At 54.3% G+C, this 461373-nt stretch carries 425 protein-coding genes, 5 tRNA genes, 3 pseudogenes and 1 riboswitch (2 of these 434 cut by a window edge); of the genes and pseudogenes, 252 read left to right on the top strand and 181 right to left on the bottom strand.

Annotated elements, in window-relative coordinates:
* The 3 genes in view from AC0VXT_RS20340 to AC0VXT_RS20330 are tightly spaced (at most 23 nt apart) and all read left to right on the top strand, a layout consistent with a single transcriptional unit that may run on beyond the window.
* Positions 1 to 319, top strand: the end of a protein-coding gene (locus AC0VXT_RS20340) for an ABC transporter permease (RefSeq protein ID WP_101301384.1). Its footprint begins 683 nt before the window's first position; 319 of the gene's 1002 nt are visible here — the last part of the coding sequence; its start codon lies off the left edge, out of view; it ends in the stop codon at positions 317 to 319.
* A gap of 23 nt (positions 320 to 342) precedes the next feature.
* Positions 343 to 1542 carry an alanine racemase gene (locus AC0VXT_RS20335; RefSeq protein WP_475546859.1) on the top strand — a complete coding sequence of 400 codons (1200 nt, stop codon included), beginning with the start codon at positions 343 to 345 and terminating at the stop codon, positions 1540 to 1542.
* Positions 1543 to 1552: 10 nt separating this feature from the next.
* Positions 1553 to 2305: an ATP-binding cassette domain-containing protein gene (locus AC0VXT_RS20330; protein ID WP_475546858.1), complete on the top strand. Its 753-nt coding sequence runs from the start codon at positions 1553 to 1555 to the stop codon at positions 2303 to 2305.
* A gap of 72 nt (positions 2306 to 2377) precedes the next feature.
* On the opposite strand, the gene AC0VXT_RS20325 is transcribed toward AC0VXT_RS20330, so the two are convergent.
* The 3 genes from AC0VXT_RS20325 to AC0VXT_RS20315 form a co-directional block, all read right to left on the bottom strand.
* Entirely contained in the window at positions 2378 to 2950 is a 573-nt protein-coding gene (locus AC0VXT_RS20325) for a putative glycolipid-binding domain-containing protein (RefSeq protein WP_475546857.1), read from the bottom strand.
* Between the two features lie 85 nt (positions 2951 to 3035).
* Entirely contained in the window at positions 3036 to 4547 is a 1512-nt protein-coding gene (locus AC0VXT_RS20320; RefSeq protein WP_475546856.1) for a YifB family Mg chelatase-like AAA ATPase, read from the bottom strand.
* A gap of 258 nt (positions 4548 to 4805) precedes the next feature.
* The gene (locus tag AC0VXT_RS20315; protein ID WP_475546855.1) at positions 4806 to 5921 is read right to left on the bottom strand and encodes a cyclic nucleotide-binding domain-containing protein; all 1116 of its coding nucleotides are present in this window, start codon (positions 5919 to 5921) and stop codon (positions 4806 to 4808) included.
* A gap of 117 nt (positions 5922 to 6038) precedes the next feature.
* On the opposite strand from AC0VXT_RS20315, the gene AC0VXT_RS20310 reads away from it, so the two are divergent.
* Complete coding sequence (locus tag AC0VXT_RS20310) at positions 6039 to 7553, top strand: B12-binding domain-containing radical SAM protein (RefSeq protein WP_475546854.1); 1515 nt, start codon at positions 6039 to 6041, stop codon at positions 7551 to 7553.
* Between the two features lie 3 nt (positions 7554 to 7556).
* On the opposite strand, the gene AC0VXT_RS20305 is transcribed toward AC0VXT_RS20310, so the two are convergent.
* The 6 genes from AC0VXT_RS20305 to AC0VXT_RS20280 form a co-directional block, all read right to left on the bottom strand.
* Positions 7557 to 8651 carry a glycosyltransferase family 4 protein gene (locus tag AC0VXT_RS20305; RefSeq protein ID WP_475546853.1) on the bottom strand — a complete coding sequence of 365 codons (1095 nt, stop codon included), beginning with the start codon at positions 8649 to 8651 and terminating at the stop codon, positions 7557 to 7559.
* Entirely contained in the window at positions 8648 to 9424 is a 777-nt protein-coding gene (locus tag AC0VXT_RS20300) for a UDP-2,3-diacylglucosamine diphosphatase (RefSeq protein WP_475546852.1), read from the bottom strand. Before AC0VXT_RS20300 ends, AC0VXT_RS20305 begins: the two co-directional genes overlap by 4 nt.
* Positions 9319 to 9654: a hypothetical protein gene (locus AC0VXT_RS20295; protein WP_475548606.1), complete on the bottom strand. Its 336-nt coding sequence runs from the start codon at positions 9652 to 9654 to the stop codon at positions 9319 to 9321. The genes AC0VXT_RS20300 and AC0VXT_RS20295 overlap by 106 nt, the downstream gene beginning before the upstream one ends.
* Positions 9655 to 9825: 171 nt before the next feature.
* Complete coding sequence (locus AC0VXT_RS20290; protein ID WP_475546851.1) at positions 9826 to 10233, bottom strand: VOC family protein; 408 nt, start codon at positions 10231 to 10233, stop codon at positions 9826 to 9828.
* Positions 10234 to 10271: 38 nt separating this feature from the next.
* Positions 10272 to 10709: a YybH family protein gene (locus AC0VXT_RS20285; protein ID WP_475546850.1), complete on the bottom strand. Its 438-nt coding sequence runs from the start codon at positions 10707 to 10709 to the stop codon at positions 10272 to 10274.
* 47 nt (positions 10710 to 10756) lie between these two features.
* The gene (locus AC0VXT_RS20280; protein WP_475546849.1) at positions 10757 to 11233 is read right to left on the bottom strand and encodes a VOC family protein; all 477 of its coding nucleotides are present in this window, start codon (positions 11231 to 11233) and stop codon (positions 10757 to 10759) included.
* A gap of 120 nt (positions 11234 to 11353) precedes the next feature.
* Here AC0VXT_RS20280 and AC0VXT_RS20275 point away from each other — a divergent pair, with 120 nt between their 5' ends.
* Positions 11354 to 11845: a MarR family winged helix-turn-helix transcriptional regulator gene (locus AC0VXT_RS20275; RefSeq protein WP_475546848.1), complete on the top strand. Its 492-nt coding sequence runs from the start codon at positions 11354 to 11356 to the stop codon at positions 11843 to 11845.
* Between the two features lie 12 nt (positions 11846 to 11857).
* Here the strand turns inward: AC0VXT_RS20275 and AC0VXT_RS20270 are convergent, their stop codons facing one another.
* The 4 genes from AC0VXT_RS20270 to AC0VXT_RS20255 all read right to left on the bottom strand — a co-directional run bounded on the left by AC0VXT_RS20270 (position 11858) and on the right by AC0VXT_RS20255 (position 14982).
* Complete coding sequence (locus AC0VXT_RS20270; RefSeq protein ID WP_475546847.1) at positions 11858 to 12352, bottom strand: GNAT family N-acetyltransferase; 495 nt, start codon at positions 12350 to 12352, stop codon at positions 11858 to 11860.
* Positions 12353 to 12469: 117 nt separating this feature from the next.
* Complete coding sequence (locus AC0VXT_RS20265; RefSeq protein ID WP_022733669.1) at positions 12470 to 12703, bottom strand: hypothetical protein; 234 nt, start codon at positions 12701 to 12703, stop codon at positions 12470 to 12472.
* 87 nt (positions 12704 to 12790) lie between these two features.
* On the bottom strand, positions 12791 to 13432 hold the full coding sequence (locus AC0VXT_RS20260; protein ID WP_475546846.1) for a glutathione S-transferase: 642 nt from the start codon (positions 13430 to 13432) through the stop codon (positions 12791 to 12793).
* Between the two features lie 44 nt (positions 13433 to 13476).
* Entirely contained in the window at positions 13477 to 14982 is a 1506-nt protein-coding gene (locus AC0VXT_RS20255) for an alkaline phosphatase D family protein (protein ID WP_475546845.1), read from the bottom strand.
* Between the two features lie 254 nt (positions 14983 to 15236).
* Between AC0VXT_RS20255 and AC0VXT_RS20250 the strand changes: the two genes are divergently transcribed.
* Positions 15237 to 15530, top strand: a complete 294-nt coding sequence (locus tag AC0VXT_RS20250; protein ID WP_475546844.1) for a cupin domain-containing protein — start codon at positions 15237 to 15239, stop codon at positions 15528 to 15530.
* An 81-nt stretch (positions 15531 to 15611) separates the two neighbouring features.
* Here the strand turns inward: AC0VXT_RS20250 and gshB are convergent, their stop codons facing one another.
* The gene (gene gshB, locus AC0VXT_RS20245) at positions 15612 to 16556 is read right to left on the bottom strand and encodes a glutathione synthase (protein WP_475546843.1); all 945 of its coding nucleotides are present in this window, start codon (positions 16554 to 16556) and stop codon (positions 15612 to 15614) included.
* Between the two features lie 238 nt (positions 16557 to 16794).
* On the opposite strand from gshB, the gene AC0VXT_RS20240 reads away from it, so the two are divergent.
* From AC0VXT_RS20240 to AC0VXT_RS20210, 7 genes and pseudogenes are all read left to right on the top strand, one after another.
* On the top strand, positions 16795 to 17490 hold the full coding sequence (locus tag AC0VXT_RS20240; protein ID WP_475546842.1) for a LolA family protein: 696 nt from the start codon (positions 16795 to 16797) through the stop codon (positions 17488 to 17490).
* 504 nt (positions 17491 to 17994) lie between these two features.
* The gene (locus AC0VXT_RS20235) at positions 17995 to 18675 is read left to right on the top strand and encodes an EI24 domain-containing protein (protein ID WP_022733663.1); all 681 of its coding nucleotides are present in this window, start codon (positions 17995 to 17997) and stop codon (positions 18673 to 18675) included.
* 310 nt (positions 18676 to 18985) lie between these two features.
* Positions 18986 to 19483: a bactofilin family protein gene (locus tag AC0VXT_RS20230; RefSeq protein ID WP_240626376.1), complete on the top strand. Its 498-nt coding sequence runs from the start codon at positions 18986 to 18988 to the stop codon at positions 19481 to 19483.
* Between the two features lie 64 nt (positions 19484 to 19547).
* Entirely contained in the window at positions 19548 to 20066 is a 519-nt protein-coding gene (locus tag AC0VXT_RS20225) for a hypothetical protein (protein WP_475546841.1), read from the top strand.
* Between the two features lie 312 nt (positions 20067 to 20378).
* Positions 20379 to 20867, top strand: a complete 489-nt coding sequence (locus AC0VXT_RS20220) for an invasion associated locus B family protein (protein ID WP_475546840.1) — start codon at positions 20379 to 20381, stop codon at positions 20865 to 20867.
* Positions 20868 to 21161: 294 nt separating this feature from the next.
* Positions 21162 to 22443: pseudogene (rlmN, locus tag AC0VXT_RS20215) on the top strand (dual-specificity RNA methyltransferase RlmN).
* A 186-nt stretch (positions 22444 to 22629) separates the two neighbouring features.
* Complete coding sequence (locus tag AC0VXT_RS20210; protein ID WP_412777699.1) at positions 22630 to 23520, top strand: EamA family transporter; 891 nt, start codon at positions 22630 to 22632, stop codon at positions 23518 to 23520.
* Positions 23521 to 23556: 36 nt separating this feature from the next.
* On the opposite strand, the gene AC0VXT_RS20205 is transcribed toward AC0VXT_RS20210, so the two are convergent.
* From AC0VXT_RS20205 to AC0VXT_RS20190, 4 genes are all read right to left on the bottom strand, one after another.
* Positions 23557 to 23721, bottom strand: coding sequence for a hypothetical protein (locus AC0VXT_RS20205; RefSeq protein ID WP_475546839.1), 165 nt, complete (start codon positions 23719 to 23721; stop codon positions 23557 to 23559).
* A gap of 57 nt (positions 23722 to 23778) precedes the next feature.
* Positions 23779 to 23934, bottom strand: coding sequence for a hypothetical protein (locus AC0VXT_RS20200; RefSeq protein ID WP_475546838.1), 156 nt, complete (start codon positions 23932 to 23934; stop codon positions 23779 to 23781).
* Between the two features lie 24 nt (positions 23935 to 23958).
* The gene (gene mltA, locus AC0VXT_RS20195) at positions 23959 to 25227 is read right to left on the bottom strand and encodes a murein transglycosylase A (RefSeq protein ID WP_475546837.1); all 1269 of its coding nucleotides are present in this window, start codon (positions 25225 to 25227) and stop codon (positions 23959 to 23961) included.
* A 262-nt stretch (positions 25228 to 25489) separates the two neighbouring features.
* Positions 25490 to 26194 (bottom strand): Tim44/TimA family putative adaptor protein, encoded by a 705-nt coding sequence (locus AC0VXT_RS20190; protein WP_022733654.1) that lies wholly within the window; start codon positions 26192 to 26194, stop codon positions 25490 to 25492.
* Between the two features lie 352 nt (positions 26195 to 26546).
* On the opposite strand from AC0VXT_RS20190, the gene AC0VXT_RS20185 reads away from it, so the two are divergent.
* Positions 26547 to 27143 carry an FxsA family protein gene (locus AC0VXT_RS20185; protein WP_475546836.1) on the top strand — a complete coding sequence of 199 codons (597 nt, stop codon included), beginning with the start codon at positions 26547 to 26549 and terminating at the stop codon, positions 27141 to 27143.
* Positions 27144 to 27464: 321 nt separating this feature from the next.
* Positions 27465 to 27956: a protein-export chaperone SecB gene (secB, locus tag AC0VXT_RS20180; protein ID WP_022733652.1), complete on the top strand. Its 492-nt coding sequence runs from the start codon at positions 27465 to 27467 to the stop codon at positions 27954 to 27956.
* Positions 27957 to 28068: 112 nt separating this feature from the next.
* Here the strand turns inward: secB and hemJ are convergent, their stop codons facing one another.
* From hemJ to hemE, 3 genes are all read right to left on the bottom strand, one after another.
* Positions 28069 to 28497: a protoporphyrinogen oxidase HemJ gene (hemJ, locus tag AC0VXT_RS20175; RefSeq protein WP_102783598.1), complete on the bottom strand. Its 429-nt coding sequence runs from the start codon at positions 28495 to 28497 to the stop codon at positions 28069 to 28071.
* A 126-nt stretch (positions 28498 to 28623) separates the two neighbouring features.
* On the bottom strand, positions 28624 to 29733 hold the full coding sequence (hemH, locus tag AC0VXT_RS20170) for a ferrochelatase (protein ID WP_475546835.1): 1110 nt from the start codon (positions 29731 to 29733) through the stop codon (positions 28624 to 28626).
* A 237-nt stretch (positions 29734 to 29970) separates the two neighbouring features.
* Positions 29971 to 31005, bottom strand: coding sequence for a uroporphyrinogen decarboxylase (hemE, locus tag AC0VXT_RS20165; protein ID WP_276653310.1), 1035 nt, complete (start codon positions 31003 to 31005; stop codon positions 29971 to 29973).
* Between the two features lie 686 nt (positions 31006 to 31691).
* On the opposite strand from hemE, the gene AC0VXT_RS20160 reads away from it, so the two are divergent.
* The 10 genes from AC0VXT_RS20160 (at position 31692) to AC0VXT_RS20115 (ending at position 40175) form a co-directional block, all read left to right on the top strand.
* Positions 31692 to 32516 carry a pyruvate, water dikinase regulatory protein gene (locus AC0VXT_RS20160; RefSeq protein ID WP_022733648.1) on the top strand — a complete coding sequence of 275 codons (825 nt, stop codon included), beginning with the start codon at positions 31692 to 31694 and terminating at the stop codon, positions 32514 to 32516.
* Between the two features lie 81 nt (positions 32517 to 32597).
* Positions 32598 to 33197 (top strand): Maf family protein, encoded by a 600-nt coding sequence (locus AC0VXT_RS20155; protein WP_022733647.1) that lies wholly within the window; start codon positions 32598 to 32600, stop codon positions 33195 to 33197.
* 50 nt (positions 33198 to 33247) lie between these two features.
* Entirely contained in the window at positions 33248 to 34114 is an 867-nt protein-coding gene (locus AC0VXT_RS20150) for a shikimate dehydrogenase (protein ID WP_475546834.1), read from the top strand.
* Positions 34115 to 34168: 54 nt separating this feature from the next.
* Positions 34169 to 34717, top strand: coding sequence for a dephospho-CoA kinase (coaE, locus tag AC0VXT_RS20145; protein WP_475546833.1), 549 nt, complete (start codon positions 34169 to 34171; stop codon positions 34715 to 34717).
* Positions 34718 to 34747: 30 nt separating this feature from the next.
* Positions 34748 to 35452, top strand: coding sequence for a DNA polymerase III subunit epsilon (gene dnaQ, locus AC0VXT_RS20140; RefSeq protein WP_475546832.1), 705 nt, complete (start codon positions 34748 to 34750; stop codon positions 35450 to 35452).
* Position 35453: 1 nt separating this feature from the next.
* A complete protein-coding gene (locus tag AC0VXT_RS20135; protein ID WP_475546831.1) occupies positions 35454 to 36389 on the top strand; it encodes a substrate-binding periplasmic protein in 936 nt (311 codons plus the stop codon).
* A gap of 282 nt (positions 36390 to 36671) precedes the next feature.
* Positions 36672 to 37319 carry a Smr/MutS family protein gene (locus tag AC0VXT_RS20130; RefSeq protein ID WP_276653313.1) on the top strand — a complete coding sequence of 216 codons (648 nt, stop codon included), beginning with the start codon at positions 36672 to 36674 and terminating at the stop codon, positions 37317 to 37319.
* Positions 37316 to 37675 (top strand): helix-turn-helix domain-containing protein, encoded by a 360-nt coding sequence (locus tag AC0VXT_RS20125; RefSeq protein WP_101301437.1) that lies wholly within the window; start codon positions 37316 to 37318, stop codon positions 37673 to 37675. The genes AC0VXT_RS20130 and AC0VXT_RS20125 overlap by 4 nt, the downstream gene beginning before the upstream one ends.
* Before the next feature lie 387 nt (positions 37676 to 38062).
* Positions 38063 to 39325, top strand: coding sequence for a transcription termination factor Rho (gene rho / locus AC0VXT_RS20120; protein WP_101301439.1), 1263 nt, complete (start codon positions 38063 to 38065; stop codon positions 39323 to 39325).
* Between the two features lie 199 nt (positions 39326 to 39524).
* Positions 39525 to 40175, top strand: coding sequence for a LysE family translocator (locus AC0VXT_RS20115; protein WP_475546830.1), 651 nt, complete (start codon positions 39525 to 39527; stop codon positions 40173 to 40175).
* A gap of 20 nt (positions 40176 to 40195) precedes the next feature.
* Here AC0VXT_RS20115 and AC0VXT_RS20110 read toward each other — a convergent pair whose 3' ends face one another.
* Positions 40196 to 40501 carry a hypothetical protein gene (locus AC0VXT_RS20110; protein ID WP_475546829.1) on the bottom strand — a complete coding sequence of 102 codons (306 nt, stop codon included), beginning with the start codon at positions 40499 to 40501 and terminating at the stop codon, positions 40196 to 40198.
* Positions 40502 to 40649: 148 nt separating this feature from the next.
* Between AC0VXT_RS20110 and AC0VXT_RS20105 the strand changes: the two genes are divergently transcribed.
* Positions 40650 to 41213, top strand: coding sequence for an HD domain-containing protein (locus AC0VXT_RS20105; protein ID WP_028791745.1), 564 nt, complete (start codon positions 40650 to 40652; stop codon positions 41211 to 41213).
* A gap of 57 nt (positions 41214 to 41270) precedes the next feature.
* Here AC0VXT_RS20105 and AC0VXT_RS20100 read toward each other — a convergent pair whose 3' ends face one another.
* On the bottom strand, positions 41271 to 42245 hold the full coding sequence (locus tag AC0VXT_RS20100; protein ID WP_475546828.1) for a quinone oxidoreductase family protein: 975 nt from the start codon (positions 42243 to 42245) through the stop codon (positions 41271 to 41273).
* A 290-nt stretch (positions 42246 to 42535) separates the two neighbouring features.
* On the opposite strand from AC0VXT_RS20100, the gene AC0VXT_RS20095 reads away from it, so the two are divergent.
* Entirely contained in the window at positions 42536 to 42940 is a 405-nt protein-coding gene (locus tag AC0VXT_RS20095) for a VOC family protein (protein WP_475546827.1), read from the top strand.
* A gap of 42 nt (positions 42941 to 42982) precedes the next feature.
* Here the strand turns inward: AC0VXT_RS20095 and AC0VXT_RS20090 are convergent, their stop codons facing one another.
* A complete protein-coding gene (locus AC0VXT_RS20090; protein ID WP_475546826.1) occupies positions 42983 to 43471 on the bottom strand; it encodes a methylated-DNA--[protein]-cysteine S-methyltransferase in 489 nt (162 codons plus the stop codon).
* Positions 43472 to 43558: 87 nt separating this feature from the next.
* Positions 43559 to 45598 carry a thioredoxin domain-containing protein gene (locus AC0VXT_RS20085; RefSeq protein ID WP_475546825.1) on the bottom strand — a complete coding sequence of 680 codons (2040 nt, stop codon included), beginning with the start codon at positions 45596 to 45598 and terminating at the stop codon, positions 43559 to 43561.
* A gap of 286 nt (positions 45599 to 45884) precedes the next feature.
* Between AC0VXT_RS20085 and AC0VXT_RS20080 the strand changes: the two genes are divergently transcribed.
* The 7 genes from AC0VXT_RS20080 (at position 45885) to AC0VXT_RS20050 (ending at position 53762) form a co-directional block, all read left to right on the top strand.
* Positions 45885 to 46163, top strand: a complete 279-nt coding sequence (locus tag AC0VXT_RS20080; RefSeq protein ID WP_101301449.1) for a DUF6489 family protein — start codon at positions 45885 to 45887, stop codon at positions 46161 to 46163.
* Between the two features lie 5 nt (positions 46164 to 46168).
* On the top strand, positions 46169 to 46498 hold the full coding sequence (locus tag AC0VXT_RS20075) for a (2Fe-2S) ferredoxin domain-containing protein (RefSeq protein WP_475546824.1): 330 nt from the start codon (positions 46169 to 46171) through the stop codon (positions 46496 to 46498).
* Between the two features lie 403 nt (positions 46499 to 46901).
* Positions 46902 to 48275 (top strand): tRNA uridine-5-carboxymethylaminomethyl(34) synthesis GTPase MnmE, encoded by a 1374-nt coding sequence (mnmE, locus tag AC0VXT_RS20070; protein WP_475548605.1) that lies wholly within the window; start codon positions 46902 to 46904, stop codon positions 48273 to 48275.
* A gap of 120 nt (positions 48276 to 48395) precedes the next feature.
* On the top strand, positions 48396 to 50294 hold the full coding sequence (gene mnmG / locus AC0VXT_RS20065; protein WP_475546823.1) for a tRNA uridine-5-carboxymethylaminomethyl(34) synthesis enzyme MnmG: 1899 nt from the start codon (positions 48396 to 48398) through the stop codon (positions 50292 to 50294).
* A 578-nt stretch (positions 50295 to 50872) separates the two neighbouring features.
* Positions 50873 to 51589, top strand: a complete 717-nt coding sequence (rsmG, locus tag AC0VXT_RS20060) for a 16S rRNA (guanine(527)-N(7))-methyltransferase RsmG (RefSeq protein WP_475546822.1) — start codon at positions 50873 to 50875, stop codon at positions 51587 to 51589.
* Positions 51586 to 52413 carry a ParA family protein gene (locus AC0VXT_RS20055; protein WP_475546821.1) on the top strand — a complete coding sequence of 276 codons (828 nt, stop codon included), beginning with the start codon at positions 51586 to 51588 and terminating at the stop codon, positions 52411 to 52413. The genes rsmG and AC0VXT_RS20055 overlap by 4 nt, the downstream gene beginning before the upstream one ends.
* On the top strand, positions 52410 to 53762 hold the full coding sequence (locus AC0VXT_RS20050; RefSeq protein ID WP_475546820.1) for a ParB/RepB/Spo0J family partition protein: 1353 nt from the start codon (positions 52410 to 52412) through the stop codon (positions 53760 to 53762). Before AC0VXT_RS20055 ends, AC0VXT_RS20050 begins: the two co-directional genes overlap by 4 nt.
* A gap of 195 nt (positions 53763 to 53957) precedes the next feature.
* Here the strand turns inward: AC0VXT_RS20050 and holA are convergent, their stop codons facing one another.
* From holA to AC0VXT_RS20030, 4 genes are read right to left on the bottom strand one after another with little or no spacing between them, the layout of a single operon-like run.
* Positions 53958 to 54989 carry a DNA polymerase III subunit delta gene (gene holA, locus AC0VXT_RS20045; protein ID WP_475546819.1) on the bottom strand — a complete coding sequence of 344 codons (1032 nt, stop codon included), beginning with the start codon at positions 54987 to 54989 and terminating at the stop codon, positions 53958 to 53960.
* A 28-nt stretch (positions 54990 to 55017) separates the two neighbouring features.
* Complete coding sequence (gene lptE, locus AC0VXT_RS20040) at positions 55018 to 55527, bottom strand: LPS assembly lipoprotein LptE (RefSeq protein ID WP_475546818.1); 510 nt, start codon at positions 55525 to 55527, stop codon at positions 55018 to 55020.
* Positions 55524 to 56207 (bottom strand): hypothetical protein, encoded by a 684-nt coding sequence (locus tag AC0VXT_RS20035; protein ID WP_475546817.1) that lies wholly within the window; start codon positions 56205 to 56207, stop codon positions 55524 to 55526. Before AC0VXT_RS20035 ends, lptE begins: the two co-directional genes overlap by 4 nt.
* A gap of 4 nt (positions 56208 to 56211) precedes the next feature.
* The gene (locus tag AC0VXT_RS20030) at positions 56212 to 56772 is read right to left on the bottom strand and encodes a DUF3576 domain-containing protein (RefSeq protein WP_475546816.1); all 561 of its coding nucleotides are present in this window, start codon (positions 56770 to 56772) and stop codon (positions 56212 to 56214) included.
* Between the two features lie 243 nt (positions 56773 to 57015).
* On the opposite strand from AC0VXT_RS20030, the gene AC0VXT_RS20025 reads away from it, so the two are divergent.
* The 3 genes and pseudogenes from AC0VXT_RS20025 (at position 57016) to AC0VXT_RS20015 (ending at position 60594) form a co-directional block, all read left to right on the top strand.
* Positions 57016 to 58074, top strand: a complete 1059-nt coding sequence (locus tag AC0VXT_RS20025) for a porin (protein ID WP_475546815.1) — start codon at positions 57016 to 57018, stop codon at positions 58072 to 58074.
* A gap of 356 nt (positions 58075 to 58430) precedes the next feature.
* Positions 58431 to 59169: pseudogene (locus AC0VXT_RS20020) on the top strand (IS5 family transposase).
* 393 nt (positions 59170 to 59562) lie between these two features.
* Positions 59563 to 60594, top strand: a complete 1032-nt coding sequence (locus AC0VXT_RS20015; protein ID WP_475546814.1) for a porin — start codon at positions 59563 to 59565, stop codon at positions 60592 to 60594.
* Between the two features lie 111 nt (positions 60595 to 60705).
* Here the strand turns inward: AC0VXT_RS20015 and AC0VXT_RS20010 are convergent, their stop codons facing one another.
* Positions 60706 to 61947 (bottom strand): glycosyltransferase family 9 protein, encoded by a 1242-nt coding sequence (locus tag AC0VXT_RS20010; protein WP_475546813.1) that lies wholly within the window; start codon positions 61945 to 61947, stop codon positions 60706 to 60708.
* 34 nt (positions 61948 to 61981) lie between these two features.
* On the bottom strand, positions 61982 to 62530 hold the full coding sequence (locus AC0VXT_RS20005; RefSeq protein ID WP_475546812.1) for a thiamine phosphate synthase: 549 nt from the start codon (positions 62528 to 62530) through the stop codon (positions 61982 to 61984).
* A gap of 138 nt (positions 62531 to 62668) precedes the next feature.
* Between AC0VXT_RS20005 and AC0VXT_RS20000 the strand changes: the two genes are divergently transcribed.
* The gene (locus AC0VXT_RS20000) at positions 62669 to 63364 is read left to right on the top strand and encodes a YggS family pyridoxal phosphate-dependent enzyme (RefSeq protein ID WP_475546811.1); all 696 of its coding nucleotides are present in this window, start codon (positions 62669 to 62671) and stop codon (positions 63362 to 63364) included.
* A gap of 232 nt (positions 63365 to 63596) precedes the next feature.
* Here the strand turns inward: AC0VXT_RS20000 and AC0VXT_RS19995 are convergent, their stop codons facing one another.
* Positions 63597 to 64286, bottom strand: a complete 690-nt coding sequence (locus tag AC0VXT_RS19995; RefSeq protein WP_022733614.1) for a response regulator transcription factor — start codon at positions 64284 to 64286, stop codon at positions 63597 to 63599.
* 412 nt (positions 64287 to 64698) lie between these two features.
* Here AC0VXT_RS19995 and ribA point away from each other — a divergent pair, with 412 nt between their 5' ends.
* Positions 64699 to 65856 (top strand): GTP cyclohydrolase II, encoded by a 1158-nt coding sequence (gene ribA, locus AC0VXT_RS19990; protein ID WP_475546810.1) that lies wholly within the window; start codon positions 64699 to 64701, stop codon positions 65854 to 65856.
* Between the two features lie 237 nt (positions 65857 to 66093).
* On the top strand, positions 66094 to 67674 hold the full coding sequence (locus AC0VXT_RS19985; RefSeq protein WP_475546809.1) for a hypothetical protein: 1581 nt from the start codon (positions 66094 to 66096) through the stop codon (positions 67672 to 67674).
* A gap of 103 nt (positions 67675 to 67777) precedes the next feature.
* Here AC0VXT_RS19985 and trpS read toward each other — a convergent pair whose 3' ends face one another.
* The 4 genes from trpS to mutS form a co-directional block, all read right to left on the bottom strand.
* On the bottom strand, positions 67778 to 68779 hold the full coding sequence (trpS, locus tag AC0VXT_RS19980; protein ID WP_475546808.1) for a tryptophan--tRNA ligase: 1002 nt from the start codon (positions 68777 to 68779) through the stop codon (positions 67778 to 67780).
* A gap of 160 nt (positions 68780 to 68939) precedes the next feature.
* A complete protein-coding gene (gene murJ, locus AC0VXT_RS19975; RefSeq protein ID WP_475546807.1) occupies positions 68940 to 70499 on the bottom strand; it encodes a murein biosynthesis integral membrane protein MurJ in 1560 nt (519 codons plus the stop codon).
* A 597-nt stretch (positions 70500 to 71096) separates the two neighbouring features.
* Complete coding sequence (locus tag AC0VXT_RS19970; protein ID WP_475546806.1) at positions 71097 to 73835, bottom strand: [protein-PII] uridylyltransferase; 2739 nt, start codon at positions 73833 to 73835, stop codon at positions 71097 to 71099.
* Between the two features lie 245 nt (positions 73836 to 74080).
* The gene (gene mutS / locus AC0VXT_RS19965) at positions 74081 to 76804 is read right to left on the bottom strand and encodes a DNA mismatch repair protein MutS (protein WP_475546805.1); all 2724 of its coding nucleotides are present in this window, start codon (positions 76802 to 76804) and stop codon (positions 74081 to 74083) included.
* A gap of 183 nt (positions 76805 to 76987) precedes the next feature.
* Between mutS and AC0VXT_RS19960 the strand changes: the two genes are divergently transcribed.
* Together AC0VXT_RS19960 and AC0VXT_RS19955 are read left to right on the top strand one after the other, a co-directional pair.
* Positions 76988 to 77488, top strand: a complete 501-nt coding sequence (locus AC0VXT_RS19960) for a hypothetical protein (RefSeq protein ID WP_102783628.1) — start codon at positions 76988 to 76990, stop codon at positions 77486 to 77488.
* Positions 77489 to 77937: 449 nt separating this feature from the next.
* On the top strand, positions 77938 to 80205 hold the full coding sequence (locus AC0VXT_RS19955) for an NADP-dependent malic enzyme (protein WP_022733605.1): 2268 nt from the start codon (positions 77938 to 77940) through the stop codon (positions 80203 to 80205).
* 114 nt (positions 80206 to 80319) lie between these two features.
* Here the strand turns inward: AC0VXT_RS19955 and AC0VXT_RS19950 are convergent, their stop codons facing one another.
* Positions 80320 to 81525, bottom strand: a complete 1206-nt coding sequence (locus AC0VXT_RS19950; protein ID WP_475546804.1) for an APC family permease — start codon at positions 81523 to 81525, stop codon at positions 80320 to 80322.
* 309 nt (positions 81526 to 81834) lie between these two features.
* Here AC0VXT_RS19950 and AC0VXT_RS19945 point away from each other — a divergent pair, with 309 nt between their 5' ends.
* Positions 81835 to 82293, top strand: a complete 459-nt coding sequence (locus tag AC0VXT_RS19945) for a hypothetical protein (RefSeq protein ID WP_022733603.1) — start codon at positions 81835 to 81837, stop codon at positions 82291 to 82293.
* A 70-nt stretch (positions 82294 to 82363) separates the two neighbouring features.
* Here the strand turns inward: AC0VXT_RS19945 and AC0VXT_RS19940 are convergent.
* The 8 genes and pseudogenes from AC0VXT_RS19940 to AC0VXT_RS19905 all read right to left on the bottom strand — a co-directional run bounded on the left by AC0VXT_RS19940 (position 82364) and on the right by AC0VXT_RS19905 (position 90186).
* Positions 82364 to 83574 (bottom strand): IS3 family transposase gene (locus tag AC0VXT_RS19940; protein WP_475546803.1). Its coding sequence is split into 2 segments (ribosomal slippage): positions 82364 to 83220 and positions 83220 to 83574, totalling 1212 coding nucleotides; the frame shifts between segments, so codons are not numbered across the junction.
* Between the two features lie 109 nt (positions 83575 to 83683).
* Complete coding sequence (locus AC0VXT_RS19935) at positions 83684 to 84676, bottom strand: glucosaminidase domain-containing protein (protein ID WP_475546802.1); 993 nt, start codon at positions 84674 to 84676, stop codon at positions 83684 to 83686.
* Between the two features lie 230 nt (positions 84677 to 84906).
* Entirely contained in the window at positions 84907 to 85476 is a 570-nt protein-coding gene (locus AC0VXT_RS19930) for a NifU family protein (protein ID WP_022732890.1), read from the bottom strand.
* Between the two features lie 162 nt (positions 85477 to 85638).
* On the bottom strand, positions 85639 to 86613 hold the full coding sequence (locus tag AC0VXT_RS19925; protein WP_022732889.1) for a DUF2333 family protein: 975 nt from the start codon (positions 86611 to 86613) through the stop codon (positions 85639 to 85641).
* A 69-nt stretch (positions 86614 to 86682) separates the two neighbouring features.
* Positions 86683 to 87225, bottom strand: coding sequence for a L,D-transpeptidase family protein (locus AC0VXT_RS19920; RefSeq protein WP_475546801.1), 543 nt, complete (start codon positions 87223 to 87225; stop codon positions 86683 to 86685).
* Positions 87226 to 87559: 334 nt separating this feature from the next.
* Positions 87560 to 88084, bottom strand: a pseudogene (gene ppa / locus AC0VXT_RS19915) (inorganic diphosphatase).
* A 164-nt stretch (positions 88085 to 88248) separates the two neighbouring features.
* On the bottom strand, positions 88249 to 89127 hold the full coding sequence (locus AC0VXT_RS19910; RefSeq protein ID WP_475546800.1) for a glycosyltransferase: 879 nt from the start codon (positions 89125 to 89127) through the stop codon (positions 88249 to 88251).
* Between the two features lie 120 nt (positions 89128 to 89247).
* Positions 89248 to 90186, bottom strand: coding sequence for a LysR family transcriptional regulator (locus AC0VXT_RS19905; protein ID WP_475546799.1), 939 nt, complete (start codon positions 90184 to 90186; stop codon positions 89248 to 89250).
* A 246-nt stretch (positions 90187 to 90432) separates the two neighbouring features.
* Here AC0VXT_RS19905 and AC0VXT_RS19900 point away from each other — a divergent pair, with 246 nt between their 5' ends.
* Entirely contained in the window at positions 90433 to 91380 is a 948-nt protein-coding gene (locus AC0VXT_RS19900; protein ID WP_475546798.1) for a DMT family transporter, read from the top strand.
* Here the strand turns inward: AC0VXT_RS19900 and AC0VXT_RS19895 are convergent.
* Genes AC0VXT_RS19895 through AC0VXT_RS19885 form a run of 3 tightly spaced genes read right to left on the bottom strand, consistent with a single transcriptional unit; the run spans position 91377 to position 93008 of the window.
* Positions 91377 to 91739, bottom strand: a complete 363-nt coding sequence (locus AC0VXT_RS19895) for an antibiotic biosynthesis monooxygenase family protein (protein WP_475546797.1) — start codon at positions 91737 to 91739, stop codon at positions 91377 to 91379. The genes AC0VXT_RS19900 and AC0VXT_RS19895 overlap by 4 nt on opposite strands.
* The gene (locus tag AC0VXT_RS19890) at positions 91736 to 92077 is read right to left on the bottom strand and encodes an NIPSNAP family protein (RefSeq protein ID WP_475546796.1); all 342 of its coding nucleotides are present in this window, start codon (positions 92075 to 92077) and stop codon (positions 91736 to 91738) included. The genes AC0VXT_RS19895 and AC0VXT_RS19890 overlap by 4 nt, the downstream gene beginning before the upstream one ends.
* A gap of 13 nt (positions 92078 to 92090) precedes the next feature.
* Positions 92091 to 93008: a DMT family transporter gene (locus AC0VXT_RS19885; protein WP_475546795.1), complete on the bottom strand. Its 918-nt coding sequence runs from the start codon at positions 93006 to 93008 to the stop codon at positions 92091 to 92093.
* 76 nt (positions 93009 to 93084) lie between these two features.
* Here AC0VXT_RS19885 and AC0VXT_RS19880 point away from each other — a divergent pair, with 76 nt between their 5' ends.
* Positions 93085 to 93765: an ArsR/SmtB family transcription factor gene (locus AC0VXT_RS19880; RefSeq protein ID WP_102783640.1), complete on the top strand. Its 681-nt coding sequence runs from the start codon at positions 93085 to 93087 to the stop codon at positions 93763 to 93765.
* 3 nt (positions 93766 to 93768) lie between these two features.
* Here the strand turns inward: AC0VXT_RS19880 and AC0VXT_RS19875 are convergent, their stop codons facing one another.
* The 3 genes from AC0VXT_RS19875 to hrcA all read right to left on the bottom strand — a co-directional run bounded on the left by AC0VXT_RS19875 (position 93769) and on the right by hrcA (position 96481).
* Positions 93769 to 94515, bottom strand: a complete 747-nt coding sequence (locus AC0VXT_RS19875; RefSeq protein ID WP_475546794.1) for an NAD-dependent deacylase — start codon at positions 94513 to 94515, stop codon at positions 93769 to 93771.
* Positions 94516 to 94728: 213 nt separating this feature from the next.
* The gene (gene grpE / locus AC0VXT_RS19870; protein WP_412777750.1) at positions 94729 to 95370 is read right to left on the bottom strand and encodes a nucleotide exchange factor GrpE; all 642 of its coding nucleotides are present in this window, start codon (positions 95368 to 95370) and stop codon (positions 94729 to 94731) included.
* 52 nt (positions 95371 to 95422) lie between these two features.
* On the bottom strand, positions 95423 to 96481 hold the full coding sequence (hrcA, locus tag AC0VXT_RS19865) for a heat-inducible transcriptional repressor HrcA (protein ID WP_475546793.1): 1059 nt from the start codon (positions 96479 to 96481) through the stop codon (positions 95423 to 95425).
* A 289-nt stretch (positions 96482 to 96770) separates the two neighbouring features.
* On the opposite strand from hrcA, the gene rph reads away from it, so the two are divergent.
* The 13 genes from rph to ptsN all read left to right on the top strand — a co-directional run bounded on the left by rph (position 96771) and on the right by ptsN (position 108082).
* Positions 96771 to 97487: a ribonuclease PH gene (gene rph / locus AC0VXT_RS19860; RefSeq protein ID WP_101301498.1), complete on the top strand. Its 717-nt coding sequence runs from the start codon at positions 96771 to 96773 to the stop codon at positions 97485 to 97487.
* Positions 97488 to 97677: 190 nt separating this feature from the next.
* A complete protein-coding gene (gene rdgB / locus AC0VXT_RS19855) occupies positions 97678 to 98274 on the top strand; it encodes an RdgB/HAM1 family non-canonical purine NTP pyrophosphatase (protein ID WP_101301500.1) in 597 nt (198 codons plus the stop codon).
* Between the two features lie 113 nt (positions 98275 to 98387).
* Entirely contained in the window at positions 98388 to 99581 is a 1194-nt protein-coding gene (gene hemW / locus AC0VXT_RS19850; protein ID WP_475546792.1) for a radical SAM family heme chaperone HemW, read from the top strand.
* A gap of 204 nt (positions 99582 to 99785) precedes the next feature.
* Positions 99786 to 99872 (top strand) — tRNA-Leu (locus AC0VXT_RS19845).
* 175 nt (positions 99873 to 100047) lie between these two features.
* Entirely contained in the window at positions 100048 to 100854 is an 807-nt protein-coding gene (locus AC0VXT_RS19840; protein ID WP_475546791.1) for a hypothetical protein, read from the top strand.
* A 94-nt stretch (positions 100855 to 100948) separates the two neighbouring features.
* Positions 100949 to 101560, top strand: coding sequence for a ribonuclease D (locus AC0VXT_RS19835; protein WP_475546790.1), 612 nt, complete (start codon positions 100949 to 100951; stop codon positions 101558 to 101560).
* Between the two features lie 167 nt (positions 101561 to 101727).
* The gene (locus AC0VXT_RS19830) at positions 101728 to 102750 is read left to right on the top strand and encodes a KpsF/GutQ family sugar-phosphate isomerase (protein ID WP_475546789.1); all 1023 of its coding nucleotides are present in this window, start codon (positions 101728 to 101730) and stop codon (positions 102748 to 102750) included.
* Between the two features lie 2 nt (positions 102751 to 102752).
* Entirely contained in the window at positions 102753 to 103460 is a 708-nt protein-coding gene (gene lptC, locus AC0VXT_RS19825; protein WP_101301506.1) for an LPS export ABC transporter periplasmic protein LptC, read from the top strand.
* Positions 103457 to 104368 (top strand): LptA/OstA family protein, encoded by a 912-nt coding sequence (locus tag AC0VXT_RS19820; RefSeq protein WP_475546788.1) that lies wholly within the window; start codon positions 103457 to 103459, stop codon positions 104366 to 104368. Before lptC ends, AC0VXT_RS19820 begins: the two co-directional genes overlap by 4 nt.
* Before the next feature lie 75 nt (positions 104369 to 104443).
* A complete protein-coding gene (lptB, locus tag AC0VXT_RS19815; protein WP_475548604.1) occupies positions 104444 to 105196 on the top strand; it encodes an LPS export ABC transporter ATP-binding protein in 753 nt (250 codons plus the stop codon).
* Positions 105197 to 105239: 43 nt separating this feature from the next.
* Complete coding sequence (gene rpoN / locus AC0VXT_RS19810) at positions 105240 to 106820, top strand: RNA polymerase factor sigma-54 (protein WP_475546787.1); 1581 nt, start codon at positions 105240 to 105242, stop codon at positions 106818 to 106820.
* A gap of 162 nt (positions 106821 to 106982) precedes the next feature.
* The gene (gene hpf / locus AC0VXT_RS19805) at positions 106983 to 107579 is read left to right on the top strand and encodes a ribosome hibernation-promoting factor, HPF/YfiA family (protein WP_022732863.1); all 597 of its coding nucleotides are present in this window, start codon (positions 106983 to 106985) and stop codon (positions 107577 to 107579) included.
* 38 nt (positions 107580 to 107617) lie between these two features.
* Positions 107618 to 108082 carry a PTS IIA-like nitrogen regulatory protein PtsN gene (ptsN, locus tag AC0VXT_RS19800; RefSeq protein ID WP_114096459.1) on the top strand — a complete coding sequence of 155 codons (465 nt, stop codon included), beginning with the start codon at positions 107618 to 107620 and terminating at the stop codon, positions 108080 to 108082.
* 130 nt (positions 108083 to 108212) lie between these two features.
* On the opposite strand, the gene AC0VXT_RS19795 is transcribed toward ptsN, so the two are convergent.
* From AC0VXT_RS19795 to AC0VXT_RS19770, 6 genes are all read right to left on the bottom strand, one after another.
* A complete protein-coding gene (locus tag AC0VXT_RS19795; RefSeq protein WP_475546786.1) occupies positions 108213 to 109787 on the bottom strand; it encodes an AmpG family muropeptide MFS transporter in 1575 nt (524 codons plus the stop codon).
* A 160-nt stretch (positions 109788 to 109947) separates the two neighbouring features.
* Positions 109948 to 111768 (bottom strand): translational GTPase TypA, encoded by a 1821-nt coding sequence (typA, locus tag AC0VXT_RS19790; protein ID WP_101301781.1) that lies wholly within the window; start codon positions 111766 to 111768, stop codon positions 109948 to 109950.
* Between the two features lie 447 nt (positions 111769 to 112215).
* Complete coding sequence (locus tag AC0VXT_RS19785) at positions 112216 to 113205, bottom strand: adenosine kinase (protein WP_101301513.1); 990 nt, start codon at positions 113203 to 113205, stop codon at positions 112216 to 112218.
* A gap of 655 nt (positions 113206 to 113860) precedes the next feature.
* Positions 113861 to 115003 (bottom strand): SirB1 family protein, encoded by a 1143-nt coding sequence (locus tag AC0VXT_RS19780; protein WP_475546785.1) that lies wholly within the window; start codon positions 115001 to 115003, stop codon positions 113861 to 113863.
* Positions 114978 to 115640: a BON domain-containing protein gene (locus AC0VXT_RS19775; protein WP_475546784.1), complete on the bottom strand. Its 663-nt coding sequence runs from the start codon at positions 115638 to 115640 to the stop codon at positions 114978 to 114980. The genes AC0VXT_RS19780 and AC0VXT_RS19775 overlap by 26 nt, the downstream gene beginning before the upstream one ends.
* A 135-nt stretch (positions 115641 to 115775) precedes the next feature.
* Positions 115776 to 116639: an AraC family transcriptional regulator gene (locus AC0VXT_RS19770; RefSeq protein WP_475546783.1), complete on the bottom strand. Its 864-nt coding sequence runs from the start codon at positions 116637 to 116639 to the stop codon at positions 115776 to 115778.
* A gap of 32 nt (positions 116640 to 116671) precedes the next feature.
* On the opposite strand from AC0VXT_RS19770, the gene AC0VXT_RS19765 reads away from it, so the two are divergent.
* Entirely contained in the window at positions 116672 to 117079 is a 408-nt protein-coding gene (locus tag AC0VXT_RS19765) for a DUF2000 family protein (RefSeq protein WP_022732855.1), read from the top strand.
* Between the two features lie 27 nt (positions 117080 to 117106).
* Here AC0VXT_RS19765 and AC0VXT_RS19760 read toward each other — a convergent pair whose 3' ends face one another.
* The gene (locus AC0VXT_RS19760; protein ID WP_475546782.1) at positions 117107 to 117505 is read right to left on the bottom strand and encodes a YraN family protein; all 399 of its coding nucleotides are present in this window, start codon (positions 117503 to 117505) and stop codon (positions 117107 to 117109) included.
* Between the two features lie 3 nt (positions 117506 to 117508).
* Positions 117509 to 118543, bottom strand: a complete 1035-nt coding sequence (gene rsmI, locus AC0VXT_RS19755; protein ID WP_022732853.1) for a 16S rRNA (cytidine(1402)-2'-O)-methyltransferase — start codon at positions 118541 to 118543, stop codon at positions 117509 to 117511.
* Positions 118544 to 118545: 2 nt separating this feature from the next.
* Between rsmI and AC0VXT_RS19750 the strand changes: the two genes are divergently transcribed.
* Complete coding sequence (locus tag AC0VXT_RS19750) at positions 118546 to 119910, top strand: penicillin-binding protein activator (RefSeq protein WP_475546781.1); 1365 nt, start codon at positions 118546 to 118548, stop codon at positions 119908 to 119910.
* Positions 119911 to 119960: 50 nt separating this feature from the next.
* Here AC0VXT_RS19750 and nth read toward each other — a convergent pair whose 3' ends face one another.
* A complete protein-coding gene (nth, locus tag AC0VXT_RS19745) occupies positions 119961 to 120602 on the bottom strand; it encodes an endonuclease III (RefSeq protein WP_033368946.1) in 642 nt (213 codons plus the stop codon).
* Between the two features lie 216 nt (positions 120603 to 120818).
* On the opposite strand from nth, the gene AC0VXT_RS19740 reads away from it, so the two are divergent.
* The 3 genes from AC0VXT_RS19740 to dnaJ all read left to right on the top strand — a co-directional run bounded on the left by AC0VXT_RS19740 (position 120819) and on the right by dnaJ (position 124836).
* Positions 120819 to 121319 (top strand): DUF2244 domain-containing protein, encoded by a 501-nt coding sequence (locus AC0VXT_RS19740; RefSeq protein ID WP_022732850.1) that lies wholly within the window; start codon positions 120819 to 120821, stop codon positions 121317 to 121319.
* A 336-nt stretch (positions 121320 to 121655) separates the two neighbouring features.
* Positions 121656 to 123578, top strand: a complete 1923-nt coding sequence (gene dnaK / locus AC0VXT_RS19735) for a molecular chaperone DnaK (RefSeq protein WP_475546780.1) — start codon at positions 121656 to 121658, stop codon at positions 123576 to 123578.
* Between the two features lie 103 nt (positions 123579 to 123681).
* Positions 123682 to 124836, top strand: coding sequence for a molecular chaperone DnaJ (gene dnaJ / locus AC0VXT_RS19730; protein ID WP_475546779.1), 1155 nt, complete (start codon positions 123682 to 123684; stop codon positions 124834 to 124836).
* 64 nt (positions 124837 to 124900) lie between these two features.
* Here dnaJ and AC0VXT_RS19725 read toward each other — a convergent pair whose 3' ends face one another.
* A complete protein-coding gene (locus AC0VXT_RS19725; protein WP_475546778.1) occupies positions 124901 to 125815 on the bottom strand; it encodes a LysR family transcriptional regulator in 915 nt (304 codons plus the stop codon).
* A 106-nt stretch (positions 125816 to 125921) separates the two neighbouring features.
* Between AC0VXT_RS19725 and AC0VXT_RS19720 the strand changes: the two genes are divergently transcribed.
* Together AC0VXT_RS19720 and dapB are read left to right on the top strand one after the other, a co-directional pair.
* A complete protein-coding gene (locus AC0VXT_RS19720) occupies positions 125922 to 126806 on the top strand; it encodes an aldo/keto reductase family oxidoreductase (protein ID WP_475546777.1) in 885 nt (294 codons plus the stop codon).
* Between the two features lie 104 nt (positions 126807 to 126910).
* On the top strand, positions 126911 to 127711 hold the full coding sequence (gene dapB / locus AC0VXT_RS19715; protein ID WP_475546776.1) for a 4-hydroxy-tetrahydrodipicolinate reductase: 801 nt from the start codon (positions 126911 to 126913) through the stop codon (positions 127709 to 127711).
* A 78-nt stretch (positions 127712 to 127789) separates the two neighbouring features.
* On the opposite strand, the gene AC0VXT_RS19710 is transcribed toward dapB, so the two are convergent.
* Together AC0VXT_RS19710 and polA are read right to left on the bottom strand one after the other, a co-directional pair.
* Positions 127790 to 128641 (bottom strand): substrate-binding periplasmic protein, encoded by an 852-nt coding sequence (locus AC0VXT_RS19710; RefSeq protein ID WP_475546775.1) that lies wholly within the window; start codon positions 128639 to 128641, stop codon positions 127790 to 127792.
* A gap of 246 nt (positions 128642 to 128887) precedes the next feature.
* A complete protein-coding gene (gene polA, locus AC0VXT_RS19705; protein WP_475546774.1) occupies positions 128888 to 131734 on the bottom strand; it encodes a DNA polymerase I in 2847 nt (948 codons plus the stop codon).
* 301 nt (positions 131735 to 132035) lie between these two features.
* Here polA and AC0VXT_RS19700 point away from each other — a divergent pair, with 301 nt between their 5' ends.
* Positions 132036 to 132818, top strand: a complete 783-nt coding sequence (locus AC0VXT_RS19700) for a hypothetical protein (RefSeq protein ID WP_181951560.1) — start codon at positions 132036 to 132038, stop codon at positions 132816 to 132818.
* A gap of 34 nt (positions 132819 to 132852) precedes the next feature.
* The gene (locus tag AC0VXT_RS19695) at positions 132853 to 133341 is read left to right on the top strand and encodes an alpha/beta fold hydrolase (protein ID WP_475546773.1); all 489 of its coding nucleotides are present in this window, start codon (positions 132853 to 132855) and stop codon (positions 133339 to 133341) included.
* 26 nt (positions 133342 to 133367) lie between these two features.
* Here the strand turns inward: AC0VXT_RS19695 and AC0VXT_RS19690 are convergent, their stop codons facing one another.
* The 5 genes from AC0VXT_RS19690 to AC0VXT_RS19670 all read right to left on the bottom strand — a co-directional run bounded on the left by AC0VXT_RS19690 (position 133368) and on the right by AC0VXT_RS19670 (position 138018).
* Entirely contained in the window at positions 133368 to 134678 is a 1311-nt protein-coding gene (locus tag AC0VXT_RS19690) for a bifunctional folylpolyglutamate synthase/dihydrofolate synthase (protein WP_475546772.1), read from the bottom strand.
* Positions 134659 to 135582, bottom strand: a complete 924-nt coding sequence (gene accD, locus AC0VXT_RS19685) for an acetyl-CoA carboxylase, carboxyltransferase subunit beta (protein ID WP_475546771.1) — start codon at positions 135580 to 135582, stop codon at positions 134659 to 134661. Before accD ends, AC0VXT_RS19690 begins: the two co-directional genes overlap by 20 nt.
* 62 nt (positions 135583 to 135644) lie before the next feature.
* Positions 135645 to 136493, bottom strand: a complete 849-nt coding sequence (trpA, locus tag AC0VXT_RS19680; RefSeq protein ID WP_022732838.1) for a tryptophan synthase subunit alpha — start codon at positions 136491 to 136493, stop codon at positions 135645 to 135647.
* A complete protein-coding gene (trpB, locus tag AC0VXT_RS19675) occupies positions 136490 to 137713 on the bottom strand; it encodes a tryptophan synthase subunit beta (protein ID WP_022732837.1) in 1224 nt (407 codons plus the stop codon). The genes trpA and trpB overlap by 4 nt, the downstream gene beginning before the upstream one ends.
* Before the next feature lie 125 nt (positions 137714 to 137838).
* Positions 137839 to 138018: a zinc-finger domain-containing protein gene (locus AC0VXT_RS19670; RefSeq protein WP_022732836.1), complete on the bottom strand. Its 180-nt coding sequence runs from the start codon at positions 138016 to 138018 to the stop codon at positions 137839 to 137841.
* Between the two features lie 181 nt (positions 138019 to 138199).
* On the opposite strand from AC0VXT_RS19670, the gene AC0VXT_RS19665 reads away from it, so the two are divergent.
* From AC0VXT_RS19665 to AC0VXT_RS19640, 6 genes are all read left to right on the top strand, one after another.
* Complete coding sequence (locus AC0VXT_RS19665; RefSeq protein WP_475546770.1) at positions 138200 to 139162, top strand: ABC transporter ATP-binding protein; 963 nt, start codon at positions 138200 to 138202, stop codon at positions 139160 to 139162.
* 223 nt (positions 139163 to 139385) lie between these two features.
* Complete coding sequence (locus tag AC0VXT_RS19660) at positions 139386 to 140309, top strand: lysophospholipase (protein ID WP_475546769.1); 924 nt, start codon at positions 139386 to 139388, stop codon at positions 140307 to 140309.
* 145 nt (positions 140310 to 140454) lie between these two features.
* Positions 140455 to 142191, top strand: a complete 1737-nt coding sequence (locus AC0VXT_RS19655; RefSeq protein WP_475546768.1) for an adenylate/guanylate cyclase domain-containing protein — start codon at positions 140455 to 140457, stop codon at positions 142189 to 142191.
* 162 nt (positions 142192 to 142353) lie between these two features.
* Positions 142354 to 142430: transfer RNA gene (locus tag AC0VXT_RS19650), tRNA-Arg, on the top strand.
* Positions 142431 to 142560: 130 nt separating this feature from the next.
* A complete protein-coding gene (locus AC0VXT_RS19645) occupies positions 142561 to 143385 on the top strand; it encodes a hypothetical protein (protein ID WP_475546767.1) in 825 nt (274 codons plus the stop codon).
* A gap of 88 nt (positions 143386 to 143473) precedes the next feature.
* On the top strand, positions 143474 to 144121 hold the full coding sequence (locus tag AC0VXT_RS19640; RefSeq protein ID WP_475546766.1) for a 5'-methylthioadenosine/S-adenosylhomocysteine nucleosidase: 648 nt from the start codon (positions 143474 to 143476) through the stop codon (positions 144119 to 144121).
* Between the two features lie 26 nt (positions 144122 to 144147).
* On the opposite strand, the gene AC0VXT_RS19635 is transcribed toward AC0VXT_RS19640, so the two are convergent.
* The 5 genes from AC0VXT_RS19635 to AC0VXT_RS19615 form a co-directional block, all read right to left on the bottom strand.
* Positions 144148 to 145815: a thiamine pyrophosphate-binding protein gene (locus tag AC0VXT_RS19635; protein WP_475546765.1), complete on the bottom strand. Its 1668-nt coding sequence runs from the start codon at positions 145813 to 145815 to the stop codon at positions 144148 to 144150.
* A 238-nt stretch (positions 145816 to 146053) separates the two neighbouring features.
* Positions 146054 to 146602 (bottom strand): polysaccharide biosynthesis/export family protein, encoded by a 549-nt coding sequence (locus AC0VXT_RS19630; protein ID WP_475546764.1) that lies wholly within the window; start codon positions 146600 to 146602, stop codon positions 146054 to 146056.
* A 1-nt stretch (position 146603) separates the two neighbouring features.
* Positions 146604 to 147827 carry an outer membrane beta-barrel protein gene (locus tag AC0VXT_RS19625; RefSeq protein WP_475546763.1) on the bottom strand — a complete coding sequence of 408 codons (1224 nt, stop codon included), beginning with the start codon at positions 147825 to 147827 and terminating at the stop codon, positions 146604 to 146606.
* A complete protein-coding gene (locus AC0VXT_RS19620) occupies positions 147827 to 148405 on the bottom strand; it encodes a sugar transferase (protein ID WP_475546762.1) in 579 nt (192 codons plus the stop codon). Before AC0VXT_RS19620 ends, AC0VXT_RS19625 begins: the two co-directional genes overlap by 1 nt.
* A 255-nt stretch (positions 148406 to 148660) precedes the next feature.
* Complete coding sequence (locus tag AC0VXT_RS19615) at positions 148661 to 149632, bottom strand: DNA-binding response regulator (protein WP_475546761.1); 972 nt, start codon at positions 149630 to 149632, stop codon at positions 148661 to 148663.
* Between the two features lie 159 nt (positions 149633 to 149791).
* Here AC0VXT_RS19615 and AC0VXT_RS19610 point away from each other — a divergent pair, with 159 nt between their 5' ends.
* The 3 genes from AC0VXT_RS19610 (at position 149792) to AC0VXT_RS19600 (ending at position 153039) form a co-directional block, all read left to right on the top strand.
* Positions 149792 to 150967, top strand: coding sequence for an EAL domain-containing response regulator (locus tag AC0VXT_RS19610; protein WP_475548603.1), 1176 nt, complete (start codon positions 149792 to 149794; stop codon positions 150965 to 150967).
* A gap of 85 nt (positions 150968 to 151052) precedes the next feature.
* Complete coding sequence (locus tag AC0VXT_RS19605) at positions 151053 to 151535, top strand: putative pterin-binding protein (RefSeq protein ID WP_475546760.1); 483 nt, start codon at positions 151053 to 151055, stop codon at positions 151533 to 151535.
* The gene (locus AC0VXT_RS19600) at positions 151522 to 153039 is read left to right on the top strand and encodes a sensor histidine kinase (RefSeq protein WP_475546759.1); all 1518 of its coding nucleotides are present in this window, start codon (positions 151522 to 151524) and stop codon (positions 153037 to 153039) included. The genes AC0VXT_RS19605 and AC0VXT_RS19600 overlap by 14 nt, the downstream gene beginning before the upstream one ends.
* Before the next feature lie 115 nt (positions 153040 to 153154).
* Here AC0VXT_RS19600 and AC0VXT_RS19595 read toward each other — a convergent pair whose 3' ends face one another.
* On the bottom strand, positions 153155 to 153625 hold the full coding sequence (locus tag AC0VXT_RS19595) for a DoxX family protein (protein ID WP_475546758.1): 471 nt from the start codon (positions 153623 to 153625) through the stop codon (positions 153155 to 153157).
* Positions 153626 to 153662: 37 nt separating this feature from the next.
* Complete coding sequence (locus tag AC0VXT_RS19590; RefSeq protein ID WP_475546757.1) at positions 153663 to 154364, bottom strand: pirin family protein; 702 nt, start codon at positions 154362 to 154364, stop codon at positions 153663 to 153665.
* 139 nt (positions 154365 to 154503) lie between these two features.
* Here AC0VXT_RS19590 and AC0VXT_RS19585 point away from each other — a divergent pair, with 139 nt between their 5' ends.
* Positions 154504 to 155415, top strand: a complete 912-nt coding sequence (locus AC0VXT_RS19585) for a LysR family transcriptional regulator (protein WP_475546756.1) — start codon at positions 154504 to 154506, stop codon at positions 155413 to 155415.
* 365 nt (positions 155416 to 155780) lie between these two features.
* Positions 155781 to 156581 (top strand): sirohydrochlorin chelatase, encoded by an 801-nt coding sequence (locus AC0VXT_RS19580; protein WP_475546755.1) that lies wholly within the window; start codon positions 155781 to 155783, stop codon positions 156579 to 156581.
* Between the two features lie 30 nt (positions 156582 to 156611).
* Here AC0VXT_RS19580 and AC0VXT_RS19575 read toward each other — a convergent pair whose 3' ends face one another.
* Positions 156612 to 157544, bottom strand: coding sequence for a LysR family transcriptional regulator (locus AC0VXT_RS19575; RefSeq protein ID WP_475546754.1), 933 nt, complete (start codon positions 157542 to 157544; stop codon positions 156612 to 156614).
* Between the two features lie 92 nt (positions 157545 to 157636).
* On the bottom strand, positions 157637 to 157813 hold the full coding sequence (locus AC0VXT_RS19570; RefSeq protein ID WP_165792310.1) for a hypothetical protein: 177 nt from the start codon (positions 157811 to 157813) through the stop codon (positions 157637 to 157639).
* Between the two features lie 301 nt (positions 157814 to 158114).
* Between AC0VXT_RS19570 and AC0VXT_RS19565 the strand changes: the two genes are divergently transcribed.
* Positions 158115 to 158564 (top strand): PaaI family thioesterase, encoded by a 450-nt coding sequence (locus AC0VXT_RS19565; RefSeq protein WP_475546753.1) that lies wholly within the window; start codon positions 158115 to 158117, stop codon positions 158562 to 158564.
* 77 nt (positions 158565 to 158641) lie between these two features.
* Here AC0VXT_RS19565 and AC0VXT_RS19560 read toward each other — a convergent pair whose 3' ends face one another.
* Positions 158642 to 160219, bottom strand: coding sequence for an aldehyde dehydrogenase (NADP(+)) (locus tag AC0VXT_RS19560; protein ID WP_475546752.1), 1578 nt, complete (start codon positions 160217 to 160219; stop codon positions 158642 to 158644).
* Positions 160220 to 160800: 581 nt separating this feature from the next.
* Positions 160801 to 161532, bottom strand: coding sequence for a GntR family transcriptional regulator (locus AC0VXT_RS19555; RefSeq protein ID WP_101301583.1), 732 nt, complete (start codon positions 161530 to 161532; stop codon positions 160801 to 160803).
* A gap of 318 nt (positions 161533 to 161850) precedes the next feature.
* Here AC0VXT_RS19555 and AC0VXT_RS19550 point away from each other — a divergent pair, with 318 nt between their 5' ends.
* The 5 genes from AC0VXT_RS19550 (at position 161851) to AC0VXT_RS19530 (ending at position 166881) form a co-directional block, all read left to right on the top strand.
* A complete protein-coding gene (locus tag AC0VXT_RS19550) occupies positions 161851 to 162936 on the top strand; it encodes an ABC transporter ATP-binding protein (protein ID WP_022732812.1) in 1086 nt (361 codons plus the stop codon).
* A 38-nt stretch (positions 162937 to 162974) separates the two neighbouring features.
* The gene (locus AC0VXT_RS19545) at positions 162975 to 164291 is read left to right on the top strand and encodes an ABC transporter substrate-binding protein (RefSeq protein WP_277279142.1); all 1317 of its coding nucleotides are present in this window, start codon (positions 162975 to 162977) and stop codon (positions 164289 to 164291) included.
* A 138-nt stretch (positions 164292 to 164429) separates the two neighbouring features.
* Positions 164430 to 165287 (top strand): ABC transporter permease, encoded by an 858-nt coding sequence (locus AC0VXT_RS19540; RefSeq protein WP_475546751.1) that lies wholly within the window; start codon positions 164430 to 164432, stop codon positions 165285 to 165287.
* A gap of 2 nt (positions 165288 to 165289) precedes the next feature.
* Positions 165290 to 166126, top strand: a complete 837-nt coding sequence (locus AC0VXT_RS19535; RefSeq protein WP_475546750.1) for an ABC transporter permease — start codon at positions 165290 to 165292, stop codon at positions 166124 to 166126.
* Positions 166123 to 166881, top strand: coding sequence for an aspartate/glutamate racemase family protein (locus AC0VXT_RS19530; RefSeq protein ID WP_475546749.1), 759 nt, complete (start codon positions 166123 to 166125; stop codon positions 166879 to 166881). Before AC0VXT_RS19535 ends, AC0VXT_RS19530 begins: the two co-directional genes overlap by 4 nt.
* 11 nt (positions 166882 to 166892) lie before the next feature.
* Here AC0VXT_RS19530 and AC0VXT_RS19525 read toward each other — a convergent pair whose 3' ends face one another.
* Together AC0VXT_RS19525 and AC0VXT_RS19520 are read right to left on the bottom strand one after the other, a co-directional pair.
* Entirely contained in the window at positions 166893 to 167564 is a 672-nt protein-coding gene (locus tag AC0VXT_RS19525) for a FadR/GntR family transcriptional regulator (RefSeq protein WP_475546748.1), read from the bottom strand.
* A 110-nt stretch (positions 167565 to 167674) separates the two neighbouring features.
* Positions 167675 to 168508 (bottom strand): sulfite exporter TauE/SafE family protein, encoded by an 834-nt coding sequence (locus tag AC0VXT_RS19520; protein ID WP_028791615.1) that lies wholly within the window; start codon positions 168506 to 168508, stop codon positions 167675 to 167677.
* A 236-nt stretch (positions 168509 to 168744) separates the two neighbouring features.
* Here AC0VXT_RS19520 and AC0VXT_RS19515 point away from each other — a divergent pair, with 236 nt between their 5' ends.
* The 7 genes from AC0VXT_RS19515 to AC0VXT_RS19485 all read left to right on the top strand — a co-directional run bounded on the left by AC0VXT_RS19515 (position 168745) and on the right by AC0VXT_RS19485 (position 178366).
* Complete coding sequence (locus AC0VXT_RS19515; RefSeq protein WP_102783693.1) at positions 168745 to 169689, top strand: tripartite tricarboxylate transporter substrate binding protein; 945 nt, start codon at positions 168745 to 168747, stop codon at positions 169687 to 169689.
* Positions 169686 to 170237: a tripartite tricarboxylate transporter TctB family protein gene (locus tag AC0VXT_RS19510; protein ID WP_475546747.1), complete on the top strand. Its 552-nt coding sequence runs from the start codon at positions 169686 to 169688 to the stop codon at positions 170235 to 170237. Before AC0VXT_RS19515 ends, AC0VXT_RS19510 begins: the two co-directional genes overlap by 4 nt.
* A gap of 15 nt (positions 170238 to 170252) precedes the next feature.
* Positions 170253 to 171776 (top strand): tripartite tricarboxylate transporter permease, encoded by a 1524-nt coding sequence (locus AC0VXT_RS19505; RefSeq protein ID WP_022732803.1) that lies wholly within the window; start codon positions 170253 to 170255, stop codon positions 171774 to 171776.
* A 9-nt stretch (positions 171777 to 171785) separates the two neighbouring features.
* Positions 171786 to 173384 carry a gamma-glutamyltransferase family protein gene (locus tag AC0VXT_RS19500; RefSeq protein ID WP_475546746.1) on the top strand — a complete coding sequence of 533 codons (1599 nt, stop codon included), beginning with the start codon at positions 171786 to 171788 and terminating at the stop codon, positions 173382 to 173384.
* A gap of 337 nt (positions 173385 to 173721) precedes the next feature.
* Positions 173722 to 175563 carry an OpgD/OpgG family glucan biosynthesis protein gene (locus AC0VXT_RS19495; protein ID WP_475546745.1) on the top strand — a complete coding sequence of 614 codons (1842 nt, stop codon included), beginning with the start codon at positions 173722 to 173724 and terminating at the stop codon, positions 175561 to 175563.
* A 59-nt stretch (positions 175564 to 175622) separates the two neighbouring features.
* A complete protein-coding gene (gene mdoH, locus AC0VXT_RS19490) occupies positions 175623 to 177749 on the top strand; it encodes a glucans biosynthesis glucosyltransferase MdoH (RefSeq protein WP_475546744.1) in 2127 nt (708 codons plus the stop codon).
* 137 nt (positions 177750 to 177886) lie between these two features.
* Positions 177887 to 178366: a hypothetical protein gene (locus tag AC0VXT_RS19485; protein WP_475546743.1), complete on the top strand. Its 480-nt coding sequence runs from the start codon at positions 177887 to 177889 to the stop codon at positions 178364 to 178366.
* 262 nt (positions 178367 to 178628) lie between these two features.
* On the opposite strand, the gene AC0VXT_RS19480 is transcribed toward AC0VXT_RS19485, so the two are convergent.
* From AC0VXT_RS19480 to AC0VXT_RS19425, 12 genes are all read right to left on the bottom strand, one after another.
* Complete coding sequence (locus AC0VXT_RS19480) at positions 178629 to 179522, bottom strand: SDR family oxidoreductase (RefSeq protein WP_475546742.1); 894 nt, start codon at positions 179520 to 179522, stop codon at positions 178629 to 178631.
* 23 nt (positions 179523 to 179545) lie between these two features.
* Positions 179546 to 180352 carry an enoyl-CoA hydratase gene (locus tag AC0VXT_RS19475; RefSeq protein ID WP_475546741.1) on the bottom strand — a complete coding sequence of 269 codons (807 nt, stop codon included), beginning with the start codon at positions 180350 to 180352 and terminating at the stop codon, positions 179546 to 179548.
* 54 nt (positions 180353 to 180406) lie between these two features.
* Positions 180407 to 180937, bottom strand: coding sequence for an acyl-CoA thioesterase (locus AC0VXT_RS19470; protein WP_412777800.1), 531 nt, complete (start codon positions 180935 to 180937; stop codon positions 180407 to 180409).
* A 55-nt stretch (positions 180938 to 180992) separates the two neighbouring features.
* Complete coding sequence (locus AC0VXT_RS19465; protein ID WP_475546740.1) at positions 180993 to 182777, bottom strand: acyl-CoA dehydrogenase C-terminal domain-containing protein; 1785 nt, start codon at positions 182775 to 182777, stop codon at positions 180993 to 180995.
* A gap of 17 nt (positions 182778 to 182794) precedes the next feature.
* Complete coding sequence (locus AC0VXT_RS19460) at positions 182795 to 185137, bottom strand: 3-hydroxyacyl-CoA dehydrogenase/enoyl-CoA hydratase family protein (RefSeq protein WP_475546739.1); 2343 nt, start codon at positions 185135 to 185137, stop codon at positions 182795 to 182797.
* A complete protein-coding gene (locus tag AC0VXT_RS19455) occupies positions 185137 to 186273 on the bottom strand; it encodes a thiolase family protein (protein WP_475546738.1) in 1137 nt (378 codons plus the stop codon). Before AC0VXT_RS19455 ends, AC0VXT_RS19460 begins: the two co-directional genes overlap by 1 nt.
* A 43-nt stretch (positions 186274 to 186316) precedes the next feature.
* Positions 186317 to 186721: a MerR family transcriptional regulator gene (locus AC0VXT_RS19450; RefSeq protein ID WP_475546737.1), complete on the bottom strand. Its 405-nt coding sequence runs from the start codon at positions 186719 to 186721 to the stop codon at positions 186317 to 186319.
* A gap of 104 nt (positions 186722 to 186825) precedes the next feature.
* On the bottom strand, positions 186826 to 188517 hold the full coding sequence (locus AC0VXT_RS19445) for a long-chain-fatty-acid--CoA ligase (RefSeq protein ID WP_475546736.1): 1692 nt from the start codon (positions 188515 to 188517) through the stop codon (positions 186826 to 186828).
* Positions 188518 to 188614: 97 nt separating this feature from the next.
* Positions 188615 to 189823: an OmpP1/FadL family transporter gene (locus AC0VXT_RS19440; protein ID WP_475546735.1), complete on the bottom strand. Its 1209-nt coding sequence runs from the start codon at positions 189821 to 189823 to the stop codon at positions 188615 to 188617.
* Positions 189824 to 189981: 158 nt separating this feature from the next.
* On the bottom strand, positions 189982 to 190647 hold the full coding sequence (locus AC0VXT_RS19435; protein WP_475546734.1) for a DUF6134 family protein: 666 nt from the start codon (positions 190645 to 190647) through the stop codon (positions 189982 to 189984).
* Positions 190648 to 190668: 21 nt separating this feature from the next.
* Complete coding sequence (locus AC0VXT_RS19430) at positions 190669 to 190965, bottom strand: SCP2 sterol-binding domain-containing protein (protein WP_022732788.1); 297 nt, start codon at positions 190963 to 190965, stop codon at positions 190669 to 190671.
* 372 nt (positions 190966 to 191337) lie between these two features.
* Positions 191338 to 191571: a hypothetical protein gene (locus tag AC0VXT_RS19425; RefSeq protein ID WP_475546733.1), complete on the bottom strand. Its 234-nt coding sequence runs from the start codon at positions 191569 to 191571 to the stop codon at positions 191338 to 191340.
* A 298-nt stretch (positions 191572 to 191869) separates the two neighbouring features.
* Here AC0VXT_RS19425 and AC0VXT_RS19420 point away from each other — a divergent pair, with 298 nt between their 5' ends.
* The 3 genes from AC0VXT_RS19420 to hemP all read left to right on the top strand — a co-directional run bounded on the left by AC0VXT_RS19420 (position 191870) and on the right by hemP (position 194520).
* Positions 191870 to 192499 carry a LysE family translocator gene (locus tag AC0VXT_RS19420; RefSeq protein WP_475546732.1) on the top strand — a complete coding sequence of 210 codons (630 nt, stop codon included), beginning with the start codon at positions 191870 to 191872 and terminating at the stop codon, positions 192497 to 192499.
* Between the two features lie 455 nt (positions 192500 to 192954).
* The gene (locus tag AC0VXT_RS19415; RefSeq protein ID WP_475546731.1) at positions 192955 to 194181 is read left to right on the top strand and encodes a CynX/NimT family MFS transporter; all 1227 of its coding nucleotides are present in this window, start codon (positions 192955 to 192957) and stop codon (positions 194179 to 194181) included.
* 171 nt (positions 194182 to 194352) lie between these two features.
* Positions 194353 to 194520 (top strand): hemin uptake protein HemP, encoded by a 168-nt coding sequence (hemP, locus tag AC0VXT_RS19410; RefSeq protein ID WP_475546730.1) that lies wholly within the window; start codon positions 194353 to 194355, stop codon positions 194518 to 194520.
* On the opposite strand, the gene AC0VXT_RS19405 is transcribed toward hemP, so the two are convergent.
* The gene (locus AC0VXT_RS19405; protein WP_475546729.1) at positions 194509 to 194646 is read right to left on the bottom strand and encodes a hypothetical protein; all 138 of its coding nucleotides are present in this window, start codon (positions 194644 to 194646) and stop codon (positions 194509 to 194511) included. The two genes, hemP and AC0VXT_RS19405, sit on opposite strands and share 12 nt — an antisense overlap.
* Here AC0VXT_RS19405 and AC0VXT_RS19400 point away from each other — a divergent pair.
* From AC0VXT_RS19400 to AC0VXT_RS19380, 5 genes are all read left to right on the top strand, one after another.
* Positions 194645 to 196711, top strand: a complete 2067-nt coding sequence (locus AC0VXT_RS19400; protein WP_475546728.1) for a TonB-dependent hemoglobin/transferrin/lactoferrin family receptor — start codon at positions 194645 to 194647, stop codon at positions 196709 to 196711. The two genes, AC0VXT_RS19405 and AC0VXT_RS19400, sit on opposite strands and share 2 nt — an antisense overlap.
* 63 nt (positions 196712 to 196774) lie before the next feature.
* Positions 196775 to 197848 (top strand): hemin-degrading factor, encoded by a 1074-nt coding sequence (locus AC0VXT_RS19395; RefSeq protein ID WP_475546727.1) that lies wholly within the window; start codon positions 196775 to 196777, stop codon positions 197846 to 197848.
* Positions 197849 to 197851: 3 nt separating this feature from the next.
* Positions 197852 to 198709, top strand: coding sequence for a heme/hemin ABC transporter substrate-binding protein (locus AC0VXT_RS19390; protein WP_475546726.1), 858 nt, complete (start codon positions 197852 to 197854; stop codon positions 198707 to 198709).
* Positions 198710 to 198747: 38 nt separating this feature from the next.
* Positions 198748 to 199791 carry a FecCD family ABC transporter permease gene (locus tag AC0VXT_RS19385; RefSeq protein ID WP_475546725.1) on the top strand — a complete coding sequence of 348 codons (1044 nt, stop codon included), beginning with the start codon at positions 198748 to 198750 and terminating at the stop codon, positions 199789 to 199791.
* Entirely contained in the window at positions 199788 to 200606 is an 819-nt protein-coding gene (locus AC0VXT_RS19380) for a heme ABC transporter ATP-binding protein (RefSeq protein WP_475546724.1), read from the top strand. Before AC0VXT_RS19385 ends, AC0VXT_RS19380 begins: the two co-directional genes overlap by 4 nt.
* Here AC0VXT_RS19380 and AC0VXT_RS19375 read toward each other — a convergent pair.
* Together AC0VXT_RS19375 and gcvA are read right to left on the bottom strand one after the other, a co-directional pair.
* Positions 200585 to 202294, bottom strand: coding sequence for a methyl-accepting chemotaxis protein (locus AC0VXT_RS19375; RefSeq protein WP_475546723.1), 1710 nt, complete (start codon positions 202292 to 202294; stop codon positions 200585 to 200587). The genes AC0VXT_RS19380 and AC0VXT_RS19375 overlap by 22 nt on opposite strands.
* Before the next feature lie 127 nt (positions 202295 to 202421).
* Positions 202422 to 203384, bottom strand: a complete 963-nt coding sequence (gcvA, locus tag AC0VXT_RS19370) for a transcriptional regulator GcvA (protein WP_475546722.1) — start codon at positions 203382 to 203384, stop codon at positions 202422 to 202424.
* A gap of 275 nt (positions 203385 to 203659) precedes the next feature.
* On the opposite strand from gcvA, the gene AC0VXT_RS19365 reads away from it, so the two are divergent.
* The 3 genes from AC0VXT_RS19365 (at position 203660) to amaB (ending at position 207780) form a co-directional block, all read left to right on the top strand.
* Positions 203660 to 204847 carry an NAD(P)/FAD-dependent oxidoreductase gene (locus tag AC0VXT_RS19365; RefSeq protein ID WP_475546721.1) on the top strand — a complete coding sequence of 396 codons (1188 nt, stop codon included), beginning with the start codon at positions 203660 to 203662 and terminating at the stop codon, positions 204845 to 204847.
* Positions 204848 to 204915: 68 nt separating this feature from the next.
* On the top strand, positions 204916 to 206232 hold the full coding sequence (locus AC0VXT_RS19360; protein WP_475546720.1) for an aspartate aminotransferase family protein: 1317 nt from the start codon (positions 204916 to 204918) through the stop codon (positions 206230 to 206232).
* 48 nt (positions 206233 to 206280) lie between these two features.
* Positions 206281 to 207780, top strand: coding sequence for an L-piperidine-6-carboxylate dehydrogenase (gene amaB, locus AC0VXT_RS19355; protein WP_475546719.1), 1500 nt, complete (start codon positions 206281 to 206283; stop codon positions 207778 to 207780).
* 63 nt (positions 207781 to 207843) lie between these two features.
* Here amaB and AC0VXT_RS19350 read toward each other — a convergent pair whose 3' ends face one another.
* The 6 genes from AC0VXT_RS19350 to AC0VXT_RS19325 form a co-directional block, all read right to left on the bottom strand.
* Positions 207844 to 209028: a PIN domain-containing protein gene (locus AC0VXT_RS19350; protein ID WP_475548602.1), complete on the bottom strand. Its 1185-nt coding sequence runs from the start codon at positions 209026 to 209028 to the stop codon at positions 207844 to 207846.
* A gap of 144 nt (positions 209029 to 209172) precedes the next feature.
* Positions 209173 to 209778 (bottom strand): superoxide dismutase, encoded by a 606-nt coding sequence (locus tag AC0VXT_RS19345; RefSeq protein ID WP_475546718.1) that lies wholly within the window; start codon positions 209776 to 209778, stop codon positions 209173 to 209175.
* A 328-nt stretch (positions 209779 to 210106) separates the two neighbouring features.
* Positions 210107 to 210412, bottom strand: coding sequence for a hypothetical protein (locus tag AC0VXT_RS19340; RefSeq protein ID WP_475546717.1), 306 nt, complete (start codon positions 210410 to 210412; stop codon positions 210107 to 210109).
* 220 nt (positions 210413 to 210632) lie between these two features.
* The gene (gene thiE, locus AC0VXT_RS19335) at positions 210633 to 211280 is read right to left on the bottom strand and encodes a thiamine phosphate synthase (protein ID WP_475546716.1); all 648 of its coding nucleotides are present in this window, start codon (positions 211278 to 211280) and stop codon (positions 210633 to 210635) included.
* On the bottom strand, positions 211277 to 212086 hold the full coding sequence (gene thiM / locus AC0VXT_RS19330; RefSeq protein ID WP_475546715.1) for a hydroxyethylthiazole kinase: 810 nt from the start codon (positions 212084 to 212086) through the stop codon (positions 211277 to 211279). Before thiM ends, thiE begins: the two co-directional genes overlap by 4 nt.
* An 82-nt stretch (positions 212087 to 212168) precedes the next feature.
* A riboswitch (TPP riboswitch) is annotated at positions 212169 to 212293 on the bottom strand.
* 151 nt (positions 212294 to 212444) lie between these two features.
* The gene (locus AC0VXT_RS19325; protein WP_475546714.1) at positions 212445 to 214892 is read right to left on the bottom strand and encodes a Tex family protein; all 2448 of its coding nucleotides are present in this window, start codon (positions 214890 to 214892) and stop codon (positions 212445 to 212447) included.
* Positions 214893 to 215139: 247 nt separating this feature from the next.
* On the opposite strand from AC0VXT_RS19325, the gene AC0VXT_RS19320 reads away from it, so the two are divergent.
* Positions 215140 to 215403, top strand: coding sequence for a DUF1674 domain-containing protein (locus AC0VXT_RS19320; RefSeq protein WP_022732764.1), 264 nt, complete (start codon positions 215140 to 215142; stop codon positions 215401 to 215403).
* A gap of 29 nt (positions 215404 to 215432) precedes the next feature.
* Here AC0VXT_RS19320 and AC0VXT_RS19315 read toward each other — a convergent pair whose 3' ends face one another.
* The 6 genes from AC0VXT_RS19315 to AC0VXT_RS19290 all read right to left on the bottom strand — a co-directional run bounded on the left by AC0VXT_RS19315 (position 215433) and on the right by AC0VXT_RS19290 (position 222063).
* Entirely contained in the window at positions 215433 to 216755 is a 1323-nt protein-coding gene (locus AC0VXT_RS19315) for a type II toxin-antitoxin system HipA family toxin (protein ID WP_475546713.1), read from the bottom strand.
* Positions 216752 to 217072: a helix-turn-helix domain-containing protein gene (locus tag AC0VXT_RS19310; protein ID WP_475546712.1), complete on the bottom strand. Its 321-nt coding sequence runs from the start codon at positions 217070 to 217072 to the stop codon at positions 216752 to 216754. The genes AC0VXT_RS19315 and AC0VXT_RS19310 overlap by 4 nt, the downstream gene beginning before the upstream one ends.
* Before the next feature lie 87 nt (positions 217073 to 217159).
* Positions 217160 to 217450: a hypothetical protein gene (locus tag AC0VXT_RS19305; RefSeq protein WP_475546711.1), complete on the bottom strand. Its 291-nt coding sequence runs from the start codon at positions 217448 to 217450 to the stop codon at positions 217160 to 217162.
* Positions 217447 to 219741, bottom strand: coding sequence for an FdhF/YdeP family oxidoreductase (locus AC0VXT_RS19300; protein ID WP_475546710.1), 2295 nt, complete (start codon positions 219739 to 219741; stop codon positions 217447 to 217449). Before AC0VXT_RS19300 ends, AC0VXT_RS19305 begins: the two co-directional genes overlap by 4 nt.
* A gap of 176 nt (positions 219742 to 219917) precedes the next feature.
* Positions 219918 to 220583 carry a ribulose-phosphate 3-epimerase gene (gene rpe, locus AC0VXT_RS19295; RefSeq protein WP_101301633.1) on the bottom strand — a complete coding sequence of 222 codons (666 nt, stop codon included), beginning with the start codon at positions 220581 to 220583 and terminating at the stop codon, positions 219918 to 219920.
* Between the two features lie 133 nt (positions 220584 to 220716).
* Positions 220717 to 222063 carry an RsmB/NOP family class I SAM-dependent RNA methyltransferase gene (locus tag AC0VXT_RS19290; protein ID WP_417822765.1) on the bottom strand — a complete coding sequence of 449 codons (1347 nt, stop codon included), beginning with the start codon at positions 222061 to 222063 and terminating at the stop codon, positions 220717 to 220719.
* Between the two features lie 204 nt (positions 222064 to 222267).
* On the opposite strand from AC0VXT_RS19290, the gene AC0VXT_RS19285 reads away from it, so the two are divergent.
* From AC0VXT_RS19285 to purH, 7 genes are all read left to right on the top strand, one after another.
* Positions 222268 to 223320, top strand: a complete 1053-nt coding sequence (locus AC0VXT_RS19285) for an MraY family glycosyltransferase (RefSeq protein ID WP_475546709.1) — start codon at positions 222268 to 222270, stop codon at positions 223318 to 223320.
* A gap of 132 nt (positions 223321 to 223452) precedes the next feature.
* Positions 223453 to 225444, top strand: coding sequence for a polysaccharide biosynthesis protein (locus AC0VXT_RS19280; protein ID WP_475546708.1), 1992 nt, complete (start codon positions 223453 to 223455; stop codon positions 225442 to 225444).
* 200 nt (positions 225445 to 225644) lie between these two features.
* A complete protein-coding gene (gene hglS / locus AC0VXT_RS19275) occupies positions 225645 to 227051 on the top strand; it encodes a 2-oxoadipate dioxygenase/decarboxylase HglS (RefSeq protein WP_475546707.1) in 1407 nt (468 codons plus the stop codon).
* 186 nt (positions 227052 to 227237) lie between these two features.
* On the top strand, positions 227238 to 227561 hold the full coding sequence (locus AC0VXT_RS19270) for an ArsR/SmtB family transcription factor (protein WP_276652705.1): 324 nt from the start codon (positions 227238 to 227240) through the stop codon (positions 227559 to 227561).
* Positions 227558 to 227971, top strand: coding sequence for an SRPBCC family protein (locus AC0VXT_RS19265; protein WP_475546706.1), 414 nt, complete (start codon positions 227558 to 227560; stop codon positions 227969 to 227971). Before AC0VXT_RS19270 ends, AC0VXT_RS19265 begins: the two co-directional genes overlap by 4 nt.
* 27 nt (positions 227972 to 227998) lie before the next feature.
* Complete coding sequence (locus AC0VXT_RS19260; protein WP_475546705.1) at positions 227999 to 228364, top strand: DoxX family protein; 366 nt, start codon at positions 227999 to 228001, stop codon at positions 228362 to 228364.
* 273 nt (positions 228365 to 228637) lie between these two features.
* Positions 228638 to 230215, top strand: coding sequence for a bifunctional phosphoribosylaminoimidazolecarboxamide formyltransferase/IMP cyclohydrolase (gene purH / locus AC0VXT_RS19255; RefSeq protein WP_475546704.1), 1578 nt, complete (start codon positions 228638 to 228640; stop codon positions 230213 to 230215).
* Between the two features lie 97 nt (positions 230216 to 230312).
* Here the strand turns inward: purH and AC0VXT_RS19250 are convergent, their stop codons facing one another.
* The gene (locus AC0VXT_RS19250) at positions 230313 to 231773 is read right to left on the bottom strand and encodes a heme biosynthesis HemY N-terminal domain-containing protein (RefSeq protein ID WP_475546703.1); all 1461 of its coding nucleotides are present in this window, start codon (positions 231771 to 231773) and stop codon (positions 230313 to 230315) included.
* The gene (locus AC0VXT_RS19245; protein ID WP_475546702.1) at positions 231770 to 232921 is read right to left on the bottom strand and encodes a COG4223 family protein; all 1152 of its coding nucleotides are present in this window, start codon (positions 232919 to 232921) and stop codon (positions 231770 to 231772) included. The genes AC0VXT_RS19250 and AC0VXT_RS19245 overlap by 4 nt, the downstream gene beginning before the upstream one ends.
* On the opposite strand from AC0VXT_RS19245, the gene AC0VXT_RS19240 reads away from it, so the two are divergent.
* Positions 232914 to 233381, top strand: a complete 468-nt coding sequence (locus AC0VXT_RS19240) for a hypothetical protein (RefSeq protein WP_475546701.1) — start codon at positions 232914 to 232916, stop codon at positions 233379 to 233381. The two genes, AC0VXT_RS19245 and AC0VXT_RS19240, sit on opposite strands and share 8 nt — an antisense overlap.
* Here the strand turns inward: AC0VXT_RS19240 and AC0VXT_RS19235 are convergent.
* Complete coding sequence (locus AC0VXT_RS19235) at positions 233360 to 234088, bottom strand: uroporphyrinogen-III synthase (protein WP_475546700.1); 729 nt, start codon at positions 234086 to 234088, stop codon at positions 233360 to 233362. The two genes, AC0VXT_RS19240 and AC0VXT_RS19235, sit on opposite strands and share 22 nt — an antisense overlap.
* A 24-nt stretch (positions 234089 to 234112) precedes the next feature.
* Positions 234113 to 235057, bottom strand: coding sequence for a hydroxymethylbilane synthase (gene hemC, locus AC0VXT_RS19230; RefSeq protein WP_475546699.1), 945 nt, complete (start codon positions 235055 to 235057; stop codon positions 234113 to 234115).
* 345 nt (positions 235058 to 235402) lie between these two features.
* Between hemC and tsaD the strand changes: the two genes are divergently transcribed.
* From tsaD to AC0VXT_RS19205, 5 genes are all read left to right on the top strand, one after another.
* On the top strand, positions 235403 to 236461 hold the full coding sequence (tsaD, locus tag AC0VXT_RS19225; protein ID WP_475546698.1) for a tRNA (adenosine(37)-N6)-threonylcarbamoyltransferase complex transferase subunit TsaD: 1059 nt from the start codon (positions 235403 to 235405) through the stop codon (positions 236459 to 236461).
* Positions 236462 to 236507: 46 nt separating this feature from the next.
* Positions 236508 to 237512 (top strand): NAD(P)H-dependent glycerol-3-phosphate dehydrogenase, encoded by a 1005-nt coding sequence (locus AC0VXT_RS19220; RefSeq protein ID WP_475546697.1) that lies wholly within the window; start codon positions 236508 to 236510, stop codon positions 237510 to 237512.
* Between the two features lie 115 nt (positions 237513 to 237627).
* A complete protein-coding gene (locus AC0VXT_RS19215; protein WP_022732746.1) occupies positions 237628 to 237906 on the top strand; it encodes a YciI family protein in 279 nt (92 codons plus the stop codon).
* Positions 237907 to 237909: 3 nt separating this feature from the next.
* Positions 237910 to 238323, top strand: a complete 414-nt coding sequence (locus AC0VXT_RS19210; protein ID WP_475546696.1) for an EVE domain-containing protein — start codon at positions 237910 to 237912, stop codon at positions 238321 to 238323.
* Positions 238320 to 238655 (top strand): Rieske (2Fe-2S) protein, encoded by a 336-nt coding sequence (locus tag AC0VXT_RS19205; protein ID WP_475546695.1) that lies wholly within the window; start codon positions 238320 to 238322, stop codon positions 238653 to 238655. Before AC0VXT_RS19210 ends, AC0VXT_RS19205 begins: the two co-directional genes overlap by 4 nt.
* Positions 238656 to 238682: 27 nt before the next feature.
* On the opposite strand, the gene AC0VXT_RS19200 is transcribed toward AC0VXT_RS19205, so the two are convergent.
* On the bottom strand, positions 238683 to 239495 hold the full coding sequence (locus AC0VXT_RS19200; RefSeq protein WP_475546694.1) for an alpha/beta hydrolase: 813 nt from the start codon (positions 239493 to 239495) through the stop codon (positions 238683 to 238685).
* A gap of 68 nt (positions 239496 to 239563) precedes the next feature.
* Here AC0VXT_RS19200 and AC0VXT_RS19195 point away from each other — a divergent pair, with 68 nt between their 5' ends.
* From AC0VXT_RS19195 to AC0VXT_RS19180, 4 genes are all read left to right on the top strand, one after another.
* Positions 239564 to 240778 (top strand): glycosyltransferase family 4 protein, encoded by a 1215-nt coding sequence (locus AC0VXT_RS19195; RefSeq protein WP_475546693.1) that lies wholly within the window; start codon positions 239564 to 239566, stop codon positions 240776 to 240778.
* Positions 240775 to 241803: a glycosyltransferase family 9 protein gene (locus AC0VXT_RS19190; protein WP_475546692.1), complete on the top strand. Its 1029-nt coding sequence runs from the start codon at positions 240775 to 240777 to the stop codon at positions 241801 to 241803. The genes AC0VXT_RS19195 and AC0VXT_RS19190 overlap by 4 nt, the downstream gene beginning before the upstream one ends.
* A 230-nt stretch (positions 241804 to 242033) precedes the next feature.
* The gene (gene infC, locus AC0VXT_RS19185) at positions 242034 to 242549 is read left to right on the top strand and encodes a translation initiation factor IF-3 (RefSeq protein ID WP_022732740.1); all 516 of its coding nucleotides are present in this window, start codon (positions 242034 to 242036) and stop codon (positions 242547 to 242549) included.
* A gap of 54 nt (positions 242550 to 242603) precedes the next feature.
* Positions 242604 to 243008, top strand: coding sequence for a response regulator (locus tag AC0VXT_RS19180; protein ID WP_022732739.1), 405 nt, complete (start codon positions 242604 to 242606; stop codon positions 243006 to 243008).
* A 79-nt stretch (positions 243009 to 243087) separates the two neighbouring features.
* Here the strand turns inward: AC0VXT_RS19180 and AC0VXT_RS19175 are convergent, their stop codons facing one another.
* Positions 243088 to 244047: an AEC family transporter gene (locus AC0VXT_RS19175; protein ID WP_475546691.1), complete on the bottom strand. Its 960-nt coding sequence runs from the start codon at positions 244045 to 244047 to the stop codon at positions 243088 to 243090.
* Positions 244048 to 244300: 253 nt separating this feature from the next.
* Here AC0VXT_RS19175 and rpmI point away from each other — a divergent pair, with 253 nt between their 5' ends.
* The 4 genes from rpmI (at position 244301) to pheT (ending at position 248481) form a co-directional block, all read left to right on the top strand.
* Positions 244301 to 244498, top strand: coding sequence for a 50S ribosomal protein L35 (rpmI, locus tag AC0VXT_RS19170; protein WP_022732737.1), 198 nt, complete (start codon positions 244301 to 244303; stop codon positions 244496 to 244498).
* Positions 244499 to 244514: 16 nt separating this feature from the next.
* Positions 244515 to 244871: a 50S ribosomal protein L20 gene (gene rplT / locus AC0VXT_RS19165; RefSeq protein ID WP_022732736.1), complete on the top strand. Its 357-nt coding sequence runs from the start codon at positions 244515 to 244517 to the stop codon at positions 244869 to 244871.
* Between the two features lie 126 nt (positions 244872 to 244997).
* The gene (gene pheS / locus AC0VXT_RS19160; protein WP_022732735.1) at positions 244998 to 246068 is read left to right on the top strand and encodes a phenylalanine--tRNA ligase subunit alpha; all 1071 of its coding nucleotides are present in this window, start codon (positions 244998 to 245000) and stop codon (positions 246066 to 246068) included.
* Between the two features lie 4 nt (positions 246069 to 246072).
* Positions 246073 to 248481, top strand: a complete 2409-nt coding sequence (gene pheT, locus AC0VXT_RS19155; RefSeq protein WP_475546690.1) for a phenylalanine--tRNA ligase subunit beta — start codon at positions 246073 to 246075, stop codon at positions 248479 to 248481.
* Positions 248482 to 248598: 117 nt separating this feature from the next.
* On the opposite strand, the gene AC0VXT_RS19150 is transcribed toward pheT, so the two are convergent.
* Positions 248599 to 249072 (bottom strand): hypothetical protein, encoded by a 474-nt coding sequence (locus AC0VXT_RS19150; RefSeq protein ID WP_430471758.1) that lies wholly within the window; start codon positions 249070 to 249072, stop codon positions 248599 to 248601.
* 111 nt (positions 249073 to 249183) lie between these two features.
* A complete protein-coding gene (locus tag AC0VXT_RS19145) occupies positions 249184 to 251232 on the bottom strand; it encodes a sensor histidine kinase (RefSeq protein WP_475546689.1) in 2049 nt (682 codons plus the stop codon).
* Positions 251233 to 251795: 563 nt separating this feature from the next.
* Here AC0VXT_RS19145 and lepA point away from each other — a divergent pair.
* Both lepA and AC0VXT_RS19135 read left to right on the top strand, forming a co-directional pair.
* Positions 251796 to 253601: a translation elongation factor 4 gene (lepA, locus tag AC0VXT_RS19140; RefSeq protein ID WP_475546688.1), complete on the top strand. Its 1806-nt coding sequence runs from the start codon at positions 251796 to 251798 to the stop codon at positions 253599 to 253601.
* Positions 253602 to 253738: 137 nt separating this feature from the next.
* Positions 253739 to 254200, top strand: coding sequence for a heme-degrading domain-containing protein (locus tag AC0VXT_RS19135; RefSeq protein WP_475546687.1), 462 nt, complete (start codon positions 253739 to 253741; stop codon positions 254198 to 254200).
* Between the two features lie 51 nt (positions 254201 to 254251).
* Here AC0VXT_RS19135 and AC0VXT_RS19130 read toward each other — a convergent pair whose 3' ends face one another.
* Positions 254252 to 254524, bottom strand: a complete 273-nt coding sequence (locus AC0VXT_RS19130) for a hypothetical protein (protein WP_475546686.1) — start codon at positions 254522 to 254524, stop codon at positions 254252 to 254254.
* Between the two features lie 282 nt (positions 254525 to 254806).
* Entirely contained in the window at positions 254807 to 255709 is a 903-nt protein-coding gene (locus AC0VXT_RS19125; RefSeq protein WP_475546685.1) for an Abi family protein, read from the bottom strand.
* Between the two features lie 378 nt (positions 255710 to 256087).
* On the opposite strand from AC0VXT_RS19125, the gene AC0VXT_RS19120 reads away from it, so the two are divergent.
* Complete coding sequence (locus AC0VXT_RS19120; protein ID WP_475546684.1) at positions 256088 to 256429, top strand: winged-helix domain-containing protein; 342 nt, start codon at positions 256088 to 256090, stop codon at positions 256427 to 256429.
* A gap of 4 nt (positions 256430 to 256433) precedes the next feature.
* On the opposite strand, the gene AC0VXT_RS19115 is transcribed toward AC0VXT_RS19120, so the two are convergent.
* Together AC0VXT_RS19115 and AC0VXT_RS19110 are read right to left on the bottom strand one after the other, a co-directional pair.
* Positions 256434 to 256832, bottom strand: coding sequence for a GFA family protein (locus AC0VXT_RS19115; protein WP_475546683.1), 399 nt, complete (start codon positions 256830 to 256832; stop codon positions 256434 to 256436).
* A gap of 27 nt (positions 256833 to 256859) precedes the next feature.
* Positions 256860 to 257882 carry an NAD(P)/FAD-dependent oxidoreductase gene (locus tag AC0VXT_RS19110; RefSeq protein WP_412777852.1) on the bottom strand — a complete coding sequence of 341 codons (1023 nt, stop codon included), beginning with the start codon at positions 257880 to 257882 and terminating at the stop codon, positions 256860 to 256862.
* Positions 257883 to 258136: 254 nt separating this feature from the next.
* Here AC0VXT_RS19110 and tsaE point away from each other — a divergent pair, with 254 nt between their 5' ends.
* The 6 genes from tsaE to trxA (AC0VXT_RS19080) all read left to right on the top strand — a co-directional run bounded on the left by tsaE (position 258137) and on the right by trxA (AC0VXT_RS19080) (position 267605).
* Positions 258137 to 258613, top strand: coding sequence for a tRNA (adenosine(37)-N6)-threonylcarbamoyltransferase complex ATPase subunit type 1 TsaE (tsaE, locus tag AC0VXT_RS19105; RefSeq protein ID WP_475546682.1), 477 nt, complete (start codon positions 258137 to 258139; stop codon positions 258611 to 258613).
* A complete protein-coding gene (locus tag AC0VXT_RS19100; protein ID WP_475546681.1) occupies positions 258610 to 259734 on the top strand; it encodes an aminoglycoside phosphotransferase family protein in 1125 nt (374 codons plus the stop codon). Before tsaE ends, AC0VXT_RS19100 begins: the two co-directional genes overlap by 4 nt.
* Complete coding sequence (locus tag AC0VXT_RS19095; RefSeq protein ID WP_475546680.1) at positions 259731 to 260492, top strand: nucleotidyltransferase family protein; 762 nt, start codon at positions 259731 to 259733, stop codon at positions 260490 to 260492. The genes AC0VXT_RS19100 and AC0VXT_RS19095 overlap by 4 nt, the downstream gene beginning before the upstream one ends.
* Positions 260492 to 263659: a double-strand break repair protein AddB gene (addB, locus tag AC0VXT_RS19090; protein ID WP_475546679.1), complete on the top strand. Its 3168-nt coding sequence runs from the start codon at positions 260492 to 260494 to the stop codon at positions 263657 to 263659. Before AC0VXT_RS19095 ends, addB begins: the two co-directional genes overlap by 1 nt.
* Positions 263656 to 267120 (top strand): double-strand break repair helicase AddA, encoded by a 3465-nt coding sequence (addA, locus tag AC0VXT_RS19085; RefSeq protein WP_475546678.1) that lies wholly within the window; start codon positions 263656 to 263658, stop codon positions 267118 to 267120. The genes addB and addA overlap by 4 nt, the downstream gene beginning before the upstream one ends.
* A gap of 164 nt (positions 267121 to 267284) precedes the next feature.
* Complete coding sequence (gene trxA / locus AC0VXT_RS19080) at positions 267285 to 267605, top strand: thioredoxin TrxA (RefSeq protein WP_022732720.1); 321 nt, start codon at positions 267285 to 267287, stop codon at positions 267603 to 267605.
* 59 nt (positions 267606 to 267664) lie between these two features.
* Here the strand turns inward: trxA (AC0VXT_RS19080) and AC0VXT_RS19075 are convergent, their stop codons facing one another.
* Positions 267665 to 268606, bottom strand: coding sequence for a GNAT family N-acetyltransferase (locus tag AC0VXT_RS19075; protein WP_475546677.1), 942 nt, complete (start codon positions 268604 to 268606; stop codon positions 267665 to 267667).
* Positions 268607 to 268899: 293 nt separating this feature from the next.
* On the opposite strand from AC0VXT_RS19075, the gene AC0VXT_RS19070 reads away from it, so the two are divergent.
* A complete protein-coding gene (locus AC0VXT_RS19070) occupies positions 268900 to 269082 on the top strand; it encodes a hypothetical protein (RefSeq protein WP_475546676.1) in 183 nt (60 codons plus the stop codon).
* Positions 269083 to 269145: 63 nt separating this feature from the next.
* Here the strand turns inward: AC0VXT_RS19070 and AC0VXT_RS19065 are convergent, their stop codons facing one another.
* Positions 269146 to 270087 carry a GNAT family protein gene (locus AC0VXT_RS19065; protein WP_475546675.1) on the bottom strand — a complete coding sequence of 314 codons (942 nt, stop codon included), beginning with the start codon at positions 270085 to 270087 and terminating at the stop codon, positions 269146 to 269148.
* 85 nt (positions 270088 to 270172) lie between these two features.
* On the opposite strand from AC0VXT_RS19065, the gene lanM reads away from it, so the two are divergent.
* Together lanM and AC0VXT_RS19055 are read left to right on the top strand one after the other, a co-directional pair.
* Positions 270173 to 273373, top strand: coding sequence for a type 2 lanthipeptide synthetase LanM (lanM, locus tag AC0VXT_RS19060; protein WP_475546674.1), 3201 nt, complete (start codon positions 270173 to 270175; stop codon positions 273371 to 273373).
* 75 nt (positions 273374 to 273448) lie between these two features.
* Positions 273449 to 273763: a hypothetical protein gene (locus tag AC0VXT_RS19055; RefSeq protein WP_475546673.1), complete on the top strand. Its 315-nt coding sequence runs from the start codon at positions 273449 to 273451 to the stop codon at positions 273761 to 273763.
* Between the two features lie 85 nt (positions 273764 to 273848).
* Here the strand turns inward: AC0VXT_RS19055 and AC0VXT_RS19050 are convergent, their stop codons facing one another.
* Positions 273849 to 274301: a GNAT family N-acetyltransferase gene (locus AC0VXT_RS19050; RefSeq protein ID WP_475548601.1), complete on the bottom strand. Its 453-nt coding sequence runs from the start codon at positions 274299 to 274301 to the stop codon at positions 273849 to 273851.
* The gene (locus AC0VXT_RS19045) at positions 274291 to 274791 is read right to left on the bottom strand and encodes a hypothetical protein (protein ID WP_475546672.1); all 501 of its coding nucleotides are present in this window, start codon (positions 274789 to 274791) and stop codon (positions 274291 to 274293) included. The genes AC0VXT_RS19050 and AC0VXT_RS19045 overlap by 11 nt, the downstream gene beginning before the upstream one ends.
* A 227-nt stretch (positions 274792 to 275018) precedes the next feature.
* Between AC0VXT_RS19045 and AC0VXT_RS19040 the strand changes: the two genes are divergently transcribed.
* Entirely contained in the window at positions 275019 to 275210 is a 192-nt protein-coding gene (locus AC0VXT_RS19040; RefSeq protein WP_475546671.1) for a hypothetical protein, read from the top strand.
* Between the two features lie 394 nt (positions 275211 to 275604).
* Positions 275605 to 275835 (top strand): hypothetical protein, encoded by a 231-nt coding sequence (locus AC0VXT_RS19035; RefSeq protein ID WP_475546670.1) that lies wholly within the window; start codon positions 275605 to 275607, stop codon positions 275833 to 275835.
* Between the two features lie 132 nt (positions 275836 to 275967).
* On the opposite strand, the gene AC0VXT_RS19030 is transcribed toward AC0VXT_RS19035, so the two are convergent.
* The 5 genes from AC0VXT_RS19030 to AC0VXT_RS19010 all read right to left on the bottom strand — a co-directional run bounded on the left by AC0VXT_RS19030 (position 275968) and on the right by AC0VXT_RS19010 (position 283188).
* Positions 275968 to 278427 (bottom strand): DNA translocase FtsK, encoded by a 2460-nt coding sequence (locus AC0VXT_RS19030; protein WP_475546669.1) that lies wholly within the window; start codon positions 278425 to 278427, stop codon positions 275968 to 275970.
* An 86-nt stretch (positions 278428 to 278513) separates the two neighbouring features.
* Entirely contained in the window at positions 278514 to 279704 is a 1191-nt protein-coding gene (locus AC0VXT_RS19025; RefSeq protein WP_475546668.1) for an aminotransferase class I/II-fold pyridoxal phosphate-dependent enzyme, read from the bottom strand.
* A 214-nt stretch (positions 279705 to 279918) separates the two neighbouring features.
* Positions 279919 to 281157: an ammonium transporter gene (locus AC0VXT_RS19020; RefSeq protein ID WP_475546667.1), complete on the bottom strand. Its 1239-nt coding sequence runs from the start codon at positions 281155 to 281157 to the stop codon at positions 279919 to 279921.
* A 340-nt stretch (positions 281158 to 281497) separates the two neighbouring features.
* Positions 281498 to 282826, bottom strand: a complete 1329-nt coding sequence (locus AC0VXT_RS19015; protein WP_022732712.1) for an ammonium transporter family protein — start codon at positions 282824 to 282826, stop codon at positions 281498 to 281500.
* A gap of 23 nt (positions 282827 to 282849) precedes the next feature.
* Positions 282850 to 283188, bottom strand: a complete 339-nt coding sequence (locus AC0VXT_RS19010) for a P-II family nitrogen regulator (protein ID WP_007088725.1) — start codon at positions 283186 to 283188, stop codon at positions 282850 to 282852.
* A 577-nt stretch (positions 283189 to 283765) separates the two neighbouring features.
* Between AC0VXT_RS19010 and AC0VXT_RS19005 the strand changes: the two genes are divergently transcribed.
* Together AC0VXT_RS19005 and AC0VXT_RS19000 are read left to right on the top strand one after the other, a co-directional pair.
* On the top strand, positions 283766 to 284989 hold the full coding sequence (locus AC0VXT_RS19005) for a UbiH/UbiF/VisC/COQ6 family ubiquinone biosynthesis hydroxylase (RefSeq protein ID WP_475546666.1): 1224 nt from the start codon (positions 283766 to 283768) through the stop codon (positions 284987 to 284989).
* A gap of 224 nt (positions 284990 to 285213) precedes the next feature.
* Positions 285214 to 285870 (top strand): OmpW/AlkL family protein, encoded by a 657-nt coding sequence (locus AC0VXT_RS19000; RefSeq protein WP_475546665.1) that lies wholly within the window; start codon positions 285214 to 285216, stop codon positions 285868 to 285870.
* 150 nt (positions 285871 to 286020) lie between these two features.
* Here the strand turns inward: AC0VXT_RS19000 and AC0VXT_RS18995 are convergent, their stop codons facing one another.
* The 5 genes from AC0VXT_RS18995 to AC0VXT_RS18975 all read right to left on the bottom strand — a co-directional run bounded on the left by AC0VXT_RS18995 (position 286021) and on the right by AC0VXT_RS18975 (position 288909).
* A complete protein-coding gene (locus AC0VXT_RS18995; protein ID WP_475546664.1) occupies positions 286021 to 286410 on the bottom strand; it encodes a gamma-butyrobetaine hydroxylase family protein in 390 nt (129 codons plus the stop codon).
* 14 nt (positions 286411 to 286424) lie between these two features.
* Positions 286425 to 286613 carry a Trm112 family protein gene (locus AC0VXT_RS18990; RefSeq protein ID WP_475546663.1) on the bottom strand — a complete coding sequence of 63 codons (189 nt, stop codon included), beginning with the start codon at positions 286611 to 286613 and terminating at the stop codon, positions 286425 to 286427.
* A gap of 46 nt (positions 286614 to 286659) precedes the next feature.
* A complete protein-coding gene (locus AC0VXT_RS18985) occupies positions 286660 to 287349 on the bottom strand; it encodes an LON peptidase substrate-binding domain-containing protein (RefSeq protein ID WP_475546662.1) in 690 nt (229 codons plus the stop codon).
* Complete coding sequence (gene trxA / locus AC0VXT_RS18980) at positions 287346 to 288266, bottom strand: thioredoxin (protein ID WP_475546661.1); 921 nt, start codon at positions 288264 to 288266, stop codon at positions 287346 to 287348. Before trxA (AC0VXT_RS18980) ends, AC0VXT_RS18985 begins: the two co-directional genes overlap by 4 nt.
* 124 nt (positions 288267 to 288390) lie before the next feature.
* Positions 288391 to 288909, bottom strand: coding sequence for a prolyl-tRNA synthetase associated domain-containing protein (locus AC0VXT_RS18975; protein ID WP_475546660.1), 519 nt, complete (start codon positions 288907 to 288909; stop codon positions 288391 to 288393).
* 218 nt (positions 288910 to 289127) lie between these two features.
* On the opposite strand from AC0VXT_RS18975, the gene AC0VXT_RS18970 reads away from it, so the two are divergent.
* The 3 genes from AC0VXT_RS18970 to AC0VXT_RS18960 all read left to right on the top strand — a co-directional run bounded on the left by AC0VXT_RS18970 (position 289128) and on the right by AC0VXT_RS18960 (position 290044).
* Positions 289128 to 289202, top strand: a tRNA-Gly gene (locus AC0VXT_RS18970).
* A gap of 38 nt (positions 289203 to 289240) precedes the next feature.
* A tRNA-Gly gene (locus AC0VXT_RS18965) sits at positions 289241 to 289315 on the top strand.
* An 87-nt stretch (positions 289316 to 289402) separates the two neighbouring features.
* Entirely contained in the window at positions 289403 to 290044 is a 642-nt protein-coding gene (locus tag AC0VXT_RS18960) for a DUF488 domain-containing protein (protein ID WP_475546659.1), read from the top strand.
* A 22-nt stretch (positions 290045 to 290066) separates the two neighbouring features.
* Here AC0VXT_RS18960 and fabI read toward each other — a convergent pair whose 3' ends face one another.
* Positions 290067 to 290825 (bottom strand): enoyl-ACP reductase FabI, encoded by a 759-nt coding sequence (fabI, locus tag AC0VXT_RS18955; RefSeq protein WP_475548600.1) that lies wholly within the window; start codon positions 290823 to 290825, stop codon positions 290067 to 290069.
* Between the two features lie 370 nt (positions 290826 to 291195).
* Here fabI and AC0VXT_RS18950 point away from each other — a divergent pair, with 370 nt between their 5' ends.
* The 4 genes from AC0VXT_RS18950 to AC0VXT_RS18935 all read left to right on the top strand — a co-directional run bounded on the left by AC0VXT_RS18950 (position 291196) and on the right by AC0VXT_RS18935 (position 301491).
* Positions 291196 to 296031: an NAD-glutamate dehydrogenase gene (locus AC0VXT_RS18950; RefSeq protein ID WP_475546658.1), complete on the top strand. Its 4836-nt coding sequence runs from the start codon at positions 291196 to 291198 to the stop codon at positions 296029 to 296031.
* Positions 296032 to 296331: 300 nt separating this feature from the next.
* Positions 296332 to 296970, top strand: coding sequence for a TetR/AcrR family transcriptional regulator (locus AC0VXT_RS18945; RefSeq protein WP_475546657.1), 639 nt, complete (start codon positions 296332 to 296334; stop codon positions 296968 to 296970).
* Between the two features lie 139 nt (positions 296971 to 297109).
* On the top strand, positions 297110 to 298273 hold the full coding sequence (locus tag AC0VXT_RS18940; protein ID WP_022732700.1) for an efflux RND transporter periplasmic adaptor subunit: 1164 nt from the start codon (positions 297110 to 297112) through the stop codon (positions 298271 to 298273).
* A gap of 38 nt (positions 298274 to 298311) precedes the next feature.
* Positions 298312 to 301491, top strand: coding sequence for an efflux RND transporter permease subunit (locus tag AC0VXT_RS18935; protein ID WP_277276536.1), 3180 nt, complete (start codon positions 298312 to 298314; stop codon positions 301489 to 301491).
* Positions 301492 to 301567: 76 nt separating this feature from the next.
* Here AC0VXT_RS18935 and AC0VXT_RS18930 read toward each other — a convergent pair whose 3' ends face one another.
* Positions 301568 to 302206, bottom strand: coding sequence for a hypothetical protein (locus AC0VXT_RS18930; RefSeq protein WP_475546656.1), 639 nt, complete (start codon positions 302204 to 302206; stop codon positions 301568 to 301570).
* A 298-nt stretch (positions 302207 to 302504) separates the two neighbouring features.
* Between AC0VXT_RS18930 and htpX the strand changes: the two genes are divergently transcribed.
* Complete coding sequence (gene htpX / locus AC0VXT_RS18925; protein WP_412777874.1) at positions 302505 to 303458, top strand: zinc metalloprotease HtpX; 954 nt, start codon at positions 302505 to 302507, stop codon at positions 303456 to 303458.
* A 200-nt stretch (positions 303459 to 303658) separates the two neighbouring features.
* Positions 303659 to 305311, top strand: coding sequence for a hypothetical protein (locus AC0VXT_RS18920; RefSeq protein ID WP_475546655.1), 1653 nt, complete (start codon positions 303659 to 303661; stop codon positions 305309 to 305311).
* 136 nt (positions 305312 to 305447) lie between these two features.
* On the opposite strand, the gene AC0VXT_RS18915 is transcribed toward AC0VXT_RS18920, so the two are convergent.
* Positions 305448 to 306170, bottom strand: coding sequence for a Bax inhibitor-1/YccA family protein (locus AC0VXT_RS18915; protein ID WP_102783778.1), 723 nt, complete (start codon positions 306168 to 306170; stop codon positions 305448 to 305450).
* Positions 306171 to 306496: 326 nt separating this feature from the next.
* Between AC0VXT_RS18915 and AC0VXT_RS18910 the strand changes: the two genes are divergently transcribed.
* The gene (locus tag AC0VXT_RS18910; RefSeq protein ID WP_475546654.1) at positions 306497 to 307987 is read left to right on the top strand and encodes a hypothetical protein; all 1491 of its coding nucleotides are present in this window, start codon (positions 306497 to 306499) and stop codon (positions 307985 to 307987) included.
* A 134-nt stretch (positions 307988 to 308121) separates the two neighbouring features.
* Positions 308122 to 309753 (top strand): acyl-CoA synthetase, encoded by a 1632-nt coding sequence (locus AC0VXT_RS18905; protein WP_475546653.1) that lies wholly within the window; start codon positions 308122 to 308124, stop codon positions 309751 to 309753.
* A gap of 72 nt (positions 309754 to 309825) precedes the next feature.
* Here the strand turns inward: AC0VXT_RS18905 and AC0VXT_RS18900 are convergent, their stop codons facing one another.
* Positions 309826 to 312393 carry an ABC transporter permease gene (locus AC0VXT_RS18900; protein ID WP_475546652.1) on the bottom strand — a complete coding sequence of 856 codons (2568 nt, stop codon included), beginning with the start codon at positions 312391 to 312393 and terminating at the stop codon, positions 309826 to 309828.
* Positions 312390 to 313136, bottom strand: a complete 747-nt coding sequence (locus tag AC0VXT_RS18895) for an ABC transporter ATP-binding protein (protein ID WP_475546651.1) — start codon at positions 313134 to 313136, stop codon at positions 312390 to 312392. Before AC0VXT_RS18895 ends, AC0VXT_RS18900 begins: the two co-directional genes overlap by 4 nt.
* Positions 313137 to 313306: 170 nt before the next feature.
* Between AC0VXT_RS18895 and AC0VXT_RS18890 the strand changes: the two genes are divergently transcribed.
* The 7 genes from AC0VXT_RS18890 (at position 313307) to AC0VXT_RS18860 (ending at position 320478) form a co-directional block, all read left to right on the top strand.
* Positions 313307 to 314020 (top strand): arylesterase, encoded by a 714-nt coding sequence (locus AC0VXT_RS18890; protein WP_475546650.1) that lies wholly within the window; start codon positions 313307 to 313309, stop codon positions 314018 to 314020.
* Between the two features lie 924 nt (positions 314021 to 314944).
* A complete protein-coding gene (locus AC0VXT_RS18885; RefSeq protein ID WP_475546649.1) occupies positions 314945 to 315646 on the top strand; it encodes a J domain-containing protein in 702 nt (233 codons plus the stop codon).
* Positions 315647 to 315765: 119 nt separating this feature from the next.
* Positions 315766 to 316884, top strand: coding sequence for an FIST signal transduction protein (locus AC0VXT_RS18880; protein ID WP_475546648.1), 1119 nt, complete (start codon positions 315766 to 315768; stop codon positions 316882 to 316884).
* Positions 316885 to 317040: 156 nt separating this feature from the next.
* Complete coding sequence (locus AC0VXT_RS18875; protein WP_475546647.1) at positions 317041 to 318081, top strand: NADP(H)-dependent aldo-keto reductase; 1041 nt, start codon at positions 317041 to 317043, stop codon at positions 318079 to 318081.
* A gap of 83 nt (positions 318082 to 318164) precedes the next feature.
* Positions 318165 to 319031, top strand: a complete 867-nt coding sequence (locus AC0VXT_RS18870) for a pirin family protein (RefSeq protein ID WP_475546646.1) — start codon at positions 318165 to 318167, stop codon at positions 319029 to 319031.
* 44 nt (positions 319032 to 319075) lie between these two features.
* The gene (gene thpR, locus AC0VXT_RS18865; RefSeq protein WP_475546645.1) at positions 319076 to 319699 is read left to right on the top strand and encodes an RNA 2',3'-cyclic phosphodiesterase; all 624 of its coding nucleotides are present in this window, start codon (positions 319076 to 319078) and stop codon (positions 319697 to 319699) included.
* Positions 319696 to 320478 carry a pyrroline-5-carboxylate reductase gene (locus AC0VXT_RS18860; RefSeq protein ID WP_475546644.1) on the top strand — a complete coding sequence of 261 codons (783 nt, stop codon included), beginning with the start codon at positions 319696 to 319698 and terminating at the stop codon, positions 320476 to 320478. Before thpR ends, AC0VXT_RS18860 begins: the two co-directional genes overlap by 4 nt.
* Positions 320479 to 320565: 87 nt before the next feature.
* On the opposite strand, the gene AC0VXT_RS18855 is transcribed toward AC0VXT_RS18860, so the two are convergent.
* Together AC0VXT_RS18855 and AC0VXT_RS18850 are read right to left on the bottom strand one after the other, a co-directional pair.
* Positions 320566 to 321279 (bottom strand): NAD(P)-dependent oxidoreductase, encoded by a 714-nt coding sequence (locus tag AC0VXT_RS18855; protein ID WP_475546643.1) that lies wholly within the window; start codon positions 321277 to 321279, stop codon positions 320566 to 320568.
* Between the two features lie 33 nt (positions 321280 to 321312).
* Positions 321313 to 322212: an EamA family transporter gene (locus AC0VXT_RS18850; RefSeq protein WP_475546642.1), complete on the bottom strand. Its 900-nt coding sequence runs from the start codon at positions 322210 to 322212 to the stop codon at positions 321313 to 321315.
* 80 nt (positions 322213 to 322292) lie between these two features.
* Between AC0VXT_RS18850 and AC0VXT_RS18845 the strand changes: the two genes are divergently transcribed.
* From AC0VXT_RS18845 to AC0VXT_RS18835, 3 genes are all read left to right on the top strand, one after another.
* Positions 322293 to 322787, top strand: a complete 495-nt coding sequence (locus AC0VXT_RS18845; RefSeq protein ID WP_475546641.1) for a MarR family winged helix-turn-helix transcriptional regulator — start codon at positions 322293 to 322295, stop codon at positions 322785 to 322787.
* A 359-nt stretch (positions 322788 to 323146) separates the two neighbouring features.
* Positions 323147 to 323404 (top strand): BrnT family toxin, encoded by a 258-nt coding sequence (locus AC0VXT_RS18840; protein WP_350040883.1) that lies wholly within the window; start codon positions 323147 to 323149, stop codon positions 323402 to 323404.
* Positions 323397 to 323669 (top strand): BrnA antitoxin family protein, encoded by a 273-nt coding sequence (locus AC0VXT_RS18835; RefSeq protein ID WP_475546640.1) that lies wholly within the window; start codon positions 323397 to 323399, stop codon positions 323667 to 323669. Before AC0VXT_RS18840 ends, AC0VXT_RS18835 begins: the two co-directional genes overlap by 8 nt.
* A 44-nt stretch (positions 323670 to 323713) precedes the next feature.
* Here AC0VXT_RS18835 and AC0VXT_RS18830 read toward each other — a convergent pair whose 3' ends face one another.
* Entirely contained in the window at positions 323714 to 323959 is a 246-nt protein-coding gene (locus AC0VXT_RS18830; RefSeq protein WP_475546639.1) for a GIY-YIG nuclease family protein, read from the bottom strand.
* Positions 323960 to 324054: 95 nt separating this feature from the next.
* Positions 324055 to 324144 (bottom strand) — tRNA-Ser (locus tag AC0VXT_RS18825).
* Positions 324145 to 324482: 338 nt separating this feature from the next.
* Between AC0VXT_RS18825 and AC0VXT_RS18820 the strand changes: the two genes are divergently transcribed.
* From AC0VXT_RS18820 to AC0VXT_RS18810, 3 genes are all read left to right on the top strand, one after another.
* Positions 324483 to 324788, top strand: a complete 306-nt coding sequence (locus AC0VXT_RS18820; RefSeq protein ID WP_022732676.1) for a hypothetical protein — start codon at positions 324483 to 324485, stop codon at positions 324786 to 324788.
* 140 nt (positions 324789 to 324928) lie between these two features.
* On the top strand, positions 324929 to 325930 hold the full coding sequence (locus AC0VXT_RS18815; protein WP_475546638.1) for an NADPH:quinone oxidoreductase family protein: 1002 nt from the start codon (positions 324929 to 324931) through the stop codon (positions 325928 to 325930).
* 114 nt (positions 325931 to 326044) lie between these two features.
* A complete protein-coding gene (locus tag AC0VXT_RS18810; RefSeq protein WP_475546637.1) occupies positions 326045 to 327313 on the top strand; it encodes a class I SAM-dependent methyltransferase in 1269 nt (422 codons plus the stop codon).
* 262 nt (positions 327314 to 327575) lie between these two features.
* On the opposite strand, the gene AC0VXT_RS18805 is transcribed toward AC0VXT_RS18810, so the two are convergent.
* Entirely contained in the window at positions 327576 to 327785 is a 210-nt protein-coding gene (locus AC0VXT_RS18805) for a DUF1127 domain-containing protein (protein ID WP_022732673.1), read from the bottom strand.
* Positions 327786 to 327951: 166 nt separating this feature from the next.
* Between AC0VXT_RS18805 and AC0VXT_RS18800 the strand changes: the two genes are divergently transcribed.
* From AC0VXT_RS18800 to AC0VXT_RS18770, 7 genes are all read left to right on the top strand, one after another.
* Positions 327952 to 328875, top strand: a complete 924-nt coding sequence (locus tag AC0VXT_RS18800) for a LysR substrate-binding domain-containing protein (protein WP_475546636.1) — start codon at positions 327952 to 327954, stop codon at positions 328873 to 328875.
* A 313-nt stretch (positions 328876 to 329188) separates the two neighbouring features.
* Positions 329189 to 331033: an extracellular solute-binding protein gene (locus AC0VXT_RS18795; protein WP_475546635.1), complete on the top strand. Its 1845-nt coding sequence runs from the start codon at positions 329189 to 329191 to the stop codon at positions 331031 to 331033.
* 3 nt (positions 331034 to 331036) lie between these two features.
* Positions 331037 to 332152 (top strand): microcin C ABC transporter permease YejB, encoded by a 1116-nt coding sequence (locus tag AC0VXT_RS18790; RefSeq protein WP_101304833.1) that lies wholly within the window; start codon positions 331037 to 331039, stop codon positions 332150 to 332152.
* 2 nt (positions 332153 to 332154) lie between these two features.
* Positions 332155 to 333186, top strand: a complete 1032-nt coding sequence (locus tag AC0VXT_RS18785) for an ABC transporter permease (protein WP_475546634.1) — start codon at positions 332155 to 332157, stop codon at positions 333184 to 333186.
* Between the two features lie 9 nt (positions 333187 to 333195).
* On the top strand, positions 333196 to 334830 hold the full coding sequence (locus AC0VXT_RS18780) for an ABC transporter ATP-binding protein (protein ID WP_475546633.1): 1635 nt from the start codon (positions 333196 to 333198) through the stop codon (positions 334828 to 334830).
* A gap of 82 nt (positions 334831 to 334912) precedes the next feature.
* Positions 334913 to 335608, top strand: a complete 696-nt coding sequence (locus AC0VXT_RS18775) for a hypothetical protein (protein ID WP_475546632.1) — start codon at positions 334913 to 334915, stop codon at positions 335606 to 335608.
* Between the two features lie 237 nt (positions 335609 to 335845).
* Entirely contained in the window at positions 335846 to 336517 is a 672-nt protein-coding gene (locus tag AC0VXT_RS18770) for a LysE family translocator (RefSeq protein ID WP_475546631.1), read from the top strand.
* A gap of 308 nt (positions 336518 to 336825) precedes the next feature.
* Here the strand turns inward: AC0VXT_RS18770 and AC0VXT_RS18765 are convergent, their stop codons facing one another.
* Together AC0VXT_RS18765 and AC0VXT_RS18760 are read right to left on the bottom strand one after the other, a co-directional pair.
* Positions 336826 to 337173 carry a MarR family winged helix-turn-helix transcriptional regulator gene (locus tag AC0VXT_RS18765; protein ID WP_101304828.1) on the bottom strand — a complete coding sequence of 116 codons (348 nt, stop codon included), beginning with the start codon at positions 337171 to 337173 and terminating at the stop codon, positions 336826 to 336828.
* A gap of 103 nt (positions 337174 to 337276) precedes the next feature.
* On the bottom strand, positions 337277 to 338713 hold the full coding sequence (locus tag AC0VXT_RS18760) for a leucyl aminopeptidase family protein (RefSeq protein ID WP_475546630.1): 1437 nt from the start codon (positions 338711 to 338713) through the stop codon (positions 337277 to 337279).
* Between the two features lie 80 nt (positions 338714 to 338793).
* On the opposite strand from AC0VXT_RS18760, the gene AC0VXT_RS18755 reads away from it, so the two are divergent.
* The 3 genes from AC0VXT_RS18755 to AC0VXT_RS18745 are packed head-to-tail and all read left to right on the top strand — an operon-like array spanning position 338794 to position 340580.
* The gene (locus tag AC0VXT_RS18755) at positions 338794 to 339597 is read left to right on the top strand and encodes a glutathione S-transferase family protein (RefSeq protein ID WP_475546629.1); all 804 of its coding nucleotides are present in this window, start codon (positions 338794 to 338796) and stop codon (positions 339595 to 339597) included.
* A 3-nt stretch (positions 339598 to 339600) separates the two neighbouring features.
* Complete coding sequence (locus AC0VXT_RS18750) at positions 339601 to 340239, top strand: uracil-DNA glycosylase family protein (RefSeq protein ID WP_475546628.1); 639 nt, start codon at positions 339601 to 339603, stop codon at positions 340237 to 340239.
* Between the two features lie 50 nt (positions 340240 to 340289).
* A complete protein-coding gene (locus tag AC0VXT_RS18745) occupies positions 340290 to 340580 on the top strand; it encodes a 4a-hydroxytetrahydrobiopterin dehydratase (RefSeq protein WP_022732661.1) in 291 nt (96 codons plus the stop codon).
* Between the two features lie 146 nt (positions 340581 to 340726).
* On the opposite strand, the gene AC0VXT_RS18740 is transcribed toward AC0VXT_RS18745, so the two are convergent.
* From AC0VXT_RS18740 to AC0VXT_RS18725, 4 genes are all read right to left on the bottom strand, one after another.
* A complete protein-coding gene (locus AC0VXT_RS18740) occupies positions 340727 to 341488 on the bottom strand; it encodes an SDR family NAD(P)-dependent oxidoreductase (RefSeq protein WP_475546627.1) in 762 nt (253 codons plus the stop codon).
* 115 nt (positions 341489 to 341603) lie between these two features.
* The gene (locus AC0VXT_RS18735; RefSeq protein WP_475546626.1) at positions 341604 to 342557 is read right to left on the bottom strand and encodes a DMT family transporter; all 954 of its coding nucleotides are present in this window, start codon (positions 342555 to 342557) and stop codon (positions 341604 to 341606) included.
* Positions 342558 to 342586: 29 nt separating this feature from the next.
* Positions 342587 to 343531 carry a DMT family transporter gene (locus tag AC0VXT_RS18730; protein ID WP_475546625.1) on the bottom strand — a complete coding sequence of 315 codons (945 nt, stop codon included), beginning with the start codon at positions 343529 to 343531 and terminating at the stop codon, positions 342587 to 342589.
* Positions 343524 to 344507: a DMT family transporter gene (locus tag AC0VXT_RS18725; RefSeq protein ID WP_475546624.1), complete on the bottom strand. Its 984-nt coding sequence runs from the start codon at positions 344505 to 344507 to the stop codon at positions 343524 to 343526. Before AC0VXT_RS18725 ends, AC0VXT_RS18730 begins: the two co-directional genes overlap by 8 nt.
* Positions 344508 to 344862: 355 nt before the next feature.
* Between AC0VXT_RS18725 and AC0VXT_RS18720 the strand changes: the two genes are divergently transcribed.
* The 5 genes from AC0VXT_RS18720 (at position 344863) to AC0VXT_RS18700 (ending at position 349872) form a co-directional block, all read left to right on the top strand.
* Positions 344863 to 345324, top strand: a complete 462-nt coding sequence (locus AC0VXT_RS18720) for an Lrp/AsnC family transcriptional regulator (RefSeq protein ID WP_475546623.1) — start codon at positions 344863 to 344865, stop codon at positions 345322 to 345324.
* Between the two features lie 199 nt (positions 345325 to 345523).
* Positions 345524 to 347491: a potassium/proton antiporter gene (locus AC0VXT_RS18715; RefSeq protein WP_475546622.1), complete on the top strand. Its 1968-nt coding sequence runs from the start codon at positions 345524 to 345526 to the stop codon at positions 347489 to 347491.
* A 157-nt stretch (positions 347492 to 347648) separates the two neighbouring features.
* Entirely contained in the window at positions 347649 to 348596 is a 948-nt protein-coding gene (locus AC0VXT_RS18710) for a DMT family transporter (RefSeq protein ID WP_475546621.1), read from the top strand.
* A 104-nt stretch (positions 348597 to 348700) separates the two neighbouring features.
* Positions 348701 to 349198 (top strand): DinB family protein, encoded by a 498-nt coding sequence (locus tag AC0VXT_RS18705; RefSeq protein WP_475546620.1) that lies wholly within the window; start codon positions 348701 to 348703, stop codon positions 349196 to 349198.
* Positions 349198 to 349872 carry a LysE family translocator gene (locus AC0VXT_RS18700; RefSeq protein ID WP_475546619.1) on the top strand — a complete coding sequence of 225 codons (675 nt, stop codon included), beginning with the start codon at positions 349198 to 349200 and terminating at the stop codon, positions 349870 to 349872. The genes AC0VXT_RS18705 and AC0VXT_RS18700 overlap by 1 nt, the downstream gene beginning before the upstream one ends.
* A 19-nt stretch (positions 349873 to 349891) precedes the next feature.
* On the opposite strand, the gene AC0VXT_RS18695 is transcribed toward AC0VXT_RS18700, so the two are convergent.
* The 4 genes from AC0VXT_RS18695 to AC0VXT_RS18680 form a co-directional block, all read right to left on the bottom strand.
* Complete coding sequence (locus AC0VXT_RS18695) at positions 349892 to 351118, bottom strand: cation:proton antiporter (RefSeq protein ID WP_475546618.1); 1227 nt, start codon at positions 351116 to 351118, stop codon at positions 349892 to 349894.
* A gap of 97 nt (positions 351119 to 351215) precedes the next feature.
* Positions 351216 to 352001, bottom strand: a complete 786-nt coding sequence (locus AC0VXT_RS18690; RefSeq protein WP_475546617.1) for an inositol monophosphatase family protein — start codon at positions 351999 to 352001, stop codon at positions 351216 to 351218.
* Positions 352002 to 352114: 113 nt separating this feature from the next.
* Entirely contained in the window at positions 352115 to 352897 is a 783-nt protein-coding gene (gene hisN, locus AC0VXT_RS18685; RefSeq protein WP_475546616.1) for a histidinol-phosphatase, read from the bottom strand.
* 164 nt (positions 352898 to 353061) lie between these two features.
* Positions 353062 to 353715, bottom strand: coding sequence for a c-type cytochrome (locus AC0VXT_RS18680; RefSeq protein ID WP_475546615.1), 654 nt, complete (start codon positions 353713 to 353715; stop codon positions 353062 to 353064).
* Positions 353716 to 354126: 411 nt separating this feature from the next.
* On the opposite strand from AC0VXT_RS18680, the gene AC0VXT_RS18675 reads away from it, so the two are divergent.
* The 5 genes from AC0VXT_RS18675 (at position 354127) to AC0VXT_RS18655 (ending at position 357362) form a co-directional block, all read left to right on the top strand.
* Entirely contained in the window at positions 354127 to 354867 is a 741-nt protein-coding gene (locus AC0VXT_RS18675) for a 3-deoxy-manno-octulosonate cytidylyltransferase (protein ID WP_475546614.1), read from the top strand.
* Between the two features lie 70 nt (positions 354868 to 354937).
* Entirely contained in the window at positions 354938 to 355798 is an 861-nt protein-coding gene (locus AC0VXT_RS18670) for a prephenate dehydratase (RefSeq protein ID WP_101304812.1), read from the top strand.
* A 291-nt stretch (positions 355799 to 356089) separates the two neighbouring features.
* Positions 356090 to 356404 (top strand): ArsR/SmtB family transcription factor, encoded by a 315-nt coding sequence (locus AC0VXT_RS18665; RefSeq protein WP_475546613.1) that lies wholly within the window; start codon positions 356090 to 356092, stop codon positions 356402 to 356404.
* A gap of 2 nt (positions 356405 to 356406) precedes the next feature.
* Positions 356407 to 356871 carry an SRPBCC family protein gene (locus AC0VXT_RS18660; RefSeq protein WP_475546612.1) on the top strand — a complete coding sequence of 155 codons (465 nt, stop codon included), beginning with the start codon at positions 356407 to 356409 and terminating at the stop codon, positions 356869 to 356871.
* 71 nt (positions 356872 to 356942) lie between these two features.
* Positions 356943 to 357362 (top strand): GFA family protein, encoded by a 420-nt coding sequence (locus AC0VXT_RS18655; protein ID WP_475546611.1) that lies wholly within the window; start codon positions 356943 to 356945, stop codon positions 357360 to 357362.
* A gap of 113 nt (positions 357363 to 357475) precedes the next feature.
* Here AC0VXT_RS18655 and AC0VXT_RS18650 read toward each other — a convergent pair whose 3' ends face one another.
* Complete coding sequence (locus AC0VXT_RS18650) at positions 357476 to 359146, bottom strand: methyl-accepting chemotaxis protein (protein WP_475546610.1); 1671 nt, start codon at positions 359144 to 359146, stop codon at positions 357476 to 357478.
* Between the two features lie 382 nt (positions 359147 to 359528).
* On the opposite strand from AC0VXT_RS18650, the gene AC0VXT_RS18645 reads away from it, so the two are divergent.
* A complete protein-coding gene (locus AC0VXT_RS18645; RefSeq protein ID WP_475546609.1) occupies positions 359529 to 361373 on the top strand; it encodes a DEAD/DEAH box helicase in 1845 nt (614 codons plus the stop codon).
* 118 nt (positions 361374 to 361491) lie between these two features.
* On the opposite strand, the gene AC0VXT_RS18640 is transcribed toward AC0VXT_RS18645, so the two are convergent.
* The 5 genes from AC0VXT_RS18640 to AC0VXT_RS18620 all read right to left on the bottom strand — a co-directional run bounded on the left by AC0VXT_RS18640 (position 361492) and on the right by AC0VXT_RS18620 (position 366793).
* Complete coding sequence (locus AC0VXT_RS18640) at positions 361492 to 362274, bottom strand: amino acid ABC transporter ATP-binding protein (protein WP_475546608.1); 783 nt, start codon at positions 362272 to 362274, stop codon at positions 361492 to 361494.
* A complete protein-coding gene (locus AC0VXT_RS18635) occupies positions 362271 to 363371 on the bottom strand; it encodes an amino acid ABC transporter permease (protein WP_475546607.1) in 1101 nt (366 codons plus the stop codon). The genes AC0VXT_RS18640 and AC0VXT_RS18635 overlap by 4 nt, the downstream gene beginning before the upstream one ends.
* Positions 363368 to 364501, bottom strand: a complete 1134-nt coding sequence (locus AC0VXT_RS18630) for an amino acid ABC transporter permease (protein ID WP_475546606.1) — start codon at positions 364499 to 364501, stop codon at positions 363368 to 363370. Before AC0VXT_RS18630 ends, AC0VXT_RS18635 begins: the two co-directional genes overlap by 4 nt.
* A 26-nt stretch (positions 364502 to 364527) precedes the next feature.
* On the bottom strand, positions 364528 to 365562 hold the full coding sequence (locus tag AC0VXT_RS18625) for an amino acid ABC transporter substrate-binding protein (RefSeq protein ID WP_475546605.1): 1035 nt from the start codon (positions 365560 to 365562) through the stop codon (positions 364528 to 364530).
* 64 nt (positions 365563 to 365626) lie between these two features.
* Positions 365627 to 366793, bottom strand: coding sequence for a trans-sulfuration enzyme family protein (locus tag AC0VXT_RS18620; RefSeq protein WP_475546604.1), 1167 nt, complete (start codon positions 366791 to 366793; stop codon positions 365627 to 365629).
* Positions 366794 to 366911: 118 nt separating this feature from the next.
* Here AC0VXT_RS18620 and AC0VXT_RS18615 point away from each other — a divergent pair, with 118 nt between their 5' ends.
* From AC0VXT_RS18615 to AC0VXT_RS18570, 10 genes are all read left to right on the top strand, one after another.
* Positions 366912 to 367814, top strand: a complete 903-nt coding sequence (locus AC0VXT_RS18615) for a LysR substrate-binding domain-containing protein (protein WP_475546603.1) — start codon at positions 366912 to 366914, stop codon at positions 367812 to 367814.
* Between the two features lie 141 nt (positions 367815 to 367955).
* Positions 367956 to 368798: a substrate-binding periplasmic protein gene (locus AC0VXT_RS18610; RefSeq protein WP_475546602.1), complete on the top strand. Its 843-nt coding sequence runs from the start codon at positions 367956 to 367958 to the stop codon at positions 368796 to 368798.
* 218 nt (positions 368799 to 369016) lie between these two features.
* A complete protein-coding gene (locus AC0VXT_RS18605; protein WP_475546601.1) occupies positions 369017 to 370045 on the top strand; it encodes a DctP family TRAP transporter solute-binding subunit in 1029 nt (342 codons plus the stop codon).
* 100 nt (positions 370046 to 370145) lie between these two features.
* Entirely contained in the window at positions 370146 to 370721 is a 576-nt protein-coding gene (locus AC0VXT_RS18600) for a TRAP transporter small permease (RefSeq protein WP_475546600.1), read from the top strand.
* The gene (locus tag AC0VXT_RS18595) at positions 370718 to 372016 is read left to right on the top strand and encodes a TRAP transporter large permease (RefSeq protein ID WP_475546599.1); all 1299 of its coding nucleotides are present in this window, start codon (positions 370718 to 370720) and stop codon (positions 372014 to 372016) included. Before AC0VXT_RS18600 ends, AC0VXT_RS18595 begins: the two co-directional genes overlap by 4 nt.
* A gap of 284 nt (positions 372017 to 372300) precedes the next feature.
* Positions 372301 to 372765 (top strand): PaaI family thioesterase, encoded by a 465-nt coding sequence (locus AC0VXT_RS18590; RefSeq protein ID WP_475546598.1) that lies wholly within the window; start codon positions 372301 to 372303, stop codon positions 372763 to 372765.
* Positions 372766 to 372825: 60 nt separating this feature from the next.
* The gene (locus AC0VXT_RS18585) at positions 372826 to 373998 is read left to right on the top strand and encodes an isovaleryl-CoA dehydrogenase (RefSeq protein WP_475546597.1); all 1173 of its coding nucleotides are present in this window, start codon (positions 372826 to 372828) and stop codon (positions 373996 to 373998) included.
* A 53-nt stretch (positions 373999 to 374051) separates the two neighbouring features.
* A complete protein-coding gene (locus tag AC0VXT_RS18580; protein WP_475546596.1) occupies positions 374052 to 375239 on the top strand; it encodes an acetyl-CoA C-acyltransferase in 1188 nt (395 codons plus the stop codon).
* A gap of 106 nt (positions 375240 to 375345) precedes the next feature.
* Positions 375346 to 375963, top strand: a complete 618-nt coding sequence (locus AC0VXT_RS18575) for a carbonic anhydrase (RefSeq protein ID WP_101304721.1) — start codon at positions 375346 to 375348, stop codon at positions 375961 to 375963.
* A 77-nt stretch (positions 375964 to 376040) separates the two neighbouring features.
* Entirely contained in the window at positions 376041 to 377174 is a 1134-nt protein-coding gene (locus tag AC0VXT_RS18570; RefSeq protein WP_475546595.1) for an acyl-CoA dehydrogenase, read from the top strand.
* Between the two features lie 23 nt (positions 377175 to 377197).
* Here AC0VXT_RS18570 and AC0VXT_RS18565 read toward each other — a convergent pair whose 3' ends face one another.
* The 3 genes from AC0VXT_RS18565 to pspF form a co-directional block, all read right to left on the bottom strand.
* A complete protein-coding gene (locus AC0VXT_RS18565; protein WP_475546594.1) occupies positions 377198 to 377608 on the bottom strand; it encodes a hypothetical protein in 411 nt (136 codons plus the stop codon).
* A 233-nt stretch (positions 377609 to 377841) separates the two neighbouring features.
* Positions 377842 to 378612 carry an outer membrane protein gene (locus AC0VXT_RS18560; protein WP_475546593.1) on the bottom strand — a complete coding sequence of 257 codons (771 nt, stop codon included), beginning with the start codon at positions 378610 to 378612 and terminating at the stop codon, positions 377842 to 377844.
* 146 nt (positions 378613 to 378758) lie between these two features.
* Positions 378759 to 379814 (bottom strand): phage shock protein operon transcriptional activator, encoded by a 1056-nt coding sequence (gene pspF, locus AC0VXT_RS18555; RefSeq protein WP_475546592.1) that lies wholly within the window; start codon positions 379812 to 379814, stop codon positions 378759 to 378761.
* A gap of 139 nt (positions 379815 to 379953) precedes the next feature.
* Here pspF and pspA point away from each other — a divergent pair, with 139 nt between their 5' ends.
* The 16 genes from pspA (at position 379954) to AC0VXT_RS18475 (ending at position 395358) form a co-directional block, all read left to right on the top strand.
* Positions 379954 to 380628 (top strand): phage shock protein PspA, encoded by a 675-nt coding sequence (gene pspA, locus AC0VXT_RS18550; RefSeq protein WP_022732633.1) that lies wholly within the window; start codon positions 379954 to 379956, stop codon positions 380626 to 380628.
* Positions 380629 to 380678: 50 nt separating this feature from the next.
* On the top strand, positions 380679 to 380927 hold the full coding sequence (pspB, locus tag AC0VXT_RS18545; protein ID WP_102783480.1) for an envelope stress response membrane protein PspB: 249 nt from the start codon (positions 380679 to 380681) through the stop codon (positions 380925 to 380927).
* Positions 380924 to 381535, top strand: coding sequence for a PspC domain-containing protein (locus AC0VXT_RS18540; RefSeq protein WP_475546591.1), 612 nt, complete (start codon positions 380924 to 380926; stop codon positions 381533 to 381535). Before pspB ends, AC0VXT_RS18540 begins: the two co-directional genes overlap by 4 nt.
* A gap of 256 nt (positions 381536 to 381791) precedes the next feature.
* Positions 381792 to 383168: an ATP-binding protein gene (locus AC0VXT_RS18535; RefSeq protein ID WP_475546590.1), complete on the top strand. Its 1377-nt coding sequence runs from the start codon at positions 381792 to 381794 to the stop codon at positions 383166 to 383168.
* A gap of 15 nt (positions 383169 to 383183) precedes the next feature.
* Positions 383184 to 383783, top strand: coding sequence for an EndoU domain-containing protein (locus AC0VXT_RS18530; RefSeq protein WP_475546589.1), 600 nt, complete (start codon positions 383184 to 383186; stop codon positions 383781 to 383783).
* A 33-nt stretch (positions 383784 to 383816) separates the two neighbouring features.
* Positions 383817 to 384149, top strand: a complete 333-nt coding sequence (locus AC0VXT_RS18525) for a hypothetical protein (RefSeq protein ID WP_475546588.1) — start codon at positions 383817 to 383819, stop codon at positions 384147 to 384149.
* 10 nt (positions 384150 to 384159) lie between these two features.
* A complete protein-coding gene (locus tag AC0VXT_RS18520; RefSeq protein WP_475546587.1) occupies positions 384160 to 385380 on the top strand; it encodes a serine hydrolase domain-containing protein in 1221 nt (406 codons plus the stop codon).
* A gap of 220 nt (positions 385381 to 385600) precedes the next feature.
* Entirely contained in the window at positions 385601 to 386479 is an 879-nt protein-coding gene (locus tag AC0VXT_RS18515; protein WP_475546586.1) for an HpcH/HpaI aldolase/citrate lyase family protein, read from the top strand.
* Between the two features lie 93 nt (positions 386480 to 386572).
* Positions 386573 to 387622, top strand: a complete 1050-nt coding sequence (locus AC0VXT_RS18510; protein WP_475546585.1) for a MaoC family dehydratase — start codon at positions 386573 to 386575, stop codon at positions 387620 to 387622.
* A 109-nt stretch (positions 387623 to 387731) separates the two neighbouring features.
* On the top strand, positions 387732 to 388877 hold the full coding sequence (locus tag AC0VXT_RS18505) for an endonuclease/exonuclease/phosphatase family protein (RefSeq protein WP_475546584.1): 1146 nt from the start codon (positions 387732 to 387734) through the stop codon (positions 388875 to 388877).
* A gap of 330 nt (positions 388878 to 389207) precedes the next feature.
* A complete protein-coding gene (sdhC, locus tag AC0VXT_RS18500) occupies positions 389208 to 389588 on the top strand; it encodes a succinate dehydrogenase, cytochrome b556 subunit (RefSeq protein WP_475546583.1) in 381 nt (126 codons plus the stop codon).
* A 27-nt stretch (positions 389589 to 389615) separates the two neighbouring features.
* Positions 389616 to 389999: a succinate dehydrogenase, hydrophobic membrane anchor protein gene (sdhD, locus tag AC0VXT_RS18495; protein ID WP_475546582.1), complete on the top strand. Its 384-nt coding sequence runs from the start codon at positions 389616 to 389618 to the stop codon at positions 389997 to 389999.
* 4 nt (positions 390000 to 390003) lie between these two features.
* Positions 390004 to 391800, top strand: coding sequence for a succinate dehydrogenase flavoprotein subunit (gene sdhA / locus AC0VXT_RS18490; RefSeq protein WP_102783468.1), 1797 nt, complete (start codon positions 390004 to 390006; stop codon positions 391798 to 391800).
* Between the two features lie 25 nt (positions 391801 to 391825).
* Positions 391826 to 392608, top strand: coding sequence for a succinate dehydrogenase iron-sulfur subunit (locus tag AC0VXT_RS18485; protein ID WP_022732620.1), 783 nt, complete (start codon positions 391826 to 391828; stop codon positions 392606 to 392608).
* Between the two features lie 132 nt (positions 392609 to 392740).
* Positions 392741 to 394474: a hypothetical protein gene (locus AC0VXT_RS18480; protein WP_475546581.1), complete on the top strand. Its 1734-nt coding sequence runs from the start codon at positions 392741 to 392743 to the stop codon at positions 394472 to 394474.
* 71 nt (positions 394475 to 394545) lie between these two features.
* Positions 394546 to 395358 (top strand): tetratricopeptide repeat protein, encoded by an 813-nt coding sequence (locus AC0VXT_RS18475; RefSeq protein WP_475548599.1) that lies wholly within the window; start codon positions 394546 to 394548, stop codon positions 395356 to 395358.
* Between the two features lie 190 nt (positions 395359 to 395548).
* Here AC0VXT_RS18475 and AC0VXT_RS18470 read toward each other — a convergent pair whose 3' ends face one another.
* From AC0VXT_RS18470 to puuE, 4 genes are all read right to left on the bottom strand, one after another.
* A complete protein-coding gene (locus tag AC0VXT_RS18470) occupies positions 395549 to 396061 on the bottom strand; it encodes an ureidoglycolate lyase (protein ID WP_475546580.1) in 513 nt (170 codons plus the stop codon).
* Between the two features lie 9 nt (positions 396062 to 396070).
* Positions 396071 to 397090, bottom strand: coding sequence for an allantoicase (alc, locus tag AC0VXT_RS18465; RefSeq protein ID WP_475546579.1), 1020 nt, complete (start codon positions 397088 to 397090; stop codon positions 396071 to 396073).
* 67 nt (positions 397091 to 397157) lie between these two features.
* Positions 397158 to 397685 carry a 2-oxo-4-hydroxy-4-carboxy-5-ureidoimidazoline decarboxylase gene (gene uraD / locus AC0VXT_RS18460; protein ID WP_475546578.1) on the bottom strand — a complete coding sequence of 176 codons (528 nt, stop codon included), beginning with the start codon at positions 397683 to 397685 and terminating at the stop codon, positions 397158 to 397160.
* 24 nt (positions 397686 to 397709) lie between these two features.
* Positions 397710 to 398624 (bottom strand): allantoinase PuuE, encoded by a 915-nt coding sequence (gene puuE / locus AC0VXT_RS18455; RefSeq protein ID WP_475546577.1) that lies wholly within the window; start codon positions 398622 to 398624, stop codon positions 397710 to 397712.
* A gap of 467 nt (positions 398625 to 399091) precedes the next feature.
* Here puuE and uraH point away from each other — a divergent pair, with 467 nt between their 5' ends.
* From uraH to AC0VXT_RS18410, 9 genes are all read left to right on the top strand, one after another.
* Positions 399092 to 399445 (top strand): hydroxyisourate hydrolase, encoded by a 354-nt coding sequence (gene uraH / locus AC0VXT_RS18450; protein ID WP_022732611.1) that lies wholly within the window; start codon positions 399092 to 399094, stop codon positions 399443 to 399445.
* A gap of 8 nt (positions 399446 to 399453) precedes the next feature.
* Positions 399454 to 400950 (top strand): xanthine dehydrogenase small subunit, encoded by a 1497-nt coding sequence (xdhA, locus tag AC0VXT_RS18445; protein WP_475546576.1) that lies wholly within the window; start codon positions 399454 to 399456, stop codon positions 400948 to 400950.
* Positions 400943 to 403339, top strand: coding sequence for a xanthine dehydrogenase molybdopterin binding subunit (gene xdhB / locus AC0VXT_RS18440; RefSeq protein ID WP_475546575.1), 2397 nt, complete (start codon positions 400943 to 400945; stop codon positions 403337 to 403339). The genes xdhA and xdhB overlap by 8 nt, the downstream gene beginning before the upstream one ends.
* Before the next feature lie 3 nt (positions 403340 to 403342).
* Positions 403343 to 404395 (top strand): xanthine dehydrogenase accessory protein XdhC, encoded by a 1053-nt coding sequence (gene xdhC / locus AC0VXT_RS18435; protein WP_475546574.1) that lies wholly within the window; start codon positions 403343 to 403345, stop codon positions 404393 to 404395.
* A gap of 376 nt (positions 404396 to 404771) precedes the next feature.
* Complete coding sequence (locus tag AC0VXT_RS18430; RefSeq protein ID WP_475546573.1) at positions 404772 to 405248, top strand: nucleoside deaminase; 477 nt, start codon at positions 404772 to 404774, stop codon at positions 405246 to 405248.
* 88 nt (positions 405249 to 405336) lie between these two features.
* Complete coding sequence (locus AC0VXT_RS18425) at positions 405337 to 406944, top strand: ABC transporter ATP-binding protein (RefSeq protein WP_475548598.1); 1608 nt, start codon at positions 405337 to 405339, stop codon at positions 406942 to 406944.
* The gene (locus AC0VXT_RS18420) at positions 406931 to 408010 is read left to right on the top strand and encodes an ABC transporter permease (RefSeq protein WP_475546572.1); all 1080 of its coding nucleotides are present in this window, start codon (positions 406931 to 406933) and stop codon (positions 408008 to 408010) included. Before AC0VXT_RS18425 ends, AC0VXT_RS18420 begins: the two co-directional genes overlap by 14 nt.
* Complete coding sequence (locus AC0VXT_RS18415) at positions 408010 to 408930, top strand: ABC transporter permease (RefSeq protein WP_475546571.1); 921 nt, start codon at positions 408010 to 408012, stop codon at positions 408928 to 408930. The genes AC0VXT_RS18420 and AC0VXT_RS18415 overlap by 1 nt, the downstream gene beginning before the upstream one ends.
* 218 nt (positions 408931 to 409148) lie before the next feature.
* Positions 409149 to 410216, top strand: a complete 1068-nt coding sequence (locus tag AC0VXT_RS18410) for a BMP family ABC transporter substrate-binding protein (RefSeq protein WP_475548597.1) — start codon at positions 409149 to 409151, stop codon at positions 410214 to 410216.
* An 85-nt stretch (positions 410217 to 410301) separates the two neighbouring features.
* Here AC0VXT_RS18410 and AC0VXT_RS18405 read toward each other — a convergent pair whose 3' ends face one another.
* A complete protein-coding gene (locus AC0VXT_RS18405) occupies positions 410302 to 410667 on the bottom strand; it encodes a hypothetical protein (protein ID WP_475546570.1) in 366 nt (121 codons plus the stop codon).
* A 136-nt stretch (positions 410668 to 410803) separates the two neighbouring features.
* On the opposite strand from AC0VXT_RS18405, the gene AC0VXT_RS18400 reads away from it, so the two are divergent.
* Entirely contained in the window at positions 410804 to 412000 is a 1197-nt protein-coding gene (locus tag AC0VXT_RS18400; RefSeq protein ID WP_475546569.1) for a helix-turn-helix transcriptional regulator, read from the top strand.
* Positions 412001 to 412120: 120 nt separating this feature from the next.
* Here the strand turns inward: AC0VXT_RS18400 and AC0VXT_RS18395 are convergent, their stop codons facing one another.
* Positions 412121 to 412735: a hypothetical protein gene (locus AC0VXT_RS18395; RefSeq protein WP_475546568.1), complete on the bottom strand. Its 615-nt coding sequence runs from the start codon at positions 412733 to 412735 to the stop codon at positions 412121 to 412123.
* Positions 412736 to 413084: 349 nt separating this feature from the next.
* Here AC0VXT_RS18395 and AC0VXT_RS18390 point away from each other — a divergent pair, with 349 nt between their 5' ends.
* The 3 genes from AC0VXT_RS18390 to AC0VXT_RS18380 all read left to right on the top strand — a co-directional run bounded on the left by AC0VXT_RS18390 (position 413085) and on the right by AC0VXT_RS18380 (position 415939).
* Positions 413085 to 413618, top strand: coding sequence for a PAS domain-containing protein (locus AC0VXT_RS18390; protein ID WP_101304692.1), 534 nt, complete (start codon positions 413085 to 413087; stop codon positions 413616 to 413618).
* A 23-nt stretch (positions 413619 to 413641) separates the two neighbouring features.
* Complete coding sequence (locus AC0VXT_RS18385) at positions 413642 to 414811, top strand: methyl-accepting chemotaxis protein (protein ID WP_022732600.1); 1170 nt, start codon at positions 413642 to 413644, stop codon at positions 414809 to 414811.
* Between the two features lie 90 nt (positions 414812 to 414901).
* Complete coding sequence (locus AC0VXT_RS18380) at positions 414902 to 415939, top strand: histone deacetylase family protein (protein ID WP_475546567.1); 1038 nt, start codon at positions 414902 to 414904, stop codon at positions 415937 to 415939.
* A 91-nt stretch (positions 415940 to 416030) separates the two neighbouring features.
* Here the strand turns inward: AC0VXT_RS18380 and AC0VXT_RS18375 are convergent, their stop codons facing one another.
* The gene (locus tag AC0VXT_RS18375) at positions 416031 to 416942 is read right to left on the bottom strand and encodes a LysR family transcriptional regulator (RefSeq protein WP_475546566.1); all 912 of its coding nucleotides are present in this window, start codon (positions 416940 to 416942) and stop codon (positions 416031 to 416033) included.
* Between the two features lie 296 nt (positions 416943 to 417238).
* On the opposite strand from AC0VXT_RS18375, the gene AC0VXT_RS18370 reads away from it, so the two are divergent.
* Positions 417239 to 418435: a urate hydroxylase PuuD gene (locus tag AC0VXT_RS18370; RefSeq protein ID WP_475546565.1), complete on the top strand. Its 1197-nt coding sequence runs from the start codon at positions 417239 to 417241 to the stop codon at positions 418433 to 418435.
* A gap of 96 nt (positions 418436 to 418531) precedes the next feature.
* On the opposite strand, the gene AC0VXT_RS18365 is transcribed toward AC0VXT_RS18370, so the two are convergent.
* A complete protein-coding gene (locus AC0VXT_RS18365) occupies positions 418532 to 419515 on the bottom strand; it encodes an MBL fold metallo-hydrolase (protein ID WP_475546564.1) in 984 nt (327 codons plus the stop codon).
* Positions 419516 to 419614: 99 nt separating this feature from the next.
* Between AC0VXT_RS18365 and AC0VXT_RS18360 the strand changes: the two genes are divergently transcribed.
* From AC0VXT_RS18360 to AC0VXT_RS18275, 18 genes are all read left to right on the top strand, one after another.
* Entirely contained in the window at positions 419615 to 420568 is a 954-nt protein-coding gene (locus AC0VXT_RS18360) for a LysR family transcriptional regulator (RefSeq protein WP_475546563.1), read from the top strand.
* A gap of 355 nt (positions 420569 to 420923) precedes the next feature.
* On the top strand, positions 420924 to 422198 hold the full coding sequence (gene urtA / locus AC0VXT_RS18355; protein WP_022732594.1) for an urea ABC transporter substrate-binding protein: 1275 nt from the start codon (positions 420924 to 420926) through the stop codon (positions 422196 to 422198).
* 127 nt (positions 422199 to 422325) lie between these two features.
* Positions 422326 to 424029: an urea ABC transporter permease subunit UrtB gene (gene urtB / locus AC0VXT_RS18350; RefSeq protein ID WP_475546562.1), complete on the top strand. Its 1704-nt coding sequence runs from the start codon at positions 422326 to 422328 to the stop codon at positions 424027 to 424029.
* A 3-nt stretch (positions 424030 to 424032) separates the two neighbouring features.
* Positions 424033 to 425205, top strand: a complete 1173-nt coding sequence (urtC, locus tag AC0VXT_RS18345) for an urea ABC transporter permease subunit UrtC (protein WP_475546561.1) — start codon at positions 424033 to 424035, stop codon at positions 425203 to 425205.
* Complete coding sequence (gene urtD / locus AC0VXT_RS18340; protein ID WP_022732591.1) at positions 425202 to 425990, top strand: urea ABC transporter ATP-binding protein UrtD; 789 nt, start codon at positions 425202 to 425204, stop codon at positions 425988 to 425990. Before urtC ends, urtD begins: the two co-directional genes overlap by 4 nt.
* Before the next feature lie 15 nt (positions 425991 to 426005).
* On the top strand, positions 426006 to 426701 hold the full coding sequence (gene urtE, locus AC0VXT_RS18335) for an urea ABC transporter ATP-binding subunit UrtE (protein ID WP_022732590.1): 696 nt from the start codon (positions 426006 to 426008) through the stop codon (positions 426699 to 426701).
* A gap of 176 nt (positions 426702 to 426877) precedes the next feature.
* Positions 426878 to 427810: an urease accessory protein UreD gene (locus AC0VXT_RS18330; protein WP_475546560.1), complete on the top strand. Its 933-nt coding sequence runs from the start codon at positions 426878 to 426880 to the stop codon at positions 427808 to 427810.
* 27 nt (positions 427811 to 427837) lie between these two features.
* Positions 427838 to 428140, top strand: a complete 303-nt coding sequence (locus AC0VXT_RS18325) for an urease subunit gamma (RefSeq protein WP_022732588.1) — start codon at positions 427838 to 427840, stop codon at positions 428138 to 428140.
* Between the two features lie 14 nt (positions 428141 to 428154).
* Entirely contained in the window at positions 428155 to 428460 is a 306-nt protein-coding gene (locus tag AC0VXT_RS18320; protein WP_475548596.1) for an urease subunit beta, read from the top strand.
* A gap of 15 nt (positions 428461 to 428475) precedes the next feature.
* Complete coding sequence (gene ureC / locus AC0VXT_RS18315) at positions 428476 to 430188, top strand: urease subunit alpha (RefSeq protein ID WP_475546559.1); 1713 nt, start codon at positions 428476 to 428478, stop codon at positions 430186 to 430188.
* Positions 430189 to 430205: 17 nt separating this feature from the next.
* Entirely contained in the window at positions 430206 to 430748 is a 543-nt protein-coding gene (locus tag AC0VXT_RS18310) for an urease accessory protein UreE (RefSeq protein ID WP_475546558.1), read from the top strand.
* The gene (locus AC0VXT_RS18305) at positions 430735 to 431445 is read left to right on the top strand and encodes an urease accessory protein UreF (protein WP_475546557.1); all 711 of its coding nucleotides are present in this window, start codon (positions 430735 to 430737) and stop codon (positions 431443 to 431445) included. Before AC0VXT_RS18310 ends, AC0VXT_RS18305 begins: the two co-directional genes overlap by 14 nt.
* Positions 431442 to 432062 carry an urease accessory protein UreG gene (gene ureG / locus AC0VXT_RS18300; RefSeq protein WP_022732583.1) on the top strand — a complete coding sequence of 207 codons (621 nt, stop codon included), beginning with the start codon at positions 431442 to 431444 and terminating at the stop codon, positions 432060 to 432062. Before AC0VXT_RS18305 ends, ureG begins: the two co-directional genes overlap by 4 nt.
* A gap of 164 nt (positions 432063 to 432226) precedes the next feature.
* Positions 432227 to 432673, top strand: a complete 447-nt coding sequence (locus AC0VXT_RS18295) for an SRPBCC family protein (RefSeq protein WP_475546556.1) — start codon at positions 432227 to 432229, stop codon at positions 432671 to 432673.
* The gene (locus AC0VXT_RS18290; RefSeq protein ID WP_475546555.1) at positions 432660 to 433019 is read left to right on the top strand and encodes an ArsR/SmtB family transcription factor; all 360 of its coding nucleotides are present in this window, start codon (positions 432660 to 432662) and stop codon (positions 433017 to 433019) included. Before AC0VXT_RS18295 ends, AC0VXT_RS18290 begins: the two co-directional genes overlap by 14 nt.
* A 461-nt stretch (positions 433020 to 433480) precedes the next feature.
* Entirely contained in the window at positions 433481 to 434029 is a 549-nt protein-coding gene (locus AC0VXT_RS18285) for a biotin transporter BioY (protein ID WP_022732580.1), read from the top strand.
* Between the two features lie 98 nt (positions 434030 to 434127).
* The gene (locus tag AC0VXT_RS18280) at positions 434128 to 434802 is read left to right on the top strand and encodes an energy-coupling factor ABC transporter ATP-binding protein (RefSeq protein WP_475546554.1); all 675 of its coding nucleotides are present in this window, start codon (positions 434128 to 434130) and stop codon (positions 434800 to 434802) included.
* Positions 434799 to 435413, top strand: a complete 615-nt coding sequence (locus AC0VXT_RS18275) for an energy-coupling factor transporter transmembrane component T family protein (RefSeq protein ID WP_475546553.1) — start codon at positions 434799 to 434801, stop codon at positions 435411 to 435413. The genes AC0VXT_RS18280 and AC0VXT_RS18275 overlap by 4 nt, the downstream gene beginning before the upstream one ends.
* 99 nt (positions 435414 to 435512) lie before the next feature.
* Here the strand turns inward: AC0VXT_RS18275 and fghA are convergent, their stop codons facing one another.
* Entirely contained in the window at positions 435513 to 436370 is an 858-nt protein-coding gene (gene fghA, locus AC0VXT_RS18270; protein ID WP_022732577.1) for an S-formylglutathione hydrolase, read from the bottom strand.
* Between the two features lie 87 nt (positions 436371 to 436457).
* On the bottom strand, positions 436458 to 437582 hold the full coding sequence (locus AC0VXT_RS18265) for an S-(hydroxymethyl)glutathione dehydrogenase/class III alcohol dehydrogenase (RefSeq protein WP_475546552.1): 1125 nt from the start codon (positions 437580 to 437582) through the stop codon (positions 436458 to 436460).
* 101 nt (positions 437583 to 437683) lie between these two features.
* Here AC0VXT_RS18265 and AC0VXT_RS18260 point away from each other — a divergent pair, with 101 nt between their 5' ends.
* Complete coding sequence (locus AC0VXT_RS18260) at positions 437684 to 438577, top strand: LysR substrate-binding domain-containing protein (RefSeq protein ID WP_475546551.1); 894 nt, start codon at positions 437684 to 437686, stop codon at positions 438575 to 438577.
* Here AC0VXT_RS18260 and AC0VXT_RS18255 read toward each other — a convergent pair.
* On the bottom strand, positions 438574 to 439674 hold the full coding sequence (locus tag AC0VXT_RS18255; RefSeq protein ID WP_475546550.1) for a GmrSD restriction endonuclease domain-containing protein: 1101 nt from the start codon (positions 439672 to 439674) through the stop codon (positions 438574 to 438576). The two genes, AC0VXT_RS18260 and AC0VXT_RS18255, sit on opposite strands and share 4 nt — an antisense overlap.
* Positions 439671 to 440414, bottom strand: a complete 744-nt coding sequence (locus AC0VXT_RS18250) for an FRG domain-containing protein (protein ID WP_475546549.1) — start codon at positions 440412 to 440414, stop codon at positions 439671 to 439673. The genes AC0VXT_RS18255 and AC0VXT_RS18250 overlap by 4 nt, the downstream gene beginning before the upstream one ends.
* A gap of 231 nt (positions 440415 to 440645) precedes the next feature.
* Here AC0VXT_RS18250 and AC0VXT_RS18245 point away from each other — a divergent pair, with 231 nt between their 5' ends.
* A complete protein-coding gene (locus tag AC0VXT_RS18245; protein WP_475546548.1) occupies positions 440646 to 440834 on the top strand; it encodes a YegP family protein in 189 nt (62 codons plus the stop codon).
* 75 nt (positions 440835 to 440909) lie between these two features.
* Here the strand turns inward: AC0VXT_RS18245 and AC0VXT_RS18240 are convergent, their stop codons facing one another.
* The gene (locus tag AC0VXT_RS18240) at positions 440910 to 441695 is read right to left on the bottom strand and encodes a 3-hydroxybutyrate dehydrogenase (protein WP_475546547.1); all 786 of its coding nucleotides are present in this window, start codon (positions 441693 to 441695) and stop codon (positions 440910 to 440912) included.
* Positions 441696 to 441837: 142 nt separating this feature from the next.
* Positions 441838 to 443469: a sigma 54-interacting transcriptional regulator gene (locus AC0VXT_RS18235; RefSeq protein ID WP_475546546.1), complete on the bottom strand. Its 1632-nt coding sequence runs from the start codon at positions 443467 to 443469 to the stop codon at positions 441838 to 441840.
* A 227-nt stretch (positions 443470 to 443696) separates the two neighbouring features.
* On the opposite strand from AC0VXT_RS18235, the gene AC0VXT_RS18230 reads away from it, so the two are divergent.
* Positions 443697 to 444920 (top strand): methionine gamma-lyase, encoded by a 1224-nt coding sequence (locus tag AC0VXT_RS18230; protein WP_475546545.1) that lies wholly within the window; start codon positions 443697 to 443699, stop codon positions 444918 to 444920.
* A gap of 127 nt (positions 444921 to 445047) precedes the next feature.
* Here AC0VXT_RS18230 and AC0VXT_RS18225 read toward each other — a convergent pair whose 3' ends face one another.
* The gene (locus AC0VXT_RS18225; RefSeq protein WP_475546544.1) at positions 445048 to 445923 is read right to left on the bottom strand and encodes a substrate-binding periplasmic protein; all 876 of its coding nucleotides are present in this window, start codon (positions 445921 to 445923) and stop codon (positions 445048 to 445050) included.
* Between the two features lie 580 nt (positions 445924 to 446503).
* On the opposite strand from AC0VXT_RS18225, the gene AC0VXT_RS18220 reads away from it, so the two are divergent.
* The 3 genes from AC0VXT_RS18220 (at position 446504) to AC0VXT_RS18210 (ending at position 451383) form a co-directional block, all read left to right on the top strand.
* Positions 446504 to 448888, top strand: coding sequence for a transketolase (locus tag AC0VXT_RS18220; protein WP_475546543.1), 2385 nt, complete (start codon positions 446504 to 446506; stop codon positions 448886 to 448888).
* Positions 448889 to 449106: 218 nt separating this feature from the next.
* The gene (locus AC0VXT_RS18215; RefSeq protein WP_475546542.1) at positions 449107 to 450222 is read left to right on the top strand and encodes an HPP family protein; all 1116 of its coding nucleotides are present in this window, start codon (positions 449107 to 449109) and stop codon (positions 450220 to 450222) included.
* A 144-nt stretch (positions 450223 to 450366) separates the two neighbouring features.
* Positions 450367 to 451383 (top strand): Ldh family oxidoreductase, encoded by a 1017-nt coding sequence (locus tag AC0VXT_RS18210; RefSeq protein ID WP_475546541.1) that lies wholly within the window; start codon positions 450367 to 450369, stop codon positions 451381 to 451383.
* Between the two features lie 84 nt (positions 451384 to 451467).
* Here AC0VXT_RS18210 and AC0VXT_RS18205 read toward each other — a convergent pair whose 3' ends face one another.
* From AC0VXT_RS18205 to AC0VXT_RS18195, 3 genes are all read right to left on the bottom strand, one after another.
* Entirely contained in the window at positions 451468 to 452184 is a 717-nt protein-coding gene (locus tag AC0VXT_RS18205) for a MarC family protein (RefSeq protein ID WP_022730870.1), read from the bottom strand.
* 109 nt (positions 452185 to 452293) lie between these two features.
* Positions 452294 to 452632, bottom strand: coding sequence for an HNH endonuclease (locus AC0VXT_RS18200; protein ID WP_475546540.1), 339 nt, complete (start codon positions 452630 to 452632; stop codon positions 452294 to 452296).
* A 6-nt stretch (positions 452633 to 452638) separates the two neighbouring features.
* Positions 452639 to 453532: a M48 family metalloprotease gene (locus AC0VXT_RS18195; RefSeq protein ID WP_475546539.1), complete on the bottom strand. Its 894-nt coding sequence runs from the start codon at positions 453530 to 453532 to the stop codon at positions 452639 to 452641.
* 480 nt (positions 453533 to 454012) lie between these two features.
* Here AC0VXT_RS18195 and AC0VXT_RS18190 point away from each other — a divergent pair, with 480 nt between their 5' ends.
* The 3 genes from AC0VXT_RS18190 to AC0VXT_RS18180 all read left to right on the top strand — a co-directional run.
* Positions 454013 to 456496, top strand: coding sequence for a type I secretion system permease/ATPase (locus tag AC0VXT_RS18190; protein WP_475546538.1), 2484 nt, complete (start codon positions 454013 to 454015; stop codon positions 456494 to 456496).
* Positions 456496 to 457800, top strand: a complete 1305-nt coding sequence (locus AC0VXT_RS18185) for an HlyD family type I secretion periplasmic adaptor subunit (protein WP_475546537.1) — start codon at positions 456496 to 456498, stop codon at positions 457798 to 457800. The genes AC0VXT_RS18190 and AC0VXT_RS18185 overlap by 1 nt, the downstream gene beginning before the upstream one ends.
* Before the next feature lie 240 nt (positions 457801 to 458040).
* Positions 458041 to 461373 carry the 5' end (the start) of a hypothetical protein gene (locus tag AC0VXT_RS18180; RefSeq protein WP_475546536.1) on the top strand. 19494 nt of this gene lie beyond the right edge of the window, so only the first 3333 of its 22827 coding nucleotides appear in the window; it begins with the start codon at positions 458041 to 458043; its stop codon lies off the right edge, out of view.

The following is a 461373-nucleotide window of genomic DNA, read 5'->3' as shown; positions in this document are numbered from 1 at the left end:
CATTCGGCTTTATGTCCTGATGCTGTCGGGCGGATTGGCCGGGCTTGCCGGGTTGCTCTATGCCGGGCGTTTGCAGGCGGCCAAATACACGCTTGGCGAATCTGATCTGATGACCGTGATTGCCGCTGTCATCGTCGGTGGAACCCTTTTGCATGGGGGGCGGGGGACGATCATCGGGGCGCTGATTGGATCGCTGATGATGGGGATGCTCAATAACGGGCTGATCCTGATGGGGCTTTCGGTGTCCGATCAAATGATCGTCCGGGGCCTGATCATTCTGGCCGCCGTTGCCGTCTCGTTGCGTGAAAAAGCGCGATAAGCCCAAAAAGCAGGAGAAAAACCATGTTTCTTGATGTCTTATGCCGTCGCAATCCGAAATTCGTCGAGGCCGCCATGGCCCTTCACCGTGACGGCAAAGTGCCCGCCAATGCCTATATCCTTGATCTTGATGCGGTTGAGGCCAATGCGCGCACCTTGAAAACCGAGGCCGACAAACACGGTCTGAAAATATTTGCCATGACCAAGCAGGTCGGACGCGCCAGCTCGTTCTCGCACGCGGTGATGCGTGGCGGCATTGACCGGTCGGTCGCGGTCGATATGGCCTGCGCGCGCGCCACTCATAACGCCGGGCTGCGCGTTGGGCATCTGGGCCATCTTCAACAGATCGCCAAATTCGAAGCAAACGCAGCCGCCGCACGCTTCCGCCCCGATTATTGGACCGTCTTTAACGATACCAAGGCGACCGAAGCCGCCACCGCCGCCCACAAGGCCGGGTATGTTCAGGATATTCTGGCCCGCATCCACGCCGAAGGCGACACCTTCTATCGCGGCCATGAAGGCGGGTTTCGCGCCGGTGACATCACAGATATTGCTGATTTCATTGATGATTTGGCGGGCGGACGCTTTGCCGGAATTACAACATTCCCGGCCTTACTGTTTGATCACGACAGCCGCAAGGTCCTGCCAACCCAGAATCTAACCACGCTGACCAAGGCCGCCGAACGTCTGGCAAAACATGGCTGTTCTGATATCGAAATTAATGCGCCGGGCACCACATCCTCGGTTCTTTTGGCTGGTCTGGCCGAAGCGGGCGCAACTCAATGCGAACCAGGTAACGGCATCCACGGCACCACCGCCCTTCATGTGGTTGAAGACCTACCGGAACTGCCTGCTGTGCTGTATCTGTCCGAGGTGTCCCACCTGTCGGGTGGTAAGGCTTATTGCTTTGGCGGCGGGTTCTATATTGATCCGATTTTCCCCGATTATGACGTCCAAGCCATCGTTGGCGATGAGCCGACCACCGCAGAAACAGCCCTTCGTTCAGTCGAAGTACCACCGCCCTCGATGATTGACTATTACGCCATGATCGATGCCACCGGGCCAAAGGCCCCGAAACCGGGCGATACCGCCATCTTTGGTTTCCGCGGGCAGGCCTTTGTCACCCGTGCCTATGTGGTTGGGGTATCGGGTATTTCGACCGGCAATCCGGTTGTTGAAACCATTGAAAACAGCTTTGGCGAAACCGCCGCATGGCCGGTTTAGGAGACATCTTATGAGCAATACAAAACCGGTCCTGAGCCTCAAAGACATTCAGAAGCATTTTGGCGCGGTCACCGCGATTGAAAACTTCTCCCTTGATATCCATCCCGGGGAAATTGTTGCCCTTGTCGGCGACAATGGCGCGGGCAAATCGACCCTGATCAAGATCATCTCGGGCGTTTACGCGCCAAGTTCCGGTGCAATCACGATCGAGGATGAAACGGTTTCAATGGCCAGTTCCGATATCGCCCGCGCACACGGGATCGAAGTCGTCTATCAGGATCTTGCCCTTGCCGATCAGCAAAGCGTTTATATGAACATGTTTCTGGGCCGTGAAATCACAAACAAAATTGGCATGCTTGATCGCAAAACCATGATTTCCGAAACGCAGAAACTGGTTGATGAACTGGATGTCCGTATTCCAAGCCCGCATGCCACCATCCGTGATCTTTCGGGCGGTCAACGCCAGGGGGTTGCGATTGCGCGGGCCACGCGCTGGGCGAAAAAGGTCATCTTGCTTGATGAACCAACGGCGGCATTGGGTGTTGCTGAAACCGCCAAGGTCGAAGAAATCGTTGAATCACTGAAACAGCGCAACATCGGCGTTTTGATCATCAGCCACAGCCTTGATCAGGTTTTCCGTCTGGCTGATCGCGTCTGTGTGCTCCGCCGCGGTCAGCAAATCGGCATTCGTGAAACAGCCAAAACCGACAAAAACGAAATCATCGGCATGATCACCGGCTTACAGCAAAGTGATGCGGCGTAACCCCGACATCCATTGGAACGCCCACCTCCAGCCGAGACTGCTTGGCTGGGGGATACCCCATCAGATATCATCCTAACTGGTTTCCTCAACCCGCCGGAAGGTATCAGGATAATCCATCACCAAGCCAAACCGATCCAGTTCCAGCTCGGCCTTGAATGACCGGAATAATCCTTCGTAGCGATACCGCCGACCCACAATCAAACAGGTATAGCGCTGTTCTGCCGGGACGGGCAGAAACGCCCCTTCAACCTGGCTTGGCAGTGGGACATAGGCCGCGACAATATCCTGACGGGCCTTTGGTGCCAGCCCAAGCCGCTTGATCGCCAAGGTGTTGGTGGCCGGGGTCACACCAATATCAACATCAAAGCACCCATCAAGCGACGGCACCGGCCGGTCGCCAAGGATGTCATGCCAATGACCGTCCCCATCGGCCACAACATGCAACGTCTGACCGCCGATATATTTGACCAGCACTTCACGTGTCCGACATTGCGCGTCCGCGCGCACCGAATAATAGGCACCATATTTGCCCCCGCGCGTGCCTGAAACCACTCCTTCAAGGATCAAATGCGCGTCATCCTGAACAAGCGTGCAGCGTTCAAACCCCTGTCCCTGCCAGTTGGTCCAACACACCGATGTCCGCATTCAATCCTCTCCTCTGTGCAAAATGTTGTCAAAGTCCGTCGCCACCGCATGTTGGCGATTTGGACAGGCAATAACGGAAAATTTCTTACCGCCGATACATCATTTGCCGGTAATTAAGCGCCTCGGCAATATGCGGGCGTTTAACAACACCACTGCCCGCCAGATCGGCAATCGTGCGCGCGACCCGCAAAATCCGGTGATATCCACGCGCCGAAAGCTTCATGCGCCGGGTGGCATCCTGCAACAGTTCCCGCCCGGCATCATCGGGGGCGGCCGCAGTTTGCAGAACCTCGCCATCGGCCAAGGCGTTGGTTGAGATATATTCGTTTTTATATCGTAACATTTGAAGTTCACGTGCCAGAAACACCCGTTCGCGCACAGTCGCACTGGTTTCGCCGTTTGCGGGCAAATCAAGTTCTTCAGGCTTCACGGCGGGCACATCAATCTGAATGTCAAACCGGTCCAGAAGCGGGCCTGAAAGCCGCGCCTGATAATCCTCGCCACAGCGTGGTGCCCGGCTGCATGCAAGGTCATTATCACCCAGATACCCACAACGACACGGGTTCATCGCCGCCACCAGTTGAACCCGGGCCGGATAGGTCACATGCGCATTGGCGCGCGCCACCGATACCTGCCCGGTTTCAAGTGGCTGACGCAGCGCATCGAGTACATTTCGCTGAAATTCCGGCAGTTCGTCTAAAAACAAAACCCCGTTATGGGCTAGCGACATTTCACCGGGTTTGACCCGATGGCCACCACCAACCAGTGCAGGCATCGATGCAGAATGGTGTGGTTGCCTGAACGGCCGTGTGCGGATTAGGCCGCCTTCGGGCAGCAATCCCGATACCGAATGAATGACCGTGGTTTCAAGTGCTTGCCTTGCATCCAGATCAGGCAAAATACCCGGAAGACGCGCGGCCAGCATCGATTTTCCCGATCCGGGCGGGCCGCTCATCAATAAATTATGGCCCCCGGCAGCGGCAATTTCGAGTGCGCGTTTGGCACTTTCCTGCCCCTTGATATCACGCAGGTCCGAACCCGGACCGGCAGGGACGACATTGGCAACGGCACGTGGCCGGGCCAGAATTTGTGTGCCTTTGAAATGATTGATCAGGCTGACAAGGTTCTTGGGCGCCAGGATCTCAAGGTCACCCGCCCAAAGCGCCTCGGCCCCGTTGTCACACGGGCAAATCACGCCAAATTCCTGCATGCTGGCTTCCATGGCGGCGGGCAAAACCCCGCCAACACTGGTGATGCTGCCATCAAGGCCAAGCTCGCCAAGAGCTAAAAACCGGGCGATATCCTCATGGCCGATGACATCCATCTCGGCCAGAAGGCCCAAGGCAATCGGAAGATCGAAATGCGATCCTTCTTTGAGCAAATCGGCCGGGGCAAGGTTAATCGTGATGCGCTTGGGCGGTAAGGCAAGCCCCATGCTTGATAAGGCGGATCGCACCCGTTCGCGGGCCTCGGACACGGCTTTATCAGGCAATCCAACAACCGAAAACGACGGCAGGCCACTTGCCATTTGCACCTGAACATCCACGGCAATCGTTTCAATCCCGGCAAAGGCAACCGTCGTAACCCGCGCTGTCATCCGTCCGCCCCCAGAACCCAAAGTTGCATTACTTTGCAGCCTCATGCAGGAAATGGCAACGCATCGTTTAAAGTCAGGGGATTAGAAGTGCGCCGGACTCGGCAAATGACAGCATATCACGGCGAAAATTTCATAATCTTTCGATCTCGAAATAACTATCGATGACGTTGATCGCAACCAATCTTTTTTATTGATTTGGAACGAGGTTTTGAAATGGAGAAAGCAGTTTCGGCTTGTCGTTCTCCACTTCCTATCCCCTCAAAACGCCACGACAAATGCGGCCAGAACACCCAGCCAGTAATGCAGAATTGTCACGCCGATCAAGTTCTTCTGGGCCTGATAGACATAGCCAAAGACAATGCTGGCAACAAACGTGATCATGACGGCATCAATGCCAAACGCCAGATGCAGCGATGCAAAGACCGTGCTGGTCAAAAGGATCGCACGATGCCCTTTGGTATCACCCAAAAATTTCTGGAACAGCCCCTGCAAAAGCCCTCGCGAACCAAGCTCCTGAAACAGGGTGTGCGCAAAATACTGCAGCAAAAAGATCAAATCGACAGTCGCACCCGGTGGTGCCGCGGTATCGGATGACGGACCTTTAAAGTTGAGCAAATAGATCGCAACCGGAATTGTTATCACCACACAGGCCGCGACGGACTGTAGGGCGGCACGCTTAAACCCTTCACGCCGAATGCCAAGATCAGCAAGCGGGATCTTCATCACCTTGATCACAAGAAGGCACGGCACAGCCAGGAAAAGGATCGCCTGCCAGGAAAAGCCGGGATCATAGACATCCCTGACGTATTTTTCTGCGACCAGATAAAACAGTGCTGTGGAAATCAGGAAGATCGCAATCGTGAAAACCAGAAAGGAGCCAAACTGATTTTGAAGCGTTTTGATTTCCAGCTCCCGCCGGAGCGATGCGAGCATGTTATCGCTCATTTGGCGCGCGCGATTGACGGCGACGCTGGCAAGTGCCGCCTTTAGCGCACCAATGACTGCTGCGGCATCATCGCGCGCTTCCAGTTCTGTGGTTGGTATCTTGATCAAGCGACACGCACTCTCTGCACGAACCGAAGATGTCCGCATACCGCCGTCCAGAAATGCGAGCTCCCCGACACACTCACCTTCTGGTACCGCATTGAGCAAGATGTCTTTGCCATCGTCGGCTTTGCGCAATGCAACCGCATCGCCAGAAAGCAGAAAATACAGGTCGTTGCTTGGTTCACCCTCTCGCATAATAAAGTCGCCAGCACTTACATTTGTCTGCTCTGCGACCGAGATGATCGACGCCATAACCTCTGCCGATACCTTTTTAAGGGCAGGGTGTGTGCGTAATGCATGCGCACTTGATTGGATATCGTCGTTCATAACTCTCTACAATAAAAGCGATTTGGGATATCAATACAGGTCGGTAATATACTGCGCGACGATCCAAATGTCTCCAATATCGATATTGCTATCAGTTACTCAATACACACTGTGAAAATGAGCAAGATGCAAGCCCGGAAAAAAGCCGTTCTGATCATAAACGCCTATTTTGATCCCTGGCGATCAGCAACGCCCACCCGCTGGTTCGTGCCCAGAGCAATGGCACCCTATTATCTTGCCGGCTATTTCGATCAGAAACAGGTTGAGGTCCGGGTCTGGGACGAGGTTTTTCATGGACCCTTGCTTGATACACGCATTCTGGAATGGCCGGATGTCGTGATCTTCACCGGCTTAACCGCGGCGTTTGACCGGACCCATCAGCTTTCAGCCTATTACAAATCCGCAAACCCGTCGGGCATCACCATAATCGGGGGGCCGATTGCGCGCGCCCTGCCCAAACTGTGTACTGAAGTCTTCGATTACGCCACTCAGGGTGACGTCGAAGATATCGCCGAGATTATCACAGATCTGTTCGGCCCTGATCATGCCGACGCACACGGCGCACCGCGCTTCGACCTTGCCCGCCCGACCATGGGGCTTAGCTATCTGGAAACCACAAAGAATTGCAATTTCGCCTGCTCGTTCTGTTCACTCACGGCAGAGGGCCGCGCCTATAAACCCCATAGCGACGCCTCAATTAATCGTCAGCTCGACGCAATGGGGCGCGTGCTGGGTGTCATGGTTCTGGACAATAATTTCTATGGCAACAACCGGGATAATTTCCGCTATCGCGTTGAGATGATTGGGGAACGATGGCGCAATGGCCAGTTTCGCGGCTGGGGTGCGCTGGTGACGGGTGACTTTTTCAAACGCAGGGAAAACCTCGAACTTCTGGCGCAAAATGGCTGCAAAGCCATTTTTTCCGGCGTGGAATCGCTGGACCCCGCAGTCCTGAAGAACTTCAACAAGAAACAAAGTATCACATCAGATCCACTGGCCCTGACGGCACTCTGTGCCGAGTATGGCATTAACTTTGACTACGGCATGATTACGGATTTCACCGAACAAACGGTTGCCGAGGTCGCGGGCCAAGTCAACGGCATTCTGGCAAACCATCGTATTCCGTTGCCCAGCCTGCTGTCCGTACCGATCCCGATTTTAGGCACCCCGCATTTCGAAGCATCCGCGCTTAACGGTCGTTTGATGCCAAATCTGGCCCTGAGCGATATGGATGGAATGAAGCTGGTTGAATGGCCAAAGGAACCGCTTGAGGTCGTACGCACGTTCCTTGCTGACCTCCTTCAATTTAAGGGGCGCAAAATGGCGCTGACACGGCACGCGTTCCGCCACGCCTGGCATTGGCGTCGCCACGTCAGTCTCGACCAAACGGCATTGGCGCTTGTTCGACCCTTACATCGATTTGGCGGCCGCATCGATGTCGGTAGCCCCCGGCGGATGATGGAAACTTATCGCGAACCAGAACGCACATTCAGCGCCATGAGCGATCCTCTGCGCAACGCCTATCGTCCGCGCATCAATCTACCGTCCCGCTTCGAGAAGTGTTTCGAGCCGTTGCGGATTACCAATCCGGATGGCAGTCTTAGCGAAGCATACCTAAAAGCCCGCCCTTAACAGTTAAGGCTGATCTGTGGTCGCTTCTGTGGTCGCTGACAACCGAACAGATAGCATATTGTCCCTGAATTGCTGTGCAGACGTCGTCCAACTATAACGCAGTGCGTATGCACGGCACCGATCAGACGAAATACTGCGTGCATCAAGTGCCGCTTGGCGCAAATCCTCGGACAACACACCAACTCTGTCAGGACCGGATGCATGATCTCCCAACACGTCGCGTGGGCCCATCACCGGATATGCGGCAACAGGCAGGCCGCAGGCCAACGCTTCAAGCAGCACCAAACCGAAGGTATCTGTCCTTGACGGGAAAACAAAGACATCGGCACTTGCGTAATGGCGCGCCAGATCCGTTCCCGTCTTGGCACCCGTGAAATGAACATCTGGGTATTTACGACGCAGCCGTTCGAGTTCCGGCCCATCTCCGACCACCATCTTCGAACCGGGCAGATCAAGATCAAGGAAGTCGGGTATGCTTTTTTCGACCGAAACACGCCCGACATAAAGAAAGATCGGTCGCGGCAAATCCGCCGCCACATCGTTTTCACGGATCGGCTGGAACAGGCTGGTGTCAACGCCGCGCGACCAGCGCATCAGGCGTTTGAACCCATGGTTGGCAAGATCCTTTCTCAGGGTTTCTGTCGCCACCATGCAGCCGTCCCCCTTGTTGTGGAACCGGCGAAACCAACCATAAAAGAACGCGGCCGGCACAGGGACACGCGCAGCTGCGTATTCCGGAAAGCGGGAATGATAAGCGGTCGTAAATGGCCATTTCAAACGACGTGCGACGCTGCCCGCCATAAGACCCAAGGGACCCTCGGTCGCGATATGCAAATGGGTGCACCCGGCGGCAATCATATGTTTGCGAACCGTACCCGGACGGGTCAAGGCAAGACGAATTTCGGAATATCCGGGGCATGGCATGGTTCGAAAACTATCGGGTGACAGGATCTCAACCCGAAACCCCATGCGTCGCAATTCTTCTTCCATATACTCTATGGATCGGACAACACCGTTGACCTGCGGACGGTAGGCGTCCGTTACGATCAGGATGGCCTTTTCGTCCCCGGCAAAATCCGATGTCGGTTTGCCACTCATTGGATCGGACCAACCGGCTTTGAGCCACGTGAATCCACAGGCGTCTCCTTAAAAATGACCTGCGATTGCGTATCTAGGCCGCTCTCAGTCCATCGGATCACCTCAAGGCGACCGTCGGCCGCCTCGACGATCCCGGTGCAACTTTCGACCCAATCGCCAGCATTCACATAATGGATGCCGCCCATCTGACGACTGACAGCATGATGGATATGACCACAAATGACACCGTGCAGACCGCGCTTGCGCACATCCGCTGCCACGATCGTCTCGAACTGGCTGATGATGCCGATGAAACTTTTCACATGTCGTTTCGCAAAGGCACCCAGCGACCAGTAATCAAGACCAAACCTGCGACGCACCCAGTTGACGACCGTATTGCTGGTAAGGGCCAGTTCGTAAAACCGGTCGCCAATATGGGCCAGCCACGTCGCCTTTCGCACAACCGGATCATATTGATCGCCATGGGTCACAAGATAGCGTCGACCATCTGCCGTAGTATGGATCACCTGATCGCGCACAGCGACCTTCGCAACCAGCCTGTCGGCATATCTGCGCACGAATTCGTCATGATTTCCCGGAATGAAAAAGACTTTGGTCCCATCGCGCGCGCTGGTCAGCAGGCTCTGGATGACCGCCTCGTGGGTTTCTGGCCAATACCAGGACCGCTTCAGACGCCAGCCATCAATGATATCGCCGACCAGATAGATGGTTTCAGCCTCAAAGGCTGCCAAAAATTTCGTAACCAATTCAGCTTGGCAGTGCCGGGTCCCCAAATGGATATCAGAGATAAAGATCGACCTGACCTTTTGTGGCGATGACGACGCCATTTTTTCAGTTCTCCTAATAAGCCACTCGCGCATTGCAGATTGCCAGAACAACACCGGTGTTGTCTGAACAGGCGAAGACCCGACGTCCCGGGCAGATCGAAATGCGATCCTTCCTTGGGCAGGTTTTCCGAGGCAAAATTTATGGAGATACATTTGGTCGGTACGGCCAATCCCATGGCCAAAAAGGCAGATCGTACCCTTTTGCGGCTTTCCAATCCCGCGCTGTCATGTCGGCTGATCCCCATAACCCCTAGTTATATCACTTTGAAGGGAAATGGGGATCAAGGCAACATATCGTTCGGTGACAGGGGCTTAATGGTCAACTTACCCCCGAAACTTAATACCGACTATTCTGGCGCGTAGTCGGTATTAACCATCCACGGTGTGCCGAACTTGTCATTCACCAGTCCAAACCCCTTGGACCAGAAGGTTTCCTCGAACGGCATCACCACCGTGCCGCCCTCGGCCAGCTTGTCAAAAAGCTGTTTGCCTTCCGCCGCTTCGGGGAAATGCACGGAAATATTCATGCCCTGCATCGCGGTAAAATGCTCCGACGGACAATCGGATGCCATGATGTGCCAGCCATCCCCCATCAAACAGGCATGGGCAATTTTATCGGCAAAATCGGGCATGTCCTTGCTCATCGGCGTATCGCCAAACGGCATGGCGATCAGTTCGCCACCCAGAACGGATTTGTAAAACTCCATCGCCGGGCGGCAATTTCCATCAAAGTTGAGGTAGCTGATAACTTTCATTGGGGCATTCCTTTGTTACATCAATTGGCGGCGTTAAATTATGGTTCCAACCCGAACTGGGCAGCACCGTTGTCAAAATCAAAAGGCACGGAAAAATGTTCATGGGCGATGCGCCATTGGTTAGCCTGCTTTTCAAGGTGATAACTGGCCCGCATCCAGCTTGCCTGCTCGGTCCCATCCTCTTGGCGCATGCCACAGCGGATCAATAACCGGGCAACGCCCAGATGGCCTGACACCCGGGTGACCGGTGTTTGCATTTCAACGACCATTTCTGCGTCCTTGGGCAAGCATTTCTCCCAATGGGCGCGGTATTCTGTAATGCCGTTAAATTGCAACGGCCCGACCGCGTCATAAGAACAAATATCCTCGCTATAAAGGGCGATGATCGCATCAATGTCCTTGGTACGGTTGGCCTCTGCCCAGCGGGCAAAGATATCGGCGATGGCGGCTTGGTCCTGTGATTGTTTGTCAGTCATCGGACATATCCTTCAATTGGTGGCACGAGGGATCAGCAAAGCGGCAATCAGCCGGCCTGAACAGCCCGTTCCAACGCCGCGATATCAATCTTTTGCATGGTCATCATTGCTGTCGCCGCCCGTGCAGCAACATCCGGGTCAGAATCGGTCATCAACTCGATCAGGCGGGTTGGGGTAATCTGCCAGAAAACGCCAAAACGGTCCCTGATCCAGCCGCAATCACGCGGCTCCCCGCCTTCGGACAAACAGTCCCAGTAATAATCGACCTCTGCCTGATCCTTGCACTCGACCACAAAGGAAACTGCTTCGGTGAATTTGAAATCGGTTGGGAAATTAAACGCGGTAAATTTTCGACCAAAAAGTTCAAAACCAATGGTCAGAACACTGCCTTCCGGGCCGGGACCCGCTTTGCTTGCGCGCATGGTCTTGCCGATCTTTGCCTCGGCAAACACAGACGTATAAAAATTGACGGCATCTTCGGCACAGCCATTAAACCATAAAAACGGACTAATTTTTTGCTGCATGGGGCATCCTCCTTGCCACAGAACAAATGGCACGTGATCAAAACGGTCAAACCGGCTGGTTGATGAGTATTTTATTGTATTCCCGTTTGACAAATACGTTGATATCAACATAATTAATTCATGTCAAAAAAAGATTTCAACCACAGCGATAGACCCGTACCGTTCGCTCATACCCTGATGGTGCGGGACTCGTGCCTGTGCCTGCATGTGCGCAGGGCAGCGCGCACCATTGCGCGTCGATTTGACGATGCGTTTCGCCCGTTTGACCTGACCAGCGGGCAATATTCGCTGTTGATGTCTCTCAACCGGCCATATCCACCGCATATGAAGGATGTCGCCGACCTTCTGGCGATGGATCGCACCACATTGACCGCCAACCTCAAACCGCTTGAACGGCGCGGTCTGGTGGCAATTAATCCCGACCCAAAAGATAAAAGGGGCCGTTTGCTCACACTGACCGAGGATGGCTTGGCCCTTCTCGCACGCGCCTTTCCCGTCTGGGAAAAAACCCAGCGGGACCTTGAAGGACTGGTGGCCCATTCCGATCCAAAACAACTGTTGGCGGATCTGATCAGTCTGTCTCAGGAACCAAAGCAGGAAGCGGAAAAATAGGTTTCCACCGTCTTACGCGGTTTCAAGCCGATATTTAAGGAACGCTTTCCCGTCGTGGTTTACCGGACCAACAAAACGGGCACCAATGCGCCGCAAGGCCCCCAGTTTCGTGCGCGATGGCGGCAACAGAAAGGTGACAAAGGGAATGCACGGGTCGGACCGGGCAAAGGCAAGCGCCTTGCGCGTGACGGCCATGCCCAGCCCAAAGCAATCAGGCCGCAGCACCAACCCGAAATCCCATTCATCGCCTTCTTTTTGAAACCCACCCCACCCGGCGTAATTCCCGTCATGCAGGATCGCCCAATGACCGAGCCCGTCGCGCTGCCAACTGGCATCCTTGGTCGCCCTGAACCGCACGTAATCATCATCACCCCATACACCGGCCAAAAGCGGCATGTGAACGCCCATCCGGGGATCAGACATATGGGAAATCACCACATCAGGGGGGATATCGCCAAGCGGCACAAAGGCAATTGCATCACCTGACGTCACAGATCGGCTACGCATCGGGCTGGTCCAGTACAATCATCAAAAAAGGCGCAAAAGACACCCGTCCATTGCGCCGTTCCCTGATTGATCTGTCAATTGTCCGAACGATCACGCCCGATCACAATCGGTCAGACCCTATTCGTCCGATGTGCTGCCATCACGCGGCGGCAGGAATTCCTTGCGGCACGGAACAGCTTCTTCGTTGACCACAGTCCAGCCAAAATTGCGAAACTTGCCAAAGCTTTCTTTTTTCATCGTGATGCCGCTTTCCTTGTGCTTACGCACTTCGCGGGGATCTTCGCCGTCAATCTTGTCAGCACGGATCCAGGCCCGTTCACGCATTCCTTTGGTGATCGTCGGTTCGGTCATACAGGCTCTTTTCATCAATTAAGTTGGCAAACCGCATCATAACGCAATCTGTCTTGTGGTGCGATGGCTTTCACCGATGCGCGGGCGTCAATCAATTGACTTATGATCGGTGTCATGGGGCAGGTGAAAAACAGTCTCGGTAAACGCTTCACGTTCGGACATGATCGCCATCCAGTCGCGCACCCGCACCGGAATGTCAAACCGCCGGTCCGGCCAGCGAAAATCAATATAATACAGCCCCACCAGAACCGAATAAGTGCCCAGATGCGCATCCTCGGTCCGCAAAGACGCCAACCCGTCCAAAATCGCATCAATACTGCTTTGAACAGCCTGTGCCTGTCGCTCCATTACGAATTCGGAACGATCATCTTCGGGGCGCTGGGCATCGGCAAATAGTCGCCCGGTCGCCGCCATCATGCCATCGGCAAGTCCTTGCCATTTCAACGCATTCAGCCGGGCGATACCGTCCTGCGGGATGATGCCATTCGACGCCCCGGAAGCACGCGCAACCTGATCAAGGTAATCACAGATCACCGCAAACTCATACACCGCCATGCCATCGGGCAGGATCAACGTCGGGACCTTGGCCAAAGGATTGTGTGCGCGAAGCGCATCATCGGTCCATGGATCAATCAGGATTTCACGCACCTGTTTTTCCAGACCCAATTCACGCAAAGCCACGCGCACCTTGCGCGAAAACGGTGATGTTGGCGCATAATAAAGCTGCATCGTCAAAGCCCCTTGCCGTGATCTGCCCTGATCCGGGCGTCCTCCTAGACCTTAAGGTCCGGTGTCCAGCCAATCCCTTCGAGATGCCATTTCGCACCCCAGTTTTTATCTTTGCGGGTCAGTGTAAGGTAATTTCGCGCCGCACAATAGACACCTTTGCGATCAGGCAGCGGTTTTAACTTTGTCGGGCGTTCGGGCAACGGATGATCACCAATCCACGCCAGCAATCCCAACGCGCGCGCAAAGGCCTTGGGCGGGGCGGTATGGGAAATGCCCGATGCCACCAGTTGATGGATGGTTTTGCCCATGGTTTCAAAAGTGCCCCGCGTGGCGACATGAATTTCACCTGACACGATCGTGATCTCGTGATCATGATCGTTGGCAATACGTTCAAGCAATTCAAGAAACCGGCACCATTCGCGGCGATGCCAACGGCTTTGCCATTGATCGCGCAGGTCATCCTCGTATTTCTGGGCACTGGGCATCATATGCAGGAAAAATTCCACCAGCGACAAACGCGGACCAATCACCGGCACACTCGACATTAGCAAAATGCGGTTGCCTTCGGGAATGCTTTCAAGGGCCGGCGCAATATCGCGCCAGCCATGATCGCCCATGATGACTTCCGGTGTCCGTTCAGATCGCAAATCTGGCGCGATCACGGTCATCCCGGGAAAATCAACCTTCCACGCAAGACTTTTGCCCGACCGGTCAAGCACCATGTCGGGCAGGCGATCGGGCTCAGTGGCAGGCAGGGCGTCAAACAGGCCGTCTGGCCGTCCATCAGCACTGGTACCAAGCTGCATCAAACAAAATGCCTCACGTGCGCAGGCAAACATACCGCGCGCCACCATTGATCCCTGAAACCATTTCTTGTGACTGCCCCAGCCATCAAAAATATCATGGTCATCCCACATCATAAGCGACGGAACCCGCGCCAGCATGTAGCTGATCTGCGGCTGGTCATAGATCGCCAGATAATGATCAAGATAGAATTTCAAAACCGCATCGCGCATGGCATCGGAAAACCCAGCCGCCAGCTTTTGCCGACGCCGCGCCTTGTTCCAGGCGATAATCTCCGGGTGGCACTGCCAAACCCCGTCGGCATAAATCTGATCCCCACCATGCAGCAAAAGCGAAAAGGGCCGCTTTTCATGCTGATCGGCAAGGTCACTCCAAAGCGCATTGCGATCTTCAAGCGGCCGGTCAAGATCACCGTCTTCCTGCCCGTTACACGACACAAATCCGATGTGTAAATCCGATGCCATTTCGGCACAAACACGGTATGTTTCGTTTCCGAAACTATACTGCGCATCAGGAATTGCTGGCAGGCCAAAATCAAACCGCCAATAAGACCGGCCAAACAGGGTTGCCAGTTTTTCCGGCATGACCAAGTCACGCCCCATTGCACGCAATTCCGGTACCTTGGCCCCCTCGGGTGCCACGATCAGGGCTGCCAACCGGGTGGTTGTGCCATCACTGCCACGCGCAAACAAAAACGGGCCAAACAGACCGTCACGGGAAGGTGTGGAAACCTGATTTTCTGTCATGCGGTCCTGTTACCTTGGCCAAAGATGCTCTTAAATCATACGCTTGATACGGGTTTTGGTTCCAGCGTTGCCTTTTGGATGGCGCAATCACACCAGAACAACATGCACAAAAAAGGGCAAGCGACCTTGATCACGTCGCCCAAAACTCGCTTCACGGATGGGCACCCTCAAATTCAGTGATTGAGCTGCAAGGGCAAACGTTTACGCTACGAACATCAAGATACCAACCGGCCGTGACATTGAGGAGAACGCCCTTGGCTTCACAACGCCCCAAAGCAATCCCAACCGTTCAGGTCGATGACGATACCGTTCGCGTGACCGAATGGTATTTTCCACCCGGTGCGGAAACCGGCGGTCACACCCATGAAATGGACTATGTCGTTGTCCCGATGACCACCGGTGATCTGACCATTGAAATGCACGACGGCACCATCGTCACATCGCCGCTGACTGCCGGGAAATCCTATGCCCGTAAAACCGGCGTTGCCCATAATGTCATTAACGACAACACCTTTGTCGAAGTCGAAATCAAACCTGCCGCCAAATAGCGTTGCGGGCCACAGAAACAAAAAGGGCAGGTACCAATCGCACCTGCCCTGAATTCAAATGTTGTCGTCTGAGTGCTTAGATTATGCCAGCCGGCTGTCAATCGCATCCCAGATCAGGCTTTCAAGCTTTGATCCGTCAAAACGGTTCACTTCCTGCAACCCGGTTGGCGAGGTGACGTTGATTTCCGTCATGTAATCGCCAATCACGTCAATCCCGACAAAGATCAGATCGCGCTTTTTAAGTTCCGGGCCGATCCGCTCGCAGATTTCGCGTTCACGGTCGGTCAGCATCGATTTTACCGCCACACCGCCAACATGCATGTTCGATCGTGCTTCGCCCTCGGCCGGGACGCGGTTGATCGCGCCGACCGCCTTGCCATCGACCAGAATGATGCGTTTGTCGCCTTTACGCACATCGGGCAAATAGGCCTGCACCATCAACGGTTCACGCGACTGGGCGGCAAAAATCTCCAGCAGGGAATTTAAGTTCTCATCACCGGGTTTAAGGTGGAACACACCCGCGCCGCCATTGCCAAACAGCGGCTTGACGATGATGTCCTTGTACTCTTCGCGGAAGTCCCTGATCCGGGCGGCGGATCGCGTGATCATGGTCGGCGGCATCAGGTCGGGAAACTCGGTGACAAAAATCTTTTCCGGTGCATTGCGCACATGCCCCGGATGATTGACCACGAAGGTTTCCGGGTGGATGGATTCCAGCAAATGGGTTGCTGTGATGTAGTTCATGTCAAACGGCGGATCCTGACGCATCAGGATAACGTCGGTTTCACGGGCCAGATTAATGATCCTCACATCGCCCAGCTCATAATGATTGCCCGCTTCATAACGCAAGGTCATCGGGCGGACTTCGGCCAGAACCCGGCCCCGGTCATAAAACATGTCGTCGGGATGATAATGCAAAAGATCATATCCGCGTGACTGGGCCTCAAGGCCCATCACAAAGGTCGAATCGCCTTTGATATCAATGGATTCAATCGGATCCATCTGGATGGCAACAATACGGCTCATGAAATGCGTTCTCCTCTTCACCGGTTTTGTATCAGCCATGTCGCAAATACGGCACAAAGCCGCCAATTGTGATCATTTGCGGGCACAGCTTGACCCGGCTGGCCTTCCCGGCCAAATGATGCGATATGTTATTCGCTCTTGTGGGTATTCATTTGGCAGGATTTTTATCATCTGCCATTCATGTTCCGCAATCGCGTTAAGATATTTGTTCCGAAGATCAGGCAGGCAAGACAGGCATATGACGTTTTTCTCCAAATTCTCGCAGACCGCTTTTCATACGTTCGGTAAGAAATCCCGTTCGTTGATGGCTGCCTCTGTGCTTAGTGCCGCTATCGGACTTGGCGCGATCACAAGTCTGACCTTGCTGCCAAATGCCGCCCATGCACAGTCTGCTGATATCAGCCCGGAAATGATCAAAAAGATCGAAACCTATATGGGCGATATCACCACTCTTCGGGCTGATTTTGTTCAGATTTCATCGGATGGCGGGGCTGCCGAGGGCAAGCTTTACATGCAACGTCCGGGCAAAATGCGGTTTGAATATAACCCGCCAGCCCAGATATTGCTGGTCTCGACCGGGAATGATTTCATTTACTATGACAAGGAAATCAACGCCCCGACCTATTTCGATATCGATGAAACCCCCGCTGGGATCATTCTGGCTGAAAACATTTCCCTGACCGACAAGGTTAAAATCGTTGATTACCGCCGCACGGCCGAAACCATTCGTGTCGAACTGGTGCGTAAATCCGATCCGGGGGCGGGCAGTGTGACCCTGGTGTTTGCCGAGAGCCCCATGCAGTTGCGCCAGTGGATCGTCACCGACCCAACGGGGATCGAAACCACCGTGACCCTTTTCAACACCGAAGAGCACGTTTCACTTGATCCCGAGCTGTTCAAGTTTGATCGCATCTGGCCAAATCAGCGCAACTGACCCGAAAATTTCCATCACCTGACGATCACGATCTGATGAGCACAAGACCGCGGGTCAAACCGTAAAATGATGTGATTCAAACCCTTGCAGACATTGGGGTTTCGTAACGATCTGCCTATGCCGATCAAATCGCCGCAAACAGCAAAAAATCTTGTGTTTGGGCGCTGTGATATCTGGCAGAAACCGGCTCTGATCCCTATATGAAAGACTGTCACAAGGTTCCTGATAAATGAATGGAACCCGGTGTGAGGATAAGGTCTCCCCTACCTGTCCTCACGCTCCAGATTAACGGAGCGCTGGCGTTCGGTCTTCCCCCCTGGCCGGACGCCTTTTTTTTGCCCAACCCGAACGATATGACGGTTTGCGCATAAAAATGGCCAAAGAAATTTCCCACACAGGCAATAGATTTCACGCGCTGTTAATTTTCATTGCCTACTACTTTAAGGCATGATTCCCTCGTGGCGAGATTTTCCGCCAACTGAAGACACAGGACCGACACGTTCGATGATCAATGACTTTATGAAATCCGTCGCGCAATTCTCCGACCCGCGTTTCCGCAAGGTCGTGCTGATCGGTGTTGCTGGCGCGCTGGCAACCATTGTCGGTCTTTGGCTTCTGATCTGGTTCGGACTGAGTTCGATCACCTTCTTTGCCGATGGTGGCTGGCTTGAAAGTGCCGCCGACTGGATTCTTGGCATCGGCCTTGCCGTGCTTGTTGTCCTGTTGTTTCCCGCAGCCACGGTCCTGATCTCGAGCCTTCTGCTCGATCAGATTGCCGATGCGGTCGAAGACAAACATTATCCGACCCTGCCCGAAACCCGCCCGCAACCCATCAGCGAGGCCCTGATCAGCGGTCTGAAATTTGCCGCAACCGCACTGGCCCTTAACATTTTGATATTGCCGCTGCTTTTGGCAGGACCGGTCTATATCATCGCCTTTTACGGCATGAACGGCTATCTTCTGTCGCGTGAATATTTTGAACTGGTCGCCATACGCCGTTATGATGCGCGCACGGTTGAGGCCATCCGCAAAAGCCGCCAGAAAAAGCTATGGCTTGCCGGTGTCGGCCTAACCTTTTTAATGACCATTCCGCTGGTCAATCTGGTCGCACCGATTATCGCCACGGCCTTTATGGTTCATTACTCTGTTCGCCTGGGAACATATGTCCCGGAAACTGCGGTCTGACGTTCTGCAAATTGCTGTCGGACTGCGCGCCCGAATACCGACCCAAATACCGAAACAAAGACTCAAAGGATCTGGTCATCCAATGTTTGGAAAGAAAAAAGCCAACAAAACAGTCGACAGCCGTCCGGCTTCGTCAGATACATCTCCCTCAGGAGAGTCAGGTGCTCTTTCCGCGGCAAACAATGAGACCAAGATCGAGTCTTCTGGCGTCGCCAACAAAAATAGCGTCAATACCGGCCCTGCCGTAAAAACAGAAAAACGTACTGAGCCGCAGCTTTTCAGCAAGCCGCGTACAAAGGATGAACCACAAATGTCCAGTAAACCGCACTCCACCAGCTTCCGCCCGGAAATCCCAAAACGCCCGCTTGAGATTCCAACCCGCGGCAGCTCAGGACGCCCCGCCAGCGCCAGTCACAATTCCGACGGCAAAAAGCTGACAGTTGGTCGTGATATCCGTCTGGCTGGCGAAATCGGTTCTTGCGACGTTTTGGTCGTCGAAGGACACGTTGAAGCCCAGATCAAGGATTGCGCACGTTTGGAAATTTCCAACGGTGGCACCTTTGTCGGTTCAGCCCAAGTTGACGAAGCCGAAATCAGTGGAAAATTTGACGGTGATTTGAACGCACGCCGCGTTGTGATCATTGGTTCGGCTGAAATCAGCGGCAAAATCACCTATGGCGCGCTTCAGATCGAAAATGGCGCACGCATCAAGGGCAGCCTTGATTACGTCGAAAGCAGCGATGATGGCACGTCGCGCAGCGGCAACAGTGCGGCAATCACCATTCCGCGCAAATCGGACGATTCCTGATCCCGTGTTCGCCGTGCGATCAAATATAACCCAGCCCCGAACGCATGCCTGGCGTGCCTTCGGGGTGGTGTTTCTTCTGGCTGTGATCGGCGCAACGCTCACCGCGTGTGGCGGAAATGCTGTGCCACCGGGCACCACCAATACCAGTTACGGCAAGACAGCAACCAGCACTGTATCTGGTCCCAAAACGGGGACCGTGGCCGGCAGATCGACAAAATCGATCACACAAGACGTCCCGCGCCGTAGCCAAACGCAAAAACCCAAAACCGCTCCGAAAAAAACAGCCGCCATTCCGTTTAAACCCATCGCGGCCGAAACGCTTACCGGGTTGTCGGAAAAGGCTGTTTTGGAAAAAGTCGGCGAACCGGAACTGATGCGCGGCGAAGGTGACATCCGCGTCTGGCAATATCGGTCTGATGAATGTTCGTTTGATATGTTCTTTTCGCCCGCTGCACAGTCAGACGCCAAAACCGATGACCGCGAATTGCATCATATGCTGGCCCGAATGCGCCGTGGGAACGAAAAAATCTCCATCCAGGACTGTCTTGATCAGGTGCGGAAACAACGTCTTTCGCGCGGATAACGTCTTGTGTGATCGATTTTGCCGATACGATCTGATTTCCTTGGTTGAATATTTACCTTTTGTTGGCAGGGTCGATAAGCAACCTCATAAATTCGCCACATCAGGCGACTTTATTCGTCCAGTCATGGTCCTTTAGGGTCTGTACGCAATTGAATGGCTAAACACGTTTTAGAACAGTCCATTGCGTACAGACCCTAAGGGCCCGTCCCGAAACTTCTAGACACGATACGCGACCTCATGAAAAAACACGCCCATCGTCTCGTCAGAACTTCGCTGGCTGCTGCCTTTATCGCGCTGATAAGCACTTTTTGCGTGGCAGTCCCTGTCACCAGCGCACAGGCCCAAAACACTCCCAAGCTGATTGATGTCTTCGGCAAGTGGGAAGCTTATACCTATTCCGAGAAAGGCCAAAAAGTCTGCTATATGGGCAGTCAGCCAACCTCGGCTAAAGGTGATTATACCCAACGTGGACGGATTTACGCGATGGTCACCCATCGTCCGTCGCTTAAGCTTCTCAACGAAGTCAGCTTCATCACCGGCTATACCTATAAGTCTGATAGCAAGGTGGATCTCCGAATCAATTCCACATCCTTCAAGCTGTTCACCCATGATGATTCCGCATGGGCCTCGACCAGCGAAGGCGATCAGAAATTGATTAAGGCCATGAAAGCCGGATCAACGATGGTTGTTGTCGGCTACTCATCGCGTGACACCAAAACCACAGACACCTATTCATTGTCCGGGTTTACTGCCGCCTATAACGCGATTTCAAAGGCTTGCAGCGTCAAGCCGGTGAACTAGGCACAGCTTAGGGGTCAGGCTAGATAAACGCAGGGGTTCACCTTCTGCGATACATATTGCAACCGTGATTGCGCATGCGCGATGGCTGCAATGTGAAATTTATCATTTCTAAATTGGCTCAGCCCCGCTATATGCGGGGCTGAGTTCATTGCATTTGGATTTTGCGTGCCCGCGCACGCGCTCTGATCGATTTTCTGCTATGATCACGAAAACACAAGGCACGTTGTGCGTGATCGGCAAAATCACCAGATAGCAACATGACACACGACCACCAGAACCAAGAGAGAGACCGGGATGACCGACGTCCTGACTGAAAACGCATCCGCACTTCCAGCCGACGCCAGCACTGGCACGTCTGGCACTGGCACGTCCGGCACAAGCGGTCCTTCGCTGTCCGACTTCGTCACGCGCGCCGCCAATGGGCAGGCAGCCGACGGGCGTCGTGATCTGGTGGGCATCCCCCGCGAAGAACTGACCGAACTGATGGCCGCCATGGGCGAAAGCAAGTTCCGCGTCAAACAGCTGTGGAACTGGGTCTATTACCGTGGTGTCACCGACATCGAGGATATGACCAACATTTCCAAGAAACTGCGTGATCGCTTGGCACAGGATTTCTATGTCGGGCGTCCGGTGCTTACTGCCGATCAGAAAAGTACCGATGACACCCATAAATGGCTGATGAAGTTCCATGACGGGAATGAAGCCGAAACTGTCTATATCCCGGATCGCAACGAAGACCGCGGTGCGGTGTGCATTTCATCGCAAGTCGGCTGCACGCTGACCTGTAAATTCTGCCACACCGGCACCCAGCTTCTGGTCCGCAACCTGACACCGGGTGAAATCGTCAGTCAGTTCATGATTGCACGTGACAGTTACGGCGAATGGCCAACCCCGTCGAATGGCATCCGCCGCCTGTCAAACATCGTCATGATGGGCATGGGTGAGCCGCTATTTAACTATGAAAATGTCCGTGATGCGCTGCGCATTGCCATGGACGGCGAAGGCATTTCGATCTCGCGCCGCCGTGTGACGCTGTTGAACATCCGGTGTGGTGCCTGAAATCGTGCGCTGTGGCGAAGAACTTGGCGTCGGTCTGGCGATTTCACTGCATGCGCCCGAAGACGACCTGCGCAACGAAATCATGCCGATCAACAAAAAATACCCGCTTAAGGAATTGATGGATGCCTGCCGGCATTATCCGGGCATGTCCAATTCGCGGCCGATCACCATGGAATATGTCATGCTCAAGGGCATCAATGACAAGCCCGAACATGCCCGTGCGCTGGCCAAACTGGTCAAAGGCGTTCACTGCAAGTTCAACCTGATCCCGTTCAACAAATGGCCGGGGTCGGATTACGAATGCACGCCGACCAATGACATCAAGAAGTTCGCCCAGATTCTGCTTGATAACGGCTATGAAGCCCCAATCCGCTGGCCGCGCGGGCGCGATATTCTCGCCGCCTGTGGTCAGCTTAAATCCGAAAGCCAGCGTCAGCGCAAATCGCGCGTTGGCGCAAGTGCGGGTGGCTGTGCCAAATCGGGTGACAGCGAAGAAGGCGTGGTTGCTGCGCAATAAGCCGCCCTCCGACAAAACTTACAGACAGATCAACACCGGATGGCCCCGCTATCCGGTGTTTTTGTATGGTGGGTCCTTTTCACATCCTTGCGCAAAAGTGTCACCATGACATTGTTTTGATTGTCGAACCTCTCTGGGCAACATAGCGTGATCTTCCCCACGAAATGGTCACAAGGTTTCAGACACATGTCGTTCGGTCAGTTTTTTGCGCTCCTTCTGGTTGTCACCATCTGGGGTGCGAATTTCACCGTCATCAAACTGGGTCTTGGCGAAATGCCGCCCATTTTGCTGTCATCCCTGCGCTTTGCCTTTGCTGCCTTACCGGCCGTATTTTTCCTGCCCAAACCCAAATGCCACTGGAAATATGTGGTTGGCTTTGGCGTGGTGCTGGGCTGTATCAAGTTTTCATTGCTGTTTCTGGGCATGGATCTTGGGCTATCGGCCGGGATTTCGTCGCTGGTTTTACAGCTTCAGGCGTTCTTTACCGTCATCCTTGGCTTTTTCGTGCTCGGCGAAAAAATCGGTCCCCATCGCATCGTTGCGATGGTCGTTGCCTTTTGCGGTGTTGGCGTTTTGCTGCTGGTCTCGGACGGCTCCATCACCGCCATTGGTCTGACCCTTGTGATTGCCGCCGCAGCCGCCTGGGGGGTCGCCAACATCATTATGAAACAGGCCGGACCGATCAAGATGCTGTCTTTTGTCGTCTGGGCCAGTCTGGTGCCACCCATCCCGCTTGCGATCCTGTCATTTCTGACCGAAGACCGCGCCAGCCTTGCCCTGTTTACCGACCAGATCAGCTGGATTGGGGTTGGGTCGGTTCTGTATCTGGCCTATCCGGTGACATTGTTGGGCTTTGCCATCTGGGGCCGGTTGCTCTCGACCCTGCCGGTCGGGCTGGTCGCACCGTTTAGCCTGCTGGTGCCGATTGTCGGCATGGCAACATCGGCCCTTGTTCTTGGCGAGGATTTCGGACCAATCAAGATCGTCTCGGCCATTCTGGTCATGACTGGTTTGTTGATTAACGTTTTTGGCGCAAGGCTGATGGCGCTATTTCCGGCCAGAAACACAAATTTTTAGCTACACAGGGTCATTTATATGATTCTATTTTGAAAATTAAACCCAGCGCAACTGCGGCTTTTTATTCGGGTCTTTTAAGGGTTCCACCCCCGGTGTTCGAATATCTCTGACATCAACGTTCATCACCAAAATCCCGCCAAGCCCACCCACGGTAATATCGGAAAGGCGGCGACCAACATGGTCGCGATCAAGCTCCGCCAAATAGGTATCACGTGATTTTTCATCACAAAAATCAATGGTGTAGCCATGGGTAAAGCCCTAACTCATGCCGCTGCCGGTTTTTTTCGGCCCACCGCCAAAGGCAATTGCGCCGGGCACGGCCAGCGCGGCTTTTTCCATCTGGCTGATGATCAGGTCAACACTGGCCAGATCAACATCGCTGGCAACCTGCAACAGAACAATATGGCGTAACATTACAACGCTTTTTCCATCCAAACCCTACTGATCCGGCCACTGAGCGGGATCAATTACTTTAGGCAGTAAAATGAATTTCTGACCGGTTCTATTCATATGCCCGGCAAACAGGGCCGCGTCTTCCCCCGGGCCAAAGAATATATCCCCGCGCACCGGCCCGCGAATGGCCCCGCCGGTGTCTTGTGCCACCATCAAACGATGAAACGTGCGATCCGCATTCATCGGATCAGACGTTTCCAGCCACACCGGAACGCCCATCGCATGGAACCGGCGATCCACCGCCAGCGACCGGCCAGGTTCAAGTGCCACCCCTTGCGATCCCAGCGGCCCGGCATCGGGATCATCGGGATCGGTTTTAAGCGGTTGGAAAAAGACAAAGGATGCATTGGTGTTCATCACCGCATCGGCCTCATCAGGATTGTCATGCAGCCATTTGCGGATCGTCTGAAGCGACACGGTTTCCCGCGTTAACGCCCCGCGTTCGATCAACTCACGGCCAATCGCGTAATAGGCCTGCCCATTGGTCGCGGCATAGCCCACCCGCAATACGCTGTCATCGGGCAGTACTACTCGCCCCGATCCCTGAATTTGCAGGAAAAACGCATCGACCGCATCATCGACCCAAACCATTTCAAGATCACGCCCCGAAAGCGCACCACCTTCGATTTCAGCCCGGTCGTAATAGGGTTTCAAACTGCTGCCCGACAGACGCCCGACCAGCTTCTTGCCTTTAAGCTCGTCGCTAAACTCGCCAAGATCGACCGACACCATGTCATCAGGTTTAAGATAGATCGCTGTCTGATATTTGCCGTCCCGCGTCAGGTTGCCGCGCAGTTCCGGCTCATAATATCCGGTAAACAGCCCCTCGGATGTTTTGCCATTGCCGACAAGATACGGGGTGAAATCACTCTGGAAGAACGCGCGTGCATCGTCTTTGCGCAGGGTATCAGCATCCAGTGCAAGCGCGGTCTCACATGCCCCTCGCCACTGGCCAATCGTCCCCATACGGGCATCTGGACCAACCCCACGGTCATCAGAACGTCGGACCATCGCCCGACATGACCGCTGAAAGGCACGGACCGATCCGCGCATGTCATCGCTTTGCCAACCATCAAGTTGGCCATACGGCACCGCGCGCAGGGTCAATTCTTCTTTTTGTGGGGCCGGTTCTTTCTCCGTTTCTGTGATCAACCCGCTGATATCGGGCCAAAACATCCACACAAGGGCACATATCACCCCGACAAAAATCGACAAAAAGGAAAGGCTGCGCGACAGAACCAAACGTCTTTTCAAGATGGAACCCGTTAAATGCAAAGGCCAAAAATACGAAACCCGCGCTGTTGCGAAGACACAACATCACGCCAATCGGATTTTCCAGAAACATGTTTAACAAGCCGATAATCTTGAACCGCTGTTTTCCTGCCAAACCGCAATAAAAAGCTGATTTCCACGCGGCCCATTAAACACGTGGCCGATTAAAAAAGGCGACCCGTCTGATGCGGGTCGCCTGATATCGTGTGTTTGGATGAAAACGGTTACGCGACGTTTCGTCAGATTACTCCGACGGTTCGTCTTCCGGGGTTTCGGTTGCCACCAGCTGCCAGTTCGGATCATTGTTTTGCGTATTGCGCGCAAACGTCCAAAGGTCTTCGGCCTCAACCACCTGATTGGGATCGCCCGAAACAACATCGCCTTCGGCATTGCGAATGACCGAGACTTCTTCGGAAACAAATTTGACCGTCACATACGCCGTACGCTCTTCAAAGCTGGCGTCATGGATCGTCGCACTTTTGATCCCAACCAGTGTCGTTTCCTCGTGCTCACCCTTTTCAGAGCGCGCATCGATCGCCGCAGAGAAATTCTTGTAAACCTCAGCCGACAGAAGCGGATTAAGCGCGTCCTTGTCGCCCTTGGCGAAATACTCAACAATCATTTCAAACGCCATGCGGGCGCCATTAAGAAAATCTTGCTGGGTAAAGCTCGGATCAGCCTTTTGAATTTTCTGCAACGTTGCGAACGTGCCAGATGGAACATCTGACTGCGCGTCTGCGTTTTCAGAATCCGGCAGGCGATAAACGTTATCGGTCTGCGGCGCAGCGCCATTCTGGGCGGTGCTGCCATTGTCTTCGTGCTTTTGACGGCCAAAGACATCGGACTGGTTCTGTTTCTCGTTGCCGGTACGACGACCAAGAACACCGCGCAAACGCAGCACGAGAAAAACAGCGATCAGAGCGAAAAGAAAAATATCGAAATATTGCAAGATCCGGACTCTTGATCTTTGAGGTTTCAAAAAGGTCGCGTTTAACAAAACGACCGTGGACGAGAAATGGTATGAACCCAACCAAATGCAAGGGCAACCAATCATCACACCTTAAATGTGATCATCTTCACCCTCGAAGATGTCTGTTACGGGCAAACTGCCGTAATTTCGTCGCGTTATATATTTAATTGTTCGACAATTAGTTATCTACAGAGCATAGCAGATTAATTGGAAATAACTGAAATCCAAGTTGTTTTCTGTAATAATTATTCAGATGAACGTGATCTGGCGGTGACATCCGCCGCAAATGTCGAACCAACAAGCGGGTCATTCCCCAAATATCGGAGCAATAATGGGCGTGTATTTTCTGGCCATCTTTGTCGCCATGCCGATCATCGAGATCGCCGTATTTATTCAGGCAGGCGAAGTCATCGGTCTGTGGCCGACCATTGGTGTGGTTATTCTGACCGCAATTCTTGGCACCACACTGATGCGTGCCCAGGGATTGCAAACGCTGGCCAAAGCACAAAGCCAGATGGATCAGGGTGAAATGCCCATCGGCGCGATGTTTGACGGGATTTGCATTCTGGTGGCCGGTGTGTTGCTCCTCACCCCGGGCTTTGTCACCGATACCATGGGCTTCCTGCTTCTGATCCCGCCGCTCCGTCAGGTTGTCGGCGCAAAACTGATCATGAAGCTGGTCCAGTCGGGCAATATCCGCACGAACTTTGGCGGCGGGGCGGGTGGCCCTGGTGGTGCTGGTCATCCGGGCGGCTCAGGCCGCACTGGCAGCGGTCAAAACTCCCGCCGTCCGGGCAGCGGACCGATCATTGATGGCGACTTCGAAGATGTCAGCCCCGATGATCACCCGTCATCATCAAATGACGACAAAAAGGACAGCAACGATCCTGATCAGGGTCCGCGCAATTTGCCCCCGCACAATTCATAAGAAAATCACACGACCAATCCCATAAGAACATGTTGCCTGTCATTTCCGGGCCATCGCCCGGTTTTGACATGGCAGCATCGATGATTGCCGGTAGAACCGCAGAACCGTGGGCTTTAGACGGCATCTGATTGGCTTGCCCGCATGGTTAAGACATGCTACCCCAGATCATCTGCCGCAGGGTTGCGGCGTCAGAAACAAGCATTTCAGCCGGTATTGTTCAATATCGAACGCCACATTTACACAAATTTGCGGTGTGCTCTGTCCTTCGGGCCTGAATGGCTTATTTCTGATCAAGACCGACTTTAATGGGAGCGAAACTTAATGGCCGAGAATACCACTGGTGCAGAGCAGGGCGGCGAACAGAAGCCCGCGGCAAATCCGATTACGATCCATACCCAGTACATCAAGGATCTTTCGTTTGAAAATCCGAATGCACCGGAAAGCGTTGCCCTTCAGCAGCAGCCAAAAATCAACATCGATGTCGATGTCGAAGCCCGCACCACCCAGGATCAGAAGCTTCATGAAGTGACCCTTAAAATCAACGTCAAAGCCGACGTTGCCGATAAGGTCGCCTTCATTGCCGAACTTCAGTATGGTGCTGTTGTGACGCTGAATGTCGAAGAACAGCACCGCCTGCCAGTTCTGATGATCGAAGTGCCGCGTCTTCTGTTCCCCTATGTGCGCAAAATCGTATCAGACCTGACCGCCGATGGGGGCTTCCCGCCGCTGATGATGCAGCAGATTGATTTTGCTGATCTTTTCCGCAAGAAATTCGCCAAACAGATGGACGGCCAGCCTGCGGGCAACGCCTGATCCTCTATTTGGTACGCTACCAAAACAAAGGCCGCCAAATTGGCGGCCTTTTTATTTTAATATCGTAATAAATAACCGCTGCCGACCGAACGTACCATGCCCAAAAGCGTGATCAGAACGGACGTGCGATGACCATAAAGACGATGATAACCATCAGGATCGTCGGAACTTCGTTGAAAATCCTGAAGAATTTCTGGGATTTGGTATTGGCATCGGCCTCAAACGCCCGGCGATAGCGCGCCAGCATCATGTGCGATACCGTCATCAGAACCACACAGAGCAATTTGACGTGGAACCAGCCTTCGGTCATTACACCGGCTGCATGGATCAAATAACCGCCAAAAATCCATGACGCGATCATCGCCGGATTCATGATGGCGCGCAACAAACGCCGTTCCATCACCTTGAATTTCTCACTGGCTTCCGAACCGGGTGCGACCTCGCAGTGATAGACATAAAGACGCGGCAAATAAAGCAGCCCCGCCATCCAGGCAATAATGCTGATGACATGCAGGGATTTGATAACGCTGTAACTGTCCATCTCTCTCTTCTCTGAATGACGTTTGCGGGTGGGATGGTTGTCGTAATCTTCGGGATACCAAAACCATATCAGCAAACAGGCCGGTTCCTAAGCGGTAACCGGCCTTATTTTTAACGATATCTGTGCTTATGCGCCGCCAGGTTGCTTGGCAACTGCACAGGAATGTTCGTCCGGGCACCACCAACCGCGCGTTTCAACCGTGTAATCATCCGATCCGTTTTGATCGAGTTCAACTTGCGTTTGTTTCACAACCGAAACCAACCCGTTAATGAACTTCGGATGTGAGCACACGGTGCGCACCCGTTCATAGATCGGTACCTGTTTCTCATGCGCCAGCTCGCCGTATTCGATATCAAGCTCAACCAGCGTTTCGGAATGCTCGGTGACAAAGGCAATCGGCACAATCACAAGCCCGACACCTTCTTTGCCGGCCCGCTCGATCTCGGTTTCGGTTGACGGACCAATCCATTCCATCGGCCCAACCCGGCTTTGATAGCAAACCTTCCAGTCGAGCCCTTCAATCGCGAGTTTCTCAACCACAGCAGCAGAGGTTTTTTCAATCTGCGACTGATAGGGATCACCACGTTTGGTGATCACCGCTTTGGGCACACCGTGGGCTGAGAACAACAGCCGTGGAGCGGCAATACCAAGTTTTTTGGCCTTGGCCACCGCCGTATCATAACCGGTTTTGATCATTTCGGCCGAGGCATCGATAAAGCCCGGATTGGTCGGATAACAGCACGCGGTTTTAATCGGCGCGCTTAGCCCCACATGATGACAGGCCCGTTTCCAGTCCTTGACCGACGATCCGCTGGTCGTGGTTGAAAACTGCGGATACAGCGGCAGCAGAATTTGTTCATCCGCGCCCCATGCCTTGACCTCGGCAGCCGTCTGATCGGCAAACGGCTTCCAATAGCGCATGGCAATGAAACACCGGTTTTCGTACTTGGTATCATCCTCATCAGCATTCAACGCCGCTTGAAGGGCATCTGCCTGTTCCTGGGTTAATTCCAGAAGTGGTGATTTACCGCCAATATGGGCATAGATTTCCTGTGCGACCGGTGCACGGCGATGTGAAATCAATTTGGCCAGCAGATAGCGAAACGGATTTGGCAGGCTGATAATCGCCGGGTCATTGAACAGATTGAACAAAAACGGCTCGACCGCTTCCGGGCTGTCCGGCCCACCGAGATTGAAAAGAACAATAGCGCGTTTCTTACGCGTCGTTTCGGACATTTGGCGTATCCTTCATGGCGTTTTGACCAGTTCCCGACAAACCGGAAGTCAATTGATGGATAAAACCCGCTCCGCTCCGGACCTATTCTGGTCAAACAAGCCGCGGACGCAACGGAATTAACCCACTATACGCATTGAATTTTCCAATCGATTTGATTGATTTCAAAAATCACAAAATAAAACGCAGTTATTTCAGTCCATTTATCGCCGGACGGCTGAAATAACTGCGTGCAGGTCTTATTGGCTGCGGATGAATTTCACCAGCTTATCAACATTATCGGGCGAGGTTTCCGGGGTAATGCCATGGCCAAGATTGAAAATAAACGGCCCGTTTTTCAGCGTTTCAAGGATACGGCGCGTTTCATCGATCATCTCATCACCGCCGGTAATCAAATACATCGGATCAAGGTTGCCCTGCACCGGACCAAGCTTCTGAAGGTTTTCCGCGACCCATTTCAACGGAACACCACTATCAAGCCCGACCGCAGTCACGCCTGTTTGTTGCTTGAAATCAATCATGTGCAATCCGGCACCACGCGGAAAGCCAATGATCGGCAAATCCGGATGAACGGCGCGCAAACTGGCGACAATCTTTTTGGTCGGCTCAATCACCCAGCGTTTAAAGCCGTTTTCCGACAAAACGCCACCCCAGGTTTCAAACAGCTGGATGCATTCCGCCCCGGCCTCAACCTGTTTGAGCAAATATTGCGTTGTTGCCTCAACCACAATATCAATCAGCTGATCAAACCCTTTGGGATCGCCATAGGCAAACCGACGGATATTGGCAAAATCCTTACTGCCTTTGCCTTCGACCATATAGGTTGCCACAGTCCACGGACCTCCTGCGAACCCAATGAGGGCTGTATGGTCGGGAATGGCGTCAGACAGCTTTGAAACGGTCTCATAGATGGGTCCAAGCGATGAATGAATGCCATCAATCGACAATCTGCCAAGGCCTGAAGCATCACGGATGGGCTCAAGCTGTGGGCCTTCACCCTGCTTGAAGGCCAAATGCTGTCCAAGTGCCTTCGGAATAACGAGGATATCGGAGAACAGAATTGCCGCATCGAAGTCATAGCGCCGAAGGGGCTGCAACGTGACTTCGCAGGCAAGATCAGGATTGTAGCAAAGATCAAGGAACGACCCTGCCTCGGCACGTGTCGCACGGTATTCCGGAAGATAGCGACCGGCTTGGCGCATCAGCCAGATGGGTGGCACCGGCAGTGTTTCACCATTCAGGGCACGCAAGAAAGTCTTATTCGAATTGGGCATCTGGTTTCCTGTTTCTCTGTCCCGATCGGTTTTTATCGCTGACCAATGCCTGACCCCCGGGCTCAGTGCCCGTGGCTCAGAATTTGATCTTCTGACCCCGTTAATTTTGTCCTGTGGCCTTGGCCGGGACGTTTTCCACGTTCTGCCTACCAAACCCTTATTTAATTAAAAAGGATGTTGTTTGTAGGTGGATACCTGTGGATAACAGGGATTAAATTTAACGCACAGTTTATTCACAATTCGACTCGGGAAAAATGATCCATCTCAAGCGGTCTTGGGGAAAACTGGGGACGACTCCGAACAACTCCCAGACTCTGCCTTGGGATAAGCCCGTTTTGAAGAGTGGGGATAACGTGGATAAAGCTGGTTTTTGCCTCTTTATCCCTGCTATTACGGGAAAAAATAATCAGTTATCCCGCTCGGGACAGAGGGTATGAGAAACTTTGTATGACGGGGAGGATAAATCCTGTGGAAAAAATGGACCCGGAGTCGCACCCGTTATCCACATTAATCCACAGGGGCGACTCCGCACCCCTAACCCCGGGTTGGACGAATATGCCTTATCCATCCGTCTAGTGATCGAAATATCGAACACCTAAAATAAAGAGTGCAAAAATCGCTTGGGCGGCAAAAAGTGGATAACTACGTGCTTGCATCGCTAAAAATCGCCAAAAGACGGATGGGCCATGGCCGAAACAGATAAAATTTTCCATCTTCATCTGGTTTCCGATTCCACCGGCGAAACGGTTGACGGGGTGGCACGCGCCTGTATTGCCCAGTTTCCTGATGTCCGGGCCCATGAACATGTCTGGTCGCTGATCAGAACCGACGCCCAGCTGGCGCGCGTCTTGGCCGATATTGAACGCAATCCGGGCATTGTCCTTTACACCGTGTTTGACAGTGAAATCCGCCGCAAACTCGAAGAAGGCTGTCGTCGGTTACAAGTTCCGCACAGCCACGTTCTTGATAATACCGTGACCATGATGGCCGGTTATTTGGGCCAGCAATCGCGTGGCCGCACGGGCGCACTTCATAAAATGGACGAGGAATATTTCAGCCGGATCGAGGCCATCGACTACACCCTGTCGCATGATGACGGGCAGTCTGGCTGGGATCTGGAAGAAGCCGATGTGGTGATTGTTGGTGTTTCGCGCACGTCAAAAACCCCGACCTCGGTCTATCTGGCCAATCGCGGCATCAAAACCGCCAATATCCCGTTTGTGCCTGGCTGTCCGTTGCCGCCCGATCTTGATCAGCTTAAAAAGCCGCTGATTGTTGGTTTGATCAAGGATGTCGATCAGCTGGTTTCGATCCGTAAAAACCGCCTGCGCCAAATCGACCGCGGCGAGGGCGGGGATTATGTCGACCCGGTTGCCGTGCGTGACGAAGTCCATCAGGCGCGGCGCTATTTTACCGATCGCAGTTGGAAGATTATCAATGTCACCCGCCGCTCCATTGAGGAAACGGCGGCCATGATCATGGCAACCATGTATGACCGGCGCGGTCATTAGAAAACCTGCTTTGATCCGAAACTCTAGATCCGGACGCTCTATATAGAGTGACGCAAAATTCTTGAATTTGGGAAGTACCGCATGAACCACCGCCTCATTCTGGCCTCCAGCAGCAAAACCCGCCACGCCATGCTTAAAAATGCCGGGGTCGATTGCGATGCCATTGCCTCGATGATTGACGAGGAAGGCTATAAACAATCCATGAAGGCCGAGGGTGCAAATGCGGCCGAAGCCGCCGAAACACTGGCGGAAATGAAGGCGCTGCGCATGTATCGCCAGCAACCCGATGGCATTGTCATTGCCGCTGATCAGATGCTCGAATGCAATGGCATCTGGTTTGATAAGCCCAAAGACCGCGACAATACCCGCGCACAGCTTCTGGCCCTGCGCGGTAAAACCCATCAATTGGTCTCAGCCGCCGTTATATATAAAGAAGGCTCACGCATCTGGGGCACGATTGATACCGCCCATCTGACCATGCGCAATTTCACCGAAGAATGGCTTGATTGGTATCTTGATGCCGCGGGCGAGGACATCTTTGACTGTGTTGGCGGTTATCAGCTTGAAGGCATCGGTGCCCAGCTGTTTACCGAGGTGCGCGGTGATTACTTTACCGTTCTGGGCTTGCCACTCTTGCCCTTGATCGGGTTTTTGCGTGATCATGGTGTGCTGAAAGCTTAATAATAGCAGTGGCATAGAATAAAAAACCAACTGGCAGGAACTCCACGCTCATGACATCACGCATTCCTTATCGCACCCTTTCGGGCAATTCGCGTCTGGCCGGTGTCATGGGCTGGCCCGTCTCGCATTCAAAATCGCCGCGTTTGCATGGCTACTGGCTGGCGAAATACGGCATTGATGGCAGTTATATGCCGCTGCCCGTTGAGCCGAAAAACTTTCAGGCCGCGTTGAATTCCCTGCGCAATCTTGGTTTTTCCGGGGTCAATGTCACCATTCCGCAAAAGGAAATGGCGATGCCCGAATGTGATGAATTGTCCGAACGCGCCCGGCGCATCGGGGCGGTCAATACCGTCACCTTTGCCAAGGATGGCCGGATGTTGGGCGATAACACCGACGGGTTCGGTTTTATCGAAAACCTGCGTCAGGAAGCCCCCGATACCGCATTTTGTTCTGGCCCGGCGGTGGTGCTGGGGGCCGGCGGGGCGTCGCGGGCGGTGTTGGTCGCCCTGCTTGATGAAGGCAGCCCGGAAATCCGCATTGCCAACCGGACCCGTAAACGGGCTGATGATTTGGCCGCAGAAATCAACGATCCGCGTATTACCGTGATCGATTGGCCGGTCGCGCCGACCGCATTGGAAAACGCATCGCTTGTCGTCAATACCACAAGCCTTGGCATGGTGGGCCAACCTGCCCTTGAAATTGATCTGACCGGATTGCCACCATCTGCCCTTGTCACTGATATTGTCTATGCGCCGCTGATGACCGATTTGCTGATGCAGGCCAAAAAACGCGGCAACCCGATTGTCGATGGTCTGGGCATGTTGCTCCATCAGGCCCGGCCGGGCTTCCATCGCTGGTTTGGCATTGATCCTGAAGTGACACAGGAACTACGCGACTTTGTCTTATCGCCTGATTAAGCATTCAAGGGTAATCTTATTATGATAATAATGGGGCTTACCGGGTCCATCGGGATGGGAAAATCAACCGCGGCCGGGATGTTTCGCTATCTCGGTGTGCCGGTCCATGACGCTGATGCCACCAGCCATGATTTGATGGCACCAAAGGGTGCGGCTTTTGATCTGATTGCCCAAGCTTTTCCGGGTATCATCCACAATGGCCAAATCGACCGAAAGCTCCTCAGCAAAAAGGCCTTTGCCGATCCGGGTGTTTTGCGCACCCTGGAAAAAATCCTTCATCCCTTGATCCGGGCCGCTGAAATCCGGTTTTTGCATCAACAACGATCCCTTGGCCGCCACCTTGTGGTGCTTGATATCCCGCTTCTGTTTGAAACCGGCGGGCAAAACCGCTGTGATCTCGTAGCGGTAGTATCGGCTCCAGCATTCATTCAACGCCAGCGTGTCATGCGTCGAGAAGGGATGACGCCGGGCAAATTTTCCGCCATCCTGTCAAAACAGATGCCCGATTTTGAAAAACGAAGGCGCGCTGATTTTATCATCCCGACAGGGCTGGGGCGTGCCGTGACGTTTGACCATATTTGCGCGATTTGTGCCCAATTTTAGTGACCCTCTATGACCATCGGACCCTGATACATGCGTGAAATCGTCCTCGATACCGAAACCACCGGCCTTGACCCGTATTCCGACCATCGTTTGGTGGAAATTGGCTGTATCGAACTGATCAATCACATGCCCACCGGGCGCCAGTATCACCAGTATATCAACCCGCAACGCCCGATGCCCAAAGAAGCCTTCGACGTGCACGGGCTTGGCGATGATTTCCTGAAAGACCAGCCGGTCTTTGCCGAGGTTGCCGATGATTTCATCGAGTTCATTGGCGATGATTCGGTCCTGGTCATTCACAATGCGCCCTTTGATATGAAGTTCCTCAATGCGGAACTTGGCTGGTTGAACAAACCCAAAATTCCGATGGACCGTGCGCTTGATACCGTGCAAATGGCGCGCAAGAAATTCCCCGGCTCCCCGGTCAGCCTTGATGCGCTGTGTCGCCGGTTCAAGATTGATAACTCCAACCGGACCCTGCACGGCGCACTGCTTGATTCCGATCTTCTGGCGGTGGTCTATCTTGAACTTCTGGGCGGGCGTCAGCACGGCCTGTCGCTTGATCCCAATGCGCGCGGCGATGATGAAGACGGCGCAGAACGCATTCTGGGGCCAAAGGAAAATCGTCTGGAACCACGCCCCCATGTCATCAGTGACACTGAACTTGCCGCCCATCAGGCCTATATCGAAAGCAAGGTTATCGATGCGGTCTGGCTAAAAACAAAAGAGGCGTGATATGATTAATCGCTTTTCACGGTGGGCAATCCGGTCGAACGGATGGTGTTGGTATCGTGGAAAGGCTGTTTTTACGTCTCTGTGTGTTCTGGCGGTTTTAAATCCAGCCATCGCCACCGCTGAAGATGATCCGTTGGGCAATCCCGTGTCGGGGTTTGACGGAACCTATAAAATCCATCTGTCTGAAAACCCCAAAATCAGATCGTCGGGCCGTCCCGAACCTGGTTATTTTGACAGTCTTGTCATTGAAGTTTTCAAAAAGGCCGGAATCCCCAGCCAGCTGGTCGCGCAAGTCCCGTGGAAACGGGTGATGGAACTGGCGACCAAAGAACCCGGTCACGTCATTTATCCCACCACACGCACAGAATCACGCGAAGACGCCTTTAACTGGGTCGGCCCGATCAGCCGGACAATCTGGAACTTATACGGGATTTCGACCAAAAACTGGGGCGATCTGGGGTTTGAACGGGTGTTGAGTGAAGCCCGGATCGGTGTGTTGTTGGGATCAGCCCGGCAAGGATATCTGCAGCAACGCGGTGCGGCGCAATTGATCATGGTCCCGCGTGAAGAATTACTGTTGCCGATGTTGCTGGCCGATCGGGTTGATCTGATTGCCATTGGCGGCAATATTTTGCGTCATTATATTGACGCCATCGACATCAGTGACACGCCCGGAAAACTGCCAAAGATTGACGGGGCTTTGGCCTATCGCAGTTGTTATCTCTATGCCGCCGTCAGTGGTGATGTGCCAGACCGCGACATTCAAAAACTGCAACAACAGCTTGATGATTTCAAACGCGATGGATTTTTCGTTGAAAACCGCCGCAATCACGGCCTGTCGACCAATCAGTCAGGGTCGTTCCTAAGTGCCATGCTCGATCTCGATAATAACGGTGTCAGCTGTGTCGATCTGAACGGCGATGGCGACGACGACTAGACCGCCAATTTGGGTCCGTCCTGTTTGACTAAAAATCTTCAAACAGGCGTGGTATCAGCACGCGAAAGGCTTTATGCCTTTGCAAACTGATACCGGGTCTGAGGCGGTTTTCAATTCAAACCCCTTTGGCTTATGGCCCTTTATCCTGTAACAGGCAGCGTATTTTCTTGAAAACCATGGGGTTTTTGCGGGAAAATTGCGCCGGACGCAGGAATGGGCACAGCAATGGGCACAGCAATGGGCCGCAGCCCAGAGCGCACTAAGGTTAATCGATCTGGTCCGATGACACAGAAAAAGACGCAGAAACGACGCCGTGCCGTCAATGAAGAGGAAAAGGCCCTGTGGGAGGTCTTTACCCGTGACGTCAAACCGTTGCGCAGTAAAAAGCGCAAAGGCGGCGATGCCGTGTTTGATCCTGATGACGACGGCCATATGAGCGATACCGCCATCCCGCTGCCCGACAGTCTTGCCGACAACCTGCAAAAATCCGAAGAAAACCGTGCTGTGCGCAATTTGCCCTCGGCGCGCAATGCTGATCGTGGCCCGCAGGTCAAAAACCGTAAGCTGGAAGATCTTAAACCCGGTGTGACCGACGGGATTGACCGCTCCACCGCCAATAAGTTCCAAAAAGGCAAAATGAGCATCGATGGCCGCATCGATCTGCATGGCATGACACAGGAAGTCGCCCACAATGCGCTCAATTCCTTTATCGAAGACAGCTGGCGGGCGGGAAAACGTTGTGTGCTGGTGATCACCGGCAAGGGATCGCGCCCCGATGAATATGGCCGTACGGGGCTTTTGCGGTCGCGCACCCCGCAATGGCTCAGCGCCCCGCGCCTGCGCACCCGCATTCTTGCCATCCATCAGGCCCAGATTCAGCACGGCGGGGCCGGGGCCTTTTATGTTTTGTTGAAACGGAGACGCCCGTGACACCTTTTGGCAACCGCATCAGGGAATTACGGGCCCGCAACGATGTTACCCTGACCGATATGGCAAGCGCATTGCAGCTCTCACCAGCTTATCTTTCCGCCCTTGAACATGGCCATCGCGGCCGGCCCAGCCCCGGTCTGGTGCAACAGATTTGCGGCTATTTCAATCTGGTCTGGGATGAGGTTGACGATATCAAACGTCTGGCTCAGCTTTCGCACCCGAAAATCACCGTCGATACCGCCGGGCTTGAGCCAGAAGCCACCGAACTTGCCAATCTGTTGTCTGAACGGATCGCAGGATTAAGTGACGATCAGTTGTCGCGCATGCTCGACATTGTCCGCGAACGACCATCCTAAGGGCTTTAGGGCAGGGAAACTCAAACCGATCCGATGCTGGACCAAATGCCGGACAAATTTACTGTTCTGGTTGAGGCATTTTGACACGTTTTATGACCCTAAAACCGCAAGTTGGTTACAGAATTGTGTTTTTTGTGCATCAGAGGCCCTAAAATAGCAACATGGCGCGAAACACGGTTTGACTATTGTGATTATCGCGGTTATCAATCGGGGGTGTTTCGATCCAGAAACATGAAAAAACCCTGCCTTTATGCAACTACAAGGTTTCGAACCGTCCGCACGCCCCAGCATTTGCCTGAGTGCCTTGCCCGACGGTCAACCGCACATCCTATCCTATCCCATTGACGTCTTCGCCCTTCCGGCAACCACAGATCATTAAACGCACATATGCATCTTCAAGACCTTAAAAAGAAATCACCGACCGAGCTGCTTGCTCTGTCCGATGAACTTGAAATCGAAAATGCCAGCACACTCCGTAAACAGGAGTTGATGTTCGCCATTCTCAAACAGTTGGCCGAGAACGACCACGCCATTTTTGGTCTGGGTGTTCTTGAAGTGCTGCCGGATGGCTTTGGCTTTTTGCGGAGTCCCGAGGCAAACTACCTTGCCGGACCCGACGATATTTACGTCTCCCCCAGTCAGGTGCGCCGCTTTAGCCTGCGTACCGGTGACACGGTGGAAGGCCAGATCCGCTCGCCCAAAGAAGGCGAGAGGTATTTCGCGCTGCTCAAAGTTGACAAGGTCAACTTTGACGCGCCCGAAAAAGTCCGTCAGCGCGTTAACTTTGATAACCTGACCCCGCTGTATCCTGACGAGCCGCTCAAGATGGAGCGGACCATCGATCAGGAAGGCAACAAGGACACCACCAACCGGGTGATCGAACTTGTTGCCCCGCTTGGTAAAGGTCAGCGTGCCCTGATCGTGGCACCGCCCCGGACCGGTAAGACCGTGATGCTGCAAAATATTGCGCACGCGATCGAGGAAAACCACCCCGAGGCCTATCTGATCGTTCTTCTGATTGATGAACGCCCAGAAGAAGTCACCGACATGGACCGCTCGGTCAAAGGTGAAGTCATCAGCTCGACCTTTGATGAACCGGCACAGCGTCACGTTCAGGTCACCGAAATGGTGCTTGAAAAGGCCAAACGCCTCGTCGAACACAAGCATGATGTCGTCATTCTGCTCGATTCAATCACCCGTCTGGCGCGTGCGTATAACACCGTCGTGCCAAGCTCGGGCAAGGTGCTGACCGGGGGTGTTGATGCCAACGCGCTGCAACGTCCAAAACGCTTCTTTGGTGCGGCCCGTAACATCGAAGAAGGCGGCTCGCTGACCATCATCGCGACCGCCCTGATCGATACCGGCTCGCGCATGGATGAGGTCATCTTTGAAGAATTCAAAGGGACCGGTAACTCCGAGCTTATCCTGGACCGTAAACTGTCTGACAAACGTATCTTCCCGTCGATTGATATCCTTAAATCGGGTACCCGTAAGGAAGAACTGCTGGTTGACAAATCGGTCCTGTCGAAAATGTGGGTTCTGCGCCGTATCCTCAACCCGATGGGGCCACAGGACGCGATGGAATTCCTTTTGGGCAAGCTCAAAACAACCAAAAGCAACGACGATTTCTTCGATTCCATGAACGGCTAGGCCAACCCTTTGGTTCTAAACCGCGATGTGATAATCGTCTGATGATTAAACGGGGCCTTTCGGGGCCCCGTTTTTTGTTGCCTGACGCATATGATGGTCATTGTTTCACATGAAACAGTATGGCTTGAATTCTGCTTTCCCGCGATCATACTGCTATCTATAGGTCCTGAGCCTAAGTGTTCCGGGTGGGAGTTAACGGATGAATGGTGTCGAAATTGCCACGGTCATGTTTGGTATTGCGCTGACGCAGATATCACCGGGGCCGAACATGATGGCGGTGTCTTCTGCTGCGCTGTCGGGTGGGCGGCGGCCCGGTTTGCTGAGTGCGGCGGGCATTGCGACGGGCGTGTTCATATGGTCGATCCTGTTTGCCTTTGGCATCGGTGCTGTCATTGATGCTTTCCCGCAAACATTGACCGCGATGAAACTGCTTGGCGGGGCTTATTTTCTGTATCTTGCCCTGAAATCCCTGCGGGCCTGCCTGAAACACAGAAATGGCCTGCAACAGGGGTCATCTGCCGGTCAAACCGCGCAGCGGTCGGGGCTTGATGCCTATCGCACCGGACTTCTTGTGGTGTTGACCAATCCCAAGGCAGCACTGATGTGGGTGGCGGTATCGATGTTTCTGGCCACGACACACGGGGCACACGCCGCACTGGTTCTGATTGGGGTGATGGCGGCGATGTCGGCAATGGTGATTTATGGCACCTATGCCGTACTGTTTTCGACTGGCGTTGCCGTTCGGGCCTATCAGCGGTTTTTCCGAACAATTGATGGCCTGTTCGGTGCGGTTTTCGGGGTGATTGGCGGACGTCTTTTGATCGATGGCCTGCGCGATTTGCGCAATTAGGGTCAGATCCTCGACAGGCTTTACATCAGCACCAGTGTCACCTCGGCCCCATATCCGTCCAGCCGTTGCTGCTCGACCGTCGCATCGCCGGGATCGATGTTAAGTTTACCATCGCCCAGACGAATGCCGATATGGTGCGGGCCATAGCACAGGGTAATCGCCAGCTCATCACTGGTTTCAAGGGTGCAGGTCGCGCTGTCCCCACCGGCTAAATGATGGGGCGGGGCACTGTCCCAACCGGTTTGGGGCGCCAGACTGGTCAGACTAAGTGCCTGTTTGGCATTGCCATTGCGCAAGGTCAATTTCAGTTGCATGGCATGGGACATGGCGGGCCTCCTTGGTCGGGACGTTGGTGAACCGGGGCATAATCCCTATGTAGGAATTGATTTTCCGATCCGATAGGGGATCAATGCTTGAAACCCGCCAACAGCCATGTGATTCTGATGGTCTTGATTCACGACGGTTGCGAGCTTGATGCAGCTTTTACTTAAATCTGTTGATTTTGCCGCCCGCGCGCACCGCGATCAGCGGCGCAAAGGCCCGGCAGAAGAACCCTATATCAACCACCCGATTGAGGTTTCGCGCCTGATTGTCGAATGCGAACCACACACGCATGAAGACATCCTCTGTGCCGCCATCCTGCATGACGTGATCGAGGATTGCGGCGCGACCCGCGATGAAATTGCCGCCTGTTTCAATGATACGGTCGCCGATATCGTGCTGGAAGTCAGCGATGACAAGGCCTTGCCCCGTGATGAGCGTAAAGCACAGCAGATCGAAACTGCCCCCGACCTGACCGAGGCGGCCAAACTGGTCCGCCTTGCCGATAAGGTTGCCAATGTCGGGGCGATGTTGACCGACACCCCGATTGGCTGGGACGAGGACCAAATCCTTGCCTATGTCACTTGGGCCGAGGCGGTTGTCGCCCCATGCCGTGTGGTCAGTGACAATCTGTCAGAACGCTTTGACGCGATTGCGCGCGATGTCCGGGCCTTCCACACCCCCGAAGAACAACAAAAGGCAGAAGCCGGAGTTTAATCCAGCCTCTGCCTTTATTTAAACCTAAGACTATATATCTGATCTTAGATAACTATTTTATACTGTAAAGACAATCGATCCGTTGGTTTTACGGCCTTCAAGATCATCATGCGCCTGTTTGGCATCTGCCAACGGATAGGTCGCTGTAATGTCGATTTTGACCGCGCCGGATTTCAGCACATCAAACAGATCATTGGCCGTGGCCAGCAATTCTTCGCGCGTCGCGGTATAGTGGAAGATGCTGGGTCGGGTCAGGAAATAGGCACCGGGAGCCAGCGCCTTGATCGGCACGGGTGGGACAGGCCCGGATGACTGACCAAAAGTAACCATCATGCCCAGCCGTTTCAGGCATTTAAGCGAATCATCGAATGTGTCTTTCCCGACCGAATCGTAAACAACTTCAACGCCTTGACCCTTGGTGATTTCCATCACCCGTTCGGACACCACTTCATCGCGATACAGGATCGGGTAATCACAGCCCTTTGCCTTGGCAATCTCGGCCTTTTCGGGCGATCCAACCGTGCCAATCACGGTCGCACTCAGATGCTTGGCCCACTGACAGACAATCTGGCCAACACCGCCAGCGGCGGCATGGATCAAAATGGTGTCGCCCTTTTTAACGGTGTAGGTCCGGCGCAAAAGATACTGTGCGGTCATGCCTTGGAGCATGGCGGCCGCGGCCAGTTCAAAACTGACATCATCGGGAATTTTGACCAGCCCCTTGGCCGGCATGACGCGGGCCTCGGCATAGGCACCAAGCGGCTGCGCGGCATAGGCCACCCGATCCCCAACCGCCAAGTCCGTAACCCCGGCGCCAACCGCCTCGATCACACCAGCCCCCTCAAGCCCAAGCCCGGATGGCAGGGACGGAGCCGGATAGACCCCGGAGCGGAAATAAATATCGATATAGTTCAGGCCAACGGCCTTCTGCGCCAGGCGGACTTCACCTTCGCCCGGTGCGCCAACCTCGACGTCTTCAAAGCGCAGCACATCACTGCCGCCGACCTCATAAAAGCGGAATGCTTTGGTCATTTAAGACCTCCCGTTATCTGTTCGCGTTCTGTGAACGTCTGTTGCGTCAATGGGGCGAGTGTAGGTCAGATGTCATTGATTTGCAGCAGGGGATTACGCCGAACTGTTGTGCAGTGATGCAGACGACAACGGGCTCGCGCCAGACAACTGAAAATGTCGGTGGCTACTTTGCGGGCTCCTGACTCATCCTGTCATGAGCCTCTGCTAAGCTTCTTTGCAATAGGTTTTGCTCTTGATGAGCATTAACCTATGCGTTGTCGGGTATAATCTGGTCTTAAACGGGGAGTTTTATGATGTCTGTAATCAGTCACATCACATTGGGAACAAACGATAAATCGCGTTCTAAAGCCTTTTATGACGCCGCTCTGGGCGCCATCGGCTTTAAACGCGTGCCCAAGCCCGCTGAAAAGCCGCTGGCGTATGACCGTGACGGCCAAATGCCGACCATTTATATCTATACGCCCGAGGACGGCCGCCCGGCGACTTGGGGCAATGGCACCCATGTCGCCTTTACCGCCGACACCCGCCAACAGGTCGATGCCTTTCACGCCGCTGCCATGCAAAATGGTGGGATGGACGAAGGCCAACCGGGATTGCGCAGCCATTATGGCCCGAATTACTATGCGGCCTATGTCCGTGATCCCGATGGCAATAAATTACAGGCAGTCTGTTACGCCAGCGGTGACACGGCATAAAGCTGGAGCCGGGCATCTGTGCAACGATTAGGCGGTACCGGATTAAAGATCAAAACTGCCCTGATCATCGCCAAGCGGAAGGTCAACACCTTCGATCTTTAAAAGTGCCCGCTTGGTTTCAAGCCCACCATCGCCGGAATAGCCGCCCGGCTTGTCGCCCGATGCCAAAACCCGGTGGCAGGGAATGATGATCGGGATCGGGTTAAGCCCGCAGGCCGTGCCAACCGATTGAAATGCCTTGGGCGATCCGGCGGCAGTGGCAAGGTCCTTATAGGTCGCGGTTTTTCCGGCCGGGATTTTGCACATGGCGTCCCAGACCGCCTTTTGGAAATCGGTGCCATCCGGGGCAAGCGGCAGATCAAAATCACCGCGTTTTCCGGCAAAATAGTCCGCAAGCTGCGCTTTGGCGTCTTTGAGAACCGGGCTTGTTTCCATCTCTTCGACAAAGCCCCAGTCGAGTGCGACGATCACCCCGTCAAATTCAAAGATGGTCAGCGGGCCAACCGGGCTGTTGATCGAAATCTGGGGCATGGTCTGTCGTGATCCTGTTAAAGACGGGCAGGGAATGTGCGGCGGTGGCGCATACCCTCTTGCCTGTCAAATCCGTGTATAAGTGCCTTATGCCGCCTTGGCCGGTAGGTCGGCAAGCAATTTGGTAAGGTCATCGGGCGTCGTCACCGGGGCGGAACAGACCGGCCCCTGACAGACATAGGCGGTTTCCTTGCCATCAATTGCGGTTTTGCCAGATGCCGGGTGACCGTCGGGCAGGGTATCGGTTTCTGACAGGATGGTGATCGCCCGGTTGGGCAGATAGGCGGCAAAGATCGTACGGCGCATCTCAAGATAAATCTGGCTGCGGTCCTTGGCAATCAGGACAATTTGCACCGGGTTTTGCAGCATTTCCGCGGCCAGAAGCAATCCCGGCATATTGGGGAACTGTTCGGTCAAACGTCCGCCAAAGGCCGACAGGGTGATTTCCGTGCGGTCGCGATAGGTGGTATCCCCGGTCAGCGCATAAAGCTTGGCCAAATTCTGCGCCATAATCGCATTGCCCGAGGGCACGGCGTTATCCATATGCGGTTTCTGACGGACAATCAGGTCTTTGGCATCCGAGGCCGACTGGAAATAGCCACCCTTGGCATCGGCAAACAGGGTTTCAACCGTGTCGCACCATGCAACCGCCTCACGCAGATAGGCATCCTCGCCAAAGCATTCAAACAGACGCAAAGCAGCCCGGATCATATGGGCGTAATCTTCTAACATCCCGGTATGTTGGGCTTTGCCATCGCGGTAGCTGTGCAGGAACCGGTCGCCGTCCGTCAGGGTGCTGGTGACGAAGTTATAGGCAAGCTTGGCGTAGTCAAGCCAATCGGCCCGCTTGAACGTCATGGCGGCTTCGGCCATGGCGGCAATTGTCATCGCGTTCCAGTCGGTCAGTGCCTTGTCATCCCAACCCGGACGGATGCGTTTGGCCCGTTCGGTCAGCAATATTTGGCGCAGGTTCGCCAGTTTTTCCTCGGTCGCCTCATCGGCAAGGCCCAAGCCCGACTGGGTGCGGTTGAGGATGGTATTGCCTTCCCAGTTGCCGTCTTTTGACACGTCATAGAATTTCTTGAACAACGCGGCGTCATCGCCCAGAAGCGCGTCAATTTCGGGCTCTGTCCAGACATAGAACTTGCCCTCAACCCCTTCGCTGTCGGCGTCCAGGCTGGCGGTAAAGGCGCCACCCGTGATGCGCATTTCGCGCAGGATCCAGGTGATGGTTTCTTCCACGCGCTTTGCATACAGCGGATTGGCATCGACCCGCCAGACATCGCACAGAAGATCAATCAGCTGCGCATTGTCATAAAGCATCTTTTCAAAATGCGGCACCAGCCACTGGTCATCCACCGCATAGCGGGCAAATCCGCCGCCCAGATGGTCATAAATGCCGCCCTGACACATGCGGTCAAGGCTGTGTTTGACGATGCGTTTAAGCTCATCATCGTTGCTGCGCACCCCGGTCCGCCAGATCAGCGACAATAGGCTGGGCTGCGGGAATTTCGGCGCACCGGTTGTGCCGCCATTTTTAGCATCCATGATCTGCAAGCAGCCATGCCCACAGCGATCAATCATTTCCAGGCTCGGAACGGCACCATTGGCCCCGCTGTTCATTTTTTGAAGGGCTTGGGAAATCTGCGTGACGTTGTGGCGAATATCTTCGGGCTTTTCGGCATAAAGCTTGGCGATGGTTTTAAGGACTTCGTCAAACCCCGGGCGGCCATAACGCGCGGTTTTGGGAAAATACGTCCCGCCCCAGAACGGCTCCCCATCCGGGGTCAAAAACATGGTCAGCGGCCAGCCGCCCTGTTGACCGAGTAACGCCAGCGCATTTTGATACACCGCATCCAGATCGGGGCGTTCTTCACGGTCAAGCTTGATGTTGACGAACAACTCATTCATCAGCCCGGCCATGTCATCATCTTCGAAACTTTCATGGGCCATGACATGGCACCAGTGACACGCCGCATAGCCGACAGACAGCAAGATCGGCTTGTTGGCGGCCTTGGCCGCAGCCAGAACCTCCGTGCTCCAGGGCTGCCAGTGCACCGGATTGTCTGCGTGCTGGCGCAGATAGGGGCTGGTTTCTGATCCAAGATTGTTTGTCGCGAGATCCATGTCATTTCCTGTGCCGCCAATCGGGTGGCCGGCGTTTGGTGGGCAGGTGCGAATCAGGTGGCGTTCATGATCCGTAACTCTTTGTTATGGTGTTTATCCTAAGGGTAGAACCATCATACTTAAAGGCCAACGGCGGTAATTCTTTGTCGGGTGACCCGATAAAGTGGTTTTTGCGGCGCGGATTTGCCGATTATGCCCGGTTATGCCCGATTATGATTGAGATGCCGCCGGGGCAAGTCATAATGATTGCGACCAGATAACAGAAAAGAACAAGGAGATCGGGGCGATGAAAGTAACCGTCGATATAGATTGCAGCCCGGAAGAACTGCGCACCTTCTTTGGCTTGCCAGATGTTCAGCCGATGCAACAGGCGATGATGAAAGAAATCGAAGACCGCATGAAAGCCAATCTTGCGGCGATGGATCCCGAAACCATGGTCAATACCTGGCTGCCTCAGGGCATGCAGAACTGGGATCAGATGCAAAAGGCATTCTGGGGTCAGTTCAACGCCGCCGGACAAGCCGGGCAGGGCGGAAAACCGGGCAAAAAAAGCGATAAGGACTAAGCAGATTGACGCGCGACGCACACTACTATCAGGCGCATGTTTTCGTCTGTCAGAATGAACGCCCCGCTGGGCATGAACGCGGATGTTGCAACTCCAAGGGTGCGACCAAACTGCGTAATTATATGAAGGTGCGCGCCAAGGAGCTTGGCCTGCCGATGACGCGGATCAACACCGCAGGGTGCCTTGATCGCTGTGAATTGGGGCCGGTGATGGTGATTTACCCCGAAGGCATCTGGTATCGCTATGACACCATGGAAGACATCGACACCATCCTGACCGATCATCTGATCGGCGGGCAGGTGGTCGAACGGTTGCGGCTTGCGGTGGATCAATGACGATCCTGACGTCGTCACGGTCCCGGGTTTCTAAGGTTTTGACCGCCAAATTTTCCGACACCGATTGCTGTGTCGTGACTCCTGAGCAGCCATCCTCTCAAACCGTCACTCCCGCGTAGCCGGGAGTCTATGGTGTTGCAAGCGCCGACCGCTTGTCTTCGTGCCTATGAGAACGCGGTCTGGATACCCGCGGTCGCGGGCATGACGGTGAAGGGAGAGGTAGAGGACGGGTTTTAACAGCTCTGGTTCTTCTGTTCCGGCCTTAAATCCCTGTTGGTAATTACAGGGATATGTTGACCTTTTGGTCTGTCTGACCGATATCGACAGCACAGATTGACCGATCGCGTTGCCACGCCATCACGCAGGCCGCAGCGGTTGCCACAGCCAAAACGACGGACAGATGATGATTGCACACCAAAACACCATTTTTGCCCTGTCATCCGGGGCCGGACGTGCCGGCGTTGCCGTCATCCGTCTTTCAGGCCCTGCGGCGGGCCAGACGCTCTGTGCGTTGCTGGGGCGCGATCACCTGCCCAAACCGCGCCACGCGGTCTATGCGCCGATCCGTGATCCGCAATCGGGCGAGCGGCTTGATGATGCGGTGGCGATCTATTTTTCTGGTCCGGCCAGCTTTACCGGCGAAGATGTGGTGGAACTGCATACCCATGGTGGGCGGGCTGTCATTGATGGGGTGCTTGACTGCCTGTCGCGCCAACCGGGCCTGCGGATTGCCGAACCGGGCGAATATACCAAGCGCGCCTTTGAAAACGGCAAGATGGACCTGACCGCCGCCGAAGGTATTGCTGATTTGATCGATGCCGAAACCGCCGCCCAGCGCCGTCAGGCCGTGCGCCAGATGGCCGGGGAGTTGGGCGCGCTTTATGAAGACTGGCGCGCACGCCTGATGAAGGCGCTGGCCCATATTGAGGCCGATATTGATTTCCCCGACGAAGATTTGCCCGACGGGATTGTGCCGGTGGTGCGCGGTGATTTGATCGCGGTGGGCGAGGCAATCACCCGCCATCTGGCCGATAATCGCCGGGGTGAACGCCTGCGCGAAGGGTTCCAGATTGTCATCCTTGGCGCGCCCAATGCCGGGAAATCAAGCTTGCTCAACCGTCTTGCCCAGCGTGATGCCGCCATTGTCTCAGAAATTGCCGGGACGACGCGCGACATGATCGAAGTCCATCTTGATCTGGGTGGGTTCCCGGTCACCATGGTTGATACCGCCGGCTTGCGCGAAAGTGGTGATGTGATCGAAACCGAAGGCGTGCGGCGTGCGACGGCACGGGCGGATAATGCCGATTTGCGCCTTGTGGTGATTGACCGCGACGACTGGCCGACCATTGATCCCGAAGCCGCCCGTTTGATTGATGGCAGCACCATATTGCTGATCAACAAGGTCGATGATCTTGCGGCCGATACCATTCCCAAGGTTTGGAACGGGACATCGGCGGGCGGGGCCAAGCTGGAGCTTCCCGTTTTGCCCATATCGGCCATGACCGGGCAGGGGATGGAAAGCCTCTTGCAACTGCTGGAGACTCGCGTAAAAGAAGGGCTCGATTTTGCCGGTCCCGTACCCCTGACACGGTTGCGGCACCGCCGGGCACTTGAAAGTGCCAGCGACCATCTGGATCGCGGAATGAAGACCGATATCGCCGAACTTGCTGCTGAGGATGTACGCCTCGCGGTGCGGGAAATCGGCAAGATTACCGGACGTGTCGATGTGGAAGACTTGCTTGATATTATCTTCGGCGACTTCTGTATCGGCAAATAGGATTACCAGAAAGTGTTTCACGTGAAACATCGGCTGTTCCGATGACGCGTGTTTGACGTTTAGAACCCCCAAAAGGTTCGATCCCGCAAAACGACGGCGGGGGATGGAATGAGGAAGTCGATGTCTCAGACTGAGCAGCAGAACCGTTTTGATGTGATTGTGGTTGGTGGCGGCCATGCCGGTTGCGAAGCCGCAGCTGCCGCTGCGCGTATGGGTGCGAACACCGCATTGGTCACGCACCGCGCCGATCGCATCGGTGAAATGTCGTGCAACCCGGCCATCGGTGGTCTGGGCAAGGGGCATATGGTCCGCGAAGTCGATGCGCTGGACGGGGTGATGGGCCGCGCCATTGACCGGGCGGGTATTCAGTTCCGCATGCTGAACCGCTCCAAGGGTCCGGCCGTACGCGGACCGCGTGCGCAGGCCGACCGCAAGCTGTATCGTCAGGCGGTGCAGGATATTCTGGCCGAACAGGAAAACCTCACCATCCTTGAAGGCGGTGTTGAAGACCTGATCATTGATGAGAACCATCGCGTTGCGGGTGTGATCACTGGTGATGGCAGCAGCTATCATGCGGGCGCAGTCGTTCTGACCACCGGCACGTTCTTACGCGGGCTTATTCATATCGGTGAAAAAACCACCCCGGCGGGCCGCATTGGTGATGCGCCGTCGATGGGGCTTTCCGAGACGCTGGAAAAATACGATTTCAAACTGGGCCGTCTTAAAACCGGAACACCGGCGCGCCTTGATGGCCGCACCATTGATTGGGCCAGCCTGCAGGAACAGCCGGGCGATACACCACCCGATCCGTTTTCCTTCTTAACCTCTGAAATCACCGTGCCGCAAATCCCGTGTCATTTGACCTGGACGACGGAGGCGACCCACGAAATCATTCGTGCCAATCTGCACCGCGCCCCGATGTATAGTGGCCAGATCAACAGCAGCGGCCCGCGCTATTGCCCGTCGATTGAAGACAAGGTCGTGCGCTTTGCCGAGAAAAATCAGCACCAGATTTTCCTGGAGCCCGAAGGCTTGGACGATCCGACCGTCTATCCGAATGGCATTTCAACCTCATTGCCTGAGGATGTTCAGCTGGCGATGCTGGTGACCATTCCGGGTCTGGAAAAGGTCGAGATTTTCCGGCCCGGCTATGCGGTGGAATATGACTTTGTTGATCCGCGTGAATTGCGCCATACGCTGGAAACCAAAAAAATCGCTGGACTGTTTTTTGCCGGGCAGATCAATGGCACGACCGGTTACGAAGAAGCCGCCGGGCAGGGACTTGTCGCCGGGGTCAATGCCGCGCTTCTATGTGATGGCGGCGAACGCGAATTCCGGCTGGATCGGGCGGACGCCTATATCGGGGTGATGATTGACGATCTGGTAACGCAAGGTACGCGCGAACCCTATCGCATGTTCACATCCCGCGCCGAATACCGGTTGATGCTGCGCGCCGATAACGCCGATCAGCGTTTGACCGATCGCGGGCTTGAAATTGGCTGTGTTGCCTCACCCCGTGAACAGGTTTGGGGCGATAAAAAAGCTGCCCTTCAGGCTGCCAAGAGTGATGTGTCCAGCTTGGCCGAAACACCCAATACGCTGGTCAAATTTGGTATTAAGATCAACCTTGATGGTGTACGTCGCAGCGCCTACGACCTGCTGGCCTATCCGGATATCGACTTTGACACCCTGACACAGGTCTGGCCGCAGCTTGCCACGATTGATCCGGCGATCAAGGAGCAGGTGGCGATTGATGCGCAGTATAAAGGTTATCTCGACCGTCAGTCGGCCGACATTGCGGCCTTCCGCCGGGACGAAGAATTGCGCCTGCCACGCGGTCTTGATTTTGATAAGGTCGGTGGTCTTTCGGCGGAAATCCGCATTAAGCTGAAAGAAATCCAGCCGGAAACCATCGGCGCCGCATCGCGTATTCCCGGTGTGACTCCGGCGGCGGTGACCGCCCTTTTAGGGCATATCAAAAGCCATAAGCATCAGATCAAAAACGCCCGCAGCGCATAAAGGCTGTAAGCCGATAAGCGAGTAGCCGAGCGAGGAGACCGACGCCTCCAACAAAATTCGTACCATCGACAAAGATCAACAGCCCGGTCGGTTTACTCCGATCGGGCTGTTTTCGTGTAGGTCAGTGCAACCGAACACCACACCTACAACGCCAAGCCGTATCTGGGTCCTTACGGGGTAACCTTTGAAGGAGAGGGTCTGAGGTCATCCGAAGGAAGTAAGGAATCTTTCAATAAGATCAGCCCACGCCCTCAAACGCCAAGAATTGATCTTCTGCCCGGCGGCAAGGATCATCTGGCTAAACGGACATCTGTTCAAATTTTGGGTGGCTCTAGGCTGGTTGATGTCTGAAGGGAAGCGATAAGTGGCGGGAGAAGGTTGCCAAATTCTCGACAGGATACGAACGTCAAGCCTCTGAGGTTGAGGGCGGCTTGGGGTTGGCTTGGCGGCAAAGAATTTCAGCAGAGATTATTATTTTGTTCCAGCGACTTACCGGTAAGGTAAGGGCCCGTATTTTCCGATAAAAACATCTTTTTCAATGTTTCACGTGAAACATTTCGGCAAAAATTGATCTATTTTTGCTGCTCGGAGCAATAAAAAGATGCGTCAATGTAAAGTCAAAGCTGGCGTGTTTTGAAAACGCGGCGTATAAATCGTTTATGCAATCCATTTCTGAACCCGTAAAAACATGGTTTGAGCGCGATTTGAGTGTTTCACGTGAAACATTGGACCGCTTGAGCCAGTATGCAGACCTCGTTGTGAAGTGGCAGCCGCGGATTAATATTGTCGGCGCCAGCACAGCAGAAGACGTTTGGGGACGTCATTTACAGGATTCTGCGCAGCTTTGGCCGCATCTTCAGGACGTCGCCACCACTGGTAAAATCGTCGATTTTGGGTCTGGCGCTGGCTTCCCCGGCATTGTTCTTGCCATACTAGGGGCAGGGAATGTCACGATGATGGAATCCAACACCAAGAAAACCGTCTTTCTGATGGAAGCAGCACGGGTGTGTGGTGTTCTTGGGCAGACCAAAATTGCCCGCGAGCGAATTGAAGCGGCCCAGCCGTGCGACGCCGATGTGGTGACGGCGCGTGCTTTCGCACCCCTGCCAAAACTGTTGGAATTTGGCCAAAGACACCTGAAGCCGGGTGGCCATTATGTATTGTTAAAAGGACGTGCCTTTGAGGATGAACTGGCGGACGCACGCGACGCTGGTTGGACATTTGATGTAACCACGCATGCCAGCCTGGTCGATCCGGACGGCGTTGTGATGATCTTAAAAGGAGTAAGCCGGTGACCGACGTAATTGACTTGCCGCTTTCGACCAAAGCCAAGGGTGACGGACATCGCCCGCGCATCATTTCGGTGGCCAATCAGAAGGGCGGGGTTGGTAAGACAACGACAACGATCAATCTGGCGACCGCCTTGGCAGCGGTCAACCAGCGGGTTTTGATTGTTGATCTTGACCCGCAGGGCAATGCCAGCACCGGTCTTGGGCTGCGCCCGTCAGATCGTCAGATCAGTTCCTATGACGTGTTGATCAATGGCAATACCCTTGAAGAAGCGCGGATTGATACGCCAATCCCGCGTCTGAGCATTGTACCCGCGGGCATGGATTTGACGGGGGCGGAGATTGAGCTGGTTGATTTTGAACGGCGCGAAACCCAGCTTAAAGAATTGCTGGGCCGGTTGCCGCATGACGTTGATTACGTGCTGATCGATTGCCCGCCGTCTTTGGGGCTTTTGACCCTGAATGCTCTGGTGGCATCCGATGCCGTTTTGGTGCCGTTGCAATGTGAGTTCTTTGCACTGGAAGGCATCAGCCATCTGGTGCGTACGATCAAGCGTGTCAAAAAGGCCTTTAACCCCGATCTTGAGATTCAGGGCATTGTCCTGACCATGTATGACAAGCGCAACAACCTGTCTGCACAAGTTGCCAATGATGTACGTGATTATTTTGGCGATGTGGTGTATCGCACCGTAATTCCGCGCAATGTTCGGGTGTCCGAGGCACCAAGCCACGGTACGCCGGTTCTGGTTTACGATATGAAATGCCCCGGTTCACGGGCCTATCTTAATCTCGCCAGTGAAGTCTTGAAACGCGAAGGGGTGAAAGCATGAGCGAAGCAAAAAAACGTGGGTTGGGTCGCGGGCTGTCGGCCCTTCTGGGTGAAGAAGACGAGGATGTCGGGGTTGCCGTTGCCGCCAATGCCGACGCGGCGGTCGCACACCCGGGGCCGGGGGGCACGACGCAGCATATTGCGATTACCGATCTGAAACCGTCGCCGTTCCAGCCGCGCAGTAATTTTGACGATGAAGCAATCGATGACCTCGCGGCCTCAATCCGCGAGAAGGGCATTATCCAGCCGATTCTTGTCCGCGCGTCGTCAACCGGCGAAACCACCTATGAAATCATTGCCGGCGAACGGCGCTGGCGCGCCGCACAGCGCGCCCAGCTGCATGAAGTTCCGGTCTTGGTGCGCGACTTTGATGATCGCGAGACCGCTGAAATTGCCCTGATTGAGAACCTGCAGCGTCAGGATCTTTCGCCGCTTGAAGAGGCGGAAGGTTATAACCGCTTGATGAGCGAGTTTGCCCATACTCAGGAAGCATTGGGTCAGGCGCTGGGCAAAAGCCGAAGCCACATCGCCAACAGTTTGCGCCTGCTCGCCCTTGCCGCACCGATCAAACAGATGCTGTCAGACAAGGTTTTGAGTGCCGGTCATGCGCGTGCTTTGCTGGGTGCTGAGAATGCGGTCGAGTTGGCAACCCAAATTGTCAAAAAGGGCCTGAACGTCCGCCAGACGGAAAAACTGGTGAAAACCGACGGCGGTAAAACAGCCCGTCCGAAGAAGTCATCAGGGGGGCGTTCAGCCGACAAAGACCCAGATACAGTATCTTTGGAACGTGACCTTAGCAACATGTTGGGGTTGGCGGTTAATATCGATTTTGACGGCGCGGCGGGTAAAATCTCGATCCGTTATGAAACGCTTGAACAGCTTGACGATATTTTACAGCGCCTGACCCATGGCAAGGCAGGGGAAATGGCGGGGGACGACTCGGCCACGGATCCATCTGATTCGGATGAAAACGAATTTGACTCGATGTTTATCGAAGACGATGAAGCCGGTAGCGGTGCGGAAAACGATGATGAGGATGCGCTGACGGTTGAGCTCGAATCGATTGCCGATGCGGTGCACGGCACTGAAGACAGAGCTGGGGACGTACTGGACGACGACCTGATCATGGATGATGAGCCCGAAGGGGATGCGCCGATTGAACAGGAAGAGGTTGGCGAAGACGCGCTGGAGGAGGTGGCCGATGGCACCGGAAAAAAGCCGGAACGTAAAATCCGCATGCAAGATCTTGATCGCGACAAGATGAACGCGCTCAAGGCGCTTAAGCAAGAGCAGGATAAAGCCAGAGCCAAGGCCAACGGGACTGAGGTTGTAGTGAAGCGCATTCTTTAGGGTTTAAAGCCCGTCATACCGTCTCAGCGTCGATTTGAACCGGGTTATAGACTCATGCGAAAAGCGAAGGGCTTTAGAAACCGGGGACTCGGCGCTATACAGCCGCCCCGAGCACTTTCTGTCGCGCATCCTGGGTGTTGAGTCATGCCATTTACAGGTTAAGTCAGGCTTTTGCCGAGGCTGCCCTGTGGTGTTTTAGCGACGTGCCTGCTTTTGCCGGGCGACGGCGATTTTGATCATGGCGCGGTGGGCGATGGTTTCAGGAACGGCAAGACCACTTTTGCAGTCTTTTTCGGCCTCGAGCAGGATTTGCAGCGCGCGTTGCAAGGTTGGAACGGCCCAATTGTTCAGGTTGGCCCGGAACTGATCGGCGGCCTTGAAAAACAGCGGCGGGCGCAGGGATTTCATTGCCTGTTCAGTATTGGCTCCTTGGGTGATCTGTCCTTTGACCAGATGCAGTTTCTGGAAATATCCGAGCATCATGCGAAGCGCGCCAACCGGATTGAGGCCTTCTTCGGTCAAGCGGGTAAGGGCGGTATCCAGATTGACGACATTCCCCTGTGAAACGGCTTGTATGACATCGTCATAATGGCGGGCTGAGCTGTCGCCAACGCAATCCATCGCATCGGCCAGTGTGACTTGACCGTCCTTGAACGCATAGAGGGCGAGTTTTTCAAGCTCGCTTCGCGATATCATGCGGTCCGACCCAAGATTGGCAACCAGATAGCGGGTCGCATCGCGGTCAATGCGCAGTTTGTGGTCCTCCATCACCGCACTGATCAGCCCTTCAAGGTCGCGTCCGCTGTCGGCATAGCACGGCAACGCCATGCCGTTACCGGCCTTTTCAACCGCCTGACGCAATTTGGAACGGGATGGTAAACTGCCGGCTTCGATCACGATCAGGGCGTCACCCGCAGGGTCTTTGAGGAAGTCGGCAATTGCCGGAGCCTGTGCATCGCCAATGTCGCGGAGTCGGATGACGCGGCGTCCGCCACCAAAACTGATGGCGGCGGCTTCGTCGCGCAGGCGGCTGCTGTCTTCTTTAAGCTGGGCACTGCCCATTTCAATAACTCTGAACGGGTCCTTGAGGTCTTCGACGACGGTTTTGGCAAGCTTTACCGCACGTTCGCGCACAAGACCTTCGTCCTCGCCATAGATCAGCACCAACTGTGCCTTGGCGTCGGGCGCACGGAGAAAGGTTTCGACCTGGGCTGCCTTGAGTTTCATGGGTTAGATACGTCTTCCAGAGAAGGTCTTACGGATTGGCGCGCAGGCCAACCGCAACCTGATTGGCGATCTGCTGTGCCAGATTGCGCGCGGCGTCACGACGGGCGGCTTTTTCGGCTTCGAGGCTGGCGAAGTCCGAATCGACAATGTTGTAACTGGTGCGTGCCCTTACGCGCCCTTTACGCAACAGTGTGGCGTCGGACTTGCGGGTTAGTTCATAGTTTGCTGATATTAAATAGTCGGCAATTGTTGCTTCGTTGTCTTTGGTAAAGCCCTGTTCGCTGGTCAACTCGGATACTTCTACGTCTAATGTGTAGGCCGGGTTGGCAACTTGACCACGGGGGGTGAGGGTTTCAATTAAAAGATTGCGCGTAATTTGGCCAACACGGTCATTGATCAGGGTGACTTCGACCTGTGACATATCCGTTGTTGTGCTTTGTCCACTGCGATCTTCTGCATAGAGCGGGCGAAAGCCGCAGGCACTGAGAGACATCAGGGCAATCAGGGTGAGTGCAGGGAAAAGGGCGCGCAATTTCATTCAATAGAACCTTTTATCCAAGGAGCTTTCATCAAGCCGTGGCGACACAATAGGTCGTAACCGATAAAAGGGCAAAACAGAGTGAGATTGGCAAGGAAAGAATGAAGAGCATCCGGGCTTTCCGAGAGGCTATTTTGCATGCTTTGTGTCGCGGAATGAGCTGTCAGGTTTTGAAACATTGTTCGAAGATTGGCGATGGCGACGTTACTCCGTCCTGCCAACAGTGCCGGATATAGTGCGGCAAAGGTGCTTTTGGGTGTTACTGGCATTGGCTTAACACATTCGTTCGCCAGTGTTGCATCAGCCAATGTACGCCAGACCAGACGCAGCCAGCGCCAATGCCCAATCAGAGCGTTTTGCGTGATCTGAAGCGGTCTGTGCAGCGGGACATCTGCCAGCAAGGCAAGGGTGAGGACATCAAGACCGATTTCCTGACACATCGTTCGGGCATCTGGTACAACAAAATCCGTGGTGACTTTTCCCGAAGTTGCCGGGGGCGCGACAAGTTCCCCGCCAGCCATTGTGGTGATGGACGCGGCAAGTATCTGGCGCAGGGGGCTGAGCGGTCCGGAAAGTGCTGCATATATATCGGGGCGTTGCTGTTCAACGAAGAACCCCCAATCGCGCATCAGCGAATGGGGGTTGTATTCAGGCGATATATATAAAGAGGTATCAGCCATCAGCCTACTCGGCGGTTGCGCTATCGATTCGCAACTGGCGGGCGCGGGTGAGGATGGCGTCTTCCATGGATGTGACCGTCCCCGGTTCGACCACGGCATCCTGCCACTGGTTGGGGCCGACATTGACTTGGCGGAAAACCGAAACCTTAATCGCGTCCGACCGAAGGGCTGTGCCAAGGATATAAGCCGTCAGCTTGAACCGCTCATTTGGCGTTTCTCCGGGCGTGTACCAGTCGGTAATAATCACGCCGCCAAACGGATCGGCTGAGTTAAGTGGCATGAAAGACAAGGTGTCGAGTGTGGCGCGCCACAGGAAGCTGTTCACGCCGATGCCCGATCCGGTGCCTTTTTGTGATTCCTCGCCGCCAAAGATGTTCAGGCCATCCGAGCCAAAAAGACTACCTTGGCGCTTTTGATCGGCGATTGTGGCCGCGCGTCCGTTAACTCTCTGATCCCCAGGGGCAGATCCGGGATAGTTGTCGTAGTCGGCTTGTGTGCCGGCACAGCCGGCCAGAAAAGCTGAAAGGGTGGCAAAGCCTAGAATTTTTGCGAAAGAACTGGTCACGATCTGGCCCTTGATAACGGGTGTTACGCTATATTTGTCGGCACTATAAGGCGGATGGGGGCTGTGATCAAAGAAAACCAGTGTGCTTTTTATGTAACAGTGTTTGCGCAATGTATCATTTTGGACACAGTGTTGCTTGACGGTGCGATCATTTGGTGGCTCCATGCTTCTCGAACCGGGCGGCATAAGCTGTCCAAATAATTTTTGTAGCGTAAAACGCTTGCAAAGACGTTGAGGGAAAAGATGAAAAAGATTCTTGTTGCTTCCAGCGCACTCGTCGCTGTCGCATTCGCAGGCCAGGCTTCGGCTTCCGAAAAAATCAGCCTGTCGGTTGGTGGTTACATGGAACAGTGGGCCGGTGTTGCCGATCAGGACCGTGGTGAATCACGTAATGCTTTCCAGTCTGACACCGAAGTTCACTTCAAAGGTTCCACAACCCTTGATAACGGCATTGAAGTCGGTGCTGCAATCGAACTCGAAGGTGAGAACAGCCAGGCGCGTAACAGTGCAGACGACGGTTCGACCGGCGTAACCAACATTGACGAACAGTACCTGTACGTTAATGGCGGTTTCGGTCAGATCAAACTCGGTGCCGAAGACGGCGCTGCTGCTGACATGGGCATCACCGGTCCGGCTGCTGGCCCGGTTGGCGTCAACGATGGCGACCTTGGCAACTGGGTTGCAATCAATGCTGTTCCGGATACCGTTCCAGCTGGTGGCGATTCCAAGCGTCTGACCTATTACACCCCGGTCATGGGTGGTTTCCGCGCTGGTTTGTCCTATGCGGATGACGACTCTTCGGAAAACAATGACACCGCAACGACCGGTGACAACCGCGTTTCTGGTGGTCTTGAGTTCCGTCACGACTTCGACGGTGTTTCGCTTGGTGTTTCGCTTGTTGGTGAACACATGGGTGAAGGCGAATGGTACGGCCTTGGCGCAACCGTTGGCTTTGGTAACTTCACCGTTGGTGGTTCTGTTTCTGAAACCGATGGCGAATTCGGTCAGGGTGAAGCCACTGCTCAGCGTGACGACACCACCGATTTCGAAATCGGCGTTGCTTATGCAATGGATGCTGCAACCGTTTCCCTCGGCTATGCCTATGGTGAGAACGACAGCACCACTGCAAGCGATGGCGTTGACGAACTCAATACCGTTGACCTCGGCCTTGCTTACACGCTTGGCGCTGGCGTAACCTGGAAGTCTTCGATCTTCTGGTTCGACGACAAAGGTCAGGACGTTGGCAATGCTGACGACAACGACGGTTACGGCGCTGTTACCGGTCTTGCTCTTTCCTTCTAATCCTTATCGGGTTAGTAGAAAAGTTGAAGGGGGTGGATTTTCCACCCCCTTCTTTTTTTGTTTGTTGCTATGTTGAGCAGGTTCTAAAGCACCAAATCCCTGTTGGGAACGTTAGGATTTTGTGGACTAATAGATTTCTTCGCGGTTTCGGGTTCTAGATTAAGTGGCTTGTTGGGTTTTTAAACGTTCGTAATTGTGAAACCGGTTCTGTCAGAATCATTCAAGTGTGACGCAGGTTTTTACGATGATATGAATGAGGGTAGGTCCTAGGACCAATCGACATTTACTTGCGGGGATTCCCAAAGCGGACCAATTTTGATTCACTCCCACCGTTTTAACGGTCAGTGGAGAAGATGATGAAACGCTACGAACTGAGCTCCGAACAATGGAGCAGAATTGAAGCCATTGTTCCCGGTAAGCAGGGAGACCGGGGACGCAGCGGGAAGAACAACCTTCAGTTCGTAAATAGCGTGCTTTGGGTTTTGCGTAGTGGCATGACTTGCCGGAGCGGTATGGCAAATGGAAAATAGTCCATAAGCGTTTCACGCGCTGGGCCAAGGCCGGGGTGTGGGAAGAGGTTTTCAATGCTCTCATCGAGGCGCCGGATAACGAATATCTCATGATCGACTCAACGATTGTTCGGGCCCATCAGCAGGCTGCGACGGGAAAAGGGGGGCACAAAATGAGGCTTTGGGGCGTTCCAGAGGAGGACTAAGCAGCAAAATCCACATGTGTGTCGATGCTGTGGGACGTCCTTTGCGTTTGCTCCTGACCGGTGGGCAGCGCAATGATTGCACAAAGGGCCTTGAACTGATTGATGGTTTTCGTCCATCGCATGTGCTGGCAGATAAAGGGTATGACAGTCAGGAAATACTTGACGCCATCGCCGCCATGGAGGCTGTTGCGGTTATTCCACCAAGATCCAATCGGAAGCAGCAGCGCGACTACGACAAGGAAATCTATAAACGCAGAAACGTTGTCGAGCGGACGTTCAACAAGCTCAAGCACTGGCGAAGACTGGCCACACGTTATGATCGTAAGGCCTGCCATTATCTGTCTTTCGTATATCTCGCCGCTGCTATCATATGGATGTAAATGTCGATTCAACCTAGACCGTCCACAACGTCAACACATGCCGCATTATCATTTCCTCAATCGCAAAATCCCTATTATTTTTCAATCGACTGTAGAGAGTGAATCCTTTCACCAAAATAAAATGACCACTGGTTATTTGTGTTTCTTATTTATGTGGTCATTCGGTAGGGTGGGTATGAATTTGTAAATCAATAAGACTATTGATCATTAATATATGCGATATAGCAGGGTGTTATGTGGTAAAAATGCCACATTGCGATAAATAAATAACTAATGGTCATTTATTCGTGTTGACCCAAAGTCATTTGATGGGTTTTATGGCTCTCGACAGATCGAAGGGCCGCTCGGTTCAATCCCCTTCGTCTCAAACCAATTTTTATCTCGAGGGTTACGATGAAAAAGATTCTTTTTGCTTCCAGCGCACTCGCCGCTGTTGCCTTTGCCGGTTCCGCACAGGCGTCCGAAAAAATCCAGCTTGAAGTTGGTGGTTACATGGAGCAGTGGGCTGGTTTCTCTGACCAGGACAATACCCCGTCAGGTGGCCGTAACAATGCATTCCAGTCCGATACCGAAGTTCACTTCTCGGGCAAAACCACGCTTGATAACGGCATTGAAGTTGGTGCCAAAATCGAACTCGAAGGTGAAACCTCTGGTGACCAGATTGACGAACAGTACCTGTTCGTAAACGGTGGCTTTGGTCGCATCGAAATGGGTAAGAACGACAGTGCAGCTGACTCAATGGCTCTGCAGGCACCGTCGGTTGGTCCGGTTGGCGTCAATGATGGTGATTTGTCAAACTGGGTTGATGCATATTTGATCGATACCATTCGCTCGAGTGGTGATCAGAACCGCGTTAGCTACTTCACCCCGTCCTTCGGTGGTTTCCGTGCCGGTGCGTCGTATGCTGACGACAGCCAGCGCAATGGTAGCAACAGCTACAATGGCACAGACGGCGGCGGTGATAGCATCGTTTCTGGTGCGCTTGCTTTCGACCATGACTTCAACGGTGTTGCACTTGGTCTTTCCGCAACCGGTGAAAACTCTGGCGACGGTTACTGGTATGGTCTTGGTTCGACCGTTGGCTTTGGCAACTTCACCGTTGGCGGTTCTTACGGCCACACCGAAGACGACTACGGTCTGAACTCCACCAATCAAGACCTTGATGCGTTTGACCTTGGTGTTTCCTATGCGATGGACGCAGCAACTGTGTCCTTGGGCTATGGTTATGAAGAAGTTGACAACAGTGGTGATATCAGCACTGTTGACCTCGGCATGGCTTACACCCTTGGTGCAGGCGTGACCTGGAAATCTTCTGTCTATTGGTTCGACCAGGAAGCAGACAGCACCAACAATTCTGCTACCAGTGGCATCAGCGGCGACAATGACGGCTACGGCGTTGTAACTGGTCTGCGTCTCGACTTCTAATTCTTCGGAATTGGATTACAGATTTGAAGGAGGTGGCTTTGGCCGCCTCCTTCTTTTTTGTCTGTCTGACGTGTTTGATGCTGATGATTACACCGATTAAGACGCGATGACTTATGGCGTCACTGGCATTTTTAAATCTTCGTCCAGCATTTGAAAAATCGCATCTTGATCAGACTGTAAATGCGACACACAGGGCACGGTCGATTCGACAACCAACTTTTCGGCCACGGCTTTGTTGCTGGCTGCCGGAAGATCGCCCAGTTGGTCAAATGGCACTTTGAGGCTGCCCATACAGCCGATCTGGCCATCGTTTGTCGCACGCAGTTTTGCCAGCCCGCAGGGGGCGGTGCAAAAGTCGCCGCGATAGGTGCTTTGCCAGTTGCGTAAATTTGTGTGGCGTCCTTGCAGGACCTTGGCCGAGGCGGATGTGTAAATCCCAAGGCCCGGTGTTTGAAACAGCTTGGTGATATGTGCCGGGCCGCTGTCGGCCAGCACGACGTAATCCTGTTTTTCCATAAAACCGATCAGTTCGCCAATCGTGCGAAACCCATCAATTACCGTGACATTTTCAAGCTCATCGGCGGCAATGCTGTCTTTATAGGCGCGCATCACCCCCTGATAGGCATTTAAAATAAGCGTGATCTGATGACCAGCATGGCCAAGCATCTGTGCGATGTCGCGGACCAATGCCGGGGGCAGGGTGCGCAAGGGGGATGAGGCCATGGGCAAAATGCCGATGTTCATGCCGGGCTTTGCCATTGGTTGGCGCGCCGGTAGGGCAATCGGTGATATTGCAAAGGCCGTGCATAGGGATTCTTCGGGGTTAACCGGCATCTGGGCGATTGTTTCCCAGCCTTCCATTTCACTCAGATCAATCACATGATCAAACCGGGCGAGCTGTTTTGAGGATATGAACAGTTGGAAGATTTCGATGTCGGCAAGGGTGGCAAAAATGTCGGATGCGCTGGCACTGTTGAGCACAGCGATTTTGGCCCCCGGGTACTTTTGCGCAAAGGCGCGAAAGAACAGCACCATGCCCACGCAATCGCCCAAGGCATCATCGGGGATCAGAAAAAGGGTTTTGGCTTGTGCAAAATCGGTTTCGGACCATGCCGCACGGGGCAATACCCGGGGGTGGAAGGCATCCGATTTGATCTGTACCGAGGGTGCTGTCGCCAAGGCCTGCTGGCGCAGCAAGGATGTTGTGCGCGTGAAATAAATCGGGCTGCCGTCCGAGGATTGGCCCAGTGTCGGGCTGACATTGGGCAGGCCGAACTGAAATGGCACCTTGGATGCGAATCGGGTGAATTTCTTGCGGGCAGGATGCAGCTTATGGTGCGGCTTTGCGGGCATTGCGGGGCGATACTCCATGCACCGGCGGGGGTGATCAAGCCCCAGAAAACCCGATCCCGGCCAAAGACGCAAGGGCTGAGCCGCGCAGTTTCCCAACATTTTTGCGATTGATTCCACCAAGTCCAATCGGGCTGATGTCGTGATGTGCACAGATGCGCGCAATACGTTGAACAACGCCAAACGGCATGGTGGATGCGCCGGGGTGGCTTTGGGTTGCAAAAACCGGCGAAATGAACAGTCCGTCGGGGCGAAAGCTTGCCGGTAAAAGGCACAGTTTGCGCGCTGTCGGCATGCTGTGACAGGCTGATGTGACGATCAACCTGTCTGGGATTTGTCGATAGATCGATGGCGACTGCCAGATGCGATATTCGGGCAGATGCACCCCGTCGGCCCCAAGGGTCAGTGCGAGTGCAACGTCATTGGCAATCAGCATCCGGTGGCCCAGACGACGGCATTGCGAACGCAGTTTTGCCGCAAGGATGGCCCGGTCAGGGTGATCATAATGGCGAAAAACCACCATGCTGTGACGGGGCAGTTTTGTAATTGCCGCAACCGGATCGGGCAGGCGGTGATCATCGGTCATGAGGATAACCGGTGGGAAAGGGCCATTGGCAACGCAATTGCGTAAATTCAGTTGGTGTGCCTGCTTTAACAGGGAGGCGTCCATTGATAGTATCCCGATTTCGTAAGGCGTATTTCAAACCATTAGGACCCATCATCGATGAGCGATCATGATCTGTCATCTGGCAATAGTGATGTTGCACAGAACCTGCGCGATATTCAGGACAATATCAATGCCGTCTGTAAGGCTGCTGATCGTGATCCAACGTCGGTGACCCTGGTCTGTGTATCCAAAAACCACGAAGCAGATCATGTGCGCACGGCATTGGTTGAAGGACGGCGGGTTTTTGGCGAAAACCGGGTGCAAGAAGCGGCGGGAAAATGGCCGGGCTTGCGCGATGAATTTCCCGATACGGAACTGCATCTGATCGGGCCACTTCAGACCAATAAGGTCAAGGACGCCGCCCGGTTGTTTGATGTGATTGAGACGGTGGACCGGCCAAAACTGGCCCGTGCATTGGCAAAGCACTGTGATGCGACCGGTTCTTGCCCCGATCTTTTCATTCAGATCAATACAGGTGAAGAACCGCAAAAGGCTGGTATCGCACCCGCCGATGCGGATGAATTTATCGCCCTGTGTCGCGATGAGTTGAATTTGCCGATTACGGGATTGATGTGCATTCCACCGGTCGATGAAGAACCGGCACCGCATTTTTTATTGTTGGGCAAGATCGCCGATCGTCATGGAATTGAGATCAGAAGCATGGGTATGAGCGGTGATTACGAAGCCGCAATCCGATTTGGTGCGACGCATGTCCGGGTTGGGACAGCGATTTTCGGATCTCGCGGGTATTAACTGGCAATTAAGGTGGTTTTAAATGGCCATAATTTGATTTTCACCCCAAAAATCGGCAAAAATAGCGCTTAAAGCGCGATATACCCGCTCATTACAGATAAAATCTGATTTTTGGGCTTTCTGTGGATAATCGGCGCGATATCCAAGACGCGCGACAGTCAAGTTTGTGACAAAAAAATCCCGCTTTTTATCGCGGGATTTTTTTAACCTACGAACACGCGATCTTCCAACCTTACGGGATCAGCTTGTAACCACCCGGCTCGGTGACCAGAATAGTCGCGTTTGACGGGTCTTTTTCGATTTTCTGACGCAGGCGATAGACATGGGTTTCAAGCGTGTGGGTGGTAACCCCGGCGTTATACCCCCAGACTTCATCAAGCAGCGTTTCGCGGGTAACCGGTTTGTCGCCTGCACGGAACAGGAATTTCAGGATCGAGGTTTCCTTTTCCGTCAGGCGGACTTTCTTTTCGCTGACCGTTTCGATCAGAATTTTGGCACTGGGCTGGAAGCTGTAGGGGCCAATGACAAAGACCGCATCCTCACTTTGTTCGTGCTGGCGGATGTGGGCGCGGATGCGCGCCAAAAGCACGTTGAGGCGGAACGGCTTGGTGACATAATCATTGGCACCGGATTCAAGGCCAAGGATGGTGTCGGAATCACTATTGGCCCCGGTCAGCATGATAATCGGGGATTTGACGCCCGCGCGGCGCATCAATTTGCAGACATCGCGGCCATCCATATCGGGCAGCCCGACATCAAGCAAAATCATGTCAAAATAGGCTTCTTTCGCGGCATCGAGTGCATCCTTGCCACTGTTGGCGACAACACATTCGAATTCCTCGTGCAGTCGAAGCTGCTCGGTCAAAGACTGGCTGAGTGCTGCATCATCTTCAACGACGAGAACCTGTTTACCTGTTGACATTCACCATCCCTTGCTGCTTGTCAGATCCCGGATCAATTTCTTGATCAGACATGGCGCTTCGGCGCGCCATTGTTTTTGTGGAATATCCGTTCATGCGCCGCCATATATCTGGGGAGAGCGTCGCATAATGCTATTTCAAGAACAAACTGTTTTCGTTTTAACCCATTGACCTCTGCCCGACCCGGATTAATTAATACATCCCAACCACCAAACGCTATGATCTGTTGGTTGGCCGCGTCACAAAACCTTGAAAGATGTCTATCTTCCTGCGATTTTGCGCGAGACATCAGAATAAACCCGATTGAACTGTTCGCTTATATTAATCATTACGGCCCGTTATCTAGCCCCTTACGACCAGATCGCGATGTTGTGATCGCTTAAATGGCCTCTGACCCCTAACGATAAGATAACAATGACCCAAAGCTTTGCCGCCACGGCCCAGAATGACAGCAATTCAATCCCGGCCACCGATCTGGTGACAGTATCGCGTGCGGTTGCGGATTTACGCCGCGGTGAAATTGTTCTGGTTCAGGGCCATTTGGATGGTGCGGTCCACAGCGTTGCGGTGATTGCCGCCGAGCCCTTGTCGCAAGCCGGGTTTGAGCGCCTGTGTGACATCACCCACAACACCGAAAGCCCGGCAATTATTTTGCCGCGGGTGCGTGCAAGATCCCTGGGCGGTGCGTGCGAACAAGACTCGTTTGTGGCCTTTGTCAGTAAAAGGCAGTCCGACATCAATGCGGCCCGCTTGGGCGAAATCGCCAATCCATTGCTTGATCTTGATCAGTTGCCTGCGGGCGACTGGCGTGCGGTGAGCATGGCTGAAACAGCGGCAATCCGGTTGGCAAAGCTTGCCCGGTTGTTGCCCGCTGTTGTCACGGTGCCAGTCGGGGCCGATCAGCTCGAAAACTTGGCCCGGGCGCAGAATTTGCTGGTTTTGCAATCTGAAAGCATTAACGGCTACGAAGATGCATCGGCCGCGACCCTGCGTGAAGTCAGTCAGGCCCGTGTGCCGCTTGAAGATGCGGAAAACGCCACGGTGATTGCCTTTCGCCCCGAAGATGGCGGGCAGGAACATCTGGCGATTGTCATTGACGAACCGGCCAAGGATCAGCCTGTTTTGATCCGGTTGCATTCGGAATGCTTTACCGGCGATTTGATCGGGTCGCTGCGCTGTGATTGCGGGCCGCAATTGCGCGGGGCGATTTCCGAAATCGCCAAAAGCGGGCAGGGTGGCATTATTTTGTATCTGCGTCAGGAAGGGCGCGGCATCGGGCTTGTGAATAAGCTGCGCGCCTATGCCCTTCAGGATCGCGGGTTTGATACGCTTGATGCCAACGAAGAACTTGGCTTTGATGCCGACGAACGGGTCTATCGCCCGGCAGCCGAAATGTTGCGTCAGTTGGGTTTTGGTTCGGTCCGGTTGCTGACCAACAATCCGGAAAAGCTTAAAGGCCTTGAAGGCTGGGGCGTTAAGGTTGCCGAACGTGTGCCGCACAAGTTCCCCTCCAACGGCCATAATGCGTTTTATCTTCAGACCAAGAAAGACCGTGCCGGTCACCTATTCTAGGCAATCCGTGCAGAACGGCCTGCAAATAAAGGTTTCCCTGCGCTTCGATGCTCGTGAGTCCTTCATTTTCGGCACGTTCTACCCAGATTGGTCCTTTCGGGCCCCAACCCGGCAGAAGATTCCGACAGGCAGAAACAGTGCCTGCGGAATTTCAATATTTTCCATATATAACAATAACTTAAATATGCGCGAGTTTGGCATTCCTTTTGCAAAGTATCTGGCAAGAGGAGGACAAACATGTCGATTGGTGCAGATTGGCGGCAAAATTCGCCCGGCAGTGTTGCGGGCCTGAGCAAGGATGTTGCGAACAACAAATTCGCAAATTCGGGGCCGGGTGAGCAGCTTGTTGATGGCGCGCAAGAAGGGCGCGACTTTTCCGAATATATGTTCGGAGAAGACGGGTTTGAGTTTTCCGATGTGCTCGACGTGATCAATCCGCTGCAACATATTCCCGGTGTCGGGATGCTGTATCGGTCACTTACCGGCGATGAGCTGGGCAATGGCGCACGCGTTGTTGGCGGCGGTTTGTTTGGCGGTGTCTTCGGACTGGCGGGGGCGGCAATTGATGCCGTTGTTGACGCGGTCAGTGGTGAAGATACCGGCGCCCATGTGATGGCCTTTCTTGAAGACAGTTTTAATGGGGCGCCAACCGATGACGGCACAGTTGTTGTCGATGCAGCGCCGTCTGGTGCGGATGCGCCCGATGCGGTGACGGCCCGTGCTGATACCATTGCAAATGCTTCCTTTGACGGGACATATCAGGGTGATCTTGTTCTGCCGTGGATGGCAGGACAGGCAAGCCAAGGCCGACCTGCGGGAATTGCTGCCACAGCAGCAGAACAATCGACGATCGTTCAGGCCGCGCCTGTGGGCGGTGTTGAATATGCCGCCCTTGATGCGGGGCAGCAAAACGCCGCTTCGGCCATTTCCGGGCCAAAGGCATCTGATCTTAATACCCCATGGGCGCAAGCAACACCGGCTGCGACTATGGCCGAAAACGCACCTCAAAAATCAGCTCAAGCTTCTGCCTCAGCACAGGCCTCAGCGCAAAACACGACCGCGATTCAGGAATTGGCGGAGGCGGTGCAGAGTGATCCGGCCGAACTGGCCGTTGCCATGGCATCGGCTGGCGGCAATAGCCCGGTATCGAGCTTGACCCGGACAACAGCAGCGAGCCATGCGCCGCAGAATGGCAACAACCCGATCCGCCCGGCATCCTTTAGCAGTGAAGGCGGCGATACGGTGTGGGCCCGGGCACAAAGCAGTGGCCGTGTTAGCCGAACCACCAACAGCTTTGCCCTGTCACCGGAAATGGCAGCCCATGAATCGCGTCAGGCGAAACAGGCTGCTGCCAATGTTGATGCCGTTGAGGATATGAGCGGGCAGAGCCCATCTGCGGATCAAAGCGCGTTTCGGGAAAATTCGGTAAGCCCGGCACAGGCGTTTGCTGATTTCAGGAATGGTGGAACGCCATTGTCAGCAGCCGAAATGGCAGCAAAGTTTAACGCGGCCCTTGGCCGGGACTCGTCGCAAGCCATGGCCCAAACCCCGGCACAGGACGCTGTATCATCGAGCAACACGACCGCAGCACAGGGTAAAATTTCCGGAAGCTTTAACCGCGATACCAGCAGCAATGCCGGTGCCCAACACGAAGAGACTGCGGCAACACCTGTCGTGCATCCTTTGATGGAGCAAGCCACCAGCCATATCGACGGCGATGCGCCGGTGGGTGCCTGGTTTAGCCAAACCATGATGGATGGTCTGAAAAAATATCAGGACATGCAGCAGAGCCGCCAAAACCAGGCAAACGCCATCTGATTTGATGTTTGCGCCTATGGTGTTTCGCTGATGAAAAAAGCCCGTCTGTCATGCTTGGATAAGCAGGAACAAACGGGCTTTTGGTGTTTCAGGCCAAGGCTGATTATGAATTCAGGAAGCCGACGGTTTCCTTGACGTCGCGCAGGATCGGCTGGGCGATGGCGTTGGCGCGCTCCGCCCCCTTGGCCAGAACCGCATCAATATAGGCATTGTCGTTGTTCAGACGGGCCATTTCTTCGGTGATCGGGGCCAGTTTGGTTACCACCACGTCGGTCAGGGATTGCTTAAAGCCCGAGAACTGGGTGCCACCATGTTCTGCCAGAACCGCATCGACCGTGCTGTCGGTGAGTGCAGCAAAGATGGTGATCAGGTTCTTGGCTTCCGGGCGGCCTTCAAGACCGGCGGCCTCGGATGGCAGGGGTTCCGGATCGGTTTTGGCCTTGCGGATTTTTTTGGCCAGCGTGTCGGCATCATCGGTCATGTTGATGCGCGCCATTTCCGACGGATCGGATTTTGACATCTTTTTCGAGCCATCGCGCAGCGACATCACCCGCGTTGCCGGACCCAGGATCAGGGGTTCTGGCTGCGGGAAGAAGCCTTCGACCTCGTAATCATTGTTAAATTTCAATGCGATGTCGCGCGCCAGTTCAAGATGCTGCTTCTGATCTTCGCCGACCGGCACATGGGTGGCTTTATAGGCCAGAATGTCAGCCGCCATCAGGCTGGGATAGGCATAGAGGCCAAGGGACGCGTTTTCGCGGTGCTTGCCGGCCTTTTCCTTGAACTGGGTCATGCGGTTGAGCCAACCGATGCGTGCGACACAGTTAAAGATCCACGCCAGTTCGGCATGGGCGGATACCTGACTTTGATTGAACAGAACATGACTATCGGGGTCAATGCCCGAGGCGATCATGCTGGCCGCAAGTTCGCGGATGTTGGAACGCAGTTCTTTGGGGTCTTGCCAGACTGTGATGGCATGCATATCCACGACGCAGAAGATGCATTCGAAATCTTTTTGCAGAGCAACCCAGTTGCGGATTGCGCCAAGATAGTTGCCAAGATGAAGGTTACCGGTGGGCTGAGCGCCCGAAAACACACGTTCCATGATGCTGTCGTCCATTTCAATAAAAACAAAACCGGGTTTGCAAGCTCCGCCAGGTTGTGGACACCCGCCGGCGGACGAACTGCAAACCAACGCGCGGAGTTAAGCCGCCTGACCCGATTTGGTCAAGCAGCTTGTCGGTAAATGCGGGGTTTTAGGCCAATTATTCCTGTGCGGTGGGTTTTCCGCGCTTCAAGGTTGCTTTGAGTTCCGAGAAGCTGGTCGCACCGAGCAGCTGTGCGCTTAGCGCGTACACCGCAATCCCACCACAGACACAGGCGGCCATGATCAAGATGCGCGTGATTGAGGAGGCATCATTTTGCCAGAACATATCAATGGCAAACCAAAGGGCCGCCCCCATCAGGGTCGAGGTGATCAGAATGCGCGGGACGCGTTTAAGCAACCGGGCATCAAAGGTCAAATCGCCGCGTTTACGCAGCAAATAGCCCAGCAAAAATGCATTGACCCAGACCGAGGTCGATGTGGCCGCGGCAATGCCCAAATGCCCGAATTGCGGCATTAAAACAATGATCAGAACAATGTTGAGCACCATGGCAAAGATGCCGATGCGGATCGGGGTTTTGGTATCTTCGCGGGCGAAAAAGCCCGGTGCAAGAACCTTGACCAGAACCGATGCCGGCAGGCCAAAGGCAAAAATAGTCAGCGCCAGACCGGTCATCTGGGTTTCGCTTGCGCCAAAGGCACCGCGTTCAAACAGGACATTGATTACCGGAATGCCCATCACGCCAAGGGCAACGGCCGCGGGCAGGGTCAGAAGCAGGGCGATTTCAATGCCGCGATTTTGGCTGTACATGGCAACTGCGGGATCGGTTCCCTGCAACTGACGCGACAGGGTGGGCAACAAGGCCGTGCCAATCGCAATGCCAATCACGCCTAATGGCAGTTGTTGAACCCGGTCGGCGTAATACAGCCACGACACCGCGCCGTCAGACACAAGAGAGGCCAGCATGGTATCGATCAAAAGGTTGATCTGATACACCCCGGCACCAATCATGCCCGGGATCATGCGTTTGCCGAGCAGTTTGACCCGGTCATCAATTTTGGGTCGCTGCCATTTAATCGCAAATCCGGCACGTTTGCAGGCAATCACCAGAAAGATGAATTGCGCCACCCCGGCCAAGGCAACGCCCCACGCCAACGCATGGGCAGGGGTTTCGGTCATGGGTGCCAGACCCAGCAGCGCGCCAATCAGACAGATATTCAGGATAATCGGGGCCGCGGCAGCAGCGGCATAGCGGTGCAGGGTGTTGAGAACACCCGACATCAGAGCGACGGCAGAAATAAATGCCAGATAGGGGAAGGTGATGCGCGACAGTTCGACGGCAAGCGCGAATTTTTCCGGGTCTTCGGCAAATCCGGGGGCAAAGACATACATCGCCCACGGCATGATGATTTCAATGATCGCGACCAGAAAACCGGTGATGAGCACCAGCATCGACATGGCGCGCGCGGCAAATTCACGCGCAACGTCCAACCCGCGTTTTTCGATATCCCCGGCCAGAAGCGGAATGAAGGCGGCGGAAAACGCGCCTTCGCCAAACAGGCGGCGAAACAGGTTGGGAAATTTAAATGCGACAAAAAACGCATCGGCAATGCCCCCCGCACCCAACATCCCGGCAATCAGGATATCACGACAGAACCCCAAAAGGCGCGAGATCAGGGTAAAGCCACTGACGGTGGCGATGGAGCGTACAAGCGACATTGCGTGTTTAATCCGTATTCAGGGGCCGTATCAAGGAGCCGGTCCAGTCGAGACATCGAGAAATCTGTGCGCGGGTTGAAAGGCAACACTGCGTGAAGGGCAAAATCTGACAGGGGAAGGTGAAGAAGTCGTAATCACGGCGGTCAACGGCACGAATCTTTGTCACAGAAATATGAAATCTATTTGTATGATGATTCTTTTCCTCAACTGTGACAGCCGTCACAGAAAAATGCATTCAATAACGATAAGTTCCCTCTTGCTGAGATTCGTTGGGACGCGAGCCTCATTATTTGGATGGTCGGGGATTATAAGGGAATCCACCTTAACCTGCTGCACTCCGAGGAAAGCGATGTCGTGAATAACAGGTCACGACGTCAGTTTTGGATTGCCCTTCCCCGTCCGTCTAAAATTCCAAAAGATACGCGCTTAAAAATAGTCGGCTAGTTCGACTGGATTTGATCCTTTCTGGGGTGTCACCTTGCGTGGCACAGGAGTGGGGATCAAACCGGTCGAGCGGTGTTAGGCTGCGACCCGTCAGGACAATGATCCTGACGATCGCCTAATGCCGTTAACCCACCACACTTAGTAAGTCTGGTCCTAATTGTTCTGGATTGCCTGAGTAAGGGTTTCCTTGACCTGCACAAACTTGGTGCGGCTGTCGATTTTAAGCCCGAACACATCCTTCACATAGAAAACGTCCACGGCGCGTTCGCCAAAGGTCGAAATGCGGGCCGAGGCGATTTGCAGTGACAGATCGCGCAAGGCACGGGTGATATCATAGAGCAATCCTTGGCGGTCGCGGGCGGAAATTTCAATCACCGTGTGGGTGCGGCTGGCCTTGTTGTCGATAATGACGTTGGGTTCGACCTTAAAGACCGCTGTTCTATGTTTGTTGTCCTTGATCTGGCGGCGTTCGAGTTCCTGACTGGGGCGTACGCGCCCGGAAATCACCTGTTCGAGGGTTTCACGCAGCTTTTCAAGCTTGGCCTTGTCATTAAAGGCTTCGTCGTTGGCATCCTGAATAAAGAAGGTATCCAGCGCCATGCCATCGGCCAGTGTCAGGATTTTGGCATCAACAATATTGGCCCCGCACAGCGCCATCGATCCGGCAATCTGGGAAAACAGCCCCGGATGGTCGGTGGTGTGAACGGTGATTTCGGTGGCGTCAATTTCAGTATCAATGCGCACATCGACCGTGATGTCAGCGCCACTTTTCTTGGCGTCGCGGGTCAGATGGGCGTGATGAACGTGAACGTCGGTATCAAAACTGAGCCAATAGGACGGATAACCGCGATCAATGAAATCTTCGATGTCATCGGTTGGCCAGTCAACCAGTGCTTCGCGGAGCGCCATCTGGGCATTGGCAACGCGTGAATCGCGGCTGTCGGCATTGAGCCCGCCTGACAGGCGATCCTCGGCAGCATAATAAAGTTCGCGCAGAAGGGTGGCTTTCCAGCCATTCCAGACATTTGGTCCCACTGCCCGGATATCGGCGACGGTAAGGCACAGCAACAGGCGCAACCGTTCCTGCGATTGTACCAGATCGCCAAATGCCTTGATCGTCGTTGGATCATTGAGGTCACGTTTAAACGCCGTCAGGCTCATCCACAGGTGGGCCTTGACCAGCCATGCGACGGTTTCGCTGTCGGCGGGGGATAATCCCAAACGCGGGCAGAGCTTTTCGGCGACTTCAGCACCCAGTTCGGAATGATCGCCACCGCGTCCCTTGGCGATGTCATGCAGCAACACTGCGACATAAAGAACCCGTCTTGAAATCACCTTGCCCATGATCCGGGTGGCCACCGGGGCATCATCGACCAGTTCGCCATTTTCAATCTGATTGAGCACGCCAATCGCGCGGATGGTGTGCTCGTCCACGGTATAGGTGTGGTACATGTCATATTGCATTTGAGCCACGACACGGCCGAAATCGGGGATAAATCGCCCCAATACCCCGGCTTCGTTCATTTTGCGCAGGACAATGTCGGGGTTTTGACGCTGGGTCAGGATTTCAAGGAAAACCTCATTGGCGTCCGGGTCGTTTTGCAGCTTGTGATCGATGTGCTTTAAGCTTTGGGTGACCCAGCGCAGCGTTTCGGGATGAATGCCGACCCCGTTTTGATTGGCCACCAGAAACAGGCGCAAAATCTTGATCGGGTCTTTTTTGAAAACATTGAGGTTTTCAACCGTCAGCCGGTCATTGCGCAGTTCGAATCCGTCGATTTCCTTGGTGCCAAACAGTTTGCCGGGGAACCGGATCAGCGGGCGGCGCTGATGGCGTTCTTCAAGGGCGGCACAGAAAATCCGGGTCAGGTTGCCGACATGTTTGACCATCAGATAGTAGTGTTTCATGAAGCGTTCGACGCCCGATGCCCCGGCATGATCGGTATAGCCAAGGTGTTCGGCGATATCGCGCTGCATATCAAATGTCAGACGGTCTTCTTCGCGATCCGACAGATAATGCAGCCAGCAGCGCACCGCCCACAGGAAGTTTTGCGCCTTTAAAAAGCCTTGGGCTTCTTTGCGGGTCAGGACTTTTAGGTCAACCAGTTCCATCGGGGAATTGACGCGGTACAGGTATTTCCCAATCCAGAACAGCGTATGCAGATCGCGAAGCCCGCCTTTGCCGTCCTTGACATTGGGTTCGACGACATAGCGTGAATCGCCCATGCGCACATGGCGGTCATCGCGTTCGCCGAGTTTCTTTTCAATAAACTCAAGGCCGCTGCCCTTGACCAGTTCATCCATGAAGCGTGCCCGAAAGACGTTATAGGTTTCCTCATCGCCCCAGACGAACCGGCTTTCGAGCAGGTTGGTGCGGATGGTGATGTCCTGTTTGCCCATGCGCAGGCAATCATCGACCGAGCGGGTGGCATGCCCGACTTTCAGGCCAAGATCCCACAGCATATAGAGGATGAATTCGACAACCTGTTCACCATTGGCGGTTTGTTTGTAGGGAAACAGAAACAGGATATCGACATCGGAATGCGGCGCCATATCGCCCCGGCCATAGCCGCCGACTGCCACCACCGACATGCGTTGTTCATTGGTCGGATTGTGCAGCGGATAGATGAAACTGGTGGCGAAATCATGAATAAGGCGAACAATCTGATCCATCAGGAAGCTGTTGGAAAAGACGGTGTCCTGCCCGGAATTGCTTTCTTCGAACCGGGCACGGATGACGTCACGTCCGCTTTCCATCACCGATTTCAGCTTGGTCAGAAGGGCGCTGCGCTGTTTGAAATTATTCAGATCCGGATCATTGGCAATCGCCGTGAGATCGGCAAAGACCTTTTTGCGGTCAATGATTTCGCGCTGTTTCTTAATTTTATACATAGCGGGCTGCCGTTTCCTTGCGCCTTTTTGACTGCTGGTTCTGCAATACCATTTTTCGCACCATAGCGGGAATTGGTTTTGGCTGCATCAGTGCATGTGCCATGCCAAAGGCCGGACCGGCATGATCATGCGGATGCTGGCCGGCGGTGCGGTTAAATCAAAACAGGCACCTGCCTGATATGGGGGCAAGGTGCCTGTTTTTCATGCGCTTTTTTGCAATTGGCCGCGACCTGCGTTTTATCGGCTTATCCGCGCAATGCCTGTAGGCGATAGAGCGCCTCAAGCGCTTCGCGCGGGGTCATGTCATCGGGATTGATATCACCAAGGGCATCGAGCAATGCCTTTTGATCGTCCGACAGGGCAGGTGTCGCTGCGCGGTCTTCCTGTGCGGCCTGTTCAATGGCGGCGGCGAACAGTGGCAGGTCATCGGCCAGTTTTGAAACAGCCCCGCCCTGTTGGCCCTTTTCAAGGGTTTTAAGCACCTGTTCGGCGCGCTTGATCACGGGTTTTGGCAGGCCAGCCAATTGGGCGACGTGAATGCCATAGGATCGGTCCGCGCTGCCCAAGCCAACTTCATGGAGGAAGACAACCTCGCCCTGCCATTCCTTGATCAGCATGGTGTGGCATGACAAATGATCCAGCTTGGCGGCAAGGGCGGTCAGTTCGTGATAGTGGGTGGCAAAAAGGCCGCGACATTTATTGATTTCATGAAGGTTTTCGACCACCGCCCAGGCAATCGACAGACCGTCAAAGGTTGCCGTCCCGCGCCCGATTTCATCCAAAATGACCAGCGACCGATCGGTTGCCTGATTAAGGATCGAGGCAGTTTCGACCATCTCGACCATAAAGGTGGATCGACCGCGCGCCAGATCATCAGCCGCGCCGACACGTGAAAACAGCCGGTCAATCACGCCGATATGGGCCTTGGCCGCCGGGACAAACGCCCCGATCTGGGCCAAAACGGCAATCAGGGCGTTCTGGCGCAGGAAGGTCGATTTACCAGCCATGTTTGGACCGGTGATCAGCCACAGGCTTTGTTCATCTTCAAGGCGGCAATCATTGGCGACAAAGGGCGAGTCGGCGTTTTCACGAAGGGCGGCCTCGACCACCGGGTGCCGCCCGGCGGTAATATCAAACGACAGGCTGTCATCAATTTGCGGGCGGATGCAGTTCCGGTCACGTGCAAGTTCGGCAAGGGCGGCGGAGACATCAAGCCCGGCGAGTGCCTGCGCACATTTGGCAATGTCGTCGGCCTTGGCAAGCACCGCCTGAACCAGTTCTTCGAACAGTTCAAGTTCAAGGGCGAGGGCCTGATCGCCCGCCTTGGAAACCTTGCTTTCAAGTTCGGACAGTTCCACGGTCGTAAAGCGCACGGCATTGGCCATGGTTTGACGGTGAATGAACTCATCAACCTCCATCATCTTGTCGGCATTTTTGGCCGACACTTCGATGAAATAGCCCAGAACGTTGTTGTGTTTGACCTTAAGGTTGGCAATGCCGGTTTGCTCGGTATAGCGGGCCTGAAGGTTGGCGATCAGCTTTTTGCTTTCGCTTGAGAGCATGCGCAATTCATCAAGCGGCGGATGATATCCCCCGGCAATAAAGCCGCCATCGCGCGCCATCAACGGTAGGCTTTCGGCAATGGCGCGGCGCAGAAGATCAATCAGATCGCCGTGATGGCCCATGCGGGTGACGTGATCGGCAAGTGATTCGGGTTGGGCGGTCAGGCCATCATTGCCGCCATCGGGCTTCTCAAGCAGATTACCAATGGCAAAGGAACACGCCAGCCCATCGCGCATGGCGGCCAAGTCGCGCGGCCCACCGCGCCCGACGGATAAACGTGACAGGGCGCGTTCAATATCGGGACATTCGCCAAGACCGGACCGCAAATCAGACCGCAATCCATCGCGATCATGGAAATATTCGACCAGATCAAGGCGTTTGTTAACGTCATCGGCACTGGTCAGCGGGGCCGACAGACGGGCAGCCAGCAAACGTGCACCAGCCCCTGTTTTGGTGCGGTCAATGACCGACAGCAACGATCCCTTGCGATCCCCTGACTGGGTCTGGATCAGTTCGAGTGACCGTCGGGTGGCGGCATCAATTTCCATTGCCGCCCCGGCGGCAAGGCGGGTCGGCGGGGACAGGCGCGGCATCTGACCTTTCTGGGTCAGTTCGACATAGTCAATCAGGGCACCTGCGGCAGACAGTTCGGCCACTTCAAAGCCGCCAAAGGCGTCCAGTGCTTCGACCTGATACAGCTTTTTCAGGCGCAATTGCGCGTTTTCGGCATCAAAGCGCGCAGAAGGCTGCGGGGTGATGATGTTTTTATATTCGGAATAAAGGTCAAAAACGTCCGGGCGGTTGAGCAACCGGTCGGAAAACAGGATTTCACCGGGATCAAGCCGGGCAAGTGCTGCGGGCAATCCGCCCATATCGGTCGGCTGAACGTAAAAATCACCGGTCGACATATCAAGCCATGCCAAGCCGACCTTGCCGCGCAGTTCCGATACAGCGGCGAGATAGTTATGGCGGCGCGCGTCAAGCAGGCTGTCTTCGGTGAGGGTGCCCGGCGTGATCAGACGGACGACACCGCGTTTGACCACGGATTTGGCCCCGCGTTTTTTGGCCTCGGCCGGGTCTTCCATCTGTTCGCAGACAGCTACACGGAATCCCTTGCGGATCAGACGCTGAAGATATGTTTCGTGACTATGGACGGGAACACCGGCCATGGGAATTTCGTTACCTTGATGCTTGCCGCGTTTTGTCAGGGCAATATCAAGGGCTTCGGCGGCTTTGACCGCATCGTCAAAGAACAGCTCGTAAAAATCGCCCATCCGATAAAACAGCAGGCAGTCCTGATACTGTTCCTTGATTTCAAGGAACTGGATCATCATCGGGGTCGCACCCTCCAGCGAAAAGGATGGTGCGATGGGTGTGGTATCGGATGTGTCAGCGATATTGTTCATGATGGTTTTGATAGCAAACCCTGAAGGCATTTACGAGGGGCAAGGAGCCGCGGTGATAAAACTTGATCTATGCCATTGCAACGCCTGAATTTCCGTAAAATATAGATAGTAAGGGATCTTTCGTTCCAGACGGCATGATGGCGTGAAAACGAACGGATGACCAGTCATCAAGGAGACAGCAAAATGTCAGAAGACCAGACCACAACGCAGGCCCCGGAACTGGTAGGTTTGTTCGACACCAAAGACAGTTTTGACGCGGCCGTGCGCGAATTGCGCGATAGCGGTTTTAAGCGCACGGATCTTTCGGTTTTGAGTTCCCACGAATCGATTGATGTCGCCGGATCAGACGGGCGATCATGGGGCGATGTGCTGACAGCGCTTGTCGGGGAAGTCAAATATGAGGTGCCCTTGGTAGCATCGGGCGCGATTGCGCTGTTTGGTGGGGCGGCAACGGCCCCGGCGGCAATTGCGGTGGGGGCTGGTGTTGGGGCGGTGGCCCTGCGCGAATTTATCGGCGAAGTCACATCGACCCCGCATACTGATGATTTTGCCCGTGCGATTGATGCCGGGTCCGTGATCCTGTGGGTGCGAATTGCCCCGGACAATAAAACCGGTGAGAGTGCGGCACAGGCGATTTTGCAAAAGCATGGCGCGACCAACATCCACCTGCATCAGGCAAAATAACGCCTGATTGCAGGTTAGGCACAGATGAAAACGGCTATGATTTTAAAGGCGACCCACAGCGGCCGCCTTTTTTCACTCTGTGGAATGATCGCATAAGGCGGCATTGCTTGGCAAAACGGGGTCAGGTTGATGATGTTGGGGGCGATGTAATTATCGCACTGAAAAAGAACGATAATTCCGCCAGATCATTGTCTTGATGCGGTCTGTTATGGCAGTGGCGGATACAAAGAGATGGGCCGTTTTGACCTGCTCAAATGGTGGTTGTTGCGGCGCAACATACGGAAAACGCTACGTAATTCTGCGGTTGCCGTTAACGTCGCCTTTGACCATGGGCGCGAAGCCTGTTTTATTGTTCGGTTCGATGAGGCGGTCCCACACCGCAAACTTGTCGAACGAAATGAACTACACACAGCTTTCCATCCCACCACGCAAGCGTCAGTGAAAACACAATGTCAGATTCAGAAATCAAGGTTCGCGACCGCGAAGCGCTGCTGTTTCATTCCAGCGGCCGTCCGGGCAAAATCGAAATCACGCCGTCCAAGCCGCTGACCACCCAGCGCGATTTGTCCCTGGCGTATTCGCCGGGCGTTGCGGTGCCCTGTCTTGAAATCGCCAAGAACCCGGCGACGGCATATGATTATACCTCCAAGGGCAACATCGTTGCGGTGATTTCCAACGGTACAGCCGTTCTTGGTCTTGGTAACCTTGGCGCGCTGGCGTCCAAGCCGGTGATGGAAGGCAAGGCTGTTTTGTTCAAACGCTTTGCCGATGTTGACGGCATCGACCTTGAAGTTTCGACCGAAGACGTTGACGAGTTTGTCAATTGCGTGCGCTTCCTTGGCGCATCGTTTGGCGGCATTAACCTTGAAGATATCAAGGCGCCAGAATGTTTCATCATCGAGCAACGCCTGCGCGAAATCATGGATATTCCGGTATTCCATGATGATCAGCACGGTACAGCGATCATTGCAGCATCGGGGTTGATCAATGCCTGCGACCTTACCGGGCGCAAATTGAAAGACATCAAGCTTGTTATCAATGGCGCTGGTGCGGCGGCAATTGCCTGCTGCGAGTTGGTCAAAAGCATGGGTGTGTCGCACGATAACGTTATTATGTGTGACACGCGCGGCGTGATCTATAAGGGTCGCGAAGATGGCATGAACCAGTGGAAATCAGCCCACGCAGCCGACACCGATGCCCGCACGCTTGATGATGCGATGGATGGGGCGGATGCGTTCTTTGGTCTGTCGGCCAAGGGGGCGGTGACGACCAAGATGGTCAAAAGCATGGCCAAAAAGCCGATCATTTTTGCCATGGCCAACCCGGACCCGGAAATCAGCCCGGAAGAAGTCGCATCAATCCGCGATGACGCGATCTGTGCCACCGGGCGGTCGGATTATCCCAACCAGATCAACAACGTGCTGGGCTTCCCGTATATTTTCCGTGGCGCACTTGATGTGCAGGCCTCAACGATTAACGAGGACATGAAAATTGCCGCAGCCCATGCGGTGGCATCTCTGGCGCGCGAAGATGTGCCCGATGAGGTGGCGGCAGCCTATTCCGGGCGGCGTTTGCAATATGGCCCGGAATACATCATTCCGGCCCCGTTTGACCCGCGTTTGATTATTGCGATCCCCAAGGCGGTTGCACAGGCCGCAATGGACAGTGGTGTGGCGCGTCGTCCGATCATTGATATGGCGGAATATGAAAATCAGCTGCGCGGGCGTCTTGATCCGACGGCAGCACACCTGCAGCTGATTTCCGATTATGTGCGCGCACATCCCAAACGGATCGCCTTTGCCGAGGGCGAAGAAGAAACCGTTATTCGCGCCGCTGTTGCCTATCGCAATTCTGGCTATGGCACGCCGATCCTGATCGGCCGCGAAGACCGCATTCATGCCAGTGCCAAAAACCTTGGTATTGAAACGCTTGAAGGGGTCGAAATCAGCAATGCGGCCCTTTCGGATCGCAATGCGGAATATGCCGAGTTCGTGTATGAACGCCTGCAGCGCAAAGGGTATCTGTGGCGTGATTGCCAGCGGATGGTGAACCAGAAACGCAACGTTTTTGCTTCTGTCATGGTGGCAAAGGGGCATGCGGACGGTTTGATCACCGGGCTTACCCGGAACTTCAATCGCAGCTTTACCGATATTGCCAGCGTGATCGACGCCAAAGAAGGCGAAATCCCGATGGGCCTTTCGATTGCGATTGCCAAGGGCCGGACGGTGTTTATCGCCGATACCCGCGTGCATAATGTGCCCAATGCTGAACAGCTTGCCGAGATCGCCATTCAGGCGGCCGAGAAGGCCCGTCAGCTTGGTCATGAGCCGCGTGTGGCGTTGGTGTCGCATTCGACGTTTGGCAACCCGTACAGCGAGGATACCGACCGTATCCGTGAGGCGGTTGGCATTCTTGAACGCAGCAATGTTGATTTCGAGTTTGATGGCGATATGGCGGTGGATGTTGCGCTCGATACCGAGCTTTTGAAGCTGTATCCGTTCTGTCGTCTGTCAGGTCCGGCAAACGTTCTGGTGATGCCAGCCCTTCATGCGGCGACGACTGCGTCCAAGCTTCTCGATAAACTGGGCGGTGGTACGGTGGTTGGTCCGGTGATGATCGGGCTGGAAAAACCGGCCCAGATTGCCCAGATGGGGGCAACGGTCAACGATCTGGTTAATTTGGCAGCGCTTGCCGCGCATGACGCCGAACATAATTAAGACCGGATTGATCGACGATTGAAAATGGCGGGGGCGCGTAGGCATCCCCGCCATTTTTTATGACGGATTGGTTTTGACGGTGGCCAAAATACGTTTGGGGTTACTCAATCGAGGTTACTCAATTGTCTGGCCAAATACCGCAATCGCCCCGCCAAGGGTCGCAAGGGCCAGATACCAGATGACTTTGGGCAAGCCTGATTTCTGTTTGATGGCGATGACGGCGGCGAGCCCCGATTGCAGGCCGTAATAGATGGCAAACCCGCGTGAGGCGTAATTTACAATTGCGAAAATATCGGCCGCCCATGTCAGGGCAATCCCGATCACGGCGAGAATGAAATAAGCCTGTGGTTCGCTGATGCGATTGCGCGACAGTTCGGTAAACAATCCGCCCGAACCGCTGGTGTCGGCGATGGCGGCACTAAGCTGTGAGGCCAGGGCGGCAGCAACCAGCAAGAAGGGCAGAATCGGCGCGACAATCTGCATCATATTGATGATGCCGGTTTCGGTCATCGACATTTGGTCGGGCCGAAACACATAGGCAATCAGCACAATGTAGACCACGTAAATCACGGTCGAGAGCCATTGCGCCATACGCATCGATCGGATGCGTGTTTGCGCATCATAGACCGCGCCAAGATACCGGGACGTTTCAAACCCCTGTACGGTGATCAGCAATCCCAGCGCCATGGTTATGGCCGGCCAACCGGTGACGGTTTCGGGGTTGAAGATCAGCGTTTCATGGATTGCCTGATCGCCAAAATTGACAATCAAGCCAATCACCAGTCCGGCAATGATCGCCAGTTTGATGGCGACGGAAAAATATTCCATCCGTTCGAGGCTTTTAAAGCCGTTGGTGCAGCCGATCAGAACGATCAGGATGAAAACGCCACTGGTTAAAAGTTTGGCATCAAACCGGCTATCAAACGGTGTCATGCTGAGCGCGAAGGCGCCGAGTAAGTTCAGGTAATAGGAAACAGAAATAATATAGGCAAATGCCAAGGCCCAGGATGAGATGGTCTCAATCCTTTTGGCCAATGTGCCGTGCTGGCCTGTGATGATTGCGTCTTCGCCTGTCGCAATATTTGACCGGATCACGCCGCCAAACATGTAGGCGACAATACAGAGCCCACCCATGACCCATGGCGCAAAACCGCCAAATGCATGGCTTAGAACCGGGCCAAGCAACAAAAATCCGCTGCCGATGATTGAGGCCAGCGGGGTGACAACCGCGCGCCAAAGGGTGAAATGGGCGACACGTGGCAGCACCAAAACCACACCGACAGCAAGTGTGGTTAATGCAATGATCAAATCAAATGTCATGGGGTTTTATACCAAGGATCATTTTACCAATGGTGACCATAGGCGATACAGGAGAGATGTTTGAGGCAGAGCCTTGATTTCAAGCAGAATATAGGGTGTCGTCAGGTCATAAGATAGTGCGGTTTTAACGCGTCGGCCCGTTGGGATGGTGATGATCTTGTGTTGGCGTGTGGAAAGGCCGGGGATTGTGATAATCTGTTCGAAGCGTGAATGTGAAAGTGTGACGTTTGTCTTGGCCTGATTTTCGCCGCATGGCGTGGGTAAAATAAGATCATCTTTGCCGTTCTGTTAGAAAATAGGAAATTGTTCATGGGCCAAATGACCCGATTTTTTGCCGTTTTGATGTTGTTCCCGTTGCTTGCTGCCTGTGAAGGGGAACAGGCCAAAGGCCCAACTCCGGATGAAATTACCACGGCTGTGATCGAACGTTTCCGCGAAGACCCCTATGCCAAGGTCGGTCATGTGGAAAATGTTACCAAGACCAACAGCATTTCCGAAGATGATGACGAAGTCATTGCCATGGTGCGTTACGAACTGGTGTTTGACCGTACGGTGTCGGAATTTGCTGATGACGTGACGGAAAAGGGAAAAGCAGCGGGCGATGTGGATGCGGTTGGCGATACCGTCAGCGATGCCATTGATCTGGTGAAAACCAAGATGCTGGCCCTAAAGGAAGGCGCGTTCAAAGCCGGGGACCGCCGGGTTGTTGAAAATGAAATCCGTCTGGTGAAATCCGAAAAGGGCTGGATTTATCGCGACCGTCCTTAAACGGCAAACTGAACATTTCGGCCTGTGCCGTCCTAAAATACGTTGACGGTTTTCAAGGAGCCAGCGGATATCATCCGCTGGCTTTTTGATGCACTTGTTCTGGGGTTTGCATCGCCAGTGCGAGGTGCGGTCGCATGGTATTGTATGTCTGTATAGCCTCCTTGACCAGTTGCCTGAGATCTTCGAATGTCTTGCAGCGGTGAAACAGGAATTCCTGTTTGAGAATGCCGTTGATGCGTTCGGCCAGCGCGTTCTGATAGCAATCATATCCATCTGTCATCGACGGAGTGATCCTGTGTTTGCGCAAGACAGATTGATAGCAGCCAGAGCAGTACTGTAATCCCCGGTCAGAATGATGGATCAGGGGATGTGTCGTCAGTCGATTGCGCACCGCCTGTTTCAGGGCGCCCACCACATCCGATGCTTTCATTTCATGGCTGAGAATATGCCCCATGATTTTGCGCGAGAAGGCGTCGGTGACCAGAGACAGATAATGGATGCCCTGGTCGCTCTCGACATAGGTGATGTCGCTGACAAAAATCTCCTCGGGGCGAACCGCCTTGCGTTCGATCAACAGGTTTGGGTGTTTACGCATCCAATGACGACTGTTGGTTGTCTTGGTGAAGTTCTTGCGCGGCCTGATCAGAAGGCGTTGTTCACGCAACCAGTCAAACAAACCATCTCGCCCCAGCTTGATGCCAAATCGGCGCAGATCCCCGGCAAGCAGGTGATAGAGTTTGCGTGTGCCGAGACGGGGCATGTGTTGACGCAAGCGCATCACACATGCATGCAGCGGTTCAAGCTGCACCTGTCGCTGTCGACGACGGTGCAGTAATTGGTAAACCGATTGCCGTGACAAACCAAAACAACGGCAGCTTCTGCTCAGACTGACTTTGCCTTGCGCCTGTAATGTTCTTGCAGTTCGGATAAATACTTTTTTCGCAAGCCCGCTCCATATTCCTGATCCATGATCGTGATCATGCCATCAAGGACCATGACGCGGATACGCTCATCCTCAAGTTCCTTTTCAAGGCGCTTGATCTTCTGTTCCGGGGTTTCTTCTGATTTGGACATGGCAGTATGCCTCGCTGTGGACCAGTCGAGCTTACCATGTTTGCGCAACCAGTTCAGGACAGTACTGCGTCCCTGAATGCCATAGCGGCTCTGCGCCTGCTTGTAGGTCATCTCGCCTTTTTCAACCTGATCAACAACAGCGAGTTTAAAGCCCATGTTGTAATCTCGTTGCGTGCGCTTACGACGTACTTTGCCTGAAGTAGACATTGTCATCTCCTCTAGGTGACAACGTATTTCAGGACGGGACAGCCAAATAAAAAAGGGATCAAAATGGATCCCTTTTTTGTGACTTTTGTCATGGTGACAACAGGTCTGATCAGTCTTCAAGAAATGCCAGAACCTTTGGTGGGGGTGGCACGTCATCTGCGGCAAACGCCAGTCCGTCAAGGTCGGTCAGATCGTTGACCCGCATGATGGCATGCAGGCTATCGACATATTCTTCGCCGCGTTCGGAATATTTTGTCAGGGTGGATGCAAGGTCCCAGCCTGTGACCAACTGCCCGTCGGCGCGCAGCTCAGCGCGTTTTTCGCGCAGCACCTGATAGGCCGGATGTGAATTGATGTTGCGTGCATAGGCCCGCACACTGTCCATCAGGCTGGCAAAGGCCTTGATGACGTGGGTTTTGCCATCTTCGCGATCTTCGGGAACAATGCCTTCGTCATCGCCCCACGCCCATTGACCAAACAGGGCATTGCCCTTGCGCACGAAACGCGACGTGCCCCAACCGCTTTCCTCAGCCGACTGGGCGAGCATTAAGGAGGTCGGGATAATGTCGATGCGTTCAAGCAAGGCCGTGATGCCACCATCGGTCACGCGATAGCGTTTCATCAGTTGTTCGACCCATTGCTGATCATTGGCGTTGACCGGGATGCCGGAAATACCTTTGGCCTGAATGGCCATCAACCGTTCACGACGGACAATGATTTCCTCGTTCACGCGCATCGAGAGCGGCAGCATGATGCGGAGGAAAAGCTGTTTGCGTTCATCGACAGATGCCAGTTCGCCAAGCCCTTTGGGGACGCGTTTGATGTAAACGCGCGGGACTTCGGTAACATCGGGCAGGCGATAGCCGATGCTTTTGAAGTACTGGCCCAGTGCGATGACTTCAGGACCCCGGCGATAGGCCGGTTTGGTTTTTTTGACAACAGCATCATCAATCACCTCCACAGAAGTTTCTGTGTCGGGGCTTGTTGGTACTGGCGAAATATCAATTCCGGCAAAAATGCCAATATAGAGTAAGCTGACCGCTCCGACGAGCGAAGCGAGCGCAATTTTACGGTAATTTCCAGTTTCTGCGCTAGTCATCATTCTATCTCCAGGGTCACTAGGGTCAGGACGTAATGAATTAATAGGTCCTGACCCTACACTGTCCATCCCAAGTGGCCGTTATCTATGCCTGCCGACGGCAGGGATCGCAACGGACAATATTCCCGTGGTTGAGAAGTCCCCGCGATCCTTTACGTTCGGCGCGCAATAAGAACGCCCGGCGCACAGAAAAGTTTGCGCCGGGCGTAAGAATTTTTTAACGACTCGGAAAATTAGTCAGCCATGACGGGTTCAACAGCCTGAACTTCAGGCACGTAATAGCGCAGCATGTTTTCAATGCCCATTTTCAGGGTCGCGGTGCTGCTGGGGCAGCCGGCACATGCGCCGTGCATTTCAAGGTAAACAACACCGTCTTCGAACTTATGGAAGACAATGTCGCCGCCATCCTGTGCCACGGCCGGGCGGACACGGGTATCAAGCAGTTCCTTGATCTGGCTGACCAGTTCGTTGTCACCTTCGGCCGCGGTACTGGCGCCGGTTGCGGCATCCGAATTTTGATCAAGAACCGACTGACCAGAGGTGTAATGCTCCATGATCCCGCCGAGAACCTGGGGTTTCAGGGTCTGCCAGTCTTTGGAGTCGTCTTTGGTGATGGTGATGAAATCACCGCCGAGAAAGACACCGGCGATGCCATCAACTTCAAACAGCTTGCGCGCCAGCGGCGATTTGACGGCTTCGTCGCTTTTGACAAAGTTTGCTGTGCCCAGACGGCCCATAACCTCTTCGCCCGGCAGGAATTTGAGCGTCGCGGGGTTCGGGGTCGGTTCGGTTTGAATGAACATGGTTGCTTGTCCTCTCACTCTGATTACCGGGGCGAATGCGCGCCCGCTCGGCAATCTGCGTTTCATATGGTTAGCCCTTAAATGGGGCAAAAAGGCGAAAAGATCAAGTCGCAGCGCGCGGGTCAGGTATTCGCAAGCTGCGATAGGGAGCCAAAATGATGATTAGCGCTGCAGGATGCTGCTGATTTCGCGTATCTGAGTGCGGGCCCTGAGCAGGTAAAAACCAAGACCTGCCAGATGGTTGGGGAAAATGATGCCGTCAGCCGACCCATTGACCACCACCAGCGGATCAAGGGCGGCAGCGGCCTGAAGAGAGCCAACCATTTCTGCCCATGCCGGGGCGACCTGGCGCTCATTGATGACCTGTTCGAAATCGGTGCCAAGATCGCGCAAGATCAGGCTATAGGCATAAAGGCGGCCCTTGGTGGCATAGAACACGTCATCAGCCGTACGATCAAAGACCGACGGAGCGTCAACCTTGTCGTCAATCACGGCAGATGCCGAACCAAGATCATTGGCAAACCGGTTCAGGGTTTCCTGCAGGTTATCGGCGCGGCGTTCAAAAACCGCATTTCCGTTGATCAGGCGCTGATTATATTTATCGAGCGAACGGATGGCGTCGCGATATTGCTGTTCAGAGGTGACACCGGGCAGCAGCGATACACTGGGATCAAACACCCATTTGTCACCACGGAATTTCAACAGGCCTGCGGCATTGTCAAGATCCGGATCGACCTGACTTGATCCGCGTGTGCGGCCAATCTGATCAGACAGCTCGATCGAAAAGCGCGACAGGGCATAGATAATGCCGGTCTGGAAGTTTGGCATATTGTCAAGAGCCCCGCCGGGCAGGAAAAACGGATCATTTGCCGTCCAGCGATTCTGATTAACTTCGCGGTCAATCAGGGCAGCGGCGGTGTTGACCGCATGGCTGCCACCTTGATAATTGCCAGAAAAATCCGGATTATCATCGACGTTGTGGATCATTGCCATGCCTGCGGGATAATATACCGCAGCGACAAGAACGATTATGGCAAGGCCGCGCAGCCAGAATTTGCGCGATCCGAAAACACCTTTCAGACGCGATCCAAAACCTGCTATGCCACCTTTTTTATAGAGATAATCGTCTTCAATCATGACCTGTCCTGTAATTATATCCGGCCAATGAACCTAGGATGTCAGCGCTCAAACGGCAAGTGCATGATTTTACGGATTGATGGTGATGTATGTGTCATACGCTGCCAGACGCAGAACTGTTTCCAGATCGGGTTCTGACAAGGCGACGCAGCCTTCTGTGCCAATGTAACCGGGTTTGGCGACATGCATAAAGATTGCAGACCCTTTTCCGGGAACCGGCGGGTCATCATTATGGCCAAGGACAACCACGATGTTATAGACGTTATCGTCACGCCATAGCTTCTCATGGCTGGCATCGAACGGCAGGCGTACCGGGCAGTTATAGTCACGATGGGTTGGGTCGTCGCACCAGCCATCGGCAAAGGAAATTGTTGTTACCGGCAATTTGGTGCGCGGGCACGGTCTGTGATCCGCGCGATACATCACGTAGCGCAGCCGCCAGCGACCGGCCGGGGTTTTGCCATCGCCTTCGGTTTTATCCTTGGCCTCAATGACACCGTTTACCCCCAGCGCGCAGCGAAAAGCATCATCACCCACGCGCAGCATGCCATCCGACGAGACAGAAATCTCGACCGGCTGGGAAACAGAATGTGCGATGGCCTCGCTTTGCATTCGATCAGTTTCCTCGTGGCAATGGGCAATGTCGTCTTGGACAGCGTTTCAAATCGATGTTCATCAGCTGTCACAGGGACGGTGCAAAACAACAACGGTAGAAATGTGGCAAATCGAACGTTTCGCAAGTCCGTTCACAAATCATTGATACGATTAATTTTGCTGCCTGGCCTTGTCGGTCTTTAAAAAGACCTGTCGATAGGGCGGGGAATGGCGTGTTTGTCTGTATTTTAGATATGGCAAGCCCGATCGCATTTCGCCATAGGTGAAAAAAACAACGCCCTGCCATGAGACAGAGCGTTGCTGTAAAATCTATCGCTTGGCGTCAGTCCAATTACTTGGCGAGACGGGTCACACCTTCTTCGATCAGGCTGGCGGCTTTTTCAGCGCCTTCCCAACCGGTGACTTTGACCCATTTTCCTTTTTCGAGATCTTTGTAGCGTTCGAAAAAGTGCTAAATCTGATCACGGAAAATCTGTGGCAGATCTTCATGCGATTTGATGTCGGTGTAATAGGGGTCGATCTTGTCATGGGGAACACAGATCAGTTTTTCGTCCTGACCGGCTTCGTCTTCCATAATCAGAACACCGACCGGACGGGCCCGGATCACCGAACCAGCAACAACAGGCTCGCGGAACATGACCATCGCATCAACCGGGTCACCGTCTTCACCAAGGGTGTTGGGGATGAAGCCGTAATTGACCGGGTAGTACATCGAGGTATGCAGAAAACGGTCAACGAATACCGCACCGGAATCCTTGTCGACTTCGTATTTGACCGGACCGCCCTGCGGAATTTCGATGACGACGTTGACGTCCCACGGAACATCTTTACCGACGGGAATCTTATTGAGATCCATCTGGGAAAATCCCTTTCGCTTTTATAAAGGCATGCCCCGAATGATCGGGACGACTGTTTTCGGCTTCGAAGGTGCGCAAATGCACCCGAAGGAGAATGATGCCGCCCTTTTATCGTGAAATGTTGCCAGTTCCAAGGGGATGCATATGCACCCTTGGTCGAAATTTAGACAAACTCTGGATTGCGTGCCAAGTTGTCATCTGTTTTTTGCTGCGATGCAGATGCGTTTTGGCCTGATGGCAGGAAGCGTTCGCCGTCGTTTAATAGGTGATCATTAAACAGTGACCAGTTGGAAACCGCACTTTCGGGACGGTTGGCATCCCGGCTGGCCGTTCCGCGTGCATGATACAAATGCAAAACTGGCGAGCAATATTCGACATTTTTGCGTTTCAAGCCAGATCGCAAAAGACGTAAAACGAAGTCGGAGTCTTCCCATCCGTGCCCTTCGTATGCTTCATCGAATCCTTGAATACGGTCGATATCGGATTTGAAAACTCCGAGATTGCAGGTCTGTGCTTTGCGCCAGCAGTCATGATGTTCCCAAAGCCAAGGCCCTTTGTGCGGCAGTCGGATGAACTGGAAGGGGCGATTGGTAAGCCCCATAAGGGCAAGCATCAAAAACCCACCACGAGGCCATTTATGAAAGGCCCATCGGCGCGCCAGAAGTGTCTTGGTCAGGCGCTTTTTGAGAAATACACGTTTGCCCGATACCAGACAGCCTGCTTGGGAGGCTTTGCGGTGACGGGTGACGAAGTCCGGCATGACGCAGCAATCGCCATCAATGAAGATGACAAGTTCGCCCGCTGCCATGGAAATCGCGCCGTTGCGGGCGTGGGCAACACGAAAACCGCTGTCTTCATGCCAGTAATGTTTGATCGGGATGGGGGATTTGGCAGCAAAATTCTCAATCACACGGGTGGTTTCACCGACTGATCCGTCATCGGCGATGATGATTTCGAAATTTCGATCATTCTGGTCGCCCAGAGAATTTAACACCATGGAAAGTGCTTCTGGCCAGTTATAGGTCGTAACGACGACCGACACCAAGGATGTCATCTTCCCCAAAGTACCCCATTTTTGTATCGGCGGGATTCGAATGTTTCCACAACCTTATTCTGCGCAAATCCTAACCTTTGATAGAGGGAAGGGCAATGGACAAATCGATTACAAAACCTTGCGCCGCGCAAGCGAAGCAGTTCTGGGATTGATCAGTTCGCGGATCCAGTTGGCGGCTTCGATGACGACCGGGTCTTTTTGTCGGGCCGGGCGGATCAGAAGGCGGTACCACCAGTGCGAAATGAAATCGGGGAAATTCAGCGCGACCAACTCACCGCGTTCGACATAATTGCGGGCAACGACATCGGTGCTGGCAACAATGCCCTGTCCGGCGCGTGCGGCTTCGAGCGCCCAGATATGGTGGCTGAAGGTCCAGCAATCAGTGAGGGAGAAGTGGGCGTCCTTGAACCATTGTTCGATCTGGGAGAACTGTTCACTGTCGCTGTCGATCAGCAAAATATCGCGCGGGCCCAACTGCCCGACATCAATTTTACAGGCATCAAGCCCGCGTTTTTCCAGCCATTCCGGGGCGGCAAAGGCAGTATAAACTTCGGGTGTCAAAAGTTCAGTGATCCAGTTTTCCGGACCCGGCAGGTCTTTGGGGGCGATTTGCAGGGCCAGATCAATCTCAAGCGGATCAAGGTCGTCATCAAATTCAATCTTGCGAAACTGGACCGGAATGTCTGAGGGTAGACGACCGCGCAGGTTATCAAGTTCGTACAGCAAAACCGTCAGGGCCGGGGTCGCCAGCGCGCCAATGCGGATGGCCTTGCCTTTATCGGGGCCGACTTCGCCGGTGATATCGGCAATGCCGTCCAGCGCCTCGGTCAGGCGCGGCAATAAAAGTTCGGCCGATTTGGTTGGGCTAAGGCCACGGCCCTTGCGGGTAAACAGCACCACGCCAAGGTTTTCTTCCAACTGACGCAGCTGATGGCTGATCGCACTTTGCGTGACATGCAATTCCTCAGCCGCCCCCTTGACACTTTGGTGGCGGGCGGTGGCTTCAAAGGCGACAAGTGCGCGGAGCGGTGGCAATTTGCGACGCATGGGGCATATCCGTCAGGGCTGATTTTTGCAGGGCTTTACTGTCTATCAGGATCGCTCGCGAAGTGGGGCAAAAAAATCTCAGCAATGGCTGAAAACTCCTCATTCGTATTTTGACAAGTTTGCAGGCAGGATCATCGCCATAAGGGTTTCCGGCCTGCTTTGCAAAAGATGTCTCCTTGCGCCACCACGCAGCAGTCTCCCCGGGATGCCGGAAACCCCCATTATCATTTTCACTCAGGAACGATCATGACCGAGACGCTGTTGCGCCTTAGCGGAAATGTCCGCGGTGTTTTGTGGATGACTGCGGCCATGGCATCGGGCGTTTGTGTCGATGTCTGTGCCAAGCTGGTCTCGCATGATGTGCCCACCGCACAAATCCTTGCGATGCGGGCGCTTACCACGGTTCCGGTTTTCCTGATCATTGTGATGTTTCTCGGCACACGTCTGGTGCGGACCAAACGCCCCATGGCGCATGTTGCGCGTGGGCTGTTGTGGTATGGCTCGTTGTTCTTTGTGTTCTTTGCCCTGCGTCAAATGAGCATCGCCGAGGTCAATGCCTATTTGTTTATCGAGGCCCTTCTGACCGTGCTACTGGCGGTGGTGATTCTGGGTGAAAAGCTGACGGCGCGTAAACTGATCGCGACCCTACTTGGACTGGTCGGGGTGTGGGTGATGTGCGCGCCGCGTATGGACGGCTTTGGCGTGCCACTTGGTGTCGGCGCGGCACTGATCGGGGCGTTTTGTTTTTCCGCCCAAACCTTGTTTGCCAAGGTGCTGACTCGCACGGAAACCAATTTTTCAATGCTGTTCTGGCCGCAAATCATTGCGGTGATCATCTGGGTGCCGATTGCCATCATCACCTGGCATCCGGCGTCTTTGGCCGATTGGCTGTATTCATCGGGTGCCGGGTTCTTTGCCATGATGACCAATTACATGGTGTTGCGTGCGGTGCGTGTGGCCGATGCCAGCGTGGTGTCGCCCGCAGCCTATACCGCGTTGCCGTTTTCGGTGGCCATGGATTTGATCTTTTTTGACATGCTGCCGATGCCGGTCATTTTCATCGGAGCGGGTATTGTTGTGCTGGCGGTGATGTTGCTTGATTACAAGGGTGGGGCCACACCGGTTGAGGTTGATGAGGCTGCCAGCCTCGGGGAGGAGGCTCCATCCCCGAAACCGGTTAGTGTCAAAACCTAAGGCTTATTACCTGCCATGTCGTGATGGGCGTGTGAATCATCGGGGGCCTGATCGCGTGGCGTCATGCCGTAATCGCGGATTACCCCGGCCACCCGAAGGCGGTAATCGGCAAAGACGCGGTTGCGGCCCTCATGCTGGGCCGCCCGGTGTTCGGCAACATTGCGCCATGCCTTGACTGCATCCTCATCGCGCCAGAACGACAGGGATAAAACCTTGCCCGGTGTGGTGAGCGAATTGAACCGTTCGATCGAGATAAAACCATCGATGTCTTGCAGAATCGGGAGCAGCTCGCCAGCGATGGCGAGATATTCGTCGTAATGCGCCTTATGCGGGGTGACTTCGAAAATCACGGCGATCATGGCTTGATAAGCTCCGTCTGCGGGCCAGCATGGGGTGTGGAGGCAATTTTCAGAAACTGGCGTTCTTCGCGCAGGATGAATTTTTCGCGCTGTGAAAATTCATAGTTCTCCTGACCCAGCGGATCGGCGGCTAGTTTTGCGCGATAGGCCTCATAGGATGCCAGATCGGGCAAATGATAGATACCATAGGCGGTCGAAACCGATCCTTCATGTGGTGCGAAATAGCCAACAAGGTCCGCCCCGCAGCGTGGAATGGCCTGCTCCCAGTTGCGGGCATATTCGATGAAGGCATCCTTTTTATAGGGATCAATTTCATAGCGGATGAAACAGGTGATCATGGTTCAGTCTTTCTTACTTTTTTGGGGAAGGAGATGCTTGTCGGAATGGGCGCGGAATATTGATGATGGCGACGCCGACAAGTGCGCAGAGGATACCGGCAACAGCCGGTGGACTTATGGTTTCGCCAAGTAATAGACTGCCAAGCAAAACGCCGATCCCGGCGCGTAGATAGCTTTGGCTGGCAACCCCGATGGAGCCGAGCGTACGCAAAAGCCGGAAATAGATCAGCAAGGCGATTGCCGTGCAAAAAACCGACAGAGCGAGTGTTGCAAGAATGGCGGTTGTTGATGGGGCCAATGTCCACGGACGGTCCAGTATCAGACTCGCCGGGATCAAAAAGATGCTGGCCCAGATCATGGTCGCAGCAGCGGTGACAGTGGCGGGCAGAGCGTTAAAACGTCTGCCATAGATCGCAGCCCCGGCATAAAGGATTGCCCCGGTCAGAACAGCGAGCTGACCGCCGACATGTTGTCCAAGGCCGGTAATGACACCGGGACCGACAATGAGAACCACACCCGCGAGGCCAAGACACGCGCCAACGAGACGGAGCAGATCAATCCGTTCATGGTGTGCAAGAAAGGCCGTGATCAGGAAGACAAAAATCGGCGATGTCGAGTTCAACACGCTCGCAAGGCCGCTATCGACATGTTGCTGCCCCCAGGCAAGGATGGTCCAGGCACCAAGACTGTTGAGAACCGACTGGATCAGCAACATGCCAAGAACCTTGCCATCGCGCGGAAAACGCTCGCCGCGCCACAACATGACGGCAAGAAGAAACAGCGATGCGATACCGACTCTGATCGCAATCAAGGTGATTGGCGGGATATCGGTTACTGCGATTTTGATGAACAGGTATGACGCCCCCCAAAGCAGGGCGAGTACAGCCAGCAAACCGATTTCAAGTGGCAGGGATGGTTTTGACGGCGTCATGTGGTTCTCCGGACTGGATACAATTCAGAACAGATAACCGATTGTTTGCAGTCAATGCTTCGACTAGCATCGAACTATGAAAGAAGGACCCGATATTGCCCGCGTGGCCGCTTTGCTTGGCGATCCGGCACGCGCAAATATGCTGACCGCCTTAATGGGCGGCAAAGCATTAACCGCAACCGAATTGGCACAGGAAGCCGGGGTAACACCGCAAACAGCAAGTTCACATCTGGCAAAACTTGAAGCCGGACAGATTGTGATCCCGCGCAAGCAGGGGCGGCATCGCTATTTCACGTTGTCTGGTCCCGATATTGTCGAGGCGCTTGAAGTCATGATGGGGATTGCCAATCGGGTCGGGCACAACCGGGTGCGTACCGGCCCGAAAGACCCCGAATTGCGTCGCGCACGGGTGTGTTACGACCATTTGGCGGGGGATATGGGCGTGGCGCTGTTTGACGGTCTGTCAAAACGCAAGCTTATCAAGACCGATTTGAATGGTGTGGCTCTGACCGATGCCGGGGTGGATTTTGCCAACGGGTTTGGCATTGATCTGGCGGCATTGCGCCAAAATCGCCGTCCGTTATGCCGTGAATGTCTGGACTGGAGTGCCCGACAATCGCATCTGGCTGGGTCGTTCGGGGCGGCGTTGCTGGATCGGTTTTACGATCTGGGCTGGGCTCGGCGGATGAACGAGTCGCGGATTGTCCGGTTCAGTGCCGAAGGGGAGCAAAAATTTCGCGAACTGGTTGGAGACTAAAGGTCAGCTTTTTAAAAGCGCATCGACAAAGGCGGGGACCAGTTCCGTTGCCGGGCCATAAGTGCCGTGGTCAAACAGGGTAGCACCTGTGCTCGGTTCAAGGTTGAGCTCGACCGTTTCGGCACCGGCTTCTTCATGGGCAACTTGAACAAATCCGGCCGCCGGATAGACATTGCCCGATGTGCCAATCGACATGAACAATCCGCAATCACCCAAAGCGGCATAGATGCGGTCCATCTCAAGCGGCATTTCGCCAAACCAGACGACATGCGGACGCAAGCCAGATGCCTTGCCACACGACGGGCAAACAGTTTCCTTGGCGAGGTCGTCTGCCCATGCGGTCAGAAGATCACAGTGATTACAGCGGATTTTAAGCAGTTCGCCGTGCATATGGATCAGGTTTTTTGATCCGGCCCGGCCATGCAGATCATCAATATTCTGGGTCACCAGCAAAACATCACCGGGCCATTCAATTTCAAGCCGGGCAAGCGCATGATGGGCGGCGTTGGGCTGGATATCCGAACCCAGAAGGGCTGCGCGCCGGTCATTGTAAAAATGATGGACCAGATCGGGATTATTGACAAAGGCGTCGGGGGTGGCGACGTCAGAAATATCATATTTCGCCCAGATTCCATCGGGATCGCGGAATGTGTGCAGCCCGCTTTCCTTTGAAATGCCAGCCCCGGTCAGAATGACAATCGGGGCGTCCTCATCGCGCAGGATGTCAATCAGGTCGGGACGAAGTGGCATGGGGAGGTGTCCTGTCGGGTTGGCAATCAATGTTTTTCGCGGGCATGACGACTGTAGAGGGATTCAGAGTAACCGTCTTGAGAGAGTACGTCATTCCCGCGAAAGGCGGGAATCTCTGTGCGTCTAGACTCAAAACGGCCCCGCCAAGTCTGTCTGGCAGGGCCGTTGATAAACCCGATCCGCTAAAACCGGTTTATTTTGGTGCTGTCGTGCTTAGGCCGAGGTATCGACATTCCCGCCCGGAGTGTCGTCCTTGGGTGCTTGCTCAGCAGCCGGGTTTTTGGTCACACCGACCATGGCAGGGCGCAGCAAGCGGCCTTTGAGCATATAACCGGCCTGCATGACCTGTGCGACGTGCCCGTCCGGATATTCCGGGTTCGGCATTTCAAACACGGCCTGATGTTTGTTGGGATCAAGTTTTTCACCAAGCGGTTCAAGCTTTTCAACGCCGTTCTTTTCAAGCGCCTTAAGAAGCGTCTGTTCGGTCATTTCAACGCCTTCAAACAGCGTTTTCATCGCCGGATCGGCATTGGAAGTGTCGCCAGCAGCATCAAGGGCGCGGCGCAGGTTATCCCCAACATCAAGAAGCTCACGGGCAAATTTGGTAATTGCGTAGTTGCCAGCGTCCTCGACATCCTTTTTGGCGCGGCGGCGGGTGTTTTCCACCTCGGCGGCCTGACGCAACAGGCGGTCTTTCAGTTCGGCAACTTCGGCTTCAAGGGCGGTGATCGGATCCTCGATCACGACATCTTCGTGCTCAGCCGCGTTCGCCTCTGCTGCGATATCTTCGGCTGCGGCTTGCTCTGCATTTACATCGTGCAGATCGTCCGGGGTGTTTTTTGCGGTTTCCGACATGGCTAACCTATGTACTTTCACGTTAGTGCGGCCTGACACGCAGCGCCGCGATTTATCCAATCAGTTGACCGACCAGTTTGGCGGTGTAATCGACCAGCGGAATGATCCGGGCATAATTGATCCGGGTTGGTCCGACAACCCCGATTGCGCCCACAATGCTGCCTTCGGCGTTTTGATAGGGCGAAATCACCATCGAAAGGCCCGATCCACCGAATAATTTGTTTTCCGACCCGATGAAAATCTGAACACCCTGGGCGTCCGTTGTCACATCGAGCAGTTCGATCATCTGATCGCGGGCCTCAAGCACGTTAAACAGGCGGCGCACGGATTCAAGCTGTTCAATCGTATCGATATTTTCCAACAGCTGGGATTGACCCTTAACAATCAGGGACGATCCCTTGATCCCGCCAGCCCATGTTGCAAGGCCTGCATCAATCAATCCGGCTGAAAGGTCGTCAAGCTCCTGGCGCAACTGATCACGTTCCTGGGTGATCAACAGGCGCGCATCGTCAAGAGTCTTTCCAGCCAACCGGCTATTTAGATAATTCGCGGCTTCTGTCAATGCCGAACCGGGCAAATCTGTTGGAACATCAAGGATTCGATTTTCAACGTTGCCGTTCTGCGACACCAGTACAGCAAGAACCTTGCCCGGTGAAAGCCCAACAAATTCAATCTGTTTGAGCCGCAATCCATCGGTTTTGGGGGCGACAACAAGCCCGGCACAGCGCGACAGCCCCGATAACATGGTGGTGGCTTCGCCCAGCATCTGATCAAGCGAATAACCGGCCTGTTCGCAATTTTTGGTCAGTTGATCGCGTTCGGCATTGGGAAGGTCACCGACCTCCATCAGTGCATTCACAAAAAGACGAAGGCCCTTTTCACTGGGCAACCGTCCGGCCGAGACATGCGGGGCCACCAGCAATCCCATGTCTTCAAGGTCAGACATCACATTGCGAATGGTCGCCGCCGACAGGTTTTCAGACATCCGGCGTGCAATCGACCGTGACCCGATGGGTTCGCCGGTTGCGACGTAGGCATCAACGATCTGGCGGAACACTTCGCGTGTCCGCACGTTCATATCGCCAAGTAGGGTGTCGTCGAAATGCGCCATTTTCTGTGTGTGACCATAGTTTGCGCAAGATTGCGTCAAAAGGTGATACGAATTTAGTCAGCCCAAGTCCAACCGTCAATCGCACCGGATTTGCAGTGAGAAGCGCAAGGGTACCATCAATCAAGTACTTAGTTTCAAAACCCGTCAAAGCGCAATGCGAATCGCGCCAATTATCACGGGGAAACTGCTGGACCTTTGGCGGGTGTCATCTTACTTTGGGCGAAATTTCAGATTATTCGCGTTGGTCGCCAAGGCCAGTGCCGTACAGACAAACAAGAGGTTCCCACTCATGCGCCCATCCGGCCGTACCCAAGATCAGCTTCGCGACGTTTCGATTGAAACCGGCATTTCTAAATATGCCGAAGGGTCATGCATGATCAAATTTGGCGATACCCATGTCATTTGTACGGCAACGGTCGAGGATAAGGTGCCGGGCTGGATGCGCAATTCTGGCAAGGGCTGGATCACCGCAGAATATGGCATGCTGCCACGTGCGACTGACAGTCGCATGAACCGTGAAGCTGCGCGCGGTGGTCAGTCGGGCCGGACTCAGGAAATTCAACGTTTGATCGGGCGTTCGATCCGTGCGGTGACGGATATGAAGGCCATGGGCGAAATGCAGATGCGCCTTGATTGCGATGTCATTCAGGCCGATGGCGGCACGCGCACCGCATCGATCACCGGGGCGTATGTTGCCGCCCATCTGGCGTTTCAGGGTGTGCGTCGCCTTGGCCTGCTTAAGGAAATTCCACTGACCCAGCCAGTCGCAGCCATTTCGTGCGGCATTTATAACGGCAACGCGGTTCTTGATCTTGATTACGCCGAAGACAGCAATGCCGGGGCCGATGCCAACTTTGTTCTGGCTGGCAATGGCGGCATTGTAGAAGTGCAGGCCACCGCCGAAGACGTGCCGTTTGATCGTGCAGCGTATGATCAGATGTTTGCGCTGGCTGAAAAAGGCTGCAAGGAATTGTTTGCGAAACAGCGCGAAGCTCTCGGCCTCTGAACATGCCGGTCTTCGTTCCATGCCGGGCTGCAAATGGATGGTTCCTGCGCTTCCGGTGCTCACGTACTTAACGTACGCTGCGCGCCGGTTCTCAAAACCAGCCATTTTCGCCACGGCATAAAACGAACCTCGCCACGCTCATCTTTCGACTATCTCGATCTTTCTCTATTGAAAATCTTCAGGCAAGAACATGGCCCGTCGCTTTACGGAAAAAAAACTGGTTATCGCCAGTCACAACAAAGGTAAAATCAAGGAAATCGGTGACCTTCTCGCACCCTTTGGGATTGAAGTGTTTTCGGCCGGTGACCTTGATCTTCCCGAACCCGAAGAAACCGAAAAGACCTTTATTGGCAATGCGCAGCTAAAATCGACTGCCGCGGCCAAGGGGGCGAACCTTCCGGCCCTTGCCGATGACAGCGGGCTTGCGGTATCCGCCCTTGATGGGGCGCCCGGTATTTATTCGGCGCGCTGGGCCGGGCCGGACAAGGATTTTGATATGGCGATGGAAAAGGTCCAGAACGGGATCGGCAGCCATCCGGATCGCCGGGCATCGTTTATCTGTGCGCTGTCACTCGCGTGGCCTGATGGGCATGTTGAGAATTTCGAAGGGCGGCTTGAAGGCGACATTGTCTGGCCCAAACGCGGCCGTCATGGATTTGGCTATGACCCGATTTTCCAGCCCAAGGGATATGATCAAACCTTTGGCGAAATAGAGCCAGCCATAAAGCATGAAATGAGCCACCGGGCCGATGCGTTCGCGCAATTGGTTGCGGCCTGCTTTAAATAAGCTTTGTTCAGGTCATTGCCCTGCATCGAACATATGCACGCATCGCTGATGTCATGATCGGCGGTGCGTGTTAGTTTATCGGCCAACATTCCCGTATTTGAAAAGAATTTCGCGTGTCCGCAACCTCCGCCGAAACCGTGCCGTTTGGCATTTATATCCATTGGCCGTTTTGCCTGTCGAAATGCCCCTATTGCGATTTCAACAGCCATGTTGCCAACAGTGTTGATCATGTACGCTGGCGCAAGGCATTGCGCGCCGAACTGGCGGCGGGTGCCGCCCGCCATCCGGGGCGGACGGTGGGGTCGGTGTTTTTTGGGGGTGGCACGCCGTCGCTGATGGATCCGGAAACTGCGGGTGCGTTGATTGATGACATCAAGACGTTCTGGAACGTGACCGATGATATTGAAATCACGTTGGAAGCCAATCCGGGGACGGTTGAAATCGACCGGTTTTCGGCCTTTGCCGCCAATGGCATTAACCGGGTGTCGATTGGCATTCAGGCGCTGAATGACCGTGACCTCAAATTCCTTGGGCGGTTGCACAGTGCTGAGGAAGCCATGCGGGCGCTGGATGTTGCGACATCGGTGTTTGACCGGTTTTCGTTTGACCTGATCTATGCCCGTCCGGAACATGATCCCAAGGCGTGGCGTAAGGAGCTCCGCGAGGGACTTGCGATCGCCAATGGGCATATTTCGCTCTATCAGTTGACGATTGAGCCGGGCACGCAGTTTTATACCCTGCATCAGCGCGGTGAGTTGGTCGTCCCCGACGAAGACCTTGCGACCGAGCTTTATGAGATTACGCAGGAAGAAACGCAGGCGGCTGGTTATGGCTGCTATGAGGTGTCCAATCACGCCAAGCCGGGGCAGGAAAGCCGCCATAATCTGGTTTATTGGCGCTATGGCGATTATCTTGGTATCGGTCCCGGTGCGCATGGCCGCGAAGCGATCATTCAGCCAGATGGCAGCACAGTCCCGACGGCAGTGCGCCGCCACCGGGCGCCTGATATCTGGCTGGACCGCGTGGAAAAGGCCGGGAACGGCACACAGGAAGAAACCGTGCTTGAGGCCAAGGAGCGCCTGCTTGAAATGGTGATGATGGGCTTGCGGCTTAATGAAACCATTCCAGCAGCCCGGTTTGAGCGGATCATTGGCAAAGGCCCGCGCGATGTTTTGGATAATGCGCGGCTTGAAACCCTGATCGGATCGGGGGATTTGATTTGTGATTCGGCCGGGCTTCGCACCACTGATCAGGGACGGAACCGTTTGAACGGTGTATTGGGCTACTTATTCGACCCTGCAGCGTGATGTAAGCAGACGGCATTAAAATGCCCAAAAACCCATGAAAACCGTGATGTTTCCGATATGGAACGGGCATCAGCCGCGTGCCGTGGAAACTTGCGCGGTTTAGTTTCATCAAACCATCAAAAAGGTGGTTGACACTTCAAGCTGACCGCGTATATTCCGCCCCGTTCCAGCGCATAGCGTCGGAACAAAACCACAAGCCCCTATGCCCAGGTGGCGGAATTGGTAGACGCGCTGGCTTCAGGTGCCAGTGGCCGAAAGGTCGTGGAAGTTCGAGTCTTCTCCTGGGCACCATACCCCAGCACATTTCTGATGTGCTGGGGTATTGTCGTTTTAGGGTTCATATTGCATCAATATGCTTGTGGTGCGTCGATAATCAGAGGTTGCATGGTTGACTGAAATCTTCAAATAAGTTGTACTTATATAATATAATAATTATGTTGCGCCATATTGAAAAGATGAGCAGTCAATGTTTTCAAAACGCTTGCCGCCTTGGATATTGTCTTTTGTTCGATTTGTTCCGAGAGCTCTTTCTGTTTCTGGTCCCCAAGATGTTTTGGCGTATTTCGGTATTGCTGCAATCATTTGGGGGGCATTCTGGCTGGATGAAGCAGAAAAAAGACGAAGTAAAATAGAAGAATTTCATGCCTTTAACCCAAAATTCGAATTGGAATTTGAGTTTCCGATTGCTCAATACATTGATGACAGCGGTAATCATGTTACAGAATTAAAGGCTAAGTTGACGAATAAAGGTAATATTCCAATATATGCTAATGTTTACACCTCTGCATCAATCGCTTTCTCAGAGAAAAAAGGTGTGGGTACATCAGCATCAAATATTGAACACTCCACCACTGGTTCTATTGTAAATATTAATGATCAATTAAACATAAATTCAAAATTTACAGAGAACGATAGTGAAAATATAAAATATAGTTGTACGTATATATTCTACAAAATAAACCCTGTATTTAATGAATACTATAGAAAATTTTTTCCTAATATTGAGACAGAAAAATTTTCTAGCTTTTACAGTAGAATACTCTCCAACAGATGGAATGCTCCAAAGGAATTCAACGCTTGGGATAAATGCAATGCAATTAAGAGACCCTCGTTGGTTGCCGTTGTCGATAATCTGATTTCTAAAGGTAACTATTCCAAAGCAGCTGAAATAATTGTTGCATATAACTCAACACACCCTTCTTCAATGCTTATTAATTGGGACGACTATCCTGTCCTGTCTGACTTAAAGAGGAAGCTTATAGGGGAGAATTGAACCTCTGTAATTGTTCAAATGGCACGACTTTTGCGTCGCGGCGCGCAGTTTGCTGTGTTAAGAACAGGCAAATCATGACATTTGGAGCACCGCGATGACCAATTTCCTCCATCTCGGCGATCTGCCGGGCGACCTTGACCTTGGTAAGGTTGTCGCCATTGACAGTGAGACCATGGGCCTTAATCCGCATCGCGACCGTTTGTGTGTCGTGCAATTGTCGAGCGGTGATGGCGATGCCCATCTGGTCAAGTTTGATGGGGAAGATTACAGCGCGCCGAACCTTAAAAAATTGCTGGCTGATCCAAGCGTTTTGAAGCTGTTTCACTTCGGGCGTTTTGACATTGCGGTGATGGACAAATACCTCGGTGTGCGCTGCGCGCCGGTTTATTGTACCAAAATCGCCTCCAAGCTGATCCGCACCTATACCGACCGTCATGGTCTGAAAGACCTGTTGCGCGAGCTGGTCGGGGTCGAAATTTCCAAGCAGCAGCAAAGTTCTGATTGGGGGGCGGCTGAGCTCTCCAAGGATCAGATCGATTATGCGGCGTCGGACGTTTTGTATTTGCATAAAGCCAAGGAAGAGCTGGATCGTCGTTTGGCACGCGAAGGGCGCACCGAACTGGCGCAGGCCTGTTTTGACTTCCTGCCAACGCGCGCGACGCTGGATCTTTCGGGCTGGGACGAAACTGATATCTTTGCCCACTAGTTTTCTGACCGCCTGCAGATATTTGCATATCGGTTAACCGCCTGTGAATGTCGGATGTGCTAGGCAATTGACCCCCGCACCGGGCAGGTTCATAGTTTTGGCAAAATGGCCGTGCATGTTGGTCAATGCGCCTGATGTTCCGGGCGGGAAACGCAAACAAGAAACAGATGACAGTGACCCCAGAAGCCAAACAAAACGCCTCACAAAATGTCGGACATACCCCTGCACCTGCTTCCAGTGCCGATCTTGCAGTGGCGCGCCGGGTACTTGAGATCGAAGCAACTGCCTTACACGAACTGGCCGAATCGCTTGATGGTGCTTTCTGTGCGGCGATTGACCTGATTGAGGGGCTTAAAGGTCGCCTTGTGATCACCGGGATGGGCAAAAGCGGTCATATCGCCAAGAAGATTGCCGCGACCTTTGCCTCGACAGGCACACCATCGTTTTTTGTCCATCCGGCCGAAGCCAGCCACGGTGATCTTGGCATGATCGGCAAGGATGACGGGGTTTTGGCCCTGTCCAATTCCGGTGAAACCCCGGAGCTTTCCGATATTATTGCCTTTACACGACGGTTTAATGTGCCGCTGATCGGCATGACGCGCAAACCGCACAGCTCGCTTGCGATGCAAAGCGACTGCCCGCTGGTGTTGCCTGCAAGCCCGGAAGCCTGCCCGAACAAGCAGGCGCCGACGACCTCAACCACCGCGATGCTGGCCTGTGCCGATGCGCTGGCGGTGACCTTGATGGAGCGGCGTGGCTTTTCCGCCGAAGATTTCCGCACATTCCATCCCGGCGGCAAACTGGGTCAGCGGTTGCTGCATGTTCGTGATGTTATGCATCCAGCCGACAGCCTGCCGCTGATAGCCAAGGATGCCCTGATGTCCGAGGCGCTTGTGACCATGACCAGCCATTCGTTTGGCTGTGTCGGGGTACTTGGGGATCGCGGTGAGCTGATCGGGATTGTGACCGATGGCGATTTGCGCCGTCACATGGCCAATAATATTGTGGCGATGAAGGTGATGGATGTGATGACGGCAGGGCCGAAGGTGACAAGTGAAATGGCGCTGGCGGTCGAAGCGCTTGCCATCATGAATGATCGCAGCATTACCGCCTTGTTCGTGCTTGATGAGGCGCAAGTGCCTGTTGGACTGGTCCATATCCATGATCTGCTGCGGTCGGGGGTTGCCTGAGCATGGCCGAGGATCGGGCGCAAAAGGCTGAGAAAGCGGCGCGTGACGCACGCAGCCGTGACCGACTTCCGTCCGGGCGGCGCGATGTACGGATCAATCCGTTTCGCCGGATCATTGTGACGTCGCTTAAACTCGTTTTGCCATTGATCGCGCTTACCCTGATGGCGTTGGTGGTGTTATGGCCGCAGATCGAACAGGTTCAGGACAGTGGGTTTCGTCTTGGTTTTTCGACGTCTCCTGAGGATTTGATGGAAAATGTTGCCATGTCCAACCCGCGCTTTTTCGGTGTGGACGGCAATCGGCAGCCTTTTACCGTCACCGCACAGGAAGCCATCGAAAACCAGGCCGATGACGGTCACGATGATCATGTTTACCTTGATACCCCACAGGCCGATATCACGCTTGAAGACGGTTCGTGGATTGCGCTGACGGCCAATGAAGGGTTCTATACCGAAACCGATGGTGTGCTTGATCTGGTCGGGGCGGTGAATATGTACCACGATAACGGGTTTGAAATTCACACCCAGAAAGCTGAAATCGAAATGAACGTTGGCAATGCCAGCGGATCGGTTCCGGTTGATGGGCAGGGGCCGTTTGGCACGATCAAATCGGATTCCGGGTTTGAACTGGAAGACAAAGGGGCGGTCATCCGCTTTTTGGGGAACGCCAAAATGGTGATTTTCGATAGTGCATTGAAAGGGAAGTCATGATCGCAACGGCGCGTTTGGCCCGCACACAGGCAGCCGCAGGGCGTTTATTGGCAACGGCCCTTTTGGTCGGAAGCATTGTGGGTGCAAGCACCCTGATGCAGGCCGCCGTGATGCAACAGGCACATGCCAATCCGCTGGGGCTGGCACAGAACGGCAGTGGCGGGCTTGAGGTTGAGTCTGACAACGGCATTGAATGGCGCCGCAATGAGCAAATCCTGATTGCGCGCGGTAATGCGGTGGCCAAACGCGGAACATCGCGGGTCGATGCCGATGAATTGCAGGCATTATATCGGGATCGCGATGGCAACAGCGAGATTTACCGCATCATTGCGACCGGCAACGTCAGATTGTCATCTGATACCGATGTCGCGACCGGCGATAAGGCGGTTTACGATATTGATCAGGCGGTTGTGGTATTGACCGGTGAAAACCTGAAATACCAAACCCCGAAAGAAACCCTGACGGCGGAAGAAAGTCTGGAATATTGGGAAACCGACCGGATTGCGGTGGCCCGTGGCAATGCGGTTGCGGTTGCCGAAGACCGGACATTGCGGGGCGATACATTGACTGCACGGTTCGAGCCGGGCGAAGGCGGGACCAACGAATTACGCCGCATCGACGGCGACGGCAATGTAACAATCCGCACACCAAACGACTTTGTCGTTGGTGATCAAGGGGTTTATGATGCTAAAACAGGTATCGCTACTTTGATCGGATCAGTTAAGATTACGCGCGGCGAGAACCAGTTGAACGGGGATCGCGCGGTTGTTGACCTGAATACCGGCATCAGCCGCCTGACGACCAATGGCACAGGTGGTAGCAAAAACCGTGTCCGGGGCCTTCTGATCCCAGAAAAAGACGAAAAAGACGAAAAAGACGGCCCGGCAGACGCCGGGACAGAAAATTGAGGAAAGGTCGGTAATTTGTTCTGGTCGCGCAAAGGCGTAAAATCCGACACATCAAACGGACAGGCTACATCTTCTGTGGATGGCGGGCCGCGTTTGGTGAGCGCGAACAAGGGGCTGGTGGCGCATAATCTTGGCAAAAGCTTCAAGAAACGCCCGGTTCTCAAAGACGTGTCGATGTCTGTGCAGCGCGGTGAGGCGGTTGGTCTTTTGGGGCCAAACGGTGCGGGCAAGACGACAAGTTTTTACATCATTACCGGGCTTATTGCTTCTGATCGCGGGTCGATTTCATTGGACGGTCGCGACATTACATCGATGCCGATGTATCAGCGCGCGCGTCTTGGCATTGGTTATTTGCCACAGGAAGCATCGATTTTCCGCGGCATGACGGTCGAACAAAATATCATGGCCGTGCTTGAGGTGGTCGAAGATGACCGCATCAAACGCGAACAGAACCTTGAAGACCTTTTGGCAGAATTTGCCATCGAGCATTTGCGCCGCACACCGGCATTGGCATTGTCGGGCGGGGAACGCCGCCGTTGCGAGATTGCACGTGCGCTTGCGGCCCATCCGAACTTTGTTCTTCTGGACGAACCGCTGGCCGGGATTGACCCGATTGCCGTGGGGGATATCCGTGATCTTGTACGTCATCTGAAAGATCGTGGCATTGGGGTCTTGATTACTGACCACAATGTGCGCGAGACTCTCGACATTATTGACCGGGCATATATCTTGCATGATGGCCGGGTTTTGATGGAAGGTGGTCCCGATGAAATCGTTAGAAATGACGATGTTCGCAGGGTTTATCTGGGCGATCGTTTTAGCCTGTGACCATTTCTTGGGGGGAATCGGATTGACACGGGGTAGTGCATAAATGGCCCTGAAGGCGCGGCTTGATCTTCGCCAGTCCCAGTCTCTTGTCATGACGCCGCAATTGCAGCAGGCGATTAAGCTGTTGCAATTCAACAATATTGAACTTTCCAATTTCATTGACAGTGAGCTGCTTGAGAATCCGCTGCTTGAACGCGCGGACCCGGGGCAGACGTATGCCGAATCGGGCGATAGCGCGGTCGGCAATGGTGACGACGGGATTGATCAACGCACCAGCGACAATTTCACCGATCGTGATGACCAGTTCGGCACCGACCGCCTGACTGCCAGTGAAACCATGGGGGCGGGTGACAGTCCGCTCGATGTCGCCAGCGACGCGCTGTATGACGGCGAGGGCGAGATTTCCCAAAATGGTGCGCCTGTTTCGGGCAGCCATGACTATTCCGCCCCCTATAGTGGCGGTGCGGGCGGTGGTGGCGGTTCAGGTGGGGGCAGTGGTGATGAGCTGCCCAGCCTTGAACAAACCCTTGCCGATGAAGCAACGCTTCGTCAGTCGCTTGATGATCAGCTCAACATTGCATTTGCCGATGCAAGCTCACGCATGATCGGCAGTTATCTGATCGATATGCTTGATGACAATGGCTATCTCAGTGGGGAACTTGAGGAGGTGTCATCCTCGCTTGAGTGCGACCTTTCGGATGTGAAGCATGTTCTGTCGGTGATGCAGGGATTTGACCCGGTCGGGATTTTTGCCCGCGGTCTGGCCGAATGTCTTGAGCTGCAATTGCGCGATCTAAACCGGTTTGATCCGGCAATGGCCGCCCTTCTGGCCAATCTTGAATTGCTGGCGAAACGCGAATTTGACCGGTTGCGCCGAATTTGCGGTGTCGATGCCGATGATCTGCATGACATGATCGCCGAGATCAAAACGCTTGATCCGCGCCCCGGCCGCACGGCCGACGGTGAAGTGGCAACACCGGTGATCCCCGATGTTTTGATGCGCGCTGCGGGCAATGGCAACTGGCATCTTGAGCTGAATACCGATGCGCTGCCGCGGGTTTTGGTCAATGAGGAATATGTCGCGGAAATCGGGTCTGGTTTGCGTGACCGCGAAGAACGCGGCTTTATGAGTGAAAAACTGCAGACCGCCAACTGGTTGGTGAAGGCCCTGCATCAGCGTGCGACCACCATCATGAAGGTGTTGACCGAGATTGTCCGCCAGCAGGACGGGTTCTTTAGCCATGGGGTGTCGCATTTGCGCCCGTTGATCCTGCGCGACATTGCCGAGGCCATTGGCATGCATGAAAGTACGGTATCGCGGGTGACCAATGGCAAGTTTATGTTGACCCCGCGCGGGATGTTTGAACTGAAATATTTCTTCACCACGGCGATTTCATCATCGGTGGGCGGAGATTCATATTCGTCGGAATCAGTGCGTCACCGGATCAAGTCATTGATCGATATGGAAGATCCGAAAAAGATTTTGTCAGACGACAAACTGGTCGAACTTCTGCAAAAGGAAGGGATCGACATTGCACGCCGAACAGTGGCAAAATACCGCGAAGCGATGCGCATTGCGTCTTCTGTTCAGCGGCGTCGCGAAAAAAAATCACGTGCTTCCTAGCACTTTTTTACCAGAAAAATGCGCCATAAGGTGCTGTAATTTAAGGTAGAATACCCATATCTTGACTTGGCTATTACGAGGGAATATGGTGCGCCCACCTGATTGAGGGGCTCCAAACATCCATATGTACTGGGAAGTCACTCAAAGAGGGATAGGCGATCCATGCAAATTACGGTTATCGGTAAGCAACTTGACGTAGGAAATGCTCTTCGCGAGCACGTCGTCGAGACCTTGGACCCTGCGGTAGAGAAATATTTCGATCACGCGATCGAAGCCACGGTGACACTCACCAAACAGGCACATCTCTATCATACGCAAATTTCGGTCCATGTCGGCAAGGGCATGATGGTGCAGGCCAAAGCATCGGCGGATGAAGTTTATCCCGCCTTTGACGGAGCCTGCGACAAAGTGGCTAAGCAGTTGCGGCGCTATAAAAGGCGCCTGCGTGATCATCACGCCAGCCGGGACCATCATGAGCAGGCCCGCCTAGATGCGATCCACTATGTGATCGCGCAAGAAGACGATGATCATTCGGATGACACTCACGTAAATGGCTATGAACCAGTGATTGTTGCCGAAACGCCCGATCGCATTGATACGCTTTCTGTTGGGGAAGCGGTCATGCGGCTCGACTTGGGGGACATTCCGGCACTTATGTTCCGGAATGGCAAACATGGCGGATTGAATGTTGTGTACCGTCGTGCCGACGGAAATATCGGGTGGCTTGATCCAGCCGATGAGGAAGCCGGTGCAGCGTGACGGACGCGGATTCTGAGCCAAACAACGCAACGCGAAAAATGGACATATCATCTATTCTTACCCCGTCCGGGGTTATTCCGGCACTGCGGTCCGGTGCGAAAAAGGCTGTGCTTGAGGAACTTGCCGAGAAAGCAGCCGACGTTACCGGACGCGATGCAAGCGAGATTTTCTCTGTCCTGCTTGATCGTGAGAAACTAGGCAGCACTGGCGTTGGCGGTGGTGTCGCAATTCCGCATGGCAAGCTGAATGATCTTGATCGGCTTTACATGGTCTTTGCCCGTGCTCAGAACCCGATCGAGTTCGATGCAGTTGATGAGCATCCGGTGGATTTGTTCTGCATGTTGATTGCGCCCGAAGAAGCCGGTGCGGATCATCTGAAGGCGCTGGCGCGGATTTCCCGCCTGCTGCGCAATCAGGGCATGTGTGACAAGCTGCGTGGTGCAGGCTCTGCTGATGCGATCTATGCGCTGCTGACACAGGATGAGGCCGAACAGGCCGCCTGAAAAGGTCAGTGACCGGCGGGTAATCCCCGTACGCACAGATAACAGCCCAGAATTTAAAAAACCGGACGCCCGTTAAGGCGTCCGGTTTTGCTTTATGGACGATATGCAAGAGCGATCAGCTGTTTGACCATCAACCCTCAGCTTCGGCTGGCGTACGATCCTTGTTTGGGTTTTCCACATCGGTTAAACGGCCCGCCAGAACGACAAGGTACAATACCGGAATGCCGATGATGGCGGTGCCAATGAAGAACCAGCTGTATCCGACCGCATCAACAACCGTGCCCGAGAACCCGGCAAGGATCTTTGGAAACAGGGTCATGATCGAACTAAAGATCGCGTATTGCATGGCCGTAAAGGAAATATTGGTCAGGCCCGACAGATAGGCAATGAAGGCCGCCGTTGCCAAACCACCCGACAGGTTGTCGGCCATGATCACCACGGCAAACATGATGGTGTTTGCCCCCATATGGGCCATAAAGGCAAACAGGATATTGGTGATCGCCGAAAGTAACGCCCCGACAAACAGGATGCGCACAACCCCGTAGCGCACCGACAAAACCCCGCCCATGAAACTGCCGGCAATGGTCATGAACAGACCAAATGTTTTGGACACGGCGGCGATTTCTTCCTTGGAAAAGCCAAGGTCGGTGTAAAACACGTTGGCCATGACCCCCATGACGATATCGGCAATGCGATAGACGCCAATCAGGATCAGGATAATGATCGCGGCCTTGCCATAACGATCAATGAAGTCTTTTACCGGTGCGATATAGGTTTCACGCACCATGCCCGTCGGAGTGAGGCCGACCCGCGTGGTCAGCCAAGCGATCAGAATGGCAACGGCAATCGAAATCGCCAGTTTGAGAGTGCCGGCAATAAACCCGGCAAGCTCGCTGATCATGCCGCCATCGCGCAAGATGGCTTTGAGTGGGTCGGTGATGTCCCCGGCATAGAGATTGGCAAGGATGAAGGCGATGACCGTGACGGCAAACATCGCAAGAAATCGCACGTAATCGGAGGTTTCGTGGAAATACTTGCTGTCGATGCGGTTTACGGCCGGTTCACGGATCAATAGCGTTGTAATCACCCCGATACACATCGCAAGCGCCATACAGCCGTACGCCATTGTCCAGGCAAAGGGTTGGTAACTGCCTTCGGCTTCAAACAGCCCGGCAATGGTGAGCGCCCCGGCACCGGCAACGATCATGCCGATGCGATAGCCGCCAATATAGGCCGAACTCATCATGGCCTGAAGATCGGTATCGGCGGCCTCGATGCGATAGGCATCAATCACGATATCCTGTGTGGCCGAGGCAAAGCCAAGGGCAACGGCGGCAAAGGCCATCATGGTCAGGTTTTGTGCCGGATCGGTCAGCCCCATCCACAGGATGGCGCCGATGATGCACCCTTGGGCAATGATCAGCCAACTGCGCCGACGCCCCAGAATACCGTGCAGGACCGGGAAGGGTAGCCGGTCAATCAGTGGCGCCCAGACGAATTTGAACGAATAGCCAAGCGCTGCCCAACTGAAATAGGTCACGGTGGAACGATCCACACCCGCTTCGCGCAGCCAGATCGACAGGGTGGAGAAAATCAGAAGGATAGGAATGCCCGCAGACAAGCCCATAAACAGCATGGTGATGACACGTGGATGGATGAAGGCGCCAAAGGCCTCGCTCCAGCTTCGTTTTTCTGCGCTGTGCATCAATTTCCCCCGTTTGAATGCCACGTGGCCACAAAGTAGGGGAAACTGGTTAAGGAATGCCGAAATCGTCCGGCTGTGATGCAAAGGACCTTAAAGGACCTTAAACGCAAAAAAGGCCGATCCATCTGGACCGGCCTTTTTCAATTCAGCTGCGAAACGATTAGACGGTTTCGGATTCTGATTTACGGCTTTCGCGTTTGCGCACGTTCGGATCGAGGTGCAGCTTACGAATACGAATGCTTGTCGGCGTTACTTCGACCAGCTCGTCGTTCTGGATGTAGGCAAGGGCCTCTTCCAGGGACATGCGGCGCGGCGGGGTCAGGGTGATGGCGTCATCCTTGCCCGATGCACGAACGTTGGTCAGTTTTTTGCCTTTGAGGATGTTAACCTCAAGATCATTGTTACGATTGTGTTCGCCAATGACCATGCCTTCGTAAACGCGCGTACCCGATTCGATGAACATCGCGCCACGATCTTCCAGACCCCAAAGAGCATAGGCAACCGCGTCGCCCTGATCGTTTGAAATCAGAACGCCGTTACGACGGCCTGCAATGGCACCTTTGACCGGGCCATAGGAATGGAACACACGGTTCATAACGCCGGTACCGCGGGTATCGGTCAGGAATTCACCGTGATAGCCGATCAGGCCACGCGACGGTGCGTGGAAGATGATACGGGTCTTGCCGCCACCTGATGACCGCATATCGGTCATTTCGGCTTTGCGCAGGCTCATTTTCTCAACAACCGAACCGGCGTATTCTTCGTCAACGTCGACCTGAACTTCTTCGAACGGCTCAGACATGACGCCGTTGATTTCCTGGATCAGAACGCGCGGACGCGAGATCGAAAGCTCATAGCCTTCGCGGCGCATGGTTTCGATCAGAACGCCAAGTTGAAGTTCGCCACGACCGGCGACTTCAAATGCGTCTTTATCAGCGGTTTCACCGATCTTGATCGCGATGTTACCTTCGGCTTCGCGTTCAAGACGGGCACGGATCATGCGCGAGGTAACTTTGTCGCCTTCCTGACCAGCCAGCGGCGAGTTGTTGACCGAGAAGGTCATCGCCAGCGTCGGCGGATCAATCGGCTGACTTGCAATCGCGGTGGTGATTTCGGTCGAGCAGATGGTGTCGGCAACGGTTGCGTTGGTCAGGCCCGCAATTGCGATGATGTCACCAGCATTTGCTTCTTCCTGTGGCACACGATCCAGACCGCGGAAGCCCATCAATTTGGACAGACGGCCGGTTTCAACCGTGCCATCACCGCGAAGAACCTTAACAGGCATGTTGAGTTTCGCACGTCCCTGCGCGATACGACCGGTCAGGATACGACCCAGGAAGTTATCGGCATGCAACATGGTCGCAATCATTGCGAACGGTGCGTCAACGTCTGCCTTCGGAGCCGGAACATAGCTCAGAACCAGATCCATAAGCGGGGTCAGGTTTTCTTTCGGACCTTCTGGGGCTTCGGCAGCCCAGCCATCACGGCCAGATGCATAAAGCGTCGGGAAGTCGAGCTGTTCATCGGATGCTTCAAGCGACACGAAGAGATCGAAGATCTCGTCGAGAACTTCTTCGGCGCGCTCATCCGGACGGTCGATCTTGTTGATGATGACGATTGGCTTCAGGCCAAGCTTCAGGGCTTTACCCAAAACGAATTTGGTCTGTGGCATTGGGCCTTCGGCCGAGTCAACCAGCAGAACAACACCATCAACCATCGACAGGATACGTTCGACTTCACCACCGAAATCGGCGTGGCCCGGGGTATCAACGATGTTGATACGGGTCTCGCCCCACTGAATTGCGGTCGGCTTTGCCATAATGGTAATGCCGCGTTCGCGTTCCAGATCGTTGCTGTCCATGGCGCGTTCATCAACGCGCTGGTTGTCACGATAGACGCCCGACTGGCGGAACATCGCATCGACGAGGGTGGTTTTGCCATGGTCAACGTGAGCGATGATGGCGATATTGCGCAAGTTCATTGGCGCGGACTCCAGAATAAAAATGCCGCGCGCCGGGATGTGTCCCTTGCGCATCGGTCAGTAAAAGTTTCAAGGCCAGTAGATATTCAGCCGCCCTAAGACCGGGTTCATCCGGTCGGCAAGGTCAAACCCGCGCAATTTGCGCAGCACGGCACATGCTGAATGTTTACTGGCCCAAAGACATTTTGCAGGCTGGCTCGAAAGCTGCCCTGTCATAGCCAATGTGGAGGCGAATGACCAGCCTCGTGCACGCCATGCGGGGTTGATTTTTCTGCAATGCGGGCTGTTTGCGCTAAACTCTGTATAAAGTCAATGCTTGTGTGCAGTGCAAAGCCACGGAATCTGTGCTGTTTGCCAAAATAAAACGGGACGGCAAACAAATATTGCCGTCCCGTGAAATCTTTCGAGGTCTGTCTCAGGGCATGTAAATCATGTCCTGCGAACCGATCAAATGGCCTTGTTGATCAGGTCCTTAAGGTCGGCAACCGGGCGTGCGCCCATATGTGAAATGACTTCGGCGGCGCAAATCGCACCCAGCTGACCACAGGTCGCAAGGTCATGCCCCTTGGTATAGCCATAGAGGAAACCCGATGCGAACAAATCACCGGCCCCGGTGGTATCAAGTACGCGCGCGACAGGTTCGGCGCTGATTTCATACAATTCGTTATCTGAAACAATCACCGCACCCTTTTCACTGCGGGTCAGGGCTGCGACCTTGCAGTGCTTGCGAACTTCGGCCAAGGCTTCTTCAAAGGTTTCAACCTCATAGAGCGACTTGATTTCGTCTTCGTTGGCAAACAGCACGTCAATATGGTTATGCACCAGATCGCGGAACGATTCGCGATGACGGTCAACGCAGAATGAGTCAGACAGGCTGATGGAAACCTGACGGCCTGCTTCGTGGGCGACCTTGGCAGCTTTGATAAAGGCGTCCTTGGCTTCTGGACGATCCCAAAGATAGCCTTCCATGTAGGTCAGCTTTGCCGATTTGATCAGATCCTCGTCGATGTCTTCCGGGCCAAGTTCCGCACAGGCACCCAAAAAGGTGTTCATGGTGCGGTCACCATCCGGGGTGACAAAAATCAGGCAGCGCGCGGTCGGCGATCCTGTGGTTGACGGGGTCGAATTGAACTGCACACCAATCGCACGAATGTCATGGCGAAACACCTGACCGAGCTGGTCATCGCGGACTTTGCCGATATAGGCGCCTTTGCCACCAAGGGCTGCGATGCCGGCCATGGTGTTGCCAGCTGACCCGCCCGACATTTCCATGCCCGGCCCCATCTGTTCATACAAACGATCCGCATCATCCGCGTCGATCAGGGTCATAGAGTTCTTAACCAGGTTCAGCCGTTTGAGGTCTTCTTCCTTGCAGTTGGCAAGGACATCAACGATGGCGTTTCCGATCCCGACGACGTCAACTTTGGTGTCGTGCATGTAATTCATTCCTGCGATGTGTGCGTTTGCGTGTTTGGTTCGTACGGTATGGCGCGCAGGCCTTCCGCGCAACGGGCCGTTTGGACACGTGCCGAACCGGACCGTCTTTATATAATAGGTGACGTTATATCATAGGGGCCATTGGGCATTGGCGGGAGTATAGGCATTGCAATTATTGGTGCAAGTGTTGCGACCGTTTCGTGACCGGTCGTTTAACCGCGCGTTAAGGACCTGAAAAACTACATACGATGTTTTTTGCGCCGATTTTGAAACGAGATTCCCGAGCCTGCAGTTTAAACATCGTGCGATCAGTCAATTGAATCCCATCCGGCGGGGAAGAATGAATCATAAGTCCCGGAAAACTGCCAGATTTCGCAAATTAGCGGTCCGTGATGCACAACAAGGGACATTCCCCGGATTTGAGGGTGAGAACGGAGCAAAAATACGCAAACAAGAATTTTTAACTGTTTTTAATCTCGAATTTTACCCGCATTCGATTTCTTTGAAACAACGGACAAACTGGTTTGTATTGAAATAAGAGTAATAATTTATCTGTATAATGATCAGTATAGATAATATTGATTAATCTAACATAGCGAAAAATGGCATTTTAACATGCTGTGCCGGTTTGTGGCCGACCATGCCTTCATTCGAGTCAATGGTCGCTTGAGGAGGGGGTGTCAGACGCGCTTGTGGTGTTGGTAACTGACATCAAATTGGGATAAAGCGGGATTGGCGCATTGTCTTTTGCGTCGTTTTTGACACTGTCATCATCTGTGACGGCAGGGGCTTTTGTTTTGGTGATCCCATCGGTGTGGCAGAGGACATCAAGTCCAAGCCGATCGCGTAATTCTTCGATAACCGCTTCGATTCTGGTGCGATGAAGTGGGTCTTCACACAGGGTTACAAACTGTTCAAAGGCGCCCAGCGCCTTATGATCTTCATTAAGGCGGGCATACAGTGCACCGAGCTGATGCCACAGGCCTTCATGGTCGGGTGCGATCAACAGGCTATGCTCGATAATGCGGGTCGCATGGGTCAATTCCCCGGCACGAAGCGCACGAACCTTAATGTTGTTTTGAAGTCGTAACAAAATAGAAACGTCGGAAGATTCGCAATAATGGCGGGGTTCGAGTTCGGCATCGAGGCCACTAAACGATTTTAAAAGTTCGCGTAGCTCGGCCGGGCCAAGGGCAATGCCGCCATGGAACGGATCAATCATGCGGCGTTTGCCATTTGACTGCAGACGCAACAGAAAATGACCGGGGAAATCAATGCCGGTGATCGTAAAGTCACAACGGCGCGCCACATGGATATAAAGCATGGCCAGCGCAACAGGCAGACCACGTTTGCGGTCCATGACCTTCATCAGATCGGCGTTTTCCATGTCATCATAGTTTTCCGCATCCCCCTGAAAGCCATGTCGGGTCGGGATGACAGATTGCAGCGTCGATACGATTTGTTCGATGGAGGCCTGTGCCAAGGTTTCTGGAGCCAAGGTGTTGTCTGGCGCCACCTTGGCGGATGCCACTGTGTCGTGCCCGGATGACGCCAACAGGGCCGCAAGATCGGAACGAACCTGATCGGCCAGATCATCAAGCCGCGCAAGATACGGTGCAATGTCGCGTGCGTTGTTTGGATCGTTGATCCGTGCAAAACGCAATGCGGCTTCTGCTGCCGTGGCGTCGGGCTTATTGCCCTTGCCATAATCGACAAGCCATTGGCGATCCGGATCGGTCGGGTCTGTGATGTGGCGAATACTGTTAATAGGATCAGGTTCCTTGCCGGTTTGCATCATTTTTCAGGCGGATATGGCTGACCACCCGTCTAACATAGCTGGTATCGCGGGCATGTGCGATGACGCGATTGCGTTCAAGGTCATCCTGGGCAATCCCCATCAGATGCACCGTGCCCTTTACGGTTTCGATGCTGTAATTAATCGCAAAGACATCGGTATCAAACATCAGGGCCGTTTTAATGCGGGTCGTGATCAGAAGGTCGTTGGCATTGTCCATGAAGGATGCACCTTCGCCGACACTGATTTCATTAAGCACACTGCGTACACCACCAACCTGCCAGGTGAGTTTCACGGCTTCAAGTTCGTCCGTTGCTGATTTGACTTCACCAGCCAGAAGAACTTCGCCTTCGACAACTTCGATCTCGATATTGAGAAACAGGGATTCGTCCTGTGCCAGAAACTTTTGCCAGATTTCAGCTGTAATTGCCGTGTCGCCTACTGCCCCTTCAAATCCGCGTTCCTGAAAGGCCGCGACCCCGGCGGTTGCCCCGGCTCCAATGGCCATCGATGTGCAGCCCGCCAACGGCAGAATGCCAAAACCGGTGAATGCCAAGGTTAGTAAAATACAAAAACGCCGCTTGGCATTGCTTGGCCATGTGCCAATGAAATGCCGGGCTGTGTCATATGCTGACGCCATATGCCGAAGTCTCGTCCCGATTCCCCAAATAATGTCCCATCATTACCCCATCGGGTTAAGGAGTTTTAAAATCCGGACCGGTTTATCAGAAAATATGCATTTTATCTTTGCCGAAGCCTTTTAACTTCGGGGTATTCAGTGGCGATGAGGGGCCGCCAGTTCCGACCAGCGTCCCGGTGTCAGGCCAAATGCCTGACGGAAATGCCGGTTAAAATGGCTTTGATCGGAAAATCCGGTTTCAGCCGCAATGCCCGCAAGCGGTTGACCCAGCGTGATCAGGGCGCGGGCCTGTTGCAGGCGCCGCATGATCAGATAGCGATAGGGTGTTGTTCCGAAACGGGCGCGAAAATGCCTGATCAATCGATAACGATCCATGTCGGCGACCTGTTCAAGTTCGTGCGATAGAACCGGGCGATCAAAATTGGCTTCAAGGAATGCGCGAACCTGCTCCATCTGCAGGCTTGCATTGTATCGCGATTGTTTCAGGGGTGTTTTGGCATGCTGTGAAAGACGATGTGCGATGTCGGTGACGAATTGATCGCGCAACAATGGATCGACGTCGCTTTCAAGTTCACCCAAAACAGATGCAAGGATCGCCCACAGTGCAGGATCGTGAATGATGGGATCGCCGACAAACGGCAGGGATGCTGTTTCATGATCAAGGCCGCGCCGCAAAAGGGCCGGTTCAAGATAGAGCATGCGATACTGCAAACCGTCATCGGTGCCCGCACCACCATCATGTAATTCATCGGGATGCAAAACAATGACGTTGCCCGGATTGCTGGCGCGATATTCGCCACGATAATTAAACGTCTGCACCCCGCGCATCGTAATGCCAAGCGCATAGGTGTCATGACGGTGTGGGGAAAACATATTGCCAAAGAACTGTGCTTCGATGCGTTCAATCCCGGGGGTGGCAGGGGCCGCAATGAACCGTTCACGCGTTTTGCACAAACGTTCAATACTGGGTTCACCGTCCTGTTCTATTGCTTCTGTCATGACCTGATAACCCAACCGGATGGAGGACGCATATGTTCGAGACCAAAGTGGCGCTGGTGTTGCGCGATGATTTGCAGATGTGGCAGTCACTGAATGTGACGGCCTTTCTGATGAGCGGCATTGTCGCCCAAACACCTGACATCATCGGCGAACCCTATGTCGATGCGAAGAACAATCTTTACAACCCGCTGTCACGTCAGCCGGCCATCGTTCTGGCGGCGGATGCGCAAACCATTGCGAAAATTCATCAACGCGCCATAAACCGTGGCATTCGGGCATCTGCCTATATCGAAGAAATGTTTGCCACCGGCCATGATGGCGCCAACCGGGATGTTTTTGCCAGACTGGCCCCCGATGACGCCCAGTTTGTGGGTATTGGCATTCATGCCGACAAACGCATTGTCGATAAAATCACCAAGGGCGCAAAAATGCATCCCTAAGATATTGGGGGTGTGGGTATTGGCAAATTAGCGCGGTTCTGTATGCCAGGCATTTTTCAGATGTTCGATCCGATACCATTTGCCAACAATCATCAGATCAAGACGCAAATCACCCTGATGGCCAATGTGCCCGGCATAGGATTCAAGCGCACGTGCAATGCGGTTTTGCTGTTGCGGGCGGATCGCCAGAAGGGCATCGGCGCGATTGATGCGGTTTTTAACCTCGATCGCGGCGATCAGGTTTGCGCGCTTGGCGATGATGTCAATTTCGCCAAGCGGGCTGCGATACCGGGTGGCAAGAATGCGATATCCCTTAAGACGCAACCAAAATCCACACAGGGTTTCTGCCCGACGACCGGCCTTTTCCGCCCGTTTGCGTTTTGATTTATCACCGGGCACCGGGGGGCGAGAACGCGACGGGGCCATGGCTTAGTCGTCCGATGGTTTGGCAAGTGCGAGCGCACGATTATAAAGGTCGCGTTTTTTAAGCCCGGTTTCCTTGGCAAGGATATCGGCCGCATCCTTGGTGCGGTGGGTTTTGATCAGGTCGGAAAGTCGGGCGTCGATGTCTTCGGGGCTTGGTTCATTCCCGGTTTCATCGGCGGGGCCGACAATGACCACAACCTCGCCCTTGGGCGCACCTTGTTCGGCGTAATGGGCGGCCAACTCATCAAGTGTGCCGTTGCGGACTTCTTCGAACATCTTGGTCAGTTCGCGGGTGACCGCGGCTTCGCGCGTACCACCAAGCATTTCAGCCATATCAACCAGACTGGCGGCAAGACGTTTGGGGCTTTCAAGGAAAATCAGACTGCCGGGGATCGGGGCAAAGCGCGCCAGTTCCTTTTTACGCGCCATGGTTTTGGGCGGCAGGAAGCCAGCATAGAAGAAATGGTCACTGGGCAGGCCCGACAGGATCAGGGCGACAATCGGGGAGGAAGCGCCCGGTGCTGCGGTAACGTTAAAGCCTTCGGCCTTACAATCGCGCACCAGTTTATAGCCCGGATCATTGATCAGCGGCGTGCCCGCATCGGAAATAAGCGCCAGTCCCTGACCCTTGCCAAGTCGGTCCATGATTTCCGGCCGCAATTTGGCGGCGTTATGTTCGTGATAGGCAATGCGTTTGGTTTTCACCCCATAGCGCGACAGCAATTTTCCCGATGTGCGGGTGTCTTCACACAGGATAATATCGGCGCGTTTGAGGATATCGAGTGCGCGGAACGTAATATCGCCCAAATTTCCGATTGGAGTAGCAACAAGATAAAGACCAGATGAAAGTGGCAAATGGCTTTCATCATGTTTACTTGATCGGTCGCCCGCATTACCCTGCGTGCGAAACGAGTTATCGGGAGGTGAGAGTGGATTCTCCGAAACGTCATCCGGGGCAAAATCAGGCGCCGCGTCGTCAGGCGTTGAAGAATTTTGATCGGGATTCGGCTTGGTGCCGTGTCGTGTGCCGGACGGCATCTGTGTTTGTCCTCTCTATCGGGCTAGCCGCATGTAGTGCGACCACGAGTATCACGGACCTGTTTGGCATGCAACGAGACGGGGCACCGGTGGAAACCGCCAACGACCCCGGCGCGAATGCGACCCGCGCACCGGATCAGGGATTGATCCCGGATGCCAATCCGTGGACAAACGATGCCGCCTTACCAGAAGGAGTGGGCGAAGAAATCCCGACATTGTTTAATGATGAGGCTGCAACATCGGAAAAACGTGTTGCGTTGTTATTGCCACTGTCAGGGCAGAATGCCGCCCTTGGCCGTGCGATGCGCCATGCGGCCGAACTGGCAATGTTTGATATCGCCGCGGATGATTTCATCCTGATGCCGATTGATACCGCCGGGACCTATCAGGGGGGGCAGAATGCCGCGCGTCAGGCGATTAACGCCGGTGCCAAGATGATCCTTGGTCCGCTGTTTTCCGAATCGGTTAGCGGTGCCAGCGAAGTTGCCAAATCGGCCAATGTGCCGGTGGTGGCCTTTTCCAACAACCGACGGGTTGCGGAAAATGGTGTGTGGGTCAACGGTCTGATCCCTGAAGACCAGATTGCGCGTGCGGTGGGTTATGCCACAACGCAGGGCAAATATCGTTTTGCCGCCCTGTTGCCGCAGAATGATTATGGTCGTCAGATTGCCGGTGCCTTGCAAAGTGTCGTGTCGCGCGTTGGCGGTACACTTGGCCGGGTTGCCTTCTATCAGCCGGGGTCCGAAGGCCTCCAGCAAACCATCCGCGATTTTGCAAATTATGACGCACGGCGGGCGAATTTGCGGGCGCGCAAGGCACAGTTGAATGCCGAAGGCGGGACTGCGGCCAAACGTGCACTGCGGCGTCTTGAAGGTGTCGATACCCTTGGTGAGCTTGATTTTGATGCCTTGATCCTGCCGGCAACCGGTGGGGACTTGCGTCAGGTATCGGCCCTTTTGGCCTATTTCGATATTGACCCGTCGGTGGTGCAATTCATCGGGACATTTGGCTGGAACGATCCGGGACTGTTTACCGAACCAGCCCTTAAGGGCGGGATTTTTGCCGCCCCGAACCCGGAAAACTGGGAACTGTTTGCGGATCGGTTTGCGCGCACCTTTGGCGATCAGCCGCCGCGCATTTCAAGTCTGGCCTATGACAGTACGGCATTGGCGGCCTTGATGGCGCGTGATGAAAACAATATGTCCGAGGCTGCGTTGACCAACACCAGCGGATTTGTCGGTGTGGATGGTGTGTTTCGCCTGACCCCAGATGGTCGGTCTGAACGGGGGTATGCCATCATGCAAATCGGGCCAGAGGGGGCAAAGGTTATTGCGCCGGCCCCGGACAGCTTTGATCAGGTATTCTGATTTGATCGGGTAAAACCGTATCGACAGTATGACGCAAAACGCCTGCCGGGTTATGCTCCGGCGGGCGTTTTGTCTTTGAAGTTGCACAGATCATTAACAATGCAGTCGCCGCAGCGCGGTTTGCGCGCCTTGCAGATATAGCGTCCATGCAGGATCAGCCAGTGATGGGCATGGGTCATAAAGCGCGAAGGCACCTTTTTCATCAGTCCCTTTTCCACCGCCAGAACCGTTTTGCCATTGGCCATACCGGTGCGATTGCCCAGACGGAAAATATGGGTATCAACCGCCATGGTATGTTCGCCCCAGGCAATATTGCGCACCACATTGGCAGTTTTACGCCCGACACCGGGCAGTTCTTCAAGCGCGTCCTGATCGTTGGGCACGATGCCATTATGTTTCTCAACCAGAATTTTGGCCGCAGCCATGACGTTCTTGGCCTTGCCGCGATACAGACCAATGGTTTTGATATGACTGATCAGGGCTTCTTCGCCCAGATCAAGCATGTCTTGCGGGGTTTCAACGATCTGAAACAGCTTCTTGGTGGCCTTGTTCACCCCGATGTCGGTGGCCTGTGCTGATAGGGCTACAGCAACCAGAAGCGTATAGGGATTGGTGTAGTCCAGTTCCCCCTTGGGTTCGGGATCGGCATCGGATAGACGCTGAAAAAAGGCGTCAATCGCGGCTTTGTTCATCGGGCGGGCCATGGCAGAAAACTCTTTCTTGGTGCCGCATTTTTGCGGTCGATTTGGGGAATGGCGTCTTGTTAACACACCGGTTCCGTGATCCGATCTCTTGATCTGCTATTATATAAACGTGCAGGGTCAAAAAATCGAATTCTGATTGCAGCCCGATCAAGGCCGGGCGCAAAATCGTCGCGTACAAGACGACCATGATCAGAGGGATATATAGTGCCCGCCGTACCGCGCAGTTCAAAACCGATCTTCAGCATTGCCCTGAGGCCGCCGCGTTCCCTGTCACGGCGCGGGGCGCGCAATGTTGTTTTTCTGCTGGCGGGGGCGACAACGACGATTGGCTTGATCTTTTGGTCGGTGGGGGCGTGGCCGGTGATCGGCTTTTTGGGGGTTGATGTGATTTTCCTGGCCCTGGCATTTCATTTCAGTTTTCGGGCGGCACGCGAAGAAGAACGGATTGAGTTGCATCCGGGGAATTTACGGGTGACGCGAATCCCGGTGCGTGGCCGACGTCAGCAATATGATTTTCAGCCATATTGGCTGCGCGTTGTTCTTGAGCGAGGTGAAGACGCGCAGTGCAGTCTTTTTTTGCAAACACATGGCAAAAGTCTGGAAATTGCCGGTTTTCTCGGGCCTGATGAAAAGGCCGATCTGGCCTCGCGACTTGAAGACGTGTTGCGTAAAAACCGTTGCTATCCGGCGCAAAACCCTGCCTGAGAAATTAGATTTGCGCGTTTTGCAACCCGGTTATAACCGATTTAAAAAGCGCGAATTTCAAGGATCAAAACCGGCCTTATGCGCCAATTTGGCGTTCTGGAGCGGGTTAAAATGCCCGTCATTGGATCAAAATCGGCGTTTGATCACCAAAAACACCCTAGATTCCCTGTTTTGACCGCTTGCGACTTTGTGGGGACTTTCATATATAGGTGCGCGGGGTAACGAAGAACCCCCAGAAAAATTACGTGTATTAACACCATTGGTCCCAGGAGGTCCTGCGCGGCGCTTCATAGCGAAGGCTGCGGGACGGACCGGCCGCTAAAAGAGGAACTTACTATGGGCAAAATTATTGGTATCGATCTTGGCACCACAAACTCATGCGTTGCAGTCATGGACGGCAAAGAAGCCCGCGTGATTGAAAACAGTGAAGGTGCCCGTACCACGCCATCAATGGTCGCATTCACCGATGACGATGAACGTCTTGTCGGTCAGCCTGCAAAACGTCAGGCTGTGACCAACCCGGAAAACACCCTGTTTGCGATCAAACGTCTGATCGGCCGTCGTTACAGCGACGCTGAAGTCGAAAAAGACAAGGATCTGGTGCCGTACAAAATTATTGCCGGCGAAAACGGTGATGCATGGGTTGAAGTCAATGGCGAGAAAATGGCCCCGAGCCAGATCGCAGCCATGGTGCTTCAGAAAATGAAGGAAACCGCAGAAGGCCACCTTGGCGAGCCGGTGACCGAAGCCGTGATTACCGTACCTGCGTATTTCAACGATTCGCAGCGTCAGGCAACCAAAGACGCCGGTAAGATCGCGGGTCTTGATGTCAAACGTATCATCAACGAGCCGACGGCAGCTGCCCTGGCCTATGGCCTGGACAAAAAAGAAGCTGGCACCGTGGTTGTTTATGACCTTGGTGGCGGTACTTTTGACGTGTCGGTTCTGGAAATCGGCGATGGCGTTTTCGAAGTTAAATCAACCAACGGCGATACCTTCCTTGGTGGTGAAGACTTCGACAAACAGATCATTGATTACCTTGCTGACGAGTTCAAAAAAGAACAGCAGATCGATCTTCGTAAAGACCGTCTGGCCCTGCAGCGTCTGAAAGAAGCCGCTGAAAAAGCCAAGATCGAGCTTTCGTCTTCGATGCAGACAGATGTGAACCTTCCGTTCATCACCGCAGACGCATCGGGTCCGAAGCACCTGAACATCAAACTGTCGCGTGCGAAGCTTGAAGGTCTGGTTGGTGATCTGATCGAACGCACCATGACGCCGTGCAAAGCCGCATTGAAAGATGCCGGCATCACCGCAGGCGAAATTGATGACGTGATCCTGGTTGGCGGCATGACCCGTATGCCGAAAGTTCAGGAACGCGTGAAAGAGTTCTTTGGCCGTGAGCCGCACAAAGGTGTGAACCCGGACGAAGTTGTTGCACTTGGTGCGGCGATTCAGGGTGGTGTCTTGCAGGGTGACGTTAAAGACGTCCTGCTGCTTGATGTTACTCCGCTGTCGCTGGGTATTGAGACCCTTGGTGGTGTCTTCACCCGTTTGATCGACCGTAACACCACGATCCCGACCCGCAAGTCGCAGACCTTCTCGACCGCTGAAGACAATCAGACGGCCGTGACCATCCGCGTCTTCCAGGGCGAACGTGAAATGGCTGCCGACAACAAGATGCTTGGCCAGTTTGATCTGGTTGGTATCCCGCCGGCACCGCGCGGTGTTCCGCAGATCGAAGTGACCTTTGACATTGATGCCAACGGTATCGTCAACGTGTCTGCCAAAGATAAGGCAACCAATAAGGAACAGCAGATCCGCATTCAGGCATCTGGTGGTCTTGGCGATGACGAAATCGAAAAAATGGTCAAAGATGCGGAAAGCAATGCCGAGTCTGATAAACAGCGTAAGGCACTTGTTGAAGCCCGTAACCAGGCCGAAGCCGTTGTTCACTCGACCGAGAAAAACCTGACCGAGCATGGCGACAAGGTTGACGATGCAACCAAGTCAGAAATCGAAAACGCCCTGTCGGCTTTGAAAGAAGCCAAGGACGGTGAAGATGCCGATGCGATCACCGCAAAGGTCAACGAACTTCAGCAGGCTGCGATGAAACTTGGCGAAGCCATGTATCAGGCCCAGCAGGCAGAAGACGGTGGCGCAGAAGGTGACGCTGCGGATGCAGGTGCGTCAGCACAGGCTGATGACGGTGTTGTTGATGCCGACTTCGAAGAAGTCAACGACAACAAAAAAGATAAATAAGACGACCGCAGAGGTCGTCTTTAACGACGCCCTGTAAATAAAAATCGGGCCGTTCCGGACGCAGAAACTGCTGGGACGGCCCGACCGTATTTCGGAGTTACAGATGGCGAAAGAAGATTACTACGAGCTGTTGGGTGTCAGTAAAGATGCCAGCGCGGCCGAGCTCAAAAGCGCCTATCGCAAGCAGGCCATGAAATTCCACCCGGATAAAAATCCGGGCAATACCGAAGCCGAAGTTAAATTCAAGCAGGTCAACGAAGCGTACGAAATCCTCAAGGATGACGAAAAGCGCGCGGCCTATGATCGTTTTGGTCATGCTGCCTTTGAACAGGGCGGTCCCGGTGGGGGCGGCTTTGGAGGTGGTGGCTTTGGCGGCGGCGGTTTCGGTGGCGGCGGATTTTCCGATGTCTTCGACGAAATCTTTGGCGCCATGGGTGGCGGTGGTCGCCGTGGGGGCGGTGGATCGTCACGCGGTGCTGATCTGCGCTACAACATGGCGATCACGCTCGAAGAAGCATTCGAAGGCAAGAAAGCCGAAATCACCATTCCGGGATCGGTTTCGTGTGAAGAATGTGACGGTACCGGTGCAGAAGCCGGTTCCCAGCCTGTGACCTGCCCGACCTGTAATGGCCACGGTAAAGTCCGTGCCCAGCAAGGGTTCTTTACCATTGAACGCACCTGCCCGAGCTGTCATGGCAAAGGCAAGATCGTTAAAAACCCGTGCAAATCGTGCCACGGGGTCGGTCGCGTTGAAAAGGAAAAAACCCTGCAGGTCACGATCCCGCAAGGGGTTGAGGACGGTACACGCATTCGCCTTTCAAGCGAAGGTGAGGCCGGGACCAATGGTGCACCGGCGGGTGATCTTTATATCTTCCTTGATATTGCGCATCATCGGTTCTTCCAGCGCGAAGGGGCGAACCTGTATTGCCGGATTCCGATCCCGATGGGCAAGGCTGCCCTTGGTGGCACCATCGAGGTGCCGACCATTGAAGGCACGCGCACCCGGATCAACATTCCTGCCGGAACCCAGTCGGGTCAGCAGCTTCGGCTGCGGGGCAAGGGCATGACCATCCTGCGGTCTCAGGCGCGCGGGGACATGTTTGTTGAAATCAGTGTCGAAACGCCGGTCAATCTGACCGACCGCCAGAAAGAACTTCTGGAAGAATTCGACGAGATTTCGCGTGCAGAAGGCTCCAGCCCGGAAAGCGAAGGCTTCTTTTCCAAGATGAAAGAAATCTGGAAAGACCTGACCGATTAGGTCAGCGCCTTTGCGCACAGCAATCTGAAACACCCCGTCGCGGTTGCCGTGACGGGGTGTTTTCTTATCGGGATGCCCGTACCGGTTGGGTTTTGATAAAATCAATAAAGGTCCGCAATGGTGTCGGGACCAGCCGTCGTCCGGGGTAATAGAGTTTCGGTCCTGGAAAGTGCGGCCACCAGTCGGCAAGGACGGGGATAAGATCGCCGCGGTCAAAATAGGGTGCCAGCCAGTCTTCAAACAGATAGATGATGCCTGTTCCCGCACAAGCCGCATGCACCGCAAGATCTGTCCCGCCGCCCGGTCGGACAAGTAACGGACCGGTCGGGTTAAGTTCGATGGTTTCATCACCGCGTTCAAATTCCCACGGATGTAGTGCCCCGCTGGCAAAGCGGCCACGCAGGCAGGCATGGTCCAGAAGGTCACGGGGATGTTCGGGTATGCCGTGCTGTTTTAGATATCCGGGCGATGCGGCAGCGGCAAAACGCTGGCTGCGCGGGCCAATCGGAATGGCGATCATGTCCTGTTCAAGGCTTTCATCATACCGGATGCCGGCATCACATCCTTCGGCCAGAACATCGACAAAGCTTTCTTCGGTGATGATTTCGACCCGGATACCGGGATAGGCGGCCAGAAAGGCCGGGATGATATCGGGCAGGACAAGACGGGCGGCACTGACCGGGACATTCAGTTTAAGGGTCCCGACCGGCCGGTCCCGATAGCTGTTAACGACATCAAGTGCGAGTTCCATTTCGTCAAGGGCCGGGGAAAGCCGTTGCAACAGTCCTTCTCCGGCCTCGGTCAGGGCGATACTGCGCGTGCTGCGGTTAAACAGCCGCACGCCAAGTTGCGTTTCAAGGCGGCGAACCTGATCGCTTAAGCGCGATGCGCTGCCGTTGCTCAGGCGGGCACCTTCGCGAAAACCCCCGGCGCGCGCGACCGTGACAAAGGCGGTGATGGTGGCCAGATCCAGTTTCATTGTTCCAAATTCCGTACAGCCTGTATCAATTGTACCGGATTGTTGATCACGGGAACAGGCGTTAGCGTCCTGTCAGACAGAAATCCTGATAGGAAGGAGAATTCCCATGACCATGATCGAACAGGCAGGAACATTTGCGATTGGCGATTTGACGGTGAACCGCATGGGCTATGGCGCGATGCAGTTGGCTGGGCCGGGGGTGTTTGGCCCGCCAAAGGACCGAAATGAGGCGATTGCGGTTTTACATGCCGCCCGCGAAGCCGGGGTCAATCACATCGATACCAGCGACTTTTACGGGCCGCACATCACCAACCAACTGATCAAGGAGGCGCTTCATCCTTATCAGGATGATTTGGTGATTGTGACCAAGATCGCGGCAAAACGCGGCGATGATGGTGCTTGGTTGCCAGCCCTGTCGCCCGAGGAACTGACATCGGCGGTGCATGATAATCTGCGCAATCTGGGCATTGATGCGATTGATGTTGTCAATTTCAGGTCCATGCACGGGCTTCATGGCCCGGCAGAAGGATCAATAGAACAACAGGTGACCGTGCTTGCCGAGTTACAGCGCAAGGGTTTGATCAAGCATATCGGTCTGTCAAACGTCACACCGACCCAGATTGCCGAAGGGCGCGAGATTTGCGACATCGCCTGTGTCCAGAATCAGTACAACCTTGCCCATCGCGATGACGACGGTTTGATTGACGATCTGGCGGCGGATGGCATTCCCTATGTACCGTTTTTCCCGCTTGGGGGCTTTTCGCCATTGCAGTCAGAAACCTTGTCACAGGTTGCCAAACGTCTTGAGGCATCGCCGATGCAGGTCGCGCTTGCGTGGTTATTACAGCGGTCCCCCAATATCCTGCTTATTCCGGGGACATCGTCGCGCGAACATTTGTCACAGAACCTTGCGGCGGCGGGTTTGACGATCCCGGCGGATGCGATTGCCGAGCTTAATGCGATTGCGGCACAGGCGGTGACATCAGCCTGAATGGGCTGATGCTGGTCTTTTGCGCATTTCCGGTGATTTCATCGTGCGGCGGCATGTGATAAAGCAATCACACGTTTGAAATTACGGATCCTAGGAGACCGGAAATGAAAGTCGGGATTGTTGGTTGTGCTGGCCGGATGGGCCGGATGCTGGTGAATGAAACCGCCAAGACCAAGGGCTGCGAAGTTGGTGGCGGCACGGATCTTCCGGGCAGTTCATTCATTGGCAAGGACGTCACCTTGATTGCCGGTCTGGAAGAAAGTGGCGTTCTGGTTGGAGACGATCCCAAGGCGCTGTTTGAAACCGTTGATGCGGTGATTGATTTCACCGCCCCGGCGGCCACCATGAAACATGCGAAACTGGCTTCTGAGACCGGGACCATCCTTGTGATTGGGACCACCGGCCTTTCCAATGATCAGAAAGACGAGTTGAAAGTTGCGGCGCAAAACGCCCCGATCATTTTTGCCCCGAACATGAGTGTCGGTGTCAATCTTGCCTTTGCACTGGTCGAAAAGGTGGCAGCGGTTCTTGATAAGGACGTGGCCGACATCGAAATCGTTGAAATGCATCATAAGCACAAGGTAGATGCGCCGTCGGGGACCGCCCTTGGCCTTGGTGAAGCTGCGGCCAAGGGGCGTGGTGTTGTGCTTGATGATGTGTCGGTGCGATCACGCGACGGGCATACAGGTGCGCGTGAAGACGGCACAATCGGCTTTGCGACGCTCCGTGGTGGCGATGTTGTCGGTGATCATACGGTTGTCTTTGCCTGCGAGGGTGAACGGATCGAGATCACCCACAAGGCATCCTCACGCGAAGTGTTCGCCAAGGGGGCTGTGCGGGCCGCGAAATGGGCCGAAGGCAAGGCGCCGGGGCTTTATTCCATGCGCGATGTCTTGGGGCTTTAAGCCCGACATCGCACGTGTCACAGCCGACTTTATACCGTGAGATGATTAACACCGGCCAGAGACATCAGGCCGGTGTTTTTATTGGCTATTGACGGCTTTGGTTTCTGGTCGCAAAGGCATTATGTTGGCAACCGCATCGGGGATGCATGCGGGGGGCATGCAGCTTAACCGGCCAAGCCCCTTGTTAAAGGCATCACGTTGCCTAAGGCCCTGTGATGAGGGCGGGAATCCGACATGCAATGTTTGTTCGATCACCAGATGCGGGTTGTAGATAACAAGGTTTTCCGCATCGCGAAGGCCGGGGTTATTGTGAAGAAGGTAGCGGGCAACATTGTGATCAATCACGGCCACTTCGACATGGCCGGTAATGAGTTGGCGCAGAAGGGTTTCATCGTCGCGCATACCAAAGGAATTCATGCTGGTGCTTTCGAGCATGGCGACCAAGTGTGATTCATAGCCATAGCCCTTGACATAGCCGACGGCATATTCTTTGAGGTCGCTAAGGTTTTCCCAAGAAAATTCAGTTGAACGCAAATGTACAAAGCCGAGCGGACTGGTGCCGATTGGTTCGGAAAACAGGAACTGACGACGCCGTTCAGGGTTGTCATAAAGCGGAAATATGGCTTCAAACCCGCGATTGTTCAGGATGTTTAAAAGTGCGCGTTTCCAAGGATAGACTTCGATTGTGTGGTCGATATCGACCTGATCAAAGGCTGCGGTTACCACACGCGATAGAAGTCCACCATCCGGCAGATTGACAGTGCTATAGGGCGGCCAGTCCAGCGTGACGAGGTTAATAACCGGTTTTGTCGAATGTGGTGGGTCATCGGCGCGTACCGTTGGGATCGACACTATCAGCGCAACACACATGATCAAACCACCCCACATAATCTTCTGGGTGATCAATCGGCGTTGCACCGGAACACGCATTGTTTCCTCCCTCTGCCCGCAGAAACCTATCCATAAGTGGTGATTCCGGTCAAGGTTCGAAAGGTTATTTTATTAGATTTATGTTGTATTAATTGGTGTATTGATCGGGTTTCTAAACAATCACAGATACTTAATAAGTATTGCTTAATGTAGTGGTGCGACCGCGAGGCGCAGGGCCAAGTGGCTAAAGAAAAACCTCGGCATTTTGACAGATGCCGAGGTTTTAAATGATCGAGTGGGGATGATCTAATGCGCGTCGGCCCAGCTGTCACCAATCCCCGCATCGACTATCAGCGGGACCGACAGGTGGGCGGCATTTTCCATAACATCGCGGATGATCTTGATGGCTTTTTCGGCCTCGTCTTCCGGGGCTTCAAAGATCAATTCATCGTGGACCTGCAACAGCATCCGGGTTTTAAGCCCGGCATCAACCAAAGCACCGGGGACCGCGATCATCGCACGTTTGATGATATCGGCCGCCCCGCCCTGAATCGGGGCGTTGATGGCGGCACGCTCGCCAAAGCTTCGGCGCATGCCATTTTTATCGTTGATGCCATTGATATGGATGTTGCGGCCAAACAGGGTGCGGACATGGCCATGTTTTTTGGCAAATTCCTTGGCCTGATCCATGTAATCGCGAATGCCGGGGTAAATTTCGAAATAAGCTTCGATGAAGGCCTTGGCTTCTTTTTGGCCAATGCCGAGCTGATTGGCCAGACCAAAGGCAGATATGCCATAGATGATGCCAAAGTTAATTGCCTTGGCCTTACGGCGCACCATCGGGTCCATGCCCTCGATCGGGACACCAAACACCTTTGATGCGGTGGCCGCGTGGATATCCTCGCCATTTTTGAACGCTTCGCGGAGCGCATCAATTTCGGCCACATGGGCCAGAAGACGGAGCTCAATCTGCGAATAGTCGGCAGAAATAAGCTTGCAGCCCTTATCGGCGACAAAGGCGGTGCGGATTTTCCGGCCTTCTTCGCTGCGGATCGGGATGTTTTGCAGGTTCGGATCGTTTGACGACAACCGCCCGGTATTGACATTGGTTTGACCGTAACTTGTATGAACGCGCCCGGTCAGCGGGTTAACGTGATTTGCCAAGGCATCTGTGTAAGTGCTTTTAAGTTTTGACAGTTGGCGCCATTCCAAAATTTTGGTCGGCAGGTCATGACCGAGTGCAGCCAATCCTTCAAGAACGTCAGCACCGGTTTGCCATGCGCCGGTTTTGGTTTTTTTACCACCCGGCAGGCTCATTTTATCAAACAGAATTTCGCCAAGCTGCTTGGGACTGCCAAGGTTGAACGGTTCACCAGCCATTTCATGGATGGTTTTTTCGAGTATCGCCATGCGTTTGGCAAAGTCATCCGACAGGTTTTTAAGGATGTCGGTATCAACCTTAACCCCCAGCCGTTCCATTTTGGCCAGAACCGGCACCAACGGGCGGTCCAGCGTTTCATAAACGCTTGCCATATGTTCCTGAGCAATACGGGGTTTAAGCAACCGATGCAGACGCAGCGTGATATCGGCATCCTTGGCGGCATAGTCCAGCGCCTTATCAAGCGGGACCTGATCAAAGGTGATCTGGGTTTTGCCCGACCCGCAAACCTCCGAGAACTTTATTGGCTGGTAGTCAAGATGCAGGTCAGCCAGTTCGTCCATGCCGTGTCCGTGGCTGGTGCCATCAAGGACATAGGACAGCACCATGGTGTCATCCATCGGGGCGACATCAATGCCATGACGCGACAGAACAATCATATCGTATTTCAGGTTCTGACCGATTTTCAGAACACCGCTGTCCTGCAACAACGGTTTGATCAGCTCAATAGCGCGATCAAGCGCGATCTGTTTGGGGATGTCGGCCTTGGCAGGGGCCTCTTCGGCATCGCCAAAATCAAAGCCACCCTGTGTGCCTTTGGCTTCGCTGTTCTCAGCACTCTTGCCGTGCCCTAGCGGGATGTAACAGCCATTTCCTGGCTCTGTCGAAAGTGAAATGCCAACCAGTTTGGCCTGATGGGCATCAAGGGACGTGGTTTCGGTGTCGACCGCAACTGTCCCGGCATATTCGGCCTTTGCAATCCAGTGCTTTAGACGTTCTTCATCCTGCACAAGTTCATATTCGGCCTTTTCGACGTTGATTTTATTGACACCGACACCGGGCTGGGTCGGGCTTTCAAATTCGATGTCGTCGCCGAATTTTGCTTTTACTTTAGAAAGCAGTGATTTAAAGCCGTGACTTGCAATAAAGCTTAAAAGAACTTCCGCGTCGGGTTCTTTTAATTCAAATCCACTGATCTGCTCAACCACCGGAACGTCGGTTTTCAGGGTGACCAGACGTCGGGAAATACGGGCCAGTTCGGCATTCTCAATCAGTTTTTCGCGGCGCTTGGGCTGTTTGATTTCGCCTGCGCGCTCCAGTAGAGAATCAAGATCGCCATACTCATCAATAAGTTGGGATGCGGTCTTAATGCCAATGCCCGGAACACCGGGGACGTTATCGACAGAATCACCGGCAAGTGCCTGAATATCGATGACTTTGTTTGGAGAAACACCAAACTTCTCCATCACCTCGGCAGCACCAATGGTACGATTCTTCATCGCATCAAACATTTGCACCCGATCGGTGACAAGCTGCATCAAATCCTTGTCCGAAGATACGATAATAACGTCAGAACCTTCGGCTTCGGCCTGACGGGCATAGGTCGCGATCAGGTCGTCGGCCTCATATCCTTCGAGCTCGATCGACGGCAGGTTGAACGCCCGGGTCGCATCGCGGATCAGGCCAAACTGCGGCACCAGTTCTTCCGGTGCTGGTGGGCGGTGTGCCTTGTATTCGGGATAGAAATCATTGCGGAACGTTTTGCCCTTGGGGTCGAAAATGACTGCCATATGGTCGGGCTTGGTATCTTCGCGCAGTTTCATCAGCATGGTGCAGAAACCATACACCGCGTTCACTGGCGTGCCGTCCGGACTGGTCATCGGCGGCAGGGCATGGAAGGCGCGGAAAATAAAGCCGGAACCGTCAACCAGTACGACGCGGCGCGGTTTTTGTCCGCTGGACGTCTTGGCATCGGATGGGGCGGAATCTGTCATGCGTCTCTTGCTCTTATGTTCGAGGATAATGTTGGCCCGCAGAATGCCCGATCCGTGTCGGTAAGTCGAGGGCGCGGTGTCGCCTACGAACAAAAACCGCGCCTGTCTCCTGACAAAAACGGGTGGCAAAGTGTCGGCCTTTGACGCTGGCTTGATGTATATTTCGATATCAAAACAAATAAGCTAAATACCGGGGGCTGGACGATTTTTGGCGGACGGTCTGTTTGTGCTTATCGTTCTGCTGCGGTGTTGCTATGGTAATGCGATAACTTCATCCCAAGGGACATGGGAGATCCGGTTCGTGGCCCGGAAAACAAGCAAGCCGGAATTTAGCCCAAAGGGCATCGGCGTTGAAACTGCAGGTCCGGTACGTGAGCTTTCAGATGATATGAGGCTCTCGACCCGGCAAGGCAAAAAGAAGCAAGGTGATCGTCGCGGCGTAGCTGCGAACGATACAGGATGGCGCAGATTTTTTAGCGTCAGTGCATGGCTGCGTTTTGTCCTGACTTTTGGCAGTTTTGGGTTGGTTTTACACGGCTTGTTCATTGTCTTTGGCGTGTATGAACGTAATGAACGCCTTGCAAACTTTGATCACTTTGTCTTGCTGATCAAACTCGTGGTGTTTGTCGCGTTGATGTATCTGTTTTACGCCATGCTGATGCATTACGGGCCTATTCGGCACAAGGTTCGGGGCATTTTCTTTTTGGCGCTTGCCCCGGTGGCCGCCCTTTGCATTTTTATGATCTATGGCGGCGGTGCCCTTTTTGGCAGCTTCATCCCGGTTTTGCAGTTCCTGATCCTGACGGTCGGGGTTGGCGGATTTTTGCTGTATGTCCTTGGCTATACATGGATAACCGGACGTAAGGTGCGCCGTGAAACGGTAAAATATGGCGATTTCACACCGGCAGGCGACCCAATAGGCTCGGCGGGTCATGGTAACCTGCCGCCCGGTGTGCGACAGGATCGCCGCAAAGTCCACAAAGCAGGCAACCTGCGGCTGCGCAGTACCGATGGCCGTGGTGATGCAACGGGCGGGGGATCTGGAAACGGCAATGGTGGCAAGGTCCGTTTGCCGGAAATCTAATCGCATTATGAACCATGAGCAGCGGAGGACCTTTATGCGCCGCGACTTGATTTTTATCCACAGTGCAGGAAAACAGGGCGGAGATGACGGCAGTAGCCGATTTCTGGCCCGGCTTGAAGCCGCGCTGGACGGCCAGTTTCGCATTGTCGCACCGGAAATGCCGACCCCGGAGCGCCCCGACGCTGAACTATGGCTTCGCGAAATTGACCGCGTGGTTTCCAACAGCAAGTCTGATGCCCGACCGGGGGCGGTGCTTGCCGGTCATTCGCTTGGTGGGTCAACGATTTTGCAATATCTCGGGCGGAATCGTGAAATATACCGTGATGATAACTGGTTATCGGCGGCTTTTAGCATTTCAGCACCGTTTTGGGGCCTAAAAGACCTGTATTTCTGTCACAGTGCGGATGATCGCATCGTGCCAGCGGAACATCAGGACGCTTACGCTGATCATTTTCCCCATGCGGGCTGTATCCGTCTTAGATCAGCCGGGCATTTGTTGTCAGACGGGGATGTTGAGATCTGATTGAAAAGATCGCCGCATTCGCCTGATCAGGAATGATTTTCCAGAACAACACCGGCCAGATACAGCGACCCAAGGATCAAAATCCGCGATGGTGCCGGGGTTTCTGCCAGCAAAACCTCAACCGCGTGTTTGAGGTCGTTACAGGCGTGGCTTTTGGCAATGCCGCAATCACGCCCGGCATTTTGCAGGGTGTTCGCATCATGCGCCTCATGATCGCCGGGAATAACAATCCCCGCCAAGGCCGATACATGGGGTGCTAGTGGTGCCAGAAAGGCAACAGGGTCGCGGTTATCAAGCATACCGACAATCACAAGCGTATCGCCCTTGGGCTGTTGTGACAGCCATTCAGAGATCACCTCGGCAGCGGCGATATTATGGCCGCCATCAAGGATAAGGTCGCAATTTTCCGGCAGGGCGTCGATCAGCGGACCTTTTTTAAGGCGCTGCAAGCGTGCTGGCCATTGTGCTGTGCGCAACCCATTGGCCAGCACATCCATATCCATGCCGTCGCAGCCGGGTATGTTCGCCTTGCGCACTGCGGCAATCGCCGTGGCGGCGTTGACATATTGATGCCGACCGGGAAGTGCAGGCCGTGGCAGGTTTAATGTTTCGCGCCCGATGCGCAGCGTAAAACCATCAGCCGTTTCGTCAACGACGTCAAAATCACAAAAGATCGGCGCACCAATCGTATTGGCGTGACGGGTCAGCGTGTCAAAGGCTTCAAGGGTTTGCGGGGCCAGAATGCTGATGACCCCCGGCTTCATGATCCCGGCCTTTTCAAAGGCAATTTTGGCAATCGTATCGCCAAGGAAACCCTGATGATCAAGCGAGATTGGCGTGATCACGGTTGCCGCGGGGGTATCAAGCACATTGGATGCGTCCACCCGACCACCCAGTCCGGTTTCAAGGATCAGCACATCGGCCGGAATGCGCGCAAAGGCAAGAAATGCCGCAGCCTGCGCAATTTCAAAGAAGGTAATGGAATCGCCGTTATTAACGGTTTCGACTTCTTCGAGCAGGTCACAAAGCGCCTGTTCGGAAATCTGCGCACCGGCAACGACAATACGTTCGTGAAAACGCACAAGATGCGGGGATGTCGAGCAATGAACCTGAAGGCCTGCCGCCTCGTAGATCGCGCGCAAATAAGCCTGCGTGGAGCCTTTGCCGTTGGTGCCGGCCAAATGAATGACAGGCGGCAGACTCAGGTGCGGATTACCAAGCTTTTCAAGAAGCCGGGTAATCCGCCCGAGTGAAAGATCAATGACTTTCGGGTGCAACTGACCAAGGCGTGCAATGATTGCATCGCTTCGGGCAGTGTTACTTGTCTGCTTTGGCACCTTTGGTGTCCGGCTTTTTCTTGGCATCCTTGATCGGAACAATCGACGCACCGGGTTTGGTGCGGCGGATCATGTCAATCAGGCGGCCAAAGGTCGCGTTCAATTCGTTGCGCGGAACCACCATATCGACCATGCCATGGTCCAGCAGATATTCTGCTGTCTGGAAGTCATCAGGCAGTTTTTCGCGAATGGTGTTTTCAATCACACGCCGACCGGCAAAGCCGATCTGGGCGCCGGGTTCGGCAATCTGAATGTCACCGAGCATGGCAAAGGATGCCGAAACACCCCCCGTGGTCGGATCGGTCAGCAGCACGAAATAGGGCAGGCCCTTTTCCTTGACCTTTTCAATCGCAGCCGTGGTGCGCGCCATCTGCATCAGGCTAAGGATGCCTTCTTGCATACGTGCACCGCCCGATGCCGGGACAATGATCAAGGCCGCATCCTGAACCGATGCCAGTTCGGCCGCGGCAACGATGCCTTCGCCAACCGCAATCCCCATCGATCCGCCCATAAAGGAGAAATCGAAAACGGCAATCACCGTCGCATGACCACCGACCTCACCATGGGCAACAGCCAACGCATCCTTATAGGTTGCTTTGGCTTGGGCTGCTTTGAGGCGGTCAGTGTATTTTTTCTGATCGCGGAATTTCAGCGGATCAACCGGAACATTCGGCAGTTCGATGGTTTGGTATTTACCCTCATCAAACAGGAGTTCAAGACGGTTTTGCGCGGAAATCCGCATGTGATGCCCACAATGCTGGCAAACATGATTGTTCTTTGCCAGGTCACGGTGGAAAATCATCTGTTCGCATGATTTGCATTTGTGCCAAAGATTTTCGGGCACATCTGTCCGGCGAACAAGTTGTTGAATCTTGGGACGGACGAATTCAGTCAGCCACGACATATCGGATACTGATCCTTAGGTTCTGTCTATATCGGTTCTTTTACAAACGCACAGCGATTTGATTATTTGCGTGCGTCCCGGACCCCGCTTGCCAGTTCGCGCACAAGGCCGGTAACCATAGAGGCGGTCTTATCGGTGGCCTTGCCGTTTTCGTCAAGACTTTCGGCAATTTTTGATACGATTGCCGAACCAACAACAGCTGCATCGGCCTGTCTTGCGACCTCGGCAGCCTGTGCGGCTGTCTTGATGCCAAAGCCGACTGCGATCGGCAATTTGGTATGACGACGCAGGCGTTCCATTGCTTCGATAATCTGCTCGTTGCTTGCCGAACCGGCACCGGTTACCCCGGCCACCGACACATAGTAAACAAAGCCGGATGTATTCTGAACAAGTTTCGGCAAACGCTTGTCATCAGAGGTCGGTGTGGTCAGTCGAATGAACGATAGACCTTTTTCGACCGTCGGAACACAAAGCTCTGCGTCTTCTTCGGGCGGCAGATCAACAACAATCAGGCCATCAACCCCGGCATTGCGCGCATCTTCAAGGAATTCTGCCACGCCATAGATGTAGATCGGGTTGTAATAGCCCATCAGAATGATCGGCGTTTCGTGATCCTGATCGCGGAAACCACGCACCAGCGACAGCGTTTTGCGCATGTGCATGCCCGCGGCAAGCGCACGGTTCGATGCTTCCTGAATGGCGGGACCATCGGCCATCGGATCGGTGAACGGCATGCCCAGTTCGATGATATCCGCCCCGGCTTCTGGCAGGGCCTTGAGGATTTCAAACGAAGCTTCGGGGTCCGGGTCACCCGCCGTGATGAAGGTTACAAGACCGGCACGGCCTTCTTCCTTGAGCTTGGCAAAACGTTTTTCGATGCGGTCTTTGCCGCCAATGATTGCGTCGCTCACAGTTTAACTCCCAGTGCTTCAGCCACGGTAAAGATGTCTTTGTCACCTCGGCCGCACAGATTGACGATGATGATTTTATCCTTGCTCATCGTCGGTGCGATTTTGATGACATGTGCCAGTGCATGGCTGGGTTCGAGTGCCGGGATAATGCCCTCGCATTCAGAACACAGCTTGAAAGCAGCAAGGGCTTCCTTGTCGGTAATCGCGACGTAATTGACACGCCCGATATCCTTAAGCCAGCTGTGTTCCGGGCCAATCCCCGGATAATCAAGACCGGCCGAAATCGAGTCTGCCTCGGTGATCTGACCATCATCATCCATCAAAAGGTATGTGCGGTTGCCGTGCAAAACGCCCGGTGCGCCTGCCGTCAAGCTGGCGGCATGCTTGCCAGTGTGAACACCGTGACCAGCCGCCTCGACGCCAGTGATTTCGACATCCTTGTCATCAAGGAACGGGTGGAACAGCCCGATGGCGTTTGACCCACCCCCGATGGCGGCAACCAGAAGGTCGGGCAGGCGACCTTCGGCTTCCATGATTTGTTCTTTGGCTTCGTTGCCGATCACACACTGGAAATCACGGACAAGTTCCGGATAGGGATGTGGGCCAGCCGCCGTGCCGATGATGTAAAACGTGTCTTCGACGTTGGTCACCCAGTCACGCAATGCTTCGTTCATCGCGTCTTTCAACGACCGCGAACCCGACTCGACCGGTTTGACCTCAGCCCCCAGAAGCTTCATGCGAAACACATTGGGCGACTGACGTTCGATGTCTTTGGCCCCCATGTAAACCGTGCAGGGCAGACCAAAGCGCGCACAAACCGTCGCGGTTGCAACGCCGTGCTGACCCGCGCCGGTTTCGGCAATAATGCGGGTTTTGCCCATGCGCATGGCCAGAAGGATCTGACCAATACAGTTATTGATCTTGTGCGCGCCGGTGTGATTGAGCTCGTCACGCTTGAAATAGACCTTGGCCCCGCCAAGTTCTGCTGTCATGCGTTCGGCGAAATAAAGCGGGCTTGGACGGCCAACGTAATACTTCAGGTAATAATCGAGTTCTTTTTGGAACTCCGGGTCATTCTTGGCGTCCTTATAGGCCTGCTCAAGCTCAAGAATCAGTGGCATGAGCGTTTCGGCGACAAAACGGCCACCGTAATTACCAAAATGCCCGTCTGTATCAGGAAGGGTGCGGTAGCTGTTGGGCTTGGGCGATGAAGACGTCATAGAAATTCCCCGTGGATAGGCCGCAATTCCTGCGGCGTAGGCTGGTGACGACTGATTAATCCGCAAAGCGCTGACGAAATGTGTCGCGCTGGCTGGTTACAATACCCGCAAACGGGCGTAACGGATTAATGGGCTGCGTGATCGGCCTGGGATTTGTCGAAGATATATTTTTTTGAGCAGTACGGGCAGACGATCTCGCCTTTTTCCTCAAGATTGAGGTAAACGGTCGGGTGGCCAAGGTGACCTTTTCCGCCGTCGCAGGCTACATTCAGAGTGCCGACTTTGATTTCTTCGGTGAGCTTCATATATCCAGTTCCAAGTTTTGTATGGCCATCGGGATTGGCCACGCGATGCGGTCAGCATTGACCCCGGTTTAACGGGGATGATACCGATTGCGCATATTCAATCAATACTTCCGCATGCTCATGGCGCTCCATGGTCTTAGCGCAAACAAGCGACGCGGAAAAGAGTGGAGATCACTGACACATGACTGCAATGCCCGACTATGCCATCGAAGTCGAAGGCTTGACCAAGGTCTATACGGGGTCAAACGGCGAAAAACTTGCCCTTGATGATGTTTCACTGAAAATTCCCCGCGGGTCTTTTTTCGCGCTTCTCGGACCAAATGGTGCCGGAAAGTCAACGTTTATCAACATCTTGGCCGGTCTTGTCACCAAGACAAACGGCACGGCAAAAATCTGGGGCCATGATATCGAGGCGGAAATGCGTGCTGCGCGTTGCGCGATCGGGATCGTGCCACAGGAACTTAATCTGGATGCATTTTTCACCCCGCGTCAGGCGATGGAATTGCAGGCTGGCCTCTATGGCGTGCCCAAACCGGAACGTCGCACCGATGAGATTCTTGCCGCCCTTGGTCTGGCAGACAAGGCAGACTCGTACTCAAGATCGCTTTCGGGCGGGATGCGTCGCCGCCTTTTGGTTGGTAAGGCTATGGTTCATACCCCACCGGTTCTGGTTCTTGACGAACCAACCGCCGGGGTCGACATCGAATTGCGTCAGCAGCTTTGGGCCTATGTCAAAGAACTGAACAACGCCGGTGTGACCATCGTTTTGACCACGCACTATCTTGAAGAAGCCGAAGAGCTGTGTGACGAGATCGCGATTATCAATCAGGGCAAAGTCATTGCCCATGAAGATAAGCGTAGCCTGCTGCGCCGGATTGATCACAAAACCCTGATCCTGACGGTGAATAATGAACTGAATGCGGTTCCCGATGTGCTGGCCCCCTGGGGGGCGGAGCTTCGCTCGGACAACCAGATTGCGCTGCATTATCGCCCCAGCAACACCCAGATGACCGAAATCCTCGAAGCCATTCATGGTTCCGGTCTGGCGGTTAAGGATTTGTTGACCGAGGAAGGCGATCTTGAAGACATCTTCCTGATGCTGACCCGCGATAATAATGCCGCACGGGCCGGTGCGGCGGCGTAGGCTGCGCGCGGTACCAGAATATCAGGCGGGTCTTGCCCGTCATGATCGATATAAGAACCCCGCAATTTGTTGCGGGGTTCTTGTTTTTGGCTTTAACATGAATGTCTTGTCTGAAACCTTTTCCTTCGGAGTTTCTGTGTCGGTCACTCAATTATTCCGTCGGGTCTTCCGAAGGGTTTCGGTTCGTTTTCTAGCATATTTGATGGTGCCGGGGGTGGTGCTGATGCTGTCAGCCTGCGCACCTTCTGTGCATTCCGCCGGGCCGCCAATTGCGCAAATCTCAATAACCCCCGACAGCTTTCAGACAAGTGATGGAACCGGGCTTGCCCTGCAGTCATGGGGGGTGCTTGATCACCCGTCTGCGGTGATCCTTGGCCTGCATGGCATGGGCGATTATGCCAATGCGTTTATGGAACTTGGTGACGCACTTGGACCGACCGGCATTGCTGTTTACGCGTATGATCAGCGCGGGTTTGGGCGCAGCCCGACGCGCCCGTTCTGGGCCGGAACACGCAGCATGGTTGATGACGCCAGTGACATGTTGGTTTTGTTGCGGGCACGCTACCCCAATGTTCCGATTTATCTTTTGGGCAATTCCATGGGCGGGGCGGTGGCAATAGTCACCGCAGCGACCAGGCCGTCATTGATGGATGGGGTTGTGCTGGCCGCCCCGGCAGTCTGGGACCGTAACACGATGCCGTGGTATCAAACTGTGCCGCTGAATATGATGTCCTATGGCCTGCCGTGGTTGCCGCTTACAGGTCAAGGGCTTGATATTTGGCCGTCCGATAATATTGAAATGCTGCGTCGTTTGTCACGCGATCCACAGATGATGTCTGCGGTGCGGGTGGATATGATTGCCGGGGTGGCCGATTTAATGGATTTGGCGCACGCGCGGGCGGCGGATATTACGGTTCCGACCCTGTTGTTGTCGGGTCAGCAGGATCAGGTCATTCCGCCCGATGCCATTGATGCGATTGATCGTGACCTTCGGGCGCAAAATTTACCCCGCTATTCCAGATGTTTGTATGCGTCAGGCTATCACATGGTGTTGCGTGACCTCAATGGGCCGGTGGTGATTGGCGATATTGGTCGCTGGATCACATCATTGGGGACGGCAGAAAATTATTCCTGCACACAATCATGATTGCTTTTTGACCAAGGAAAGCCGATCAGGTAGCCTTTTTAATCATTTGCGCGGTGTCGGTTGGGTTGTTTAACGCTCTTTCAATCCCGATATGGCAGCAATAAACGCGCTTTGTGCAGCGATTTTTCGGAGGATCAGGACCGCCATGCTACGGACCGTTCGGGCGAAGTTCCTGGGTGTTGCGGCCTTTTTTGTCGTGTGGCTGGTTGTGGCCACCGGATTCTCTGTCATTCAATCGCTTGGCATCAATGGCGACCTCGAAGCGGTGTCGCGCTATGTCACACCGGTCAAGGATGCGATTTCGGATGTGCGCGCGCGTCAACTTGAACAGATTTCGCTGATTGATCGCTATATGCGGGTGGTCGAAAACGATGGCCCGCACGCGCCGCTTTTGAACGGTCTTGAGATCGAAATCAACGCCAAGCAAACCCAGATCGAACAGGCCTTTCGCAAGGCGTTTACCTTTGCGGCCCTCGGCCGGGCACAGGCATCGGGGCATTTCGACAACGGCGTTCTGCTTGACCTTGATGTGCGCATGCGTGAGTTCGCCGATGTCTCGGCGCAATTTTCCCTTGGCGTTGAACGGTTGCTCAGCCGGGTCAGGGATGATGATCTGATGGATGCCCAGCGTCAGGAAAATCTGGTGCGCGGCCTGCATCGCAATATCGTGCTTGATCTGCGCAACGAGATTTTGCTGTTGGAAAAATATGCGGCCGATACGGTCGAAAACGTCTCGTCACGCGAAGATTTCCTGATACAGGCCGAATTCATCATGATGCTGGCCGCGGTGGTGATTGGCGTGTCGCTGGCCTATTACATGGCCCACGCGGTGGTCATTGCCGTGCGTCAGGTTACCAATGCGCTCAATGCGGTGCAGTCGGGCAAACTTGATACCAGCCTTGATTTTAAGGGCAAGGGCGATTTTGCCCGTCTGGCCGATGCGTTTAACCGTATGACCCGTGAATTGCGCATCCGGTTTCGCATGCGTGAACGGTTTGGCAAATATGTCGATCCGAAAATCGTCAATAACCTGATCAATCAGGAAACCGCGCTTGAAACCTCTGAAAAGCGGGTGATGACGGTCAGTGTTGTCAATCTGACCGGGTTTGACTGGCTGGCCGAACATACTGCTCCCGAAAAGCTGGTTGATTTCCTTAATGATTATCTGACCGCCATGACCGAACCGATTTCCGGCCATAGTGGGATTATCGACAATTTCGTGGGCGACCGGGTGATTGGTTTCTGGGGCCCACCGTTTTGTGGTGAAGGTGCTCATGCCGGTCACGCCTGTCAGGCGGCACTCGAACAGGTCGCACGTTTTAACGCGCTTAAAACCAAATATGCCGATTTGATCGGTGATCACGGGCTTGATATCCGTGTCGGGATTGCGACCGGCGAAGTGGTTGTCGGCTCGATTGGCACGGATAAATCTCGGGCCTATACGGTGGTTGGCGATTGCGTGAACTATGCCAACCGTCTTGAAAAAGCCAACCGGGTTTATGGCACGCGTATTCTGGCATCCCATGAAACCGCCAATATGGCGACGGGTGACATTGAAATGCGCGACCTTGACCATGTGGTGCTGCTGGGTACTGAAAAAGTGGTCTATCTGTATGAAGTGCTCGCAGCCGGTGGGCAGCTTTCAGATGAACGCCAGGAATGGCGCAAGAAATATGAAGCCGCCATGGCCCATTACCGCGATGGCCGTTTTGACGAAGCCCGTCCGCTTTATGAAGCCGTGATCGACTTTGATGACAGCGATTTTGCCGCCCAACTGATGATGAACCGGATGGAAAGGCTGGAACGCCGCGAACAGGACCGCGAATGGAACGGCACATGGGTGGTGCGCGATCCCTATGAACGCCGCGATGTCGAAAGCTGATTACGCGATGGCGGTGGCAAGAATTGCTTAACCCAAAGACCGCTATGCTCAACACCGGATTTGGTGAACAGCAACCCGCAAAAATCCTTGCCCGCCGGGGATAAAACCTGTATCACCCAAACCGCTCGGGCCACTTGATCCAGACGTGGCCCCACATATTGCGCACCCGTAGCTCAGCTGGATAGAGCGCTGCCCTCCGAAGGCAGAGGCCACAGGTTCGAATCCTGTCGGGTGCGCCATTTTCCTAGCTATTTTCTGAATAAAATTCTTAGTGCGATTAGTGTTACACTAGAAGCTGCAGCCTAAGTTGCTGGTAGTTTACAAGTTCGCCCCACGAACGATTACGCCTATGTTCTCAGGGATTGGTGTATGGCGCGAAAAGCAATCGAGAAAAAAACATTTCGCACATTGTTTGCGAAGACTGGCAATCAATGTGCATTCCCCGATTGTACACATCCCCTAGTTGATGGGGACAATGATTTTATTGCTCAGGTTTGTCACATTGAAGCGGCCGAAATTGGCGGTGAGCGTTACAATGCTAGCATGAACGATGATGACCGTAAGTCACCAGAAAACCTTATTGTTCTTTGTCATCGTCATCATGTCAAAACTAACAATGAGGAAATCTATACAACCGAAGTTCTTCATACTATGAAAGACGCTCATGAGAAAAAATGGGCGGAACGAAATTACGAACTGCCGGATGAGGCAATAGAACAGATTCTAGAAGATGAATTGCAGTTTTGGACTGGCGTTGTTCAAGCAAATACTAGATTCATGAGAGAATTCGATTTGGCGATGCCATTGAAGATACATGAAAGTCCCATTGGCAATGTAGACGATATGCAAGCCTCGCTCGATTGGTTGGAGCGGTTATTTGACGATATTTCCTCCGCACTTAATTCCCTTCCTGACGATATTGTTGCATTTTTAGAGAAAATCGAAGTTGATGCATCTACTTTTTCAGAGGTGAAGTACTACGAGAATCCCTTTCACAACATGTTTTGGGAGTCTCTTAATCTTGGTGTGCCCAACCATCTGTCTAGTCTTCGTACAAACCTTTTAATTTTAAAAGCATTTCTACTATTTAGCTCATTAAAATCTGATCCTGGGAACGTTCATTTGAATAATCAATTAGATGCAATTAAAAACCAACTAATTGAACGAGCTGAAACACAAATCTATGTAGATTGAACGACTGTATTTCATTGTTATTTTTATGGTTAAGTGATTGGCCGTACAATATGCTTCGTTCGGAATGTGAGTTAGAGAAGGTCAGTTGATGCGCGGTTATCTTCATGATTTTGCAGGCCACAATGTGCTGTTTTCAATGGCGGCACCGGCGGAATATGGGGATTTTCTCAAAAAGAGATTTACGCCGTTGATGATCGGGGTGGGGCCGGTGGAGGCTGCGATTAATCTCACTGCGGCCTTGACCGAATTGCAGTTATCCGATGATTTGCCCGACCTTGTTGTGACGTTGGGTTCGGCTGGGTCGCGGACGTTGGAGCAGGCTGAGGTTTATCAGGCGATTTCGGTGTCCTACCGCGATATGGATGCATCCGTGCTGGGGTTTGAAAAGGGCTGTACGCCGTTTGTCGATTTCCCCGCCGAAATCATGTTGCCCCATCGTGTTCCCGGCATTCCCGAAGCCCGTCTGTCAACCGGGGCCAATGTGGTGTCGGGTGCGGCCTATAACGCGATTGATGCCGATATGGTCGATATGGAAAGTTTCGCCATTTTGCGGGCCTGTCAGAAGTTTGGCGTGCCGTTGATTGGCCTGCGCGGGATTTCCGACGGCAAGGAAGAGTTATCCAAGCTGTCGGACTGGACGGCCTATTTGCATGTGGTTGACGAAAAGCTCAGCCGTGCAGTCGATAAGCTTAAAGCCGGATTGGAAAGCGGCGAGATCAGCCTTTCGAAAGGCTGATCTGCCTTATTGCATTTTCGAAATGATTAGCTTCCCGCCCGGATTTGATCCAGCGTTTTGATCGGCGTTAGGGCCTGTGGGTCAACCTGAATTTCAAGGATTGCGGGCTTGCCCGATGCGACCGCGCGGTCAAAGGCCGGGCCGAAATCCTCGGTCTTGGTCACGGTTTCCCCATATCCGCCAAAGGCAACCGCATAGGCGGCGAAATCCGGGTTCTGGATTTCGGTGCCCGACACGCGGCCCGGATAATTGCGTTCCTGATGCATACGGATGGTGCCAAACATGCCGTTATTGACCACAAGCGTAATGATGTTGGCCCCATATTGCACGGCGGTGGCGAATTCCTGCCCATGCATCAAAAAGCAGCCGTCACCGGCAAGGCAAATAACCTGCCGGTCCGGATGGGCGAGCTTTGCCGATACCGAGGCCGGCAGGCCATAGCCCATAGAGCCCGATGTCGGGGCCAGTTCGGTGCGGTATTTTCCATAACGGAAGAAGCGATGCAGGAAAGCGGCGTAATTGCCCGCCCCGTTGGTGACAATGGCGTCCTCGGGCAGCTTTTCGCGCAAAGTCGCTACCACATGCGCCATTTTAACGTCACCGGGGGTTTCCACCGGGGTTGAGAAGGCAAGATAGGACGCATGGGCGGCTTCGATCTGGGCGTCACGCGCACTGCCATCGACCGGTTCCATCATGGCAATGGCGCGGATGAAGGATCGCTGTGACGCATTGATCGCGATATCAGGGCGATAGACGCGGCCCAACTCATCCGGTCCGGCATACACATGGATCAGTTTTTGGCGCGGGCAGGGAATATCAAGCAAGCTATAGCCGCTGCTGGTCATCTCCCCCATCCGTGAACCAACAAGGATTACAAGATCACTGTCGCGGATGAACTCGGCCAATTTGGGGTTAATCCCGATGCCGACATCACCGATAAAGTGGCTGTGGGTGTTGGGGATATAGTCCTGACAGCGGAAACTGGTGGCAACCGCAACATTGTTTCGAAGTGCAAACGATTTAAGATTTTCAGTGGTTTCGCGGGTCCAGCCGCCACCCCCGACAATCATCACCGGTTGCTTTGCCGCGTTGAGAGCATTGTGGAACCGTGCAACGTCTTCAGAGGCGGTTTTGGCTTCTATCGGGACGTAGGGTTTGGCGTCCGCGACCTCGGCCTCGGACGACAGCATGTCTTCGGGCAGGGCCAGAACCACCGGACCGGGGCGCCCGGATGTGGCGATGTGATAGGCGTGGCTGAGATATTCCGGGATGCGGTTGATGTCGTCAATCTGCCCGACCCATTTGGCCAGGGGTTCAAACATCTTGCGGTAATCGACTTCCTGAAACGCTTCGCGGTCAACCATGTCACGCCCGATCTGCCCGACAAGCAGGATCATCGGGGTGCTGTCCTGATGGGCAACATGTACACCCGCCGACGCATTGGTCGCACCGGGGCCGCGCGTGACCATGCAAATACCGGGCTTTCCAGTCAGTTTGCCATACGCCTCGGCCATGATGGCCGCCCCGCCTTCCTGACGGCAAATGATTGGATCAATGTCGGGATGATCAACAAGACCATCGAGAACCGCCAGATAACTTTCGCCGGGCACCAGAAAGACGCGCTCCGCCCCGTGAAGGGCCAGTTGATCAACCAGAATACGTCCGCCGTGGCGCATTTGCGTTTTCGCCGACATGTGTGAAGAACTCCGTATGGTGGGGCTTTTGCCGTGATGGGTTTTGTTTTTTGTTGGCGCGGTGGTGCGCAACGGCGATTTCATCACGGATCAGGGGCAAAGGTAAAGATATCAGGATCTAAAACACCGGGAACATTCAACGCACTGTTGAAGGTTTCCAAGGGCGGCGGCGTTTGGCGCTAAATCCACAGCAGGATGTATCGTAAAGATGTTGGTTCGAAGTGTTTTGATCTTGAGCCTAAAAATACCGTTCAGCAATCCTGACGATGTCGCCGGGCATGACAATCGTGGCCAGGGTTGCGGGTATGGCAATCCGGTCGGTGTCATTGCCGCGCAGGATTTCGACGTCATCTTCATCGCCGCGATAGGTCATGCCGCCGCCAAGTGCAATGGCATTGAGCACATTCATCCCCGGCACATAGTCATAGGAGCCGGGTTGATTGACCTCGCCGACAATGAAGAACGGGCGAAAGGCAATGATTTCAACCGCGATGTCGGGCTGGCGTAAATAGCCGTCCTGATAGGCATCATGGACTTTTTGACGGGTTTGGTCGGCAGTCAGGTTGCGAACATCGACCGACCCGATCAACGCCATGTTGATCCGTCCGTTGGCATCGACGGTGAACTCACCCGATAGGTCTGCTTCGCCAAACACAGTGACGCGGACCGTATCCCCCGAGTTGATGTGATAAATGGTTTGGGCATGTGCTGCCGGGATTGCGCCGCCCGAGAGTACGGTTAAGAAAGCCAGAACCATCATCAAAAGGGCGTTTGGGTGTTTAAGCATCCTACATCTCCAGCTTGAGGCTGAATTGCGTTTGAAAACGGCGATAGTCATGAGCCGAACTGGTCGAGTTTCGCATGTCATGGGCAATCCCGGCATCAAACCGGGCAAAGCGGTTGAGCTGATATGTCATGCCCAGCCCGACACCCGTCGTGCGGTCATGGCGCGTGGTTTGGCGGAACGCTTCGTCGGTGTAATGCGCGTCGGCGGTGATGGAAAGAAAGCGGCGCAATTCATGTGAAACGGTTGCGCCAAAGTCAAAGGCCAGAATACCACTTGCCCCGGGCAGGGTTGTTTCGCGGACCTGTCGGGCGGCGTTGACGCCGATGCTGGTCAACCGTGTGACGGCCCAGTTCACATCAGCGCGGAGCGTATAATCGGCAATATTGCCAAATGCCGGATCAGCGTAACTTTGGGTCATCCAGCCTGCGGCAACGTCGGCTGTAATCAGATTGGTCAGATCAAACCGCAGACCGGCCAGCATTTGAAACCCGGCGGAATCACGCACCCGGCCGTCATCATCGGGGGTCCGGTCATATTGGCGCTGATTTAGGTTAAACTCGCCATAGGCTTCGCGGCCCAGATCAAGGGGCATCAACACCCGGATGGTTTCGCGGCTTTCAATCCGGTTGCGATCATCATTGGTAATGCGATTGCCGTTTTGGTCGGTGGCGTCGTCAAAATCCAGACGGCGCAAGGCCAGTTCGGTTTGATAGTGCAGATTTTGGGTGATGTGTTGCGCGTTAAGGCTGGCCCGGACATCGTTAAAGACAACCGGCTTGGTTGCGCCGGTGGGGACATCATTTCCCCCACGGGCATCATGGGCGCGGTGCCATTCAAATGTACCGTCAAGAACGGTATTGGGGCCGATATCAAGGGCGATACCGCTACGGACATCGCCATCCTGATAATTGTCGTCGTCAGAATCGGCATAAAACCCAAGTTCCGCACCGGCCCCGACGTAAAGTTTCAGGTAACGCCATTCAGATTGCAGGCGCAAACGCGGTGCGATTTCGGTGATGACATCTGATGTCGGGGTGTCGTCGGTCAGATAGATGTTGTCATCAAACCGTTCACGAACAGAAACATCGGGCGATATTACAAACCGACCCATTCGGATGCCGCTGTCCTCAGACGGTGTGTTGGTTTGTGTGTGACCCGATGTCTGGACAAGGAAAAGGGCTAAAACCGGTGCAAATACCGTAATTATCAAACGTCCGGCCGCCATCAGGAAACATCCTTGGTTTGAAGAAGCCCTGAGCGCCTTGTTGATGCGGTTAATGGCAGCAAAACCGTGCCGACCAGAATGGCTAGATCAAAGAAAAAATGCTGCTTTGAGATATAGGCAAGATCGTGCGCCACACGTTCGGCCAGATGACGTTGGCATGTGACCGGACCCCGCCAGCCCCGTATTTGCGCCCAGCCGGTTAAGCCCGGCTTGGCCACCAGTCGGGCTTCGTATTCGGGCAGCATGGACGCAAAAAGAATGTGGTCGGAAATTGTGTGGGGTCTTGGACCCACCAGTGACATATCCCCGCGCAAGATATTGAAAAGTTGCGGCAGTTCGTCAAACCCACTGCATCTCAGCAAGGACAGCATCGATTTCGACCAATGAGCAGCTGAGAAATCTTGCGATTGAATGGGGATGTCGTGCAGGGTCCGGAATTTGAAGATGGTAAAAATCTTACCGTTCTGTCCAACCCGTTTCTGGGTGAAAACCGGCTGGTTAAAACCGCAACACCGGATCAGACCATAGATACACAGCATGAGTGGCGCACAGGCAAGGATAGCGATGCTTGCCAGCAATAGATCGCAATATCGTTTGCGGTATGGGTGCGGTGAACACACCGGCTTTGGCCGCGGCACAGGTAATCGCGGGCGTATAACACAGGACCGCGATGGATTTGTTTTGACGACAGCCAACCCCTTGATGCCCCCACATTCCCCTAATGCAGCATAGCAGTATATTAAACTCAGGGTAGCGCGGAAATGATGTAATTCAAGGTGATATGTTGCAGGTCTTTGGTCGTGTTACCAAACCTCTCTGTGGTTCATCCTTGTTTAGGATCGCAAAGACGGGATGGTGGATAGAACGGTTTTCATCAATTGTGGTTGCCGGTTGACCCCGATCTTCGAAAAGATGGTTTTAAGATAGGTGCGCGCCGAACTGCTTGAAATACCAACCGTTTCGGCGGCCTGATCAAGCGAAAGCCCCTCGGTCAGTTTTTGGGTGAGTTTTGCCTCGGACCGGGTCAGGCCAAACAGATCCATCAGATCATCAATGGCTGGTGGGCATTGCTGCAACGGGTTGACCAGAATGACCATAAAGGTTGTGGTTCCATCGGATGTTTTGGGCATCCGGCGCACAAACAATGATAGTTTTTCAGCATCATGTTCCAGCGAGAAACTTTGTTGACGGCGCGGCGCAAGATTGGCGGTGGGATGTAAAAAACTTTCGAGCCCGTCGGGCATCGGGGTGAAAACCAGATTGTTTTGCGTGCCGATCCGCACCAGCGATGATGTGCGTACCACCTCGGCGGCCTGCGCATTCATGTGCGATATCGACCGTGTTTCATCAATGGCCACCACGCCAAGTTGAAACAGGTCAAGAAATGCGGTGGGCAGTGAGTCTTCATGTTGTTCGTAACGGCGGTTAAGTTCGTTTTCGATCCCGTCGATGATGGTTTGAAGATTGGTTGGTTTTGGATAAAACCGGTATACGCCAATCTCGTTAACCGCCGTTAATGCAGATTGCAGATCGGCATAGCCGGTCAACATGATCAGGATCAGATCAGGCCGGACACCGCGAAGTGCGCTCGCCAGCTCCAACCCCGACATTCCGGGCATATGGATATCAAGCACAGCTGCCGTAATGTCCGATTGGGCAGTGATGGCCTCAAGCGCCACGTGTGGATCGGTAAAATAGGCGGCGTCCCAATCGGGTTTCAGGCGCCCGAAATTGCGTCGATGCGATGATAAAAGGTTCGCATCATCGTCAACAAATGCGATCCGGGTCGGTAAATTGACCGGCACTTGGTCATGCCCTCCTCAAATGGGGATATCGAACAGGGGTAGTCTGACACTATTCTGTACGACTTCAAAGTCCGCGCATGATTTCACCCTTGGTTGATCCAGCCTGTTGATATGTGCCGGGCAGTAAACGCAGGCAATCTGGAGACGTCCCCCGTGGACATGGTTGGCAACACATCCCCCGTCGTTTTGATGGTTGATAATGACGAACACCTGCTGGCTGCGGTACGTCGCGCGCTGTCGGGATGCTTCGATTTTGTCACCTTCACCAACGCTGAACAGGCCCTTGAGTGGCTTGGTGAAAACGCTGGGCGGGTTGATCTGATTATTGCTGATATGGTTGCGACCCGGCGGGGTGACTGTTTTTTGCAACGTGCGGCGCGTAATGCGCCCAATGTCCCGCGTATCCTTCTGGCGGCAAACATGTCGGGCATGTCCCTGCGCGACGCCATCAGTCAGGCGATGGTAACGCGTGTTTTGGCAAAACCCGTATCGGTTTCCGTGCTAAAAGACGCCATTGACCGTGTGATGCGGTTGAAAAAACCGGTGCGAAAAGCCGATAGCAAACTTACCGCGTTGGCCGTAAACGCCGCACTTGACCGCGGTGACTTTCGCCCGGTGCTGCAACCGCGTTTCCGCGCAAATGACCTTCGCCTGTCGGGCAGTGAAATTCTGTGCCGGATGCCGATGCTGGAAAAAGACTACAGCATCGAGGAAATTTTTGCGTCGTGCCACAACCATCCGGTCATCAATCGTCTGACAAGTCAGATGATGACCGTCATGATTAACATGGCGCCAAGGTATCATGACCTGATGGGGGATGCGGCATACATCGGGCTTAATCTGTCGGTCTATTCGCTGAAACACCCGGAGTTCCTTGAACAGATCATCCGCTTTTACGAAAGAATGCGGATGCGCGGCGTTGTTGTTTCCTTTGAGATTCCTGAACGTCAGATTTCGGTGAATGATCACGACCTGATTGCCAATGCCCGTCGTCTGCGTGAACGCGGGATCGCACTTTTCATTGATGATTTTGGTTCGGGTAATAATTCACTGGACTTGCTGCGTGATGAGGCCTTTGCCGGGGTCAAACTTGACCGTGATTTGGTCGCGGGTGTGACGACCGACTTGCTTGATGATGCCTTTGTTGAATGGATTGCACGTGTTTGCAGTAAGCTTGGCCTGTCGCTTTCAGCCAAGGGTATTAAAAACCGCGATCTTGCCGACCGTCTGCAAATTCACGGCGTCACCGAGATGCAGGGCTTCTACTTGGGGGCTCCTGTGCCGCTCGAAGAATGGGAAGCTGCTGCACAGATCGCATTAAGTGACTGCGGTTGATTGAAAAATACGGGAACTTTTCGGTAATACCATTGTGAAACAATGTCAGCATGACCACTGTTTAATCATGCGTAAGGGGATGACGATGAGGATCAAAATCTGCGTTAAACTGCTTGTGATGTTTGTTGGCGCACTTGGCCTGTTTGGTGCTCCTGCCTTTGCGGGTGAAAGTGTAACGTTCGCAAAGACAGATGGTGCGCGGGTAGAAGTACCCATGGAAACGCTCATGGAGATGCCCGCGACCGAGTTTTATACCTCGACCCCATGGACTACGGGTGTTCAGAAATTCAAGGGTGTGGAATTCAAGCTGTTGCTTGATACCTATGGCATTGATGCCGATACGGTGCGGGTTTCGGCCCTAAATGATTATAGTGTCATGGTGCCAGCCAATGTTTTGCGGTCCGATGGTGCGATCCTGGCCTATCACCTTAATGACGCGGAAATGTCGGTGCGTGAAAAAGGTCCTTTTTGGGTGGTTTTTCCCTATGACAAGGACGTCCGTTTTCAGACCGACGCATATTGGGCCTATTCGGTCTGGCAGGTGAAGGCGATTGATGGCCAAAACTAAATCATTCTTTGCAAACATACCGGGACGGGCTGTTTTTGTCGTTTTGGTCTTGTTCCTGATCCTTTACGCGGCTCTTTCCACGTCGATCACCCATAAACTCGAAGATGAACGATTTACCTATCGTGAAAACTTCGTTTGGGCAGTGTTTCAGGTCCAGCGGCAGTATCTCGTTTTGCAGCGTGATATTCAGGCGGCATTGGCGACACGCGACGTAACCAAAGAATCGGTTGAAAAGATTATTCTCGGATATGAGCTTCTGGTCAGTCGCGTGTTTTTGCTGCGCGATGGCGAAGGGTTCACCGTGTTGCATTCTGTGCCGGAAGTTGCAGACCTGATTGCGACGCTGGAAAAGCAGATTACGGTGATTGATGATCAGATCGTCGTCATGAGCGAACCTGTCGAGCTGATACGCGAACTCGGCCGATTGCTTGAGCCTTTGGGCGATCCGCTACAGGAGGCCGTGGTGCGCACCACGAATTTCGTATCGGTCTATAACACCAACAATATTTCGGCCGTGAAGAACGATATCGCGTTGCTGACCTATCTGTTCTTTTTTGGCATCTTTGCCATGGGTTTTTTGGGTTTGATTATGATCCGGCAGCGTCAGCGCGCTTTTGCGGCTGATATTGCTGCACAGAAAGCCCGTCAGGAACAGGCCATCATCGAAGAGGCCGCTGATTACGCCAAGATGCATGCGCTTGGGACGCTGGCAGGCGGTGTTGCCCATGAAATCAATACCCCGGCACAGTACATCCAGAACAATCTGGAGTTTCTGGCAGACAGCTTTGCCGATCTGGTGGGCGCGATCGAGCACGATCACCCCGAAAAGGCCGCCCGGCTTAATCTTAAGGCTGAAAAGATCGATTTTCTGTCCGCAGAAATTCCGATGGCGATTGATGAAAGCATTCAGGGACTGAACCGGATTGCTGAAATTGTGCGGGGCATTCGAAAATTTGCCCATCCGGCAACCGATGTTGTTGAACGAATTTCAATCAGCGAAGAAATTGATACGGCCATCACCCTGACGCGCAACGAGATCAAACATGTCGCGGAACTCGATGTGAGCATGCAAACCGATGTCACCGATATAAGGGGGCGTCGCAACCATCTGTCTCAGGCGTTAATCAATCTAATCGTTAATGCGTCACAGGCGATCAAGGAAACCAGTCAGCGACGTGGCCGGATTGATATTCTGGTCAAGTCTGATGACAAAAATGTCTATATCCATGTGCGTGATAACGGGGGCGGTATCCCCGATGACGTACGTGATCGGATCTTTGATTACTTCTTTACGACCAAGGAACGCGGTGTTGGTACCGGGCAGGGGCTTCCGATTTGTCGCAAGCTTATTCAGGATGATTTTAACGGTGATTTGACGTTGTCCGGTCGTGATGTTGGCGGGGCTGAATTCGTGATCCGGTTGCCCAAACCAGATCAGAATGCCGCTATTAGCGCCCAGTCTGTTCACGAAGGGCCAAGTGATTTGAATGCCCTGTTGCGTTAAGTCGTGACACCAGCCACCTGCTTTGGTCTTTGCAACGTCGGGATTTAACGGCGCAAAAGAAAAACGGGCGCCTGAAAAGGTCGCCCGTTTTGTAAGATATGCCGATCGGAGACGATCAGAAGGCATAGCCAATTTTCTGATCGACCGAGAATTTGCCGCCGCCCCGGATCAGAACCGACAGGGCCAGCAAACCCCACATCAGCGGCATTTCAAAACCACCCTCGTTCCAGAAATAGCCAGCTGGCAAATGGGTGCTGACGGCAATCGCCATAAAGACCAGAACGGCTGCGGCAACCGGGCGGGTCAACAGCCCCACTGTCAGCATCAAGCCACCGACAAATTCCAGAAGTCCGATCATCAGCGCAAAGGCAAAGCCCGGCACAAACCCGATGCTTTCAAGCCAACCGGCTGTTCCTTCAAGGCCATAGCCGCCAAAGGCACCAAACAGTTTCTGTGCGCCGTGCGGCACCATCAAAAGGCCGGTTGTCACACGAATGATGACAGGTGACAGGGGCTCAAGCACATTCCATAGCGGTTCAAGTGCCGGAATGATCGCACGCGGTTTGTTATGTGAAAACTCAGTCATAACGTTCTCCAATATATCGCCTGTCCGGTGTTGCGGATCAGGGGACCATGTCAAAAACAAGGGCTTCGGCGTTTGTGGCGTCGGTGAAGACAAGTTCGTCTTCATCCTTGATCGCCACACCGTCACCAGCGTTCAGGCTTTCACCATTTACGGTCAGACTGCCGCGTGCGACTTGCACCCAGGCAAGGCGTCCTTTTGCAATCTTGTGGTTGGCACTTTCTCCATCCGTAAGATGCGCGACATACAGATCGACATCCTGATGAATGGTGATTGAGCCATCCCGTCCCGTGCGGGACCCGATCAAAGATAAACCAGAACCGGTATCACCGCGTGCAATTTCCTTTTCCTCGTACCCTGGCTCAAGTCCGGCGGCTTCGGGAATGACCCAGATTTGCAGGAAATGCACCGGATCGGTTTTCGAGTGGTTATATTCCGAGTGACGAATGCCCGTTCCTGCGGTCATGCGTTGCAGACGCCCCGGACGGATTACAGAACCGGTGCCGATGCTGTCTTTATGTTCAAGCGCACCCTCGAGCACATAGGAAATGATTTCCATATCCTTGTGACCGTGGGTGTCAAAACCCGCCCCGGCAATGACGCGGTCTTCGTTGATCACCCGAAGCGGGCCCCATCCCATGCGGTTGGGATCATAATAATGGCCAAACGAAAAGCTGTGGTTGGAATCCAACCAGCCAAACTGTGCGCGGCCACGTGTTTTGGCGTCTATTTTGGTCAGCATGTCTGCCTCCATGGGTTGATCGTTGTGTTGGAAGCACAATACCCTTTTCACAAAATGAGACAATTCATGTAATAATGCCCACAGCGTTGCATAGTATGCGACAATAAGCAGAGTAATAGACGGGACAGGGTCAGGAAAAATGGACAAGCTGGTCAGCTTGCAAACATTCATTCGTGTGGTCGAAGACGGCAGTTTTGCCGCGGCCGCGCGCAAGATTGGTCAATCACGCTCACAGGTAAACCGGGCGGTGGCGGCCCTTGAAGATGATCTTGGCGTGCAGTTGTTAAACAGAACCACCCGTCAGGTTTCAGTCACCCCAAGTGGTCAGGCCTATTACCAGCGGGCCAAGGGGATCCTTGCCGATTTGGGGGAGGCTGAAGAATCCATTCGCGAAAGCCGTGAAACCCCGTCTGGTGACATTCGTATCAATGCGCCAATGTCGTTTGGCACTTTGCATCTTGGCCCGGCGTTGGTCGATTTTGCTGGTCTGTATCCAGATATTCGGGTCGAGCTGGCGCTAAATGATCACTTTATCGATCCGGTCTCCGATGGTTTTGACATGACGGTTCGCATCAGCCGGCCATCGGAAACACTGGCCCTGATTGATCACGAAATCATTCCGATCAAGCGGGTTCTATGTGCGTCGCCGGACTTTATTCACACCCATGGGGAGCCAGATGACATTCGGGCTCTGACCACATTGCCCTGCCTGCATTACGGCAATTTGCCATCCGGGGCGAGTTGGAAAATGACCGGGCCGGATGGGCCGGTTGCGGTTCAGGTCAATGGGGTGTTTTGTTGTAACAATGCCGAAGTCCTGCGTGATGCCGCATTGGCCGGGTTGGGGATTGCCAAGATTCCAACCTTTATTGCCGGGCCGGAATTGCAAACCGGGCGGCTGGTGACGGTCCTGTGTGATTACACGCCGCCGGAACTGTTTTTATATTTGCTTTATCCGCCCAGTCGGCAACTGTCATCGCGTATCCGGTTGCTGGTTGATTTCATGCATGAGCGGTTCGGCGGTCAGCCACGATGGGATTTGGTGCAATAATCAAATTGATCAAAAATGCGCTCGGGGCAATCCAACCGGTTGCACCCTGCGTATTGACTATTAGGTTATCATTGAAACACTAGGATCTGAACCCAATTGAATGTTTAAAATGGCATCAGAGCAAGCAAGACATGCAAGGAAATTTCCGCCGCGCGGGGTGGTGCCCCGGGCAAGGGGATTGACGCAGCAGGTCGCAGAGTGTCCTGATGTCCTTCGGATCGGAGGAATTTGCACGGGCTATTACGTCGCATCACCTTGCAAGGCAGCGAGCCTTGCTGCGGTAATGCTCCTGATATCCGCACAAATTCCTCGCGACCATTTCAAGCATTCAATTGGGTTCAGATCCAAATCACGGTTGGGTCAGCATGACACAATTTGAAATGCCAACATTGATGATGGTTGCACATGGCAACAGTGGCAATGGCGGTGATCCCGCCGGGCAACTGGCGGCAAAGGTGCGCGATCGTTGGGATGGGCGTGTGAGTTTCGGCTATATGCGCAGTCAACCGTCTGTTTCAGATCAGCTTGACCACTTAAAACAGTTTGGTGATGCCGACAGATTGATCCTTTTCCCGCTGTTTTTCAGCGAAGGCTATCTGGTGTTTGAAGAACTGCCCAAGAACCTTAAGGATGCCGGTCTGGATGATGCGGTGATCCTGCCACCGGCGATCAATTTGCCGGGCTTTACCCAAATGGTTGCCGATCATGTGCAGGATGGCATCGCGCGGCGCGGTTGGCAGGCGTCGGAAACATCTGTGTTTCTTGTCCCGCATGGTTTGAAAACCCTGACCGAAGCCTTACCGGAAACCTTGCGATTTGCCGATGACCTGTCGCGGTTCTGCCCGTCGGCGGAAATTACGGTGGGCAATATCGAAGGTCACCCATCGCTGGCTGACTGGCGCGATTTGGGATCGCGCAAAAATGCGTTGATTGTCCCGATGCTTGCGGGCGGGGGCATGCATGCGCGCGATGATTTACCACAGTTGATATCTGCACGTCCGGGTGAGGAAATTGAAATTCTTGCGCCAATCGGACAGTGGGACGAACTGCCAACCCTCGTCATTGCGGAAGCCAACCGTCATGTTGCCCGGTTTGGCAAATATGCTGTGCCACTTGGCCCGACCGGTCATGATTTGTGGTCAGAAAGAATGGCGCGTTCGGCCTGACGGCTGTTGTTGGTGATGGGTTGGGGGATTTTATCCCAGAACGGGTTTGAATTTGGTTTCTGCCGACTTTTTCAACAGATAATCGCGGAACGTCCGGGCTGAACTTGTCAGGTTTTCATCGCCTTCATGGGCGATCAACAATTGACGTTTGGCCCAGTCATCAGCAATTGGCGCACCAGAAATGTTCATATGCCCGACATATCCGGCAACAGAACTTTTGCGTAAGAACCCGATGCCCAGTCCAGCGGCAATCATCTGACGCAGGGATCCAAACCGCACGACCTTGATGTGCGGGTGCATGTCGAGTTTCAATTTCGATGCTGCTTCGCTGATCAGATCATCAATCACCCCGCCTTCGTGTAACGAGATGATGTCGTATTTGGCGGCGTCGGAAAATTTGACCGGTTTTGGATTGGTACCGTCGCTGATCAGGGGGTGCCCTTTGGGGGTGACGACCCAGATCGGATCATCACAAAACACATCATGCTTTAAATCCCCACGCGGGCTGTTATCGGCCAGAATGGCCAGATCAGCCCGTCCTTCGCGGACGGCCTCGGCACTTTCGCGCGATGTCAGTTCGCGAACATCAACGGTGATATCGGGAAAGTCGCGTTCGAAATCAGCCAGAAAATTTGGCAGGCCGGTTAAAATGGCCGACGTGACAGCGGCAAGATAGATTTTGCCTTTTTCGCCAACATTGAAATCGCGCAATTCATTGGAAAGATGGTTCAGATCACCCAGAAGCTTTTCGCCGTAGCGGGCAAAAATCTCGCCTTCTTCGGTCGGTTCGACCCCGCGCGGCAGGCGGCGCAACAGTTTGACACCCAGCATGGCCTCAAGCTCGCCGATGCGGCGCGAGACTGCCGACGTCGCGATATGTTCGCGCCGTGCTGCTTCATTAATGCTTCCGGCGCGCACAATGGCGACAAACAACCGGATGGTAACAATATCAAACTTTTGCATAGAACCGTTTTCGGTGGTTCAACCAAAAGCGTCAAGCGCTTTGAACGTGCGGTGATTTGCAGATCGATGCACGGGGCGCTCGCGAGGGTGAATTAACCCTCGACCTTGCGCCACGCATTGTTCCAATCCGCCGTCAGTTCGGCGTGATTTTTGGCCTGCGATGCCTTCATGATTACGGCAACCTGAAGTGCGCGGACAAAGCTGGTGAACCAGCCGGTACGGACTTCACGTTCGATGGTGGTGCTGTCTTTAAAAGCAATCGTCGTCATGATGTTTTCCTTTACGGCATACTGTTCGTCTGCGGTGATTTCAGAAATATCAAACACCGGGTCTGACGACTATTCTCCTTTCACCGCTATCCCGTTCTTGTTTGGAGAACGATAGGATTAAGGTATTGAAATAAAGACGTTAAATAGATACTGCTGTGCAGCATGATTTAAGCTTCCAGCCATCTATATGGTATTTTGGGGGTGGGATCGGTGGGGATGGTTGACGATCCTTGGTATGCTTCACCTGCCGGGTGAACATCTGCTATAGCTGGATAAAGTTTTCACCACAAAGGTCGCAACCATGACTGCAATTGACGATAATCTTGCCTATGAACAGTCCAGTGGCAGTGGCCTGCAAAACCATCTGGGATACAGGCTGGTGGAATGGTCGGAAAACCATGCTGTGATTGAGCTCGATATTCAGGACCGCCATCGCAACCGTGTGGGAATCCTGCATGGTGGGGTGTTGACGACATTGATGGATACCGCATCGGGCTATGCTGTTTGTTACTGTCCGGTACCGGGAAACCTGCGCAAAACGGTGACTTTGACCCTGACCACCAATTTTGTCGGGATGGGGAAGGCGGGGACTGTCCGTGTGGTCGGCAAGAAGCAGGGCGGCGGGCGCAAGATCGTCTTTACCGAAGCAACGGCCTATAACGCCGACGGTGATGTGATCGGAACTGCCACGGGGACGTTTAAATATCAACGCGGCAGCGATGATCCCAACGGTATCCCGCGCGACGCCTGACAAAGGTATTTGCATTCCTCATACAAAAAGGCGCGACCCTATGGCCGCGCCTTTCATTTGTGTGACCCTTGGTGGTCTTATTTCGGCATCTGCCACTTGCCATTGACCAGACGCGGAATGTTCAGCGGGTTGGCATCCTGAATGGCGGCTGGCAGCAGCGCATCCGGGAAGGCCTGATAGGAAACCGGACGGATAAACCGTTTGATCGCCAGCGACCCGACAGAGGTTGAACGCGAGTCCGTACTTGCCGGATACGGACCGCCATGGACCATGGAATGGCAAACCTCGACACCGGTTGGCCAGCCGTTGATCAGGATACGGCCTGCACATTTTTCCAATGCCGGGCGCAGTTTGCCTGCAACGTCTGAATCGCCATCAACCATATGAACAGTTGCGGTCAACTGACCAATCAGAGTTGCCGACAGGGCGACCATTTCATCAACACTGTCACATTCAACAATGATGCCGGCCGGACCGAACATTTCCTCGGCCAGTTCCGGGTTGGCTTTCCAATCGGCCGCCGTGGTGCGGAAGATCGCCGGGCTGCCTTCGAATTTGCCATCGGAATCGCGGCGTTTCAGCGCACAGGTGACTTTGCCATGTTTGCTCATGGCGTCGGTAACATCGTGATAGGCACTTGAAACACGGTCGGTCAGCATGGCAGTGCCGCCAACCTGACCAAGCTCAGAGGCAGCTGTGTCAACAAAGGCATCAAGATCGGCACCCTTAACCGCGATCAGAAGACCCGGATTGGTACAGAACTGGCCAACACCCATGGTCAGTGACCCGACCCAGCCCTTGGCAATTTCGGTGGCCTTTTCGCCCATGGCTTTGGGCAGAAGGAAGACCGGGTTGTTTGAGCCAAGTTCGCCGTAGAACGGGATCGGTTCAGGGCGCGATACCGCGATATCAAACAGCGCACGACCACCACCGGTTGACCCGGTAAAGCCAACCGCCTTGATCAGCGGATGGGCAACCAGTGCCTGACCAACTTTGCGTGTGCCACCATGGATCAGGCTAAACACGCCTTTGGGCATGCCGGTTTTGGCAACGGCGGCTTCAATTGCCTTGGCAACGACTTCTGAGGTGCCGGGATGGGCAGCATGGCCCTTAAACACAACCGGGCAACCAGCCGCCAATGCCGATGCGGTATCCCCGCCGGCAGTCGAAAAGGCCAGCGGGAAGTTGGACGCGCCAAATACACCAATCGGACCCAGCGCCTTGTTCATCACACGCAGATCAGGTTTTGGCAGCGGTTGACGATCTGGCTGTGCGGTTTCGATCCGTGCTTCGAACCATGAGCCTTCTTCGATCCAGTCAGCAAAGAACCGCAACTGTCCAACCGTACGGCCGCGCTCGCCGGTCAGGCGTGCAGCAGGCAGAGCTGATTCAAGGGTGCCGATTTCGGTGATTTCGTCGCCGCGTGCATCAATCTCGTCGGCAATCGCGCGCAGGAATTCTGCGCGTTTGGCCGGCAGCATGGCGGCGAATTCTTCGGCACAGGCTTGTGCGGCGGTAACAGCCTGATCAACCAGTTCTTCGGTGCCGTGCTGAAATTTGGTTGGCAGTTTGTTGCCGGTTGCCGGGCTGTCGGCCTGAAATACGTCCGGCCCATTGAGCCATTCACCGGCGATATAATGCTGTCCACTAAGCATGTAGGTCTCCTATGAGATGTAAGTCCTGTGACTTTGTATGTACCGCGCAATCCAGTTCAGACCGCGGCAGATGCCAAGCATCGCGGCAGTCCAAAGGGCGCAGTCCTGATAAACTCGGCGCAGCTTAGGTTCTCGGCCCCCGGATGTAAACATCATACAATATGATAATATTGCGGCGGGGCCGTATTTGATGGTTTTCCGGACAGTAGCAAGCCAACTGGCAATGGTTGAATATTTTATACAATCATCGGCGGCTATCGGTTTTGGCTGGTCCTGAGGCTTCGACCGGGTCGGGTCAATTGTCAGATTTTCGATACCCGGCCTTTGCCCTGTGATGCACGCACCTTGTGGCGCGTGACTTGGTCAGGTTGTCGGCATGATGGATATGCTGTCTGCCGTGCAAAACTGTCTAACGTTAAAGCTGCTTCTTACATTTAACGGCAGGGGCATGATGTTGTTCCCTGCGATGACCGGAGATGACGGGGATCATCATTGCTTTGCCCATGTTGGCCGCGCCATCACAGTCACAGTTAAGGATGTTGGCCTAGGGAGTTGTCCGGTTTGGCTTGGCTTGATTGAGCTTAGCTGGCTTCGGATCTTGGTGTGCGGCCAAAAATGCTGGCAAAGTCGGTTTTTCCGGGTTTGGGGCGCTGAAGCTGCAACCGGTCGCGGATGGCATCAAGATGGCGGGACATTTCGGCGGCCGCCACATCGGGATCGCCACCGAGTAATGCATCCAGCAAGCGGTCATGTTCGCTGTGGGAGCAATCAACCGGCTGCGGGCTTTCATACATCGCAATGATCAGTGAGCTTCGCAAAATCAGCCGCTCCAAAAATTCCTCGATCACCAGATTGCCGGTCAGACGGGCCAGAAGAAGATGGAACTCACCCGACAGAATGATGGCGGCGCGGTGGTCGCCGTCATGGTGGGCCGCATGTTCGCGCGCCAGATGGCTTCTGATTTGATCGGCACGTTCCGGCGTCATGCTGGTGGCCACTTTGCGGGCAACACCGTCCTCAATCATGCGGCGCGCAGAAAACACCTCAATCGCTTCGTTGATGGTGGGTTCGGCAATAAAGGCGCCGCGATTGGGCACAAGATTGATCAGTTTGTCATGGGCAAGCTGCAGGAACGTCGCACGGATGCGCGCCCGACTGACGCCAAACGTCTTGGCCAGATCTTCCTCGACCAGTTTCATGCCCGGTTCGAGCCTGCGATCAAGAATCGCATCGAGCATTTCCTGATAGATCATTTCCTCCGGGCGGAGCTTCCCGCTGCCCTTGTAGGCGCCCGAATCTTCGGCCTTGGCCATCGTGACGATTCTTTCCGTTCGTTCATGTTTTTTAGGTGTGGGTTTATTTCTACAAAATTGTTGACGATTTTAACAATAAAAAATCCGAGAGGTCAGTTTCATCCTTTTCCATATGATTGCATTAATAATCACCAATCAAACCAGAATGCGTAAAAAACGCGCAAATGATGTGCAGAAAACAAGCAGGGCTTCTGCGGTTTGAATGAGTGTTTGAGCTGACTCCCGCACAAAACAGCCAATAAGAACAAGTGGCACGCATTTTGCCAGCAATCGACAATAATATTGTTAACAATTTTGCGTGCAGCGACGGGTGAGCGAATGAAGGGCGACGGAGCCATTGAATTGATTGCTGTCAGTAAGTTCTATGGCAGCACACAGGCGGTCAAATCCATTGATCTGCAAATTCCGGCGGGCGCATATTGCTGCTTGATTGGCCCATCGGGCTGCGGAAAATCGACGACTTTGCGTATGATCGCCGGTCATGAAGTGATTAGCGAAGGCGATCTTTTGATCGGTGATCGCAATGTCACAGAACTGCCGCCGGTCAAACGCGGCACGGCGATGATGTTCCAGAATTATGCACTGTTTCCGCATATGACCTGTGCGGAGAACGTTGCCTTTGGCCTGAAGATGCAGGGTGTTTCAGCACCGGATCGCAAAGAGCGCGCCAAGGAAATGTTGGCGCGCGTTCAGATGGAACAGTTTGCCGACCGCAAACCTGATCAGCTTTCGGGTGGGCAGCAACAGCGTATCGCACTTGCACGGTCCTTGATTACAGAACCCTCGGTTCTTTTGCTTGATGAGCCGCTTTCGGCGCTTGATCCGTTTTTGCGGGCCCGGATGCGTGATGAATTGCGCCGGTTGCAGCAGGAACTTGGCATTACGTTCGTTCATGTCACCCACGCCCAGGACGAGGCATTGGCCCTGTCGGACATGGTGGTGGTGATGGAAGACGGGATTATTCGCCAGAAAGGCAGCCCGCAGGAAATCTTCAATCAGCCCAAATCGCGGTTCATCGCCAATTTCATGGGCGGTCAAAACATTTTCAAAGGCACGGTTTCACAATCCAGCCCGGCGGGCACCTTGCTTGCGCGTGGACCTGACAGCTTTTTCCTGCCCGGTTTTGCAGACGGAAAGGCTGGTGAGGAACTTGAATTCACCATTCGCACAGACCTGATCGGTCTGGACGAAAACGCGCCGGAAGATACCGAAAACGGGCAAATCCCCGTCGAAATTACCACGGTCGAGTACCTCGGACTGTGGGTCAGGATCGTCGCGACGACAAGCGACGGCAAGGAGATAACTCTGATGAAGACCGAAAGTGAATTTCGGCAGGCGCCAGTAAGGCGCCAGGACAAGTTCATCGCCTATTGGAAGCCTGAACACGCACATGTTCTGGCGTAAACGAAAACAAACCAAACAAACTATCAGGAGTGCTTCACATGACGATCGACATCAAAAAATCAGCGAAGAATCTTCTTACCGATACCGGCGTTTCGCGTCGTAGCTTTGTTAAGGGTGCGGCAATTACCACCGGTGCGGCCATTGGTTCGGGCGCAATTACCGGCTTTCCAACCATCTGGGCGCAGAACATCAAAAATGTAACCCTGCGTCAGTTCGGCACGGGTGTTTCCAACATCAATGCGGTTGCCGATAAGGTGAAAGAAGACCTTGGCTTTACGCTTCAGATGACCGCCCTTGATTCGGACGCGGTAGCCCAGCGTGCAGTGACCCAGCCAAATTCATTTGATATCGCCGATATCGAATACTGGATTTGTAAAAAGGTTTTCCCGGCCGGCACCATGCAGCCGATGGACACCACCAAGCTTAAAAACTATGACGCGATTTCCAAGCTGTTCATTACCGGTAAACTGACCCCGGATTCCGAAATCGCCCAAGGTACCGCACCGCATAAGGTGGGTTTTGTCGAAGGTCCCGACAGCGTTGATTTTGCATCCGCACCGACCCAGTGGATGACCCTGATCCCGACCATTTACAATGCTGATACCCTTGGCATTCGTCCGGACCTGATCGACCGTCCGATTGACAGCTGGGCTGATCTGCTCGATCCGGCGTTCAAAGGCAAAGCATCGATCCTGAACATCCCGTCGATTGGCATTATGGATGCGGCAATGGTGTGCGAAGCCATGGGTGAAATGACCTATGGCGATAAAGGCAACATGACGCAGGAGGAAATCGACAAGACCATCGCGATCATGATCGAAGCCAAAAATGCCGGTCAGTTCCGTGCGTTCTGGAAAAGCTTCGATGAGTCGGTCAATCTGATGGCGTCGGGCGAAGTTGTTATTCAGTCGATGTGGTCACCCGCAGTTGCGGCCGTGCGTTCCAAAGGCATCGCCTGTAAGTACCAGCCGCTTAAAGAAGGTTACCGCGCATGGGGTGGCGGTATTGGTCTTGCCAAGCACCTTTCGGGTCTCGAACTGGAAGCAGCCTATGAATATATCGACTGGTACCTTTCGGGCTGGGTCGGTGCGTATCTGAACCGTCAGGGCTATTACAGTGCTGCGCCTGAAACTGCGAAAAAGTTCATGTCCGAAGACGAATGGGGCTTCTGGATGGAAGGCAAAGCTGCCGAAGGCGATATCCTCAGCCCAGAAGGCAAGGTGATGGAAAAAGCCGGTGCCGTGCGCGATGGCGGTTCGTACGAAGAACGTATGGGCTCGGTCGCATGCTGGAACTCTGTCATGGACGAGAACAAGCACATGATCCGCAAGTGGAACGAATTCGTCGCCGCATAATTTGGCGACAGACATTGTCGGGCGCGGTTCATGCCGCGCCCGGCACCCAATTGGGTTCAGACACTAATTGATTTCAAATGCCAGACTTGATCATTCCTTATTTGACCATTTATTCCGGCAGGCATTCAGGGACAGACCATGGCTTCTGATAGGTCCAAACGATCGTCTTATTTTCTGATCACGCCAATGGCGGCGATCTTTGCGGTCTTTCTTGTCATTCCGTTGCTGACCATCGTGATTGTCAGTTTCTGGGATTATGACGAATACCGAATCCTGCCTGATTTTATTTTAGAAAATTATAGCTACTTGCTTGGGTCTTCGGTGACCTGGAGCATCTATCTCAATACCTTGAAATATGCCGCCTTAACGTGGGTGTTTACCCTTCTGATCGGCTTTACGGTGGCCTATTTCCTGGCCTTCCATGTCCGCAGCCTGACGTGGCAGATCGTGCTGTTTATGCTGTGTACCATCCCGTTCTGGACCTCAAACATCATTCGCATGATTTCGTGGATACCGTTTTTGGGGCGCAACGGGCTTTTGAACTCCGCACTGATCAATATGGGTATTGTTGATCAACCACTTGAGTTCCTTCTGTTTTCCGATTTCGCAGTCGTGTTGGCAGATGTGCATCTCTATACCCTGTTCATGGTGGTGCCGATTTTCAATTCGATGATGCGGATTGACCGGTCCCTGATCGAGGCGGCCCGCGATGCCGGGGCCAGCGGGTTTGAAACCCTGAAATCAGTGATCGTACCGCTGTCCAAACCGGGCATTGCCATCGGATCGATTTTTGTCATCACGGTGGTGATGGGTGATTTCATCACGGTGCGTTTGATGAGTGGCGGGCAAAGTGCATCGGTTGGTTTGCAGATTTCCAATGAAATCGGGCTGTTGCAATATCCGGCCGCTGCGGCCAGTGCGGTGGTGCTGTTGATTACGGTTCTGTTGATCGTGACCGGATTGTTGCGGTTGGTCGATATCAGGAAGGAGCTGTAATCATGGCAATGTCGCGCAAGACCCGTGAACGGCGTCCGACGAGTTTTTACTTCCTTGCCGCGTTTTTCACCCTGTTTGTCCTGTTCCTCTATGGGCCGATGCTGACGATCTTTATCCTGTCGTTTCAGGGCGAGAATGGTGGTTTGACCTTCCCGATGAACGGATTTTCGTTCCACTGGTTTGGCAATCTGTTTGAACGTCAGGCGGTCGGTGATTTTGGCGGGTCGTTTTTGCGGTCGCTTAAGCTTGGCCTGATTGTCATGGTGGTCACCGTGGTGGTGTCCTTTATGGCCGGTCTGGCGTTCCGCCGCCGGTTTAAGGGCGACAGCGTGGTGTTCTATCTGGCGATTGCCAGTTTGATCGTGCCCTCCATCCTGATTTCGCTGGGGATTGGCTTGCTGTTCAACATCATCGAATGGCAACCACAATGGTTCACATCCGCCCTTGGTGCGCATCTGACATGGACCTTCCCGTTCGGGCTTTTGATCATGTTTGCCGTGTTTAACCGGTTTGATCCGTCTTATGAGGAAGCTGCGCGTGATTTGGGGGCGAGCAATTGGCAAACCATTCAATATGTTGTCTTGCCGATGGTCGGGCCGAGTTTGATCGGGGTGGCGATGTTTTCCTTTACCCTGTCTTACGATGAATTTGCCCGCACTTTGATGACGGCAGGCGCACTTAATACCTTGCCGCTTGAGATTTATGGCATGACCACCAATGTCACGACGCCAGTTCTGTATGCGCTGGGCACGGTGACCACCGGGTTCTCGTTCCTGGTGATCGCACTTGCCCTTGGATCGGTGGCGATCCTAAGAATGCGCAAAGGGCAAAAAGCATGAGCAAGATCGCGGTTATCAATCCCAACCTTTCAGAGGGGTTCACCCGAAAGGTTGGCGATCAGGCACGCAGTATTGTTGGCGCGAATACTGATATCATCGCGCTTAATCCGCAATTTGGCCCGGCCAGCATCGAAGGATATTACGACGAGGCCTTTGCCAGTGTCGGGTTGTTGTCGGTGATCCGCGACCTTGAAGCCGCACCCGATCATGCGGCTAATCCGGTTGGCGGGTATGTGGTTGCCTGTTTTGACGATACCGGGGTTGATGCGGCACGCTGTTTGACCAGCGCACCAGTTTTGGGCCTGTGCGAAGGGGCGCTTCGCATGGCCGCCGCCGTGGCGTCGCGGTTTGCCATTGTCACCCCGATGCCGGTATCGGTCCGTCCGCTTGAACATCTGGTCGCGAAGTATGGCGCGGCCTCGCAATGTGTTGTCCGTGCGGCGGGTGTCCGAACGCTTGATTTCGAAGGCGATGGGGCAGACGCGGCCTATCAGGCGCTTAAGAAACAGGCAAAAGCCAGCCTGACAGAAGACCGGTCAGAAGCCATCGTTCTGGGGTGTGCGGGCATGACCGATATTGCCGACCGTCTAAAGGACGAGCTTGGCGTGCCGGTGATTGACGGGGTCAGTGCGGCAGTCAAGATGATTGAGGCCATGGCGATGCTGGGTCTTCACACCAGCAAGGTCGGGGCCTATGCCAGCCCGCCGCTTAAGACGTATCACGGGATGTTTGCCGGTTTCGCCCCGCAAGGTTGAGCAACAAGCGCTCAGCTTTGTTTTAGGGCCTGTTCGACCTGTGCCAGATGGCGGCGCATGGCGTCTTCAGCGCGTTTTGGATCGCGCTGTTCAATCGCATCGACAATTTCATGGTGTTGCCGACTTAGGTCGTTGATCAGGCTGCCGGAATGGCTGCTTTCGCGCATGCGGGCCCACGCGGCATCGCGGCGCACGGCATTGACCGCCTCAAACACCGCCAGAAACAGGGTGTTTTTAACCGATTCCGCCAGTTTCTGGTGAAAGGCCGCATCCCATTTTTCATATTCGCCCTGTGTGGTCGCGCGGGCGGCATTTTCGACCATGGTGCGCATGGCATCAATATCGCCCTGTGATGCACGAAGGGCGGCAAAGCGGGCCATGGACGGTTCGATTTCCTGACGGACTTCCATGATTTCGAACGGGCTGGTTTTGGTGGCGATGCCTTCAAGCTTGCGCAGGCGTGGGGTCGGCGGGGTGCCAACAAAGGTTCCTTGTCCCTGACGGCGCCAGATCAGGCCTTCGGCTTCAAGCAAATCAAATGCCTTGCGAAGGGCGCGGCGGCCAACATCAAGTTTTTCGGCAAGGTTGCGTTCGGCAATGACGCGCCCGTCTTTGACGAAGCTGCCGTCTGAAAATCCTGCTTTGAGTTTCTCGGCCAGTCCCTGTGTCGCGATATCATGCATGGTCGTTATTCTTTTTATGGCGATCCCTATTCCGAACCAATCCGCACCCATTTTTTGCGGTGTCATTTCCCAGAGGACTGGTTCGGCTTTGACGTTTGTCTGAACTGATATCAGTTAATCAGGTCATAGAACATCCGCAATGATGTCACAGCCAGAAACAGGCCAAAACACATGCGCAATGCCCGGCGTGGAATGGTGTGGGCAATGCGTGCACCAATTGGTGCGCACAGAACCGTCATCGGGATCAAAAGGGCGGCGGCCAGAACATTGACATAGCCGATTGAGAACGGCGGGCGCCCGTCAACGCCGATGCCCGACATGGCATAGCCAATCGTGCCGGGGATGGCGATGATCAAACCGATGGCCGCAGACGTGCCAACCGCACGGCGGATGTCATAGCCAAGGAAATTCAGCACTGGCACACAGATCGTGCCGCCGCCAATCCCCATCATGGCCGACAGGCTGCCGGCAATCACACCCAGTACGGCCCAGACTGACTTCGGTGGATTTTTGGCCTCATCCGTTTCGCGGTCCTTGACCAGGATCATGTTGGCGGCCACCAGAAGGGCAACAACGGCAAACACAATTGTCAGAACCCGACCATCGGCAAGGCCGCCAATGGCGGTCCCAATGATCACGCCGACGATAATGGCCGGTCCCCAATGTTTCAGAAGGGCCGTATCAACCGACCCTTTTTTATAATGGCTTCGGGTGGATGAGATGGCGGTGGCGATGATTGTGGTCAGCGAGGTGGCGACTGCGACCTGCATGCGCAACGACTCGTCGACCCCCATGGTGGTCAAAAAGTGATAGAGCACCGGCACAATAACAATGCCACCGCCCACACCAAGAAGCCCGGCCATGATCCCACCGACAACGCCGGCAAACAGCATGGCAGCGCCCCAAACCAGATAGAGGCTCATGGTGCCTTCAATTTCAATCATCTCAAACCAATCCAAACCAATTTTGCGATTACATCTGTATAGGTACTAACGCCAGTGATTGCAGATTGGCAATAAATTTGCGCAACAATACGTGAAATATCGCGAAAAATACGCATAAATGCGTTTTTAGGCTTGCGAATACAATATTCAGATGACAACAATATGCCGACAAAATGACGGAACCAAAATTTAATTGGTTTTGATTGATTCGAATAACTCATCAGGAGGCACTTACCATGTTCCGCAAGATTGCCGTTGCCGCCGGTTTGATGGCTGCTGCCATTGCCGGCCCGGCGCAGGCGCAAGACTATCCGACGAAACCAATTGAATTCATCGTCCCATGGGGCCCGGGTGGCGGCAGTGATACGCAGATGCGTCTTGTTGCACAGGGTCTTGCCGAAGAAACCGGTCAGGCTGTTCCTGTGATCAACATGCCCGGCGTTGGCGGCAATGTTGGTTTGGCAGAATTCGCCAAGCGTCCGGCAGATGGCTATACGATTTCGCAGATCCACGAAGGTCTTCTGATTTCAAACGGGACCGGCATTACGGACCTGAACTGGGACAGCTTCATGCCGATCGCGCTGGTGACTTCGTCACCGCAGTATCTCACGCTGTCAAAGAACGACAATTTCTCGACCTTTGAAGAAATGGTTGCCTATGCCAAGGATCATCCCGGTGCCGTTCGTGCCGGTGTGACCCTTGCCGGTGTGCCGCATTTGCACATGGCCATGATCGAAGATGCTTTTGACATTCAGTTTTCCTATGTCGGGTATGAAGGTACCGGTCAGCGCATCCGTGCACTGGTTGGTGGCAACATCGACGTTGCCATCGGTGACGTTTCATCGGCAGGCCAGTTTGTTGAAAATGGCGATTTGATCTTTGCCGCTGTTGGCATGCCAGAACGTACCGCCGAAGAGCCTGATGTTCGGACCTTCAAGGAACTTGGTCAGGATCTTGATCTTGCTGTGACCCGTGGTGTTGTTCTTCCGAAAGGCACGCCGCAGGACGTTGCAGATGCGCTTGAAGCACATCTGGAAAAAGTCATGCAGAACGAAGACGTCCGGACCAAAATCAAAAATGTTGGTTCCGAGCCGGTCTTCCTTGGTCAGGACGCATACAAAGCCTACCTCGGCAAACTGTCTGAAACTGTTAACCGTCTGGTTGGCAAGCTCGCAGGATGACGAACGGGGCTGAGAAATCAGCAGCAGCGGGTGCAGATGCATCCGCTGCTTCTCGTGCAAGGTCAGAATTCGCACGGCTGATTTCATACATCGTATTTGGTTTGGGGTCGGTTTACCTGTCCATCCGGGCGAGTGCGTTGCCGACATCACGCTGGGAACCTCTTGGCGCGGGGTCGTTCCCCAAGCTGGTTTTTGCCGTTCTGGCGGTGTTGTGCCTGATTTCGGCAGTTCGGACCGTCATTGATCTTCGCAAGACCGGTCACCTAAGTGGTCTTGGTGCGGCTTTGGCTGAATGGCTCAAGGTGCGCCGGTTTGCCTTTGCGCTGTTTGGCTTGCTGGTGATCTATCTTGGCGTTTTGCCCTATGCCGGATTTTCGCTGGCGACCTTTGCCTTTCTGCTGATCACGCAGCTTATGATCGCAGGTATTTCGAAAAAGACCGTCATTCAGTCCCTGATCGCCGCCCTGATTTTCTCGGTTGGCTTGAATCTGCTGTTTGCCGAAGTCTTTAACGTGTTTCTCCCGCGCGGCGTGCTGTTCGCGGGCTAACAGAAGTTTACGATCATGTTGGATGCATTTCTTGCCGGTGCCCATCAGGTTTTCGCATTCGATACCCTGATTTATATGCTGATTGGTTCCGTTGCCGGGATCGTTGCAGCGGCCATTCCGGGCTTTACGGTTACGATGGCAATCATTCTGACCTTGCCGCTGACCTTCGCCATGGATCCGTTGCAGGGCGTTTCGGTGATGCTGTCGGTCTATGTCGGTGGCTATACCGGCGGCCTGATCAGTGCGGCCCTTTTGGGGATCCCCGGAACACCAAGTTCGGTTGCCACCACCTTTGACGCCTATCCGATGGCGCGGGGCGGGGAACCGGGGCGTGCGCTTTCGCTGGGTGTCTGGTCATCGTTCTTTGGCACGATCATTTCGACCATCATTCTGATTGTTGCCGCACCGCCATTGGCCCTGATCGCGGTTAAACTTGGTCCTTGGGAATATTTCTCGTTGATCGTGTTTGCGCTGACGATTGTTGCATCGCTTGTCGGTAATTCACTGATGCGTGGCTTGATTGCCGGTGTGATTGGCCTTGGTCTGGCGACCGTTGGGCCCGATCCGATGATGGGACGTCCGCGTTTGACGTTTGACTCGGACATTCTGATGCCGGGCCTGCCGTTTCTGATTGTCTTGATCGGCATCTTTGCCATCAGCCAGTTGATGGGTGAAGTCGAAGATGATGGCAAATCAGAAACCAAGGGGGCGTTGATCCCCGATGTGATCGAATTCAAAACCTGGGCCGTGATGCGCGAAGTTCTGATGCATCCGGTGAACCTTATTCGGTCCTCCCTGATCGGTGTGTTTATTGGGGCACTTCCCGGTGCCGGTGGCTCGATTGCGAACCTTCTGGCCTATGATCAGGCCAAACGCAGCTCCAAAACCCCCGAAGAATTCGGTAAGGGCACACCAGATGGTGTGATCGCGTCGGAAGCCGGGAACTCTGCGACGGCCGGTGGCGGTTTGATCCCGATGATTGCATTGGGCATTCCCGGATCAGCGGTTGATGCGATCCTGATGGCGGCCCTGATGGTGCATGGCATTTCGGTTGGCCCGCGCCTGATCATGGATAATGCCGATCTGGCCTATGGTATGTTCATTGCCATGATTGTGGCGTCATTGATGATGCTGGTGGTCTGTGTGCTGTCGATGCGCCTGTTCCTGCGCGTGACCGACATTCCCAAGCAGTTCATCGTGCCGACCGTGATGATTTGCTGTGTGATCGGGGCGTTTGCGCTCAATAACCGTGTGACGGACCTGTATCTGCTTGGTGCGATCGGGTTGGTTGGCTATGGGCTTAAATCGCTTGATTACCCGCTGGCACCTTTGGTGCTGGGCGTGATTTTGGGACCGATTGCCGAAACCAACCTGCGCCGTGCCTTGATGAGTGACGGCGACTGGACGGTGTTCTTTACCCGCCCGATTTCGGCGGTGCTACTGGCCGCAGCCTTGCTGTCTGTCATTTTCAGCATCCGGTCTGTTTTGAAGATGCGTAAGAAAAACCGCGCTGTCACCGATGAACAAGACGGCGATTAGGAGACTCCAATGAAACTTCGTCATGACGCGCTTTATGCCTCACGCCGGTCACCGGTTTTGGCGCGCAACATCGTTTCCACGTCCCAACCTCTGGCCGCACAGGCCGGTTTGCGCATGTTGCTTGCCGGGGGCAATGCGGCTGATGCGGCGCTGGCATCGGCCATTGCACTGACCGTGGTGGAGCCGACCGGCAATGGGCTGGGATCGGATGCCTATGCGATCATTTGGGATGGCAAGGAACTGCATGGGTTGAATGCATCTGGTCGTGCGCCCGGGGCATGGACTCCGGAACGGTTTGCCGGGGCTGATAAAATGCCGCAACGCGGTTGGGAATCGGTGACAACGCCGGGTGCGGTTTCCGCATGGCGTGAAATTTCCGATAAATTTGGCAAACTGCCGTTTGAAAAACTGTTCGAACCGGCTGTTGAATATGCATCGCGTGGCTTTGCGGTTTCGCCGATCATTGCGACCTTGTGGGAAAAAGGCGGTCAGACGCTGGGCAAACAACCCGGTTTTGCCGAGGCGTTCCTGCCCGGTGGCAAGGCGCCCAAGGCCGGTGAGTTGTTTGTCAATAAAGCCGCCGCCGATAGCCTGATTGATATTGCCCAGACCAAGGGCGAAAGCTTTTACCGGGGTAGACTGGCGGCCAAAATCGCGGCCTTTGCCAAGGAAAATGGGGCGGCCCTTTCCGAAGATGATCTTGCCAATCACAAGGCCGACTGGGTTGGCACAATCTCGCAAAGCTTTGGCAAGGTGAAGCTGCATGAAATCCCGCCAAACGGGCAGGGGATTTCGGCCCTGATTGCCTTGGGCATTCTGCGCCATACCAACATTTCTGATTATGAGCCCGACTCGGTCGAGGCACTGCATCTTGAGATTGAGGCGATGAAATTGGCATTCGCCGATATGCGCGCCTATGTCGCCGATCTGGATTACATGACCGATGTCACGGTCGAACATCTTTTGTCTGATGAGTATCTGAATTCACGGGCTGCACTGATTGATACGAATACCGCCCAGGATTTCAAGGCCGGTGCGCCCAAGCATGGCGGGACTGTCTATGTCACCGCGGCTGATGAAAACGGCATGATGGTGTCGTTTATACAGTCGAACTATATGGGCTTTGGTTCAGGCGTTGTGGTGCCGGGCACGTCGATCAGCCTGCAAAACCGCGGTCATGGCTTTAGCCTGACACCGGGCCATCCCAACCATGTTGCGGGCGGCAAACGTCCGTTCCAGACGATCATTCCGGCGTTCCTGATGGGGGATGACGGCAATCCGGTGATGAGCTTTGGCGTCATGGGCGGCCCGATGCAGTCACAAGGCCATTTGCAAATGACCCTGCGCACCCAGCTTTGGGGGCAGGACCCGCAAACGGCTGTTGATGCACCGCGCTGGCAGGCGCTTTCGGGGCTTGAAGTTGCGGTTGAGGCATCGCTTGGTGCTGACGTCATTGACGGGTTGAAAGCCAAGGGTCACGCCATTGCGGTCGAAACACCAGACAGCACCAATTTCGGGTTTGGGGGCGCACAATTGATCGCCAAAACCGATGTTGGCTATGTTGCGGGGTCTGATCCGCGCAAGGATGGCTGTGCGGTTGGCTATTGATTAAGAGGTCTTTCAGATCGGCATTCGCAGTCATCTGAAGTCCGGGTCGGCCCTGAAATGGGCCGACCCTTTTTTATGGGCGGCACAAATGCAAAGCCTGCCTTTTAAATTCGCGGTTCTGTCAAGATGGAAATCCCCGCATTTCAGGACCATAGCCCATGCAAAAATACCATTTTGCGCAAAAGGCGGTTGGGCGTATTTCGGATGCAATGGGGGGCATGCCTGACGCGACATTCCGGATTCTTTCCCTTATCGCGACACATTCCTGCCTCGTTTTTTGCGCACAAACACAATCAGGATTCCAAAGAAGTCCATTGGTTGGGTAACTCAAACGAGAATGATGCAAAACAGTCAACGGCGTTCAGCGCTGAGCTTGAAACATGTCCTTCTGGTTGCATTTGCAGCCGGATCCATTGTGCTGGGCACATCACATACGGCCTTGGCGCAGGATAGCAAACCTGCTGCGGCGTCGCAGGGTGATGCCGTGGTGCCGGCAAAGCCGAAGCCCGGTGCGGCAACGGTTGCAACGCCTGTGGCGGACGAAACAACGCCTGTGGCAGATGAAGCAACGCCTGTGGCAGACGAGGCTGCGCCATCGGGCGCGGACGTCGTCCCGGTGCAAGATCCGCAAAATGAACCCGCCCCGCAAGACGACACAACGGCGCGCCCAACTGACGCAACACCCCCGGCTGCTGTTGATCAGGACAAGCCGGTTACGTCTGTTCCGGTGGCATTTGATCCGAAAATGGTGATTGATCGCGCCCGTGCGCTGGCGGCAAAGCCGTTTGAGGATCCGCATCGTGACTTGCCTGACGCCTTGGCCAATCTGAGTGCCGAAGAATACGACCAGATCAGGTTCAAGTCACAAAGGGCGTTTTTCAGTCAGGCAAATTCCGGCTTCTCGCTTGAGCTGTTCCATCCGGGCAACATGTATGACGTGCCGATTGCGATCAATCTTGTGCGCGATGGCAATTTGCAGGTTGTGCCCTATTCCGCCGGGCTGTTTGATTTTGGCGAGGCCGGATTGTCGGGGAATGATTTTTCGACACAGGGCTATGCCGGGTTCCGGCTGCGCTATCCGTTGTCCGATGTCACCAGCAACGATGAACTGGCGCGGTTTTTAGGCGCGTCTTATTTCCGTTTGCAGGGCGAAGGCCAGTCGATTGGTCAGATGGCACGTGGGTTGGCGCTTGATCTGGCCGGTCCAACCGGCGAAGAAGTGCCAGTATTTCGTGAATTCTGGATTGTGGCGCCCAAAAAAGGCGAACGCAAAATCACGGTTTACGCGCTGCTTGATAGTGCGCGCGTCACCGGGGCCTATCGGTTTGACATCATACCGGGTGCGGACAGCAAAGCCGATATTCGCGCCAATCTGTTTTTCCGCGAAGGCATTGAGAAGGTCGGCCTTGCGCCATTGAATGGCATGTTCCTGTTTGGCGAACAGCGTCGCCGCACCTTTGAAGATTATCGCGGCGAAGTGCATTCAAGCGATGGCCTTTTGATCAATAACGGTCATGGTGAATGGTTGTGGCGGCCACTTGATAACCCGGTCAATTTGCAGATCAGTTCGTTCCTTGATGAAAACCCGCGTGGGTTTGGGTTGTTGCAGCGTGACCGCGATTTTGACCACTATCAGGACCTTGATCGTCGTTTCGATCAGCAACCCGGCTATTGGGTGACGCCCAAGGGCAACTGGGGCAAGGGCCATGTCGAACTGGTTGAAATCCCGATCCCGAGCGAAAGCAACGACAATATCGTTGCCTATTGGGTGCCGGAAACCAAACCCGTGGCGGGCGGTGAAATGCAGATCGAATACAGCATTACCGCAACCCGTGACGGCGATGATCTGCACCAGATGGCACAGGCGACAGATACCCGGATCATGCGGATTGCACCTCAAGGCGATGATGAGCCGGCCAAAACCCGGTTCGTTCTGAACTTTGCCGGTGGTGATCTTGACTATTTCAGTAAAAACATCGCTAAGATGAAGGCAAACGTCAGTGCAGCCCATGGCACGGTTGAAAACATCCGCCTGATGGCCGATCGGGAAAACGGCGGGGTCAGGGTGATATTTGATCTGCTGCGTGACGGCGATGTTGCCAGCAGCGATTTGCGTGCGTTCCTTTTGTATGACGAACAGGTCCTAAGTGAAACCTGGACGATGCCGTGGGTCTTTTGACCCGGTTTTCAGAACCGTCCATCAGACCGCTGATCACAGACATATTCAGGTAGCCCCAAATGAACCGGATTTCTGATCCACAGAACGACCCGACGCCCGATCATCCGAAAGGCAGTCCAGACGATGCGGTCGCCTATGACCCGGCCGTCAGACTGCGCGGGCCGGGTGTTGGGGCACGGCGTTTCTTCCTGTTTGGCGCATCGCTTGCCGCAACGGTCTATGCCGCGTGGCTGATGGCCGATGTCTTGGGGGCGGACCAGTTGACCATCATGGAAATGGTGGTGGTTGCGTTCTTTAGCATCAACTTTGCCTGGATTTCACTGTCGTTCTTTACCGGTATTGTCGGGTTGATCCTGCGCGGCTTGAAGCTTGATGCGATTACGCTCAAACGTCTTAAACCCATTGCACGCAAAGGGCCGCTGCAATCCAAGAACGTGGTTGTGATCCCGGTGTATAACGAGGACCCCAACCGCGTGTTCGCAGGCCTTCGCGCAAGTTATGAAAGCCTTGCTGCCACCGGTGAAATAGATGCGTTTGATTTCTTTGTTCTGTCTGACACGCGCGATCCCGATATCTGGATTGCCGAGGAAATGGCATGGGCAAAGGCCTGTACCGATTTGAATGCACGCGGCAAAATCTTTTTCCGCAGACGCGCAGAAAACACCGAACGAAAATCGGGCAACCTTAAGGAATTCTGTGAGACCTATGCGGCCAATTACGATCATATGATCGTGTTTGACGCCGATAGTGTGATGTCAGGCGATGCCATGGTCAACATGGCCTATCTGATGGAAAACAACCCGGATGCCGGGATTGTCCAAAGTCCGCCGCAGCCGACCGGCCGTCAGACGCTGTTTGCCCGCATCTTGCAATTTATCTCGCGCGTCCATGGTCCGACAATGTCGGCGGGTCTGTCATTCTGGTGCATGGGCAGTTCGAACTATTGGGGCCATAACGCGATCATTCGGGTTAAGGCATTCATTGAATGCTGTGGGCTTCCGGTTCTGTCGGGCAAACCCCCGATGGGCGGTCATATCCTCAGCCACGATTTCGTCGAGGCAGCCTTTATGCGCAAAGCAGGCTGGCGGTGCTGGCTGATCCCGCAGCTTGAAGGCAGCTGGGAAGAATTACCGCCCAATCTGATTGATTTTGCCATTCGTGACCGCCGTTGGTGTCAGGGCAATATGCAACACGCCCGCCTGATGGTGGCCGATGGGTTTAAACCGCTCAGCCGACTTCATTTCTTTATGGGGGTGATGAGCTTTGCCTCGTCGCCACTCTGGTTGTTGCTGTTGTTAAGCTCGACCATTGCCACACTGCAAAATACGCAGCTGACCTATAGCTTCTTTCCCGGTCATTTCACGATGTTCCCGCAATGGCCGGTGGACCGGTCGTTTGAAATGCTCGTCCTTTTGATCTTTACCATCGGCATGCTGGTGCTGCCCAAGATCATCTCGATCCTGATGGTGTGTCTTGGTCGGGATCGCAAGCAGTATGGCGGGGTAATGGTGCTCATGAGTGGCCTGCTTGAAACGCTCTATTCCGCGTTGCAGGCTCCGATCATGATGATGTTGCATGCGCAATTTGTGTTTTCGGTTCTGACCGGCAATCAGGTTGGCTGGGATGCGCAGGAACGCGACGATGCCGGTGTGCCATTTCGTGCCGCCCTTAAAACCCATCGCACGATCATTGTCATCGGGCTGATCTGGGGGGCGATTGCCGTTTTTGTTGATACGGCATTCTTCTGGTGGCTCTCGCCGATTTTGGCGGGGTTGGTTTTATCGCCGTGGTTAACGCATTATTCCAGCAACCTTGCCATTGGCAAGGCCGCGCGCCGGATGAAGCTATTTGTTACACCTGAAGAATATGACAGCCCCGAAGAACTGCGCGCCCTTGAACGGATCACGGCTGAAAATGGTGGTGGTGACGTGAAGGATGGGCTTTTGCGCCTGATCGAAGATCCGTATGCCAATGCGCTGCATTCGGCATTGCTTCCCGCGCGTAAGCCGGATGCCCGCACCGCGATCGAGATTGGCATTATTTATGAAAAACTGGCGCGCCTTGGCATTGAAAGCCTGACACGTGATGAAAAGCTGCTGATCTTGTCCTGGCCGGTCAAGCCGTTGGATCAGATCATGGCGGGACGGGATGCATCCGTTGCAAAATCCCCGGACGTTTTGTCGTAAGGTATTGTTTTAAAATAATACATATCGCCACAAAAACGCCCAGATTTGAGCAAAATATCCCGACTTTTTAAGGTGAATATCATTCTTAACGAACAGTTAATCACCGATGACTGCTTAGCTTCTTAGGGGCCAAAAACATGACTGATCTGACCATTGCATCACAGGGCTTTTCTTACGCTTCTTTTGAATCGGCTGCGATGACGCGCCTGATCGAAGATACAGCACATGCTTGGCTGCGGTCTTTTGGCTTGACCAATGCATCCGCCAAGCAGCGTTTGGTGACAGCACTCCGCGATGCGCTTGCAAAAGACAGCTTTGCGGCAAATGACCGGACAAACATGCAGGACCTTCTGGATCAGGCCGCACATGACACGATTGGCGGCTGGTTTGCACAGGTAACCGGTCAGCATGATTGCTATAGTTCCGGAAAATTCTCGATGCTGCGCTGTGCCTTTTTGTCGGCCAATCGCGACGGCATCTGGTCCGAGCATTTTCTTGATAAGACTCGCACCCACCATGATCTGGCGATTGCACTGTCGGTTCAGATGATGTTGCCGACACCAAGTTTGAAATCATGTGAAATGCCGCGCCAAACGCTTGAGCGCCGCGCTTCCTGATACATAACGTATCCTTCGCTCTTTTGCTTTTTCATCTTAACCCTCAACGTTGATATGCAAAGCCTGAAGGATTGGCACCGCCACATATGTTGGCGGTGCTTTTTTGTGTAAGCAGGTCCTGACTCTGGGTAAATTTCCAAAAAAGAACCCGCCACAAAGGGCGGGTTGAGTTCAGCGGGCGAGAAACCTGATAAAACCACCTTGGTCAGATCAGGCCCCTGCAAGACGCCGAAGCACACACTACTTCGGCGCCAAACGGTGTTCAGGCGGCTTTGTGAAAGCGGCCAAGTTTTTCCAGAAGTTTTGCAACCTGCGGGTCGTTCTTGCCGTTGCGGTCAAACTCAAGAAAGAAGTCCGGATAGGGCGATTTGCCCGGTGTCAGGTTGTACTGTTCAAAATCAGTGATGCCGATGGCCTCAAGGACCGACTCATCGGTAAAGAACCCGCCAGTAACCTCGCGCGAGGGCGCCGTTAGGATGGCGTGCGCGGCGTCGGCAATAATTTCAGGTTTGCGCGCCCGTCCCTGTTCCAGTCCGGGGATCATGTTCAAAGCGGCCGTTTCAATCACGGTGACCGGCCACAATGAATTTACCGCAACGCCTTCGTCGGCAAACTCGGCGGCCAGCCCCAGTGTCACCAGGCTCATACCGTATTTCGAAATGGTATAGGCCGTATGATTGGCAAACCATTGCGGTGACAGGTTGGGCGGCGGGGACATGGTCAGGATATGCGGATTGTCTGACTTTAACAGATGCGGCAGGCAGGCCTGCGCACAGGCAAAACTGGCCCGTGTATTGACCTGATGCATCAAATCAAACCGCTTCATCGGCGTTTTCAGGGTCGGGGTCAGATTGATCGCGCTGGCATTGTTGATCAGGATATCAATGCCGCCGAATGTTTCGACGGTTTTGGCAACCGCCGCGGCAATCTCGTCTTCTTCACGAATGTCGGTTTTAAGCGCCAATCCCTTGCCACCGGCGGCGTCGATTTCGGCGACGGTGCTGTGGATGGTGCCGGGCAGTTTCGGGTGGGGTTCTTCGGTTTTGGCAATCACGGCGATATTGGCGCCGTCACGTGCGGCACGCAGGGCAATTTCCTTGCCAATGCCGCGTGACGCGCCGGTGATGAACAGTGTTTTACCTGCAAGATTTGCCATGGATGTTTTTCCCTGAATTCTTTTTATGATTTGCCAAACTGGGGGCTGCGTTTTTCCACAAAGGCGGTGACACCTTCGCGGAAATCGGCACTGACCGCACAGTCGGCAAATGATGTGGCCTCAGCAGCAAGTTGGGTGAAAAGGTCGTTTTCCGGGGCGGCGTTCAACAGCGCCTTGGTCCGGGCAATCGCATCGCGGGGGCCATTGGCCAGACGGGTGGCATATTTCGCGGTGGCCGATGGCAGCTGTGCAGCTGGAACAACCCGGTTGATCAACCCGTAATCAAGGGCCTCGTCCGCACCAAACCGATCCCCCAAAAGGGCAATCTCCTTGGCCTTCTTCATGCCGACCAAACGGGTCAGCGAATGGGTCGCGCCCCCGTCGGGCGATGTGCCGATATGGATATAGGCAAGGGTGAAAACCGTGTCCTCGGCGGCAACAGCAAGGTCACAGGCATTCATCAGACTGATACCAAACCCGGCAACCGCGCCTTCAAGTTTTGCCACCACAGGACGGGGCAGGGCATGAATGAGGGCAATAATGTCGTGCACGCCGCCAATCATGGTTTCGATCAGCGGGCGGGCTTCATTGGTGGGGGTTTGGGCCATCTGATAAAAGAATTTCACATCGCCACCGGCCATAAAGGTCCCGCCTGATCCTTCGATGATGATCGCGCCGATATTGGTAATGTCAGCTTCGATCTGATCAAGCGCGTCGGACAACCCGTTGACCATGGCCTGATCAAGCGCGTTCATCCGCTCAGAACGGTTGAGCGTGATGGTTGCGATTTCATCGGTTATCGACAGCAAAACGGCGTCATTCGATGCCATGTGAGTTCCTCCCGCGGGCTTTTGCCCGGTTTTCTTTCTGTGCTTACCTGTGCATCAGGCCGCAAGGCGTGCTTCAATCGCACTTTCCATATCCGGCCAGCCCGAAAGCCAGTCGGGCATCAGTGGTGAGGTTTCATCCGCACCAACAAGACGGCAAATTTCTTCGGGCCGGATGATGCCTTCGGGGCCAACAAACACGGCCTTTACAACACCAAGGGCCAAGGTTTTTCCGTTCGCAACAAAGCGTTGTTCAAGGTAAAATCCCTTGTCATCCCAATATAGGGCCTGGGTTTCCACAGCAAACTTCTGAAACGGTTTGATGGCGCGTTTAAACCGCATGGTGGAGCCCGATACCACCGGCTGCCATTTGCGTTTAAACATCTGTTTGGCGATGCCATTGCGCAAAATAAGCTCGGTCCGGCCAAGGTCCATCAGCGCAAAATACCGCGAATTGGTCATATGCACGTTGATGTCGAGATCAAATGGCCAAGCCCGGAAATGCAAAACAGATGGATCCAGCGGGTCAAGGCGGGACCGCACCAGCGACAGGATCAATACCCGGATCAGTCGGAAAATAAGGTTCACGACATGCCTCCGGGCATGGATGCCCTGTTATCCTCAATGCGGTCCGATGCCATGATCAGAACAGCTCCTCATCAAGTGCCATCATGTTGCTGGAACCCGACATCATCTGGCTAAACAGCGCCCCTGATTGCGGCAAAACCCGTTCCATATAGAATTTCGCCGTGATCAGTTTGGCCTTATAGAACCCGTCCGGGTCATCATCGCGTTTGGCCAGTGCGATTTCAGCCATGCGAGCCCACATAAAGCCAACCGCGACCAAGCCAAACAAACGCAGGAATTCAGATGCGGCGGCCCCGGCTTCATCGGGGTTTTTCATGCCGCGCTGGGCCAGTTCACCAGTAATTTGTTGCAGGCGCATGAACGCCTTGGCCAGTGGCTGAACATAGTCGCCCAGTTCCCCGTTCGATACGTTGGCTTCGATATATTCCTGTACCGGGTGGAAGAACCGGCGCAGGTAACGGCCTGCCTTGGCCGGCATTTTACGCCCGACAAGATCAAGGGCCTGAATGCCGTTCGTACCTTCGTAAATCTGGGCAATGCGGGCATCACGGACATATTGTTCCATGCCCCATTCGCGGATGTAACCATGCCCGCCAAAGACCTGCACACCCAGATTGGCGTTATCAAAACCCCAATCGGTAAACAGGGCTTTGACAATCGGGGTCATCAGCTGAACAAATTCATCGGCTTCTTCGCGTTTGACCGGATCGGCATGATGCTTGGCGGTATCAAGGGCGCGTGCGACCCACATGCCCATCGCCCGGCACCCTTCGTTGGTGGCCTTGGCAGTCAGCAACATGCGGCGCACATCGGGATGCACAATGATTGAATCAGCCGCCTTGTCAGGCGATTTCGCACCCGTAAGTGCCCGGCCCTGAAGACGGTCCTTGGCATAGGCGCGTGCCCCCTGATAGGCAGCCTCACCAAGACCAAGACCCTGAATGCCGACCGACAGGCGTTCCTGGTTCATCATGGTGAACATCGCGGGCATGCCCTGATGGGGTTCACCCACCAGATAGCCAACCGCACCGTCAAAGTTCATGACACAGGTCGATGATGCCTTGATGCCCATCTTGTGTTCTATCGAACCACATTTGACCGCATTGCGATCACCAAGCGATCCGTCATCGCCGACCATGAATTTCGGGACAAGAAACAGCGAAATACCCTTGGTGCCCTTAGGCGCATCGGGCAGTTTTGCCAGTACCAGATGGATGATGTTTTCGGTCAGGTCATGTTCCCCGGCCGAGATGAAAATCTTGGTCCCGGTGATTGCATAAGACCCGTCATCAATCGGGTCGGCCTTGGATTTGATGATGCCAAGGTCGGTGCCGCAATGCGGTTCGGTCAGGCACATGGTACCCGCCCACGTACCTTCGACCATCTTGGGCAGGAATTTATCCTTCAATGCGTCTGATGCATGGCTGTGCAGGGCGGCATAGGCGCCAAACGACAGGCCGGGATACATGCCAAAGGACAGGTTGCTCGAACATATGATTTCTTCGACCAGCGCATTGATCGATTTGGGCGCACCTTGCCCACCATAGGTCGGGTCACAGGCAATGCCGGTCCAGCCGCCTTCGGCAAAGGTTTTATAGGCTTCCTTGAAACCTTTGGGGGTCGTAACGACCCCGTCATCCCAGTGACAGCCTTCCTCATCGCCCGACCTGTTGATCGGATACAGGACCTCTTCACAGACCTTGGCGGCTTCTTGGAGAACCGCATCGACAACGTCGGGGGTGAAATCCTCGCAACCGGGCATTTGATTGATGTCGTTAAAATCAAACAGCTCGGTCAGGACGAAGCGCATGTCGCGTAAGGGTGCTTTATATTCTGCCATTTTCCGTCTCCTCGTCCTTAATTCCGCAACGGCTTGCCGGTCAGCAACATATGCTCGACCCGGGCCATGGTGCCTTCATTGCGGACCAGCCGCATGAAACCTTCGCGTTCCATTTCAAGCATGTCGTCTTCGGACAGTTCTTCGGTGACGTCGGTATCGCCGCCCGAAAGGACCTTTGCCAGTTCCCCGGCCACGACACGGTCGTAATCGGTGGCCTTGCCAAGACGGTGGAAACCATCGACCGCCATTTCAAACGCCACACGGGCACTTTCACCGGGCAGGCGATAGGTGAATTCTTCGGGCGCTTCGTAGTCCTCGACCATCGAAAGCGCGCGTTGCTTGGCATCGGCCAGCAAACGGTTGCGATTCATGGTGATGCCATCTGATTCGCGGAAAAACAGGTTTTCCTTGGCTTCCATGGCCGATTTGGCAACGGTCGCGACCGAGATGATTTCAAACACCTTGGCACTTGGGGCCATCGGGCCTTTGACGAATTTCGGATTTTCCGTCCAGCGACGGATCATTTCCTTACATCCGCCCCATGCCGGGATCAGGCCAACACCGGGTTCAACCAACCCGATATAGGTTTCCCCATGCGCCTGAACCGCATCACAATGAAGCAGAACTTCACAGCCACCACCAAGGGCAAGACCACTTGGCGCGCCAACAACCGGGAAGGGTGAATATTTAAGCGCCTTGTAGGTTTCCTGACCGGTTTCAACCAGATTCTCAATCTCCGGCCATGCGGCGATATTGGCGGCAAACAATGCCAGACCAAGGTTCGCCCCGGCTGAGAAATTGCTGCCTTCGTTGTAGATCACCATCGCCTTGAATTGCTTTTTAACAGTCCGGATCGATGTTTTGATTGCACCAAGCACGTCGGCATCAAGCGCGTTCATTTTGGTATGGAATTCAAGACAGGCAACCCCATCGCCAATATCCCAAAGCGATGCGGCGCGGTTCCCGGCAACCGGTTCGGATTTGCGTTTGATGTCTTCAAGCAGGATGACGCCATCCGGGCGGGTGACAGCAGCATATTCCCCGTCAAAGCCAAGATAGAAAAGCTGTCCGTCTTCGACCTTGTAGAACGACTTGCCCGCCGCCTTTTTGAGCAATGCCGGGATTTCAACGCCGTCTTCCTCAAGCATCGCAATCAGCACATCAACGCCAATGGCATCAATCAGCTCAAACGGGCCGGTTTTCCACGCATAGCCCAGCTTCATCGCATCATCGACATCGACAATCGAATTGGCCGCAACCTCGGCAATAAAGGCGGCATAGGCAAGGGTTTTGCCCATGACAGCGCGCCCATATTGGCCGCCCTTGTCCGATGCTTCCATCATTTTACGCGGATCTTTGCCTGCTGCGCGCACGCTTGAAACACGGGCCTTTTCGGATGTGGAAAATTTACCGGTTTGCAGATCAACCGATTCTTTGACTTTCCCGCCACCATCGCGGTTCAGGCGGTAAAAGCCGCCCTTGCCCTTGCCCTTGCGCCCGGTATAGCCATCGGCAATCAGGGTGCTGACCAGTTCACTTTCGCGGTAAATGGCGTGGAACGGATCGGATTTATCAAGCGCGCCGGCCATGCTGGATTGCACATGGGGCATCAAATCAAGACCCACCAGATCCATCAGGCCAAACACCCCGGTTTTGGGAATGCCAAATGGGCGGCCAATGACGCTGTCGGCTTCTTCGACGGTCAGTTTGCGGTCCATGGCCTCGACCATGGCGGCCTGAATCCAGTACACACCAAGACGGTTGGCAATAAAGCCGGGCTCATCGTGGCAGGTGACACAGGTCTTGCCCAGTTTGCGATCGGCAAAATCGGCAACCATGTCGATCACGCCATCACGGGTCGCATCCGATCCCACCAGTTCCAGCAAACGCATATAGCGCGGCGGGTTAAAGAAGTGGGTGATGATGAAGTCCTGCGCGAACGTCTTATCCATGCCGTCAATCAGGGTGGCGAGCGGAATGGTCGAAGTATTTGACGAAATCACCGATCCCTTGGCACGGACGGCATCGATTTTACGATACAGGTCCTGCTTGATATCAAGGCGTTCGATAACCGCCTCGATGATCCAGTCACATTTGGCAATTTTATCAAGGTCATCCTCGATATTGCCGCACGTGATCAGTTTGGCGACCCGTTTGGACATAAACGGGGCCGGATCGGTTTTCAGCATTTTGGCCACCGCACCCTCGGCCACCGCATTGCGGTTTTTGGCCCCGTCGGGAACGATATCAAGCAGCAGGACCGGGGTCCCGGAATTGGCGATATGGGCGGCAATCGACGCCCCCATAACTCCGGCGCCGATCACGGCAACCTGTTTGATGTCTGATGTTACGTTGGGCATTACATCGCCTCCAGAATGGTCGCGATCCCCTGACCCCCGCCAATGCATTGCGAGGCCAAGGCATATTTGCCGCCATCACGTTTCAAAACGGCGGCTGCCTTACCTACAATACGCGCACCCGTGGCACCCAGCGGATGACCAAGGGCCAGCGCACCACCGTCGATATTGACCTTTGCCCCGTCCAGACCAAGGTCGGAAATGCTGGCCATCGCCTGTGACGAGAACGCCTCGTTCAGTTCGGTGACATCAATATCGGATGCGGAAAGGCCAGCACGCGACAGGGCCTTTTTCGAGGCACCCACCGGGCCAATGCCCATGATTTCAGGCAGGCACCCATCAACCGCAACCGATTTGATCCGCGCAAGCGGGGTCAGGCCGTGTTTCTTTGCATAGTCTTCCGAGCAGACCAGAACCGCAGACGCCCCGTCGGTCAGCGGCGAAGACGTGCCCGCCGTCACAACACCATCAGCCTTGAATGCCGGTTTCAGGTCGGCAAGACTTTGCGCGGTGGTTTCAGCGCGGATACAGCCATCTTCGGAAACAACACCGTCCTTGGTCTGGATCGGGATGATTTCATCGGTGAATTTGCCAGCCGCCTGTGCGGATGCCGCCCGTTTGTGGCTTTCAACCGCGAAGGCTTCCTGATCGGCGCGCGACAGGCTGTATTTCGCCGCAACATTTTCGGCCGTATCGCCCATGCCCATATAGGCCTCGGGCATTTCCTTATACAAATCCGGGTTGGGTAACGGGTTAAAGCCCATCATCGGAACACGGGTCATGCTTTCGACACCGGCACAGATAAAGACATCCCCGGCACCCATCGCGATGGCACCCGCCGCCTGATGGATCGACTGCATCGATGACCCACAGAACCGGTTGACGGTCACACCCGCGACTGATCGCGGCAGGTCGGCCAGGAAGGTCACCAGACGGGCAACGTTAAAACCCTGTTCGCCTTCGGGAAAGGCACAGCCAAGGATCAGGTCTTCGATGTCTTTGGGATCGATCCCGGTCTTTTCGACCAGACCTTTGACGACCTGTGCCGCAAGGTCATCAGGACGGACCTTGGCAAGAGCCCCTTTGCGGGCGGGGGTAAAGGGTGAGCGGACATATCCGGCAATTACGGCGTTGGTCATGGCGATGTCTTCCTTCCTGAGCTGTCCTCGTGTCCGGGTATCATTACGAAACCGGATCGAGTCCTTTTTCTTTAAGCGCATCAATCGATTGTTGTTCGATGTCGCGCAGTTCATCCAATGTGACGTCCAGGGCCTGGCGTTGTTCTTCCAGATCCGACATCCGTTCGCGAACCCGGCCAAGCAGCATTCTGATCTGCTCTGACTGGGTGGGGTCCGCGCCATAGAGATCAAGATAATCGGCGATCTCGCGCAGGCTGAACCCCAGTCGCTTGCCGCGCAGAATGATCAGCATCTTGGCGCGATCCTGCCGGGTATAAACCCGTGTGGTGCCTGCACGTTGCGGATTTACGAGTCCCTTTTGTTCGTAAAACCGAATGGTGCGTGGCGTGATGCCAAGATCAGCGGCCAGTTCCGGCACGGTGTAAAACCGGTCGTCTAATTTCGTCATGTTCTCGCCCCCATGGTATCTATTTTTCACTTAACGTCAATTAGTTTACGTTAACGTTACATTGATTTTTTCTCTGTGTGTGATGTGACGTTAACGTATTGAATTTATTGACGTGCTCCCTCACGTTTTAGGCGCTCTTCCTCAACCAGCTCTTTTTTCGACAATTTGCCGACCATGGTTTTGGGAAGTTCTTCACGGATTTCAATCTCGCGCGGCATCTCGATTCGCGAAATTTTATCATCAAGGAATGCCCGCAAATCTTCGGCGGTAATATCTGTCACGCCATCCTTCAGACGCACAAACGCCTTTGGTGCCTGTCCACGATAGGGATCGGGCACGCCAATGCAGGTGACCTCGGCGATCTGTTCATGCAGGTAAAGGGCTTCTTCAATCGCGCGGGGATAGACGTTGTATCCACTACACAGGATGACGTCCTTCAACCGATCAACAAGGAAGGTATAGCCATCCTCATCCTGATAGCCGACATCGCCGGTCCGGAGCCAACCGTCGACAAAGGTTTCCTCGGTCGCGGCGGGGTTTTGCCAGTATCCCGGCATAACTTGCGGTCCACGCACGCACACCTCGCCCTTTTCACCCAGTGGTACGGGTTGAGCATGGTGTTCTAACGAACGAATTTCGATTTCAGCCCCCGGCATTGCCAGACCGATTGAGCCTTCCTTGTTGACCCCTTTGAGCGGGTTACAGGTGCAAACCGGGCTGGCTTCGGTTAGGCCGTATCCTTCAACGACTTTCGACCCGGTGATTTCCTCAAACCGATGTTTGACCTCAACGGGAAGCGGCGCACCGCCTGAAATACAGCATCGAATGTGTGACAGATCGTGTTTGGGTGTTTCTGGCGAATTGTTGATGGCGGTATAGATTGTCGGAACGCCGGGAAAGATTGTTGCCCGCTTTTTATCGAGCGCCTTAAGCAAGGCATTAAGCTCAAAGCGGGGTTGAAGAACAAGTTCCGACCCCATGTTGACCGATGTGTTAAGCGCCACGGTCATGGCAAAAACATGGAAGAACGGCAGGACACACAATGTGACCTCATATCCGGGATTGGCGTCGGGCATCCAGCGGGTCAGCTGATCAACATTGGCACTGAGGTTCGCATGGGTCAGCATCGCCCCCTTGGGGCGACCAGTCGTGCCGCCGGTATATTGGAGTACTGCCAGATCATCGACCGCGATATCGGCCGCCGTATCAATTGGCTTGCAGCCGATAACACGATCATAGGCAATATGGCGCAAATCGGTCGGGACGTCGGCCAGTTCGCTGCGTTTAAACAGTGAAAACAGAACGCTTTTGATCGGCGGCAGAATGTCGCTCATTTCGCAAACGACAATCCGCTTCAGACAGGTTTGATCCAGACAGGCCGCGACCTTGGGATAAATCTGTTTAAGGTTCAACGTCACCATCAGGCGACAGCCGGAATCCTCAATCTGATAGGCGATCTCGCGCTTTGCATACAGCGGATTGAAATTGACCACCACGCCGCCGCATTTCAGGATCGCGTAATAGCACACCACATAATACGGCGTATTGGGCAGGCAGAGCCCAACCTTGTCGCCTTTGCGGATGCCAAGCTGTTTAAAGCCTTCGGCGGCGCGATCAATCTGATCCTTGATGGTTTTGTAATCGTAAATCCGACCCAGAAAATCAATACAGGGACGGTTGGGAAAACGTGCTGCGGCCCGGTCGAAAATCTCATGAACCGGGCAGGTGTAAACCGGCGAGCTTACGTCAACGCCATTGATCAGGGTCGGGGATTCTTGAACGTTCATCTGGTTCATTCGCGTTAACTCCATTACGTTAACGTCACTTTACGGGCAAAAAAAACGGGCCCGGTCGGGGCAGCATCCGCTCCCCCGCACCGAACAGTATAGCAGATCAGAACTTGAAGTTCGCCTGCAGGGCGATGATGTCGACGTTGGCTTCGTAGTCCGCAGCATAGTTCCCAAGGGAAGCTGATGTATGATCAACACGTGCAGTATCGGCAAAGACGTGCGTGTAGCCGACGGTTACATTGGCCCAGTCTGCAACTTTGTAAGTCGTACCAAGGGAAACCCAATAGCGGTCTGAATCTGGCAGCCGTACATTTCGGTTCCGCGTCTTGATAGGAGTTTCGTCAAACGCGATACCGCCGGTAAACGCCCAGTTTTCATCATACTGATAGCGAGCACCAAGCGCGCCAAACCAAGAGGTTCCCCAGTTGTAGTAATCTGTCGTGCTGCTGCTTGTCGCCAGAGAGTTATTGATCAGGCCGTCATAGTTAAAGACCAGCTCATCAACTGAATTCCAGTTGGTCCACTGAACGTCCCCCATAAGGGTCCACTGATCGGTGATGCTATGAGATGCACCGAATGCAATTGCCTCAGGGGTTGTGATTTTTGCGGTGGTTTTGCGATCAGTATAAGGGGTGGCAAGCCCTTTGGCAGCACTATCAAATTTGATCTTGCCCTCAAGCTTGTGGTCAATTTCAGAGTTGTAGGACAAGCCGATCCGCGTGCTATTGGTTATTTCCCAATTTAAACCAGCGGTCCAGCCATACCCGATATCATCACCCTTAATTGTCGAATTGCCCTCGGTTTTATTCGCATTAAGAGAGGCCACAGCCTTGGATAAAGAAGCCTCAAATCGCTGAATTTGGGGGCCTGCGCCGATGCTAAGGCCGTTATCAAACCGGTAAGCAACGACGGGCTTGATATTGACGGTCTTGATTTTGGACGTCGTTCCAAAAAAGCGGCCAGCAAAATCTGAATCGTTGTCAGTTACAAGTCCCCAGGGAGAAGTGATGGAGACGCCAACATTGATTTCTTCGTTCAGTTTCCATACAGCGTGGGCATTGGGTACAGCAGCATCTTCGGCCATGTCTTTGTACCCACCGCCGGTTTGCGCGATGGTCGTTAGGGTGCCATCCGTCGCAACAGTATTCTTTGCCTTTGCGACAGGCATGATAACCGTAATACCTGCGCTGTACGAAGTTTCTTCATACTGACCAACAGTGCCGGGGTTATAGGACATTGTCGATGCATCGGTTGAAAGCGTAGTCATCCCTGCAAAGCTTGAACCCTGCAGCGTGCCACTTGTTTCACGCACCTGAAAACCAGATGCGTGGGCGGTACCAGCCGTGGCAAGCGCGCATAGAATTGTCGTTGCCGATGCTGCCCCCCACAGGCAACCCTTGTTGAACTTGGACATAAAGTTTCTCCCTTAATCGTAAAACGCTTTAATTTCTGTGACCAAAGCGCCCGCTGTCATTCTTGAAGGGCAATCGCATCGACTCTGATAAAATCGATGTCGTAACCCTTTCTTTTAAAACTGGTTTTAAGAAGATATCCGTCGCTGCCATACCAAAGGTCGCGTTCGTCATCGCCGGACATTTCGTAATGGGTCGCCGGTGTTTCCCGGTTTTCGATCCTCAGTTTTTCGTCGCCGACCTTGTTGATTTGCACCGCATAAGGTTCGGCGTTGATGACGCTATAGAGATGCGATTTGGCGGTGACGCCTTCAAGCCACAAGGTCAGTGGCCAGGCGCCGTCACAGGCATTGCGCTTCCCGACACCTTTTCCGGAAATATCATAGCAATCTGCCTGATAGTTCGCCTGATAGGTGTAGTGTGTGCCGTCATCATTGGTGGTGGTTTTGACCGATACCAGTTGATTGCCGTGCCATTGCTCGGTCCGCTGGTGGTCATAGTGGAATTGAAGAAACAGCACCCGGACATCGGTCAGGGTTTCAACCTCAACCGTGCGGCCGTTTGCCGTTTGGGTGATGTCGACTTTCTCATAGCCAATCGGTTCCCCGTCCTTAAGAACACGGAAATTCAGGATGTCACCAGCATAAGCCGATGACGCCACAAGAAGGGCGACAGACCCTGTCGCCAAAGCCGATACGGTGCGTTTTAAAGCGCGGTTCCGCATGGTGTTCCCCCGTAGAACAGATCAGTCCAGCATGGACGATAATTTCGCCGCAACTCCCATGGATCCCTTGATCTTGAGCTTGCCCATGGTGAAGGCCAGCATCGGATCGAGTTTTCCGTTGATCAGTTTTTCGAGGTTGGCTTTTTTGATTTTCAGAATGCAATCAGCATCCGACAGGTCATCATCGGTGATTTCCGGCTCATCACCGGTGGCATCGACCACAATCTGACCGTCATCGCCGCAATCAAATGCGACAACAGCATTCAGGCCGCGCAACTGCGGCAGTTTCTGTTTTACAGTTTCGAGGATGTCATCCACGAACGCCTCCCTCTTAAAGACGGTGTTTTTTTATGATTGTGGCTCAACTGTAACGGAATGTGACGTTAACGTAAAACAAATTACGATAGAGGGAGGAATATAACGAATAGAGCTTTGAAAATTAACAATTTTAAAGTGCAAAATGCGCGGCGTGCACCCCATAGAACGTGATTATTCCCGGCATCCTGTGCCTGTTCTTATCCGAACAGGAAGGTTCAGTCGGATAGGATTGCATGCTGGCCGTGCCATCGTTTTTCGGCTGTTTTGCGCCCATAACAATGGCGGCACGACATCCTGAATATCGCGGTCCTGACCGCTTTGCTCCGACTCGACGTTAAGCCAATGACACAGACCGTCACACGGACGGTTTCATCATTTCCGGGCCTCGTTATTTTCATGCATGATGTAGCCGACACCCGTGCCCACGGCCCCGCCAATCACGGTGCCACAGGTAACACAGCCGCCTGTCAAAACAGTCCCGACGGCCCCGACACCCGCACCAATTGCCGCCCCGCTCAGCATTTTCTGGTTACGATCATTCAGGCCGCTGCACCCCGATAGCCCCAGTGCGTCGGTCAGAGCCAGAATCATGACTGCCTGTCGCATGTTCCCTATCCTTCTTGCTCGTTTCAGGTTGTGTCAGTCAGACAGTCTGAAATGAAAATGGGAACGGGTTGGGCGCCTTTGCGTGGAAAATCGGGCAGATAAGGAGATAAAAAGGCACACACCCTGCCAGAGGACTGAAAAAATTGATGGTTCTAGGGGAAGGCACCAGAAGACGCGGGGCATCTGGTGGGACGTCATTTCCGTTGAAACGGGTCAGGCAAGCAGATAGCGTGACGGGCAAAACAAGGTAGGCATCCAGAACGGATGTGATGGGCTGCCGACATCCAAAGGAAACGATATGAGCTTTACCGCCTGGTTGTCTGTTGCAACCATCTGTGTTTTGGGCGCGATGACGCCGGGGCCGAGCCTTGCGGTTGTGTTGCGCTATTCGGTTGGTCAATCGCGACAGGCCGGTTTTGCCTGTGCGCTGGCCCATGGGGTGGGCATCGGGTTTTATGCCGTCATCACCATGACCGGTCTTGGGATCCTGTTTCAAACCGTGCCGGTGTTTCACAATGCGGTCAGCATTCTGGGTGCGTTCTATCTGATCTGGCTTGCCATCAAGGCATGGCGTGCGGCCGGGTCGGGGGAAAAGTTCAATGTCGAAGGGGCCGGGCAACTGTCCGGGTCGTTGACGCAGGCCGCACGCGATGGGTTCATGATTGCGTTTCTCAATCCCAAAATCGCGCTGTTTTTCCTCGCATTGTTCAGCCAGTTTGTCTCGCCGGAATTTGAATGGGGCGGCAAGTTTTTGCTGGCATTCACCGCTGCGGCGATTGATGCGGGCTGGTACTGTCTGGTGGCGATCGGGCTTTCGCATGGCGCGGTTTTACCGTGGTTGCGCGACCATGCCGCATGGATTGAACGCATCATCGCGGTTTTGTTTGTTGTCGTTGCCCTGCGTGTTCTGTGGGGTGTGGTTTTATAAGCATCATGCATGATGCAGGGATCGTGATGCACGGCCTTGAGGCAGGCTGATATCACGCTGTTTCTGTTCCCGTCCCCGGCGCGGTGATGCTCAAATTTCCAAAAAGTTCTTGATTTGTTCTTTTATTTGTGGCATAAAGGACAAATCAACAGGAAAAAACCGCCTGCACCGCACCCCGCAAGACATCATGTTTTGCGGGTTTTTTGCGTTTGGCCGCATCTCAGGGAGACAGACGATGCAAGGAATTTTCGGTCACAGAAAGCTCACGTCGGCACAATCGATCAGATTTAACGCACAGCGCATTCGCCTCAGACCGCAGGGCCAAGACCATTGCCAAGACCATTGCCAAGACCGTTTCCAGAACCTGTTGCATTCAATCTGTGCAAGCCAGTATGGTCATGCGCGCCACCCCTCGACCTTACCCGGATCATCCCAGATCCAGACGGAGCCCCCCGATGACTGACAAAACTGCCCCCACGGATGAACCGCAAAATAATGCCGGGCGCGGGTTTCATCGCCTTGGTGCCCATATCGGGTTTCTGATCGCGATCCTGCTTCTGGCAGCCAATATGCGCGGCAGCATTGTCGGCCTTGGCCCGCTGGCCGAGATTATCGGAACTGATCTTGCCCTTTCGGGAACCCAGCTTGGTCTGCTCACGACCTTGCCGGTGTTGAGTTTCGGGGTTTTGTCGATCTTTGCCCCCCGGTTGGGGCAAAAATTCGGGCTTGAGGCAACCTTGCTTGCGATGCTGTTTTTCATTGCCGTCGGGCAGGGGCTGCGCGCCAGTGGTGCCTATGACATCATGGTGGTTGGCACGATCATTTTGGGGGCGGCGATTGCCGTTTTGAACGTTCTAACACCGTCGTTGGTGCGCCGAAGCTTCCCGACCCGTGTCGCACTGGTGACAGCACTTTACACTTTCACGATGTCAACCGGGGCGACCGTTGCGGCATTTATTTCCATTCCGATCCGCAACGCGGCCGACGGGGATTGGCGCTGGTCACTTGGTATCTGGGCGGTGTTTGCCGCGATTGCCTTTATCTGCTGGCTGCCGATGTTGCGTTATCGCCATAAGGCGGTTGTACCGGCATCTCTGGTCAAAATATCGTTGTGGAAAAATGTCGAAGCCTGGTGGCTGGCCCTGTTTTTCGGGTGCCAGTCATTGATGTTTTATACCGGCACGGCATGGGTGGCCAAAGTCTTCATCGACAGCGGCATTTCCGAGGCCGAAGCTGCAACGCTTTTGACCCTTTTCAACGTGTTTGGCATTCCGGCCGCCTTTGCCGCCCCGCTGATCTATTCAAAGTTCCGCAATAAAAAACTGGCGATGCTGTGCCTGCACATTCCCTTGATCATTGCGGTGCCCGGCTTTGTCTTTGCCACCACTGAATTGCCCTATCTTTGGGCGGTCTGTCTTGGCCTTGGTCAGGGCAGCATGATCAGCATTGCCCTGACACTGGTTGGGATGCGCGGGGCGGATACGCAAACCTCGGCCCGTCTTTCAGGCATGGCCCAGTCGGTCGGTTATTTGTTTGCGGCCATTGGACCGGTTTTGTTCGGGGCGCTGCATGATCTTTTGGGCGATTGGCAGGTTGCCCTTTACTTCCTGTTTGTCGTGGTTGCGATCCAGATATGTGCCGCCATGCGTGCCGGATCGCCCGAGAAAATCGGCGGAGAATAAAACCGCGCACTGCGTGACCAGAGATAAAACACCCCGGCATGAATTGACCCCATGCCGGGGTGTTTTGGTGTGTGTGACAATCATCACAAGCTGTTCTTGACTTGCATTCGCAACAAGAATATAGAATGCAAATCATTATCAATTACATTCGAAATAAATAAGGAGTTTGCGATGTCCGACATCGCAGCCAGGCTGGCCAAGCACGACAAACCCGGCGCGGTCAAATACATGCAAATCAGCGAGTTGATGGGGGATGATCGGGAAATCATCATTATTCATCAGGGGGATGAATATCACCTGCGCCTGACATCGAATAACAAACTGATCCTAACCAAATAACAGCGTCCCCAGACGCGATCCATATCCATCAACTTCACCAATTTTGCCAGCCAGCGCGCCAGTGCCCTGCACAAGCCAGCCAGCCAGCCAGAAATGGTCCAAAGCTGCCTTACAGGGGAACATCATGGTTCGAACGACTTCTGCGCGCCTGCTTATGGCGTCAGTATCCATTGTTGCGCTTTGCGTTTCAGCGCACGCACAGGACGCCACCGACGAAACACCAAAAACAACCGTCGATCAGACATCCGATGACGCGGCGCAATCCGTGCCGGAACCGACGATTGTGCTGGATGCGATTTCGGTCACGGCCAGCAAAACAGGGACATCGGTGATTGATGCCCCGGCATCGATATCCATTGTCGATCAGGAAGAACTCCAACGCCGTCAGCCAGATAATCTTGGCGATATCTTGCGCGGTATGCCAGGTGTCGAGATTTATGGTGGTCCGCGTAGCACAGTTCAGGAACCAATCATTCGTGGTTTGACGGGCGATAGGGTTGTTGTGCGTGTGGATGGTGCGCGTGCCAACATGAGTGTCGGGCACAAGGGGCGTTTCTTCTTTGATCCCGAAGTGTTGAAATCGGTGGAAGTCTATCGCGGTGCGGCATCGACGATGCAAGGAACGGGCGCACTTGGTGGCGTGATTGCGTTGACCACCAAGGATGCGAATGATCTTCTCGAGCCGGGACAGAATATCGGTGCACGTGTGAAGGTCGGTTATGCGTCTGTTGACCACGGATTGACGACGAATGGCATGGCCTATGGCCGCCCGACTGACAACACCGATGTGCTTGTTAGTGTGACTCGCGAAAGTACCGGAAACTTTGAAGCCGGTAATGGTGAAAAGCAGCCCTATACCGATGATGATTACATCAACGGTTTGTTCAAGGGCGGCATCGATATCAATGATGCCAGCCGTCTGACCCTGTCCTTGCAGCGTTATACAGATGACCACCAGTTGCCTGCTGCACCGGACAGTGGTGCAGCCGTAAACGCAACCAGCAACTTTCTTGTCGACCGCGAAAGCGAAGAATCCTCGCTGGTGCTTGGATATAGCTATCGCGATACCGGCAATGATTGGGTTGATGCAAAGCTTAATGCCTATGGCATGCGGACCGATCTGGATGAAAAACGCGTCAGTGATGGCCGTCATGACGAGCGTACCCTTGATACCATTGGCTTTGATGGCAACAACACATCGCGCTTTGATCTGGGTGGTCAGGATCTGGCAGTGACGGTTGGTGGTGAGATTTATAAGGATTCACAGGAAGGCCGACGTGACGGGGTAAAAGTATCAAACTTGTTCCCGGATGCGGAAATGATGATCTATGGCGTGTATGTGGATAACAGTCTGGCTGTCACCGATGCACTTGATGTGACGGCGGGTGTCCGGTTTGATTCATACGATCTTTCTGCTGACGGACAACGTTCACGCGAAGACAGTGCGATCTCGCCTCGTTTCTCGGCCAGCTATCGCGTGACAAGCTGGATGCAGTCCTATGTCAGTTATGCCGAGGCCTTCCGCGCGCCTGCTATGACTGAGATGTATGCGAGTGGTTACCACTTCCCGGGCAACAGTTTCGTTGCCAACCCCGATCTTGAAGCTGAAAAAGCCAAAACTTGGGAATTCGGGACCAATTTCAAGTCTGATAACCTGCTGAGCGCAGGCGATGCACTCCGTGCCAAGGTTGCGTATTTCCAGAACGATATTAGTGATTATATCAGCCAGGAGGGCGGATATGTCGGAAGTACGGAAACCAAAAGCGTAAACGTACCGGAAGCTGAGATCAAAGGCTTCGAAGCGGAACTGACCTACGATACGGGTGTTGTTTTTGCCGGATTGGCAGGATCGCGTATTCGCGGTGAAAACACGCAGACAGGTGAGAACCTTTCAAACATTCCAGCTGACAAGGTCTCTGTTTCCGGTGGGTATCGTTTTGTTGACGTGGGTGTTGAAATTGGCGGGCGTGCAAACATGGTTGACCGACTGACCCATATCTCGGATGGCGACGAAGTTCCGGGCTATGCAACGTTCGATCTTTTTGCCAGCTGGGACGCAAGCCAAACCCTGCCCGGACTGACGGTTAATGCCGGGATCGATAACATTCTTGATCATAACTATCAGGTTGCCGATCAGGGGCTTTATGAGCCGGGCCGCAACGTCAAAATTTCCGCAAGCATGAAATTCTAATCACCGCAGATCAGACGATGCCGCCTCTGCATCGTCTGATCTTTAAGGAGGGTCTTAAACGCCATGACACAAAACAATTTTAAAACAGCCGATGAAGCCTGGTCGGCATTCTCTGCCGGTGAGGCAAAAGGCTATGCCGTCGATATTGCCGCCGAACTTGGTTTGACCGAGGGCGAACTGGTTGCCGCAGGCATTGGGCAGAACGTTACGCGTCTTGATGCGGACTGGGGCGATCTGATTTCCCGGCTGGAAGAACTGGGCGAGGTCAAGATCCTGACCCGCAACGTCAATGTCGTGCATGAAAAAACCGGCACGTTCGGCGCGGTCAGTATCAATGGCGAAATGGGCCTTGTTCTGAACGGGGATATTGACCTTCGCCTGTTTCTGGGGCGCTGGGGACATGGATTTGCGGTTGAAACCCATAATCCGCGCGCGGGGCGTCGGCGCAGTTTCCAGTTCTTTGATCACGATGGCACGGCCATTCACAAAGTCTTTTTGACCGGCCATTCCAATGAAGCTGCCTATGACACCCTGATTGCCGATTTTAAGGCAGAAAATCAGATACCGGGTATTGAGGTCCTGCCACCACTGCCCAAACCGGTCACCCGCAAGGATGGGGATGTTGATGTCGAAAACCTGCGCGCCCATTGGCGCAGCATGACCGATGTCCATCAGTTCCATGGTTTGTTGAAAGATTTCAACGTTGATCGCCATCAGGGTCTGCGACTGGTTGGCGAAGAATTCGCCGAACGGCTGAGCAATGACGCGCTTAAACCCCTTTTGGAAACGGCGGCAAAAAGCGATCTGTCTATCATGGTGTTTGTTGGCAACAGTGGCGCCATTCAAATCCATACCGGGCCGATCAATACCATTCGTGAAATGGGCGACTGGATCAACATCATGGATCCAAGCTTTACCCTGCATCTGCGGATGGATTTGATTGCGCAAGCCTGGATCGTGCGCAAACCGATCCGCGAAGGTCAGGTGACAACGATTGAGCTGTATGACGCTGAATTGAACAATTTCGTGATTTTCTGTGGTGAGCGCAAACCCAAGGACCCGGAAAATCCCGATTGGCAAAAACTGGCCGAGAGCCTGCCGCGCTATTCATCAGCAGCGGCCAAAGTGGCGGAGTAACTCATGCGCGCGATTTTTGGATTTACGCTGGCCGTCATCGGGTTGATTGGCTTGTGCCTGCCGGCATTTTCGGCTGAGCAGCCCCAACGTGTGATCACAGTGGGCGCACCTGCGACCGAGATTGTCTTTGCCCTTGGGGCCGGGGACAGCGTGATTGCGACCGATACCACAAGTACGCGGCCAGACCCGGTGCCAAGTTTGCCCAAGGTCGGTTACATGCGCCAACTGGCAGCAGAGGGCATCATCAGCCTGAAACCTGATGTGATTGTTGCGGTGGAAAAGTCCGGTCCCGATCCGGTGTTACAGGAACTGACCGATCTGGGCATCAAGATCGTCAAACTGCCGTCGCTTGATCGGATGGAAAACCTGCCCAATGCGATTGCCATGGTGGCAGAAGCCCTGGGGCGTCAGGATGAAGCGGCCCTTTTGACCAAACGGGTGAACGACGATATTGCCAGTCTGGCCAGCCTTGCCACCAACGATCACCCAAGCATCGTTTTCTTGATGGCGGTCGGTCATGGCAAGCCGCTTTCAGCCGGGAAAAACACAACCGCAGCTGAAATCATCGATTTGATTGGCGGGCGCAATACCATGGCCGCGTTTGACGGTTTTAAACCGGTGTCATCGGAAATCATTGCCGCAGATACATCGGATTATGTTTTGGTCGCCCAATCAACAATCGATCAGTTGGGCGGAATTGCCGGATTGAAAAACCATGCGGTTCTTGGCCTGAACAAGGCCGTGGAAAAGGGTCATGTCCTGACTGTGTCGTCGTCAACGATTTTGGGGTTTGGTCCGTCATCGGCATCGGAAATCCGGGCTTTGGCGACGTCCCTGCATCAGGCTGAACAGGCACAGTGAGCGGCGTGAAGAAGATGGTGGCATCGCCTTGGATGCACATGCCAATCAATCGGTCCGTCATGGTTCTGATGTTTCTGGCAGTGGGGCTGTTGGTGGTGACGGTGATATCGCTGGGGACGGGTGGTGCCCCGATTGATCTGGGCGATGTCATCCATCACATCCTGCACCGCATGGGTTTGATGGGAACGGGGATTGAGGAATTTGATGCCCGTGTCCTTGATAGTTTGCGGCTGCCCCGGATTCTGCGCGCGATTGTCATTGGGGCGGGACTTGGCCTTGCGGGGGCGGTGATGCAAAGCCTGTTTCGCAATCCGATTGCCGATCCCGGCATCATCGGGGTTTCGGCCAGTGCCGCCTTTGGCGCGGTGGCGATGATTGTTGCCGGTCATATTATTCTGGGCAGCTATTACCCGGTTGTGGGGCCCTATGGGGTGCCGGTTGCGGCCTTTGCCGGGGCTGTCTTAGCAACCGGGGTGATCCGGGTTTTATCGCGTCAGGACGGGCATACCGATGCGGCGATCATGTTGCTGATCGGGGTTGCGATCAATGCCATTGCCTTTGCCGGGGTGGGTGTTTTCACCTATATGGCCGACGATGCCCAGTTGCGCAGTCTGACATTCTGGCAAATGGGGGCATTATCGGGCAATGGACCGGCGGACGGACCGGCCTTGCTGATCATCGCCGTTGGTGCGGGATATCTTGTCAGTCTGGGGACGTCGCTGAACCTGTTTTTACTCGGCGAGGCCGAAGCCCGCCATCTTGGGATCGAGGTTGAACGTCTGAAACGCCGGGCGACCGTTGTGACCGCGTTGGTCGTCGGGGCGGCGGTGGCGGTATCGGGCATTATCGGCTTTGTCGGGCTGGTTGCCCCCCATCTGGTGCGGTTGGTCACCGGGCCGGACAATCGTTATGTCCTGCCCGCATCGGCCATTTGCGGGGCGGCGATCCTGACCGGGGCGGATGCGGTCGCCCGGATCATTGTTTTGCCTGCCGAATTGCCGATTGGGCTTGTCACCGGGATTGTCGGCGGGCCGTTTTTCCTGGGTCTTTTGATGCGTGAAAAGAAAAGGCGGCGGATATGACCCTGACGGCGCACAACATCAGTTTTCTGGCGCGTGGGCGGTATTTGTTGCGCGATATTTCCGTATCATTGGTCGCGGGGGAAGTTCTGGCGGTTTTGGGGCCAAACGGGGCGGGGAAATCGACCTTGTTAAAGGTTCTTGCCGGTGAACACGGCGTTGCCGACGGGACAGTCACCCAGAACGGTCGCGATGTGTCAAAGCTGCCCGCCCTGACACTGGCGCAGGAACGTGCGGTGATGCCACAAGCAACATCAATGACATTCCCCTTTGCCGTGCGCGATGTCGTGGCCCTGGGGCGGTCGCCTTTTCGCAAGATATCAACGCGCAAGCATGATCAGACACTGGTTGAACGGGCGATTGCCCTTGCCGATATCGGGCATCTGGCCGATCGTGCCTATCCGGCGTTGTCGGGTGGGGAAAAACAACGCGTCCATCTTGCTCGGGCACTTGTGCAGGTCTGGGGGATGGATGGGGATCACGCCCCGGTCGGGGCAAGCGGGGCAAGGTTCCTGTTACTTGACGAGCCGACATCGGGACTTGATGTTGCCCATCAGCATGCCTTGCTTTCGGTCGCGCGGCGCGAAGCCCGCCAGAACGGGGTGGGGGTTTTAATGATCCTGCATGATTTCAATCAGGTCACAGCCTATGCCGACCGGGTTGCTGTTTTACAAGCTGGCGAAATGGTCGCGCAGGGGGCGGTCGGCGATGTTATGACGCCCGACTTGCTTTCGACTGTGTTTAAAAGTCCCATCCGGGCGATCCCCGATCCAAGCGGCGGTGCGGTGTTGGTCAGTCAGGCGGCGGCATCCGGGTGAATGTCGCGGGCTTCCTCGGCCAGTTGCTTTAACGCGGCCAAGACATCCTGCGTTGCTTTTTCCATTTCGGCAAAGGCCGTTTCGGCGGCGTCTTGATCGCGATTGGCAAAGGCACGAAGGGCCGCGTGACCCGCGGTATGCTGGGCTTCGTGTGGGGCGCGGACGGTCTTAAAGCCGGGCAATTTCCGGAAGGGGTCGGCAGCGGGGCTGTCATACCATTTGCCAAACCGGCAGGTATCTGCGGCCCCCATGTCAATGGTATCGGCGTCGGTCAGGCCAGCCAGAACTTCGGCGACGGTTTTGAAATAGACCGCATGTTCGGCCCGCGCACTTCGGATCGTGCGGTTGGGGATGTCATATTGCACCAGTTCGGAAACCTGTTGATCAATCAGGCCTTCGACCTCGCCAACCGTTTCAATGGCGGACCGGATCGCACTGACCTGCCCGCCGGTTTGATTGGCAATGCCGGTGATGCCATCGCGCACCGCATCGGTTGCGATGTTCTGTTCATCCAGAATATTGGAAATATCGGCGATGCGCTGGGTGGTGTCTTCCATTTTAGCGCCGATTTCACCCATTTCGCGGGCAACTTCCCCCATGACATCCTGCCCGCGTGATACCGCATCGGTGCCAAGGTTCATGGCATCGACAATGCCATCTGTTTCGCCCTGAAGATTGGCAATGCGTTCGCGGATGCTTTCGGTGGCACGCGCGGTTTGCTGACTTAATGCTTTGACCTCGTTGGCAACCACGGCAAAGCCCTTGCCGGCTTCGCCTGCGCGGGCGGCCTCGATGGTGGCATTAAGCGCCAGAAGGTTGGTTTCCGATGCGATGGCTTCGATCTGTTCAACGATTTCGCCGATTTTTTGCGATGCCTCGGCCAGAACATCGACCCGTTTGGACGCATCGCTGACCGCATGGGCGATTTCGTCCATGCTTGAAACGGCTTCGCGCACGGTTTCCTGACCGGTGCGGGTAACGGTGATGGCATCTTGGGCGTTTTCCGCAGCAACCTTGCCATTTTCGGCAATGTGGCTGATGCCTGATACCATTTGATCGACGGCGGCCGAGATCGATTGTGCCCGGCGGTCAACGTCCTCGATGACATTCATCATCCGGGCATTGGAAATCGCACTTTCATTGATCGCGACCGACAGGTCCATGGTGCGATCAAGCTGCTGATCGGCAAAGGCATTTTCCGACGTGGTGTGGCGGTTGTGGGCACTGGCATCGCAATAGGCCGTCAGGGTCAGTTCGATATCAAGCAACATCACCGATGTCAGGGATGTGACGATCCGGGCGGCATCCGATGCCCGCCAGCGGAATTTCAGGATGATTGTTTCAATCAGCGCATCGGTAACGGCGTTATAGGCCGCGATGTATAGTTTCGGGGTAATGCCGTATTCTTCGTGGCGTTGACCAATTTCAATCGATTGTCGGACGAACGCGTCGTCGAGTTTGCCATCAAACAGCTTTTGCCAGTGGGTTTGCAGGCTGTTGGTGAGGTCTTTACGGACCGCATCATCAATAACAGCCTGATTTGGGGGCGGGTTTTGCGAAATGATTTCGTAGAACTGCGCGGCCCGTGTTGCCGACCCACCCTGAACATCACGGGATGCCTTGCGCAAAATCTCAAAGGTTGCGGGCAAAACATTGTAACGTTCAAGACGATCCTCGAGCAGCGACACAACCTGAACTCCCTTTTCCCCATGACAACCTGGCAGTTCTGCCAAGCTTCTTACCCGTCAGCCTTTTGATGGCTTGTTTAGGGTCTGAACCCAATATGTAAGCACAGGAACTGTAGGGTTCAGCGTTTCAATCGGCAATCTCTTTTACGGTCGCCTGTGAGGAGACCAGCGATTGTGGGCGGGTAAGCTGTTCCTGTTCAGTTTTGCAGGTGGCAAGTAACCAGTCGCGAAACGCGCGGACGGCAAAGTTGTTTTCCTTTTCCTGCGGATAAACAACGTAATAGGCATGATGGTTGGGGATTGAGACATCAAACGGGGCGACCAAGCGCCCGCTTTCAAGTTCTTCACGCACCAGAAATTCCGGCAAAAGAGCCAGTCCAAGTCCAGCAACAGCGGCCTGAATGACCATGTGGAAATGTTCAAACCGGGGACCGGCCAGTTCATCAACCACGGCAACGCCAGTTGCAGCCAGCCAGTCCTGCCATGCGCGCGGACGGGTGGAATGTTGCAATAATGTGCAATTGCGCACCCGTTCACGGGCAATGGGTAAATCGTCGTTTTCTTGCAGGATTTTGGGTGCGCAGACCGCGATCAGGGTTTCGCCCATCAAGCGATGGGATTTGCAGCCCGGCAGATTGTCATCGCCAAAATGAATGGCAATGTCGATGCCTTCGCGGTCGAAATTAAATTCGCGGGTCTGGGTGATCAGGTTTAACTGAATATCGGGCCATGTGGCTTTGAAATCGCCCAGACGCGGCACCAGCCAGCGTGCGCCAAATGTCGGCAATGTCCCGACCGTGAGCATCCCGCCCGCATCGGAATAGGCCATGACCTGCAACGTTGCGGCCTCGGCCCGGTCCAGAAGATCGCGCACCTGTGCGGCGTAGGCTTCGCCCGCTGCGGTCAGTTTCAGGCGTTTTTTGATGCGGCGAAACAAATCACGCCCGAGATATTCTTCGAGTGCGCGGATTTGGCGGCTGATCGCACTTTGGGTCACGTTCAATTCTTCGGCGGCACGGGTGAAGGAAAGATGGCGTGCCGAACTTTCAAAAAATTGCAGGGCCGTTAAGGATGGCAGGACGCGACGCATGGGGCAAATTCCGGTTCATGACTAAATGGAATGATGTGGTGCGAATATATCGTTTGTTTGCTGTTCTTCCAAGGCGTACCGTTTTAAACGGTTCCAAGCCCCCGCGCGCCGCCAGATGAAGCGTTCGGGTCACGGGCCAGAGCGGATGATTATCGGGAATTGATAATTATTTGGAAGGAGAAACCCTTTCAAGACCCTTTTTCGGTCATCCTGCGCATCCTGAAACATAAAGAACGGCCAGAAGGCCTGCACAGTTTATCGGGTAGAAGGCGAGAATGGGTTCAGAAGCGCAAAATTACGATGTGATCATTGTCGGTGGTGCGGTTATTGGCAGTTCCATCGCATGGCATCTGACCGACCGGGATGATTTCAAGGGCCGGGTTCTGGTGATCGAAAAAGATCCCAATTACGAATTTTGTTCGACTGCCTTGTCAGCCGCATCCATCCGCCAGCAGTTTTCAACCCCGATCAATATTGAAATGTCGGGTTATGGCATTGATTTTTTGCGCAATTTAAAACGTGACCTTGACCCGGACGTTGACATTTCCCTGCATGAAAAGGGTTATCTGGTTCTGGCCACCGATGACGGGCGCGATATCCTGCGCCATAACCATGCGACCCAGACCGAATTTGGCGGCGATATTGTCTGGATGGAGCCCGATGAGCTGGCGGCCAAATACCCATGGATGACGACATCGGATTTGGCGGCGGGCTGTTGGGGCCGCACGGGCGAGGGATGGTTTGATGCCTATTGCCTGATGCAGTCGTTCCGCAAACAGGCGCGCCGTCGCGGGGCGGATTATATCGACGGTGAAGTGGTCGAGGTCCTGCGCGATGGCGATCAGATTACCGGTGTTGTCTTAAAAGACGGTCGCCGGTTTGGCTGTGGCCAGCTTGTCAATGCGGCGGGAACCGGATGTTCCAAACTGGCCAAGATGGCGGGCCTTGAAATCCCGGTCGAGCCGCGCAAACGTTGCATTTTCGTGTTTGATTGTCGTGATGCGGCCGACATCAATGCCAGTTGTCCGATGCTGATTGATCCAAGCGGGCTTTATGTCCGCCCCGAAGGCGAATTTTTCATCACCGGCATCGCCCCGCCCAAGGAGCGTGACCCGGAATGCTGGGATTTTGACGTCGATCACAGCCTGTTTGACGACATCATCTGGCCGGGTCTGTATGAACGGTGCGAACGGTTTGAGGCGATCAAGGTCATCAATGCCTGGGCCGGGCATTATGCCTATAACCTTTTGGATCAGAACGCGATTTTGGGCCGCCATACGGACGTTGCGAATTTCATTTTCGCCAACGGATTTTCCGGCCACGGGTTGCAGCAAAGCCCGGCAGTCGGGCGCGGTATTGCCGAACTGATTACCACGGGGGGTTATGAAACTCTTGATCTGTCGGTGTTTGGCTATCAACGCATTCGCGACAATGCGCCGGTGCTTGAGCTCAATGTTATTTAATTTAATTCGATTTCGTAACGATGCTGCGAAATCAAACCTTTAACCCAAATGGCCGGAGCACGCCCCACATGCCCCGTGATGATCGCACCACAGAAGTGAACGCCAGCACCATGCTCCGTAATCGCAAGACCGGGTCGGTGTCGGCTGGTGTGCGCAATCTTCATCCGGTCTATCTGGATCGGGCGTTGAATGCCGAGGCCTGGGATGTTGATGGCAACCGCTATATCGATTTTATTGGCGGGATTGGTGTTTTAACCGTGGGTCATCGCCACCCGGTGGTGATGGAGCGGGTGGCCAAGCAGTGCGACCGCTTTACCCATAGCTGCTTTAACGCGCTGCCTCATGAGCCGTATGTTGCGGTGACCGATTGGCTGGCGGCCAATTGTCCGATTGAAGGTCCGGCAAAATCCATGCTGACCAATTCCGGGGCCGAGGCGATGGAAAACGCGCTTAAACTCGCACGTGCCTTTACCGGGCGGACCGGGGTAATTGCCTTTGAAGGCGGTTTTCATGGACGGACACTTGCGACCTTGGCGCTGACGGGGAAAACCAAGCCTTATAAAACCGGGCTTGGCCCGCTTCCGGGGCCGGTTTGGCATTTGCCATATCCCTGCCCAGAAACCGGTATATCGGTTGAGGATGGCATGGAAGCCCTTGCCAAACTGTTTGCGGTCTCGGCCGATCCCGCATCGGTGGGTGCGATTGTCATTGAACCGGTCCAGGGGGAAGGTGGTTTTCGCGCCTGTGATCGGGAATTTTTGATTGAGTTGCGGGCGTTCTGCGATGCCAACGGCATGGTTTTGATTGCCGATGAAATTCAGTCGGGCTTTGCCCGTACGGGCAAGATGTTTGCCATGGAGCATGCGGGGGTAGCACCCGATATCCTTGTCATGGGCAAGGGGATCGGCGGGGGATTTCCGCTGGCGGCGATTACCGGGGCGGAGGATGTCATGAGTGCGCTCGCACCTGGTGGACTTGGCGGGACATATTCGGGCAATCCGGTGGCCTGTGCGGCGGCGACCGGGGTGTTTGATGTTTTGCGCGATGAAAAGATCCTTGTTCGCGCCAAACAGCTTGGCGAGAAATATGCCACCCATATCGCATGGTTGCGCGATCTGCCCGGCGGGCATGTGATCGGCAATATGCGCGGAATTGGCGCGATGCGCGCCTTTGAAATCATTGCAGATGACGGCACACCATCGGCCAAGCGTCTGCAAACCTTATTGCAACGGGCCCGCGCAAACGGGCTATTGTTAATGCCAAGTGGTGAACACGCCAATGTGGTGCGCCTGCTGGCACCTTTGACCATTCCGTTTGATCAGGTCGATGAGGCCTTTGCCATTATCGGCAAATTGTTGCCTGAACTGGCCGGAATTGCGGATTGAGCGGTCGGCGATGATCGCCAAAGAGTTTTAAAAGAAGGGAGTTTTACTGTGAGTTACACATCCATCCTGACCGAGCTTGGTCTGTCCGAGGCCGAGATTGCCAATGGCACGCTAAGTGTCCAGACCCCGGTTGACGGTTCGGAATTCGCATCTGTTACCGAAACCACACCGGCTGAAATGCTTGATGCCATTGGTAATGCCAAAAAGGCGTTTGGCGCATGGCGTCAGGTGCCCGGCCCGCGCCGTGGTGAGTTGGTGCGTATTCTGGGCGAAGAACTGCGCGCGGCCAAGGAACCGCTGGGGCGTCTGGTGTCGCTTGAATGTGGCAAGATTTATCAGGAGGGTCTTGGCGAAGTTCAGGAAATGATTGATATCTGCGATTTCGCAGTCGGTCTGTCGCGTCAGCTTTATGGTTTGACGATTGCGTCCGAACGTCCGGGCCACAAAATGATGGAAAACTGGCATCCGCTGGGTGTTGTTGGCCTGATTACCGCGTTTAACTTCCCGGTGGCACCATGGGCATGGAACACCGCGCTTGCGCTGGCGTGCGGCAATGCCGTGATCTGGAAACCGTCGGAAAAAACCCCGGTTACCGCCCTTGCCTGTCAGAAGATCCTTGAAAAAGCGATCGCGAAATTTGGCGATGCCCCGGCCGACCTGCATCAGGTGGTTGTTGGCGACCGTGAAATCGGTGAAATCATGACCGACAGCCGGGATGTTTCGCTGATTTCGGCAACCGGTTCGACCCGTATGGGCCGCGAAGTTGCCCCGCGTGTGGCCCAGCGTTTTGGCCGCACCATCCTTGAGCTTGGTGGCAATAACGCCATGATCGTCACCCCGTCGGCTGATATCGACATGTCGGTGCGTGCGGTGGTGTTCTCGGCTGTTGGCACCTGTGGTCAGCGCTGCACGTCCCTGCGTCGCCTGATTGTCCATAAGGATGTTAAGGACGAGCTGTTGCCGAAAATCATCGCGGCTTACAAATCGGTTTCCATTGGTGATCCGCTTGAAGACGGTGTGCTGGTGGGGCCGCTGATTGACGAAGACGCCTACACCAACATGCAGGCCGCCCTTGCCAACGCCAAAAAAGATGGCGGCACCGTCCATGGCGGCGAACGCACACTGGAGTCCAAATATCCGAATGCGTTCTATGTCACCCCGTCGGTGGTTGAAATGCCCGGTCAGACGGACACGGTGAAGCATGAAACCTTTGCACCGATCCTGTATGTCATGACCTATGAGACGCTTGAAGAAGCCATCGCGCTTCAGAATGACGTGCCGCAAGGCTTGTCGAGCTGCATCTTCTCGACCGATCTGCGTGAAACCGAACTGTTCCTGTCAGCAGTCGGGTCTGATTGCGGGATTGCCAACGTCAATATCGGCCCTTCGGGTGCGGAAATCGGCGGGGCGTTCGGCGGTGAGAAAGAAACCGGTGGCGGACGTGAGTCTGGTTCGGACGCATGGAAAGGCTACATGCGCCGTGCGACCAACACGATCAACTATTCCCGCGAGTTGCCGCTCGCACAGGGGATTAAATTCGATATCTGATCACGTGTCTGATCAGTTTCGATCCAGACCTCGCCAGTTTGCTGGCGGGGTCTGGATAAGTGGTTATTCATCAGGTGTTACGGCTGTATAAGAAATCACGTACTCTCCTTCCGGTAAGGGTGAGCCCGGCGTAATTGGATTTACGTGAATGTTGAAGTCAAAAACTGTGCCTGTGTTGGCGCGGATGTTGACCGCAGGACAGGTCGGGGGAGATGAAACAAGCTGAGTAAAGATTAGTGGGGAACTATCCATCTCCGGAACGAGTTGACCGCTTCCTGTGAAATTATTAACAGATCTAGAAAGATTTATAATTAATGCTCCAGTGTGAACAGAAGAGCTTGCGTTGCTGACAGTTTGTCTAGTGTATACAGCGGGCCTCTTTTTCTCTGTATACTTTATTGAAGTTTGTATGATGTCATCAAGTGCTTCTTCATCTTCTTGATTGCTTGATTCTTGGTAAATTTTTAAAAATTGTTCTGTCTGGTATATCAGGATATTGTTTTTTGTTTTTTCAAAATATTCTTCAAGCAATTCGAGTCTTGGATTAAGAGTTTGGCCGCTTTTCTTTTCCCACCAATCTTCTTTTTTTTCTGAAGTAACAAGTATGATCGGATTATTTTCAGATTCTGAATGTTTTAATATCTGACTCCACATTAGGAAGTCACCGCTGGAATTTCCATTGTCTTTGTCCGCGTCTAGGTATCCTGGCGGTATTTTTTTCTCTTGTCGTTCGTTAAACTCCTTTTTCAAGTTATGGATGTCATTTGGTTTTTCACCAATTCTTTCATCGAAAAGAGATAATATTTTTTGAAGTATTTCCTCCTTATCAGATTTATCCGGAATGTTTTCTCTCTCTTTTTCAATATTATCTTTAAGTTCTTTGTTTGATTCCGCGTGAGATTTTTGAAAATTATCAATTATGTCGCTGGGGATCGCACGTATACTTTTAATCTTATTTGTTGAAGCTCTAATACTAGACTCTAAATCTGCTATTGCTTTTTCAGCCTCGTCGAAGTTTGAATTTATATCTGCAATAACTTTTCTTCGGTTTTTAATAAACTCATACGCAGTTTGATAGGAAATCCAGGTCCTGTCGCCAAAAGACGCAATCGCCTCTATAAGTGAATTTCGTGTTTTGGAATGATAGCGATAAAGGTCAAGTAAGACGTTTGCATCAACTGTCAAATTGGCGCTGTTCCAAACGTCTTTATGATCCTCGACAAAGTACCAAGGGAAGATTTTCTTCATCACTTAATTCTCCAGTAAAATTCGTTCTTATATGAAATAATTGATATGTATATCTATAGTTGTGTACTCTTGAATATTTATCAACAAAAAAGCGGCCCCCGAAGGGACCGCTTTTTGTAATTTCGCCTCAAAGCTTGGGGCTGATTAGCCTGCTTTGGAGAAACGCTCTGCGACATATTCCCAGTTTACCAGGCTGTCGAGGAACGCTTTGACGTAGTCAGGGCGCGCGTTGCGGTAATCGATGTAATAGGAGTGTTCCCAAACATCACACCCGAGCAGCGGGGTCTGACCGTGGACCAGCGGGTTTTCCGCATTCGGGGTTTTGGTCACAACCAATTTGCCCGATTTGTCCATTGCCAGCCAGCACCAGCCCGAACCGAACTGGGTGACACCGGCCTGTACGAAGGCTTCTTTGAAGGCATCGACAGAGCCGAAATCTTCGACGATTTTCTTTTCCAGTTCACCCGGAAGGTTGCCGCCGCCATTTTTCTTCATCATTTTCCAGAACTCGATATGGTTCCAGTGCTGGGCAGCGTTGTTGAAAAGACCGGCTTTGGCCGCGTCAGCATAGGAAGCAACAACGACTTCTTCGAGCGACTTGCCTTCAAGGCCCGACCCTTCGAGCAGCTTATTGCCATTCACAACATAGGCGTTGTGATGTTTGTCATGGTGAAACTCAAGGGTTTCAGCCGACATGACGGGTGCAAGCGCGTCGTGTGCATACGGAAGTGCTGGGAGTTCAAATGCCATGATACAGTTCCTCGACTTTCATTATTGGTCTGTGCGGTAACGCAACATATCCCTTTTTGCGCGCTGGGTGAAAGTTAAATTCCCGTGCAACCTGTTGTAAACCTTTGTTGCGGGCTTTCATCATCGCGGCAAAGAAGATGTCTGTGGCCTTTATCTAGGACAACAGCGCTTTAATGCAATGTCGCGTGTGGCAACGGGCGATTGTCCAACCCTGTATGATGAACTTGTCAGATGGAAAAACGTTCCCGAAAGATCGCAAATTTTCCACCCGGCATCCGGGATGGGGACCATTGCGCCGTCGTGTTGATCGGGAATTATTCCTTGTAAATTATTCCTTGTACAAGGCGACCATTTGCTGGATGTCGGTGCCATTGCGGATCATGACATCGTATTCGCCCTTTGACAGCGATGAGATATCAAGCTGGCAGGGGAACCTTTTGCAATTTCGATTAAAGGCAATCGTGCCATCCTGATGGCTTAGAATCACCTGACCCTCGGGTATTTCCGAATAGACAGTCACACTGTCGGTGGTTGGTTTCGGGGCGATCTTGATTGCAGCCAAGGCGGCTGTCGCGCCCATGAAGATAGAGGCCAGGGCAATGGCAACCGGTTTGCTACGCAAAGATTTCAACATGATATCCCTCGCGCGTTTGTGCATTTTCCATGCCCCAAAGATGCCCCCCGAAGCAGAAGAATTCGCGGCGCAATTGAGGCATTTCCGTGCTGGTTCGTGCTTTGAGCGATGGGCAGCCATGCATGGGCTCAAAAATTCAATGCCCGCAACCATTTACGGAAACGGGCATTGGGCAGAATGACGCAAATATCTTTGCTTCACATGGCACATTTGCCAGAATTCAGGGGGTAAATGCCGACTTTGTGGCCATAATTTCGGTTGCGATTTTATGTGCCGCGGCCTCGGGATCAGGTTGCCCGCAAATGGCCGATACCACGGCAAGCCCGTTGGCACCTGCGGCAAAAACCCGATCGACATGATCCTGTTTAAGTCCACCAATGGCAACGGATGGCAGTTTGGCAATCTTGATCAGGTGCGCCAAACCGTCAAAGCCGATGGCGGGTTTGTGATCGGGTTTGGTCGCGGTGGCAAAGATGGGGCCGACGCCAACATAATCGACGCTTGCCGGGTCAACCTTGCGGGCGACTTCCTCATTTTCAATTGAAAGGCCGATGATCTTGTCACGGCCGAGGCGTTCGCGGGCGGTTTGTGCGGAGATGTCATCCTGACCAACATGAAGGCCATCGGCGCCAATCGCGATGGCCGCATCGATATCGTCATTCACAATCAACGGCACACCGCTGCCCGCCATGGCATCCATCAATTCACGTCCGATCCGGATCAGGCCCTCGGTGCCGACTTTCTTGTCGCGCAACTGAACAATCGTTGCCCCACCGGCGATTGCGGCCATGGTGGTTTCAACCATCGAATGGGTCCGGCACAGATCAGGGTCGAGAACCAGATACAGCGAAAGGTCAAAGGACGTCATTGGGCAGTGATCCGGGCGTTGGCGTTAAAAGTTTTTGCATCAAGGGTATAGAGCCCGTTGACAAAGGCGGTCATGAACGATGCCGGGCCGTTTGCCGACTGGGCGGCGATTTCGCCCGCAACGGCAAAATTGGCAAGGGCGGCAACCGTTGCCTCAAACGCCTGATCCGGGGCAATGGCGACATAGGCGCCGGTAAGGGCGGTTAGCGCACAGCCCATGGCGGTGATTTTTGGCATCAGGTCCGATCCACCGGCAATGCGCACAGACCGCGTGCCATCGGTGACGAAATCAACCTCGCCGGTCACAGCCACAATCGCCTTTTGCGCGGTGGCAAGGGTGCGTGCGGCATCCTTGGCCTGTTCGACCGGATCGCCACTATCGACCCCCTGACCGGCACTTTGTCCGCCGCCAAGGGCGATGATTTCCGATGCATTGCCGCGAATGATGGTGGGGTTGAGTTTGAGGAGTTCGGTCGTCGTGCCCTGACGATATCCGGTTGCAAAATGCGCGACCGGATCAAGCACCCATGGTTTGCCTGTATCATTGGCCGATTTTGCCGCGGCAATCATGCCTTCGACCCAGTTGGGCGACAGGGTGCCGATATTGACGGTCAATGCGCCGGCAATGGCGGCAAATTCACCGGATTCTTCGGGGGTATGGACCATGGCGGGGGAGGCGCCCGCCGCCAGCAAAACGTTGGCGGCGTAGTTCATCGCAACATAATTGGTGATGCACTGGACCAATGGATTGGTCGCACGCATGCAGTCAAAAAGATCGGTTGTGGTTTGGGAAAGGTCGGTCGTCATATCGAGGCTCCAATGCGTCTTGTGTCGCAGCGTTGGAGACCCAGTTCGAAGTCGGAAAAGTGGAGAACGTTGTCAGCAGCATGGGCAACGTTCGCACCGTCCCTACGCCAGTATGAACTGGATCAGGTTCAACGGGTCACTGCGCATGTGCTTTGATCGCACGGGGCAGTTTCTCAGCCTCCTGTCGAGGCTCCCCTTGGTGAACCTGCAACATGGGTTTTTCCGTGCTTTGTGTCAATTCGCCCTATGTATGGTGCGTTATATCCGAATGCCGTAAAAAAGGCGGCGGGATGGTTTGTGCCATATCCCGCCGCCTTTATATTCAGATCAAAACGTGGTGCGCGCGTATGCGCAGTGCCTATTTGCGGCGTTCCATCGCGGCCTTCAGGGCGGCGGCCATTGCACCACCAGCGTCGCCGCCAGATGATCCAGAAGATGACCCACCAGCAGAATTCCGCGCAGAATTCCCGCGCGCATTATGTCCGCCGCCAGCACCACCAGCACCACCAGCACCGGCAGCGCCACCAGCATTGCCGCGATTGTGGTTGGGGCGGGTGCCTGAAGGTGCCTGCCCGCCGCGCGGGGCGGTGGCTTGGCTGTCATTTCGGCGTTCGCGCGTGCCTTCGTAATCCGGTGCTGATTTCATCGAAAGCCCGATGCGTTTACGCGGGGCGTCCACTTCCATGACGGTGACCGAAACGATCTGACCGGCCTTGACCACCTGACGGGGGTCTTCGACAAATTTGTCGGCCAGTTGGGAAATATGGACCAAGCCATCCTGATGGACGCCAATATCGACAAATGCGCCGAAATTGGTGACGTTGGTGACGGTTCCTTCAAGCTTCATACCGGCTTTCAGGTCCTTGATTTCATTGACACCATCGGTGAATTTGGCGGTCTTGAATTCCGGGCGTGGGTCACGGCCGGGTTTATCAAGTTCGGCAATGATGTCGCGGATGGTTGGCACACCGAATGTGTCGTCGGCGTAATCTTCGGCGCGCAGCGTTTTGATAAAGGCCGAATCGCCAATCAGATCGGCAAGCGATTTGGAGGCCTGTGCGCCGATCTTTTTGACCAGCGGATAGGCTTCCGGGTGAACCGCGGATGCATCGAGCGGGTTGGTGGCACCCCGAATGCGCAAGAAGCCCGCACATTGTTCAAACGCCTTGGGTCCAAGACGTTCGACCTTTTTAAGGTCTGTACGCGACTGGAACGCGCCGTTTGAATCACGGTATCCGACGATATTGCGCGCCAGTGTTTCGCTAAGCCCCGCCACACGGGTCAAAAGCGGGATCGATGCGGTATTGAGATCAACCCCCACCCCGTTCACGCAATCCTCAACCACGGCATCGAGCGATTTGGCCAGTTTGGTTTCCGATACGTCGTGCTGATACTGCCCAACCCCGATGGATTTTGGTTCGATCTTGACCAGTTCGGCCAATGGGTCCTGCAAACGGCGCGCGATTGAGGCGGCCCCGCGCAGGGATACATCCAGATCGGGGAATTCTTCGGCGGCAAATTGTGATGCGGAATAGATCGACGCGCCCGACTCATTGACAATAACCTTGGTCGCGGTCAGGGCCGGGAAGCGTTTAAGCATCTGACCGGCAAGGTCATCGGTTTCACGCGAAAACGTGCCATTGCCAATCGCGATCAGCTCGATCTTATGACGCGCGGCAAGGGCGGCCATGGTGTTGATGGCACCATCCACATCATTGCGCGGCTGGAACGGATAGACCGTGGCGGTATCGACCAGTTTGCCCGTGGCATCGACCACGGCAACCTTGACCCCGGTACGCACGCCCGGATCAAGACCCATGGTGGCCTTTTGCCCGGCGGGGGCGGCGAGAAGAAGGTCTTTAAGGTTGTTGGCAAACACCTTGATCGCGTCTTCTTCAGCACTTTCACGCAGCGATCCAAACAGATCAAGCTCGATCGACAGCGACAATTTGACCCGCCAGGTCCAGCGCACGGTATCGACAAGCCATTTATCCGCGGCACGACCCTTGTCGGCAATCCCGACGTGGGCGGCGATCATGATTTCGGCCCGGCCTGCCTGACTGCGCGGGCGGGCTTCGTCCTCGGCACCCAAGGTCAGTTTCAACTGCAATATATCTTCGTTACGACCCCGGAACAAGGCAAGGGCGCGGTGCGATGGGCAGGTTTTGACTTTTTCCGAATGTTCGAAATAGTCGGAAAATTTCGCCCCTTCGGCCTGCTTGCCCTCAATCACGCTGGCGGTGATTTCACCATCATTCCACAAAAGGTTACGCAGCTTGGCGACAAGGTCGGCATCCTCGGCAAAGCGTTCCATCAGGATTTGACGCGCGCCATCAAGGGCCGCCTTGGTGTCCTCGACGCCTTTTTCGGCGTCAACGTATTTTGCCGCCTCAATCTCGGGATCAAGGGTCGGGTTGGTAAATAAACCATCGGCCAGCGGCTCCAGCCCGGCTTCGCGGGCGATCTGGGCTTTGGTGCGGCGCTTTTTCTTATAGGGCAGGTACAAATCTTCAAGACGGGTTTTGGTGTCGGCCTCGTTAATGGCGGCTTCAAGTTCGGGGGTGAGTTTTTCCTGTTCGCGGATGCTTTCAAGCACGGAGGACCGGCGGCTTTCAAGTTCGGTCAGATACCTCAGGCGTTCTTCCAGCGTACGCAATTGGGTGTCATCAAGCCCACCGGTCTTTTCTTTGCGGTAGCGGGCGATAAACGGAACGGTCGAACCTTCATTGAGCATCTCGATGGTGGCAATGACCTGTTCGGGGCGAACCGAAAGTTCTTCGGCGATACGCTGAGGAATTGGACGCATGGTTTCTCCTTGTTTTGCTCGTATGCCTGAAATAGCGGCTTTGAGGGCACACGGAAAGAGTCAGTTTTCGCCAAATTTTTCCATCAGACCAGAATACGATTCCACGTTTGATTCCAAAGGATTGAAATCCCATGCATTTTGCGCGGTTCGGCTGCGCCATACGCAGGCTTGCCCAACGGTGGTCAGGACGCTATTTCTTGGGCAAATGTGAATTACAGGGTGCAGGCCCTAAAACAGGAGAAGCCGAATGACCGGAAAGTTTCGCGAGACCGTCATTCATCAGGTAGAGCCAAAAGAAAAGGCCGAACCGAAAACAAGTGAAGAAAAGAACGAAGAGATCGCGGGTGCTGATATGGCCCCGGCCCTGTCACAGGATGCGATCAACGCCCTTGCCGAAGCCAAGGCCGCCAAGGAAGCCGCCGCAAAACAGCGCGAAATCGGCGGCCCGAAAGGCCCGGAGCCGACCCGGTTTGGCGATTGGGAAAGCAAGGGACGATGTATCGATTTCTGATCGGATATGGGCCTTTGTGCTTTCGGAGCCTATAGGATGCTGTGGAGTTGCGTGATGCTGTTGCATGGTGCGCGGGGAAGCTCGACGCGTTCTGAAAATTCGTTCCAGCGCGCGACAGTTTCTGACACCTGATCAATGATCGTACTCGCCCGGTTTGCCGGGATTGGCGATTTTTTGGCAAGTTTCATAAAGTGATCGCGGGTAATATCCTTGCCGGCACCAGCGACTGTCAGGCTGTGTTCGCCACCGGGTCCGTCGGACGGGGTAAGGTCATAGGCCGGTGAGACGCGCCATCGCCACATTTTTGCATCATCCATGTCAAGCATCGCACGATGTTGAAGCCCGTGATCATCGCGATTATGTGCCATGACATTAAAGGCCGCGCGGCGAAACATTTCTTCGACGGCGATCTGGTCTTTGGTGAGCTTCCATGCCCATGTCAGAAGGGTTTCATAGTCGAAGGCGAATTTGCTATGTTCGCTTTGGAGTGCGCCGGATGCCGAAAGCATATGCCATCGGCGCAAGACGGGCTTTTGGGGTGTTTTGATCACGTCACGGTCAAACCGGCGAATGGCAAAAAAACATCGGCCGTCCGTGGCACTGACCAAACGTGTTTCTGGCATATTGATCCCGGCTGATGCGGCCATCAGGGCATAGGCATGTTCGATTTGGGCGGCGTATGGTCCGTCCTCTGTGTTCGCAAATTTTACAATCCAGTGCCCGAATGCCGGGTCGGGTTTGGCATTGGCAGGGCGCAATGTGGCGTTATCCCCGCCCTGTTCGGCAATTTGACAGACGATTTTCGGACGGGCACCGCCAGAACCGCCAAGGGCCGCACGGAGTTTCACGGCATCGGCGATGGTTGGTTCGCGGGCCTCGCCCAGAATGCGTTGTACCGCATCGGCAAGAAGGGCCAGGTCCATATCGGCCTTGTCCTGCTGCCGGTCGGCTTCCGGTCGATATGCAAGAGCACCCATGCCCGACACGCCAACAATCGCAAGTCGGTCAACGGGGGTAAGGTCGCTTCGGCGCAGGCCGCGTGATTCGGCCTCGCGGTCGACAAGCAAACGACCCCATCCGTCGGGCAAGCTGTCAGCAAATACACCGTGGAGGCCCCCAAACTCGGTGTGATCGCCTGCACTGACACCGGATTTTATATCAATGCTGAACGGGGAAAGGGGGACGGCGGCGCGAACGGCCTCTGCGGAGGGTTCAAAGATCGCGCGCCTGTGTTCCCTGGACCAGGCGAGCCTGCCAATCGGCAAAGACGTGGTGCCATTCTTGCCGGTCGCGACATCTTCCATCGTGATGGTCAGGGGCGCGCCAAGGTTCCACGGTTCAAGATCGGTCATGTTTTGCGCCTTGCACGTTGGCGGGGCTTGGTGTTTTCGGTTTCCAGCATTTCGTCAATGCTGTTGGGAAGATCATCAGCAGGCGCAAAAATTTCCCCCAGAACCGCATCGCACGAGAGCGCGTGTGCCAGACGCATAACGGTCAGAAATGGTGCGAGACCGGTATCTTCGAATTTGCGCAAGGTCGGAACAGGCACACCCGCACGTGAGGCCAGATCCTTGCGTGTCAGGTTCCGTGAAAGGCGCAATTGCTTGGCAGCGAACCCGACATTGCGTGCGCTTTGTTCTGGTGAAAATGATTCAAGTGATATTACCATATCATTTAACCCGTTATTTTGTGGTTAAATGATATGGTAATATCACTTATTTGGCAAATGGTGATTGCGCCAAGAGGAGATGAGGGTTCAGACTATCTCGTAAAACGTTCGCAGGGTGCGTGCATCCTGTTTGGCGATGGTCAGGCGGTTTTGATCGCAAAGTGTGGTGATCTCACGCAAAACAAGCGCATGGGCAAGGCCCAGAAGACGGGCGAATGTGCGGCTGTCGCGGGCAATATTTTGCTCTGCCGCGATGATGATGCCCGCCTGTATCGGGGTGAGGTCGGGTTGCGCGGTACAACGGCGCGCAACCAGATCCATGAATTGTTCGCTATCGGACGGGGTTTCGGGTGCGGTGTCGGGCACAGTCCCGGTCACGCGGCCGCATCCTTTTGAAACGATACCATGACCGATTTTGACGTCGGGGTGTCGCTTTGATCCCCGGCACTGCCCAGCGGGACAAGCACATTCAGTTCCGGGTAATAGCCCGCAACACTGCCGCGTGGGATATCGTAGGAAACGAACCGGAAATCAGGCGCAATGCGTTCGACACCATCGTTATATTCGCCAATGACATTCACCCGGTCGCCAGATTGTGCACCAAGGGACGCAAGGTCGTCGGGATGGATGAAAATCACGTTGCGTTCGCCGTACACACCGCGATAGCGGTCATCAAGACCATAAACGGTGGTGTTGTACTGATCGTGCGAACGGAATGTCTGAAGCGCGAACCGGGTTTGTGCCGTGCGGGCCTGCTGGTGCACGGTGCTGGCGGGAAGGGTGCCGGCAAAGAAATTGGCCTTGCCGGTCGGTGTGTTCCATTCCCGGTGTGCGGCACTGTTGCGCAGGAGGAACCCGCGTGGTGTGCGCAGGCGGGTGTTGTAATCGTCAAAGCCTGGAATGGTGGCTTCGATATGGCTGCGGATGCGTTCGTAATCATCGGCAAGGGCAGGCCATGACACGGTCTGGGTGCCAAGGGTTGCCTCGGCAATCCCGGCGATAATGCCAACTTCGGACAACAAATGCGGCGATGCCGGGCGGTTGATGCCCGCCGACCCATGGACCATGCTCATCGAGTCTTCGACGCTGACGACCTGTGACTGACCGGCTGAATTCAGATCAATTTCGGTCCGCCCGAGACACGGCAGGATAAAGCTGACCTCGCCGGGCATCAGATGTGAATGGTTGGGCTTGGTCGCGATGTTGACCGTAAGTTTCAGGTTTTTAAGTGCCTTGGCGACAAGGGCGCTGTCGGGCGTTGCGCGGGCGAAATTGCCGCCAAGCCCGATGAAGGCCTTGGCACTGCCATCCAGCATCGCGCCAATCGCACCCAGCACATTGTGCCCGTGTTTGCGCGGTGCGGTGAAGCCGAATTCCTTTTCCAGTGCATCAAGGAAGGCATCGGCGGGCTTTTCGTTAATGCCAACGGTGCGGTCGCCCTGCACATTGGAATGTCCGCGCACCGGGCAGAGGCCGGCACCGGGTTTGCCGATATTGCCGCGCAGGAACATGAAATTGGAAATTTCACGAATGGTGGCCACCGAATGCAGGTGCTGGGTGACGCCCATCGCCCATGTGCAAATCACCCGTTCGGCCGACATATACACATTTGCCGCCTGTTCGATGTCGTGCCGGGACAGGCCCGACTGGTCTTCGATCTCGTCCCAGCTTGTGGCATCGACAGTGGCGCGATACTCGGCAAAGCCATCGCAATGTTCACCAAGGAAATCATGATCAAGCACGGGCGGATGACCCGCCGTAATGGCCGCATCTTCGGCGGCAAAGACGGCCTTGCTCATGCCGCGCACGGCGGCCATGTCCCCACCAAGAAGGGGCTGGTAATAATGGCTGGCGATGTCGGTTGATCCGCCTGACAGCATTTCAAGTTTGGCCTGCGGGTCGGAAAACCGTTCCAGTCCGCGTTCCCGGACCGGGTTAAAGACAACGATTTCAGCCCCACGAATGGCGGCCCGGCGCAAATCACCCAGCATGCGCGGATGGTTGGTGCCGGGGTTTTGTCCCAGCACGAAAATGGCGTCTGCCTTTTCGAAATCTTCGAGCAGGACCGTGCCTTTGCCAGCGCCAATCGCCTGGCGCAGGCCAATGCCACTGGCTTCGTGGCACATGTTGGAGCAATCGGGGAAATTGTTGGTGCCATACAGACGCACAAACAGCTGATAGAGATAAGCAGCTTCGTTGCTGGCCCGGCCGGATGTGTAAAACTCGGCCTGATCGGGGGAATTCAGGTTTTTAAGAATGCCCCCAATTTCGGCAAAGGCATCTTCCCATGCGACCGGCAGATAGGTGTCGCTTTGCGCGTCATAGCGCATCGGGTGGGTGAGGCGGCCGTTCAGTTCCAGCTCATAATCGGAAAGCTTGCGCAGCTCAGAAACCGTATGTTTGGCAAAGAATGCCGGTGTGGCGCGCTTTTGAGTTGCTTCCCACGACACGGCTTTGACACCGTTTTCGCAAAACTCAAACGATGATCCATGCTCGGGATCACCCCACGCGCAACCGGGGCAATCAAAACCGTTGGGCTGATTTGCCTTAAGCATCGTGCGTGCACCGCTAAGGGCGCTGCCGCTTTGTAAAAGCTGCTTACCGCAACTTTTCAGCGCACCCCATCCGCCCGCAGCCGATGATTTCTTGCCAATAAAGATTTCATTCATGGGGGCATCTATTTGCGATATCGCAAATTAGGTCAAGTATGCAGACCTAATGGGGTGATAGAAAAAATTTATCAAACCCTTATGCAGTGATTTCAAATGCGCATAAAACGCATTCAGGGCCGAAACCAACGTTGTGGTTCCGGCCCTGATAAAAAACATGCGAGGGTGTATGTGGCTTAGGCGCCGCGAATTGCCTTGATATTATTGGCGTATTCGCCCGGTCCGCCTTTGAAGGTGGCTGAACCTGCGACCAGAACATTCGCGCCAGCAGCAATGACCTGCGGGGCGATTTCCGGGTTTACGCCACCATCGACTTGAAGGTCGATGTCGCGCCCGGTGGCATCAATCATCTTGCGGATGCGTTTGATTTTTTCAAGCTGGCTTGGGATGAACTTCTGACCGCCAAAGCCCGGATTGACGGTCATGACCAGCACCAGATCAACCATGTCCATGACGTATTCAATCACAGATTCCGGGGTTGACGGGTTCAGCGACACACCGGCTTTTTTGCCCAGCGACTTGATCAGTTGCAAGCTGCGATGCAGGTGCGGGCCGGCTTCGGCATGGATGGTGATGATGTCGGATCCGGCATTGGCGAAGGCTTCGATATAGGGATCGACCGGGGCGATCATGAGGTGCACGTCAAATACCTTGTCGCTGTGCGGGCGCAGCGCCTTGACCACGTCCGGGCCAATCGTGATGTTGGGGACAAAATGGCCGTCCATCACATCAATGTGGATGTAATCCGCACCGGCGGCGTCAACCGCACGGACATCAACACCCAACTGGGCGAAGTCGGCCGAAAGGATCGAAGGGGCAATTTTAATGTTCGACGTGGTCATGCGTCACGGGTCCTGAAACACTGTGGGATATGGGAATTTGGCGCTTGTCTTAACGCAAAAAGCCCGCCCTGTCATCCGAATGGACGGTCATGGCAGCCTTGTTTGTGGTTGGGTGGCGCATTTGGCTGTGAAATCAGCCCTTTTTGACAAGTCGCGCGCAGAAAAAGCCATCCATGCCGCCGTATTCCTGCATATGGACCGGCAGAACGCGCAATTCGCCATCTTCGTTGATGGCCTCATCCCAGCCACCGAGTTCTTCGGCGGTGATGGGTTTACGTTCATATTTGGGATGGTCGGCCAGGAACGATTTGATCTGATGTTCGCCTTCTTCGGGTTGCAGCGAACAGGTGCAATAGATCAACTCACCGCCAACATTCAAAAGCTTATCGGCCTGATTAAGCAATTTGGTCTGGATCGGCAAAAGCGATCGCATCAGTTTGTCGTTCTGACGCAGCAGAATGTCGGGATGGCGGCGAATGGTGCCGGTTGCCGAGCAGGGGGCATCGAGCAAGACCGCATCCGCACGCGGGGTATCAGGGGCCAGATCGGTGGCATCGCCTGTGACAACGGCTGCGCCCAGTTCCACACGTTCAAGATTTTCGTAAACGCGTTTGAGGCGGCCTTCGGATTTATCAACCGCAATCGGGCTGCTGCCAAGGGCCGCCAATTGCATTGTTTTGCCACCCGGTGCGGCACACAGGTCGTAGATCGTTTTGTCTTTATAGGCCGAAAACAGGGTGGCCGGGATGGCGGCCGCTGCATCCTGTACCCACCATTTGCCATCTTTGTAGCCCGGAAGGTCGCGAATACGGCGCCCACTTTCAAGTCTTACCGATCCGGTCGGCAGGACAAGGCCATCGACCTGTTCGGCCCAGTTTTCTGATTCTGAACGGTCCTTGATCGACAGATCGAGCATGGCGTGGCCAAGGCTGGCCTCGGCGATGCCTTGCGCGATTTCGGCACCATAGGCTTTTTTCCATGAGCCGCGCAGCCATGCCGGGATGTTAAGCTGCCAGTCTTCGACCCCTTCGGGCCATTCAAAGCCATCGCGCTGCAAACTGCGCAGCACCGCATTCACAAGCTTCACATATTTATGCAAACCGGCATCGCGGGTCAGGTTGACCGTGCTGTCGACCGCCCCATAATCGGACGTGTCCATAAAGAACAACTGTGCAACGCCAAGACGCATGATGTTGGTCAGGCGGGCGGCAACCCGGTCCTGTGGCGGTTGATAGCGCGGCGCCAGAACCGCATCAATTTCGCCCATATGGCGCAATGTGGTACCCAGCAAATGGCGCAGGTAATTGCGATCCAGTGACGGCAGACCATAGCCATGCTTTGACAGAAGTTCGTCCAGTGTCACTTCGCCGCCACGCAGTTCCTGCAGCGTTTTTAGCGCCAGCATACGTGGATCGGGTGCCTCGACCGCAGGATGGCGGGATGCATTGCGATGGGCGGGACGGGAACGGCGTTCAGTCAAAGGGGTATCTCCGGTTTTATGTTATGACTGTAGTTAAGGCGGCGATAGCCAAGTGTAAAGCACCAAGCATCTGTTGGGTCGGCATGGCTGACCTGCCAATCACCACGATGCCGGGTTGAAAAGCCTTGCGATGGCGGCTGTCCCCGGCTACTCCAGACGCAACAATCTGCTGATGGCGTGCCGGTCGTAACCCACGGGCAAACCATGGCCCAATCAGGACCGAAACAAGGGATCACCCAAACGATGACGTTTGCCGGACTTGCGACCTTTTCCAGTATTTTTCTGATCGGTGCCATGTTGTTGACGTGGGCCGTGCTGATCTATTTGCGGCGCAAGGCGATTTTGGACATGCCCAACCACCGGTCCAGTCATGCCGTGCCAACCCCGCGTGGCGGTGGGTTGGCGGTGACACCGCTTTTGATTGTTCTGGTGGCGGTGGTTTTTGTCCATACCGGGGTGCGCGATATTGGTCCGTGGTTGATGCTTGCCGCCGGGGCCGGACTTGGCGTCTTAAGCTGGCTCGATGACCGGCGTGATTTGTCCGCAGCGATACGGTTTGCCTGTCAGTTCATGGCGGTGATCATTGGGGTTTTTGCCATTGATAAGCCGGTTCTGGGCGGGATTGTTCCGGTTTGGCTTGATCATGTTTTGGTGGTGCTGGCGTGGGTCTGGTTTATCAATCTGTTTAATTTCATGGACGGGATTGATGGTATTACCGGGGTTGAGGCCGGGTCGATCGGACTTGGTGTGTTTATTCTCGCCCTGTTGATCCCGTTGCCGCAGTTCATCGGGCTTGGCTATATCGGGCTTGGTGTCACATCGATCATGGCCGGGTTTTTGATCTGGAACTGGCATCCGGCCCGGTTGTTCCTGGGTGATGTTGGGTCAATCCCGCTTGGCTTTATTCTGGGTTGGGTTCTGTTGCAACTGGCCGCGGAAGGGGCGTGGGCGGTCGCGCTTATCTTGCCGTCATATTACCTGTTTGATGCGACCATAACCTTGATCAAGCGTGCACTTCGTCGCGAGAAAGTCTGGCAAGCGCATCGTGAGCATTTTTATCAACAGGCGACCCAGCGCGGGCTTAAACATTCGACCGTCTCGGCGATGATCGGGATCACCAATCTGGTGTTGATTGCGGTGTGTTTTACCGAGCTTGATACGCCGGGCTGGATGCGGGTTGTGGCGGCCGCCATGGTGGTGTTTGGGCTGGTGGGCATGATGTTGCGCATGCCAGTCAAAGGCCGCGCGCAACCGTAAGCAAAAACAGGCACGTGCGGAGTGCTTGACTTGTTTTCAGGTGGGCGCGAAAAGAAAGGCTTATCCGTCTTCGGGTGAAGCGGGTATCCTTTAAAAACAGATAAAAACAGAAAATTGCCGGTAAGGGACCGCATGTCGCGCATTTTACAGCGAAGCCATATTGCCTTTGGTCATGACATTGTCATGGCCGCACTTTCTTTCCCGCTGGCATTGTATTTGCGGGTTGGCGAGGGCGTGCAGTTTTATGCCTTTGACAACATCCTGTTTTCAGCCGGTGTGTTTACCCTGATTGCGGCGGCATCCTTCTGGTTTTTTGGACTTTATCGCGGTATCTGGCGCTATGCGTCGCTCAATGATCTCACACGGATTGCCAAGGCGGTCAGCGTTGCCGTGGCGGCCTTGTTTGTCGTCTTGTTCCTGACGACGCGTCTGGACTGGATTCCGCGGTCTGCCCCGCTTATTCAGTGGTTTTTGTTGATGGCGTTGCTGGGTGGGTCACGGTTGGCCTATCGCATCGCCAAGGATAAATCGACTGCGCGTGCACTGGTGCGTCAAGGTACGCGGCGTCTTTCGGTTCTGTTGATCGGGGCCGGGGACGAAGCAGAAGCCTTCATTCGTGAAACACAACGGTCTGCCGACACCCCGTTCAAGGTGATCGGGATTGTCGCCCTGACGCAAAGCCGTGTCGGACGCAACATGCATAATATTGATGTGCTGGCAACGGTTGATCAGCTTGAAGAAACCATTCAGAAACTTGAAAAATCACGCCATGGTGTGCCGCGCCGTTTGGTTTTGACCGGTGATGCGCTGCGTCATCCTGACAATGCCAAATGGCTTGAGATTGCCGACCGATATGGCATGACATTTGCCCGCTTGCCAAAACTGGGGGACCTGCGCGAAGGCCTTGCTGACCCGCTGCAAATCCGCCCGGTGGCGATTGAGGATTTGCTGGGCCGTCCGCAGGCGCGTCTGGATCGTGACCGCGTACGTGACATGATTGGCGGCAGGCGCGTGCTTGTTACCGGGGCAGGTGGGTCGATTGGGTCCGAACTGGTGCGCCAGATTGCCTCTTATGGTCCGGCGAGCCTGACACTGGTCGATGCCGGGGAATATAATCTCTATGCCATTGATATGGAAATGGCGGAAAAATACCCGGACTTGCCGCGTGAAAGCGTTCTGGGTGACGTTCGGGATCGCACACGGATTGATACTGTTTTTGATGACGTCAAACCGGAAATTGTTTTCCATGCGGCGGCGTATAAGCATGTGCCGTTGGTCGAGCATAATCCCAACGAAGGTATCCTGACCAATACACTGGGGACGCGCAATGTGGCCGAGGCCTGCCGGGCGGCCAATGTTGCGACGATGGTTTTGATTTCAACCGATAAGGCGGTTAATCCGGCCAATGTCATGGGCGCGTCCAAGCGACTGGCGGAATGTTATTGTCAGGCGCTTGAAACCTTGCCCGATGATCAGCGCAGCATCACGCGGTTTGTCACAGTGCGGTTTGGCAATGTGTTGGGATCGACCGGATCGGTTGTGCCGCTGTTTAAGCGCCAGCTTGAAGCCGGGGGGCCTTTGACCGTTACCCACGAGGGCATCACACGTTACTTCATGACCATTGCCGAGGCGGTGGAACTTGTCCTGCAATCGGCTGAACTTGGCCGTCGCGGTGTGACAGAAGGCGGTAAAATCTTTGTTCTCGATATGGGGCGCCCGGTTAAAATCGTTGATCTGGCGCGTCAGATGATTTTGCTGTCGGGCTTGCAGCCGGGCAAGGACGTCGAGATCAAGGTGACCGGCCTGCGTCCAGGCGAAAAGCTGTATGAAGAACTGTTCCACGATTCTGAGCCGCCTGAACCAACCGAAACGGACGGTGTGATGTTGGCCGCCCCGCGGGTTGTTGATTATGACTTGATCAAACAGGTGTTTGAGGCGCTTGAAGCCAGTGCAACCAGTCGTGATACCCACGCCACTTTGGCGTTGATCAGTCAGTTGGTGCCGGAATTCCAGCCACCCGAAATCGGGGTTAAATCGATCTTTGCCGATAACGCCAAAGCCGTAACAGGTCCGTCTGCCGAGGATGGCAGCGATCTGGATCAGGCCACGGGAAGATCGGCCTAGTCGTCTTTCCAGTGCTACCATTTTCCATTTTTCGGGGCGTCTCATAAGAGTTCATTCTCATTGCGAATGAACTTGTGCGGAATTGTCGTTTGTCAGGGCTGTTTTACGCCAATATCTTGCGATCAGAATGACAAACAGGAATGACCTTGTTGCGAAGGCATTCCGAAATTCTAGTCCGTTCCCGTTCTTTGGAGGCCTCCATGTCGGCAGATGCTTTTGCCCATCCCGATGACATTCGTTCGATGTTTTCCAGTGCGATGTCGGATATGTACCGTGCGGAAGTACCGCAATATGGAACACTTCTGGAACTGGTGGCCGATGTTAATCAGCAAAACCTTGCGGTAAACGCAGCGTTGCGCGAAGGACTGGAAAGTAGCGATGAATTGGACCGGCTGGATGTCGAACGCCATGGTGCGATCCGTCTGGGCAAGTCAGAAGAACTGTTCATCATGCGCCGTCTGTTTGCCGTGATGGGCATGCATCCGGTGGGCTATTATGATCTGTCAGTAGCGGGCGTGCCGGTTCATTCGACGGCGTTTCGTCCGATTGATGACGCGGCACTGCGGCGCAATCCGTTTCGGGTTTTTACATCCCTTTTGCGGCTTGAGCTGATCGAAGATGAAAACCTGCGCCATGACGCCCAGCAGATTTTGGCGGCGCGCGATATTTTCACCGCCGATGTCATCAAGCTGATTTATCTGGCGGAAAAGAACGGGGGGCTGACGCAGGTACAAGCCGAACAGTTTGTGACTGAGGCGCTTAAAACGTTCCGCTGGCACAGTGATGCGACGGTGTCGCTTGCTTCATACCAAAAAATGCATGATGCCCATCGTTTGATTGCCGATGTGGTGTGTTTCAAAGGCCCGCATATCAACCATTTGACACCGCGCACATTGGATATTGATGCGGTTCAGAAAGCCATGCCTGAACGGGGTATTTCACCCAAGGCGGTTATCGAAGGCCCGCCGACCCGAAACTGCCCGATCCTTCTACGTCAAACCAGTTTCAAGGCGCTGGAAGAACAGGTTTATTTCGTGGGCGACACCCCAAAAGGCACACCGGGAACCCATACCGCCCGCTTTGGTGAGATTGAGCAGCGCGGCGTTGCCCTGACGGCAAAGGGGCGGGCATTGTATGATACGCTTTTGGCATCTGTCCGGCAGGCTGTTCAGATCAATGCCGGTGGATCAAATGCGCGCGATTACGAAACCGAGCTTTGCGAACGGTTCGTTGCCTTCCCCGATGATTATGAAACGCTTCGGGTTGAAGGGTTGGCTTTCTTTAAATACAGCCCGACCAAGGCCGGTTTGGATGCCGCGCGCAAAGGCAAATTGCCGGGAACGGCGCATGAGTTGGTTGATCAAGGATATCTGCGTGCAGATTCGATCATTTACGAGGATTTCCTGCCCGTGAGTGCGGCGGGTATTTTCCAGTCGAATCTGGGCGGTGATGCGCAGAAAAATTATCAGACCCATTCCAATCAGGATGAGTTTGAACAGGCGCTTGGGGCATCGGTTCGTGATGAGCTGGCACTTTATGCGAAAACCCAGCAGGCTTCTATTGACCGTGCATTTGATGCATTGGGGCTTAAGAAAAGCGTTGCTTGATTAGGGTTGGCGGATGGTGCCGATTGGTGCGGGCACGTACATTAAAGGTTCACGTACATTAAAGGTTTACGGCATTTCCTGAGTTTGGAAGGTGGATACGGCACTCATTGTCGTGTCATCTTTTTCGTTGACCAATTCATACCCCAATGGATATATGTTAATTCATAGTCATTGGGGTATGGGTTAATGTCAGACGCACACACGATCCTTTTCAAGACGCTTTCCGACCCAACGCGGCGGGCAATATTTGAGCGTTTATGCCGAGAAGGGGACAAAACTGTCGGGGCACTGACAGAGCAGGCGGGTGTCTCGCAACCGGTTGTCTCAAAACACCTTCGTATTTTAAAGCAGGCAGGCTTGGTCAGCGGCTTACATCAAGGCCGTCAAACCCACTACAGCGCACAGCCTGATGCGTTATCCCCCCTCAGGGACTGGACCGCGCAAATGGCTGAGTTTTGGGAGGGCCGTCTCGATGCGCTTGAAAACCTGCTCAAACGGATTGATCAATGAAAAATACCGCACCCGCAACCCGCTCTGTCGTTGTTGAACGGGAATTTGCCTATCCGCCTGAGAAAATATGGCGTGCTCTTACGCAGCCGCATCTCATCGCAGAATGGTTGCTGCAAAATGACTTCACGCCAGTTTTGAATCGCAAATTCAAACTCAATGCCAGTTGGGGTGAAATTGACTGTCAGGTTCTGACGATCGAGCCTGAAAAAACACTCACTTACACATGGCAGGCAGACGGTTTGGAAAGTGTTGTGACCTGGACGCTGTTACCTTCGGCCAGCGGAACGCTGCTTCGCATGGAGCAAACAGGGTTCAATCCAGAGAAACAAAAGCTGGCATATTTTGGTGCCAAAAGCGGGTGGCCACGCTTCTTTGGTCAGTTGGAACAATTACTGTCGCAAATCGATTAAATTTATCCCACGCCTGAGGAGCTTACGATGAACATTTTTTTGTGGATTTTGCAGGCATTACTCGCCGTGCATACAGGTATCGGCGCAGTTTGGAAGTTTTCAAATTCCGAGCAGGGCATACCATCTTTGAGCGCTATTCCTCATGCGGTATGGATGGGGCTGATTGGCGTTGAACTGCTTTGTGCGGTTGGGTTGATCCTGCCTGCAATCAATAAGCAATTTGCCATTCTCGTGCCTATCGCGGCCTTGGGTATTGCAGCAGAGATGCTCCTCTTTTCCGGGATGCATTTGCGATCAGGTGTAGAGCAGAATGGGCCGATGTTTTATTGGCTGGTTGTGGCGGTTATATGTGGATTTCTTGCCTATGCCAGAACGTCACTCTCACCGCTTTAGAGCTGCGGTATGAAATAGAGCTATTTTGCTGAAAGCCGCCATGCAAGAATTCGGGGTCCACTTTTTGCGCTGCACATGCTAAAGGTCCGCGCGAAACATGGTTCGGACTCATTGATCATGTGTCGGCCCGGGTTTCTGCCAAAAGGCCGGTTCGCCCGCAATTGATACCATCGGTATGCACGAGCAGCCATACAGCACGGTATCGCGTTGGGCCGATATATCATCAATGGGTCCGCGACCTTCATCACATATTGATGCATGAAAGCGAACCCAATGACTGCTCGTATTGCGCGCGCGCTTATTTCCGTTTCCGACAAGACCGGTCTGGTCGAATTTGCCAAATCCCTTCATGAACAGGGTGTTGAAATCCTGTCAACCGGTGGCTCTGCCAAGGCGATTGAAGCGGCCGGTATCCCGGTTAAGGAAGTTGCCGATCACACCGGTTTTCCTGAAATCATGGATGGTCGTGTCAAAACGCTTCATCCGAAAATTCATGGCGGTCTTCTGGGCCGTCGTCCGCTTGCCAGCCATATGCAGGCAATGAAAGACAACGACATTGCGCCGATCGATCTGGTGTGTGTGAACCTTTATCCGTTCGAAGAAACCGTTGCCAAGGGTGCCGATTTCGATACCTGCATCGAAAACATCGACATTGGTGGGCCAAGCATGATCCGTTCGGCCGCCAAGAACCATGAGTCGGTGACGGTTGTTGTCGATCCAGGCGACTATGACCGCGTCGTTGCGGAAATGAACGGCAATGCCGGTGCCACGACGGCGGAAACCCGCCGCGTTCTGGCCGCCAAGGCATTTGCCCGCACGGGCGCCTATGACTCGGCGATTTCAAGCTGGTTTGCCGGTGAACTGGGTGAAACCTTCCCGCAGCGTTTGAATGTTTCGGCCGAACTGAAGCAAACCCTTCGTTACGGCGAAAACCCGCATCAGCAGGCTGCGTTCTACACCAACGGCAAAAACCGTCCGGGTGTTTCGACCGCGACCCAGCTTCAGGGCAAAGAGCTGTCGTTTAATAACCTCAACGACACCGATGCCGCGTTTGAACTGGTGTCCGAATTTGATGAAAAACCGGCTGTTGCCATCATCAAGCACGCCAATCCGTGTGGTGTGGCAGAGGGCGAAAGCCTGATTGATGCTTATCACAAGGCGCTGTCATGTGATCCGGTGTCGGCTTTTGGTGGTATCATTGCGGTCAACCGGACCCTTGATAAAGCCACGGCCGAAGAAATCGCCAAGCTGTTTGCCGAAGTGGTGATTTGCCCGGATGCGGATGATGCGGCCCGTGAAGTTCTGTCGGCCAAGAAGAACCTGCGTGTTCTTATTACCGGTGGCATGGCTGATCCGGAAGGTGAAGACATGACGCTGCGGTCGCTGGCGGGTGGATATCTGCTTCAGAACCGCGATGCGGGTCGGGTGAAACGTGACGAACTTAAAGTCGTTACCAAGCGCACGCCGTCAGAGGCCGAGCTTAATGACCTTCTGTTTGCCTTCCGCGTTGGCAAACACGTCAAATCAAATGCGATTGTGTATGTTAAAGACGGCAAGACCGTTGGTGTTGGTGCGGGGCAGATGAGCCGCGTTGACAGTTCGCGCATTGCCGCATGGAAAGCCGAAGAAGCCAGCAAAAATGCAGGCGAAGATGTCGTGCGGACCAAGGGTTCGGTTGTGTCATCTGATGCATTCTTCCCATTTGCCGATGGTCTTCTGGCAGCGGTCAATGCCGGTGCGACGGCGGTGATCCAGCCGGGTGGTTCGATGCGTGACGAAGAAGTCATTGCAGCAGCCGACGAGCACGGCATTGCCATGGTGTTTACCGGCATGCGTCACTTCCGCCACTAAGTGCGACGGTGATTTAGGCATTAAAAAACCCCGGGGTTCGTCCCCGGGGTTTTTGTTTTGACAGGTTTGCTTAGGCTAAATTGACCAATCGGACGTCTTAAAGGGCAGGTTGATTGCCTTTTTGCGGGTTGTTGGCACTGTTGCCGTTGCCGTCATCATCGTTGCTGTGATCAATGATGGTGGCATTCTGTCCAATGGCAACCGGGTCTTTTGCGGCGTCCTTTGACGGCGGATTGTCTGCATCGGGCGCGGTTGATGTCGGCGCCTGATGCACGCGAAGGGGGCTTCGCCATTCAACACTGCCAAACGAATGACAGGACGGGCAGGATACCACCCAACGATCGGTTTCCGCCCCACAGGCCCCACAGCGCCAATCGGGGTCCGGATTGGCGTGACTGGCCTTGACCAGAAGGTCGCGGGCCTTGGCACCATCCTGCTTTTCACGCAATTCCAGATCGGCCAGCAAACGATAATGGCGGGCTTCGGTCTTGCGGGTCATTGCCTTTTCAAGGTTGCTGCGCGCCATGCCCCACAGATCGGCCAGAAGGGCGGCCTCGGCCAGAATAATCTGGCTTTCGACATGGTCCGGGTTGGTGGCAGCCAGTTTTTCAACTGATTTGACCTGTGCCAGCGGATCACCGGTCAGCGTTTCAAGATAGATCGCGCCAAGGGCGGCAGACGGCGTTGTGCGCCAGCTGTGCAGGATAACGTCGCGGGCTTTGGCTTCCTGTTTCAGGTCACGATAAAGCCCGGCCAGCAAAACAGCCGCGCCGGTAAAGTCATCTGCCGAGTTCAATGCCTTACGCAGGAGTTTGATGGCTTCGGTATTTTCACCAGACGCAATGGCGTCTTCGGCCTTGGCGGTAATCAGAAGCGCACGACGACGTGTCAGTTCCTTTTCGCCAAAAACCTCGGCCTTTTGCGCATCAATCAGAAGGCTAAGCGCGCGGTCCCACCGTTTGGATGTCAGCAGCAAGTCGAACAATGTAACAATGACAGCCGGATTGCGCGGGCGCAGACGGTGTGCGCGTTCGGCGTAATCAAGGGCGTCTTCGCGGTCATTGGTCTTAAGTGATAATTGCAGCAAGCCACGCAGGCCAAAGAATGCCGAGTCTGGTTTTTCCAGCATGGCTTCAAACTGGCGCTTGGCCGCATCGTTGTTGCCGTCAAGTTCCGCTGCCTGTGCGGTTAAAAGCCGTGTCAGTGTATCGTCTTCAAGATAACGGTCCACCGCACGGGTATGTTTAAGCGCCTGGCGGACATCGCCCGATGCCAGTTCCAGCAACCCCATGGTCAGGGCCTGCTGGCCTTTTTTGCGCCGACGACTGCCGAGCAGACGACCGACCCAGCCCGGTGAATTGGCAATGATGGTCCAGCCACGCCAGATCAGAACACATATGGCCGTCAGGGCCAAAAGGGCCAAGGCGACCATGCCAATCGATCCGTCAAAGCGATAGCCAAGCCAGACCACCGTCATTCTGCCGGGATTATCGGCAAACCAGACAGTGCAGCCCACCAAGACGGCCGTAATCAGGATAAAGGTCAGCAGGCGGATCATTGGCTATCCTCCGACCCGGTCAGAAGATCAATCGCATGCGCACTAAGCGAGGCGATGGCGCTGTTGAGAGTTTGACGGTTTTCCGCAGCCGCCAACCAGTCGGCAACCGCGACCGATGCATGGTCACCTTCAACACCCTGAAGGGCGGTAATGGCGGCATCAAGGTCGTCGTGCTCGAGCGCGTTTTCAGCCGTTACCAGACGCCCTTCAAGTGATTCTTCGCCTGCCGCATCGACACGGCGGATCGGAATCAGTTTTTTAATGTTGGCCCAGGTTGCATCAAGCACACTGCCCGAATGATCATCGGTGGCGGCCTGAACGGCTTCCTGTGCCATGACCGGGAACGACTGACGCAGTTTTTCGATGGTCGGTGCCCCCTGATCGGCAAGCGGTTTAAGGGTGGCAATCTGTTCAGCGATAAGGGGGTCATCGCCGCTGCTGCGTTCAAGCTGATTTAGCGCGATGATGAAAGGCCCACCGCGCTGCAAAGCATCGCGCAGGATGGTGACGGCCATGGCAATCGCCTGTCCGCGGCTTTCAACCCGAAGGCCAGCCGTTGCCCGGACTTCTTCTTCCATGGTTGACAGGCGTGCCGACATTTCACGCATTTCGTTGGCGACACCGGCAAGTTCGCTTTCGACACGTGCAAGTTCTTCGATGGGGGCGGTACGGGTTTCAATTTCCGCCATGCGGCGGGCAACTGTGTTGTTCAATGTGCCGCCGCGTTCGCTGTTAAGGCGTTCGCGCAAGGCATCAATTGTGCCTTCAAGCCGCGAAAGGCGTTCGGTCAGTTCCGGATCAACAACAACCGATCCATCCGGCAGGGGTGATGCGCTTGAAACGCTATTCGTATCACCGTCAACCGGGGGAAGACTGTCTTCTTCACTGACCATGCCATCGTCTTTTTCGGCCATGGTTGCGTCTTCATCCGGGGCCGGGATGGTATTGTTCTGATCGTTCTGATCAGTCATTTCCGGCTGACTTGGTGCATTGGTCGCTGTGATTGCACCGTCATCCTTGAACTCTTCGGGGGTTATTTCATCAAGAATAACCGTCGGGACATATTGGTTCAAAACCGGCTCTGCATCGCGCCACCAGATCGCACGGGTCAACCAGCCAGCGGCAATGGCACCGACAATAATGATCACAAACAGCAAAAGCGCCTTGCCGCCCACACCCTTGCGCGAGGCAGCAGAACCGTCGGTTTTGCTGCTTTTGTCACTGGATTGGCTGTTGCGATGGGCCGATGCCGGTTTTATTTCCGGTTTGGCCGTTGCCGATGATGTTGCGCCAGATTTGTCTGTCGGCTTTGATCCCGGCTGGGAGGGCGATTTTGCCGTATCGGGTTTTGCACCAGATTGTGTGTCGGACTTTATGCCGGACTTTGTGCCTGTCTGGGCGTCTGTTTGGGCCGCCGTTGGCTTTGATGCGGGTTTCGCATCCGAACTGGCATTGCCGCTGCTATCGACAGAGATGGTCTCGGTCGATTTCTGGGTGTCGACCGGTTTTGCGGAAGCGTCTGATTTTGGCGTTTCTGGTTTTTTCACGATCGGACCATTGCAGTTTGCGGTTGTTCCATCACGTGGTTACACGCTGGAAAATGACTGATCTAGTATAGAAAGAAGGTATTCCTGTGTCGGCTTTGATGCAACGTGCGTTCTTTGCCATGTAAGGTCGGCCGTTCGCAATTGCACTGCCGGACTGAGACAAATTGCACAGGTATCTGTCAGTTCCCCTTCCAGCTTGTGGCTTTTGATCAGCTTAACAAAGGTTTCGGCTGTGCGGGGAGAGAAAAATAAAACTGCATCAATATGATGCGCTGCGATGGCATCTGAAATCTGTTGTGGCAGGGTCTGGCTGGCGTGGGCGGTATAGACGATTTGGCGGTCAATCTGATACCCGCCGTCACGCAGGATTTCGCCCAGATCACCAGCGGTCTTGCGCGCTGCGGGATGGAAAAGCGGGCCCATTGCGGGACTAATCCGTTCCCGGATCAAAGCGGCGAGATCGTGGATGTCGCCATTGGCACTTTCGATCCGGTTAAACCCCATATCAGCGGCCAGACGGGCAGTGGCATCACCAACACATAAAGCTGTTTGGTAGCGATCCTGTGACAGACGGGCATAGGCCCGCAGCCCGTTGGCGGATGTAAAAATGAGGGCCTGATACGGGGTCGGGTCAAAAGGCCTGGTTTGTGCTGGAAACTCAATTTCCAACATCGGTGCAGACAGAACCCGGTAGCCGCGCGTTTGAAGGGATGCTTCAAGATCGGCGGAATCGGTTTTGGGCCGGGTGTTTAAAACCAGTGGTCCCATTTTCTGTCCCGTTAATGTTGTGAGTCAGGCCGAAATAAAGTCCGGACCACCGCGTTGTTTAAGCTCTTCCCCGGCATCTTTTCCTGCGGCAGATGCGGTTGCCATGTCTGGCTGTGCAATATGGCGTTCGGTATCAAGCCGTTCGCTGCCATCCGGGCGCACGATTGAAACCCGCAACCGCATGCTGCCATCCTCATGATACTCGGCAAGGGCGGCAATCGGGGTGCGGCAGGAGCCATCAAGCGCGAACAGGGCTGCGCGTTCACCCGCGACACGGATTGCCGACTTTTCGCAATGAAGGGCGGATATCCAGTCTTTGGCCTGTGTGTCATCCTCACGGATGGTGATGCCAATCGCCCCTTGGGCAACTGCGGGCAGCATGTCGTCTTCGGCAATCGGGGCGGTGGCAATTTCGGGTTGGCCCAGACGGTTCAAACCAGCCATCGCCAGTAAGGTCGCATCGACCTGTTCTTCGCCAAGTTTGCGAAGCCGGGTCTGCACATTGCCGCGGAATGTGATGACCTTGAGATCGGGATATTTGTTCAGGATCATGGCCTGACGGCGCAGCGACGCCGATCCGATCACGGACCCGGCAGGCATTTCGGCAAAGCTTTTGTATTTCAGCGAAATAAATGCATCACGCACATCTTCACGCGGTAAAATCGTCGGCAGGATCATGCCATCAGGCAGGACTGTCGGAACGTCTTTCATGCTGTGAACAGCAAGGTCAATGTCGCCCCCCATCAGGGCATCATCGATTTCCTTGGTAAACAGTCCCTTGCCGCCGATTTCCGACAATGCGCGATCAAGGATCTTGTCGCCGGTTGTCGTAATGACCGTGATGGCGATTGCACCTTCACTGGCAAGTTCGGGATGGGCGGCGGCCAGTTTATCACGGACCTCGTGCGCCTGTGCCAATGCCAAGGGTGAACCACGGGTGCCAATGCGAAGTTTTGCTGTATCTGTCATGACAGGAGTTTTAGTCTTAAAGTTGTTTGAAAACAAGGGGTGCGGCGGTCTGCGTCCTGGTAAAAATCGATTGGTATGACGGTGCTATTATAGTGTCAGAAAATGCGATTTCATTGACGTATGTCGGTCTAGAGAGAGTTTCGATAGTTTTGTAAGGCGTGGGTAAATGGGCGGCGAAACAAACCCTTTAGACTGTCAAAATAGGCCTGAAACGCGATAACTGCATATGGCAAATGCGCCCGTCGGGGGTGGAAAGCAGGTAAAGTTTCCGCTACATCATCCCCAAGCGTAGTATTGTCATCCCAAAGCCGAGGGTTTCGGCGCACCCCTGACCGGATCAAAAGCATGATCGTACTTGGTATCGAAACAAGCTGTGATGAAACGGCCGCTGCTGTTGTTAATGACAAGCGCGAAATTTTGTCCAACCGCGTTTTATCCCAGCTTGATGATCATCGCCCCTATGGCGGCGTGGTGCCCGAAATTGCAGCACGCGCACATCTTGAGCATCTTGATCGGCTTGTCGCCGAGGCGATGGATGATGCCGGTGTCGAGTTTGATGATCTTGATGCGGTTGCCTGTACAGGCGGACCGGGCCTGATTGGTGGGGTGATGGTCGGGACAATGACCGCCAAGGCCATCGCCTTTGCCGCGCAAAAGCCGTTCATGGCGGTCAATCATCTTGAAGGTCATGCACTGACCGTGCGGTTGACCGACGATGTTGCCTTTCCCTACTTATTGCTGCTGGTATCAGGTGGCCATTGTCAGGTTCTGATTGTCGAAGGTGTCGGGCGCTATAAACGGATTGGCACGACGATTGACGATGCGGTCGGCGAAGCCTTTGATAAGACCGCCAAGATGATGGGGCTTGGCTATCCCGGTGGTCCGGCGCTTGAAAAAATTGCGGAAAAGGGCAACCCGAACCGGTTTGGCCTGCCGCGTCCGTTGCGCGGTCGTCCGGGGTGTGATTTTTCATTCTCCGGGCTTAAGACGGCGGTTCGCAATTACATGGACGGTTTCCCGGTTGAACAGCAAACCGAGGACGTCAAAGCCGACCTTGCGGCATCCTTTCAGCGTGCGGTGGGCGATACCCTGATTGATCGGGCGCGCAACGCTGTATTCGAATTCATGCAAGATTATCCGGCGGGTAACACGCTTGTTCTGGCTGGCGGGGTTGCGGCGAATAAATATCTGCGTGGGCGGTTGGTCGAGCTTACCGATCAGGCTGGCATGAAGCTGGTTGCGCCACCCCTTGATCTTTGTACCGATAATGCCGCCATGATTGCATGGGCCGGGCTGGAACGGTTCCGTCTGGGCGAACGTGATGATCTTGATTTCAAGCCACGCCCGCGCTGGCCGCTGGACCCCGAAGCGCCCAAGCGCCCCGGTGCCGGGGTTAAGGCATAAATCGATCCGATAAAAACGACCTCATATTTTGCCCGGAAAACAGATCATGAAAAAGCGCATTACAGTTATCGGTGGCGGCGCCTGGGGAACGGCATTGGCCATACAAGCCGTCCGTGCGGGTGCGGATGTTGAACTGATTTTGCGCAATCCCGATCTGGCCGAACAGATCAACGCCAACGGCGAAAATGATCTTTATCTGCCCGGTGTGTCGTTGCCCGGTGCATTGCGGGCAACCACGGCCTATGACGGGTTGCGCGATGCGGATGCGGTTTTATTGGTGACACCGGCCCAGCATTTGCGCGAAACCCTGACCAAGCTTGCGGCCCACTGGACCGACGATCTTCCGGCTGTGATTTGCTGCAAGGGGATCGAAAAGGAAACCGGGGCATTGATGGCGCAGGTTGTGACTGAAACGCTGGGTAATGTGCCGGTTGCGGTTCTTTCCGGCCCAACCTTTGCCAAGGAAGTTGCCACTGGGTTGCCTGCGGCGATTACTCTTGCCTGCGAAGATCGTGGCTTGGGCAAGCGCCTTGTCGAACTGATTGGCACGCCGGAATTTCGACCCTATTTCAGCACGGACGTTGCCGGGGTTGAAGTTGCCGGTGCGATTAAAAACGTCCTGGCGATTGCCAGTGGCGTGGTTGCCGGGCTTGAGCTTGGCGATAATGCGCGCGCGGCCTTGATTACGCGTGGCATTGCTGAAATGTCGCGGCTTGCCGTTGCCATGGGCGGGCGGGTTGAAACCATGCTGGGGCTTGCCGGGCTTGGGGATTTGACCCTGACCTGTACGGGGACATTATCGCGCAATTACACGTTTGGTGTTGCCCTTGGACAGGGGCGAAAGTCTGCTGATATTCTGGGCGAACGCCGTTCGGTGACCGAAGGCGTTTATACGGCGGCCTCAATTACCGCAGTTGCGGTGAAATATCAGGTCGAAATGCCGATTTGCACGGCAGTTGATCAGGTTGCCAATCATGGCAGCGATCTGCGCAGCACGATCAATGGGCTTTTGCAGCGTCCTTTCCGTGATGAGCTTGAGACCGCGCAGTAGACTTTTCGCACATACTGACCACAAGCAGGTCATTGGCGATTGGTTCAGCTTGAGAATGGGGCAACCTTCTGTCACTTTACGGGTATTGAACCCATAAAGAAGCAGGAAACAGTCCATGCATTTCTATATCCGTTGTGTTGATAAACCCGGTCACCTTCACGTGCGTAAAGCCAACCGTGATGACCATCTGGCCTATATCAAAGGCGGTTTTGCCGAGCGTATTGTGGCGGCGGGCCCGACCCTTGATCCTGATATGGAAGGCATGAACGGCTCGGTCTTTATCATCGAGTTTGATGCGATTGAAGATGCGCGCGAATTTGCCGCCAATGATCCATATGCCAAGGCGGGTCTTTTTGAATCTGTTGTGATCCGTCCGTTTAAAAAGGTCTTCTGATCCATGGCGTATTGGCTGATCAAAACCGAACCGGGAAGCTGGTCGTGGGACGATCAGGTCAAGAAGGATGTTGAGGGGTGGGATGGTGTGCGCAACCATCAGGCTGCCAAGAATCTCCGCACCATGAAAATCGGCGACAAGGCGTTTTTCTATCATTCAGTGAATGAGAAACGCATTGTTGGCATCGTTGAAGTGGTGCGGGAATTTTACCCTGATCCGACGGATGTGAAGGGCAAATTTGTTCAGGTTGATTTCAAAACGGTCAAGCCGCTGAAATCACCGGTGACCCTTGCCGACATCAAGGCTGATCCACGGTTTGCCGAGCTTTCGTTGCTCAAGCAATCTCGCTTGTCGGTCATGCCGATTGATGATGCGTCCTGGGCGGCGATTTGTGAAATGGGTGGTGTCGCACCATGAGCGATTTGCCCAAAGCAGGCACAGTTTTGTGCGCGCTAACCGATCTTGATGCGACCGGTGCCAAGGGCATTAATCTTGGCGGGGCGGGCATTTTTGTCGTGCGCAGCGATGAAGGTGTATTTGGCTATGTAAATAGCTGTCCGCATATTGGTGTGCCGCTTGATATGGAACCAGATGAATTCATCAGCGATTTTGGTGATGAAATCATCTGTTCGACCCATGGGGCGCGGTTTCGCATCCAAGACGGTGAATGTGTTTCTGGTCCCTGCACAGGCGATGTGCTTGAACCCATTGCGGTTAAGGTCGAGGACAATCAGATTGTCCTCGCCTGAGAAGGAGTGATGGCAAAGGCGGTTGGATTATCCTTTCGCCTTTGCCAAAATTTCATCGAGATGTTTGGTAATGACGTCGAGCTGATCAGGTTCGGACAATCGATGGTCGCCGGTCTTGATCAGATCAATGCGGACATCGTCGGTTGCCAGTGCTTCGGTGAGGCGAAGGGCGGTTTGCCACGGTACATCGGGGTCTTTCATGCCTTGAACCAGACGCACCGGGCATTTGATTTCCAGTGGTTTGCGCAAAACGAGCTGGTCGCGGCCATCTTCAATCAGATTGCGTGTGATGGTATAGGGATCGTCGCCATAATCGGTCGGTTCGATCAAGGCGCCGTCTTCCATAATCGATTTTTTCTGATCGTCGCTAAACTGCGCCCACATCAGGTCTTCGGTGAAGTCCGGAGCGGCGGCAATGCCAACAAGTCCGGCAACCCGTTCTGGCCGGGCAAGGGCGACCAGCAACATGATCCAGCCGCCCATCGACGACCCGACAAGAATTTGTGGTCCGGTGGTAATTTCATCAAGAACGGCAATGGCATCCGCCGCCCATTGGCCGATTGTGCCATCGGCAAATTTGCCTGACGATTGTCCGTGACCGCCATAGTCAAAGCGGGTATAACCCAGCCCCTGCCGGATGCAGTGCTCCTCAAGGTGCGTTGCTTTTGTACCGGTCATGTCTGACATGAAACCGCCAAGGAACATAACACCCGGCATCTTTAAAGTCCGGGAATTGGCGGCTTGGGTGTCAGATTGCTTGCCGGGCGTGTGATGGTATGCGATTTTCAATCCATCCCGCCGGTCGAGATGTTGGGGGTGTTCAAGCTGCGGTTTAGGCATGTCATGTGTCATCCGGGGCGGAGTCCTTGGATGTTGGTGGTTGGAGTTGCATGAGCGCGTCAGAAGTAATGACTGAAGCAGTCTATCGATCAGAGCCCCGAGCGCAAGGCGGGGACTATCGTCCTGCCGTAATTTTACAGGTTTTGCCAGAACTTGACGCCGGTGGGGTCGAGCGCGGAACGGTTGATATTGCCCGTGCCATCGTTGACGGTGGCGGCAAGGCGCTTGTCGCATCCCAGGGGGGGCGGCTTGAGCGCGAACTGGATCGCTTTGGGGCCAAGCATATCAATTTGCCGCTGAAGTCAAAAAACATCCTGACCATGCGCAAGAATATCGACGCACTGGTGAAGCTTATTTCGGACGAAGGTGTGGATATCATCCATGCCCGTTCGCGCGCACCCGCCTGGAGTGCCTATTTTGCGGCGCGCAAGGCCGGAATCCCGTTTGTGACGACGTTCCACGGGACGTATTCCGGGTATAAAAACCCGTTCAAGCGCCGTTATAACGCGATCATGACGATGGGGGATCAGGTTATTGCGATTTCCCAGCACATCGCCAACCACATCAACAAGTATTACAAGGTTGAACCAGATCGCTTGAACATCGTTCCACGCGGAACGAATGTCGATCTTTTCAATCCTGAAAATGTCAGTCAGGAACGGCTTATTGCGCTGTCGAACCTGTGGCGTCTGAATGGCGAAGAATATGTGATTATGCTGCCGGGTCGCATTACGCGCTGGAAAGGGCATGGTTTCCTCATTCGTGCCTTGCCGGCGGTTCTTGAGGCCCTTGGGCATCGCCGTGTGCGGTGTCTGATTGTTGGATCAGATCAGGGCCGAACCGGTTACCGGGATGAAGTGCTGCAGGTCACGAATAAGCTTGGGCTTGAAGATGTCGTGCATATTGTCAACCATTGTGCCGATATGCCTGCGGCCTATATGTTGGCCGATGTCGTTGCCTGTCCGTCGATCCAGCCCGAAGCCTTTGGTCGTATTCCGTCCGAGGCACAGGCAATGGGGCGTCCAGTTGTTTCAACGGCGCACGGTGGGGCGATGGAAACAGTTCTTCCGGGCGAAACCGGGTGGCTTGTTACGCCCAATGAAGTCGAACAGCTTTCACGCGCACTTGTTCAGGTTCTGAGTATGACGCCGGAAAAACGCGCGACCCTTGCTGCCAAGGGGCGTCAGCATGTGATTGATCATTACTCGCTTGAACAGATGGCCGAACAGACACTTGGCGTTTATGCCAAGGCGCTTAAGCGCGTTCACAGGAATGCAGCATGAACGACGATATCATGAGTATGCCAGTTGATCCGGTTGTTACAACAGCCGGTAAAGAGCTGGCGACGGATGCGTCGGCAACAGGCAAGCGTATCCTGGTAATCAAGCTTTCCGCACTGGGTGATGTTATCCTGGCAATGGGACCGTTTGCGGCGATCCGTGCTGCCCATCCTGATGCGCATATCACGGTTTTGACCACACGGCCGTTTGTCGATCTGATGAAAGCCAGTGGATTTTTTGATGCGATTGCCATCGACCGTCGCCCAAAATTGACCAATCTGCGCGAAGTTTTTGCCCTGCGCCGTTTTCTGCGCAACGGTAATTTTGACCGCGTTTATGATTTGCAAACCTCGGACCGGTCCGGATTCTATTACAAATTGTTCTGGCCAAGCCCAAAGCCCGAATGGTCCGGAATCGCACGTGGATGTTCACACCCGCATGCAAATCCCGAACGCGATAGCATGCACGCGCTTGATCGAATTTTTGACCAGCTTGAGTATGCAGGTCTTTCGAAGGTTCCTGTTCCCGTTCTTGCCGGACCTGACATTGATCTGGATCGTTTTGGCATTCGCAGTCCGTTCGTTCTGATTTGTCCGGGGGGCGCGCCCCATCGTCCGGCAAAGCGGTGGCCCGCAGAACGGTTTGGGCTTTTGGCCAAAAAACTTGCCGATTATCGCTTAACGCCGGTTCTGATTGGAACCGAGAAGGAAAGCGACGTCCTGGGCAAGGTTGATGCCATGTGCCCCAAGGCCCGAAATCTGATGGGGCGGACCGGATTTCTTGACATTGCATCGCTTGGTGCGCGGTCGGTTTTGGCGATCGGCAATGATACGGGGCCGATGCATATTGCGGCTGCCGCAGGGGCGCCATCCATTGTCCTGTTTTCGCGCGAATCGGATCCAAAATTAAGTGCACCGCGCGGAACTAGCGACAATGCCATTAGCACCGTCCGCGAAAGTGATCTGCGGGAATTAACCGTTAATCGTGTGATGGAAGAAGTGCGCCGTCGTCTTGATTTGGACGAATAAAAAACCGGTAATGGCACAATAAGCACACCGTTAATTCAAAAGCGCGGAAATTGGCGCTTTGAAAGGTTTTGACTTGCCTAAAAACATTGCTTTCTGAGCGCACCGGGATATGCTAGTGCAGGTCTAGTGAAAAACGCGGTTTCATAGAAACGCGGTTTTCCATATTACTCTTTCTGACCGATTTGTTTGATTACCATAGGAGATTATCCATAGCACGACCACGCAAACCGATGCAGCCGACCAAGGATGGTCCGCGCGTCAATGAGGATATTAAAGCCCGTTTGATCTGTGTTGTCGACGCTGAAGGCAATATGTCGGATCCGATGACGGTGCGTGAAGGCGTTGAAAAGGCAGCAGAAGTTGGACTCGACCTTGTCGAAGTCGCTCCGAATGCCGAACCGCCAGTGTGCAAGTTGATCGACTACGGCAAGTTCAAATACGAACAAAGCAAAAAGCAGAACGAAGCCAAAAAGAAACAGAAGGTTATCGAAGTCAAGGAGATCAAACTCCGTCCGAACATCGATATCCATGACTACAACGTCAAACTGCGTGCCGCGCAGAAGTTTCTTGGCGGTGGTGATAAGGTGAAAGTTACGTTGCGCTTCCGCGGACGTGAAATGGCCCACCAGGATCTTGGTCTTGGCATGCTCCAGCGCTTCTCGGGGGATCTTGAAGATCTTTCCAAGCCGGAAATGATGCCGAAGATGGAAGGTCGTGTTATGATTATGGTATTGGCGCCGCGTTAAGACGCGGCGTTTTGCCGTTCTGCCCAAAGAGGTCCAAGCCAAAGAGGGAATGCCATGCCAGCCGTAAATGATCTTCTGATCGTTGGTGTTGATGACGACCCGAAAAGTCTGGTTCTTCTGAAACGAATCGTCGAAAGCGGCGGTTATCAGTTTCAGGGGGTTTCCTCTGGCAAGGACCTTTTAAAACTCCTGAAGTCGGCAAGGCCGCGCATCATCCTTCTGGATATCATGATGCCCGACATGAACGGGTTTGAAACCGCACTTAATGTGCGGACCCATTTCCCCAATCTTGCCTGCGCGATCATTTATGTCACAGCACGTCAGAGTGAAGAAGACCTGCGCGGCGGTGTTGCCGCCGGGGGCAACGATTTTGTCCTTAAGCCGGTCAATCGCGAAAAGCTGATGACACGAGTCGAAAAATGGATCGGCCGCGCCCATAACATCAAAACTGCGGTTTGATGGTTCACCTGTAATCTGCACCTTCACGCATTGCGTTTGAATGCCAGGTCTGTCGGTATCAGCCGATGGTGAAGTGTATCTATGGGACAAGCGGTCGAAGGGCTGCGATCAGTGGATCAATATATAATGTCAGGACCGAAAAGCTGATAACGCCGACGGCTGTGGTCACCAGAACAATTGACGAGCTTCTAACGATATAGCGGTCATAGGTTGTTGCGATGACAAAAACATTCCCCGCCGTTGGTAAGCCTGCAAGCAGTAAAACAGCCTGTGCCTCCAGCCCTGAAACGGTTCCAAGACTATAAAATGCAATGAAGACGGCCACGGGATGGGCAACCAGTTTGGCAATGCTCATGACGGCAAGCTCGGCACGGTTTTCGGCAATCGGACGACCGACAAGTGCGACGCCAATGGCAAATAGTGCTGCCGGCCCGGCACTGCGTCCCAGAAGTTCCAGCAGATAATCCACACCATCTGGCCAGCGAAGGTCAAGAATGCTGACCGCAACGCCGGTTAGAATCGCGATGACAACCGGATTAAGCAACGTTCCGCGCAGGATTTTGCCCAATGGGTTTGTGCCATCGGCATGCTTCGCTGTTTCAAGCAGGAACAGCGAAAGCGGCAACATGAAAATCAGATCAAATGACAGGGCGACAATCAGGGGAACAGTCGCCTGGGTTCCAAGCAACCCAATGATCAGGGGTAAGCCCATGAAACCGACATTGGGCATGGTGCTGCCAAAGGAAAAAAGCGTCTGGCAGGCTGGGTCGAGTTTGAAGACACGTTTTGCAATAAGCCGCGTTGCGCCATAAACCAGAAGCGTTGCCCCGCCGTAAGCAAGCAAAATGTCGGGCTGCCAAATTTCTGATGGTGTCCGGCTGGCAAGGGCGCGAAACAAAAGGGCAGGCAAGGCAAAGTAAAAAACAAAGCCATTGATGCCGCGCATCCCTTCGCTCGAGACGATCTTGGTCTTTCCGCCAATCCAGCCAAGGGCAATCAGGCTGAAAAAGGGCAGGATGATAGATGTAATTTGTGCCATGCGACCTGTGATATAGAGGCGAGAGAATGAAACTGGGCGGGTTTATTTGATCTGTCGAATGCACAATGGCGGGGCAGAGCCGCAAAAAGCAAGGGCAAAGGGGCGAATTGGTCCTTGAAAAAGGCAAATGCTGAGTCTATAACCACCCGTCCCCGAAACAGGTGGTGAGGCTGGAAAGTTTGTTATGAACTTTCAGGGCATGCCCAGCCGCCGTAGGGGATTTCGTTTTCATTGCATATGCAAGGATAGAAAAATGCCCAAGATGAAGACCAAAGCGAGTGCTAAAAAACGCTTTAGCCTGACTGCAAGCGGAAAAGTGCGTCGCAACGTGGCAAACAAGCGCCACCTGCTGACTGCAAAACCTACCAAGATGAAGCGCCAGTCGCGTGGTACAGAGATTCTCTGTGACGCCGATGCCCGCATTGTCAAAAAATTCCTGCCGTACGGTTAAGGTTAAGGAGAGTTAAATGGCTCGTGTAAAAGGGGGCGTGTCTTCACACGCCCGTCACCGCAAGGTTATTAATGCTGCCAAGGGTTACCGAGGCCGCCGCAAGAATACTTTCCGCACTGCCGTTCAGGCTGTGGAAAAAGGTTTGCAGTATGCATACCGCGATCGTCGCGTTAAGAAACGCCAGTTCCGTTCACTCTGGATCCAGCGTATCAACGCCGGTGCACGTGAAAACGGTCTGAGCTATTCGCAGTTCATGAACGGCCTTAAGAAGGCTGGCGTTGAACTGGACCGCAAGGTGCTTGCTGACATCGCAGTGCGTGAACCTGAAGCTTTCAAAGCTCTGGTTACACAGGCGCAGGCTGCACTCGGCTAATAAACCTTTGTAATAAGGTTTATATAGGCACTTGCCTGATTTGATCGGGGGCGGCCATATTGGCCGTCCCCTTTCTTATTTTACGTTCTTTTTGTTTTTGAAACCCAAGCCAAAGCGTCGGAAGTTATGGAAAACATCGAAGCATTGCGCGAAGAGGTTCTGGCGGAAGTCGAAAATGCGGCCGATCTGGCTGTACTTGAAGATGTCCGCATCAGCGCCCTTGGCAAGAAAGGCCGTATTACCGGCCTGATGAAAAACCTTGGCAAGATGGACCCCGATCAACGTCGTGAATTTGGTCAGACGCTGAACGCGGTCAAAGACCAGGTTGCAGGCGCAATCGACACCCGCAAAACGGCCCTTGAAGATGCCGCCCTTGAGGCGCGCCTGTCGGGTGAGCGGATCGACGTTACCCTGTCGTCACGTCCTGATGAAACGGCAGGCCGTATTCACCCGATCAGCCAGACGATTGACGAAATTGTCTCGATCTTTGGCGAGATGGGCTTTGCACTGGCCGAAGGGCCGGACGTCGAAGACGATTTCCATAATTTTACCGCCCTTAACATTCCGCCGGAACATCCCGCGCGCGAAATGCAGGACACTTTCTATCTGCCTGAACGCGAAGACGGGTCGCGCCTTGTGCTGCGGACCCATACATCGCCTGTGCAGATCAGAACCATGCAGAACAAAACTCCGCCGATCCGTATTATCGCACCGGGCCGGACATATCGTTCCGATAGCGATATGACCCATACGCCGATGTTCCATCAGGTCGAAGGTCTGGTGATCGATAAAAAAACGCACATGGGGCATCTCAAGGGCTGTCTGCTTGAGTTTGTGAAAACCTATTTCGAACTTGATGATGTACCGGTGCGCTACCGTCCAAGCTTCTTCCCGTTCACCGAGCCGAGTGCCGAAATGGATATCGGTTGTTCGCGCAAAGGCGGGGAGCTCAAGATTGGTGAAGGCGACGACTGGTTGGAAATCCTTGGCTGCGGCATGGTGCATCCGCGCGTCCTGTCGGCCTGTGGTCTTGACCCGGAAGAATATCAGGGCTTTGCCTTTGGCATGGGGATTGAACGTATCGCCATGTTGAAATACGGCATTCCCGATCTTCGTACCTTCTTCGATACCGATCTGCGCTGGCTGAAACATTATGGTTTCGTGCCGCTGGATGTACCGAACATGGTAAGGGGCTGAGATTATGAAATTCACACTTGATTGGCTAAAACAGCACCTTGATACCGATGCGTCGGTTGCGGTGATTGCCGAAAAACTGACTGATATCGGCCTTGAAATCGAAGGGCTTACCGATCGTGCAGCAGCCCTTGCCGACATTCGTGTTGCCCATATCGAAGAAGCCGGACAGCATCCGGATGCAGACCGTTTGAAGCTGTGCCGGGTCAATACCGGCGAGAAAATCATTCAGGTCGTTTGTGGTGCACCAAACGCGCGCACCGGCATCAAGGTTGCCTTGGCTCAGCCCGGTGCGATCATTCCGATTGATGGTTCCAAGCTGAAACCGGGAAAAATCCGCGGTGTCGAAAGCCAGGGGATGATGTGCTCAACCCGTGAGCTGTGCCTTGGTGAGGATCATGACGGCATTATCGAGTTGCCCGATGATGCGCCAATTGGCGCACCCGTTGCCGGTATCTTGGGTGCGGATGATACGATTTTTGAAATCGGTTTGACCCCGAACCGCCCTGATTGCACAGGCGTGCGCGGGATTGCGCGTGATCTGGCCGCAGCCGGTATCGGTACGCTGAAAACCGATCCGCGTCAGGAAGCCGTTTCAGGCAGTTTTGACAGCCCGATTGGTGTCACCATCAGCCGTGAAATCGCATCCAACAAGGCCGTTCCGGCATTTTATGGTCGGTATATCCGTGGTGTGAAAAATGCCCAAAGCCCGGATTGGCTCAAAGCCCGTCTGGAGGCCATCGGCCTGCGCCCGATTTCGGCCCTTGTTGATATCACCAATCTGGTAACCCACGATCTGGGCCGTCCGTTACATGTGTTTGATGCCGATAAACTGTCGGGTGACATCAATGTGCGCTATGCGACCAATGGTGAAAAAATCGCGGCCCTTGATAACAAGGAATACGTGCTGTCTGACACCATGGTTGTCATTGCTGATACGGCAAAGGCACTTGGCATTGGTGGGATCATTGGCGGGGAAGAAACCGGGTGCCTTGAAGACACAGTAAACGTGTTTGTCGAATGCGCCCTGTTTGATCCGATCAGCGTTGCCAAGACCGGCCGTAAGCTTCAAATCAATTCCGATGCGCGCTATCGTTTCGAACGTGGCGTTGATCCGCAATCGATTGCTTGGGGCATGGAAGTCGCCACGCACCTGATTACGGAAATCTGCGGTGGTGAAGTTTCGAACGTTGTCAAAGCTGGCGAAGTGCCAAACCCGCGCAACAGCTTTGATCTGCGGATTGACCGTATTCGTGAGCTTGGCGGTGTTGCGGTTGAGGCTGATCGTGTTGTTGGAATCCTGACATCGCTTGGTTTTGAGGTCAGTGGTTCGGGCCCGGTCATTGCCGCCGTCGCACCGACGTGGCGTCCCGACGTGGTTGGTGAAGCTGATCTGGTCGAGGAAGTCCTGCGAATTGTCGGTTATGACAAGATCCCGACTGTTGCGTTGGAACGCGAAAGCAGCCTGCCGGTACCGGCCCTGTCGCCGATGCAAAAACGTGTTGGTCTGACCCGTCGTGTTCTGGCATCACGCGGTTTGTATGAAACCGTGACATGGGCCTTTACCGACTCGCGTTGGGCAAAGCTGTTTGGTGAGCTTAAAGACGGCCTGTATCTGGCCAATCCGATCAGCTCCGACCTTGATGTGATGCGCCCCAACGCGCTGATCAACATGATCGCAGCCGCGGGGCGCAACCATGCACGCGGGTTTGCTGATCTGGCTTTGTTTGAAGTTGGGCCGGAATTCTTTGGTGATCAGCCCGGCGATCAGCGTCTTGTGGCGGCGGGTCTTCGTTCTGGTGCCACGACAGCACGCAGCTGGACCGGTTCGCGCCGAGACGTTGATGTGTTTGACGTTAAGGCCGATGCAGAAGCGCTGCTTGAGGCGCTTGGAACCAATGCGGCCAATGTGCAGGTCACTACCGACGGTGCGCCAAGCTGGTATCATCCGGGACGCTCAGCCGCCTTGCAGCTGGGTCCGAAAAACGTTCTTGGGTATTTCGGTGAGTTGCATCCGAAAGTGCTTAAGGCGCTTGGTGTTAAAGGTCGCGTCGTGGCGTTTGAGCTGTTTGTCGAAAACGTGCCGATGCCAAAGAAAAAAGGTACGGCCCGTCCGGCGCTTAATGCTTCAAGCTTCCAGTCGGTTGAGCGGGACTTTGCCTTCTTGCTTGATCAGGATGTGAAGGCCGAAGCCATCATTAAGGCCGCGCGCAGTGCCGACCGTAACCTGATTGTCGATGTGACGATCTTTGATCTTTATGCTGGAAAAGGCATCGAAGATGGCAAGAAGTCACTGGCATTTTCGATCACATTACAGCCGACCAAGGCAACCTTGACCGAAGAAGAAATTGATACGGTCAGCAAAAACGTTGTCGCGGCTGTCGAAAAGGCAACCGGCGGATCTTTGCGGGCCTAGGTCCTGCTCTTTGGCAACCAAAGACAGTAAAACATTTCAGACGGGTCGCTTTCGGGCGGCCCGTTTTCTTTTATCGGGGATGCAAAGTATGGCGAACGCGAAAAGGCCGGGATAAATTTACCGACCGGGGCGCTTGCGCAGGATGGCATATTCTTCCTCGTCGAGATCAAGTGCGATCAACTCGGGCCCGTTGCTAAATATGTGCCATTCCATATCGGTGTCATCGCATTCAATGCTCAGTTGATCGGCCATGCTGTTCCATGTGCATTGTTCGCGATCGTCATCGGCATCAAGGCGCCCGACACCATTGTCATAAAGATGCAAAACCAAAAGCTGCTCATCCTCGTCAATCGAATAGATGGCATATGTTTCGTTTGCAAAACGGTAGTTAATTTCCCTGCCATCCAGCCGCCGCCATCCGCGCGGCAATGGCTCCCCCGGTTCGTGTTGGGCAAAGAAGTTGGCAAGGGTCTGCATGTGGTTGTTATTCATGGTGCGCATGTCCGAGCCACAGGCGCCAAGCGTAAGTAGCCCCAGCATTGCGACAGATGTCAGGATCGAACGACGGTTGCGGGCAAAGCTTATGGTCATGTTTTCCGTAACTCCCTTGGTGCCAGGGCGAGGCAGCTTTTTCCCTGCGTCACGCCTATACCGATACACCAAGCAATATGCTTGCCATTTGATGCCGGGTTTTGGCCGTCGTTAGTCAGACCGGCTGGCACGGAGTGTAAAGATGAATGTGGCGCCCGGATCACTGATCGGGCGGGTGGTATCAAGCCAGATTTTCCCGCCGTGCTGTTCGACAATTTTCCGACATAGCGACAGGCCAAGCCCGGTTCCGGAAAATTCATCCTTATGCAGGCGCTGGAACAGACGGAAAATACGCTGGGCATGTTCGGGGTGAATGCCAATGCCGTTGTCACGCACTGAAAAACGCCAGAAATCGCCCGACGGCGTATCGGGTTCAACCGTAATGTCGATATGGGGCGGGACGCCGGGACGCCGGTACTTGATCGCGTTTGACACAAGGTTCTGGAACAGCCGCGAAAGACCAATGCGGTCGCCCATCAGGCTGGGCAGCCCGTTATGGGTTATGGTGGCATGTTCCTGACTGATGATTGTTTTAAGGTCCGCCTGTGCTTCGTTGAGGACCTGATTGCAGTCAACTGTGCTGAAATCTTCATTGGTGCCGGTTTTGGCGTATTCCAGAAGGTGGCTGATCAGCTTGTGCATGCGTTTGGCACCATCGACCGCATAGTCGATATATTCGTCGGCCTCCTGATCGAGCGTCCCGGCATAGCGTTTTTTCAAAAGCTGGGTATAGCTTGCGACCATGCGTAACGGTTGTTGCAAGTCATGTGATGCAACATAGGCAAACTGTTCGAGGTCCTCGTTGCTGCGTTTAAGCTGATCAAGGGTATCGCGCAGTTTGTTGGCATTTTCCACAAACTCGGTGACATCGCGCGCGCTGCTAAAGGTCATGCCGTCAAAGGGCCCGATGGCATGCCACGAAAGCCAGCGGATATTGTCGTTGCGATCCCTAAGGCGCAGGATCTGCTTTGTGTCGCCCGAATCGCGCTTTTCGGTAAGGGAGCGTGATGATGCCAGCGCGATTTGCTGGTCTTCGGGCTCGAACAGTTTGAAAAATGGCTGGCCGATCAGATTATACAGACGTGTCCCGACCAGTTCTTCGAACGCCGGGCTAAACCCGTGCAAAATGCCATCGGTATCAACTGCAATCGATGGTTCGGGCGTGTGGCGCAAATAGGTTTCGAACGGATTGCAAAGTTCCTGCTGTGCGGCGGTTTCAAGCAATAGAACGGAAATGAAATCACGTTCGTTCTCAAGGTACCTGTGCGCCATAAGATAGAAACGCTGGGTATGGTTGGCATCAATGCGAATATCGACCATCGCGCCAATCCGCGCATCCGGCCAGACATTGTCAATCAGCGGCCCGCGCAGTCTTGCCATTGAGGATGGCGTTAACCGGTCAAGGAATTCGGTCAGCAGCGGTTTGATGTTTTCATTCGACGGGCCAAGAATTTCGGGCCAGTTCATTTGCGTGACTAATTTCCCGTCAGCAGTATCGACCGGCCAGCTGATGACCGCACAGCCACATTCCGACAGAGTGTTTTCCGTCTCGCTGAAATGTTCGGCCAAATGGGCGGCGCGCAAATGCTGGCGCTTAAGGCGTTGCCACAGCCAGACCGCCAACCCGCACAGGATGGTCATGGCCATGACAAACAAAAGCGCGTGCAAAATGATGGCCTGGCGCCAGTTTTCCATCAGTTTTGATCGCGGGGTATAGGCAACCAGGATCCGATCAAGATCAGGCAGTTTGCTATAGGCCAGAATCATGACCTGTTGCCCATGGACGCACAGCAATGAATCGCGATCCGCAGGCTGCTTGACAATGTATTCCGCCAGATCGCCAATCAGATGCGGTGGGATATACCCACTAACCTGATCAAGCTTCCCATTGAGCAATCCGACTGTGATGTCTGAATTATCTTCAACGATCTTTTGCAGATCGACTGTGCTGTTTTGTAACAGCATCAACCCCAGCCGGTAGGCGGTTGACTCTAGTTGGCTGCTGGCTTGGTCAACGGCGCTGTCATACAGCGTTTTCTGGATGAAGAAGAACGAAAACAGCAGGACAAACACGCCGGTCATGGTCAAGAGCGCCAGCCTTTTGCGCAGCTTTGCCAAGCTGCGACGAGACAGGGTTTGCTCGATTGAGGTCATGAACATGTTGGCAGGCGTTCCCACTCGGACTGTTTCGGCTCATCCTTGTTAGATGGGGTGAGCTCTGACTAAAACCTATGTTCTTTTTCTGCGGTTGAAAAGCGCGTAGATGGTCTAAATCTTATGTAACGACAAAGAAATTACGTCTGCAAACAGGGATTTGATGAATGCGGTGGCACCTTTGACGCAATGACAGGTGGATCGCGATGATGTTCGGTCGTGATGGCATTGCAAAACACTGGTGGGCATTTGCAACACAACGCTTCTATTTGCAGGCAAAAACCCCTATAAACCCGCTGGTGATTGATCCGGGGAATTGTTTGTTCAATTTCCTGACTGCTTTGCGGATCACATATGGCGGGTTTTCCTGTAAGTGTCACATCGTTTAGGCGATGTGTTTCATCCCAGCGTCGCTGCCAGAACATGGTGTGCAGACCGGGATGGATGCTTTCGGCTGAACCTTGCGTATGACGGGTTTCGCGACAGTCAGATAACGATCATCCCAGCGTTTCGATATTGTTTTGCCCCTTGGCCGAATGCGAGCCAACTTTAGTGCCAGAAGCAGCCATATGACCGACCTTAAGCATATTCGTAATTTTTCGATCATCGCACATATCGACCACGGTAAATCGACCCTGGCCGACCGTCTGATCCAGTTGACCGGCGGCCTGACCGACCGTGAAATGGCTGAGCAGGTTCTCGATTCGATGGATATCGAACGTGAACGTGGCATCACCATCAAATCACAGGCCGTGCGTCTTAAATATACCGCCAAGGATGGGGTTGAATATACCCTCAACCTGATGGATACGCCCGGTCACGTCGACTTTGCCTATGAAGTGTCGCGCTCCCTTGCCGCTTGCGAAGGATCGCTTCTGGTGGTGGATGCCGCACAGGGTGTCGAAGCCCAGACGCTGGCCAACGTTTATCAGGCAATTGAAAACAATCACGAAATTGTTCCAGTTCTGAACAAGGTTGATCTGCCCGCAGCAGAACCAGACCGTGTCAAAGAACAGATCGAAGAAGTGATTGGCATTGATGCCAGCGACGCGGTGATGATTTCGGCCAAAACCGGCCTTGGTGTTCCAGACGTACTTGAAGCACTGGTAACCCGTCTTCCATCCCCGACCGGGGATGCGACGGCACCGCTTGAAGTTTTGCTGGTCGATAGCTGGTATGACGCCTATCTCGGTGTGATGATTTTGGTGCGGGTCAAGGAAGGTACGCTCAAGCGCGGCCAGAAGGTCCGTTTCATGAACGCCAAGGTCACCCACACCATTGACCGTGTCGGGGTGTTTACGCCAAAACCGATCGCCCTCGAAGAAATGGGTCCGGGCGAAGTCGGCTTTATCAATTGCGGTATGAAAACCGTTGCCGAATGCGAAGTCGGGGACACCATTACCGAAGACAAACGCCCGTGCGCCAAACCGCTGGCCGGTTTCAAACCGTCCATTCCGGTTGTGTTCTGTGGTATTTTCCCGGTCAACACCAGCGAATATGAAACCCTGCGTGACGCGCTTGAAAAGCTGCATCTCAATGACGCATCGTTCCAGTTCGAGCCGGAAAACTCGACCGCCCTTGGTCTTGGTTTCCGCTGTGGTTTCCTTGGTCTGCTGCATCTTGAGATCATTCAGGAACGCCTTGAACGTGAGTTCGAGCTTGATCTGATTACGACCGCACCGTCGGTGTCCTACAAGATCACCATGAGCAAGGGCGAAGAAATCCTGCTGCACAATCCGGCAGATTTCCCCGATGTCACCAAGATCGCCAAGATCGAGGAGCCATGGATCAAGGCATCGATCATGGTGCCCGACGATTATCTTGGCGGGATTTTGACATTGTGTACCGAACGCCGTGGCGTTCAGCTTGACCTGACCTATGTCGGGAACCGCGCAATGGTGGTCTATAAATTGCCGCTCAATGAAGTGGTGTTTGATTTCTATGACCGTCTGAAATCGATTTCGCGTGGCTATGCCAGCTTTGATTACGATATCGCCGGGTATGACGAAAGCGATCTGGTCAAGGTCTCCATTCTGGTCAACGAAGATCCGGTTGATGCGTTGGCATTGATGGTTCACCGTTCGGCAGCAGAATACCGTGGCCGTGAGATTTGCAAACGTCTTAAGGACCTTATCCCGCGTCAGATGTTTAAAGTCGCCATTCAGGCCGCGATTGGCGGTCGGGTGATTGCCCGTGAAACCGTATCGGCAATGCGCAAAGACGTGACGGCAAAATGTTACGGCGGCGACGTGTCGCGTAAACGTAAACTTCTGGAAAAGCAGAAGGCCGGTAAGAAAAAGATGCGTCAGTTCGGCAAGGTGGAAATTCCACAGTCGGCCTTTATCAATGCGCTTAAGATGGGCGACGATAAATAGGCGATTGCCGAAGTTTCGATATCAAAACAAAGGCTGCATCCCATTGGGGTTGCAGCCTTTTTTCTTTGCTGTTTTCAGAAGTACCTTCGCTGCGCTATGGATGATCCAACCACAACATCTATCGCAGGAGCCGACCCATGGAGCTTGACCGTCTGATCAAACAGGAAGAAGCACTGGTGTTTGACCGCTTTGACGAAGACACCGCATGGGCAATCGGTTCCAAACTGGTGGGGGTGGCACAGGCGCAAAACGCACCGGTCGCCATCAATATCCGCACCCCGGACCGCACCCTGTTTCACGCATCCCTTCCCGGGGCCAAACCGGCAAATGACGGTTGGGCACGACGCAAAAGCAACGTGACGTTACGCGAACATGAAAGTTCGATGCGGTTTGGCGTGACTCTGCAAACCAAGGGCAAAACGCTTGCCGATCATGGCCTTGATTTCGCCGAGTATGCCGATCACGGCGGCAGCTTCCCGATCCGGGTTTCCGGTGTTGGTGTCATCGGGGCGATCACCGTATCGGGGCTGGCCTCCGCCGAGGATCACGCAATGATTGTTGGCGTGCTTGCCGACTTTTTAAAGGTCGATGTGGCCTGACCCCGATCCTGATCCATACACCGGGCGATCCGACTGGATCAACGGGACGGTTTATTCTTCCAGGATCGCTTGGACTTTGCGCGATACCCATTTCGAAATGATGGTCGAGCCGGCAACAAGCAGGCCGATGGCAACCGCTGTGCCAATGACAACCACAAAGCTGCCCGCCGAACGGCCATACATCATCATTTCAATTGCGGCCTGAAACGTCACCATCAACAGCAAAGTTCCCAGCAGCAAGGTGCCTGAGCCAAAAAGAATCAGCTTATGCATATTTGTAATGAAGCTCGGGTTCTTTTGTGTTTCCGGATTTTCGTCGCTCATAAAAGTCCCCTTGATTGCGTTACATGCAGAATTCTATCTGCAGTCGGATTTTGCAGCCTGACATGAATGCGAACGAAGAGCCAGAGGTAAGGCTTATCGTTCCATGCGCCTTCGACTAGGCCAGATTTAACGCGGAGGTTCTTTAAGCGCGACCGTTTCTCGATCAGGGTTGCCGGTGTCGGGGTGATTGCGGCGATAACAGCATCTGGCCTCCCATCGCATGAAGATCACGGGATAATTCTGGAGCTGTTGAAAGGTGAGTTAGTTATCAGAAGTTCGCAGTTAATTCTTCCAGAATGGTTGATCAGCCCAGTTTTTTGGAAAGCCTGCTTGGGAGATATTGATAATATTATTTGTCGGGAGTTCATCCATTAGCTTGACTAGACGTATTCGCCAAGAGGATGAGGGGTTAACCTTGTTCAGCAAAAACTGCATGATTAGAGCGGCTGCATAATAGCGACTGCCATTTTTATCGTTGAGTGCTTCGAACTCTGGAAATTCTCCTTGCTTGCAAGGCGCGGGAGTGATGACGAGCGGTTTGTTCCAGATCCTACTATGATGAGCACATAGATTTCTGGTGACATTGAGGTATCTGATCCACGACTCTAAGGTTTTCCCAGAGGACAAGCCGTATTTTTGGGCAATTATATCTTGGTCAGATACGCGCATTCCAGCAAAGAAGTGAGACAACATTCCATAATCCCATAGTTCAACAGCAATCCATATTGGCATATAGCTGTTTGGGTATGTACGTTTGAAATGCTTTGCAAACTCTTCCTTTGAGTTCTTCGTTAGTTCGTCCATTTTGCTTAACCACTTTTGGTGGTTTGTGGCTCCATGAGTTTGAATTTTCTTTGTGAATTTGCCGTGTAGTAAAGGGGCGTGTCGGTGCGCTTCTGGATGATGCTGTCCCAAGAGTAGGGCAATATCTGTGCGTAAAGCTATTTCTATTCTTTCCAGTGCGTCGAGAGTGTGTAGGCGGAGTTTTTTGTCAAAAACATAGAGGTCAAGGCAATTCGAGAACTTTGTTTCGGGGCGGAATTGGCTGACAATTATGGGTTTGTTTTGTGGTTCGCCTGCTGCAGGATTTCTGGATTTCCTGAACGGATACCAGTATGCGCTGAGACGATAGTATCCTATGCGGGAAAGGCATTCTTCCGCTCGTTTAGGGTCAGATATTTGCATTCCGCGTCTCTGCAGAAGTGCAACTTGGTTCTGAGGGGAAAGATAGGGCTTCTGGTATACGTTCATGTACGTATATTAGAAAAAGAAGACCGACCCGTACACCAAAAAGGTGCAGTGGGGCCGGCCATGTTGATCGACTATCTATCATAGAATTTTAGAAGTGCAACATAATTCAATAGAATTGAAACTAAATATGATACGGTGAAACAAATAAGTTTCACCGTATCATATTATAAAATGAAAGTAAACTGATTTAATCTATTGATAAATAACATAAAATTTATAGTTTAATATCTAGTATTAGTTTCATATTGAAAAGTGAGACAAGTTGTGAGTGATGGCAAAGCGTACTTCGTGAGTTGTATAGAAGGTGAGATAATGGCACTGGATCAAAAAATTATTTCGCTTGAACACGAGCGCGATGTTTTAAAGCGGCAGTTAGCCAAAGCAAAATTAGAGGAAATTTCTATTGGGCCTGCCGTTAGAAAAAATAGCTTCTCACGTGTGATCGCTTGGGATTTGATTCTCAAGACTTTGCAGGCAAGTCAAGAACCAGTATCCAGCGGCTATTTGTTTGAAGTGTTGAGGTCTACGAACCATTCTCTTAATCACTCAACTTTTCGAACATACTTGAACCGTATGAAAAGGCAGGGATTGATCAAAAAGTCATCTCTCAGGGGGAACTGGGAGTTGGCGAGCAATAGCGTCAAGAATAACTAATATTTTATTCGAAATGGTCGATATCAGGATCAAGTTCGACAAAGCCGGGAAGGGCCATGCTCATCCAAAGGTGCTTTTTCGCCTTAAAAGGGGTCGGGTCATCAAAGCTGCCAAGGCGTAGATCGATGGTGTCAGCACTTTCGCGGCTCCACCATGTCAGGCTGGAGCCGCATTTGGGGCAAAATCCGCGATATTTACCCGGTGTGCTTTCGTAATCGGTCGGTGTGCCATCCCATGTGACGGCATCGGTCCGAAAGCTGACAAAGGTGGAAACACCCGACCCACTATCCTTGCGGCACATGCCACAATGGCAGTGGTTGGCACCAACCGGGTCGCCAGATGCGGAAAAACGCACCGCGCCACAAAGACAGCCACCAACATGGATCGGGGTATTTGTGGTCATGGTGCGCTTTCCTGAAATGCCTATGGATTATTCGTTCGGAACACCTGTGGTGGTCGAATATTCGAAGTGAAATTCCTTGTCCGGGAACAGGTAGCTGCGCGCGGCATGGATCGCACTTGCCCCTTCGGCAAAGCCAGACAGGATCAGTTTTAATTTATGCTCGTAATGGGCGATATCGCCAATGGCAAAGATGCCCGGAACCGAGGTTTCCATGGTCGCCTGTGTCACACCGATATGGTTTTTATCGACATTCAGGCCCCAGTCGGCAATCGGTCCAAGTTCCATGGCAAGGCCAAAGAACGGCAAAAGGTGATCGGCTTCAAGTTCGCGTTCTTCGCCCTTAAGCGTTGCGACAACAACATGCGACAGCACACCGTTTTCACCGCGAAGGCCCTTGAGCTGATAGGGGATGACCATCTCGATCTTCCCGGCTTCGGCCAATGCTTGCAGTTTTGTACTGCTGTCTGGGGCTGCACGGAATTTCGGGCGACGGTGGACCACCATGACCTTTTCGGCAACATCATGAAGCGACAATGCCCAATCAACCGCCGAATCCCCGCCACCGGCAATCACAACCTTTTTGCCCGCAAAATCCGCGCGGCGTTTGACGTAATATTGAACCCCGCCGGAATCCTCGTAATCGTCAAGGCCATCCATTGGCGGCTTGTTCGGGCCAAAGGCACCACAGCCTGCGGCAATGACAACCGCACCAGCGTCAATTACGGTGCCGGTACTGGTGGTCAGCGTAAAGCGGCCATCATCACGTTTTTCAAGTTTGGTGACCTGCTGACCCAAATGGTACGTCGGTTCAAACGGAGCAGCCTGCTTGGCAAGCTGATCAATCAGGTCCTGACCGGCGATCTGTGGGTGGGCCGGGATGTCAAAGATCGGCTTTTCCGGATACAGCGCGCTGCACTGGCCGCCGACCATTCCAAGCGCATCAATCACATGGGATTTAAGCCCCAGCATACCGGCTTCGAAAACCGCAAAAAGCCCAACCGGGCCTGCGCCAATAATGGCAATATCTGTGCTGGTTGAGGCGTCTGACATGTTTATTCCATCCAAATAATATCGAATTTGGGGCTCGGTCCAGACCCTGAGCCCGGCGATCAGCGGGAAAACGAATATGGGCGAAATAGCATTTGGGGCAGAATATCGCAATGTAAACCGGCCAAATTTGCCGCCACTGCCCGGTTTTGATGTGACCTTTATCGCCACGTCGTAAAATCATTGCGAACGGGCGGCTTCACCCCCTACAAAAGGGGACCATACAACATCCTTTTGCCAATCGATAAACGGACATCATGAGCAAGACCGTCGCTGTCAGTGATCAAAACGGGACCGAAGCCCTTGCCGCACAGCTTGCATCCATCGCCAAGGCGGGGGATGTGATCCTGATGCATGGCACTTTGGGCATGGGCAAAAGCGCGTTTTGCCGCGCCTTTGTGCGCGCGGTGGCCAATAACCCGGATGAAGAAGTCCCCAGTCCAACCTTTACGCTGGTGCAGGTTTACGAATTTGATCCCCTGCCGGTCTGGCATTTTGATCTTTATCGTCTGTCTGACGCGGAAGAAGTTCATGAACTTGATATCGAAGATGCCTTTGCCGATGCGGTCAGTCTGATCGAATGGCCTGACCGGTTGGATTATCTGACCCCGCAAAACCGACTTGATATTCATATCGAACCCGGACCGAACGAGGATGCGCGCGTGTTTGTGCTTGAACCCCATGGCGCAGACTGGGAATCGCGGATTGCCAATATGACGGGAAAAACCCAATGACGGGCACGACAGCCGAACAGGGGCGGCGCAACGCAGATCGTCAGGACTTTCTGGGCGCCTGTGGCTGGCAGACGGCACAGGTCATGCCCTTGGTCGATGACGCGTCAGCACGGCAATATTTCCGGCTTGAACGCCGCCATGACACCGCGCTTTTGATGGATTTTCCGCCCAGTGCGATCCATGTTGACCCACACGGAATTTACGAAAACCCGGAACGTCCGGCATCGGTTGAGCCGGTGTTGAAAACGACGGCCTTGTTTGAACGCGCCGGATGGCGGGTGCCAAAAATCCATGCGTCTGATGTCAAACGCGGGCTTGTCCTGATCGAAGATTTTGGTGATGTCACCTTTACCCGTGCGCTTCAGTCGGGCGGGATGATGGATGGGGTTGGGCAGGATGGGCTTTATCTGCGTGCGGTGGATCAGCTGATTGGGCTGCATCGGTTTTGTGACGATGACGGAATGACTGATTGTGGATTGGTACTATACGGGCCCGATAATTTCCGGCGCATGTTGGCCAGTTTCAAAACCGATTACCTGCCATTAATCATCGCCGACCCACAAAGGCGCGCTGCCGCGATGGCCGATTTTGACCGGTTATTGGACGACGTTTTGCCGCTCTGTTGGCGGGCGGGGGACGTGATCATTCACCGCGATTACCATGTGGATAACCTGATGCTGGTCGAAAATGGCGATGGTGGCGATGATTGCGGCATCATTGATTTTCAGGACGCCGCCATTGCCCCGCGCCCCTATGACCTTGTCTCGCTGTTGCGCGATGTGCGCCATGATATCAGCCCGGATTTGGAAAACCGCATGAAGCAGTTCTATCTGGCGACCTTCCCAAATCTTGATCATTCCGATTTCGAAACGGCTTATATCGCCAATTCGATGGTGCGTAATTTCCGCATATTGGGCCGGTTTGGCTGGCTTGCGATCAAGGCCGGGAAAACGCGCTATTTCGATTTTATTCCGCGCTGCTGGGATCTTATTCTACGCGGGGCGGTCGATGGGTTGCCTGCCTTGCATCACTGGGTGGAAACCCACATTCCTTATGATGCCCGCAAGGCCCCGAACATTAGCCCGAGCCCAACGCATTCAAACAAAAAGGCGCCTCAATGACCGGCAGCACACAGAAAGCACAGGCGATGGTACTGGCGGCCGGTCTTGGCAAACGCATGCGCCCGATTACCGATACGATGCCAAAGCCACTTGTGCCGGTTGCGGGCAAACCGATGCTTGATCATGTGCTCGATAAACTTGCCGCTGCCGGGTTTGATCGGGCCGTGGTCAACAGTCACTACTTGGGTCAGATGATTGTTGATCATGTCGGAGTGCGCAGCGCGCCCAAGGTTCTGACATCGCCGGAATCCGATTTGTTGGAAACCGGGGGCGGGGTGAAAAAGGCCCTGCCGATGCTTGATCGTGATGTGGTGCTGGTTGCCAATGCCGATGTGTTCTGGACTGAAGGGGCCGAACCGCTTTTTGATCGGTTGATGGCGGCATTTGATCCCGAACATATGGATGCGTTGCTGGCCCTTTATCCGGTGTCGGGGGCGTTTGGTTATGACGGGGCGGGTGATTTCTTCTGGCAGGTTGATGGGCGGTTAAAACGGCGTGGGGATGCGCCGTCGGCACCCTATTTCTTTACCGGCGTGCAGGTTTTATCGCCGCGCCTGTTTGAAAATACCCCCGATGGGTCCTTTTCGCTGAATGTGGTTTATGACAAGGCCCTTGCGGCTGGACGATGTTATGGTCTGGTGCATGACGGGCGGCATTTCCATATCGGTACGCCAGACGCACTTGCCGAGGCCGAACCGATCATTGCGGGTGCCTTGGAAGATGAACGGGCCAAACGGGCAACAGTCGGGGAGCTATAATGGCCGACCTGTTTGATTATATGGACGCATCTGATGCCTTCGCTCAGGACATGGCGAACCCCGAAAACCTGTTTTTTATCCCGCCGGGTGAGGCCTTTGCCGATCTGATTGCCAAACAATTGATGGCTGAAACCGCTGATCAGCCCGATGCACTGCCTGATTACGTGTTGATGGTGCCCAACCGTCGATCGGCCAAGGTGATGCGTGATGCGTTTTTACGCCAGTCGGGTGGGGCGGTGACGTTATTGCCGACCATTCGACCACTCGGCGAGGCAGACGAGGATGAACTGGCGGTTTATGGTGCGGGCGGGCAACAGGCCGCTCTTGATTTGCCGCCAGCCATCCCGGATTTACAACGCAAATTGCTGCTGACCCGCCTGATCATGACCCGGTCGGATCATCGCGGTGAAAAACCAACCGCCGATCAGGCCGCTCGTCTGGCCGGGGAACTGGCGCGCTTTCTTGATCAGGTTCAAACCGAAAACTGCCAGTTTGATGATCTTAAGGGACTGGTGCCCGAAGAATTCGCCGAACACTGGCAACTGACGTTAGAATTCCTGCAAATCCTGACCCTGCATTGGCCGGGTATTCTGGCAACTCAGGACGTCAGCGACCGGGCGATGCGGCGTAATGCCCTGATCAAGGCACAGATTGAACTGTGGCAGGACAATACCCCCCAAACACCGGTTCTGATTGTCGGCTCCACCGGGCCGTTCCCGGCCTTGCGCGATTTGATGGGTGCGGTCCTTGCCATGCCCAAGGGACGCGTGGTTCTGCCCGGCCTGATGATGGGGCTTGGTCATGAAGACTGGGCCGCCATCCAAGATGATGCCGCCCATCCCCAGCATCTTTTGGGCAAGACATTGCGTCATATCGGGCGCAGCGCTGATAGCGTTCTGCCATGGCCTGCCCTTGGCATGGAAGACGATGTCACGATTGAGCGCCGCCGTTTGGCACGCGAAGCCCTGCGCCCGGCCAAAACCACCCATCATTGGCGTCACATTACCGGGTTCGCCCCCGACGTTTTGGGCGGCGTATTGCGGGTGGATTGTTCGGGGGCGCGTGAAGAAGCCACCACAATTGCGGTGATGATGCGTGATGCCCTTGAAAATCCCGCCATGACCTGTGCGCTGGTGACCCCGGACCGTGGCCTTGCGCGCCGTGTGGCGACTGAGCTGCGCCGATGGGAAGTTGAAATTGATGATTCGGCCGGGATCCCGCTTCATGACACCGCACCGGCGATTTATCTGCGCCTTGTGGTGCGTGCGGTGCAGGAAGAATTCGCGCCTGTACCGTTGCTTGAATTGCTGAAACATCCATTGTCGGCGGCGGGGCTTCCGCCTGAAACCTTCCGCGTGTTGACCCGCCTTTTGGAACAAAACGTCTTGCGCGGGGCGCGCCCGGGGCCGGGGCTGGATGGGTTGCAAACGGCCCTTGATGGCTGGCGCGACGAGTTCATTGAACGGATGAAAAACAGTGGTTCGGAACATGCCCATGCCCGGATTGAACGCACCCGCGATGATCATGCGCGGTTGACCGATCTGGTGGCACGTTGTGCTGAATGCCTGACCCCGCTTGCCGATTTGAATGCCGATAAAACACTGTCGCCAGTCGGTGCATTGCGCAGCCACATCATGGCCGCCGAAGCCCTGGCCGCAAGCGATAGTCAGCCCGGTGCGGATCGCCTGTGGCGCGGGGAGGCGGGCGAGGCCTTGGCGGATTTCGTCCATGAATTGCTCAATGCCCTTGGCGAGTTCGTGGCGATGCCCGGCAACCGATATGGCGCATTTTTGGATGCACTGATGGCGGATCGGGCGGTACGCCCGCGTTATGGCAAACATCCGCGCCTGTTTATCTGGGGCACGGTCGAAGCCCAGATGCAGCAAGCCGATTTGACCATCCTTGGTGGCCTGAACGAAGGCGTCTGGCCGCCCGAAGCCGGGGCCGACCCATGGATGAGCCGCCCGATGCGCCAAAAATTCGGCCTGCCTGCCCCTGAACACCGGGTCGGTCAATCGGCCCATGATTTTCAGCAGCTGTTTTGTTCACCCAACGTGGTGATGACCCGTGCTTTGCGTGTTGAAGGCACACCAACCGTGCCGTCGCGCTGGTTGTTACGCATTGAAAACATTCTGCGGAAATCCGGGGTTTCCATGGAAACAGCCGATGCCGCCGAATGGCGCGCACTGGCCGAAACACTTGATGAGCCCGCCGACGAAATGCGCCTTAAAATTGGCCGTCCGGCCCCCAAACCGCCGGTGTCGGCCCGCCCGCAACGTTTGTCCGTCACCCAGATCGAAACATGGATGCGCGACCCCTATGCGATCTATGCCCGCCACATCTTGGGGCTGCGCAAGCTTGACGGGGTCGACGAAGACCCCGGTGCCGCCGATTACGGCAATCTAATTCATGACGCCCTTGATCAGTTTATTGCGCGCCATCCCGATCATTTACCGCCGGACGGTGAACAGGAATTGTTGATCATTGGCCGCGACGTATTCAAACCCCTGGCCGCCCGACCGGGGCTTTGGGCGTTCTGGTGGCCGCGGTTCGAACGGATTGCCAAATGGTTCATCCAGACCGAAGCCACGCGGCGTGGCGATGTGCGTAAATCCTATACCGAGCAATCAGGCACCCTTGATACGCCAAGCGGGTTTCAGGTGTATGCCCGTGCCGACCGGATTGATGCGCTTCGCGATGGCGGGATTGCGATCATTGATTATAAAACCGGTGCACCGCCCAGTCAGGGCGATGTGGCAAACGGCTTTGCGCCGCAATTACCCCTTGAAGCCGCGATTGCCGAAAAGGGGGGCTTTGGGGATGTGCCGGCTGGCCCGCCCGCATCAATGGCGTTCTGGAAGCTTTCGGGTGGTGATCCAGCCGGCGAGATTGTCGAGATCAATACCAACCGCATGAAAACCACGCCCGCCGCACTCGCACATGAGGCGGTTGATGGGGTGAACGATTTGGCCGCCGCCTTTGCCGATCCGGCGACACCGTATCTCAGCGTGCCGCATCCTGATCATGCGCCGAAATATTCTGACTATGTTCATCTTTCACGTCGGCGCGAATGGATGGGCAGCGAAGATGTCGAGAATGTCGAGGATGGCGATGTTAGCGCTAACATCAAGGCTATGCCAGATGTTGAGGAAGGGGAGAAGTCATGACCGAAATGCGTGGAACCGATCCCAATGTCTTACAACGCAGCGCGTCTGATCCAAGTGCGTCTGTCTGGGTGTCGGCATCTGCCGGGGCGGGCAAGACCAAGGTTCTCTCAGACCGGGTTTTGCGTCAGATGCTCTCTGGCACCGAACCCCATCGGATTTTATGTCTGACCTTTACCAAGGCGTCAGCGGCCGAAATGGCCAACCGGGTTAATGAGCGTTTGGGGCATTGGGCAACGATGGAGGACCGCGCCCTTCATGACGATCTGACCAATCTTTCGGGTGCAGCCCCCAGCTCAGACGAAACCATGCGCGCGCGCCAACTGTTCGCACGGGTTTTGGATGCACCTGGTGGCATGAAAATTCAGACCATTCACGCCTTTTGCCAGTCGCTGTTGCGGCGTTTTCCGCTTGAAGCTGGTCTGGCGCCGCATTTTGAAATCATGGATGACCGCACAGCTGCCGAAACCATGGCCGCGGTGCAGGAAGAAGTCTTGGCCTTTGCCCGCACCGGGCGCGATGAGGGTTTGGCAGATGCGCTTTCGGTTGTGACCGGACAGGTTCGCGAAGGTGCCTTTGGCGAGGTGATGAGCGAACTTGCCCGCGAACGGGGGCGTCTTAAACGCATGCTGGCCAATCTTGGCGGGGCGGATCGCATGCGTGATGCGGTCTATGCGGCCCTTGGTGTGCCGGTCGGGGTCAGCGAAGACGCGATTTTGCGAAAGGCGCTGTCAGACGATGCCTTTGACCGCGATGGTTTGATGCGCGGGCTTGCTGCCCTTGAGGCCGGAACCAAAACCGATCAGGCACGTGTGCCAGCCTTGGCGCAGTTTTTGGAAAAAACCAATGTCGAAGACCGGCTTTCGGTGTTTGGTGAGTATCGCAGCGTGTTCTTTACTGCTGCGGGGGAACCGCGCGCCAAACTGATCACCAAGGGGGCGGCGGAAAACCACCCGATGGGGGCTGATGCGCTGGAACACGAAGGCGCGCGTCTGATTGAAATTGATCGTCTGCGCAAAGCTGCGGCAATGGCCGGGGCGACGGCGGCCTTGATCAGCATTGGCAATGCGATGCTGGACCGCTATGCGACGAAAAAGGCGCTGCATGCCCGCCTTGATTATGATGATTTGATCCTGACCAGCCTGAGCCTTTTGCAACGTCAGGCCGGCATGGCGGGATGGGTGTTGTTCAAACTCGACGAAGGTCTTGATCACATCCTGATTGACGAAGCGCAGGATACCAACCCCGAACAGTGGGAAGTGGTGCGTATTCTGGCCGAAGAATTCTTTATCGATGCGGGGCGTCACGCCGATAAGCCCCGCACCATCTTTGCCGTTGGGGATGCGAAACAATCGATTTACAGCTTCCAGCGGGCCGATCCGGAAAAATTCGCCGAAATGCGCCGCTATTTCCGCGAACGGGCCCAGCAAATCGAAGCCGCATGGCGCGAAGTACCGATGAACATTTCGTTCCGGTCCACCGATGCGGTTTTGGGCACGGTGGATCGTGTCTTTGCCGGGCCGGTCGCCAAACAGGGCGTTGGGGATGAAGGCGATGATGTCGCCCACAGCCCGTTTCGCGTCGGGCAGGCGGGCCGGATTGAACTTTGGCCAGCGGTCGAACCCGAAGAACGCACGCCCGAAGACCCATGGACGCCACCCACCCGGATCGTGCGCCTTGAGGACCCGGAAATCAGACTGGCCCGCGTCATTGCCGGGCGCATTCGCCATGCGATTGATGAAGGCGAAATCCTGACATCACGCGGGCGTCCGGTGCGGGCCGGTGACTTCATGATTTTGGTGCGTCGGCGTACCGCCTTTGTCGATGAAGTGGTCAAGGCGCTTAAGGAACGCAATGTGCCGGTGGCCGGTGTTGACCGGATGCAAATCACCGATCAGTTGGCGGTAATGGACTTGGTGGCGTTTGGTCGGTTCCTTCTGATGCCCGAGGACGATCTGACACTGGCCGAAGTTTTGAAAAGTCCGTTGATCGGGCTTGATGATGATCAGTTGTTTGAGATTGCCCACAACCGGCCCAGAACCCTTTGGCATGCGCTGCGTGAAAAGGCCGCCATTGTTGAGGGCGACTCACCATTTGCACGCGCTTACGGGTTTTTGTTCAAATGGCTGGGGCGGGTCGATTACGAACGTCCGTTCGAACTGTTTGCCGAATTGCTGGGCGGTCGCGGCGAAGATGCCCGTGGTGTGCGTGCGCGCCTGGTTGGACGTTTGGGCATTGAGGCCAACGACCCGATAGATGAGTTTCTCAACCTTGCCATGGGCTATGAAGCCGATCATGCCCCGACCTTGCAAGGGTTCTTGCACTGGTTGATGGCGGGCGATGCGGAAATCAAGCGTGACCTTGAACAAAGCGGGCGCGATGAAGTCCGCATCATGACCGTGCATGGGGCCAAGGGGCTACAGGCGCCGATTGTGTTCCTGCCCGATACCATGCAGGTGCCAACACAGGCGCCGAACCTATTTTGGCAGGAAGACCGTAATCTGATGTTCTGGTTGCCGCGTGTGGCGCTGGAGACTGATGTTGTGTCGCGCCTGCGTGATGCCATCGCGGTGAAGCGCGATCAGGAATATAACCGGTTGCTTTATGTTGCTCTGACCCGGGCGGAAGACCGGCTTTATATTTGTGGTTGGCAGGGGCGCCGAAAGGCGCCGGACCATTGCTGGTACAATCTGTGTGAACAGGCGATGGAAGGCTATGCCAAGTCCGAACAGATTGATCTTGGCACCTATTCCGGGTCCGGCTGGTCGGGCGAAGGGTGGATATGGCAAACCGATCAAAGTCAGGCCCCCAAACCTGACCGTGTGGCGGCAAATGATGCGCAGGAACAGCCCCGTGCCCGTACTTTGATCCGTGCGACGGCACCGGTTGAAACCTTCCCGCCCAAACCGCTGGCACCCAGCAAAATGATTGAAGACGACGAAGTTTTCCAATCACCCTTGGGCGGGGATCAGGGGCAAAGCTTTAAACGCGGCCTTTTGATCCATAAGCTTCTGGAATTATTGCCAGACCTTCCGGTGGATGCCCGCCGTGCAGCCGCCGCACGGTTCCTTGCGCAATCGGTCCACGGTCTTGAGCCCGATCAGCAGGGCGAAATTGCCGATGAAACCCTCCGTATTTTTGAAAACCCCGACTTTGCTCCCGTCTTTGCCATAGGATCACGCGCCGAGGTGCCGTTGGTCGGTATTGTGGGTGGGGATGTTGTTTCCGCCCAGATTGACCGTCTTGTGGTGCGTGACGATGAGGTCATGATTGTCGATTACAAAACCAACCGCCCGCCGCCGCGCGATGTGGAGGGCACGCCCAAGGCATACCGTCGTCAAATGTCGATCTATCGTGCGGCTTTGCGGCAGATGTATCCGGGCAAGAATGTCAGGTGTTTTATCCTCTGGACCAATGGGCCGTGGATGGTGGAGCTTCCCGATCATGTTCTGAATTTTGGCTAAAGGCTGCGACTCTGCAGAAGTCTTGGCTTTGCGCTGGTGACATTGCAGCAGATCGCCCAATGCGCTTGACGTTTGCGTCAGTGCTGCCTACCTTGGCCTCATACAGCGGATCGAGGTGTGTGGGGGACGACCCCAAGCCTCGTAACAACTAGGATACTGAAAGTATGACCACGATTAAAGTTTCCGACGGTTCGTTCGATAGCGACGTTCTGGGTTCCAACGACCCGGTTCTGGTCGATTTCTGGGCAGAATGGTGCGGTCCGTGTAAGCAGATTGCGCCATATCTCGATGAAATCGCCGGTGAACTGGGCGGCAAGCTCACGATCGCCAAGGTGAATATCGACGAAAACCCGAATACACCTGCGAAATACGGTGTGCGCGGCATCCCGACCCTGATGATCTTCAAGGGCGGCGAAGTTGCAGCAATGAAAGTTGGCGCACTGCCGAAAAGCGCACTTGTTGACTGGATCAACCAGTCGATCTGATCTTTTCGGTCATAAAACCTCAAAAGGCGGGCTGAAATTCAGCCCGCCTTTTTCTTCGATCAAAGCGTAAAACGTTGGCCTGAAGGAACCATCTTCTCCCAGATCATATATTCTTTATTCCGAACCAACCCAAATCGCTCAAGCGCCCTCCAGGATGCTGAATTCCCGACCTCTGCATATGCGACGATTGGAAGCTTCCATTGGTCTGCCACAATTTGCGTGAAAAGACGGCAGATCAGATCGGAAACCCCCGTTCCCCAATGTTTTCGCAAACAACTGATTTGTGGTCCCAAAACGGAATCGCCCATATTGGTCAAAGTTGTGCTGGCGACGATTTCGTCATCGAGTTTTGCAATGATCATCGTGTTGCTGTCGGCTTCGTAATTTCTGCGCATACCGTCTGGTGTTACCGGTGAAACCCTGCCCCGGATGGAAAAGGCACGGTTATAGATTTCGGCAAGTTTCTCAAAGATATCAGGATTGGACGCGATTGTAGCGTCATCAAGTATAACCGCTTTATATCCCAGTTCGATCGCGCGACTGGCGTACGGAAATTCACCAGTTTGAGGTGGGCCGGGTTTTCGTTCATAGCGATAGCTTCCCGGAACTTCCGCAAAACCCATATCTGCCATTTCTGCTGACGGCAGCGCGCATTCGGGCGGATTGTAAGCGTGAAAACATGTATCCACCTTGACTACAGTCTCGGTTTCATGGCGCAGAACGTAGCAGAACCAGCCAGCAAGTGTGTTCGGATTTTTGCTGCGACCGTTGATTGAAATCCTGACATAGCAACTGCCGTCTTGGTTCTGATTTCGAGTGAGCGTTACATATGCCAGCATCTCACCATTCTCATCTTGCAGAACCAAATCGTCGCCCCAGGTGAGAATGGCCGTCGCAAGGTCCATCCTATCGTAATAACGCCGGGCTTCCTCGTTGGCGATTTCCCAACGAAAAGCGGTATAGGCTTCGATATTGTCTTGTGTGATGGAAAGTAACTGCATATGTCAGAAAACTTCTGCGGCATAAAAATTAAAATAAACCATATATATCAATGCGTTAATTTCTGTGAAGGTCAAGAAGAACGTATGACATTACACCCTGTGATCTGCTCCTGATACAATGAGATGCGTTGGTTGGTTTTGATGTTTGTGGCCAACAAGATTTCCTGCGCATTGTGTTTAACGCGCAATAGCTGTTTATCATCGCGTCAATTGACAGTCGATGAGCTATCGGATTTAATAAATACTCTGATTTCTTGCTGCAATATCAATAAGTTTGAATAAGGATTACGAGTATGGAAAGAGTTGAACATGTGTCGAATGAACTCCTGACAAACTGGATGCAAAGTGGTGGCGCAATTTCCGGGAGGACTGTGTCGTCCCACGGCGATAACAAAGGTTTAAGTGCCGCTGCGGGCACGTTTGGTGTTCATTGTTCTGGCTATATTTCCGAGGATGCTACGCCATTCCAGGCTTAAGTGTTTCTGGCATTTGAAAAGGCGGGTTGGTGTTCATCCCGCCTTTTTTGTGTGCTTGAAAGTTCATATGGTAAATTTTGCGCCGGCGGGGATATGGCGTTCCCAAACGATGTATTCTTCAACGCGCGTTAATCCGAACCGTTCAAGTGCCTTCCACGATGCGGCATTGTTTGCTTCGGCATAGCCAATAATTGGAACATTCCACCGATCTGCGACCAATTGGGCCATATGGCGGCACATCAGATCAACTGATCCGGTTCCCCAGTGGCGCCGCATGCAGGTATATTGTGGTGACAGAACAGAATCCCCCAGATTGGTCAGGGTAATGCTGCCTGTTACCTCATCACCGAACTTGGAAATGATGATATCATTGGCCTCGGCTTCGTAACTTTTGCGGATGCGCTCAGGCGTGCTGGGGCTAACCGTCTCACGGTTTGAAAAAGCGCGGTTATAGATATCTGACAGCTTTTCAAAAATGTTCCGGTCTGATGCCAGATAGGCATCATCGATCACAAGCGTTCTGTATCCTTTTTCCACTGCCCTGTCTGCATGGGGGAATTCGCCGGGGCGCGGGGGGCCGGGTTCGCGCTGATAGCGATAGTTGCTGACAATCGCCTCAAAACCCATCTCTGTCATTTCGGATTTCAGGAAAGGAGCTTTGATGGGATTAAAGACGTGATAACAGGTATCTTCCGTTGCCACCCGCCCGTTTTCAGTGTCCAGAACATAACGTAAGGCAGTTGTCAGTTCTTGGGATGTTGCCGTTCTGGTTTCGACAGAAACCATAACGCGCAAACTCTCATCACGACGATTTCTTCGGCTGATTATTACCGCAGCCTGCATTTCGTCTTTGTCATCGAGCAACACAAAATCATGGCCCTTAGCCAGAATGGCTGCACCCAAATCAATCGTTGCGTAGTAACGCTGCCCTTCTTCGTCTGCGACCTCCAGGCGGAACGCGACATAGGGTTCGATATTGTTTTTCGTGACGGGGATCAGCTGCATATTGTGCAAAACTTTTCTTGGCTTAAGAGCGTAATTAAACTCTAACTATCAGGGCTTTAATTCGTGCGAAGGTCAAGGGGTACAGATGGAAATCGATCCATTTTGGACAAATATTGCCGCAAAGGCGGCAACGATTGATGAGCGATTGTCGGGAAAGTATATCCCTGAAATCGTTGATGATTTCGTATTTGCCGGGTCATCATTGTCCCCGGATGAAATCCATCAGAGAAATCTGCAAAAATGGTGTGAATTTGCAACCGGCGGTGATTCGGACCTGTTCGCCCGCCGCCTTGCCCGTGATGGCTTGAATCCCGACAAGGTTGCGCCACTTCTTGGGGATGTGAAGCTAGGAGATGGGGCGCAACTGCCGGAATGGTTACAAACTGCTCGTTGTATTTTTGATGCCATCATGTCTGGAGGGGATGAGGCAGCAGAAAACTGCCCGCAGGAATTTATGGATGAAATTCCCTTTGCCGATCTGATGTGGCCCGTTGTGGTGCAGGCGCGTGCTAAGCTTGGCCGGGGAAATAGCACTTTTCTGACGGACCGGGCGAAACAGGATCTTGCCGTTACCTTGATCCGGCGTATGGCTACGATTTACGAACGGACACTGTATGAAAGCTTTGCTTCGTTCCGCCAAGCGGTTGGTATTGCTCCAGAAGATGCCAAGGGCAGCGAGCTTTACGATACCTTCAAATCCGCACTGCTCAGTGGACCGTTGGCCAATTTGATCGCCAATCGACCTGTTATGATCCGTCTGTTGGCAACCATTGTGGACCAATGGATTACAACCACCGATGAATTCATAGAGCGTCTGGAACGTGACAAGTCCAGCCTTGGTAATTACTTCCCCGAATTTGAAGGTGCGAGGGGGGATGCCGGGGCCGTGTGCGAAATTTCCGGGGGGATTTCGGATGCCCATGACCACGGGCGCACGGTTCTGATCCTGATGTTCGAAAACGGGGCCAAGGTTGTCTATAAGCCCCGTCCCATCGGGATGGAGGCGGCTTGGCACGGGTTGTCGAACTGGTTTGAGAAATCAGGATCAGACATTCATCTAGGCGCCGCTAGAACATGGTGTCGGTCAGGATATGGCTGGATGGAGTTTGTTAATCACCAATCCGAACTTTCAGCCAGTCAGGCCAAGGGGTTTTATTACGCTGCTGGTCAATTGCTTGCGCTGATGTACTGTCTTAAAGGCAGCGACATGCACCATGAAAATTTTCTTGTGGCAGATGGCCGCCCGGCGGTGATTGATCTGGAAACGCTGTTTCAGCCGGAATTACGCCATTTTTCTGGCGGGGAAGCAGCGTTTGCAGCCAAAGAACAGGCAAAGCATTTGCTTGATAATGGTGTCATGGCCGTTGGTCTGCTGCCACAGCGCGAAAACATCATGGGCCACTGGCTTGATAGCGGTGGATTGGCAACCGCGACCCGTAAATCGGTAACGGCTAATCGTCTGCTTCATGTTAATCAGGGCAATATGATCCTTAAACCTGTCGAAACCGAACAGGTGCTGAGCGGTATGGTGCTTTCCATTGATGGAAAACCGGCCAAAGTTTCCGGTTATGTTGCCGATCTTGTTGATGGTTTTCGCATGGTAATCAATTTCCTGTCTGTGAACAGGGATGCTTTTCTTGCCGGGGATGGTCCCCTTGTCGAATTCGAAAATATGCGTATTCGCCATGTTTTACGCCCGACTGCTTATTATCAGGAACTCGAACATGCTGCTTCTTTGCCTCAGAACCAGCAGGATGGCTTTGCCTGGAGTTTGAATTTTGAACGGCTTTGCCGTCGGGCGCGTTGGGACCTTGATGCGTATCCGGGCTGGGGGCTTCTTATGCATGAACGGCGGGCGATGGCCCGGATGGACATCCCGCTTTTTACCGGCAAGACGGATGAGGACGGGGTTTGGGCCGATGGACAATTGGTTCTGACAGACTTTACCGCTTCTGCGGTTCTGCCACAGATTAGCAAACGTCTGGATCAGCTCGCCGCCAGTCTGGGGTATGACATTGCCATTGTGCGCCAGACTGTTCTGGGCGTGCAAAATGGCGGAACGCCCCCGCGTCAACTGTGGCCGGCTGTTTCGTTGGACGGTGATATTGTTAAACAGGCCCGCGAAAAAGCCCTGTCGATTGCAAAAGAAATCGCCGATCACGCTATTGTTTACGATGGTAGTGTGACATGGCTGACTACAGATGTAACACCGGATGGTGAAGGGCTGCAGGTCATGGTAATGGATGATCTGTTGTATGGCGGAACGGCGGGGGTTTCCCTGTTTTTTGCCGGATGTCATGCTGTGGATCCGTCGGGAAAGTGGCGCGACATGGCATTGGCAAGTCTTGCTGCACCACGTCAAATTATCCGCAAAGACGGTCATAAAGTCCTTGAGGCGACATCTTCAATTGGTGGTTTTGACGGTGTTGGAGGCTTGATTTATGTCCTGAGCCGTTGTGCCATTTTGCTGAATGCCCCAGAACTTCTGGATGAAGCAGTCAAGTTGTCCGGCGTCATTGATGAAGCGGCGATCAATGGCGATAAGGTATTTGACGTGATCGGTGGCGTTTCGGGGACCATCCTTGCTTTGCTTGTACTGCATCAGGAAACCGGCGACCGTACGGTGCTTGACCGGGCCATCCTGTGCGGGCGTCATTTACCTAAGGATCCGGCCAACTGGAAAAGTTTCAATGATCGCGCTTTGGCGGGAATATCTCATGGTGCAGCAGGGACTGTCTGTGCGTTGCTTAAGCTTTATCAGGCAAGCGGGGAAACGCAGTTCCTTGACCTTGCAAAATACGGTCTTGAATATGAACGCAGCTTGTTTGACTCGGCTGGTCAAGGATGGCCGGATTTGCGTGGTAATACTCCAGGGCGTGATCCGGTCCAATGGTGTCATGGTGCAGCGGGAATTGGGCTGGCCCGTATGGCAACACTTGATATTCTTGATGACCCGATGATCCGCAGTGAAATTGAAACAGCGATTTCTGCTGTCGTGGCTGTCCCGGATGGGGGGCGCGATAATCTGTGCTGTGGTCATGCGGGGCGGTTTTCAATGTTGCATTACGCTTTGAAACTTGGTCTTGGCCCGGATGATCTGACCGACATTTTCAATCAGCGTTTGTCAGTATGGCTTGGGCGACTTGATACTTCTGAAACGGTCGGCCTGATGGCAGTGGAACGAACGTTTCAGATTAGTCTGATGCAAGGGTTGTCCGGAATTGGCCAGGTCCTTCTTGAAGTTGCTGCTCCGGCTCTGAACCGTCCGGTCCTTTTGCTAGAGTGATCCGGTATTATTGACATTTAATGGGTATGGGTGTCCAATTAGCGGATTATTTTTCAATACCTTAGGAAACCAAAGATGGAACAAATGAATAAGCTACATCGCGATGAAATGTCTGTATGGATGGCGAGTGGCGGAGCCATCTCGTCACCAATGGGCTTGAAAATGCGTGGGGGTTTTTCTGCCCTTGATGCAGAGATAAGTGCGGCTGGTTTCACGTGGAATCCAAGTGCTCCTCAGTGTATTAAGGCTGAATGCAGTGATTCTGCACTGAGCGCGGCGGCTGTTACGGCGAATACAGGTGGTCAATGCCGTATGGAAGCAGAATCCAATGATGCCGCACTGAGTGCTGCTGCTGCGACGAGCGCAGCCTTTGGTTGTCCGGTATTCTGATGTAGAAAGCGGTTCTTTCCGCTGGATGCATGAAAACAAGGCAGGCCATATCGGCCTGCCTTGTTTTTGACGGGGGATGGTATGGTTAGAAATCTATGCGGGAACCTGGCGTGAACGTGCGCTGCCAGCTGAAATATTCCTGAACCGGATATAGCCCAAAACGTTCCATCGCGCGACGGGATGCCGCGTTTCTTTTATCGGCATATGCAATGATGGGGAGGTTCCAACGTTTAGCGATTTCCTTGACCTGATGCTTGCAAACCAGATCGACAGCCCCGGTTCCCCAGTGTTTCCGCAGGCATTCCAATTCAGTTGTCAGAACTTCTTGATCAAGTTTTAAAAAATGAGTGCTGGCGACAAGATCGTCACCAAGCATGCAGATAACAAAACCACTATCGGGCTGCCGGTAGTATTTTTCCCGTTCCGCGGCAGTTATTTTTTGTGCATTGGGGCGTCCGGCAAAGGCCCGGTCATAGACATCGGTCATGCGCGAAAAAATGTCGGGATATTTCGCAATCAGATCATCATCAAGCACCATCGGGCGATAGCCAAGCTTGTTCACCCTTGGCGGCATGTGGGAATTCACCCGCGCGTGGTGGACCCGGATCGCGGACATATTTGATGTTTTCTGAGTTCTTTGAAAACCCCATCGCGTGCATGTCTGCCTCGATAAAGGAAAGCCCGCTGGATGGATAAAGGTGGTAGCGGGTGTCGCAATCAACGGATGGTTTCTTTTCAGTTTTTAGCAATCGCCCGGCAAGGCTGGTTAGATGCTTTTCGTCGCGCTTTTTCGGGTCAATCAACACGTAAACCGACATGCCATCATCATCACTTTTACGTTTGATTGCAGCTGTTGCGACCACGACATCATCTTCCAGCAAGAAGTGATGAGACGTACTGGCAAGGATCATGGAAACCTGATCGGTTCCAGAAAGGTAGCTGGCGGTACTGGCGTCGACGACAGAAAGCCGGAAATCCAGATACGCCGCGACAGTGTCTTTTGTCACCGCAATGAGGGTTAAGGTCACACATCTTTCCTTTGGGCCTGTCGGCAAAAATGGTGTTTCATCAAATGGCATTTTGGCAACAAGATCAATTTCTAAACAATTGTTTAGAAACGATTTGACGCAGTTGGCCGACCATCAGGATATGTTGACATCGGATTGCAGGTGTCGTTCAATCATAGCGTGAATATCTTTAATGGTAATTTGGGGTAAAGAGCATGGTGCGAATGGAATGTACAACGAATGACCAGATGGCAGCCTGGCTTGCTTCTGGCGGCGCAGGTTTGGCAAAAACTGTAATTGCTATGGATGATCAGGGTGTGGAATTGCAGGCGGCGATGCTGACGCGCTCACCACAGGCCTGCTACAGCATTGGTCGTGATGATAACGGCCTTTCGGCTGCTGCTTATACCCATAGCATCGAATGTCGTATTCATCGGTAAGATACGGACATGACGGCGTTGCCACCTTAATTTCTGCTTCTGATACAAGGTTTCGGTCTGTCGGAAGTCGGTGAGATTAAGCAGTGACTTTGGCGTGTTTCAGTGATCAGAAAGAGGCGGGCTGAACTCAGCCCGCCTCTTTCTTGTAGGAAACGGTGTGCGGAGCTGCACGAATTGATGGGACCTTGTCCGGAGCGAAGGCAACGGCGAGGGGATTTTCAATAAACAGCACATATCCTGAACGGTCTGAGGTGATCCAAAGAGACAGTCACGTTTGGCACGTCTCGTTGGATGTGACGTTTATTTTATCATGGATTCTCCAATTGACGTGCGCTCCCGGTTATACCCCTATTGGAGGATAAGTATTTTATTATGCAACTCAGGGATGGTAAAGATGGAACGGACGGAGAATATGGTCGGGGATTCGGTGGCGGCATGGATGGCGAGTGGCGGGACATCTGCCTTGTCATCCCGTGTGGAAACAGTCGATGATTCTGCTATGCTTGATACAGGCGTCGAAGCTGCGGCGCTTAGTTATAGTGGTCGTGCTTGCGGGGTGCCGACTAATGATTTGGCAATCAGTGCTGCGCAAGGATCGCATCAGTTCAGGTGTACTGCTTCGTAATCGGGTCGACTGACAGCGGCCTTGTGCTCCGGTCTTGCCGACTTGCCATGTGCGGACATCGACTTCGCCAGTTGACGTTTTGAAAAGGGGTGGGCCGTGACAATGGCCCGCCCCTTTCAAATGCAACGGACTTTAATACTCGTACGGCGAACCATCCATATTTTCCATCAGCACTTCGCGTTTGCCAACATGGTTGGCCCCGGACACAACGCCGTTTTCTTCCATCTGTTCGATGATGCGGGCTGCCCGGTTGTAGCCAATCGACAGTTTGCGCTGGATAAAGCTGGTGGATGCCTTTTTCTCGCGAAGCACTATGCCAACCGCCTGATTATACAGATCATCGTCTGATCCATTGCCGCCCCCCGAACCGGCATTGCCACCAGCCATATAGGCCGCAACCGGGTCTTCGTCGGGCTCTTCGGTGACGGTTTCAAGGTATGATGGGTCGCCCTGATCACGCAGGTGCTTGACGATGCTTTCGACTTCCTCGTCCGACACGAACGGGCCGTGGACACGCTGCAACCGGCCACCCTGACCCATGTAAAGCATATCACCCTGACCCAGAAGCTGCTCGGCGCCCATTTCACCAAGAATGGTACGGGAATCGATTTTGGACGTCACGGAATAGGAAATACGGGTCGGGAAGTTGGCCTTGATCGTGCCGGTGATCACGTCAACCGATGGACGCTGTGTCGCCATGATCAAATGCAGGCCAGCCGCACGGGCCATCTGGGCCAGTCGCTGGATCGATGCTTCGACATCCTTGCCCGCCACCAGCATAAGATCAGCCATCTCATCGACAATCACGACGATAAACGGCAATGGCTCCATCGGCAGTTCCTGATCTTCAAAGATCGGTTTGCCGGTCTCCGGATCAAAGCCGGTCTGAACCCGCCGTGTAAGCTGTTCGCCCTTGGCCGCCGCTTCCTTGATGCGTTTGTTGTACCCGGCAATGTTACGCACCCCGACCTGGCTCATGGCGCGGTAGCGGTCTTCCATTTCGCGCACCGCCCATTTAAGCGCAACAACCGCCTTGTGCGGGTCGGTGACAACCGGGGTCAGAAGATGCGGGATACCGTCATAAATCGACAGCTCCAACATTTTCGGATCGATCATGATAAAGCGGCATTCTTCGGGTTTTAAGCGATACAGCAAAGACAGGATCATTGCGTTCACGCCGACCGATTTACCTGACCCGGTGGTCCCGGCAATCAGCAAATGCGGCATTTTCGACAGATCGGCAATCACCGGGGTGCCGCCAATATCCTTGCCCAAACTCATGTTGAGCTTGCCGGTATTTTTTTCAAAATCGCTGGAGGCCAGAATTTCATGTAGATGCACGGTTTCGCGGCGTGAATTTGGCAATTCAATCCCGATAACGTTACGGCCCGGAACCACGGCAACACGGGCGGCAATCGCGCTCATGGAGCGCGCGATATCATCGGCCAAGCCAATGACGCGCGATGATTTAACCCCGGCAGCGGGTTCAAGTTCATACAGGGTTACGACGGGGCCCGGGCGGACCTGAACGATTTCGCCCTTTACGCCAAAGTCCTGCAACACGGTTTCCAGAAGACGGGCATTTTGCGCCAGTGCTTCCTGATCAATCTGGTTGGCGTCGGCCGGGTCAGGCTCACTCAAAAGATCAAGCGGCGGGAAACGGTATTCTTCTGATCCAAGGTCAAAGGATGCCTGACGCTGGGCGGAAGCCTTGTCACTGGGTTGCAGTTTTGCCGCCGGGGCGGCGACGATATGAACCGGCGGTTCGTGATCTACGTCGTCGTCAAGCTCGTCATATCCGTCGTCATCGCCGGTGTGACCAGCGGGCGGTTCGGACCGGCGGGTGGAAATGGAGGTTCCCATTTTGCCTTTGCCACTATCCATCGATGGTTCCTGCCGCGACCGTGCCGTGCGTTTGGTCCCCGGCTCATCGTTGGTTGATCCCGGAATGGCAGCCCGGGTGCCTGATACGACCTTACCGGCGGCATAGGAAAGAACACCCCCAAGGCGTGCCCAGTCAGACAGTGAATAGGCCATGCAAAAGATGGTCAAAACCATGCCCAGCACCATGGACGCCAGAGCAATCAGCGCACGCGCCCCGGGAATGCCGATCATGGCAAAGCCGGTTTGCAATTTCGAAAGCAGCAAATCACCGGCAAACCCGCCAAGACCAACCGTTAACGGCCAGTGCATGCCCGGTTCGATGGCAGCAGCGGAGGTCGCCACCAGCAACAGTGCCAGCGGCAGGACAAGGAAGCGTACCCACATCCAGCTAAACGGTTTAACCGCAATCAGCCGCATGCCCCAGCCCAGCAACAGCACAGTCAGCAATGCAGACGCCAAACCAAGGGTGCGCAACATCAAGTCCGCACCATACGCCCCGACGATACCCAGCGGATTAAACAGCGTTGCCCGGTCACTGGCATGGTTAAACGACGGATCGCCGGGATGGAACCCGATCAGCATGATGAACAGGGTAATGGCCAAAAGGACCAGTCCAAGTCCGCAAATTCGCAAACCGCTTCGTTTCAGCAGCATCACAAGACTGCCGGGCATGAAGGCGGTTCCAAGAATGTTTGACTGACTGCTCATCTGGGTGTCCGTAACTGGTTATGGTCGGTATCTTGCGCGATAGTGTCGTCGATCATTTGGTCGATGTTATGTCGGCACGGGTAACGTCAGTTTTCCAGTGCCTGTGCAATGCGTGTCAGCCCGTCGCGCGTGGTTGCCAAATCATGCACCAGCGCGATGCGGATAAACTGTTTGCCCGGATTGCCGCCCTTGGCATCCGTGATCGAAAGATAACTGCCCGGAATGACCTTGACCCCGGCTTCGCGCCAGATTTTCTTGGTCGCGGCCTCGTCATCGCCAACATCAAGCCACAGGAAAAAGCCCCCCGGTGGACGATAAAACCCGAACTGGTTGCCAAAGATTTCCTCGGCAATGTCAATTTTGGCCCGATACAGATCACGGTTTTCCTGCGCGTGGGCGTCATCGTTCCAAAGATCGACCGATGCGGCCATTACCGGCATTGGGATGGTGGCCGAACAATAGCTGCGCAGTGCGGTGAACCGTTTGACGATTTTGGGATCGCCTGCGACGAAACCTGATCGTAATCCCGGTGCGCTGGATCGTTTCGACAGGCTGTGAAACACAAGGACATTATCCATGTTCCCACCCTGCGCGGCACAGATTTCAAGCGCACCTACCGGTGCGGCACGATCATAAATGTCGGCATAACATTCATCCATCGCCAGCACGAAATCATGTTTGCGTGCCAGTGAAATGATGCGTTCAAGGTAATCACGCGAGGCAATCGATCCTTGCGGATTGGCCGGTGAACACAGGAAAAACAGTCGGCACGCGTCTAACGTTTCGGTATCGATCTGATCAAGATCAGGCAAAAAGCTATTTTCAGGACCGGCTGCAAGCGGGACCATTTCCGCGTCATTAAGTACGGCGGCCCCGCAATAGACCTGATAAAACGGGTTGGGCAAAAGGACCTTGGGCTTGGGGCCGGGTGTGTCTTGCGGGATGACAGTGGTCGCAATCAGATAAAGCGCCTCACGCGTGCCAGCCACGGGCAGGATATGGTCATCACGATCAAGCATGTCGGTGGGCAGGCTGTAGCGCCGATCAAGCCAGTTTTTAATTGCCTCACGCAGTTCCGGCGTGCCAGCCCCCGGTGGGTATTTGTGCCAAAGGTTTGCATGCTTAACCATCGCATCGGTGATCATTGCAGGTGGGGTGTGCTGCGGCTCGCCAATCGACATCACCAACGGCGATTGTCCCGGTTCAATACCGTCAAGCAAGGCCGCCAATCTTGGGAACGGATAAGCAGGCAATTGATCGAGGCGTTCGTTAAACATGGTTGACGTCATTCCAGCTTGATCTGTGGCGCATCAGGGCGAAAGCCATGATGCGGATGCATGTTGGTTTAATATGGGCAATTTCCCCTCACTCTACCCCTATGCCAAAAGTGCAAAGAAAGATTTAAGAAGTGGCATGTTTGAACGTAAAAAGCCCGGAAAGGCGCGCTTTCCGGGCTTTTGATTTTATGGCTATGGTGTGGGGCGTTTGGCACTAGCTGGCGCGCAAGTCATCCTCTGGATACGCACCGATCTTGTGGATCGATACATCTGCGCCATCAAATTCGTCTTCTTCAGACAGGCGAATGCCAATGGTTTTCTTCAATATCCCATAGACAGCAAACCCGGAAATGATGGCAAAAACAACACCAGCCAGCGATCCCGCCAACTGGGCGCCAAATGATACGCCACCCATACCGCCAAGGGCTTCGAGGCCAAAGACGCCGCATGCAATGCCGCCCAAAAGTCCGCACATGCCATGGAGCGGCCAGACGCCAAGCACGTCATCAATTTTCCATTTCGCCTGACACTGGTTAAAGCCCCAGACAAACAGAGCCCCGGCCAGCCCGCCGGTAACAAGGGCGCCAATCGGATGCATGACGTCCGATCCGGCGCAAACTGCCACCAGTCCGGCCAATGCACCGTTATGGACAAAGCCTGGGTCATTGCGCCCGGCCAGCAGGGCGGTTAAAATGCCGCCGACCATTGCCATCAGTGAATTAATTGCAACAAGCCCGGTGATGCCGCTAATCGATTGGGCGGACATGACGTTAAAGCCAAACCAGCCAACGCATAAAACCCACGACCCAAGGGCAAGAAACGGGATGTTGGATGGCGGAATCCCGATCAGATTGCCGGTTTTGCTATAACGTCCGCGCCGCACACCAAGGCAGATGACCGCACCAAGGGCGATCCATCCTCCGACCGCATGGACAACAATTGATCCGGCAAAATCATGAAACGGCGCACCAAAGGTGGCTTCGATCAGGTCCTGAAACCCGAAATTATTGTTCCAGACCATGCCTTCAAACAATGGATAGAAAACCCCGACCAGAATGGCGGTGGCGAAAAGCTGCGGGTAAAACCGCGCGCGTTCGGCAATGCCGCCCGAAATGATGGCCGGAATGGCCGCAGCAAAAGTCAGCAGGAAGAAGAATTTAACAAGATCATAGCCGCTTGAGGCAAACAGATGCTGTCCATCGACCATGGCGGAGCCGGAAAGAACGGTGGCACTGGCAAAGAAATTAACCCCATAGGCAACGCCATACCCGACAAAGAAATAGGCAATGGTCGATACCGCAAAATCGACAATGATTTTAACCAGTGCATTGACCTGGTTCTTTTTGCGCACGGTGCCAACTTCAAGGAAGGCAAAACCGGCATGCATCGCGAGCACCATAATGGCGCCCATCAGGACGAAAAACACGTCCGAGGCAGTCTGGAAAGCCTCCATAAGGCATCCCCCCGTTTATTAAAAAGCGTTTCCTCTCGGTCCGTTCTTGCCGGGGCAGTCGGACTCTGGTTCGGGCTGCCATGATCAATTTCTGTGCCAACAGGCATTTGGACCGGGTGCAGGCGATATTCTTCTAGGCGTGAGGATGCTTTTTCGATCAGGGGAATGGCGGATGAGGCAGGTTGGCTCAAAACCGGTTCTGCCTTTGCGTTGATCAAAATGCTGCCCAAAAAGGCAGCACACAAACAAAAGACCCGCCGGGCGAAAGACGCCGGGCGGGTCAGTGGTCTGACAGGCCGGGTACCGTGCGAACACGGTACCCGTCAGGAAATCGTGTCGCTTAGAAGCGCTGCGAACCTTTACCGAATTCCGGATAAGCTTCGAGGCCAAGCTCGGCAGCATCGCTGCCCATTGCTTCGTCTTCTTCGGAAAGACGGATACCAACGGTGAACTTCAGGATCAACCACACGATGCTTGAGGCAACGATGGTGAAGGCACCCATTGCAACGATACCGGTCAGCTGAACACCGAACGATGCACCGTCATTGGTGAACGGAACAGCAAGTGTGCCCCAGATACCAGCAACAAGGTGAACCGAAACCGCGCCAACGACATCGTCGATTTTCAGTTTGTCGAGCAGCGGAACTGCAACAACAACCAGAACACCGCCGATTGCGCCGATGATGATCGCCGAACCGATGGTCGGGGTATCCGGACCCGCCGTGATCGAGACCAGACCAGCCAGTGCACCGTTAAGTGCCATGGTAAGGTCAACCTTTTTGTAAAGGATCTGGGTCAGGATCGCTGCGGCAACAACACCGCCAGCAGCCGCCATCGAGGTGTTGCCATAGATGTTGGCAATCGCGATGACATCAGCACCCGTACCCATTGCAAGCTGGGAACCACCGTTGAAGCCGAACCAGCCGAGCCACAGAACGAAAGTACCAAGCGTTGCAAGCGGCAGGTTTGAACCCGGCATCGGATGAACCGAACCGTCAGCGCCATACTTGCCTTTACGTGCACCAAGGATGATCGCACCGGTCAGAGCAGCCCAGCCGCCGACCGAGTGAACAATGGTTGAGCCAGCAAAGTCAGCAAAGCCCATTTCGGCCAGCCAGCCGCCGCCCCACGTCCAGGACCCGGTGATCGGATACAGAACGCCGGTCAAAACAACGACGAAGATCATGAACGGCCACAGTTTGATACGTTCAGCAACAGTACCTGAAACGATCGACGCTGCGGTTGCAACAAACACCATCTGGAAGAACCAGTCAGATGTTGCGGAATAACCGCCCGAGAAATCACCTGCAAGAGCAGCTGCATCATCAGCACTCCACAGGCTGATAGAACCGATCCAGCCGGTTACATCCATGTACATCAGGTTATACCCGATAAGGTAGTACATGATGCCTGCAACCGCGAAGAGCGAGATGTTCTTGAGCAGGATGGTAGAAACGTTTTTCGTACGAACCAGGCCGGATTCCAGCATGGCAAAGCCAGCTGCCATCCACATGACCAGTGCGCCACTGAACAGGAAGCTAAAGCTGTTCAGAATGTATTGAGTCTCGGCCGAAACGCCAGCGTCCTGAGCAAAGGCCGGAGAAGCGATTGCGAGAACGGCGGTGCCTGCAAGAGCGGCAAGGCCGGTTTTCTTCATAGGAATATTCATTGTGTCTCCCCTTGTCTCTGGACTTACAGGGCGTCGTCGCCGGTTTCGCCTGTGCGGATACGGACCGCCTGGCTCACATCAAGAACGAAAATCTTTCCGTCCCCGATTTTCCCGGTTTGAGCTGTTTTGGTGATAGCCTCGACAACCTGATCGACCAGATTATCCGTGATGGCGACTTCCAGCTTCACTTTCGGCAGGAAGCTGACCATGTATTCAGCACCACGATAAATTTCGGTCTGGCCTTTCTGACGGCCAAAACCTTTTACTTCGGTGACCGTTAACCCCTGAACGCCCAGTGCGCTAAGCGCCTCGCGGACTTCGTCGAGTTTGAACGGTTTGATGACAGCAGTAACAAGTTTCATATTGTGCGACCTCCCGGCATATCCGTTGAGTACCAACGTGGTAATCACGATTTCGCAGTCTCAACCCTCAAACCAAGAATCGTGCCAGACTCAAAATAATAAATTTAAGTATTTGTTATAAAACGGAAAAATGTCTAATTTAGGCATTGAAGATCAGGAGGCCATGGCAAGGCGCAGGATTAAAATATGCACAGAATCTAAGGTTGTTTAAAAAATGTGCATATTTTTTAATCAACCAAAGCGTCAGAAAAACCTGTTTTAGGTCAAGGCTCTGTCGCAGGGTTGTCGATAAGGTGCCGACTTTGGAAAGTTACCCCGCAGGGAGTGGGCCAATCGCCAACGGATCGCGTACTTTCTTAGGCACAGGACCTATTAATTTGATTGGAATGGTTGGCCGGATTAATAGGTCCTGTGCCTAAGGTGCTGGTCACAGTGCGGCCTTGTTCGCAGGGGTATAATTTCCTGCATTTTCTTGCCCGCTATGGCGACGCCGGGTAAACATGTGCCAAACGGATATAAGGTCAGACAAAACAGGTTCACCTGTCGGTCTGACCCCACAGGATAGGGATTTTGCGCCATGCATAATCAGGACGTGATGAAGACGGATGTCATTATTTTGGGCGGTGGCCTGAACGGGGCGGCCATGGCGCTGTCGCTGGCGCACGGCGGGATGAAATCCGTGGTGATTGATTTTGCCGATCCCAAAACCATCCTGAGTGCCAATTATGATGGCCGGACGTGCGCAATTGCCGCCGCATCAAAATCTGTACTTGAGGTTATTGGTGCCTGGCAAAACATGGCTGACGCGGCCCAGCCGATCCTTGATATCCGGATTGCCGATGGCCAAAGCCCGCTGTTCCTGCATTACGATCATGCTGATCTTGGCGACGCGCCACTGGGCTATATCGTTGAAAACCTTGTGACGCGCGGTGCTTTGTACCGGGCGATTGCCGAAAACGACCTGATCGAGATGTTGGCCCCGGCACGGGTTGAGGATATCGCGCGCGATCAGGGCGGCATGACCATCACCCTTGCCGATGGACGCGCCGTGCGTGCGCCGCTTGCCATCGGGGCAGAAGGCCGCAATTCGATGCTGCGCGACTGGGCGAGGATCAAGACATACGACTGGAGTTATAAGCAAAGTGCAGTTGTGTGCACGGTCAAGCACAAGCAGCCCCATAACGGCCTTGCTGTCGAGCATTTCCTGCCTGCGGGTCCGTTTGCCATTCTGCCGATGACGGAAAACCGGTGTTCGATTGTCTGGACCGAAAGCACGGACCTTGGCAATTATCTGGTTAATCTCGATGAAGAAACCTTCACCGACGAGTTGCACCGTCGCTTTGATGGCTATCTTGGTGATCTTGAAGTGATTGGCCCGCGCTTTTGCTATCCGCTGGGGCTTCAGCATGCCTATCACTACACCGATGACCGGATTGCCCTGATCGGGGATGCCGCGCACGGCATGCACCCGATTGCCGGGCAGGGCCTTAATATGGGTATTCGCGACGTTGCGGTATTGGCCGAAATTCTGGTCGATGCCCGTCGTCTGGGGCGCGATATTGGCAGCATTGATGTTTTGGCCGAATATGCCCAATGGCGCCGGTTTGATAATACAGTGATGCTGGCAGTAACAGATGTAACCAACCGGCTGTTTTCCAATGATATCGCCCCGATCCGTTGGGCGCGTGACATTGGCCTTGCCGTGGTTCAGAAAATCCCGCCGCTTAAGAAAACATTCATGTCACATGCCATGGGATATGCCGGGACTCTGCCCAAACTGATGCAGGGAAAGTCGCTTTAAACAAGCAACCTGCGCCGTACCCTCTGACCCAACGTGATGAAAAGGGATGCAGCGGTAGATATAGGGTGTTTCGAACGTGCGTCAGGGTTTAATGTTTCGTGGTCATTTAAAGTCTTTCAAAATGTTGTCTTTTTTAATGAGCCATTGTTGATGTGTGTCAACAAGTCAGCAATGGCTTAGGCGCAGGTTCCCCTCGAGTTAAATTTAATGACAGGGGACAGGACATGACATTTTCCCATAAACTGATGTTGTCAGCTGCTGTAGTGGCAATCTTTGGTGCAGCCATGGTTGCCGACAGCACAGCGCAGGCACAAACTGCGGAATTCAAGACCAAGCAGGCTGGTGATGTTGTCATTCGTGCACGCGGTATTGCGATGGTGCCTGATGAAGATACCTATGACCATAATATCGGCAGTGGCCATGGCGAACTGAACAATGACGCCGTTCCGGAAGTTGACTTTTCATATTTTGTGACCGACAACTTGGCGCTTGAGTTGATTGCAGCGACAACCAAGCATGACTTGAGTTGGAAGGATCCCAGTCTTGATGCGGGGTCTGTTCGGTTGCTGCCGCCTACCTTGACCTTGCAATACCATTTTATGCCAGAAAGTCGCTGGAGCCCTTATTTGGGGGCCGGTATCAACTATACTTTCTTCTATGACTCGAAGCCGGGACAGTTCAATTCTGTCAAATATGATGACGGCTTTGGCTATGCCTTTCAGGCCGGTTTCGACTACGCGATTTCCGGGCCATGGTCGGTCAATCTTGATGTGAAGAAAATCTTCCTCGATACCGATATTAGCATCAACAACGGTGGGAATACGTCCAAAGCACACCTTGATCCTTGGGTCTTTGGCCTAGGTGTCGGCTATCGTTTCTAAGCCTTCGCTGATTGTACGCGTGATAAGGCGGCAACGTCGTTCCGCCTGATCGAGGGGGAACGAACGACCCAAAAAAACGGCCCTGTCTTTTGATGGGGTCGTTTGTACATCTTAAATGCACCAGATCGAATTTTCAGGAAGGTTTAGTGGTCAGGATGGTTTGCGCGGATCGCGTGACAGGCCACGGGCCTCGAGTGCACGAAGGTAATCTGCCCACAGGGTATCTTGTGTGTCGTGTAATTCGCGCAGGTAGTGCCAGCTGAAAAGTCCGCTGTCATGCAGGTCGTCGAAACTGATACGGATGGCATAGTTGCCAACCGGAACAATATCTATAACGCCGACATGGCGTCGCCCGGGAATGATTTTCTTTTCCGACGGATGGTGGCCCTGCACCTTGGCCGATGGGCTTTCAACCCGAAGCAGTTCCGCACTAAAGCGTGACGAAACGCCATCATCCCAGACGATTTCCAGAATGTGTTCGTCACGCAGATAATTGATTTCAACCGGTGTGAAATCAGGTGTGAAACCGTCTTTGGCCATGAAGTTAAGCTGCCTTAATCGTCGATTGCGCGGGCTTCGTCAGGCAGCATGATCGGGATGCCGTCACGGATCGGATAGGCCAGACCGGCTTTGGTGCTGATCAGTTTGTTATTGTCGCGATCATACTCAAGTGCCTGCTTGGTGACCGGGCAGACAAGGATCTCAAGAAGTTTCGGGTCTACCGGGCTGTGGGTCGCGGTCATAATGTGGCCTTCGGTTTGGTGGGCGTCGTGTGACAGGTCTGTGTGGCTAGTTTGAATTGCTGTGCGCGTGCTTTGGATTGGCATGTGCCGCCATCTCAAGCAAGGTTGTCAGCATATCGCCGCGATCATACAGGGTTGTGCATTCGAGCAAAGCCTGTTTTTCAAGCGGGCTAAGCTGGCAGCCCATCGAAATGGTGGTGATCAACATTTCATCATCGCTGTCGGCCAGTGTATCCCAGCATGACCGTAAGGAATGCTGCGCAAAATAGACTTCCAGTGCCGTGCGCAGGCGATCACGGTTGATCGGTGCGTCAACACTGGGAATGTCCAGATCATCTTTCCATGCGCTGAAATCACCGCGTACAGTGCGGTAACCGCCCTCATTCTCGGGCAGTTCTTCCACCACATTGAACCGGCACACACCCGTCAATGTGATTAAAAAATGTCCATCATCGGTCTCGCTAAAGGCGGTAATACGTCCGGCACAGCCGGTGTTGAAAATCGGCGGATTATCCTGATCAACCAAAAGGCTGGCACGCTGGTCCGGCCTTGGCTGGATCATGCCAATCATGCGGTCCTGACCCAATGCATCCGTCACCATGTTAAGATACCGCGACTCAAAAACATTAAGCGGCAGATGCCCGCGCGGCAGCAACAATGCGCCACCCAGCGGGAAAATCGGCATGGTGTTTGGCAAGTCCGAATACATCGGATCGAAGGGACCGCATATGCTCATGAAAATAACACCGTTGATAATGCGCGGCGTCCGGCGACGCTGGCGGGGTCTGATGGGCCCCATGCTTCAAAGAATTTAAGGAGCTGGGTGCGCCCGGCATCCTCGTTCCATTCACGGTCGGTGCGAATGATGGTGATCATGGCTTTGACGGCATCTTCGCGTTTGTTGGTCGCAAAGCAGGCCATGCCAAGATCGTATTGTGCCTGCAAATCAGAAGGATTGGCGGCAACTTTGGCGCGCGCGGCTTCAAGGTCTTCCGGGCTATATCCGGTTTCAGCCAGTTCAAGCGCGCTGATGGCAGCCGCAATCGCGGGTTTGAGGCGATCAAGATCAGACATATTGTCAACGAAGTGGCGGGTTTCTTCAATTTCGCTCATACCAACCATGCAACGGATCATGCCGCCAATGGCAACTTCGTTGTGCTGTTCACGTTCAAGCACGCTGACATACAGGCTGTGTGCTGTGGCGTGGTCGTCTTCGGCAAGGGCTGTGGCCGCCTGTTCAAGAATGGCTTCAATCGGGCTTTCAATCGGGCCGCCAGCAAGTTTTTCATAGAATGCGCGCACTTCGCTTTCGGGCTGTGCGCCCTGAAATGCATCAACCGGACGACCATCCTTAAAGGCATAGACGGTCGGGACGGACTGAATGCGCAACTGCGCTGCCAGTTCCTGATTCTCGTCAATATTGATTTTGACAAGCTTTACCCGTCCAGCGGCTTCGCGGGTGACTTTTTCAATCGTCGGCGTCAGGCTTTTGCACGGACCGCACCAAGGTGCCCAGAAATCCACGACAACAGGTACTTCCATAGACGGTTCGATGACGTCTTGCACAAAAGTTTCGACAGATCCGTCCTTGATCAGGTCGGGCGTCGTGTTGGTGGCAGGTTCCGGCGCGTTTGCGTCAAGAATGATGGACATTATCTTTAACTCACTAATTCAGGATTTAAGATGATGTTGCCATTGCCGTCCGACAAGAGGTGTAATGGCAATATTAGGTGTGTATTATACATCAATATAAAGGACTAAAAGGTTTCTCAGACGTTTAGATAGACGATTGGTCATCTAATTCGTTTTCAAAATCAATGATCTTTGCGTCATAGCCCAGTGACGAGACGAACCGCAACAGGTCCATAGACTGAATTGTCGTGGTTCGATCATTCCGCAAGGGGTGAAAGTTCAATTTGTCACCACTGGCCAGTTTGGCATCAAGTGCCAGATTAACCACGCGATCCTGATCATTGATCAGAGCAAAGGGCGTTACCGACCCCGGTGTCACGCCAAGTGTCTCGACCAGAAGTTCTGGTTTGCCAAACGAAAGGCGTGCCGATCCGAGCCGTTTGTGCAGATGGTTCATGCGGATTTGCGTGTTTTCCTCGGCCACCACCAGCCAAAGGGCGTTCTTTTTGTCTTTGACAAACAGGTTCTTGGAATGCAGGCCGGGCAGGTCGCCGCGCAAATTCTGCGAATCCTCAACCGTAAACAGCGGCTCATGGCTATGAGTTGTGGTTTCGATTTCCAGTTTTTCCAGATATTCGAAAAGCAGGGTTGATGGATCGCTCATGCTGTTTTCCTTGTGGATGTGATGTCAAAAGATACCCAAGTTGAAAACCGGACGCAAATTTGCGCAACGATGGTCGGATTTCGGCGATTGGACCCAGTAAAGTCAAGGAAAACCGCCAAAATTTGTGATGTGACACTTTCGTGGAAAAAAGGGTTGCAATCGCTCTTTGTTGGGCTATTATCCGCGCCGCTCCACAGGGGCTGGAAATACTGATGAATGCGGGCGTAGCTCAGGGGTAGAGCATAACCTTGCCAAGGTTAGGGTCGAGAGTTCGAATCTCTTCGCCCGCTCCATCAGGTCACTTTCCATAAGCATCAGCTTTCATGATGATGCGGGCGTAGCTCAGGGGTAGAGCATAACCTTGCCAAGGTTAGGGTCGAGAGTTCGAATCTCTTCGCCCGCTCCATGATGAAAGTTTCAAAGGCCGTCCTTCGGGGCGGCCTTTTGCTTTTCCGTCTTGCGCTATGGGCCGTTTTGTCGTGTGCTGCGCTTTATGCAAGATACGCTATCCAATCCGCACAATCCTAATCAGAAAACCATCTTCACTGTTGGCTATGCCGGTCATGACCGCGACAGTTTGCTGGCGCTGTTTAAGGCGCACGGCATTACGGCCGTGGCTGATATTCGGACGTTTAAACGATCCAGCTACTGGACGGCGTTTGATGCCGACAGTTTTGGCCCCTTTTTGCGGGCGCAGGGCATTGCCTATGTTTTTATGGGGGATGTGATGGGCGGCAAGCCACAAGCGCCTGAGCTCTACCCTGACGGGCAGCTGGACTATGATCTGATAGCACAGCTCCCGGAATTTCAGGATGGCATTGCCCGTTTGATCAACGGTGCCAATAAATATCGCATTTGTCTGATGTGTGCGGAAAAGGATCCGCTTGATTGTCATCGGACGTTGCTGATTGCGCCGCCACTAAAGGCCGCCGGGTTTGATCTTTGCCATTTGGTCGAAGGGGGCGTTGAACATCAGTCCGAAACCGAACAGCGCATGATTGCGCTGAATGGTGGCGATGTGCCTGATCTGTTTGCTACAACGGCCCCTGATCCGGATGCCGAAACCAAACTTGCGTTACAGCGCCAGATCAAACGTGTCGCGCCACGGGCCCAAGACGCGATAAAGCGTCGCTAATATGAGACGCGATAAAGCGTCGTTAACCCATGATATTGTAACCGCCATCAATATGAACGACATCCCCGGTCAAAGACCGGGCGCGGTCACTGGCAAGAAAAGCTGCCAGCTCGCCGATTTCATCAATCGTGACCAATCTGCGTCCCGGCGCGCGACGGGTTGCCTGATCCATCAATGTCTCAAACTCGGCAATGCCTGATGCCGCACGGGTTAAAAGTGGCCCCGGTGAAATCGCATGGCAGCGGATGTTTTTCGGGCCAAGCTCTGCTGCCATATAACGGGTTGTGCTTTCAAGGGCAGCCTTGACCGGGCCCATAACGCCGTAATGATCAATCACCCGCTCTGAGCCCATATAGGTCACCGTCAAAAGTGCGCCGCCATCGGTCATTAACGGTTCGGCCCGTTTGGCAAGGCGTTGAAACGAATGGCACGAAATATCCATCGCCATCAAAAAGCCGTCGCGCGAACAGTCCGTCACCCGCCCATGCAGGTCATCTGCCGGGGCAAAGGCGATTGAATGCAGCACGAAATCAAGCTTTCCCCATTGTTTCTCGATCTGTGCGAACAATATGTCCATTTGCTGTTCGTCACAGACATCAAGCGGGCAGATGATCGGGGCGTGAAGTTCTTCGGCCTGCGGGCGGACATATTGTTCGGCTTTTGCGTTCTGATAGGTGATCGCCAATTCAGCGCCTTCGCGGTTGAAAATGCGGGCACATCCCCAGGCGATGGACATTTTATTGGCAATACCGACAATCAGGCCTTTTTTGCTTGCAAGCATCATGAGACTCCGAATTTTCATTGTGCGGTTGCGAAGATGATAATCGCTTGGGGCAGTATTCCAAGTTTAACTCGATCTTGCGATGCAAAAAGAACAAAATTCTGTGACATCGCAGCCAGACAATTAATGTGTCGGTGAAAGGCTAGCTTGTTGGTTAAATGAATTTTTTTTGTGCAGAAGCATAGTTTTTAGGCAGATCATCCGCTATGTGTAGCCTTGGAGGAAATCTTCGGAATTCCATATGCTCCAACCTTGGAAAACCCCAGATTTCCTTCCCAATTAAATGTGACATCCGTGGTGTGTGATGCTGACCGCAAAAGGTCAGTGTTTCGGTTCTGGCAAACAGGACCGGGAAAAAGGGAAATTGGACATGAAAGCCCGTAAAGACGACCCGAAACGGGAAGTCATCGACAAAGTTGTCGAACAAATCCAACAGCGTTTAAAAGGCAAAATGGCGAAGGATGCAGAAGCGTTCGTTCGCCTTTTTTACAAGGATGTTCCGCCCGACGACGTGGCGGGTCGATCTATCGACTCGCTTTATGGCGCGGCGTTGACGCTTTACAAATTCGCACAAAAGCGTCCTTCGGCTGATGCGGCCAAGATCCGGGTCTATAACCCTGATCTTGAAGAGCACGGCTGGAAATCAGATCACACCGTGATCGAGATGATCAATACGGACATGCCGTTTCTGGTCGACTCGGTTACATCCGCCCTGCATGACCTTGATCTGACCGTTCATCTGGTCATTCACCCGATCATGCGGATCAAGCGCGACGGCAAGGGCGAACTTGACGTCGTTGCCTCGGTCGAAGACTCCGATGCGCCGCGTGAATCGGTCATGCATCTTGAGATTGACGAGCAGACTGACGAAACCGTCCTTGATAAAGTCCGCGCGCGTCTTGACGATGTTTTGACCGATGTCGGGCTTGCTGTGCGTGACTGGAAACAGATGCTCAGCAAAGTCACCGACGTTCTTGACGAAATTAAAACAGCCCCCAAAACCATTCCGACCGATGATCGCAAGGAAGCCGAGGAATTCCTGGGCTGGCTGCATAACGACCATTTCACCTTCCTGGGCTACCGCGAGTATAAATTTGGCGGTGGTGCCAAAAAGTCCGCTGGTAACGTAAGTGTTCAGAACCAGCTTGGTATTCTGGCGCGCGAAGGTACGCATGTTTTTGACGAGTTGCGCCAGATCGGCAACCTGTCGGACGAGGTAAAGGATTTTGTTACCAAACCCAGCCTCTTGATGGTGACCAAAGCCAACAAACAATCGACAGTTCATCGGTCTGTTCATCTTGATACTATTGTCGTCAAACAGTTCGACGCCAAAGGCAAGGTGATTGGCCAGCATCTGTTCGTCGGTCTGTTTACCTCAGTTGCCTATAACCTCAGCCCGCGTTTGATCCCGCTTTTGCGCAAAAAACTGGATGAAACGATTGCCCGCGCCGGCTTCCCGCCCGCCGGTCATGACGCCAAGGCACTGGTCAATATTCTTGAAACCTTCCCGCGTGATGAGCTGTTTCAGGTCGAACTTGATGATCTCTATCATACCTGCATGGGGATATTGCACCTGCAGGAACGCCAACGGATTGCGCTTTTTGTCCGGCGTGATGCGTTTGAACGGTTCGTCTCCTGTCAGCTGTTCTGCCCGCGTGATCGTTTCTCGACCAAATTGCGGATCAAGTTCCAGAAGGTCATCGAAGACGCCTTTGAGGGCAAGGTTTCAGCCCACTACACCCTGATTGGCGACAGCCCGCTTGCGCGGTTGCACCTGCTGGTGAAAACCACGCCGGGTGAATTGCCGGAATACGATGTGACCGACATCGAACGTCAGCTTGTTGAAACTGCACGTGACTGGGCCGATACGTTGCGTCAGGTTCTTGTGCGCGAAATGGGCGAAGAACGTGGCTTGGCACTGTATCGCAAATACGGCGAAAGCTTCTCAAGTGACTATCGCGACCGTTTCACGGTTGAAAGTGCCGCACTCGATGTTGAGCGCATTGAAGACGTGATGAAGGCCTTTGATATCCGGGTGAACCTGTATCGCCCGATTGAGGCTGCCGAGAACGAGCTTCGGTTTAAAATCTATAATCCGGGCATGCCTGTGCCGCTGTCCGATGTGTTGCCGATGCTTGAAAACATGGGGCTTAAGGTCATCACCGAGAACCCGTTCACGGTGGAGCCACGCGACGTCGATATCAATGTCCGTATCCATGATTTCGGCGTGGTTGTGGATGGTGAATTTCATCTGCATGACGTGCGTGACAAGTTCCAGGAACTGTTTGTCCGCATGTGGCACGGCGAAGTGGAAAATGACGCCTTTAACCGTCTTGTCCTGCTGGGCGGGTTGCATTGGCGCGAAGTCGTGATCCTGCGCACCTATTCGCGCTACATGCGTCAGATGGGATCGGCCTTCTCGCAGGATTATATGGCCAAGACCCTTGCCAATAATCCGACATTGGCATCGGCCCTTGTGTCCTTGTTTGTTGCCCGCTTTGACCCGGATCGCGATCCGGGGCTGGCGGCCGAGGCCGAAGCCATCGAAGGCGATATCATTACCAAGCTCGAAGATGTGATGAACCCGGATGAAGACCGCATCTTGCGCGCCTTCCTTAATCTGGTTCAGGCAACCTTGCGCACCAACTTCTTCCAGTATGGTGCGGATGGTAATCCCAAACCGTATCTGTCGGTCAAATTCAATTCCGGCATGGTCGAAGATTTGCCGCTGCCGCGTCCGTGGCGTGAAATATTTGTCTATTCTCCACGGGTCGAGGCCGTTCACCTGCGCGGGGGGCCGGTTGCCCGTGGTGGTATTCGCTGGTCCGACCGTCAGGAGGATTTCCGTACCGAAATTCTCGGTCTTGTCAAAGCCCAGATGGTCAAGAATGCGGTGATTGTGCCTGTCGGGTCAAAGGGCGGTTTTGTTGTCAAACGCCCGCCGGTCGATGGCACGCGCGAAGCCTTCCTTGAAGAAGGCATTGCTTGCTACAAAATCTTGATGAGTGGCATGCTCGATATCACCGACAATATCGTTGCTGGTGATATCATCCCGCCAGAACGAGTGCGTCGCCTTGATGAAGATGATCCCTATCTGGTGGTTGCCGCCGATAAGGGGACCGCGACGTTCTCAGATATCGCCAATGGTGTGGCGCGTGATTATGGCTTCTGGCTTGACGATGCCTTCGCATCGGGCGGCTCGCAGGGCTATGACCATAAGAAAATGGGCATCACCGCCCGTGGCGCGTGGGAATCTGTCAAACGTCACTTCCGCGAAATGGGCAAGGACATCCAGAAAACCCCGTTTACCGTGGCCGGTGTTGGCGACATGTCAGGCGATGTGTTTGGCAACGGTATGTTGCTGTCTGAGCAAATCAAACTGACCGCCGCCTTCAACCACATGCATATTTTTGTTGATCCGGACCCGGATATGGCAAAAAGCTTTGCTGAACGCCAACGCCTGTTTGACTTGCCGAGATCCGGGTGGGGCGATTACGACAAAAAGACCCTGTCCAAAGGCGGGGATATCTTTGACCGTAAGGCCAAGACCCTTGATCCATCGCCAGAAGTCCGCAAGTTGCTGGGCCTTGAGACGGGCAAGGTGACACCCGCCGATATGATGAAGGCCATCCTGAAATCCGATGTTGAACTTCTGTGGTTCGGCGGGATCGGGACCTATATCAAATCGCATATGGAAACCAATGCCGACGCAGGCGACCGTGCCAATGATGCCATTCGCATCAATGGCCGTGAAATTCGCGCCAAGGTCATTGGCGAGGGGGCCAACCTTGGTGCCACACAGCGGGGTCGTATCGAGTATGCCCATGCCGGGGGTCGTTTGAATACTGACGCCATCGATAATGCTGCGGGTGTGAATTGCTCGGACCATGAGGTCAACATCAAGATCCTTGTTGGCGAAGTTGTCGCCGCCGGGGACATGACCGAAAAGCAGCGCAACAAGCTTCTGGTCGAAATGACCGATGAGGTCGGTGATCTTGTTTTGCGGGATAACTATCTGCAAAGTCAGGCGATCTCGAACACCTATGCGGCAAGTGCTGATGTGCTTGATGCGCAGGTGCGTCTGATCCGCATGCTGGAACGCGAAGGACGGCTTAACCGCGAGATCGAATATCTTCCAGATGACGAAGAACTTGCAAAACGTGCCAGCAACCACGAAGGCCTGACACGGCCGGAAGTTTCGGTTCTGATGCCCTATGCCAAACTTTGGCTGTATGACGAGGTGCTGGAATCCGACCTTCCTGACGATCCGATTTTGGTCGAAGAACTGGTGCGCTATTTCCCGACACCGGTGCGTAAGAAATACGCCGATGCGATTTCAGAACATCGTCTAAAACGTGAAATCATTGCCACCGTTGCGACCAACAGTCTGGTCAACCGCGTCGGTGGCACATTTGTTCATGACATGATGGAAGCCACGGGGCTTTCGGCTGTGGATGTGTCGCGCGGATATTTGATTACCCGTGCGGTGTTTGGTCTGCGCGATATCTGGGCCGGGATTGAGGCCCTTGATAACGTGGTTCTGGCCAAACTTCAGATCGGCATGTTCCGCGACATCAACCGGATGGTCAATCATGTCACCCAATGGTTCCTGCGCAATTGCGAGGAGCTTAATGTTGGGGCCAAGATCGAGATGTTCCGCCCGGCAGTGTCAAAGGTGATTGATGCCTTTGACGATATCGTGCCGGTTGATGCCGGTTTCAGAACGTCGCTCGATCAAAAGGCACAATCACTGGTCGCGCAAGGTGTGCCCGAAGACCTGGCGCGCCGCGTGGCATCCATGGCGCAGATGGTGGCGATTTGTGATGTGGTCCGCATTGCCGAGGCCACGGGCCGGGATGTGATCGAAGTCGGGGCCACCTACTTTGCGGTTGGGGCCCGGTTCCAGCTTGGTCTGATGCGGGCGGCCGCCGATTCAATCGAAGCCGAAACCCATTGGCAGAAACTCGCCCGTGCAGCGGTGGTTGACGATCTTTACGGTCATCAGCGTGAATTGACCCGTGCGGTTCTTGGTGCGGGCAAAAAGGGCGCATCGGGTGCCGAACTGGTTGATAAGTGGGTGGATGCCCATCAACGGGGTTGTGCACGCTGTGATGAACTGATCAATGAACTGCGGGCCGCAGGTCAGATTGATCTTTCCATGATCACGGTTGCCAACCGTCAGATCAGGGCTTTGACCGGGGCCTGATTACGCATCACGGTCCATGTCAGTATCTATGTCAGGAGGGCGCATTTCGTGCCCTCCTTTCTTTTGCGCGGTCAGAGACACCCTTGGATGGTGTATCGTCGCAGAACGGCGGAAAATACCGCTATGACGGCTGCTATGCGTTTTTAACTCATCACGGCTTAGCGCTTTGAATTTGCAAACATTACTGTCATCCTGTTGCCATTATTACATGATGAAGTGACAATATATCCGGTCATTTACTTGAAAAATACCGACCGGTTCGTATATTCGTTACATACATAAAAAAATTAGGTCAAAGCCATGAGGAACGCTGCAGAAACCCGGATCAAGCTGCTTGAGACAGCCATGGAGCTGTTAACGACCCGTAGTTACCACGATATCGGCGTCAGCGACGTCTGCAAACATGCCGGTGTCACCAAGGGCGCGTTCTATCATCACTTTGACAGCAAGGCCGCCTTGTTTGCCGCATCTGCGCGACAGCATTGGGAAAAGGGCAAGGACGAGCTCCGTTCGATCTTTTCGCCCGATATTTCCCCGATTGAGCAACTGAACCGCTATATCGATCTGGTCTGCAGCAAGCAGGAAAAATACGCAGTCCCCGGTGAAAGCGAAGTCTGTGTCTGTCCGATTTTCACCGCAGGCGGTCAGGTCGGACCCGAAGACATCGAAATTCAGGATTGTTCACGCGAACTGGCCGAAGAACAGATCAAATACCTTGCATCCATGGTGCGTGGCCTCAAAGGCGAGGGCATGCTCAGCGAGGATGGAGATGTCACAACACTGGCGCGTATGATTTTCCAGTATGTCCACGGGCTTTTGACCTATGGCAAGGTTTTTAATGATCTTGATACTGTTCGGTCTGATCTGCGTGAAGGCATTTGTCGAATCCTCAATTTACAATGTAAATTCAGGGATGTAAGCTCTTCTGACGCGGCCTGATGTTTCGGATGCGTTCTAAAATAATTTAAAAAATAACCACTTTTTTGCCTTCTTCCCCTTGCAAGCAAACCGATCGGTATGCATCTATCGGTCAAACAGTCCGCAATATGTGCGGCTCACGCTTTTGGAAGATGGAAAGATGCAGTCTCGATCAAAACGCAAAATATTGCTGCCCGCGGCCGTTCTGGCGCTGGCAGTTGCCGCCGGTGGATATGGCTTGCATGTCACCGGTTCCGCTGCCGATGAGGTCGCGGTTCAGTCCGCACCCATGGCAACACCGGTCACCGTTTCCGATGTAAAAAGTAATTCTGTTCGTCTCTGGAGCAACTTTTCCGGCCGCCTGAGTGCGGTTGAGGAAGTCCAGTTGCGCCCGCAGGTCAGTGGTGCGATCGTCAAAATCGGTTTTGAAGACGGTCAGTTGGTCAAGCAGGGCGATATTCTTGCCGTGATTGACCCGCGCAGCTATCAGGCCGCAGTTGATGAAGCACGTGCAGAACTTTCCGTTGCCCGTCAAAACCTGTCGCTGGCCTCCAAGGAAAAGGAACGTGCGGAAAAGCTGGTGTCCAATGGCACGGTGTCAAAACGTGTCTATGACGAACGGCTTAGCACCCATCAGGTCGCACAAAGTCAGGTCACCCGTGCGCAGGCACAGCTTGAACTGGCTGAAATCGAACTTGACCACGCCTATGTCAAAGCCCCGATTGACGGGCGTGTCAGCCGTGTGGAAATGACCGTTGGCAATCAGGTCAATGCCGGTCCAAACGCCCCGGTTCTGACCACCATTGTCTCAACCGGGAAAATCTATGCCGATTTTGACCTTGATGAGCAGACCTTCTTTGCCAGCCTTGGCGCCAGTGGCAAGATTGATGATGCCGCGCAAAGCATCCCGGTCAATATGACGCTCTCGAACGGCCGCCATGTTTCTGGTCATGTACACAGCTTTGACAACCGCATTGATGCGCGCACCGGCACCATCCGGACCCGGGCCCTGTTTGACAATCTTGATGGCACCCTTCTGCCGGGCACCTTTGCCAGTCTGGAACTTGGCACGCTTGCCAAGGAAGAGGTCATCATGATCCCGCCTGAGGCGATCAGCACCGATCAGGATCGTAAATTCGTCTATGTCGTTCAGCCCGACAACACGGTGGCCTATCGTCAGGTGATGCTGGGGTCTGAACTCAACGGTATGCGGATTGTCACATCCGGACTTGAGATTGGTGAACTTGTCATTGTGAACGGCATCATGAAGGTTCGTCCCGGTATGTCCGTCGCCCCCGAAATTCTGCAGGCCTCAGCATCCTGAGGGGTGCTTTACTGCGCGCATAAGCAAGGCTGACCGTCATGCAGAACTTATCCAGATTTTTCGTGGATCGCCCGATTTTTGCCGGCGTCCTGTCCGTTCTTATCCTTTTGGCTGGCCTGATTGCCATGTGGCGTTTGCCGATTTCCGAATATCCGGAAGTCGTGCCGCCAACCGTCGTGGTCCAAGCCAAATTTCCCGGTGCAAACCCCGCCGAGATTGCCGAAACTGTTGCCTCCCCGCTTGAAGAGCAAATCAACGGGGTTGAGGGGATGCTTTATATCAACTCGCTGGCGACAACCGATGGCAATCTGTCGCTGACCGTGACGTTTGAAATCGGAACCGACCCGGATCTGGCGCAGCAAAAAGTCCAGAACCGCGTATCGCAGGCTGAACCGCGTCTGCCTGATGTCGTGCGTCAGCTTGGCGTGACTGTATCAAAACAGTCACCAGACCTGACCATGGTCGTGCATTTGCGGTCGCCCAATGAACGCTATGACATGCTGTATTTGCGCAATTACGCGACGCTGAATGTGCGGGACCGTCTGGCACGTATTGGCGGTGTCGGGCAGGTGGGTCTGTTTGGGTCGGGCGATTACGCCATGCGTGTCTGGCTAAACCCCGACAAGGTTGCCGAACGTAACCTGACGGCGGGTGAGGTGGTTGCCGCCATCCAAAGCCAGAACGTTCAGGTTGCTGCGGGGATCATTGGCGGGGCGCCCTATGACACCGGCGTGCAGTTCCAATTGCCGATCAACATCAGTGGCCGTTTGGAAACACCCGAAGAGTTCGGAAGCATCATCATCAAACGCGGTGAAGATGGCACGATTACCCGTCTTGGCGATGTGGCACGGATCGAGTTGGAGGCACAGCAATATGCGCTGCGCTCTTTGCTTGATAACAAGCCCGCCGTCGCCCTGCCGATCTTTGCATCGCCCGGCTCAAACGCGCTTGATATCTCAAGCAACGTTCGGGCCGCGATGGAGGAACTTAAACAGAACTTCCCCGAGGACCTTGATTACAGCATCGTCTATGACCCGACCGTCTTTGTGCGGGGCTCGATCAAATCTGTGATCATGACCTTGCTTGAGGCCATTGCCCTTGTTGTTCTTGTCGTGACGATTTTCCTACAGACATGGCGGGCATCGATTATTCCGCTGCTGGCTGTGCCGGTTTCGATCATCGGGACCTTTGCGCTGATGCTGTTGATGGGCTTTTCGATCAATGTGCTGTCGCTGTTTGGTCTGATCCTTGCCATCGGGATCGTGGTCGATGATGCGATTGTCGTTGTCGAAAACGTTGAACGAAACATCGAACGCGGCTTGTCGCCGCGCGATGCGACGGTTGCGGCCATGCGTGAAGTCACCGGGCCGATCATTGCGACCTCGCTTGTGATTACCGGTGTGTTTGTGCCAATTGCCTTTATCAGTGGCCTGACCGGCCAGTTTTATCAGCAATTTGCCTTGACCATTGCGATTGCAACCATCATCTCGACGATCAATTCCCTTACCTTAAGCCCGGCCCTGTCGGCGATCTTGTTGCGCAGTCATGATGCGCCAAAGGATTGGCTGACACGTGGCATGGACTTTGTCTTTGGCTGGTTCTTCCGCGGGTTCAACCGGTTCTTTAACCGCAGCACCGATCTTTATGCCGGGGGGGTTAAGCGCCTTCTGGGTGTGAAATCGATCATGATGGTGCTGTATGTCGGCTTGCTGGCCCTGACCTATCAGGGGTTCCAGATATTGCCGAACGGCTTTGTCCCAATTCAGGACAAACAGTATCTCGTCAGTTTTGCCCAACTCCCACAGGGCGCGACACTGGACCGGACCGAGGATGTCATTCGTGAAATGTCTGACATTGCCCTTAAGGAACCCGGTGTTGAAAGTGCCGTTTCTTTCCCGGGGCTCTCGATCAACGGGTTTGTGAACAGTTCAAGTGCGGGCATTGTGTTTGTCACCCTGACCGACTTTGCCGAACGCAAAAGTGACGATCTGTCGGGCTTGGCGATTGCGGGCAAACTTCAACAGAAGTTTGGCGCGATTGATGAGGCCTTCGTTGCCATTTTCCCCGCACCGCCGGTGCAGGGTCTTGGCACGGTTGGCGGGTTTAAGCTGCAGGTGGAGGATCGCTCCGATCAGGGGTATCGCGCCCTTGATGATGCCATGAAGCAGGTTCTGGCCAAGGCATGGGCAGCACCTGAACTGACCGGTGTGTTCTCAAGCTACAACATCAATGTCCCGCAGCTTCAGGCGTCTCTTGATCGTACAAAGGTGCAGCAACTTGGCATTCCGGTTGATGAAATCTTCCGGACCATGCAGGTTTATCTGGGCTCAATGTATGTCAATGACTTCAACACATTTGGCCGTACCTATCAGGTGATTGCACAGGCCGATAAGCCTTATCGATCCAGCCCCGAAGACATCCTGCGTCTGCAAACCCGTAATGCAGATGGCGATATGGTGCCGCTTGGCAGTGTTCTTTCCGTTTCCGAAACGTTTGGGCCCGATACGGCCATGCGCTACAACGGGTTCCGGTCGGCGGATTTGAACGGCAATGCGGCACCGGGTTATTCCAGTGGTGAGGCAGAAGCCGCCATCATCAAGATACTCGATGAAACCTTGCCACCGGGCATGTCCTATGAGTGGACGGAGCTGACCTATCAGCAGATTCTGGCGGGCGATACAGCAATGTATATCTTCCCGATCTGTATCCTTCTGGTGTTCCTGGTTCTGGCCGCACAGTACGAAAGCCTGACCATGCCGCTGGCGGTCATCATGATCGTCCCGATGAGCATCCTTTCTGCTGTCTTTGGTGTCTATCTGTTTGGCGGGGATAACAACATCTTCACCCAGATCAGTCTGTTTGTTCTGGCTGGACTGGCATCAAAGAACGCGATCCTGATTGTCGAGTTCGCCCGCGAACTGGAACATCAGGGCCGCACAACACTTCAGGCCGCGATCGAAGCCAGCCGTCTGCGGTTGCGTCCGATCCTGATGACATCACTGGCCTTCATCATGGGCGTCGTGCCGCTGGTTCTGTCCAGTGGTGCCGGGGCCGAGATGCGCCACGCGATTGGCATTGCCGTTTTCTCGGGCATGCTGGGTGTGACGATATTTGGCCTGATCCTGACTCCGGTCTTTTATGTGCTCGTGCGCATGATTGGCCGGCGCGACGAAGTCCGTTCACTCGATGGGGCTGATTCCAATCAGTCTGCGGAGTAAACGGAATCGTTGCAGAAACAGCCGGACCAACTTCCCCCCCGACCCCCGTAGGTCCGGCTGTTTCTTCCTTTTTCTGTCAGGCATTTTTGGCGTGCTCGCGCATGGCCAGAAATGCCGTTGTATTAAGCTCTATCGGGCCTTTCCACGTGCCGGCTTCTTTTGGTGACGGCGCGTTCCAGTCAATTTCGGGATGTTGTGGAAAGTTTTCGAGCGATGGCCAGCGTTCTCCCCCAAACAGCTCTTCACGGTAGTCGCCAACCGTCCCCATTGTTCCTGCCGAACCTTCCCTGACTTCCAGGCGGTCGCCATATTTGCGTTTGAGCTCGAACTCGATGCGGTTTTCTACATATTTGGTCAGTTCATCGCCGGTCAGTCCGCGCTGTTCACCTTCACTTTTGGCGATGCCATACTCAAAACCGTAACTCATGTCGTTCGAAACGTTGGCGTTGTCGGTGCCAAAAACGGCGGTGAGTTCCCCATCCAGATAATAGGCACGGGTCACCTGTGCATCGCTGTTGTCATCAAGCCAATTTGATAGGTTGCTTTCCGCGGTTTTTCGGATTTCCTTGAACTCTGCTTGGCGGGTGAGCATACGCTCTTTCCACTCTTCGGCTGTGTATTTGGTGGTGTACTCACCGGTTTGCCCGTCAATCGGCCGAGGGAGAAGCAGCATTTGCGCCCCAGCCAAAGAAAATTGTCCCTGAATATTGACCATTTCTGTGTCTCCTGCTGTCACATGTCTGAAAAAACAAGCAACATCAGTGCCACTCATACGTGTGCTCACGGAATCCTTTGGTATCTGTGGTGTTTGTTCTGTGATGTCGGTCACGCGGGCAAATAAGGTCAAAACCGTTACACTAAATCAGATGGTTAGTGGGAACAAACTGCCCACACCAATGGGGCAATGGCCTCATACTATTGTCAAATGATCGGTTCGTAATTGCCGGGTGCTTGCCAACGCAAAAATACGTCTTATTTTTCGTACAGATTTTTCGCCAAAAGGGTATTCGAGCATGAATTACATCCGTACAGGTTTGTTACTCGCCGGGTTGACCGCGCTGTTTGGTGTGGTCGGCATGATGATTGGCGGGCAGCAGGGCATGATCATCGCCTTGCTTTTTGCCGGTGCGATGAACGTGTTTGCCTATTGGAATTCGGATGCGATGTTGCTTCGGATGCGAAGCGCCCGCCAGGTCGATGACCGCACGGCACCGGAACTGGTCTCGATGGTGCGTGAATTGTCGCAGAATGCCGGTTTGCCAATGCCCAAGGTCTATGTGGTTGAAAATCCACAGCCCAATGCCTTTGCCACCGGACGTAATCCGGAAAATGCGGCCGTGGCGGCAACCACCGGATTGCTCAAGCTTTTGGACCGCAATGAGATCGCCGGGGTCATGGCCCATGAACTGGCCCATGTTAAAAATCGCGATACCCTGACCATGACAATTACTGCGACCATTGCCGGTGCCATTTCTGCCTTGGCGAATTTTGCAATGTTTGCCGGTATCTTTGGCGGTCATCGGAACGACAACAACAATCCGCTTGGCGGCTTTGGTATGATTTTGGTCGCCATTCTGGCCCCGCTTGGTGCGATGTTGGTTCAGATGGCGATTTCACGTACCCGCGAATACCAAGCCGACAAAATGGGCGCCGAGATTTGCCGCCATCCGTTATGGCTGGCCAGTGCCTTGAACAAGCTTGATAAAGGCGTTCACACCATCCCCAATCAGGATGCCGAGCGCAATCCGGCAACCGCGCACATGTATATCGCCAACCCACTGTCGGGAAAGGGCATGGACAGTTTGTTTTCAACCCACCCCGATATGGCCAACCGCATTGCCCGTCTTAAGGCCATGACTGTTCCGGTGACAGATCAAACAGTTGATCAACCTGCTCATTCTGGGCCGTGGCAGACACAGTCTCGCAATCAGAATACCCGTCGGCAACGAAGACGCCCTTGGAACTAAAACATAAAATAATGCCGATTTATCAGACATTTGTCAGTATTGATTATGTTTTCGGGTGGCGAACTCCTATCCTTCAGTATCGTGAAAACCGGTATTGAGTGCATTGACCCCAATTGACTCGCGGCAGACAATGGACCCGTAACTCTTTGTCGGGCTTTTGTTTTCCAATTCGCAATGCGTGATCACGGATAAGGGATGTAATGGCTGGTTTCTGGTCTGTCGTTGGTCTGGCGATCAAATCGCTGTTCGCAGGCCAAGACGCAAACGGGCATACTGGCGACGTTGTGGCATCTGATTCTGATGTGACAACGTCAGAACCGGAACCGTCATACCGCTATGCCATTGCGCGCTTTTCCGGTGCCAACCCTGCTAATGCCAATCCTGCTAATGCGAGTGCTGCAGGGGGTGCAACACCGATCAGCCCTGAACAGCCTGATGCCATTGCCAATATTCTTTCGCGCAGTCTTGCATCGATTCCAGACAGTCAGGTCGTTCTGGTAAATCAGTTTTTTGCGCCGAACCCCGATGTTGCGGATCCCTTTCAGGCCATACGTGAAACTAAGCTTGGCGCATTGAACGTTGCCCATCAGCGTGATGCGCAAGCAATGTTCTGGGGAAGGCAAAACGATGTCACCGGCCAGCTTGAAGTTCACCTGATCAGCGATGAACTGGCATCGTCGCTTTATGGCCTGATCATGCCGCTGACCCATTGTTTCAAGCTGCCTGAACATCACGATACGACAGAAGCCCTGCGTATCTTACTTTCCGCGGAACTTGTTCATCAGGCGCGCGGCAGTGAAATGCGGTCCCAGCAGATGGCGCGCCTGACCTCGCACCTTGAAGATCTTCTGGAACGCATTCAGAAGGGCGATACGTTTGATGCGCCGGGTCCCGGCGTGGCAACGGCCTATGCCTTTGCGGCCTATGTTCTGGCTGAAACCGGTGATCGCAAGTATTGCGCGACGGCGATGCGCGTGATTGAGCCCCAAATCCGTCAAATTCTTAAGGCCGCCGGGGATCAACCTGTCGAGAAGGCCGCCGTGAAGGCTGCGTCGTCATCGGGGCTGCTGGGCGAAAAACTGCACCATAAGGAAGTCGTCGTCAAAGAAGCCAGTACCGAGGAACTCATTGCCGGGATCAGCGATTTTGACAAGGTCAACTTTCAGAAAACAGCCATTCTTGCGCTTTATGGTGGGTTGGTGAATTGGTCGTTGGTCAGCAACATGCAGGCAAGTACGGGAACCTTGGCCATCGCACTCTGGAAGTTCCTTGTCCGGCGCTTTGAATTGACCGGCGGATCGGCCGCCGACTGTGCGACGGCGATTTGCCGGGTGGGCGAAGCATTGGTTGCTCATGCCAAAGAAACCGAAAACGCCAAACTCGCCGATGGTGGTGTCGTGCAGTTTCGCCGGGCAATTGGCATGATCAGCAACCGGTCGCATGCGGCACTGTATGCCATTGCGGCCTATGGTCTGGCGGAGTCCATCGTCGCATCGGCCCTGATCAATGATATCCATATTCCCGACGAACAGGTCATTCCTGTGTATCAGGCATCGCTCAAGGTCTGTGCCCGGCGTGATCAGCCCTATATCTGGGGGCGGACAATGTTTGCACTGGCCTCGGTTCAACTGATGAATGGCAGCCAGGGCAAAGATTCAAAGATGACGGGGCTGGCGCGTGTAAGCTTCTCCCAAGCGTACGAAGCTTTTATCGATGCCGGGGCCAAGGGTGCTGCGCGTGCGGCATCCGGTGGCTATACCCGGGCGGAAAACATGCTGTCCCAGTTGTCCCATCGCAAGGCCGTGATGGATGCGACCGGGGGTGAGAACAATCAGGAATCCACCGGGTCCTGATCGATCATTGGTTTGATCTTGGGCATCCTGTTTTTGCGATGTCGTGACGGTTTTCCTTGGGGCAAGTTTCATGCAGGCAAAAGAAAACCCCGCAGCTTGCACTGCGGGGTTTCTGACTGCGAATGCGTGACGCATTCTACTCGCGGCTTGCGCCGAAGAAGTGCAGCAACATGATAAACAGGTTCACGAAGTCAAGATACAGACGCAGGGCACCGAACAGGGCTTTCTTGCCCGAGGTCGCGGTGTCGTCATGTTCGTGATACTCTTCCTTGATGCGCTGGGTGTCATAGGCGGTAAGGCCCGTGAAGATCAGTACACCAGCAGCCGAGATGATGAACTGCAACATCGTGCTCGCCAGGAAGATGTTGACCACCATGGCAATGATGATGCCGATCAGACCCATGAACAGGAAGCTGCCCCAGCCCGACAGATCTTTCTTGGTGGTGTAGCCAAACAGGCTCATCGCACCAAAAGTACCTGCGGTGATGAAGAAGGTCCGGGCAATCGATTCACCGGTATAAACCAGGAAGATCGATGAAAGCGACAGACCCATCAGGGCGGCATAAATCCAGAACGTCGTCTGTGCAGCGCCAAAGCTCATTTTGTGAATGCGCGCGCTCAGGAAGAACACCAGCCCGATCGGGGCCAGCATCACAATCCACTGCAGTCCTGTACCGAAAATAGCCTGCATCAGGGTTGGGCTGGTGGACACTGCCATCGCGACCACACCGGTCAGAGCCAGTGCGGATGCCATGTAGTTATAAACACTTAGCATATAGGCGCGGAGACCTGCATCGATCTCGGCCGCCGACCGGCCAACCGAGACGTCATAGCCGCGTTGACGCGTTTCAAAAGCCATTGAAATCCCTCTTTGATCCAATTGTGAGCAGAATACTGATAGTATCCTGCAATGATCAAAATATGGCAGAATTTCCACGAAAAGCAACGGTTTGCCCGATTGATGCCCCTTGCGGGAATATATGTTGTGATCTTGTTCACTTCGCGCTTGGAGGCGACAATCGCTCAAAAAAGCGCTAATATGCTTGAATGCAGGGGGTAATCGCGCAGTGACAGCAAGATACAAAGGCTCAACCTGCCATGTCCGGGCCAAGTTTGATCAAAAACGTTAAGCGACTTCAAAACCTTATCGCCGAACGCCTGTCTTGGCGTTTATCGGGATTAAGCATGGCTGCGCTTGCGGGTTTGGCGTTGTTTTGTATTGTCTTGCCAAATGGCGGTCGGGCCCAGAATGCCAATCTGACGGCAAACCCGGATTCGGGCGCCATTCCGGTTTTTACCGACAAATATCCTCAATCCGAATTTTGTGCCGATCCCGATCAGGCCGCACCTTGTTCTGTTGCGCCGGTCGATGTGCCTGAATTTGACGCCAGTTTCATTTACCGGTTTTTGGCCTATGAAGCCCAACGACCTTTTGACCGGTTTTCCTGGCAATCCTTTGTTGCGGTGACCTCATCTGATCCAAATGGGAACGGTCTTGCGCGGTGGGAAACATATCCCACAAGACGCGATCTGTTTTCCGAGGTTGCCATGCCAAGCCCGGCCTGCCGGGATGGTCTGCCCGACGGGGCTCTGCTGTTGGCAAGTCATGTGCAATCAAGCGGTGACATTCTGGTCGATCAGGCAGGCAACTTCATTTTGTATGAAACCCGCATTAACCCGGTTGCGGCCGATTACATTCGTCAAAACGGACTGGACCACGAATCCGGACGTCTGGGTTTTGCCAATGCCGGGCAACCGGTTGATTTCCCGATGGGGCATGGTCCCAACACCCGCGTTTCAAATACCGGCAATTTTGCCAAAGGCGTGATCAAGACGGCTTCGGCTTCGGCGTCTGGCTCTACTGATGCTGTGGTTGCCGATGCGGCTGTAGAAGCGCGCAAAAACAGTGTCATGGGCGCACAGCTTTTGAAATTTGCCTGGCGTATTTTGCCCGATGGACTGTCAGGAAATCGCTATTTCACCCGTGCGGCACGCATTGCCTTGGATGGGGATGTTACTCTTGATGGTAAGCCCGCCTGCCTTGATGTGACGGTCGGGCTTGTCGGAATGCATCTGGTTGAACGCGTGACCAGTGGCAACGGAGATCGCTGGATCTGGTCGAGTTTCGAACATGTCGGGACTGTGCCGCTGGCGGCCAACGCGCGACGCCCCAACAGCATCATCACCGATACACCGTTTGCTGATGGCTGTCTGGCCCCCGATCCGGTTGGGCTCCAAACCCCGACCGACGGGTTCCTTTTTTATGGGGGCCGAACCGGGGCAGGGGGGCAGGCCAATCAATCCATTCAGTCGGACCTTCGATGGGATGATCATGCACCATATGCCCGCACGGTGTCGGGGGGTACTGTGGTGCCGCCCGATATTGTTAGGTGTTGGCGATTGTTTTCCGGAACGGCCGAAGCCAACTTTGTCTGGCAAACCAAACTGGAAGGCACGGTTTGGGCAAATTACATGCTGCTGGGCACGCAATGGATCGGCAATCCGGGTGGGGCCCCGTTTGGTGTTGGCGAAGTGCCGCGTTTTCTAACCAACAGTGCCCTTGAAAGTTTTATCCAGCATCATAGTGATGCGACTTGTCTTGGTTGCCATGTCAATGCGGTAAGCGACGCCGGGCAAACGGCCAACTTTACGTTTCTGCTCGATCCCGCACGTTAGGGCCCTGACCCTAAGATACCTTTACTGACCGTTGCTCAGACAGACCTTCCAATTTTCTCTGATTGGCACTAGCATGCTGCGAAAATCTGCTGCAGCCAAAAAACAAATAACAGTGGCAGATACAGGGAGGAAACATGCTGGTCTGTCGTGATGATTACGCGACGGTGCGCTCGGAGTTCGTCTGGGATGTGCCGACTTATTTCAATATTGGTGTCGATGTCTGTGACAAATGGGCCGACGATCCGGATCGGCTGGCGCTGATGTATCGTAGGCGGGACGGGTCCCGCCGTGATTACAGTTTTGCCCAGATCAAACGACTTTCAAACCGCTTTGCCAATGTCATGCGCCGCCATGGTATTCGCCGGGGCGACCGGGTCGGGATTTTACTGCCGCAAAGCCCCGAAACCGCGATTGCCCATGTTGCGACCTATAAAATGGGTGGCATTGCTGTGCCGCTGTTTACCCTTTTTGGTGTTGATGCGCTGGAATACCGGTTGGGCAACTGTGCGGCCAAGGCACTTGTCACCGACCGCGAAGGCGCGGCAAAAATTGCGGAAATTCGCGATCTTTTGCCCGCGCTGGAATATGTCTATGTGATTGATGGTGCGCCCGATAGTTGTTTTGATTTCAAGGCGCTGTCGGCGGAGGCCAGTGATCAGTTCGAACCGGTCAAAACCCGTGCCGATGAACCGGCCCTGATCATTTATACATCAGGCACCACCGGCCAGCCCAAAGGTGCCCTTCATGCGCACCGGGTATTGCTGGGCCATTTGCCCGGTGTCGAAATGTCACATGATTTCTTTCCCAAAGACAATGATGTCATGTGGACGCCTGCCGACTGGGCATGGATCGGTGGGTTGCTTGATGTGCTTTTGCCATCTTGGCATCACGGGGTGCCAGTCGTCGCCCACCGGTTTGAAAAATTCACGCCCGAGGCTGCCTTTGAATTGATTGCCGAGTTCGGCGTGCGCAATACCTTCCTGCCACCAACCGCGTTAAAGATGATGCGGGCGGCTGGTGATGATGTGGCGCAAAAATTCAACTGTAATTTACGCTCTATCGCAAGTGGTGGTGAAACGCTTGGGTCGGAACTCCTTGATTGGGGGCATCGGGTTTTCGGTGTCACGATCAACGAGTTCTATGGTCAGACCGAATGCAACATGGTGGTCAGTTCCTGCCAGTCGATCATGGCACCCAAGCCCGGTGTCATGGGCCGTCCGGTGCCGGGGCATGATGTCGCGGTGATTGATCTGGATGGCAATGTGCTGGGTGCTGGTGAGATGGGCCGCATTGCCGTGCGTGCGCCCGATCCGGTGATGTTTCTGGAATATTGGCGCAATCCGGACGCCACACAGGAAAAATACATCGGTGAATGGTTGCTGACCGGCGATATGGGCTGTGTCGATGAAGACGGCTATATCCGCTTTGTCGGGCGTGATGATGACGTCATCAGTTCAGCGGGCTACCGCATCGGCCCGGGCGAGATCGAAGATTGCCTGATTGCCCATCCGGCGGTGCGCATGGCCGGTGTGATTGGCAAACCCGATCCCCAGCGCGGGCAAATCGTAAAGGCCTTTGTCATTCTTGCCGATGGCTTTGCCCAAAGTGCCGAGCTTGAAGACGACATCAAGCAGTTTGTTAAAACCCGGCTGGCCGCTCACGAATACCCGCGCGAGATTGCCTTTCTTGATGAACTGCCGATGACGACGACAGGCAAGGTCGTTCGGCGGGCCCTGCGCGATTTGGCGCAACGCGCATTGCCCTAAACCAAAAGGGGCCGGTCAGTGATGTGACCGGCCCCTTTTTATGTGTTCGTGAGGTTTGCTGTGCGTGCTGTGTTACTCGTTACGCAGCAACGGTGCTGCTGGGCTGCGCAATGCCTGCCACGTGCCGACAAAGCCGGCTGACAGGGTGGCAAACAGCCCAATGGCAATCGGACCCAGTATCGTCGCGGGCAGAAGCGTCCAGGACGCCCCCATCACCAGCACAAGCACCGACCATGCGGCGATGGACCCGACCAGCGCGGCCAGAACCCCGGTCGCCAGCCCAAGGATGCCGTATTCCAGCGCATAGGCATAAAGGATGTTGGCCCGTGTCGCGCCCAGTGTCTTAAGCACCACGGCATCATAGATGCGTTTGCGCCGACCTGCGGCAACTGCCCCGGCCAGCACCAGCACACCGGCAACAATCGCAATCATGCTGGTCGCATTAAGCGCGGTACCAATTCCGGCCAGAATGGCATTGGCGGCTTCAAGCGCTTCGCGCACCCGGATGGCCGATACATTGGGGAAGTCTATCCCGATCATGCGATCCACCGGTTCTTCCATATTGCGCGGCATATGGGCGGTGGCAATCAGGCTATAGGGGGCCTTGTCGATCAGGCCCGGCGAAAACACCATGGCGAAATTCATCCGCAGGCTCTGCCACTCGATTTCGCGCCAATTGGCGATCTCGGCGGTGATGTCACGCCCGAGGATATTAATGGTCAATGTGTCGCCCGGCTGAAGGTCAAAGGCATTGCCGATGTCCGCACTGATCGATACCAGCGGTTTGGAGGCATCATTATAATCTGATGGCCACCAATCGCCGCGTACCAGTTTGGTTTCGGGTGGCGGTACGGCAGCAAAGGTCAACCCGCGATCACCGCGCAGGAACCAGCGATCATCGCCCGGTCCGACATCTTCGGATTTAACGCCATCAACCGCGGTGACACGCCCGCGCAACATCGGTGTTTGTTCGACATCCGAAACATTATCCTTTGCCAGAAGCTGGGTGCGGAACGCGTCGATCTGGTCAGGTTGAATATCAAGGAAGAAGAACGCCGGGGCAGATTCGGGCAGGTTCTCATTAATCTCGTTATCAAGGTTGCCCTCGATCCCCGAAATGGTCACCAAAAGGGTCAGACCAAGCCCAAGCGACAGGGCGACCGGAACCGTGCTGGCGCCTGGTCGGTGCAGATTGGTGAGTGCCAGCCGTGAAAAGGCATTGCGTCCGGTGGTAAACCGTTTCGATAAGGATACAATTGCCCGTCCGGCATAGGTGAAAATCACAATCGCTGCTGCCGACCCACCGATAAAGCCAAGGGCGATGGTCTTATCGGTCGCAGTCATCACGGTCAAAATCAGCAACAGCACAAGCGGCGCGCCGATATAGGGCAGGTCGCGTTTGCGTACCGGGCTGCCACCCAGCAATCCGGCACTGGCACGGAACAAACGTGCGGCCGGAATTTCACGCGCCCGCAACAACGACGGCAGGGCAAAGACCAATGTGGTCAGAATGCCAAAGCTGGTCGCAATAAGCAGCGACGGCAAGGCCGGGCCCAATGTGACATCAATTGGCAACCGCCCGGCCAGAAGCGGGGCGACAATCGCCGGGGTCACCGCCCCGATCAAAAGACCGATGGCAATGCCGATAACGGCCAGTACAAGGATTTGCAGGAAGTAAATCCGCAACACCAACCCATGCGATGCACCCACCGATTTCAAGGTGGCGATCACGGATGTTTTGCTTTCGATATGGCTGCGCACCGCATTGGCCACCCCAATGCCCCCGACCAGAAGGGCGGACAACCCGACAAGGGTCAGAAACAGGGTCAACCGTTCGATAAAGCGGCGCAGTCCCGGATTGGCGTTGGCGGTATCGCGCACACGCCACCCGGCATCTTCAAACTGTTCATCAAGCCGTTCACGAAACGCAGTGGGCGTTTCACTGCCCTTCAAATCCAAAGCGTAATAATAGCGGATCAGGCTTCCGGGTTGCACCAGTCCGGTCTGCATCAACGCGTCCTTGGACACCATTAAACGCGGACCAAAGTTGAAAAAGCCAACCGCCTTGTCGGGTTCGGTGGTGATGACGCCGCGAATTTGCACGTCGATGTCACCGAGTTTCACCGTATCGCCAACCTTGATCTTAAGGCGTTCCAGCAATCCGGCCTCGGTCACAGCCCCCCAAACACCGTCTTTTTGATCAAGACTTCCGGCAAAGGGAATGTCATCGGCGAGTTCCATCTCGCCAAACAGCGGATAGGCATCATCAACGGCTTTAAGCTCAACCAAACGGCGTTGATCTGGGCCATATGCGGTGGTCCGCATGGTCGCAAGTTGCCCGACCCGTTCGGTATTATCGCTCAGCCATTCAAGCTGTTGGGGCGTGGCATCCGTATGGGTCAGGCGTAACTCAACATCGCCACCCAAAAGCTTCCGCCCGTCACGCTCAAGTGCCGATAGAACGGATTCCGAAACGTTTCCCACGGCCGCAATCGCGCCAACGCCCAATGCAAGACAGGCCAGGAAAATCCAAAAGCCGGACAAGCCGCCGCGCAATTCCCGGCGACAGACTTGCCACGCAATAGACCACAGGCGGTCTGCGCCGTTGCCACCATCCGATGCGTTTGTCGTGCGGCTCATGAGTGCTCTTCCTGCTGCGTAACGATTTCACCATCGCGCAGCATGATGGTGCGGTCGCACCGGTCGGCAAGATTGGGATCATGGGTAATCAAAAGCAGCGTCGATCCTTTGCGCTTGGCCAGATCAAACAGCAATTCAATAATCGTTTCGCCGGTCGCCCCGTCAAGGTTCCCGGTCGGTTCATCGGCCAGCAACAACTCGGGATCGGTGGCAAGGGCGCGGGCCAGCGCAACACGTTGTTGCTCGCCGCCCGAAAGCTGGCCGGGGTAATGGCCAATCCGGTGACCCAGCCCGACGGCTTTAAGTTCCTGCTCGGCCTTCTTAAAGGCATCCTTGCGCCCGGCAAACTCCATCGGAAGTGCAACGTTTTCAAGTGCACTCATCGTCGGGATCAGGTGGAAGTCCTGAAACACGATGCCAACATGATGGCGGCGATACAGCGCCAGCCCGTCTTCATCAAGCGTGCGCAGATCATTGCCACACACTGTCACAACGCCTTCTTGGGCTTGTTCCAGCCCGGCAATCACCATCAAAAGCGACGTTTTGCCCGATCCGGACGGTCCGACCAGACTGACGCGTTCGCCTGCCTCGATTGAAATGTCGATCCCTTTCAGGATTTCAACAATGCCCGCCGGGCCAGCCAGACGCAGTTTGAGGTTCTGCACATCAACGGTTTTGCTACGTTCCTGTTGTGATGCGACGGTGTTTTCATCCGGGATCGAGGCAGTTTCAGTAACGCTCATCTGGGGTCCTATCGGGCTTAATCCATTGCAAGAACAAGAATGCGGTCTAAATATTCATACGGAACGAAAGGCGTTTGGTTCAAACAGGTCTGGTTTGACATGCGCCGTTTAAAGGTAACCATAAGGTAACCGTTTCAACAAGTAACAGGCATATAAGTATGGGATGTGTAATGAATTTTGGCTTCGGGCAAGGGTGCAGTGTAATCAAGTTCACTGCAAATCCGCTATGGCGTGCCGCGCGGTTTGTCTCGCGCAGCAGTGTAATCCTGTTTGGGGTTGCGGCCATTTTCCTGTCTGCACCTGCCAATGCCAATGCTCGTGAAAACAAGCCACAAACCCTTGTGTTATTTGGCGATAGTTTGATGGCGGGCTATGGACTTTCGCAAGAAAACGGCTTCGCCTCCAAGCTTGAAGCCGCCTTGAAGGATGCCGGACATTCAATCAATGTCGTCAACAGTTCCGTCTCCGGTGATACCACAGCAGCAGGCTTGGCGCGGCTTGACTGGGCCTTGGTTGATAAACCCGATGCGGTGTTGCTTGAACTTGGGGCCAATGACGCCTTGCGCGGCATGGAACCAGCCCAGACCCGCGATAATCTGGCTCAGATCATCGAAAAATTGCGCGCAATGGACATTGATGTTTTGCTGGCCGGCATGATGGCTCCGCCCAATATGGGCAGGCAATATGGCGATGAATTCAACAGCATCTATCCCGATCTCGCAAGCGAGTATCAGGTTGATTTATATCCATTTTTCCTTGATGGCGTCGCGGCCGACCCGACCCTTAATCAGGATGATGGCATGCATCCCAATGCAAAGGGTGTCGATGAAATCGTCGGGCGTATCCTGCCAGATGTTGTTTCTATCCTCACATCGGGGTCTTAACCGGCGCGGCATCCCCCGGTTTTACCACGACATCTCTACGACGAGAAATTTTATGATTTTGCCAAACAGGCTGCATCGATCTGATGTGGCCTGTTTTCAGTTAAGCCGGAAATCCCCAAAATCACATGTATTACAGTCGGTTGCGAAGCTTCCAGTTTTGGTTCTTTGGCAAAAAGCGCAAAAAAAGCCACTAAAATCTGTCTGAGTCAGCAATTAAAACTGCATACGTAGATAGAATTCATACGCTTATCGAAATGATTGCCGCTGTCTTGGCATTGTATCCCGTAAGAACACCAAAAATCATCACTAATATGTTATATATCAATTAGTTATATCGTATTCAAAGTTGCTTATTTTAACCGCAAAAGCATCAAAAACCCGCCTGAAATCGCTCTGAACAGTGGGATGAGTGTAAAATTAACACTCCATTTACTTTCGGTTATGTTCCGAATGTTCGATGCCGTAACTGCATATGTAGTTTTGAGGTTGGCAAGATGGAAACAACGACGCCATTTTTACTTCAAAAGGTCGATTTGGCCCCTGCGCAGGACCTAAAATCAAACGCGATGATTCATAATGATAGTTCTTATGATTCAACGCTTTAGAGTAGTCTGGCAAGTTATCCACTGCAAAGGCCTGTGGATAAGTTTGTTGACTATCTTTTCATCAGACAAATAAACCAAACGCGCCGGGAATCGTTAATATCCTTGGTATATCAGGCGTTTGAGTTCTATCAGGCAGTCCCGAGTCGCGGTTTGACGACCGAATAGGGCCTGTGGATGAATCGGAAGCGATTCAAATTTTGACTGCAAATGCAGTTGCCCAGCCCGGAATCCGTCGATAGACTTTATCCGTTCAATGTCCGGCGTGCGCCGTCAAAACACTGATATAGTATTATAAATCAAATGCTTGTGGGGAATATTCGTGACCACACCGGGCGTCAAACAATCCTATACCATTCCCTGTTCGTCGGTTTTCCGTGATGCGGTGCAGGCCTTGGCCGAACGGCGCGGGGTGAATGCTGCCGATCTTGCGCGCTCCGTGATGCTGATTGTGCCGGAAAAGGCGATTGATGATTATGAGGATCCGGGCGATCCGCCCAAGTCGGACCGCGAAACCATCGTTTTGAAATCTGGCCCGGCCGAAGGGCGTCCGTGGCGCAGAAAGCCGCGCCTGCAATTGCGCCTGCCGCCGGGGTTTTCCATCATCATGGTGCGTAAGGCGTTGAAAATGGCCCTGGATTTTGACACGGGCGATGTCAAAATGCGGGTTGAAAAATCTGATATTCTTGCCGCTGAAAGTGCCGCCCTTGAAGAAGCCCGCGCCCTGAAAAAGCGTCAGGCCGAACCCCCGGTCGAACTTTTGCAATCGCGCGAAGAACTCGAACGTCTGCGTCAGATTGTCGATAATCTGGCGTTTGATCCGCTTGATCGCGGTGTGACCACCTTCAACGAGGCCCTGCATGTCATGGGGTTTGCGCCAAGTGCACGGCCGGATTTACGCGAAATTCGCACCAAATATCGCGTGCTTGCCGCCATCCATCATCCCGACAGCAATTACGGATCGCACCAACGCATGACGCAACTTAATGCGGCAATGGATCTGCTGCGACGCCATATAACCTAGGCTCAGGTAACCTAGGCTCACGTGGGTTTTTTGACGGCGTATCTTGAGAACACCAGACCGCAATGCTTAGATATGAATAAGGCCCCAGAAGGGTCCAACATGGAACATCGGGAGAATGCATGACGGGGGAATTTTGCGCGGCACATGCCAGTGGTGAAAACTGGGCAGCAGTGGCCTCCGAACTGGCCGATCAACTTCAGTCAACACCTTTGCCAGAACAGGCCTTGGCGTTTTTGTATGTCACCGAGGCGCTTTCCGATGATCTGGGCAGCATCCTGACCTTCCTGCGGTCCCGTTTGTCGATCGAACACTGGACGGGCACGGCGGGCATTGGTGTTTGTGGATCGGGTCGGGCCTATTTCGGGGTTCCGGCGGCATCGGTGCTGATTGCGCCGTTTGCCAGTGAGGATTTTCATGTTTTCGAACCACTGAAAACCGATGCGGATGTGGATGCGCCGGAATTGCAAAAGGCCATCGACCGCCTGCAACCGATTTTTGGTTTGGTGCATGGTGATCCGGGCGCACCCCAGACATTATCCACCCTTGGCGAACTGGCGCGTGTTGGCTCGACCTATCTGGTCGGTGGCATCGCATCGGGCGAACGCGGCGCGCCACAGATTGCTGACCGTGTGGTGGACGGCGGATTATCGGGTGTTTTGTTTGATGCCAAAACCGCCGTTCAGGTCGGCATCACGCAGGCCTGCACCCCTGTCGGTCCAGTGCATCGCGTGACCGAAGGGCGCGAAGGCATCGTTTCCACGCTCGATGACCGCCCTGCCCTTGAGGTGCTTAAAGAAGAGCTTAATTCCGATGGCAGCGAGAATTCCATCGCATCGGGCCGTTACCACGTCGCCCTGATGATCCCGGGCTCGGACACCGGCGATTTTGTCGTGCGCAATCTTCTGGGCGTTGATCCGCATAATCACATGATCGCCATCAGCGGTGATGTGCAGGCGGGTGATGCGGTTCGCTTTGTCCGGCGTGACGGCGCGGCGGCCGAAGAAGACCTGCGCCGTATGCTGAATGATGTGCAAAAACGCCTGCCGGGAAAACCACGCGGTGCGCTGTATTGTAGCTGTGTCGCCCGTGGGCCGCATTTGTTTGGCACCGAAAGCCGCGAAATGATGATCATCCGCGATGAACTTGGTGATTTGCCGCTGACCGGGTTTTACGGCAATGGCGAAGTCTGTAATGACCGGTTTTATGGCTATACCGGGGTTTTAACGCTGTTTGTTTAAACACGCACCCGTTTGGAACGCTTTGCAACAGCGATATAAATTCAAGGCACCCTGACATTTTTTGCTGTGAAAGGTTCCATCCCCGGCCTGACAGGATATATTCAATCCATTGAAAAATATGCGCACCCCACCCGGGGTGTAAAAGGGGATTGATACATGGAATACCGTCGATTGGGACGTACTGATATTGATGTCAGTGTTATTTGCCTGGGTACGATGACCTGGGGCCAACAGAATACGCAAGATGAAGCATTCGAACAGCTCGACTACGCGACCTCGAACGAAGTCAATTTCATTGATACCGCCGAAATGTATCCGGTTCCGGCAATGGAAGAAACCTTCACCAAAACCGAAACCATCATCGGCAACTGGCTGGAAAAACGCGGGCGTCGTGATGATCTTGTGATCGCAACCAAAATCGTCGGCCCTGCCGAACGTTTTGGCTATGTCCGCGGTGGGCCGCGTTTGACCCGCGATCAGATCAATGAAGCCATCGACGGATCGCTCAAACGTCTTAAAACCGATTACGTCGATCTGTATCAGCTCCATTGGCCGGACCGAAATTCCAACTTCTTTGGCAAACTGGGCTATGTCCATGACGCGGACGAGGATTTCACCCCGATTGAGGAAAGCCTCGAAGCCCTTGATGGTTTGGTCAAGGCCGGTAAAGTCCGTCACATCGGCCTGTCGAATGAAAACCCATGGGGCTTGATGAAGTTCCTTGAACTGGCCGAGAAAAAAGGCTGGCCGCGCGTGGTATCGGTTCAGAACCCCTATAGCCTTCTGACCCGTCAATATGAAGTCGGCATGGCCGAATGTTCGATCCGCGAAGATGCCGGTCTTCTGGCTTATTCACCGCTCGGCGGTGGGGCTTTGTCGGGTAAATATCTCGGCGGGGCGCGTCCAGAAGGCGCGCGTTCGTCGATCTGGCCGCAGTATTTTGCCCGTTACCTGACCGAAAATGGCATCAAATCGACCGAGGCCTATGTCAAACTTGCCAAGGACAATGGCCTTGATCCATCCCAGATGGCGCTGGCCTATGTCAATTCGCGCCCGTTCCTGACGTCAAACATCATTGGCGCGACCAGCATGGAACAGCTGAAACTCAATGTCGGATCGGCCAAAATCACCCTGTCCGAAGACGTTCTGTCCGAGATTGAAAACATCCATCAAACCTGGCCGTATCCGTGCCCGTAAGGCACAGATATACGCGCAGGTAACGGGGAAGGCCGCCCGATTGTCGGGCGCCTGACCCCACCCAAATGTGAAGGAGACGGCGCATGGTAAAGCAGATTTTTGGTAAGGAAACCGATCTTGGTGCCTTTTCCGTGCGCCGCGTCCTGCCGCACCGTGATGTGCGGTCGGTCGGCCCGTTTGTGTTTTTCGATCATATGGGGCCGGCTGATTTCAAACCCGGCGAGGGCATCGACGTTGCCCCGCATCCCCATATTGGTCTTGCCACGGTGACCTATATTTTCGAGGGCGCCATTCGCCACCACGACAGCCTTGGCAGCCTGCTGGAAATCAAGCCGGGCGATCTGAACTGGATGCACGCCGGGCGCGGGATCACCCATTCCGAACGTGAAACCGACGCGGTGCGCAACAGCGTGCACAAGCTTGACGGGCTGCAATTATGGGTCGCCGTTCCCGAAGAAGACGAAGAATCCGACCCGGAATTCTTCCATGTGGCAAAGGACGATTTGCCGATCATCGAAGATGCCGGGCTGCACATGCGCCTGATCGCGGGCGAGGCATTCGGGAAAACCGCCCCGGTGCCGGTCAAATCCAAACTGTTCTATCTTGATGTTCACATGGACGAAGGCGCACAGCTTTTGCTTCCCGGCGAAAATCAGGAAGCCGCCCTTTATGTTGTCTCGGGCACCTTGCGCATTGATGGCGTGGCCTATGCGCCGCAGAGCTTTATCTATGTCGCGCCCGAAGAAATCCCCGATATTGTCGCGCAAAGCGACTGCCGGGTGATGTTGCTGGGCGGCTTGTCGGTTGGCTATCGCCATCTGTGGTGGAACTTTGTCTCAAGCTCCAAGGAACGCATTGATCAGGCCAAAGCCGATTGGGCGGCGGGCAACTTCCCGCAAATCGACGGCGAGGATGACATCATTCCGCTTCCGGGCCGATCAACTGGTTGAATGCCGTTTGATCGCATTCCCCCATTCCGTTTTGAGTTTTGAATATGCGTTTGTTTGTTGGCGTCGAAATACCGGCTGATATCGCAGCCGATCTTTACCCGTTGGCGCGCGGGATCAAGGGGCTTGATGCCCAAACCCCGGAAAATATGCACATCACCCTTAAATTTATCGGCAATGTTGATCCCGGTTTGGCGGTCGAAATTGATCAGGCGTTGGCAAAAATTGCCTTTGAGCCGTTTGACCTTTGCGTGCAGGGCCTTAATATTTTTGCATCAACCCGCAAAATCCGCATTTTCTGGGCCGGGGTCAAGGATCAGCCGCTGATGCGCCAATTGGCTGCACGGGTAGAAAATGCGCTTCTTGCGCTGGAAGAATGCCCCGATATGGACATGCGCAATTTCACCCCGCACATCACGCTCGGCCGCAACCGCAATGCCGCGCGCGCCACCATTGAGCAAGCGGTTGCCGATCATGGCGATGTCAGCTCGCGGACGTTTACCATTGATCGTTTCTGCCTGTATGAAAGCCATTCCACCGCCGATGGCCCGGAATTTCGGGTGGTCGCGGCCTATGATGGGACGGACGGCCAAAATGGCACTGGTGACACACAGAACTTCCGCGATGATCAGGCGTTTTTAGAACGCAAAATGTTAGGAGAAATCGAATGAAGCTTGGCTTTATTGGCACCGGCGTCATCAGTGATGCCATGATCCGGGGGCTTCTTTCGACCGACGATGCAGTTTCCGAAATCATCGTTTCGCGCCGTGGGCGTGAATTTTCGCAAAAGCTGGCGGCGGAGTTTGACGCTGTTCGGGTCGAAGACGACAATCAGGCGATCATGGATGCCGCCGATATCGTGTTTCTCGCCGTGCGTCCGCAAATCGCCGAGCAGGTCTTAAGCGGCCTCAAGGCTCCCGCCAACACCCAAATCGTCAGCCTGATCGCCACCATCCCGATTGCAAAGCTGCAAGGCTGGATTTCCGGCGGGGCCTCCTTTGACCGCGCCATCCCCTTGCCCTCGGTCGCCCATTGTAATTGTGTGACGGCGGTATATCCCGGCGCACCTGATGTTATCGCCCTGTTTGAAAAACTCGGCGGGGCGGTTGCCGCCGATACCATTGATGCCTTTGACGGGTATGCGGCAGGCAGTGCATTGATGGCGACCTATTTTGAAATCCTTGAAAGCTCTGCACAATGGATGGTCGCACATGGATCGGATTATGCCGACGCCAGACGCTATCTCGCCGCCCTGTTTGCCGGGCTTTCTGACAACACGATCAAATCCCCCGATCAAAGCTTTGCCGCCTTGGTCGAAGGTCACTCGACACCGGGGGGCCTAAACGAACAGGTCGCGCAAACCTTTATGCGGCAAAAGGGCGGGGCGGCCATCCACAGTGCCCTTGATGACGTCTTTGCCCGGATCAAGGCTGCCTCAAGCGGCAGCTAAATCATCGCACCGAACAAAAACGGGCGGCCTGTATAAGGGCCGCCCGTTCTATTTTTTGTCTTTATATATCTTGGCGTAGTTTCGGGCCTAGGCTGCCGCTGCTGCGTTCTGATAGCCAACTGTCAAACGACGTTGCGGATTGTCGCCTGCCTCTAAGATATCGACCATCGCCACCGCGAAATCGGCATAGGAAATCCTGGCCATCCCATCATGATCGGGGATCAGCGTCTCCGTACCGCGTACATACTGTCGGGTTTTATCCCCGGCAAACAGCATGGCGGGCGGGCGCAGGCAGGTCCATTGCACATCGTCATACTGATCAAAGAGTGCATCCTGCGTGGCGCAGGCCTGGGCAATTGGCCGCACGGCATCGGGCAGGAAATCCGGTGCACTCAGAACTGTATGACCACTGCCATCCGCCAGTTTCAGGGTTGCCGCCCCACCAGTGATATAAATCGGGATGCCGGTCTGACGTGCGGCGGTAAGCAAGCATTCGGTCATGACGGCCAAAAGCTGTTCCTGACCTGACACCGGGCGCACGGCGCTGATCGCGATATCATGATCGGCCATAATGCCCGCCACCAGATCGGGGCTTTCAAGAATATCGACCTGACGTCGTGTAACCGTTTCTGGCAGTGACGCAAGGCGGTCGGTGTTGCGCGCAATGGCTGTGACTTGATGCCCGCGCATGATTGCTTCGGTCACCACTTCACGTCCGACATCACCGGTTGCACCAAAAACGACAATTTTCTTTGGCGCCGTGGTTTTGAAAGTGTGTTTCGTTTTGTCAGCGTGTTTCATTTGGGGCGTTCCTTTAAGTGTGGTTCGGTATTGTCATGAGTTTGCGGCCGGTTTGACCGGGGGGACGATGTTGGCCTTGATCGGTGCGGGACGTGCGGCGCGTTGTCCGATCCAGATGCTGGCCAGAACAATCACCACACCGGCGATCTGGGTTGGGCTTAACTGCTCGCCAAGGATGATCCAGCCCAGCAACACCGCACTGGTCGGGCTGAGAAAGCCAAAGCTTGTCACCGTGGCCGGACCCAGTTTGGCAATCCCGCGAAACCACAGATAATAGGTCAGTGCCGCCCCGATCAGGCCAAGCCACGCCAGCCCGGCAAGGTTTTCAAGCGTCGGGACCGGAAACGATGGCTCCAAAATCAGCGCAACCGGGATCAGAAGCACACCGCCCGCCGTGAGCTGCCACGCGGTAAAGGTCAGTGGGGAAACGGGTGGTTGCCATTTGCGGGTTAACACCGTGCCTGCGGCCATTGAAAGGGCGCCGATGGTGGCACTGGCAATGCCAACCGGATCAAGCGTTGCGCCGGGATCAAGGACCAGAAGTGCGACACCAAAGATCCCGGAAATTGCCGCGATGATCCCGGCAACCTTGATGGTGCTTCCCAAGGCAAAGCGCGCCAGAAACAGAACAAACAACGGCTGAACCGCGCCCAGTGTCGCCGCCACCCCGCCCGGCAGGCGATAGGCCGCCAAAAACAGCATCGACCAGAAAATCGCAAAATTAAGCGCGCCAAGGATCAAAACCTTGCCCCACCACCCCGATTGCGGCAATTGGCGGACAACAAGCAACAGGATCAAGCCCGCCGGCAATGCACGCAGCAGCGACACGGTCAGCGGATAACCATGCGGCAGAAGCTCGGTGGCAACGATATAGCTGCTGCCCCAGATCGCCGGGGCAAGGGCGGTAAGCAATAAGTCTATTGTTCGGTTCATCGGCTTCCTCCATTTATCTTGACGTCAAGGTATATTGATAAATCTTGACGTCAAGATAAATTTTTGCCATCACCATCGCCATGGACCAGGTAGATCGCATTTTGGCGCAGTGGCATCAGGAACGTCCCGATCTTGATGTGACGCCAATGGGAATGTTTGGCCGCTTCGGGCGGCTGCGTTCCGTTTTAATGTCGGGATTGGATGATATCTTTCGCGCCCATGGCCTGAGTGCGGCAAGCTTCGATGTGCTCGCCACCTTGCGCCGTTCCGGCCCGCCCTATGCGCTCAGCCCATCTGACTTGATCGCATGGACAATGGTAACATCGGGCACCATGACCAACCGGCTCGATAAGCTTGAACAGGCCGGATTGGTCTCACGCGAAAAGAACCCGGAAGACGGACGCGGCTTTGTCATCGCGCTCACCCAAAAAGGCCGCAACCTGATTGACGCCGCCGTCACCGACCATGTCGCCAACCAGCACCGCCTTGCCGAAGGCCTGACGACCGACGAGCAAAGCCAGCTTGATGGTTTGTTGCGCAAATGGTTGGCTGCAATGGAGGCGGACGGCAGCTAGGCCGTTCTAATCATAAACTTTGCCGGGGGATAAAAGCTCAAACCCGGAAATTTCAAACTCATATAAGCCCGATCCGTCAGGCTTTTGCGCACGGGCAATCAATTGGCCGTCTGGATTGCGAAAAACGGCATGTGCAGTATGCAACGTCCGATAACAATGAGAACCGTCTGGATAGATATATTTGATCATCGTTGCCTCTTATTCAAAGGCGTAACGATACCCTGACGATCCTGACAGCATGGTATCAGTAAGGTGCCCAAACGCCCGCAGCGCTGGATTGGTAATTTAAATGTACATACAATAAAATTGACAGTCTATTTTATTGTATGTACATTTATTTGTCGGAACGAGGGGCGACAATGTACGAATGGGACAACAACAAGAACAAGTTAAACGCCGAAAAACATGGCGTCTGGTTTGACGAGATGGATGGCTTTGATTGGGATAGTGCTGTTGTAAACTCGGACAATCGCCACGATGAAAAACGGTGGACCGCCATTGGATATATTGGGGATCGGCTTTATGTGGTGGTTTTCGCCCTGCGCGGCGAAAAAGTCCGGGTTATCAGCCTTCGCAAAGCAAACGAACGAGAGCAAAAGAGGTACTCAAATGTCTGATCGCGAAAACGAAACTGACCGCGACGAAGCCCCGGAACTTGACGAAGAATGGTTTAAGAATGCCCGCAAGGCGTCTGAAGTTCTGCCTGATTTGGTGGCGCGGGCGAGGGGGCAGCGTGGGCCGCAAAAGGCCGCCACGAAAGAACGTGTGACGATCCGCCTTGATGTTGACGTTCTTGAAGCGTACCGGGCCGGTGGCAGGGGCTGGCAAACCAGGCTGAACGACGATCTGCGGGCGCTAAAGGAAAAGGAAATGGCGCACTAAACAAAACTTGCCCATGCGCCGGGGTGCAGGTTGAGGTAGAAGTTCTACTGTTCTGACCAGAACCTCTTCTTGGCAAAAGCCTTGCCCGAGCCGGATTTGAAATATTTTTCCAGTGATCTTGCGTTCTGCTCGGTTTCAACCGCGACATAGGAAAGCAGTTTTGGTGGCAGATACTTTCGGGTGGAAACGACATCGCCATTCTGATGCGACGCAAAGCGACGTTTCAGGTCATTGGTTGACCCGACATACACATCATCATTTGAAAGTCTGAGGAAATAAACATACCACATCGGGTAATCTGCCTCCCTGCGCCAAGGCTTCGGGAGACACCCAATGCCATTTTGGCTCCGTGTGGCCTGCCACCCGAAGCCCGCAGGGCATAGGGTGGCAGAGAGGAGGGGATTCGAACCCCTGAGGGGCTTACACCCCAACACGCTTTCCAGGCGTGCGCCTTAAACCACTCGGCCACCTCTCCACATGCGATCTATATATCGCGAAAGCGGGCGGACATTAGCCGACCCTTCCTTGCTTGACAAGGGCCAATCAGCCTCTTTTTTCACTTTCGGGAAATCGCCCCCAAAACAGGGCTGACGGCGGCTTTGATCAAGGCTGTCAGGGTTGAGAAAACGTGGTCTGGCGCAATCTTTACTTCTTATTGAGGTCTGATGACTAAGGTTTCATGTCAGGGTTCTCGACCTGCAAGATAAATAACACTGAAACCCTGCAACACTTTACGTCGGCGGGGTCTTGCCGTTAGGGTGTCTGCATAATTTTCTAATATACCCATCCTTGCGGGGTGGTGCGGAGAAGACAATGTGGTTTTTCAGGGCGTTGGGATGGTTGTTGCTTTTCGCCAGCATTGCGGTGCTGGTCGATGGTTCCATCACGGCGCTTCAGACAGGTAGTTTTCGTCTGGCAGCCGCCGGAGAGCTCTGGTATCGCCTTGATGCCGGAAGCCTGAACCTGTTGCAATCGGTCATACAGCGTTACGTTTCGGTCTGGATCTGGGACAATATCTTTGTCCCCGTGCTGCTGGCCCCGGCCCTTGTGGTGCTGTTTGTGCCAGCCGTCGTGTTGCTGGTGCTGACCCGCAAACGCAAACGTCAGCGGATCTTCTGATTTCCAAACGATCATCAATCTGAAATCTCGCAATCTTTGTGCGGGGCTGTTTGCGGGTTTAGCCCAATGTCGGCTTGTCTGTCGTTTCGTCAGGCGGCACACTGTCGCCAACTATTCCCGACCACGGACAGGCAGCAGGCATGAAAGCATGGATTTGCACCGCATTCGGTGAAGAACCGCAGTTGATCGAACACCCTGATCCGGTGGCCGGCCCAAACGCGGTGGTGATTGAGGTTGTGGCCTGCGGGGTTAATTTCGCCGATAGCCTGATCCTGCAAGGAACCTATCAAAAGCGCCCCACCGGCGCCTTTTCCCCCGGTTTTGAAGTCAGCGGCACTGTGATGGAAATCGGCGATGATGTGCGGGGCATCGCGGTGGGGGATCGTGTCATGGCCCTGCCTGATTGGGGCGGCTATGCGACCCGGATTGCGGTCGATGCGTCCCTTGTCATGCCGTTGCCAGATGAAGTTCCATTTGACGCAGCAGCAGCCTTTCAAATCGCATATGGTACAAGCTGGTTTGGTTTGAAATATCGCGCCAACGTGCAGCCGGGCGAGATTGTTCTGGTCCATGGTGCTGCGGGTGGTGTTGGGTTAACCGCGGTTGAATGCGCCAAACTGCTGGGGGCGACGGTGATTGCGACGGCGGGCGGGACGGCAAAATGCCAGATCGCGCGCGACCACGGTGCCGATTACGTTATTGATTACAAAACGCAAAGCATCCGGGACCGGGTGCGCGACATTGTCGCCGGGTTGAGCCGCCCGTCAGGGATGAAAGATGGGGTTGATGTGGTCTATGACCCGGTTGGTGGGGATGTGTTTGACCAAAGCCTGCGCTGTGTGGCACCCGGCGCGCGCATCTTGCTGATTGGCTTTGCCAGTGGCACCGTGCCGCAAATCCCGGCCAATATCCTGCTGGTTAAAAATATTGCCGTGCTGGGCTTTTATTTTGGCGCCTATTTACTGCAAAATCCCGACCTTGCGCGTGCCGGCATGGCGGAACTTGTCGCGATGTTGTCGGCGGGTAAAATCACTTCGATGATTTCACGTCGCTATCCCTTGCCGGACGCCATGCAGGCCCTTGCCGCGATTGCCGATCGCACAGCAACCGGCAAGCTCGTGATCACCTGTCAGGACGCCTAAGGTGGCTGTTGTTTCAACAAAGTCTGATATTAAGCAAATCGCCGGATTTTATTAATTAATTCCTTGGTATAGGATGGCGCTGTCCCACTCGATGATCTACTGGAACCCGCGGTAATGCCCGACGACAAAAAAATGCCTGATGCTGTGTCATCGTCTGCCAAGACGCGCGATCAGTATGAAAGCTATCCTTATCCGGCACGCGATCCGGGGGACGAGGATAAGCGCCTGATCACAGGCTCTCCGGGCAACTGGGATGAGGTGGTGCATTTTGTTTTTGGCGGGCGCGACCCTTCCGCCAAGGGCAAAATCAGGATTTTGGTTGCCGGTGGTGGGACCGGGGACGCCTTGGTGATGCTGGCCCAGCAGGCCCGGGACCGTAAGGCCAAGGCGGAAATTGTCTATATCGATCTGTCCGAAAGCGCGCGCGCCATCGCCGAGGCGCGGATCAAGCGCCGCAATCTTGAAAAGAACGTCACCTTTGTCACCGGTTCCTTTGTCGATCTGGCGGCTGAGTACGGCCCGTTTGATTATATTGATTGCTGCGGGGTGCTCCATCACCTGCCTGATCCGGATGCGGGATTGCGCGCATTGTCTGATGCGCTCAAACCCAATGGTGGCATGGGCTTGATGGTCTATGGGGAGCTCGGGCGCACCGGCGTCTACCATATGCAGGAAATGATGGAACGCATGAACGCCGAAGCCGGTGGGGCGCGGCGTTTGAATTTCGGCAAGGCGCTGTTTAACAGCCTGCCGGGCACCAACTGGCTGAAGCGCAATCCGTTTGTCGGTGATCATGTCCACGGCGGCGATGCCGGGTTTTATGATCTGTTGCTCCATCAACAGGACCGGGCCTACCGGGTGGATGAGGTGTTTGATTTCACCGAACAGGCTGGTTTGCGTCTTCAGAACTTTGTCGAACCGATGCGCTATGACCCGACCACCTATTGTTCGCGCCATGATGTGCTTGACCGGGCGGTGCATGTGCCGTTTCGCGAGCGGGCCGCCCTGGCCGAACTGATGGCGGGCAATATCACCAAGCACACATTTTACGTGGTGAAGGCCAAAAACAAGGTCAAACCGCCGATGCCATCCGAAGACGCCATTCCGTTCTTTACCCGCGTGGATGGGCCCGCCTTGGCACGATCGGTGGCCAAAACCGGCAACATCAAAATCACCTTTACCGGTCTTGCCGTGACCCGCACCATGCCCGCTGCCAGCCCGGCGATCCTGTCGCGGATTGATGGCAAGCGCAGCATCGGCGAGATTTACAAGATGTTTGATCCCAAGCCGGAAAAATACGAATTCAACGCGCAGTTTGCCGTGATGTATTCCGTACTGAGTGCGGCAAACATCATGTATTTGCATTTGCCCGAAAAGAAGTAAGGCGGACCTGCTTTGCGTCGTTGCGCAAAAAGAAAACCGGTCAACAGGGATGTGACCGGTTTTCATATACGCACGCTCCAACGGGGGAAGTTGGAGTTGCGTTCAGGGAGATCGAAACATAAGCGCCTTATTTGGCGCTGGGGATTCTCAAAGCGCTCATTAGCGCGTCAATAACCTGCAAGGGGAATGAAAGTGGCCCCTGAAGGCGAAACATACGGGCAGACATTTTAAATCTCTTTGGTTTGGGGCAAAGGCTTAAAGCCTAGGCTTTCCAGAATGGCTTGGCAGCTTCGCGACGGGCGTCAAAAACGTTCCAGCCAATATCGCGCAGCATACGGGAGTCCATCACCGCCAGCTTCTGACGCAGGTCATAGCGTTTAACCCACTGGCGCGGCATATCCATCAGGGTGATGGTGGTGTTTGGACGACGGGTGGTGACAAAGGCACCGGCATCTTTGGTGATCGCGACCATGATCTCATTCCTTCAATCTTACGGCCTGCTCTCAACAATTCGCGGCCGAGTGTCTGTGTTTTGTGTCTCTGAATTCTTCTAAACTCAGGGTTAAACCTAAAAACACTTGCGCTCAAACCATCTTTTGTCATTATTGCATGAGTTTTAGTCATGCAGAGCCCTCCTCATGAAACGTCGCCCTTTGCCGTTAAATGCGCTTCGTGCCTTTGAAGTGGCCGGTCGTCTTGAAAGTTTCACCAAAGCGTCACATGAGCTTAACGTGACCCAAGGGGCCGTCAGCCGACAGGTACAACACCTTGAAGATGTGCTTGGGCGGAAACTGTTTGATCGGCAGCACCGCAGTTTGAAACTGACACGTGCCGGGCGGAACCTGTTGCTTGGTTTGACCCCGGCCTTTGATGCGATCGAGCAAACGGTGGCCAAGGTCGAGGACCGCGCCGATGACACCCAGTTGCGTGTGCTCGCCCCGCTGACCTTTTCCATGCGCTGGATCGTGCCGCGTCTCGGCCGGTTTCAGATGGAACACCCCGATCTTCAGGTGCAACTGGGCACCTATAATGATGACAAGGCCCCGGTCGATTTTAACGAAACCGACATCGCCATCCGGTTCGCCGACATTCAGGACGAACAACTGGTGCACGAATTTCTGACCGGCGAACGATTGCTGCCGGTCTGTCACCCCAACTTGGCCAAGCAGCTTAAAAACCCCGAAGACCTTGGCGATGTGACCCTGTTGCACTGCTCGGCCTCACGCGAAGATTGGCGGATCTGGCTGGCCGAAACCGGGATCAAGGGGGTTGATGCGGATCGTGGCCCGGTCTTTGCCACCCTTGATATGGCGATGGAGGCCGCGGCAAGTGGCTTTGGCGTGGTGATTTCCGATCCGGCGATGATCGGCGAATATGTTGTCACCAACCGCTTGACCGTGCCGTTCAACTTGCCGGTCAACAGTCCCTATGCCTATTCGCTGTGCTACCCCGAGGGCCGATTGGAACGGCGTAAGGTCCGGGCCTTTCGCAATTGGTTGATGGCGGAAATCCGACTTGAAACCGAAAGAAGAAAATTGGCACAGAAAGACCAAATAACGTGATGATGCCTTGAAAATGCACCATTTTATCCTTCATCTATGCACTGAAGCGGTTCTAATGAACGAACTGAAACGGTAGTATCAGGGTGACAGCATGTCCGGTATCGTGATCATGTTGCCTCACGGGCCATCGCAATGGGTTCGCGCTGTTTTGAATGTCGCAAAAAAGACCAGACCAGACCAGATCAGGGGAAAGACGATTAGTCAGATGATCGCGCATGCTGTCACGCGGGCCGTGACTGACACCAAAACGATCACCAGATCATTGCCCCGCAGGCTTGCGGGCATTGGATCGGGCATCGCAATAGGGGCCTTTTTGACATTTTCTGTTCCGGCACAGGCCGAGGAAATGCCAGAAATCGTTGCTGCACCCACCATATCGGTTGATGAAGAGCAACTGGCACCTGTTACCACCGTGTCCCATGGCATCTCGCTATATGGTGATATGAAATACGGGCCGGATTTCCGGAATTTTGACTACGTCAATCCCGATGCGCCCAAGGGCGGCACATTGGTGCAAGGCTCAAGTGTCTCGTTTGACACGTTAAATCCCTATACCCTGAAGGGCACAGCCGCCTCCGGGCTTGGCCTGATGTATGACAGCCTGATGGTCGGAAGTGCCGATGAGCCCAGCACGCATTATGGCCTGATCGCGCGCAGCATCGAATACCCCGCCGACCGGTCCTTTGCCATTTTCCATCTTGATCCGCGGGCGCGCTTTCAGGATGGCACCGACATCACCGCCGACGATGTCGTCTTTTCGTTCAATATCCTGATCGAAAAGGGCAGCCCGGTCTATCGCCAGTATTATGCCCAGGTCGACAAGGTCGAGGCGCTTGATGATCTCACCGTACGGTTTGACTTCAAACCGGGCAATAACCGCGAACTGCCGATGATCGTGGCTGACTTGGCCATCATGCCCAAGCACTATTGGGAGGGGCGCGATTTTTCAAAGACTACATTTGATATTCCCGTGGGAAGTGGCGCCTATAAGATACAAAGTATCGAGGCCGGGCGACGCATCACCTATGAACGGGTAAAGGATTACTGGGCGGCCGATTTGCCGGTCAATCGTGGCAGCAATAATTTTGATACCATCCGCTATGACACCTACCGTGATCTGGATGTTGAACGTCAGGCATTCTTTGCCGGTGAATATCTGGTCCGAAGCGAACATTCATCGCGCGAATGGAACACCGCCTACAACACACCCGCCGTGCAAAACGGCGAGATCAAAAAAGAATTCCTGCCCGATAATCTGCCAAACGGCATGCAGGCCTATGTGTTTAACACCCGAAAACCGCTGTTTTCCGATCGCCGGGTGCGCGAAGCCTTGCAATATGCCTTTGATTTTGAATGGCTGAACCGGGCCATGTTTTATGGTGCCTATAAGCGCAACGTCAGCTATTTCGCCAATTCCGAACTGGCCGCAACCGGTCTTCCGACCGGCGAAGAACTTGGCATCCTCAAGGGCTTCAAAAGTAAGCTTCCCCCTGAACTGTTTACCGAACCACCATATCTGCCCAATTTTGATCCACCCAATGGCCGACGCGAAGCTTTGCGCCATTCGATCAAGCTTTTGCAAGACGCCGGCTGGGAATTGCGCGATCAGCAATTGATCAACAGCAAAACCGGCCAACCGTTCCGCTTTGAACTGATCATCCGCCAGCCAGGGTTGGAAAAAATCGCATTGGTCCTTAAGGCCCGCCTGCGTCAGCTTGGCGTGACACTTGATATCCGTCTGATTGATACCGGGCAGTGGATCAACCGCATTCAGGCCTATGATTTCGATATGACGACGTTTTGGTGGCAACAAAGCCTGTCGCCGGGCAATGAGCAGCAAATTTTCTGGTCCTCATCAGCGGCCAATCAGCCCGGTACACGCAATTTTGCCGGGATCAGCGACCCGGTGATTGATGAACTGATCGGGCTTGTGATTGATGCCGATAATCGTGAAACGCTGGTGCAGCGCGTGCGCGCCCTTGATCGGGTGCTGCAATGGGGATTTTACGTGATCCCGCAATATTATCTTGGCGGGGATCGGATGGCCTATTGGGATGTGTTTGGACGGCCTGATACCGTGCCGCTTAAGGGAACATCGGTCATGACCTGGTGGATTGATCCCGAAAAATCCCGAAAGCTAAACAAGGGGGGGTACTAGGCAATGCTGAATTATATCCTGCGCCGCCTTTTGCTGATCCCGGTCACCTTGTTTGGCATCATGGTGCTGAACTTTGCGATCATTCAATTTGCGCCGGGTGGTCCGGTTGAACAAATCGTCGCCCAGCTTCAGGGCGCTGATGTGTCCGCAACCGCACGCATCAGCAATCAGGGTGCTGAAAGTGGCGGCGGTGGTGGTGGCAATGGCGGCGGAAGCAACAATTTCTCCTCCACCTCGACCTATCGCGGTGCACAGGGGCTTGATCCTGAAATCATCAGCCAGCTTGAAAAGCAGTTCGGGTTTGATAAACCGGCCTATGAACGCTTCTGGATCATGATGAAGAACTATCTGACGTTCGATTTCGGCCAAAGCTATTTTCAGGACCGCGATGTCATTGATCTTGTGGTCGATAAAATGCCGGTTTCGATCTCGCTGGGTCTTTGGTCAACGCTGATCATTTATATGGTCTCTGTCCCGCTGGGGGTTGCAAAAGCCGTGCGCGATGGATCAAACTTTGATGTCTGGTCATCGGCGGCGATCATTGTCGGCTATGCCATTCCGGGCTTCCTGTTTGCCGTGATGCTGATTGTTGTCTTTGCCGGGGGGACGTATTTCGATCTGTTCCCACTTCGGGGATTAACGTCATCGAATTTTGATGAAATGTCACTTCTGGGCAAAATCGGCGACTATTTCTGGCATCTGGCCTTGCCGATTACCGCATTGACGATTGGCGGCTTTACCACCCTGACCATGCTGACCAAGAACTCGTTCCTTGATGAGATTAACAAGCAATATGTCGTCACCGCCCGCGCCAAGGGCCTGACGGAAAAACGGGTGCTCTACGGCCATGTGTTTCGCAATGCCATGTTGCTGGTGATTGCCGGTTTCCCAAGTGCCTTGATCGGCTTGCTGTTTACCGGCTCGGTCCTGATCGAGGTGATTTTCTCGCTCGACGGGCTTGGGTTGCTTGGCTTTGAAGCGGTGATGAAGCGGGACTATCCGGTGATGTTTGCCACCCTTTATCTGTTCACGCTGTTTGGGCTTGTGCTCAACCTGATCAGCGATCTCAGCTATCACTTCGTTGATCCACGGATCAACTTTGATGCGCGGGAGGATTGATCATGCCAAACATCATTTTATCCCCGCTTAACAAACGTCGCATGGCCAACTTCCGCGCCAACAAACGCGGATACTGGTCACTTGTGATCTTTGCCATTCTGTTTGTCATCTGTCTGGCGGCGGAGTTTGTCGCCAATGACAAACCGATTTTTGTCAAATTTGACGACAACTGGTATGTGCCGATCCTCTCGGACCATCCTGAAACTGCCTATGGCGGCGATTTTGACGTCGAGACGGATTTTTATGACCCCTACATCCTTGGCAAGATCGAGGACCACGGCTTTGCCATTTGGCCGCTGATTCCGTTTTCTTACAACACCATCGATTTTGAAATGCGCGAACCGCAACCGGCCTCGCCGTCGGCTCGCCATTGGCTCGGCACCGATGACCTTGGGCGCGATGTGCTTGCGCGCCTGATTTACGGTTTTCGGATATCGATCCTGTTTGGTTTGGCGCTCACCGCGATCAGTTCGGTGATTGGCATTGCGGCCGGGGCGGTGCAGGGCTATTTCGGCGGCTGGGTTGATTTGGGTGCGCAGCGCGTGATCGAAATCTGGTCTGGCTTGCCGCAACTGTTCATCCTGATCATTCTTGCCAGCCTGTTTGCGCCGGGGTTCTGGACGTTATTGTTCATTCTTGTGCTGTTTAGCTGGATGACCCTGACCGGTCTTGTCCGGGCCGAATTCCTGCGTGCGCGTAATCTTGAATATGTCCGCGCGGCCCGTGCGCTTGGCATGACAGATACCCGGATCATGTCTCGCCATGTTTTGCCCAATGCGATGGTGGCGACCATTACCTTCCTGCCGTTTGTTTTGAATGGGTCGATTGTCGCACTAACCTCGCTTGATTTCCTGGGGCTTGGCATGCCACCCGGTTCGCCATCGCTTGGGGAATTGCTGGCACAGGGTAAAAACAATCTTCAGGCACCGTGGCTTGGCCTGACGGCCTTCTTTGCCATCGCGTTGATGCTAAGTTTGTTGATTTTCATCGGCGAGGCGGTGCGCGATGCCTTTGACCCGCGCAAAACGTTTTAGGAGTTGGCTATGACGACCCCCCAATCGACACAGCCGCTTCTGGTGGTAAACGACCTTTCGGTAAACTTTGCCGGTATTCCCGCAGTTAAGGGCATTTCATTTTCGATGGGACGCGGCGAAACCATGGCCCTTGTCGGCGAAAGCGGATCGGGAAAATCGGTCACAGCCCTTTCGATCCTGCAATTGCTGCCCTATCCGCGTGCGACCCATCCATCGGGCTCGATCACCTTTGATGGCACCGAAATGGTCGGGGCGGATGAACGCACGCTGCGTCAAATCCGCGGCAACCGGATTTCGATGATCTTTCAGGAACCGATGACCTCGCTGAACCCGCTCCATAACATCGAAAAGCAGATCGGCGAGGTGTTGCTGCTGCATAAAGGATTGCGTGGCGGTAAGGCACGCGCACGCATTCTCGAACTGCTTGATCTGGTTGGCATCCCCGATCCGTCGTCACGGTTGAGGGCCCTGCCCCATGAACTCTCGGGCGGGCAGCGTCAACGCGTCATGATTGCCATGGCGCTTGCCAACGAACCGGAACTTCTGATTGCAGATGAACCGACCACGGCATTGGACGTCACCATTCAGGCCCAGATTCTTGAGCTGCTACAAGATTTGCAGTCAAAGCTTGGCATGGGCTTGTTGCTGATCACCCATGATCTGCAAATCGTGCAGAAAATGGCGCAAAACGTCTGCGTGATGAAAGACGGCGAAATCGTCGAACGCGGAACAGGCCATGGATTGTTTGAAAACCCGCAACATCCCTATACCCAGAAATTGCTGGCCGCCGTGCCAAGTGGCAATGCACCGGATTTGCCCGAAAATGCCGCCGACCTTCTTGAAACCAGCAACATTCAGGTGCGCTTTCCGATTGGCCGCAAAGGGTTGCTTGGCCGCCCCGAAAGCTACCTTGATGCGGTCGATCATATTTCACTGACATTGAAGCAGGGCGAAACGCTTGGTATTGTCGGGGAAAGTGGATCGGGTAAGACGACCCTTGCGATGGCAATCCTGCGTCTGTTGAAATCCGATGGTGACATCCGGTTTGGCGGCAAGGATATCCGCAAATTTGCCGGGGCAGATTTACGCACCCTGCGCCGCGACATGCAGGTGGTATTTCAGGATCCGTTCGGATCGCTCAGCCCGCGCATGTCCATCGCCCAGATCGTCGGCGAGGGGCTTGAAATCCATGAACCGGACTTAACCCCGGCCGAGCGTCAAAAACGCATTGCCGAGGCGCTTGTTGAAGTCGATCTGCCGCAAAATGCCATGGACCGCTATCCGCATGAATTTTCCGGGGGGCAGCGCCAGCGCATCTCGATTGCCCGCGCATTGGTCCTAAAGCCGCGCTTTATCGTACTGGATGAACCAACGTCGGCCCTTGATATGTCGGTACAGGCGCAAATTGTTGAATTGCTCCGCGATTTGCAGGCACGCCACAAAATGGCCTATCTGTTTATCAGCCATGATTTGCGGGTGGTGCGCGCACTTTCACATCGGGTGATGGTGATGCAGAACGGTAAACTGGTCGAAAGCGGGGCGGCGTCGGACGTGTTTGATCATCCGCAGCAACCCTATACCAAGGCGCTTCTGGCCGCGGCCCTTGATCTGCGTGCGGCCGGGACAGATTTTGTCAGGAACTGATGGCAGACACATGCAGGTAAAAGATGCTATAAGAATTCCAATAAGATACTGATAACATGGAAAGAAAAGGGGCATGCCGTTGATGGCGACCTTCCAGCAGCCAAAAACCAGTGCCAATACCACGACCTTCAAACGCGTCGTTCTGTGCATGATCGCCGGACTGTTCAGCACGCTTGTCTTGTTGGGCGCGGTCCCGTCGGCGGATGCCTCGACCAAAAACGAACCCGCCGCCGAAGAAGACGCCCCGACCGAGCCGGTCATTCCCGATACTGTGATCATCCCCGATCCGGTGTCGCTGACCGTGGTGCTGCCAAAATCGGGCACCATTCGCCAGTTGGTTTTCAACATCTGGCTTGAGGCCGCGACCAAACAGGATGTTGAGGTGATCGAAAGCCGGATGCCAAAAATCATCAATGCGTTTTTGGTTGAACTGCAACGTTTGATGTATCGCGATACCCAGAATCGTTTCGAAACCCGTGAACCGGGCAAACGCGGCTTTAAGTTTGATGCCCCGGCCTTGTTGCCACCCCCGCCTGCCAAAACCGAAGAAGAACTTCAGGCCGAAGCAGACGCCGCCGCAGAAGCGGCCGAAAAAGGCGAGGAAATCACACCGGAGCCGCCCTTTAGCCCGTTTGCGCCCGTGCCGAACCGCTATTTCTCGGCCCTTCAGTTCCAGTTGCAGAAAACGGCACAATCCATCTTGCCGCCAGATACCCTGCGCTCTGTTCAGGTTCGCAAGTTCTATGATCATTGGCCGGGCGATGCCAAAAAACGCTAACGCAGTGCGCACTCCCTTTGCAATGACCTCCTGACCCGCCCCTCATATGAACTGGTTGCAATGCTTCTGTGGTGCTGCCGGTTTATCCTGTGGCGGGCTTAAAGGCGACACGCTCCAATCGCCTCGGCTAATCCGGGCGCAATGACGCATTATCATGGGGCATTGCACAACATGCACTTGTGCAATTGGAATGGCGTGATATGCCGATGACGTCCTTTGCACCGGAGATCACCTATCATGCCGTTCGAAACCTGGCTGAGTTTTGCTGTCCTTGTCTTTTTGCTGGTCCTGACACCGGGCCCCAGTGTTCTGATCGGGATGTCGCATGCGCTGCGCTATGGCGCGCGCCCGACCTTGATGACGGCCTTGGGCGATGTGACGGCAAACATGATCCAGATGGTGGTTGCTGCTGTCGGACTTGGGGCACTTCTGGCAACGTCGGCGACGGCGTTCGCGGTTGTGAAGTGGTGCGGTGTTGGCTTCCTTCTGGTGATGGGGCTGACAGCCCTTTTCCGTAAATCCAGGGGAAATAAGGTTCAGAACGATATCAAAACGAACCCGGCGGGCCACTATGAACCCGTCCGTCGCCGTAAACTGTTCCGCGAGGGTTTTCTGGTCGCGGCGGGCAATCCAAAGGCCATCGCGTTCTTCGGCGCATTGTTCCCGCAATTTGTCGATCCGACCGCCGCATTGATCCCGCAGTTGCTGATCCTGGGTGTGACCTTTGTTGTTCTTGATTACACATTCGTAATGATTTACGCGATGGGGGCAGCCCGGGTGATGCCTTGGCTGGTGCAGCGCGGCGGGACAAATGTGGTGGCACGGGTCTCCGGGGCTGTTTTGATCGCTGCTGCCGCCCTTTTGTCGCTGATTGAGATGCCAGAAAGCAGTGCGGGCACCCGTCACTGACCTTTTCGCGCAGCACGGCGTATCTGGCGAAATTCACCCGCAATTATCTTATATGTGATGAAATTAATACGTCTAATCCCTTGTTCTTAAATGTAAAATCAGGGAGATAGGCGAGGGGCACAAAATGGCCGCTACATACCAACTGGTCTGTATATAGCGATTTTTGGCTGTATAAGAAGAATGGAATTTGCACAAAGGAAAGGATTGCTGCCCTAAATCGTCTTACGGGCGGTCATATTGCGAATTTACCGTTCAAACGGGCAAAATTCGATCTGGAAACGGTCGTGTGACCGTGATCCAAAGGCCGTTTATTCGGTTTCTTTGCCGGCCGCGACGATGATATCGCCAAACTCGCGCAGGAAAACAGACCCCTTAACCGTCCGCTGAATCAGGACCGAACGACGGTCGTCTTCATCGACCTTGCGTTTGACCATGCCAAGCGAACTGAGGCGGTCAAGGGCACGGGTGATGGCTGGTTTGGAGATGTTCAGCGCATCTGACAATCCACGCACGGTATGCGGGGCCGGGGTCAGGTAAACGTTCAATAACAAAGCCATTTGCCGAGCAGATAAATCGGGGGAATCCCGACGCACACTTTCTACAATCGCGATACGCCAAAGGTCGAGGGCCTTGGACGGTTTGATCTCGATCGACATGCTTGTGCCCAACAATTATTTGTTACGAATACGTAATCTGTCTACCTGACCCCTGCGTAGATGTCAAAGGTCTAATTGGGAAATGTTCTATTCCCGCTTTAGTTTACTTACCGAAACGATCCTCGATCAGCTTGAAGGCGGCCCGAATTCCCTGCGCTTCGCCGCCGGTTGGGCGACCCGGTCGGTCGGTCGGATTCCAGGCCATCAAATCAATATGGGCCCAGCTTTTTGCCCCTTCGGCAAACCGGTCCAAAAACAGACCGGCAATGATCGCACCGCCAAACGGGCTGCCGGAAATGTTGTTCATGTCGGCCGCCTTGCTATCAAGCATCGGGCGGTACTCATCCCACAATGGCAAACGCCACATCGGATCATGCAGCGCCAGACCATTTTCCATTAACCCGTTGGCCAGATCATCATCATTGGAAAACAGGGCCGGCAAACCAAGACCAAGGGCCACACGTGCCGCCCCGGTCAGGGTGGCGAAATCAAGCAGCATGTCGGGGTCTTCCGACGCGGCCTCGGTCAGGGCATCTGACAGGACAAGCCGCCCCTCGGCATCGGTATTGCCAACTTCAACCGTGATGCCTTTGCGGGTTTGCAAAATGTCACTTGGGCGATAGGCCCGGCCCGATACCATGTTTTCAACCGCCGGGATCAGCACGCGCAACCGGACCGGCAAGTTCGCGGCCATAATCATGCGCGCCAGCCCCAGAACCTGTGCCGAACCGCCCATGTCCTTTTTCATCAGCAACATGTTGCTTGACGGCTTCAGGTCATAGCCGCCGGTATCAAAACACACACCCTTGCCAACCAGCGTGATTTTGGGTGCGCTGTCATTGCCCCAATGCAAATCAATCAGGCGCGGTTCGCGGTCACTGCCATGCCCGACCGTATGAATGGCCGGGAAGTTTTGCTTGAGCAATTCTTCACCCACAATCGCGCTGACCTTGGCCCCAAATTCCGCGCCAAGATGCTTTGCCGCGGCCTCAAGTTCGGCCGGGCCCATGTCATTGGCCGGGATGTTGATTAAATCACGCGCCAGTCCGATGCCACGTGCAACATTCTCGGCTCGTTTGGTCGCGGTGATATCATGCAGGGCGATTTTCGCACGTTTGTCTTTTTTGCCATCATCCTTGCGATACCGGTCAAACCGATACCCCCCAAGGTAGATACCAAGGGCAGCCTTTTCATAAAGCTCGGCATTTTTCGCAAAACCATCCTCAAACGCATAGGTCCCCTCGGGCAGGGCCATGGGCAGTGCGGCAAAGTCCCAAAGGGCTTTGGCATCATCAAGGTAACCGACCAAAACGGTGCCAAGCCCGCCGCCGTTTGCCGGCAACGCCAGATGCGTGCCGCGTTTTGCCTCATAGCCGTTGGCGGCAATCCATGCCTTGGTATTGGCTGGCTGATCGGTCAGCCACGCGGTAAAATCGCCTTCGGCAATCGGGGTGATGGTGATCGGGTTTGCGGATGTATCAAGTGCGATGATGTGGTCGTACAATGTATGACTTCCCTGCTGGTGACGTGTTTCTGGCATGACTTGCGCTCAAGGGCGTTATATGCGGCGGTGATGCCGCCCGCCTTTCACCGTAAGATGCCAAGTGCAAGATATATTCCGTGATCTTACGGCTGCCATGGCCTTTGGGCAATTGGGCAAAAGAATTCCGCGCATGGGTGCTTGAACCGGCTTTGCAAAGCAAAGATAGTAACGCTGTATCGCAACCCCATTGGTCAAAAGGCTCCGCCATGGAAACGCTTCCCGTCCTTTATATCGGCAATAAAAATTATTCGTCCTGGTCGCTGCGGGCTTGGCTGGGGCTCAAAGTCGCCAATGTCGCCTTTGAAGAAAAACTCGTTCAATTGCGCAGTGACGCCTTCGCCGCACAGGCGCCGGTGTTTTCACCAACTGCCAAGGTCCCGGCCTTTTTCGACGGGCGCAAAACCATCTGGGAAGCCATGGCGATCCTTGAATATATTGCCGATACCCAGCCCGATACGCTGCTCTGGCCACTTGATATGGATATCCGTGCGATTGCGCGTGCCGTATCGCTTGAAATGCATGGCGGCTTTGGCCCGTTGCGCGGCCACATGCCGATGAACTGCCGCAAATCATTGCCCGGTCTGGGGCGTGGTCCCGGCGATGCGGTCAAGGGTGTCGATGCCGACATCGCCCGCATTGGCGAGATTTTTAAAACCTGCCGCACCCAATACGGGCAGGGCGGTGATTTCCTGTTTGGCCATTTTTCGATTGCCGATGCCATGTATGCCCCGGTGGTCACCCGGTTTAAAACCTATGGCGTGGAACTTGACCCGATTGGCAATGCCTATATGGAAACCATCCTTGCCCTGCCTGATATGACGGCATGGTACAAGGATGCGGCGGCCGAAGAATGGATCATCGAGGATTCCGAGGTAAAATAACCCATGCCCGGACTAAAACCCGGAAAACTGCCTGAAATTGACCCACCCGGCGGGGACGCGATCCTTGATGGCCTGCTGGCCGATGTGCGGGCCTGCGCGATTTGCGCCGACAGCCTGCCATTGGGGCCGCGCCCGGTTGTGCGCATGGCAAAAGCTGCGCGCATTCTGGTGATCGGGCAGGCACCGGGGACAAAGGTGCATGAAACCGGCCTGCCATGGAATGATGCATCGGGTGATCGGTTGCGCGACTGGCTGGGTCTGCCGGTCGATGATTTTTATGACCCGGCCAAGCTTGCCATCATGCCAATGGGGTTTTGTTATCCGGGCCGCATGGCGCGGGGTGGCGATTTACCACCCCGCCCGGAATGTGCCCCGACGTGGCATGATGCCTTGCTGGGGCATTTGCCCGATATCGGTCTGACCCTTTTGATCGGGCAGTACGCGCAAAGTTACTATCTTGGCAAACGCCGCGCCAAAACCATGACCCGGACCGTGCATCAGTTTGCCGATTATCTGCCAGATAACATTTTGCCCATGCCCCATCCAAGCTGGCGCAACACCGCATGGATGAAAAAGAACCCGTGGTTTGAAACCGATCTTTTGCCGGTCCTGCGCGCCAAGGTACAGGCCCTGTTGGGTTAATCGCGTTTTTGTGGTTCAATGACGCGATAAAAAACAAGGAGGTAAAACACATGAGCAAACTCGACAAAGCTGCAATCCAGACCGCCCTGACCAACCTTCCGGGCTGGGATCTTGCCGAAGATGGCCTGTCGATTGGCCGCGTTTACATGTTTGGTGATTTCAATTCCGCCTTCGGGTTCATGACCCGTGTGGCGATCATGGCCGACAAAATGGATCACCATCCCGAATGGTTCAATGTGTACAACAAGGTCGGCGTCACCCTGACCACCCATGATGCCGGGGGCGTGACGGCCAAGGACATTGACCTTGCGACCTTCTGCAACACGGTTGTTGATAAATAGGTCCTGATCCCAATCACCCTTTTCGCCCTGATCGTCATTCCCGCGACGGCGAGAATCTGTTGCTGTTCCCCACAAAAAAACACCCTGCCGGTGTGGGATCGGCAGGGTGTTCTGGCTGCGGTCGTGTAGGGCAGAACCGTGCGGGACTATTTCGGTTCCAGCCGGACCGCGCCGTCGATGCGGATGGTCTCGCCGTTGATCATCTGATTTTCACAGATATGCAACGCCAACCGGCCATATTCCGCCGGATCGCCCAGACGTTTGGGGAATGGAATATTCGATGCCAGCGCTTCCTGCATTTCATCGGGCAGGGCGGTGACCATCGGCGTGCCAAACATGCCCGGCGCAATCGATACAACCCGAATGCCATGGCGGGCCAGTTCGCGCGCGGCCGGAAGCGTCATGGACGCCACTCCACCCTTGGACGCGGCATAGGCTGCCTGTCCGATCTGCCCTTCATATGCGGCAATCGATGCGGTGTTGATCACAACCCCGCGTTCGCCCGATGGTCCCGGTTCGTTGCCGCTCATGGCGGTGGCGGCAACCCGCATCATGTTAAATGTGCCAATCAGGTTGACGGAAATAACCCGCGAAAAGGTATCAAGATCCGCCGGGCCTTCACGCCCGACAATGCGTTCGCCCTGCAAAATACCCGCACAATTAACCAGGATCGACGGACGCCCCATGGTCTTGACCACCTCGGCAACCGCTGTTTCAACGCTGGCGGCATTGGAAACATCCACCCCAAAACCAACCCCGCCAAGCTTTTGCGCGGTCGCCTTGGCCCCGTCTTCGTTCAAGTCAAAAACGGCAAGCTTCGCACCGGCATTGGCCAAAACCTCGGCGGTGGCCGCCCCAAGCCCGGACGCCGCCCCGGTGACAATGGCAATCGATCCTTTGACCTGCATGACGTGAAGCCTCCCTTGATATCAGGTATTTTCTCTAATTGGTATTTCTATACCAAATTATATCTTTATCGGGCAAGGGCTATTGCAGACAGGGACAAAACAGAGGGCACTGGCATTATAACCCGTCGGTTTTTCGGCCAACAATCGTCGCGGCTTGCGGGTCTTGTGCCGGGATTTGTGGTGTTTGGGTGCTGGTTGCGGCAAGCTTGCGTTCGCGAACGGCGACATAGATCGCCGCCCCAATAATCATCGCCCCACCGGGCAAAATCCAGATGTCGGGCACTTCGCCAAACAGGATCAGGGCAAGGATCGCGATGATCGGCAGACGCAAATAGGAAAATCCGACAAAAAAGCTGTAATCGGCCAAGCGCAATGCCTGAATATTACACATCTGCATGACATTCATCATCAAGGCCGCAATTGCCATCAGGCCCAAGGCCTCAAGGCTCGGCGTCTGCCAGACAAACAGGGCCGGGATCAGCGAAACCGGGGTGGTGATGATCATCAGATAAAACAAAAGCGACGTGGTGGACTCAGACGCCACCAGCTGTTTGGTGATCATGCCCGCACAGGCCATGCAGAGGGCGGCGGCAATCGGAAGGATGCTTGCCGGATGCATCGCATCTGATCCCGGCTGGATGATCAATCCAACCCCGACAAATCCGACCACAACCGCGATCCAGCGATGGGCGCGCACCGTTTCGCGTAAGGCAACAGCCGCCAGTATGGTGCCAAACAGCGGCACAGTGAAATTAAGCGTCGTCGCCTCGGCCAATGGCAAATACAAAACCGCCATGAACCACAGGCACATTTCCGCAGCTGACAACACCCCACGCACCCCAAACAAAGGCAGGCGTGTGGTTTTAAGTTCCGCCAATCCTTTGCGCAGCACCATCGGCGCAATCAGGATAACGCCGAAAAAGAACCGTAGAAACACCGCCTGATAGGGATGAATTTCCGCCGTGGCAAAGCGAATGGTCAGGGTGAAGCACGCGGCAAGGATGGCCGCACACAGGGCATAAAAGCTGGCCTTTACCGTGTTGGGCTGGCGATCAAACCATGTTTTCATGCTCAGAAATCCTCACGTTCCGGGTTGGTTTATCGGCGTTTTGACGGCGGTTCGATGTCACTGGTGGCCGCCGTCGGGCCGCGGTTGATGCGGTTGGCTTCCTTGGCAAGTTTGGCTTCACGACGCGCAATGAACAGCGCCGATCCGATAATCAGCCCCGCACCGGGCAACAGCCAGATTTCCGGCACTTCGCCAAACAGGACAAAGGCAATGCCAACCACAATCGGCAAACGCAGATAGTTAAACCCAACCACAAAGCTGTAATCATAAAGCCGGAACGCATTGGTGTTGCAAATCTGTGTGATGTTGGCAAAAACCGCGACCCCGACCAAAAGACCAAGCGTTGGCAAGTCCGGCGTTTGCCAGACAAAAAGGGCCGGGATCAAGGTCATTGGCGTCATCAAAAGCATCATGTAAAGCACAATGGTGGTGCTGTTTTCGGTCTTTGACAGCGACTTGATCGTCAATCCCGCCGACGCCATGCAAAGGGCTGCTGCAATCGGAAGAAGGCTTGCCAGTTGCATGGTCTCACTGCCGGGGCGAATGATGATCAAAACCCCGACAAACCCGGCCAAAAGGGCGGCAATGCGGTATTTTCGAATGGTTTCACGCAAAAAGATCGCGGCCAGAAACGTCCCAAACAGCGGCACGGTGAAATTAAGCGTCGTCGCCTCGGCCAACGGTAAATAGGCAAGGGCGGAAAACCAGAAACTCATCGCCCCCATCGACAATAAGGCGCGCAGGCCAAACATCGGCAGTCGATGGGTTTTAAGCTGCATCACCCCGGATCGAAGCGCAAAGGGCGCAATCATGATCAGGCCAAAGAAATTGCGAAAGAAAACCGCCTGCAGCGGATCAATTTCGGCGGTCACCAACCGCACAAGGACCGATGACATCGCCGCCATCACCGTCCCGATCAGGGCAAAGACCGTCGCCTGCAAATAGGGGGGCAGGCCCGCATACCAACTACGCATCAGGTTTCCTTTCCGACGCGATGTTTCGATCCTCTCTGGTCACTGGAATGGCTTGTGCGTCGGCGGGCGCACTGGTCGGCAGGCGCGGCTCAATCCGGGCCTGTTTGGCCAGAACCGCTTCGCGCCGCGCGATATAAAGGGCCGACCCAATGATCAGGGCCGCCCCGGCCCATGTCCAGATATCGACCACTTCGCCAAACATCACAAACGCCATGGCCGCGACAAAGGGCAGGCGCAGGAAATCAAAAATCATCACATAAGACTGATCCGCCGCGCGGTAGGCCCGCACCAGAAGCTGCTGTCCGGCGGTGGCGAACCCCCCCATCAAAAGCAGTACGGCAAACTGCCAAAGTGTCGGTGTTTGCCAGTAATAAAGCGCTGGCAAGAACGACAGCGGCGTCATGATAAGCCCCATCCACGTGACAATGGCATTGGCACTTTCGGTGCGCGACAGCATCTTGACCGTCGTCATGGCGGCCGCCATAAACAGGGTTGCTGTCAGGGCCAGGATCGCGCCGGTCTCAAAACTTTGTCCAAACGGACGGATGATGACCATCGCGCCAACAAACCCGATGGCAACCGCACTCCAGCGGCGCGCACGCACGACCTCACGCACAATAAGGGCCGCCAATACCGTGGTCAGGATCGGCAGGGTAAAGTTGATCGCAATCACCTGTGCCGTCGGGGTGATGGCAAGGGCGGAAAACAGGCACAGCATCGCGCCAAGGCCAAGGGCGGCACGCAGGAAATGCAGTTTAAACCGTTCGGTTTTTAACCCGGTGCGCCCATGGGTCAATATCCATGGCACCATCGGAACCAAACCGAAAAGATTCCGGAAAAAGGCGGCTTCGAACGGATGAACATCTTGCGTGACATAGCGGATCAGGACCGCCATCGTCGCCATGCAAAAGGCCGATCCGATCATCAGCAGGGTACCGCGCAGGGCATTATGTTCAGTCGGGGGCGAAGGCTGCATTGGGGGCAGAACCCTTATAGGGGTAAAATGGGGGGCGGTATCGGGTGGCAGGCAGGGCATTGAATTGAAACTATATATCTTTCAATATTGTATGACAAATTGACGGGGCTGTCTTGCCGCAATCGGTTGCCCCCGGGTCTTCCAACCGGCAAGGCTATCGTGTCAGGCGATTGGTATGAGGAATGTTATTTCGCGGTTTGACACCGCCAGAAAGCGGCATTCTCGCGCTCAACAGGCCCCAATGATCATACAGATTTCACAATCTGGCAGTTCGCTTTGGGGTGAAATGTTCTCGGGCGGCTGATTTTCGTGTAAGATCAAGCAACTCGACAGGAATGCATCAGGGGGAAGTTTAATGGATGCGATTGATCGCAAGTTGATCGATATTCTGCAAGAAGACGCTTCACTATCCTATTCGGTCCTTGGGACAAGGGTCGGATTGTCGGTCTCTGCGGTGAATGATCGTGTGCGCAAATTGCGCGATCAGGGAATTATCAAATCCTATCAGATTGCGGTTGATCCGCACGCCATCGGGCGCGCCTTGACCGCCATGGTCTGGTTGCGCACCGATCCGGCCAAAGGCAATAAAAAACTGGTGAAATCATTGATCAAGGCCGATGAGGTTCTTGAATGCCATCACATGACCGGGCGGTTTGACTTTCTGTTGAAATTGCGCCTGCGCGATACCGCCCATCTTGAAAGCTTCATCACTGACACGATCAAGGAACTTGGCGGAATTTTGGAAGTTTTGCCGGAAATTGCCCTGTCAACGGCAAAGGAAACGGCCTTTGTTCCGGCGCAGGCGGAGCAAGACTAAACATTATCCTGTTTTGGCGGATGAAAATTACCCTCAAGCTAGGGAAATGCTTTTGATCGCAGGCATATATTCATAAATTCATGCCTTAATGGCGGTCAGGTCATCGCACACAAAGCCATTGTTGCCGTAACAATGTCGTTTTGTGCCGATAACGATCCAGACAACTGGCAAAAACGCAACCAAGGTAAAGGGGACAAACATGATTGAATCGATGAATCTGGTTATCCTGATTGCATCGATTCTGGTGATTGTCGCTGTTTTCACAAGTCTGGTCAGCTTCCGGGTTGGCGCCCCCTTGTTGTTGGTGTTTTTGTTTGTCGGCCTTGGCGCGGGGGAAGACGGCATTGGTGGCATTAATTTCGACAATGCCCCGCTGGCCTATTTCATTGGCTCCATCGCCCTTGCCCTGATCCTGTTTGACAGCGGCTTTGAAACCCAGCGACGCACATTGAAAATTGCCGCCGGGCCGTCGCTTGTGCTCGCCACATTCGGGGTGATGATCACCACCGGCGTCATTGGTGCGATTACATGGCTTGTCCTTGGTGTGCCGTGGCTTGTTGCCTTGTTGTTTGGTGCGATTGTCAGTTCGACCGATGCGGCGGCGGTGTTTTTCCTGCTGCGCGTCGGCGGGATTAATCTGCGTGACCGGACGCGCAGCACGCTGGAAGTCGAATCGGGTTCAAACGATCCGATGGCGGTGTTTTTAACCATCTCGCTGGTCGAACTGATCGTGCTGGGCGGTGGGGACAATGTTGCCTTTGAACTGCTGCAACGCTTTGTCTTGCAAATCGGTCTGGGTGCGATTTTTGGTCTGGCGGGCGGCTATGCGCTGGTGCAAATGATCAACCGGGTCAAGCTCGAACCGGGGCTTGTGCCGATCATTACCATGGCCTGCGCACTCAGCCTGTTTGGCGCCACCAGCATTCTGGGCGGCAGTGGCTTTTTGGCGGTCTATGTTGCCGGGCTGTATGCCGGCAACAGCAACATGAAAATGAGTGTCGGCGTCCGCCGGTTCCAGCATGTCACCACATGGCTGGCCCAGATCGCGATGTTTGTCACCCTGGGCCTGTTGGCCACCCCGTCGGAATTTGGCGATGTGATCATTCCCGGTGTCATTCTGGCACTGGTTCTGGTGTTTGTCGCCCGCCCGGTCGCGGTGTGGCTGTGTCTGATGTTCTTTAACTTCTCGCGCAATGATACCGCCTTTATTTCGTGGGTCGGGTTGCGGGGTGCGGTGTCGATCCTGCTGGCCATTGTGCCGATGGTCGAAGGCGTTCCCGAAGGGCAGCTTTTGTTTAACACTGCCTTTATCGTTGTGATCACATCCCTTTTGTTACAGGGCTGGACGATCCGGCGGATGGCGCGCTGGTTGGGCATTATTGTACCGCCGCGCCATGGTCCGGTTGACCGTATTGATCTTGAATTGCCCGGCAATGCCAATCAGGAAGTCGTTATTTATCGTGTGCATGACGCCAGTGCGGTGGCAACCGGCCAACGCATTCCGCGCTGGGCACGCCCCAGCCTGATCTTGCGCGATGGCACGTCGCTTCGCCCGCACAGTGCCGGGCCGATACAGGGCGGTGATCAGGTCTATATCATCACCCCGCCGCGTCATGTCGACCTGCTTGATCAACTGTTTGCCGGTCCGGCCGAGGGGGCCAATGACGTCGAACTGTTTGGTGATTTCAGCTTCCCGGCGACAACCCAGATTGCCGATATCGGCCGTTTGTATGGCTTTGCGGTCGCCGAGGACGACATTGACCTCACGGTTGCCGATATCCTTGAACGTGATTTGTCCGACACGCTCGAACTGGGGGACCGGATTGCCTATGGCACGGTGGAATTGATCGTGCGCCGCACCGATGATGAACATGGTGTGACGGACGTCGGGCTGGCGGTCGAACAACAGATTGCCAAACCCAAACGCAATATCCCGATCTTCCAGTCACGCAGCGAACTTCTCAGCATCTGGAAAGACTGGCAAAAACGCCGCCGCGACGAGAAAAACGCCGCATTGCAAATCAGCAGCACCTCAAAGGCCGACCAGCAAGGCATCCTTGATGCCGCGCATGACGACGATAACGACACCCAACGCGATCTCGGCGCGACAGATGAAACTGTCGGCACCGACCCCGACACCCCGGCCGATGATGGCAAACGGGCCTGATGTGAGGGTATGCTGTGCGGGGCGGCCGGGGCCGGTTGATGATAAGTCAAACAGGGTATTTGCATTAGCTCACCTAATGCCATGATCAAAAATGCTGGCTTGGTGAAACCCGTGATTCTGCCCTAGATTACCGCTTCACTTTTTGTTGGAGTCCGTCATGGGCATACTGGGATTATATGCGGTTGTTGTGCTGATCTGGGGATCGACCTGGATCGCGATCCAGTTTCAGCTCTCCGTCGCCCCCGAGGCCGCTGTTGCCTATCGCTTTGCGCTGGCGACCCTTATCCTGATGGCATGGTGTGGCCTGCGCCGCTTGCCGATGCGTTTCTCGCTGCGGGACCATCTGTTCATGGCCGCCCTTGGCGTCTGCCTGTTCTCGTTTAACTATGTGCTGATCTATATCGCCAGTATCCATCTGACCTCCGGGCTGCTGGCGGTGGTGTTTTCGACCATCGTCATCATGAATATGATTAATGGCGCGATCTTTTTCCATCGCCGTCCGGAAACGCGCACCGTGATTGGCGCGGTTCTGGGCATGGCCGGGATTTCGTTGGTGTTTGCGCGCGATCTGGCCGCCTTTGATCTGGCAACCGGCGGCAGCATCGGGCTTTTGCTGTCGCTGGCCGGAAGCTACATCGCATCGCTTGGCAATATGGCCTCGGCCCGCAATCATGGGCACGGCATTCCGGTGATGCAGGCCAATGCCTTTGGCATGCTCTATGGCACCGTCATGCTGTTTGGCTATATCGCGGTTTCTGGTGTGCCACTGACGTTTGATACCAGCCCGTCGTTCCTTGCCGCCCTTGTCTATCTGGCGCTGTTTGGTTCGGTGATCGGGTTTGGCACCTATTTGACGTTGCTGGGGAAAATCGGGCCGGACCGCGCGTCCTATAGTTCGGTGATGTTTCCGGTGGTGGCTCTTTTGCTCTCGACATGGTTTGAAGATTTCATCTGGACCGGTAACATCATTCTGGGTGTCGGGCTGACGATGCTGGGCAATGTGGTGATCCTGACCAAACGCATGCCCAAACCGGCATCACTTGTCTTGGCACAAGTGGCAGCAGAACCGGTCTGCGACGACAAACCCAAACAAGCCGGTGTCTGACCGCTGACATGGCCGCTGACATGACCGCTACCCTGACGGTGATGTGTTAAACTGAAACCGCGCAAAGACGAACCCAGACGATAAAAGACGAACGGAGAAAGCACATGAACGGCGTCGCCTATTTCAAACGCATGGCCGACTATAATCATTGGGCCAATGGTCATCTGTACGCGGCCTGTGCCATTTTACCGGCTGACGCATTGTATGAGCCGCGCACCGCGTTCTTCCCGTCGATCATGCGCACCCTGAACCATCTTCTGGTGGCCGACCGTTTGTGGTTGTCGCGGCTTTTGGGCGCACCCGAAGTCATGCCGCTTGATACCATCCTGTTTGACGCCTTTGGTGATTTGCGGGTCGCGCGTGAGGCACAGGATCAGGCGATTATTGCGTATCTTGATGGCCTGACCGAAGACGTCCTGATGAGTGATCTGACCTATCAGTCGGTTTCGGCCGGGGCCTACACCATGCCGCGTGATCTGATTTTGGGGCATATGTTCAACCATCAAACCCATCATCGCGGGCAATTGTCGTCCATGCTGCTTGAGGCGGGCGGCAAACCGCTTGAGATTGATTTGGTCTATTACGCACGAGATTTGCTGTGATGCTTGACCTTTTGGTCCAATACACACCGTTTTTGATCGCGGCCGTGCTGTTGAACGTCTCGCCGGGGCCTGATATGGCCTATATTATCGGTCAAACGGCGGTGCATGGGCGAAAAATCGGCTTTTTCTCAAGTTTCGGGGTGGTTTCGGGCGCATTTGTCCATGTTTTTGCTGCTGCCCTTGGTCTTTCGGCCATTCTGGCGACCTCCGCACTGGCGTTTTCCATCGTTAAATGGCTTGGGGTGGCCTATCTGGTCTGGCTCGGCATTGGCGCGCTGCGCAGCAGTTTTGCCAAATCCGCCTCCGCCGACACCGACACCTCGGAGATGGACAACATCGCATCCGCTCGCGTCACGGCCCATAACGTCACCGCCTTTCAGGCATGGCGACAGGGGGCGATGATTGATGTGCTCAATCCCAAAGTCGCGATTTTCTTTATGGCCTTCTTGCCGCAGTTCGTGCATCCCGAACAGGGACACGGCGCGCTCCAGTTTCTCATCCTTGGCACAACGGTCAATCTGATCGGGCTTGTGGTCGAAGGTGCAATTGTGCTTCTGGTCGGGGCGGCGGCGCTTCGTATCAAGGGCAATGGCGCGATTGGCGCGTGGCTGCAACGCTCCCTTGGGGCAATGTTCATCGCCCTTGGTGTGCGCCTTGCGATCACCGAACAATAAACGGCATTTCCCCCAAATATCAGGATGATTTTGATGTGCGTGCCAGATGCGCCACCAATGCGCGTGACAGCGGGGCGGCACTCAGTCCATGGGCGAGGATGCTGATACAGACAATCATCACAACCGCGGCATAGATCGTCTCATGCCCGGTCGGGTCAATCATGGTGGCCATGATCAGCAAATAAATGATCGAGGCAATCCCGCGCGGCCCGAACCAGCCGATATAAAGCTTTTCAGCCAATGAATAGGGGCTGCCGATCATGCAAATCCACACACAGACCGGCCGCAAAACCACAAGGCTCATGACCGAGAAAATAACCATTTGCCACGTCCAAAGCCCGTAAACGGCGGGCACAACCAGCAAGCCAAAGATAAAGAAGGTCAGCATGGTCAAAAGCTCTGACTCGGCCTCGCCAAAGCTTTCAATCGCATCGCGCACCTTGTCGCTTGTGATGTTAAGCGCCAATCCCCCGGCAAAGGCGGCAACAAACCCGTTCCCACCAAGCTTTTCCGACAGAAAATAAATAAACAGGGCCGATAACACCCCCAAAAGCCGTTCAAACCGATCCAGAATGGTGCGATGGGTGACCGCATGATTGACCACATAACCAATGATGATCCCGGTCAGAATGCCAACTCCGGCCCCGATGGAAATTTCCATCACCGCTTCGCGGATCCAGTTGCCGGGGCCTTCGCCAAGTAACTCGGCCTCAAACAACACCGCAGTGGTAAAGACCGGCAACACCAGCCCGTCATTCAAGCCGCTTTCGATGTTAATGCCCTGGCGCACCGCATCGGGGACTTTTTTGTTTTCGAAAACCGGCTGGCCAAGGGCGGCATCGGTCGGGCTGACAATCAGGGCCAGAATAAGGGCGGGCAAAATGCCAATCGTTGGATCAATCCCGATGATAAACGCCCATGTCACCCCGATGGTCAGCGGCAATCCCACCAAAAGCAACCGGTTGGCAAGACGCAACGCCGGGCGTTCCTTGCGGTAATCAAGCACCGCAGCATCGAGAAACAGGATAATCGCCAGCGTCATTTCGGCAAAGCCGGTGGCGAAATGAATGCGATCAGCCAGCGGGGCCAATGGCGCTTCGTGCCAGATACCAAGTGGCAGGGCAATCAGAGCCCCGGCAAGCACCATCACCATCGGCGATGAAATGCTACGCCGCTGTAACCGGCGCGATTGCAGCCCGTATATCAGCCCCGATCCGAGAAAAAGGATGATCACCCATTCAAACATGATTGCGCCTAACTGATTGGTTCATCACATAATGATGCCCCAAATCGGCGCAAACACCAAAAGGTTCAAACGGGCAATGTGATGGCGGCGGAAGGTATTAGGCGGTCGCAGCACGCAACACATCAAGCCCTTCGCCGTGACACCGGGCATCGCCACTGGCAATCACCAGATCACCGCTGTTGATGGTCAATGCCTGGCCATCCCAATCGGTAATCACCCCGCCCGCCCCTTCAATGACCGGCACAGCGGCACAGAAATCATAGGGTTGCAGGTTAGACTCGACCAAAACATCGCCAAACCCCATGGCAATCAGGCCATAGCCATAGGAATCAATGCCGTAAATCGGATGGCGTGCCGCCCCAAATGCCGCTTTATATCCGGCAATGGCCTTTGGCGTGATGAAAAGATCCGGTCCGGTGGTGAAAATGGTCGCATCTTTTAAATGTTCACAGGCGCGCGCCTTGACCGGCCTGTCGTTCAGCGTCGTGGGCTGTCCGGTAACCCCGATCCAGCGTTCATCCAAAATCGCCTGATCAATCAAACCCAGCACGGGCTTGCCGTTCTGACACAGGGCAATCAGGGTGTTAAAGCTCGGCTTGCCGGTGATGAACGATTTGGTCCCGTCAATCGGATCCAGCACCCAGACATATTCCGCATCAAGGTTTTCTGATCCGTGTTCTTCGCCCAGAATCCCATGATCGGGAAGCTCGGCATTGATCATGTCGCGCATCGCCCGTTCAATTTCCCGGTCCGCAATCGTCACAAGGCTTGCGTCACCCTTAACGTCAATTTCCACCGGCTTGCGGTAGTAGCTTTGCAAAACAGGCCGGGCGACATCGGCCAGCTTGTGCGCCATGGCCAGAAACGGGTGGGAATTGGTCATTGTCGGGACTCCTGTTGGGCGGATGGCAGGTGGCAGGTGGCAGGTGGCAAGTGGCAAGTTGGCGGGTCGCAGAAATTAATCAGGCCCACGTGCTTAGGTCAGCTTAGGCCAGGTTAGGCCAGTGCGGCTTTGATCGTGACCAAAACATCGTGATGGCACCGCGCATCGCCACTGGCAATAACGTCCCCGGCACTCGCCATGGTCAATGGGGTGCCTGACCAGTCACTCATCACCCCGCCAGCCCCTTCAACCACGGGCACAAGTGCGCAGAAATCATACGCCTGAAGCCCGATTTCAACCACCGTATCGGCAAGCCCAAGGGCCGTCAGCCCATAAGCATAGGCATCCACCCCATACATCGGCACCCGGCATTTGGTTGAAACCGCGTCATAGGCCTTGGCCGCATCGCCGCGAAACAGTTCGGGTGCGGTGGTAAAGAAGGTCGCGGATTTAAGGTCTTCGCAGTCGCGCGCGCTGATCTCGGTGCCGTTCATGGTGCTGGCCTGTCCCATGACGCCGACCCAGCGTTCATCGGTGATCGCCTGATCAATGATGCCCAGAACCGGTTTGCCTTTGTGGCAAAGCGCAATCAGGGTGGCAAAGCTTGGCTTGCCGGAAATGAACGACTTGGTGCCGTCAATCGGATCCAGCACCCAGACATAGTCCGCATCCACATTCTCGCGACCGTATTCTTCGCCCAAAATCCCGTGATCAGGAAGCTCGGCACCCAGAATATCGCGCATGGTGCGTTCAACTTCGCGGTCGGCAATGGTGACCGGGCTGTCATCGGCCTTCACATCAACCGCAACCGGGGTGCGGTAATATTTGCGCACGACCGGGCGGGCGGCATCGGCCAGTTTGTGGGCAATGGTCAGAAACGGCTCGAGATCTTCCATGAAGGCACATCCCTGTGATGGTTGATGGCGCGGCGTCTAAATCGGCAAGAAAGACGCGATCAGATCGGGCCAAAACCGGCCCTGAAACGAAAACAGGGGACAGTTACCTGTCCCCTGTAAAAAATCAATGTCTGATCAGAAAAATCTGTTCAGTTTAAGGCCCGTTACTGCGCCGGTGCTGCGTCGCCTTCGGCTGGGGCTGCATCACCTTCTGCCGGTGCCGCATCTTCTGCCGCATCTTCAGCCGGGGCTGCTTCTGCGGCTTCCGCCGGGTCCGGATAGGCCATCGGGCTGTCAGACTGGCTGTTGAGCCAGGCAATGACGTTTGCGCGGTCAGATGCTTTTTTCAGGCCGCCAAAGCTCATTTTCGTGCCGTCGATGTAATCGCGCGGCTTGTAAAGGAACTCGTTCAGCTCGGCAAAGCCCCAGGCACCGCCATGGTTTGCCATGCCGTCGGAATAGGAAAAATCGCCTTTATGGGCGAAGTTCGCGCCAACGATGCCATAAAGATTCGGGCCGGTTTTGTTCGGACCACCCTTTGATGCATCATGGCAAGATGCGCATTTCTTAAAGACTTTTTCGCCCTGACCAAGGTCAGCAGATGCCAGCATGGCAAGGATCGGTTCCGGTCCTGCCGGTTCGCTTGGCGCCGCAGCATCAGTATTCGCGCCCGCCATCACATCCTCGGAGAATGGATAAACCGGTGCTTCGAGCTCGTCGGGATGGACAAGCGCGCCACCAATCTTTCCGACAACCACTACCAAAAGCACGGCACAAATGACTCCGGCGACGATCTTGTTGATTTCCATCGTGTTCATGACGGGACCCCGTTACAGCCTAATCACTCTCAGGTTTTTTATATATAATATAGACCAGATTACCCATGCGTCCCCCTAGTGTTGCGCCAATTTACGCAACACGCATGTGACAGCAGGCAAAACTGATCGGTGGGAAACTATACGTTTCAGAGATTTGCATCAACCTTTCTTAAACATAAAGGCGAAAACAAAAGGCAGTAGACTTTCGTCTAGCACAATTTGGGGCATTGGCCCGCGTGATTGCCGCAAAAACGATTCTGTCTTTTGCCTATTCCCTGAAACCGGCTATTGTCCCGCCGATTCACAGCCATGTTTTGGCATCTTGCGCGACATGCATGCTTTGCGCGAAATCAAAATGTGGCTAACTATATGGCAAGCTATATGGCCCTGCTGCCTGACCGGAGTTCCAAAATGTTGACGCCGCGCAATCCTGTTGTTGTTATTCCTGCCCGTATGGCGTCCATGCGTCTGCCCAACAAGCCGCTGGCCGACATTTGCGGTGAACCGATGATTGTTCAGGTCTGGCGCCGCGCGATGGAGGCCGAAATTGGCCCGGTTCTGGTCGCTTGCGCCGAACAGGAAATTGTCGATGTCATTGAGGCCGCAGGCGGCATCGCCGTTCTCACCGATCCTGATTTGCCAAGTGGCTCGGACCGTGTGCATCAGGCGCTTCAGACATTCGATCCCGATGGCACATATGATGCGGTGGTCAATGTGCAGGGCGATCTGCCGACGATCTCGCCCGATGACATCCGCGCGGTATTTGATCCGCTTGCCGATCCGATGGTCGATATCGCCACCCTGGCGGCTGAAATCAAACGCGAAGAAGAACGCCACAATCCCAACGTGGTAAAGGCCGTCGTTGCCTTTAACGGCCAGCGTGTCGCACGTGCACTTTATTTCACCCGCGCGACCGCACCGTTTGGTGACGGCCCGCTGTATCATCACATCGGTCTTTATACCTATCGCCGTGCGGCCCTTGACCGGTTTGTCGCATTGCCTTCGGCCGAACTTGAAAAACGCGAACGGCTTGAACAGTTGCGCGCCCTTGAAAACGGCATGGTGATTGCCGTCGCATTGGTCGACGGTGTGCCCTTGGGGGTTGATACCCCCGAAGACCTTGAACGCGCCCGCCTTGTGCTGGGCGCGTAATTGGGGTTTTCTATCCCAAACACTTGAAGTTCGTGACGAAAACACTTTTGACGTATCAGGAAACAACCAGATGACCGCGCAACAAAGGATCGCTTTTCAGGGAATGCACGGGGCCTATTCCGATCAGGCTGCCCGGCGTGCCTTTCCGGGGGCAACCACCGTACCCTACCGGACCTTTGAAGGCGCCTTTAGTGCACTGGAAGACGGCGATGTTGAGCTGGCCGTGATCCCGATTGACAACACACTCGCCGGGCGCGTGGCCGATGTTCACCATATTCTGCCCGAGTCGGGTGTGCACATCATTGGCGAGACGTTCCTGCGGATCAATCACGCCCTTGTGGCCGTGCCGGGAACCAGAATCGAAGAAATCAAGGAAATCCGCAGCCACGTTCATGCGCTGGGCCAATGCCGCAAATTGCGCAAGGAACTTGGGGTGAATACGGTTGTCGGTTCTGATACGGCAGGCTGCGCCAAGGAAGTCGCCGATCTTGGTGATAAATCGATTGCCGCCATCGCCCCGGCACTGGCCGCTGAGATTTATGGCCTTGATATCCTGCGCACCGAAGTCGAAGACGCCGCACACAACACAACGCGCTTTATCATTCTGGCCCGCGATCCGCTCAATATCGCCAATGACGGCACCCCGGTTGTGACAAGCTTTGTCTTTCGGGTGCGCAACGTTGCCGCTGCGCTCTATAAGGCGCTGGGCGGGTTTGCCACCAACGGCATCAATATGACCAAGCTCGAAAGCTATATGGTCGAGGGCCACTTCACCGCGACGCAGTTTTTCGCCGAGGTCGAAGCCCATCCCGAACAGCTCGGCCTGCGCCACGCGCTCGAAGAACTGCAATTCTTCTCCCATGAAGTCCGCATTCTCGGTGTTTATCCGGCCCACACATTCCGCCGCGAAAACGACCTTCCCGCAGAATAACCTTTTGCCGATATCCAAACGCAACAAGGGCCGGACATTTTGATGTCCGGCCCTTGTCTGTTGCAAAGCGTTTCCACCCCTTTCGACCTTGATCGTCATTCCCGCGAAGGCTGGAACACATCTTTATTTCAATGAATTATCAATTCCAGACCTGCGCTTGTCTCTGCCCGGAAGGGGGATTTGTCCAACTGGTGCTGAAGTCGGACAATGCTAATATGCAGGTAAATACCTGCTCTTGACATGCAGGCTTTAACCTGCATAATGTGCTCTTATACAAACTGAGCGAGAACGATGGATACTGACAAGGTTTTCAAAGCGCTGAGCGACCCGACACGCAGGAAGCTGCTTGATCGTCTTTATGAGAAGAACGGGCAAACGCTCGGCCAGCTTTGCGAAAATTTCGATATGGCCCGGCAATCCGCCACCCAGCACCTCGGGATATTGGAAGAGGCCAGTCTGGTGAGCACAGTCAGGCGGGGTCGGGAAAAGCTGCATTTCATCAACCCTGTGCCGCTGCACGAGGTCTACGAGCGGTGGGTGCGGAAGTTTGAAGCGCCGCGGCTCAGCCTGCTGCACGATTTGAAAAAGGAACTCGAGGGAGAATGACCATGACCAAAGAGACGACCAGCTTTGTTTACGTGACCTATATTGCCTCGACACCCGAGAAAGTGTTCGAAGCCATCAGCAATCCGGAGATCACACGGCGCTACTGGGGCCATGAGAATGTATCCGACTGGAAACCCGGATCGACATGGGAGCATATCCGCGCCAATGACGAGCGGACCGTTAATATTGTCGGCAAGGTTATCGAGTTCTCGCCGCCGAACCGTCTGGTCATATCCTGGGCGAGTCCCGCACGGGCCGATAATCCGGAAAGCCACAGTCGGGTGACCTTCGAGATCGAGGAATACGAAGATATGGTCCGGCTGACCATTGCGCATGACGAGCTCGAAGCGGACAGCGATATGGCGAAGGGCATCAGCAAAGGCTGGCCGGTCGTCCTCTCCAGCTTGAAATCCTATCTGGAAACCGGCTCTGGGCTCGACGTCTTCGCCAAGCCGAAAGCCGCGTGACCCGCCGGGCGTCGTCCCGAACGGCGCAATCGGGTGCAGCACTCACATCCACAGTCAACGGAGCGAATGTAATGAGCAAGGCGAAAGATTACACCGGCGGATGCGCGTGTGGTGCCATCCGTTTTGAAACGAGCAGCGAACCCGTCTTCGAGAGCCACTGCCAGTGCGTGCATTGCCAGAAACGAAGCGGTACAGGGCATGGGTCCTATCTGACCTTCCCGCAGCGCGCCGATGTGACAGTTATCGGCGAAGCGAAAACCTGGCGGGTAACGGCCGATAGTGGGAACGAAAAGATCCACGCCTTCTGCCCGACCTGCGGAACACCGGTCTATCTGACATTCGCGGCAATGCCGGAATTGATCGTGATCCACGCGGCAAGCCTTGACGACCCTGCCCAGTTTAATCCGCAGGTGGTCACCTACAGCATCTGCGGTCATGTCTGGGATACGATTGATTCCTCGTTGCAGAAATTCGAGCGAATGCCCGGATAAACCGGCCAGTGAAACAACATCGCTGCATCGTGCGACTTCGGCTGAGAGCTATTGTTATAAAGGGCCGGTCTTGCAAAGGACCGGCCCTTTAACATGTCAGACGTCCGACGGACTTAGCTTTCCGACTGTTTGATCAGATCGCTTGAGAACCGCTTGATGATCTGGGTCAGTTCGGCCGAACGGCTCGAAAGCTCTTCGGATGCCGATTTCAGTTCGGCGGCATCCTCGGTCGTGCTTTGCGCGCTTTTCATGGTTTCATCAACACTGTGCGAAATCTGTTTCACACCATCCGCACTGCGGTTGGCATTGCCCGAAATTTCCTGAGTTGCTGCACCCTGTTCTTCAATGGCCGCGGCAATCGCGGTGGAGGCACCACGCACCTGTTCGATGGTTTCTGAAACCCGCGAAATACCCGTCACCGCCCGTTCGGTACCATCGACAATGTCGTTGATCTGGGCGGCGATTTCGTCGGTGGCCTTCGCGGTCTGGGTCGCAAGGTTTTTGACCTCGTTTGCCACCACGGCAAAGCCTTTGCCCGCTTCACCCGCGCGCGCCGCCTCAATCGTTGCGTTCAGGGCCAGAAGGTTGGTCTGACCGGCAATATCATTGATCAGGCCAATGATTTCCTTGATCTTTTCAACCGTATCGGACAGGCCCGCGACATCGTTTGACGCACTTTGGCTTTCATCGGTGGCACGTTCCACCGTGTTTGACATCTGCGAAATCTGAACATTGATTTCCGTGATCGAGGATGAAAGCTCCTCGGTCGCGGCGGCAACCGCGTCAACGTTTTGCGAAACCTCACCGGCGGCCGATGCAACCTGCTGGCTCTGGCCAAGGATACCATCGGCATTTTGCGCCATGCTGACCGAAAGATCGTTGCTGCGCCCGACAGAACTGTTGACCGCACCGGCGATGCCGCCCACTTCGCTTTCAAGTTTTTCTGCAATCGCGCGGATGTTCGACCGGCGTTCCTGCTCGGATTTCTGTTTCTGAACGGCCGCATCGGCTTCAAGTTGCTGGGCCTGTGCCGATTTATCGCGCAGCGCAAGAACACCTGCCGCCATGTCGCCAATTTCAACGAAACGCGATTCGGTTTCGACCGGCGCCTGGTAGTCGCCGTCCGCAATGGTGCGGATGCTGCTGTTCAGGCCAACGATACTTCTGGTGATCCGGGTGCCGACAATCCACGACAGAATTCCGGCAATGACAATGGCAATGACCGAAATGATGGCGATGTTTTGCATCACGCTTACGAATTCCGACTGTACGTCATCCATATAAACGCCAGCCCCCAGCGCCCAGTTCCACTCCTTGATCGGGCGGACATAGGCCGCCTTTTCAATCAGTCGGTCACCTTCGCCGGGTTTCTTGGTTTCATAGGTGATGATCCCGCCACCGGCCTGTGCGGTTTTGACGATCATGGTGCGCACTTTGCTGTCGGGATTACATTTACCAACGTCTTCAGGGCTCAGCGGATCCAGAACCATGCAGTGGCCATAGTCACTGGCAAAGATGTAGTTGGCCCCGTCAAAGCGATACGCATTGAGAATACCAAGGGCGGCGGCCTTGGCATCGGCTTCGCTCATCTCGCCTGATTTTGCCTTGGCAACATAAGAATCGACGATCGTGACCGCCCCTTCGGTCAGATGCGAAATCTGTTCAAACTTCCCGTTCCGAAGGCTGGTCTGGTAATTAAGCGCAACCGTGAAAATAATCGCCAGCAGCGTCAGTAGACAAATTGCCGGGATTGAAAAAATCCCCGTCACAACACGAAATCGCATGTCCGTCCCCTTGTTTAGCACATGTCACATAACGATTATGGGACCATGAAATATAAACGGAACAGTTAATTCTCGAAGATATATTCCGTCGAAATGCGTTTTTGCATGGCTGCCCGGCGCGGTCTTTCGATTGACATCGTTTCAAAGGCCCTGTATCACCCGGCTCATTCCTTCGCTTGCAAAGACAGAATCAGCTGTCAGGAACTGTATCAAAGGCGAGGAGGGTGGTTACAGCGTGATGACGTTGTGGCCTCACATCATTTGCCTCTCTTGCAGGGTCCGACGCAGTGGCTTCTTTGCCGCGTTACCGGTCTTGACTGCTTATGAGCAGGCGTCATTGGCGTTAACATGTCGCCACCGGATAACGTAAGGACTTTCCTTTATGACTAATTTTGAAGGGCTCAAGCTTATCGAGCCCCTGCTGCGCAATGTTGAAGCTTCCGGTTTCACCGCACCGACTGAAATTCAGGCTGCTACGATCCCGGCACTTCTCGAAGGGCACGACCTTATGGGTATTTCCCATACGGGTGGCGGTAAAACCGCTGCGTTCTGCCTTCCGTTGCTGCAGCGTCTTGCTGAAAATCCGCAGCGTCCAAAACCGGGCCAGCCGCGCGCAGTTATCCTTGCGCCGACCCGTGAACTGGCGACCCAGATCGGCCAGTGCCTGCGTGATTTCAAAAAAGGCATCCGCCTTTTCTCATCTGTTGTTTTCGGTGGTTCCCCGATGGGTCCGCAGATTCAGGAACTGCGCCGTGGCGTTGATATCCTGGTTGCGACCCCGGGTCGTCTGCTTGATCACATGTCGCGTAATACGATCCGTTTTGACGACGTCGAAGTCTTCATCCTTGATGAAGCCGACCGTATGCTCGACATGGGCTTCTCCGAAGATGTTCTGACTGTTGCGCAGCAGTTGCCGCACAAACATCAGACCGTGATGTTCTCGGCAACCATGCCAGCAGAAGTCAAACATCTGACCGACCGCCTTCTGCGCGATCCGGTCAAGGTTGAAACCTCACCGCAGGCAAGTGTCACCGAACGTGTGACCCAGATTGGTATGTTCGTGAAACGTCACGACAAAACCAAGCTTCTGGTTCAGATCCTTAAACGTGATGAAACCGAACGCGTTCTGGTCTTCACCAAAACCAAGGCAGACGCTGACGAACTGTCGTTCCAGCTGCGCGATGAAGGCATTGATAGCGATGCCATCCATGGCGACAAACAGCAGCGCATCCGTCAGAAAATCCTGCGCAATTTCCGCAATGGCCAGTTCCCGGTTCTGATCGCAACCGATGTTGCGGCCCGTGGTATTGACGTTCCGGGTATTACCCACGTTGTGAACTATGACCTGCCGCAAGATGCGGACAGCTATGTTCACCGTATCGGTCGTACCGGTCGTGGCAGTGCCGAAGGGATTGCCATTGCGTTCTGTGAACCGCGTGACATTCGCTTGCTCCGCAACATTGAACGCCTGATCAAACAGGACATTGCCATCGACGAAAATCACGAATTCCATGCAGCTCCTCCGGCCCGTTCGGCTGGCGGCGGCGGTGGTCGTGATGGCGGTCGTGGTCGTGGTGGCTTTGGCGGCGGTCGTGATGCTGGTCGTGGTCGTGGTGGCTTCGGCGGTGGTCGTGATGCCGGTCGCGGTCGCGGCGGTTTCGGCGGTGGTCGTGATGGTGCTGCCCGTGATGGCGGTCGTGATGCCGGTCGTGGTCGCAGCTTCGGCGGCGGTCGTGACGGTGCCCGTGATGGTGTTCAGGGTGAACGCGCAGCACGTGGTTTCGGTGGTCGTGATGGTGCACGCGATGGGGGCCGTGACGGTGCCCGCGATGGCGCACGTCGTGATTTCTCTGATCGTCCGCGCCGTGATGGCGGTGACTTCCGCGCTGATCGCAAACCGCGTTTCGACAATGATGACCGTGCCCCGCGCGGTGACCGTGAAGACCGCAGTGCCGGTCGCGGTGGCAACTTCCGCCCGCGTGGCGAAGGTGCCGGTCGTGATGGTGCAGGTCGTGAGGGTGGCGAACGCCGCGGTGCGGACAAGCCGCGTGCTGAACGCGCTGCGAACTTCCGCAATCGTGATGGTGCCGGTCGTGACGGTGCCCGCGGTGATGGCGGCGCACGCCGTGATTTCAATGATCGTCCGCGCCGTGCCGAAGGTGGTCGCAGCGAAGGCCGCAGCGAAGGTCGCGGTGGCAACCAGGGCATGAAACGTCGTTCAGCCTAAGCTGACATCTTATAGGCGGGATATCCCCCTATAAAGACGGACAAAAGATACCAAAGGGCCGGCTGGAAACAGCCGGCCCTTTTCGTGTTTGGTGTCCTGAGGCTAGTGGCCATCGATATCAATGAACGATCTGATCGAGAAACGCCTTGGTACGTTCATTCTCTGGAGTATCAAAGAAACTGTCCGGATCGGCTTCTTCCACAATCTGTCCCTGATCCATAAAAATCACCCGATCGGCAACCTGTCGGGCAAACCCCATCTCATGTGTCACCACCAGCATCGTTGTTCCGTCTTGGGCAAGGCCAACCATGGTCTCGAGCACTTCCTTAACCATCTCGGGATCCAGTGCCGATGTTGGTTCGTCAAACAGCAGAATTTTCGGCTTCATGCAGAGGGTACGGGCAATCGCCACACGTTGCTGTTGACCGCCTGAAAGCTGCCCGGGAAATTTATCAGCCTGTTCGGGAATACGAACGCGTTTAAGAAACGCCCGGGCAATTTCCTCGGCGTCCCGGCGCGAGGTTCCACGGGCATAGATTTGCGGCCGCACGCAATTTTCCAGAACCGACAGATGCGGGAACAGATTGAAATGCTGGAAGACCATCCCGACATCGCAACGAACAGCCCGAATGTTGCTCAGACTGTCATCCAGACTCGTCCCATTAACGCTGATCGATCCACTTTGATGTTCTTCCAGCCTGTTGATACAGCGTATCAAAGTCGATTTTCCTGACCCGGACGGCCCGCAAATCACGACTTTTTCGCCTTCCTGCACGCCAAGATTGATATCCCGAAGCGCATGATAAGCACCATACCATTTGTTCAGGCTGGAAATTTCCACGGCACGTGTGTCGCCGTTCTGTGCCCCGACAAGCTCGGAGTTCGAAACAAAATGGTTCATCGGTAATCCTTTTTACGTACGCCCTGCTCCAGCCACATCGCATAGCGTGAAATGCCAAAACAGATCAGGAAATAGACCGCTGCAACAAACAGGTAGGTTTCCATATATGGTCCCGGCCAGTTGGGGTCCGTCGCAGCAGAGCGACCGGCATTGAGCATGTCAAATACGCCGACAATCATCACAAGGCTGGTATTCTTGACCATCACGATTGCCGTATTGGTAAGCGGCGGGATCACTTTTTCAATCGCTTGCGGAAGAACGATGTTCCAGACAATCCGCCAACGCGGAATGCCAAGTGCAAGCCCGGCCTCTTCCTGGCCCGCATCCACCCCTTGCAGACCACCCCGGATGACTTCGGCAAGATAGGCCGCAGCAAAAATCGTCAACGCGGCAAGTGTGCGTCCAAGCTTGTCAATGCTCCAACCCGGCGGCAGCAAAATCGGAAGCAAGATGGATGCAACAAACAGCATCCCGACCAACGGCATTCCCCGGACCAGTTCAATCGTAAGAATGGACAGAAGCCGTGACACTGGTTGACGAGACCGTCTGCCCAGTGCCATCAGCACGGCAATCGGGAAACCAAGCCCGAGCGACAGCAGCGCAAGAAGCAGGGTAACAGGAAGACCGCTCCAGCTTGAGGTTGACACGAATGCCAGCCCGGCAAACCCGCCCCACATCAGGGCAAGCATTGCGGCAATCGCAACCCCCCAGAACATCAGAAGCGCTTTGCCCCACATGCGCGGCGACAGGCTGCACAAAACGGAGACCAGCAGAATGCCGATCACGGTCATCGGGCGCCAATGCTCGTCAGGTGGATAAACACCAAACAGGATAAAGCGCAGTTTAGCACCGATGAAAGCCCAACAGGCACCTGCCTCGCGGCAAACAGTCGGGTTATCTGTGCTCCAGACGGCGTCAAGGAGGCCCCATTGCACAAAGGGCAGCATCTGCCAAAGGAACAACAGGGTGGCAAATGTCAGGCACGTGCTGAACAAATCTCCGAACAACGCCTGCCAGAACGAGTTTTTGGGCGTTTCCGGTCGCAGGCGCATCTCGCTCAACGATCCGGCATCTGCAGTTGAGGGTGCATTTTTCATCGCTGTACCAACGCCACCTTTTTGTTGCACCAATTCATGAAACTCGACACCAACAGATTGAGCAGCAGGAATGAGCCAAGAAGGATCAGAATGCTTTCAATCGCCTGACCTGTCTGGTTTATGACCGTTCCGACCACAAGGCTGAGTTCGGGATAGCCAACGGCGAGTGCGAGTGTGGTGTTCTTGACCGTCGAGATATATTGCGTTGTCAGGGGCGGAATGATGATGCGCAGCGCCTGGGGAAGGATAATATGCATCAGGACCTGCTTTTCACTCAGTCCCAGCGAACGGGCGGCTTCCCACTGACCCCGGTCAACCGCATCAATGCCGCCGCGAATGATTTCCCCGATATAGGCCGCAGTGTAAATTGTCATGCCGATCAGAAGCGAAACCAGTTCGACCGAAAGTCTGAGACCACCGGTAAAATTGAACCCCTCCAGCCTCGGAATTTCAACGTTCATGGTCACCCCGGCTATCTGCCAAACGGTCCCCGCAAAAACGATGAAACCGCCAACAGATATCGCAGCATGCCGTCGGCTCGCAAAGAAAACACGGCGAAACACGGCAAAAGCGATCAGCACGCAAGCAACGAGAATAAGAACCCATACGACAGGCCCGGAAAATGTCAGCCCGGGCAGAAAGATCCCTCTGACGCTGATGAAAACCCCGCTGAGTGGCTCCAGTGCTTCTCGTGCGCGTGGCAGGGATGTCGTCCCAAGAACGTACCAAAACAGAAGTTGCACAACGAGCGGCATGTTCCGCACGGTATTGACGTAGACATCGGCAACCCGGCGAAGTACCGGATGGGAAGACCGACGCGCCAGTCCGACAAACAGACCCGCAATCGTCGCGGCAACAATTGTCAGAACCGCAATCAGAACTGTGTTCGAAAGGCCGACGACATAGGCCCAAAGGAAACTGTCTTGCCCGTCATAGTCCAGAATACTTTCTGATATCGGGAAGTTGGCCGGGTTCGACAAAAAGCCGAACCCAACCGGGATGCCACGTGCAACAAGGTTGCTTACCGCGTTCCCGGCCAACCACCATATCAGGCCGACAAACAAGCCCAGCAACAGCATCTGTATAAAGACGCTTCTGAACTTTTCATTGTCCCAAATGGCCGTGAACATGGAATGCCTCATTTCACATCGAAAACTTACTGGAACACCAGCGGGAACATGAGACCACCATCCGAGAACAACCGATTGGGACCGCGCTCAATCTTGAGCGGACTGTCTTTACCCAAGTTCCGGTCAAAGACCTCGGCGTAGTTGCCGATCTGCTTGATGATGTTGTAGGCAAATTTCTCGTCCAGTCCCAAAGCCGCACCATTGCCGGCCTCAACACCGAGAAAACGCTTGATACGCGGCTCCGACGAGCCCAGCATTTCATCAACATTGCTTTGGGTCACACCGTACATTTCCCCGGCCAGCATTGCCTGTATCGACCATTTGACAATATCGAACCACTGGTCGTCCCCCTGACGCACGGCCGGGGTCAGCGCATCCATATATTTGGTCGCCGGGAAAATGATGTAATCGTCCGGATTGGTTGCCTGGGTTGCACGGACCGAGGCCAGTGCGGCAGCATCCGTAATCAGCGCATCACAACGGCCCGAGAAAAACGCCTGACGGGTCGCCGCAACATTGTCAAAAATGACGGTCTGCAGATCAAGCGACAGTTTGGTCGAAACATCATTGACCACAACTTCGGTGGTCGATCCTGTCTGAACGCAAACCGATGCTCCTTTCATGTCCTCGACTTTGCTGACACCCAAGGCTTTGGGCACCATGAAGCCGGTGAACTCATAGTAGTTCGGGGTCGTGAAATTAATGCCATTTGCATCGCGTCGCAGCGTCCATGTAACGGTACGCGGCAACAGATCGATTTCCCCGGAAAGCAATGCCGGAATACGCTGCTGACCACTTAACGGGACGAATTCCACCTTGTCCTTGTCACCAAAAACGGCGGCAGCAACGGCGCGACAGGTTTCGATATCCAGTCCGCGCCAATAGCCGTTATCGTCCGGAGCCCCGAAACCGACCGTCCCCTGACTGGCACCGCAGATCACATGTCCCCGGTCTTTGACCGCCTGAAACACCGACTGTGCATGCGCAGCCCCGCAAATTCCTGCCGCGACGACAAGAGATGTCCCGAACGTGAAGGCACGAACCCATTGTGTTTTAAACATAAGCTTTTCCCTGATTTTGATTGATTGAGCGTTGAGTGCAGGTTTCCTCCGCAGGTAGCGGTTATTATTTTTCTGCAAATGCCGCGATGATCGGCTCCAGATCGCCCCATAGATCTTCGGGGTCTTCCAGGCCAATACTGATACGCAGGATGGTTTGCTCGTATTCCGGACGACCGAATTGCCGCAAACCGGCAACCGACATCGGTGCAAGCAGGCTGTGTGTCCCGCCCCATGACGCGCCGATGGAAAACACCTTTGCCGCCGTCAGCAGTTCCGGAAGAACGGTTTCAGCATGTGGCGGTACAATGACGCTGAATACACCGCTTGATCCGGTAAAGTCCCGACACCACAGATCGTGGCCCTCGGCCGTCGGCAAACCGGGATGAAGAACCCTTCCGGCAGGCAAACGTGCTTCCATTCGCTGCGCGAAATCCAGCGCAATGGCCGACGCATGGCGCAGTCGGATTGCCATGGTTTCAAGCCCGCGCAAAACAAGCGAACAGTCGTCAGGTGAAACCCCGAACCCCATCATCCGCATGGTATCCTTGAGGCGACGATGAAGCGGGAGATCCGCAACACTTACAGATCCCATCAACAAGTCCGAGTGTCCGTTGACATATTTCGTCAGGGCTTCCATCGAGAAATCAACACCGTGCTTAAGCGGCTTGAAATAAACCGGCGTTGCCCAGGTATTGTCACATCCAACCAAGGCCCCGCGCGCATGTGCTGCTTTAACGATTGCCGGAATATCCTGAATTTCCATGGTGGTAGAGCCGGGAGATTCGGTCCAGACCAGTTTGACCGTATCGTCAATCAGTTCGGCAATGCCGTCACCGATCAATGGATCATAAATTCTGAAATCAACACCTCGGGGTGCAAGAAAGTTCTCGCAAAAACCACGGACCGGAGGATAAGCCGTATCGGGGATAAGAACCGTATCACCCGGTTGCAAAACAGTTAGAAAAATAACCGCAATCGCGGCTTGTCCCGAAGGCAGCAAGACAGTGCGAACCCCGCCCTCAAGCCCGGTCAGGGCCGCTTCGAGGGTTCGGCTGGTCGGGGTGCCATGCAGGCCATAGGAATAACCATCCGGTCCCCGATGTTTACGGTCTGCATATGATTGTGCATCGGGAAAAACAATCGTAGATGCCCGATAGGTAGGCGTTCCAAGGCTGGCAAAGCCTTCGTGTGAAACGTCCGGGTGACGGACACACAGCGTCTGATCTCGCATGAAAACTCCTCGGTTTCGTTTGATGAACCGATTAGATCACTAGAAATCCAGTACAACAATTGACGATATTGGCTTAGTCTATGCCTAAACCTTATAGGATTGAAGGCAGGAAACTCTGATGAACTTCCGGCAGATCGAAGCTTTTCGCACCGTCATGCGCAGCGGTACCGTGTCACGCGCCGCAGAATTACTCGGGATTACCCAGCCCGCCGTCAGCCGCAGTATCAGCGAACTGGAAAATGGTGTCGGCTTTGCCCTGTTCGAGCGGATAAAAGGGCGGCTTGTTGTTACCCCGGAAGGACAGTCATTTTATCGTGACGTCGATGCCAGCTTTATCGGGCTCGACCGCATCCGGGCATCTGCTGCACGTATTCGCGATTTTGGTTCAGGTAACATCCGCATTGCCTGTCTGGCAGCTCTTGGCTCAACCCTGTTGCCGCGGGCCGTAAAACTGTTCCGCGATGCCTATCCTAACGCCAGCCTTACGCTCAACATCATGTCTTCCTCTGCCATCCGCAATCATATCGCTGACGGCGAGTACGATCTGGGCATCGCCGCGGATGAAATTGACCTTTCTGGCGTCGAGCATCAGCTCTTCGCAAGCGTGCCAGGCCTTTGCGCCATTCCGCCAGGCCACCCGTTGTCGCACAAAAAGGTGATCGAACCAGCCGATCTTGCCGCCACCGACTATATCGGCCTGTCGCCGGAAGATCGCGCACGTTTGCGCCTGCATGCCATCTGTGAAGAGGTCAATGTAACTTTGAAACCCGTCACAGAAACCCCGAACTCCGCCACCGTTTGCGCTCTTGCACTTGAAGGTGTCGGTGTCGGCCTGGTTAACCCGATGGCGGCATACGGCTTTCCGGATCGGGGGCTGGTTCTGCGTCCCTTCGTGCCGGAGGTTCTCTTCAAAGAATACCTGCTTTTTCGTCCCGATACGCAGAAAACCCAACTCATCCGTGCCTTCGTTGCCAAGCTGTATGAAGCGCGAAATTCCCGACCCACTTTGCAGCAAGTCTGACATTTTAGGCCTGCCTGCGATGGCTGCGATCATAAAAATTAAACTTCGGCCTATCCGTAAGGGTGAATTATCCGTAGCGTCATCCCACATAAACAGACAGACTATATTTTCGATGGTGACTGGGCAGGGAGTTTGTTTCCGATGAAATGGGCGATCACAGTTTTAAGTGCAGTGGTGGCCGGGGCGTTGTTTTCAGCCGCCCCACAGGGACAGGCACAGGCGCAGGATGTGTCCGGACATTTTGTTGTAAACGCAGATGGCAGCCGCGACTGCACGCATCTTGTCGCATCGGGAAATCCGGATTATCCGCCCTATCTCTGGCAATCCGAGGACGGCACGCATCTTCTTGGTGCGGCCGCAGACATAGTCAAACGCGTCGGCGAACTTGCCGGTGTTGGGATCGACGTGATCCACGCAGGCAGTTGGGGGCGGGTTCAGCAATCCATGCGCGAAGGATCGATTGATCTGATTGCCGGTGCGTTTCTAACCGTGCCGCGGATGGACTATATGGATTATTTCTATCCGGCCTTTCAGGGCACGCGCACCGTCATCTGGACACGCGATAACCTTGATCTGAAATATCTCGAATGGTCCGATTTGATCGGGCTCGAAGGGCTGACTGTCATTGACAACAGTTTTGGTCAGCGTTTTGACGCCTATGCGGCCGAAAACCTTAGCATCCGTGAAGTGCCAACGCTTGAGCAGGGCTTGCAGATGCTTGCCCTTGATCGGGCGGAATATCTGATTTACGAAGAATTCCCCGCCAAGGCCGTTGCCGCGCGCGAGAAAGTTACAGACATCCGAACCTATTCCGTGCCGGTCAGTGCCGAAAACCTCTATCTGACCATGTCACATCAATCCGACTGCAACACCGGCAAGCTGCGCGGCAAGATTGCGCAGGCATTGTTTAAGCTGGTGTCCGATGATGTCATGGCCGAAATGGTTGATGCCAACATCGCCCGCTGGGGATCGAGCACCAATTAATTCCTCCTGCACAAACGTTTCCAAATAGGCACCACCCATGATCGCAACCTGTGTGTGATTGGTGGTTTGTCATATATAGTCTATGGGTTGTTTTGCGCGTGGATGGCGCAATATTCCGCCCATTTTGTGTTGTTTTGGCGACATAAGTCATACTAAGTTCGGCACCCAAGGAAACTTAATTTCATAAGCAAACAAAATGTTTAGCGAGGAAACTTATTATGAATCTCACAAAATTAGTGGCAGCCCTTAGCTTTGGCGCAGCCTTGTCGCTTTCGATGACGGCTTATGCCAGTGACTACAAAGCCGAATACAAAGTTTCGACCGTTCTGGGTCAGCCGTTCCCGTGGGGGGAAGCCGCGCAAAAATGGGCCGAACTGGTTGCCGAGCGCTCTGATGGCCGCATCAATCTGAAAGTCTACCCGAACGCGCAACTGGTTTCTGGGGATCAGACCAAGGAATTCACCGCGATGCGTCAGGGCATCATCGACATGGCTGTGGGCTCGACCATCAACTGGTCCCCACAGGTCAAGGAACTCAACCTGTTTTCCTTGCCGTTCCTGATGCCTGATTACGCCGCCATGGATGCCCTGACCCAGGGGCCGGTGGGCACAAAGATTTTCGAGGCGATTGAAGATAAGGGCATCATGCCGATTGCATGGTCGGAAAATGGCTTCCGCGAGGTGTCCAACTCAAAACGCCCGATCACCGAACCGGCAGATCTCGAAGGTCTGAAAATGCGTGTTGTTGGGTCTCCGCTCTATAATGATACCTTTACCGCCCTTGGTGCCAATCCGACCCAGATGAGCTGGGCAGATGCAAAACCGGCCCTGACCACCGGTGCAGTTGATGGGCAGGAAAACCCGCTGACGGTTTACGATGTCGCAAAAATCGAAACGGTGGGTCAGACCTATGTTACGCAGTGGCATTATGTTGCTGATCCTTTGATCTTTGCCTCGAACGAACGGGTTTGGGAAAACTTCACCCCCGAAGATCAGGCGATCCTCAAACAGGCTGCTGTTGATGCCGGTGCCTATGGCATTGAGCTGGCCCGCAAAGGCACCACTGCCGATGATCAGTCCCTGATCAAGGCTCTTGAGGCGCGCGGTGCACAGTTCACTGAACTCACCGATGAACAGCGTCAGAAATTTGTCGATGCCACCCGTGAAGTTTACGGCAAATGGAAAGACCGTATTGGTGCCGATCTGGTCGATCTCGCCGAAGAATCGATTGCCAATCGGGCCCAGTAAATCCGGGCACAAAAAGCAGGCGCCATACATCGCCCACTTACGTTGGCCGGGTATGGCGCCTTTTCCTCTATAGATACCTGATTGTTTGAAAGGTCCCACCGTGGCGGATCAAGACGGAATTCCGATTGATTTCCCGGCCAAACCATCTGCTCAAGATGGTTCGGGGAATGGACCCGATGCCGGTGGGCCGGGCAAAAGCATTAAAATTGAGGAAGCCTTGGCGGCCTTGGCGATGGCGTTAATTTGCCTGATCAGTCTTGCCAATGTGGTGGTCCGTTATATGACCGACGCCTCTTTTGCCTTTACCGAGGAATTTTCCGTTTTTCTGCTGGTGGTCATGACGTTGCTTGGCGCCTCAATTGCCTTTGCGCGCAACGAACATATCCGGATTACCTTTTTCCTTGAACGGTTTCCCCGGCCTGTCCGCAGTGTGGCCGAACTCATGACACTGGCTGTGACGACGTTGCTGTTTTCAATGATCGTTTATTACGGCGCATTATTCACGTTTGACGAATATCAGTATGACGAAATATCCGCCGGTCTTGGCTATCCAAGCTGGATCTATTCGATCTGGTTGCCCCTGATTGTGACAATCATTCTGGTCCGGGTTGTCGGGCGCAGTTGGCGTCTGGCGCGGGCAAAAAAATCATCCATGCACAAGGATGATGTATCATGATGACCGCCAGTTTTGCCTTGCTCGCCGTCTTTGTTGTTCTGCTGATCATTGGCACGCCCATCGCGGTTTCGCTTGGATTTGCCGGGGTGGTGGGGATTTATTTTGGTCTGGATGTCTATGCTCTGGCGACCGTCGGCACCAATACCTATAACGGGATTGCCAAATACCCGTTGATTGCGATCCCGCTGTTTATTCTGACCGGCATGATCTTTGAACGATCTGGCGTTGCCAAAAGTCTGGTCGATTTTGCCAGTGCGATTGTCGGCCCACGTCGTGGTGGTCTGGCCGTGGTTGCCGTTCTGGTTTGTATGATGATGGGCGGCATGTCGGGGTCGGGTCCGGCGGATGCGGCCGCCGTTGCCATGGTCATGATCCCGTCGATGATGCGCTCAGGCTACCCGCGTGAATTCTCCGCCAGTGTGATTGCGGCGGGGGCATCAACCGCCATTTTGATCCCGCCCTCGGTCGCACTGATTGTCTATTCCCTGATTGTGCCGGGGACGGACCTCCGTGCCTTGTTTGCCGGGGGGATTATTCCGGGCATTCTGGCCGGTGTTGCGATCATCATTCCGGCCCTTTTGCTGTCGCGCAAACATGATTTCGGTGTCGCCGAAGATACCAAGCGTCTGCCACTTGGCCCGACATTCATCCGCGCCATTCCGGCATTGTTTGCGCCGGTGATTGTCTTGGGCGGTTTGCGCACCGGGTTGTTCACCCCGACAGAGGCCGCCGTTGTGACCGTGACCTATGGTTTGATCATTGGTCTGTTTGTCTATCGCAGCATGCGGGTGCGCGATCTGTATCAGTTGTTTGTGGACTCGGCCGTGACCTCGGGCGTGATCATGCTGATCATGACACTGGCGGGTATTTTTGCCTGGGCCGGGGCGACGCTGGGCACCTTTGATATGGCGGCAAAGGCATTGCTGGGGCTGTCAGATAACGAGCATGTCGTGCTGGCGCTGATCATGGTCTTCCTGTTGCTGGCGGGCATGGTGCTCGACGGGATTTCGATCTATCTGATTACCTTGCCGCTTCTGATGCCGATCATGACCGCGTTTGACTGGAGCCCGGTCTGGTTCGGGGTTGTCATGGCGATGAATATTGCCATCGGCCAATTCACCCCGCCGGTTGCTGTCAACCTGATGGTGACCTCACGCATTGCCGGTATTCCGCTGGAACGCACCATTCCATGGACGCTGTATCTGGTCTTTTCCATGGCGCTTGCGATGACACTGATCATTGTCTTCCCGCAACTGGTGACATGGTTGCCGGAAATGCTCGGCTATCAGGTCTAAGGCCACGCGCTTTAAAGCGCGTCATAAAGACAAAAAGCTTTAACGACCGAATATCGATCAAGATCACCTATGCCACAATGGCGCGTCCTTGACGCGCCATTGGTGTTTCTGGGGACGGTTTGGGTGGCGGCATCGACTCAAATGGCGGGGGGTGGTCTGTGATAGATAAATCGGCATCCCGATGCGGATTTGATTTGACGTTAACGTAAACGTTAACTACAACAGGGTGGCGTCATATCCCGGTGCGCTTAAAAATGTGCACCGCTTTATCATCAGGATCGCGAATGGCACAGTTTGAACCGCAAAACCCCAATTACGATGCAGAAGTCCGCTATCGTTTTGCCCAGCAGCCCTACAATCTGTCGATTGGTGCGAAAATCACCGACGTCAAACCGGGCCGGGTTGAGGTTGTCGTGCCAACCCGTCCTGATCTGGTGCAGCACAATGGCTTTTTCCACGGCGGGCTCATCGCCGGTCTGGCCGATATCGCCGGGGGTTTTGCCGGATGGAGTCTGGTGGAGGCCGATCAGGGGATGTTGACGATTGAATATAAACTCAACATCGTTGCACCGGGTTTGGGTCCGCAATTACGTGCCGTGGGCGAAGTTGTTTCACGCGGTCGGTCGATCATTGTCACCCGTATCGATATCTTTGGTATGAGGAATGAAAAACCGGTGTTGTGCACGACCGCACTTCAGACGCTTAAGGTGATGAAGCTGCCGCCTGAATTATTGCATGAAACTGACTAATTCGGCGCATTCTTCATTTTAAACGAATAATCAAATCGTACTTAGGGCAGGATAGATACCATGGCATTTTTCGAATTTCCCGGATTGAAATTTGATCTTGGCGAGACCGCAAATGCGATCCGCGAAACCGTTTCCGCCTTTGCCGAGGCCGAAATCGCACCGCGCGCCGCCGAGATCGATGAAAAGAACGCGTTTCCCAACGATCTCTGGCGCAAATTCGGCGATTTGGGCCTTTTGGGCATGACGGTTTCCGAAGAAGATGGCGGCACCGGGCTTGGGTATCTCGAACATGTCATCGCCATGGAAGAAATCAGCCGCGCCTCAGCCTCCGTCGCATTGTCATATGGCGCGCATTCCAACCTGTGCGTCAATCAGCTCAAACGCAACGGGAACGCCGATCAGAAGGCAAAATACCTGCCGAAATTGATCAGTGGCGAGCATATTGGCGCGCTGGCCATGAGCGAGCCAGGCGCTGGCTCAGACGTGGTGTCGATGAAGCTCCGCGCCGAGAAAAAAGGTGATCGCTATATCCTGAATGGCAACAAAATGTGGATCACCAACGGCCCGGATGCCGATACCTTGGTGGTCTATGCCAAAACCGATCTGGAAGCCGGGCCCAAGGGCATCACGGCCTTCATCATCGAAAAGGGTTTCAAGGGTTTCTCAACCGCGCAAAAGCTTGATAAACTGGGCATGCGCGGCTCAAATACCTGCGAGTTGGTGTTTGTCGATTGCGAAGTCCCCGAAGAAAACATCCTCGGTCAGCTCAATGGCGGTGTGCGCGTTCTCATGAGTGGCCTTGATTACGAACGGGCTGTTCTGGCCGCCGGCCCAACCGGGATCATGCGCGCCTGCATGGATGTGGTCGTGCCCTATATCCATGAACGCAAACAGTTTGGTCAGGCGATTGGCGAGTTTCAGCTGATGCAGGGCAAAATGGCCGACATGTACACCACCATGAATGCCTGTCGGGCCTATGTCTATGAGGTCGCAAAGGCCTGTGACCGCGGGGAAACATCGCGCAAGGATGCCGCGGGCGTGATCCTCTATGCCGCGGAAAAAGCCACATGGATGGCGCTTGAAGCGATCCAGACGCTGGGTGGCAATGGCTATATCAATGAATATCCGACCGGACGGTTGCTGCGCGATGCGAAGCTTTATGAAATCGGGGCGGGGACCAGTGAAATCCGCCGCATGCTGATTGGCCGCGAACTGTTTAACGAAACCGCTTAAATCCCCGGTTTTCTGCGCAAATCTGACCAAAACACAGATACAGGTTAAAACTCATGAACACGTCTGATCCCATCGTTATCGTTTCCTGTGCCCGCACCCCGATGGGCGGTTTGCAGGGTGATTTTGCCACTGTCACCGCGGCCGAGCTGGGCGGTGTTGCCATCAAGGCTGCCCTTGAACGCGCTGGTGTGACAGGCGGTGACATTGACGAGGTCATCATGGGCAATGTTTTGCCCGCTGGTCAGGGTCAGGCACCCGCACGTCAGGCGGCATGGCATGCCGGTATTCCGCGTGCCGCCGGGGCGACGACGATCAATAAAATGTGCGGATCGGGCATGAAGGCGGTGATGTTTGCCTATGATATTCTGGCCGCAGGCAGTTCCGATGTGATGGTTGTTGGTGGCATGGAAAGCATGACCAATGCGCCATTTTTGCTGCCCAAAATGCGGCCGGGCCACAAATACGGGCATGATATGGTTTATGACCATATGGCGCTGGACGGGCTTGAAGATGCCTATGAAAAGGGCCGGTCGATGGGCACCTTTGCCGAGGCGACCGCCGAAAAATATGGCTTTACCCGCAAAGAGCAGGATGACTATGCCATCACATCGCTGACCCGCGCACAGGATGCGGCCAAGGCCGGGCATTTTAGTGATGAAATCACCCCGGTGACTTTTGCCACGCGCAAGGGTGATGTGACCATTGATGCCGATGAGCAGCCACCAAAATCCAAACCGGAAAAAATCCCGACCCTGCGTCCGGCCTTTGCCAAGGACGGCACGGTGACAGCCGCCCATTCGGCATCAATTTCCGACGGCGCAGCCGCCCTTGTCATGATGCGCGCATCCGAAGCCCAAAAGCGCGGGTTGAAACCGCTTGTCAAAATCGTGGGCCAAGCGACCCATGCGCAGGAGCCGTGCTGGTTCACGACCGCCCCGATTGATGCAAGTAAAAAGGTTCTGGCCAAGGCTGGCTGGTCGGTCAGTGATGTCGATCTTTGGGAAATCAACGAGGCGTTTGCCGTGGTGGCCATGGCTGCGATACGTGATCTTGAGCTTGATCATGCCAAGGTCAATGTTCATGGCGGGGCCTGCGCCCTTGGTCATCCGATTGGGGCGACGGGCGCACGTTTGCTGGTGACTTTGATCCATGCGCTTAAAACCCGTGGCGGGACCAAAGGTGTGGCATCGCTGTGCATTGGTGGGGGGGAAGCCACCGCCGTTGCGATTGAGCTTATTTAACGCAGATTAAATCCGTTCTAAAAAGTTGCGTTTGGGGCTACCAACTTGTGCGAATTCCCCCTATTTTGTCGGCAGAGTGATTGATCAAAACAGGGGAATTCGCGCGATGTCAAAGCCGACCGTTGACCGGATGTTGGCCGGGTTTAAAAGCTTCAAGGCGATGTATTATGAGCAGCGCCCTGAACGCGTCGAAGACTTGGTCAATATGGGCCAGAAGCCCGAAGTGCTCCTGATTGCCTGTTCAGACTCGCGCGTTGATCCGGCGATCCTGACCAATGCCGAGCCGGGTGAGATGTTTGTCGTGCGTAACGTTGCCAACCTTGTCCCACCCTATGAGCCCGATGAAAACTATCACGGGACGTCGGCGGCGATTGAATTTGCGGTCCGCGATCTTAAGGTCAAGGACATCGTGATCCTTGGGCATTCCGGCTGCGGCGGGATGGAAGCACTGGTCGAGCACGGCGAAGCTGGAAAGGTGCCCGAACGTGACTTTATCGGCGAATGGGTCAGCATGGCGAAATGCTGCCTGCATCACGGCCCGGACGTGGATGAGGTATCACGCCATTCGATCTGCAACTCGCTTGATAACCTGATGACCTTTCCTTTCATCAAGGATCGGATTGATGCCGGGGACCTTCACCTGCATGGGTGGTGGTACGGCATGAAAGAAGGCATTCTTTGGCAATATGACAGTGCCAAAGGTGAATTTGTTCAGGGCCTGTAAGCCCGGCTGAATGCTTTTTTCTGATCGCATGGCCGGTGCTTCGCCCGACTGGGAAGATGGAAGGGTTAAGTACGACCATGCGATTAGAAGATCATCAGATCATGGTGCGCGATACCGCGCGCGAGTTCGCCGAAAATGAACTCAAACCCAATGCCGCCAAATGGGATGCTCATCATACCTTCCCGGCCGAGGCGATTGCTGGTCTGGGCGAGCTTGGCTTTCTCGGCATGCTGGTTCCCGATGAGTATGGCGGGGCGGGCATGGATCATGTCGCCTATGCCTTGGCACTCGAAGAAATCGCGGCAGGCGACGGCGCGACATCCACGATCATGTCGGTGCATAACTCGGTCGGCTGCATGCCGATCCTGAAATTTGGTACCGAAGATCAAAAGCAGAAATTCCTGGTGCCCATGGCGCAGGGTGAAAAGATCGGTGCGTTTTGCCTGACCGAACCGCAAGCCGGATCAGACGCCAGTGCGCTTCGAACCCGTGCGGTGCGCGATGGTGATCACTGGATCATCAACGGGTCCAAGCAATTCATCACATCGGGCAGTGAGGGCGATATTGCGATTGTCTTTGCCGTCACCGATCCAGCGGCGGGCAAGCGCGGCATCTCGGCCTTTATCGTGCCAACCGACACGCCGGGTTATGTGGTGTCACGGGTTGAGGAAAAGCTGGGTCAGAACGCATCAGACACCTGCCAGATCACCTTTGTCGAATGTCGGGTGCCTGCGGAAAACATGCTGGGCGACGAAGGCCAAGGATACAAAATCGCGCTGGCCAATCTTGAAGGTGGCCGCATTGGTATTGCCGCCCAGTCGGTCGGCATGGCGCGCGCCGCATTTGAGGCCGCGCGCGATTACGCCAATGAGCGCGAAACCTTTGGCAAAAAAATCATGGAGCATCAGGCCGTGGCGTTTCGCCTTGCCGATATGGCCACCAAGATCGATGCCGCCCGTTTGCTGGTGCACCGCGCTGCTGAACTGCGCGATGACCATAAACCGTGCCTGACCGAGGCCTGCATGGCCAAGATGTTTGCATCCGAAATCGCCGAGGAAGTGTGCTCGGCTGCCATTCAGATTCATGGCGGCTATGGATACCTCAAAGACTTCCCGGTCGAGCGCATTTACCGCGACGTCCGGGTCTGTCAGATTTACGAAGGCACATCTGACATTCAGCGGATGGTGATTGCACGCGCGTTGGCGGATTGACGAGGGTGTGCGTCGGCTGATTGTTAGCTGGGTGGCGGGGCAAAGCGTTCTAGGAAGCGCTCCGCACGCGGCAAGGCGTTATGCAGGAACTGTTTGGGTTCGCGAAGCCATAGTCCCTCAATCTGCCGCGACTTATGTTCGGAAATCAATACGTCTTGCGGAATTTCTTTGATTTCGACATCCCAATCCGGCCAGCGCTGTCTGGCACGGCGGCTGCTATGGATAATGAACGCCCCACGATTGCTGTAGCCATGATAATCAAATACCCAGTCATCGTGGGCGACGACAATGTGATTGCCCGGATGGCCATTTGTCGGATGAAACCAAAGTGCCCTGAAATCACAAGTCGCGTCATATTTCTTGATAAAGGCGTGGGCGAGGATGTGGCAGGCACCACAGGCAAAGAACACACGATCTGGCAAGCTCCAGCGCATCACCGGATCTCTTTTGCAATAATTCGGTGTTCTTGGCTGATACATAGCGTTCAATCCTGAAGCTTGGGAAGGCATATGTTTGGCCGGCAACCTGCGGGACTACGGGCAAGATAAAATGCGCCTTTCGAAGGCTTGCGCACATGCCGCAACAAAAGACCCCGGATCACGAGAATATCGCGGTCCGGGGTATCTGCATAGATCAGGTGATATCAGGGTGTTGCCGCATGGCGTAGTCAGAACTGGTATTGCAGGCCGATCATGATTTCGTGGGCCCGCAGGTCGAACTGGGTTGCTTCAATTTTGGTTGTGGTCGCGCCATTGATATACGTGTCACCGCCGCGCACTTCTCCCATGTCAAGGTAGCGGTAGGACAGGTCCAGCTTCCAATGGTCGGATATCGCGTATCCTACGCCTGCGCCAATCTGCCAGGCAAGGTCGTTATGCGTCTCGCCGCGAATGAAAGTACTATCTGGAAAGAAAAGCTTTTCCGTTTTGTTCCGCGCCCAACCAACGCCGCCTTGCAAGTAGGGGGAAAAGGCGCCGACATCAACGCCGGCAATGCTCAACGGATCGACATAAACGTTCATCATCGTCGTCCAGTTGGACGTCTCGAAAGCGCCGCTATTTAACTTATTGGCGGGCTTGTTTGGAGTGCCGTCCGCGTCACGATAGTCATCTGCTGCGGACAGTTGGGCACCATACGATACCGTGATGTCGGTCCGCAGATAGTCCGTAAGATTCAGTCCGGCACCGATCTGGTAACGTTGCCCTTTATAACTTGTCAATTCGACAGTGTCGCGCTCAGCGCTGTCGAAAAAATCGTCTTGATCGTCAATGGTCATGGAATAGCCAAGGTCAGCACGCAGGTATGGGGTGAGTAGCCATCCGTCTTGCGCATGAGCAGAAGTGTTTAGCCCGGCACTGCTCAAAAGACCAATGAGGCCAATCCAAGCGGCTTGGCGAGGATTGCGCAATTGTGCGGGTATCCAGTTACGTGAAATCATGTGACATCGACCTCTAGCTCTATAGATTTTATAAATATTATATACATTAGCCTTAGGCTTAGTTGTCCGGCAACAGACAATTTCCGAGTGATTGAAAATCACTTGAATCGACATCGGGTCATTCCACTCTTTCTCGACAGACCGGCCTACTTGCCCGGCAACAGGTCATGCTTTTCAAGCAATCGTCTGAACTGATGATAATTCAGATCAAGCGCCTTGGCGGCTTCGGTCTGGTTGTTGGCGTGGTCCGATAGGGCCTGTTTCAGCAGTTTGATTTCGAAGTCCGCGACCTGTGATTTGAAATCGGTTGTGCCGGTTGTGCCGGTTGTATCGTGTGGTTCGCGTGGGAGCGTTTGATCGGGCAGGGGTTCTGGAGTGCTGTCGCGGTCTGTTTCGGTCCAGATACCGGCAAACGGGTCGAGGATGATGTGAGATAGCGGGGCTTCGTCGTCTTCGGAAAGATAGAGGCTGCGTTCAACCGCATTGCGCAACTCGCGCACATTTCCGGGCCAGGAATGGCTGAGAAGTTGGCGGGCGGCGGTTGCGGTGAAGCCAGCGAAAACCTGACGTGACAGGCGTTTGGTCATTTCCAGCGCGAACTGTTCTGCAAGGGGCAGGATATCATCAGACCTTTGGCGCAGCGGCGGCACGGCAACGACGTCGAAGGCGAGGCGGTCAAGGAGATCGGCGCGAAACTTGCCGGTTTTGGCCAGTTCACGCAGGTTTTCATTTGTCACACCAATGACGCGGGTGTCGATTTCGATCACCTCGGAACCGCCAACCCGTTCAATTTCACCATATTCGACAACACGCAGCAGCTTTTCCTGTACCACCGGGCTGGCGGTGGCGATTTCATCCAGGATGATGGTGCCGCCGTGTGCGCGTTCAAATCGGCCAATATGGCGCCGCGCGGCCCCGGTAAAGGCCCCGGCTTCGTGGCCAAACAGCTCGGTATCCAGCAGTGTTTCAGAAAGGGCTGCGCAATTGACCTTAACCAGCGGCCCGCCCCAGCGTTTGGACAGGTAATGCAGGCGCGCAGCAATCAGCTCCTTGCCCGATCCGCGTTCACCAATCACCAGACACGGGCGTTCAATCGGTGCCAGACGTGAGACATGCTCAAGGACGGCCAGAAAAATGGGGTCTTCGCCCAAGATTGGTTGCAAACTGTCCATTTCGCGAAAAACGATATCGAAAATCGACATTAATGTCGCGAAAAAAGTTAATTTAATAGTCTGATGATTGTGTAAGATGTTGAAATATAACAATTGATGAAACTGGCACGGCATTTGAAATAGTGATGTCAGAATTTTTGCGTCCCCGTATTTTGAAGGAGATCTGACAATGGGCGTGTTTTCGCGTTTGTCCGATATCGTAAATGCCAACATCAACTCGCTTCTGGATCGTGCCGAAGATCCGGAAAAAATGGTGCGGTTGATGATCCAGGAAATGGAAGACACTCTGGTTGAGGTCCGCTCCAGCGCGGTCAAGGCGATTGCCGACAAGAAAGAAGTCGAGCGTAAGCTTAAAAAGCTGCACGACGGTCAGGTCGAGTGGGACACCAAGGCGGAATTTGCCGTGTCCAAGGGCCGTGATGATCTGGCCAAGGGTGCGCTGATGGCGCGCCGCCGGTTGGCTGATCAGAGTCTTGTTCTGGAGCGTGAGCTTGAAGTGATTGAAGAGACCCTTGGCAAGTTTGACGAGGATCTCAACAAATTGCAGAACAAGCTTAATGAAGCCAAGGGCAAGCAGCGCGCGGTGGAAATCCGTATGCAGACGGCTGAAAAGCGTGTCAAAATGCGTGAAAAGATCCATTCTGGTCAGATTGATGACGCACTTCTGCGCTATGAGCAGATGGAACGCCGGATTGACGAACTTGAAGCGGGTGCGGATTCTTGGGACCTTGGTCGCGGGCAGAGCCTTGAAGAACAGTTTGAAGACCTTGAGGGCGAAATTGGGATTGAAGATGATCTCAAGGAGCTTAAATCGCGCGTGAAGAACGTCAAGAAAGACAAATAATCAGCGTGCCGAGGGTTTCGTGCACCTGAACAAGGAATGAGCTGACAGACATGTGGGCGTTTGCTGTACCTCTTATCGTATTTATTACCGTTGTTGGCCCGGTCTGGGTTGTGTTTCATTATATAACGGTCTGGAAACGGATGAAGACGGCACAGCGCGCACAAAGCCCGGAGCAAGCCGCGCACGAAAAGGAACTCGTGGCGGGTTTGAAAAAACGGGCGGAACGTCTGGAAGGCCGTGTCGAAACACTTGAACGCCTGTTGGATGCCGAGGTTGTCGAATGGAGGAACAGGATATGAGTGCCCAGCAAGCGACTGCTGATGGCGGTGGGTATCGGTGTGGTCACAAAAGCCGTGATCGCGGCGGATGCCGTGCGCGCAAGCGTGACCAGAACGGCGAGAAATGCCACGGTGTGATTGGTCGCACCACGCGCGGGATTGCGGAAAGCTTTGGCATTCCACGTAAGGGCGTTTTGATTGCCTTTATCCTGATCCTTGTGTTCAGTTTCCCGGTGGGTGTGATGCTGTTTGGCATTGCATGGGCCTTTGTCCATCATCCGTCATGGTTTGACGGATTGCGCGGCAAGTTTGGCGGCGCATCGCGTGGCAATGCATCACATCAAGCGCGCCATAACGCCAAAGCAAGCAGCACGGCATCAAGCAGCACGGCCCCGGAAGATCGTCCGACCATGGGCGTTGATTTTGAAGAGCCGTGGATGGAAGAGCTGCGTGAGAAGTTTGACGACCTTGAAAGCCGGACCGGCTCGATGGAAGGGTTTGTTGCCTCTGGCGATTACCGGTTGGCGTCCGAACTTGAAAAAATGAAAAAGGATGATGCAGCATCCGACGATGATGCACATTCAAAGGATCCGAAAAACGATCCTTCCTCCCCCAACGATAAAACGTAACGCGACGAACGCGATACGGGTGGCGATTTCAAATCCCCGATTTCCCTTGCAACCGATCCCCCTTGCGTCTGCAATGTGAAATCGCCACCAGCCTTTTTTGCCGGATCTGCTTTGCGGGTCCGGTTTTTCTTTTGTTTGCAGGGAATTGCGAAATAATTGTCAAATAGCGTTTATCACTATACCTAATTTAAAGGTTTTCCTTGGCACTATCGCCAAAGACGCGCGATGGGCGGCGGAATATTTTGGGTAGGTGACAATGGCGACCATGATCGAACATCCCGGTGAGCAGGACTTTCTGCACCGTTTGATGCAAGATAACCCGTGGTGGGACGGGGTGACGGACGATCTGGTCCATGATTTGCCGCAGCGCGCCTTTTTCAAGCGGTTCTGGGCGGCAATTGAAAAGCATGACGGGCAAAAGGCGGTTGTCCTGACCGGGCCGCGCGGGGTGGGTAAAACCGTGATGATGCGCCAGGCGATTGCAGGCTTGCTGAATGCCGACACGCCGCGCCGCCATGTTTGCTATATCTCGCTTGAACATCCGCTGTTTTTGGAAATTGACCTGCCGCGCCTGCCCAAATTACTGCGCTCGATGCGCGGTATTTCGGCCGATCATCCATTGTGGATTTTCGTCGATGAGGTGTCTTATCAACGCCACTGGGAAGACCGATTGGCGCAATTGCTGGTGGCGGATCCGCTGTTGCGTGTGGTGGCGGTCAGTGCGCTGGCTCCAAGTGCGGACAGTGCCGGACATATCCAGAGCCTGTTTTTACCCCCGTTCAGTTTTGCCGAATATCTTGAACAAAATGGCGTTTCGCCAACTGACGTTTTGCCCGAAACGCCAAATGTCGGGCGTTATACGTCCGATGTGCCCGGTGGGTTGGTTGAGCTTAACGAGATGTTCGAGGCCTATATCAATGAAGGCGGCTTTCATGACCGCAACGGCGAAGCGCGCGCCATTCACCGGTCGCTTCATTCCGATTTGCCGGGGTTGCACGGGATTTCAAGCCCGTCGGATTTGCATCGGTTGTTTGCGCTTCTGGCCTATAACACGGGGTCGGAATTTTCGATCGAGACGCTGGCGCGTGAGCTTGATATCGCCAAAAATACGCTGCGCCGTTATCTGGAATATCTTGAAAGTGCGTGGCTGGTGCGCCGCCTTGAACGGGTTGATCAGGATGCCAAGCCGTTCCAGCGTGCGGTGGCGTTTAAGGTCCATCTGATCCATCCGGGTTTGCGTACCGGGCTTATTGGCGCGCGAACGTCCGACAGTGCGACAATCACCCGGTTGGCGGAAACCGCGATCCAGACGCAGTTTTTGACGTCCAGTGTCGGGATGGAAAGCCTCTATTACGCGCGCTGGGGGCATTATGAGGTGCCATTTGTGTTCCTGGATCGCCGGTCGGGGACGCCGCTTTTTGCCTATCATTGTCTGTGGCGGGATGAAGCGATCCGCAAGCCCAAGGAAATCCGTGCATTGGTTAATTTCCGGGGCAGTCATGCCTTGCCGCTGGGTGCGTTTGTTTTGACCAAGGCGCAATGGCACGGCGGGAAAATTGGCGGGGTGCCGATGCGGTTTGAACCGGCCAGTGTGCTAGCCCTTCGTATCGGGCTTGAGTTTTCTCAGCTTTAAGGACGGGTGTGAGACATGACAGGTCGCCGGAGTTTAGGGCTGTTGGGCATTGGTGGTGGTATTACGGGTCTCGCCGTTATCATCATTGTCGGGGTGTTTGTGCTGATCTTGCCAGCGCGCGCACAGGTGGCCTGCCCGGCAGACCCGGCGTGGAGCAAAAGCACGCCTCCGATCAACCTTGATCATGTGTTTTGCGGTGAAATCCGGTCCAACGGATCGGCAACCGGGTTTCATGCCCGGCCAAATGCGATCAATCCGGCCACGGTGGCGGATGTTGAGGTGACGCAAAGCCCGAACGCCAACGGGATTTATGCCGGGACCGTGCGCTTGCGCAATCGGAATGGGGATGATCCACAAAAGTTTTCCAGCCTGTTTCCCGATGCGTGCAGCATGGAACAGGTGACGGCATCGATCCTGTATGCGTTTGAGCATCGCCAAGCCTGTCCGGCGGGATCGTCCGGTTGGTGGCAATGCGGGGCCAATCGGCCGGGGGACGGCGGATCGATCGGGGACGATGTGAAATTCTGTGTCGGGGCGGCGCCACAATCGCGGTTTTTGATCGCGATGGGGTTGCTCAAGGACGGTCGGATCAATACGGCCTTTCCGCTGCGTTAAGTGCGTAGCAGGCTGTTTTTAAGGACAAAATCAATGACCGCATCGAACGACAATGAGGCATTTGTTCCCGACTGGCCGGGGCGGATTGTCGGCAACACCGGACACGATCAGATTTGTGCCGTTCTGGTTTTTGATGTTCAGGCTGTGCCCGATTGGGCGGGACAGGTTCTGGCCAAGGTGGAAGATGTGATTTCGGGAAAATCAACGGGTTGGGAAATGGCGATGAATGCCCATATCCTCAATGTGGGGATGGAGGTTTCCGACATATCACCGGTCTATGACGACGCGGGCGATCCTTCGGTGCAGGTTAAAACGCAAGAATTGCGGGCTGCACTGGTGGCCTGGTGCAAGCAGATTGACCGATGAACACCACAAAATGGCAGGTTCGCAAGGCCGCGCAGATGGTCGCCATTGGATAATGGGCAACGAGATTATGGGGCGTATGATAAAGCTGCATCGGGTTTTTGGGGTTTTTGCGGTGCTGGTGCTGGGGGCATATGTGTTCCCGGCCATGCTGTGTCCGACCGGGGCGATGGCACAGACGGCACAGGGGGAGACACAACCCGATGCCGATCCGCTTGAGATTTTCCTGAAGCAATATGTCGATCATGCCGGGTTGCCCGGTGCGGTTGTTGGCATTGGTTATGGCAATGGGACGCTGCGCACGGCGGCGAGCGGCTATGCCTCGGTCAAGCCTGATACGGCGATGACGGCCGACCGGCAGTTTTATATCGGGTCGCTGACCAAGATGATGACATCTGTGGTGACCTTGCAGCTGGCGTCGGAAAAACGCATCAATCTGTCAGATAAAATCGGTAAGTTCCTGCCCGAGGAATACAAGGGCCGTATTGCCAACGGCGAGACGGCGACCATTCGCGATCTTTTGCGCAACAGTTCGGGCATCCCCGATTATCTTGATGGGGAGTTTTTCTTTCAGCTGGTCGGCAGTGATCCGCAACATGGCTGGCGCAACATTGAGTTGTTGCCGCTGATTGCCGATCATGATGCCTATTTTGAGCCCGGTTCGACCTATGCCCCATCCAACAGCAATTTTATCTTGCTGGGCATCATGATTGAGGCGGTTGAGGGCGACGTTATTGAAGCGGTGTTTAACCGCCGGATTTTTGAACCCGCCGAAATGCGCAATACATCCTTTGGCCGGTTTCCGCGCCCGGACCTTCTGGCGCGCGGGTTTGATGATGCCGATGATGACGGGCAGCTTGAAGACGTCACCGATTATGATGTGGGTGATCAGCTTGCCGATGGCGGGGTGATGTCCACGGTAGAAGACATGGTGAAATTTGCCCGGGCACTGTTTGTTAACGGGGTGTTATTGGGCCCCAATGCAATTGAGCGCGCGACCAGTGATACGATTTTTGCCGGGGATGGGTCTTATGGCTATGGGTTTGTAATCGGCAATAGTGCGTGGGGTCCAGTGTGGGGGCATGACGGGATTTACTTTGGCTATTCCGCCGAATTTTCATGGTTCCCCGATCAGGACACCGTGGTGGTGTTTCTGTCAAACGGGCGGGCGTTAAACGACGTTCCGACCGTCACCAGCATGTTGATGACCGGGCTTTTTGGGAAACCGGAATAATTTTCCTTTACCCGACCCGAGATTATTTTACCTGAATTGATGTGGTCCAAGCATTTTGCCGGGCGGGCAATGGCTGAGGATCGGCATTATGGACCTTCCTATTTCAAACGTATTCATCCCGCAGTGCAAAAAGTGACTTGCAGCGCAAAACAAGTTTGGGTAATTTTCGTAAAAATAAAACGTCAAATTTGAACAAATATTATCAAACGGGAGATGTCTGATGGCTGCTGCCCCACGTCCGCGCCGGTCTGTTTTGTATATGCCGGGATCCAACGCCCGCGCGCTGGAAAAGGGTCGAAGCCTGCCCGCTGATGGGTTGATCCTTGATCTGGAAGACGCGGTGGCGCCCGATGCCAAGGATAGCGCTCGCGATCAGATTGTCTCGGCCTTGGCCGAGGGCGGGTATGGCAAACGTGAAATTCAAATCCGGACCAATGGGCTGAATACCCCGTGGGGCTACGCCGACATTGTCGCGGCAGCGAAAACATCGGCCGATGCGATTTTGCTGCCCAAGGTCGAAAGTGCCGATACCGTGCGGCAGGTGGCAAACATCATGGCGGCCGAAGGCGCGCATGAGGACATGCGCATCTGGTGCATGATGGAAACGCCGCTTGCGATGCTCAATGCCAAGGAAATTGCAGGCGCCCATCCCAAGCTTGGCGGGTTTGTCATGGGGACGTCTGATCTGGCGAAGGATTTGAACTGCGCCCATACCCCGGATCGTTTGCCGATGATCACAAGCCTTGGTCTGTGCATTTTGGCGGCACGGGCCTTTGGTTTGGCGATTTTGGACGGGGTGCATCTTGATCTGTCCGATGACGATGGATTTGCCGCATCCTGCCAGCAGGGCCGCGAGATGGGCTTTGACGGCAAAACCCTTATTCATCCCAAAACAATTGGCGCGGCCAATACGGCCTTTGCGCCAAGTGAGGCGGATGTTGCCTGGGCGCGCAAGATCATTGCGGCGTTTGAGCAGGCCGCGTCCGAGGGCAAGGGCGTTGTTGTTGTGGAGGGCAAGCTGATTGAAAACCTGCATGTGGTGTCAGCCCGGAAACTGGTGACCATGGCCGATTTGATCGGCGAAATGGACGGGGCCTGAGCCGCCAGCCTATGACACCGGTTCGGATAAGAGAGACATAAAATCCGACTGAACCGGACGTTTGCAGAGTTTTGCCTTTAGGGAGGCCATCGAATGTCAAAGACCAATCCGGGGAACTATTTCGAGGATTTCCGCATCGGGCAGGAAATCCGCCACGCGACGCCGCGCACCATCACATCGGGCGATGTCGCCCTTTATACAGGGCTGTATGGTCCGCGTTTTGCCGTGCAGTCGTCAGACGTTTATGCCCATCGGATCGGGTTTAAATCCGCCCCCGTTGATGACCTGTTGGCGTTTCACATGGTGTTTGGCAAAACGGTGCCCGATGTGTCGTTAAATGCGGTGGCCAACCTGGGATATGCCGGGGGGGTATTTGGCGTTCCGGTCTATCCCGGTGATACGGTAAGTTCGGTCTCGACCGTGACCGGGCTCAAGCAAAATTCAAACGGCAAAACTGGCGTTGTTTACGTCAATACCGTCGGGCGCAATCAGCGCGGCGAGATGGTACTTGATTACAATCGCTGGGTGATGGTGGTCAAAAAAGACCAATCCGCGCCGGCCCCCGAAACGGTTTTGCCCGAGCTGCCAACGGTTGTCTCCCCCGAGGCGCTTCAGGTGCCCGTTGGGTTGGATGCGTCCGATTATGATACCGAACTTTCAGGATCGCCCGATCTTTGGGATGACTATTATGTCGGGGAAAAGATTGATCATATTGATGGCATGACCCTTGAAGAAGCCGAACATCAGATCGCAACCCGGCTGTATCAAAATACCGCCAAGGTGCATTTTGATCAGGTGGCCGCCGGTGCCGGGCGGTTTGGCAAGCGGCTGATTTATGGCGGGCATATCATATCGCTGGCCCGCGCCTTGTCGTTTAACGGGTTGGGCAATGCGTTCAAGATTGCCGCAATCAATGCCGGGGCACATGCCAATCCGGCCTTTGCCGGGGATACGGTTTTTGCCTGGTCAGAAGTTTTGGGCAAGTTCGAGCTGCCCGGTCGGCGCGATGTTGGCGCGCTTCGTTTGCGGCTTGTGGCGGTGCGAGATCGCCGGGCAAGCGATTTTCCGTTGCGGACGGAGGACGGGAAATATCACACGGATGTTCTTTTGGACTTTGATTATACGGTTCTCATTCCGCGCTAGGTGCGCGGTGTCCGATAATCGCTTTGGTTGCTTTTGAAATTGTAACTTTAATTTATGGTTGAATTGCGTAGAATAACGTATTCACCATAAATTGCAGTGTGAGGGTGCCGTGACCAATGTCAAACCCATCCGCGATATTGAAAACCTGATCCATCGTCGGTTTGTCGCCAGTGCGCTTTTGCGGCTTAAGGATCGTTTGAAATCAGACATTCTTGCCGGGGCGGAGGCCGAGACACAAAGCCTGCGTCTGGCGTCATGGAACCTGATGCATTTTGGCAATGGCGGGGCTTATACCCGTGAGGCCGAGTCGATGATGTATATCGCTGAAATCATCGATCATTTCGATCTGGTGGCGATCCAGGAAGTAAACGAAAACCTTGCGGCCCTTGAAACGCTGTTTCGCGATCATTTGGGCAGTGGCTGGGACTATATCGTCACCGACACCACCGAAGGCAGCAAAGGCAATAGCGAACGGCTTGCCTTTGCCTTTCGTAAATCCAAGGTGTGGTTTCGCCGCGAGGCCGGTGAAATTGTCCTGCCGACCGGGCAGAAGATTGTCGAGCCGGGGCGCGCCAGTGATGCCGATGATGTTGCCGCCGGTCGAGACGATGACGACGCGGACGGTGTGCAGTTTGCCCGAACGCCCTTTTCCGTCGCCTTTCAGTCCGGCTGGTTCAAATTCAAGCTGTGTACGGTGCATATCTTTTATGGCAATGCATCTGAAACCAGTCCGGAAATGGCGCATCGGCGTGAAGAAATACGCCGCATAGCCGATTTTCTTGCCGCACGTCAAAGCAAGGAACAGAAGGTACAGGGCAAGGCGGCCAATTTTGTCCTACTGGGTGATTTCAACATTGTGTCGCCCGAGCATCACACCATGCAGGCGCTTGAAGGCGCCGGGTTTGTCATCCCCGAGGCGATCAAGAACGCCCCGACCAGCCTGTCGGGAAAGCATCATTATGATCAGATTGCGTTCCGGTTGGCCGATGATCGGTTCAGTTTGCTGCGATCGGGCGTATTTAGCATGTTTGATGTGATTTATCGCAACGAGGACAGCGACCATTATCTTGATCACGTCTGGGGGACGGCGTTTGATCGCAACAGTGACGGCAATTTGCGCACCCGCGATCAGAAGGAAAATTATTACCGGCGATATTATCGCAAGCATCAAATGTCGGACCATAAACTTCTCTGGTGTGAAATTCAGACCGATTTTTCCAAAGATTATCTCAATGCGGTGCTTGCCGACGGTTGATTGCCAGCACATTCATCCTCATCTTTGACGGATATTAGCCATTGATCGCATTGCTGTTGTCTTGCGTAAGAAGGTCTAATTGTGCAATTGCTAAGTCCACGTTATGCCGTATGCACTTCAGGAGTTTGACGCCGAGTCTTACTTTGGGCCCTTCCCGCGGGTCGTTTACGGTGTCTGAGAGGTCAACCTACGTAGTTAAACGGAAGCTAGAACCCGATTTGATCACTGATTTCTTTGGTTTACAGAGGGGTTCAGATTGACTCAAACGGCTCGCATGGGTAAATAAACCCTGCTTTCCCGCCAGCTACTTTGAGAAGAGGCAATTCCGTTATGAGCAAAGCCAATCGGCCGCTGTCTCCGCATTTACAGGTGTACCGGCTTCCGATGGCAGCAGTGATGTCCATTACTTTCCGCGTGATGGGTGTCGGCCTTGCCGTTGGTTTCGTATTTTTAGCGTCCTGGCTGATTGGTGCCGGCGCTGGCCGTGATGCCTTTGAAGGCTATCAGGCATTTTTCACCTCGTGGTTTGGTCTTTTGTTGCTGTTCGGTTGGACGGTGGCATTTTATTTCCACGCTTGCAACGGTGTCCGGCATCTTGTCTGGGACACTGGTCGCGGCCTGTCGAATGAGGGTGCGGCAAAAAGCAACCCCGTCGTCCTTGGCGCGGCAGTTGTGCTGACCATTATCACCTGGATCATCGGTCTGGCCTAAGGCCGGGCAAGAGGGGACAAACTTGTCATGAAGATGCAATCCGATCTTGGCCGTGTTCGCGGTCTTGGTTCTGCCAAAAGTGGCGCATCGCACTGGTGGACCCAGCGCGTTACAGCTATGGCGAACCTTCCGCTCGGCATCTGGTTCATAATTTCGATTCTTGCCGGACATACAGCCAACTATGACGCGGTCCATGCGTGGTTGAGCTCGTACTTCCATTCGACGATGATGATCCTGATGATTGTCAGCGTTGCTGTGCACACCACGCACGGCCTGCAAGTCGTGATCGAAGATTATGTGCATAACCGTAAAGTAGAAATGATTTCGTTGATGCTGATCAAGGCTGTGGCGGCATTCCTGTCCGTTGCTGCCATTGTATCGGTCTTGCGTATCGTTTTTGCCGGAGCCTGAGCCAATGAGTGAATCTTATAAAATCATCGACCATAACTACGACGTTGTTGTTATGGGTGCGGGCGGCGCGGGTCTTCGCGCGACGCTGGGTACGGTTGAGGCCGGGCTTAAAACCGCATGTATCACCAAGGTCTTCCCGACACGTTCGCACACTGTTGCGGCACAGGGTGGCATTGGTGCGTCGCTTGGCAACATGTCTGAAGATCACTGGCAGTGGCATATGTATGACACCGTCAAGGGGTCAGACTGGCTGGGCGATCAGGACGCGATCGAATATATGTGCCGCAACGCGGTGCCGGCTGTTCATGAACTTGAACATTACGGCATGCCGTTTTCGCGCACCGAAGATGGCAAAATCTATCAGCGCCCGTTCGGTGGTCACACCCGTGATCACGGTAAGGCGCCGGTTGAACGGGCCTGTGCCGCGGCTGACCGTACCGGTCACGCCATGCTCCATACCCTGTATCAGCAGTGCCTGAAGCATAAAGCCGAGTTCTTTGTCGAATATATCGCCCTTGATCTGATCATGGACGATGATGGCACCTGCCGCGGTTTGGTGGCCTGGGACCTTGATAGCGGTGAAATGCACCGTTTCAATGCCAAGATGGTCATTCTGGCATCGGGTGGTTATGGCCGTGCATTCTTTAGCTGCACCTCGGCCCATACATGCACCGGTGACGGTCATGGCATGGTCGCACGTGCAGGCCTTGGTTTGCAGGACATGGAATTTGTTCAGTTCCATCCGACCGGCATTTACGGTTCAGGTTGCCTGATCACCGAGGGCGCGCGCGGCGAAGGCGGGTATCTGACCAACTCCGAAGGCGAACGTTTCATGGAACGTTATGCGCCGACCGTTAAGGACCTTGCATCGCGTGACGTTGTGTCGCGTGGCATGTCACAGGAAATCCGCGATGGTCGTGGTGTTGGCGAGCACGGCGAATATATCCACCTGCATCTTGAACATCTTGGTTCGGAAGTGCTGTGGGAACGTCTGCCGGGCATTACCGAAACCGCAAAAATCTTTGCCGGTGTTGATGCGACCAAGGAACCGATCCCGGTTCTTCCGACGGTCCATTACAACATGGGCGGCATTCCGACCAACTATAAGGGCGAAGTTCTGCGCCCGACCGCCAAAGACCCCAACGCAATTGTTAAGGGCCTGATGGCCGCAGGCGAAGCCGCCTGTGTGTCGGTCCATGGTGCAAACCGCCTTGGTACCAACTCGCTGCTTGATCTGGTGGTGTTTGGCCGTGCATGCGGCATGCATGCCGCCGAAGTGGTCGATCCGAAATCATCGTTCAAGGAACTTAAAACCACCGACGGCGACGAAGCGATTGCCCGTTTTGATCGTCTGCGCTGGGCCAAGGGTTCGCGTCCGACGGCAGATATCCGTTTGGAAATGCAGCGCGTGATGCAGGGTAACTGCGGCGTGTTCCGGACGGCTGAAATCCTGAAAGAGGGTAAGGACAAATTGTCTGAGACCGCCAAAACACTTCCCGATGTTGGCGTTTCGGATCGGTCCCTTATCTGGAACTCGGACCTGGTCGAGACTCTCGAACTTGAGAACCTGATGACCTGTGCCGCAGCGACAATGAATTCGGCAGAAGCGCGTCACGAATCACGTGGGGCACATGCCCACGAAGATTATCCAAAACGTGATGACGAAGTCTGGATGAAGCACACCATTGCCAAGGTGGATGACGCCAAGGGGTATGCTGTTGATCTGACGTATCGTCCGGTTAACAACTTCACCCTGACCGACGAAGTGTCATACATCGAGCCGAAAGAGCGCGTCTATTAAGGCGCGGCAAGAGAGGATTTGAGAGATGGTAGAATTCAATCTTCCCGCCAATTCGGTCGTTAAAGAGGGCAAGTCGTTCTCTGCTCCGGCTGACGCGAAGAACACACGTAGCTTCAAGATCTATCGTTTTGATCCTGACAGCGGCGACAACCCGCGGACCGACACTTACGATATTGATCTCGATAAGTGTGGTCCGATGGTGCTGGATGCGTTGATCAAGATTAAAAACGAGATCGATGCGACCCTGACGTTCCGCCGTTCATGCCGTGAAGGCATTTGCGGTTCGTGCGCGATGAACATTGATGGCCGCAACACGCTTGCGTGTCTTAAGCCGATTGATGACATCAAGGGTGAGGTCAAAATCTATCCGCTGCCGCATATGCCGGTGGTTAAGGATTTGGTGCCTGATCTGTCGCAGCCCTATGCGCAGCTGGCCTCGATCGAGCCGTGGCTTAAGGCCGATAGCCCGACACCGCCGGATGGGGAGCGTTTGCAGTCGCGTGAAGAACGTGCGCAGCTTGACGGTTTGTGGGAATGCATTTTGTGCTTCTCGTGTTCGACCGCGTGCCCGTCTTATTGGTGGAACTCCGACCGATTCCTCGGCCCGGCCGTTTTGCTTCAGGCGTATCGCTGGTTGGCAGACTCGCGTGATGAATATACCGGTGAACGTCTCGATGCACTCGAAGATCCGTTCCGCCTGTATCGTTGCCACACGATCATGAACTGCACCAATACCTGCCCGAAAGGCCTGAACCCGTCGCTTGCGATTACTGAAATCAAAAAGATGATTGCAGAACGCCGCGCATAATTGCGCATCGGGTTGCCCTGAAATAGGCGTTTTACGCCAACATGTTAAAGCCGCCAGTGATCTGATGATCCTGGCGGCTTTTTCTGTTCTAATGCAAACTTCGCGGCGATAAGACCGCATTTGGGCACAAGCATGAGTACATCAATGAACAACAGGCACTGGATGTTTCCGCTGAGCGGGGCGGCATATGGATTGGCGTTCTGGTATTTGAGCAGTTACGCGCCGTTGGATGAATATGCCCTGACAAGTCTGATGACATTTGTCGCAAGCCTTGCCTTTTGCAACTGGTTTGCGGTTGGCGTGCGCAACCTGCGCGATGATGTGCTTTTTACCCTTGGCGTTGCGGGTCTTGCCGCCCTTCAGGTTTTAAGCTTTCAGGTTTTCGTCGGGTTTGATTTTGTGACCGATATTCCAACAACCGGGCTTTTGGTCTGTCAGGCGATTTGGGTTGGCATTGCGGTGGCAGCCTGGCGGATATGGGCGCGCCCGCAAACAACGGTTTTGCCAAACCATCGCGACCGCGCGGCGTTGGTGCCGGAAATCTGGTCGATCAAGCTTTCGCTGGCCTTCGGACTTTTGGCGATTGGTATTCTTTGGCCGCTTTTATATGCGCTGACCGCCCTGCTTGAGCTGGTCGGGCTTGATCAGATTTGGGACTTTATTGCCGAAGGATATATTGGTGCGCCCCTGTCGGGGGTTGCGTTTGCGACGGGGGTTTTGATTGCGCAGGAAAAAGCCAATCTTTTGATCCCGGTGCGCCAGGTGATCGGCGTGATGTTCCGTGTGCTCTATCCCATTCAGGCGTGCGGGCTGTTGGTGTTTTTGGCTGTTGCCGTATTTGGCGGCTGGGAAATCCTGATCGCGCAGGACTTTGGTGTGTGGTGGACAGTGATGGCTGCCGCTGCGGGGCTTAGTTATTTGCTGTTTGGGGCGGTTCAGGCCGGTGAGGCATCGACCCTGTTTGGTAAGATTGGTGATCGCATCTTTCGGGTGACCTTGTGGATGGCACCGGTTTTTGCCGCGATTGCGATCTATACCATCTGGCTTCGGGGGGCCGATTACGGCCTTACACCGTCGCGGACCTATGGCATTTGGTCGGCACTGTTTGTGCTGTTTGCGACCATTTGGCTATCGGTTGCGGCCTTTGGCCGTCGCCAATCAGCCCCCAATGCCCTGCGCGCGACATTTGGCCATATCGCGATCTGTCTGGCGGTAACGGCGTTTGTCGTGCATCTGCCGTTGCTTGATCCTGTGACCATGTCGGCCCGCAGTCAGGAGGCCCGCCTGACGGAGAAGCTTGGGAGCGAAGCGCCATCTTCTGAACTGTCAACCCGCACGCTGAATGATCTGTCCTTTATGGCCGCCCGATTAGGCGACCCTGGCATCGCGGCTATTGCCGCCTTTACGGCAAGCTATCCCGATGCCATGCCCGATCTGACTGCTTTGCGTGACCGCAATCCCAATGACCGGGGCGATATGATTGCGGCTGATCGCATTCCGATCTTTCCGGCAACGCATAAAGTGCCAAGTGATCTTGTTGATGAGCTTCTGACCGGGCCGCTTGAATTTTATCGCCGGTTTTGCCGCGATAATACCGGGGCGAACCTGTGTTCGATTTTGCTGATTGATCTTGATGGCGATGGCAGCGAAGAAGCCGTGTTTTTCATCGATGAAGATTACGCCCCGGTCTATCGCTATGCCGCCAAAGACACCGAATGGGTGTCGGTTGCGACCTTGCAGCTTGATCCCAACGACAGAGACCGTGCCCAGATGCAACGTGATTTGGAAGCCGGGGCGGTTGATGTGATTGCGCCGCGTTATTCTGATCTTAAGATCGGTGGGCAACGCTGGCGCCAAACCCGGTAAAAACCATGCTGTTAATGTCTGAAAAACCGATATGCGCTATGATGCGTCTGGCTTTTTCACCAACACAGGGAATGACTGCCGTGCCTGATTTTCGTCCCCTTAACATTCGATCCATGCGCCCGTTTGTGGCGGTTGCCATGCTGCTTGGTCTTGCGGCCTGCGGGGATACCAGTTCGAACTGGGAACCGCAGGACATGATGGCGGCACCGACACAGGCCAAGGTTGATGACCGATACCGGGCGATGATTGATTTTAAGGCACTGGCGCGTGATGACGCGGGCAAGGAATATGCGGCGGGTCCATCGGCAACGGTTCTCGGCGCGGTCGAGGAAGCCGTTGCCATGTGCCAGCAGGCCAACGCGCAGGGCTGCAAGGCGGTGCGGGTTGGTTTGACGTGGGTTGATGGGCTGGATCAGCAAACCATCGAAGGGGTGATTTCATCGTACCGCGATACCATGACGGCAGAAGCCTATCAGGCGTCCCGTCAGGGCAATATGGGGGCGGCCAACTGGCTTGCCTACCATTATGCGGTGCGCGGTGAAAACCTTAAAGAGGCCGAACGCCTTTCCCAGAAGGCCTTGCAAGTGGCCCCCGATGATCCCGGTGCACTCGATACCTATGGCTTGATCCTGTACAAACAGGAACGCTACGCCGAGGCCGAAGACGTGTTTGTTGCGGTTAATAAGGCAATGCCGACGGCCGAACATCTTGCGCATTTTGCTGATAACGCGCTTGCGATGGGTAAAACCGATATGGCGCGCGCGGCATATCAGCGCGCAATGCAGGCCGAACCGAGCCCGGTGCTGTCACAAACCATCCAGAAACGGTTGCTCGCACTTGATCTGGGCGGGGCATCGAATGGTCAGCAAGCTCCGGCGCAATGAACGAGTTATTCTGTTCCGGCACGCGTTCAGGTCTTAGGTCTGGCACGGTCATCCCGGACCTCGCACGTCATCCGCCAACAGTAAAGAGCGGACGTTTACGACCGATATGGACGCCCGCCTTCGCGGGCGTGACGGATGGTGTTGCGTGCCGAGAGCTGTGCCTTGCCACGCAACCATTTATCGTCCGGTCCTATGACCAATCCAGCGTAATCACGTCGCCATCAACCAGCGGCAGGTCAACTTCATTGAGGTTTTCCCTCATACCACTGCGATCAACGACTAGAAAATCACTGTCGGGCTCAAGGACCAAAAGCGGATGATGCCAGACGTTTTTGGCGTAAGTCACCCCCTGCGTGCCGTCCGAGATAAACGCGCGTAGGGTGTCTGGTGTCGGGGTATCCGTGCCCGATGCCACCACGATCAGGAATTTCTGACCGGCCAATGGCATGAAGGCCTGCGATCCGAGCGGGTGACGTTCCATCATCTTGATTTCAATCGGCGTGGCCCGTGGTGTGCCGCGAAAGATGCTGATGATGGGGGCACCACCCTGATCCCCGACATCAACGCGCGAGATGTCGTGAAACCGGGTGGTGGTGCCCAGATTGATTTTGTAACTGTCGCGCGCGGTCGCGGTTGAGATGACCTCGCCAAACGGGGCGAAGTCATCCGCGGTAAGCGGTTCGACCTTAAGTTTCATCGACATGCATCCGCCCTATTTACTGGTCGGTTTGCCAAGAATGCGCAAACGGCTAATACCGCCATCGGGGATCGAATTGACCCGCAAATGCGTGACCGGGCCACTGATGGTCAGGGCCGATGCATCAAATTCGTGGATATGGTCCGCCTGCATTTTGCTTTCGGGCAGGATGGTTGACCAGAACATCGAACGTGCGGTGAGCGACTTGTCCTTTTCCCCGTTGACAAACGCACCTTGGATCGACACGCGGTCAGGATAGTTGCCCTTAAAGTGGCAGGTATCGACGATGATTTTTTCAATCTCCCCCGGATTGCCAAGCTCAATGATCAGCCATTCATTGCCCGGTTCACGTCGGCGGCGGGTTTCCCACCCATCGCCCATATTAACCCCGCGACCGGGGGCGAGAATGGCGTTCGGGTTGCCGTAATGGGAATCAGACCAGCCAACGACAACGCCACCATTGATCATGGAGGCCAGATCAACCTGTTCGCCGCGGGCAGCCATTTCAGTCCAGTCGCGGTTCGGGCGGCCATAGACACGCAAACGTGCCACCCCGCCATCGGGATAGATGTGCAGGCGGACATGGGTGTAAATGGCGTCCGAGGTCACATCGGCATAGTGATGCGCGCTGGCCCCAAGGCCCATGGGGGCAACAATTTCCGTCCATGTGGCATCATCACCCGGATCACCCGCCGGGCAATAGCAGCCTTCGAGTGAGCCTGCAGGCGGGAAGTTGCCGGTAAAGTGGCTGGTGTCGATATCCACCCCGTGAATGCGGCCCGATGTTGCCAGACGGACAACACAGTAATCATGGCCTTCGACCCGTTTGCGGCGGCTTTCCCAGCCATCCATCCATTTGCCGTTATCGTCATATCGATCGGGATAGAAAATGGCGTCGCCCGATTGCAGCATGCGCTGTTTGTCGGCAAAGAAATCATCGGTCGCGAAAATGGCTTCTGCGCCCAGACGTTCATCGGCCAGATTAACAAAGCGCCGTGTAAATTCCGGTGCATCATGGTTTTCAGTATGGCTCATAACAGTTCATTCCTGATTTTATCGTTTGTTATTCGGTCCGGGCATGATCGCGCGGATATTTTTATGCTTATAGATCTTCAAGACGTAGTTTGGCGATGCGATGGACTTGACCAATGGCCTCGTTAAACTCGGCCTCGGCATCGTTTTTTACGCGGCGTTCAAAGGCGCTCAGAATATCGGCGCGGTCAAAGCCCTTTACGGCAAAGATAAACGGGAAGCCGAATTTTTGCTTATAGGCGTCATTAAGCTCGGTAAAGCGGGCCAGTTCATCCGCACTGCATTGATCAAGCCCGGCCCCTTTTTGCTCGCTTTGTGAGGAGGCGGTCAAATCGGCCAAGGCCAGTTTTCCAGCCAGATCGGGATGAGCGCGCAGCAAGGATAGCTTATCGGCATCAACCGCGCCATTGACCACGGCCGCCATCGCATCGGCAAGGGCTGTGGGGGTATCAAGCGCACTGCTAATGCCGCGCTCATACAATTTATGGGCGACCCACGGCGAATGTTCATAAACCCAGCCATAGCGCGAGACAAAGGCGCTTTCGGCCAATGTGCTGGGCGGGCGGGTTTCAAAAAGCGATGGTGTGGTGTTCGTCATGGTGACCTTTACTTTTTTGTTTTCTTAGCCGCCAAACGGATGATGTTCGCGCCAATGGCGTGCGATATCAATGCGGCGTGCAAACCAGACATTGTCGTGGCTTTGGACATAATCGACGAAACGTTTCAGGGCGGCAAAACGGCCCGGACGGCCAACCAAGCGGCAATGCAACCCGATGGACAGCATGCGCGGCGTTTCCACCCCTTCTTCATACAGCGTGTCAAAGCTGTCTTTGAGGTACTGGAAATACTGTTCGCCGGAATTAAACCCCTGCATGGCGGCAAAGCGCATGTCATTGGCATCAAGCGTGTAAGGCACGATCAGATGCGGGGTTTCGGTCTGGGTGCTCCAGAACGGGAGTTCATCGCTGTAATCATCGGCATCATAGAGGAACCCGCCCTCTTCGGCGACCAAGCTGCGTGTATTGGGGCTGGTGCGTCCGGTGTACCACCCCAGCGGGCGTTCGCCGGTGATGCCTTTGATAATCTCAATCGCCTTATGAAGATGGTCGCGTTCGAGGTCTTCGGACAGATATTGGTAATCAATCCAGCGATAGCCGTGCGAGCAAATTTCGTGGCCATCCTTCATCGCGGTTTCGCCAACCTTGGGATTGCGCGCCAGCGCCATGGCAACGGCAAAGACCGTGATCGGGATTTGGCGTTCGCGAAACAGGTTCAGTATCCGCCAGACACCAACGCGCGATCCATATTCATAGATCGACTCCATGCTCATATGACGGACACCTTCGCGCATGTCCGCGCCAACGATTTCCGACAGAAACGCCTCGGATGCCTTATCGCCATGCAGGATGCAGTTTTCGCCACCTTCCTCATAGTTCAGGACGAACTGAACCGCGACGCGGGCCTTATTCGGCCAGTTGGCCTTGGGCGGGGTATCGCCATAGCCAATCAGATCGCGCGCATAATTCTGGTCGCTCATTTCTGCCTCTCCTGCCTTCTTTGTATCCCTTGCTTTGTCTGCCGGGATGTTTGGTGTAGCATCTATGGGTATAGCATTAACCATAGGTCGCAGTGCAGCAAGGAAGAACTCCGTTGCTGTAGCGCCGCACTATCAATACGACTTTGATAATGTTCCTGGACGGGATCAGCGGTTTGCCACGTTTTTGTGGTCGTTATGTCTTGGCGCTTGGGCTTTTGACCATTGTTTCGTACCATTCTGCACGAAGTGACGGAATTCGTTTTTCAAAGAATTATTGATATAGTTTCACTTTATCGCCTCTTTCCGAGAACGGGTCGTAATGCGACCCTTTTTAAAATTGCCCTAAACGGGAAGGGCTTAAAAAAACATCGCTCAAAATTGGTACGGCACAAAATCACCAAATAGAATGCCGACCTGGGGAGAAGCGATCGACCACCATATAAGAGTTTGAGAGAGGGAGGCCCGCCATGGGACGACTGACGACGCATGTACTCGACACGGCAAAAGGCTGTCCGGCGGGCGGTATCCGGATCGAGCTGCATCGTTTTGGCAATGGCCATGATGACCTTGTCGCCGAGGCGGTGACCAATGTTGATGGTCGGACCGATGCACCGATGCTCGACGGGGCCTCATTCAAGCCCGGTAAGTATCAGATGGTTTTCCATGCGGGCGATTATTTTGACGCCTGTGGCACAGAGCTTCCTGACCCGAAGTTCCTTGATCAGGTTGTCATCCGGTTTGGCATTTCAGACGGGCAGTCGCACTATCATGTGCCGCTTTTGCTGTCGCCATTCGGCTATTCGACCTATCGCGGAAGCTGAGGCCGGGCATGACGCAACACACCGACATCACTATGCGCCCTGACATCCGTTTCCTTTTGGGGGACGAAGAACGCAGCCTGCGCAATATTGATCCGCAGATGACGGTTCTTGATTACCTGCGTCTTGAAGAACGCAAATCAGGTACGAAAGAAGGCTGTGCGGAGGGGGATTGCGGGGCCTGTACCGTCATTATTGGTGAGCCAAATGGCGATGGGGGCATGGCCTATCGCACGGTAAACGCCTGTATCCAGTTTGTCCCGACCCTTGATGGCAAACAGCTTTTGACGGTCGAACATCTGAAATCCAAAGATGGTAGCTTGCACCCGGTGCAACAGGCGATGGTTGATACCCACGGGTCGCAATGCGGTTTCTGCACGCCGGGCTTTGTCATGAGCCTGTATCAGATTTGGCTTGATGGCGGCGAAGATGACCGGGGTGCGATCAATGATGCGCTGGCCGGGAACCTGTGCCGTTGTACCGGCTATGGCCCGATTATCGAGGCGGCGCGGAATGCTGGCGGTGTTGCCGCCAATGACACAACTGAACAAAAGCGCCGCGCCGACCTTGCCACCCGTTTGACCGATATGGTCAAGGATGGCGGGACTTTGGCAGTGGAACATGCTGCGGGTCGCTATTACGCGCCGCGCACATCCGATGAACTGGCGGCCCTTTTGGTGGCGCATCCGGACGCAACCGTATTGGCGGGCGGAACCGATGTTGGGCTTTGGGTGACCAAGATGCTCAAGCGGCTGGATCCGATCATTTACATTGGCGATGTCCATGATTTGAAATCGGTGAGCGAAACCGAGACGGCCGTGACCATCGGGGCTGGTGTGACCTATAGCCGCGCACATGATGCGCTGGGCCGGGTGGCGGCCGATGTGGGTGAGCTGGTCCGGCGTATCGGATCGCGGCAAATCCGCAATGCCGGGACGGTTGGCGGAAATATTGCCAACGGATCGCCGATTGGTGACATGCCGCCGGCCCTGATTGCACTGGGGGCGAAAATTATCCTTCGCATGGGCGATGTAACGCGCGACGTGCCGTTGGAAGAATTCTTTATCAGCTATGGCAAACAAGACCGGATGCCCGGCGAGTTTGTGCAAAGCGTAATTGTGCCCAAGCCGACATCCGGCTTGGTTTTCAAGGCCTATAAGATTTCCAAACGGTTTGATCAGGATATCACGGCGGTTCTGGGGGCCTTTGCGATCCGGATTGCGGATGGCAAGGTGGCGGAATTCCGTGCCGCGTTTGGCGGTATGGCCGGGACCCCGATGCGGGCCAAGAAATGTGAGGCGGCCCTGATCGGGCAGGACTGGAATGAGGCCAGCCTCAGTGCCGCCCAGCTTGCCCTTGTCAGTGATTTTGCGCCGATGACCGATATGCGGGCATCGAAGGAATACCGCATGCTGGTCGCGCAGAACCTTTTGACCAAGCTGTTTATTGAAACCAGCGCGCCCGATATTGCCACCCGCCTTGTCGGTAAGGAGGCTGCACATGTCTGACCCATCTGCAAACAGCCAAACCGAAGACCTTCTTGCCCCAACGACCGGGCTTTCCGGTGGGGTGCGGACCGCGTCCAAGCATGATAGCGGCCCGAAACATGTCGCGGGCGAAGCGGTTTATATTGATGACATTATCGAGCCGTATGGCACGCTGCATCTGGCACCCGGTGCAGCAACCATCGCGCATGGCAAAATCACCAAAATGGACCTGTCCAAGGTGCGGACAGCACCCGGTGTTGTCTGTGTTTTAACCGCTGATGATATACCCGGTGTCAATGACGTGTCCCCGGCCCATACCCATGATGAGCCGGTCTTGCCCGATGGATTGGTGCAGTTTTATGGTCAGCCGGTTTTTTGTGTGGCGGCGGAAACCCGCGCACAAGCCCGCCATGCCGCCAAACTGGCGGACATTGAATATGAAGAATTGCCAGCGGTTCTGTCGGTCGATGAAGCACTTGAAAAGCAGCTTTTTGTTGCCCCGCCCCATGTGATGAAGCAGGGCGATGCGGCGTCCGCATTGGCCAAGGCCAAGCACCGCCGGTCAGCCCGGATGGAAATTGGTGGGCAGGATCACTTTTACCTCGAAGGCCAGATCAGTTTCGCCATTCCCCAGGAAGACGGCGACGTTTTGTTGCATTGTTCGACCCAGCATCCATCCGAAGTTCAGCACAACATTGCCAATGTTTTGGGCCGTCCGGCCAATGCCGTCACGGTCGAAGTGCGCCGCATGGGGGGCGGTTTTGGCGGTAAGGAAACGCAAGCATCCCAATGGGCGGCATTGGCCGCCATTGTGGCGGTGAAAACCGGTCGCCCGGCGAAATTCCGGCTGGACCGGGATGACGATATGGTCATGACCGGCAAGCGCCATGATTTTATTGTCGATTATGATGTCGGCTTTGACGATGACGGGCGGATTTGCGGGCTTGATATCCAATATGCCGCCAATTGCGGTTTTTCGGCCGATTTGTCGGCTGCGATTGCTGACCGGGCGATGTTCCATACCGACAATGCCTATTACCTTGGCGATGTCGAAATTCGGTCGTACCGCTGCAAAACCAATCTGGTGTCCAATACGGCGTTCCGTGGCTTTGGCGGGCCGCAGGGCATGGTGGCGATTGAACGCATCATTGATGAAATCGCAATGACCGTTGGCCGCGATCCGCTGGATGTGCGGATTGCCAATTATTACGGGACCGATGATCGCAATACGACGCCCTATCACATGGTGGTCGAAGACAATGTTCTGGGTGACCTGACCGATGATATTCTGGCCGCCAGCGATTATCGCAAACGCCGGGCGGATGTGCAGGCGTTTAACGCGCAAAGCTCGGTTTTGAAAAAGGGGCTGTCGTTAACGCCGGTCAAATTTGGCATTTCCTTTACCACGTCGTTCCTGAACCAGGCCGGGGCGCTGATCCATGTTTATCAGGACGGGTCTGTGCATTTGAACCATGGCGGGACGGAAATGGGGCAGGGCCTGTTTATCAAGGTCGCCCAGGTCGTCGCCGAGGAATTCCAGATCGATCTTGATCAGATCAAGATCACCGCGACCAATACCGGAAAAGTGCCCAATACATCGGCGACAGCCGCCTCAAGCGGGGCGGATATGAACGGCATGGCGGCCCGTGATGCGGCGATGACGATCAAGAACCGATTGATCACGTTTGCAGCGGAAAAATACGGTGTGGCCGAGGTGGCGGTGCGGTTTGTGCCCGGCAAGGTGATTGTCGGTGATCAGGCGGAGCTGAGCTTTGCCGATGTGATCAAGCAGGCCTATCTCGCACGGGTGTCGTTGTCGGCGACAGGTTATTACGCGACGCCGAAAATCCATTACGACCGCGAAAACGCGTCGGGCCGGCCATTTTATTACTTTGCCTATGGCATGGCGTGCTCGGAAGTTTTGATCGATACCCTGACCGGTGAAAACAAGGTCACGCGGGTGGATATCATTCATGATGTCGGGCGGTCGCTTAATCCGGCGATTGACCGTGGTCAGATCGAAGGCGGCTTTATCCAAGGCATGGGGTGGCTGACCACCGAGGAGCTTTGGTGGGATGATAAGGGCAATTTGCGCACCCATGCGCCATCAACCTATAAAATCCCGGCCTGTTCGGATCGACCGGAAGATTTCCGCATGGAATTGTGGTCATCGGGACGCAACGTTGAAAAAACCATTCACCGGTCCAAGGCGGTGGGTGAGCCGCCCCTGATGTTGGCGATTTCGGTTCATCGCGCAATTGCCGATGCGATTGCCTCGGTCGCCGATCATAGGGTGATCCCGGCCCTGAATACCCCGGCAACGCCCGAGGCGGTTTTGTATGCGGTGGCCGATGTGGCCAAGCGGATGATGCAAAATGTCGGGCAATCCATGCCCGCGGCGGGGGAATAATCGATGACCCTGTCGCATGGTGCACATATTGATCTGTTGGCATCGTCGGGGCCGGTGATGCTGGTCAGTGTTGCGGCCATTCGCGGATCAACCCCGCGTGAAGCCGGTGCTTTCATGCTGATCGGGTCAGAGGGCATTTCCGGTACGATTGGTGGCGGAAACCTTGAACATCAGGTGACGCGCTGGGTGCGCGATGCATTTGCCGCAGCAGAGGATGTTAGCGCTAACATCCCTGACATCGCCAATGCTGAAATCGTGCGGTTCCCGCTGGGGCCGGGCTTGGGCCAATGTTGCGGCGGGTCGGTTGAGGTCGGGTTTCATCTGCTTGGGCCGTCGCAAAAGACCATACTTTCAAGCGCCTTCAAACAGCTTGTTAGCGGCGGCGGGCAAAACGATGGTCACTGGATCATGATGCCGACCAGCGACAATCACCTCGATGTGGCCGATGCCAAGCAATCATCCGTGTTAATGCGGACCTTCGGTGCATTGCGCGGCGGGATGGTGAGCCATAACGGTGTGGATATGCTGTGTCTGCGTCTGGATGACGCGGCGACACCGGTGTGGATTTTCGGGGCCGGGCATGTGGGCGCGGCACTGGTGAATGCCTTGGCACCCTTGCCGTTTGACATTCATCTTGTCGATTCGCGTGAGGACTATCTGACAGGACTGAGCGGGGCGAAACTTCAGGTGTGTCACAGTGATAAACCGCAAGAAGAAGTCGCCGATATTCCAGCTGGTGCGCATGTTTTGATCCTGACCCACAACCATGCGCTTGATTTTGACATCTGCCGGGCGGCGTTGGTGCGCGGTGATCTTGGCTTTGTCGGCATGATTGGCAGTCAGACAAAACGCGCGCGTTTTATCCGGCGGCTTACCGATCGGGGTTTAAGCGCAGCGGCGATTGGTCGTTTGACCTGCCCGATTGGCGTTGGTGGGATTACCGGCAAACAGCCCGCCGTGATTGCGGCGTCAGTTGCCGTGCAATTGCTGTCTGTGCGCGAAGCACAGATGGCGCAAAATCAGCCGATTAAAACCGCATCAGACGGGGCGGGTTGATTGTAATACCAACGGTTCTCATTATTGACCGGTTTGATGGCGCCAAATTCGTTTAGTCGGCGAGGCGTGTCGTGCCGGTCATATCGGGGATATGGGCAAGCGACGGAACGCAGCCGATGGACGAATTTGGCCCACCCGAAGGGCCGGCTTGTCGCGTCCGCCGGACATCGTTATGTTCCGCTTGTGGTCAGAAAGACCACGGCGCGAAACATGCCTTGCCAGCAGACGCGACAAGCCGGTCAAACCGGTCAATAATGAGAACCGTTGGTATGAGCCTTCATTGAAGGTGTTTTTAATGATAAAGGGCCGCGTTAATGACGGCCTGATCAGGTGATCTGGTTTGCCAGATCAAGGGTTTCGCAAAGGAGAACTGGCAGTGTGTGATGCCAAAAAGGGCCATATGCGCCATGCCGTGGATTTATCCCGGCAAAAAATGAACGAGGGATGTGGTGGGCCGTTCGGGGCAATCATTGTGCGCAATGGTGAAGTGATTGCCGAAGGATGGAATAACGTCACATCGACAAACGATCCAACCGCGCATGCCGAGGTCAGCGCCATTCGTGCGGCGTGCGAAAAACTTGGCAGTTTTGACCTTGCCGGGTGCGAGATTTACACCAGTTGCGAACCCTGCCCGATGTGTCTTTCGGCGATCTATTGGGCCCGTCTTGACAAGATCTATTATGCCAATGGCCGCGATGATGCCGCCGCCATCGGTTTTGATGATCAGTTCCTGTATGATGAAGTGGCAAAGCCGATCACGGATCGGTCCTTGCCCATCGAGCATGTCGATGTGCCCGAAGCGCGCGAGGTTTTCGCCGCCTGGGACACCAAAACCGACAAGATCGCATATTGAGACCGTTTGATTGCAGCACAGAATGCGGTAAAACCGCCGACGGTGTGCAAAATCATATTGCTAAATAGGGGTGGTAGCAGTGACGTCAATGACCGGTGATGCCGGGGCAGAAGCCATGACGGGGGCAGGGCACGCGCAACTTGAGGTGCGCGGTGTGACCAAGGCCTTTCCGGGCTGTCTGGCCAATGACGATATCAGTTTCCGTATCGAACCGGGCGAGATCCATGCGCTGCTTGGGGAAAATGGGGCTGGTAAAAGTACGCTTGTGAAAATCATTTACGGTGTCTTGCAGGCCGATCAGGGCGAGGTGCTTTGGGACGGCAAGCCAGTGACCATTCACAGCCCGCATGATGCGCGTGAAATGGGTGTTGGTCTGGTGTTCCAGCATTTCTCGCTGTTTGAAACCATGACGGTGCTTGAAAACATTGCACTGGCGATGAATGACGTGCGCGACATGGAGGTGCTGCGCAAGCAGGTGGTCGAGGTTGAAAAGACCTATGGCCTGCCGCTTGATCCGGATCGCCATGTTTATACGTTGTCGGTTGGCGAACGCCAACGCATCGAGATTGTCCGGTGCCTGCTGCAAAATCCCAAGCTTCTTATTCTTGATGAGCCGACCTCGGTCTTAACCCCGCAAGAAGTCGAAAAGCTGTTTGAAACGCTGCGCCGTCTTTCAGCGGAAGGCTGTGCTATTTTGTATATCAGCCACAAGCTGCATGAGGTCAAAGCGCTGTGTCAGACGGCAACGGTCCTGCGCGGTGGCAAGGTGGTTGGCGGCTGTGACCCGCGGGAAGAAACCGCAAAATCGATGGCCGAAATGATGATCGGCCAGAAACTGACCGCACCGGACAGGGGCAATGACCGGGCCTTTGGCGAGGTTCGTCTTGAGGTCAGCAATTTGTCACTGGCCAGCGAAGAACAGTTTGGCACTGATCTTAAGGATGTCAATCTGACCGTGCGCGGCGGTGAAATCCTCGGTGTTGCCGGGGTTGCCGGGAACGGTCAGAACGAACTGTTTCAGGCACTGGCGGGGGAAACCGAACAGTTTGCCGCCCCCGATAACATCAAGATTGATGGTACGTCGGTCGCGCATTTCGGACCGCGCCGCCGCCGTCGCCTTGGCGCGACATTCGTGCCCGAAGAACGCAATGGCCATGGTGCCGTGCCCGATATGAGTTTGGCCGAAAACGGGTTCCTGACGGCATTTCGCCGGATGGCCTTGACGGCACGCGGTTTGATCCGCGAAGTCCCGACGAGGTCCTTTGCCGATACCATCATTAAAACATTTGATGTCCGCACCACCGGTGCGGGGGCTGAAGCCGGAAGTCTTTCAGGTGGGAACCTTCAAAAATTCATCGTCGGGCGTGAAATCCTGCAAGACCCCGGTGTGCTGGTGATTTCCCAGCCGACCTGGGGGGTTGATGCCGGCGCGGCCAGTGCCATTCATCAGGCGTTGCTTGATCTGGCGGCAAAGGGTACGGCGGTTCTGGTGATTTCGCAGGATCTCGACGAGATTTTTGCGATTTGTGATCAGGTCGTTGTGATGTCGGAGGGCAAAATGTCCAAATCGCGTCCGATGGCCGATGTCAGCATCGAAGAAATTGGTCTGTTGATGGGGGGCCTCCATGATCTGGACGGCGACGCGACCCCGGCGAACGGCACGTTAAGCACAGGAGGCCGCGTTGATCAGGCTTGAACCCCGCCGTTCGCATTCACAGGCGATGGTCTATCTGTCGCCGGTTTTGGCAATCGTCATGACGCTTGTTGTTGGCGGCATCATCTTTGCCTTTATGGGCAAGAACCCGCTTGAAGCGCTTTATACCTTCTTTATTCTGCCGATCAGCAACAGCTATGGCGTGTCCGAGCTTCTGGTCAAGGCGACCCCGCTTGTGATCATTGCGATTGGTCTTGCGATGGGGTTTCGGGCAAACGTCTGGAACATTGGTGCCGAAGGGCAGCTGACCATGGGGGCGATCTTTGGCGGTGGCTTAGCCCTTTATTTCTATGACAGTCAAAGCGTGTTTTTGCTGCCGGCCATGCTGGTGTTTGGCGCCATCGGCGGGGCGTTCTGGGGGGCAATTCCCGCCCTGTTGCGCACGCGCTTTAACGCCAATGAAATTCTGACCAGCCTGATGCTGACCTATGTTGCGACCCTGTTTTTAAGTTATCTGGTGCATGGTCCGTGGCGGAACCCCGAAGGATTTAACTTCCCGGAATCGCGCCCCTTCCCCGATGCCGGACTGTTGCCGATCATTTATGACGGCACGCGGGTGCATCTGGGCACGGCGATTGCGGTTCTGGTGGTGATTGCCGGGTGGTTGTTACTGTCGAAATCCTTGATCGGGTTTCAGTTGCGTGTGGTTGGCAAGGCCCCGCAGGCCGCCCGCCACGTCGGGTTCCGCCAAAAACGCATGATCTGGTTTACCCTGCTTTTGGGTGGTGGACTTTCGGGATTGGCTGGTTTGTTTGAAGTTGCGGGCCCGATTGGCCAGTTGCAGCCGTCGATTTCGCCCGGATATGGCTTTACCGCGATCATTGTTGCCTTTTTGGGGCGTTTGCATCCGGTGGGCATTCTGTTTGGTGGTTTGATTATGGCGCTGACCTATCTTGGCGGTGAACTTGCCCAGATTACGCTGGGGCTTCCCAATGCGGTGACCGGCCTGTTTCAGGGGATTTTGCTGTTCTTCCTGCTGGCCTGTGATGTTTTGACCAAATACCGTATTCGTTTCGGTTCTATCGCGGCAAAAGGGAGAACCGCATAATGGATTGGATTGTTCCTTTCACATTGACGGTGATTACCGCATCGACCCCGCTTTTGCTGGCGGCGTCGGGTGAGTTGATCACGGAAAAGTCCGGTGTGCTTAATCTTGGCGTCGAAGGCATGATGCTGGTTGGGGCGATTGCCGGTTTTGCCGTCACCGCGACGACCGGATCGGCCATTCTGGGTATTTTTGCATCGGTGGTGGCCGGGGTGTTGATATCGCTGATCTTTGCGTTTCTGACCTTGACCCTGATGGCCAATCAGGTGGCGACGGGACTTGCGCTGACCATCTTCGGGGTTGGTTTTTCCGCCCTTGTCGGATCGGGTTTTGTCGGTTTTGCGATTGATCCGCTGCCGTCACTTTCGATCCCGGGGATCAGCCAGATTCCGGTGATTGGTCCGATCCTGTTTGGGCAGGACTTCCTTGTTTATTTCTCGTTGCTTGTGGTGTTCGGGGTGGGTTATTTCCTGACTAGAACCCGGGCGGGATTGATCCTCAAGGCGGTGGGTGATTCGCATCATTCGGCCAATGCGATTGGCTATTCGGTGATTAAAATCCGCTATCTTGCCACGATGTTTGGCGGGGCGATGGCCGGATTGGCCGGGGCGTATTTGTCGCTGTCCTATACCCCGATGTGGGCGGAAAATATGACGGCGGGCCGTGGCTGGATCGCGCTGGCACTGGTGGTGTTTGCCACGTGGCGTCCGGGGCGGTTGTTGGCCGGGGCCTATATGTTTGGCCTGATTTCGGTCATGCAGCTTCATGCGCAGGGAGCGGGCATTCATGTGCCATCCCAGTTCATGTCGATGCTGCCGTATCTGGCGACGGTGATTGTGCTGGTGATTATTTCCAGTGACCGTGCGAAAATCAGACTGAATGCGCCGGCCTGTATTGGTCAGGCGTTCAGACCGGCCCACTAAGGCCGGTCTGCGATTGGGACCGGAACACGACAAATGATGTTCCAGCCCAGCGGGAGGAAGAGCGCGACGGACCAAAACTCACACAAGGCGGTCGATTGGTGTGGCCGGTTTGTCTGAGTCTTGGTTCGCGTGAGAACACGTCATTGATTGCAAACAGGAATGTGTTTAAATCCTGATCTGCTGATTAACAGGGAGACTACATAATGAATACAAGTTTCATGAAGCGTACCCTTACCGCCGTTGTGGCGACGGGTGCACTTGCATTGGGCATGGGTGCAGCCCAGGCCGAAGACGTCAAAGTCGGTTTTGTTTATGTTGGCCCGATTGGCGACCATGGCTGGTCCTATCGTCACGACATTGGCCGTCAGGCGATTGAAAAAGAATTGGGTGATGCGGCTTCGACAAGCTATGTCGAAAGTGTGCCAGAAGGTGCCGATGCGGAACGCGTTATCCGTCAGATGGCGCAGACCGGTCACAATCTGATCTTCACCACTTCGTTCGGGTATATGAACCCGACCGAAAAAGTGGCCAAGCAGTTCCCGAATGTGAAATTCGAACATGCAACCGGTTACAAACGTGCCGATAACCTTTCGACCTATGCCGCACGTTTCTATCAGGGCCGTTATGTTGCGGGCGTAATTGCCGGTAAAATGACCAAGTCGAACACCGTCGGCTATGTTGGGTCGTTCCCGATCCCGGAAGTTGTGCGTGGCATCAACGCCTTCATGCTTGGTGCATGGTCGGTGAACCCGGACGTTAAAGTGAAAATCGTTTGGGCCAACACCTGGTATGATCCGGGCAAAGAAGGTGATGCTGCCAAGGCGCTGATCGATCAGGGTGCTGACATCATGGTGCAGCATACCGACAGCCCGGCACCGCTTCAGGTTGCAGAAAACCGTGGCGTTCTTGGTTTCGGTCAAGCTTCTGACATGATCAAGTTTGCGCCAAAAGCACAGCTGACCGCGATTGTTGATAACTGGGACAAATACTATGTCGAGCGCGCCAAAGCGGTTGCTGATGGCACGTGGGAGTCGATCGACACCTGGGGTGGTATTGATAGCGGCATGGTCAACATGGCGCCTTACACCAACATGCCTGACGACGTAAAAGCGCTTGCAGAAGAAGTCGAAGCCAAAATTTCTTCGGGTGAACTGCATCCGTTCACCGGCCCGATCTATGATCAGGCAGGTGAGTTGCGTATCAAGGAAGGCGAAATGGCCGAAGATGGCATGCTGCTTGGCATGGACTGGTACATCAAAGGCATCGACGCTGAATTGCCGAAATAATCGAGATTGCCGATCTTTCTGATTGGTGAAAAACCCCCGCACAGGAAACTGTGCGGGGGTTTCTATTTTCAGGGCTTCGGCGCGTTCAGGGCCGTTCTGGTGTTGGGGTTGGTGACGAGGTAGGGCCGCTTTTTTCGTAGGCCACCATTTCGGTTCTTGGATGACGCAACGCATACAGGGCGGCCCGCAGCCCACGCAGTTTGACCTTATGTTCACGGGTTTTTCCGGCCCAACGTTCGCGAAACAGATCCATGTCATCCCGGCGGGCAAAATAGATCACCATATCAACGAACGGTGCAGATTGCCCGGACCGAGGGATTTCGATGTTGCGAATGCCCATGGTCCAGCGGTCACTGCGGATATTCTTATCAAGCCAATCAAGCACATTTTGCGCTGATTGCTTTTCGTGAATGACAACACGGAACGGAAAATTGCGAAGGTCTTGTTGCATTTGTCCCCCAAGACAAGCCCTGTTCGACATCCCGATGATACATCATGGCTGTTTAAAAGATGTATAAATCCTTTGTCTTTGAATTTTAACGGTTTATCTATTTTGGAGATAAACGGGCGACAGGGGAAATCGTAGCGTGACGATTGGACAAAAAGAGTTTGGCGTTCTCAATCAAATGATCCCTTCATTGTATGAAGCGGCGATCTCACCTGAATTGTGGGGGGAGCGGCTTGATTGGTTGGCCGGGGTCCTGCACAGCAACAGTATTGTTCTGGTACGGATCGATAATATTCGACCCGAAATTTCTGATTATTCGTTTCACGCCAATACCTGGGTTACGCCAGAAATGCTTGGTGAATATCTTCGCCTTGGTCTGAATGAAAATGATGGATCGGCCTATTTTCATCAGCTTGATCTTTACGAATTTTCGGTTGGCGACGAAATGCGTCACCGCAATGGCGATATGTCGCCGTCACGGTTTTATCCGTGGCTTGAAAAAGTCGCTGGCTGCAATCAAGCGGCGGGATTGTGTCTGTCCAAGGACCCGTCTGGATATGACATTCTGACCACCCATTACCGTGATGATGGCCCCTTCGTGCCAAACGAGGCTGCGGAAATGTTGCGCCTTATTGGTCCGCACTTGACGAAGGTTCTGGAAATGAACCGGCCGGTCAATCTTTTGCGTCACCGATATGGTGCGTTTCTTGATGTGCTGGATCGGTTGCGGATCGGGGTGGGCATTGTGACGGCCAATTCCGAACTTATCCTTGCCAATGACGAGTTCAATCGCATCGTTTCAACCGGTGACAGCCTGACCATGGGTGCGGGGGCGCACCTTTCGGCGCATGATGATCACGATGCACGTCTGTTGCGAGATGCAGTTATAAAGCTAAGCCGTCGCGACGGCTTGCTCAAGACATCGGAAAGTTTGCGTTTAAATAGCCTGATTAACGAAAACAGCGCCTATTTGCTGGATCTGTCGCCGCTGCGCGAAAGTCGCGGGACGTTTGGGGGGCAATTTTCCGGTGTGCTGGTCACTGTGGTTGATCCGTTCTGGTACACGGACCTGAATGTTGGCTTGATGCGACAACACTATAATCTGACCGCGACCGAGGCCGATATTTTTGATGCTGTTCTGCGTGGATTAAGCAACAGCGATATTGCCGACCATTTGGGCAAGGGGCGCGAAACCGTTAAATCCCAGCTTGCCAGTATCTTGCGCAAAACAGGTGCGCCCGACCGGCTTGGGCTTGTACGCCTTGCCGTGCAGCTTTTGATCCCGCTTAACGATGATGGAGCACGCAAGGGTTCTGTCACGGGCAAAGTGCTGTGATATCGACACGCAGATGATCGAGGTCCGGTTGATCAGGTGTTCAACCGGACCTTCTGAAGCATCTCCTGTCAACAGGTTGGCCTTCAGGCGATCATTGATGTTCGATTTCGGATGTCGCGATTAGCTGGCACCTTGACCAAGGTCGAGCTCGTAGTTTTCAGTCAGGCCGCGTTTTTTGTGGACCTTGGTGAATTTGATCGGCCATTTGTTGTCTGGTGAATAGAACCAGGTGCGCGTGTTTGAGGTATCCTTACAAACCACCTCGTAGGTCGGAATGGTTTTGGTGCCAAGTGTCACCATTGCGACACCCTCAACGACGCAATTGCGTGTCGTAGACCAAGTGTCTTTGCCATCTGTACCGTTGACGTCAACGGTCATTGTCTTGCCGACCTTAAGCGGCCAGATCTCGCCTGTTTTGGTGATGGTCTGTGTGCCGTTCGACCCGCCGCAATCGGACCATTTTGTTTCTGGGCTTATAAAGCCGGCACCTTCGGTAACACATCCAACGTCGTCACCCTCGGTGACGGAAAAGACAAATCCATCTGCCTTTTCTGCGGTAACGGTCAGTGTTTCCTTACTGCCGTTGCGATAATATGTGTAGTTGTCACCGACAGAAAGTTCAGGTTTGTCGAGCGACAGCAGGCTGACATTGGTGTCGCGAACAACATTGTTGCCCATGGTCTGGCACGCGGCCAATCCAAGCAAGGCGGCAAAAGGAATAAACAGTTTTTTCATCGAAATCTCCCAGGCGTGAAAAACCGGAACTACTGCGTCCCCGCGCAGGTCCGGTTGGATGCGTTCGGTCCCATTGAATGTGATTTCGGTCACCTGTACATCCCCCACCTGGGGGATGGGTCGATGCATTTATGCGTCTGGCTACTGGTAATTTGGCGCGGATTTCCCATCTGCGAAGGGTACAAAAACTAAAATTACTCTGATTTCCGCGAGGAGGGTTAGGGTGTGAAATCTATGGAAAAATTACATTTTTTCTTCGCTGAGTTAAGGTTACATGATAATCGGACAGTCTAAATTCCCTCCACGTCTTAATTGCAGGGGCAGAAAAATATAAACGGGGTATTGAAGGTTGAGTGAAAAGCGTTCAGGTGTTCAGCCGTCCGGCAAGGAACGCCATTTCAAACCAGAAGAACTGATTGTCAGCAAGACCGACCTTAAGGGTCGGATCACCTATGCCAACGAACTGTTTTTGAGCTTGGCCGACTTCAGTGAAAAGGAAGTCCTTGGTCAGCCCCATTCGCTTATCCGTCACCCCGATATGCCGCGCTGCATTTTCAAAATGCTGTGGGATGAAATTGCAGCCGGGCATGAGATTTTTGCCTATGTCGTGAATATGGGCAAAAAGGGTGATCATTATTGGGTCTATGCCCATATCACCCCGACATTTGATGCCGCGCACAAGGTGATTGGCTATCATTCCAATCGCCGGGTTGCCGACCCAAAGATTCTTAAGGAAACGATCATTCCGCTTTATGCGGAGCTGCGCAAGATCGAGGACAGTACGGCCAACCGTAAGGACGGAATGACGGCCGCATCCAAGGTTCTTGCGCAAAAGCTTTCCGATGCCGGTATGGCGTACGATAAATTCATCCAAAGTCTTTAAGACCAAGAGGTTCGAGGTTCGCAATGGCGCTATTTGGTGGTTCCAAGTCAGGTATCAAAAAGGCACTGGATGTGGTTCTTGCCGCAGCCGAAGGTGATTACGAAGCGCGCATCACCAATGTCGACAGTCATTCGGACATGCGCGAGTTGTTTATCGCGATCAACCGACTGATCGACCGTAATGATGCGTTCTTGCGCGAAAGTGCCGCATCGATGGGGGCCGTTTCGGAAAACCGGTATTATCGCCGGATTGTCGAAACCGGGCTTGTTGGTGAATATCTGTCTTCGGCAAAACGTATCAACGCCGCGACCGCATCAATCGAAGAAAAACTGTCGGGTTTTGCATCGATCCTTGATGATTTCAAAAGCGGTTCGTTTGACGTTGTTGACGAAATTGCCAGTGCGGCCTCGGCCTTGTCCGAGGCATCAGGCGATGCCAATTCGATTGCCCATGAAACCAGTGCACGTTCGACCACTGTTGCCGCCGCGGCGCGTCAGACTGCGAGCAATGTGACCGAGGTGTCGCAGGCCTCCGAAGAACTGAACCAGTCAATCCGCGAAGTGTCCGATCAGGCGCGTGAATCGGTTGAAATTGCGCATCGTGCCAATGGTCTGGCGCAGGAAACCGATGGCCGGATTGGTCAGCTTGAAGCGGCTGCCGGTGAAATCGTCGAAGTTGTCAGCTTTATCCGTGATATTGCGGCTCAGACCAACCTTCTGGCCCTGAATGCGACCATTGAGGCCGCGCGTGCGGGCGAGGCGGGCAAAGGGTTTGCCGTGGTTGCCAATGAGGTCAAAGGTCTTGCCAATCAGACCAGTAAGGCCACCGAAAGCATCGAAGAAAAAGTTCAGGACATCCAGACCGCGATTGAACAGTCGGTCGGGTCGATCCGTGAAATTGCCGGTGTGATTGATGATCTGGCCGCGCGCTCGGACATGATTTCGGGCAATGTTGAAACGCAAGCCAGCCTGTCGTCAAACATCACCCGCAATGTCGAACAGGCATCAAGCGGCGCACAGGAAGTTACCGATAACATCACGGTCGTTTCCGACATGGCCAGCCGTACTGGGGATGCCGCAGATACCACGCGCGAAATGGCCAGCCGTCTGGCGACACAGTCGGAAAATCTGCGCAATAAGCTGGGCGGGTTCCTCGATACGATTGAAAAGCTGCTCTATACCGCCAAGAAATAACCGTTTTCTAAACATATCGGGGTAGGGTGATGATCCAGGAGCATCCTTAGAGATGCTCTTTCCTTGCCCTTCTCACAGGAGAACTGTGCCGTGCGTGTTTTCTTTAATGCCCGCCACGATGCCCATGACGGTGCTGGCGAAATGCACCACGGGCGCATGGTGCCCTGTTTTGAAAATGCCCGGCGCATTCCCATCATCCGTGATGCGGTCGCACATGCGGTACAGGCGCAGCTTGTTGATCCGGCCGATCACGGCATGGATCCGATCCGCGCCATCCACGATGCCGATTACCTTGATTTCATCGAAAACGCGTGGGACGCATGGGCCAAGGCGGGGAACAAGGGCGATGCCTTCCCCTATGTCTGGCCCAGTGCAGGGTTTTCCGGGGGCAAACCCGAACACATTAGTGCGCGTCTGGGGCAGTTTGCCATTTCATCAGATACCCCGATCACGCAAGGCACGTGGAAAGCGGCCTACTGGGGTGCGCAGACTGTTACGTCTGCTGCCGATGCAACGTGGCATGACGGCGAGGCATCCTTTGCCCTGACCCGTCCGCCGGGTCATCATGCCCATGCAAACCGTTATGGCGGGTATTGTTTTTTAAACAATTGCGCCATTGCAGCCCAGCGGATGATTTCCAAGGGGGCGAAAAAGGTTGCGATCCTTGATATTGATTACCATCACGGCAATGGCGCGCAGGATATTTTCTATCAACGTGGTGATGTTCTGACCATCTCACTCCATGCTGATCCGACCCATCAGTTCCCGTTCTTTATGGGGTATGCCAATGAAACCGGGCGTAATGACGGGCAGGGGGCGAACCTTAACATTCCGCTTGCCGGGGGCAGTGATTTTGGGGCATGGGGGCAGGGTTATGCCAAGGCGATGCAAAAGCTTGTGACATGGCAACCCGATGCGCTGGTGATTGCACTGGGTGTTGATGCCCACGAAGCTGAACCGATTTGTGATTTCAAACTCCAGACCGATGATTTCAAACGCATTGGTCAAATGATCGGGCGCTTGGGCCTTAAAACCGTGTTTGCCATGGAAGGCGGCTACGCCCATGACGTGATCGGGCATAATGTGGCGGCGGTTCTCAGTGGATATCTGAATGAAGCCAAACGCTGATCACGCGATTAGATGTGGCTTGAAATGAAAATGCCCCGTGCTGTGTGCCGGGGCATTTTCATTTTGGATGGGCAGGGTCAGGCCAACGTGTTCAGCGGTCCCACGGCGGCGTGCCGCCAAATTCACCGACCAGAAAATCGACAAAGGCACGCACGCGTGTCGGCAGGTACCGGTTTTCCGGATACAGCGCATAGACCGCATGTGATGGTGGTTGATAGTCGGGCAGAACCACCTTCAGACGGCCATCGCGGATGTATGTGCCGACTTCCCAGTGTGATTTAAGGGCAATGCCATGGCCGTCCAGGCACCAGCGGGTCAGGACTTCGCCGTTATCAGAATCCATCGAGCCCGAAACCGCCAAGGTGGCCGCGCCTTCGTCATTTGGGCCGACCAGCGTCCATTGATATTGTTGCGATCCGGGGAAGCGCAGCAACAGGCAATTGTGATGCAAAAGATCACTGGGGACATTTGGTGTGCCATGCTTTTCAAGATAATCCGGGCTTGCGACCAGCATGCGTTTATTGGCGGCCAATTTGCGGACAATTAACGAGCTTTCTTTGAGCTCGGCAATGCGGATGGCAAGGTCAACCTTGTCTTGCAGCAAGTCCAAAAGCCGGTCTGACAGATGCAGGCGGATTTGCACATCCGGGTTTTTTTCAACAAATTTCGGAATGATCGGCACGACATATTTGTTGCCAAATGCAATCGGGCAAGTCAGCGTTACCGGGCCGCGTGTGGTGTTTTTCTGATTGGCGATGGCATTTTCGGCTTCCTGCATTTCCGATAAAATGCGCAGGCAGTGCCGGTAATAAACGTCGCCCTCCGTGGTCAGATTAACCCGGCGCGTTGTGCGGTTGAGCAAGCGAACGCCAAGACGTTCTTCAAGTCGGGCAATCCGGTTGGACACGACGGCGGCCGAATGGCGCAACTCGCGCCCGGCAGCAGAAAGGTTACCAAGTTCGGCAACGCGGACAAAAATCTGGATGTCCTCAAAGTCGGACATGGTGCGGGATGCTCCTGATCTGGTCGTGGCTTTTGGCGTTTAGTGTTGTTGTTTGTTCAATTTGGTGGCGTCCACTGTGCCATTTTAAAGAATAGTTTGAAAGTCATTTCGATTATGCTCGGGGCGTTAATAATAGAGGTGCTCTGACGCCTATGGTAGGACTGAATAAGAGAATGATTGGAATGATTCTTGGTCGGCGTGGGGACAAGCGGCGCCGGTATCATTCCCAAAAGAGGGGCAGCCCAAGCGTGACGTGATCGTCATCTGCCTTGGGCGAGACGGAGGTTTCTAACGCCGTGGATATACTGTTTCAGGACTGGATCAATTTGATCCTGCGCTGGGCGCATCTGATTACGGGCATCGCCTGGATCGGGTCTTCGTTTTATTTTGTCTGGCTGGATTTGAGTTTGCGCAAGCGGCCGGACATGGATGAGGGTGTCTACGGCGAAGCCTGGATGGTGCATGGCGGCGGTTTTTATCATGTCAATAAATGGATGGTTGCGCCTAAATCCATGCCAGCCGACCTGCATTGGTTCAAGTATGAGGCTTACTTTACCTGGCTGACCGGTTTTGCGCTTTTGGTGACTATGTACTACTGGAGTGCCGAAAGTTATTTGATCGACCCAAGTGTTCTGGCGCTGACCAAGATGGATGCGATCCTGATTGGGCTGGGCAGCCTGTTTGCCGGATGGGTGATCTATGACATCATTTGCAAAAGTGCGATTGGCAAAAGTACGGGTAAGCTTGCGGTTGCGCTGTTTATCCTGATTATGGTCGCAGCTTATTTCTTCACCCACGTGTTTAGTGGGCGTGGGGCCTTTATCCATGTTGGGGCGATGATTGGTACGATCATGGCCGCCAATGTGTTTCGCATCATCATTCCCAATCAGAAAAAGGTCGTCGCCAGCCTGATGGCCGGGGAAACACCCGATCCGGCATTGGGGCTGCAGGCCAAGCAACGCTCCACCCATAATAACTATCTGACCTTGCCGGTGTTGCTGATGATGATCAGCAACCATTATTCGATGCTGTTTTCCCATGATCAGTCATGGCTGATTGTCGGGTTGATCCTGATCATCGGTGGTCTGGTGCGCCATTTCTTTAACACCCGCAATGCGGGCGGGACGGGTAAGGCAATTGTCTGGCAACTTCCAGCAGCCGGTGTTGGCATGGCGGTTTTGGCGATGTTTGCATCCTATGACCCCAATGAGGTCAAGCTTGCGGATGAAGACATCATCACGGCTGATCATGCCTTGGCGATTGTTCAAACACGCTGTGCGAGCTGTCATTCGCAAAACCCGCGCGACGAAGGGTTTGATGAAGCCCCGGCGGGCGTGATGTTTGATGATCTGGCCCAGATCGAAGCCAATGCACAGCGCGTTTTGGCGCAAGCCGTGATTGGCCGGGCCATGCCCCTTGGCAACATCACGGAAATGACCGATGAAGAGCGTGCGCAGCTTGGCCAGTGGATACGCGCGGGCATGCCGGAATAATCACCAATCTTGGTTGATGACGATAAAGGGCGGTCGCGTGATGCGGCCGCCCTTTTGCGTTGACGTGCCGGGAAAAGACCCGGCAGGGATGGGGGATCAGACGTCCGCGCGATAGTTCATCGGGACCCAGTCATACATGGTGGCATCTTCACGCACGTGACCAATTCCCGGGAAGGCAATGTGACAGCCCGCGACCAGATATTTTTCTGCGACCGCCTCGGCAAAGGCGGCTTCGCGGCTTTTGATTGCCTGATCGGGATCGACATCAAACGGGATGGCAACGCCCGGTTCATCAAACTGCAAAACATCGCCGTGCGTGATGTCGCCCCAATAGACGAATTTCTCACCCTTGCTTTCAAACGAAAGTGCGCTGTGGCCCGGTGTGTGGCCCGGGCGGTGGGTGGTGTCGATCACCCCGGGAATGGCGGACGCATCGGGCGCGTATGTTTTAAGCATCCCGCTATCGAGATAGGGTTTGGTCGCGGCAACGGCCTGATCAAAGAAAAGCTTGGCCTCATCCGGGGCCTTGTCGCGGTTTGCTGTGCTCAGCCAATAGTCCGCATCAAGTTTGGGGACATGGACCGTGGCGTTGGCAAAGACCTTTTTGCCATTGAGGGTCAGCCCGCCGGTGTGATCGGGGTGAATATGGGTGATGACGATCTCATCAACCTGATCGGGGTGATAGCCCGCAGCGATGATATTGGCCGGAAGCTTGCCAAGGTTCGGTCCCATCAAATCGCTGGTTCCAGCATCAAGCAACACCAGTCGATCGCCAAAGTTCAACAAATACGCATTGACCGACAGGTGCGTTGGGGTTCCCTGAAATGCGTTGGCAAGGGCGGTGCGGGCATGTTCGGGCGTGGTGTTAAGATAAAGATCGGCCAGCGGAAACTGACCTGTGCCGTCTGAAAGGGCGGTGATTTCGACGTCCCCGACCATCAGACGGTAATAGCCCGGTGCCTGTGTTCCGGCCAAGGGGGCCTTGGCATCCGCACGCAGGGGAACAAATACGGTGCTGCCAACTGCGCCGATGGCGGCGGCGGCCAATGACCCTTTGAGTATGTCGCGACGTGATAACATGGATCTTTTCCTCATAAGCATGCCGGGCAAACCGGCGGGTTGTAAGTTTATGGGCAAAATGTATAGTCCATTTCATCAGTAATCAAATCGATGCGGGTCATGGATAATATTGATCATTTCAATTTACGGTCATTCGATCTCAACCTCATGGTTGCGTTTGACGCAATGATGCAAGAGCTTAGCGTGACCAAATCCGCGGAGAAATTGCGTATTGGTCAATCGGCCATGAGTCACAATTTATCAACACTGCGCGTGTTGTTGCAGGACGATTTGTTTGTGCGGGTCGGGCAGAAAATGCAACCAACTGCCAAGGCCCGTGCATTGGCCGGGCCCGTGCGTACCGCCTTGTCACAGGCGCAAAATGCGCTTCAGGCAACGGACCGGTTCGATCCGGCAACGGCGGAACGCGTTTTTCGGTTGGGGGTGACCGGTGAAATGGAAATGATCCTGCTTCCGGTGTTGCTGCGTCATTTGCAAATACATGCACCCGGAACTAAGCTGTTAAGCCGCACGATCACCACCGACAGCGTTGATCCGATGATCAATAATGGCGAGATCGATTTGGCAATCGGATGTAAAAGCCCGTTGCAATCAGGCTATTTCGGCGAGGTACTCTTTAAGTCCGAGGTGGCGTGCTGCTTTAATCCCAATCTCCTTAAGCTGAGCCGCCCTTTATCGCGTGAGGATTATCTGGCGTCACGCCACGCGGTGTTGTCGCAGACAGGTAACGTTGCGGGATGTGTCGGCGATGCGTTGCAGGGGTTGGGGATCAATTTGAACGTCGTCATGGCGGCCCCTGATTTCATGCCGCTTTTGGCTGCTGCGCGCAATGCACCGATTATCGCAACGGTTCCGTGCCGTATTGCCACCCAGTATGCCCCGTTATTTGGGTTGAGCTTTTGCCAGATGCCAATTGAAGTCGGATTTCCACCGGTGACGATGAACTGGGCGGTCTGGACCGACAAGGATGTTGGGCTGGTTTGGTTGCGTGATCAAATCCGAACCGTGATTGCGTCAATCGCCCCCGAAGATCATCTTCTGGCGGCGGAATGATTTTGACGTTGAACGGATAACGCCCTGCGGGTGAACCCGCAGGGCGAGAAGCCGCCAATGGCAAGGCGGGATTGTGGTGCAATAACCGCAAGCGGTGGCGAAACTTCCGCCCTTGAAATAGGGGCTGGTGGCAGGCCCGTCAATGTGATTAAAAAATAATCAAATTTTAATCTATGATTGAAAAATGGTCAGATAAAATGTGGTCCACGCAAATATTTCCCGAAACTGCGATGTGAAATAGTTGGATATTGCGTGGGAATCCCTCGATTCTTGATTTTATTCCATAAGAGGGTGATTCTGGCACGGTTTTAGCTAGTACCACTGCGGTGCAATAAACTCGCAGTGGAGGCTATAAATGAATAAGAAGCTTCAAGCGCTCATGGGCGCTGGGGCCTTGGCATTGTCTGTTATGACCATGTCAGCCGCACAAGCAGCAGATACCATTAAGGTAGGTGTGCTGCATTCTCTTTCGGGGACGATGGCGATTTCTGAAACCACGCTCAAGGATACTGTCCTGATGCTGGTGGATGATCTGAACAAAAATGGTGGTTTGCTTGGTAAGCAGGTCGAGGCTGTGGTCGTTGACCCGGCATCCGACTGGCCGCTTTTCGCTGAAAAAGCCCGCGAACTCATCGAAAAAGATAAGGTCGATGTTGTTTTTGGCTGCTGGACCTCGGTTTCGCGTAAATCGGTTCTGCCGGTGTTTGAAGAACTCAACAGCATGCTGTTCTATCCGGTTCAGTACGAAGGCGAAGAGAGCTCGCGCAACGTATTTTATACCGGTGCCGCGCCAAACCAGCAGGCCATTCCTGCTGTTGATTACCTGATGAGCGAAGACGGCGGTTCTGCAGAACGTATTGTTCTGCTGGGTACCGATTACGTTTATCCGCGTACCACCAACAAAATCCTGCGGTCTTACCTGAACGGTAAGGGTATCTCTGATGAAGACATCATGGAGAACTACACCCCGTTTGGCCACTCGGACTGGCAGTCGATTGTTGCGGATGTAAAAGCATTCGCATCCGCCGGTAAGAAAACCGCCGTGGTTTCGACCATTAACGGTGATGCGAACGTTCCATTCTACAAGGAACTCGCCAATCAGGGCATCAAAGCCGAAGACATTCCGGTTGTTGCCTTCTCGGTCGGTGAAGAAGAGCTTGCTGGTATTGATACCAAGCCGCTCGTTGGTCACCTTGCTGCATGGAACTACTTCCAGTCGGTTGAGTCTGATGCCAACACGGCATTTATCGAAAAATGGCATGCCTTCATTGGTGATGACGCACGTGTCACCAACGATCCGATGGAAGCAACCTACATCGGCTTTAACATGTGGAAACAGGCTGTTGAGCAGGCTGGCACCACCGATGTTGATGCGGTGCGTCAGGCCATGTACGGCCAGGAAGTTGCAAACCTGACTGGTGGGATGGCTGTCATGAACACCAACCATCACCTGTCCAAGCCGGTTCTGATCGGTGAAGTACAGGACGATGGCCAGTTTGACACCGTTTGGGAAACCGAAGGTACGGTCGTTGGCGATGCATGGTCGGACTTCCTGCCAGAAAGCGCAAAACTGACCGCCGACTGGACCTATCCTTGGGTCTGCGGCAACTGTGAAAAACCGATGTACTAATCGGTGCTGGGCGGGCCGGTCGTGGGAACGCGACCGGCCTGTTCGCTGTCAGGTAGGCCAAGGTGCCGCCATCGTCTGTTCTATTCTTTTTTCCATTTTCCATATTGAATACAAAGGTTTGGTGATCATGCGCAATGACATGTTTTCAGTGCTGCGCCGTTCCCCGTTTTCCACCACGCAGACGCGCCGGTTTGCCGTCCGGATTTGCGGTATGGTTGCCTGTTTGATGATGTTTGCTGTGGTTTCCCCCAATGTTGCGCAGGCTTTTAGCGACGAGGAACTGCGCAATATTGCCGAACAACTCAATGACAAAAGTTCGACCAAACAGGTTGCCATCATCGAAGAAATGGCCGCAGACGGCGATCCGCGCGTCGCGCCAATCCTTAAGGCGATGCTCGAAGGTGACCTTTATGTCCGTGACAGCGACGAGCATGTCGTGATCGCGACCAAAAAGGGCAAGGTCTATACCCATATTGACATCATCAGTGGTGAAGAAGCCGGGGAAAGTTCATCCAAGGAACTTGATAAAATCAAGGTCAACAACCGGCTGCGCGGGGCGCTTCGCGATGCGCTGGCAACCCTGAACCTGTTTAGTCCCGACCATGCCGTGCGAACCGCTGCCGTAGAGCAGATCATGGATGCCCGTGATCCGGCGATGTTGCCGTTGCTTTTACGTGCGATTGAGCGCGAAGACGATGAAACGCTTCTGGCGCGGATGAATTTGGCGCGCGCGACCATGGCTCTGGCCGCAGGTGAAAATGCCGAGGAACGGTTGGCTGCCATCGACGTTCTGGCCAGTGAAACCACCCCGCAAATTCGCGCGGTTCTGTCGCAATTTGTTGCCAGTGCCGAGGCCGAGGGGATTGAACCCGAGGTCGTTGCCGCCGCGCAGGATGCATTGGACGATGTCGAAGGCCGTCTTTCAAACTGGCAAACACTTGGCGATGTTTATCGCGGGATCAGTCTGGGCTCTGTTTTGTTGCTGGCGGCCGTCGGGCTTGCCATCACCTTTGGCGTGATGGGGGTCATTAACATGGCCCACGGCGAAATGATCATGATCGGCGCCTATACCACCTTTGTCGTGCAGCAAATTTTAAGTTCGGTTCTGCCGTCTGGTTCGCCGTGGTCTTTGATCATTGCCGTGCCTGCCGCGTTTTTGGTGGCCGGGATGATCGGCGTTGTTATTGAACGCTGCGTTATTCGTTTTTTGTACGGTCGGCCACTTGAAACCCTTCTCGCGACATGGGGTGTCAGTCTGGTGTTGCAGCAAGCGACCAGAACGATTTTCGGGGCCACCAACCAACAGGTGACAGCGCCCGATTTCATGAGTGGTGCGATTGAATTTTCGACTGGTCTGGTCCTGACATATAACCGGCTGTGGATCATTTTGTTCAGCCTGATTGTGGTTGCCGGGATCGCTTGCGTTCTGCGCTATACCGCCTTTGGTCTTCAGATGCGCGCCGTCACCCAGAACCGCCGCATGGCCGGGTCGGTTGGCATACGTACGGGCTATGTCGATGCGTTGACCTTTGGGTTGGGATCGGGGATCGCCGGGATTGCCGGGGTGGCGCTGAGCCAGATTTCAAACGTCAGTCCGAACCTTGGTCAGACCTATATCATCGACAGTTTCATGGTGGTTGTGTTTGGCGGGGTGGGAAACCTTTGGGGCACGGTTCTGGGCGCGTTCAGCCTTGGCATCGTCAATAAGTTCCTTGAACCATTTGCCGGTGCAGTTTTGGCCAAAATCTTTGTGCTGATTGCGCTGATCCTGTTCATCCAGAAACGACCCAAGGGGCTCTTTGCCCTTAAGGGCCGCGCGGTGGAGGCCTGATCCATGACCGATTACAGTCAAAAATATCAAATGACGCCGGTCGTGGGCTGGTTGCTTAAGGATCGCGGGGGCATGATTTTGCTCACGATCCTGATTGCCGCAGCGATTCTGGTGCCGATTGGAAACCTGTTGGTGCCTGAAACTTCGTCCTTCCACGTGCCGACATGGATGCTGAGCCTTTTGGGTAAATATCTGTGCTATGCGCTGTTGGCACTTAGTGTTGATTTGATCTGGGGCTTCTGCGGGATTTTGTCGTTGGGTCATGGGGCGTTCTTTGCGCTGGGCGGCTATGCCATGGGCATGTACCTGATGCGCCAGATCGGTGATCGCGGGGTTTATGGCAACCCGGAATTGCCCGATTTCATGGTGTTCCTCAACTGGACCGAATTGCCGTGGTACTGGTACGGCTTTGACATGTTCTGGTTTGCCATTGTCATGGCGATGTTTGTGCCGGGATTGCTGGCCTTTGTGTTTGGGTTCCTGGCGTTCAGATCACGTGTGACGGGGGTTTATCTTTCGATCATTACACAGGCGATGACCTATGCGCTGTTGCTGGCGTTTTTCCGCAACGATATGGGATTTGGCGGAAATAACGGCCTGACCGATTTCAAGGATCTGCTGGGCTATTCATTGCAATCGGATGGCACAAGGGCCGGGCTGTTTGTCGCGTCCTGTGTGTTTCTTGGCATTTGTTACATCGTGGCGCGGGGCATTACCCAGTCACGCCTTGGCAAAGTTTTAATCGCAATTCGTGATGCCGAAAGCCGGGTGCGGTTTACCGGCTACCGGGTTGAATATTACAAGCTGTTTGTCTTTACCATTTCGGCGGTGATGGCCGGAATTGCCGGTGCGCTTTATGTGCCGCAGGTCGGGATCATCAATCCGGGCGAATTTGCCCCGGCCCTTTCGATTGAAATCGTCATCTGGGTCGCGGTTGGCGGGCGTGGCACGCTTTATGGGGCGGTGCTTGGCGCGTTCATCGTCAATTATGCCAAGACCTTCTTTACCGGGGTAATGCCGGACTTCTGGCTGTTCTTCCTTGGCGGGCTGTTCATTGCGGTGACCTTGCTTCTGCCCAAAGGCGTGATCGGCGCGGTTCCGGCATTTGGCGCGTCTGACAGGCAATCAATCCTATCGTCAATGCGAAAACGCCTGAGTGCAGGAGGCAAAGCATGAGCGAAGCCATGGACATCAAACCAGACGCGCAGGTTAAAAGTGCCCGTGCTGAAACCATTCTCTATGTCGATGGGGTGTCGGTGACCTTTGACGGTTTCCGTGCGCTCAATAACCTGTCCTTTTATGTCGAGCCGGGCGAACTGCGCGCCATCATTGGCCCGAACGGGGCGGGTAAAACCACGATGATGGATATCATCACCGGTAAAACCCGGCCTGATACCGGGGACGTTTTGTTTAAAAGCGAAACCGACCTGACCAAGCTGGACGAGGCCGATATCGCCAATCTTGGCATTGGCCGCAAGTTCCAGAAACCGACCGTATTTGAAAGCCATACGGTGTTTGACAACCTCCTGCTTGCCTGTTCGGGCGGGCGTGGGGTGTTTAAGGCCCTGTTCCATCGTCTTTCGAGTGCCGAAAAGATCAAGATCGAAAAAACGCTGATCACCATTATGCTTGATGAAAAGCGCGATGAGCTGGCGGCCAACCTGTCGCATGGGCAGAAACAGTGGCTGGAGATCGGGATGCTGTTGATGCAGGAACCCGAACTTCTTTTGGTCGATGAGCCGGTTGCCGGTATGACCGATTCTGAAACCGAAGAAACCGCCAAGCTTTTGCGCACAATTGCAAAGGAATATTCGGTGGTGGTGGTCGAGCACGACATGGAATTTGTCCGTGACCTTGATTGCAAGGTGACTGTGCTGCACGAAGGATCGGTGCTGGCCGAAGGCCGTCTTGATCATGTTCAAAAAGACCCACGGGTCATTGAAGTTTATCTCGGCCGTTGAGGGAGGCACCAAAGCATGCTCGATGTCAGTAATATTGATCTGTTCTATGGTGCGTCCCATGCCCTGCGCAAAGTGTCGCTGAGTGCAAGCACGGGCAAAGTCACTGCCGTGCTTGGTCGTAATGGGGTGGGTAAAACATCCCTGATGCGCGCGGTCGTTGGTCAGCATCCGATTGCGGATGGCAACATCAAATGGGAAGGCAAGGATATCTCGCGCGATCCATCGTGGCGGCGCTCGGTCAATGGGATCGCCATTGTCCCGCAGGGGCGTGAGATTTTCCCGCTTTTGACCGTAAAAGAAAATCTTGAAACCGGGTTTGCCGCCTTGCCGCGTGCCATGCGCCATATCCCCGATGAGATTTTCGAACTGTTCCCGGTCCTGCGTGACATGCTGGGTCGTCGCGGTGGCGATCTTTCGGGTGGGCAGCAACAGCAGCTTGCCATTGGGCGCGCCCTTGTCACCCGGCCCAGATTGCTTGTGCTCGATGAACCGACCGAGGGTATCCAGCCATCGATCATCAAGGACATCCAGCGCGTGATCAAACAACTCGCGGATCGTGGCGATATGGCGATCCTTCTGGTCGAGCAATATTTTGAATTTGCCCATGAACTGGCCGACGAGATTGTCGTGCTGGAACGTGGCGAGGTGGTTTTGTCCGGATCAAAGGACACGCTGGATCGTGAAAAAGTCCGGGCCTATCTGACTGTTTGATCAGCATTTGCCGAAAATTTGCGCAGGTTTGGGGTGATTTGCGCGCTTAAACGGGGCCGGAAATCCGTCGGTTGCGATGGATCGTCTGGTTGGCCCGCATCTTGCTGTTATGGCCGATGGAATTGCCGGAAAACGGTATCAGGTTCACGTAAAGAACCAAATCATCAGGTGGCCTTGTGCAACTTCGCAAACTCGAAACCCCGATCTCCGCACCTCAAAACGCGGATACTGGACTGACCGCAGAGAACGCGCGCATCAAAACAGATGGCCGCGCCGAGGTGACGTTCCGAACGGGAACCGGCCCGACCCATCAGCGCGGGCATGCGGCACTTGATCATCTGTATTACCGCGATCCGATGAAAATCCTGTTTCCGCGCCCTGTGGCGGGGGATCTGACCACGGCTGTGTTGGTCACCACATCGGGTGGCATGGTTGGTGGCGATAAGCTGGCGTTTGAAGGTCGCGTTTCAGACGGTGCGTCTGCGCTGTTTACAGCCCAAGCGGCGGAAAAGATTTATCGGTCTGCTGGGCTTGATTGTGAAATGTCGGTTGATCTGGGCGTTGGCGATGGTGGCTGGCTGGAATGGTTGCCCCATGAAACCATCCTGTTTGATCAGGCGCGCTTGCGGCGGAAAACAACCGTGGCTGTGACCGGAACGGGCATGGTCATGGCCGGTGAAATGATGGTGTTTGGCCGTCTTGCACGCGGCGAAGTATTTACCACAGGACTTGCCCGCGATGCATGGGATGTGTCGATTGACGGGCGGCCGGTCTGGCGTGATGCGCTGCATCTTGAAGGTGATGTGTTGCGCATGCTCGATCACGCGGCGGCATTTGATGGCGCGCGCGCCGCGGCGACCGCCATTTTGGTCGGTCACGGTGCCGAGGATCAGTTGGATAATGCGCGGGTATGTTTAACACAGGCGTGTGACGGTCTGGATGACGCGGCCGTTCTGTGTGCGGCAACCGCGATGAAGGGAATTGTGATTGCGCGCTTTATGGCGCGTGATCCGATGAAATTGCGCCGGGTCTACGGCGCATGGTGGAAACAGTTCCGCCATAAAACACGGGGGCTTCCCGAACGCTTGCCGCGTTTGTGGGAGATTTAAAATGGTGGATCCAAGGAGGAAGCAGGCATGAATTTGACGCCACGCGAAAAGGACAAACTGCTGATTTCGGTTGCCGCCATGGTGGCGCGCAATCGCCTTGCACGCGGTGTAAAGCTTAACCATCCCGAAGCCATCGCAATCATCACTGATTACGTTGTCGAGGGCGCGCGCGATGGTCGGTCGGTTGCCGATTTGATGCGCGACGGGGCCACCGTGATCAAACGCGATCAGGTGATGGATGGCATTGCCGAAATGATCCACGACATTCAGGTCGAAGCAACGTTCCCCGATGGAACCAAGCTTGTCACCGTTCACGAACCGATCCGTTAAGGGGGCTTATGATTATGATTCCAGGTGAAATCATTACCAAAGAAGGCAACCTGATTTTAAATGAGGGTCGTGAAACCAAAACCATCACGGTCGCCAATACGGGCGATCGTCCGGTGCAGGTTGGCTCGCACTATCATTTTTATGAAACCAATCCGGGCCTTGATTTTGATCGGGATGCGGCGCGCGGCTTCCGCCTTGATATTCCTGCGGGCAGTGCGGTGCGGTTCGAACCGGGCCAATCGCGCGAGGTCAATCTGGTCAAATACGCCGGGACCGGCACGGTTTACGGTTTTAACGCCAAAATCAACGGCAAGCTTTAAGCGGGGGAACGAGAAATGGCATACGAAATTGATCGTCCGTCCTATGCGGCAATGTTCGGCCCGACCGTGGGCGACAAGGTCCGGCTGGCCGATACTGATTTGATCATTGAAGTCGAAAAGGACTTCACGACACTGGGCGAAGAAGTAAAGTTTGGTGGCGGCAAAGTCATCCGTGATGGCATGGGTCAGTCACAGGTCACCCGTGCCGATGGTGCGGTTGATACCGTGATCACCAATGCGCTGATCCTTGATTATACTGGTATCATCAAGGCCGATATCGGTATTCGCGATGGTCGCATTGCCGCCGTGGGCAAGGCCGGAAACCCCGATATCCAGCCCGGTGTTGATATCATCATTGGTCCGGGCACCGAAATTATCGCCGGTGAAGGCAACATCATTACCGCAGGCGGCATTGATGCGCATATCCACTGGATTTGCCCGCAACAGGTTGAAGATGCCCTTTATTCCGGTGTCACCAGCATGTTGGGCGGCGGGACCGGTCCGGCGGCGGGGACCAATGCGACGACCTGCACACCGGGGCCGTGGCACATTGCCCGGATGCTTCAGGCTGCCGACGGCATTCCGATGAACATCGGGTTCTTTGGCAAGGGCAATGCGACCCTGCCGGGATCGCTGATTGAACAGGTCAAAGCCGGGGCCTGCGGGCTTAAGCTGCATGAAGACTGGGGCACGACGCCCGCGGCCATTGATAATTGCCTGTCGGTCGCCGATGACCTTGATGTGCAGGTGATGATCCACACTGATACATTGAATGAAAGCGGCTTTGTCGAACATACCCGTGCCGCGTTCAAGGGCCGCACAATTCATACCTTCCACACCGAAGGGGCCGGGGGTGGCCACGCGCCCGACATTATCAAGCTGTGTGGGGAGGCCAACGTCATTCCAAGTTCGACCAACCCGACCCGGCCGTTTACGGTCAATACGATTGACGAACATCTCGATATGCTGATGGTCTGCCATCACCTTGATCCGAAAATTCCCGAAGACGTGGCGTTTGCTGAAAGCCGCATTCGCCGTGAAACGATTGCCGCCGAAGACATCCTGCATGATCTTGGCGCGTTTTCGATCATCTCATCGGACAGTCAGGCGATGGGCCGTGTCGGTGAGGTCATCACCCGCACCTGGCAGACCGCCGATAAAATGAAAAAGCAGCGCGGTGCATTGCCCGAGGATGCCGGGGCTGGCAATGACAATTTCCGGGCCAAACGATATGTCGCGAAATACACCATCAACCCGGCGATTGCCCAAGGGGTCGGGTCGCATGTCGGTTCGGTCGAAGTTGGCAAGATCGCCGATTTGGTGGTTTGGAAACCGATGTTCTTTGGCACGAAGCCCGACATGGTGATCAAGGCCGGGATGATTGTGGCGGCTGCGATGGGTGATCCGAACGCCTCGATCCCGACGCCGCAGCCGGTGCATTACCGCCCGATGTTTGGCGCCTATGGTAATGCGATTGCCAAAACCAGCTTCTCGTTCGTGTCGCAAGCCGGGATTGATGCCGGTATTGCCGCCGAGTTTGGCCTGTCCAAGTCGCTTTTGGCGGTGTCAAACACGCGCAACATTGGCAAAAAAGACATGAAGCTCAATGATGCCTTGCCGAAAATGGAAGTTGATCCTGAAACCTATCAGGTCAAGGCCGACGGCGAGCTTCTGACCTGTCAGCCGGTCGATACTGTGCCGATGGCGCAGCGGTATTTCCTGTTCTGATTGGGATGGATAACGTCATGCGTCATGCCATTGAACATATCCCGGTTGATCGTGCCGATACATCCGAAGTGCGCGGTACGGTGACCTTGGTGTTTTCCGACCGCCATCGTCGGCGCATTCGCCTGCATGATGATGCAGGCGATGCGTTCCTGCTTGATCTGCCGCATGCGGTGCGGCTGGCCGATGGGGATCGTTTGCGTCTGGCTGAGGGCGGCGTGATTGTCGTGCGCGCCGCCGAGGAACCGGTTCTGACCATCACAGCAGCCGGGCCGATTGCGACGGCCAAACTGGCATGGCACATCGGCAATCGTCATACCCCGGTTCAGGTTTTGCATGATGGGCGTTTGCGGATCATTGACGATCACGTCATGCGCGACATGATTCTTGGCCTTGGTGGTGTGGTGGAACATGAAATCGCGCCGTTTGATCCGTTGAATGGCGCGTATCACGGGCTTGGCGGCGCGCATGGCCACAGCCATGGCAACGATCACTTTGATCAGGATGATGACCCGAAACACAAGCATGCCCACGCCACAGGAATCCCCCATGACCACGGATGACCTGACGCTCAATCCCGTTGGTCTGATGCGGTTGATGACGTGGCTAAGCCCGTCTTTTCCGGTCGGGTCCTATACTTATTCGCATGGTGTAGAATATGCGGTTGAGGACGGTCGGGTTGGCTCGGCCGATACCCTGATCAACTGGGTTGAGGGCGTTTTGGAATTTGGCGCGGGGCGGATTGATGCGGTGCTGTTTTGTGCCGCATGGCGGGCCGCCCTTACGGGCGATGAAGATGCCTTGTTTGACATCGGGGTTGAGGCGGACTGTTGGCGCGGCACATCTGAAATGGCGCTTGAGGCAACCGCACAGGGGCGTGCCTTTGTCTCCACCGTATCAAAAGTCTGGGGGGATGGGGTGCTAACCCGCTGGGCTGATAAAATGCGAGGTAACGATCGCCTGCCATCCTATCCGGTGGCCGTGGGAATTGCCGCCGCCGTTGCCAAAGTTCCGTTGCACGAAGCCCTTACCGCCTTTTTACATGCCATGGCGGCAAACCTTGTGTCGAGTGCTGTGCGTTTGGTGCCGCTTGGTCAGACCGATGGTGTCCGGTCCTTATCATCGCTTGATAAAGCCGTCTCAATCGCCGTGGATCATGCCATGGCAACAGATTTGGCCGATCTGGGGGCGGCAGCCCCCATGGTTGACTGGACATCGATGAAACACGAAACCCAATATACGAGGTTATTTAGATCATGAGCTCACCCCTTCGTATCGGCATTGGTGGCCCGGTTGGGTCCGGTAAAACCGCGTTGTTGGAACGGCTGTGCAAGGCCATGCGTGATGAATTTAACATCGCGGCGATCACCAACGATATTTACACCCGCGAAGACGCCGAATTCATGACCCGTTCGGGCGCATTGGATGCGGACCGCATTGCCGGTGTTGAAACCGGTGGCTGTCCGCATACCGCCATTCGCGAAGATGCCTCAATCAATCTGGCAGCAGTCGAAGACATGGCGGCCAAGCATGCCGGGCTTGAGGCGATCTTTATTGAATCGGGCGGTGATAATTTGTCGGCGACCTTCTCCCCCGAATTGGCAGACATCACCATTTACGTTATCGACGTTTCAGCCGGTGACAAAATCCCGCGCAAGGGTGGTCCGGGCATTACACGGTCTGACTTGCTGGTGATCAATAAAACCGATCTGGCACCATTGGTGGGTGCCGACCTTGGCGTCATGGACCGCGATGCCAAGAAAATGCGTGGGTCGCGTCCGTTCCTGTTTACCAATCTTAAGGCGATGGACGGCCTTGAAGACGTTAAGAATTTCATCATCGAGACAGGGGGGCTCCGCCAATCCGCAGCGTCCTGATATGGGGATAGATGGACGCAACTCTTAAGCGGATGACGGGAGCACACATCGCCCGGCCAGCAATGGTCGGGCGTTTGTGGTTTGGGCTTAGAATAAAATGGCAACTTTTTAGTTGCATAATAAAAAATGCTCAGGCACCTTAAATGCAACCAGGAGGTTGCGTTATGTCAAATACGATTGAAAAATCTATCGAGATCAATGCGTCACGTGCCCGTGTGTGGCGCGCTTTGACCAGTCATACCGAATTTGGTACGTGGTTTGGTCTTGCGATTGATGCCCCGTTTGAGGTTGGCAAGGTTTCGACCGGCAAAATCACGATTGAGGGTTTCACCCATGTGCCGTGGCATTCCACCATCAAGGCGATGGAGGAACCTGCCTATTTCGCCTATACATGGCATCCCTATGCCGTGGACCCGGACGTCGATTACAGTGGGGAGCCCGAAACACTGGTCGAATTCTGGCTTGAAGAAGGCGATGGTCAGACATCGGTTCGGGTGCGTGAAACCGGATTTGACAATCTGCCCGCCCATCGGGTTGCCGAAGCATTGCGCGCCAACACACATGGCTGGGGCTTCCAGTTGGAAAACATCAAAAGACATGTCGAAAACTGAAAATAATCAGTCAAATGGCAAAAATGACGGTGATTTTTCCGTCATTTTTGCCGCCTTGGGTGATTCCACACGGTTAGCCCTCTTTGACCGGCTGTCGGATGGCAAGCCGCGCTCAATTTCGGTGCTGTCTGATGACGCCGACATGACCCGCCAGGCCGTAACCAAACACCTGCGCGTGCTTGAGGCCGCCGGGCTTGTGCAAAATCATCGGATGGGCCGCGAAAGCCACTATGCCTTTTGCCCTGATCAGCTCAAACAGGCGCGCGCCTATCTTGATCAGGTTGCCGGGCGTTGGGATTCTGCCTTGATGCGGCTTAAAACCTTTGTCGAAGGTGATGAGGGCTAACATTCTGAAATCGCGCATCTATTGCGAGATGAGCCAAGGCATATGTTCGAATAAAGCGTCATTTTGCTTGGCGGGGCGGAAAATTACGGGTATCCCATTGCCCGTTGAGCCGGTCGGGCGGACCGGTTAACGAAAGGTCGTTTTGCGCAAGGGGTTGATTGCAAGGCGGCCTAGGGTCAGAACCCATTAAATTGATTGGAATGGCAGATGTTATATTTGTGAAATCCAAGGAAAAGCCCGTAGGGCGGGTTGGTATCCCGGCCAAGGGGTTTAACGCCGGAGTTTGCAAATATAACATCTGTCCTTCGGGTCAATCAGGTTTACACGAGCTACTTTGTCGTAAAACATTGAAAGATAAATATCTTCCTGCTGTTTTTGCTCCGCGTATTCGCACAAACCTGATTGACCATTTCAAACAATTTAATGGGTCCTGACCCGAGAACGGGAATGGGAACCGTTACATGAATACCAAGGATATTGTTTATATCGCCCTGTTTGCGGCTTTGACTGCGGTTCTGGGGCTATTTCCGCCACTTACCCTTCCGGTGACCGGCGTTCCGGTCACCGCACAGTCGCTTGGCCCGATGCTGGCGGGGGCCATTTTGGGTGCCCGGCGCGGTGGTCTGTCGATCGTGCTGTTCCTTGTGCTGGTTGCGGTTGGTTTGCCGTTGCTGTCTGGTGGGCGCGGTGGTTTTGGCGTGATGATCGGGGTGACCGGTGGCTTCATCTTTGGCTGGGCCATTTCGGCCTTTGTCATTGGCCTTCTGATCGAACACTTCTGGAATGACCTTACGGTGATCAAAGCCACCCTTGCCATCGGGTTCGGCGGGATCGTCGTGCTGTATGCCATTGGCAATGCGTGGGTGGCGGTTGCCGCCGACATCAGCTATTGGCAGGCAACAGTCGGGGCGGCACCGTTCCTGATTGGTGATGCGATCAAGGTGGCGATTGCGGTTGCGGCGTGCCTTGCTGTGCGGCGGTCCTATCCCTTGATTTCCAAGGCGCGCTAACGTCTTATGGGTGCCACGCATGGAACGCCATGTGCGACTTTGCTTGGCGCCCTTCATTTACATCCTTCCATGCCCTTAAAACCCACGGATACCCCCTTATGATCCGTTTTGAAAATGTCTCTGTGCAGTTTGACCAGCGACGTGTGCTTGACGATATTTCGCTGACCCTGACTGAAAAGCGGATTGCGGTTGTCGGGGCAAATGGCTCGGGCAAAAGCACCTTTGTACGTTTGCTCAATGGGCTGCAAACCGCGACCAGCGGCACGGTAACGGTCGATGATTTCAATCCGGCCAAGGATGGTCGCAAGCTGCGCCGTCATGTCGGATTTGTCTTTCAAAATCCCGATAACCAGATCGTCTATCCGGTGGTTGAAGAAGACCTCGCCTTTGGTCTCAAGGCGTTAAAACTGCCCAAGGACGAGGTTCATTGCCGCATTGATGAAATCCTTGCACGCTATGACCTGACGGATTTCAAAACCCATCCAAGCCATCTTTTATCTGGCGGCCAGAAACAGCTTCTGGCGATTTCCGGGGTGCTGGTGATGAACCCGCGATACGTCATTTTTGACGAGCCGACCACCTTGCTTGATCTGCGCAATCGCAATCGGGTCGAACGCGCCATCGCAAAGCTTGATCAAACCGTGATTACGGTGTCGCATGACCTTGATCTGATTGCCGATTATGACCGGGTACTGGTGTTTGATCAGGGCAAGGTCGCCCTTGATGATGCGCCCGCCAACGCCTTGCCAAAATACCGCGAGATGATGGCATGATCGCCGGGCTTTATATCGATGGCACATCGCCGCTGCACCGCGCAGGTGCCGGGATCAAGATATTGGCGATGATTGCCCTTGGTACCGGCGTCTTCCTGATCCCTGATTGGCCGGTGGTGACAGTTATCCTTGCAACGGTGCTGGCATTCTACCCGCTGTGTGGATTTGGCCCGGTTGTCATCTGGGCGCAGATCAAGCCGATCTTCTGGCTGCTTTTGATATTTTTTGCCGTGCAGCTTTGGCTCAATGACTGGCAGGCGGGATTGCTTGTCGTTACTCGTGTGGCTGCGATTGTATTGTTCGCGTCCCTTGTGACACTAACCACCAAAACATCCGCCATGCTGGCATCACTGGAACGCGCCATGGGGCCGTTGCGTCCGCTTGGCGTTAATCCGGAAAAGGTCAGTCTGGCGATTTCGATGGTGCTGCGGTTTATCCCGGTGATTGCCACCGTGGCATCGGAAATCCGCGATGCCCAACGCGCACGGGGCCTGGATAAATCCATCCTTGCCATGGTCGTGCCCCTGATCATCCGCACCCTTAAAATGGCCGATGATGTGGCCGATGCGATTGAAGCACGCAGCTTTGATCCTGACGAAACGGCATCTTGATCGCAGGGCAAAAGAAAGCCCCCGGCACACCAAGGTTTGGGCGAGATGGCGTGCCGGGGAACCGCATTGCTGCGGATCTCGTCAAATCAGTCCGCTTTGTTAGCTAAGCCCAAGATGTTTGGCATGAAAGCGGATGTGATCTTCGATGAAGCTTGAGATGAAGTAATAGCTATGATCATAGCCATCCTGCATACGCACCGTCAGCGGGTAGCTTGAGGATTTGGCGGCGGCTTCAAGCACTTCGGGTTTAAGCTGCTCGGCCAAAAAGCCGTCTGCATCGCCCTGGTCGACAAGGGCGGGCGTTTGCGCATCTGGCGCTGTTGCCGATTTCATCAGTTCCGAACTGTCCCATGCTTTCCAAACTGATTTGTCATCACCAAGGTAATTGCCCAGCGCCTTTTGGCCCCACGGGCAATTGATCGGATTGCAGATCGGCGAGAAGGCTGTGACAGATTTGAATGTGCCGGGATTGCGCAGCGCAATCATCAATGCCCCGTGACCGCCCATCGAGTGACCGGAAATCACCGCATCATCACTGACCGGGAAGTGATCCTTGATCAGGCTTGGCAGTTCCTTGGTGACATAGTCATACATGCGGTAATTGCGTGCCCAGGGTTCCTGCGTCGCATTGACGTAGAATCCGGCACCCTTGCCAAAATCATAGGCCTCGTTCTCGTCATCGGGCACATGATCGCCGCGCGGGCTGGTGTCCGGTGCGACAATCGCAATACCAAGTTCGGCGGCCAGACGAAACGCACCGGCCTTTTGCATGAAGTTTTCATCGGTGCATGTCAGACCCGATAGCCAGTACATCACCGGAACCTTGGTACCATTACCTGCCTGTGGCGGCAGGAAAATGGCAAAGCGCATGTCACAGCCCAGAACATTGGACGGGTGGGTGTATTGCTTTTGCCAGCCGCCATAGACCTTGTTGCTTGACGCGTTCTCAATACCCATTTCGGGCTCCTCTGATCTTTTTGATCGTCGGCCAATGCCGGGGTTAAATCCGGCATTGGCGTGATAATTCAAAATGTTTTGATTTGATCAGTAATGGATTACCGAACGGATGCTTTTACCTTCATGCATCAAATCGAACGCTTCGTTGATGTCTTCAAGTTTCATGGTGTGGGTGATGAAGTCCGACAGTTTGAACTCACCGGCAAGATAGCGTTCAACATAATCAGGAAGCTGCGAACGGCCCTTGACCCCGCCAAAGGCGGTGCCGCGCCAAACGCGCCCGGTCACAAGCTGGAACGGACGGGTCGAGATTTCCTGACCGGCACCGGCGACACCGATGATGACCGATTCACCCCAACCTTTGTGGCAGCATTCAAGGGCGGAACGCATGACATTGACGTTGCCAATGCACTCAAAGCTCCATTCAACGCCGCCATCGGTCATCTCGACAATGACCTCCTGAATGGGTTTGTCGAATTTCTGCGGGTTGATGCAATCGGTCGCACCCAGCTGTTTGGCAAGCTCGAACTTTGACTCGTTAATATCAATGGCAACAATGCGGCCCGCACCGGCCATCTGCGCGCCAATGATCGCCGAAAGACCAATGCCGCCAAGGCCAAAGACGGCAACGGAATCACCCTTTTGTACTTTGGCGGCATTGGTTGTGGCCCCCATGCCAGTGGTCACACCGCACCCCAGCAAACAGACTTCTTCAAGCGGGGCGGTTTTATTGATTTTCGCCAATGAGATTTCCGGCAGAACCGAATATTCCGAGAAGGTCGAGCAGCCCATATAATGATAGATCGGCTTGCCATTCTGGGAAAAGCGCGTGGTGCCATCAGGCATCAGGCCCTTGCCCTGTGTCGCGCGGATTTTCTGGCACAGGTTGGTTTTGCCCGATTTGCAGAATTTGCACTCGCCACATTCCGGGGTATAGAGCGGAATGACGTGATCGCCCACGGCCACACTGGTCACACCTTCGCCGATGGACTCAACAATGCCGCCGCCTTCATGGCCAAGGATGGCGGGGAAAATCCCCTCGGGGTCGTCACCCGACAGGGTAAAGGCATCGGTGTGGCACACACCGGTCGCAACGATCTTGATGCGCACTTCGCCGGCCTTGGGCGGGGCAACCTGAACCTCTTCAATCGATAGCGGTTTGCCTGCTTCCCAGGCAATGGCGGCTTTGCAGGTAATGGTCTCGGCACTCATGATCGTACTCCGGCTTGTATGTAAGGATGCGACCAGTATATTTATTCCGTCAAAAATGATAATCATGTGATTTGGTAATTTACTTTTACCAACACGTAATAATGACGAAGGATATGGTGATGAATGCGTGGGACGGGATCAGCGAATTTATCGCCGTGTCTGAGCGCCAAAGCTTTACCGCAGCGGCCAGACAGCTTGGCATTTCCGTCGCACAGGTCAGCCGTCAGGTCACAGCGCTTGAAGAAAAGCTTGGCGTGCAATTGTTTTACCGCACCACGCGCAAGGTCAGCGCGACCGAGGCCGGGGTGATCTATTATCAGCATTGCCGACAATTGCTCGATGGGTTGGGGGACGCCGCACGCGCGATTGGCAATCTGACCGAGGTGCCGCGCGGCAAACTTAAAATCACCGCCCCGACAACCTACGGCGAAACCGTGATTGCCCCGCTGGTCAATGATTTCGTCGCCCGCTATCCCGATCTTGAAGTCCACTGCCGGTTTACCAACCAGAAACTTGATCTGGTGCTCGAAGGCTACGACATGGCGATCCGGCTTGGCCGTCTTGATGGCTCGGCGGGCGGTTTGATGACCCAGCAACTTTCCACCCGCCGCCTTTATGCCTGTGCCGCCCCCAAATATATCGCCAAACGCGGCGAGCCCCATTCGCTTTCGGAACTGGCCCACCATAACTGCCTTGTCGGCACCCTTGATTATTGGCGCTTTGAAGAAGATGGCCGCGAACGCACCGTGCGCATTCATGGCTCCATCCACGCCAATAGCGGGCAGTCGTTACTTGATGCCGCCCGCAAAGGCATGGGGATCGTGCAGTTGCCTGACTATTACGTCGATCCCTGGATCGCCAGCGGCGACCTCGTCCCGGTCCTGACCAAATACCAGCCATCTGACGAGGGCATCTGGGCGCTTTACCCCACCAACCGTCATCTCAGCCCCAAAATCAGAATGCTGGTGGAGCATTTGGGAAGGTATCTGGGTTAGCTGTTGGGGGACAGTATCTGGCCGGGGATTTCAATATCCAGTTCCTTAGCAAGAATGCTCAAGCGTTCTTTAATATTTGATGCGTCGTTTGTACCCTGTTGAGTTAGCCGGTCATATTCAAGAAGATCATAGGAAGAATCTGCGTATTCTTTTTCAGCATTAATGCGGTTAATTTTCAGTTTTTCTCTGAAGTCTAATAGAGCCCGTCTTGTAATTCTCGGAAGTTGGCCCATGATTTTTGCTGCTCGGAAAGCCAAGTAATATACAACAATATTTCCTTGGGCAGCGAGTAATTCATCTCTTTCCAAAAAGGTTTTTGACATATCATCAAGAGTTTCTGAGCAGTGGTTAATAGTACTTGCCATAGCGTCATCCCATTCGTTTCGATAGCGATGAGCTAGATCGTCTAAATAAACTTTCTTCGTATCAATCAATCTTGTTTTTCGTTCCAGGCAATGCTCAATCAATATCATGCGAGCCGACACTTCCTTGTGCTGGAAGCGTTTGTTCGAGAACTTTGCACACCGGACAAAAAACTCATGCTCTGAAAGATTGCTAATCTCAGCCACGAGTTTTCCGCCGATTGCATTTCTTTTCTCTGCGGCATTCAATGGGACTGCTTCATTGAGTCGAGAGAACATATCTTCTATTAGGTCTAAGTCATTGTCTTCAGTGATAACGGTGACAATCGGCAACACGAAGGAATCAAAAATGATCCGGATTCTCGGATATTGTTTTGCGATATCTTCGTAAGAGAGCCCTGACAAGTCTATATTTTCATCGCGCTGGAACTCAAAAGACTTGGAAAGGGTGAACTTACCTTCAATAAATTCCCAAATAGTCTCTAATCTTTGCCTTCCATCGATTACAGCATACTTCATTCCTGTGTTTTGGAATGACTTGTGGTCAATTGAATGGAAGTATATCTTTGGTATGTCGTAGTCATTCAGTATTGAATCGATTAGAAGTTGTTTTTTTTCTTTTGTCCAAACTCCCCCCATCCTTTGATAATCAGGGTCAAGTTTTATTTGGTCTTTTTCTGAGTAAAGAAGCATGATTGTGCTATTTTTAAGTGTTGATGTCTCAATAAAGCTCATGAAATTCCGCCTTTTATTATCTCACCAACACTTGAAAGCTCGGGAAACATTTGGAATTTATTGATTCCAAGTATTTTTATTTCTTCACGTATTGTTTCCTTCGCCTTTCCTGGGATGACGTACTTCGTTACGTGTGTTTTATCGCCTACATTTTCTATGGGAGTCGGATCATGATGGTGAATTGTGAAGACGCCTAATTGCGCCTGGATTCTTGGGTTGTTGCGTGTTGCAATCGTAGCGACGGGATTCAAGGCAAATCGTGTGTTTCGGATGCTTTCGATCGACCATCCGTCTAGTTCGGTGTCGTCGAAAGAAGGTATGTAAGTTTCTTCGTCTGTTGCCTTGATGTTTGCTGCTTGGTTCAGTTCGCAAGGCTTTAGCGCCCACAGAGCGGCATCTTCCTCATCGTTATCCTCAGAGTCGCAAACTGAAAAATACAGTGCTACTAAAGGGCTCTCGCTCCAGTCAAGAAGTCGAGTTGGGACCCCATAATGCTGCATGAGAAATAGCCAATCAAATGATGTTGTTGGTGTGTTGGCTAGCAGCATTGCCGCGCTTTGGCGAAAGCGAATGAGCATTGAAGTTTCTGAAATTCTGGGAGGGGCTCTTAAGTATCCTGGTAGAAGCGTCCAGGCCGAAACAGATTGCCCTCGATACCAGACCGGTTTTTCATAGTCAGCGGCATTTTCGCGCAAGGCGTTTAAAAGCTCTTGAAGTGAACAAATTTGTACTTCTGGCAACTTTGTAGTCTCCCCCGCTGACGTCTGGTGCGTCCAAGTGTTTCCTAATAATAATGCGAGCAATATTATTTTGCAATCTATGGTAATTCCATTTTTGTGGATACGAGTGCTATTCGAGGGCGCCCAGGCCATGAAAATTGCGTTTGGTATAAGTCGTGGTTATGCGTCACAGGTTGCCTGTTTCCGCGTCATCCTGTGAGCGGAATTTCAAAGCAGCAAACGAGGTGAGATATGGCAAATTGCAAAGATTCCCTTGGCGATCTTTGGGAAGTTTATGAGGCAAAGGATGGCTGGCGCTGGCGTCGGACGGCCAAGAATGGAGAAATTGTCGGCGCATCGACGCAGGGCTATTCGAAAAAGTCCGATTGTATTGCCAATGCCAAGCGTCCTGCATGTGATTGCGATCTTAGCTCGGTGTAGGACGCGCTGATGAATTTAGAAAGCCCCATGGCTGCTTGCCAACGGGGCTTTCTGGTTCTAGCGTGAGAGAAGTGTTTACTGTGCGGTCCAGCCACCATCGACTGACATGTGCGTGCCAGTCATTTGATCGGCGGCGTCCGAGCACAGGAACAGGGCGGTTTTGCCGATCTGTTCGGGGGTGACGAATTTTTTGGACGGGTGTTTGTCTGAGACAAGGTTGGTGGCGGCTTGTTCAATTGAAATGCCGCCTTCCTTGGCCTTGGCTTCGATCTGGCGTTCGACCAGTTCGGTGCGTACCCAGCCCGGACAAATAGAATTTGCGGTGATGCCGGTTTGGGCTGTTTCTAGGGCGGTGACCTTGGTCAGGCCCATGATGCCGTGTTTGGCCGCGACATAGGCCGCCTTTTGCGGGGATGCGACAAGCCCATGGGCGGATGCGGTATTGATGATCCGGCCCCAGTCTTTTTGCTTCATAAACGGCAGGGCAAAGCGTGTGGTGTGAAAGGCCGATGTCAGGTTGATCGCAATCACCGCATCCCATTTTTCCGGCGGGAAATCTTCGATCAGATCGGTGTGCTGAATGCCGGCATTATTGATCAGGATGTCCGCCCCGCCGCCAAACTTTTCGGCGGCATCTTTCATCATTGCTTCGATTTGATCGGGTTTGGACAGATCCGCGCCATTGTAATAGGTGGTCACACCAAAGTCGGTTTCAAGCGATTTTCGGGTCGCCTCGATCTCGTCCTTGTCGCCAAAACCATTGAGCATGATGTCCGCCCCGGCACCGGCAAGTGCCTTTGCCATCGCAAGGCCGATGCCACTGGTGGAGCCGGTTACAAGTGCGCGTTTTCCTGTCAGCATGATGTCTTCTCCCTAAGGGTGAGGCGTTGGGGCCTCTTATTAACTTAGGAGGATCATGCCGCAGCGCAATGTAAAGCGCAACGCAAGACAAAAGAAAGGCGGGTCCGTTGCTGTTTAGGTGATGTTGGGGTGGGGCGTGCGATCAATTGCCGATGCCGTATTTGCGCAGTTTGTTGGCAATCGATGTATGCGATACGCCCAGCCGTTCAGCCAGCTTGCGTGAGCTTGGGTAATCGGGATAAAGCCGGGCCAGCATTTCCCGCTCAATCATGGTCATGCCGGTGGCGAAATCCTCGGCGGCAAGGGCATCGGTGATGATGTCAGGTTGTTGGGGTGCGCCGGGGCGCATATTGCTGCCTGTGGTATCGGGTGTGTGCGAGGTCGGTGTTTCGTTGGTGCGCGGCGCGGTGCCGATGGCCGCGTCATTCAGATCGCGTGCGCTTAGCACATCGCCATCGAGCAGGGCGACGGCGCGAAACAGAGTGTTTTCCAGTTCCCGCACATTGCCCGGCCAGTCATGGTGCCTTAGCCAATCAAGCGCGTCATTGGCAAGATAGGGTGTGGCGCGTTCGGTTTGCTGGGCGGTGCGGTCGATGAAAAACTGGGCCAGATCATGGATGTCCTCGCTCCGCTCACGCAGGGGCGGCAGGGTAATGCCAAGGACGTTGAGGCGGAAATACAGGTCTTCGCGAAACGTCCCGTTATGGGACATGGCTTCAAGATCGCGGTTGGTCGCACTGATGATCCGCACATCAACGGCGATTTCATCCGTTCCCCCGACCCGGCGGAACCGGCCATCTTGCAGAACGCGCAGCAATTTGGCCTGCAAATAGGGGGTCAGCTCGCCGATTTCATCCAAAAACAGTGTGCCACCATCGGCAAGCTCCAGCAATCCCGGCTTGCCGCCGCGCCGCGCACTGGTAAAGGCCCCGGCGGCATAGCCAAACAGCTCGCTTTCGGCCAAACCTTCTGGCATGGCGGCACAGTTCAAGGCCAAAAATGGCTGATCAATACGCGAGCTTGCCCGGTGGGACGCGCGGGCGAACAGTTCCTTACCCGTGCCGGTTTCGCCCAAAATCAAAAGTGGTGCGTCAATCGCGGCAAGGCGTTTTGCCTGTGATTTAACCCGCATCATCGCCCGGCTTTCGCCGATAATGTCGTCAAATCCGGTGTGGCTGCGGTCCTGAAGGGCGGTAATCACCCGACCCAGTCGGGCGGCCCGGTGAAACACCATCACCCCGCCCCACGGTGCGGTGTCATCCACGTCTGATCCGTCATCGACATGGCCAATCGGTTCGACCTGTAGCAAATAGGTCTGGCCACCCAGAATCACCTCTCGCTCGGGCAGGTGAAACTGGCTTTGGCGCAAATCTTCAATAGATGGATCGCTTAAAATGAAAGAAATATCACGATCACGAAGATCTTTCTCAGAAGCACCCGTGATCGTCTGTGCGGCCGGGTTGGCTTGAGCAATCTGGCCATTGGCATCGACCGCAATCACCGGGTTGCCAAAGGCGGCCAAGGTCGCATGAAGCTGCGCGCGGCGGCGTTCAGTTGGCAGCCGGTCAATTTCGCGGATGCCCGATATGCCGGGAATTTGTTTAAGCGCGTGGGACAGCAGCGGAAACCGTTCCGGGCGGATGGCCGGAATGTCGGCATAGATGTAATGGGTGGTGACCTCAAAGGCGCGGATATCGAGCCCCTGATCGGTCAGCACATTGACCACATCGCGCGTAATGCCAAGCCTGTTTTCGCCCCGGATTTCAAATCGCATGACTGTACCGATAAGTTTACACTGTATCGAAAAGTGTACATCTGGATTTGCGCGAAATCCATATAATTCGCCGTGGTTTGGGAGTTCGGCGATAAATGGGTGTAAATAAATATGTACACCTTGGCCGGTGATCAAGGGCGCATAACGGCGGAAAACCGGCCCTTTGGCTGGGTGGCATATGGCTTGCGAGGATGTGGGTAGAATAAACGCATTGTCGGGAGCTTTTCATGTCTAACAGCCACAACTCAACTGCCAAAACCGGTTTCGCCACACGTGCCATTCATCATGGGTATGACCCGCAAAGTCACAACGGGGCGCTGAACCAGCCGGTTTATATGTCTTCGACCTTTGCGTTTGAAACTGCCGAGCAGGGCGGTCGGTTCTTTGCAGGTGACGAGCAGGGCTTTATCTATTCGCGGATTGCCAATCCGACACTTGATTTGCTGGAAAAGCGCCTGGCTGTGCTTGAGGGCGGGGAAGCTTCGGTTGCGACCGCATCGGGCATGGGGGCGATTACGTCCGTGTTCTGGACCTTCATTGCACCGGGTGATGAGATCATTGTCGATCGCACGCTTTATGGCTGCACATTTGCCTATTTCCGCCATGGTCTGGAAAAGTTTGGTATCAAGCACACCCATGTCGATCTGACCGACCCGGCGGAGCTTGAAAAGGCGATTTCCGACAAAACCAAGATTGTCTATTTCGAAACCCCGGCCAACCCGAACATGCGTCTGGTCGATATCGAAGCGATTTCCGAGATTGCCCATAAACACGGGGCGAAAGTTGTTGTCGATAACACCTATTGCACGCCGTATTTGCAGCGCCCCATTGAATTGGGGGCGGATATCGTTGTGCATTCAGCGACCAAATATTTGGGCGGGCATGGGGACCTTATGGCCGGTGCGGTGATTGGTTCGACCGAGGACATGACGCAAGTTCGATTGATCGGCTTGAAGGATATGACCGGTGCGGTATTGTCCGCACAGGACGCAAACCTTGTCATGCGCGGGCTTAAGACGCTGGAGCTGCGCATGGAACGTCATTGCGACAATGCCGAAAAAATCGCCGATTTTCTGGCGAACCATCCCAAGGTCGAAAAGGTGTTTTATCCCGGCCTTGAAAGCGATCCGCAGCATGCGCTGGCCAAAAAGCAGATGGACCGATTTGGCGGCATGATTGCGTTTGAGCTGAAAGGCGGGATCGAAGAAGGCCGTAAATTGATGAACGGGCTGAATATGATCACCCGCGCGGTTAGTCTTGGAGACGCCGAAACGCTGATCCAGCATCCGGCATCGATGACCCATTCGACCTATACCCCCGAAGAACGTGCAGAATATCAGATCACCGATGGTTTGATCCGTCTGTCTGCCGGGCTTGAAAGCATTGATGATATTCTGGCCGATCTTTCAGCCGCCCTTGATGGGGATGAGATGGCGATTGCAGCCGAATAACGCCATTAATCCTAAGCACGATCAACTGTCGCCAATCGGATGAATGTCCATGTCCGCGAAGGAGCTTGGATTGAGGCCGATTGGCGATTTGATTTTGGGCTGGAATGTGCTGTCCATTTTTCTGAGCTTAATCAAAAAGGCTGAACTTTTTCATGGTTTGGCGCGATTTATCCGGCAATGAACGGTTTTCTATGCGTAAAAGGTGGATTTTCCGCAGGTTCACTTCTTTAAATGATGCTGTGGTTTCGCGGTGATTTTTTAGCAAGTTCAACAGCATGCCGTTTGAATAAGCCCGTTCAAGACCGGTCTGGATTGCATCGCGCAGTTGGGGTGTTTTCGGACTGACAAAGAAATAGATCGGCTGCGGGTAATAAAGTGCGATATCGGGTGAGACGACAATGTTTGGCGCCTCTTGCTTCATCCAGTTCCATTCACCGATAATTTGCCAATAGGCCCTTGGGTATAGGTCGAAGCGCCGGAATTCGAGCATCCGGTGCAGTGTCTTGTAACGTCCGGGGATTACATTAAAGCCATTGTCGATCAGAATTTGACCGTCAGGCCAACCGAGCCCCTGCCCCATCGAAAATTTCCGAAGTTCATCAAGCGTTTGAATATGCGCCAATTCAATACGCGTTTCAGGACGTGTCATGAAAAGCCGGAGCCCTGTGGTGCCAAGATAAATCGGCACGTAGGCTGCCAGAAGTTTGTCTTCACGGTCCTGCGTTGTGCCAAAGAAAACGGTATTGATCTGATCACCTGTTTGCAGCATCGAAATACGGCGTTCTTCGGTGGGGTATTCCATGCAGACCGGTGTGATGGCAATGTCCGTGGGACTGAGCCGCAAAGCCAACCGCAACAGGTCAACATGGTATTCGGAATGTTGATCCCATGTAATGCGACCGAGACAGTAATCGGACGTGGTATCCATCGGCAGGCGGACATCAACAGGGCTTTGTGCTGTGCCTGTGCCTGTGCCTGTGGCCTGGGCCGTCGATATGGACATGTCGCCAACTGCAAGCACCACCATTGCTACCCTGAAAATGGCGGTGCATCGGGCATGAAAACTCAGGATTGGTCGCGGTATGGGCGGCAGCATGAATGAGAAAACAGTGTCCAAGGTTTGGAGTGTGCACGGCGATCAAAATCAGATGTATAGATTTTATATATAGCCTTTCAATCGGTTAGCGATGTCTTAAGTACGCAGATAAATTGGTTCGAAAATTGGTGCGCCAGGCCTGAAAAGCGCCGAGGCAGCATTTTTCATCTGTGTTTGGATGCGGGGACTCTTGGGGAATGCCGGAATTTCAGTAAGTACATGCATTTGTAAGGGGCATCGAATCGCGCTAGCGTTGCCGTATTTTGATGCCACGAAATATTGTTTCAGATGGGAAATTCGAAGGTTTTGGCAGGTTCGTCGCAGCAGATTCCACAGGTTGGTTGAAATCGCCGAATCTTGTGTGAAACTTGATGGCGGCAGCTTGATTTTTGCGCCGTCTGTTTAAAAATCGGTAATTCAATACCGGAATGTTGCGGTGAGCTGGATGGCCGCCGTGCATAACCCACATCAAAAGGTGTTACGTAAGATGTCCGCACAAGATGCCGCCCCGGAAATCGGTGAAATTATCGAAGCAAGCTCAACCGGTCAGGTGAAGGCCGAAGATCTTGAGATGCTCGGTCAGATCGAGAAAAAGGTGCGGTGGCTATCAAGCTGGACCATCCATAATGCCAACCATCTGCGTCCCAAACGCGATGGCATCAAGGTCGGTGGGCATCAGGCGAGCTGTGCGTCGATGACAACACTGATGACAGCCCTTTATTTCAATGTTCTGCGTCCGCAGGACCGGGTGGCGGTCAAGCCGCATGCCAGCCCGGTTTTCCATGCGATCAATTACCTGTTTGGCCGTCAAACCAAGGAAAAGCTGGAAAAATTCCGCTCATTTGGCGGGGCGCAATCCTATCCATCGCGGACCAAGGATGGCGATCAGGTTGATTTTTCAACCGGGTCGGTTGGCCTTGGCGCGGCGGTGACGAACTTTGCCGCGCTGACGCAAGATTACCTGCGCTACAAGGGCATGCTGCCCAAGGGCGAGGTTCCGGGGCGGATGGTGGCGCTTGTTGGCGATGCCGAACTTGATGAAGGCAATATTTACGAAGCACTGCTTGATACGTGGAAGCATGACATTCGCAATGTCTGGTGGGTGATTGATTATAACCGCCAAAGCCTTGATGGCATGATCGATGCGCATCTGTTCCGCGTCATTGGTCGGTTCTTCCGTGCGGTTGGCTGGAACGTGATCACGATCAAATATGGTCGCAAACTGCACGAAGCCTTCGCCAAGCCGGGGGGTAAGTCACTTAAGAAATGGCTGAATGATGTGCCCAACGACATTTATTCGGCCCTGACGTTTCAGGGCGGGGCAGCATGGCGCGCGCAAATCACATCCGATATGCCCGGTGATAATGCGTTGGTCAGCCTGTTGGGTGAATATGAAGATGATGCGCTGCATGACCTGATGACCAATCTGGGCGGGCATTGTATGGAGGCGGTGCTGAGCGCCTTTGATGCTGTTCCCAATGACAAACCAACCATCTTTATCGCCTATACCGTTAAGGGATATGGCACCCCGCTTCAGGGGCATAAGGACAATCATGCGGGCCTGATGAATGTGCCGCAGATGGACGCGTTTAAGGAACAAAACCGCGTTGAAGACGGAAAAGAATGGGATTTTGCCGCCGGATTGGATGTGTCAGAGGACAAAATCCGGAGTTATATTAAAAATGCCCCGTTCAATGACAGCGCACCCCGCCACAAAAAGGCAGATGTGATTACCATTCCCGACATGCCCTATACGCGGACAGATACATCAAGCACGCAGGAAGTGTTTGGTAAAATCCTCAATGAACTGGCCAAGATGAAAAACAGCGATCTGTCTGATCGTATTGTGACGACATCGCCCGATGTGACGGTATCGACCAACCTTGGCGGGTTTGTGAACCAGCGCGGGTTATTTGGCCGCGAAGACCTTGCCGATGAATTCCGCGAACGCAAGGTTCCTTCGGCCCAGAAATGGATACGTTCGCCAAGCGGGCAGCATGTCGAGCTGGGCATTGCCGAAAACAACCTGTTCCTTAATCTGGCCGCCCTTGGTCTGTCGCACAGCCTGTTTGGGCAGCGGTTGTTCCCGATTGGCACGCTCTATGATCCGTTCATTGCGCGCGGGTTGGATGCGCTCAATTACGCCTGTTATCAGGATGCACGGTTTATGGTTGTCGCCACACCAAGCGGCATTTCACTGGCCCCGGAAGGTGGCGCGCATCAGTCGATCAGCACACCGATGATCGGCATGGGGCAGCCGGGCCTGACCAGCTTTGAGCCAAGCTTTGGCGATGAAGTTGCCGCAATCATGGGGTGGTCGTTTGATCATATGCAGGCCGAGGACGGCGGGTCGATTTACATGCGCCTGTCGACCAAGCCATTGAGCCAGCCTGAGCGTGATCTTTCGGATGGGGATAAATCCGATATTGTTTCGGGTGGGTATTGGCTGCGTGAACCGGGCGATGACTGCAAGATGGTGATTGCCTATTGCGGGGCCATGGCGCCCGAAGCGATTGCCGCATGGGAAAAGCTGTCGGAAGATCATCCGGGCTTGGGGCTTTTGGCCGTGACCTCGACCGACCGTCTGTACAACGAATGGCAGGACCTTGAGCGGGCCCGTCTTGAGGGCAAGATGGATGCTCAGATGTCGCATGTGGAAAACTTGCTTAAACCGCTGGCATCGGATGCGCGCCTTGTGACCGTAATTGATGGTCATCCGGCGGCGTTAGCGTGGCTGGGTTCGGTGCGCGGGCATGCGGTTGCCCCGCTTGGTGTGAACAACTTTGGCCAGTGCGGCGATAGCATTGCGCTTTATGAGCATTACCAGATTGGTACGGACGCCATCCTGCGCGCAGCCAAGCGTTGGGATTAAAGCCGTTCAGACATCACGCTGTAAGGGGAGGGCAAATTTGCCCTCCCTTTTTTGTTGGGTTTCGGTGGGGAATTGTTGACCGTGGATCAGAAACTAAGTACGAGAAAAATCCGCATTTTATAAAAATAAACAAAAGCCCCATGTTCAATTATGAACGGGGGAAGTGAAACGTTCCTATGAAATCTAATCGTCTTCGCGGGTTGTATCCGGCGATACCCATGAGCACGCCAAAGGAAGCCGTGCGTGCCGGAATGGGCGCGTTAATTGGCTTGGGTGTTGCGGGCTTTTTGCTGTCGTTCTTTGATTTGCAGGGGGCCGGTCTTTATCTGATTGCGCCGTTTGGCGCGTCATCGGTGTTGTTATTTGCGGTACCCAACAGCCCGCTTGCCCAACCGTGGTCGGCGATTGTCGGCAATAGTGTGTCGGCACTGGCGGGAATTGCCGTTTGTCACATGGTGAGTGATCCGGTTTTATGTGTGGCTTTGGCGGTTGGCGTCGCGATTGCGGCGATGATCCTTTTGCGCGCGGTTCACCCACCGGGTGGGGCGGTTGCCATGGTGGCGGCCCTGAGCCCCGATCTTGTCACTGATCTCGGCTTTCGCTTTGCCGTCACACCGGTTGCGGCGGTGACGGGCATTCTGGTCCTGATTGCCATTTTATATGCCCGGGCAACGGGGCGGACATATCCGTTCCGCCATTTCGAGGATAAGGGCATCCACCACACAGCAGACCGCCCGGCGATTGAGCGCCTTGGTCTGGATGAGGATGAACTCAATACCATTTTACAACAATATCGCCAGTCGCTTAACCTTGGCGTTGAAGATTTGGCGCGGTTGATTGGGGCGGCGGAGTTTCAGGCCGCCTCCCATCGTGCAGGCCCGATCACGGCAGCAGACATCATGTCGCGGGACTTGGTGACGGTTGGGGCGGATACACCGCTAAACGACGTCGCGGATCTTTTCCGACGTCACGGATTTACCTCCTTGCCGGTTATCCATGGTGATGGTCGCTTTGCCGGTGTGATATTCCAGATACATCTGATTCGGCGTGCGCGCGAAGATGCCTTGCGGCTTGATCGCGGGTTTGGCGCGGCGATGTCGCGTCTGACTGACCGCACGCGCAGCGCACCGGTCCGTGCCATTGAAATTATGTCGGTTACCGAGCCACGCGCAACTGCGACTACCCCGATTGCCGCCCTTTTGCCATTAATGGCCGATGGGGCATGTGATGCTGTGCCAGTGATCGAGGATGGCAAAATCATTGGCATTGTCACCCGAACCGACCTGATTGCGGCCTTGGCGCATGCGGGTCTGAATTCCCCAATGCAACCGTAAAGTCAAAAGCGTTTTGCCCGGTGCGCAGGATATAAGCGGTGCATCATCGGCTTCCATTCTTGTGCCTTGGCGCAGTGCCTTTCGGATGTTACATACTTGTAAATACAAGTTACTTCACCCTAATTCTATGAAATGGAATGCCCCATGAGCGATGCGGTCACCTTAACAATCGAACAGGCAGAAAAGCTTAGTCTTGCCGTGCTTGAAGGAAACGGTTTTAGCCGCGATCACGCAAGCGCAATCATGCGCAGTGTTGTGGCTGCACAAACCGATGAATGCCATTCGCATGGTCTGTATCGGTTGATCGGCTGTGTGCAGGCCGCACGCAATGGTGGACTTGATACCCATGCCGAGCCGGAGATCATTGATCAGGCGCCCGCGATCACACGGGTCAATGCACATAAGGGATGCTCGCTTCTTTCGTTTGAGAAAAGCTTGCCATGTTTGATTGAAAAATCGCGCCATTGCGGTGTTTCGGTGCTGGCGATCAATAACAGTTTTCATTTCTCGGCACTCTGGCCAGAGGTCGAGCAGATTTCAGCACACGGGCTGATTGGCATTGCCATGACACCAACCCATGCCTTTGTCGCACCAGCCGGCGGATCCAAGCCGCTTTTGGGGACCAATCCGATTGCCTTTTCATGGCCACGTCCGGGCACGACACCCTATACGTTTGATTTTGCGACCAGCGTGATTGCGCGTGGTGACATTGAACTGCACCGACGGGCGGGCAAAACCATCCCCGAAGGATGGGCGGTTGACCAGACAGGTGTGCCGACCACCGATCCGGCAGAAGCCCTTGCCGGTGCGATGCTGACCTTTGGCGGGCATAAGGGGTCGGCATTATCGACCATGATTGGCCTTCTGGCCGGGCCTTTGATCGGTGATGTTCTGGGGCATGAAACCCATGCTGCAACCGAGGATACACCGGGCAATCCGCATCACGGAGAAATCATCATCGCCTTTTCCCCGGAAACCTTCCTGGGCGCAGATGCGCAAAAGCATCTTGATCATGCGGAAGAACTGTTTGAACGCATCATTGAACAGGGCGCGCGCCTGCCATCTCAACGCCGGTTTGAGGCGCGTGAACGTAGTCGCGCAAACGGTGTGAAGATTCCCAAACTTTTACATGACGAGCTCACGGCACTATCCGGGGGTTAATAAAGCAATCGTATGCAGATAATGGGAGGCAGAAGGGGGGCTACTTTCAAGCTCTTACCGTCTGCTTTAGGTGTTCCGCGGTGATTAGAAAAACGCCTGTTTGATCCCGTCGATGATGAACTGAACCGCAAGGGCCGCCAGGATCATGCCGAGCAGGCGGGAAACCACTGTGGCAACCGTTGGGCTGAGGCGCTTGGCGACCACGTTTGACAGCATGAAGAAGACGAAGGCAATCAGCATTACCACGGCGACAACGCCAATGACGCTGGCCTGCATGGCGACGTTGTCTTCGAATTTCCCCATCAACAGCATCACCGATGCGATGGAGCCCGGACCCGACAGGAACGGGATCGACATCGGGAAGATCGACACATCGTCGGCTTCGTCGTCGGGGATGGTTTGATCTGTTTTTGATTTTGTAACGGCTTTGGGTTTTGTCTTGTCACCGTCGTGGTCGTCTTCAAGTTCCTGATGAACCTGTTCGGCGCGCTCGTTGCGTTTCTGGCTGCGTTTTTCAAACAGCATTTCAAGCGCGATCAGGAAAAGAAGCGTGCCGCCTGCGATGCGAAAGGCGGGCATATGGATGCCAAAGATGCCGAGTAATCCTTCGCCAATCAGTGCGAAGGCCGCGAGAATGAAAAAGCTGGTGAGACAGGCGCGGATCGCCATGCGGCGGCGGTGGGCAGCACTTGTACCCTGTGTCAAAACAATGAAAACCGGCACCAGTCCCAACGGGTCAATGATGACGAACAGGGTGACGAAGACCGGTATCAAGTCATTGAGCATATCGGCACTTGGCATTGGTTTTCCCCGGTTTGTCACATGCAGTACGCTCTAGTACCGATCTGACCTGTTTGCGTAAATGATAAACATATCCGGGATGGGGGAACAGTCCCGATAAAAATGGCCTTTAGCGCCGGTTTGTCCGTTTGCGGCCATATCGCCCGCTGTTTTCAGGCCAGTCGATGTAGTCTGCGGGCTTTTTGCGGACCCATTTGATGAATTTGATCATGTCGGGGTGGCGTGTCAGCTTTTCGGGTTGATCAAAATCACGGGCAAGGGTGGCCTCGTCAAACAGCCGGTGGATCATGCGGTGGCAGACCCGGTGCAGCCATTGAGTTTCTGTTCCGCCCTGTGATTTGGGTGTCCAGTGATGGCGGTCAATCGTTGGTCCGGCATGCATCGGGCGGCCGCAGATCGGGCAGGTACCAAGATCGGCACTGTTTTTGGGATCGGGTTGAAACGACATGGATGATTATGAGCCGGGCATGCGCCGGCTTTCAAAGAATTTTTGCCATGTGCCGGGCTTTAGGGCGCGCAACCCATTCACCCGCGCGCGGATGCTGGGGTGGGTGTCGAGTATGCTGGGCGGCTGGGTGCTGCGATAGGGGATAAGGCCCAGGCGTTTTTTGTTGATCTGATCAATATGGAGCAGAGCATCAATCATGTCTTCGGGGCCATTGAGAAGGTCACTGGCACCGTGATCGGCGGCAAATTCCCGATTGCGGATGACCGCACGTTGCAACAGGAAACTGATGGTTGGGACGATGCCAAACAGAATAATCATCCAGCCCGGTGGATTGAAGTTGCCAAACAACGCCAGTGCCAGACCAAAAATCGCAACTGTCCATGTCGCGCGATAGATCACATCGGTGATCAACAAAATGCGCGTATCGCCGTGCCATGCATGGGCGATTTCATGGGCCAGCATGGCACGCATCTGACGCGGTGACAGGCCATGCAGGGCGTCGTTTGAAATGGCAATGCTGGTGCCCTTTTCGGTACCAGTGGTGATGGCATTGACACCTTTGCCCGGCAGGACAAACAGCTTGGGCCGTTCGGCAAGCCCGGCGCGATCACACAGAAGCCCAACCATTTCATGGGTCGCTTCGTAGAAGTGTGGATCAAGCGGTTTGGCGCGCAGGAGCTTCATGACAAATTCGGGTGACACCATGGGTGAGAAAAGCAGCATCATCGCAACCGCAAGTGCGGCTGAGACAATCATGGTAAAGCCGCCAAGCATCCATGCGCATCCTGCCAGAACCCCGATCATACAGATCAGAAGCGCCCCCGCGTGGGATGCGCCACCCGGATGGATGGCCAGAAAGCGCTGGATAAAAACAGGAAGTGGTGAGTTTTCCACTGGCATGGGGACTTTCACTGTTTGCGATGGGGTGCTGTGATGCGCGAACGGCGCGCTTTGAGAGAGTCCAGATTGATGCAATGTGATGCTGTTGCGCGTTGAAGTGTCTTATAAATAAGGTGTGGCGTTGGGGTCTTCGGGGCAAGGGAGGCGATGGATAAAGTGATCGGATGTGCTTTGAAAATGCAACGTCGATTGGTCGTGCCAAGGCGATGAGACTCCGAAGCCGGAATTTGAGACTCGGGACTTGATGGATCGCCTGATCGGTCCTTGGGGGCCGGTATCGGATGGGTCAGAGTAATTTTATTGACGCATAACCTAATGAAATGAAGGGTTTTGCGGCTATTTGTTAACGCATCCTTATATATTCACCTAGAATAGTGGGAGTATGCAATTGGATAGGGTACCCGTCGCAGCACTTCTGCGTGGGACCATTGCCGTGCGTGCTATGACTTATGAAAGTGGCAAGTGAACCGGAAGGACATCATGGGCCTGTTGGATAAAATCCGGCCAAACCGCAAAACGGATGCGGGACGCGAAGGGGATCGGACCCCGCTGGAACGGATGTTCTGGCGGTCGATTGCGCTCGTGGGCGGATTTAGCATGGTGATTAACCTGCTCAACATGGTTATTCCGATCTATTCCATGCAGGTGTTTGACCGTGTGCTTTCAAGTCGCAGTGTCGATACGCTGGCCCTTTTGACAGTCGGTATCGGGCTTGTTCTTGTGTTCATTGCCTCTATGGAGCAATTGAGATCACGGGTTTTGATCCGGGTCGGAACGGCCCTTGATTTGCGTCTGGGTGGGGATCTGTTTGCCCATGTGGTGCAGCAATCTGCACGCGGAACACCCATGCGTCAGCGCCCGTTGCGCGATTTGTATGGCCTGCGCGGGTTCCTGACCGGGAGTGGACCCTTTGCGCTGATCGATTTCCTGTGGGCGCCTGTTTATATCGGCGTGGTGTTTGTTTTCGATTACCGTTTGGGCATGGTGGCCTGCGGCGGGGCGGTGCTTTTGATCGTGATTGCTATTGTCAACGAAGCCGCATCCAAGATTTCCGTTGACCGGTCCGAAGAAAGCCAGAATCGGGGTATCGCGCAGGAAGAAACCTATGTGCGCAATGCCGAGGCGATGGAAGCCATGGGTATGACGCCATCGGCCCGCCAACGGTGGCAGGCGGATCAATCTGACTCGCTTTATTGGGAAGGACAGGCAAGCCGCCGGGTGGGCACATCGACCACATTGTCGCATTTCGTTCGCCTCGCGATGCAGGTGTGCTTTATCGGGGTTGGCGCATATCTGGTTCTGACCGAAAGCATCACAATCGGGATTATGGTGGCCTCCATGATTCTTGGGATGCGCGGGTTGGCGCCATTTGACGGGGCGGTTTCGGCGTGGCGCAGCTGGAATTCAGCGCGCAGTTCGTTTGATCGCCTTAATAAGATTTTGCTTGATAAAAAGCCGACCATTCCGGCCCCTTTGCCACGCGGTCGCGGCATGGCGGTGACGGTGGACCGGCTTGTTTTTGCGCCGCCCAACAGCCGCAATGTCCTGTTTAAGGGATTTTCGTTCAAGGCAGGCCCAGGCCAGATCATTTCGATTGCCGGTTTCAATGGGGTGGGCAAGACGGCACTGTTAAAACTGATTATGGGCATTTGGTTGCCCGGATCGGGATCGGTCAAGCTTGACGAGGTTGAAGCATCGCGGATTGAACGTGGCGATATCGGCACGCAAATCGGGTATCTGTCGCAGAACCCGTTCCTGTTTCCCGGGACGATTGCCGAAAACATTGCCCGGCTGGGCAAAGCGGACATGCGCGACATCATTCAGGCCGCCGAGCTTGCCGGGGCGCATCAGTTTATCCTCGACCTTCAGGACGGATATGAAACGCGTGTGGATCGTGGTGGGCGGAACCTTTCGGGTGGGCAGCGACAATTGATTGCCCTTGCCGCGGCCCTTTTTGCCCGGCCGCGTATGTTGTTGCTTGATGAGCCGACGACGGCCCTTGATGACAATGGGGTGGCCCATATTGGCGATCTGATGGATGTTCTGCGCCATAATGGCATTACCACCTTTATCGTGAGTCATGAACGCGAAATTCTAAGCCGTGCGGATGCGATCCTTGCCCTTGCGGATGGGCAGATTAAAGTTGTGCCTGTATCCGGGCGAACACCAAAACCAGCATCGGCTGCGCCGGAAATGCCGGAAATATCAGGCAATTCAGGGGCCGTTCCCCCCGTGGCATCCAAACAGCCTGCTCCAGCAGACGGGCAGATGCGCATTACGCCAAAACAAATCGCTGTGCCCAACCCGGATGCGCCGCGTCCGATTGTTGAAAAAAACAGTGCTGCCCCCTCCCATCCTGCGGCGGTGAAGCCCGACGTTACAATGCCCGAAATTGCCGATTTTGGATCGGACGGTGCGACAGGTGAACCCGCGCGGGCAGAGGCGGCAAAACAAGCCGCCGGGATTGCCAAACCCAAAATGCTGCCTCAGCCAACACCGGGTGGCACGATGATGACCATGCGTCCGGTCGCGGAAAAACAAGCAGATGTCGCGGCGTCCAAACCGCCGTCGCCGACATCCAGAACCGCCCCGGAAAAACCAAAGTCACCTGTGGCGTCAAGGGCCGCCGTGGCAAAACGCCCGGCGGCAAAAACCGCTGCGGCAGAGCCGCCAAAGCAGAAACCATTGAGCACCAAACGCACCGTGCGTGAGCAGGTCCAACTGACAGCGGCCGAACGTAAGAAAGCAGACGCGCAAGCGGTCATGGCCGCGCGTGAAGCCGCCGCCAGCCGAATGCGTCAATTCCGCGAAGATGCTGAACGTGAGGCCGCCAAGCGCGATGCCGAGCGACCGCGACGTGCGATTGAACAACCCGTTGATACGCCACCGGCCCGTCCGCGCGGCGCGCGGCCGCAATTGCGTGTGGTTGAAGGATCGGCACAACGTCAACGTGGTGGGGCTTGATGGCTGGAGTGGAACTGCCAACTGCGCGTGATCTTGATACCGATGTCAAACCGTTGGTGCGGATCGGGCTTTTGATCCTGATCCTTGGGTTTGGGTCGGTTTTGCTGTGGGCGGCAACCGCACAGGTTAATTCGGCGGCAACGGCAAGTGGGGTGGTGGCACCCTTTTCCGGGCGGCAAAGTGTTCAGCATCTTGAAGGCGGGATCATTCGCGACATTCTGGTGCGCAATGGGGCACGGGTGGAGGCCGGTGATGTGCTTATCCGTCTGGATGATACGCGCGCACGGGCAAGCTTTGACTTGCTTAACAACCGCTATCTCAATGCGCTGGCGACGCAGACCCGGTTGGTTGCCGAGCGTGGCAATCAGGATCGTCTGGTGTTCCCGGCCCCACTTGAAGACCCGCGCTATTTTTCGATTACGGATGCGCAAAGAACCCTGTTTGACAGCCGCCGAAGCGCCTTTGCCGGTGAACTTGCGCTTTATGACGAGCGGATCAAGGAGCTGCGCCGCGAAATTGTCGCCACGCGTGAGCAAAAGACCGCTGCCGAGCAACAGGTCGGGATCGTCAAAGAAGAGTTGGCCATGGTTAAGCCGATGGTCGATCTTGGCTATGCCAGACGTACCCGATTGTTACAGCTTGAAAGCCGGTTGGTTGAGACGCTTGGAAATATCGGCCGGTTCTCGGCAGATGTTGCGCGGATCGAGCAACAAATTCAGCAGGTCAAAGCCAGCCAGTCGCAATTGATGCGTGATAATTTGCAAACCATCAATACCGAGCTTCGCGATATCCAGAGCGAGATTTCCGATCTGAATGAACGTCTTCGGTCGGCCGAGGATATCCTGATACGGTCCGACATCAAAGCACCGCGCCACGGCACGGTGACCAATATGCAGTTCACCACCGTCGGCGGTGTTGTTCCACCCGGTGCGAAGGTGCTTGAAATTGTCCCGCTTGACGACCGTTTGGTGATTGAAGCGCGTGTTTCGCCCAATGATATCGATGTGGTTTCGACCGGGCTTGGCGTGAATATCCGTGTCACCGCATTTAGCCAGCGCTGGTTTGCGCCGGTCAAGGGAACGGTGACGGATGTGTCGCCCGACCGCCTTACCGATGCGGAAGGCCGATCTTATTTTCAGGCAATGATTGAAATTGATGCCGACAGCCTTGCCGAGCATGAGGGCATGATCCTGTCGCCGGGTATGCCCGCCCAGTTGGAGATCGTGACTGGGGCACGGACGATTCTCGCATACCTGTTTTCGCCGATCACCACCAGCTTTGATCGCGCATTCCGCGAACAATAAAGCATGCGGAACCCATGCGGCGTGGAATATCCGCACTATACAACCTGACAGATTCTGACAGGTCATGGATTCATCTTCCAAATTCCTCTGAAATATGAAAAAACCTAACTTAATTAGATTCTGCTGCGTATATGCGGTTGCTGGATAGATTGTTCTAATCTATACTACTGTATATAAATTTGCTGCCTGAGTTTCCGGGTGGTTTTGGTAATCATAATTCCCAAGTAGGGAGTACGTGTCTTGGCCTCGCCCGCCAATCAAGATGATGGTGTCGGTCTCACCGATACAGATATCGAACAGGTCCTGGATGACCGCGCGGAAGACAATTCCAGCGCGGGCAATTCTGATTCCGGGGCTTCCGCACAGGGCGAGGGCAACACCCCTTCTTCTGCAAATCAGGTTTTCACCAATGTTCAGAACGTCATCGGCACGGCCTATGACGATGTTCTGGTGGGTGATTCACAAGACAACACGCTGGTTGGCGGTGACGGTAACGACATTCTTGAGCCGGGCGAGGGCGAAGATGAAGTCACCGGTGGTGCCGGGCGTGATACCTTTGTGCTCGAAAGTGGTTTTGCGAAAACCACAATTACCGATTTCTCCATAGACGAAGACGAACTGGCGCTGACCGATCTTGGTGTGAATAACGCTAATGATTTCATGTCACTTGCTGTCGATGACGGTGCGGGGAATACCGTTATCACCTTTGCGACCGGTGATATTCTGGTTCTGCAAGGTGTCAGCAAGGCCGATCTTGCCAATGTTTCGCTGGTGGCTGCCCCGCAGATTTCTGATGTTTCGGTTTCCAGCGGTTCGACCAATGAAGATGGCGGGGCCGCAGGTGCGGCCGACGAAGACGCCAATGTCATTGACGGCACAGCAGGTGACGACACGATTGCCGGAACGTCTGGCGACGATGTGATCTCGTCTGGCGGTGGTGCGGACACTGTTGGTGGCGGTGACGGCGAAGATACCCTGTCGCTTGACGGGGCCGCCGATGGCATGGATGCCGATATCGCGCAAGGCCGGGCGACAGATGTCTCAGGGGCGAATCGCGTCGAATTTAGCGACATTGAAAACCTGCGTGGCACATCGGGCAATGATGTCCTGCGCGGCGACGATGGTGACAACAGCCTGTCGGGTGGTGCCGGGGATGACACATTTGCCGCCAGTGATGGCAGCGATGTAATTGACGGTGGATCGGGCGAAAATACGCTTGATTACAGTGATGCCGAGCAGGGCGTCCATGTTGATATGGACAGCGGTGCAGCCGAAACCATTGCCGACGATGAAGATAGGGACGAGACGTCGGGCAATTCGTCTGACGATACGTCTGGTGGTGATGCTGCTTCCGGCGATGGCGATGAAACCGGTTCTGGCGGCACGACAGCCGACGAAACCAATGACAGTGCTTCTGGGGACTTCGGGGACAATACGGAAACCAACGAGACTGACGGTGGTGCTGAAACAGGTGCTGCCGATGGCAGTGATGGCGCGTCAGGTGGGGCGCAAGATGATGATTCGGCCGACAGTTCAGATGGTGGCGAAACCAGTGGCGAGGACGCCAGTGGTAGTGATTCCAGTGACAGTGACAACGGTACGTCGGGCGAAACTGATGAGACCGATGACACCACGTCTGAGGGCGCAGACGGCGATGCATCTGGATCGGGCGATGATGCCGCCGAAGACAACGCCACCGATACAGATACCACAGAAAATTCGGATGATGAGACCGGTGCAGATGACAGCACCGGTGAGTCAGGCAGTTCTGAAACAGCGGAAGATACCCCCTCGGGCGAGGCCAATTCCGGTGATTCGGAAGACGGGGGCGATTCCGGTCCCGACACCAATTCCGACACAGGTACGGAAAACGGATCAGGTGACGAAACAGAGAATACCGGTGGTTCAACAGGGAGTGACACCACCGATGCTTCAGAGGGCGACGACGATGCCAATGAGGCTGGTTCTGAGTCCGAAGAAGAAGGTTCAACCGGTGAAGGCACGACAGGGGACAGCGGGTCAGACGAAACATCCGGTTCGGGTGGCGATGATACGCTGAATTCTGGCGAAACGGATGGCAGTGACTCCGGCGATGGTGCCGATGGTGATACTGGCTCTGACACTGGTTCCGAGGGTGAGAACGACACAGATACCGGGTCGGGCAGTACGGGCGATTCCGGTGCGACCGACGGCGAAACGACGGATGGCGGTGAGTCTGAGGACGAGGCCGCAGGAGATGACGCGTCTGATACCATAGCCGAAGAGGAAACCGGCGCGGACGACGACGATGATACTGAAACCGGTGACGAAAGTGCCGGTGATGATACTTCTGGTACCGATATTGACGACGGCTCGGACGAAGAACCAGAAGAGACAACCGACGAAAGCGGCGACGAAGCCAGTCAGACGGAACAGGACAACACGACCCCCGGTCTTGAAGCTGGTGCGCAAGGCGGTCAGGAATCCGATGAGTCCGAAACTGGTGAAACTGAAGCTGGCGAAACAGACGAAACAGACAGCTCTGAGACAGATGGCGCTGACGGCGGCGACACTGAAACAGAAGAAACAGAAGAAACCGATGCGGGCGATGCTGGTGAAGGCGATGACGCGTCTGGTGAGGATGCATCGGGGGACGACGACACAAGTTCAGAAGACACTGGTTCAGGTGATTCTGGGACCGAAAGTGAGTCTGAAACGGATGAAGCAGAAACCGGTGAAGGTGCCGAGGGTGAAGCTGATACCGAGACTGACGTAACCGATACTGCCGACGGCGAAGACAGTTCAAACATTTATGATAATACCCCGACATCTGGCAAAGACGTCGTTCAGGGGACGGAAAATGCCGACATTCTGGGCGGTGGTGCCGGAGATGATACGCTTCAGGGCGGCGGCGGTGATGATAGCCTTGATGGTAATAGTGGCGATGACGTCCTTCAGGGCGGTCTTGGCGATGATGTCCTGCGCGGTGAAGACGGCAAGGATTTGCTTCAGGGCGGTGACGGCAATGACAGCCTGTATGGCGGTGCCGATGATGACGTCATGCAGGGTGGTCAGGGTGACGACCTTCTGGTGGGTGGTGCTGGCGACGATGTCATGCAGGGCGGTTCGGGCAATGATTTCCTGCGCGGCGGTGCTGGCAATGACCACATCCAGGGCGGTGATGGTGTTGACACAGCCAGCTACAGCGACGCAACCGGCGCAGTAACTGTTGATCTTTCGCAAAATACCGCGACCGGCGGTGCGGGCAACGACATCGTGCAGATGGTTGAAAACGTTGTTGGTTCTGATCATGACGATCACATTACCGGCGACGATGGCGATAACGTGCTCGACGGCGGTGTCGGTGTTGATACCCTGACTGGCGGGGCGGGTGATGACATCCTGACCGGTGGGGCGGGCAAAGATGATTTCGAACTGACCGAGAATTTCGGCAACGACACGATTACTGATTTTACTGGTTCCGAAGACATCATCGATTTGTCGCAGCTTGGCATTCAGGATTTTGCCATGCTCCAGTCAATGATGAGTGACGACGGCAATGGCAATACGGTTATTGATTTTGGTGATCAGGGT

Source organism: Thalassospira sp. Z349TD_5 (assembly GCF_056173045.1).
The sequence above is the reverse complement of the archived record's forward strand: the minus strand, read 5'-3'. Positions and strand labels throughout refer to the sequence as shown.

Coding starts and splice junctions, on each gene's coding strand:
- AC0VXT_RS20335 (WP_475546859.1), top strand. CDS start 343: ATGTTTCTTGATGTCTTATGCCGTCGCAATCCGAAATTCGTCGAGGCC.
- AC0VXT_RS20330 (WP_475546858.1), top strand. CDS start 1,553: ATGAGCAATACAAAACCGGTCCTGAGCCTCAAAGACATTCAGAAGCAT.
- AC0VXT_RS20325 (WP_475546857.1), bottom strand. CDS start 2,950: ATGCGGACATCGGTGTGTTGGACCAACTGGCAGGGACAGGGGTTTGAA.
- AC0VXT_RS20320 (WP_475546856.1), bottom strand. CDS start 4,547: ATGACAGCGCGGGTTACGACGGTTGCCTTTGCCGGGATTGAAACGATT.
- AC0VXT_RS20315 (WP_475546855.1), bottom strand. CDS start 5,921: ATGAACGACGATATCCAATCAAGTGCGCATGCATTACGCACACACCCT.
- AC0VXT_RS20310 (WP_475546854.1), top strand. CDS start 6,039: ATGAGCAAGATGCAAGCCCGGAAAAAAGCCGTTCTGATCATAAACGCC.
- AC0VXT_RS20305 (WP_475546853.1), bottom strand. CDS start 8,651: ATGAGTGGCAAACCGACATCGGATTTTGCCGGGGACGAAAAGGCCATC.
- AC0VXT_RS20295 (WP_475548606.1), bottom strand. CDS start 9,654: ATGGGATTGGCCGTACCGACCAAATGTATCTCCATAAATTTTGCCTCG.
- AC0VXT_RS20290 (WP_475546851.1), bottom strand. CDS start 10,233: ATGAAAGTTATCAGCTACCTCAACTTTGATGGAAATTGCCGCCCGGCG.
- AC0VXT_RS20285 (WP_475546850.1), bottom strand. CDS start 10,709: ATGACTGACAAACAATCACAGGACCAAGCCGCCATCGCCGATATCTTT.
- AC0VXT_RS20280 (WP_475546849.1), bottom strand. CDS start 11,233: ATGCAGCAAAAAATTAGTCCGTTTTTATGGTTTAATGGCTGTGCCGAA.
- AC0VXT_RS20275 (WP_475546848.1), top strand. CDS start 11,354: ATGTCAAAAAAAGATTTCAACCACAGCGATAGACCCGTACCGTTCGCT.
- AC0VXT_RS20270 (WP_475546847.1), bottom strand. CDS start 12,352: ATGCGTAGCCGATCTGTGACGTCAGGTGATGCAATTGCCTTTGTGCCG.
- AC0VXT_RS20265 (WP_022733669.1), bottom strand. CDS start 12,703: ATGACCGAACCGACGATCACCAAAGGAATGCGTGAACGGGCCTGGATC.
- AC0VXT_RS20260 (WP_475546846.1), bottom strand. CDS start 13,432: ATGCAGCTTTATTATGCGCCAACATCACCGTTTTCGCGCAAGGTGCGC.
- AC0VXT_RS20255 (WP_475546845.1), bottom strand. CDS start 14,982: ATGACAGAAAATCAGGTTTCCACACCTTCCCGTGACGGTCTGTTTGGC.
- gshB (WP_475546843.1), bottom strand. CDS start 16,556: ATGAGCCGTATTGTTGCCATCCAGATGGATCCGATTGAATCCATTGAT.
- AC0VXT_RS20240 (WP_475546842.1), top strand. CDS start 16,795: ATGACGTTTTTCTCCAAATTCTCGCAGACCGCTTTTCATACGTTCGGT.
- AC0VXT_RS20235 (WP_022733663.1), top strand. CDS start 17,995: ATGATCAATGACTTTATGAAATCCGTCGCGCAATTCTCCGACCCGCGT.
- AC0VXT_RS20230 (WP_240626376.1), top strand. CDS start 18,986: ATGTCCAGTAAACCGCACTCCACCAGCTTCCGCCCGGAAATCCCAAAA.
- AC0VXT_RS20210 (WP_412777699.1), top strand. CDS start 22,630: ATGTCGTTCGGTCAGTTTTTTGCGCTCCTTCTGGTTGTCACCATCTGG.
- AC0VXT_RS20200 (WP_475546838.1), bottom strand. CDS start 23,934: ATGTTACGCCATATTGTTCTGTTGCAGGTTGCCAGCGATGTTGATCTG.
- AC0VXT_RS20185 (WP_475546836.1), top strand. CDS start 26,547: ATGGGCGTGTATTTTCTGGCCATCTTTGTCGCCATGCCGATCATCGAG.
- secB (WP_022733652.1), top strand. CDS start 27,465: ATGGCCGAGAATACCACTGGTGCAGAGCAGGGCGGCGAACAGAAGCCC.
- hemJ (WP_102783598.1), bottom strand. CDS start 28,497: ATGGACAGTTACAGCGTTATCAAATCCCTGCATGTCATCAGCATTATT.
- hemH (WP_475546835.1), bottom strand. CDS start 29,733: ATGTCCGAAACGACGCGTAAGAAACGCGCTATTGTTCTTTTCAATCTC.
- hemE (WP_276653310.1), bottom strand. CDS start 31,005: ATGCCCAATTCGAATAAGACTTTCTTGCGTGCCCTGAATGGTGAAACA.
- AC0VXT_RS20160 (WP_022733648.1), top strand. CDS start 31,692: ATGGCCGAAACAGATAAAATTTTCCATCTTCATCTGGTTTCCGATTCC.
- AC0VXT_RS20155 (WP_022733647.1), top strand. CDS start 32,598: ATGAACCACCGCCTCATTCTGGCCTCCAGCAGCAAAACCCGCCACGCC.
- AC0VXT_RS20150 (WP_475546834.1), top strand. CDS start 33,248: ATGACATCACGCATTCCTTATCGCACCCTTTCGGGCAATTCGCGTCTG.
- coaE (WP_475546833.1), top strand. CDS start 34,169: ATGGGAAAATCAACCGCGGCCGGGATGTTTCGCTATCTCGGTGTGCCG.
- dnaQ (WP_475546832.1), top strand. CDS start 34,748: ATGCGTGAAATCGTCCTCGATACCGAAACCACCGGCCTTGACCCGTAT.
- AC0VXT_RS20135 (WP_475546831.1), top strand. CDS start 35,454: ATGATTAATCGCTTTTCACGGTGGGCAATCCGGTCGAACGGATGGTGT.
- AC0VXT_RS20130 (WP_276653313.1), top strand. CDS start 36,672: ATGACACAGAAAAAGACGCAGAAACGACGCCGTGCCGTCAATGAAGAG.
- rho (WP_101301439.1), top strand. CDS start 38,063: ATGCATCTTCAAGACCTTAAAAAGAAATCACCGACCGAGCTGCTTGCT.
- AC0VXT_RS20115 (WP_475546830.1), top strand. CDS start 39,525: ATGAATGGTGTCGAAATTGCCACGGTCATGTTTGGTATTGCGCTGACG.
- AC0VXT_RS20110 (WP_475546829.1), bottom strand. CDS start 40,501: ATGTCCCATGCCATGCAACTGAAATTGACCTTGCGCAATGGCAATGCC.
- AC0VXT_RS20105 (WP_028791745.1), top strand. CDS start 40,650: ATGCAGCTTTTACTTAAATCTGTTGATTTTGCCGCCCGCGCGCACCGC.
- AC0VXT_RS20100 (WP_475546828.1), bottom strand. CDS start 42,245: ATGACCAAAGCATTCCGCTTTTATGAGGTCGGCGGCAGTGATGTGCTG.
- AC0VXT_RS20095 (WP_475546827.1), top strand. CDS start 42,536: ATGATGTCTGTAATCAGTCACATCACATTGGGAACAAACGATAAATCG.
- AC0VXT_RS20090 (WP_475546826.1), bottom strand. CDS start 43,471: ATGCCCCAGATTTCGATCAACAGCCCGGTTGGCCCGCTGACCATCTTT.
- AC0VXT_RS20085 (WP_475546825.1), bottom strand. CDS start 45,598: ATGGATCTCGCGACAAACAATCTTGGATCAGAAACCAGCCCCTATCTG.
- AC0VXT_RS20080 (WP_101301449.1), top strand. CDS start 45,885: ATGAAAGTAACCGTCGATATAGATTGCAGCCCGGAAGAACTGCGCACC.
- mnmE (WP_475548605.1), top strand. CDS start 46,902: ATGATTGCACACCAAAACACCATTTTTGCCCTGTCATCCGGGGCCGGA.
- mnmG (WP_475546823.1), top strand. CDS start 48,396: ATGTCTCAGACTGAGCAGCAGAACCGTTTTGATGTGATTGTGGTTGGT.
- AC0VXT_RS20050 (WP_475546820.1), top strand. CDS start 52,410: ATGAGCGAAGCAAAAAAACGTGGGTTGGGTCGCGGGCTGTCGGCCCTT.
- holA (WP_475546819.1), bottom strand. CDS start 54,989: ATGAAACTCAAGGCAGCCCAGGTCGAAACCTTTCTCCGTGCGCCCGAC.
- lptE (WP_475546818.1), bottom strand. CDS start 55,527: ATGAAATTGCGCGCCCTTTTCCCTGCACTCACCCTGATTGCCCTGATG.
- AC0VXT_RS20035 (WP_475546817.1), bottom strand. CDS start 56,207: ATGGCTGATACCTCTTTATATATATCGCCTGAATACAACCCCCATTCG.
- AC0VXT_RS20025 (WP_475546815.1), top strand. CDS start 57,016: ATGAAAAAGATTCTTGTTGCTTCCAGCGCACTCGTCGCTGTCGCATTC.
- AC0VXT_RS20015 (WP_475546814.1), top strand. CDS start 59,563: ATGAAAAAGATTCTTTTTGCTTCCAGCGCACTCGCCGCTGTTGCCTTT.
- AC0VXT_RS20010 (WP_475546813.1), bottom strand. CDS start 61,947: ATGCCCGCAAAGCCGCACCATAAGCTGCATCCTGCCCGCAAGAAATTC.
- AC0VXT_RS20005 (WP_475546812.1), bottom strand. CDS start 62,530: ATGACCGATGATCACCGCCTGCCCGATCCGGTTGCGGCAATTACAAAA.
- AC0VXT_RS20000 (WP_475546811.1), top strand. CDS start 62,669: ATGAGCGATCATGATCTGTCATCTGGCAATAGTGATGTTGCACAGAAC.
- AC0VXT_RS19995 (WP_022733614.1), bottom strand. CDS start 64,286: ATGTCAACAGGTAAACAGGTTCTCGTCGTTGAAGATGATGCAGCACTC.
- ribA (WP_475546810.1), top strand. CDS start 64,699: ATGACCCAAAGCTTTGCCGCCACGGCCCAGAATGACAGCAATTCAATC.
- AC0VXT_RS19985 (WP_475546809.1), top strand. CDS start 66,094: ATGTCGATTGGTGCAGATTGGCGGCAAAATTCGCCCGGCAGTGTTGCG.
- trpS (WP_475546808.1), bottom strand. CDS start 68,779: ATGGAACGTGTGTTTTCGGGCGCTCAGCCCACCGGTAACCTTCATCTT.
- murJ (WP_475546807.1), bottom strand. CDS start 70,499: ATGTCGCTTGTACGCTCCATCGCCACCGTCAGTGGCTTTACCCTGATC.
- AC0VXT_RS19970 (WP_475546806.1), bottom strand. CDS start 73,835: ATGTATAAAATTAAGAAACAGCGCGAAATCATTGACCGCAAAAAGGTC.
- mutS (WP_475546805.1), bottom strand. CDS start 76,804: ATGAACAATATCGCTGACACATCCGATACCACACCCATCGCACCATCC.
- AC0VXT_RS19960 (WP_102783628.1), top strand. CDS start 76,988: ATGTCAGAAGACCAGACCACAACGCAGGCCCCGGAACTGGTAGGTTTG.
- AC0VXT_RS19955 (WP_022733605.1), top strand. CDS start 77,938: ATGTCAGATTCAGAAATCAAGGTTCGCGACCGCGAAGCGCTGCTGTTT.
- AC0VXT_RS19950 (WP_475546804.1), bottom strand. CDS start 81,525: ATGACATTTGATTTGATCATTGCATTAACCACACTTGCTGTCGGTGTG.
- AC0VXT_RS19945 (WP_022733603.1), top strand. CDS start 81,835: ATGGGCCAAATGACCCGATTTTTTGCCGTTTTGATGTTGTTCCCGTTG.
- AC0VXT_RS19935 (WP_475546802.1), bottom strand. CDS start 84,676: ATGATGACTAGCGCAGAAACTGGAAATTACCGTAAAATTGCGCTCGCT.
- AC0VXT_RS19930 (WP_022732890.1), bottom strand. CDS start 85,476: ATGTTCATTCAAACCGAACCGACCCCGAACCCCGCGACGCTCAAATTC.
- AC0VXT_RS19925 (WP_022732889.1), bottom strand. CDS start 86,613: ATGATTGAAGACGATTATCTCTATAAAAAAGGTGGCATAGCAGGTTTT.
- AC0VXT_RS19920 (WP_475546801.1), bottom strand. CDS start 87,225: ATGCAAAGCGAGGCCATCGCACATTCTGTTTCCCAGCCGGTCGAGATT.
- AC0VXT_RS19905 (WP_475546799.1), bottom strand. CDS start 90,186: ATGCGTCGCAAATTGCCACCGCTCCGCGCACTTGTCGCCTTTGAAGCC.
- AC0VXT_RS19900 (WP_475546798.1), top strand. CDS start 90,433: ATGACCGAGACGCTGTTGCGCCTTAGCGGAAATGTCCGCGGTGTTTTG.
- AC0VXT_RS19895 (WP_475546797.1), bottom strand. CDS start 91,739: ATGATCGCCGTGATTTTCGAAGTCACCCCGCATAAGGCGCATTACGAC.
- AC0VXT_RS19890 (WP_475546796.1), bottom strand. CDS start 92,077: ATGATCACCTGTTTCATCCGCTATGAAATTGATCCCTATAAAAAGGAT.
- AC0VXT_RS19885 (WP_475546795.1), bottom strand. CDS start 93,008: ATGACGCCGTCAAAACCATCCCTGCCACTTGAAATCGGTTTGCTGGCT.
- AC0VXT_RS19880 (WP_102783640.1), top strand. CDS start 93,085: ATGAAAGAAGGACCCGATATTGCCCGCGTGGCCGCTTTGCTTGGCGAT.
- AC0VXT_RS19875 (WP_475546794.1), bottom strand. CDS start 94,515: ATGCCACTTCGTCCCGACCTGATTGACATCCTGCGCGATGAGGACGCC.
- grpE (WP_412777750.1), bottom strand. CDS start 95,370: ATGTCGGAAACCGCAAAAAACACCCCGGACGATCTGCACGATGTAAAT.
- hrcA (WP_475546793.1), bottom strand. CDS start 96,481: ATGGCGCATTTCGACGACACCCTACTTGGCGATATGAACGTGCGGACA.
- rph (WP_101301498.1), top strand. CDS start 96,771: ATGCGCCCATCCGGCCGTACCCAAGATCAGCTTCGCGACGTTTCGATT.
- rdgB (WP_101301500.1), top strand. CDS start 97,678: ATGGCCCGTCGCTTTACGGAAAAAAAACTGGTTATCGCCAGTCACAAC.
- AC0VXT_RS19840 (WP_475546791.1), top strand. CDS start 100,048: ATGTTTTCAAAACGCTTGCCGCCTTGGATATTGTCTTTTGTTCGATTT.
- AC0VXT_RS19835 (WP_475546790.1), top strand. CDS start 100,949: ATGACCAATTTCCTCCATCTCGGCGATCTGCCGGGCGACCTTGACCTT.
- AC0VXT_RS19830 (WP_475546789.1), top strand. CDS start 101,728: ATGACAGTGACCCCAGAAGCCAAACAAAACGCCTCACAAAATGTCGGA.
- lptC (WP_101301506.1), top strand. CDS start 102,753: ATGGCCGAGGATCGGGCGCAAAAGGCTGAGAAAGCGGCGCGTGACGCA.
- AC0VXT_RS19820 (WP_475546788.1), top strand. CDS start 103,457: ATGATCGCAACGGCGCGTTTGGCCCGCACACAGGCAGCCGCAGGGCGT.
- rpoN (WP_475546787.1), top strand. CDS start 105,240: ATGGCCCTGAAGGCGCGGCTTGATCTTCGCCAGTCCCAGTCTCTTGTC.
- hpf (WP_022732863.1), top strand. CDS start 106,983: ATGCAAATTACGGTTATCGGTAAGCAACTTGACGTAGGAAATGCTCTT.
- ptsN (WP_114096459.1), top strand. CDS start 107,618: ATGGACATATCATCTATTCTTACCCCGTCCGGGGTTATTCCGGCACTG.
- AC0VXT_RS19795 (WP_475546786.1), bottom strand. CDS start 109,787: ATGCACAGCGCAGAAAAACGAAGCTGGAGCGAGGCCTTTGGCGCCTTC.
- typA (WP_101301781.1), bottom strand. CDS start 111,768: ATGAACTTGCGCAATATCGCCATCATCGCTCACGTTGACCATGGCAAA.
- AC0VXT_RS19785 (WP_101301513.1), bottom strand. CDS start 113,205: ATGCACGACACCAAAGTTGACGTCGTCGGGATCGGAAACGCCATCGTT.
- AC0VXT_RS19780 (WP_475546785.1), bottom strand. CDS start 115,003: ATGATGCAAACCGGCAAGGAACCTGATCCTATTAACAGTATTCGCCAC.
- AC0VXT_RS19775 (WP_475546784.1), bottom strand. CDS start 115,640: ATGGCGTCAGCATATGACACAGCCCGGCATTTCATTGGCACATGGCCA.
- AC0VXT_RS19770 (WP_475546783.1), bottom strand. CDS start 116,639: ATGACAGAAGCAATAGAACAGGACGGTGAACCCAGTATTGAACGTTTG.
- AC0VXT_RS19765 (WP_022732855.1), top strand. CDS start 116,672: ATGTTCGAGACCAAAGTGGCGCTGGTGTTGCGCGATGATTTGCAGATG.
- AC0VXT_RS19760 (WP_475546782.1), bottom strand. CDS start 117,505: ATGGCCCCGTCGCGTTCTCGCCCCCCGGTGCCCGGTGATAAATCAAAA.
- rsmI (WP_022732853.1), bottom strand. CDS start 118,543: ATGCCGTCCGGCACACGACACGGCACCAAGCCGAATCCCGATCAAAAT.
- nth (WP_033368946.1), bottom strand. CDS start 120,602: ATGAACAAAGCCGCGATTGACGCCTTTTTTCAGCGTCTATCCGATGCC.
- dnaK (WP_475546780.1), top strand. CDS start 121,656: ATGGGCAAAATTATTGGTATCGATCTTGGCACCACAAACTCATGCGTT.
- dnaJ (WP_475546779.1), top strand. CDS start 123,682: ATGGCGAAAGAAGATTACTACGAGCTGTTGGGTGTCAGTAAAGATGCC.
- AC0VXT_RS19725 (WP_475546778.1), bottom strand. CDS start 125,815: ATGAAACTGGATCTGGCCACCATCACCGCCTTTGTCACGGTCGCGCGC.
- AC0VXT_RS19720 (WP_475546777.1), top strand. CDS start 125,922: ATGACCATGATCGAACAGGCAGGAACATTTGCGATTGGCGATTTGACG.
- dapB (WP_475546776.1), top strand. CDS start 126,911: ATGAAAGTCGGGATTGTTGGTTGTGCTGGCCGGATGGGCCGGATGCTG.
- AC0VXT_RS19710 (WP_475546775.1), bottom strand. CDS start 128,641: ATGCGTGTTCCGGTGCAACGCCGATTGATCACCCAGAAGATTATGTGG.
- polA (WP_475546774.1), bottom strand. CDS start 131,734: ATGACAGATTCCGCCCCATCCGATGCCAAGACGTCCAGCGGACAAAAA.
- AC0VXT_RS19695 (WP_475546773.1), top strand. CDS start 132,853: ATGCGCCGCGACTTGATTTTTATCCACAGTGCAGGAAAACAGGGCGGA.
- accD (WP_475546771.1), bottom strand. CDS start 135,582: ATGTCGTGGCTGACTGAATTCGTCCGTCCCAAGATTCAACAACTTGTT.
- trpB (WP_022732837.1), bottom strand. CDS start 137,713: ATGACGTCTTCATCGCCCAAGCCCAACAGCTACCGCACCCTTCCTGAT.
- AC0VXT_RS19670 (WP_022732836.1), bottom strand. CDS start 138,018: ATGAAGCTCACCGAAGAAATCAAAGTCGGCACTCTGAATGTAGCCTGC.
- AC0VXT_RS19665 (WP_475546770.1), top strand. CDS start 138,200: ATGACTGCAATGCCCGACTATGCCATCGAAGTCGAAGGCTTGACCAAG.
- AC0VXT_RS19660 (WP_475546769.1), top strand. CDS start 139,386: ATGCTGTCAGCCTGCGCACCTTCTGTGCATTCCGCCGGGCCGCCAATT.
- AC0VXT_RS19655 (WP_475546768.1), top strand. CDS start 140,455: ATGCTACGGACCGTTCGGGCGAAGTTCCTGGGTGTTGCGGCCTTTTTT.
- AC0VXT_RS19645 (WP_475546767.1), top strand. CDS start 142,561: ATGGCGCGAAAAGCAATCGAGAAAAAAACATTTCGCACATTGTTTGCG.
- AC0VXT_RS19640 (WP_475546766.1), top strand. CDS start 143,474: ATGCGCGGTTATCTTCATGATTTTGCAGGCCACAATGTGCTGTTTTCA.
- AC0VXT_RS19635 (WP_475546765.1), bottom strand. CDS start 145,815: ATGTCGGCGAAAACGCAAATGCGCCACGGCGGACGTATTCTGGTTGAT.
- AC0VXT_RS19630 (WP_475546764.1), bottom strand. CDS start 146,602: ATGCTTAAACACCCAAACGCCCTTTTGATGATGGTTCTGGCTTTCTTA.
- AC0VXT_RS19625 (WP_475546763.1), bottom strand. CDS start 147,827: ATGGCGGCCGGACGTTTGATAATTACGGTATTTGCACCGGTTTTAGCC.
- AC0VXT_RS19610 (WP_475548603.1), top strand. CDS start 149,792: ATGGTTGGCAACACATCCCCCGTCGTTTTGATGGTTGATAATGACGAA.
- AC0VXT_RS19605 (WP_475546760.1), top strand. CDS start 151,053: ATGAGGATCAAAATCTGCGTTAAACTGCTTGTGATGTTTGTTGGCGCA.
- AC0VXT_RS19600 (WP_475546759.1), top strand. CDS start 151,522: ATGGCCAAAACTAAATCATTCTTTGCAAACATACCGGGACGGGCTGTT.
- AC0VXT_RS19595 (WP_475546758.1), bottom strand. CDS start 153,625: ATGACTGAGTTTTCACATAACAAACCGCGTGCGATCATTCCGGCACTT.
- AC0VXT_RS19590 (WP_475546757.1), bottom strand. CDS start 154,364: ATGCTGACCAAAATAGACGCCAAAACACGTGGCCGCGCACAGTTTGGC.
- AC0VXT_RS19585 (WP_475546756.1), top strand. CDS start 154,504: ATGGACAAGCTGGTCAGCTTGCAAACATTCATTCGTGTGGTCGAAGAC.
- AC0VXT_RS19580 (WP_475546755.1), top strand. CDS start 155,781: ATGACACAATTTGAAATGCCAACATTGATGATGGTTGCACATGGCAAC.
- AC0VXT_RS19575 (WP_475546754.1), bottom strand. CDS start 157,544: ATGCAAAAGTTTGATATTGTTACCATCCGGTTGTTTGTCGCCATTGTG.
- AC0VXT_RS19570 (WP_165792310.1), bottom strand. CDS start 157,813: ATGACGACGATTGCTTTTAAAGACAGCACCACCATCGAACGTGAAGTC.
- AC0VXT_RS19565 (WP_475546753.1), top strand. CDS start 158,115: ATGACTGCAATTGACGATAATCTTGCCTATGAACAGTCCAGTGGCAGT.
- AC0VXT_RS19560 (WP_475546752.1), bottom strand. CDS start 160,219: ATGCTTAGTGGACAGCATTATATCGCCGGTGAATGGCTCAATGGGCCG.
- AC0VXT_RS19555 (WP_101301583.1), bottom strand. CDS start 161,532: ATGGCCAAGGCCGAAGATTCGGGCGCCTACAAGGGCAGCGGGAAGCTC.
- AC0VXT_RS19550 (WP_022732812.1), top strand. CDS start 161,851: ATGAAGGGCGACGGAGCCATTGAATTGATTGCTGTCAGTAAGTTCTAT.
- AC0VXT_RS19545 (WP_277279142.1), top strand. CDS start 162,975: ATGACGATCGACATCAAAAAATCAGCGAAGAATCTTCTTACCGATACC.
- AC0VXT_RS19540 (WP_475546751.1), top strand. CDS start 164,430: ATGGCTTCTGATAGGTCCAAACGATCGTCTTATTTTCTGATCACGCCA.
- AC0VXT_RS19535 (WP_475546750.1), top strand. CDS start 165,290: ATGGCAATGTCGCGCAAGACCCGTGAACGGCGTCCGACGAGTTTTTAC.
- AC0VXT_RS19530 (WP_475546749.1), top strand. CDS start 166,123: ATGAGCAAGATCGCGGTTATCAATCCCAACCTTTCAGAGGGGTTCACC.
- AC0VXT_RS19525 (WP_475546748.1), bottom strand. CDS start 167,564: ATGCATGATATCGCGACACAGGGACTGGCCGAGAAACTCAAAGCAGGA.
- AC0VXT_RS19520 (WP_028791615.1), bottom strand. CDS start 168,508: ATGATTGAAATTGAAGGCACCATGAGCCTCTATCTGGTTTGGGGCGCT.
- AC0VXT_RS19515 (WP_102783693.1), top strand. CDS start 168,745: ATGTTCCGCAAGATTGCCGTTGCCGCCGGTTTGATGGCTGCTGCCATT.
- AC0VXT_RS19510 (WP_475546747.1), top strand. CDS start 169,686: ATGACGAACGGGGCTGAGAAATCAGCAGCAGCGGGTGCAGATGCATCC.
- AC0VXT_RS19505 (WP_022732803.1), top strand. CDS start 170,253: ATGTTGGATGCATTTCTTGCCGGTGCCCATCAGGTTTTCGCATTCGAT.
- AC0VXT_RS19500 (WP_475546746.1), top strand. CDS start 171,786: ATGAAACTTCGTCATGACGCGCTTTATGCCTCACGCCGGTCACCGGTT.
- AC0VXT_RS19495 (WP_475546745.1), top strand. CDS start 173,722: ATGATGCAAAACAGTCAACGGCGTTCAGCGCTGAGCTTGAAACATGTC.
- mdoH (WP_475546744.1), top strand. CDS start 175,623: ATGAACCGGATTTCTGATCCACAGAACGACCCGACGCCCGATCATCCG.
- AC0VXT_RS19485 (WP_475546743.1), top strand. CDS start 177,887: ATGACTGATCTGACCATTGCATCACAGGGCTTTTCTTACGCTTCTTTT.
- AC0VXT_RS19480 (WP_475546742.1), bottom strand. CDS start 179,522: ATGGCAAATCTTGCAGGTAAAACACTGTTCATCACCGGCGCGTCACGC.
- AC0VXT_RS19475 (WP_475546741.1), bottom strand. CDS start 180,352: ATGGCATCGAATGACGCCGTTTTGCTGTCGATAACCGATGAAATCGCA.
- AC0VXT_RS19465 (WP_475546740.1), bottom strand. CDS start 182,777: ATGGCAGAATATAAAGCACCCTTACGCGACATGCGCTTCGTCCTGACC.
- AC0VXT_RS19460 (WP_475546739.1), bottom strand. CDS start 185,137: ATGCCCAACGTAACATCAGACATCAAACAGGTTGCCGTGATCGGCGCC.
- AC0VXT_RS19455 (WP_475546738.1), bottom strand. CDS start 186,273: ATGACCAACGCCGTAATTGCCGGATATGTCCGCTCACCCTTTACCCCC.
- AC0VXT_RS19450 (WP_475546737.1), bottom strand. CDS start 186,721: ATGACGAAATTAGACGACCGGTTTTACACCGTGCCGGAACTGGCCGCT.
- AC0VXT_RS19445 (WP_475546736.1), bottom strand. CDS start 188,517: ATGAACCAGATGAACGTTCAAGAATCCCCGACCCTGATCAATGGCGTT.
- AC0VXT_RS19435 (WP_475546734.1), bottom strand. CDS start 190,647: ATGCGGAACCGCGCTTTAAAACGCACCGTATCGGCTTTGGCGACAGGG.
- AC0VXT_RS19425 (WP_475546733.1), bottom strand. CDS start 191,571: ATGCGACAGGCAGTCATGATTCTGGCTCTGACCGACGCACTGGGGCTA.
- AC0VXT_RS19420 (WP_475546732.1), top strand. CDS start 191,870: ATGAGCTTTACCGCCTGGTTGTCTGTTGCAACCATCTGTGTTTTGGGC.
- AC0VXT_RS19415 (WP_475546731.1), top strand. CDS start 192,955: ATGACTGACAAAACTGCCCCCACGGATGAACCGCAAAATAATGCCGGG.
- hemP (WP_475546730.1), top strand. CDS start 194,353: ATGTCCGACATCGCAGCCAGGCTGGCCAAGCACGACAAACCCGGCGCG.
- AC0VXT_RS19400 (WP_475546728.1), top strand. CDS start 194,645: ATGGTTCGAACGACTTCTGCGCGCCTGCTTATGGCGTCAGTATCCATT.
- AC0VXT_RS19405 (WP_475546729.1), bottom strand. CDS start 194,646: ATGATGTTCCCCTGTAAGGCAGCTTTGGACCATTTCTGGCTGGCTGGC.
- AC0VXT_RS19395 (WP_475546727.1), top strand. CDS start 196,775: ATGACACAAAACAATTTTAAAACAGCCGATGAAGCCTGGTCGGCATTC.
- AC0VXT_RS19390 (WP_475546726.1), top strand. CDS start 197,852: ATGCGCGCGATTTTTGGATTTACGCTGGCCGTCATCGGGTTGATTGGC.
- AC0VXT_RS19385 (WP_475546725.1), top strand. CDS start 198,748: ATGCCAATCAATCGGTCCGTCATGGTTCTGATGTTTCTGGCAGTGGGG.
- AC0VXT_RS19380 (WP_475546724.1), top strand. CDS start 199,788: ATGACCCTGACGGCGCACAACATCAGTTTTCTGGCGCGTGGGCGGTAT.
- gcvA (WP_475546722.1), bottom strand. CDS start 203,384: ATGCGTCGCGTCCTGCCATCCTTAACGGCCCTGCAATTTTTTGAAAGT.
- AC0VXT_RS19365 (WP_475546721.1), top strand. CDS start 203,660: ATGGGTTCAGAAGCGCAAAATTACGATGTGATCATTGTCGGTGGTGCG.
- AC0VXT_RS19360 (WP_475546720.1), top strand. CDS start 204,916: ATGCCCCGTGATGATCGCACCACAGAAGTGAACGCCAGCACCATGCTC.
- AC0VXT_RS19350 (WP_475548602.1), bottom strand. CDS start 209,028: ATGAAGAAAATCTTCCCTTGGTACTTTGTCGAGGATCATAAAGACGTT.
- AC0VXT_RS19345 (WP_475546718.1), bottom strand. CDS start 209,778: ATGGCATTTGAACTCCCAGCACTTCCGTATGCACACGACGCGCTTGCA.
- AC0VXT_RS19340 (WP_475546717.1), bottom strand. CDS start 210,412: ATGTTGAAATCTTTGCGTAGCAAACCGGTTGCCATTGCCCTGGCCTCT.
- thiE (WP_475546716.1), bottom strand. CDS start 211,280: ATGACGTCCTTTGACCTTTCGCTGTATCTGGTTCTCGACCCTGATCTG.
- thiM (WP_475546715.1), bottom strand. CDS start 212,086: ATGACGACCGACCTTTCCCAAACCACAACCGATCTTTTTGACTGCATG.
- AC0VXT_RS19325 (WP_475546714.1), bottom strand. CDS start 214,892: ATGCGTCCAATTCCTCAGCGTATCGCCGAAGAACTTTCGGTTCGCCCC.
- AC0VXT_RS19320 (WP_022732764.1), top strand. CDS start 215,140: ATGACCGGAAAGTTTCGCGAGACCGTCATTCATCAGGTAGAGCCAAAA.
- AC0VXT_RS19315 (WP_475546713.1), bottom strand. CDS start 216,755: ATGACCGATCTTGAACCGTGGAACCTTGGCGCGCCCCTGACCATCACG.
- AC0VXT_RS19310 (WP_475546712.1), bottom strand. CDS start 217,072: ATGGTAATATCACTTGAATCATTTTCACCAGAACAAAGCGCACGCAAT.
- AC0VXT_RS19300 (WP_475546710.1), bottom strand. CDS start 219,741: ATGAATGAAATCTTTATTGGCAAGAAATCATCGGCTGCGGGCGGATGG.
- rpe (WP_101301633.1), bottom strand. CDS start 220,583: ATGACCACGTCGAACATTAAAATTGCCCCTTCGATCCTTTCGGCCGAC.
- AC0VXT_RS19285 (WP_475546709.1), top strand. CDS start 222,268: ATGGCCCAATCAGGACCGAAACAAGGGATCACCCAAACGATGACGTTT.
- AC0VXT_RS19280 (WP_475546708.1), top strand. CDS start 223,453: ATGTCGCGCATTTTACAGCGAAGCCATATTGCCTTTGGTCATGACATT.
- hglS (WP_475546707.1), top strand. CDS start 225,645: ATGTCGGCAGATGCTTTTGCCCATCCCGATGACATTCGTTCGATGTTT.
- AC0VXT_RS19270 (WP_276652705.1), top strand. CDS start 227,238: ATGTCAGACGCACACACGATCCTTTTCAAGACGCTTTCCGACCCAACG.
- AC0VXT_RS19265 (WP_475546706.1), top strand. CDS start 227,558: ATGAAAAATACCGCACCCGCAACCCGCTCTGTCGTTGTTGAACGGGAA.
- AC0VXT_RS19260 (WP_475546705.1), top strand. CDS start 227,999: ATGAACATTTTTTTGTGGATTTTGCAGGCATTACTCGCCGTGCATACA.
- purH (WP_475546704.1), top strand. CDS start 228,638: ATGACTGCTCGTATTGCGCGCGCGCTTATTTCCGTTTCCGACAAGACC.
- AC0VXT_RS19250 (WP_475546703.1), bottom strand. CDS start 231,773: ATGATCCGCCTGCTGACCTTTATCCTGATTACGGCCGTCTTGGTGGGC.
- AC0VXT_RS19240 (WP_475546701.1), top strand. CDS start 232,914: ATGATCACAAACAGCAAAAGCGCCTTGCCGCCCACACCCTTGCGCGAG.
- AC0VXT_RS19235 (WP_475546700.1), bottom strand. CDS start 234,088: ATGGGACCACTGGTTTTAAACACCCGGCCCAAAACCGATTCCGCCGAT.
- hemC (WP_475546699.1), bottom strand. CDS start 235,057: ATGACAGATACAGCAAAACTTCGCATTGGCACCCGTGGTTCACCCTTG.
- tsaD (WP_475546698.1), top strand. CDS start 235,403: ATGATCGTACTTGGTATCGAAACAAGCTGTGATGAAACGGCCGCTGCT.
- AC0VXT_RS19220 (WP_475546697.1), top strand. CDS start 236,508: ATGAAAAAGCGCATTACAGTTATCGGTGGCGGCGCCTGGGGAACGGCA.
- AC0VXT_RS19215 (WP_022732746.1), top strand. CDS start 237,628: ATGCATTTCTATATCCGTTGTGTTGATAAACCCGGTCACCTTCACGTG.
- AC0VXT_RS19210 (WP_475546696.1), top strand. CDS start 237,910: ATGGCGTATTGGCTGATCAAAACCGAACCGGGAAGCTGGTCGTGGGAC.
- AC0VXT_RS19205 (WP_475546695.1), top strand. CDS start 238,320: ATGAGCGATTTGCCCAAAGCAGGCACAGTTTTGTGCGCGCTAACCGAT.
- AC0VXT_RS19200 (WP_475546694.1), bottom strand. CDS start 239,495: ATGCCTAAACCGCAGCTTGAACACCCCCAACATCTCGACCGGCGGGAT.
- AC0VXT_RS19195 (WP_475546693.1), top strand. CDS start 239,564: ATGACTGAAGCAGTCTATCGATCAGAGCCCCGAGCGCAAGGCGGGGAC.
- AC0VXT_RS19190 (WP_475546692.1), top strand. CDS start 240,775: ATGAACGACGATATCATGAGTATGCCAGTTGATCCGGTTGTTACAACA.
- infC (WP_022732740.1), top strand. CDS start 242,034: ATGCAGCCGACCAAGGATGGTCCGCGCGTCAATGAGGATATTAAAGCC.
- AC0VXT_RS19180 (WP_022732739.1), top strand. CDS start 242,604: ATGCCAGCCGTAAATGATCTTCTGATCGTTGGTGTTGATGACGACCCG.
- AC0VXT_RS19175 (WP_475546691.1), bottom strand. CDS start 244,047: ATGGCACAAATTACATCTATCATCCTGCCCTTTTTCAGCCTGATTGCC.
- rpmI (WP_022732737.1), top strand. CDS start 244,301: ATGCCCAAGATGAAGACCAAAGCGAGTGCTAAAAAACGCTTTAGCCTG.
- rplT (WP_022732736.1), top strand. CDS start 244,515: ATGGCTCGTGTAAAAGGGGGCGTGTCTTCACACGCCCGTCACCGCAAG.
- pheS (WP_022732735.1), top strand. CDS start 244,998: ATGGAAAACATCGAAGCATTGCGCGAAGAGGTTCTGGCGGAAGTCGAA.
- pheT (WP_475546690.1), top strand. CDS start 246,073: ATGAAATTCACACTTGATTGGCTAAAACAGCACCTTGATACCGATGCG.
- AC0VXT_RS19150 (WP_430471758.1), bottom strand. CDS start 249,072: ATGACCATAAGCTTTGCCCGCAACCGTCGTTCGATCCTGACATCTGTC.
- AC0VXT_RS19145 (WP_475546689.1), bottom strand. CDS start 251,232: ATGTTCATGACCTCAATCGAGCAAACCCTGTCTCGTCGCAGCTTGGCA.
- lepA (WP_475546688.1), top strand. CDS start 251,796: ATGACCGACCTTAAGCATATTCGTAATTTTTCGATCATCGCACATATC.
- AC0VXT_RS19135 (WP_475546687.1), top strand. CDS start 253,739: ATGGAGCTTGACCGTCTGATCAAACAGGAAGAAGCACTGGTGTTTGAC.
- AC0VXT_RS19130 (WP_475546686.1), bottom strand. CDS start 254,524: ATGAGCGACGAAAATCCGGAAACACAAAAGAACCCGAGCTTCATTACA.
- AC0VXT_RS19125 (WP_475546685.1), bottom strand. CDS start 255,709: ATGCAAATATCTGACCCTAAACGAGCGGAAGAATGCCTTTCCCGCATA.
- AC0VXT_RS19120 (WP_475546684.1), top strand. CDS start 256,088: ATGGCACTGGATCAAAAAATTATTTCGCTTGAACACGAGCGCGATGTT.
- AC0VXT_RS19115 (WP_475546683.1), bottom strand. CDS start 256,832: ATGACCACAAATACCCCGATCCATGTTGGTGGCTGTCTTTGTGGCGCG.
- AC0VXT_RS19110 (WP_412777852.1), bottom strand. CDS start 257,882: ATGTCAGACGCCTCAACCAGCACAGATATTGCCATTATTGGCGCAGGC.
- tsaE (WP_475546682.1), top strand. CDS start 258,137: ATGAGCAAGACCGTCGCTGTCAGTGATCAAAACGGGACCGAAGCCCTT.
- AC0VXT_RS19100 (WP_475546681.1), top strand. CDS start 258,610: ATGACGGGCACGACAGCCGAACAGGGGCGGCGCAACGCAGATCGTCAG.
- AC0VXT_RS19095 (WP_475546680.1), top strand. CDS start 259,731: ATGACCGGCAGCACACAGAAAGCACAGGCGATGGTACTGGCGGCCGGT.
- addB (WP_475546679.1), top strand. CDS start 260,492: ATGGCCGACCTGTTTGATTATATGGACGCATCTGATGCCTTCGCTCAG.
- addA (WP_475546678.1), top strand. CDS start 263,656: ATGACCGAAATGCGTGGAACCGATCCCAATGTCTTACAACGCAGCGCG.
- trxA (WP_022732720.1), top strand. CDS start 267,285: ATGACCACGATTAAAGTTTCCGACGGTTCGTTCGATAGCGACGTTCTG.
- AC0VXT_RS19075 (WP_475546677.1), bottom strand. CDS start 268,606: ATGCAGTTACTTTCCATCACACAAGACAATATCGAAGCCTATACCGCT.
- AC0VXT_RS19070 (WP_475546676.1), top strand. CDS start 268,900: ATGGAAAGAGTTGAACATGTGTCGAATGAACTCCTGACAAACTGGATG.
- AC0VXT_RS19065 (WP_475546675.1), bottom strand. CDS start 270,087: ATGCAGCTGATCCCCGTCACGAAAAACAATATCGAACCCTATGTCGCG.
- lanM (WP_475546674.1), top strand. CDS start 270,173: ATGGAAATCGATCCATTTTGGACAAATATTGCCGCAAAGGCGGCAACG.
- AC0VXT_RS19055 (WP_475546673.1), top strand. CDS start 273,449: ATGGAACAAATGAATAAGCTACATCGCGATGAAATGTCTGTATGGATG.
- AC0VXT_RS19050 (WP_475548601.1), bottom strand. CDS start 274,301: ATGGTGCTTGATGATGATCTGATTGCGAAATATCCCGACATTTTTTCG.
- AC0VXT_RS19040 (WP_475546671.1), top strand. CDS start 275,019: ATGGCAGCCTGGCTTGCTTCTGGCGGCGCAGGTTTGGCAAAAACTGTA.
- AC0VXT_RS19035 (WP_475546670.1), top strand. CDS start 275,605: ATGGAACGGACGGAGAATATGGTCGGGGATTCGGTGGCGGCATGGATG.
- AC0VXT_RS19030 (WP_475546669.1), bottom strand. CDS start 278,427: ATGAGCAGTCAGTCAAACATTCTTGGAACCGCCTTCATGCCCGGCAGT.
- AC0VXT_RS19025 (WP_475546668.1), bottom strand. CDS start 279,704: ATGTTTAACGAACGCCTCGATCAATTGCCTGCTTATCCGTTCCCAAGA.
- AC0VXT_RS19020 (WP_475546667.1), bottom strand. CDS start 281,157: ATGGAGGCTTTCCAGACTGCCTCGGACGTGTTTTTCGTCCTGATGGGC.
- AC0VXT_RS19015 (WP_022732712.1), bottom strand. CDS start 282,826: ATGAATATTCCTATGAAGAAAACCGGCCTTGCCGCTCTTGCAGGCACC.
- AC0VXT_RS19010 (WP_007088725.1), bottom strand. CDS start 283,188: ATGAAACTTGTTACTGCTGTCATCAAACCGTTCAAACTCGACGAAGTC.
- AC0VXT_RS19005 (WP_475546666.1), top strand. CDS start 283,766: ATGCATAATCAGGACGTGATGAAGACGGATGTCATTATTTTGGGCGGT.
- AC0VXT_RS19000 (WP_475546665.1), top strand. CDS start 285,214: ATGACATTTTCCCATAAACTGATGTTGTCAGCTGCTGTAGTGGCAATC.
- AC0VXT_RS18995 (WP_475546664.1), bottom strand. CDS start 286,410: ATGGCCAAAGACGGTTTCACACCTGATTTCACACCGGTTGAAATCAAT.
- AC0VXT_RS18990 (WP_475546663.1), bottom strand. CDS start 286,613: ATGACCGCGACCCACAGCCCGGTAGACCCGAAACTTCTTGAGATCCTT.
- AC0VXT_RS18985 (WP_475546662.1), bottom strand. CDS start 287,349: ATGAGCATATGCGGTCCCTTCGATCCGATGTATTCGGACTTGCCAAAC.
- trxA (WP_475546661.1), bottom strand. CDS start 288,266: ATGTCCATCATTCTTGACGCAAACGCGCCGGAACCTGCCACCAACACG.
- AC0VXT_RS18975 (WP_475546660.1), bottom strand. CDS start 288,909: ATGAGCGATCCATCAACCCTGCTTTTCGAATATCTGGAAAAACTGGAA.
- AC0VXT_RS18960 (WP_475546659.1), top strand. CDS start 289,403: ATGCAAGATACGCTATCCAATCCGCACAATCCTAATCAGAAAACCATC.
- fabI (WP_475548600.1), bottom strand. CDS start 290,825: ATGCTTGCAAGCAAAAAAGGCCTGATTGTCGGTATTGCCAATAAAATG.
- AC0VXT_RS18950 (WP_475546658.1), top strand. CDS start 291,196: ATGAAAGCCCGTAAAGACGACCCGAAACGGGAAGTCATCGACAAAGTT.
- AC0VXT_RS18945 (WP_475546657.1), top strand. CDS start 296,332: ATGAGGAACGCTGCAGAAACCCGGATCAAGCTGCTTGAGACAGCCATG.
- AC0VXT_RS18940 (WP_022732700.1), top strand. CDS start 297,110: ATGCAGTCTCGATCAAAACGCAAAATATTGCTGCCCGCGGCCGTTCTG.
- AC0VXT_RS18935 (WP_277276536.1), top strand. CDS start 298,312: ATGCAGAACTTATCCAGATTTTTCGTGGATCGCCCGATTTTTGCCGGC.
- AC0VXT_RS18930 (WP_475546656.1), bottom strand. CDS start 302,206: ATGGTCAATATTCAGGGACAATTTTCTTTGGCTGGGGCGCAAATGCTG.
- htpX (WP_412777874.1), top strand. CDS start 302,505: ATGAATTACATCCGTACAGGTTTGTTACTCGCCGGGTTGACCGCGCTG.
- AC0VXT_RS18920 (WP_475546655.1), top strand. CDS start 303,659: ATGGCTGGTTTCTGGTCTGTCGTTGGTCTGGCGATCAAATCGCTGTTC.
- AC0VXT_RS18915 (WP_102783778.1), bottom strand. CDS start 306,170: ATGGCTTTTGAAACGCGTCAACGCGGCTATGACGTCTCGGTTGGCCGG.
- AC0VXT_RS18910 (WP_475546654.1), top strand. CDS start 306,497: ATGGCTGCGCTTGCGGGTTTGGCGTTGTTTTGTATTGTCTTGCCAAAT.
- AC0VXT_RS18905 (WP_475546653.1), top strand. CDS start 308,122: ATGCTGGTCTGTCGTGATGATTACGCGACGGTGCGCTCGGAGTTCGTC.
- AC0VXT_RS18900 (WP_475546652.1), bottom strand. CDS start 312,393: ATGAGCCGCACGACAAACGCATCGGATGGTGGCAACGGCGCAGACCGC.
- AC0VXT_RS18895 (WP_475546651.1), bottom strand. CDS start 313,136: ATGAGCGTTACTGAAACTGCCTCGATCCCGGATGAAAACACCGTCGCA.
- AC0VXT_RS18890 (WP_475546650.1), top strand. CDS start 313,307: ATGAATTTTGGCTTCGGGCAAGGGTGCAGTGTAATCAAGTTCACTGCA.
- AC0VXT_RS18880 (WP_475546648.1), top strand. CDS start 315,766: ATGACGGGGGAATTTTGCGCGGCACATGCCAGTGGTGAAAACTGGGCA.
- AC0VXT_RS18875 (WP_475546647.1), top strand. CDS start 317,041: ATGGAATACCGTCGATTGGGACGTACTGATATTGATGTCAGTGTTATT.
- AC0VXT_RS18870 (WP_475546646.1), top strand. CDS start 318,165: ATGGTAAAGCAGATTTTTGGTAAGGAAACCGATCTTGGTGCCTTTTCC.
- thpR (WP_475546645.1), top strand. CDS start 319,076: ATGCGTTTGTTTGTTGGCGTCGAAATACCGGCTGATATCGCAGCCGAT.
- AC0VXT_RS18860 (WP_475546644.1), top strand. CDS start 319,696: ATGAAGCTTGGCTTTATTGGCACCGGCGTCATCAGTGATGCCATGATC.
- AC0VXT_RS18855 (WP_475546643.1), bottom strand. CDS start 321,279: ATGAAACACGCTGACAAAACGAAACACACTTTCAAAACCACGGCGCCA.
- AC0VXT_RS18850 (WP_475546642.1), bottom strand. CDS start 322,212: ATGAACCGAACAATAGACTTATTGCTTACCGCCCTTGCCCCGGCGATC.
- AC0VXT_RS18845 (WP_475546641.1), top strand. CDS start 322,293: ATGGACCAGGTAGATCGCATTTTGGCGCAGTGGCATCAGGAACGTCCC.
- AC0VXT_RS18840 (WP_350040883.1), top strand. CDS start 323,147: ATGTACGAATGGGACAACAACAAGAACAAGTTAAACGCCGAAAAACAT.
- AC0VXT_RS18835 (WP_475546640.1), top strand. CDS start 323,397: ATGTCTGATCGCGAAAACGAAACTGACCGCGACGAAGCCCCGGAACTT.
- AC0VXT_RS18830 (WP_475546639.1), bottom strand. CDS start 323,959: ATGTGGTATGTTTATTTCCTCAGACTTTCAAATGATGATGTGTATGTC.
- AC0VXT_RS18820 (WP_022732676.1), top strand. CDS start 324,483: ATGTGGTTTTTCAGGGCGTTGGGATGGTTGTTGCTTTTCGCCAGCATT.
- AC0VXT_RS18815 (WP_475546638.1), top strand. CDS start 324,929: ATGAAAGCATGGATTTGCACCGCATTCGGTGAAGAACCGCAGTTGATC.
- AC0VXT_RS18810 (WP_475546637.1), top strand. CDS start 326,045: ATGCCCGACGACAAAAAAATGCCTGATGCTGTGTCATCGTCTGCCAAG.
- AC0VXT_RS18805 (WP_022732673.1), bottom strand. CDS start 327,785: ATGGTCGCGATCACCAAAGATGCCGGTGCCTTTGTCACCACCCGTCGT.
- AC0VXT_RS18800 (WP_475546636.1), top strand. CDS start 327,952: ATGAAACGTCGCCCTTTGCCGTTAAATGCGCTTCGTGCCTTTGAAGTG.
- AC0VXT_RS18790 (WP_101304833.1), top strand. CDS start 331,037: ATGCTGAATTATATCCTGCGCCGCCTTTTGCTGATCCCGGTCACCTTG.
- AC0VXT_RS18785 (WP_475546634.1), top strand. CDS start 332,155: ATGCCAAACATCATTTTATCCCCGCTTAACAAACGTCGCATGGCCAAC.
- AC0VXT_RS18780 (WP_475546633.1), top strand. CDS start 333,196: ATGACGACCCCCCAATCGACACAGCCGCTTCTGGTGGTAAACGACCTT.
- AC0VXT_RS18775 (WP_475546632.1), top strand. CDS start 334,913: ATGGCGACCTTCCAGCAGCCAAAAACCAGTGCCAATACCACGACCTTC.
- AC0VXT_RS18770 (WP_475546631.1), top strand. CDS start 335,846: ATGCCGTTCGAAACCTGGCTGAGTTTTGCTGTCCTTGTCTTTTTGCTG.
- AC0VXT_RS18765 (WP_101304828.1), bottom strand. CDS start 337,173: ATGTCGATCGAGATCAAACCGTCCAAGGCCCTCGACCTTTGGCGTATC.
- AC0VXT_RS18760 (WP_475546630.1), bottom strand. CDS start 338,713: ATGCCAGAAACACGTCACCAGCAGGGAAGTCATACATTGTACGACCAC.
- AC0VXT_RS18750 (WP_475546628.1), top strand. CDS start 339,601: ATGCCCGGACTAAAACCCGGAAAACTGCCTGAAATTGACCCACCCGGC.
- AC0VXT_RS18745 (WP_022732661.1), top strand. CDS start 340,290: ATGAGCAAACTCGACAAAGCTGCAATCCAGACCGCCCTGACCAACCTT.
- AC0VXT_RS18740 (WP_475546627.1), bottom strand. CDS start 341,488: ATGCAGGTCAAAGGATCGATTGCCATTGTCACCGGGGCGGCGTCCGGG.
- AC0VXT_RS18735 (WP_475546626.1), bottom strand. CDS start 342,557: ATGAAAACATGGTTTGATCGCCAGCCCAACACGGTAAAGGCCAGCTTT.
- AC0VXT_RS18730 (WP_475546625.1), bottom strand. CDS start 343,531: ATGCGTAGTTGGTATGCGGGCCTGCCCCCCTATTTGCAGGCGACGGTC.
- AC0VXT_RS18725 (WP_475546624.1), bottom strand. CDS start 344,507: ATGCAGCCTTCGCCCCCGACTGAACATAATGCCCTGCGCGGTACCCTG.
- AC0VXT_RS18720 (WP_475546623.1), top strand. CDS start 344,863: ATGGATGCGATTGATCGCAAGTTGATCGATATTCTGCAAGAAGACGCT.
- AC0VXT_RS18715 (WP_475546622.1), top strand. CDS start 345,524: ATGATTGAATCGATGAATCTGGTTATCCTGATTGCATCGATTCTGGTG.
- AC0VXT_RS18710 (WP_475546621.1), top strand. CDS start 347,649: ATGGGCATACTGGGATTATATGCGGTTGTTGTGCTGATCTGGGGATCG.
- AC0VXT_RS18705 (WP_475546620.1), top strand. CDS start 348,701: ATGAACGGCGTCGCCTATTTCAAACGCATGGCCGACTATAATCATTGG.
- AC0VXT_RS18700 (WP_475546619.1), top strand. CDS start 349,198: ATGCTTGACCTTTTGGTCCAATACACACCGTTTTTGATCGCGGCCGTG.
- AC0VXT_RS18695 (WP_475546618.1), bottom strand. CDS start 351,118: ATGTTTGAATGGGTGATCATCCTTTTTCTCGGATCGGGGCTGATATAC.
- AC0VXT_RS18690 (WP_475546617.1), bottom strand. CDS start 352,001: ATGACCAATTCCCACCCGTTTCTGGCCATGGCGCACAAGCTGGCCGAT.
- hisN (WP_475546616.1), bottom strand. CDS start 352,897: ATGGAAGATCTCGAGCCGTTTCTGACCATTGCCCACAAACTGGCCGAT.
- AC0VXT_RS18680 (WP_475546615.1), bottom strand. CDS start 353,715: ATGAACACGATGGAAATCAACAAGATCGTCGCCGGAGTCATTTGTGCC.
- AC0VXT_RS18675 (WP_475546614.1), top strand. CDS start 354,127: ATGTTGACGCCGCGCAATCCTGTTGTTGTTATTCCTGCCCGTATGGCG.
- AC0VXT_RS18670 (WP_101304812.1), top strand. CDS start 354,938: ATGACCGCGCAACAAAGGATCGCTTTTCAGGGAATGCACGGGGCCTAT.
- AC0VXT_RS18665 (WP_475546613.1), top strand. CDS start 356,090: ATGGATACTGACAAGGTTTTCAAAGCGCTGAGCGACCCGACACGCAGG.
- AC0VXT_RS18660 (WP_475546612.1), top strand. CDS start 356,407: ATGACCAAAGAGACGACCAGCTTTGTTTACGTGACCTATATTGCCTCG.
- AC0VXT_RS18655 (WP_475546611.1), top strand. CDS start 356,943: ATGAGCAAGGCGAAAGATTACACCGGCGGATGCGCGTGTGGTGCCATC.
- AC0VXT_RS18650 (WP_475546610.1), bottom strand. CDS start 359,146: ATGCGATTTCGTGTTGTGACGGGGATTTTTTCAATCCCGGCAATTTGT.
- AC0VXT_RS18645 (WP_475546609.1), top strand. CDS start 359,529: ATGACTAATTTTGAAGGGCTCAAGCTTATCGAGCCCCTGCTGCGCAAT.
- AC0VXT_RS18640 (WP_475546608.1), bottom strand. CDS start 362,274: ATGAACCATTTTGTTTCGAACTCCGAGCTTGTCGGGGCACAGAACGGC.
- AC0VXT_RS18635 (WP_475546607.1), bottom strand. CDS start 363,371: ATGAAAAATGCACCCTCAACTGCAGATGCCGGATCGTTGAGCGAGATG.
- AC0VXT_RS18630 (WP_475546606.1), bottom strand. CDS start 364,501: ATGTTCACGGCCATTTGGGACAATGAAAAGTTCAGAAGCGTCTTTATA.
- AC0VXT_RS18625 (WP_475546605.1), bottom strand. CDS start 365,562: ATGTTTAAAACACAATGGGTTCGTGCCTTCACGTTCGGGACATCTCTT.
- AC0VXT_RS18620 (WP_475546604.1), bottom strand. CDS start 366,793: ATGCGAGATCAGACGCTGTGTGTCCGTCACCCGGACGTTTCACACGAA.
- AC0VXT_RS18615 (WP_475546603.1), top strand. CDS start 366,912: ATGAACTTCCGGCAGATCGAAGCTTTTCGCACCGTCATGCGCAGCGGT.
- AC0VXT_RS18610 (WP_475546602.1), top strand. CDS start 367,956: ATGAAATGGGCGATCACAGTTTTAAGTGCAGTGGTGGCCGGGGCGTTG.
- AC0VXT_RS18605 (WP_475546601.1), top strand. CDS start 369,017: ATGAATCTCACAAAATTAGTGGCAGCCCTTAGCTTTGGCGCAGCCTTG.
- AC0VXT_RS18595 (WP_475546599.1), top strand. CDS start 370,718: ATGATGACCGCCAGTTTTGCCTTGCTCGCCGTCTTTGTTGTTCTGCTG.
- AC0VXT_RS18590 (WP_475546598.1), top strand. CDS start 372,301: ATGGCACAGTTTGAACCGCAAAACCCCAATTACGATGCAGAAGTCCGC.
- AC0VXT_RS18585 (WP_475546597.1), top strand. CDS start 372,826: ATGGCATTTTTCGAATTTCCCGGATTGAAATTTGATCTTGGCGAGACC.
- AC0VXT_RS18580 (WP_475546596.1), top strand. CDS start 374,052: ATGAACACGTCTGATCCCATCGTTATCGTTTCCTGTGCCCGCACCCCG.
- AC0VXT_RS18575 (WP_101304721.1), top strand. CDS start 375,346: ATGTCAAAGCCGACCGTTGACCGGATGTTGGCCGGGTTTAAAAGCTTC.
- AC0VXT_RS18570 (WP_475546595.1), top strand. CDS start 376,041: ATGCGATTAGAAGATCATCAGATCATGGTGCGCGATACCGCGCGCGAG.
- AC0VXT_RS18565 (WP_475546594.1), bottom strand. CDS start 377,608: ATGCGCTGGAGCTTGCCAGATCGTGTGTTCTTTGCCTGTGGTGCCTGC.
- AC0VXT_RS18560 (WP_475546593.1), bottom strand. CDS start 378,612: ATGATTTCACGTAACTGGATACCCGCACAATTGCGCAATCCTCGCCAA.
- pspF (WP_475546592.1), bottom strand. CDS start 379,814: ATGTCGATTTTCGATATCGTTTTTCGCGAAATGGACAGTTTGCAACCA.
- pspA (WP_022732633.1), top strand. CDS start 379,954: ATGGGCGTGTTTTCGCGTTTGTCCGATATCGTAAATGCCAACATCAAC.
- pspB (WP_102783480.1), top strand. CDS start 380,679: ATGTGGGCGTTTGCTGTACCTCTTATCGTATTTATTACCGTTGTTGGC.
- AC0VXT_RS18540 (WP_475546591.1), top strand. CDS start 380,924: ATGAGTGCCCAGCAAGCGACTGCTGATGGCGGTGGGTATCGGTGTGGT.
- AC0VXT_RS18535 (WP_475546590.1), top strand. CDS start 381,792: ATGGCGACCATGATCGAACATCCCGGTGAGCAGGACTTTCTGCACCGT.
- AC0VXT_RS18530 (WP_475546589.1), top strand. CDS start 383,184: ATGACAGGTCGCCGGAGTTTAGGGCTGTTGGGCATTGGTGGTGGTATT.
- AC0VXT_RS18525 (WP_475546588.1), top strand. CDS start 383,817: ATGACCGCATCGAACGACAATGAGGCATTTGTTCCCGACTGGCCGGGG.
- AC0VXT_RS18520 (WP_475546587.1), top strand. CDS start 384,160: ATGGCAGGTTCGCAAGGCCGCGCAGATGGTCGCCATTGGATAATGGGC.
- AC0VXT_RS18515 (WP_475546586.1), top strand. CDS start 385,601: ATGGCTGCTGCCCCACGTCCGCGCCGGTCTGTTTTGTATATGCCGGGA.
- AC0VXT_RS18510 (WP_475546585.1), top strand. CDS start 386,573: ATGTCAAAGACCAATCCGGGGAACTATTTCGAGGATTTCCGCATCGGG.
- sdhC (WP_475546583.1), top strand. CDS start 389,208: ATGAGCAAAGCCAATCGGCCGCTGTCTCCGCATTTACAGGTGTACCGG.
- sdhD (WP_475546582.1), top strand. CDS start 389,616: ATGAAGATGCAATCCGATCTTGGCCGTGTTCGCGGTCTTGGTTCTGCC.
- sdhA (WP_102783468.1), top strand. CDS start 390,004: ATGAGTGAATCTTATAAAATCATCGACCATAACTACGACGTTGTTGTT.
- AC0VXT_RS18485 (WP_022732620.1), top strand. CDS start 391,826: ATGGTAGAATTCAATCTTCCCGCCAATTCGGTCGTTAAAGAGGGCAAG.
- AC0VXT_RS18480 (WP_475546581.1), top strand. CDS start 392,741: ATGAGTACATCAATGAACAACAGGCACTGGATGTTTCCGCTGAGCGGG.
- AC0VXT_RS18475 (WP_475548599.1), top strand. CDS start 394,546: ATGACTGCCGTGCCTGATTTTCGTCCCCTTAACATTCGATCCATGCGC.
- AC0VXT_RS18470 (WP_475546580.1), bottom strand. CDS start 396,061: ATGTCGATGAAACTTAAGGTCGAACCGCTTACCGCGGATGACTTCGCC.
- alc (WP_475546579.1), bottom strand. CDS start 397,090: ATGAGCCATACTGAAAACCATGATGCACCGGAATTTACACGGCGCTTT.
- uraD (WP_475546578.1), bottom strand. CDS start 397,685: ATGACGAACACCACACCATCGCTTTTTGAAACCCGCCCGCCCAGCACA.
- puuE (WP_475546577.1), bottom strand. CDS start 398,624: ATGAGCGACCAGAATTATGCGCGCGATCTGATTGGCTATGGCGATACC.
- uraH (WP_022732611.1), top strand. CDS start 399,092: ATGGGACGACTGACGACGCATGTACTCGACACGGCAAAAGGCTGTCCG.
- xdhA (WP_475546576.1), top strand. CDS start 399,454: ATGACGCAACACACCGACATCACTATGCGCCCTGACATCCGTTTCCTT.
- xdhB (WP_475546575.1), top strand. CDS start 400,943: ATGTCTGACCCATCTGCAAACAGCCAAACCGAAGACCTTCTTGCCCCA.
- xdhC (WP_475546574.1), top strand. CDS start 403,343: ATGACCCTGTCGCATGGTGCACATATTGATCTGTTGGCATCGTCGGGG.
- AC0VXT_RS18425 (WP_475548598.1), top strand. CDS start 405,337: ATGACCGGTGATGCCGGGGCAGAAGCCATGACGGGGGCAGGGCACGCG.
- AC0VXT_RS18415 (WP_475546571.1), top strand. CDS start 408,010: ATGGATTGGATTGTTCCTTTCACATTGACGGTGATTACCGCATCGACC.
- AC0VXT_RS18410 (WP_475548597.1), top strand. CDS start 409,149: ATGAAGCGTACCCTTACCGCCGTTGTGGCGACGGGTGCACTTGCATTG.
- AC0VXT_RS18405 (WP_475546570.1), bottom strand. CDS start 410,667: ATGCAACAAGACCTTCGCAATTTTCCGTTCCGTGTTGTCATTCACGAA.
- AC0VXT_RS18395 (WP_475546568.1), bottom strand. CDS start 412,735: ATGAAAAAACTGTTTATTCCTTTTGCCGCCTTGCTTGGATTGGCCGCG.
- AC0VXT_RS18385 (WP_022732600.1), top strand. CDS start 413,642: ATGGCGCTATTTGGTGGTTCCAAGTCAGGTATCAAAAAGGCACTGGAT.
- AC0VXT_RS18375 (WP_475546566.1), bottom strand. CDS start 416,942: ATGTCCGACTTTGAGGACATCCAGATTTTTGTCCGCGTTGCCGAACTT.
- AC0VXT_RS18365 (WP_475546564.1), bottom strand. CDS start 419,515: ATGTTATCACGTCGCGACATACTCAAAGGGTCATTGGCCGCCGCCGCC.
- AC0VXT_RS18360 (WP_475546563.1), top strand. CDS start 419,615: ATGGATAATATTGATCATTTCAATTTACGGTCATTCGATCTCAACCTC.
- urtA (WP_022732594.1), top strand. CDS start 420,924: ATGAATAAGAAGCTTCAAGCGCTCATGGGCGCTGGGGCCTTGGCATTG.
- urtB (WP_475546562.1), top strand. CDS start 422,326: ATGCGCAATGACATGTTTTCAGTGCTGCGCCGTTCCCCGTTTTCCACC.
- urtC (WP_475546561.1), top strand. CDS start 424,033: ATGACCGATTACAGTCAAAAATATCAAATGACGCCGGTCGTGGGCTGG.
- urtD (WP_022732591.1), top strand. CDS start 425,202: ATGAGCGAAGCCATGGACATCAAACCAGACGCGCAGGTTAAAAGTGCC.
- urtE (WP_022732590.1), top strand. CDS start 426,006: ATGCTCGATGTCAGTAATATTGATCTGTTCTATGGTGCGTCCCATGCC.
- AC0VXT_RS18325 (WP_022732588.1), top strand. CDS start 427,838: ATGAATTTGACGCCACGCGAAAAGGACAAACTGCTGATTTCGGTTGCC.
- AC0VXT_RS18320 (WP_475548596.1), top strand. CDS start 428,155: ATGATTCCAGGTGAAATCATTACCAAAGAAGGCAACCTGATTTTAAAT.
- ureC (WP_475546559.1), top strand. CDS start 428,476: ATGGCATACGAAATTGATCGTCCGTCCTATGCGGCAATGTTCGGCCCG.
- AC0VXT_RS18310 (WP_475546558.1), top strand. CDS start 430,206: ATGCGTCATGCCATTGAACATATCCCGGTTGATCGTGCCGATACATCC.
- AC0VXT_RS18305 (WP_475546557.1), top strand. CDS start 430,735: ATGACCACGGATGACCTGACGCTCAATCCCGTTGGTCTGATGCGGTTG.
- ureG (WP_022732583.1), top strand. CDS start 431,442: ATGAGCTCACCCCTTCGTATCGGCATTGGTGGCCCGGTTGGGTCCGGT.
- AC0VXT_RS18295 (WP_475546556.1), top strand. CDS start 432,227: ATGTCAAATACGATTGAAAAATCTATCGAGATCAATGCGTCACGTGCC.
- AC0VXT_RS18290 (WP_475546555.1), top strand. CDS start 432,660: ATGTCGAAAACTGAAAATAATCAGTCAAATGGCAAAAATGACGGTGAT.
- AC0VXT_RS18285 (WP_022732580.1), top strand. CDS start 433,481: ATGAATACCAAGGATATTGTTTATATCGCCCTGTTTGCGGCTTTGACT.
- AC0VXT_RS18280 (WP_475546554.1), top strand. CDS start 434,128: ATGATCCGTTTTGAAAATGTCTCTGTGCAGTTTGACCAGCGACGTGTG.
- AC0VXT_RS18275 (WP_475546553.1), top strand. CDS start 434,799: ATGATCGCCGGGCTTTATATCGATGGCACATCGCCGCTGCACCGCGCA.
- fghA (WP_022732577.1), bottom strand. CDS start 436,370: ATGGGTATTGAGAACGCGTCAAGCAACAAGGTCTATGGCGGCTGGCAA.
- AC0VXT_RS18265 (WP_475546552.1), bottom strand. CDS start 437,582: ATGAGTGCCGAGACCATTACCTGCAAAGCCGCCATTGCCTGGGAAGCA.
- AC0VXT_RS18260 (WP_475546551.1), top strand. CDS start 437,684: ATGACGAAGGATATGGTGATGAATGCGTGGGACGGGATCAGCGAATTT.
- AC0VXT_RS18255 (WP_475546550.1), bottom strand. CDS start 439,674: ATGAGCTTTATTGAGACATCAACACTTAAAAATAGCACAATCATGCTT.
- AC0VXT_RS18245 (WP_475546548.1), top strand. CDS start 440,646: ATGGCAAATTGCAAAGATTCCCTTGGCGATCTTTGGGAAGTTTATGAG.
- AC0VXT_RS18240 (WP_475546547.1), bottom strand. CDS start 441,695: ATGCTGACAGGAAAACGCGCACTTGTAACCGGCTCCACCAGTGGCATC.
- AC0VXT_RS18235 (WP_475546546.1), bottom strand. CDS start 443,469: ATGCGATTTGAAATCCGGGGCGAAAACAGGCTTGGCATTACGCGCGAT.
- AC0VXT_RS18230 (WP_475546545.1), top strand. CDS start 443,697: ATGTCTAACAGCCACAACTCAACTGCCAAAACCGGTTTCGCCACACGT.
- AC0VXT_RS18225 (WP_475546544.1), bottom strand. CDS start 445,923: ATGTCCATATCGACGGCCCAGGCCACAGGCACAGGCACAGGCACAGCA.
- AC0VXT_RS18220 (WP_475546543.1), top strand. CDS start 446,504: ATGTCCGCACAAGATGCCGCCCCGGAAATCGGTGAAATTATCGAAGCA.
- AC0VXT_RS18215 (WP_475546542.1), top strand. CDS start 449,107: ATGAGCACGCCAAAGGAAGCCGTGCGTGCCGGAATGGGCGCGTTAATT.
- AC0VXT_RS18210 (WP_475546541.1), top strand. CDS start 450,367: ATGAGCGATGCGGTCACCTTAACAATCGAACAGGCAGAAAAGCTTAGT.
- AC0VXT_RS18205 (WP_022730870.1), bottom strand. CDS start 452,184: ATGCCAAGTGCCGATATGCTCAATGACTTGATACCGGTCTTCGTCACC.
- AC0VXT_RS18200 (WP_475546540.1), bottom strand. CDS start 452,632: ATGTCGTTTCAACCCGATCCCAAAAACAGTGCCGATCTTGGTACCTGC.
- AC0VXT_RS18195 (WP_475546539.1), bottom strand. CDS start 453,532: ATGCCAGTGGAAAACTCACCACTTCCTGTTTTTATCCAGCGCTTTCTG.
- AC0VXT_RS18190 (WP_475546538.1), top strand. CDS start 454,013: ATGGGCCTGTTGGATAAAATCCGGCCAAACCGCAAAACGGATGCGGGA.
- AC0VXT_RS18185 (WP_475546537.1), top strand. CDS start 456,496: ATGGCTGGAGTGGAACTGCCAACTGCGCGTGATCTTGATACCGATGTC.